Origin of the sequence: Variovorax nivicola (assembly GCF_051216475.1) — a bacterium.
In the GTDB taxonomy this organism is placed as follows: domain Bacteria; phylum Pseudomonadota; class Gammaproteobacteria; order Burkholderiales; family Burkholderiaceae_C; genus Variovorax.
Window position 1 is genome coordinate 111375 of sequence record NZ_JBPJZK010000005.1, and the last position, 452560, is coordinate 563934.

The 452560-nt window shown below is 65.8% G+C and carries 414 protein-coding genes, 4 tRNA genes, 1 other RNA gene and 5 pseudogenes (1 of these 424 running past the window's edge); 216 read left to right on the plus strand and 208 right to left on the minus strand.

Going from position 1 to position 452560, the window contains the following annotated elements; all coding sequences use genetic code 11:
• The 3 genes in view from ntrB to cynS are tightly spaced (at most 40 nt apart) and all read left to right on the plus strand, a layout consistent with a single transcriptional unit that may run on beyond the window.
• A protein-coding gene (gene ntrB / locus ACSFBF_RS20785; protein ID WP_435470253.1) for a nitrate ABC transporter permease crosses the window boundary here: on the plus strand, positions 1-70 show its 3' end. 800 nt of this gene lie to the left of the window's left edge; only the last 70 of its 870 coding nucleotides appear in the window; its start codon lies off the left edge, out of view; it ends in the stop codon at positions 68-70.
• 31 nt (positions 71-101) lie between these two features.
• A complete protein-coding gene (locus ACSFBF_RS20790; protein WP_435470255.1) occupies positions 102-944 on the plus strand; it encodes an ABC transporter ATP-binding protein in 843 nt (280 codons plus the stop codon).
• Between the two features lie 40 nt (positions 945-984).
• Positions 985-1428: a cyanase gene (cynS, locus tag ACSFBF_RS20795; RefSeq protein WP_047784436.1), complete on the plus strand. Its 444-nt coding sequence runs from the start codon at positions 985-987 to the stop codon at positions 1426-1428.
• A gap of 1 nt (position 1429) precedes the next feature.
• Here cynS and ACSFBF_RS20800 read toward each other — a convergent pair whose 3' ends face one another.
• Both ACSFBF_RS20800 and ACSFBF_RS20805 read right to left on the minus strand, forming a co-directional pair.
• Positions 1430-2188: an SDR family oxidoreductase gene (locus tag ACSFBF_RS20800; RefSeq protein WP_435470257.1), complete on the minus strand. Its 759-nt coding sequence runs from the start codon at positions 2186-2188 to the stop codon at positions 1430-1432.
• A gap of 162 nt (positions 2189-2350) precedes the next feature.
• Entirely contained in the window at positions 2351-2710 is a 360-nt protein-coding gene (locus ACSFBF_RS20805; protein WP_435470259.1) for an Atu4866 domain-containing protein, read from the minus strand.
• Positions 2711-2987: 277 nt separating this feature from the next.
• On the opposite strand from ACSFBF_RS20805, the gene ACSFBF_RS20810 reads away from it, so the two are divergent.
• From ACSFBF_RS20810 to ACSFBF_RS20830, 5 genes are all read left to right on the plus strand, one after another.
• Positions 2988-3770 carry a hypothetical protein gene (locus tag ACSFBF_RS20810; RefSeq protein WP_435470261.1) on the plus strand — a complete coding sequence of 261 codons (783 nt, stop codon included), beginning with the start codon at positions 2988-2990 and terminating at the stop codon, positions 3768-3770.
• Positions 3771-3891: 121 nt separating this feature from the next.
• Positions 3892-4428: a nucleoside 2-deoxyribosyltransferase gene (locus ACSFBF_RS20815; RefSeq protein ID WP_435470263.1), complete on the plus strand. Its 537-nt coding sequence runs from the start codon at positions 3892-3894 to the stop codon at positions 4426-4428.
• 415 nt (positions 4429-4843) lie between these two features.
• The gene (locus ACSFBF_RS20820; protein WP_435470265.1) at positions 4844-4996 is read left to right on the plus strand and encodes a carboxymuconolactone decarboxylase family protein; all 153 of its coding nucleotides are present in this window, start codon (positions 4844-4846) and stop codon (positions 4994-4996) included.
• Positions 4993-5814 (plus strand): Vgb family protein, encoded by an 822-nt coding sequence (locus ACSFBF_RS20825; protein WP_435470267.1) that lies wholly within the window; start codon positions 4993-4995, stop codon positions 5812-5814. The genes ACSFBF_RS20820 and ACSFBF_RS20825 overlap by 4 nt, the downstream gene beginning before the upstream one ends.
• A gap of 74 nt (positions 5815-5888) precedes the next feature.
• On the plus strand, positions 5889-6767 hold the full coding sequence (locus tag ACSFBF_RS20830) for an alpha/beta fold hydrolase (RefSeq protein ID WP_435470269.1): 879 nt from the start codon (positions 5889-5891) through the stop codon (positions 6765-6767).
• Between the two features lie 17 nt (positions 6768-6784).
• On the opposite strand, the gene ACSFBF_RS20835 is transcribed toward ACSFBF_RS20830, so the two are convergent.
• The 4 genes from ACSFBF_RS20835 to ACSFBF_RS20850 all read right to left on the minus strand — a co-directional run bounded on the left by ACSFBF_RS20835 (position 6785) and on the right by ACSFBF_RS20850 (position 10615).
• Positions 6785-7054 (minus strand): hypothetical protein, encoded by a 270-nt coding sequence (locus ACSFBF_RS20835; RefSeq protein ID WP_435470271.1) that lies wholly within the window; start codon positions 7052-7054, stop codon positions 6785-6787.
• Positions 7055-7135: 81 nt separating this feature from the next.
• The gene (locus tag ACSFBF_RS20840; RefSeq protein WP_435470273.1) at positions 7136-7483 is read right to left on the minus strand and encodes a DUF1161 domain-containing protein; all 348 of its coding nucleotides are present in this window, start codon (positions 7481-7483) and stop codon (positions 7136-7138) included.
• Positions 7484-7506: 23 nt separating this feature from the next.
• Positions 7507-9744, minus strand: coding sequence for an NADP-dependent isocitrate dehydrogenase (locus ACSFBF_RS20845; protein ID WP_435470275.1), 2238 nt, complete (start codon positions 9742-9744; stop codon positions 7507-7509).
• Between the two features lie 235 nt (positions 9745-9979).
• Positions 9980-10615 (minus strand): ABC transporter ATP-binding protein, encoded by a 636-nt coding sequence (locus ACSFBF_RS20850; protein ID WP_435470277.1) that lies wholly within the window; start codon positions 10613-10615, stop codon positions 9980-9982.
• A 65-nt stretch (positions 10616-10680) separates the two neighbouring features.
• Here ACSFBF_RS20850 and ACSFBF_RS20855 point away from each other — a divergent pair, with 65 nt between their 5' ends.
• A complete protein-coding gene (locus ACSFBF_RS20855) occupies positions 10681-11448 on the plus strand; it encodes a hypothetical protein (protein WP_435470279.1) in 768 nt (255 codons plus the stop codon).
• A 10-nt stretch (positions 11449-11458) separates the two neighbouring features.
• On the opposite strand, the gene ACSFBF_RS20860 is transcribed toward ACSFBF_RS20855, so the two are convergent.
• Together ACSFBF_RS20860 and ACSFBF_RS20865 are read right to left on the minus strand one after the other, a co-directional pair.
• On the minus strand, positions 11459-12769 hold the full coding sequence (locus ACSFBF_RS20860) for a CynX/NimT family MFS transporter (RefSeq protein ID WP_435470281.1): 1311 nt from the start codon (positions 12767-12769) through the stop codon (positions 11459-11461).
• Positions 12770-12771: 2 nt separating this feature from the next.
• A complete protein-coding gene (locus ACSFBF_RS20865) occupies positions 12772-13452 on the minus strand; it encodes a FadR/GntR family transcriptional regulator (protein ID WP_435470283.1) in 681 nt (226 codons plus the stop codon).
• A 302-nt stretch (positions 13453-13754) separates the two neighbouring features.
• On the opposite strand from ACSFBF_RS20865, the gene ACSFBF_RS20870 reads away from it, so the two are divergent.
• Entirely contained in the window at positions 13755-14648 is an 894-nt protein-coding gene (locus tag ACSFBF_RS20870; RefSeq protein ID WP_435470285.1) for a LysR family transcriptional regulator, read from the plus strand.
• 28 nt (positions 14649-14676) lie between these two features.
• On the opposite strand, the gene pbpC is transcribed toward ACSFBF_RS20870, so the two are convergent.
• Positions 14677-16941: a penicillin-binding protein 1C gene (gene pbpC, locus ACSFBF_RS20875; RefSeq protein WP_435470287.1), complete on the minus strand. Its 2265-nt coding sequence runs from the start codon at positions 16939-16941 to the stop codon at positions 14677-14679.
• A gap of 266 nt (positions 16942-17207) precedes the next feature.
• Here pbpC and ACSFBF_RS20880 point away from each other — a divergent pair, with 266 nt between their 5' ends.
• The gene (locus ACSFBF_RS20880; protein ID WP_435470289.1) at positions 17208-17414 is read left to right on the plus strand and encodes a thrombospondin type 3 repeat-containing protein; all 207 of its coding nucleotides are present in this window, start codon (positions 17208-17210) and stop codon (positions 17412-17414) included.
• Between the two features lie 73 nt (positions 17415-17487).
• Here the strand turns inward: ACSFBF_RS20880 and ACSFBF_RS20885 are convergent, their stop codons facing one another.
• The 13 genes from ACSFBF_RS20885 to ACSFBF_RS20945 form a co-directional block, all read right to left on the minus strand.
• Complete coding sequence (locus ACSFBF_RS20885) at positions 17488-18114, minus strand: LysE family translocator (protein ID WP_093050364.1); 627 nt, start codon at positions 18112-18114, stop codon at positions 17488-17490.
• A 46-nt stretch (positions 18115-18160) separates the two neighbouring features.
• A complete protein-coding gene (locus ACSFBF_RS20890) occupies positions 18161-18562 on the minus strand; it encodes a GFA family protein (protein ID WP_435470292.1) in 402 nt (133 codons plus the stop codon).
• Between the two features lie 70 nt (positions 18563-18632).
• Positions 18633-18914, minus strand: coding sequence for a DUF2277 domain-containing protein (locus tag ACSFBF_RS20895; RefSeq protein ID WP_435470294.1), 282 nt, complete (start codon positions 18912-18914; stop codon positions 18633-18635).
• 31 nt (positions 18915-18945) lie between these two features.
• The gene (locus ACSFBF_RS20900; RefSeq protein WP_435470296.1) at positions 18946-19530 is read right to left on the minus strand and encodes a GNAT family N-acetyltransferase; all 585 of its coding nucleotides are present in this window, start codon (positions 19528-19530) and stop codon (positions 18946-18948) included.
• A gap of 87 nt (positions 19531-19617) precedes the next feature.
• Entirely contained in the window at positions 19618-21204 is a 1587-nt protein-coding gene (locus ACSFBF_RS20905; RefSeq protein ID WP_435470298.1) for a GMC family oxidoreductase, read from the minus strand.
• A gap of 17 nt (positions 21205-21221) precedes the next feature.
• Positions 21222-22619: an amidase gene (locus ACSFBF_RS20910; RefSeq protein ID WP_435470300.1), complete on the minus strand. Its 1398-nt coding sequence runs from the start codon at positions 22617-22619 to the stop codon at positions 21222-21224.
• Positions 22616-23320, minus strand: a complete 705-nt coding sequence (locus ACSFBF_RS20915; RefSeq protein ID WP_435470302.1) for an ABC transporter ATP-binding protein — start codon at positions 23318-23320, stop codon at positions 22616-22618. The genes ACSFBF_RS20910 and ACSFBF_RS20915 overlap by 4 nt, the downstream gene beginning before the upstream one ends.
• Before the next feature lie 20 nt (positions 23321-23340).
• A complete protein-coding gene (locus ACSFBF_RS20920) occupies positions 23341-24060 on the minus strand; it encodes an ATP-binding cassette domain-containing protein (RefSeq protein WP_435470304.1) in 720 nt (239 codons plus the stop codon).
• Positions 24057-25157, minus strand: coding sequence for a branched-chain amino acid ABC transporter permease (locus ACSFBF_RS20925; protein WP_435470306.1), 1101 nt, complete (start codon positions 25155-25157; stop codon positions 24057-24059). Before ACSFBF_RS20925 ends, ACSFBF_RS20920 begins: the two co-directional genes overlap by 4 nt.
• Positions 25154-26020, minus strand: a complete 867-nt coding sequence (locus ACSFBF_RS20930; RefSeq protein WP_354337339.1) for a branched-chain amino acid ABC transporter permease — start codon at positions 26018-26020, stop codon at positions 25154-25156. The genes ACSFBF_RS20925 and ACSFBF_RS20930 overlap by 4 nt, the downstream gene beginning before the upstream one ends.
• Before the next feature lie 15 nt (positions 26021-26035).
• A complete protein-coding gene (locus tag ACSFBF_RS20935; protein WP_435470308.1) occupies positions 26036-27262 on the minus strand; it encodes an urea ABC transporter substrate-binding protein in 1227 nt (408 codons plus the stop codon).
• Positions 27263-27356: 94 nt separating this feature from the next.
• Positions 27357-28874, minus strand: coding sequence for an amidase (locus ACSFBF_RS20940; protein WP_435470310.1), 1518 nt, complete (start codon positions 28872-28874; stop codon positions 27357-27359).
• A gap of 200 nt (positions 28875-29074) precedes the next feature.
• On the minus strand, positions 29075-30184 hold the full coding sequence (locus ACSFBF_RS20945; RefSeq protein ID WP_435470312.1) for a substrate-binding domain-containing protein: 1110 nt from the start codon (positions 30182-30184) through the stop codon (positions 29075-29077).
• A gap of 169 nt (positions 30185-30353) precedes the next feature.
• Here ACSFBF_RS20945 and ACSFBF_RS20950 point away from each other — a divergent pair, with 169 nt between their 5' ends.
• On the plus strand, positions 30354-30788 hold the full coding sequence (locus ACSFBF_RS20950; RefSeq protein ID WP_093049237.1) for a MarR family winged helix-turn-helix transcriptional regulator: 435 nt from the start codon (positions 30354-30356) through the stop codon (positions 30786-30788).
• Between the two features lie 15 nt (positions 30789-30803).
• Here ACSFBF_RS20950 and ACSFBF_RS20955 read toward each other — a convergent pair whose 3' ends face one another.
• Genes ACSFBF_RS20955 through ACSFBF_RS20995 form a run of 9 tightly spaced genes read right to left on the minus strand, consistent with a single transcriptional unit; the run spans position 30804 to position 39052 of the window.
• Positions 30804-31157: a RidA family protein gene (locus tag ACSFBF_RS20955; RefSeq protein ID WP_435470314.1), complete on the minus strand. Its 354-nt coding sequence runs from the start codon at positions 31155-31157 to the stop codon at positions 30804-30806.
• Complete coding sequence (locus ACSFBF_RS20960; protein WP_435470316.1) at positions 31154-32311, minus strand: NAD(P)/FAD-dependent oxidoreductase; 1158 nt, start codon at positions 32309-32311, stop codon at positions 31154-31156. Before ACSFBF_RS20960 ends, ACSFBF_RS20955 begins: the two co-directional genes overlap by 4 nt.
• The gene (locus ACSFBF_RS20965; RefSeq protein ID WP_435470318.1) at positions 32308-33687 is read right to left on the minus strand and encodes an FAD-dependent oxidoreductase; all 1380 of its coding nucleotides are present in this window, start codon (positions 33685-33687) and stop codon (positions 32308-32310) included. The genes ACSFBF_RS20960 and ACSFBF_RS20965 overlap by 4 nt, the downstream gene beginning before the upstream one ends.
• The gene (locus ACSFBF_RS20970) at positions 33677-34042 is read right to left on the minus strand and encodes a (2Fe-2S)-binding protein (RefSeq protein ID WP_435470320.1); all 366 of its coding nucleotides are present in this window, start codon (positions 34040-34042) and stop codon (positions 33677-33679) included. The genes ACSFBF_RS20965 and ACSFBF_RS20970 overlap by 11 nt, the downstream gene beginning before the upstream one ends.
• A complete protein-coding gene (locus tag ACSFBF_RS20975) occupies positions 34032-35168 on the minus strand; it encodes an NAD(P)/FAD-dependent oxidoreductase (RefSeq protein ID WP_435470322.1) in 1137 nt (378 codons plus the stop codon). The genes ACSFBF_RS20970 and ACSFBF_RS20975 overlap by 11 nt, the downstream gene beginning before the upstream one ends.
• A 60-nt stretch (positions 35169-35228) precedes the next feature.
• Positions 35229-36023, minus strand: coding sequence for an ABC transporter permease (locus tag ACSFBF_RS20980; RefSeq protein ID WP_435470324.1), 795 nt, complete (start codon positions 36021-36023; stop codon positions 35229-35231).
• Positions 36024-36039: 16 nt separating this feature from the next.
• Complete coding sequence (locus ACSFBF_RS20985) at positions 36040-36918, minus strand: ABC transporter permease (RefSeq protein WP_435470325.1); 879 nt, start codon at positions 36916-36918, stop codon at positions 36040-36042.
• Entirely contained in the window at positions 36911-37981 is a 1071-nt protein-coding gene (locus ACSFBF_RS20990) for an ABC transporter ATP-binding protein (RefSeq protein ID WP_435470327.1), read from the minus strand. The genes ACSFBF_RS20985 and ACSFBF_RS20990 overlap by 8 nt, the downstream gene beginning before the upstream one ends.
• A 6-nt stretch (positions 37982-37987) precedes the next feature.
• Positions 37988-39052: an ABC transporter substrate-binding protein gene (locus ACSFBF_RS20995; protein WP_435470329.1), complete on the minus strand. Its 1065-nt coding sequence runs from the start codon at positions 39050-39052 to the stop codon at positions 37988-37990.
• Positions 39053-39237: 185 nt separating this feature from the next.
• On the opposite strand from ACSFBF_RS20995, the gene ACSFBF_RS21000 reads away from it, so the two are divergent.
• Positions 39238-40146, plus strand: a complete 909-nt coding sequence (locus tag ACSFBF_RS21000; protein WP_435470331.1) for a LysR substrate-binding domain-containing protein — start codon at positions 39238-39240, stop codon at positions 40144-40146.
• 16 nt (positions 40147-40162) lie between these two features.
• Here ACSFBF_RS21000 and ACSFBF_RS21005 read toward each other — a convergent pair whose 3' ends face one another.
• The 9 genes from ACSFBF_RS21005 to ACSFBF_RS21045 form a co-directional block, all read right to left on the minus strand.
• Positions 40163-41497 carry an amidase gene (locus ACSFBF_RS21005; RefSeq protein ID WP_435470333.1) on the minus strand — a complete coding sequence of 445 codons (1335 nt, stop codon included), beginning with the start codon at positions 41495-41497 and terminating at the stop codon, positions 40163-40165.
• On the minus strand, positions 41497-42228 hold the full coding sequence (locus ACSFBF_RS21010; RefSeq protein ID WP_435470335.1) for a DUF2848 domain-containing protein: 732 nt from the start codon (positions 42226-42228) through the stop codon (positions 41497-41499). Before ACSFBF_RS21010 ends, ACSFBF_RS21005 begins: the two co-directional genes overlap by 1 nt.
• Complete coding sequence (locus ACSFBF_RS21015) at positions 42228-43553, minus strand: MFS transporter (RefSeq protein WP_435470337.1); 1326 nt, start codon at positions 43551-43553, stop codon at positions 42228-42230. The genes ACSFBF_RS21010 and ACSFBF_RS21015 overlap by 1 nt, the downstream gene beginning before the upstream one ends.
• Positions 43554-43590: 37 nt before the next feature.
• Positions 43591-44283, minus strand: coding sequence for a hypothetical protein (locus ACSFBF_RS21020; protein WP_435470339.1), 693 nt, complete (start codon positions 44281-44283; stop codon positions 43591-43593).
• A gap of 144 nt (positions 44284-44427) precedes the next feature.
• Complete coding sequence (locus tag ACSFBF_RS21025; protein WP_435470341.1) at positions 44428-45345, minus strand: LysR family transcriptional regulator; 918 nt, start codon at positions 45343-45345, stop codon at positions 44428-44430.
• 47 nt (positions 45346-45392) lie between these two features.
• Positions 45393-45761 (minus strand): SnoaL-like domain-containing protein, encoded by a 369-nt coding sequence (locus tag ACSFBF_RS21030; protein ID WP_435470343.1) that lies wholly within the window; start codon positions 45759-45761, stop codon positions 45393-45395.
• A gap of 54 nt (positions 45762-45815) precedes the next feature.
• Positions 45816-45944, minus strand: coding sequence for a hypothetical protein (locus ACSFBF_RS21035; protein WP_435470345.1), 129 nt, complete (start codon positions 45942-45944; stop codon positions 45816-45818).
• On the minus strand, positions 45931-46626 hold the full coding sequence (locus tag ACSFBF_RS21040; protein ID WP_435470347.1) for a hypothetical protein: 696 nt from the start codon (positions 46624-46626) through the stop codon (positions 45931-45933). The genes ACSFBF_RS21035 and ACSFBF_RS21040 overlap by 14 nt, the downstream gene beginning before the upstream one ends.
• A 74-nt stretch (positions 46627-46700) precedes the next feature.
• Positions 46701-52673: an alpha-2-macroglobulin family protein gene (locus ACSFBF_RS21045; protein ID WP_435471239.1), complete on the minus strand. Its 5973-nt coding sequence runs from the start codon at positions 52671-52673 to the stop codon at positions 46701-46703.
• Positions 52674-52938: 265 nt separating this feature from the next.
• Between ACSFBF_RS21045 and opgC the strand changes: the two genes are divergently transcribed.
• Positions 52939-54081 carry an OpgC domain-containing protein gene (gene opgC / locus ACSFBF_RS21050; protein WP_435470349.1) on the plus strand — a complete coding sequence of 381 codons (1143 nt, stop codon included), beginning with the start codon at positions 52939-52941 and terminating at the stop codon, positions 54079-54081.
• A 10-nt stretch (positions 54082-54091) separates the two neighbouring features.
• Here the strand turns inward: opgC and ACSFBF_RS21055 are convergent, their stop codons facing one another.
• The 3 genes from ACSFBF_RS21055 to ACSFBF_RS21065 are packed head-to-tail and all read right to left on the minus strand — an operon-like array spanning position 54092 to position 56244.
• Positions 54092-54850: an SGNH/GDSL hydrolase family protein gene (locus tag ACSFBF_RS21055; RefSeq protein ID WP_435471241.1), complete on the minus strand. Its 759-nt coding sequence runs from the start codon at positions 54848-54850 to the stop codon at positions 54092-54094.
• A gap of 31 nt (positions 54851-54881) precedes the next feature.
• Positions 54882-55640 (minus strand): anti-sigma factor, encoded by a 759-nt coding sequence (locus ACSFBF_RS21060; protein ID WP_435470351.1) that lies wholly within the window; start codon positions 55638-55640, stop codon positions 54882-54884.
• 28 nt (positions 55641-55668) lie between these two features.
• Positions 55669-56244 (minus strand): RNA polymerase sigma factor, encoded by a 576-nt coding sequence (locus ACSFBF_RS21065; protein WP_435470353.1) that lies wholly within the window; start codon positions 56242-56244, stop codon positions 55669-55671.
• 166 nt (positions 56245-56410) lie between these two features.
• On the opposite strand from ACSFBF_RS21065, the gene ACSFBF_RS21070 reads away from it, so the two are divergent.
• Together ACSFBF_RS21070 and ACSFBF_RS21075 are read left to right on the plus strand one after the other, a co-directional pair.
• Entirely contained in the window at positions 56411-56950 is a 540-nt protein-coding gene (locus ACSFBF_RS21070) for a hypothetical protein (protein WP_435470355.1), read from the plus strand.
• A gap of 31 nt (positions 56951-56981) precedes the next feature.
• Complete coding sequence (locus ACSFBF_RS21075; protein WP_435470357.1) at positions 56982-58292, plus strand: hypothetical protein; 1311 nt, start codon at positions 56982-56984, stop codon at positions 58290-58292.
• A 9-nt stretch (positions 58293-58301) separates the two neighbouring features.
• Here ACSFBF_RS21075 and ACSFBF_RS21080 read toward each other — a convergent pair whose 3' ends face one another.
• Genes ACSFBF_RS21080 through ACSFBF_RS21095 form a run of 4 tightly spaced genes read right to left on the minus strand, consistent with a single transcriptional unit; the run spans position 58302 to position 62270 of the window.
• On the minus strand, positions 58302-59126 hold the full coding sequence (locus ACSFBF_RS21080; RefSeq protein ID WP_435470359.1) for an ABC transporter substrate-binding protein: 825 nt from the start codon (positions 59124-59126) through the stop codon (positions 58302-58304).
• 20 nt (positions 59127-59146) lie between these two features.
• On the minus strand, positions 59147-60517 hold the full coding sequence (locus ACSFBF_RS21085) for an MmgE/PrpD family protein (protein WP_435470361.1): 1371 nt from the start codon (positions 60515-60517) through the stop codon (positions 59147-59149).
• Positions 60518-60555: 38 nt separating this feature from the next.
• Positions 60556-61530, minus strand: coding sequence for a Bug family tripartite tricarboxylate transporter substrate binding protein (locus ACSFBF_RS21090; RefSeq protein WP_435470363.1), 975 nt, complete (start codon positions 61528-61530; stop codon positions 60556-60558).
• A 47-nt stretch (positions 61531-61577) separates the two neighbouring features.
• On the minus strand, positions 61578-62270 hold the full coding sequence (locus tag ACSFBF_RS21095) for a GntR family transcriptional regulator (RefSeq protein WP_435470365.1): 693 nt from the start codon (positions 62268-62270) through the stop codon (positions 61578-61580).
• 137 nt (positions 62271-62407) lie between these two features.
• Here ACSFBF_RS21095 and ACSFBF_RS21100 point away from each other — a divergent pair, with 137 nt between their 5' ends.
• The 5 genes from ACSFBF_RS21100 to ACSFBF_RS21120 are packed head-to-tail and all read left to right on the plus strand — an operon-like array spanning position 62408 to position 67182.
• Positions 62408-63598, plus strand: a complete 1191-nt coding sequence (locus ACSFBF_RS21100) for a CaiB/BaiF CoA transferase family protein (RefSeq protein WP_435470367.1) — start codon at positions 62408-62410, stop codon at positions 63596-63598.
• 10 nt (positions 63599-63608) lie between these two features.
• Positions 63609-64418 (plus strand): enoyl-CoA hydratase, encoded by an 810-nt coding sequence (locus ACSFBF_RS21105; RefSeq protein WP_435470369.1) that lies wholly within the window; start codon positions 63609-63611, stop codon positions 64416-64418.
• A gap of 23 nt (positions 64419-64441) precedes the next feature.
• Positions 64442-65428 carry a zinc-binding dehydrogenase gene (locus tag ACSFBF_RS21110; RefSeq protein WP_435470371.1) on the plus strand — a complete coding sequence of 329 codons (987 nt, stop codon included), beginning with the start codon at positions 64442-64444 and terminating at the stop codon, positions 65426-65428.
• Positions 65429-65479: 51 nt separating this feature from the next.
• Positions 65480-66454: a Bug family tripartite tricarboxylate transporter substrate binding protein gene (locus tag ACSFBF_RS21115; RefSeq protein WP_435470373.1), complete on the plus strand. Its 975-nt coding sequence runs from the start codon at positions 65480-65482 to the stop codon at positions 66452-66454.
• A 50-nt stretch (positions 66455-66504) separates the two neighbouring features.
• Complete coding sequence (locus ACSFBF_RS21120) at positions 66505-67182, plus strand: GntR family transcriptional regulator (protein ID WP_093075625.1); 678 nt, start codon at positions 66505-66507, stop codon at positions 67180-67182.
• 18 nt (positions 67183-67200) lie between these two features.
• Here ACSFBF_RS21120 and ACSFBF_RS21125 read toward each other — a convergent pair whose 3' ends face one another.
• Together ACSFBF_RS21125 and argH are read right to left on the minus strand one after the other, a co-directional pair.
• Positions 67201-68679: a rhomboid family intramembrane serine protease gene (locus tag ACSFBF_RS21125; RefSeq protein ID WP_435470375.1), complete on the minus strand. Its 1479-nt coding sequence runs from the start codon at positions 68677-68679 to the stop codon at positions 67201-67203.
• A gap of 25 nt (positions 68680-68704) precedes the next feature.
• Positions 68705-70102, minus strand: a complete 1398-nt coding sequence (argH, locus tag ACSFBF_RS21130) for an argininosuccinate lyase (RefSeq protein WP_435470377.1) — start codon at positions 70100-70102, stop codon at positions 68705-68707.
• A gap of 56 nt (positions 70103-70158) precedes the next feature.
• On the opposite strand from argH, the gene ACSFBF_RS21135 reads away from it, so the two are divergent.
• Genes ACSFBF_RS21135 through ACSFBF_RS21145 form a run of 3 tightly spaced genes read left to right on the plus strand, consistent with a single transcriptional unit; the run spans position 70159 to position 73264 of the window.
• The gene (locus ACSFBF_RS21135) at positions 70159-71241 is read left to right on the plus strand and encodes a sensor histidine kinase (protein ID WP_435471243.1); all 1083 of its coding nucleotides are present in this window, start codon (positions 70159-70161) and stop codon (positions 71239-71241) included.
• Positions 71238-71984 (plus strand): LytR/AlgR family response regulator transcription factor, encoded by a 747-nt coding sequence (locus ACSFBF_RS21140; protein WP_093049334.1) that lies wholly within the window; start codon positions 71238-71240, stop codon positions 71982-71984. The genes ACSFBF_RS21135 and ACSFBF_RS21140 overlap by 4 nt, the downstream gene beginning before the upstream one ends.
• Complete coding sequence (locus tag ACSFBF_RS21145; protein WP_435470379.1) at positions 71981-73264, plus strand: AI-2E family transporter; 1284 nt, start codon at positions 71981-71983, stop codon at positions 73262-73264. Before ACSFBF_RS21140 ends, ACSFBF_RS21145 begins: the two co-directional genes overlap by 4 nt.
• A 2-nt stretch (positions 73265-73266) precedes the next feature.
• On the opposite strand, the gene ACSFBF_RS21150 is transcribed toward ACSFBF_RS21145, so the two are convergent.
• Positions 73267-73848: a TetR/AcrR family transcriptional regulator gene (locus tag ACSFBF_RS21150; RefSeq protein WP_435470381.1), complete on the minus strand. Its 582-nt coding sequence runs from the start codon at positions 73846-73848 to the stop codon at positions 73267-73269.
• A gap of 119 nt (positions 73849-73967) precedes the next feature.
• Here ACSFBF_RS21150 and ACSFBF_RS21155 point away from each other — a divergent pair, with 119 nt between their 5' ends.
• The 3 genes from ACSFBF_RS21155 to ACSFBF_RS21165 all read left to right on the plus strand — a co-directional run bounded on the left by ACSFBF_RS21155 (position 73968) and on the right by ACSFBF_RS21165 (position 77023).
• On the plus strand, positions 73968-74411 hold the full coding sequence (locus tag ACSFBF_RS21155) for a tautomerase family protein (protein ID WP_435470383.1): 444 nt from the start codon (positions 73968-73970) through the stop codon (positions 74409-74411).
• An 81-nt stretch (positions 74412-74492) separates the two neighbouring features.
• Positions 74493-75674, plus strand: a complete 1182-nt coding sequence (locus ACSFBF_RS21160) for an acetyltransferase domain-containing protein (RefSeq protein ID WP_435470385.1) — start codon at positions 74493-74495, stop codon at positions 75672-75674.
• A gap of 56 nt (positions 75675-75730) precedes the next feature.
• Positions 75731-77023: an OprD family outer membrane porin gene (locus ACSFBF_RS21165; RefSeq protein WP_435470387.1), complete on the plus strand. Its 1293-nt coding sequence runs from the start codon at positions 75731-75733 to the stop codon at positions 77021-77023.
• A gap of 21 nt (positions 77024-77044) precedes the next feature.
• Here ACSFBF_RS21165 and ACSFBF_RS21170 read toward each other — a convergent pair whose 3' ends face one another.
• A complete protein-coding gene (locus tag ACSFBF_RS21170; RefSeq protein WP_435470389.1) occupies positions 77045-77506 on the minus strand; it encodes a winged helix-turn-helix transcriptional regulator in 462 nt (153 codons plus the stop codon).
• Positions 77507-77606: 100 nt separating this feature from the next.
• On the opposite strand from ACSFBF_RS21170, the gene ACSFBF_RS21175 reads away from it, so the two are divergent.
• Complete coding sequence (locus ACSFBF_RS21175) at positions 77607-77999, plus strand: tautomerase family protein (protein ID WP_435470391.1); 393 nt, start codon at positions 77607-77609, stop codon at positions 77997-77999.
• A gap of 22 nt (positions 78000-78021) precedes the next feature.
• Here the strand turns inward: ACSFBF_RS21175 and ACSFBF_RS21180 are convergent, their stop codons facing one another.
• The gene (locus ACSFBF_RS21180) at positions 78022-78546 is read right to left on the minus strand and encodes a GNAT family N-acetyltransferase (protein ID WP_435470393.1); all 525 of its coding nucleotides are present in this window, start codon (positions 78544-78546) and stop codon (positions 78022-78024) included.
• Positions 78547-78594: 48 nt separating this feature from the next.
• Between ACSFBF_RS21180 and ACSFBF_RS21185 the strand changes: the two genes are divergently transcribed.
• Entirely contained in the window at positions 78595-79521 is a 927-nt protein-coding gene (locus ACSFBF_RS21185; RefSeq protein ID WP_435470395.1) for a LysR family transcriptional regulator, read from the plus strand.
• A 21-nt stretch (positions 79522-79542) separates the two neighbouring features.
• Here ACSFBF_RS21185 and ACSFBF_RS21190 read toward each other — a convergent pair whose 3' ends face one another.
• The 6 genes from ACSFBF_RS21190 to ppc all read right to left on the minus strand — a co-directional run bounded on the left by ACSFBF_RS21190 (position 79543) and on the right by ppc (position 93372).
• Positions 79543-80793, minus strand: coding sequence for an MFS transporter (locus tag ACSFBF_RS21190; RefSeq protein WP_093049355.1), 1251 nt, complete (start codon positions 80791-80793; stop codon positions 79543-79545).
• A 188-nt stretch (positions 80794-80981) separates the two neighbouring features.
• Positions 80982-81515, minus strand: coding sequence for a hypothetical protein (locus ACSFBF_RS21195; protein ID WP_435470398.1), 534 nt, complete (start codon positions 81513-81515; stop codon positions 80982-80984).
• Complete coding sequence (locus tag ACSFBF_RS21200; RefSeq protein ID WP_435470400.1) at positions 81512-81913, minus strand: GFA family protein; 402 nt, start codon at positions 81911-81913, stop codon at positions 81512-81514. Before ACSFBF_RS21200 ends, ACSFBF_RS21195 begins: the two co-directional genes overlap by 4 nt.
• A gap of 68 nt (positions 81914-81981) precedes the next feature.
• A complete protein-coding gene (locus ACSFBF_RS21205) occupies positions 81982-90150 on the minus strand; it encodes a glycoside hydrolase family 94 protein (RefSeq protein WP_435470402.1) in 8169 nt (2722 codons plus the stop codon).
• Entirely contained in the window at positions 90147-90365 is a 219-nt protein-coding gene (locus ACSFBF_RS21210; protein WP_258350729.1) for a hypothetical protein, read from the minus strand. The genes ACSFBF_RS21205 and ACSFBF_RS21210 overlap by 4 nt, the downstream gene beginning before the upstream one ends.
• 163 nt (positions 90366-90528) lie before the next feature.
• The gene (ppc, locus tag ACSFBF_RS21215) at positions 90529-93372 is read right to left on the minus strand and encodes a phosphoenolpyruvate carboxylase (RefSeq protein ID WP_435470404.1); all 2844 of its coding nucleotides are present in this window, start codon (positions 93370-93372) and stop codon (positions 90529-90531) included.
• 112 nt (positions 93373-93484) lie between these two features.
• Between ppc and hemC the strand changes: the two genes are divergently transcribed.
• Genes hemC through ACSFBF_RS21235 form a run of 4 tightly spaced genes read left to right on the plus strand, consistent with a single transcriptional unit; the run spans position 93485 to position 97570 of the window.
• Positions 93485-94390, plus strand: coding sequence for a hydroxymethylbilane synthase (gene hemC / locus ACSFBF_RS21220; RefSeq protein ID WP_435470406.1), 906 nt, complete (start codon positions 93485-93487; stop codon positions 94388-94390).
• Between the two features lie 16 nt (positions 94391-94406).
• Complete coding sequence (locus ACSFBF_RS21225) at positions 94407-95180, plus strand: uroporphyrinogen-III synthase (RefSeq protein ID WP_435470407.1); 774 nt, start codon at positions 94407-94409, stop codon at positions 95178-95180.
• Entirely contained in the window at positions 95177-96280 is a 1104-nt protein-coding gene (locus tag ACSFBF_RS21230) for a uroporphyrinogen-III C-methyltransferase (protein WP_435470409.1), read from the plus strand. The genes ACSFBF_RS21225 and ACSFBF_RS21230 overlap by 4 nt, the downstream gene beginning before the upstream one ends.
• A gap of 6 nt (positions 96281-96286) precedes the next feature.
• Positions 96287-97570 carry a heme biosynthesis protein HemY gene (locus ACSFBF_RS21235; protein WP_435470411.1) on the plus strand — a complete coding sequence of 428 codons (1284 nt, stop codon included), beginning with the start codon at positions 96287-96289 and terminating at the stop codon, positions 97568-97570.
• A gap of 5 nt (positions 97571-97575) precedes the next feature.
• Here the strand turns inward: ACSFBF_RS21235 and ACSFBF_RS21240 are convergent, their stop codons facing one another.
• Complete coding sequence (locus ACSFBF_RS21240; RefSeq protein ID WP_435470413.1) at positions 97576-99141, minus strand: MFS transporter; 1566 nt, start codon at positions 99139-99141, stop codon at positions 97576-97578.
• Between the two features lie 122 nt (positions 99142-99263).
• On the opposite strand from ACSFBF_RS21240, the gene ACSFBF_RS21245 reads away from it, so the two are divergent.
• Positions 99264-100130, plus strand: coding sequence for a LysR family transcriptional regulator (locus tag ACSFBF_RS21245; protein WP_435470415.1), 867 nt, complete (start codon positions 99264-99266; stop codon positions 100128-100130).
• 47 nt (positions 100131-100177) lie between these two features.
• On the opposite strand, the gene ACSFBF_RS21250 is transcribed toward ACSFBF_RS21245, so the two are convergent.
• On the minus strand, positions 100178-103369 hold the full coding sequence (locus tag ACSFBF_RS21250; RefSeq protein WP_435470417.1) for an Rne/Rng family ribonuclease: 3192 nt from the start codon (positions 103367-103369) through the stop codon (positions 100178-100180).
• Positions 103370-103931: 562 nt separating this feature from the next.
• On the opposite strand from ACSFBF_RS21250, the gene ACSFBF_RS21255 reads away from it, so the two are divergent.
• Genes ACSFBF_RS21255 through ACSFBF_RS21270 form a run of 4 tightly spaced genes read left to right on the plus strand, consistent with a single transcriptional unit; the run spans position 103932 to position 107099 of the window.
• Positions 103932-105032 (plus strand): RluA family pseudouridine synthase, encoded by a 1101-nt coding sequence (locus ACSFBF_RS21255; RefSeq protein ID WP_435470419.1) that lies wholly within the window; start codon positions 103932-103934, stop codon positions 105030-105032.
• Positions 105025-105696 (plus strand): HAD family hydrolase, encoded by a 672-nt coding sequence (locus tag ACSFBF_RS21260; RefSeq protein WP_435470421.1) that lies wholly within the window; start codon positions 105025-105027, stop codon positions 105694-105696. Before ACSFBF_RS21255 ends, ACSFBF_RS21260 begins: the two co-directional genes overlap by 8 nt.
• Positions 105697-105709: 13 nt before the next feature.
• Positions 105710-106081, plus strand: coding sequence for a Rieske (2Fe-2S) protein (locus tag ACSFBF_RS21265; protein ID WP_435470423.1), 372 nt, complete (start codon positions 105710-105712; stop codon positions 106079-106081).
• 1 nt (position 106082) lies between these two features.
• The gene (locus tag ACSFBF_RS21270; RefSeq protein WP_435458824.1) at positions 106083-107099 is read left to right on the plus strand and encodes a S49 family peptidase; all 1017 of its coding nucleotides are present in this window, start codon (positions 106083-106085) and stop codon (positions 107097-107099) included.
• A gap of 5 nt (positions 107100-107104) precedes the next feature.
• Here the strand turns inward: ACSFBF_RS21270 and ACSFBF_RS21275 are convergent, their stop codons facing one another.
• From ACSFBF_RS21275 to ACSFBF_RS21285, 3 genes are read right to left on the minus strand one after another with little or no spacing between them, the layout of a single operon-like run.
• Positions 107105-108256 (minus strand): MFS transporter, encoded by a 1152-nt coding sequence (locus tag ACSFBF_RS21275; protein ID WP_435470425.1) that lies wholly within the window; start codon positions 108254-108256, stop codon positions 107105-107107.
• A gap of 2 nt (positions 108257-108258) precedes the next feature.
• A complete protein-coding gene (locus tag ACSFBF_RS21280; protein ID WP_435470427.1) occupies positions 108259-109026 on the minus strand; it encodes an SAM-dependent methyltransferase in 768 nt (255 codons plus the stop codon).
• A complete protein-coding gene (locus ACSFBF_RS21285; protein ID WP_435470429.1) occupies positions 109023-109604 on the minus strand; it encodes a Maf family protein in 582 nt (193 codons plus the stop codon). The genes ACSFBF_RS21280 and ACSFBF_RS21285 overlap by 4 nt, the downstream gene beginning before the upstream one ends.
• A gap of 82 nt (positions 109605-109686) precedes the next feature.
• Here ACSFBF_RS21285 and ACSFBF_RS21290 point away from each other — a divergent pair, with 82 nt between their 5' ends.
• From ACSFBF_RS21290 to ACSFBF_RS21405, 24 genes are all read left to right on the plus strand, one after another.
• On the plus strand, positions 109687-110244 hold the full coding sequence (locus ACSFBF_RS21290; protein WP_435470431.1) for a YceD family protein: 558 nt from the start codon (positions 109687-109689) through the stop codon (positions 110242-110244).
• Between the two features lie 155 nt (positions 110245-110399).
• Complete coding sequence (gene rpmF / locus ACSFBF_RS21295; RefSeq protein WP_007830466.1) at positions 110400-110582, plus strand: 50S ribosomal protein L32; 183 nt, start codon at positions 110400-110402, stop codon at positions 110580-110582.
• A gap of 61 nt (positions 110583-110643) precedes the next feature.
• Complete coding sequence (plsX, locus tag ACSFBF_RS21300) at positions 110644-111741, plus strand: phosphate acyltransferase PlsX (RefSeq protein ID WP_435470433.1); 1098 nt, start codon at positions 110644-110646, stop codon at positions 111739-111741.
• On the plus strand, positions 111741-112721 hold the full coding sequence (locus ACSFBF_RS21305) for a beta-ketoacyl-ACP synthase III (protein ID WP_093049413.1): 981 nt from the start codon (positions 111741-111743) through the stop codon (positions 112719-112721). Before plsX ends, ACSFBF_RS21305 begins: the two co-directional genes overlap by 1 nt.
• A gap of 55 nt (positions 112722-112776) precedes the next feature.
• Positions 112777-113730: an ACP S-malonyltransferase gene (gene fabD, locus ACSFBF_RS21310; RefSeq protein WP_435470436.1), complete on the plus strand. Its 954-nt coding sequence runs from the start codon at positions 112777-112779 to the stop codon at positions 113728-113730.
• 28 nt (positions 113731-113758) lie between these two features.
• Positions 113759-114502, plus strand: a complete 744-nt coding sequence (gene fabG / locus ACSFBF_RS21315) for a 3-oxoacyl-ACP reductase FabG (protein ID WP_435470438.1) — start codon at positions 113759-113761, stop codon at positions 114500-114502.
• Between the two features lie 99 nt (positions 114503-114601).
• Entirely contained in the window at positions 114602-114841 is a 240-nt protein-coding gene (gene acpP / locus ACSFBF_RS21320) for an acyl carrier protein (protein ID WP_007830471.1), read from the plus strand.
• Positions 114842-114943: 102 nt separating this feature from the next.
• Entirely contained in the window at positions 114944-116188 is a 1245-nt protein-coding gene (gene fabF / locus ACSFBF_RS21325; RefSeq protein ID WP_093049422.1) for a beta-ketoacyl-ACP synthase II, read from the plus strand.
• Positions 116189-116342: 154 nt separating this feature from the next.
• Complete coding sequence (locus ACSFBF_RS21330; protein ID WP_435470440.1) at positions 116343-116684, plus strand: hypothetical protein; 342 nt, start codon at positions 116343-116345, stop codon at positions 116682-116684.
• Positions 116685-116694: 10 nt separating this feature from the next.
• The gene (gene rpoE, locus ACSFBF_RS21335) at positions 116695-117363 is read left to right on the plus strand and encodes an RNA polymerase sigma factor RpoE (RefSeq protein WP_258350709.1); all 669 of its coding nucleotides are present in this window, start codon (positions 116695-116697) and stop codon (positions 117361-117363) included.
• 17 nt (positions 117364-117380) lie between these two features.
• Positions 117381-118055: a sigma-E factor negative regulatory protein gene (locus ACSFBF_RS21340; protein WP_435470442.1), complete on the plus strand. Its 675-nt coding sequence runs from the start codon at positions 117381-117383 to the stop codon at positions 118053-118055.
• Positions 118056-118080: 25 nt separating this feature from the next.
• Positions 118081-119157, plus strand: a complete 1077-nt coding sequence (locus tag ACSFBF_RS21345; RefSeq protein WP_435470444.1) for a MucB/RseB C-terminal domain-containing protein — start codon at positions 118081-118083, stop codon at positions 119155-119157.
• 94 nt (positions 119158-119251) lie between these two features.
• Entirely contained in the window at positions 119252-120733 is a 1482-nt protein-coding gene (locus ACSFBF_RS21350; RefSeq protein WP_435470446.1) for a DegQ family serine endoprotease, read from the plus strand.
• A 522-nt stretch (positions 120734-121255) separates the two neighbouring features.
• Entirely contained in the window at positions 121256-123067 is a 1812-nt protein-coding gene (gene lepA, locus ACSFBF_RS21355; protein ID WP_435470448.1) for a translation elongation factor 4, read from the plus strand.
• Positions 123068-123075: 8 nt separating this feature from the next.
• Entirely contained in the window at positions 123076-124047 is a 972-nt protein-coding gene (gene lepB / locus ACSFBF_RS21360) for a signal peptidase I (RefSeq protein WP_435470450.1), read from the plus strand.
• Positions 124048-124086: 39 nt separating this feature from the next.
• Positions 124087-124455 (plus strand): DUF4845 domain-containing protein, encoded by a 369-nt coding sequence (locus ACSFBF_RS21365; RefSeq protein WP_258350703.1) that lies wholly within the window; start codon positions 124087-124089, stop codon positions 124453-124455.
• Between the two features lie 17 nt (positions 124456-124472).
• Positions 124473-125159: a ribonuclease III gene (gene rnc, locus ACSFBF_RS21370; protein ID WP_435470452.1), complete on the plus strand. Its 687-nt coding sequence runs from the start codon at positions 124473-124475 to the stop codon at positions 125157-125159.
• Positions 125160-125166: 7 nt separating this feature from the next.
• The gene (gene era, locus ACSFBF_RS21375; RefSeq protein WP_435470454.1) at positions 125167-126132 is read left to right on the plus strand and encodes a GTPase Era; all 966 of its coding nucleotides are present in this window, start codon (positions 125167-125169) and stop codon (positions 126130-126132) included.
• Position 126133: 1 nt separating this feature from the next.
• Complete coding sequence (gene recO / locus ACSFBF_RS21380; protein WP_435470456.1) at positions 126134-126907, plus strand: DNA repair protein RecO; 774 nt, start codon at positions 126134-126136, stop codon at positions 126905-126907.
• Positions 126904-127671, plus strand: a complete 768-nt coding sequence (locus ACSFBF_RS21385; protein ID WP_435470458.1) for a pyridoxine 5'-phosphate synthase — start codon at positions 126904-126906, stop codon at positions 127669-127671. Before recO ends, ACSFBF_RS21385 begins: the two co-directional genes overlap by 4 nt.
• Before the next feature lie 13 nt (positions 127672-127684).
• On the plus strand, positions 127685-128077 hold the full coding sequence (gene acpS, locus ACSFBF_RS21390; RefSeq protein ID WP_093049461.1) for a holo-ACP synthase: 393 nt from the start codon (positions 127685-127687) through the stop codon (positions 128075-128077).
• On the plus strand, positions 128074-129153 hold the full coding sequence (gene nagZ / locus ACSFBF_RS21395; protein WP_435470460.1) for a beta-N-acetylhexosaminidase: 1080 nt from the start codon (positions 128074-128076) through the stop codon (positions 129151-129153). The genes acpS and nagZ overlap by 4 nt, the downstream gene beginning before the upstream one ends.
• A 125-nt stretch (positions 129154-129278) precedes the next feature.
• Entirely contained in the window at positions 129279-129953 is a 675-nt protein-coding gene (locus ACSFBF_RS21400; protein ID WP_435470462.1) for a class I SAM-dependent methyltransferase, read from the plus strand.
• Positions 129954-129966: 13 nt separating this feature from the next.
• Positions 129967-130782, plus strand: a complete 816-nt coding sequence (locus tag ACSFBF_RS21405; RefSeq protein WP_435470464.1) for a galactosyltransferase-related protein — start codon at positions 129967-129969, stop codon at positions 130780-130782.
• On the opposite strand, the gene ACSFBF_RS21410 is transcribed toward ACSFBF_RS21405, so the two are convergent.
• From ACSFBF_RS21410 to ACSFBF_RS21425, 4 genes are all read right to left on the minus strand, one after another.
• Positions 130783-131301, minus strand: a complete 519-nt coding sequence (locus tag ACSFBF_RS21410) for a YgjP-like metallopeptidase domain-containing protein (protein ID WP_435470465.1) — start codon at positions 131299-131301, stop codon at positions 130783-130785.
• The gene (locus ACSFBF_RS21415; protein ID WP_435470467.1) at positions 131298-132578 is read right to left on the minus strand and encodes an Hsp70 family protein; all 1281 of its coding nucleotides are present in this window, start codon (positions 132576-132578) and stop codon (positions 131298-131300) included. Before ACSFBF_RS21415 ends, ACSFBF_RS21410 begins: the two co-directional genes overlap by 4 nt.
• Entirely contained in the window at positions 132575-134122 is a 1548-nt protein-coding gene (lysS, locus tag ACSFBF_RS21420; RefSeq protein WP_435470469.1) for a lysine--tRNA ligase, read from the minus strand. The genes ACSFBF_RS21415 and lysS overlap by 4 nt, the downstream gene beginning before the upstream one ends.
• Positions 134123-134246: 124 nt before the next feature.
• Positions 134247-134891: an LON peptidase substrate-binding domain-containing protein gene (locus tag ACSFBF_RS21425; RefSeq protein WP_435470471.1), complete on the minus strand. Its 645-nt coding sequence runs from the start codon at positions 134889-134891 to the stop codon at positions 134247-134249.
• Positions 134892-134940: 49 nt separating this feature from the next.
• Between ACSFBF_RS21425 and ACSFBF_RS21430 the strand changes: the two genes are divergently transcribed.
• Entirely contained in the window at positions 134941-135501 is a 561-nt protein-coding gene (locus ACSFBF_RS21430; protein ID WP_258350692.1) for a YggT family protein, read from the plus strand.
• A gap of 64 nt (positions 135502-135565) precedes the next feature.
• Here ACSFBF_RS21430 and accD read toward each other — a convergent pair whose 3' ends face one another.
• From accD to ACSFBF_RS21525, 19 genes are all read right to left on the minus strand, one after another.
• Positions 135566-136438: an acetyl-CoA carboxylase, carboxyltransferase subunit beta gene (accD, locus tag ACSFBF_RS21435; protein WP_012746558.1), complete on the minus strand. Its 873-nt coding sequence runs from the start codon at positions 136436-136438 to the stop codon at positions 135566-135568.
• Between the two features lie 64 nt (positions 136439-136502).
• A complete protein-coding gene (trpA, locus tag ACSFBF_RS21440) occupies positions 136503-137348 on the minus strand; it encodes a tryptophan synthase subunit alpha (RefSeq protein WP_435470474.1) in 846 nt (281 codons plus the stop codon).
• Positions 137348-138634, minus strand: coding sequence for a tryptophan synthase subunit beta (gene trpB / locus ACSFBF_RS21445; RefSeq protein ID WP_435470476.1), 1287 nt, complete (start codon positions 138632-138634; stop codon positions 137348-137350). Before trpB ends, trpA begins: the two co-directional genes overlap by 1 nt.
• A 47-nt stretch (positions 138635-138681) precedes the next feature.
• Positions 138682-139383 carry a phosphoribosylanthranilate isomerase gene (locus ACSFBF_RS21450; protein ID WP_435470478.1) on the minus strand — a complete coding sequence of 234 codons (702 nt, stop codon included), beginning with the start codon at positions 139381-139383 and terminating at the stop codon, positions 138682-138684.
• A complete protein-coding gene (gene truA / locus ACSFBF_RS21455; protein WP_435470480.1) occupies positions 139380-140201 on the minus strand; it encodes a tRNA pseudouridine(38-40) synthase TruA in 822 nt (273 codons plus the stop codon). Before truA ends, ACSFBF_RS21450 begins: the two co-directional genes overlap by 4 nt.
• A gap of 30 nt (positions 140202-140231) precedes the next feature.
• Positions 140232-143060 carry a FimV/HubP family polar landmark protein gene (locus ACSFBF_RS21460; protein ID WP_435470482.1) on the minus strand — a complete coding sequence of 943 codons (2829 nt, stop codon included), beginning with the start codon at positions 143058-143060 and terminating at the stop codon, positions 140232-140234.
• Between the two features lie 169 nt (positions 143061-143229).
• Positions 143230-144372 (minus strand): aspartate-semialdehyde dehydrogenase, encoded by a 1143-nt coding sequence (gene asd / locus ACSFBF_RS21465; RefSeq protein ID WP_435470484.1) that lies wholly within the window; start codon positions 144370-144372, stop codon positions 143230-143232.
• A 90-nt stretch (positions 144373-144462) separates the two neighbouring features.
• Complete coding sequence (gene leuB, locus ACSFBF_RS21470) at positions 144463-145551, minus strand: 3-isopropylmalate dehydrogenase (RefSeq protein WP_435470486.1); 1089 nt, start codon at positions 145549-145551, stop codon at positions 144463-144465.
• Positions 145552-145591: 40 nt separating this feature from the next.
• Positions 145592-146242, minus strand: a complete 651-nt coding sequence (gene leuD, locus ACSFBF_RS21475) for a 3-isopropylmalate dehydratase small subunit (protein WP_435470488.1) — start codon at positions 146240-146242, stop codon at positions 145592-145594.
• A 14-nt stretch (positions 146243-146256) separates the two neighbouring features.
• A complete protein-coding gene (leuC, locus tag ACSFBF_RS21480) occupies positions 146257-147678 on the minus strand; it encodes a 3-isopropylmalate dehydratase large subunit (protein WP_435470490.1) in 1422 nt (473 codons plus the stop codon).
• 62 nt (positions 147679-147740) lie between these two features.
• Positions 147741-148685, minus strand: a complete 945-nt coding sequence (locus ACSFBF_RS21485; protein ID WP_435470492.1) for a LysR substrate-binding domain-containing protein — start codon at positions 148683-148685, stop codon at positions 147741-147743.
• A gap of 118 nt (positions 148686-148803) precedes the next feature.
• A complete protein-coding gene (locus ACSFBF_RS21490; protein WP_435470494.1) occupies positions 148804-149862 on the minus strand; it encodes a purine-nucleoside phosphorylase in 1059 nt (352 codons plus the stop codon).
• Between the two features lie 98 nt (positions 149863-149960).
• Positions 149961-151271, minus strand: a complete 1311-nt coding sequence (gene gltA, locus ACSFBF_RS21495; protein WP_093049522.1) for a citrate synthase — start codon at positions 151269-151271, stop codon at positions 149961-149963.
• A gap of 24 nt (positions 151272-151295) precedes the next feature.
• Positions 151296-151610, minus strand: a complete 315-nt coding sequence (locus ACSFBF_RS21500; RefSeq protein ID WP_258350681.1) for an FAD assembly factor SdhE — start codon at positions 151608-151610, stop codon at positions 151296-151298.
• 28 nt (positions 151611-151638) lie between these two features.
• Positions 151639-152340, minus strand: coding sequence for a succinate dehydrogenase iron-sulfur subunit (locus tag ACSFBF_RS21505; protein ID WP_093049529.1), 702 nt, complete (start codon positions 152338-152340; stop codon positions 151639-151641).
• A 59-nt stretch (positions 152341-152399) separates the two neighbouring features.
• A complete protein-coding gene (gene sdhA / locus ACSFBF_RS21510) occupies positions 152400-154208 on the minus strand; it encodes a succinate dehydrogenase flavoprotein subunit (RefSeq protein WP_435470496.1) in 1809 nt (602 codons plus the stop codon).
• A gap of 7 nt (positions 154209-154215) precedes the next feature.
• Positions 154216-154581, minus strand: coding sequence for a succinate dehydrogenase, hydrophobic membrane anchor protein (sdhD, locus tag ACSFBF_RS21515; RefSeq protein WP_258350678.1), 366 nt, complete (start codon positions 154579-154581; stop codon positions 154216-154218).
• A 13-nt stretch (positions 154582-154594) separates the two neighbouring features.
• Complete coding sequence (gene sdhC, locus ACSFBF_RS21520; protein WP_435470498.1) at positions 154595-155041, minus strand: succinate dehydrogenase, cytochrome b556 subunit; 447 nt, start codon at positions 155039-155041, stop codon at positions 154595-154597.
• Positions 155042-155275: 234 nt separating this feature from the next.
• Positions 155276-156034, minus strand: coding sequence for a GntR family transcriptional regulator (locus ACSFBF_RS21525; RefSeq protein ID WP_435470500.1), 759 nt, complete (start codon positions 156032-156034; stop codon positions 155276-155278).
• A 184-nt stretch (positions 156035-156218) separates the two neighbouring features.
• On the opposite strand from ACSFBF_RS21525, the gene ACSFBF_RS21530 reads away from it, so the two are divergent.
• The 5 genes from ACSFBF_RS21530 (at position 156219) to ACSFBF_RS21550 (ending at position 162257) form a co-directional block, all read left to right on the plus strand.
• Complete coding sequence (locus ACSFBF_RS21530) at positions 156219-157205, plus strand: malate dehydrogenase (RefSeq protein WP_042578072.1); 987 nt, start codon at positions 156219-156221, stop codon at positions 157203-157205.
• A gap of 15 nt (positions 157206-157220) precedes the next feature.
• Positions 157221-158006, plus strand: coding sequence for a trans-aconitate 2-methyltransferase (gene tam, locus ACSFBF_RS21535; RefSeq protein WP_435470502.1), 786 nt, complete (start codon positions 157221-157223; stop codon positions 158004-158006).
• Positions 158003-159001: an HpcH/HpaI aldolase/citrate lyase family protein gene (locus ACSFBF_RS21540; protein WP_435470504.1), complete on the plus strand. Its 999-nt coding sequence runs from the start codon at positions 158003-158005 to the stop codon at positions 158999-159001. The genes tam and ACSFBF_RS21540 overlap by 4 nt, the downstream gene beginning before the upstream one ends.
• A gap of 36 nt (positions 159002-159037) precedes the next feature.
• Complete coding sequence (locus ACSFBF_RS21545; protein WP_435470506.1) at positions 159038-159595, plus strand: hypothetical protein; 558 nt, start codon at positions 159038-159040, stop codon at positions 159593-159595.
• 76 nt (positions 159596-159671) lie between these two features.
• The gene (locus tag ACSFBF_RS21550) at positions 159672-162257 is read left to right on the plus strand and encodes a bifunctional aconitate hydratase 2/2-methylisocitrate dehydratase (protein WP_435470508.1); all 2586 of its coding nucleotides are present in this window, start codon (positions 159672-159674) and stop codon (positions 162255-162257) included.
• 79 nt (positions 162258-162336) lie between these two features.
• Here ACSFBF_RS21550 and ACSFBF_RS21555 read toward each other — a convergent pair whose 3' ends face one another.
• Positions 162337-163197, minus strand: a complete 861-nt coding sequence (locus ACSFBF_RS21555) for a hypothetical protein (protein WP_435470510.1) — start codon at positions 163195-163197, stop codon at positions 162337-162339.
• Between the two features lie 17 nt (positions 163198-163214).
• Positions 163215-164351, minus strand: coding sequence for a DUF2827 domain-containing protein (locus ACSFBF_RS21560; RefSeq protein ID WP_435470512.1), 1137 nt, complete (start codon positions 164349-164351; stop codon positions 163215-163217).
• Positions 164352-164851: 500 nt separating this feature from the next.
• Between ACSFBF_RS21560 and ACSFBF_RS21565 the strand changes: the two are divergent.
• The 6 genes and pseudogenes from ACSFBF_RS21565 to ACSFBF_RS21590 form a co-directional block, all read left to right on the plus strand.
• Positions 164852-170074: pseudogene (locus ACSFBF_RS21565) on the plus strand (ESPR-type extended signal peptide-containing protein); the annotation flags it as partial.
• 24 nt (positions 170075-170098) lie between these two features.
• Positions 170099-170980 (plus strand): annotated as a pseudogene (locus ACSFBF_RS21570) (YadA-like family protein); the annotation flags it as partial.
• Between the two features lie 90 nt (positions 170981-171070).
• Positions 171071-172222: a DUF2827 family protein gene (locus ACSFBF_RS21575; protein WP_435470514.1), complete on the plus strand. Its 1152-nt coding sequence runs from the start codon at positions 171071-171073 to the stop codon at positions 172220-172222.
• On the plus strand, positions 172219-173343 hold the full coding sequence (locus tag ACSFBF_RS21580) for a DUF2827 domain-containing protein (protein ID WP_435470516.1): 1125 nt from the start codon (positions 172219-172221) through the stop codon (positions 173341-173343). The genes ACSFBF_RS21575 and ACSFBF_RS21580 overlap by 4 nt, the downstream gene beginning before the upstream one ends.
• An 8-nt stretch (positions 173344-173351) precedes the next feature.
• Positions 173352-173942, plus strand: coding sequence for a hypothetical protein (locus ACSFBF_RS21585; protein ID WP_435470518.1), 591 nt, complete (start codon positions 173352-173354; stop codon positions 173940-173942).
• A gap of 110 nt (positions 173943-174052) precedes the next feature.
• Complete coding sequence (locus ACSFBF_RS21590; RefSeq protein WP_435470520.1) at positions 174053-176317, plus strand: acyl-CoA dehydrogenase; 2265 nt, start codon at positions 174053-174055, stop codon at positions 176315-176317.
• Here the strand turns inward: ACSFBF_RS21590 and ACSFBF_RS21595 are convergent.
• Positions 176217-177068: a helix-turn-helix domain-containing protein gene (locus ACSFBF_RS21595; protein ID WP_093075542.1), complete on the minus strand. Its 852-nt coding sequence runs from the start codon at positions 177066-177068 to the stop codon at positions 176217-176219. The two genes, ACSFBF_RS21590 and ACSFBF_RS21595, sit on opposite strands and share 101 nt — an antisense overlap.
• Before the next feature lie 137 nt (positions 177069-177205).
• Here ACSFBF_RS21595 and ACSFBF_RS21600 point away from each other — a divergent pair, with 137 nt between their 5' ends.
• Together ACSFBF_RS21600 and ACSFBF_RS21605 are read left to right on the plus strand one after the other, a co-directional pair.
• A complete protein-coding gene (locus ACSFBF_RS21600) occupies positions 177206-177619 on the plus strand; it encodes a hypothetical protein (protein ID WP_435470522.1) in 414 nt (137 codons plus the stop codon).
• A 159-nt stretch (positions 177620-177778) separates the two neighbouring features.
• Entirely contained in the window at positions 177779-180643 is a 2865-nt protein-coding gene (locus tag ACSFBF_RS21605; protein ID WP_435470524.1) for an aconitate hydratase, read from the plus strand.
• 20 nt (positions 180644-180663) lie between these two features.
• Here the strand turns inward: ACSFBF_RS21605 and ACSFBF_RS21610 are convergent, their stop codons facing one another.
• A complete protein-coding gene (locus ACSFBF_RS21610; protein WP_435470526.1) occupies positions 180664-182157 on the minus strand; it encodes a C13 family peptidase in 1494 nt (497 codons plus the stop codon).
• 57 nt (positions 182158-182214) lie between these two features.
• Here ACSFBF_RS21610 and ACSFBF_RS21615 point away from each other — a divergent pair, with 57 nt between their 5' ends.
• The 5 genes from ACSFBF_RS21615 (at position 182215) to ACSFBF_RS21635 (ending at position 186549) form a co-directional block, all read left to right on the plus strand.
• Positions 182215-182709 (plus strand): metallophosphoesterase family protein, encoded by a 495-nt coding sequence (locus tag ACSFBF_RS21615; RefSeq protein ID WP_435470528.1) that lies wholly within the window; start codon positions 182215-182217, stop codon positions 182707-182709.
• 143 nt (positions 182710-182852) lie between these two features.
• Positions 182853-183155: a FeoA family protein gene (locus ACSFBF_RS21620; RefSeq protein WP_093075538.1), complete on the plus strand. Its 303-nt coding sequence runs from the start codon at positions 182853-182855 to the stop codon at positions 183153-183155.
• Positions 183148-185043: a ferrous iron transporter B gene (gene feoB, locus ACSFBF_RS21625; RefSeq protein ID WP_435470531.1), complete on the plus strand. Its 1896-nt coding sequence runs from the start codon at positions 183148-183150 to the stop codon at positions 185041-185043. Before ACSFBF_RS21620 ends, feoB begins: the two co-directional genes overlap by 8 nt.
• 28 nt (positions 185044-185071) lie before the next feature.
• Positions 185072-185359 carry a DUF6587 family protein gene (locus ACSFBF_RS21630; protein ID WP_435470533.1) on the plus strand — a complete coding sequence of 96 codons (288 nt, stop codon included), beginning with the start codon at positions 185072-185074 and terminating at the stop codon, positions 185357-185359.
• Between the two features lie 5 nt (positions 185360-185364).
• Positions 185365-186549, plus strand: a complete 1185-nt coding sequence (locus ACSFBF_RS21635) for an FAD-dependent monooxygenase (RefSeq protein ID WP_435470535.1) — start codon at positions 185365-185367, stop codon at positions 186547-186549.
• Positions 186550-186571: 22 nt separating this feature from the next.
• On the opposite strand, the gene ACSFBF_RS21640 is transcribed toward ACSFBF_RS21635, so the two are convergent.
• From ACSFBF_RS21640 to ACSFBF_RS21680, 9 genes are all read right to left on the minus strand, one after another.
• Complete coding sequence (locus ACSFBF_RS21640) at positions 186572-187822, minus strand: SMI1/KNR4 family protein (RefSeq protein WP_435470537.1); 1251 nt, start codon at positions 187820-187822, stop codon at positions 186572-186574.
• A gap of 70 nt (positions 187823-187892) precedes the next feature.
• The gene (locus tag ACSFBF_RS21645) at positions 187893-189281 is read right to left on the minus strand and encodes a reverse transcriptase family protein (protein WP_435470539.1); all 1389 of its coding nucleotides are present in this window, start codon (positions 189279-189281) and stop codon (positions 187893-187895) included.
• 229 nt (positions 189282-189510) lie between these two features.
• Positions 189511-190359, minus strand: coding sequence for a tryptophan 2,3-dioxygenase (gene kynA, locus ACSFBF_RS21650; RefSeq protein WP_435470541.1), 849 nt, complete (start codon positions 190357-190359; stop codon positions 189511-189513).
• Between the two features lie 16 nt (positions 190360-190375).
• The gene (locus tag ACSFBF_RS21655) at positions 190376-190870 is read right to left on the minus strand and encodes a hypothetical protein (protein ID WP_435470543.1); all 495 of its coding nucleotides are present in this window, start codon (positions 190868-190870) and stop codon (positions 190376-190378) included.
• A 14-nt stretch (positions 190871-190884) separates the two neighbouring features.
• On the minus strand, positions 190885-192162 hold the full coding sequence (gene kynU / locus ACSFBF_RS21660) for a kynureninase (RefSeq protein WP_435470545.1): 1278 nt from the start codon (positions 192160-192162) through the stop codon (positions 190885-190887).
• A 10-nt stretch (positions 192163-192172) separates the two neighbouring features.
• Positions 192173-192826, minus strand: a complete 654-nt coding sequence (kynB, locus tag ACSFBF_RS21665) for an arylformamidase (protein ID WP_435470547.1) — start codon at positions 192824-192826, stop codon at positions 192173-192175.
• 74 nt (positions 192827-192900) lie between these two features.
• Positions 192901-193215 (minus strand): YkgJ family cysteine cluster protein, encoded by a 315-nt coding sequence (locus ACSFBF_RS21670; protein ID WP_093049612.1) that lies wholly within the window; start codon positions 193213-193215, stop codon positions 192901-192903.
• A 26-nt stretch (positions 193216-193241) separates the two neighbouring features.
• A complete protein-coding gene (gene argF, locus ACSFBF_RS21675; protein ID WP_435470549.1) occupies positions 193242-194174 on the minus strand; it encodes an ornithine carbamoyltransferase in 933 nt (310 codons plus the stop codon).
• Entirely contained in the window at positions 194171-195379 is a 1209-nt protein-coding gene (locus tag ACSFBF_RS21680; RefSeq protein WP_435470551.1) for an aspartate aminotransferase family protein, read from the minus strand. The genes argF and ACSFBF_RS21680 overlap by 4 nt, the downstream gene beginning before the upstream one ends.
• 161 nt (positions 195380-195540) lie before the next feature.
• Between ACSFBF_RS21680 and ACSFBF_RS21685 the strand changes: the two genes are divergently transcribed.
• Positions 195541-195870, plus strand: coding sequence for a DUF3579 domain-containing protein (locus ACSFBF_RS21685; RefSeq protein WP_435470553.1), 330 nt, complete (start codon positions 195541-195543; stop codon positions 195868-195870).
• A gap of 144 nt (positions 195871-196014) precedes the next feature.
• Here ACSFBF_RS21685 and rpsT read toward each other — a convergent pair whose 3' ends face one another.
• Complete coding sequence (gene rpsT, locus ACSFBF_RS21690) at positions 196015-196329, minus strand: 30S ribosomal protein S20 (protein WP_007831346.1); 315 nt, start codon at positions 196327-196329, stop codon at positions 196015-196017.
• Between the two features lie 131 nt (positions 196330-196460).
• On the opposite strand from rpsT, the gene murJ reads away from it, so the two are divergent.
• From murJ to ACSFBF_RS21725, 7 genes are all read left to right on the plus strand, one after another.
• Positions 196461-198014, plus strand: a complete 1554-nt coding sequence (murJ, locus tag ACSFBF_RS21695; protein WP_435470555.1) for a murein biosynthesis integral membrane protein MurJ — start codon at positions 196461-196463, stop codon at positions 198012-198014.
• 75 nt (positions 198015-198089) lie between these two features.
• Complete coding sequence (locus ACSFBF_RS21700; RefSeq protein ID WP_435470557.1) at positions 198090-198941, plus strand: SirB1 family protein; 852 nt, start codon at positions 198090-198092, stop codon at positions 198939-198941.
• A gap of 1 nt (position 198942) precedes the next feature.
• Positions 198943-199371, plus strand: coding sequence for a bleomycin resistance protein (locus tag ACSFBF_RS21705; RefSeq protein ID WP_435470559.1), 429 nt, complete (start codon positions 198943-198945; stop codon positions 199369-199371).
• 144 nt (positions 199372-199515) lie between these two features.
• Positions 199516-199947, plus strand: coding sequence for a YciI family protein (locus ACSFBF_RS21710; protein ID WP_435470561.1), 432 nt, complete (start codon positions 199516-199518; stop codon positions 199945-199947).
• 32 nt (positions 199948-199979) lie between these two features.
• Positions 199980-200405: a YciI family protein gene (locus ACSFBF_RS21715; protein ID WP_435470563.1), complete on the plus strand. Its 426-nt coding sequence runs from the start codon at positions 199980-199982 to the stop codon at positions 200403-200405.
• Entirely contained in the window at positions 200402-201694 is a 1293-nt protein-coding gene (locus tag ACSFBF_RS21720) for an RNA polymerase sigma factor (RefSeq protein ID WP_435470565.1), read from the plus strand. The genes ACSFBF_RS21715 and ACSFBF_RS21720 overlap by 4 nt, the downstream gene beginning before the upstream one ends.
• A gap of 47 nt (positions 201695-201741) precedes the next feature.
• A complete protein-coding gene (locus ACSFBF_RS21725; protein ID WP_435470567.1) occupies positions 201742-203349 on the plus strand; it encodes a M14 family zinc carboxypeptidase in 1608 nt (535 codons plus the stop codon).
• Between the two features lie 6 nt (positions 203350-203355).
• Here the strand turns inward: ACSFBF_RS21725 and ACSFBF_RS21730 are convergent, their stop codons facing one another.
• From ACSFBF_RS21730 to purM, 5 genes are all read right to left on the minus strand, one after another.
• Positions 203356-204357 (minus strand): GlxA family transcriptional regulator, encoded by a 1002-nt coding sequence (locus ACSFBF_RS21730; protein ID WP_435470569.1) that lies wholly within the window; start codon positions 204355-204357, stop codon positions 203356-203358.
• Entirely contained in the window at positions 204321-204950 is a 630-nt protein-coding gene (locus tag ACSFBF_RS21735; protein WP_435470571.1) for a DJ-1/PfpI family protein, read from the minus strand. The genes ACSFBF_RS21730 and ACSFBF_RS21735 overlap by 37 nt, the downstream gene beginning before the upstream one ends.
• 5 nt (positions 204951-204955) lie before the next feature.
• Positions 204956-205516: a cysteine hydrolase family protein gene (locus tag ACSFBF_RS21740; protein ID WP_435470573.1), complete on the minus strand. Its 561-nt coding sequence runs from the start codon at positions 205514-205516 to the stop codon at positions 204956-204958.
• A 120-nt stretch (positions 205517-205636) separates the two neighbouring features.
• Positions 205637-206719, minus strand: coding sequence for an AI-2E family transporter (locus ACSFBF_RS21745; protein WP_435470574.1), 1083 nt, complete (start codon positions 206717-206719; stop codon positions 205637-205639).
• Between the two features lie 50 nt (positions 206720-206769).
• Positions 206770-207810, minus strand: a complete 1041-nt coding sequence (gene purM, locus ACSFBF_RS21750; protein ID WP_435470576.1) for a phosphoribosylformylglycinamidine cyclo-ligase — start codon at positions 207808-207810, stop codon at positions 206770-206772.
• 150 nt (positions 207811-207960) lie between these two features.
• Here purM and hda point away from each other — a divergent pair, with 150 nt between their 5' ends.
• The 6 genes from hda to ACSFBF_RS21780 all read left to right on the plus strand — a co-directional run bounded on the left by hda (position 207961) and on the right by ACSFBF_RS21780 (position 213347).
• Positions 207961-208647: a DnaA regulatory inactivator Hda gene (hda, locus tag ACSFBF_RS21755; protein ID WP_435471245.1), complete on the plus strand. Its 687-nt coding sequence runs from the start codon at positions 207961-207963 to the stop codon at positions 208645-208647.
• 16 nt (positions 208648-208663) lie between these two features.
• Positions 208664-210304 carry a polynucleotide adenylyltransferase PcnB gene (gene pcnB, locus ACSFBF_RS21760; RefSeq protein WP_435470578.1) on the plus strand — a complete coding sequence of 547 codons (1641 nt, stop codon included), beginning with the start codon at positions 208664-208666 and terminating at the stop codon, positions 210302-210304.
• Positions 210301-210939, plus strand: a complete 639-nt coding sequence (gene folK, locus ACSFBF_RS21765) for a 2-amino-4-hydroxy-6-hydroxymethyldihydropteridine diphosphokinase (protein WP_435470580.1) — start codon at positions 210301-210303, stop codon at positions 210937-210939. Before pcnB ends, folK begins: the two co-directional genes overlap by 4 nt.
• A 5-nt stretch (positions 210940-210944) precedes the next feature.
• Entirely contained in the window at positions 210945-211553 is a 609-nt protein-coding gene (locus ACSFBF_RS21770) for a trimeric intracellular cation channel family protein (protein WP_435470582.1), read from the plus strand.
• Positions 211554-211678: 125 nt separating this feature from the next.
• On the plus strand, positions 211679-212323 hold the full coding sequence (locus ACSFBF_RS21775; protein WP_012746613.1) for a DUF47 domain-containing protein: 645 nt from the start codon (positions 211679-211681) through the stop codon (positions 212321-212323).
• 13 nt (positions 212324-212336) lie between these two features.
• A complete protein-coding gene (locus tag ACSFBF_RS21780) occupies positions 212337-213347 on the plus strand; it encodes an inorganic phosphate transporter (RefSeq protein ID WP_435470585.1) in 1011 nt (336 codons plus the stop codon).
• 3 nt (positions 213348-213350) lie between these two features.
• On the opposite strand, the gene ACSFBF_RS21785 is transcribed toward ACSFBF_RS21780, so the two are convergent.
• Positions 213351-213797, minus strand: a complete 447-nt coding sequence (locus tag ACSFBF_RS21785) for a TM2 domain-containing protein (protein WP_435470586.1) — start codon at positions 213795-213797, stop codon at positions 213351-213353.
• Entirely contained in the window at positions 213794-214318 is a 525-nt protein-coding gene (locus ACSFBF_RS21790; protein WP_435470588.1) for a GNAT family N-acetyltransferase, read from the minus strand. The genes ACSFBF_RS21785 and ACSFBF_RS21790 overlap by 4 nt, the downstream gene beginning before the upstream one ends.
• 179 nt (positions 214319-214497) lie before the next feature.
• Here ACSFBF_RS21790 and rpsP point away from each other — a divergent pair, with 179 nt between their 5' ends.
• The 8 genes from rpsP to ACSFBF_RS21830 all read left to right on the plus strand — a co-directional run bounded on the left by rpsP (position 214498) and on the right by ACSFBF_RS21830 (position 220679).
• Entirely contained in the window at positions 214498-214761 is a 264-nt protein-coding gene (gene rpsP, locus ACSFBF_RS21795; RefSeq protein ID WP_093049676.1) for a 30S ribosomal protein S16, read from the plus strand.
• A 15-nt stretch (positions 214762-214776) separates the two neighbouring features.
• Positions 214777-215331 carry a ribosome maturation factor RimM gene (gene rimM / locus ACSFBF_RS21800; RefSeq protein WP_093049679.1) on the plus strand — a complete coding sequence of 185 codons (555 nt, stop codon included), beginning with the start codon at positions 214777-214779 and terminating at the stop codon, positions 215329-215331.
• A gap of 16 nt (positions 215332-215347) precedes the next feature.
• Entirely contained in the window at positions 215348-216094 is a 747-nt protein-coding gene (trmD, locus tag ACSFBF_RS21805) for a tRNA (guanosine(37)-N1)-methyltransferase TrmD (protein WP_435470590.1), read from the plus strand.
• A 110-nt stretch (positions 216095-216204) separates the two neighbouring features.
• A complete protein-coding gene (gene rplS / locus ACSFBF_RS21810; protein WP_435470592.1) occupies positions 216205-216588 on the plus strand; it encodes a 50S ribosomal protein L19 in 384 nt (127 codons plus the stop codon).
• 130 nt (positions 216589-216718) lie between these two features.
• On the plus strand, positions 216719-217462 hold the full coding sequence (locus ACSFBF_RS21815; RefSeq protein WP_435470594.1) for a CoA pyrophosphatase: 744 nt from the start codon (positions 216719-216721) through the stop codon (positions 217460-217462).
• A 61-nt stretch (positions 217463-217523) separates the two neighbouring features.
• Positions 217524-218525: a CobD/CbiB family protein gene (locus tag ACSFBF_RS21820; protein ID WP_093075510.1), complete on the plus strand. Its 1002-nt coding sequence runs from the start codon at positions 217524-217526 to the stop codon at positions 218523-218525.
• A 19-nt stretch (positions 218526-218544) separates the two neighbouring features.
• Positions 218545-219636 (plus strand): histidinol-phosphate transaminase, encoded by a 1092-nt coding sequence (gene hisC, locus ACSFBF_RS21825; protein WP_435470596.1) that lies wholly within the window; start codon positions 218545-218547, stop codon positions 219634-219636.
• On the plus strand, positions 219633-220679 hold the full coding sequence (locus tag ACSFBF_RS21830; RefSeq protein ID WP_435470598.1) for a hypothetical protein: 1047 nt from the start codon (positions 219633-219635) through the stop codon (positions 220677-220679). The genes hisC and ACSFBF_RS21830 overlap by 4 nt, the downstream gene beginning before the upstream one ends.
• A gap of 13 nt (positions 220680-220692) precedes the next feature.
• Here ACSFBF_RS21830 and rsgA read toward each other — a convergent pair whose 3' ends face one another.
• From rsgA to ACSFBF_RS21845, 3 genes are read right to left on the minus strand one after another with little or no spacing between them, the layout of a single operon-like run.
• Positions 220693-221646, minus strand: a complete 954-nt coding sequence (gene rsgA / locus ACSFBF_RS21835; protein WP_435470600.1) for a ribosome small subunit-dependent GTPase A — start codon at positions 221644-221646, stop codon at positions 220693-220695.
• 12 nt (positions 221647-221658) lie between these two features.
• Complete coding sequence (locus ACSFBF_RS21840; RefSeq protein WP_258350627.1) at positions 221659-222009, minus strand: 4a-hydroxytetrahydrobiopterin dehydratase; 351 nt, start codon at positions 222007-222009, stop codon at positions 221659-221661.
• 31 nt (positions 222010-222040) lie between these two features.
• A complete protein-coding gene (locus tag ACSFBF_RS21845; RefSeq protein ID WP_435470603.1) occupies positions 222041-223300 on the minus strand; it encodes a M48 family metallopeptidase in 1260 nt (419 codons plus the stop codon).
• Positions 223301-223359: 59 nt separating this feature from the next.
• Between ACSFBF_RS21845 and orn the strand changes: the two genes are divergently transcribed.
• The 6 genes from orn to ACSFBF_RS21875 all read left to right on the plus strand — a co-directional run bounded on the left by orn (position 223360) and on the right by ACSFBF_RS21875 (position 230059).
• Entirely contained in the window at positions 223360-223956 is a 597-nt protein-coding gene (gene orn, locus ACSFBF_RS21850; protein WP_435470605.1) for an oligoribonuclease, read from the plus strand.
• A 254-nt stretch (positions 223957-224210) separates the two neighbouring features.
• The gene (locus tag ACSFBF_RS21855) at positions 224211-226103 is read left to right on the plus strand and encodes a DEAD/DEAH box helicase (RefSeq protein WP_435470607.1); all 1893 of its coding nucleotides are present in this window, start codon (positions 224211-224213) and stop codon (positions 226101-226103) included.
• A 213-nt stretch (positions 226104-226316) separates the two neighbouring features.
• Complete coding sequence (locus tag ACSFBF_RS21860; RefSeq protein ID WP_435470609.1) at positions 226317-227390, plus strand: NAD/NADP octopine/nopaline dehydrogenase family protein; 1074 nt, start codon at positions 226317-226319, stop codon at positions 227388-227390.
• Complete coding sequence (locus ACSFBF_RS21865) at positions 227380-228384, plus strand: 3-hydroxybutyryl-CoA dehydrogenase (RefSeq protein WP_435470611.1); 1005 nt, start codon at positions 227380-227382, stop codon at positions 228382-228384. Before ACSFBF_RS21860 ends, ACSFBF_RS21865 begins: the two co-directional genes overlap by 11 nt.
• The gene (locus tag ACSFBF_RS21870) at positions 228381-229178 is read left to right on the plus strand and encodes an alpha/beta fold hydrolase (RefSeq protein WP_435470613.1); all 798 of its coding nucleotides are present in this window, start codon (positions 228381-228383) and stop codon (positions 229176-229178) included. The genes ACSFBF_RS21865 and ACSFBF_RS21870 overlap by 4 nt, the downstream gene beginning before the upstream one ends.
• Positions 229175-230059 (plus strand): quinone oxidoreductase family protein, encoded by an 885-nt coding sequence (locus ACSFBF_RS21875; protein WP_435470615.1) that lies wholly within the window; start codon positions 229175-229177, stop codon positions 230057-230059. Before ACSFBF_RS21870 ends, ACSFBF_RS21875 begins: the two co-directional genes overlap by 4 nt.
• 22 nt (positions 230060-230081) lie before the next feature.
• Here the strand turns inward: ACSFBF_RS21875 and ACSFBF_RS21880 are convergent, their stop codons facing one another.
• Positions 230082-230561: a MarR family winged helix-turn-helix transcriptional regulator gene (locus ACSFBF_RS21880; RefSeq protein WP_435470617.1), complete on the minus strand. Its 480-nt coding sequence runs from the start codon at positions 230559-230561 to the stop codon at positions 230082-230084.
• A gap of 144 nt (positions 230562-230705) precedes the next feature.
• Between ACSFBF_RS21880 and ACSFBF_RS21885 the strand changes: the two genes are divergently transcribed.
• The 23 genes from ACSFBF_RS21885 to ACSFBF_RS21995 all read left to right on the plus strand — a co-directional run bounded on the left by ACSFBF_RS21885 (position 230706) and on the right by ACSFBF_RS21995 (position 256309).
• Entirely contained in the window at positions 230706-232898 is a 2193-nt protein-coding gene (locus ACSFBF_RS21885) for a thiamine pyrophosphate-dependent enzyme (RefSeq protein ID WP_435458760.1), read from the plus strand.
• A 4-nt stretch (positions 232899-232902) separates the two neighbouring features.
• Positions 232903-234411 carry an indolepyruvate oxidoreductase subunit beta family protein gene (locus tag ACSFBF_RS21890; protein WP_435470620.1) on the plus strand — a complete coding sequence of 503 codons (1509 nt, stop codon included), beginning with the start codon at positions 232903-232905 and terminating at the stop codon, positions 234409-234411.
• A gap of 15 nt (positions 234412-234426) precedes the next feature.
• Complete coding sequence (locus ACSFBF_RS21895) at positions 234427-235419, plus strand: PDR/VanB family oxidoreductase (RefSeq protein ID WP_435470622.1); 993 nt, start codon at positions 234427-234429, stop codon at positions 235417-235419.
• 20 nt (positions 235420-235439) lie between these two features.
• Positions 235440-236753, plus strand: a complete 1314-nt coding sequence (locus tag ACSFBF_RS21900) for an aromatic ring-hydroxylating dioxygenase subunit alpha (protein ID WP_435470624.1) — start codon at positions 235440-235442, stop codon at positions 236751-236753.
• Positions 236753-237244: an aromatic-ring-hydroxylating dioxygenase subunit beta gene (locus ACSFBF_RS21905; RefSeq protein ID WP_435470626.1), complete on the plus strand. Its 492-nt coding sequence runs from the start codon at positions 236753-236755 to the stop codon at positions 237242-237244. Before ACSFBF_RS21900 ends, ACSFBF_RS21905 begins: the two co-directional genes overlap by 1 nt.
• Before the next feature lie 7 nt (positions 237245-237251).
• Positions 237252-238889, plus strand: a complete 1638-nt coding sequence (locus ACSFBF_RS21910; protein ID WP_435470628.1) for an AMP-binding protein — start codon at positions 237252-237254, stop codon at positions 238887-238889.
• A complete protein-coding gene (locus tag ACSFBF_RS21915) occupies positions 238886-240061 on the plus strand; it encodes a thiolase family protein (RefSeq protein WP_435470630.1) in 1176 nt (391 codons plus the stop codon). Before ACSFBF_RS21910 ends, ACSFBF_RS21915 begins: the two co-directional genes overlap by 4 nt.
• Positions 240058-241311: an SDR family NAD(P)-dependent oxidoreductase gene (locus ACSFBF_RS21920; protein ID WP_007831255.1), complete on the plus strand. Its 1254-nt coding sequence runs from the start codon at positions 240058-240060 to the stop codon at positions 241309-241311. Before ACSFBF_RS21915 ends, ACSFBF_RS21920 begins: the two co-directional genes overlap by 4 nt.
• Before the next feature lie 16 nt (positions 241312-241327).
• The gene (locus ACSFBF_RS21925; RefSeq protein WP_435470632.1) at positions 241328-242140 is read left to right on the plus strand and encodes a cyclase family protein; all 813 of its coding nucleotides are present in this window, start codon (positions 241328-241330) and stop codon (positions 242138-242140) included.
• The gene (locus tag ACSFBF_RS21930) at positions 242137-242868 is read left to right on the plus strand and encodes an SDR family oxidoreductase (RefSeq protein ID WP_435470634.1); all 732 of its coding nucleotides are present in this window, start codon (positions 242137-242139) and stop codon (positions 242866-242868) included. The genes ACSFBF_RS21925 and ACSFBF_RS21930 overlap by 4 nt, the downstream gene beginning before the upstream one ends.
• Positions 242869-242916: 48 nt before the next feature.
• Positions 242917-244083 carry an ABC transporter substrate-binding protein gene (locus ACSFBF_RS21935; protein ID WP_435470636.1) on the plus strand — a complete coding sequence of 389 codons (1167 nt, stop codon included), beginning with the start codon at positions 242917-242919 and terminating at the stop codon, positions 244081-244083.
• 294 nt (positions 244084-244377) lie between these two features.
• A complete protein-coding gene (locus ACSFBF_RS21940; RefSeq protein ID WP_435470638.1) occupies positions 244378-245523 on the plus strand; it encodes an ABC transporter substrate-binding protein in 1146 nt (381 codons plus the stop codon).
• Between the two features lie 28 nt (positions 245524-245551).
• Positions 245552-246877, plus strand: coding sequence for an aromatic ring-hydroxylating dioxygenase subunit alpha (locus ACSFBF_RS21945; protein WP_435470640.1), 1326 nt, complete (start codon positions 245552-245554; stop codon positions 246875-246877).
• Positions 246874-247338, plus strand: coding sequence for an aromatic-ring-hydroxylating dioxygenase subunit beta (locus ACSFBF_RS21950; protein WP_435470642.1), 465 nt, complete (start codon positions 246874-246876; stop codon positions 247336-247338). Before ACSFBF_RS21945 ends, ACSFBF_RS21950 begins: the two co-directional genes overlap by 4 nt.
• A 44-nt stretch (positions 247339-247382) precedes the next feature.
• Positions 247383-248546, plus strand: coding sequence for an ABC transporter substrate-binding protein (locus ACSFBF_RS21955; RefSeq protein WP_258350608.1), 1164 nt, complete (start codon positions 247383-247385; stop codon positions 248544-248546).
• 34 nt (positions 248547-248580) lie between these two features.
• Entirely contained in the window at positions 248581-249636 is a 1056-nt protein-coding gene (locus tag ACSFBF_RS21960; protein WP_093049773.1) for a branched-chain amino acid ABC transporter permease, read from the plus strand.
• Entirely contained in the window at positions 249633-251420 is a 1788-nt protein-coding gene (locus ACSFBF_RS21965) for a branched-chain amino acid ABC transporter ATP-binding protein/permease (RefSeq protein WP_435470644.1), read from the plus strand. The genes ACSFBF_RS21960 and ACSFBF_RS21965 overlap by 4 nt, the downstream gene beginning before the upstream one ends.
• Positions 251417-252148 carry an ABC transporter ATP-binding protein gene (locus ACSFBF_RS21970; protein ID WP_007831224.1) on the plus strand — a complete coding sequence of 244 codons (732 nt, stop codon included), beginning with the start codon at positions 251417-251419 and terminating at the stop codon, positions 252146-252148. Before ACSFBF_RS21965 ends, ACSFBF_RS21970 begins: the two co-directional genes overlap by 4 nt.
• Complete coding sequence (locus ACSFBF_RS21975) at positions 252138-253727, plus strand: ATP-dependent acyl-CoA ligase (RefSeq protein ID WP_435470647.1); 1590 nt, start codon at positions 252138-252140, stop codon at positions 253725-253727. Before ACSFBF_RS21970 ends, ACSFBF_RS21975 begins: the two co-directional genes overlap by 11 nt.
• A gap of 8 nt (positions 253728-253735) precedes the next feature.
• Positions 253736-254485, plus strand: a complete 750-nt coding sequence (locus ACSFBF_RS21980; protein WP_435470649.1) for an SDR family NAD(P)-dependent oxidoreductase — start codon at positions 253736-253738, stop codon at positions 254483-254485.
• A 53-nt stretch (positions 254486-254538) separates the two neighbouring features.
• A complete protein-coding gene (locus ACSFBF_RS21985; protein WP_435470651.1) occupies positions 254539-255315 on the plus strand; it encodes an SDR family NAD(P)-dependent oxidoreductase in 777 nt (258 codons plus the stop codon).
• The gene (locus ACSFBF_RS21990; RefSeq protein WP_435470653.1) at positions 255312-255845 is read left to right on the plus strand and encodes a MarR family winged helix-turn-helix transcriptional regulator; all 534 of its coding nucleotides are present in this window, start codon (positions 255312-255314) and stop codon (positions 255843-255845) included. The genes ACSFBF_RS21985 and ACSFBF_RS21990 overlap by 4 nt, the downstream gene beginning before the upstream one ends.
• Before the next feature lie 2 nt (positions 255846-255847).
• Entirely contained in the window at positions 255848-256309 is a 462-nt protein-coding gene (locus tag ACSFBF_RS21995; RefSeq protein WP_435470655.1) for an acyl-CoA thioesterase, read from the plus strand.
• Positions 256310-256316: 7 nt separating this feature from the next.
• Here the strand turns inward: ACSFBF_RS21995 and ACSFBF_RS22000 are convergent, their stop codons facing one another.
• Positions 256317-256709: a hypothetical protein gene (locus ACSFBF_RS22000; RefSeq protein ID WP_435470657.1), complete on the minus strand. Its 393-nt coding sequence runs from the start codon at positions 256707-256709 to the stop codon at positions 256317-256319.
• Between the two features lie 154 nt (positions 256710-256863).
• Between ACSFBF_RS22000 and ACSFBF_RS22005 the strand changes: the two genes are divergently transcribed.
• The 5 genes from ACSFBF_RS22005 to ACSFBF_RS22025 all read left to right on the plus strand — a co-directional run bounded on the left by ACSFBF_RS22005 (position 256864) and on the right by ACSFBF_RS22025 (position 258469).
• Positions 256864-257067: a hypothetical protein gene (locus ACSFBF_RS22005; RefSeq protein ID WP_307615795.1), complete on the plus strand. Its 204-nt coding sequence runs from the start codon at positions 256864-256866 to the stop codon at positions 257065-257067.
• A gap of 367 nt (positions 257068-257434) precedes the next feature.
• A tRNA-Arg gene (locus tag ACSFBF_RS22010) sits at positions 257435-257511 on the plus strand.
• A 37-nt stretch (positions 257512-257548) separates the two neighbouring features.
• The gene (locus tag ACSFBF_RS22015) at positions 257549-257755 is read left to right on the plus strand and encodes a short-chain dehydrogenase (protein WP_435470659.1); all 207 of its coding nucleotides are present in this window, start codon (positions 257549-257551) and stop codon (positions 257753-257755) included.
• 25 nt (positions 257756-257780) lie between these two features.
• Positions 257781-257854, plus strand: a tRNA-His gene (locus tag ACSFBF_RS22020).
• A 51-nt stretch (positions 257855-257905) separates the two neighbouring features.
• Positions 257906-258469 carry an HNH endonuclease gene (locus tag ACSFBF_RS22025; RefSeq protein ID WP_093172026.1) on the plus strand — a complete coding sequence of 188 codons (564 nt, stop codon included), beginning with the start codon at positions 257906-257908 and terminating at the stop codon, positions 258467-258469.
• 88 nt (positions 258470-258557) lie between these two features.
• On the opposite strand, the gene ACSFBF_RS22030 is transcribed toward ACSFBF_RS22025, so the two are convergent.
• Positions 258558-258728: a hypothetical protein gene (locus ACSFBF_RS22030; protein WP_176928697.1), complete on the minus strand. Its 171-nt coding sequence runs from the start codon at positions 258726-258728 to the stop codon at positions 258558-258560.
• A 274-nt stretch (positions 258729-259002) separates the two neighbouring features.
• Here ACSFBF_RS22030 and ACSFBF_RS22035 point away from each other — a divergent pair, with 274 nt between their 5' ends.
• Positions 259003-259413 (plus strand): hypothetical protein, encoded by a 411-nt coding sequence (locus ACSFBF_RS22035; RefSeq protein WP_435470662.1) that lies wholly within the window; start codon positions 259003-259005, stop codon positions 259411-259413.
• A gap of 27 nt (positions 259414-259440) precedes the next feature.
• Here the strand turns inward: ACSFBF_RS22035 and ACSFBF_RS22040 are convergent, their stop codons facing one another.
• Both ACSFBF_RS22040 and ACSFBF_RS22045 read right to left on the minus strand, forming a co-directional pair.
• Positions 259441-260259 carry an SDR family NAD(P)-dependent oxidoreductase gene (locus ACSFBF_RS22040; protein WP_435470664.1) on the minus strand — a complete coding sequence of 273 codons (819 nt, stop codon included), beginning with the start codon at positions 260257-260259 and terminating at the stop codon, positions 259441-259443.
• Between the two features lie 13 nt (positions 260260-260272).
• The gene (locus ACSFBF_RS22045; protein ID WP_435470666.1) at positions 260273-260944 is read right to left on the minus strand and encodes an MSMEG_1061 family FMN-dependent PPOX-type flavoprotein; all 672 of its coding nucleotides are present in this window, start codon (positions 260942-260944) and stop codon (positions 260273-260275) included.
• Positions 260945-261037: 93 nt separating this feature from the next.
• On the opposite strand from ACSFBF_RS22045, the gene ACSFBF_RS22050 reads away from it, so the two are divergent.
• Positions 261038-261817 carry an AraC family transcriptional regulator gene (locus tag ACSFBF_RS22050; RefSeq protein ID WP_435470668.1) on the plus strand — a complete coding sequence of 260 codons (780 nt, stop codon included), beginning with the start codon at positions 261038-261040 and terminating at the stop codon, positions 261815-261817.
• A gap of 67 nt (positions 261818-261884) precedes the next feature.
• Here the strand turns inward: ACSFBF_RS22050 and ACSFBF_RS22055 are convergent.
• Positions 261885-261960, minus strand: a tRNA-Lys gene (locus ACSFBF_RS22055).
• Positions 261961-262102: 142 nt separating this feature from the next.
• Here ACSFBF_RS22055 and ACSFBF_RS22060 point away from each other — a divergent pair.
• A complete protein-coding gene (locus ACSFBF_RS22060; RefSeq protein ID WP_435458742.1) occupies positions 262103-262810 on the plus strand; it encodes an SDR family NAD(P)-dependent oxidoreductase in 708 nt (235 codons plus the stop codon).
• 52 nt (positions 262811-262862) lie between these two features.
• Here the strand turns inward: ACSFBF_RS22060 and ACSFBF_RS22065 are convergent.
• Positions 262863-262938: transfer RNA gene (locus tag ACSFBF_RS22065), tRNA-Ala, on the minus strand.
• Between the two features lie 90 nt (positions 262939-263028).
• Here ACSFBF_RS22065 and ACSFBF_RS22070 point away from each other — a divergent pair.
• Positions 263029-263895 carry an alpha/beta hydrolase gene (locus tag ACSFBF_RS22070; protein WP_435470671.1) on the plus strand — a complete coding sequence of 289 codons (867 nt, stop codon included), beginning with the start codon at positions 263029-263031 and terminating at the stop codon, positions 263893-263895.
• A gap of 18 nt (positions 263896-263913) precedes the next feature.
• On the opposite strand, the gene ACSFBF_RS22075 is transcribed toward ACSFBF_RS22070, so the two are convergent.
• Positions 263914-264891: a GMP reductase gene (locus tag ACSFBF_RS22075; RefSeq protein WP_435470672.1), complete on the minus strand. Its 978-nt coding sequence runs from the start codon at positions 264889-264891 to the stop codon at positions 263914-263916.
• Positions 264892-265097: 206 nt separating this feature from the next.
• On the opposite strand from ACSFBF_RS22075, the gene ACSFBF_RS22080 reads away from it, so the two are divergent.
• Positions 265098-267518, plus strand: coding sequence for a UvrD-helicase domain-containing protein (locus ACSFBF_RS22080; RefSeq protein WP_435470673.1), 2421 nt, complete (start codon positions 265098-265100; stop codon positions 267516-267518).
• Between the two features lie 29 nt (positions 267519-267547).
• On the opposite strand, the gene ACSFBF_RS22085 is transcribed toward ACSFBF_RS22080, so the two are convergent.
• From ACSFBF_RS22085 to ACSFBF_RS22095, 3 genes are read right to left on the minus strand one after another with little or no spacing between them, the layout of a single operon-like run.
• On the minus strand, positions 267548-268384 hold the full coding sequence (locus ACSFBF_RS22085; RefSeq protein ID WP_435470675.1) for a BPSS1780 family membrane protein: 837 nt from the start codon (positions 268382-268384) through the stop codon (positions 267548-267550).
• A gap of 9 nt (positions 268385-268393) precedes the next feature.
• Positions 268394-269452 carry a homoserine kinase gene (locus tag ACSFBF_RS22090; RefSeq protein ID WP_435470677.1) on the minus strand — a complete coding sequence of 353 codons (1059 nt, stop codon included), beginning with the start codon at positions 269450-269452 and terminating at the stop codon, positions 268394-268396.
• Positions 269453-269507: 55 nt separating this feature from the next.
• Positions 269508-269879 (minus strand): hypothetical protein, encoded by a 372-nt coding sequence (locus ACSFBF_RS22095; RefSeq protein ID WP_093049875.1) that lies wholly within the window; start codon positions 269877-269879, stop codon positions 269508-269510.
• A gap of 97 nt (positions 269880-269976) precedes the next feature.
• Between ACSFBF_RS22095 and polA the strand changes: the two genes are divergently transcribed.
• From polA to ACSFBF_RS22110, 3 genes are read left to right on the plus strand one after another with little or no spacing between them, the layout of a single operon-like run.
• On the plus strand, positions 269977-272793 hold the full coding sequence (gene polA, locus ACSFBF_RS22100; RefSeq protein WP_435470679.1) for a DNA polymerase I: 2817 nt from the start codon (positions 269977-269979) through the stop codon (positions 272791-272793).
• A 43-nt stretch (positions 272794-272836) separates the two neighbouring features.
• Complete coding sequence (locus ACSFBF_RS22105) at positions 272837-274129, plus strand: M20/M25/M40 family metallo-hydrolase (RefSeq protein WP_435470681.1); 1293 nt, start codon at positions 272837-272839, stop codon at positions 274127-274129.
• A 13-nt stretch (positions 274130-274142) separates the two neighbouring features.
• A complete protein-coding gene (locus ACSFBF_RS22110; protein WP_435470683.1) occupies positions 274143-275045 on the plus strand; it encodes a LysR family transcriptional regulator in 903 nt (300 codons plus the stop codon).
• Here the strand turns inward: ACSFBF_RS22110 and ACSFBF_RS22115 are convergent.
• A complete protein-coding gene (locus ACSFBF_RS22115) occupies positions 275042-275644 on the minus strand; it encodes an FMN-dependent NADH-azoreductase (RefSeq protein ID WP_435470685.1) in 603 nt (200 codons plus the stop codon). The genes ACSFBF_RS22110 and ACSFBF_RS22115 overlap by 4 nt on opposite strands.
• Positions 275645-275730: 86 nt before the next feature.
• Between ACSFBF_RS22115 and pdxR the strand changes: the two genes are divergently transcribed.
• The 3 genes from pdxR (at position 275731) to ACSFBF_RS22130 (ending at position 278050) form a co-directional block, all read left to right on the plus strand.
• Positions 275731-277152: a MocR-like pyridoxine biosynthesis transcription factor PdxR gene (gene pdxR / locus ACSFBF_RS22120; RefSeq protein ID WP_435470687.1), complete on the plus strand. Its 1422-nt coding sequence runs from the start codon at positions 275731-275733 to the stop codon at positions 277150-277152.
• Between the two features lie 107 nt (positions 277153-277259).
• Positions 277260-277724 carry a carboxymuconolactone decarboxylase family protein gene (locus ACSFBF_RS22125; protein ID WP_435470689.1) on the plus strand — a complete coding sequence of 155 codons (465 nt, stop codon included), beginning with the start codon at positions 277260-277262 and terminating at the stop codon, positions 277722-277724.
• A 5-nt stretch (positions 277725-277729) separates the two neighbouring features.
• Positions 277730-278050, plus strand: a complete 321-nt coding sequence (locus tag ACSFBF_RS22130) for a DMT family transporter (protein WP_093075413.1) — start codon at positions 277730-277732, stop codon at positions 278048-278050.
• Positions 278051-278068: 18 nt separating this feature from the next.
• On the opposite strand, the gene ACSFBF_RS22135 is transcribed toward ACSFBF_RS22130, so the two are convergent.
• A complete protein-coding gene (locus tag ACSFBF_RS22135) occupies positions 278069-279280 on the minus strand; it encodes a D-amino acid dehydrogenase (protein WP_435470691.1) in 1212 nt (403 codons plus the stop codon).
• Between the two features lie 187 nt (positions 279281-279467).
• Between ACSFBF_RS22135 and ACSFBF_RS22140 the strand changes: the two genes are divergently transcribed.
• From ACSFBF_RS22140 to ACSFBF_RS22165, 6 genes are all read left to right on the plus strand, one after another.
• On the plus strand, positions 279468-280358 hold the full coding sequence (locus ACSFBF_RS22140; RefSeq protein ID WP_435470693.1) for a transporter substrate-binding domain-containing protein: 891 nt from the start codon (positions 279468-279470) through the stop codon (positions 280356-280358).
• 31 nt (positions 280359-280389) lie between these two features.
• Positions 280390-281139: an aspartate/glutamate racemase family protein gene (locus ACSFBF_RS22145; RefSeq protein WP_435470695.1), complete on the plus strand. Its 750-nt coding sequence runs from the start codon at positions 280390-280392 to the stop codon at positions 281137-281139.
• A 103-nt stretch (positions 281140-281242) separates the two neighbouring features.
• Entirely contained in the window at positions 281243-282139 is an 897-nt protein-coding gene (locus tag ACSFBF_RS22150; protein WP_435470697.1) for a dienelactone hydrolase family protein, read from the plus strand.
• Positions 282140-282259: 120 nt separating this feature from the next.
• A complete protein-coding gene (locus ACSFBF_RS22155; RefSeq protein ID WP_435470699.1) occupies positions 282260-283147 on the plus strand; it encodes a ZIP family metal transporter in 888 nt (295 codons plus the stop codon).
• A 117-nt stretch (positions 283148-283264) separates the two neighbouring features.
• Entirely contained in the window at positions 283265-283477 is a 213-nt protein-coding gene (locus ACSFBF_RS22160; protein ID WP_093049911.1) for a hypothetical protein, read from the plus strand.
• Between the two features lie 40 nt (positions 283478-283517).
• Positions 283518-284057, plus strand: a complete 540-nt coding sequence (locus ACSFBF_RS22165; protein WP_435470701.1) for a DUF6886 family protein — start codon at positions 283518-283520, stop codon at positions 284055-284057.
• 17 nt (positions 284058-284074) lie between these two features.
• On the opposite strand, the gene ACSFBF_RS22170 is transcribed toward ACSFBF_RS22165, so the two are convergent.
• The 8 genes from ACSFBF_RS22170 to ACSFBF_RS22205 all read right to left on the minus strand — a co-directional run bounded on the left by ACSFBF_RS22170 (position 284075) and on the right by ACSFBF_RS22205 (position 294034).
• Positions 284075-285532, minus strand: a complete 1458-nt coding sequence (locus ACSFBF_RS22170; protein ID WP_435470703.1) for an N-acyl-D-amino-acid deacylase family protein — start codon at positions 285530-285532, stop codon at positions 284075-284077.
• Between the two features lie 323 nt (positions 285533-285855).
• On the minus strand, positions 285856-286845 hold the full coding sequence (locus ACSFBF_RS22175) for an ABC transporter ATP-binding protein (protein WP_435470705.1): 990 nt from the start codon (positions 286843-286845) through the stop codon (positions 285856-285858).
• Entirely contained in the window at positions 286842-287873 is a 1032-nt protein-coding gene (locus ACSFBF_RS22180; RefSeq protein WP_435470707.1) for an ABC transporter ATP-binding protein, read from the minus strand. The genes ACSFBF_RS22175 and ACSFBF_RS22180 overlap by 4 nt, the downstream gene beginning before the upstream one ends.
• Positions 287874-287883: 10 nt before the next feature.
• Entirely contained in the window at positions 287884-288786 is a 903-nt protein-coding gene (locus ACSFBF_RS22185; protein WP_093049923.1) for an ABC transporter permease, read from the minus strand.
• A 19-nt stretch (positions 288787-288805) separates the two neighbouring features.
• Positions 288806-289741, minus strand: a complete 936-nt coding sequence (locus tag ACSFBF_RS22190; protein ID WP_093049926.1) for an ABC transporter permease — start codon at positions 289739-289741, stop codon at positions 288806-288808.
• 27 nt (positions 289742-289768) lie between these two features.
• Positions 289769-291340 (minus strand): ABC transporter substrate-binding protein, encoded by a 1572-nt coding sequence (locus ACSFBF_RS22195; RefSeq protein WP_435470710.1) that lies wholly within the window; start codon positions 291338-291340, stop codon positions 289769-289771.
• 40 nt (positions 291341-291380) lie between these two features.
• Positions 291381-292832, minus strand: coding sequence for a M81 family metallopeptidase (locus ACSFBF_RS22200; RefSeq protein WP_435470712.1), 1452 nt, complete (start codon positions 292830-292832; stop codon positions 291381-291383).
• Between the two features lie 44 nt (positions 292833-292876).
• Positions 292877-294034: an NAD(P)/FAD-dependent oxidoreductase gene (locus ACSFBF_RS22205; RefSeq protein ID WP_435470713.1), complete on the minus strand. Its 1158-nt coding sequence runs from the start codon at positions 294032-294034 to the stop codon at positions 292877-292879.
• A 203-nt stretch (positions 294035-294237) separates the two neighbouring features.
• On the opposite strand from ACSFBF_RS22205, the gene ACSFBF_RS22210 reads away from it, so the two are divergent.
• The gene (locus ACSFBF_RS22210) at positions 294238-294978 is read left to right on the plus strand and encodes a helix-turn-helix domain-containing protein (RefSeq protein WP_435470715.1); all 741 of its coding nucleotides are present in this window, start codon (positions 294238-294240) and stop codon (positions 294976-294978) included.
• 3 nt (positions 294979-294981) lie between these two features.
• On the opposite strand, the gene ACSFBF_RS22215 is transcribed toward ACSFBF_RS22210, so the two are convergent.
• From ACSFBF_RS22215 to ACSFBF_RS22235, 5 genes are read right to left on the minus strand one after another with little or no spacing between them, the layout of a single operon-like run.
• Complete coding sequence (locus tag ACSFBF_RS22215; RefSeq protein WP_435470717.1) at positions 294982-296172, minus strand: DUF5624 domain-containing protein; 1191 nt, start codon at positions 296170-296172, stop codon at positions 294982-294984.
• Between the two features lie 14 nt (positions 296173-296186).
• Positions 296187-297263, minus strand: coding sequence for a hypothetical protein (locus tag ACSFBF_RS22220; protein WP_435470719.1), 1077 nt, complete (start codon positions 297261-297263; stop codon positions 296187-296189).
• 31 nt (positions 297264-297294) lie between these two features.
• Entirely contained in the window at positions 297295-298188 is an 894-nt protein-coding gene (locus ACSFBF_RS22225; protein ID WP_435470721.1) for an amidohydrolase family protein, read from the minus strand.
• Positions 298189-298231: 43 nt separating this feature from the next.
• On the minus strand, positions 298232-299233 hold the full coding sequence (locus tag ACSFBF_RS22230; protein ID WP_435470723.1) for a Bug family tripartite tricarboxylate transporter substrate binding protein: 1002 nt from the start codon (positions 299231-299233) through the stop codon (positions 298232-298234).
• Positions 299217-300062, minus strand: coding sequence for an HpcH/HpaI aldolase family protein (locus ACSFBF_RS22235; protein ID WP_435470725.1), 846 nt, complete (start codon positions 300060-300062; stop codon positions 299217-299219). The genes ACSFBF_RS22230 and ACSFBF_RS22235 overlap by 17 nt, the downstream gene beginning before the upstream one ends.
• Positions 300063-300173: 111 nt before the next feature.
• Between ACSFBF_RS22235 and ACSFBF_RS22240 the strand changes: the two genes are divergently transcribed.
• Positions 300174-301082, plus strand: coding sequence for a LysR substrate-binding domain-containing protein (locus ACSFBF_RS22240; RefSeq protein ID WP_093075366.1), 909 nt, complete (start codon positions 300174-300176; stop codon positions 301080-301082).
• Between the two features lie 22 nt (positions 301083-301104).
• Here the strand turns inward: ACSFBF_RS22240 and ACSFBF_RS22245 are convergent, their stop codons facing one another.
• Entirely contained in the window at positions 301105-302346 is a 1242-nt protein-coding gene (locus ACSFBF_RS22245; protein WP_435470728.1) for an MFS transporter, read from the minus strand.
• A gap of 237 nt (positions 302347-302583) precedes the next feature.
• On the opposite strand from ACSFBF_RS22245, the gene ACSFBF_RS22250 reads away from it, so the two are divergent.
• Positions 302584-303852, plus strand: a complete 1269-nt coding sequence (locus ACSFBF_RS22250) for a M20/M25/M40 family metallo-hydrolase (protein ID WP_435470730.1) — start codon at positions 302584-302586, stop codon at positions 303850-303852.
• Between the two features lie 27 nt (positions 303853-303879).
• Here ACSFBF_RS22250 and ACSFBF_RS22255 read toward each other — a convergent pair whose 3' ends face one another.
• The 8 genes from ACSFBF_RS22255 to ACSFBF_RS22290 all read right to left on the minus strand — a co-directional run bounded on the left by ACSFBF_RS22255 (position 303880) and on the right by ACSFBF_RS22290 (position 312374).
• Positions 303880-305862, minus strand: a complete 1983-nt coding sequence (locus ACSFBF_RS22255) for a DUF3300 domain-containing protein (protein WP_435470732.1) — start codon at positions 305860-305862, stop codon at positions 303880-303882.
• 183 nt (positions 305863-306045) lie between these two features.
• Positions 306046-306684 (minus strand): DUF3299 domain-containing protein, encoded by a 639-nt coding sequence (locus ACSFBF_RS22260; RefSeq protein ID WP_435470734.1) that lies wholly within the window; start codon positions 306682-306684, stop codon positions 306046-306048.
• 3 nt (positions 306685-306687) lie between these two features.
• Entirely contained in the window at positions 306688-307950 is a 1263-nt protein-coding gene (locus ACSFBF_RS22265; RefSeq protein WP_435470736.1) for an ABC transporter permease, read from the minus strand.
• A complete protein-coding gene (locus ACSFBF_RS22270) occupies positions 307947-308693 on the minus strand; it encodes an ABC transporter ATP-binding protein (protein ID WP_435470738.1) in 747 nt (248 codons plus the stop codon). Before ACSFBF_RS22270 ends, ACSFBF_RS22265 begins: the two co-directional genes overlap by 4 nt.
• A gap of 4 nt (positions 308694-308697) precedes the next feature.
• Complete coding sequence (locus ACSFBF_RS22275; protein WP_435470740.1) at positions 308698-309297, minus strand: DUF2796 domain-containing protein; 600 nt, start codon at positions 309295-309297, stop codon at positions 308698-308700.
• Complete coding sequence (locus ACSFBF_RS22280) at positions 309294-310202, minus strand: sulfurtransferase (protein ID WP_435470742.1); 909 nt, start codon at positions 310200-310202, stop codon at positions 309294-309296. Before ACSFBF_RS22280 ends, ACSFBF_RS22275 begins: the two co-directional genes overlap by 4 nt.
• A 39-nt stretch (positions 310203-310241) precedes the next feature.
• Positions 310242-311174, minus strand: a complete 933-nt coding sequence (locus tag ACSFBF_RS22285; protein WP_435470744.1) for a DMT family transporter — start codon at positions 311172-311174, stop codon at positions 310242-310244.
• Positions 311175-311231: 57 nt separating this feature from the next.
• The gene (locus tag ACSFBF_RS22290) at positions 311232-312374 is read right to left on the minus strand and encodes an aromatic ring-hydroxylating oxygenase subunit alpha (RefSeq protein WP_093049970.1); all 1143 of its coding nucleotides are present in this window, start codon (positions 312372-312374) and stop codon (positions 311232-311234) included.
• 227 nt (positions 312375-312601) lie between these two features.
• On the opposite strand from ACSFBF_RS22290, the gene xseB reads away from it, so the two are divergent.
• The 4 genes from xseB (at position 312602) to ACSFBF_RS22310 (ending at position 316853) form a co-directional block, all read left to right on the plus strand.
• Positions 312602-312868, plus strand: a complete 267-nt coding sequence (gene xseB, locus ACSFBF_RS22295) for an exodeoxyribonuclease VII small subunit (protein ID WP_007829283.1) — start codon at positions 312602-312604, stop codon at positions 312866-312868.
• On the plus strand, positions 312865-313785 hold the full coding sequence (locus ACSFBF_RS22300) for a polyprenyl synthetase family protein (protein WP_435470746.1): 921 nt from the start codon (positions 312865-312867) through the stop codon (positions 313783-313785). The genes xseB and ACSFBF_RS22300 overlap by 4 nt, the downstream gene beginning before the upstream one ends.
• A 20-nt stretch (positions 313786-313805) precedes the next feature.
• Positions 313806-315662: a 1-deoxy-D-xylulose-5-phosphate synthase gene (gene dxs / locus ACSFBF_RS22305; protein WP_435470748.1), complete on the plus strand. Its 1857-nt coding sequence runs from the start codon at positions 313806-313808 to the stop codon at positions 315660-315662.
• Between the two features lie 111 nt (positions 315663-315773).
• On the plus strand, positions 315774-316853 hold the full coding sequence (locus ACSFBF_RS22310; protein ID WP_093049979.1) for a TRAP transporter substrate-binding protein: 1080 nt from the start codon (positions 315774-315776) through the stop codon (positions 316851-316853).
• Between the two features lie 56 nt (positions 316854-316909).
• Here the strand turns inward: ACSFBF_RS22310 and ACSFBF_RS22315 are convergent, their stop codons facing one another.
• From ACSFBF_RS22315 to ACSFBF_RS22325, 3 genes are all read right to left on the minus strand, one after another.
• Positions 316910-317401 (minus strand): hypothetical protein, encoded by a 492-nt coding sequence (locus ACSFBF_RS22315; protein ID WP_435470750.1) that lies wholly within the window; start codon positions 317399-317401, stop codon positions 316910-316912.
• Positions 317398-318939 (minus strand): TRAP transporter large permease, encoded by a 1542-nt coding sequence (locus tag ACSFBF_RS22320; RefSeq protein WP_435470752.1) that lies wholly within the window; start codon positions 318937-318939, stop codon positions 317398-317400. The genes ACSFBF_RS22315 and ACSFBF_RS22320 overlap by 4 nt, the downstream gene beginning before the upstream one ends.
• A 68-nt stretch (positions 318940-319007) precedes the next feature.
• On the minus strand, positions 319008-319547 hold the full coding sequence (locus tag ACSFBF_RS22325) for a TRAP transporter small permease subunit (RefSeq protein ID WP_435470755.1): 540 nt from the start codon (positions 319545-319547) through the stop codon (positions 319008-319010).
• 175 nt (positions 319548-319722) lie between these two features.
• Here ACSFBF_RS22325 and ACSFBF_RS22330 point away from each other — a divergent pair, with 175 nt between their 5' ends.
• Positions 319723-321024, plus strand: a complete 1302-nt coding sequence (locus tag ACSFBF_RS22330) for an SUMF1/EgtB/PvdO family nonheme iron enzyme (protein ID WP_435470757.1) — start codon at positions 319723-319725, stop codon at positions 321022-321024.
• A 6-nt stretch (positions 321025-321030) separates the two neighbouring features.
• Here ACSFBF_RS22330 and ACSFBF_RS22335 read toward each other — a convergent pair whose 3' ends face one another.
• Positions 321031-322473 (minus strand): MFS transporter, encoded by a 1443-nt coding sequence (locus ACSFBF_RS22335; RefSeq protein ID WP_435470759.1) that lies wholly within the window; start codon positions 322471-322473, stop codon positions 321031-321033.
• A gap of 77 nt (positions 322474-322550) precedes the next feature.
• Positions 322551-323906 carry an omega-aminotransferase AptA gene (aptA, locus tag ACSFBF_RS22340; protein WP_435470761.1) on the minus strand — a complete coding sequence of 452 codons (1356 nt, stop codon included), beginning with the start codon at positions 323904-323906 and terminating at the stop codon, positions 322551-322553.
• A gap of 106 nt (positions 323907-324012) precedes the next feature.
• On the opposite strand from aptA, the gene ACSFBF_RS22345 reads away from it, so the two are divergent.
• Positions 324013-324984, plus strand: coding sequence for a LysR family transcriptional regulator (locus ACSFBF_RS22345; RefSeq protein ID WP_435470763.1), 972 nt, complete (start codon positions 324013-324015; stop codon positions 324982-324984).
• A gap of 6 nt (positions 324985-324990) precedes the next feature.
• Here the strand turns inward: ACSFBF_RS22345 and ACSFBF_RS22350 are convergent, their stop codons facing one another.
• Positions 324991-325755 (minus strand): FadR/GntR family transcriptional regulator, encoded by a 765-nt coding sequence (locus tag ACSFBF_RS22350; protein WP_435470765.1) that lies wholly within the window; start codon positions 325753-325755, stop codon positions 324991-324993.
• A gap of 206 nt (positions 325756-325961) precedes the next feature.
• Between ACSFBF_RS22350 and ACSFBF_RS22355 the strand changes: the two genes are divergently transcribed.
• The 9 genes from ACSFBF_RS22355 (at position 325962) to ACSFBF_RS22395 (ending at position 334863) form a co-directional block, all read left to right on the plus strand.
• Positions 325962-327167 (plus strand): ABC transporter substrate-binding protein, encoded by a 1206-nt coding sequence (locus ACSFBF_RS22355; protein ID WP_093050006.1) that lies wholly within the window; start codon positions 325962-325964, stop codon positions 327165-327167.
• Positions 327168-327191: 24 nt separating this feature from the next.
• Positions 327192-328052, plus strand: a complete 861-nt coding sequence (locus ACSFBF_RS22360) for a branched-chain amino acid ABC transporter permease (protein WP_435470767.1) — start codon at positions 327192-327194, stop codon at positions 328050-328052.
• An 11-nt stretch (positions 328053-328063) separates the two neighbouring features.
• Entirely contained in the window at positions 328064-329023 is a 960-nt protein-coding gene (locus ACSFBF_RS22365; RefSeq protein ID WP_435470769.1) for a branched-chain amino acid ABC transporter permease, read from the plus strand.
• Positions 329020-329787 (plus strand): ABC transporter ATP-binding protein, encoded by a 768-nt coding sequence (locus ACSFBF_RS22370; protein ID WP_435470771.1) that lies wholly within the window; start codon positions 329020-329022, stop codon positions 329785-329787. The genes ACSFBF_RS22365 and ACSFBF_RS22370 overlap by 4 nt, the downstream gene beginning before the upstream one ends.
• The gene (locus ACSFBF_RS22375; RefSeq protein ID WP_435470773.1) at positions 329784-330500 is read left to right on the plus strand and encodes an ABC transporter ATP-binding protein; all 717 of its coding nucleotides are present in this window, start codon (positions 329784-329786) and stop codon (positions 330498-330500) included. The genes ACSFBF_RS22370 and ACSFBF_RS22375 overlap by 4 nt, the downstream gene beginning before the upstream one ends.
• A 34-nt stretch (positions 330501-330534) precedes the next feature.
• Positions 330535-331788 carry a Zn-dependent hydrolase gene (locus ACSFBF_RS22380; protein ID WP_435470775.1) on the plus strand — a complete coding sequence of 418 codons (1254 nt, stop codon included), beginning with the start codon at positions 330535-330537 and terminating at the stop codon, positions 331786-331788.
• Positions 331785-332903 (plus strand): ABC transporter substrate-binding protein, encoded by a 1119-nt coding sequence (locus ACSFBF_RS22385; RefSeq protein ID WP_435470777.1) that lies wholly within the window; start codon positions 331785-331787, stop codon positions 332901-332903. The genes ACSFBF_RS22380 and ACSFBF_RS22385 overlap by 4 nt, the downstream gene beginning before the upstream one ends.
• Positions 332900-334393, plus strand: coding sequence for a M81 family metallopeptidase (locus tag ACSFBF_RS22390; RefSeq protein WP_435470779.1), 1494 nt, complete (start codon positions 332900-332902; stop codon positions 334391-334393). The genes ACSFBF_RS22385 and ACSFBF_RS22390 overlap by 4 nt, the downstream gene beginning before the upstream one ends.
• 92 nt (positions 334394-334485) lie before the next feature.
• Positions 334486-334863: a nuclear transport factor 2 family protein gene (locus tag ACSFBF_RS22395; RefSeq protein WP_435470781.1), complete on the plus strand. Its 378-nt coding sequence runs from the start codon at positions 334486-334488 to the stop codon at positions 334861-334863.
• A 28-nt stretch (positions 334864-334891) separates the two neighbouring features.
• Here the strand turns inward: ACSFBF_RS22395 and ACSFBF_RS22400 are convergent, their stop codons facing one another.
• A complete protein-coding gene (locus ACSFBF_RS22400; RefSeq protein WP_435470783.1) occupies positions 334892-336037 on the minus strand; it encodes a helix-turn-helix domain-containing protein in 1146 nt (381 codons plus the stop codon).
• Positions 336038-336215: 178 nt separating this feature from the next.
• Between ACSFBF_RS22400 and ACSFBF_RS22405 the strand changes: the two genes are divergently transcribed.
• The 7 genes from ACSFBF_RS22405 to ACSFBF_RS22435 all read left to right on the plus strand — a co-directional run bounded on the left by ACSFBF_RS22405 (position 336216) and on the right by ACSFBF_RS22435 (position 343846).
• Positions 336216-336713: a (2Fe-2S)-binding protein gene (locus ACSFBF_RS22405; protein ID WP_093050034.1), complete on the plus strand. Its 498-nt coding sequence runs from the start codon at positions 336216-336218 to the stop codon at positions 336711-336713.
• Positions 336714-336726: 13 nt separating this feature from the next.
• Positions 336727-339111, plus strand: a complete 2385-nt coding sequence (locus ACSFBF_RS22410; protein ID WP_435470785.1) for a xanthine dehydrogenase family protein molybdopterin-binding subunit — start codon at positions 336727-336729, stop codon at positions 339109-339111.
• Positions 339112-339131: 20 nt separating this feature from the next.
• The gene (locus ACSFBF_RS22415; RefSeq protein ID WP_435470787.1) at positions 339132-339923 is read left to right on the plus strand and encodes an FAD binding domain-containing protein; all 792 of its coding nucleotides are present in this window, start codon (positions 339132-339134) and stop codon (positions 339921-339923) included.
• Between the two features lie 67 nt (positions 339924-339990).
• Positions 339991-340881 carry an AAA family ATPase gene (locus ACSFBF_RS22420; RefSeq protein ID WP_435470789.1) on the plus strand — a complete coding sequence of 297 codons (891 nt, stop codon included), beginning with the start codon at positions 339991-339993 and terminating at the stop codon, positions 340879-340881.
• Positions 340878-342098: a vWA domain-containing protein gene (locus ACSFBF_RS22425; RefSeq protein ID WP_435470791.1), complete on the plus strand. Its 1221-nt coding sequence runs from the start codon at positions 340878-340880 to the stop codon at positions 342096-342098. The genes ACSFBF_RS22420 and ACSFBF_RS22425 overlap by 4 nt, the downstream gene beginning before the upstream one ends.
• Before the next feature lie 33 nt (positions 342099-342131).
• Positions 342132-342809 (plus strand): SRPBCC family protein, encoded by a 678-nt coding sequence (locus tag ACSFBF_RS22430; RefSeq protein WP_435470793.1) that lies wholly within the window; start codon positions 342132-342134, stop codon positions 342807-342809.
• A 14-nt stretch (positions 342810-342823) separates the two neighbouring features.
• On the plus strand, positions 342824-343846 hold the full coding sequence (locus ACSFBF_RS22435) for an XdhC family protein (protein WP_435470795.1): 1023 nt from the start codon (positions 342824-342826) through the stop codon (positions 343844-343846).
• A gap of 269 nt (positions 343847-344115) precedes the next feature.
• Here the strand turns inward: ACSFBF_RS22435 and mnhG are convergent, their stop codons facing one another.
• The 21 genes from mnhG to gyrA form a co-directional block, all read right to left on the minus strand.
• Positions 344116-344472: a monovalent cation/H(+) antiporter subunit G gene (mnhG, locus tag ACSFBF_RS22440; protein ID WP_435470797.1), complete on the minus strand. Its 357-nt coding sequence runs from the start codon at positions 344470-344472 to the stop codon at positions 344116-344118.
• Positions 344469-344747: a K+/H+ antiporter subunit F gene (locus ACSFBF_RS22445; protein WP_093050069.1), complete on the minus strand. Its 279-nt coding sequence runs from the start codon at positions 344745-344747 to the stop codon at positions 344469-344471. The genes mnhG and ACSFBF_RS22445 overlap by 4 nt, the downstream gene beginning before the upstream one ends.
• Positions 344744-345235 carry a Na+/H+ antiporter subunit E gene (locus ACSFBF_RS22450; RefSeq protein ID WP_435470800.1) on the minus strand — a complete coding sequence of 164 codons (492 nt, stop codon included), beginning with the start codon at positions 345233-345235 and terminating at the stop codon, positions 344744-344746. The genes ACSFBF_RS22445 and ACSFBF_RS22450 overlap by 4 nt, the downstream gene beginning before the upstream one ends.
• Positions 345232-346899: a monovalent cation/H+ antiporter subunit D gene (locus tag ACSFBF_RS22455; protein ID WP_435471247.1), complete on the minus strand. Its 1668-nt coding sequence runs from the start codon at positions 346897-346899 to the stop codon at positions 345232-345234. Before ACSFBF_RS22455 ends, ACSFBF_RS22450 begins: the two co-directional genes overlap by 4 nt.
• A gap of 41 nt (positions 346900-346940) precedes the next feature.
• On the minus strand, positions 346941-347291 hold the full coding sequence (locus tag ACSFBF_RS22460) for a Na+/H+ antiporter subunit C (RefSeq protein WP_435470802.1): 351 nt from the start codon (positions 347289-347291) through the stop codon (positions 346941-346943).
• Entirely contained in the window at positions 347291-350239 is a 2949-nt protein-coding gene (locus tag ACSFBF_RS22465; protein WP_435470804.1) for a monovalent cation/H+ antiporter subunit A, read from the minus strand. Before ACSFBF_RS22465 ends, ACSFBF_RS22460 begins: the two co-directional genes overlap by 1 nt.
• A 77-nt stretch (positions 350240-350316) precedes the next feature.
• Positions 350317-350694, minus strand: coding sequence for a fluoride efflux transporter CrcB (crcB, locus tag ACSFBF_RS22470; RefSeq protein WP_093075291.1), 378 nt, complete (start codon positions 350692-350694; stop codon positions 350317-350319).
• Positions 350695-350735: 41 nt separating this feature from the next.
• A complete protein-coding gene (locus tag ACSFBF_RS22475; protein ID WP_435470807.1) occupies positions 350736-352049 on the minus strand; it encodes a TRAP transporter large permease in 1314 nt (437 codons plus the stop codon).
• Between the two features lie 5 nt (positions 352050-352054).
• A complete protein-coding gene (locus ACSFBF_RS22480; protein ID WP_435470809.1) occupies positions 352055-352588 on the minus strand; it encodes a TRAP transporter small permease in 534 nt (177 codons plus the stop codon).
• Between the two features lie 3 nt (positions 352589-352591).
• Positions 352592-353560, minus strand: a complete 969-nt coding sequence (locus ACSFBF_RS22485) for a TRAP transporter substrate-binding protein (RefSeq protein ID WP_435470811.1) — start codon at positions 353558-353560, stop codon at positions 352592-352594.
• Positions 353561-353703: 143 nt separating this feature from the next.
• Positions 353704-354024 (minus strand): ComEA family DNA-binding protein, encoded by a 321-nt coding sequence (locus ACSFBF_RS22490; protein ID WP_435470813.1) that lies wholly within the window; start codon positions 354022-354024, stop codon positions 353704-353706.
• Positions 354025-354161: 137 nt separating this feature from the next.
• On the minus strand, positions 354162-355331 hold the full coding sequence (gene lapB / locus ACSFBF_RS22495; RefSeq protein ID WP_435470815.1) for a lipopolysaccharide assembly protein LapB: 1170 nt from the start codon (positions 355329-355331) through the stop codon (positions 354162-354164).
• Positions 355321-355656, minus strand: coding sequence for a LapA family protein (locus ACSFBF_RS22500; RefSeq protein WP_435470817.1), 336 nt, complete (start codon positions 355654-355656; stop codon positions 355321-355323). Before ACSFBF_RS22500 ends, lapB begins: the two co-directional genes overlap by 11 nt.
• Positions 355657-355713: 57 nt before the next feature.
• Positions 355714-356043 (minus strand): integration host factor subunit beta, encoded by a 330-nt coding sequence (locus ACSFBF_RS22505; RefSeq protein WP_435470819.1) that lies wholly within the window; start codon positions 356041-356043, stop codon positions 355714-355716.
• Positions 356044-356121: 78 nt separating this feature from the next.
• Positions 356122-357810, minus strand: a complete 1689-nt coding sequence (gene rpsA / locus ACSFBF_RS22510) for a 30S ribosomal protein S1 (protein ID WP_007829366.1) — start codon at positions 357808-357810, stop codon at positions 356122-356124.
• 206 nt (positions 357811-358016) lie between these two features.
• Entirely contained in the window at positions 358017-360029 is a 2013-nt protein-coding gene (locus ACSFBF_RS22515) for a bifunctional 3-phosphoshikimate 1-carboxyvinyltransferase/cytidylate kinase (protein WP_435470821.1), read from the minus strand.
• 1 nt (position 360030) lies between these two features.
• Positions 360031-360921 (minus strand): prephenate dehydrogenase, encoded by an 891-nt coding sequence (locus ACSFBF_RS22520; RefSeq protein WP_435470823.1) that lies wholly within the window; start codon positions 360919-360921, stop codon positions 360031-360033.
• 11 nt (positions 360922-360932) lie between these two features.
• Positions 360933-362057, minus strand: a complete 1125-nt coding sequence (gene pheA, locus ACSFBF_RS22525) for a prephenate dehydratase (protein ID WP_093050110.1) — start codon at positions 362055-362057, stop codon at positions 360933-360935.
• Positions 362058-362081: 24 nt separating this feature from the next.
• On the minus strand, positions 362082-363149 hold the full coding sequence (gene serC / locus ACSFBF_RS22530; RefSeq protein WP_435471249.1) for a 3-phosphoserine/phosphohydroxythreonine transaminase: 1068 nt from the start codon (positions 363147-363149) through the stop codon (positions 362082-362084).
• A 70-nt stretch (positions 363150-363219) separates the two neighbouring features.
• Entirely contained in the window at positions 363220-363810 is a 591-nt protein-coding gene (locus ACSFBF_RS22535; RefSeq protein WP_435470825.1) for a DUF2059 domain-containing protein, read from the minus strand.
• Positions 363807-366452, minus strand: a complete 2646-nt coding sequence (gyrA, locus tag ACSFBF_RS22540; RefSeq protein ID WP_435470827.1) for a DNA gyrase subunit A — start codon at positions 366450-366452, stop codon at positions 363807-363809. The genes ACSFBF_RS22535 and gyrA overlap by 4 nt, the downstream gene beginning before the upstream one ends.
• A gap of 224 nt (positions 366453-366676) precedes the next feature.
• On the opposite strand from gyrA, the gene ompA reads away from it, so the two are divergent.
• The 4 genes from ompA (at position 366677) to ssrA (ending at position 369250) form a co-directional block, all read left to right on the plus strand.
• Positions 366677-367327 carry an outer membrane protein OmpA gene (gene ompA / locus ACSFBF_RS22545; protein ID WP_435470829.1) on the plus strand — a complete coding sequence of 217 codons (651 nt, stop codon included), beginning with the start codon at positions 366677-366679 and terminating at the stop codon, positions 367325-367327.
• Between the two features lie 126 nt (positions 367328-367453).
• The gene (ubiG, locus tag ACSFBF_RS22550; RefSeq protein WP_435470831.1) at positions 367454-368188 is read left to right on the plus strand and encodes a bifunctional 2-polyprenyl-6-hydroxyphenol methylase/3-demethylubiquinol 3-O-methyltransferase UbiG; all 735 of its coding nucleotides are present in this window, start codon (positions 367454-367456) and stop codon (positions 368186-368188) included.
• Positions 368185-368853, plus strand: coding sequence for a phosphoglycolate phosphatase (gene gph / locus ACSFBF_RS22555; RefSeq protein ID WP_435470833.1), 669 nt, complete (start codon positions 368185-368187; stop codon positions 368851-368853). The genes ubiG and gph overlap by 4 nt, the downstream gene beginning before the upstream one ends.
• Before the next feature lie 12 nt (positions 368854-368865).
• Positions 368866-369250: a transfer-messenger RNA gene (ssrA, locus tag ACSFBF_RS22560) on the plus strand.
• A gap of 144 nt (positions 369251-369394) precedes the next feature.
• Here ssrA and ACSFBF_RS22565 read toward each other — a convergent pair.
• Complete coding sequence (locus ACSFBF_RS22565; RefSeq protein ID WP_435470835.1) at positions 369395-369598, minus strand: hypothetical protein; 204 nt, start codon at positions 369596-369598, stop codon at positions 369395-369397.
• A gap of 9 nt (positions 369599-369607) precedes the next feature.
• A complete protein-coding gene (locus ACSFBF_RS22570; protein WP_097199680.1) occupies positions 369608-369889 on the minus strand; it encodes a hypothetical protein in 282 nt (93 codons plus the stop codon).
• Between the two features lie 321 nt (positions 369890-370210).
• Here ACSFBF_RS22570 and ACSFBF_RS22575 point away from each other — a divergent pair, with 321 nt between their 5' ends.
• From ACSFBF_RS22575 to ACSFBF_RS22635, 13 genes are all read left to right on the plus strand, one after another.
• Positions 370211-371806, plus strand: coding sequence for a class I SAM-dependent methyltransferase (locus ACSFBF_RS22575; RefSeq protein ID WP_435470837.1), 1596 nt, complete (start codon positions 370211-370213; stop codon positions 371804-371806).
• Positions 371807-371859: 53 nt separating this feature from the next.
• Entirely contained in the window at positions 371860-373596 is a 1737-nt protein-coding gene (gene ggt, locus ACSFBF_RS22580) for a gamma-glutamyltransferase (protein WP_435470839.1), read from the plus strand.
• 61 nt (positions 373597-373657) lie between these two features.
• Positions 373658-374407 (plus strand): pseudouridine synthase, encoded by a 750-nt coding sequence (locus tag ACSFBF_RS22585; RefSeq protein ID WP_435470841.1) that lies wholly within the window; start codon positions 373658-373660, stop codon positions 374405-374407.
• Between the two features lie 89 nt (positions 374408-374496).
• Entirely contained in the window at positions 374497-375507 is a 1011-nt protein-coding gene (locus ACSFBF_RS22590; protein WP_435470843.1) for a YncE family protein, read from the plus strand.
• Positions 375491-376303, plus strand: coding sequence for a polysaccharide deacetylase family protein (locus ACSFBF_RS22595; RefSeq protein ID WP_435470845.1), 813 nt, complete (start codon positions 375491-375493; stop codon positions 376301-376303). The genes ACSFBF_RS22590 and ACSFBF_RS22595 overlap by 17 nt, the downstream gene beginning before the upstream one ends.
• Positions 376304-376316: 13 nt before the next feature.
• The gene (locus ACSFBF_RS22600) at positions 376317-377291 is read left to right on the plus strand and encodes a sterol desaturase family protein (RefSeq protein ID WP_435470847.1); all 975 of its coding nucleotides are present in this window, start codon (positions 376317-376319) and stop codon (positions 377289-377291) included.
• Between the two features lie 50 nt (positions 377292-377341).
• The gene (locus ACSFBF_RS22605; protein ID WP_435470849.1) at positions 377342-378232 is read left to right on the plus strand and encodes an EI24 domain-containing protein; all 891 of its coding nucleotides are present in this window, start codon (positions 377342-377344) and stop codon (positions 378230-378232) included.
• Positions 378229-379029: a competence/damage-inducible protein A gene (locus ACSFBF_RS22610; protein ID WP_435470851.1), complete on the plus strand. Its 801-nt coding sequence runs from the start codon at positions 378229-378231 to the stop codon at positions 379027-379029. The genes ACSFBF_RS22605 and ACSFBF_RS22610 overlap by 4 nt, the downstream gene beginning before the upstream one ends.
• Positions 379030-379175: 146 nt before the next feature.
• Positions 379176-380591 (plus strand): type I glutamate--ammonia ligase, encoded by a 1416-nt coding sequence (gene glnA / locus ACSFBF_RS22615; RefSeq protein WP_093050193.1) that lies wholly within the window; start codon positions 379176-379178, stop codon positions 380589-380591.
• Positions 380592-380744: 153 nt separating this feature from the next.
• Positions 380745-381254 carry a hypothetical protein gene (locus ACSFBF_RS22620; protein ID WP_435470853.1) on the plus strand — a complete coding sequence of 170 codons (510 nt, stop codon included), beginning with the start codon at positions 380745-380747 and terminating at the stop codon, positions 381252-381254.
• 2 nt (positions 381255-381256) lie between these two features.
• The gene (glnL, locus tag ACSFBF_RS22625) at positions 381257-382336 is read left to right on the plus strand and encodes a nitrogen regulation protein NR(II) (RefSeq protein ID WP_093050198.1); all 1080 of its coding nucleotides are present in this window, start codon (positions 381257-381259) and stop codon (positions 382334-382336) included.
• A gap of 27 nt (positions 382337-382363) precedes the next feature.
• Entirely contained in the window at positions 382364-383896 is a 1533-nt protein-coding gene (gene ntrC / locus ACSFBF_RS22630) for a nitrogen regulation protein NR(I) (protein WP_435470855.1), read from the plus strand.
• A gap of 226 nt (positions 383897-384122) precedes the next feature.
• Positions 384123-385136 carry a patatin-like phospholipase family protein gene (locus ACSFBF_RS22635; RefSeq protein WP_435470857.1) on the plus strand — a complete coding sequence of 338 codons (1014 nt, stop codon included), beginning with the start codon at positions 384123-384125 and terminating at the stop codon, positions 385134-385136.
• A 36-nt stretch (positions 385137-385172) separates the two neighbouring features.
• Here the strand turns inward: ACSFBF_RS22635 and ACSFBF_RS22640 are convergent, their stop codons facing one another.
• Entirely contained in the window at positions 385173-385682 is a 510-nt protein-coding gene (locus tag ACSFBF_RS22640; RefSeq protein ID WP_435470859.1) for a hypothetical protein, read from the minus strand.
• Between the two features lie 4 nt (positions 385683-385686).
• Positions 385687-386472 (minus strand): exodeoxyribonuclease III, encoded by a 786-nt coding sequence (gene xth, locus ACSFBF_RS22645; RefSeq protein WP_435470861.1) that lies wholly within the window; start codon positions 386470-386472, stop codon positions 385687-385689.
• A 763-nt stretch (positions 386473-387235) separates the two neighbouring features.
• On the opposite strand from xth, the gene ACSFBF_RS22650 reads away from it, so the two are divergent.
• Positions 387236-387751 (plus strand): hypothetical protein, encoded by a 516-nt coding sequence (locus tag ACSFBF_RS22650; protein ID WP_435470863.1) that lies wholly within the window; start codon positions 387236-387238, stop codon positions 387749-387751.
• Positions 387752-387777: 26 nt separating this feature from the next.
• On the opposite strand, the gene ACSFBF_RS22655 is transcribed toward ACSFBF_RS22650, so the two are convergent.
• The gene (locus ACSFBF_RS22655; RefSeq protein ID WP_435470865.1) at positions 387778-388116 is read right to left on the minus strand and encodes a helix-turn-helix domain-containing protein; all 339 of its coding nucleotides are present in this window, start codon (positions 388114-388116) and stop codon (positions 387778-387780) included.
• A gap of 338 nt (positions 388117-388454) precedes the next feature.
• Here ACSFBF_RS22655 and ACSFBF_RS22660 point away from each other — a divergent pair, with 338 nt between their 5' ends.
• The 3 genes from ACSFBF_RS22660 (at position 388455) to ACSFBF_RS22670 (ending at position 391781) form a co-directional block, all read left to right on the plus strand.
• A complete protein-coding gene (locus ACSFBF_RS22660) occupies positions 388455-389651 on the plus strand; it encodes a hypothetical protein (protein WP_435470867.1) in 1197 nt (398 codons plus the stop codon).
• Positions 389652-389811: 160 nt separating this feature from the next.
• Complete coding sequence (locus tag ACSFBF_RS22665) at positions 389812-390690, plus strand: hypothetical protein (protein WP_435470869.1); 879 nt, start codon at positions 389812-389814, stop codon at positions 390688-390690.
• A 113-nt stretch (positions 390691-390803) separates the two neighbouring features.
• A complete protein-coding gene (locus tag ACSFBF_RS22670) occupies positions 390804-391781 on the plus strand; it encodes a tyrosine-type recombinase/integrase (protein WP_435470871.1) in 978 nt (325 codons plus the stop codon).
• 160 nt (positions 391782-391941) lie between these two features.
• Here the strand turns inward: ACSFBF_RS22670 and ACSFBF_RS22675 are convergent, their stop codons facing one another.
• Entirely contained in the window at positions 391942-396075 is a 4134-nt protein-coding gene (locus tag ACSFBF_RS22675; RefSeq protein ID WP_435470873.1) for an NACHT domain-containing protein, read from the minus strand.
• A 360-nt stretch (positions 396076-396435) separates the two neighbouring features.
• Entirely contained in the window at positions 396436-402870 is a 6435-nt protein-coding gene (locus ACSFBF_RS22680; protein ID WP_435470875.1) for an NACHT domain-containing protein, read from the minus strand.
• Positions 402871-404351: 1481 nt separating this feature from the next.
• Between ACSFBF_RS22680 and ACSFBF_RS22685 the strand changes: the two genes are divergently transcribed.
• The 6 genes from ACSFBF_RS22685 (at position 404352) to ACSFBF_RS22710 (ending at position 409807) form a co-directional block, all read left to right on the plus strand.
• The gene (locus tag ACSFBF_RS22685; RefSeq protein WP_435470877.1) at positions 404352-405017 is read left to right on the plus strand and encodes a hypothetical protein; all 666 of its coding nucleotides are present in this window, start codon (positions 404352-404354) and stop codon (positions 405015-405017) included.
• Positions 405018-405118: 101 nt separating this feature from the next.
• On the plus strand, positions 405119-405802 hold the full coding sequence (locus tag ACSFBF_RS22690; RefSeq protein WP_435470879.1) for a hypothetical protein: 684 nt from the start codon (positions 405119-405121) through the stop codon (positions 405800-405802).
• Entirely contained in the window at positions 405799-406353 is a 555-nt protein-coding gene (locus ACSFBF_RS22695; RefSeq protein ID WP_435470881.1) for a DUF4123 domain-containing protein, read from the plus strand. Before ACSFBF_RS22690 ends, ACSFBF_RS22695 begins: the two co-directional genes overlap by 4 nt.
• Before the next feature lie 160 nt (positions 406354-406513).
• Positions 406514-406873: a hypothetical protein gene (locus tag ACSFBF_RS22700; RefSeq protein ID WP_435470883.1), complete on the plus strand. Its 360-nt coding sequence runs from the start codon at positions 406514-406516 to the stop codon at positions 406871-406873.
• Complete coding sequence (locus tag ACSFBF_RS22705; protein WP_435470885.1) at positions 406845-408218, plus strand: class I SAM-dependent methyltransferase; 1374 nt, start codon at positions 406845-406847, stop codon at positions 408216-408218. The genes ACSFBF_RS22700 and ACSFBF_RS22705 overlap by 29 nt, the downstream gene beginning before the upstream one ends.
• 398 nt (positions 408219-408616) lie before the next feature.
• Complete coding sequence (locus ACSFBF_RS22710) at positions 408617-409807, plus strand: alpha/beta hydrolase (protein WP_435470887.1); 1191 nt, start codon at positions 408617-408619, stop codon at positions 409805-409807.
• 214 nt (positions 409808-410021) lie between these two features.
• Here the strand turns inward: ACSFBF_RS22710 and ACSFBF_RS22715 are convergent, their stop codons facing one another.
• From ACSFBF_RS22715 to ACSFBF_RS22730, 4 genes are all read right to left on the minus strand, one after another.
• Positions 410022-410921 (minus strand): oxidoreductase, encoded by a 900-nt coding sequence (locus tag ACSFBF_RS22715; protein ID WP_435470889.1) that lies wholly within the window; start codon positions 410919-410921, stop codon positions 410022-410024.
• Between the two features lie 105 nt (positions 410922-411026).
• Complete coding sequence (locus ACSFBF_RS22720; protein ID WP_435470891.1) at positions 411027-411677, minus strand: DsbA family oxidoreductase; 651 nt, start codon at positions 411675-411677, stop codon at positions 411027-411029.
• Between the two features lie 105 nt (positions 411678-411782).
• Complete coding sequence (locus ACSFBF_RS22725) at positions 411783-412538, minus strand: SDR family NAD(P)-dependent oxidoreductase (protein WP_435470893.1); 756 nt, start codon at positions 412536-412538, stop codon at positions 411783-411785.
• A 111-nt stretch (positions 412539-412649) separates the two neighbouring features.
• On the minus strand, positions 412650-413465 hold the full coding sequence (locus ACSFBF_RS22730; RefSeq protein ID WP_435470895.1) for an SDR family oxidoreductase: 816 nt from the start codon (positions 413463-413465) through the stop codon (positions 412650-412652).
• A gap of 143 nt (positions 413466-413608) precedes the next feature.
• Here ACSFBF_RS22730 and ACSFBF_RS22735 point away from each other — a divergent pair, with 143 nt between their 5' ends.
• The 3 genes from ACSFBF_RS22735 to ACSFBF_RS22745 all read left to right on the plus strand — a co-directional run bounded on the left by ACSFBF_RS22735 (position 413609) and on the right by ACSFBF_RS22745 (position 416514).
• A complete protein-coding gene (locus ACSFBF_RS22735; RefSeq protein WP_435470897.1) occupies positions 413609-414574 on the plus strand; it encodes a LysR family transcriptional regulator in 966 nt (321 codons plus the stop codon).
• A 92-nt stretch (positions 414575-414666) separates the two neighbouring features.
• Entirely contained in the window at positions 414667-415488 is an 822-nt protein-coding gene (locus tag ACSFBF_RS22740; RefSeq protein ID WP_435470899.1) for a YihY family inner membrane protein, read from the plus strand.
• 108 nt (positions 415489-415596) lie between these two features.
• Positions 415597-416514, plus strand: a complete 918-nt coding sequence (locus ACSFBF_RS22745) for a LysR family transcriptional regulator (RefSeq protein WP_435470901.1) — start codon at positions 415597-415599, stop codon at positions 416512-416514.
• A gap of 22 nt (positions 416515-416536) precedes the next feature.
• Here the strand turns inward: ACSFBF_RS22745 and ACSFBF_RS22750 are convergent, their stop codons facing one another.
• The 5 genes and pseudogenes from ACSFBF_RS22750 to ACSFBF_RS22770 all read right to left on the minus strand — a co-directional run.
• Positions 416537-417397 (minus strand): 2-keto-4-pentenoate hydratase, encoded by an 861-nt coding sequence (locus tag ACSFBF_RS22750; protein WP_435470903.1) that lies wholly within the window; start codon positions 417395-417397, stop codon positions 416537-416539.
• A 1-nt stretch (position 417398) separates the two neighbouring features.
• Positions 417399-418610: an L-dopachrome tautomerase-related protein gene (locus ACSFBF_RS22755; protein ID WP_435470905.1), complete on the minus strand. Its 1212-nt coding sequence runs from the start codon at positions 418608-418610 to the stop codon at positions 417399-417401.
• A gap of 240 nt (positions 418611-418850) precedes the next feature.
• Entirely contained in the window at positions 418851-419333 is a 483-nt protein-coding gene (locus tag ACSFBF_RS22760; protein ID WP_435471251.1) for a gamma-butyrobetaine hydroxylase-like domain-containing protein, read from the minus strand.
• On the minus strand, positions 419224-419571 hold the full coding sequence (locus tag ACSFBF_RS22765) for a HEAT repeat domain-containing protein (RefSeq protein WP_435471253.1): 348 nt from the start codon (positions 419569-419571) through the stop codon (positions 419224-419226). Before ACSFBF_RS22765 ends, ACSFBF_RS22760 begins: the two co-directional genes overlap by 110 nt.
• Positions 419496-419939, minus strand: a pseudogene (locus ACSFBF_RS22770) (HEAT repeat domain-containing protein); the annotation flags it as partial. The gene ACSFBF_RS22765 and the pseudogene ACSFBF_RS22770, both read right to left, overlap by 76 nt.
• 72 nt (positions 419940-420011) lie before the next feature.
• On the opposite strand from ACSFBF_RS22770, the gene ACSFBF_RS22775 reads away from it, so the two are divergent.
• Positions 420012-420644, plus strand: a complete 633-nt coding sequence (locus ACSFBF_RS22775; RefSeq protein ID WP_435470907.1) for a hypothetical protein — start codon at positions 420012-420014, stop codon at positions 420642-420644.
• A 35-nt stretch (positions 420645-420679) separates the two neighbouring features.
• On the opposite strand, the gene ACSFBF_RS22780 is transcribed toward ACSFBF_RS22775, so the two are convergent.
• On the minus strand, positions 420680-420805 hold the full coding sequence (locus tag ACSFBF_RS22780; protein ID WP_435470909.1) for a hypothetical protein: 126 nt from the start codon (positions 420803-420805) through the stop codon (positions 420680-420682).
• On the minus strand, positions 420802-421800 hold the full coding sequence (locus ACSFBF_RS22785; RefSeq protein ID WP_435470910.1) for a LysR substrate-binding domain-containing protein: 999 nt from the start codon (positions 421798-421800) through the stop codon (positions 420802-420804). The genes ACSFBF_RS22780 and ACSFBF_RS22785 overlap by 4 nt, the downstream gene beginning before the upstream one ends.
• 123 nt (positions 421801-421923) lie before the next feature.
• Between ACSFBF_RS22785 and ACSFBF_RS22790 the strand changes: the two genes are divergently transcribed.
• Positions 421924-425532, plus strand: coding sequence for an ABC transporter ATP-binding protein/permease (locus tag ACSFBF_RS22790; RefSeq protein ID WP_435470912.1), 3609 nt, complete (start codon positions 421924-421926; stop codon positions 425530-425532).
• A 142-nt stretch (positions 425533-425674) separates the two neighbouring features.
• On the opposite strand, the gene ACSFBF_RS22795 is transcribed toward ACSFBF_RS22790, so the two are convergent.
• Entirely contained in the window at positions 425675-426652 is a 978-nt protein-coding gene (locus ACSFBF_RS22795) for a Bug family tripartite tricarboxylate transporter substrate binding protein (protein ID WP_435471255.1), read from the minus strand.
• A 144-nt stretch (positions 426653-426796) separates the two neighbouring features.
• On the opposite strand from ACSFBF_RS22795, the gene ACSFBF_RS22800 reads away from it, so the two are divergent.
• The 3 genes from ACSFBF_RS22800 to ACSFBF_RS22810 all read left to right on the plus strand — a co-directional run bounded on the left by ACSFBF_RS22800 (position 426797) and on the right by ACSFBF_RS22810 (position 432400).
• A complete protein-coding gene (locus ACSFBF_RS22800) occupies positions 426797-426928 on the plus strand; it encodes a hypothetical protein (RefSeq protein ID WP_435470914.1) in 132 nt (43 codons plus the stop codon).
• Between the two features lie 284 nt (positions 426929-427212).
• Positions 427213-431814, plus strand: a complete 4602-nt coding sequence (locus ACSFBF_RS22805; RefSeq protein WP_435470916.1) for an RHS repeat-associated core domain-containing protein — start codon at positions 427213-427215, stop codon at positions 431812-431814.
• Positions 431815-431818: 4 nt separating this feature from the next.
• Positions 431819-432400, plus strand: coding sequence for a hypothetical protein (locus ACSFBF_RS22810; protein ID WP_435470918.1), 582 nt, complete (start codon positions 431819-431821; stop codon positions 432398-432400).
• 29 nt (positions 432401-432429) lie between these two features.
• Here the strand turns inward: ACSFBF_RS22810 and ACSFBF_RS22815 are convergent, their stop codons facing one another.
• From ACSFBF_RS22815 to hppD, 5 genes are all read right to left on the minus strand, one after another.
• Entirely contained in the window at positions 432430-433407 is a 978-nt protein-coding gene (locus tag ACSFBF_RS22815; RefSeq protein WP_435470920.1) for an MBL fold metallo-hydrolase, read from the minus strand.
• A 14-nt stretch (positions 433408-433421) separates the two neighbouring features.
• Positions 433422-433850 carry a RidA family protein gene (locus tag ACSFBF_RS22820; protein WP_435470922.1) on the minus strand — a complete coding sequence of 143 codons (429 nt, stop codon included), beginning with the start codon at positions 433848-433850 and terminating at the stop codon, positions 433422-433424.
• A gap of 61 nt (positions 433851-433911) precedes the next feature.
• On the minus strand, positions 433912-435162 hold the full coding sequence (locus ACSFBF_RS22825) for an acyl-CoA dehydrogenase family protein (RefSeq protein ID WP_435470924.1): 1251 nt from the start codon (positions 435160-435162) through the stop codon (positions 433912-433914).
• Entirely contained in the window at positions 435159-435650 is a 492-nt protein-coding gene (locus tag ACSFBF_RS22830; protein WP_435470926.1) for a flavin reductase family protein, read from the minus strand. Before ACSFBF_RS22830 ends, ACSFBF_RS22825 begins: the two co-directional genes overlap by 4 nt.
• A gap of 133 nt (positions 435651-435783) precedes the next feature.
• Complete coding sequence (gene hppD, locus ACSFBF_RS22835; RefSeq protein ID WP_435470928.1) at positions 435784-436827, minus strand: 4-hydroxyphenylpyruvate dioxygenase; 1044 nt, start codon at positions 436825-436827, stop codon at positions 435784-435786.
• A gap of 103 nt (positions 436828-436930) precedes the next feature.
• Between hppD and ACSFBF_RS22840 the strand changes: the two genes are divergently transcribed.
• Both ACSFBF_RS22840 and ACSFBF_RS22845 read left to right on the plus strand, forming a co-directional pair.
• Complete coding sequence (locus ACSFBF_RS22840; protein ID WP_435470930.1) at positions 436931-437407, plus strand: Lrp/AsnC family transcriptional regulator; 477 nt, start codon at positions 436931-436933, stop codon at positions 437405-437407.
• A gap of 34 nt (positions 437408-437441) precedes the next feature.
• Positions 437442-438143 (plus strand): Crp/Fnr family transcriptional regulator, encoded by a 702-nt coding sequence (locus tag ACSFBF_RS22845; RefSeq protein ID WP_435470932.1) that lies wholly within the window; start codon positions 437442-437444, stop codon positions 438141-438143.
• A gap of 23 nt (positions 438144-438166) precedes the next feature.
• Here ACSFBF_RS22845 and ACSFBF_RS22850 read toward each other — a convergent pair whose 3' ends face one another.
• From ACSFBF_RS22850 to ACSFBF_RS22900, 11 genes and pseudogenes are all read right to left on the minus strand, one after another.
• Positions 438167-439540 (minus strand): amidase family protein, encoded by a 1374-nt coding sequence (locus ACSFBF_RS22850; protein ID WP_435470934.1) that lies wholly within the window; start codon positions 439538-439540, stop codon positions 438167-438169.
• Positions 439541-440308: an ABC transporter ATP-binding protein gene (locus ACSFBF_RS22855; RefSeq protein ID WP_435470936.1), complete on the minus strand. Its 768-nt coding sequence runs from the start codon at positions 440306-440308 to the stop codon at positions 439541-439543.
• Complete coding sequence (locus ACSFBF_RS22860; RefSeq protein WP_435470938.1) at positions 440305-442047, minus strand: branched-chain amino acid ABC transporter ATP-binding protein/permease; 1743 nt, start codon at positions 442045-442047, stop codon at positions 440305-440307. Before ACSFBF_RS22860 ends, ACSFBF_RS22855 begins: the two co-directional genes overlap by 4 nt.
• Before the next feature lie 9 nt (positions 442048-442056).
• Positions 442057-443082: a branched-chain amino acid ABC transporter permease gene (locus tag ACSFBF_RS22865; RefSeq protein ID WP_435470940.1), complete on the minus strand. Its 1026-nt coding sequence runs from the start codon at positions 443080-443082 to the stop codon at positions 442057-442059.
• A gap of 2 nt (positions 443083-443084) precedes the next feature.
• Positions 443085-444257 (minus strand): ABC transporter substrate-binding protein, encoded by a 1173-nt coding sequence (locus ACSFBF_RS22870; protein WP_435470942.1) that lies wholly within the window; start codon positions 444255-444257, stop codon positions 443085-443087.
• A 177-nt stretch (positions 444258-444434) separates the two neighbouring features.
• Positions 444435-445229 carry an ABC transporter ATP-binding protein gene (locus tag ACSFBF_RS22875; protein WP_435470944.1) on the minus strand — a complete coding sequence of 265 codons (795 nt, stop codon included), beginning with the start codon at positions 445227-445229 and terminating at the stop codon, positions 444435-444437.
• Between the two features lie 2 nt (positions 445230-445231).
• On the minus strand, positions 445232-446146 hold the full coding sequence (locus ACSFBF_RS22880; protein WP_435470946.1) for an ABC transporter permease: 915 nt from the start codon (positions 446144-446146) through the stop codon (positions 445232-445234).
• Positions 446147-446165: 19 nt separating this feature from the next.
• The gene (locus ACSFBF_RS22885; RefSeq protein WP_435471257.1) at positions 446166-447083 is read right to left on the minus strand and encodes an ABC transporter substrate-binding protein; all 918 of its coding nucleotides are present in this window, start codon (positions 447081-447083) and stop codon (positions 446166-446168) included.
• Positions 447084-447848: 765 nt separating this feature from the next.
• Complete coding sequence (locus tag ACSFBF_RS22890) at positions 447849-449588, minus strand: eCIS core domain-containing protein (RefSeq protein ID WP_435470948.1); 1740 nt, start codon at positions 449586-449588, stop codon at positions 447849-447851.
• Between the two features lie 1194 nt (positions 449589-450782).
• Positions 450783-451062, minus strand: a pseudogene (gene rpsD, locus ACSFBF_RS22895) (30S ribosomal protein S4); the annotation flags it as partial.
• 246 nt (positions 451063-451308) lie between these two features.
• Positions 451309-451929: pseudogene (locus ACSFBF_RS22900) on the minus strand (pentapeptide repeat-containing protein); the annotation flags it as partial.
• Positions 451930-452560 lie beyond the last annotated feature (631 nt).

A 452560-nucleotide genomic window follows, 5' to 3' on the forward strand; every position in this document is an offset into this window, starting at 1 on the left:
CGGCGTCGTGGGCATGCTGCTCGACCAGGCCTTCGCGGGCCTGCAGCGGAAGGTGACCTATGTGGAGTGAGCGCACCGATCTTCCGACCCAAGGCGAAGTCATGACCGAAACCGTTGCACTCACCGCCATCGCCGAGGCGCCGGGCGCCCGCGGCTTCCTGCGCATCGAAGGGCTTGCCAAGGCCTTCGTGCCAACACGGCCCGTGTTCGCGGACGTGTCGTTCACGCTAGACCGTGGCGAGTTCGTCTGCATCATCGGCCACTCGGGCTGCGGCAAGACCACCATCCTCAACGTGCTGGCGGGCCTCGACCAGGCCAGCGCGGGCCACGTCTTCATGGACGGGCGCGAGGTGGCGGGCCCCAGCCTGGAGCGGGGCGTGGTGTTCCAGAGCCATGCACTCATGCCGTGGCTCACCGTGCGCAAGAACATTGCCTTTGCCGTGGTCTCGCGCTGGCCTGAGTGGTCGACCGCGCAGGTCGATGCGCAGGTGGAGCGCTTCGTGGCCATGGTCGGCTTGCAGGCGGCCATCGACAAGAAGCCATCGCAACTCTCGGGCGGCATGAAGCAGCGCGTGGGCATTGCGCGTGCCTTTGCCATCCAGCCCAAGATGCTGCTGCTAGACGAGCCCTTCGGCGCGCTCGATGCGCTCACGCGCGGCACCATTCAAGACGAGCTGATGGCCATCGTGCGGCAGACGCAGCAGACCGTCTTCATGATCACGCACGACGTGGACGAGGCCATCCTGCTGGCCGACCGCATCCTGCTGATGACCAATGGCGCCGACCTGCCGCAAGGCGGCTATCGTGCGGGGAACATCGTCGAGACGGTGGTCAACCCACTGCCGCGCGAACGCACGCGCGCCTCGCTTCATCATCTCGACGGCTACTACGCGCTGCGTAACCACATCGTCGACTTTCTCGTCACGCGCGCGAAGGCGTCGTGACCCTTCCGCTTTTCTTCAATCCAATCAGGAGCAAACCCGCATGAACCGCAACGACGTCACCGAGAAGATCATCACCGTCAAGGTGAGCAAGGGCATCCAGTGGGCTGACGTGGCCAAGAAGGTCGGTCTCTCCAAAGAGTGGACCACCGCCGCCTGCCTCGGCCAGATGACGCTCGACGACAAGCAGGCCAAGGTCATCGGCAAGATCTTCGGCCTCACGGTCGAGGAGCAGAAGTGGCTGCAGGTGGTGCCCTACAAGGGCTCGCTGCCCACGCCCGTGCCGACCGATCCGCTCATCTACCGCTGGTACGAGGTGGTGAGCGTGTACGGCACCACCATCAAGGAACTGATCCATGAAGAATTCGGCGACGGCATCATGAGCGCCATCGACTTCAGCATGGACATTCAGCGCCAAGCCGACCCGAAGGGCGACCGTGTCAACGTGGTGCTGTCGGGCAAGTTCCTGCCGTACAAGACCTATTGAATTACTGAACGTACACGGAGGGATGCGGCTTCTGCCTGCTGGGCGGCCGCATCGTGCCGGCCGTGATGCCGTAGCCTTCGATGGCCCCGGCAATCGATCGGGCCACCGCATCCACCGGCACTGCAAGGCGCCGGTTCGTGCGCATGCGTTCGCGGGCATAGCTGGCCGCGATGCGTTCGGCCAGCGGATCGCTCGGGCCGTGCACGTCGGGGCTCACCACGGTCACGTGCAGGCGGCCGGCATGCTCCTGCCGCAGCCCTTCGGAGATCGCGTTCACCGCGAACTGCGTGCCGTGGTACACGGCCGAGCAGGGCGACACGCCCTGCATCGCCACAGGCGCCACGTTCACGATGTGGCCCCAGCCCTGCTCCTGCATCGTCGGCAGCACGGCCGCGATGCCGAGCAGCACGCCGCGCAGGTTCACGTCGATCATGAGTTCCCACTCCTCGATCTTGCGGTTCCACAGCGGCGACATAGGCATCACGCCCGCGGCGTTGACCAGCACGTCGATCTGCTCGTGCGTCTCGAGGGCGAATTCGGCAAAGGCTTCCACGTCGGGCCGGTGCGTCACGTCGAGCCGCTGGAAGCTCGCCGTGCCGCCCGTGGCCTCGATCTCGGCCACGAGTGCCGCGAGCCTGTCGGTGCGGCGCGCACCGAGCACCACCTTGGCGCCGCGCCGCGCAAGCAGCCGCGCGGTCGCTTCGCCGATGCCGCTGCTCGCGCCGGTGATGAGAACGACTTTTTCATTGATTGCGGTCATGGAGAACTCCTCGTGCTGGTCTGGTTGCCGTGGGGCTCACACAGAAAAGAGCGTGAGCCGGGCATGGAAAGAAGTTTCGCTTCCGAGGTGCCTGAGGTGGTATCCGAATCGAACGTGGTTTTTGCCTGATCCTGCAAAACGAGAGTCCGACCCGGTTGCCGCTCAGCGCGGCGTAGTGCTTTTGCTTTCGCGGTAGAGCACCATGCCCGCGTGGTACAGCACGCCGTCGCGGAACTCGCCGTCGGCCGTGAAGCCGGTGTCGTCGACGTAGTCGATGTGGTTGCCTGTGAGCGTGTAGCGGCCCTGGTAGGCGCTTTGGCGGGTGCCGCGGGCTTCGTCGTAGCGGCCGTTTGGTAGCAGTTCGTGGCGGATATGACCGTCTTGTGTCACCCACATGCCCACGTAGCGGTTCGGGTCTTCGAGCAGCCGGGGGCGTTGCGACTGGGCATGCGACGGCCCGGAGGCCATGGCGAGGGACAGCGAGAGCGCGGTGATTGCGCCGCTTCGGATAGATGTGGTCATGGTGTGCGCCTTTCGTTGGTGAGACGATTGTTGGAAAGGGCACGGGCAAGTGGTATCCGGTTCGTGTCGAGTTCTTGCCTATTTGTAGAGGAAGTACTGAACGCACTGAGACAAACTCACTTGCATCGGAGTCGGGCTTCATGTCTCAATCCCACATCGTCCCTCAGCATTTAGGCCTGCGATGCTGCCGGCAGGTTTCAGGACGCGACGCTCTAATGGGTCTTTCCGTCAACGGTCTTCTGATTTCAAGCGCTAGGCAATTTATCTCGAGTCTTCGATGAATCAAGTTCGCATTCCACTGCATTGCCGTCCAAGAAAAACTCATGATGGGGACGCAGCCTTCGCAATCGAAAAATCACTAGTCGCTTCCAATGACGAAAGGGCCTTGGCTCTCAACTTCATCTGTAAGCGTCAGTTGTTTGGTCACTGCTATAGGGAACTGCTTCCAGACTACTTCGATGCTATGAGCGTTGACAGCGGCGTTTTCATCGCGCCTTTTGTCCCTTCGGCTGCGGTACTACCGAGGATGAATTTCCCCGGCGATATTGACTTGTTGATCATTCCCTATGACGGTGACGAACTGGTTCTTTCAATGACGCTTGCTGTCGAACTGAAGGTGATTCGTGCAACATTCACAAAACAAGGCAAGTCTCCAAATGAGTTCGGCTTTTCTCAGGGGGCAGCTCTCTTGGCCCACGGTTTCCCGTACGCGGCGGTGGGCCACCTGATCGTCTCGGATATGAGCCCTGAAAGTCATTGGCGTCAGATGCTCAAGGTAATCGTCTTGGATCCCGACAGTGGAAGAGTCTCAACTCCGGAGGACATATTGGTCGACATGATGCCTTCGGATCTCCTCACGAGGAGCCATGGCCGGATGCTCGCCAACTGCAGTGAACAACGGCTGGGTACCTTTACCGCATATTTGTCTGGCAATGGCACATGGATGCCAGAAGGACGGCGAGCAAGCGCAAACGCAGCGGCAGACCCTGCTACCTTGGAAGGAGTAAGGCGCTACTACGAACTGAACTACAACCAGTTTCTGGACACACCTAGGCGATAGTGAATCCGAAGTGAACGTCTACAAAGCTACTAACTACAGAGTCAGAGGGTAGTGCTCTGAGGTGCTTTGCATTGGGTGCACCTATATTGAGTAGATCCTCAAAATCGAAGATGCTCTTTCAATGAACAAGCCCCCCGAAGCTCCGACGCGTCCCCGCATCTATCTCGCGGGACCCGATGTCTTCCGCCCGAATGCAAGAGACCATTTCGTGCGGCTCGCGGCGGCTTGTGACGCGTTGAATCTCGCGGCGCTGCTGCCGGCCGATGGCAACGAGGAGCAAACTCCCGACGCACCAGAAAAGCAGATTTACCAAGCCAACATGCAGCGCCTGCGCAGCGCAGACGGCGTCGTCGCCAACCTCCAGTGCTTCAGAGGCATGGAGCCCGATTCCGGCACGGTGTTCGAGGTTGGCGCGGCGATCGCGCTGGGGATTCCGGTGGTGGCCTACGGCGTGCCCGAGGGCAGCTATGCAGACCGCGCGCGTGTGGCTTTGCGGTGCGAGGTCGACGCAAACAAGGTGCTGCGCGAAAGCGGCACCGGCATCGCGGTCGAAGACTTCGGCCAGCCGCTGAACCTGATGCTGGCCTGCTCGATCCGCATCGAGCCGACGCCGGAAGCGGCGCTGAAGAAGATGGCTGAGCTGCTGACTGCCCGATGACGGTGTAGCGCTGTTCCGAGCAAGGCATCCGTAACGTCTGCCGCCTCGACCAACCAGAGAGCCGGTTTCGCGATTTCGCTGCCCGCTCTTGACTTAGAGCGCGCTCCAACTTTTAGCATCGTTTCCATGGCATCCCATCCAACCATTGCCGAGGTCACGCAGCGAACTGGTCCGGGTACGCACACGCTGCCCTGCTGCGAGCGGACGGGCCCGATAGCGCCGGTGACGAGGGCCCCTGGTGGTCAGCGTCGTTGTGCGGTCTCGGACATGGACTGGATCGGATTCCTGCCGCGCTTGCGTGGGAACTGCATGCCCATAGGGCAGATGCAGGCCTTCGCCGAGCTTCGCGGTGAGGGGAAGGCAACGATCGAGGCTTCCCTTCAGACCGCATCCACGCCAACTGAAAGGAAACCCCGTGCCAAACATTCATCTCCCATCGGACCGCTGCCGCAAAGGGCTCGCGAAGCTGCGCGGGATTGCCGTCACCGCCGCGCTCAACGTGGGCTTCACGCGTGAGGAAATCGTTGAGGTCATCATGCAGACGCAAGCCGAAGGAGTACCTGCATGAAGCGCCGCATGTTGCTCGGTGGTCCTGCCGTTCTATGTGCAACCGCCGCCTTGACGATCGCCCGCGCTCAGTTGGCAAGTCCGGCGGCTTGGAGGCTGGAGTCGCAGCCGATTCACGATGGCTTGAGTTCGCCGGTGGGCACAGGTTATGACCGCGCGGGCCAACTGTACGTGGCGAACTGGTCGGCTGGTACGGTGCTGCGCTTCTCGCCGTCGGGCGAGCGCAGTACCTTGGCCAGTGGGCTCAGCGGCCCCTCAGGCCTGGCAATCTCTCGGGCTGGAGACATCTTCGTCGCGTCGTACAACGAGGATCTGGTGTGGCGATTTACCCCTGAAGGCAAGAAGGCGGTCTTCGTGCGTGGGCTTGCGACTCCGGCCGGTCTGTCCTTCGACGCACGTGGACGCCTGCTGATCGCCAATCGGCGTACGAACCAGATCTTGGCTGCAAGCCCGGAGGGACGCATCGAGGTCGCCGCCGAGGGCTTGCAAACACCGGTGGGTGCGGTTGAACTGCCCAGCGGCGATCTGATGGTCAGCAACATCGCCGGGGGCATCTCGCTCGTGCGCTCGGATCGCCAGGCCCGCACGGTGAACGCCGACCTGCGTAGCCCCGGCCCCGGCATCGTGCGTGCGGCCGACGATGCGGTATATGTGGTGGACTACGGTGGTAGTACCGTTAGCCGAATCGACACCCAAGGGCGCCGCAGCATCGTGGCCGACGGGCTGTCCAGCCCGGTGGGACTGACGCAGGCGCCCGACGGGCACCTGATGGTTGCGACGTGGGGCGCCAATGCGGTGTTCAGGGTTCGCCGATCCTGACGAGCAGGAAAGCCCTGATGCCGGGCGCAATCGGCACGTCCTAGGATGGCACTCCCTTTTCACCGGAGCACCGCATGCCGACCACCGAGACGCACTTCGAACTGACCGCCAACGACGGCGTCACGGTGGAGGTCCATCGCTGGCAGGGCGCGACGCAGCGGGCCGTCATTCAGCTGGCGCACGGCATGGGCGAGCATTCGCTGCGCTATCGGCATCTGGCGGATGCGCTGGTGCAGGCCGGCTACGTGGTCTATGCGAACGAGCATCGCGGTCATGGCAAGGGTGCTTCGGCGCGCGGCGAGCTGGGCGAGTTCGGACCGCGCGCGTTCGCCGGGCTGGTGGACGACATGGCGCTGCTGAGCCACCACGTGCGCGGGGTGCATCCCGGCCTGCCGCTGATTCTTGTGGGCCACAGCATGGGCTCGTTCGCCACGCAGTACTACCTCGTCAAGCACAGCGCTCTGCTGGCGGGTGCGGTGCTCTCGGGCACTTCGGCGCTCGACCTGCTGGGTGCTGCGCTGCAGTCCGGCTTCAAGCTGGAAGACATGAACGCGGCGTTGCCCGAGGTTCGCACGCCTTTCGACTGGCTCAGCCGCGATCCGGCGCAGGTCGATGCCTACATTGCCGATCCGCTGTGCGGCTTCACGGTGTCGGCCGAGGGGCTGGGTTCGATGTTCGCGAATCTTGCCGACCTGACGCCCGCTGCGATGCAGAAGCACATTCGGCCCGAGCTGCCGCTTTATCTGTTCATTGGTGATGAGGACCCGGTCAGCAACAAGGCTGAGTGGTTCTATCCGCTGGTGCAGCGCTACCGCGAGGCGGGGCTGCGCGACGTGTCGTGCCACGTGTTCGGCGGCGCGCGTCATGAAACGCTGAACGAAGTCAATCGCGATGAAGTCGAGGCGGTGCTGCTCGCGTGGATCGCGCGGGTGGTGAATCGCGGCAGGGACTGAGCGCGGCGCTCTTCTGCCTACTCGCCGGATTCGCGCTTCGTTCGCTCGGCGCCGGCAGCCTGCTCGTCGAGCGACTGCCGGTACCTGATGCAGCCGCGCATGAACTGCGGCCACTCGGGAACCGCGATGGCCGGCGCAAGCTTTTCGGGCAACAGGTCCCAGAGGGCGGGGTGGTGCCAGCACAGGTCGTGTCCGCTCGAGTCCCGGTGCTCGCGGATGGCCGTGCGCAGCTTCTTCGTTTCCGCGATCAACTGCTCGCGCGAAAGGGTTTCAAGGTCTTCGTCCATGCGGCGGACATTACGAGCGGTCCGCGCGATGGCGCGTCGGACGATGCGCCAGGAAGTGGAAAGCCGTCGGCGGACGGGCGGCTACTTCCTGCAGTCGCCGCCGACGGACACGGTGCCGTCCTTGCACTCGGTGAGCATCGGTTCACCCGATGTGGGGGCAGGCGTGGCGGCCGGAGCCGAGCCCGGTCCGGTGCCTGCGTCCTTCAGATAAACGACTTTCCTCGTGCCGAGCTCGCAGCTGCCCACCACCTGGCCGTTCGCCGATGCGTTGGCATCGACGACGGTGACGGTGAACCGCGCCACGCCGGCTGCGGCGATCTTCGTTTCGATGCGGGTGCGCAGGGCTTCGCAGTCTTCGGCGCCATGCGCAGTGCCCGCCGCGCCGGCCAGGGCCAGCGCGGCGGGAAGCATTGCGAGCCAAGGCTTCATGGCTGCCACCCGCTCGATGCCCATCAGCCCTGGGCCGATGCCAGTGTCGCGTTGAGCGTGGCGCTCGGGCGCATCACGGCTTCGAACTTGGCGGGGTCCGCCAGGTAGTAGCCGCCGATGTCCACCGGCTTGCCCTGCACGGCCGAGAGTTCGTCGACGATCTTCTGCTCGTTGCTGGCGAGCGTGCCGGCCAGCTTCACGAACTGGGCCTGCAGCTCCTTGTCGTCCGTTTGCGCGGCGAGTTCCTGTGCCCAGTACATGGCCAGGTAGAACTGGCTGCCGCGGTTGTCGAGCTGGCCGGTCTTGGGCGACGGGTTCTTGTTGTTGTCGAGCAGCTTGCCGGTGGCGGTGTCGAGCGTCCTGGCCAGGATGGCGGCTTTCTTGTTGCCGGTCTTCAGGCCCAGGTCTTCCAGGCTCACGGCCAGCGCGAGGAATTCGCCCAGCGAGTCCCAGCGCAGGTGGTTTTCTTCCACCAGCTGCTGCACGTGCTTGGGGGCCGAGCCGCCCGCGCCGGTCTCGTACAGGCCGCCGCCGGCCATCAGCGGCACGATCGACAGCATCTTGGCCGAGGTGCCCAGTTCCATGATGGGGAACAGGTCGGTCAGGTAGTCGCGCAGGATGTTGCCGGTGGCGCTGATGGTGTCCAGGCCGCGCACGACGCGCTCCAGCGTGTAGCGCATGGCGCGCACCTGGCTCATGATCTGGATGTCCAGGCCCGAGGTGTTGTGCTCGTGCAGGTACATCTTGACCTTGGTGATCAGCTGCGCCTCGTGCGGGCGGTAGGCGTCCAGCCAGAACACCACCGGCATGCCCGAGTTGCGCGCACGGGTAACGGCCAGCTTGACCCAGTCGCGGATCGCGGCATCCTTGACCTGGCACATGCGCCAGATGTCGCCTTGCTCCACGTTCTCGCTCATCAGCACTTCGCCGCTGTCCAGGTCGGTGATGTTGGCGACGCCGTCCTCCGGGATCTCGAAGGTCTTGTCGTGCGAGCCGTACTCCTCGGCCTTCTGGGCCATGAGGCCCACGTTGGGCACCGTGCCCATGGTCTTGGGGTCGAAGGCGCCGTGCCACTTGCAGAAGTTGATGATCTCCTGGTAGATGCGGGCGAAGGTCGATTCGGGCATCACGGCCTTGACGTCCTTCAGGCGGCCGTCGGCGCCCCACATCTTGCCGCCGTTGCGGATCATCGCGGGCATGGAGGCGTCGACGATGACGTCGTTGGGCGAATGGAAGTTGGTGATGCCCTTGGCCGAGTCGACCATGGCCAGCTCGGGGCGGTTCTCGTGGCAGGCGTGCAGGTCGCGCTTGATCTCGTCCTGAGTGCTCTGGGGCAGCGCGGCGATCTTGGTGTAGAGGTCGACCATGCCGTTGTTGACGTTGATGCCCAGCTCGTCGAACAGCTTGCCGTGCTTCTCGAAGGCTTCCTTGTAGAAGATCTTCACGCAGTGGCCGAACACGATGGGGTGCGAGACCTTCATCATGGTCGCCTTGACGTGCAGCGAGAACATGACGCCGGTCTTGTGCGCGTCCTCGATTTCCTGTTCATAGAAGGCCAGCAGTGCCTTCTTGCTCATGAACATGGAATCGATGACCTCGCGGTCCAGCAGCGCGACCTTGGGCTTGAGCACGATGGTCTTGCCGCTGTTGGTGATCAGCTCCATCTTGACGTTGCGCGCGCGGTCCAGCGTCATGGACTTTTCGCCGTGATAGAAGTCGCCGCCGTGCATGTGCGAGACGTGCGAACGCGAGGCCTGGCTCCAGTCGGCCATGCTGTGCGGGTTCTTGCGTGCGTATTCCTTCACGGCCTTGGGTGCGCGGCGGTCGGAGTTGCCTTCGCGCAGCACGGGGTTCACCGCGCTGCCGGTGCACTTGTTGTAGCGCGCGCGGATGTCCTTGTCCTCGTCCGAGGTCGGGTTCTCGGGGTAGTCGGGGATCTTGTAGCCCTTGCCCTGCAGTTCCTTGATCGCCGACTTCAGCTGCGACACCGAGGCGCTGATGTTGGGCAGCTTGATGATGTTGGCCTCGGGCTTGAGCGTGAGCTTGCCCAGTTCGGCCAGGTTGTCCGGCACTTTCTGGTCGTCGCTCAGCAGCTCGGGGAACTCGCCCAGGATGCGGGCCGCCACCGAGATGTCACTGGTGGCGACGTTGATGCCGGCCGGGTTGGTGAAGGCGCGGATGATGGGCAGAAACGCGTAGGTCGCCAGCAGGGGCGCCTCGTCGGTGAGGGTGTAGACGATGGTGGGTTGCTTCGAGCTCATGCGCTTGCTTCCGTAGATCCTGGGTTGTCGGGTTGGCTGGAACTTCCGGCGGAGGTGTTTTCGCCGGAATCCCCGATTGTCGCCCGGCTGGAGCCAGGTTCGGCCGGATGGGGCCTGATGTCCCCCTTTGGCGGGCGTTTTAAGGCTTCAGCATTTCCCGCGCCAGGTCGACGAAGGCGCGCAGCTTGGGCGCCTGCCGACGATCAGTGCAAGGCGGCGGTGGCATCGGGAGGCCTCAGCCCAGCGGCAGCTCGATAGTGGCCGCGAGCGGCACGGTGTCGACGCGCGCCGCGCTGGCCACGATGACCGCCTGCCCCGACTGCGCCGCAAAGCCGGTGAGCGTGGCCCACAGGCAACGGGTCGACGGTGCATCGAGCCCGGCCGTCGGCTCGTCGAGCAGGATGAGCGGGCGGCCCGATGCAAGCCCGGCCGCCATCCACACCTTGCGCCTCGAACCGGTCGACAGCATGAACATCTTCTTGTCCAGATGCGGGGCTAGCGCGAAGCCATCGGCGATGGCCTGCCACTTCGCTTCGCTGAAGCCCGCGTCGCCCTCGACGAGCAAAGCCGTGCATTCGCGCGCGGTGAGCTGGTCGAAGCGGTCGGTCACCGGATCGACGAAGAACACGTGGCGGCGATACGCCTCTGGCGCGGCATCGAGGCTCACCCCCGCCACCGTCAGCCGCCCGCTGGCGGATAGCATGCCCGCGATCACCTGGAGCAGCGCCGACTTGCCGGTGCCCGTGTCGCCATAGAGCAGCGTGACCCCCGGGCCGATGGATGCGTTCCAGTTCGACACCAGCGCAGGCTGGTCGGGATAGGCAAAGCGCAGCGCGTCGATCCGGAGGAGGGGAGGAGAAGCAAGATTCATGGTCGGAGCCGACTTTAGCAAGCGACCCGCGCGCAATGCCCGGGCCGTGGCTACCATTCGGCTCCATGAAAAAGCTGTTGCCGCTGCTGCTCGCCCTGCCGTTCGCCGCCCCCGTGTTCGCCGCGCCGTCCGCGCAGGTGTTCGATGCCGTGAAGAAGCCCGAGTCGCTCGATGCGCAATGGCGCGCGAACCTCTGCGCCCTGCTGCCGAAGCCTTGCGACGTGCAGGAGCTCGGCCTGTACCGCCCGCGCGGCGCTTCGCCCAATGACTACGTGGTGCTCTCTGGCGAGCCGTTGGTCATGGCGCGCATCAAGCGAGGCGCCGACGCGAAGAGCTGGCAGCTCGATCGCCTCCATGACTTCTCGGACTACGCGCAGGCCCTGAAGAAGGACGCCGACCGGCCCGACACGCGCCTGTCGCTTGCGCCCGCGCTCTATCCGCTGGCCGAAGGCAAGTGGGCCGTGGCCGTGCTGCAGACCGTGTTCGAGGGGTATTCCGGCGGTGGAGCGTCGTTCGACACCGCTGATTTCGTCCCGCTCGAAGGCGGCAAGGCCGTGAACGAAGGCATTCCGTTCTCGTGCTTCAAGATGATCCGCGCCTGCTTCAGCGAGAAGGAATACAAGACCTCGAAGCACTGCCACGACGAAAGCAACGGCAGCCTGCGCATCGCCTACGGCGAGGCCGCGAAGCCGGGTGCGCCGTATGAGTGGCAATACACCTGGCTGCAGAGCGAGTGGCCGCAGAACGAGCCGAAGAGCTTCGCGAGCACCACGCGCATCCGCTTCACCGCGAAGACCACCGAGCGCGCGGATTTCTGCGGCGGGCCGCAGTAAGCAGGCCTGCTCAGTGCCGGGGCACGGTCGTCGTGCCCACATGCATCGTGCGGCCCGCGCCCAGCCCTGCGACGACGAGCGCGATGCCCAGCCCGATGAAGAGCCACGACGAGGCGCGAAAGCTCCCCGTCCAGCCGTGCAGCAGCCCGGCCACCAGCGGCCCGAAGGCCGCCACCATGTAACCCACGCCCTGTGCCATGCCTGACAGGTGCGCGGCCACGTGCGAGTCGGGCGAGCGCAGCACGATCATCGTGAGCGCCAGCGCGAAGGTGCCGCCCTGCGCGATGCCCAGCAGCACGGCCCAGGCCCATACCCCGATCGGCCCACCGAGCGGCGCGAACAGCATCGCCAGCATGGCCCCCACCGTGAGCATCGCCAGCACCACGGCCAGCCCGCGCTGGTTGCGCAGCTTCACCGCCAGCGCCGGCACCACGAGGCAAGTGACCACCTGTGTCATGACCGACAGCGACACCACGTAGCCGGCCGTTTCGCTGCCGAGCCCGCGCTCGCGCAATATCGGTGCGAGCCAGCCCATCACGATGTAGGCAAGGGCAGATTGCAGCCCCATGAAGAAGGTGACCTGCCAGGCCAGCCTGTCGCGCCACAGGCCGCGCACGGTAAAGCCCGATTCGCTCGCCACCGGCTTCAGCGGCAGCGCCTGCGGCGCCCAGATCAGCGTGACCAGCGCGGCCGGCAGCGCCCACATCGCGAGCGCCATGGTCCAGCCGCCGCCCAGCGCATGCTCGACGGGCACCGTGAGGCCGGCGGCGCTGGCCGCGCCGCCGCACACGGCCATGGTGTAAAGGCCCATCATCAGCGCCGCCTGCTTCGCGAAGTCGCGCTTCACCAGGCCCGAGAGCAGCACGTTCGACACCGCGATGCCGCTGCCCGCGATGGCCGAGGCCAGGAACAGCAGCGGAATGTTGCCGGTGCCGCGCAGCACCGTGCCGACCAGGATCAGCACCATGCACGCGAGCAGCGTGCGCTCGGTGCCGAAGCGTCGACCCAGGCCGGGCGCGAGCGGCGCGAACACGCCCAGGCAGACGATCGGCAGCGTGGTCAGCAGGCTCGCGGCGGTGGACGAGAGCCCGGTGGCCTTGATGATTTCCGGCAGCACCACCGAGAGGCTGGCGAACACCGGGCGCAGGTTGAAGGCGATCAGCACCACGCTGGCGCCGAGCAGGATGCGGCGGGTGAGGGTGGGCGCGGGAGTGGGGCGTGGCACGGGCAGGCTGTCGGCTTCGGCGTCGATCAGCAGGTCGTCGCTCTGGTGGCGCGCCGTGGCGGCGCCGTTGCTTCGCGCGAGAGTGGCTGAATTCATCATCACGCGCCCAGCGTCAGCGCGTTGATCATCGGCGCCATGAAGGTGCGTACCGCGGCAGCGGCCACGTCGGGGTCGCGGCTGGCAATGCCCTCGATGATGGCGCGGTGCGCGGCCTCGTCGGGCTCGGGCAGGCTGCTGCTGCCCAGCGAGCTCGCGATGGTTTCCTTGATGTAGCCCGTGATGAAGCGACAGGTTTCGGCCAGCGCGAGATTGCCCGACACGTCGACGATGGCGAGGTGAAAGGCGAGGTCGCGTTCGATGAAGCCCGCGCCGTTGTCGCTGGGGTCGAACGCGCCGCGCTTGTCGAGCAGGGTGTGCAGGCGGCGCAGGTCGCGCGCTGTGTGGCGCACGGCTGCGAGCCGCGCGGCCTCCACTTCGAGCGCACGGCGCACTTCGAACTGGTCGCGCAGGCTGGCCAGGCGCATCTTCTGCAGGCTGGACGACGGGTCGAAACCCGAGCGAACGTAAGTGCCCGAGCCCTGGCGCACTTCGAGCAGCCCGCGCGACACCAGCGTCTTGACCGCCTCGCGCACTGTGCCGCGGCTCACGCCCAGCAGTTGCGCGAGTTGCGGCTCGATGGGAATGCGGGAGCCGACGGCCCAGCGGCCGGCGGAGATTTCGGCGCGGATGCTGTTGGCGGCGGTGTCCGCCAGAGAGGTGCGGGGGGCTTGGGCAAGCATCAGGTAGGCCTGGTCATTCAATGATTGGACGAATTTTGCCGCGAAATAAAGCCCGGACTGTACATCCGGTGACTGGCCGGGTGGCGTCTTTTACGAATCGGCGCAAGCTTGTTCGAAGGAACCGCGCAAGTCGGATTCACAGATTTGCCTGAATAAAGTGAACTTGTTCCGGCATTGAGGAGACGTCTTCGCAAGAACTACCCGTCGTTCTCATCCTGTCTGAAAATGAAACTAAAGGTTGCTTGTGAATCTGTAGGTTGCCTTCCCGGGAGAGCAAGAAGGAACGGATCCGTCGAGGCGAAATGAAGGACTTTTCTTTGTCGGACGTACGGCTTTTCACGAAGGCCGCTCAGTTGGGGGGACTCACTCCGGCCGCCGAAGCGCTGAACGTGCCCAAGGCCTCCGCGTCGCGTCAGCTCCAGAGGCTGGAAGCCACGGTCGGGCACCTGCTGCTGCATCGCGGCGCCGCCCGGTTCGCGTTGACCGAGGAGGGGCGCGAATTCCTGGTGGCGGCCCAGCATGTGCTGACCATCCTCGACGACGTCATGCTCAACCTGTCGTCGGGCGGCGGCGCAGCAACGGGGCGGCTGCGCATCGCCGTGCCGCACTACTACGGCCGCGAGTTGCTGATGAGTCACCTGCCCGCCTTCATGGCCGCCAACCCGCGGCTCGAAGTGACGGTCGAAACCGGCAAGGACCGCGCGGACCTGTTCCGCAATGAGGCCGACGTGGCCATCCGGTGCGGGCGCGAGGACTGCGACGAACTGGTGGCCCGCCACTTGAAGCAGGAGCCGATGATGCTGTGCGCTGCGCCGGCCTACCTCGCGCGCTTTCCTGCGGTGGAGAGCCTGCCGGACCTCGCCTCGCATTGCTTTCTGACCACCGACGCCGAGGGGCGCAAGCGCGAAATCAGCCTCGCAGCCGTCGAGAAGACGCACCGGCTGCGCGTGGAAAGCGTGTTCCAGTCGGACGACCCGGAAATGATCCTGCAACTGGCGCTGTCGGCCCGGGGCATTGCACTGCTGCCGGTGTCGCTGGCCGGGCCGCACATCGAAGGTGGAATGCTGGCGCCGGTGCTGCCGTCGCTGGCGCTCAAGCCGCAGGACATCCACCTGGTCTACCTGCCCGCCCGCCGCAACGCTCCGAAGATCAAGGCCTTCGTCGACTACTTGCTGGACGTCTTCAGGTCGCTTTGAAGTTCCGAGTCCTGGGGCTTCGGGGTCTTCACCGGCGCGCGCTCTTCGTCACCACGCCCGCGCCGCGCACTTCGAGCCGGCGCTGGTCGACCACCTTGCCGCTGGCGTCCACCAGCTCGATCACATGGCGGCCCGGCCAGGGAAACCACTGCACGCTGTTGCCGCGCGCAAGGGGCTTGCCGTCGACGCGCCACTGAACGCCGCGGCCTTCCGAGTCGAAGCGCACGCGCTGGCGCAGGGGCGGAATGTCGGGGTCGAGCGCGATGATGGTGCCGTCGGTCGGCGCGGTGATGCGCGCCGAGACGGTGTCGGCTGCCATGCCGGTGTCGAGCGCGAACAGCGGCTGTTCGGTGCCCTGCAAGAACCATTCGCTGCGCGCCGCCTCGAGCGGGTTGCCGTCGGCGCCGGGGCCGAAGCTCACGCGCGCCTCGACGAGGCCTGACGGCGGCGCGGGCGCGCGGCTCGGCTCGCGCGCGTGCAGGAAGCGCATCACCTCGGCCCACACCGGCGCGGCGCCGCTGGTGCCGCTCACGTCCCACATCGATTCGCCGCTGGCGTTGCCGACCCACACGCCCACCGTGTAGCGCTGCGACCAGCCCACCGCCCAGTTGTCGCGCATGTCCTTGCTGGTGCCGGTCTTCACGGCCGTCCAGAAGCGGGTGGAGAGGATGCTGTCGAGGCCGAAGGTGCGCGTGCGCGCGTTCGGGTCGGAGAGGATGTCGCCGACGATGAAGGCGGCGCGCGGGTCGAGCAGCGGCGGGGCGGTTGCCTTCGTCTTGTCCGCAGGCGCAAGCGCTGGTTGTGGCCGCGCCGTCAGCGTCGTCGTGCCGTAGCGCCCGCCGTTGGCCAGCATGCGGTAGGCGTTGGTGAGCGACAGCAGCGACACCTCGGCGCTGCCGAGCGCGAGGCTGTAGCCGTAGTAGTCGCCGCTCTCGCGCAGCGGCAGGCCGGCGGCGCGCAGCTCGCGCGCGAAGGCCTCGGGCGACACCATCACCAGCGTGCGCACGGCCGGCACGTTGAGCGAGGCGGCCAGCGCGGTGCGCGCCGACACCGGGCCCTTGAACCGGCGGTCGTAGTTCTGCGGAATGTAGAGGCCGCTGGCGGTGCTGATCTGCGCCGACGAGTCTTCGATCAGCGAGGCCGCGGTGATGCGCCGCTCGGCAATCGCCTGCCCATAGAGCAGCGGCTTGAGCGTGGAGCCCGGCTGGCGCAATGCGGTGACGCCATCGACCTCGGCCGCCTGGCTCAATGGACCGGAGGAGCCGACCCAGGCGAGCACTTCGCCCGTTGCGTTGTCGAGCACGACGAGCGCGCCGTCTTCCACATGGCGCTCGCGCAGTTCGCGCAGGTGGCGTTGCAGGGAGTCGAGCGCAAAGCGCTGCAGCGGTGCGCGCAGCGTCGTTCGCACGCCGACTTCCTTGTCTTTCTCCTTCCCTCTCTGGGGGAGGGCCGGGGTGGGGGCTGCCCCCGCATTCGCGTCCCTCAACTCCCGCAGCACACGCCGCGCCGCATGCGGCGCAATTCCTTCGTTTGCCTCGAAGGCCTTGCGCTGCACCGCCGCGCTGGTGAACATGTCGAGCGCCTCGCAGTCGGTCTTCTGCTGCGGCTCCATCGCGCGCAGCACTTCGCAGGCGCGCTGCGCCACCACGGCGGGCTTGGCATTCGGCGCACGCACCAGCGCCGACGCGACGGCTGCTTCGCGCGCATCGAGCCCGCTCGGCGCCTTGCCGAACAGCGTGCGCGAGAGCGCGTCGATGCCCACGATCTCGCCGCGGAACGGCACGGTGTTGAGATATGCCTCGAGGATCTGGTCCTTGCGCCAATTGCGTTCCAGCTGCGCGGCAGCCACCGTCTGCCCGATCTTCTGCGTGAAGCTGCGCCCGCCCGAGTTGCGGCGCAGGTCTTCGTCGAGCAGGCCCGACAGCTGCATCGTGATGGTCGAGGCGCCGCGCGTGCGCGTGTTCCACAAGTTGCCCCAGGCAGCGGACGAGACCGCACGCCAGTCGATGCCGCTGTGCTCGTAGAAGCGCTTGTCCTCGCTCAGCACCATGGCCGTGCGCAGCGCGGGCGACACATCGGCCAGCGCGGTCCACTGGCCGCGCCGCACGGTGGGATCGGTGCGCACGCGCTGCAGCAGCTCGCCGTTGCGGTCGAGCACCGCGGTGTCGGACGAGCGGAAATCGCGCTTCACCTCTTCGAAGCTGACCAGGGCCCAGGCAGGGTGCGCGCAGGCCGCTGCCAGCAGGGCAGCGGCGAGGGTCTTGCGGGCGGGAATGAAGGGCGCGAGCTGCATCGAAAAGATTCGTGTCCGAAAGGCGGAAGGCCACGACATTCTCGGCGATGCACCACGGGAACCGCGCCTACTCCCGGACGGGCGGGCCGCCGCCTTGCCGGAGCTAGAACTCCGGCCCAGAGTTCACTGCAGGTTCCACATCCGGTAACGAACTTCACGCGAGGGCCTCAATCGAGAAACCCAACGCGTACCGGCGTGGCCTTCAATGCAGTACCGGCTCGCAGGAGGCGAACCCCGGTTTCACAAACACTCCAAGGAGAACTCACATGACGAAGACATTGGCGATCCTGCTGGCCGCATCGGCCATCCTGGCCGGCTGTGTGGTCGCACCCTACGGTGGTCCGCCGCCGCGTGGCCAGCACTACGGCGACCGTGATCGCGACGGCGTGCCGAACCGCTATGACAGGGACCGTGACAACGACGGCGTTCCCAACCGTTACGACCGCAATCCGAACAATCCGTACCGCAACTGATCTGATGATCGACATAAAAAAGGCCGCGAAGCATGGCGCTTCGCGGCCTTTTTCATGGGGCTGCGCGGGTCGGCTACACCGGCCGGCGAGCCATCAGAGCCCAGATGCCCGCAGCGCTCAGCAGCGAGCCACCCGCGAAGTTGAAGCGTCGCTGCGCGCGCGGTGACGACAGCAGCTTGCGCGCCGATCCTGCGAACACCGCATAGAGCGTGGCATTGGTCGCTGCCAGCACGACGAAAGTGACGGCCAGCACCCAGAGCTGGCGTGTCACGTCGGCCGCCGGGCTGATGAACTGCGGCAGGAAGGCCACGAAGAACACGATGCCCTTCGGGTTCAGCGCGGTCACCAGGTAGGTGTTGGCGAACAGCCGCAGCCGCGAGGCGGGCGCGGCCGGCGCGGCGACTTCGGTGGACGAGATGCCCGCGCGCAGCAGCTTGATGCCGAGGTACAGCAGGTACAGCCCGCCCACGCACTTGACCACCGTGAACCAGAAGGCCGATGTGGCCAGCAGAGCGCCCAGCCCCAGCAGCGACACCACTAGCGCCGTCGAGTCGCCGAGCGCCACGGCCGCCACCAGCGGCACGTTGGCGCGGCGGCCGTGGGACATGGAATAGCTGATCACCGTGAGGATGGTCGGCCCCGGAATGATCAGCATGACGGCGGAGGCCGCGACGAAGGCGAGCCAGAGTTCGATGGGCATGTGTATATCTTCAGATGGTGGTTTTTGCGGGAAACGATTCTCTTCGTCAGATTCCGATGGCCGTGCGCGCGACGTGCCAGGTGCCGCGGTGTCCGTCCACGTAGCTGATCGGCGAGTTGGCGAGGTCGTCGAGGTCCACGTCGTCCAGGCAGGTCACGTTCACGCCATAGGCGCTCGCGCCGGTCTCGGGCGAATGGCCCACGCCGAAGGAGCGCACGCTGCAATGCCTGCAGACGATGTAGTGGCTGTTGCGGGTGTCGAGCATCTGCTCGCTGAGTTCGGATTCGCCTTCGATCAGCCGGAAGGCATCGGTCGCGACGATGGCGGGCCAGAAGCGGGTCTTGGTGCAGATCGAGCAGTTGCAACGCAGGGTGCCCAGGCTCAGGTCGATGTTGGCCTCGAATCGCACGGCGCCGCAGTGGCAGCCGCCGGTATAAGTCTTTTTCATACGCTCGGAATTCGCATGGTGGTGCTGGAGAGCACCATATCAAAGGCGATGCTGCGGTGCTGGCGGCAGGTTATCCGGCAGGGCTGCTGCCGAAGCGCACGGCGGCGCGGGCCTTGGCGCGTTCAGCCTCGATGGCCCGATCGCGCGGCTCGGCCGTGGTGACCAGCGAGTCGATCAGCCGAGCCGCGGTGGCGGCCACTTCATCGATCGCGCGTTCGAAGGCTTCTTCGTTCGCCCTGGACGGCACGCTGAAGCCGCTGAGCTTGCGCACGAACTGCAGCGCGGCGGCGCGGATCTCCTGCTCGGTGGCGGGCGGCTCGAAGTTGTAGAGGGTCTTGATGCTGCGGCACATGGGCGCTCTCCATTTCGTTCATGCGCGACATTCATGCACGGAGTCGCGCTTCCAGTTGCTGCTTAACCGCCGGCCACTCGTCATCGATGATGCTGAAGCGCACCGAATTGCGCTTGCGGCCGTCCGGCATGATGCGTTCGTTGCGCACGATGCCTTCCTGCTTCGCGCCGAGCCGAAGGATGGCCGCGCGCGACTTGGCATTGATCTCGTCGGTGGTGAGCTGCACGCGCACGCATTGCAACTCTTCGAAAGCGTAGCGCAGCATCAGCAGCTTTGCCTCGGTGTTGACGAAGGTCTTCTGCCATGAGGCCGCGATCCAGGTACTGCCGATTTCCAGCTTGCGGTTGATGCGGTCGATCTTCCAGAAGCGCGTGGAGCCGATGACTTTGCCGGTCTCGCGCACCACGGTGGCAAAGGGCATCACGGTGCCGGCGTCACGGCCAGCGAGGGCGTTGCCGATGTAGGCATCGACTGTTTCGGCCGAGGGCACGACGGTGAACGGCAGGCTCCAGAGTTCGCCGTCGGAGGCTGCCTCGACGAGCGCCGCCGCATCGGAAGCGAGCAGCGGGCGCAGGAGAAGGCGGGGGCCGGTGAGTGAGGGTTGCGAAAGCGGCATTCGCAAGACGATAGCCGAATCGCGGGTGCGTCAGCGGATCGCGTCGCCCGACAGGACCAAGGCGGTGATTCGGCAATGAATGGCGGCTCAGGGGTCGATGAAGTGAGCCGCACGCTCCGCCACCATCACCGTCGGCGCATTCGTGTTGCCCGAAACCATCGAAGGGAACACCGAGGCATCGGCCACATACAGGCCTTCGATGCCATGAACCTTCAGCGTCGGGTCCACGACTGCCAGATCGTCGATGCCCATCTTGCAGGTGCTGGTCGGGTGATACAGGGTGGATGCGTGGCCGCGAACGAAATCGCGCAGCTGTGCATCGGTGACTGCGCCCGCACTGGCCGAAATCTCGTCGCCGAGGTGTTCGGCGATGGGCGCCTGGCGCAGGATCTCCCGGTTGAGGCGGATGCCTTCCACCAGAAGCTGCAGGTCGCTGCCCTGCGCGTCGCTGAAGTACCGGGGATCGATGGCCGGCGCCTCGAGCGGATCGGCTGAACGCAAGCGCAGCTCGCCGTGGCTCTGCGGTCGCTGCAAAACCGAAAAAAGCGTGATGCCCGGGCCTGCCGAAAGATGGCGGTTGTGGTCGCGGTTGGCGTTCGGGATGCAGTAGAGCTGCAGATCGGGGTCTCCGGTGCCGGGTCCGACGCGCGCGAAGCCGCCGCATGAAGACCAATTCGAGGCGAGCGGTCCGCTGCGGCCCTGCTCCCACAGCTTCATGTGAAGCGCCGCCTCCTCGTCCGTAGCCTGTGCGATACCGAACCGCTCATGCGTGGCACAGGTGATGGAGGCGTTGACGTGGTCCTGCAGGTTCTTGCCGACGCCGGGCAGGTCGATCAGCGGACGTATGCCAACGCGGGAAAGCTCGTCGGCCGCGCCGATGCCCGAGTTCAGCAGCAGGTGCGGCGAGCCCACGGCGCCTGCGCAGAGCACCACCTCGGAGGAGGCGGTGACGCGTCCGGGAGTCCCGTTGTGAAGAAACTCCAAGCCGGTCGCCCGCGTGCCTTCGAAGATCAGGCGCAGGAGCGTCACACCGGTGTGCAGGGACAGGTTGGGGCGCGCCAGTGCGGGTGCCAGGAATGCACTGCCGGTGCCGAAGCGCGCGCCGTCCTTCACCGTGGCCTGGAACAGCCCGACGCCTTCCTGGCCCGGGCCATTGAAATCTTCGTTCGCCGGCAAGCCGGCTGCCTGCGCGGCCTGCAGCCAGAAGCGCTCCACCGCGTCGACGTGCGTGATGTCGGAGACGAGCAGTTCCCCTTCGCAGCCGTGCAGGGGCGAAGCGCCGAGCCGAAGGTTCTGCTCGGACCGTTTGAAGAACGGCAGTACCTCTTTCCAGCTCCACCCGGCGCATCCGGCCGTTGCCCAGCGTTCGTAGTCGGAGGGCAGGCCGCGCATGTAGATCATCGCGTTCAGGGCGCCCGATCCTCCGACCATCCTGCCTCTGGGCCAGTACAGGCGCCGCCCCTTGCAACCCGGCTGCGGCTCGGTATGAAAGCTCCAGTCCACCTCGGTGTTCAACATCGACGACCACAGCGCCGGAATGCTGGAGGCCCGGGGCGCGGCCCGGCCCGCCTCGAGCAGCAGCACCTTGCGGGCCGGATCGGCCGAGAGCCGGTTCGCCAGCACGCAGCCCGCGGTGCCGGCACCCACGATGATCGTGTCGTACGCCGGTGCCATGTCCCGCGGCGGCGCGTTCAAAGCGCCGGATGCCGCTGGTGCCAGTCGGTCGCCTGCTGAAAGGCCCAGCCCGCGCGCACAAGCAGCTCTTCCTCGAAATGCCGGGCGACGAACTGGAAGGCAACCGGCGTGCCGGCCTCGGTGAAGCCGCCCGGCAGCGTGATCGTCGGGCTGCCGCTCATGTCGAAGGGGCAGGTGTAGCGCAGCATGGCGGACATCAGCCCGGCGTCCTCACCGAAGGTGGCCATGCGCGCGAGCGTAGGCGAGGCCACGCCGTGGGCCGGGACCAGCAGCAGGTCGATGCCCTCGAACATCGCCCGCACCCGGCCGCTGAAGGCATGGCGGTTCAGCACGATCTTCTGGTAGTCCACGCCGCTTTGTGCGCGGCCGAGGTCGAGCAGGCCGGAGAGGGCCGGGCCGTACATGTCCTTGCGTGCGGGGTAGGTCGACTCGTGCACCACGGCCGCCTCGATGCCGCAGAGCGGAAACCAGTCGGCGATGACCTGCGCCGGATCGGGGAAGGCAACTTCGCGCACCTCGGCGCCGAGTTCGCGCACGGCCGCGAGCGCGCCTTCCATCACCTTCAGGGTCTGCGCATCGACGCCCTCGCCATTCCAGCGCGCATCGATGCCCACGCGCAAGCCGCGCAGGCCCCGCTGCATGCCCGCCAGGTAGTTGGGCACGGCCGCGAGGCTCGCGGTCGGGTCTTTGGGGTCGGCGCCCGCGATGGCGCCGAGCATCGCGCCCGCATCGGCGGCGCTGCGCGTCATCGGGCCGATGTGGTCGAGTGTCGCGGCCAGCTCGAAGGCGCCGTGGCGGCTTACGCGGCCCCAGGTCGGCTTGAGGCCGGTGAGCCCGTTGGCGGCGCTGGGGAAGCGGATCGAGCCGCCCGTGTCGGTGCCCAGCGAGCCGTAGCAAAGCCCCGCCGCGGTCGCGACGCCCGAGCCGCTGGACGACGCGCCCGACCAGTGCGCCGCGTTCCACGGATTGACCGGCGGCGTGACCGTGGGGTGGTGGTCGGCATAGGCGCTCTCGGTGAGCTGCAGCTTGCCGAGGATCACGGCGCCGGCCTCGCGCAGCTTGCGCACGGCCGTGCCGTCCTCGGTGGGCACGAAGTCCCGGTAGAGCGTCATGCCGGCGGCGGTGGCCACGCCCTCGGTCCAGCACAAATCCTTCACCGCGACCGGCACGCCATGCAGCGGCCCGCGGATCTGGCCCTTCGCGATCTCGGCCTCGGCGCGGCGCGCTTCGGCCAGCGCCTGCTCGGCCATCACGATCGCATAGCTCTTCAGCGCGCCGTCGACCTTTTCGATGCGGTCGAGTTGCGCTTGCGTGACCTCGACCGGCGAGAGCTCCTTGCGCTGGATGCGCTGGCCGATGTCCACCAGCTCGAGGTAATGCAGTTCGTTGCTCATCCATGGACTCCTGTGTATTGACTCATGATTTCGAAATCGCCGAGATGCTCGCGCGGGATCTCCCCGCCGATCTGGCCGCGCTTGATGACGAGCACCCGCTGCGACACGGCGGCGATGAATTCGAGGTTCTGCTCCACCAGCACGATCGTGAGCTTCATGCGGTCGCGCAGCGCCGCCAGCGTCTCGGCGATCTCCTCGATGATCGAAGGCTGGATGCCTTCGGTGGGCTCGTCGAGCAGCAGCAGCGTGGGCTTGCCGGCCAGCGCGCGGGCCAGCGCCAGCAGCTGCTGCTCGCCGCCCGAGAGCGAACCGCCGGGCCGTTCCAGCAGCGGCTTGAGGCGCGGAAAGTCCTCCAGCAGCGCCTCGACGGTGTGCAGCGTGCGCTCGCCGGTCTTCACCAGGCCCATGCGCAGGTTGTCCATCGCGCTCAGCGTCGGAAAGATCTCGCGCCCCTGCGGCACGTAGGCCATGCCGAGGCGGGCTCGCGCATGCGGCGCGAGGCGCGTGACGTCGGCATCGCCGAAGCGCACGGTGCCCGACGTGGCGCGCAGCGCGCCGATCAGCGTGCGCAGCATGGTGGTCTTGCCCATGCCGTTGTGGCCGAGGATGCCGACCGATTCGCCTTGCGCGATCTGCAGCGAGATGTCGTGCAGCACGGGGATGGCCCCGTAGCCTGCGTGAAGACCCGATACGTCCAGCATGTTGTGGTGCGCCTTCGGGTTCAGTGCGGCTTCTTGCCGAGGTAGATCTGCTGGATCAGCGGGTCGCTCATGATGCGGTCCGGCGTGTCCTCCTTGATCACGGCGCCCTGGTGCAGCACGGTGACTTTCCTGGCGATCATGCGGATGAAGTTCATGTCGTGTTCCACCACCACCAGCGCATGCTGGCGGTTGATCTCCAGAATGAGTTCGGCCGTGCGCGCGACCTCGCCGTCGCTCATGCCGGCGGCCGGTTCGTCGAGCAGGATCAGTGGCGGATCGGCCGCGATCACCACGCCGATCTCGACCCACTGCCGCATACCGTGCGACAGCAACCCGGCCGTGACGTCACGGTAGGCATGCATGCCTACGCGCTCGAGCGTCTCGCGCGTGATGCGGTCGGCCTGCGTGGTGCCGTTCAGGCGCCGCGCCGAGAGCCATACGTTCTCCCACACGCTCAGCCCGTTGAACAGGCTGGGCACCTGGGTCTTGATGCCGATGCCCAGGCGGCCCGGGTCGTGCGGCTGCATCTTCGAGATGTCCTGGCCGCGGAACAGGATCTGGCCCGAGGTCGGCTTGACCTGGCCGGTCAGCAGCTTGAAGAAGGTGCTCTTGCCGGCGCCGTTCGGGCCGATCACGCAGCGCAGCTCGGCCTCGGCCAGCGTGAAGTTCACGTCGCGCGTGGCGTGCACGCCGCCGAAGCGCACGTTGAGGTTGCGGGTCTCGATCAGGGGCGTCGTCATGGGGCCGTCTCCGTTGCGGCCAGCGCGTGCGGCTGCGCTTCGATCGGGGCTTTGGGGGCCGCAGCGGGCAAGGCCGCCTTCGGGGCATGGGCCGGCGTCTTGCGCAGGCGCCGCCACGCCATGTCGATCAGGTCGCCGAGGGTCGGCACGATGCCGCGCGGCACCAGCAGCACGAAGACCACCAGGATGCCGCCGAGCACCAGGTTGGAATTGAAGGTCTGCTGCGTGCCGATCTGCGAGGTCAGCCACTGGATAGCGACGCAGCCGATGATCGGCCCGACCAGCGTGCCCAGGCCGCCGACGATGACCCAGATGATGATCTGCGCCGACTGCCCGAGGCCGAAGATGGTGGGGCTCGTGAACGCACCCCAGTTCGCGAACAGGCAGCCCGCCAGGCCTGCGATGGCGCCGCCCAGCGTGAAGCTGAAGAGCTTGTAGGCGCGCGCGTCGTAGCCCAGCAGCAGCACGCGCTGCTCGTTCTCCTTGGCCGCGACGATCACGCGGCCGATCTTCGAGCTGATCAGCACGCGCAGCCCCAGGTACACCAGCAGCAGGCAGCTGAAGGTGACGTAGAACAGGTCCTTCGGCGTGAGCACCTCGTCCTGCTGCCCGGGCCAGTTGAGCGTCGGTATCGCCGGGATGCCATTGAAGCCGCCCAGCGGCGCGCTGCCGATGCGCCACTCCGGCCCGGCGGTCGAGTTGATCAGGTTGAACAGGATCAGCGTGACGGTGAGCGTGATCACGCCCATGTACACGTCCGACAGCCGGCCGTAGAAGATCACGTAGCCCAGCAGCGCGGCGAACAACGCGGGGACCACGATCGCGAGCAGGAAGGGCACGGTGCTGTCGCCCATGTTCATCATCGCGATCGCATAGGTGTACGAGCCGAGGCCGAAGAAGGCCGCCTGCCCGAAGCACAGGATGCCGCCGAAGCCCCAGATGAAGGCCAGGCTCACGCCGAGGATCGACATGACGGCGTAGATCGTGACCTCGATCAGCGTGTAGTCGTCCATCACGCCGGGCAGGCCGAAGAGCAGCGCGACGCCCACGGCCAGGCTGATTGCCGCACTGGCCCAGGACTTGGCAAAACGGTTCACAGGGACCCCTTGAAGAAACGTCCGGTGATGCCTTGCGGCAGCAGCCGCAGCATCACGATCGCGGCCACGAGCAGCGCCACCTCGCCGAGCACCGGCGTGGTCACGAAGGTCGCGAGCTGGTTGATGGCGCCGAACAGCGTCGATGCGCCGATCAGGCCTGCCAGGATGGCCGGCCCGCCGCCGATCACGGTGATGAAGGCCTTGGCCACGAAGGCGGCGCCCATGGTCGGCACCACGCCGGTCAGCGGCGCGAGCAGCCCGCCGGCCAGGCCGGACAGCGCGGCGCCCACCGCGAAGGTGACCGAGTACACGCGGCTCGGGCTGATGCCCAGGGCGTTCGCCATGTCGGGCTTCTGCATGGTGCCGCGCGCGATCAGGCCGAGCTGCGTGCGCGTGAGAACGAAGCGGATAGCGAGCGACAGCGCCACGGCAACCGCGATGATCACCAGCGTGTAGCCGCTGACCGAGTAGGCGCCGACGGAGAAGCTGCCGAGCGGTGCCGAGACGCCGGCCGTGGTGTTGCCCGCCACCGAGGTGACGATGCCCACCAGCAGCAGCGACAGCCCCCAGGTGGCCAGCATGGTGTCGACCATGCGGCCGTAGAGGCGGCGGATGACCAGCCGCTCCAGCACCACGCCGACCAGGCCCACCGCGATCGGCGCGACGATGAACATCGCGATCCACAGGTTGATGCCGATCTTGAGCGCCGCGATGACGGCATAGGCACCGAGCATCATGAACTCGCCGTGCGCGAGGTTGATGACCTTCATCATCCCGAAGATGACGGCCAGCCCGGCCGAGACGATGACCAGGCTCGCCACCGCGTAGAGCACCTGGATGAGAACGACGAGTGCGAGATCCATGCCGGTGCCTTGCGTTCAGACCTTGATCACGTATTGCTGGTTGTCCTTCGGGTTCTTCACGAGGTTGCAGACCGCGCTGGTGTCCACCGGCTGCTGCTGCTGGAAGGTCTCGACGATGTTGAGCTGCTTGTTGCGCACTTCCGCGATGCTCACGTTCAGCACGCAGTGGTGGGTCGCCGGGTCGAGCGAGACCTTGCCGCTCGGGCCCTCGATGCTGATGCCGGTCTCCAGGGCCGCGATCATCTTCTCGCGGTCCAGCGAACCGGCCTTCTTCACGCCCTCGGCCCAGAGCTTGAAGCCCTGGTAGGTGCCCATCGCGAGCTCGGTGATGTTGGGATAGTCGGCGCCGAAGCGCTTGTAGAAGCGCTCCTTGAAGGCCTTGTTCTGCGGCGTGTCGAGGTTCTGGAAGTAGTTGTAGGAGATGAGGAAGCCGTCGGCCTCGGCCTGCGACAGCACGATGTGCTCGTTGCCGCCCGCGAAGGTGGTGGACGCGAGCGGGATCTTCTTCGTCAGGCCTGCGGCGGCCCACTGGCGGTAGAAGGAGATGTGCGCGCCGCCGACCAGCGCCGAGACGATCATGTCGGGCTTGGCCGCTTCGATCTTCGAGATGGTCGGGCCGAAATTGGTCACATCGAGCGGAAAGAAGTCGATGGAGGCGACCGAGCCGCCGTTCTCCTGCACGAACTTCTTGACCCATTGCGAGGTGATCTGGCCGTAGTTGTAGTCGGCCGCCACCACGTAGACCTTCTTGCCCCACTTCTTCATTGCGTAGGGAATGAGCTTGGCGACGGTCTGGCCGGGCGTGACGCCGGTGCAGAAGGTGTTGCGGTCGCACACGCCGCCTTCGTACTGCGTGTTGTAGAAGTACAGCGTCTTGTTGCGCGTGAGCACCGGCCGGATCACCTCGCGCGAGGCCGAGGTGATGCCGCCCATCACGACCGTCGACTTGTCCTTCAGCGCCGACTGCTGCGCGAACTGCGCATAGAGCTGCATGTTCGACTGCGGGTCGTAGGTGGCCAGCCTGATCTTCTTGCCCAGCAGGCCACCGGCGGCGTTCTGTTCCTCGACCGCGAGCGTCATGCAGTCGGCCATCGGCTTGCCGTAGATGTCCAGCCCGCCCGACATGTCGACGATGCTGCCGACAACGATCTCGTCGGCGGCCATGGCTGCCATCGGAAACAGCGGCACCGCAGTGCCCGCCAGGGCAGCGGCCGAAGACTGGATGAAGGAACGACGATCCATGGAACTAACTCCTCGTTGGTTGGCGGGCGCAGCCGCCGCTGTGTGTTTGAGAAAGGCAGGAACGGAAGAAAGCGGAAGAAAGCGGGCGAAAGCGTCAGATGGCTTTCCAGTCGCCGGCCTGCTCGAAGGCGTAGGCGGCGCGGTAGATGGTGGCCTCGTCGTAGCAGCGGCCGGTGAGCATCATCCCGACCGGCAGGCCGTCGATCAGCCCGCAGGGCACGCTCATCGAGGGATGGCCGGTGACGTCGAAGGGGCAGGTGTTGGGCAGCACTTCGAAGGCGCGCGTGACCACTTCCTCGATGCTCGCGCCGGGCGCGGGCAATGGCGTGGCCGTGATCGGCAGCGTGGGCATCAGCAGCAGATCGACATCGGACAGGGCGCTGTCGTAGGCCGCGGTCAGCTGGCGGGCCAGGTTCTGCGCCTTGGCGTAGTAGTGGCCGCGGTAGTGCTTGATGAAATACTCGCCCAGCACCATGGTGAGCTTGAGCGTTTCGGAGAGCTCGTCGGCGCGGTGCTTCCAGCCGGCGTGGAAGTCGACCATGCTGGTGACGTAGAGCCCCTTCCAGTTGAAGCCGTGGCCGTTGTCTTTCATCATCTGCTGGGTGGCGCCCTCGGCGGCGATCGGCAGCCAGATCGCCGGGCCGACCGAGTGCATGGGGACCGACACCTCGCTGACGATCGCGCCCAGCCGGGTGAACACCTCGGCCGCCTTGCGCACCTTGGCACCGACGGCGGGGTCCGACTGGGGCCAGCCGAAGCCTTCCTTGACGATGCCGATGCGCAGGCCGCGCACGCCGTCCTTCATGAGCTCGCTGTAGGGCTTGGCGGCTTGGCCCGCATGCTGGCGCGGATCGAGCCCGTCGGGGCCGGCCAGCACTTCGAGCATCAGTGCGTTGTCGGTCACGTTGGCCGTCATCGGGCCGGTGTGGTCGATGGTGAGTTCGATCGGCATCACGCCGGTGTAGGGCACCAGGCCGTGGGTGGCCTTCATGCCGTAGATGCCGCAATAGGACGCCGGCATGCGGATGGAGCCACCCTGGTCGCCGCCGATCGCCAGGTCGACCTCGCCCGCGGCCACCAGCGCTGCGCTGCCCGACGAGGAGCCGCCGGCCGAGTAGCCCATGCGGTGCGGGTTGTGGACCGGCCCCGAGGCACTGGTGTGCGAGCCGCCCGAGAAGCAGAAGTATTCGCAGACCGCCTTGCCCACCACCGTGGCGCCGGCATCGAGCAGCCGGGTGACGACGGTGGCGTCGACGTTGGGCACATAGCCTTCGAGCGTGGAGGCGCCGTTCATCATCGGCACGCCGGCGAGGCAGACGTTGTCCTTGAGCACCACGGTCTTGCCGGCGAGCTTGCCCTCGGCCTTGCCCTTGATCGTGGTCTTGACGTACCAGGCGCCGTACTTGTTTTCTTCGCCCAGGGGGCGGTAGCCGGGCGTGCGCGCATAGCTCACGACAGGCAGGTAGTCGGGCATCGCGTCGACCGCGTCGTAGGCGTCGAAGTTGGCCTGCAGCAGCGAGTTGTAGCTGCTGGCCTGCGCTTCGGACAGATGGATGCCCAGGCCCAGGGCAACGTCCTGCAGCTGGTCGAGGGTGGGGCGCTTGATGGCCATGAGCGGACTCCGCGTTCTTCGTTGAGTGGGCGCCGGCAGCCCCGAAGAGGCGGCCGGATCGGCGTTGCGTCGGCCTTGCCGCACCGTGCGAAACAGCGGGCGCCTACAGGCTCGTCACGGCCTTATTCTGTGTGCCGATATTTTCCAAGTCAATGATTTTGTTTTCCTTGGAAAATAAAACACAACAATTCCCCACTCACTCAAAGTCGCGTGATCACGCGAAACGCATTGCCTTCGGCCCGGGCCAGATAGATCGGCGTGCGGTTCACTCCGCCGCCCTGGTAGTCGGCTTCCCGCGCGCTTCGGTAGTGGATCGGCGTGCCGCCCAGGTGCTCCAGGCAGGCCATGGGCTGCCTGCTCCCGGCGAACAGTGCGCCCAGGAAATGCATGCCCTCGTAGGTCGACTGGCCGAAGGTGTTGAGGGTCGGCGCGCGCTCGCCGAAATGTGCGTAGTAGCGCTCCTTGAAGGCCAGGTTGGCCTCCGTGTCGAGCGTGGCGAAGTAGCCGCAGGCCATGTAGAGGTCTTCCGCGTTGTCGGCGCCGATGCCCAGGAGTTCGTTCTCCCCGATGGCGCAGGACAGCCGCAGCATGGCGCGCGACAGGCTCGTGCGGCCGAAGGCCCGGTTGAACTCGATGGCATCCTGTCCGATGAGCGAGAGCAGGACGGCGTCGACGCTGCCCTTGTGCAGCGCGTCCAGCACCTGCGAGAAATCCGTGGTTCCGAAGGGAACGTACATCTCGCCGACCAGCTCGCCGCCGGCTTGCGCGATGTAGCCGCGCGCCATCCGGTGCGAGACGTGCGGCCAGATGTAGTCGTTGCCAACCGCGAACCAGCGCCGCGGGTGCTTGTGCCGGCCCAGCCAGCCGATCGCCGGCTGCAGCTGGCGTGCGGCGGTCTCGCCGATCGCGAAGACGCCTGGCGTGGATTCCCCGCCTTCGTACAGCGGCGTGTAGACGATCGGGATCTGTCCCCCCACGGCGCGCAGGATGCGATGGCGCACGGCGCTGGTGTGCATGCCGATGATGGCGTCGATGTCGCCGGCCTGCACCAGTTCGGTCAGCGTGGCTTCTATGTCTGCCGAATCGCCCGCGGCATTGACGGTCAGCAGCCGGCATGAGCGGCCCCCGATGCCCGCGTCGCGGTTGAGCTCGGCCTGCGCCAGCTTGGCGCAGGCGAGGGAAGAGGGCGCCCATATGCCGGCCGTGCCGCCCAGCGGCACGCACAGCGCGATGTTGAGTTCCTGGCGCGCAAGCAGGGGCCGCGGCCGTTGCGCGCGGGCCGCAATCCTGTTCGATAAGAGGGCGGACATGGGACGGATGACCGGTGCGGAGGATGAAAACATCGAAAGCGCCCTGGCAATGCACCAGGACGGCGGCGGGGGTGAGCATGCTGCAAAAATCGCGCCAATACTTTCCAAGGCAAACGATTCTGCGTAGACTCGACCGCATCCGATTCCGACGCAGACCGCCCCGCCGCCCATGCCCGAGCAAGACATTTCCCAGTACCTGGCCTACCTGCTGGCCTCCGCCAACCGGCGCATGCGCATCGGCCTGGCCCAATCCATCGCCGCGGAAGAGGTGACGGAAGAGCACTGGCGCATCCTGCAGGTGCTCGCCGACGAGCAGGGGCGTTCCATGGGCGACCTGGCGGAAACCGTGCTGCTGAACCACCCGGCGCTGACCAAGAACATCGACAAGCTGGTGAGCCGCGGCTTGGTGCAGCGCGCAGCCGACGCCACCGACAGCCGCAGGGTGCTGGTCTACATCAGCGACCTGGGCCTGGAAACGGTCTCGCGCCTGAAGAAAAGCGTGGACGCGCACCACGATGTCATCGAAGAAGCGCTGGGGCCGCGCAAGACCAGCCAGCTCAAGAAGCTGCTCGAGAACTTCATCGACGAGTGCGAAGCGCCCTGACCCGACACCGACACCCTACAGCGCCGCCGTCACGATGATCTCGACGCGCAGATCGGGCGCTGCCAGCCTGGCTTCGCAGGTGGCGCGGGTGGGCATGGCATCGGCGGGAATCCACTCTGCCCAGGCGGCGTTCAGGCCGACGAAGTCGCGGTCGATGTCCTGCAGCCAGATCTGCACCGACAACAGGCGCGACTTGTTCGTGCCGACGCTCGCGAGGTAGCCGTCGATCTTGGCGAGGATGTCCGCGGCCTGCGCCTGGGCATCGCCGCTGCGGTCGTTCGCGGTAACGCCCGCGAGATACACCACCGAGTTATGCACGACGATGCGGGAAAGGCGTGCGTTGGAGTCGTAGCGCTGGATGTCGCTCATGATGGGTTTCCTTGCTGGAGTGGTTGAAAAGTTTCGGCCGTTCGACGCGCGAAGCGGTCGACGGCAAAGGCTTCGATCGGCAGCGTGCTGCGGCCTTCGGTCACGAACTCGGCAACGATTTGCCCGCCGATCGGCCCGAGCTCGAAGCCGTGCGCAGAAAAGCCGAAGGCATGCACGAGGTTCGGCGCCGCGCGGCTCGGGCCGATTACCGGAATGCCGTCGGGCATGAACGCCTCGACGCCGGCCCAGGCGCGGTTGACGCCCAGCGGCTTCAGATGCGGGAACAAGTCGGTCACCGTTCGTGCGCTGCGGGCGAGCTTCGGCATGTCGACGATGCCATGCCGCGCGTCGAGGTCCGCGGTGCAGCGCAGCCCGCCGCCGATCAGCACGGTGCCGTTCGCGAACTGCTTGAAGGACAGTGGCCGGCCCGTCGCGCCGAGCACCGGCGTGACGAAGGGCGGTGCGCGATGCGTGATCATGAGCATCAGCCCGCCCCCTTCGACCGGAACCACGTCGCCGGCCTGCGCTGCCAGCGTGCCGGCCCAGGCACCCGCGGCGTTGACCAGATGGGTTGCATCGAAGTTGCCGCGCGTGGTTGCCACATGCCAGCGGCCGGCGCGATGGTCGATGCGTTCGACGCGCGTCTCCTCGTGCACTTCTGCGCTGGCGCGTTGAGATGCCAGCCGGAACGCGGTGACGGCACGGTACGGCAAGGCATGGCCGTCGTCGCGCACCCAGATACCGCCGACGACGTGCGGCGCAATGGCGGGCACGAGCTCGCGCACCTGTCGGGCGTCGACGAGTTCTTCATGGTCAAAACCGAGCGAATGCAGATGCGCAACGGTGTCGCGCAGCGTCTGCAGTTCGTCGTCGGTCTCGGCAACCTTCAGCTGGCCGCTGGGCGCGAAACCCGCGTCATCGCCGACGAGCTCGGCCAGCCGGTGCCACATTGCCCGCGACGCCAGCGCGAGTGGAATTTCGGCGACGTGGCGCCCGAGCGTTCGCACGCCGCCCGCGTTCACGCCGGAAGCATGGCGGCCGCAGAACTCGGCCTCGAGCACGATGACCGCCAGCCCGCGCCGCGCAAGATGCAGCGCGCTCGACAGGCCGTGCAGGCCGCCGCCAACGACGATCACATCTGCCGATCGCTTCATTCCGCGCCCGCGAGCTCGCCGAGCGAGATCGGCTTGATCGGCGGTCGGATGCGGTAGTAGCCCACTTCGGCCGGCGTCACGCCGCGCGCGTCCGCGATCAGCTCGGTCACGGTCAGGCCGCACTGGCGCCCCTGGCACGGCCCCATGCCGCAGCGCCCGAAGGCCTTTGCCTGATTCGGCCCATCGCAGCCGAGCGCCACGAAATGGCGGATGTCGCCAGCGGCCACTTCTTCGCAGCGGCACACGATCACGTCGTCGGCCGGAATGCGGTTGGCCTTCTTGGGCCGGTACAGCGCATCGAGGAAGGGGCGGATGCGCAGGTGCTCGCGCAACGATGCGCGAAGCGGCGCGGCGAGCCTGTCGCGCTCGGCGGTCGTGATCCGGCCAAGCCCATGCATCGCACCGAGCGCCGCAAGCTCGCCCTGCTGCGCCGCCGCCAGCGCGCCGCCGATGCCGAGGCCGTCGCCGGCGACGTGGATGCCGGGCACGTCGAGGGCACCCCAGGTGTCGGCCTCGGGTCGCCAGCACAGTTGCGCATCGTCCCACTTGTGCGCGGCCCGCAGCGACCAGGTGAACTGCGTGTTCGGCACCACGCCGTGATGCAGCAGCAGGGTCGATGTTTCGATGCGATGCGCCTTGCCGCCGGCCGTGAAGCGCAGCGCCTCCACGCCGTCATCGCCTTCGGCCGCGAGGTTCTCGGCACCGGTATGGAAGGGCACACCGGCGTGCTTCAGCACGCGCATGAGCGACAGGCCCTTCTTCAGGTAGCGCCAGCCGGCCAGCGCGCCGCCGAGGTGCGAGAGCGCGCGGCGGTAGTCTTCCATCGACGTCGTGTCGACCAGCGCGCGAATGGGCACGCCGGCGCGTACGTACTGCCAGCCGAGCAGGTAGAGCAGCGGTCCGCAGCCCGCGAGCACGACGGGCTCGACCGGCACCACGTCGGCGCTCTTCAGCAGGATCTGCGCAGCGCCGGCGGTGAGCACGCCCGGCAGCGTCCAGCCCGGGATCGGGAACGGACGCTCCATCGCGCCCGAGCAAAGCACGACGCGTCCGGCCTGCAGCGTCGCCGTCGCGCCGTTGCGCAGGTAGTGAACAGCGCCTTCGGGCGTGACCTGCCAGACGGCGGCATTGGTGAGGTGACGGGCGCCGCTTGCGGCGAAGGCCTCGGCGAGCGAGCGGCCGGCGGCATAGTCCGGCCCGAGCAGGTCGACCCGGCGCGCCGGTGCATCGGTGATGGCGCGATAGATCTGCCCGCCCGCACCGCGCTGCTCGTCGAGCACCACGACGCTGGCGCCGAGCCGCGCGGCAGCGATGGCGGCCGACATGCCGGCCGGTCCGGCGCCAACGATGGCGATGTCGCAACGCTCATTCGACATGCGCGGCCTCTTCGGCAATCACGGCATCGGCGCCGTCGAAGGAACGCAGGCCGGCCTGCGTCTTCACCTGCATGCCCTCGGCCACTGCGACGAGGCAGCTCTGGCGGTTGGGCTGGCCGTCGATCTCGACCAGGCAATCGAAGCACGCACCCATCATGCAGTAGGGCGCGCGCGGTGCCCCGCTCACGGGCGTGGTGCGGAAGGTCGAGACACCGTTGGCAAGCAGAGCCGCTGCCACGCTGCAGCCGGCCGGCGCTTGCAAGGCGCGGCCGTCGAAAAACAGGGTGAGCATCGGCTCGCCGCGCGGCGAAGAGTCGACCGGAACCAGGGAGCGAAAGCGGACGTTAGTGGGCATGTTGGAAGGTCTCGTTACCGTTGAGGAAGCGGTCGCCGCTGAAGGACTCGATGCCGGCCGGCGCACCGTCTCCGGCGCTGCCGGCGATCCACGGCGCGATGGAAAACGCATGGTTGGCGGCCAGCGTCACGCCGCTGTGGCAGGTCACGACGAAGGCGCCGGGGCACTGCGTCGATGCCTGGTAGATGGGAAAGCCGTCGGGCGTCATCACCCGCAGCGCGCCCCAGGCGCGCACCAGCCGCAGGCTCTCCAGCACCGGAAAGCTGCGCACGCCGCGACGCGCGATGGTGCTGAGCACGTCGGCGGTCGTGCCGTCGTCGAGGCCGACGTCCTCGAGCGAATCGCCGAGCTGGATCGTGCCTTCGTCCGTCTGGCGCACGTAGGTGGTCGGATGGTCGAGAAAGCGGGCGACGCGCTCGCCGACCAGCACCTGGCCCCGGTTGGGCTGCACCGGCGCGTGCAGGCCGACCTGCGGTGCCAGCTCGCGGCTGCCGAGGCCGGCTGCGAGCACCACGCGCGGCGCGTGCCATGTGGCCGCGCCGGCCTCGATCTCGAAGCCGCCGGCCTGCGGCGTGATCCGCGTTACCCGGCTGCCCTGCGCGAAGTGCACGCCGTGATGGCGGCAGGCCGCGTGCAGCGCACGCAGCAGCTTCAGCGGATTGGCGTGGCCATCCATCCGCGTGTAGCTCGCGCCCGCGACCGCGGGCCCGACGCCGGGCAGCCGTGCCTTGAGCGATGCATGGTCCAGCATCTCGAAGGCGTAGTTGCCGTCGAGCGCGTCGCTGATGCTGCGCATGCGCGCTTCGCGTGCCTGCAGCTCGTCGTCGGAAAAGCAGAAATGAAAGCCGCCGGGCTGGCGCAGTTGCACGTCGATGCCGGTGTCGGCGTTCAGTGCCTCGGCGAGCTGTGGCCATTGCGCGGCCGATTTCATCGTCCAGCGCGCATACGGCGTCATGCCGAAGCCCTTGCCCTGGACCCATACGAGCCCGAAGTTGCCGCGCGACGCACGAAACGCATCGTCGCCCTCGTCGAGGACGGTCACGCGAATGCCGTTGCGCGCCGCGCCGTAGGCCAGCGCGGTGCCGACCAGGCCGCCGCCGACGACGATCAAATCACTTGTGTTCATGGGATGCAGAAAAAGAAATGCCCGGACGCGAGCAGATGGGCAGAGACGGGCAGGGCGCGTTCAGCCCTTGCCGATCAGCACGCGGTCGAGGCCGACGAGGCGGTCGAGCAGCACCATCAGCACCACCGTGCCGGCGATGAGCACGGTCGACACCGACGCCACCAGCGGATCGATGGTTTGCGCGATCTGGTTGTACATGGCGACCGGCAGCGTCGTGGTGCCCGGCGTGGCAACGAACACGGTCATGGTGAGCTCGTCGAAGCTCTGGATGAAGGCGAGCATCCAGCCGCCGACCACGCCCGGCAGGATCAGCGGCAGCACGATGCGGCGAAACGCGGTCATGCGGTTCGCGCCGAGCGAGAGCGCGGCCTTCTCGGCATCGCGGTCCAGGCCCGTGGCCGAGGCCAGCACCAGCCGCAGCGCGTAGGGCATCACCACCACCACGTGCGTCAGCGCGAGCCATGCGAACGACCCCGACACGCCCACCGTGGTGAAGAAGCGCAGGAACGCCACACCCAGCACCACGTGCGGAATCATCAGCGGCGACATGAAAAAGGCCGCCAGCACGCCGCGCCCCGGAAAGCGGTAGCGCACCAGCGCAAGCGCGGCCGGCACCGCCAGCACCACGGCGACAGTCGCGCTCGCGAGGCCGAGCCAGAGCGAGAGCCAGAACGCATTGACCAGTTCGGTGGCGCCACCGATGGCGCGGAACCAGCGCAGCGAGAAGCCGTCGGTCGGCAGCGAGATGTAGCCCTTGCCGGTGAACGACACCAGCACCACCACCACCAGCGGCGCCAGGATGAAGGCGATGAAGATCGCGTGGTAGACGAGGGAGAGCAGTCCGTTCTTGCGCATGTCGTGCCTCTTTTTCTCAGCCTTCGAAGACCTGCGCGTAGCGCCGCTCGAGCCAGCGGTTGAAGCCCGCGATGACGATGACGTTGGCGATGAGGAGCAGGATCGCGATCGACGCGCCCAGCGGCCAGTTCAGCGTGCTGAGGAACTCGTCGTACGCGGCCGTCGCCACCACCTTGAGCCGGCGCCCGCCAAGAATGGCCGGCGTGGCGAAGGCCGAGGCCGCCAGCGCGAACACGATGATCCCGCCCGACAGAATGCCCGGCAGGATCTGCGGAAGGATGACCCGGCGAAACACCGTGAAAGGCGCCGCGCCGAAGGAGAGCCCCGCGTTCTCGACCTGCGGATCGAGCTTCTGCAGCGAGGCCCACACCGAGATCACCATGAACGGCATCAGCACGTGCGTGAGCGCGATGACCACCCCGGTCATCGTGAACAGCAGGCGCACCGGTTCGTCTGTGAGGCCGAGCGCCTTCAAGCCCGCATTGATGAGCCCGTTGTTGCCCATGAGGATGGCCCAGCCCAGCGTGCGGACCACGACCGAGACCAGCAGCGGGCCAAGAATGACGATCAGGAAGATGCCCCGCCACGGCGCCTTCATGCGCGACAGGATGATGGTTTCCGGCACGCCGAACAGCACCGACAGCAGCGTGACCGCCAGCGCCAGGCCGGCCGTGCGCAGGAAGATCTCGTAGTAGTACGGGTCCGAGAAAACCTCGAGGTAGTTGCGCGCGGTGAAGTCCGGCAGCACGCCGCGCGTGCCGTCGAACGAGTGGAAAGACAACACCGCGGTGAGCGCGAGCGGAATCACCAGCAGCCCGAGAAACAGCAGCAGCGCAGGCGCGCTGAGGAACCAGGGCGCAGAACCCGCGCGCGGCCCGAAGGTGGCCTCAGCCATGCGCGGCCTCCGTGTCGAGCAGGCGCAGGTCGTCGTCCAGCCAGTGCAGTGCGACGGCTTCGCCTTCGGCCGGCGGCACCGCGCCGATGTTGGGATGGCTCACGCGCATCGGCCCGAGCGCGCTGTCGACCTCGACCAGCCAGTGGTTGCCCAGGAAGAGCCGCGTGCGGATGGTGGCCGGAATGCCGTTCGCGGCTGAGGCCGGCGCAAGCTTTACCTTCTCGGGCCGCACGTAGACGTTGACCTCGCGCGCGAGCGGCTTTTCCTGGTGCGGCACGTGCAGCAGCGAATCGCCGACACGCACTTCGCAGCAGCGCATGTTGCGGGCTTCAACGATGCCCTTCAGCACGTTCGTCTTGCCGAGGAAAGACGAGGCGAACGCGGATTCAGGCCGTTCGTACGCCTCGTACGGCGTGGCGAGCTGCACGATGCGCCCGCCGTGCATGACCGCGATGCGGTCGCTCATGGTCATGGCCTCGACCTGGTCGTGCGTGACGAGGATCGTGGTGATGCCAAGGTGCCGCTGGATGCCGCGCAGCTCGACGTGCATGTCCTCGCGCAGCTTCGCGTCGAGGTTCGACATCGGTTCGTCGAGCAGCAGCACCTCGGGGCGCACCGCCAGCGCACGGGCGATGGCAACGCGTTGCCGCTGGCCGCCCGAGAGTTCCTTCGGGTAGCGCTTGCCCAGGCCCGGCAGCCGCACGAGCTCGAGCGTCTCGTCGATGCGCTTGAGCTTCCCGGCGCCCCGCATGCCGCGCATCTCGAGGCCGAAGCCGATGTTGTCGGCCACGGTCATGTGCGGAAACAGCGCGTAGCTCTGGAACACCACGCCCATGCCGCGCTTCTCCGGCCGCATGGCCGTGATGTCGGCGCCGTTCAGGCGGATGCGCCCGCGCGTCGGCTCGACGAAGCCCGCCACCATCTGCAGGGTGGTGGTCTTGCCGCAGCCCGAGGGGCCGAGCAGCGAGATGAACTCGCCGCGCTCGACGTCCAGGCTCAGGCTCTCCACGGCGCGGAAGTCGCCGAAGGTCTTGCCGAGTTGATCGAGTTGAAGGAAGGTCATGCGTGCTCAGCGTTCGACGGTGCGGTTCCAGCGGTTGGTCCACTCGGCGCGCTTCTCGTTGACCAGCGTCCAGTCGGTGGGCAGCAGTTTGTCCATCTGCTCCTTGCCGTACGGCACCTTGGCCGCCACTGCCGGTGCCAGCTTGGTGGTGGCGTTGGCCGGGCCCCAGCCCTGCGTGTCGGCGAGGATGGCCTGTACTTCAGGCGTGAGCAGGTAGTTGACGAAGGCCTGCGAGAGCGCCGGGGCGGTGTTCTGCGCCACGGGGCAGGCGGCTATCAACAGGGCCGGCGCGCCTTCCTTCGGAATCACGAACTGCACCGGGAAGCCCGTGTCCTTCAGCGCCTGCACGCGGCCGCTGCCCCACACGGCCAGCATGATGTCGTTGTTCTGGAACAGCTCCGTCATCTTGCCCGGCGACGGTTCCCACGCCAGCACGTTCGGCCCGACTTCGCGCGCCATTGCCGTGAAGCCCGGGTCGATGTTCTTGTCGCCGCCCTTGCGCAGCTTGGCGAAGGTCAGCAGCGTCTGAAGCCCGTAGGTGTTGCTGATCGGCGGGATCGCGACCTTCTGCTTGAAGCGCTTGTCGGTGAGCACCTCCCACGAATCCGGCGGGGGCAGGTTCGCCTTCTTGAAGGCTTCGGTGTTGTAGGCGATGCCGGCGGCGACGATGCCGACGCCTACCGCGCTGTCGGTCATGCGTGCGACGGGGTACAGGTCTTTCAGCACCGGCTGGTTACCCAGCTTGTCGCAGAAGCCGAACTGCACGGCCTGGTACATCGGGCCGTCGTCGAGCAGCACGACGTTGAGTTCCTGCTTGCCCTTTTGCGCCTGCAGCTTGGCCAGCGTGTCGGTCGAGTTGCCCGACACGTAGACGATCTTGGCGTTGTGCTTGGCCTCGAACGCGGGGATCAGCTTCTCCTTGAAAGCCTTCTCGGTCGAACCACCGTAGGAGCCGACGTAGAGCGTGGTCGGCTGCTGGGCTGACGCGGTGGTTGCTGCGGTCAGGGCGCAGAGGGCCAGCACGGTGGACAGCGCCGCATTCACGGCCGCGGAAACGGGACGAAGCATCATGGGATTTCCTTTGTTGCGCACCAAAAAGTCCGGGTTTTCCCTATCGTGATGCGCTTCTCTTATGGCGCACCAGAATGGGTTTCGCAGTTCGTTTCACTCGAAGAACGCAGGTTAGCGACGCACTCGACCGCTGAACAATCGTTTTTTTTCGGAAGGCCATAACATTCACGTATGGAGTGCCCGACATGAAGATTCGTCAATTGGAGGCCTTTCGCGCCGTGATGCTGTGGCAAACGGTGACACGCGCGGCCGAGTCGCTGCACGTGTCGCAGCCCGCCGTCACGCGGCTGGTGGCCGACCTGGAGGAAAGCGTGGGCTTCCCTCTCTTCCTGCGCGTGCGGGGGCGCCTGCAACCCACCGCGGAGGCCGAGGCGCTGAATGAAGAAGTCGAGCGCTCGCTGCTCGGCATGGAGCGCATTGCGCGAACCGCCGAGGAGATCCGGTCGCTGCAACGCGGCGCGCTGCGCATTGCCGCTGCGCCGGCACTGGCGCTGTCTTTCCTGCCGCGCGCAATTGCGGGCTTCCTGGCCGAGCACAACGACATCCGGGTGTCGCTCGTCAACCATTCGTCGCGCACGGTGGTGGACTTGGTGGTGGGCGAGCGCTGCGACGTCGGATTCGTCATCCTGCCGGTAAGCCACTCGAGCACGCACGGCGAGCAACTGATCGCGACCCGGATGGTCTGCGTGATGCGCAGCGATCACCGGCTCGCGAAGAAAAAGGTGATTCGCCCTCCGGACCTGGCCGGCGAGCACTTCGTCTCGCATCCGCATGTGATCGAATCGCGGCTGCACGTCGACGCGCTCTTCGCGTCCTACGGCATCGAGCGCAAGCTGCAGGTCGAGACGCAGGTGTCGGCCGGCGTTTGCGCCATGGTGGCCGCCGGCCTCGGCGTGTCGCTGGTGGACCCGATCACCGCGCTGGAGCACGCCGGCCAGGGCCTGAGCTTCCTGCCCTTCGAGCCGGTGATGGTGACGGATTTTTCCGTGCTCACGCCGGTGCGGCGGAGCTCGTCATTGCTGGTGAGCGCCTTCGTCGATCACGTGCGGAAGTTCGCCGTGGCGCAACTCGACCCGAGATTCATCAGCGCCTGACTTTCGCTTCAGGCTTCTACAGCGCAGCCTCCACAGCCAGCGCCACGGCCGCGAGCCGCGCGTCGTCGCCGCGCACTGAGGCCAGCATCAACCCCACCGGCAGTTCACCCGGCGCATGGCACGGCAGGCTGAAGGCGCAGCCGTCGAGCAGGTTGATCGCGAAGGTGTTGCGCAGCAGCAGGCCGTTGGCCCTGAAGAAGGCCGCGTCTTCCGCCAGCGCCGCAATGGGCGGCGCGACGATCGGCACGGTCGGGCACACGAGGGCGTCGAAGCCTTCGATGGCGCGTTCGACGCGGCCGATCCAGTCACGCCGGCGGTCCTGCATGGCGATGTAGTCGGCGGCGCGCACTTCGGTGCCCAGCGCGATGCGGGCGGCCACGCGCGAGTCGAAGCCGCTGCGCTTTGCGGCGAAGCGCTCGCGATGCACCGCCGAGGCCTCGACCGGCGAGAAGCCGCCGGGCGCGTTGACGATTGCGATCTCGGCGAGCTCGGCCAGCGTGATGTCGACGATCTGCGCGCCAGCGGCCGAGAGGGCTTGCAGCGCGCGGTCGAAGGCGTGCGCCACGGCGGGCTCGATGTCGTCGAACATCAGCGTGCGCGGCACGGCAAGGCGCATGCCCTGCAGCGGGCGGCGGCGCACCGTGAGCGGTGCATCGGCAATGGCCGCATCGGCGATCAGGCAGTCTTCCACGCTGCGGGCCATGGCACAGACCGTGTCGAGCGAGCGCGCCAGTTCGAAGGCGCCCGTGCGCGGCACGCGCGACTGCGTGCTCTTGAAGCCCACGAGCCCGCACAGCGCGGCGGGAATGCGGATGGAGCCGCCCGTGTCCGAACCCAGGCCGGCGACGGCGAGGCCGAGTGCCACAGACACCGCGGCGCCTGACGACGAACCGCCCGGAATGCGCGCCGTGGTCGCATCGGCGGGGTTGCGTGGCGTGCCGTAGTGCGGATTGATGCCTACGCCGGAGAACGCGAACTCCGTCATGTTGGTCTTGCCGACGATGGCCGCACCTTGTGTGCGCAGCCGTGTCACCGCGACCGCATCACGTGCAGCCGGCGGTTCGCCCGCGCAGACGGCGGAACCGGCCATGGTGGTTTCGCCGGCCACGTCGTACAGATCCTTGACCGACACGGGCAGGCCGGCGAGCGGACCGAGTTCGATGCCGGCCTTTCGCGCGGCATCGGCATGGCGCGCTGCAGCACGAGCCGCATCGGCGTAGAGCCGCGTGAAGACGTGCTCGGCAGCGGGTTGCGTGGCCGCTTCGAGCACCTGCTCGATCAGCGCCTCGTGCGAAAGCTCGCCGCGCGCGATGCGTTCGCGCAGGGCTGCAATGGTGAAGCCGCTGGCCATCACGCCACCACCGGCAGTGCTTCCACCGCATAGCGATGCACGATGCGGCGCTGCAGCTTCGGGTCGTGCAGTTCGATTTCCATCTGCCCGGCGGGGCGGATGCCTTCGCCCTTCGCGTTGGGCAACGCGCCCAGCGTGCCGCAGGTCATGAACAGGCCTTCGGGCGCGCTGCCGGCGCCGGGCATGCCGTCGCGCAGCGCAGCCAGCGGCCGGATCGATGCGAGCGTGCCGCGCTGGTAGTCCGTCCAGCGGCCGTCCTCGAAGATGCGCGAGCGCAGTTCGAGCGTGTCCTGATGCGCCTGCACGTCGCGCCAGCGCCATGCGGTCTCGGCCACGGGCTTTGCGCACATCTGCTTCGACACGGCAACCGAGTAGCTCTCTACATGCCGGTCGGTGTGGTCCGAGGCCACGCTCAGCCACCACTCGCCCTGCGAGAAGAAGAACACGGGCTCGGCCTCGCCGGAGCTCTGGTCGCCCAGCGCCTCGATGGCCGGCGATTGCGTCAGCAGCTGGGCCGCCACGCGGTAGTACAGCGGCACGCTCGAAGGGCGCGGCACGCCGAGCTCCGCCAGTTCTTCGATGTGGTGCTCGATGGCAGCGATGTCGCGGCCGGTCCAGCCTGCCACCACCAGCGCGCGGGGCGCGATGCTGTGCAGGGCGGTGGAGCGCGTGCCGTCTTCGGAAATGCTCTCGCAGGCGAAGCGCAGGGAATGATGCATGTTCGTCGTCATCAGTTCTCCAGCGGGCGCTTGGCGGTTTCGCGGGCCACCACGAGGGCGATCAGCGTCAGGCCCAGCGCGCCCACCACGTACAGCGACACGGCCACCGTGCTGCCCCAGGACTTGAACAGGCTCGCGATGATCAGCGGCGCAAAGCCACCGCCCACGATGCCAGCCAGCGTGTAGGCCAGCGAGGCGCCCGCATAGCGAACACGGCCGGGGAACTGCTCGGTCACGAAGGCGGCCTGCGGGCCGTACATCATTGCGTGGATCAAAAGGCCCACCACCACCGCCGCGCAGATGGCGACCGGTTGCGCGCTGTCCATCAGCACGAAGAACACGAAGGCCCACACCATGCCCAGCAGCGCGCCGGCAATGTAGACCGGCCGGCGGCCGATGCGGTCAGACAGGCTGCCGAACCACGGCACGGCAATCGCGTTGCAGGCCGCGCCGATCATCGTGGCGGTGAGCGCCAGCGGCCGCGACAGGTGCAGCACCGTCGTCACGTAGGTCAGCGTGAACACCACCACCAGCGCATAGAGCACGTCGGAGCCGATGCGCGAGCCGCCGGCCACCAGCAGGCTGCGCCAGTGCTGCGTGAACACTTCCTTGATGGGGGTCTTGGCGGTGGCCTTCTTTTCTTCCATCTCGCGGAACACGGGAGTCTCGTCCACGCCGCGGCGCAGCCACAGGCCGAACAGCACCAGCGCGACGCTGGAGATCAGCGGCAGGCGCCAGCCCCAGGCCTGGAATTCTTCCGGGCTCAGCCAGGCCGACACGATGGCGATGAAGCCGGTGCCGATCAGCGTGCCGCACGACGGGCCGACCTGCGTGAACGAGGCGTTGCGGCCGCGCTCGTCGGGCTTGCCGTGCTCCATCGACAGCAGCACAGCGCCAGCCCATTCGCCGCCGAGCGCCACGCCCTGTACGAAGCGCAGCGCCACCAGCGCCACCGGTGCCCAGATGCCCCACGTTGCGTAGGTGGGCAGCAGGCCCATCAGGCCCGTGGACACACCCATGATGACCAGCGTGGCCACCAGCACGAAGCGCCGGCCCAGCCGGTCGCCGAGGTGGCCGAACACCACGCCACCCAGCGGCCGCGAGATGTAGCCCACCGCGTAGGTCGAGAACGCGAGGATGGTGCCGGTGAGCGGGTCGAACGACGGGAAGAACACCGCGTTGAAGACCAGCGCGGCCATGATGTTGTAGACGGTGAAGTCGTACCACTCCAGCGTGGTGCCGATGGAGCTGGCCATGGCCAGGCGGCCCATCTTGGCGGACCCCGGCGCGGGCGGCGTGGCTGCGGTAGCCGCAGCGGGGAGAACATGTTCGGTCATTGGAATACCTTTGTTCAGGGAAGAGATGGAAATCGGGTCAGCCCAGCTCGGCCGCGCTCAGCTTCCAGCCGAGTGCGAGCAGCCAGCCGGTGGCGGGGTCGGCATCGAAGGCTGCGGCGGCTGTGGCACGCGTGGTGCGCGCGGCGTCAGCGCTGCTGGTTTCGATCACCAGCATCGGCTGCAGCACGCGGCCTTCGGTGGATTCGCGCGGCAGCGGCGTGCTCAGCGCGGTGTCGGGTACGAGCAGGTACGACTGCACGAAGCCTGCCTGCTCTTTCTTCAGCTGAAGGCCGATGCGGGCGGCGCTCGCCACCTGTGCTTCTTCAGCATCGGCGGCTACAGGCAGGGGCAGCACGACCACGTGGCTGCCGCTGCCGAAGCCCGTGACGGCGCGCACGGCGCAAACGCGGCGAACCGGCTGGCGCATGCGGTCGAGGTTGGCGATGGACCACGGCGTCTGCTTCTCGAAAGCGGCGCGGTAGCCTGGCGAGTCGAACACCGCCAGCGATTCGGTGCGGTACAGCCCGAGGTACTTGCGGCCGCCTTCGAGCGAGAAGTAGCGCGCGCCCGAGAGAAAGCCGGGGATGCGCACGCGCTCTTCCACGTGCTCCTGGTCGTACCAGCGGTTGAAGTCGGCGTCGTCGGCCGGCTCGACATCGGACGCGACGAACAGCAGGCCGTTCGGGTTCGCTGCTGTTGCTGCAGAGGAAGAAGAGTCAGGTGTGTTCATGGCGGCGGAAGAGGAGGCGGGCCTTCGAAAAATGAAGGCGCGATCTTCCGTCGCGGGGTCGAACTGTCACAAACGAGTTTTTCTGGGCTACAGCCACAAGAATTACTGGCCCCTTTTCGGGGCTGAAATGCGCTGTTTTGAGGGTTAACCCTCTGCCGATGCGCTCCAGGTTGGTGCGATCGCCGACGTGGTGAACTGGTCGGAAGCCCGGCAAGCCAGCTCGGCCACGAGCCGGATGGCGTCGGAGTCTGCGGCTTCGAGATGGCTCACCACGATGCGCTGAGGCGAGATGAGCGCATCGCACTCGATGATCCGCACGTCGCCGATGGCCACGTATTCATAACAGGGCGGCAGCGGCACCAGCGCGTTGCCGAAGCCCGCCTTCACCAGCCGCGCCAGCGCCGAGATCGAGCTCACGCAGTGCACCTTGCCCAGCGGAATGCCTGCCGCGCGGAACAGGTTCTTCAGCGCCTCGTGCGGCTGCGAGCCGGGGCTCATCGTGAGCACGGGCTGGCGCAGCAGCTGCTCGACGGTCTGCGTGGGCTCGGCGCCCGGCGGCCCGACCCAGCCCATGGGCATCGGCAGGCAGGGCGTGCTCACGATGCCCGCGCCGGCGATGTGGTCGGTCTGCAGCGCGATGTCGAGCGCGCCCTCGCGCAGGCCGCGGTGCAGCGCCAGCGTGGTCTCGGAGGTCAGCTGCACCTCGATGCCCGGGTAGGTGGAGCGCAGGTTGGTGAGAAAGCCCAGCAGCCAGGTGTGGACGACGGTCTCGATGGCGCCGATGCGCACCAGGCCAAGGATGTCGCCGCGCGGACGGCCGAGCGAGACGATCTCGCGGCGCAACTCGAGCAGCCGCTCGCCGTAGTCCATCAGCCGCACACCCACCGGCGTGAGCCGCAGTTCGCGCGCGTCGCGCTCGAACAGGCGCGCGCCGATGTCTTCTTCGAGGGAGGCGACGCGGTTGGACACCGCCGCCTGCGTGATGTGGAGCCGGTCGCTCGCCGCGCGGAAGCTGCCGAGCCGCGCGGCCCAGAGAAAGGCTTCTACAAATCGTGTGTTCATGAGGGCACCTGCGGGCATTTTGCCGGTGTTCGTGCCCCCGGGGCGCCTCAGCCACCCATCGAATAGAAGAACTCTTCGCGCACGATGGCCCCGTCCTTCACGGTGTAGAGGCCCGCTTCTTCCATCTTGAAGCGCTGGCCTGTGGGCTTCATGGTCACGTCGAAATCGAAGCCGACGATGAAGCGGTCGTCATGCGGCCAGGGGCCGGTGATCTTGAACGAATGCACTTCGTGGTTGTCGCTCCACCACTTGCCCTTGGCCTCGATGGCCGCCAGGCCGACGGCCTCGCGTTGCTGGCCGGGCGGGGCGCCTGCCTCGACGCTCACCGCGTCATCGGCGTAGAGCGATTTCGCGTCCTGGAACTTTCCTTCTCTGCATAGCGCGACGAGCTTGTTCGCGATTTCCAGCGTGGTCATAGTTGTCTCCTGAGGAAGGGGTGGGTGGGAAGGCAGTTTAGGCCGATGGGTGCGTCAGCGGGCGTTCAACACTGCCTGTGTCGCGGTCAGCCGGGGTTCAGCGAACGCATGCGCGCGCACGAGGTGGTAGGCCTCTTCCTCGTGGTCCGACTTGCCGTAGGTGACGGCCTCAGCAAAAAACAATCGCCGTCTTGTGCGCAATGCTCAGCCGAGCAGATTCATACAGCAGCAGCCACGACACGTATTCCCGGTACAGGCCGCCGTCTTCCTCGATCAGCGCGTCGATGCGTTCCGCTTCCTCGTCCGAGAGCTTGCCGTTGTCGAGGTGGATGCCCAGAGCCGGGGCCACGAACACGAGTTCTTCGAGCAGGCGGTAGGACGAGCCGAGCATGCCGCCGGGGAGGCCGACTTCCCCTTCTTCATCTTCCTCCTCGTCTTCATCGTCCTCGTCATCCTCCTCGCAGCTATCCCCATCGAACAGCACGTCCTTGAAATCGATGGGAACGTAGAAGCCTTCCGCATCCGAGTGGCACAGCAAATGGCTTGCCGAGCCGTCGAGCAGAGCCTGGATCTTCGGGTCCGCCGTGGGGTCGATGTCGTCCGGCAGCGGCGTGGCCACCCAGTCGGGTGCAAGCAGGCGATGGGCGTAGGCGCGGCGCAGGTAGTGGATGAAGGAGTACGGAAAACCGTCGATCGACGCGCGCGAGTCGAGCTCCATCGGCTCGCGCGGCTCCGTGTGCTGGGGAAGCCCAGCGGCGGCCAGCACGCGGTTGACTTCGGCCAGTTCCTCCTCGAAGCCCTCGGCGCTTTCGGGATCGTCCTCGAGCAATTTGGCGAGCATGCCGACGCAGACAGCCAGACCCATGATCTTTTCCTCCAGGTTGTTGGTTCGCCGCGATGGTGACGACCGCCGGTGAAGAAGCGATGACCGCTAAATTGTTACTTCGCCGCCTCCACCTTCACCCGCGCATTCGGCGCCTCGCCGAACATCTCCGGCGCGTACATCGCCTCGACGCGGCTTGGCGGCAACGCGAAGTCGCCGACGTTGTTCAGGCGCACGGTGTATTCCATCTTCACCACGCCCTTGGGCAGGTACTCGTAGTAGCTGCGGAAGGCCTCGAAGCTGCGTTCCTCGAAGGCCGCCCAGCCGGCGCCCGACTTCTTCTCGCCCTGGGTGGCGATCTGCGAGTCGCGGCCGAGGCCGCCGCCGAGGATGGTGGCGCCACCGGGAATCGGGTCGCTGATGACGACCCAGGTCATGTCGGCGCTGGCGTTCACCTCCAGAGTCACGCGCAGCACGTCGCCGCGCGTGTACTTGCCGGCGGTGGCCTGCTCGACCGGCGTGATGGTCTTCTTGATGGCGTAGCCGGCCGCGAACGGCGCCTTCAGCTGCACGGCGGCAATCGACTGCAGCGTGAGCCACGGCTTGCCGGTGCCTTGCTGCGTTACCAGCAGCGTGTCGCGCACAGGGGCACCCGACGGCGATGCAGCCCACGGCAGGAACATCGTGTTGTTCTTCAGGTTGCCCGGCGATGCGGGCGCGCCGAAGAAGGTGGTCTGGTTCGGTGCGCCGGCCGGGTCGCTGGTCTTCACGCGTTCGACCTGGCTCCAGTTGACCTGAGCCTTCACTGCGCCGAGCGTGGCAGCCGTGACGCCGGCCACCGGTGTGCTTTCGAACACCTTGCTGAATTTCTCCAGCGCCAGTCCGCCCCACAGGTTGGCGGTGGTGGTGTGCCATGCGCCGTTCTGCTGGCGGCCGATGAAGCCGTTGGCGAGCTTGCCGATGTCGTCCTTCCAGCTCGGGTCGTCCATCACGCTGAGCAGCAGGCGGGCGGTGTTGACGTCGCCGTTCGTCATCAGCCACCACCAGTAGTCGTCCTGCTCGGTGCTGAAGATCAGCTTGGTGCCCTGGTATGAGAGGCGCGCCTTCAGCACGTTGTTGGCTTCGTCCAGGCGCTGCTGGCGCTGCGGCACGTCGTTCACGCGCTTGAGGATGTTGAGCCAGTCGATCACCGCGCTGGTGGGCCACTGGTTCGGCGCGATGGTGATGCTGCCGAGCATGCTGCCCTTGGCCTTGCCGTAGCGCGAGAGCGCTTCGAGCGCGGCGAGCTTGCGCACGTCGAGGTCCTTGCGCGGGCTCCAGAACTCGCGCGTGATGCGGCCTTCGACGAAGGCGATCAGGCCCGATTCCATCGGCGCGCGCACGTCGTCGGCGAGCGCGAAGGCGGGGTTGAGCTGGGCGGCCTCGTTGGTTGCCGCGAGCAGGTACGAGGTGAGGATGTCGCTGCCGCGATTGGCCTCGCCGTCGCGCGGCGGGAAGTAGTTGGCCAGGCCGTCGCTGTCGAGGTAGGTCGGCAGCTGGGCCAGCACGCCCTGCCACATCTTCGCGTCGCGCAGGCCGACCGACTTGCTGGTCTTCTGTTCGAGGCAGATGAAGGGGTAGTTCGCGAACCAGTCCCGCACGCCTGGCAGGCCTTCGGCCAGCTTGGGCTGCAGAGACAGCTTGAGGCCGCCGCGGCCGGGGAGGGCGTCGGCGGGCGGTGCCACGTCGAGCGTGAACGGCCCATCGACCTGCACCAGCGTGGCCTGCTGCACTGTGAGCGGCACCGAAGGCACGATGCGCTGGCGCACCTTGAGCGCGTCGCGCGCGCCGCCGATGGTGTCCTTGGCTTCGATTTCCCACAGGATGGCTTCGGCGCGCGTCTGCGCGAGCTGCGCGGGGGCGGTCACGGTCCATGCAACTTCGCGTGCCTCGCCGGCCGGGATTTCCACGGTCTGCGGCTCCAGCGTGAGCAGGGTGGCGCGCGGCGTGGCCTCGACCTTCATCGGCTTCTGCGTGGTGTTGCGCAGCGTGATCTGCGCGCGGAACTGGTCGTCCTCGCGCACCAGCGGCGGCAGGCCGCTGATGATCTGCAGGTCTTGCGTGGCCTGGATGCTGGCCTGGCCGGTGCCGAACAGGTTGGTGCCCGAATCGGCCACGGCCACGATCTTGAAGGTGGTGAGCGCGTCGTTCAGTGGCACCGTCACCACGGCCTGGCCGTTGGCATCGAGCACCACCTTCGGGTTCCACACCAGCAGGGTGTCGAGCAACTCGCGCGTCTGGCCCTTGCCGCCGCCGCCGCCCGCGGGCACGGCCTTGCGCCCGTAGTGGCGCCGGCCGACGATTTCCATCTGCGCGGTGGAGGTGCTCACGCCCCAGCTGCGCCGCTGCAGCATGGCGTTCAGCAGGTTCCAGCTGTCGTTGGGCATCAGCTCCAGCAGGGCCTGGTCGACCGCGGCCAGCGCTACTTCGGCGCCTGCGGCCGGCTTGCCGTCGGGCAGCTTGGCGCTGATGGTGACCTGCGCCTTGCTGCGGATCGGGTAGCTGGGCTTGTCGCTGGTGACGGTCACGTCGAGCTGGTGGGCGCGCGTGCCGACGCGAATCTCGGCCATGCCGAGGCGGTAGGCGGGCTTGCTCAGGTCGACCATGGCGGTCGGCGCCACGTATTCCTTGCCTTCGTACCAGAAGGCCGTCCACCACTCGCGCGGCGACTTGAAGCCCCAGGTGAAGAAGCTGTACCACGGCACTTCGCGCAGGCGGCCGCGCAGGGCGAGCACGCTCACGTAGGCGTTGGGGCCCCACTCGGGCTTGACCTGCAGGGTGACGGTCGGGTCCTTGCCGTCGAGCTGCACCACATGCGTCTCGATGATGCCTTCGCGTTCCACCGCGACCAGTGCGGTGGCAAAGCGGAATGGGCTGCGCACCTGGAACTTGGCGACTTCGCCGGGCTGGTAGCTCTTCTTCTCGGGCAGCACGTCGATGCGGTCGTTGTCTTCGCCGCCGAACCAGAGCTCGCCCTGCTTCGTCACATAGACCGAGCTCACGGCCTTGGCGTCGCGGCCTTCGCTGTCGGTGGCGCTGGCGATGAGTTCGACCTCGCCGGCTTCCTTCAGCTCCGATTCGCACAACAGCAGGCCGCGCGCGTCGCTCTTGCCGCTGCAGACGGTGCCGATGTCTTTTGTCTCGGTCTTGTTGTCGTAGGTGTAGAAGCCACCCACCATGCGCTTGCGGCTGGTGGTGGTGATGCGCGCCACGGCGCGCACGTTGAGCGTTACGCCGGCCTGGGGCTTGCCCGTGAGGTCGAGCGCGAGCGCCTGGAACTTCAGCTTCTGGGCGGTGGAAACCCAGCCTTCGGTCTTGATGCCGGCGATGACGGATGCAGGCCACAGCGTCTGCGTGCTGCGGATGGTCTGCACCTCGCCGTTCGGGTCGGCGTAGGTGGCTTCGAGCAGCAGCTCGCGCGCGGCCTTGACCTTGGGCACCTTGTCGATCGTGACCTTGCCGCCGCCGTCCTTGTTCAGCGTGAGCGGCAGCTTGTCCGCGATCACGCGGGTGTCGTTCACGCTGTTGAGGTCTTCCTCTCCGGCGTTCGTGTCCGCGGCCGGTGTGGCGGCCTCGGTGCCGTCGCCCTGCGTGGCGCGCGGCGGGTTGAAGCTGAAGGCGTCGTAGTCGGAGAAGCTCAGGGCCTTGCCGCGCACCATGGCCGACACGCGCACCGGCAGGTTGGCTGCGCCGCCACCGGCCACGTAGTTGATCTGCACGTCGGTGGGCACGCTCGTTGCGGCCACCAGCGGCTTCTTCTCGGTGGGCGAGATGCGGCCTTCGAGCACGGGCAGGCGGAATTCCTCGACGCGGAACATGCCGGTGCTGAAGCTGCGGGCGTAGTCTTCGTCGCCGTCGGACTCGCCTTCTCCGTTGGCGTCCTTGCCCTTGCCGGTGCGCAGCATCACCTCATACACGCCGAGCTTGGCCGCGGGCGGAATGGGGAATGTGTTCTCCGCGCTCAGGCCGCCGGTGGCCGTCTTGCGCCAGTTCAGCGGCTGGGTGAAGCGCTGGCCGCTGCCCGTGTGGGTGATGACGAGGGTGTCGGGCCGGTTCTCCGGCAGGCCGAAGCCCTTGTTGGTCTGCGTGCGGATCAGGCTCTTCATCGACACCGTTTCGCCGGCGCGCAGCAGCGTGCGGTCGAAGATGGTGTGGGCGATGCGGTCGGGTTCGGCCTGCATGTTGGTCGGCACGTTGAAGCGCCAGGGCTCGATGCCGCGCTGCCAATCGCTCCAGGTGAAGGCGAGGTCTTCCACGCCCTTGTCGTCCTTGGCGCGGGCGCTGACGAACCAGGCGCCTTGCTCGTATTCGTTCGGGCCGTTGCACGACGGCGGCTGCGGCGACACGCCATTGAGCATGACGATGCCGTTGGCGTCGGTGGTGCCGCTGGCCACGGCCTTGCCGTCGCAGCCGGACACGCGCACTTCGGCGCCGGCCACGACCTTGCCCTTGTCGAGCGTGGTCACCCAGGCCATCGAGTTCTCGCGGCCCAGCTTGAAGTGCACCGCGAGGTTGGTGGCCAGCGCGGTGGTGCGCACGTACATCGTGCGGCCGGCGTTGTAGCGCTCGTCGAGCAGCGCTTCGCCGAGTTTCTGCGAGGCGATTTCAAGCACGTGGAAGCCGGGAGTCAGCGGAATGCCGATGACTTCGAAGGGGCGCGGATCGCCCGCGTCCGACTTGGGCATGTCGAGCGCCTTCACGCCCGACTGGCCCGCCAGCAGCGACAGCATGCGCGTTTGCAGGCTGGTGCGGTCGTCCTTGTCGATGACCGGAGGCAGCGGGCCCTTCACGTCCTTGCGGGCCTGTTCGCGCGAGATGGTGAAGCTGTCGTAGCGGCGCACCTTGCGGAACCACGCGATGATTTCCGCGTCGGTCTTCGGGTTCATGTCGCTCACCTTGCCGGGCGTGAGGGCGTTCACCAACAGCTTTGGCTCCACGCGGCGCACGGTGACCGGCATCATGGCCGGGGTGTCGGGCTCGGCCAGTCGCTCGACCACGCCGAAGGGCGAGGCGGCGAACTTGGCGAGCGGCGGCATCATGCCGGTCGCCACCTTCAGCGGGAAGGTGCCGGGCGAGGCCAGCGGGCGGCCCGAGGCGTCCTCGAACTTCGAGGGCAGCTCGATGCTGTATTGCGCGCTCTCGGCCAGCGGCGGCTCGAAGCTCACGCCATTGACCACGTCATCGTCGCTCTGCGTGCCGCCCTCGTTCTCGAGCTTGGCCTTGATGGTCTTGTCGCCCTTGAGCTGGATCTGCGCGGCCAGCTTGCGCGTGACCGGTGCATTGAACGTCAGCTGCATCGGGCGCAGCGGCAGGCAGGCAGCCTGCGCGTTCTCGCGCTCGCAGGTGAACGACACAGCGAAGGGCTCGCGCACCTGGAAGTCGAGGCGGCGCTCCACGTTGTTGGGCACGCCCGAGGGCGTGGCCACGCCCTTGCCGTAGACGATCTGCACCTTGGCGCCGGGCGTCAGCGTGCGGTTGCACTGCATCGTGACGAAGCGCAGCGGGTCTTTCTCGGCGGCCTTGTCGCGGCCGAAGGCCTTGAGCAGGCCGGTGCGCTGCTCGCCGTCGAGCAGCTTGACGGGAATGCGCTCGCCCACGCCGTCGGCCGCGCACCAGATGTTCTGGCGCACGCTGTCGAGCGTGGCCGCGCCGTTGAGCTCGAGCACGAACATCTGCTGTTCGTCGATGCGGGCGTAGCTGCCCGGCATGTAGTTGCGCACGAAGGGGCCGCCGGTGTTGAACTGGTAGCGCTCGGGGCCGGTCAGCTCGCCGCTGGCGGGCTTGAAGGTGGGGATGCGGGTGACCGTGCAGCGCACGCCGGGCGGCAGGTCGTTCTCGAAGTCGTAGACCCAGGCCTTGGCGTCGGTCCAGCGGCCTGTGCCCTTGGCGGCTTGCGCGTCGGTGCAGCTCACCGTGAGCGGGGCTGGGGCCTTGGGGTCGCCGAAGTTGACGGCGGCCTGGTCGAACTTGGCGACGACCTGCCGTACGCGCGCGACCTCGCCCTGGGGCGTGAGGCTGGTGATCTGGAGGGCAAAGCCCGGGCCGGCCATGAGGGCGCCACCGGCCAGGAGCAATGTTGGAAGGAAACGGTTCACTTTTTTGTATCTCCACCTTGAGGCAGCGCGCAGCGTAGCCGATTTGCGCGACGCTTCGGCAGTGCCAACGGTCATAGGCCGTCGGCGCTGTTCGGGGCGCGCCCACGCCGACGGTGTCATTCGCACGCGCCCCAAAAACGTCTTTACACCGGCCTTCTTACAATCAGCCGCTGTCGTGCGTGCGCCGCGCAGACCGCCACCAAGACCTCGCCGCCGACCGATGAAACGCTACTGGGAAATAGACGCCTTGCGCGGGCTGATGCTCGTGCTGATGACCGTCACCCACCTTCCCACCCGGCTGACCGATCCGCTGGGCCAGCCCTTTGGTTTCGTTTCTGCCGCCGAGGGCTTCGTGCTGCTGTCGGCCTTCGTGGCCGGACTGGTGTACAGCCGCATCGGCTACCTGCGCGGGGTCGATTCGATGCGCCAGGCCTTCTGGCGGCGCGTGCTGAAGGTCTACCTGTGCCAGGCGGCGATTTTGCTGTTCCTGTTCACGGTGATCGCGGCGCTGGGGCTGCACATCGACCAGCCGGCCGTGAAGAACCTGGTGTCGTACTACCTGGCGGAGCCGCGCGAGGGCTTTCTGTTCGGGCTGCTGCTCATCTACGAGCCGGCGCTGCTCGACATCCTGCCGATGTACATCTTTTTCATGCTCCTGAGCCCCTGGGTGCTGGCCTTCGCCATGCGCCACGGCTGGACCTGGGTGATGGTGGCGAGCGCGACCGTGTGGGCGGCTGCGCAGTTCGGGCTCAGCGAATGGGTCTACGGGCTGGCTGAACGCTACCTGGGCGTGCCAGTGCCATTCCACGAGATGGGCGCGTTCAACACCTACGCCTGGCAGTTCCTGTGGTTCGCGGGGCTGTGCATCGGCGCCACCCGCAATGGGCCGGAAGCCCGGCCGCTGCGCTTTCCGGTGTGGCTGCTGGTGTTGGCGGCGGGCATCGCGCTGTACGGTGTCTACTGGCGCCACACCGGCATCAACGGGCAGGCGCCGTTCGGCGGCGATGTCGAGCTGAATCTGCTGTTCGACAAGTGGCAGCTCGGGCCGCTGCGGTTGGTGAACCTGGTGGCGCTGGGCATTTTGGCGGTGCGCTTCGGCCCTTGGCTGATGCGTCGGATTCCGCGGCTGCACTGGCTGGAGGCGATGGGCTCGGCCTCGCTGCCGGTGTTCTGCGCGCACCTGGTGGCGGTGCTGCTGGTGCTGGCCTTTTACGGCGACAGCCAGACGGCGCGGCCATGGTGGGGCGACGGCCTGCTTTTGCTGGCGGTGTTCTCGGGGATGTATTTCGTGGCGCGATTCACGCGTGGGGCGGACGTGCCGCCGCCGGCGGACGACGTGCCGTCGGAGCCCGCGCCGGCTTGAGCACCGAGGTTCAGGGCAGGCTGGCCGTCGGCGCTGCTGGCGGAACGGGCAGGTGCGGCGCGATCACCGAGTGCCACAGGCGATAGCCCTCGTCCGTCATGTGCAGCCGGTCGCCGCGGAACAGCTCCATGCGCGGGCGGCCGTCCGCGCCGAGCATCGGCGTGTAGATGTCGATGAACTCGCTGTTGGGTAGCAGGTTCAGGTAGGCCGAGATCACGTGGTTGGTCTCGCGGATCTGCGGCATCAGCTGCTCGCGCGAAGGGCTGGGCTTGACCGAGATGAAGCTGATGCGCGCATCCGGCAACTCGGCGCGCACCGTGTTGGCAAAGCGCGCGAAGCTGTCGAGCACCTGCAGCGGCGTGCGGCCCTCGGCCAGGTCGTTGTCGCCGGCATAGACCATTACTTGCCGGGGCTTGTAGCGCACCACGAGGTCGCGCGCGAAGAGGCTGCAGTCTTGCAGCGTCGAGCCGCCGAAGCCGCGATTGATCACGCCGCCGGGCACGCGTGCGAAATCTTGCTGCAGGCGGGTCCACATGCGCACCGTGGAGCTGCCGACGAACACCACGCCGCCGGGCGCTGGAAAGCGTTCCTGGTCGGCGCGCGCGAAGGCCGCGAGCTCGTTGTGCCAGCGGTCCTTGGCGGCCAGGTAGTCGCGGGCGGTCGCGGCCTCGGCGGCGGCCGTCTCGGATTCCTGGGGGAAGAAGGCGGACTGGGCATGCGCTGTGAGCGCTGCGGCAAGCAAGGCGACCGCGGCCAGCGCGGTTTTCATCGAAGGCATCGGGAGAAAGACAGCAAGCAGGTCAGATGGTTTTTTCAATGAGGGCGCCGTGGAAGAGCACCGGGCCCGTCGGGCCGCCCTCGCTGGGCACGCCGCCCTTCGGTTCGAGACTGATCGCCAGGGCCGGCACGCGCACGTCGGATTCTGACGCACTCAGCCGCAGCGCGGGCGCCTTGTCGAGCACGCCGAGCGAACGCGGCGCACCGCCCGGGGGCAGGGCCCAGAGCTGCAGCGACTTGTCGTTGCCTTCATTGAAGTTGCCCACGCGCTGCAGCACCAGCTGCTTTTTCTTCGGGTCGAAGGTGACGAGCATCGAGGCCGCGGCCTTGTCGTCGTTCAGCACGGCCACGTATTGCACCGCCGGGGCGTTCTGCAGCTGGTCGCGCAGGTTCAGGCCGACCACCACGGCCAGCACGGTGGCCAGCGCGCCGGCGGCGGTGGCGCCGCGCCACAGCGCGAGGCTGCGCAGCCAGCCGCCCTGCTGCGGCTTGCTGTCTGCCCTGGCATTGGCGGCATCGCGCTGGCGCTCGATGGCGAGCGCGGACTGCTCGGCGTCGATCATGTTGCGGATGCGGGTCCACACGGCCGGGTCGGGCGCGACCGAGGGTTGCAGTTCGGTCATGCCCGCGAGCCGGCCTTGCCAGACCAGCGCGGCGGCGCGCACCGGCGCCTGTTCGCGGGCCAGGGCTTCGAAGCGGCGGCGGGCGCCGCCGCGCAGCGTGCCGAGCGCGTGGCTCGCGGCCAGCAGTTCGAGCAGTTCGGGGTGAGCGATGAGGTTCATTGGGAGGCTGCCTTGTTCGTCGTCGCTCTTACGCAAAGCGCCCCATGCAGACGCGCAGCTTTTCCAGCCCGCGCCGGATCCACGTCTTGACCGTGCCGAGCGGCAGCTTCAATTGCGCGGCCAGCTCGCCGTGGCTCATGTCGCGCAGGTAGGCCAGGCTGACCACCTCGCGCTGGCGGCCCTCGAGCTGGCTCAGGCACTGGTGCAGCGCCCAGGCCTGCTCGCTCGCATCGGCGGTGTCGGCCGGGTTGGGCGCGTCCGATTCGAGCTGGTCGGCCATGAGCTCGTCGAATTCTTGCGTGAGCTGGGCGCGGTCGGCGGTGCGGCGGCGCAGCAGGTCGAGCGCCCGGCTGCGCACGATCAGCCCCAGCCATGCGAGCGGCGGGCTGAGCGAGGCGCGATAGTCGCCGGCGACTCGCCAGACAGTCAAAAAGGCCTCCTGGAGCACGTCTTCGGCCCATTCGCGCTGCCGCACGACGCGCATCGCCAAGCCCATCAGTCTGGGCGAGGTGCGGTCGTACAGCTGGCGCAGGGCGGCTTCGTCGCGATGGCCGATCCGGTCGATCAGCGCCATCAGTTCGGCGTCGGGGCTGGGAGCTGGCATCCGCGAATTGTGGGGCATCGATGCACATGCCAGATATACGGGGCGCCCGGGTGGCCGGATTCATGCCGCAGGCCCGATTTGAGGCCGAATGCAGTCTTTAGGAAACATTCGGCAACGTATACTGCCCGCAAAATTTAGAGGGACGCGCACACGCGCGAGCGGGGAAATGAAGCAAATTGCGATTGCGATCGTGCTCTGCGTGGGCGCGTGGTATTTCTTTATCGGTGGCCGCAAGCTCGACGAGCCGATGGTGCGCGACTACTACCAGAAGGAAGCGCGCGCCATTGCCGCCCGCGACGCTGACAAGCTGTGCAAGCAGCTCAGCCGCAAGGCCGTCGTCGACAGCAAGACGACCATGATGGGCCGCACGGAGGAGACCTCGCACAACCGTGAAGAAGCCTGCGAGGCCCAGCGCAAGACCTTCGAGATCCTGCGCCGTGTCGGCGACCAGATGGGCGGCATCCTCACCCTCGACTACGACTACCACATCGATTCCGTCGAAGTGGCTCCCGACCGCAAGAGCGCCATCGTCAAGGGCACCAACGTGCTGCTGATGGGCGAGTCGGTCCTCCAGGTCAAGACCAGCTTCACCCAGCGCCTGGAGCGCGAACTCGGCCAGATGCGCCTGGTGCACGCCGAGGAGGCTTCCGTGGTGCGCTTTGGCGGCCGCGGCGCCATGAGCCAGAGCGATTTCTTCCGCAAGTAAGCAGATTCAAAAAAAACAGGGGGTCGTTGCCATGATCGTCGTCAAGGATGCGGCTCCGCCGCCACCGCCGTTCTGGCATCGCCTGAACAGCTTCTTCGCCTTCCCGTTCCAGATGCGGCCGCTGGCCTACGGGCTGCTGCTGTCGTTCTGCAGCCTGTTCTTCGACGCGATCTTCTTCCTGCCCGACGCGCTGGCGCTCTTCGTCATCGAGGTCGGCATCATGCTGGCGGCCAGCCGCTACGGCTTCAAGATCATTGCGCTGGGCGCGCGCGGCATCCGCGATTCGGCCGACTTCGGCCGCGAGTCCAGCGACGACTGGACCTACCTGCCGTGGAAGCTGTTCGCCATCACGATGGTGCAGGCCTTCCTCATCGGCTGGCTCGCCTGGTACGCGCCGATCCTCGGCACGGTGGGGCTGTTCGTCATGTCGTTCACGTTCCCGGCGGCGGTGATCGTGCTGGTGCAGTCGGCCAGCTTCTTCCAGGCGATGAACCCCGGCCACGTGATGGATGCGATGCGCATCATCGGCTGGCCGTATGCGCTGCTGTGCTTCTTCCTGTTCCTGCTGAGCACAGGCGCGCAGGTGGCGCTGTCGATGCTGCTGCCGATGTTCGATGGGCGCATCGCGCTGCCGGTCGTCAACTTCGCCTTCATCTACTTCGGCTGGGTCATGGCGAGCCTGCTGGGCTACGTGATGTTCCAGCACCACGACGCATTCGGCTTCGACGCCGTGCCCGGCAGTGAGCTGGGCGACGGCGCCACGGTCGACCGCCGCACGCCCGAGCAGATTGCCGCGCAGCGCATGGACGCCGAGGTGGCGCAACTGATCACCGAGGGCGACCTCGCGGCCGCATTGGGCTCGGCCTACGAGGCGCAGCGCACCGCCGCGTCCGACGACCTCGCGGCGCAGCGCCGCTACCACCGCGTGCTGGCGCTGATGCCCGACAAGAAGGACACGATGCTCGACCAGGCGCGGCGCTTCATCCCGCTGCTGATGCGGCGCGACCTGGCCTCGGAAGCGCTCAAGGTCTTCAAGGTCTGCAAGGAAAAGGACAAGGCCTTCGCGCTCGACGATGCCGCCATGGTCATCGCGATGGCGCGTGCCGAATGGCGCAATGGCGATGCGCATGCCACGCTGGCGCTGCTGTCGGGCTTCGACAAGCGTTTTCGCGGCAACGAGGCGATTCCGCAGGCCTACGAACTGGCGGCGCGCGCACTGGTGCAGGGCCTGGGCCGGGCCGACATGGCGCAGCCCATCCTCACCACGATGGAGTCGCGCTACCCCGACAGCGAGCAGACGCAGGAAGTGCGCTGGCTGCTGCGGCCGACCCCGGCGGCCTAGCGCGCGGTACTACGAGGTGCGGCGGGGCACCACGGCGGCGCCCTCGATGCCGTGCCGTTTCAGTGCCTCGGCAACGAAGCCTGACGCCTTCATCTCCTCGACGAAATCGCTGAGCCAGGCCTGCGCGGCGACCCGGCCCTTTGGCACGCCCATGGCCTGCTCGATCACCATGAAGCGGCCTGGCAGCAGGCGCACGCCGCCCACTCGCGCGGCATCTGCTTCCAGCTGCTGCTTCACCCCGGCGGCCACGTCGAGGTTCTGGGCCAGGAACTGGTTCGTGACCTCGGGCGAGGTCGGTGCGCGCACCAGCGTGGCGGCCTTCAGCTCGCGCGTGAGGAACAGGTCGTAGGCGCTGCCGCGGCCCACCACGACGCGGGTTCCCGCGCGGTCGACATCGGCGTTGCGCTGCAGCGGCGAGCCGTTGCGAACCAGGTAGGCGCCTTCGATGATCACGTAGGGCGCGGTGTATTCCATGTCCGCCGCGCGCACCGGGTCGATGGCGACGAAGGCCATGTCGACCTGCCGCGCCTTGACGGCTTCGACCACGTTGCCGGCGGAATTGAACTGCACCAGCTCGACGGCCAAGCCGAGGCGGCGCGCAGCCTCGCGCGCAAGGTCCACCGAGACGCCGCTCGGCACGCCACCCGCGCCACGGCTGGCGAGGATCGGGTTGCCGAAGTTGATGGCGGCGCGCAGCTTGCCGGTGCCGCCGAGTTCCGTCGCGGCGGCTGCTTGTGAGCTGGCCGTGGTGCCGGCACAGCCCGCAAGCAGGAGCCCGCCCGCGGCGCAGAAGGCGCGGCGGTCGATGGCGCGGGAGAGGTCAGACGGTTTCATGCGTGTCTCCGTTCTCCGTATTAGGGCCGGGCCAGCGCCACAAGGCTGCGCACATCGGCGGCAGTGCCCAGCGACCAGCAGGCCGCAAGAAGCTCGCTTGTGCGCTGCGCACCCAGGATGCCGTCCGACAGCCCATGGAACTTGCGCTCCAGGTCCGCGTCGCTCATGGGGCGTTGCAGTGAGCCAATCGCGTGCTCGATGAATACGTGCTCGCGGCGGCCGTCGGTGAGCACTGCGGTCACGTCGGCGCTGGCCTCGTCGATGCTGTCATCGACCGTGGCCACCACCTTGCGGCGCAGGGCGACCACGTCGGGCCGCGTCACAATGTCGTCGGCGAATTCTTCCTCGGCCGCGCGGCCGAACAGCAAGCCGGCCGCGCACCCGTGGTACACGCTGAACTTGCCTTGCAGTCCGTCGGCCGGTTCCTTCTTGCCCGTGAGTTCGAGCACCAGCGAATGCACCTTGAGCTCGATGCGTTCGATTTGCTCCGGCGCAATGCCGCGCTCGCGCAGCTGCACGCAGGCGTCGATGCTCGGGTGGATCACGATGCCGCAGGCAAAGGGCTTGTAGCTGTTGAAGGAAATCTCGAAGCGCTCGCCAAGCTCGTCGGTGACCTCGTTCCACGCGTACTTGGTGGACACCACCTGCGCCCAGCCGCGCGGCGCCTCGATCGCCTTCGGGCTCGCGGTGTAGCCATGGCGCGCCATCAGCGCGGCCATCAGGCCGGCGCGCGCCGCACCGCCGGGATGAAAGGGCTTGGTCATGGTGCCGAACTGCTCGCGCAGGCCGACCGGCTGCGACGCGGCAATGCCGAGCGCCATCGCCGTGCGGTCCGCATCGAGGCCGAGCAGGCGCGCACAACCCGCCGCCGCGCCGAACATGCCGGTGGTGCCGGTGATGTGCCAGCCGCGGTCGTAGTGCTCCGGGTAGACGGTGTTGCCCAGCCGGCAGGCAACGTCGATGCCCAGCACCAGCGCGTCGAGCACCGCGCGGCCGCTCGCGCCCGTGTGCTCGGCCAGCGCCAGCACGGCGGAGGCCACCGGGCCGGCGGGGTGGATGATGGTCTTCAGGTGCGTGTCGTCGAAATCGAAGGTGTGCGAGCTGATGCCGTTGAGCAGCGCCGCGTTCGCGATGTCGACCTTCTCAGTGCGGCCGAGCACGGTGGCCTGCGGCGCGGGTTGCAGCACTTGCACGGCAGCCAGTGCGGCCTCGACGGCTTCGTGCCGCGCGGCGCCCACGGCGCAGCCCAGCCAGTTGAGGAAGGTGCGGTGCGCCTCGTGGTCGACCGCGTCGCTCCAGCCGCGCGAGGCATGGCCCGCGACGTACTCGGCAAGGATGCGGGTGATGGGAGGGGCGTTGTGGTCTGCGGCGACCTGTGTATTGCGGGCCATGTGTGTGAAAGCCTTTGGTGGATAGCGGGGAAAAGATTTCAGGTCGTGAGCTCGATCTTGCGATCGCGCGCGAGCTGGGTCCAACGCGCAACGTCGGCGCGGATGTAGTCGCCGAACTGCTGCGCGCTCATGGGCATCGGCTCGACGGCCTCGACCGCTAGCTTCTCGCTGAGGTCGGGCGCCTTGAGCACGGTGTTGAGCGTGTCGTTGAGCAGTTTCACGACGGCGGGCGGCATGTTGGCCGGGCCGACCACGCCGTACCACTGCATCGCGTCGAAGCCCTTGAGACCCAGTTCTTCGAGCGTAGGCACGTCCTTGATCTGCGGATGGCGCGCCTTGCCGGTCACTGCCAGCGGACGCACGCGGCCCGACTTGATATGCGGCATTGCCGCGGCCAGGCCGGGGAACATGGCCTGCGTCTGGCCGCCCATCAGGTCGTTGAAGGCGGGCGCCACGCCGCGATACGGCACGTGCGTCATCTGCAGGTCGGTCTGCTGCTTGAAGAGCTCCATCGTCAGGTGCGTCAGCGAGCCCGCACCGGCCGAGCCATAGCTGAGCTTGCCCGCGTTGGCCTTCGCGTACTCGACGAACTGCTTGAAGTCCTTGGCCGGCAGGTCGGCGTTGACCACAAGCACGTTGGGCGTGCCGCCGATCATGCCGATCGGCGTGAAGTCCTTGACCGGGTCGTAGGGCACCTGGCGCGTCGCGGGGCTGGTGCCGTGCGTGGCGACGTAGCCCTGCATCAGCGTGTAGCCGTCGGCGGGCGCGCGGGCCGTGTTCTGCGAGGCGATCACGCCGCCTCCGCCGCCCTGGTTGTCGACGATGAAGGTCTGGTTGAGCAGCTTGCCCCAGCGCTCGGTGACGGTGCGGCCCACCATGTCGCTGCCGCCGCCGGCCGCCACCGGCACGATGTAGCGGATGGGCTTGTTCGGAAAGTCCTGCGCACGCGCAAGACCGTGCATCCCGAGGAATGCGGAAGTAGGAATGGCCAGTGTGAAGGCGCGGCGTTGCATGAATGTCTCCTGGTAGTTGTTCGGGCAAGAGCGGCTGCGCCGCGAGTTCAGCGGCGACAGCTCTGCAGGCGGTCGTAGGCGTCGCTCACGTGGCGCGCCATGAGGTCTTCGCAGCGGGCGATGTCCCCCTTGCGCAGCGCGCGGGCAATGCGCGTGTGCTCGGCGATCGATGCGCGCATGCCCATGTCCTGCGAGAGGTTCTTCAGGCGCGACAGGTGCAGCTTCTGCACGACCGTCCGGTAGGTCTGGGCCAGCGCGTGGTTGCCCGCCGCCTCGACGATGGCCCAGTGGAAGGCGAGGTTCTCGCGGTAGTAGCGCTGCACGTCGTGGGCGGCAAAGGCCGCGTTCATGGCGGCGATGGAGGCGTCGAGCACATCGGCCAGCGCGATGCGCTCCGGCTCGGCCAGCCGTGCCGCGCGGCGCCCGGCAAAGCCGTCGAGCAGGCCGCGCATCTCGTAGAGGTCGTGCACCTCGTCGCTGGTCGGCTCGCGCACGAAGACGCCGGCGTGCTTGCGCGCGACCACGAGTCCGGTGCTCTCCAGTTCGCGCAAGGCCTCGCGCACCGGCACCCGCGAGACGCCGAGCCGGGCGGCGACATCGGGCTCGTTGATGCGCTGGCCGGTCTTCAGCTCGCCCCGCAGGATCATCGCCAGCATGTCGTCTCGCACCAGCTTCGCGAGCGGTGTGTCGCGCACGGTCGATAGGGAGTCGGAGGCCTGTTCGGCGAGCCAGGGCAGCATGCGGAGATCCTTTGTTTGCTGGAATATCGTATACGGTTGCCGCCTTTAATGTCCACTGTTTATATAAAAGTGTTGACACTTGTGGTTGTAGATGAAAACAATCTGGCCCGTTCAAGGTCCTTCTTCATCGAGCCCGCATGCCCCATCTGCCTGCCTCTTCCGCCCTGCAACGCTTTCGCGTCATCGACCTGACCCAGGTGCGCGCCGGGCCCACGGCCTGCAGGCAGCTCGCCGACTGGGGCGCCGACGTGATCCAGGTTCAGATGCCCGAGCACATGCGCGGCGACGACACGCTCGGTGGGCAGGACGGCTCCGACTACCAGTACACCCACCGAAACAAGCGCTCGATCACGCTCAACCTGAAGGAAGAAGAGGGCGTCGCCACCCTGAAGCGCCTGATCGCCAGTGCCGACGTGGTGGTCGAAAACTTCAGGCCCGACGTGAAGTTCCGCCTGGGCATCGACTACGAAACGCTCTCGGCCGACAACCCGGGCCTGGTCTACGCCAGCATCTCGGGCTTCGGCCAGAGCGGCCCGCTCGCCAAGCGACCGGGCTTCGACCAGATCGCGCAGGGCATGGGCGGCCTGATGTCGGTGACCGGCCTGCCGGGCGACGGCCCGGTGCGCGTCGGCATCCCGATTGCCGACCTTTGCGCGGGCATCTTCGCGGCGCAGGGCATCCTCGTCGCCTTACTGGAGCGCGAAGCCTCGGGCCGCGGCCAGTGGCTGCACACCTCGCTGCTGGAGGCGATGGTCTACATGATGGATTTCCAGACCTCGCGCTACCTGATCGACGGCGAAGTCGGCACGCAGGCGGGCAACTTCCACCCTACCAGCATCCCGACCGGCGTCTACAAGGCACGCGACGGCTACCTCAACATCGCCGTGTTCGGCTCCAAGATATGGGAGCGCTTCTGCCAGATCCTCGGCGCGCCCGAATGGATCGAAGACCAGCGCTATCACGACAAGGCTTCGCGCTCCGTCAACCGAGACGCGCTCAATGCCGAAATCAACCACCGGCTGGCCGCGCAGGACCGCAGCCACTGGATCGAGCAGTTCAACGCCGGCGGCGTGGCCTGCGGCCTCATCAGCGACATGCGCGAGGTGTTCGAGGAGCCGCAGGTTCGGCACCTCGGGATGGTCAAGGACGTGGTTTCGGCACGGCTTGGCCCGCAGCGGCTGGTCGGCCAACCGATGCAGCTCGAACGCACGCCCAGCACCATCGCCCGAGCCGCACCGCGGCGCGGTGAACACACGGAAGAAGTCCTCGGCGAACTGGGCCTCGGCCCGGACGACCTTGCCCGAATGAAAGCGACCGGAGTCTATTGAAGAGAAGAGCATGACCAACCCCACCTACGCATCCAGCACCGAACGCGTGCAGACCTGGCTCGACGCCAGCACGCTGCACATCCGCTTCAACAACCCCGCACGGCACAACGCGCTGTCGGTCGACATGTGGGAGGCCGTGCCGCAGCTGCTGCGCGTGGCGCAGGACGACGACCGTGTGCGCCTGGTCGTCTTCTCGGGCGCGGGCGAAAAGGCCTTCGTCTCGGGCGCCGACATCTCGCAGTTCGAGGACATGCGCGCCGCGCGCGAGGCAGTCTCCCGCTACGAGGCCATGGCCGAAGACGCGCTGATGAGCATCCACGACTTTCCCAAGCCCACGCTCGCCTGCATCCGCGGCTACTGCATCGGCGGCGGCGTGAACGTGGCGATCAGCTGCGACATCCGCATCGCGGCCCAAGACGCGGTGTTCTCCATTCCTGCAGCGCGCCTCGGCCTGGGCTACCGCTACTCCGCGATGAAGAACCTGATCGACCTGATCGGCCCCGGCGCGGCGAAAGACCTGTTCTTCACGGCCCGCCGCATCGACGCAGCCGAAGCCAAGTCGCTAGGCCTGGTAACGCGCGTGAGCGCGCCGGACGCGCTGGACAAGCTGCTCGCCGAATACACCGGCGCGATGGCGGAGAACGCACCGCTCACCATCGCGGCGGGCAAGGCGATCACGCGCGAGATCCTCAAGCCCTCGCCGGAGCTCGACCTGGCGCTGTGCAACTCGCTGATTCGCGGCTGCTTCGAAAGCGCCGACTACACCGAAGGCCGCACCGCCTTCATGCAGAAGCGCAAGCCCGTCTTCACTGGACGCTGAGAAGAAGCAAGGAGACAAACACCATGCAGTCGTACTGGATGCAGATGAGCGACGAGGGCACGGTCCTCGAAATACGCGACACGGCCGTGCCGCAGCCGGCAGCGAACCAACTGCTGGTGCGCATGCAGGCCGCGTCGCTCAACCGCGGTGAGTTCGTGTCGGGCCATGGCCTGCACGGTCAGGCCGGGAGCTGGAAGGCGATTGGCGGGGAAGGGGCCGGCGAGGTCGTTGCCTTCGGCGCGGAAGTCACGCGCTTTCGCGCGGGCGACCGGGTGATGGGCCGCTGCGCCGGAGCTTTTGCCGAATACGCGCTGATGGAGGACATCGAGGCGATGGCCATGCCGTCCAACCTGTCGTGGGAAGAGGGCGCCAGCGTCGCGCTGACCTTCCTGGTGTCGTACGACATGCTCGTGCTGCAGGGGCGTTTGCGCGCTGGCGACTGGGTGCTGATCAACGGCGTGTCTTCCGGCGTGGGCGTGGCTTCGCTTCAACTCGCCAAGGCGCTCGGCGCCAGGGTGATCGGCACCTCGGGCTCGGCCGACAAGCTGGCGCTGCTGCAGAGCCTGGGGCTCGATGTTGCGATCTGCACGCGAACGCCCGACTTCGCGGCCGCCGTGCTGGAGGTGACCCAGGACCACGGCGCCGACATCGTCATCAACACCGTCGGCGGCACGGTGTTCGCGGAAAACATCCGCGCGATGGCCTTCGAGGGCCGGCTCGCCACCGTGGGCTATGTCGACGGCGTGGTGAAGGCCGAGCTCGACCTGGCGGCCCTGCATGCGAAGCGGCTGGCGGTGTTCGGCGTGTCCAACAAGCTGCGCAGCAAGGCCCAGCGCGCGGCGGCGGTGCCTGCCTTCGTGGCCGACGTGCTGCCGCACATTGCCGCGGGGCGGATCAAGCCGCACATCGACCGCGTCTTTGACTTCGCGCGATTGCAGGAAGCGAAGGACCGGATGGAAGCCGGCGGCCATGTCGGAAAGATCGTGCTGCGAATGCCGCCTGCGGGCTGATCGATCGATTCCGAGGCGCGCGACGAAAAACACAATGAAGGAGACAAGCGCATGAACACAACGAAGAACCTCGTGCTCGCCCTCGGGCTGTGCGCCTTCGCGGGCGCCAGCTGGGCGCAGCCGGCGGACTACCCGAACAAGCCGGTGCGACTCGTGATCGGCTTCGCCCCGGGCGGCGCGGCCGACTACGTGGCCCGCGCGATGGGCGATGCCTTCGCCAGGGCGCTCGGGCAGCCGGTGGTGATCGACAACAAGCCCGGCAACGGCTCCAGCATTGCCGCGGAAATCGTGGCCAAGGCGCCGCCCGACGGCTACACGCTGCTGATCGCGAGCCCGAGCAGCATCTCGGTGAACCCGGCGCTCAACCCGAAGCTGTCGTACTCGGCACGCGATCTCATGCCCGTTACCAAGATCACGACCTCGCCGCTGGTGCTGGCCGTCAACCCCGCGACCGGCATCCGCTCGGTGGCCGACCTTGTCGCGGCAGCGAAGAAGGACCCGGGCAAGCTCAACTATTCGACCTCGGGCAATGGCTCGGCGCCGCACCTGGGCGCGGCGCTGTTCGGCCAGATCACCGGTGCGGAAATGACGCACATTCCCTACCGGGGCGGCAGCCTTGCAATCCAGTCGGTGATGGCGGGCGACACGCAGCTGACCTTCGGCACCTCGCCCTCGGTGCTGCCCATGGCCAGCGGCGGCAAACTGCTCGCGCTGGCCGTCAGCACTCGCGAGCGCTCGCCGCTGGTGCCCGGGCTGCCGGGCATGAAGGAGGCGGGCCTGCCCGACTACCACCTCGAGTTCTGGTACGGCATGTTCGTGCCCGCCGGCACGCCGCCGGCCGTGGTGAAGAAGATCTACGACGCGACCGTCACCGCGATGCAGCAGCCTTCGGTCAAGGCCTCGCTGGCGCGCGACGGCACCGAGGTGTCGGTCTCCGCGTCGCCCGAGGCGTTCAACAGCTTCCTGGTGGAGGACGGCAAGTTCTGGGTGAAGCTGGTGAAGAGCGCGAACGTCAAGGTCGACTAGAAGCCCGCCCGCTGGGCGGGGCGCCATCGGTCTGAAGTTAGGATTGCCGCATGCCTCCGCCATCTTCCAGCACCCGTGGTTCCGCCCTGTCGGATGCCATCGTCAATGAACTCAAGCAGCTGATCTACACCGGGGAGTTCAAGCCGGGAGAGCGGCTCAACGAGGCGGCGCTGGCGCTGCGCATGGGTACCAGCCGCGGGCCGATCCGCGAGGCCATCAAGGTGCTGGCGGGGCTGGGCATCGTCAATGCGGTAACCAACCGCGGCGTGTACGTGCGGCAGCTCTCGCTGCGCGAGATGCTGGAAATCTACGAGATGCGCGCACTGGTGTTCGGCTATGCGGCCGACCGCGCCTGCGAGCACCTGACCGAAGAGCACAAGAAGCAGTTCGAGTCGCTGCTGTCGGCGATGGATGCCGCCTGCGACGCGGAAGACGGCACGCTCTACTACGAACTGAACCTGCAGTTCCACGCGCTGATCCTCACGCTGTCGAACAACCGTCGCGCCCACCAGGCCTACGACGACTACGTGAAGGAACTGCACCTGGTGCGGCGCAAGTACTTCAACGCGCCGGGCAACATGCGTCGCTCGAACATCGAGCACCGCGCGATCTTCGAGGCCATCGTGGCGTCAAACCGCGCGCGTGCGCGCTCTGCCGCTGAGCGCCACGTGCTGGCCGGCCGGGCGCGGCTGCTGTCGAACTTCGAAGAGCCGATGCCGGGCGGCTGACGCCCGCTCAGCTGCTTGTCAGGCGCGCTGCAGGGCGCGCGTCACCATGTCGTTCGGCGCCAGCCGCAGCAGGTGCGGCAACAGGCCCAAAGCCTTCTCGCGTTCGCCGGCATGCAGCAGCCCGTTAGCGCACACGGAGAGCGTGTCGGCCAGCTGCGGATGGTCGGGCGCCGTTTTCAGCAGGATGCGGCACAGCATGTCGGCATCGCCGAATTCCTTGATGCGGGCGAAGCGGCGCGCGAGCCGGGCCATGTCGTCGGGCTTCAGGCGCAGCCCCGGCTTGGCCTGGTCGAGGTAGGTCTTGTAGCTGGTGTGCTGCAGCGCGATCGTCTCGGGGTCGGTGCCGGGCAGGCGGAAGATGCGGCGCGCGGCTTGATGGAAGTCGTCGCTCGCGGGCTGCAGCCGCGCGGTGTTGAACCAGGCGCGCAGCGTGTCGGCGTCGTTGGGGCGCAGGGCGGCGGCGGCGCGCCATTCGGCACAGGCGGGCTCGAATTTCATTGCGGCGGCCAGCCGGCGTGCGGCGGCCACGTGCGCATCGAAGTGGTCGTCGTCGTTCCTCATTTCCGACTTGACGGTTTCGGGCGTCTTCACGCGGCCCAGCAGCATGGCGCCGGTCATCAGCGCAGCGCCCGTCAGCAGGCCGCCGAGGTGGGCCATGTAGGCGATGCCCTGGCCGCCCAGCCAGTGCTGCATCAGCTCGTTGACGATCCAGGCCGGCAGCAGCAGCAGGGCCGGCGCGGTGACGTAGTTGAAATAGAAGAACAGCTGGTAGAAGAAGCGAATGCGCCGCAGCCGGTACATCACCGCGTACATGCCCATCAGCGCCGAGATGGCGCCCGAGGCGCCGAGCCCGTAGCCTTCCTTGCCGGCATAGGCCCAGCCGGCCAGCAGGGAGGAGCCGACGGCGCCCAGCAGATAGAACGTCAGGTAGGTGCCGCGCCCCAGCGCCAGTTCGACCGAGAAGCCGAACAGAAAAAGGAACAGCATGTTGCCCAGCAGGTGACCGGTGCTGCCGTGCAGGAAGGCGGCGGTGATCCAGGTCCAGGGCTTGAACTCGGCGTCCTTGTTGTAGTCCTGCGACCAGCGCTCGGTGAAGGGTGCGGGCAGCATCGCCTCGTACTGCTGGCGGTCGCGCTTCCATTCACCGTATTGCGGGTTCGTTGGCTTGATGACCTCATCGGCCCGCAGCTTCGCCAGGAACTTCTTGTCGTTCTGCAGGCCTTCCAGCAGCTGCGGATAGGTTTCCTCGTGCGGCAGCATGCGCCGTGCGAGCTTGCCGCGCTTGGGGTCTGTTTTTTCCAGCCATTCGACGAAGGGCGGCAGCTCCAGTTCGGGCAGCACGCTCTTCGTGTAGTAGTTGGCGGCACGCTCGCGCGTGTTCTCTTCACTGCGCTGCGGCCCCCAGAACACGAGCATGTTCAGGAGGATCAGCAGCACCGTCATCCACGGTGGGTTGCGCCAGCTCGGTTTGTTCTCGAGCGGTATGGCGTAGAACACGGTGCGGCCGCCGGTGTTGCCGCGATCAGCCGAGGCGCGCGCGGTGGCGGGCGACTTGCGCCTTCACCTGCGCGGGGGCGGTGCCGCCCAGGATGTTGCGTGCGTTCAGCGAGCCGCGCAGGCTCAGCACGTCGTACACGTCCTTCTCGATGCTCGGGTTGAACTGCTGCAGTACGGACAGCGGCAGCTCGGCCAGGTCGACCTTGTGCGAGGTGGCGGCCTTGACGGCATGCGCCACCGTTTCGTGCGCATCGCGGAAGGGCAGGCCCTTTTTCACGAGGTAGTCGGCCAGGTCGGTGGCGGTGGCGTAGCCGCGCAGCGCGGCGGCTTCCATGGCCTCGGGCTTCACGGTGATGCCGCCGATCATCTCGGCAAAGATGCGCAGGGTGTCCTTGAGCGTGTCGACGGTGTCGAACAGCGGCTCCTTGTCTTCCTGGTTGTCCTTGTTGTAGGCCAGCGGCTGGCCCTTCATGAGCGTGATGAGCGCCATCAGGTGGCCGACCACGCGGCCGGTCTTGCCGCGCGCCAGTTCGGGCACGTCGGGGTTCTTCTTCTGCGGCATGATCGACGAGCCCGTGGTGAACCGGTCGGCGATCTGGATGAAACCGAAGTTCTGGCTCATCCACAGGATGAGTTCTTCGCTCATGCGGCTGATGTGCACCATGCAAAGGCTGGCCGCGGCGGTGAATTCGATGGCGAAGTCGCGGTCGCTCACGGCGTCCAGGCTGTTCTGGCACACACCGTCCATGCTCAGCGTCTTTGCGACCAGTTCGCGGTCGAGCGGGTAGCTGGTGCCGGCCAGCGCGGCAGCGCCCAGCGGCAGGCGGTTGACGCGCCTGCGCACCTCGCCCATGCGTTCCGCATCGCGGCTGAACATCTCGACATACGCCAGCATGTGGTGGCCGAAGCTCACCGGCTGCGCCACCTGCAGGTGGGTGAAGCCCGGCAGGATCACGTCGACGTTCTTCTCGGCGATGTCCACCAGCGCCTTCTGCAACTCGACCAGCAGGTCGCCGATCAGGTCGATTTCGCCACGCAGCCACAGGCGCACGTCGGTGGCGACCTGGTCGTTGCGGCTGCGACCGGTGTGCAGGCGCTTGCCGGCGTCGCCGACCAGCTGGGTCAGGCGGGCCTCGATGTTCAGGTGCACGTCTTCGAGGTCGAGCTTCCACTCGAAGGCGCCGGATTCGATTTCGGCGCGAATCTGCGCCATCCCGCGTTCAATGGCGGCGTGGTCCTGCACGCCGATGATCCCCTGCGCGGCCAGCATGCCGGCATGGGCCAGCGAGCCCTGGATGTCGGCCTGCCACAGGCGCTTGTCGAAGAAGACGCTGGAGGTGTAGCGCTTCACCAGGTCGCTCATCGGTTCGGAGAAAAGGGCCGACCAGGCTTTGGATTTCTTGTCGAATTGGTTTTGGGTCATGGGAGCCGTCCAGGAGGCAATAATGGGTTGGTCACCCGATGGATCTGATGTCTGCGATGCGCAACCCGGCGATTTTATCGGCCAGCTCTACCCCCACGCCCCCGTCATCGTCGGAAAGGGCGCGAACGCCCTTGCGCGGCGACCCGTCGATCTTCGACGCCTGCCAGATCGGGGTGGTGCTGCGCACCGTGGTGTTCGTCGAGGCTGTGGTGGCCATCGCCACCCTGTTTGTGGCCTCCACGCCCGGCGAATGGCTGGTGCAGACGGCCACGGTCACGGGCGGGGCTCTGCCAGCCACCCTGATGTGGCTGGTGAGCGCCTGCGGGCTCAAGAAGCCGCTGCGGCGCCTGCCGAAGCAGGGGCAGTACGCGGCTGGGGCCGTGCTCGGCGCGGTGTCGGCGCTGTATGGCTGCGGCCTGCTGCGGCTGACGGGTGTTCTTGCCAGCGCGCCGTGGCTGGCCAGTGCTTTGACCGGCGCCTTGTTCGCGGGACTGGTAATGGCCGCGATGGTGCTGCGTGCCCGGGGCCAGACGCCGGCGGCGACCACCGCCCGGCTCGAAGAGCTGCAGTCGCGCATCCGCCCCCACTTTCTGTTCAACACGCTCAACAGCGCCATCGCGCTGGTGCGCGAGGAGCCGGCCAAGGCCGAGACCATGCTCGAAGACCTGGCCGAGCTGTTCCGCCAGGCGCTGGCCGACCCGGGCGAATCGTGCACGCTGGCCGACGAGATCGCGCTAGCCGAGCGCTACCTGGCCATCGAGCAGGTGCGCTTCGGCGACCGCCTGCGCATCCGTTGGGACCTGGACGCCGCCGCCAGCAACGCGCGCCTGCCGCCGCTGCTGCTGCAGCCGTTGGTCGAGAACGCCATCAAGCACGGTGTGGAGCCCAGCCCCGAGGGCGCCAAGCTGCGCATTCGCACCGAGCGGCGCGGCGGCATGGTGGTGATCGAGGTGGTCAACAGCCTGCCGCCGCTGCGCTGGGCCGACGAGCCGCTGCCGCGCGGCCACGGCATTGCGCTGGCCAACGTGCGCGACCGCCTGCGGCTGCTGCACGACATGCAGATGCAGTTCAGCGCCGGCATGGACCAGAAGAGCTACCGGGTGCGCATCGCCATTCCTGCGGACTCCGCCGAATCATGACCCTCAAGACACTCATCGTTGACGACGAAGCCCTGGCGCGATCGCGCCTTCGCACGCTGCTGCGCGACTGCACCTCGCCCGCCGCCGAGGTGGTGGCCGAGGCCTCGCAGGGCGCCGAGGCGCTGCAGCACCTGACCACGATGGCGCTCGACCTGGTGCTGCTCGACGTGCACATGCCCGGCGTCGACGGCATCGAGGTGGCGCGCGCGCTGCGCAGCCGCTCCGATGCGCCGGCCGTGGTGTTCGTGACCGCGCATGCGACCCACGCGGTGACGGCCTTCGACCTCGACGCGGTCGACTACCTCACCAAGCCCGTGCGCGCCGAGCGGCTGCAGCAGGCGCTGCAGAAGGCAGAGCGCTTCCTGAAGGAGCGCCGCGCGCTGCAGGCTGAGGCCGTGCCCGAGACGGTGCTGATCCAGGACCGCGGCCGGGCCGAGCGGGTGCCGCTGTCGGAAGTGCTCTACCTCAAGTCCGAATACAAGTACCTCACAGTGCGCACGGCCACGCGCAGCCACATCCTCGATGGCTCGCTCAATGAGTTCGAGGAGCGCTATCCGAACCGCTTCCTGCGCGTGCACCGCAATGCGCTGGTGGCGCGCTCGGCGATTCGCGCGCTGGAGAAATACGACGACGGCGAGGACGCCGAGGGCTGGGCCCTGCGGCTGGACGCCATTCCCGAACCCGTGGCCGTGTCGCGCCGCCAGCTTGCCGCGGTGCGAGAAGTGCTCAAGGAAGCGCGATGAGCGACGACAAGCCCGTGGCTGCCGAGGCGCCGCCGCCGCCCGAATCGAAGCCGGAACCGGCCACCGAGCCACCGCAGGCCGCAGCGGTCGAGCCCGCACCTGCGCCCGAAGCGCAAGAGCCCGAACCGGTCACCGAGCCTGAACCGGAGCCAGAGCCGCCCATGCCCGCACGCGACCGCCTGCTGCTGCACATGCCCGTCGACGTGCGCAGCGCCTCGCTGGTGGTGCTCGCCGTGCTGGCCAGTGTGTTCGCGCTGCAGTGGGGCCAGGCCGTTTTCATTCCGCTGATGCTGAGCCTGCTGCTGACCTACGCACTGTCGCCGCTGGTGGACCTGCTCCATCGCTGGAAGCTGCCGCGCTGGATCGGCGCGGCGCTGATCCTCGTGGGGCTGTTCGGCGGGCTGGGCTGGACCGGCTATTCGCTCTCGGGCAGCGCCTCGCAGCTGCTCGATTCGCTGCCGGTGGCCGCACAGAAGCTCGGCCAGGCCATGCGCCGCGACAAGGGCGCCAGCGCCACGCCGCTCGAAAGCGTGCAGCAGGCCGCCGCGCAGCTCGAAAAGGCCGCCGAAGAAAACTCAGCCCGCGTCGCAGCGCGCAAGGGCGTGGCGCGCGTGGTCATCGAACGGCCGGGCTTCAACGTGCGCGATTACCTGCTGAGCGGCACAGTCGGGCTGCTGAGCGCGATGGGGCAGCTCACGCTGGTGGCTTTCCTCACTTACTTCGCGCTGTGCTCGGGCGACACCTTCCGCCGCAAGCTCATCAAGATCACCGGGTCGAGCCTGCAGAAGAAGAAGGTCACGGTGCACGTGCTGGACGACATCACGCGCAACATCGAGCGCTACCTGCTGGTGCAGATATTGGTGAGCGGCGTGGTGGGCGTGGCGACCGGCCTGGCGTTCTGGGCGCTGGGCGTGGAGAACGCGGCGGTGTGGGGAATCATCGCGGCCGTGACCAACCTCATTCCGTACATCGGCTCGGTGATCGTGCTGACGGCCGCAGGGCTGGTGGCCTTCCTGCAGTTCAACAGCCTGCAGATGGGGATCGTGGTGGGCGGCGTGTCGCTGGCGATTCACACGATCATCGGCAACCTGCTGATGCCCTGGCTCACCAGCCGCACCAGCCGCATGAACCCGGTGGCGGTGTTCGTGGGCGTGATCTTCTGGGGCTGGCTCTGGGGCATCTGGGGCCTGCTGCTGGGCATTCCGATCACGATGGTGATCAAGTCGATCTGCGACCGGGTGGAAGACCTGCAGCCGATCGGGGAGCTGCTGGGGGAGTAGGCCTAGCCCAGCAGGGCCTTCAACTCGCCGGCAGCCGCGCTGAGGATTTCCTGCGAGAGCACTTCGTCGTTGACCGCACGCGACAGCGACACCGCACCCACCAATGAAGACAGCGCCGAGATAGCCTTCGCGCGCTTCTCCTTCGATGGCTGCGCCGCCGCCAGGTTGGCCAGCAGATCGAGGTACATGTTCACCTGTCGTGTGTAGGCCGCTCGCGCCTGCTCGTTGCTGCGGGCCACGTCGCCAGCCAGCGTGGTCACGGCGCAGCTCGTGGCCAGTGCGTCGCGGTGCGCGGTGCTGAGGTAGGCGTCGACCAGCGTGGCCGCCACCGTCTGGCGGCTCGCCTTGGAAGCGGCGATGGCCTCGACGGCGCGGCCGCCGTCGCTCAGCGCGCACTCGATGGCCTCGGCCACCAGCGCGTCGCGCGAGGCAAAGTGCCGGTAGAAGCCGCCGTGCGTGAGCCCGGCCTCCTTCATCAGATCGGCCACGCCGACGCCATCGACGCCCGCCTCCCGGAAGCGCGCGGCGGCGGTTTGCACGATGCGCGCGTGGCTTTGCTCCTTGTTGGCTTTGGAATGGCCCATGTCGGTGAAAAAGTGCTCGGTCCTTGTGCTTGACGATGAGGATTATGTTCATCATCATCCTCAGTCTGGATGATGTTCATCATTCAGAAGTGCCCAAACCCCCTCCGAGGAGCCTCCCCATGCCCATGATCGACGTCTACGCCGCCGCAGACATGTTCCCCGCCGATGCCGACCGCCAGCTTGGCGAGGCGCTCACGCTCGCCGTGCTGCGCGCCGAGGGCGTGGCCAACCCCGGCCCCTTCCACCTCGACAACACTGCCGCCTACATCCACCGCTTGCCGGCATCGGCCGTGCAGACGGCCACCAGCGCGCAGGCCCGCACGGTGCGCGTGCAGATCATCACGCCGCCGGGCTCGCTGAACCGTGAAGGGCAGAAGCAGATCACCAGGGAAGCGACCGAGATCGTCACCAAACTCTCGGGCGATCCGAGCCAGGCGGCGCGCACCTGGGTGATCCTCACCGAGGCGGCGGAAGGCGGCTGGGGCCTCTTCGGCACTGCCTTCGGCAAGGAAGAGTTCGCGGCGCTGGCTGCCAAGGCGAAGGCTGCAGCGGCCGCCGGGTAATCGACCCGCCGCCGTGGCGAACGGCGGCGAGGGTGTCATTTCGGTGGGCTACGATATTGGGATCTAATTCCCAATAACGTCGTGCCCGAAGTTTCATCCAACCTTTCGCCGTCCCGGGCCAGCAACCCGGCCCGGCTGCTTTCCATCGACGCGCTGCGCGGCCTCGTGATCCTGTTCATGCTGCTGGACCACGTGCGCGAAACCTTCTATCTGCACCGGCAGGTGCCCGATCCGATGATCGTCGCGGAGACGCAGCCAGAGCTGTTCTTCAGTCGCCTGCTTGCCCACTTGTGCGCGCCGGTGTTCGTCTTTCTCACGGGGCTGTCGGCCTTCCTCTACGGCTCGAAGCAGGCCGACGGCCGGGCTACCGCATCGTCGTTCCTCTGGAAGCGGGGCCTGTTCCTCGTCCTGCTGGAGGTCACGGTCATCAACTTCGCGTGGACCTTCCAGTTTCCGCCGGCCAAGGTGTTCCTGCAGGTGATCTGGGTGATCGGCCTGTCAATGCTGGCGCTGGCGGCACTCGTGTGGCTGCCGCGCAAGGTGCTGATTGCGCTGGGCCTCGTGCTGGTCGCGGGGCACAACCTGCTCGACGGCCTGCACTTTCCCGTGGGCCATGTGCTGCACGTGCCCTGGGCCATCCTGCACGACCGGGGCTGGATCGAGGTGTTCGACGCACTGAAGCTGCGCACGTCTTATCCGCTGCTTCCCTGGATCGGAGTGATCGCGCTGGGCTACGCCGCCGGGCCGTGGTTCCTGCCCGGCGCCGATGCGGCGCAGCGCCAGCGGCGGCTGCTGGCATGGGGCGCTGCGCTGCTGGCGGGCTTCGTGCTGTTGCGGGTACTCGATGTCTACGGCGACAGGCCATGGGCGGTCGGCGACAGCGCAGTAACCACCCTGATGAGCTTTCTGAACATCACCAAGTACCCGCCTTCCTTGCTGTTCATCGCGTTGACCCTGGGCGTCGGCCTGCTGCTGCTGCGCGCATTCGAACGCAGGCAAGGCGCGGCCTGGCTCGCGCCGCTGGCCGTGTTCGGCGCGGCGCCCATGTTCTTCTACGTGCTGCATCTGTACGTGCTCAAGTTCCTCTACCTGGGGGCGGAGGCTATCTGGGGGCCCAACAAGGGCAAGCTCTTCGGTTTCGATGCGGTCTGGATGGTGTGGCTTGCCGCCGCCGTGTTGGCCTTTGCGCTGTATCCCGCGGTGCGTGCCTTCGCCGCACTGAAGGCGCGGCGCCGTGATATCGCCTGGCTCAAGTACCTGTGAGTGCCGTCGTTCGCCCATACCCGGCCGCGAGGCGGTTCTGTAGCGCAGCCCTCGCCATGCTGGGCACCTCCGCCATGGCGGTCGAAGGCGGCGGCTTCATCGAAGACACACGCTGGAGCGTGCTTCAGCGCAGCGTGTACGAGAACCGCAGCTACCTGCGCGGCGACCGCAGCAATGGCGGACGCAATGCCACGCTGCCAAGAGCGCAGCGCAGTGATTACGCGCAGGAGTGGGGCTACGGCCTCATGGGCAGCGTGGAATCCGGATTCACGCCGGGCTGGATCGGCTTCGGCGCGGATGCGCATGCTTCGCTCGCGCGCAATCTCGACGGCGACGATTTCCGCGTCGGCAAGATCCGAATGCTGCCGGCGGACAGCGCGGGCTACGCGCAGGACGGCATTGCGCGCGGCGGGGTGGCGCTGAAGGCGCGCGTCTCCTCCACGGTCCTGAAGGTCGGCGAGCAGCGCGTCAAGACGCCGATCTTCAGTTCTTCCGACACCCGCCTGCTGCCCGAAACCATGCGCGGCTGGCTGCTGACCAGCAACGAGTTCGACAAACTCACGCTGCAGGCCGGCCGCTTCACCGGCTCGACCGATCGCAATGCACGCAGCACGGACAACCCGCTGGTCGTGAACTATCTCGATCCGAAGTCGCCGCGCGGCGACGCGTTCGACTTCGTCGGTGGAACCTGGAAGGGCACTCCTTCACTTGCGCTCACGGCCTACCTCGGGCGCCTGAAGGACACCTGGCGCACCGGTTACCTGGGCGCTTACTACACGGTGCCGCTCCAGGAGAAGCGCGCGCTGTCCTTCGACCTGCAGGTCTATCACAGCAAGGACACGGGCCGTGCGCTGGCGGGCGCCATCGACAACACAACCGCAAGCCTGATGACTGCCTACAGCCATGGCCCCCACCGCGTGGGCCTCGGCTGGCAGAAGGTCGCGGGCGACACGCCGTTCGACTATGTGACGCGCGGCGCCATCTGGCTCGGCAACGCGGCGCAGCTCTCGGATTTCAATGCGCCGCGCGAGCAGTCGTGGCAGCTTCGATACGAAGCCGATGCCGCCAGTTGGGGCGCACCCGGCCTGACTCTGGGAGCGGCCTACATCCGCGGCAGCGGCATCGATGGCAGCCGCGTGCCGGCGCGTGGAGGCTATGCCTGGCTGGGCTATGGCCAGGGCGGCAGGCACTGGGAGCGCGACATCTGGCTGCGCTACACGGTCCAGCAGGGCAGCGCCAAGGGACTGGCCTTTTTGCTGCGCTACGGCGAGCACCGCAACAACAAGGCACAGGCCGAACTCAACACGCGTCAGATCCGCGTGGCCATGGAATACCCGATAGGCAACTGAGGAGAGCGGGCGGGCGGTGCGTCAGCGTGCTGCCTTGGCCGGCAGCTTCTTCACGAAGGTCGCGTCCGGGTCGAGCTGCTTTCCATCGCGCGTGCGCAACTCGATCTTCGGCACCGGCTTGCCGCTGTCGCGCTCGAGCAGCACGGAATGCCGCTCGCCCTTGGCGTACAGGTGCGCCTCGCCCCAGTGCCGCAGGCCCACCACCACGGGGAACAGGCCCTTGCCCTTGGCCGTCAGCACGTACTCCTGGTAGAGCGATCCATCAGAGGCGGGCGCCAGGTCGAGCACGCCTTCCTGCACCAGGTGTTTCAGCCGGTCCGACAGGATGTTCTTCGCAACGCCCAGGCTCTGCTGGAACTCGCCGAAGCGCTTCATGCCGTCGAAGGCGTCGCGGATGACGAGCAGCGACCACTGGTCGCCGACGATCTCGAGCGCACGTGCCATCGGGCATGCGTCGGTTTTGAGGCTTCTTCTACGGGCCATGACTTTTCTTCCTGGGCTGGGTGCAAGTTTAGACCGCAATGGCCGGTCGGTTGCAGAGTAAAACTGCAATGACTAGGATCGGCCTCGAGGAATCCCCACCATGCCCTATCTCCAACTCGACGTGAACGGCCACCACCCCGTGGCCGACAAGAAGCGCCTCGCAGCAAAACTCAGCGAAACCTACGCGCAGATGATGAGCGTCGACATCCGCCGCATCAGCATCGCGATCCGCGAAGTGGGCGAGGGCGGCGTGTGGCGCATGGTGGACGGCGAGCCCGCCGAGGTGTCGGTGCTCATGTGCGACATCCGGCGCGGTCGGTCGGCCGAACTGCGGCTCGAAGTGGCCAAGGCGCTGTGTCGCGACTGCATCGAGATCCTGGGCTTGCGCGAAGACCGGCTCAACGTTGAGTTCACCCAGCATTCGGGCGACGAGATGTACCACCCGACACTCGGCGGCTACAGTCCCGAGTGGTCCGAGGGCGAAGATCGGTGAGCGGCCGCGATGCGGGGCGAGCTCAGCGCAGCTCGCGTTGCATCAGCACGGTGTCGACCCATTGGCCGAACTTGAAGCCGACGTTGCGCAGCACGCCGACCATCTCGAACCCGAGGCGCTCGTGCAGGCCTTGCGAGCCGGCGTTCGCACTGTTGCCGACCACCGCCACCATCTGCGTGAAGCCGCTGTCGGTGCAGCGCCGGATCACCTCGCGCAGCAGCGCCTTGCCGATGCCGTGGCCGTGCATGTCTTGCGCGACGTAGATTGAGTCTTCCACCGTGTGCCGGTAGGCGGAACGGGCGCGGTAGGCGGTGGCATAGGCATAGCCGACCACCTCGCCGTCCTTCAGCGCGACGAGGTAGGGAAGGCCGCGCCGGAGCACATCGGCGCGGCGCGCCTGCATCTGGTCGACGGTGGGTACTTCTTCTTCGAAGGAACAGAGGTCGTGCAGCACGTAGTGGCTGTAGATGGCCTGCACGGCGGCCATGTGGTGCGGCTCGGCGTCGAGGATTTCAACGGTGGCGGAAGTGGTGCATTGCGATGACATGGCCCGATCTTGACGATCCACCATCGATAAGTGAAGCTTCGTTGACCTATGCAAGGCATAAGAAATACTTTGGATAAATCACTGAACCTCGACCAGCTCAAGTCCTTCGGGCTGGTGATCGAAACGGGCAGCTTCTCGGCAGCGGCCGACCGGCTGGGCGTCTCGCAGCCGGCTGTGAGCCTGCAGATCCGCCAGCTGGAGCGCCGGCTGGCGGTGCGCCTCGTCGAGCGGGTCGGCAAGCGCGCGAAGGCCACGCCAGCGGGCATGGAGCTGCTGCGCCACGCGCAGCACATCGAGACCGCGGTGGAGAACGCCGTCGATGCATTGGTCGACCACGCCAGCGGCATCGCGGGCCGCGTGCGGCTTGGCACGGGCGCGACGGCCTGCCTGCATTTTCTGCCGGCCGTGCTGCGTGGCCTGCGCGAACAGTTTCCGGAGCTGGGCGTGGTGGTCAGCACCGGCAACACTGAGGATCAGGCGCGCAAGGTGGAAGAGAACAGCCTCGACCTCGCACTGGTCACGCTGCCGGCGGCCGGTCGTTCGTTGACGGTCATGCCGGTGCTGGACGACGAGTTCGTTGCCATCGGCCGGGCAGACCTCGCGCCGCTGAAGGCGAGGATTACACCGGGCGACTTGGGCGCATTGCCGCTGGTGCTGTTCGAGCCCGCCGCCAACACGCGCAAGCTGGTCGACCGCTGGTTTGCCGCCGGTGGCCTGCAGCCGCAGCCCGTGATGGAGCTGGGCAGTGTCGAAGCGATGAAGGAGATGGTGGCCGCGGGGCTGGGCTATGCCATCGTGCCCGGCATGTCGATGGTGGGCCGCGGCGCCCACCCCGAGCTGAAGACCAGCCGCCTGAATCCCCGAATGCACCGCACGCTGGCCGTGGTGATCCGGCGGGACAAGCCCGTCAACAAGGCCTTGCGCGTGGTGCTCGATGCGATCGTGGCGGCCGGAAAGAAGCCCGGCCGCCGCTGATCGATCTTCTTCAGTGCCGCGTCATTCCGGAACCGCAGCCAGCGACGCACCGCCGCGCGCCCGGCCCAGTGTGCCGACGATGAGCGCCGCGATCAGCACCAGCACGCCGCTGAGCACCATCGCACTGGAAATGCCGAAGCTGTCGACCGTCACGCCGCCGATCAGCGCGCCAGAGGCAATCGCCACCTGAAAGCCGCTCACCAGCAGGGCCTGGCCGGCTTCGGGTGCGTCGGGCACCGCTTCCATCATCCAGCCCGTGAGCGCCACCGGAATCAGGCCGAAGGCCACGCCCCAGATCACGACCACCACCGCGCCGGGCACGAAGCCGGAGCCGATCACCGTGGTCAGCAGCAGGGCAGTGGCGAGCATCAGCGCCGCCAGCAGGGTGGTGCCGCGCACACTGCGCGCCACCAGGCTGCCGCCGACGAAGGTGCCGACGAAGCCCACCGCGCCGTAGACCAGCAGCAGCGTCGAGACCGAGTTGGGCGCCAGGCCGAACACCTGTTGCAGCAGCGGCTTCAGGTAGGTGTAGGCCGCGAAGTGGCCGGCGATGAAGAACAGCACCGCGAGCAGGCCGACCTGCGCCATGCGGCGCGTGAGCGGCGTCAGCAGGTCGCGTGCGCCGATGGCGCGCACCGGCGGAATCGCGGGCAGCAGCCACAACTGCACCAGCAGCACAACGGCCGCCAGCGCACCGGTCACCGCGAACGAGGCGCGCCAGCCGAACAGCGTGCCGAGGAACGAGCCGGCGGGTACACCGAGCACCGTAGCGGCCGACACGCCGGCCAGCACCAGCGACATCGCGCGTGCCTGCGAAGCGTGCGGCACCAGTTGCGTGGCGGCAGCGGGCGCAAAAGTCCAGAAGCCACCGACGCACAGGCCGAGCAGCAGGCGCGCCACCAGCATCGTGCCGAAGTTGGGCGCGAAGGCGGCGAGCAGGTTGGAGGCAATCAGCAGCGTGGTGAGCGCGATCAGCACGGTGCGGCGGTCGAGCTTGCCCGACGCCACGATCAACGCCGGACCGGCGAATGCGGCCAGCACGCCGGGCATGGTGACCATCAGGCCGGCCGTGCCGTCGGACACGTTGAGGCCGCGCGCGATGTCGGTCAGCAGGCCGATGGGCATGAACTCGGTCGAGACCATCGCGAAGGTGCCGACGGCAATGGAGCTGACGGCGAGCCATGCGGAGCGGGACGCAGGCACTGGTGCGGAGACCGGCGCCGGTGCAGCGAGGTCGTCGATGCACGGGTTGCTGCTTGGGGAATTCATCATGGGAAGCGGTCCTTGGAAGCATCGGCGACGCGTGGGCCAATGCTGGTGAAGAGGCATTGGAGTGTGCGAGCCGTCGCCTCCGCGACAAAGACGCCGGGGAGCAGTAGTCAGTTTCCCTGGGGCGAACAATCGACCCTTTTGATGGCTGTAGCCATCCGCGTATCCGTATTTGCTGGCGTGGCCCGCAGCTACAGCACCCGGCCGTCGGCGATAAAGGAGTCGCCGATCAGTACACGAAAGACCGCACCCTGCGCAAATTTCGGTTGCGCCACCGCCGGCGAGAGGAATTCGATGTCCAGCGCCGCAGGCTTGCCGCGCTCCAGCGCATCCCCCGGCGGCACGACCCAGCGCGCCGAGAAGCCTTCCTTGTCGATCACCAGTGCGCAGCGGTATTCACCCGGCGCAATTGGCACGTCCTGCGAGGGCAGCGCGGGCTTGCGGAAGGTGAGCTCGACGCGCGCATGCGGCGTGAAGGTGCCGGCCGTGTCGAAGCTCGGCGGCGCGACGGCCGGCGCGCGCGGCGCACGGCGCGGGCGCTTGCTGATGAGCCATGCAATCACGTTGCCGATGATCGGCACCCACAGCACCATCAGCAGCGTTGCGATGTCGCGCGTGGTGGTGCCCGGTGTCGCGTAATGCCGGACGACGGCGCCACCGACGGCCACGCACAGCAGGACGATGACGATGACCTTGCGGCGGAACTGGATCTTCGTGGTGCTCATGCCTTGGGTGGCGCCGCTTCGGGAAACGATGGAATGTCGGATGTGTGATCGAGCCACGGCACTTCATGCGAGGTCCAGATGTGCGCAGTGGGTCGCTGGCCCGGGTCGTCGTCGAGCGACCCCACCCGCAGGATCACCTGCGGCTGCGCCACCCATTCGGCAACCAGGTGCGTGCCGCAGCGGGTGCAGAAGTGGCGCAGCTTGCCGGGCGTCGATTCGAAGGAGCCGATGGCGTCCTCGCCCGCAGTCCAGCGGAAGTCCGACCGGTCGGCGCGCGCGGTCGTGGTGAAGGCCGCGCTGTGCGCCTTGCGGCAGGTCGCGCAATGGCAGTGGACGATGGGGCCGGCGAGGCGGGTGGCCTCGTACCGGACGGTGCCGCACAGGCAGGAGCCTTTCATGGCTTTTCCTTTTTTCGGTCGCGATGGGTGAGTGGGGTTGCGAGTCTAGGCCCACCGCAAGGGCGGGCTTATCCCACCCGCAGCACCGCATCGGCCGGCAGCGCCTGCCAGTCGATCCATTCGCCCACCGCCACGTGGTGTGTCGGCACGGCGGCATCTTGCACATCGCCCCACTGCAGCGTGAGCTTGCGCGCGCCGAGCCGCAGCGCGATCTCGAAGCCCGGCCAGTGCGCGGGCACGCGCGGCGTCAGCGAGAGCTGGCGACCCTTCACGCTCAGGCCCAGCAGCGTCTCGACCGCCGCGCGGTGCAGCCACGCGGCCGAGCCGGTGTACCAGCTCCAGCCGCCGCGGCCCACGTAGGGCGCGGCACCGTAGACGTCGCCCGCCATCACGTAGGGCTCCAGTTCGTAGGCCGGGCCGCGCTCGGGGTGCTGAGCACGATGTGCAGGGCTCAGCCCCTCGAAACTCCGCCACGCCGCTTCGTGGTCGCCTTGCAGCGCCTGCGCCATCAGCGCCCACACCGCACCGTGCGAGTACTGCCCGCCGTTCTCGCGCACACCGGGCGGGTAGGCCTGGATGTAGCCCGGGTTGTTGCCCGAACGCGCGAACGGCGGCGTCAGCAGGCGCAGCAGTCCGGCCGATTCGTCGTGCAGCAGTTTCTTGACGGACTCCATGGCCGGCCCCGTGTGCGCCGCGTCCGAGGCGCCCGACAGCACCGACCACGCCTGTGCAATCAGGTCGATGCGGCACTCGTCGTTGGACGACGAGCCCAGCGGCGCGCCGTTGTCGAAAAAGGCGCGGCGGAACCAGGCGCCGTCCCAGCCGGCGTCGTGCAGCGCGGCGATCCAGCCGGTGCGCGCCGCCGTCCAGCGCGCGGCGCGTTCGTGCTCGCCGCGCGCCTGGGCCAGCGGCGCGAACTGCGCGACCACGCTGCACAGGAACCACGCGAGCCACACCGATTCGCCGCGGCCTTCGTTGCCTACGCGGTTCATGCCGTCGTTCCAGTCGCCGGTGCCCATCAGCGGCAGGCCGTGCACGCCGGTCTTCAGGCTGCGGTCGATGGCGCGCGCGCCGTGCTCGAACACGCTGGCCATCTGGCCGCTGCGCTGCGGGGCGTAGTACGCGTCTTCGGCGCCATCAGGAATGGCCGGGCCTTCGATGAAGCCGGCCATCTCGTCGAGCAGAGATGCATCGCCCGTTACCTCGACATAGTGCGCTGACGCATACGGCAGCCACAGCAGGTCGTCAGAGAAATGCGTGCGCACGCCGGCGCCGCCGGGCATGTGCCACCAGTGCTGCACGTCGCCTTCAGGAAACTGTCGTGCCGCGTTGACCAGGATCTGCTCGCGCAGCCGCGCCGGGTCGGTGAGTGCGAAGGCCATTGCGTCCTGCAGCTGGTCGCGAAAGCCGAAGGCACCGCCCGCCTGGTAGAAGCCCGCCTTCGACCACAGCCGGCAGGCCAGCGTCTGATAAATCAGCCAGCGGTTGACCAGCGCGTCGAACAGCGGATCGGGCGTGCGCACCTGCAGGCGGCCGAGCAGCTCGTCCCAGAAGCCGCGCACTTGCGTCAGCGCTTCGGGCACGTCGCGCTGGCGCCAGCGGCGCGCGAGCTCGAGTGCGGCGTCAGCGCTGTCCGCATGGCCCAGCACGAAGGTGAAGCTGGCGGTGTCGCCTGCCGCCACCACGAATTCGCCGCCGATGGCTGCGCAGGCGTCAAGCCCGCTGCCGGCGCGCCGTGCGAGCGTGTCGGGCACTTCGACCATGCCGCGATCACCGAAGAATTCATTGCGGTCGCAGGTCCATTGCGTGGCACCTTGCAGCCCCGCCAGCAGCAGAAAGGCCGTGCTGCCGCCGAAGCCCGCGCCCGATTCGCGCTGCTGGCCGAACACGGCCGGCTGGTCTTCCGGCTTCCAGCAATGCACGGTGCGCCGCGTGCCCCGCGCGTCGCCGAGCTGCCACTCGGCCATGGCCAGTGCGCGCAGGCGGCGCGTGCCGGTGCCGCCGTTTCGCACGCGCACGTGCACGAGCTTGACGGCCTCGTCGCGGTCCGCGAAGAAGGTGGTTTCCAGCGCGAGACCATTCGCTTTGTGCTCGAACACGGTGTAGCCCTGGCCGTGCCGCACACGGTGGCGTGCGCCGGCCGTGTTGCCACCAGCAGGTGTCAGCGGCAGCATCTCGCGCGAAGCAAGATCCTGCAGCAGGTAGTGCTCGAAGGCCGGGTCCTGCACCGGGTCGTTCGACCACGGTGTCACCTGATGCATGCGGCTGTTGCCGGCCCAGGTGAAGCCCGTGCCCCACTCGGAAACCTGGAAGCCGAAGCCCGCGTTGGCGATGACGTTGATCCACGGCCGCGGCGTGCGCCGGTCGAGGCCGACCTCGAAGCGGAACTCGCCGGTGCCGGCGTCGAAGTCGCCGGTCGGGGCGGTGGCCGATGGCGTCGGGGCGGGGTGCGGCAGCAGGGGCACGCCCGGCAACGCGGCGGCAGCGTCGACTGTCGATGCCGCTGTGTCGTTGCGGGCCTCGTGCAGCGCAGCCACCTGCACTTCGAGCGGACGCCCGTCGGCCGTGAAGACCGCGCGCGCCAGGCTGGAGAGCGCGGCCTTTTCCGAGGGCACCACGTCCTGGTCGCGCAGCAGGTAGAAGCCGGCCGTGTCGTTGCGCGGAAAGCTGTTCTGCGTCTGCTGCGCGACGCGTGCGCGCAGGCTTTCTATTTCGCGCTGCAGCGGCATCAGGTACGAGTTGGGCTCGCCGTTGAGCACCACCAGGTCGCAGGCCACGCCGCCGAAGCCCCACCAGGGCTGGGCGCGCAGCAGCGTGTTGATCAGCCCCATGCCGATCATCGAGTGGATGTGCACCAGCACGATGGGCTTGTCGCCCGAGATGCCGAAGCGCCAGATTTGCCGCAGGTCGATCAGCCCGCGGTCGCGCATGACGCGCGGCGTGGTGTAGGTGAGGATGGTCGTCAGGTCTTGCAGCGCCAGGTTCTGCGCGGGCGCAATGCTCAGGTCGCGCAGCCGCACCTGCGCCAGCGTGGCGGCCATGCGGGTGGCGCGCTCCACGTGCATCGGCTGCATGTAGCGGTCGATGCCAGGCATCAGCGCGTCGATGTTCTTGTCGGCCGCAGTGGCAAAGCTCAGGCGCGCGGTGGCGCCGGGCGCAATCGACAGCCGCACGCGCAGGCAGGCGATGGGGTCCAGCCCATTGACCTGCTTGCCGTTGGGCGTGAGCGGTTGCGCGTCGAGCGCGGGGTTGGCCAGCGTGCGGTTGCGCCCGATGAAGGCGCGCCGGTCGGTCATGCAGTCGACCGAGAGCACGTGGGCATCCGCCGAGGCCAGGAAGTGCGCGGCGGCCATCACCGCGTCGCCGTGCAGGCGCGGCTTGCGCAACATCAGCAGCGCGCGCCACGCGGGCTCCCAGCGCGACTCGACGAACAGGTTGGCGAAGGCCGGGTGCGCCTCGTCGGCCTTGGGGTTCGACAGCACCGGCTCGAAGTACGAGACCAGTTCGAGCGTGCGCGTTTCCTCGCCCGAGTTGTGCAGCGTGATGTTGCGCAGCTCGGTGTCGTCCTCGGGGCTGATGAGCACCGTGGTGCGCACCTGCAGGCCGGGGCCGGTCGCGTCGAACTGCACGTGGTCGGCCAGGAAGCGCGTGCGGTAGCGCCAGCCGTCACCCGGCGCGGGCAGGGCGGTGAGCGAGGTGAGCTCCTGAGTGCCCTCGTCGCGCACGAAGAAGAAGGTGCCGTAGCTGTCGCGCAGCGGGTCGTCGCGCCAGCGCGTCACGTTGAACGAATGCCAGCGGCTCACACCAGCGCCGTTGGCACGCAGGGCAAGGGTGTAGCGGCCGTTCGACAGCAGGTGCGTGGGCTGGAAGCCGGGCGCCATCGGGTCGACCAGGCGGGGCTGGAACAGCGGCGCCAGCTCGGCCTGGCTGGGTTCGGGCGGCGTGCGCGGATCGGCGCTGCCGATGATCTGCCGCGGCGTGCGCTCGTGCAGCAGCGACTCGTGCGCCTGCACCAGCGCGGCGCTGCCGAACCAGCGGCGCGGCGCATCGGCGCACAACACATTGCACAGCGCCACCAGCGACATGCCCTGGTGGTGTGCCATGAAGTTGCGCACCACGGTGAAGTCCTGGCCCTCAGGCTGGCGCGAGACGGTGAAGTCGATCGCGTCGTGAAAGCCGAACTCGCCGCGAGCGCCCAGCGATTCGAGCAGTTCCAGGTTGATCACCGCCGCCCCGGGCGCGAACGGCGCGGCCATGGCGCTCGCATAGGGCGCCACCACGCGGTCGGTGGGTGGCGTGCGCCGCAGCGCGAGGCGCGGCACGCCGAAGGGCGAGTACTGGTAGGCCAGCGAGTGGTCTTGTGCGAAGTAGGCCGATTCGGAAACGCCCCACGGCAGGTTCTGCGCCCGCCCGAAGGCCTGCTGCTCGGCGATGGCGGCGGCGTTGGCCACTTGCAGCAGGCCGTCGGTGGGCTCGGTCATCACGAGCGCGGGCATGACGTACTCGAACATCGAGCCCGACCACGACTTCAGGCTGGGCTCGAAGCCCACCAGCAGGAATGGCCGACCCAGCGCCATCCAGTGGCGGCGCGGCACGTCGCCCTTGGCAATTGCAAGGAAGCTCAGCAGCCGCGATTCGGAAGCCAGCAGGTCGTAGTAGCTCGCGTCGAGCACGTTCTCTTCGACCCGCAGGCCGATGTGGAACAGATGGCGCTTGGGGTCGTAGAGGCCGCTGAAGTCCATGCCGGCCTGCAGCGCGTCGCAGCGCACAGCCAGTGCTTCGAGCGCGGGCGCTTCATGCGGCTGGCAGCCTTCGGCGGCGAAGGCGCGGCAGGCCTGCGCCACGGCCACCAGGTGGCCCGCGAAGTTGCCGCTGTCCACGCTCGACACGTAGTCGGGCGGCAGCGGCTTCAGTGTCTGCGTGTCATACCAGTTGAACAGGTGGCCGTTGTGCTTGTGCATGCGGTCCACGCTGTCGAGCGTGGCGGCGATGCGGGCGAGCAGGGCGGCGGTATCGATCCACCCGAACTCGCGCGCGCAACAGGTGGCCAGCAGGTACATGCCGATGTTGGTCGGCGAGGTGCGGTGCGCGATGGTGGGCTGCGGCTCGAGCTGCAGGTTGTCGGGCGGCAGGTGGTTGTCGTCCGGGCCCACCACGTGCTCGAAGAAGCGCCAGGTGTCGTGCGCAAGCTTCTCGAGGTAGGTGCGCTGATCGGCGTTGAGCGGGTCTGGCGCCTTTGCCTCGGTGCGGCTGCCCCACCAGGCCGCGACCGGTGCCAGCGCCCACAGCACGAACAGCAGCGCGCCGATCACCGGGTACGCGCTCCAGTGCGCCGCCACGGCGAGCGCGAGGCATGCCACGCTGCTCGCGGCGGCATTGCGCAGGAAGGGCGCGAGGCGGCCGCTAGCTTGCGCCTGCGCCTGCGCGGCCGTGGTCCATTCGAGCAGATGCCGGCGGCTGACCACGAGGCGCCAGGTCGCGCGGAACCATGCGTCGAGCAGCAGCCGCGTCTGCGCCGCGAGTTGCACGAACTGCCAGGCCGCGCCGGCCATGGCGCGCAGCAGCTCGACCGCACCCACGTCGAAGAAGTGGCGCAGCTCGATGGCGCGGCGCGTGGGCACCAGCCCGGCCAGCGCGCCGAGCAGCGGCCCCAGCGTGAGCGCCGACGCCACGGCCGCCAGCGCCCAGCCCAGCGGCATGGCCTGCGTGAAGACCACCAGCACCAGCAGCGCGAAAGAAGCCGGCGCCACCAGCGAGCGGCGCAGGTTGTCGCTCATCTTCCAGAGGCCCAGCGCGTCGATGCCGAAGCGGCGCGCGCGCCACATCAGCGGCAGCAGCTGCCAGTCGCCGCGCACCCAGCGGTGCACGCGCGACGCCGCAACTCCGGCATGGTGCGGATGGTCCTCGACAAGTACTACGTCGCTCACCATGGCGCAGCGTGCGACCGTGCCTTCGAGCAGGTCGTGGCTAAGCACCGCGCCGTCGGGCAGGCGGCTATCGAGCGTGGCGTGCAGCGCGCGCACGTTCAGCAGGCCCTTGCCGGTGAAGGAGCCGCTGCCGAACACGTCCTGGTAGATGTCGGAGGCACCGCTGCCGTAGGGGTCGAGCCCGCACTGGCCGGCGAACACCCAGTGGAAGAAGGAGCGCTCGTGCCGCAGCGGAAACGGCGTGACGATGCGCGGCTGCAGGATGCCGAAGCCGGCGACCACGCGCTGCCCTTGCACGTCGATTTCGGGTGCGTTGAGCGGGTGCGCGGCAATCGACACCAGGTCGCGCAGGGCGCCGGGCGGGAGGCCTGTGTCGCTGTCGAGCGTCAGTACATACGGCGTGCGGCCGGCGGCGAGCCGCAGGCCCGGTGCGAGCGGCAGGAAGCCGCTGGCGTCGCCAGCCGCGAGCAGGCGCACCAGCATTTCGAGCTTGCCGCGCTTGCGTTCCCAGCCCATCCAGCGCTGCTCGGTGTCGCTCCAACTGCGCGGGCGATGCAGCAGCAGGAAGCGCGGCGCCTCACCGGGCGCCACGGGGTATTTGGTGTTGAGCGCGGCAATGCGTTGCAGGGCGTCGTCGAGCAGCGGCCCGTCTTCAGGTAGCGAGGCCAGCGGTGCATCGGCCCAGTCGGTGAGCAGCGCGAACTGCGCATGTGTTTCGCGGTTGGCGAGCCAGTGCAGTTCGAGCCGGTGTGCGAGCTGTGCGTTGTTCGCGACCGAACCCAGCAGCGTGGGCATGACGACGAGCGCGCGGTGCCGCTCGGGAATGCCGTTCGCAAAGTCCAGGCGCGGCAAGGCCTGCACGCGCACCGACTCGGCCATGATGCGTTGAGCAAGCGCGAGCAGCGCTTCCGACAACGGCCATGCCAGAAGCACGAGCGCCAGCACGGTGGTCCAGTCTTCGCGGTGCGGCAGGCTGTGCACCACGGCGAACAGCAGCAGCGCGGTGCCCAGCGCCACGGAGCCGACGTAGACCGGCAATCGCCAGCCGCGGTGGCCGCGTGCCTGCCGCGTGCCGGGCGCCCGCCCGGCACGGCCCGCGTGGCCGTTCGATTGCAGCGCGGCGATCAGCGCGGGCCTGCCCTGGCCGAAGAGGTAGTAGCCGGCGGTGCCGTCGGCGCGGTCGGTCTCCGCGCCCGCATCGTCGGCTGGCGCGCTCGCGGCCAGTTGCACCACGGCTTGCGCGACGGCGCGCTCGGGCTGTTCGCTGCTGCGCGCCACCTGTTCCATCGCATGCGTGATCTGCTGGCGCGTGAGCTCGCTCTCGTTGGCGAAGCTCGGCAGTTCGCGCAGCACGCGCAGCGAACGGCTCACGGGTTCGATCAGGTCGCTCCACTCGACCTGGCCGATCATGCGCAGCGTGATGATGATGTTGCCGACCGTGAGGTTGGCGGCGGCCTGCGCGTTCTGCGCTTCGCCGATCAGCGCCGGCCCGTTGGGGCAGTGCTGTTCGGTCCAGCGCACCAGCGCGGGCATGTCTTCGCCATGCTCGACGGGCAGGCGCTGCCACAGCTGCGTGAGGTAGTTGTCCTGCAGGCCGTGGCTTTGCAGCGCGCGGTAGAGCACGTCGAGGTCTTGCACCGAAAGATGCGGCGCGGCGTCCCATGCGGCATGCGCGATCTCGCGCGCCACCTTGTTCTCGGCAATGCTCTCGGCCACGCGGCGCAGGTTTTCGAGCAGCACCACGCGCAGGGTGGTGGGCAGCGCCCACAGCTCGCCGAGCGTGAGCTCGTCGATGTCCTGGTAGGCGTTGAGGAAGGCGGTGAACAGCGTCTTGTTGAGCACGCTGTCGGTGTGCGCCACGTAGGCCCAGGCAATGCCGTACACGCGCGGCAGGCCTGCCAGCGGCGGCGCGGCGAGCTTGGGCAGGCGCGCGTAGTAGCTGCGCGGCACGCCGTCGTGAATCTGCTGGAGCTGCGCCTCGACCAGGTGGAAGTTGTCGAGCAGCCACTCGGCCGCGGGCGACACGTAGCGCCCGCTGAGCGAGATCAGCGCGATGTAGTCGAACGCGTTGCGCAGCGACGCGAGGTTTTCGTCCACGCGCGGAAAGAAGGGCGCACCCTCGCGCGCGAGGCGGCGGTCTTCTTCCACCACCTGGGCGCGGGCGAGGCTGTGGCCATGCTGCTCGAAACGCTGGATGCCGAAGAGTTCGGCGCGGATCGGTGTGGCTACCGGATCATGCGGGCCAAGCAGCAGCGCCCGGGCGTACGGACTGAGTCCCTGGAGACGGTCGACGACGGCTGCGGCGCTCAAGCGATGGCGAAGAGACCAATACCCAGCACCACGGCCACGCAGGCGATCGTGACGATGCGGCCCGCAGCGAGCGCGCGCACCCGTTGCATGTGGCTTCGCAGCGAGAACCAGCGCCCGTGGGCGCGCGCGCAGTGGCGCATGTGGGAGGCAAGTGCCTTGGCGTCGTTGCCGACGAAATCGATGGGCGAATGGGTGAGGGACTGCGGGACTGGCATGGCAACGGGCTCCTTGTAACGACTTCGAGCTGCCGCGCGATTGCGAGAACTGTGAACGTGTCCGACCGTACGCTTTTAAATGACCTTACAGGTGCCTGATTGCAGACGCCGGACGTAGGAAAGGGCGCCGAAGCGCCCTTTGCAGTGGCCGGAATGAGGCGCGTCAGCCCGTGTTGCGCAGCCCCGCCGCCACCCCGTTGATCGAGATGTGAATGCCGCGCTGCAGCCGCTCGCCGCCGTCGCCTGCGCGGTAGCGCCGCATCAGTTCGACCTGCAGGTGGTGCAGCGGATCGATGTACGGGAAGCGGTGGCGCACCGAGCGCTGCATTTCGGCATTGCCTTCGAGCCGCTGCTTCGCGCCGGTGATGAGCGTGAGCGCGTCGGAGGTGCGGTGCCATTCGGCATCGATCATCGAGAACACCTTCTGGCGCAGCTTGCGGTCGGTGACCAGCTCGGCGTAGCGCGAGGCCAGCGCGAGGTCGCTCTTGGCGAGCACCATGTCCATGTTCGACAGCAGCGTGCGGAAGAAGGGCCACTGCTCGTACATGCGCTGCAGCAGCGCCTGTCGTTCCTTCTTGCCCGCGGCATTGCTGGCGGCGGCCAGGAACTGCTCCACGCCCGAACCGAAGCCGAACCAGCCCGGAATGGTCAGGCGGCACTGGCCCCAGCTGAAGCTCCACGGCACCGCGCGCAGGTCGTCGATCTTGTGGCTCGGGTTGCGTGAGGCGGGGCGCGAGCCGATGTTGAGTTCGGCGATCTCGCGGATCGGCGTGGAGCCGAAGAAGTAGTCGCCGAAGCCCGGGGTTTCGTAGACCAGCTTGCGGTATGCGGCCATGCTGGCTGTCGAAAGTTCGCCCGCAGCCGAGAGGAAGGTGGCGGGCGCCGACTTGCCCTGCGGCAGCAGCGTGGCTTCGAGCGTGGCAGCCACCAGCGTTTCGAGGTTGCGCCGGCCGATCTCGCGGTTGGCGTACTTCGAGCCGATCACTTCGCCCTGCTCGGTCAGGCGGATCTGGCCGCGCACCGTGCCGGGCGGCTGCGCGAGGATGGCCTGGTAGCTAGGGCCGCCGCCGCGCCCCACCGTGCCGCCGCGGCCGTGGAACATGCGCAGGCGAATCGGGTTGGCCTTCTTCTTGTTGAGCTCGTCGAACAGCGACACCAGCGCGATGCCCGCGCGGTACAGCTCCCAGTTGCTGGTGAAGATGCCGCCGTCCTTGTTGCTGTCGCTGTAGCCGAGCATCACGTCCTGCTCGGCGCCCGAGCGTTCGATGAGCGCCTGGATGTTCGGCAGCGCATAGAAGGCGCGCACGATGGGTGCGGCGTTGCGCAGGTCTTCGATGGTTTCGAACAGCGGCACCACGATCAGGTCGCAGGTCGCGTTGCTGTCCATTGCGCCGCGCAGCAGGCCCACTTCTTTTTGCAGCAGCAGTGCTTCGAGCAGGTCGCTCACCGTTTCGGTGTGGCTGATGATGTAGTGGCGGATGGCCGCGGCGCCGTAGCGCGCACGCGAGACGCGGGCGGCGGCGAAGATGGCCAGCTCGCTCTTTGCGAGCGGCGAATAGTCGGCGTCGGGCACGCGCAGCGGGCGGGCGTCGTCGAGCAGCCTGAGCAGCAGCGTCTGCTTGGCCTCTTCGGCGAGCGAGGCATACGAGGGCTCGATGCGCGCGGTGGCCAGCAGCTCGGCGATCACCGCTTCGTGCTTGTCGGAGCTCTGGCGCAGGTCGACCGTGGCCAGGTGGAAGCCGAACACTTCTACCGCGCGAATCAGCGGCAGCAGGCGCGGCGCGGCGAGCACGTTGCCGTGCTTTTCCTCGAGCGATTCGGCCACGGTGCGCAGGTCGGCCAGGAACTCTTCGGCCGTGGCGTACGGGTTCTGCGGTGCGACGGCATGGCGCGCAGCCTCGCCGCCGGTGAGCTCGCGCAGCGTGGCCGCCAGGCGCGCATACACGCCGGTGAGGGCGCGGCGGTAGGGCTCGTCCTTGCGATGCTCGTTGGTGTCGGGCGAGCGTTCGGCCAGCCCCTGCATCTCGACCGATACATCGACCAGCGTGGCCGACAGCGACAGTTCGCCGCCCAGGTAGTGCACTTCGGTGAGGTAGTGGCGCAGCGCCAGTTCGCACTGGCGGCTCAGGGCGTATTCGAGCGTCTGGGCGGTGACGTTGGGGTTGCCGTCGCGGTCACCGCCGATCCACTGGCCCATGCGCAGGAAAGGCGCGACCGATGGCGTGTGGCCGCCTTGGGCGAGGGCCTTTTCGAGGTCGGCGTACACGCGCGGAATCTCGCGCAGGAAGGTGGCTTCGTAATAGCTCAGCGAGTTCTCGATTTCGTCGGCCACGGTGAGCTTGGAGAAGCGCAGGATGCGCGTCTGCCAGATCTGCGTGACGCGGGTGCGCATCTGCGTTTCGTTCTCGGCAAATTCGAGCGGCGATAGCGCATCTTTGCCGCCCGCATAGGCGCTCTGGCGCAGCCTGATCTCGTCGCGCACGGTGAGCAGCTGCGCAATGGCGCGCTCGGCGTCGAGGATGCTCTTGCGCTGCACTTCGGTCGGGTGCGCGGTGAGCACCGGCGACACGTAGCTGTGGGCCAGCGAGGCGACGATGTCGTCGGGCTTTACGCCGGCCTTGCGGATGCGGGCGAGCGCGGTTTGCAGATCGCCTTCGACGCTTTCGCCCGCGCGTTCCGTTTCCGTGCGGCGGCGGATCTGGTGGCGGTCTTCCGCGAGATTGGCCAGGTGGCTGAAGTAGGTGAAGGCGCGAATCACGCGCACCGTCTCGACCGCGCTCAGGCCCTTGAGCAGGTTCTTCAGCGCGCGGTCGGCGGCGTGATCGGCATCGCGGCGGAAAGCCACGGACAAGGTGCGGATCTTTTCGACCAGCGCGTAGGTCTCGTCTCCTTCCTGCTCCCGGATCACATCGCCGAGGATCCGGCCCAACAGCCGGATGTCGTCGATCAGTGGCTGGTCTTCGGTCTGGCGGCGCTTGGGGGGAGCAGGGGTCTTGCTGGCTTTCATTCGATGTTTGTCCTGGACTTTTTGACTTCTTGAATGGATGCGCCGCCTGCGTTGTTGCGGCGCAACATGCTAGCATTCCGGCGGTTTGGAATACGTACTTTTGGAACAGGTCTTGAGCAATATCGTGATCGCCACGCGCGAAAGCCGCCTGGCACTGTGGCAAGCCGAACACGTGCGGGCGCTTTTGCAAGAAAAGGGCCATACGGTCAGCCTGCTCGGTCTGACGACCACCGGCGACCAGATCCTCGACCGCACGCTCAGCAAGGTGGGCGGCAAGGGGCTCTTCGTGAAAGAGCTCGAACTCGCGCTCGAAGAAGGGCGCGCCGACATCGCGGTCCATTCGCTCAAAGACGTGCCGATGGACCTGCCAGAAGGCTTTGCGCTGGCCTGCGTGCTGGAGCGCGAAGACCCGCGCGATGCGCTCGTCTCCCCCCGCTATGAATCGCTCGACGCACTGCCGCAGGGTGCGGTGGTCGGCACTTCGAGCCTGCGCCGCGTGGTGCTGCTGCGCGCGCTGCGGCCCGACCTGCGCATCGAACCGCTGCGCGGCAACCTCGACACCCGCCTGCGCAAGCTCGACGAAGGGCAATACGACGCCATCGTGCTGGCGGCGGCCGGGCTCAAGCGGCTGGGGCTGGAAAGCCGCATCCGCGTGGCCTTCGATCCCGACACCATGCTGCCGGCCGCGGGGCAGGGCGCATTGGGCATCGAGGTGCGCGCGGACCGCACCGAACTCATCGAACTGCTGCGCTCGCTGGCCCACCAGAGCGACTGGCTTTCCACCGCCGCCGAGCGTGCAGTGAGCCGCGCGATGGGCGGCAGCTGCTCCATGCCGCTGGCGGCCCATGCACGCTGGCAGGCCGACGGCGCGCTGCGCATCGATGCCGCGTGGGGCGACCCGGAAGGCAACGCGCCGCTGGTGAAGGTGCATGCGCTGGCGCAGGCCGGCGATTTCGCGCAAGCCGACGCGCTCGGCGAGCACGCCGCGGCGCTGCTGCGCGACGCCGGGGCCCACTGATACCGGTGGTCATCGTATGACCGCCCGCCCCGTCATCGTCACGCGGCCAGCGCGCGAAGCGGCGCAATGGGTGAGCGATCTGCGCGCCGCAGGGCTCGATGCGGTGGCGCTGCCGCTCATCGTGATCGAACCGGTGGCCGATGCCGAACCCCTGCGCATGGCGTGGCGGCAACTCGCGGACTACGCGGCGCTGATGTTCGTGAGCGCCACGGCCGTCGAACATTTCTTCCAGCACAAGAACGCTGCCGGTGCGCCGGCAGGGTGCCGCTTCTGGGCCACGGGCCCTGGCACCACGCGCGCCTTGCTTCGCGCCGGCGTGCCGCCGGAGTGCATCGACGCACCACCTCCCGAGGCCACGCGCTTCGACTCCGAAGCGCTGTGGGAGCGCGTGCAGGTCCAGGTGTCTGCCGGCGTGCGCGTGCTGATCGTGCGCGGTGGCGATGAAGCCGGACGCCCCGCAGGACGCGACTGGCTCGCCAATGAAATCGATGCCGCCGGCGGCCATCGCGACACCGTAGTGGCCTATCGCCGGCTGCCGCCATCGCTGGACGTCGTACAACATCAGCTCGCCATCGACGGCGCCGAAGGCCGCGCGATCTGGCTCTTCAGCAGCTCAGAAGCCATCGGCAATCTGCAGCGCGCAATGCCCGGTGTGCAATGGCATGCCGCGAGCGCGGTCGCCACGCATGCACGAATCGGCGAAGCCGCGCGGGCCGCGGGTTTCGGGGCGTTGCGTGTATGCACACCACTGCGGGATGCACTGATCGCGTCTATAGAATCCTTGGCATGAGCGCCGCGTCCCCGTCAGACGATTTTTCCTCTCCTTCCCCAACCGCTGCTGCCACGGCGCCGGTGCCCGCCACGCTGGCACCGCACCAGACGCCGGCCGCGCAGGCCGCAGGCGCGCTGCTCCTCTCTCGCATCGCACTCGGCCTCGTGGCCCTCGTGGCGCTGGCCGCATTGCTGATGACGATCGCGCTGTGGCAGAAGGTCGGCGGCATGAAGGAGCAGCTGGCACGCCAGAGTGCCGATGCCATCGCGCAATCGATGGAGGCGCGCACGCTGGCCCGCCAGGCAAGCGACACCGTGCGCGAAGCCTCGGCCCGCGTGGCCCTGGTCGAAACCCGCGTGGCCGAAGTCGCGCTGCAGCGCTCGCAACTCGAAGAACTCATTCAAAGCCTCTCGCGTTCGCGCGACGAGAACCTCGTGGTCGACATCGAGTCGGCCGTGCGCCTTGCCCTGCAGCAGGCACAGGTCACCGGCAGCGTCGAGCCGTTGCTGGCCGCGCTGAAGGCCGGCGACGTGCGCATCGCGCGTGCCGCGCAGCCACGGCTGACGCCACTGCAGAGGGCCATGCAGCGCGATGCCGACCGCCTGCGCAGCACCGCCAGCACCGACAGCGTCGAAGCACTGCAGAAGCTCGACGAACTGATGCGCGGCGTGGACGACCTGCCCACGCTCAACGCGGTTGCCGTGCGCGGCACCGGCACCAACGCCTGGCAGGCCGAGCCAATTCCCGCCGACGCGCCGTGGTGGCGCCGCGTGCTGCTCACGGTGCAAGGCGAGGCCCGCTCGCTGGTGCGTGTCGGCCGCATCCAGAGCCCGGAAGCGATCCTGCTGGCGCCCGAGCAGTCTTACTTCCTGCGCGAGAACCTGAAGCTCAAGCTGCTCAATGCGCGCCTGTCGCTGCTGTCGCGGCAAATGGAAGCCACACGCAGCGAGCTGTCGCAGGTAACCGCCTCGCTCAACCGCTACTTCGACCCCGCATCGCGCCGCACCCAGGCCGCTGCCACGCAGCTGCAGCAGCTGCAGGCGCTGGTGAAGACGGCCGAGCCGGTCCGCATCGACGACACGCTGGCCGCACTCGCCACCGCGGCGGCAGGACGCTGATCGGACATGCGCGCCGCAATCTGGCTCCTCGCACTGTTCGCTGTTGCAGCAGCAGTCGCCCTTTTCGCAGGCAACAACCAGGGCACGATCACCGTGTTCTGGCCGCCCTGGCGTGTCGACCTGTCGCTGAATCTCGTGCTCGTGATCCTGCTTGTGGCCTTCGTGCTGCTGCACGTGGCGCTGCGGGCGCTGGCAGCGTTGTTCTCGCTGCCGACGCAGGCGCGCCAGTGGCGGCTGCAGCAGAAGGAGCGCACGCTGCATGCGGCCCTGCTCGACGCGATGGTGCAGCTGATCTCGGGTCGCTTCTCGCGTGCACGCAAGGCCGCACAGGCTGCGCTCACGCAGGAGAAAACGCTGTCGGCGCTCGGCGCCAGCCTGCCGCAGGCGCAGCAGGTGCGCGTGCTGTCGCACCTGCTGGCGGCCGAGAGTGCGCAGGCCTTGCAAGACAGGCCAGCGCGCGACGCGCATCTGCAGCAGGCCCTCAACGAAAGCGCCGACCGCGCCGTGCTCGCCAGCCCGGAGACGCGCGAAGGCGTGCAACTGCGCGCGGCGCGTTGGGCGCTCGAAGACCGCGATGCAGCCGCGGCGCTCGCGCGGCTCGAAGAGCTACCGCAAGGCGCGCAGCGCCGCACGCTCGCACTGCGCCTGCGGCTCAAGGCGGCACGGCAGGATCGCCGCACGCTCGAAGCGCTCGAAACCGCGCGCCTGCTGGCCAAGCACCGCGCCTTCTCTGACGCCGCGGCGCAGAGCATCGTGCGCGGGCTGGCGACCGAACTGCTGACGGGCGCGCACGATTCGGCACAGCTGCTTCGCGCGTGGACCGAACTCGATGCCAACGAGCGCGACATGCCCGAAGTGGCGATTCACGCGGCCCAACGCATGGTCGCGCTGCGTGGCGATCTCGCGCTGGCGCGCGGCTGGCTGCTGCCGGCCTGGGAGCGCATGGTGGCCAACCCGCGCGCGCTGGGCGACGCGCTGCGCGTCAAGCTGGCGCGTGCGCTCGAAGCGGGGCTCGACTCGGTCGATGCCGATTGGCTGGCGCGCATCGAAAGCGCGCAGCGCAACAACCCGCGCGACCCGAACCTTCAGTACCTCGCGGGCATGGCCTGCATGAAGCGCCAGCTGTGGGGCAAGGCCCAGCAGCTGCTGACGCAGGCTGGCCTGGGGCTGCAGGACACCGATCTGTACCGCCGTGCCTGGCTCGCGTTGGCCCAGCTGGCCGAAGACCGCGACGATGCCGAGCAAGCCGCCGAGGCGTGGAAGCGCGCGGCGCAGATCGAGAACACCTGAGCGTTTCAGGGGCAGGACCCTTCGGCCTTCAGGCTCGATGACTGCCGCGCCATCGGCTTGCCGCTGCCGAAGATCAGCAGGCTGACGCCGGCCAGCACCCAGACGCCGACTCCCCCGTAGAGCATCACCAGCCCGAAGCTGCTCACCAGCGCCGCATGCACGACGGCGCCGGACGGGTCCGCCTGCGACAGCGCCGGAAAGCCTTCGGCAAGCGACGCGAAGTTGCCGGCCGCGACCTTCTCCGCCAGCGCGCGCAATTGCGTTGCGTCGAGCGATGCCGACAACGCGCCGCGCAGATGCGCATGAATGCCTTCGAGCAAGATGAACCCCATCAGCGCGATGTTGATAGCCAGCGTGATCAGTCGCGCGCTCATGTCCATGCCCGAGGCCATGCCCGCACGCGTGCTCGGCACCGAGCCGGTGGTGGTGTTGGTCACGGGCGTGTTGGTCAGGCCCAGCCCGATGCCGGCCAGCAGGCAGCCGGGCAGCATCGTCATCCAGCCTGCGTGGGCCATGCCGCTGCCGTAGCGCATGGCCATGAAGCCGAGCCCGATGACGAACAGGCCCGCGGGAATGACCACGCCCGGCCGGTAGCGCAGCGCCAGCCGCTCCGCCAGCGGCGGCAGCACGAGCGTGGGCAGCGTGTAGGCCAGCAGCGCCGAGCCGGCCATGACCGCGTCGTAGCCCAGCGCGCCCTGGAAGTAGATCGGCAGGTAGATCATGAACGGCCAGAAGCTGAAGTTCATGCCGATGGAGCCGATGATCGAGCCCGAGAAGTTGCGGATTCTGAAGACCGAGAAATCGAACATCGGATGCGGGTTGATCTTCTCCACCCACAGGAAGAGCACGAAGCTCGCGGCCGACGCCACGATGATGCCGATGGCCAGCGGGCTCGCAAAGCCGAGGCCCGGCCCCTGCGTGATGAAGTACGTTAGGCCCAGCACCGCAAGCGACAGCGTGACGATGCCCGGCAGGTCGAGCCTTTGCGCGTCGGGGTCGCTCGACTCTTCCACGCTGCCGAGCACCAGGGCAACGGCCACCGCCGCCAGCAGCACATGGATCAGGAACACCCATTGCCAGCTCGACAGCGCCACGATCGCTCCGCCGATGATCGGCCCGAACCCCAGGCCCATGCCGAAGACAACGCCCCAGATGGCGAAGGCCTTGCTGCGTTCTTTGCCTTCCTGAAACTGATGCGAGAGCACGGCGAGCTGGCAGATCAGCATTGCGCCGCCGCTCAAGCCCTGCAGGAAGCGGCTGACGATCAGCACCGGCGCGCTCTGCGCGAGCCCGCAGGCCAGCGAGGTGAGGCCGAAGAGCACCACGCCGACGACGAGGATGCGTTTGCGGCCGTAGCGGTCGGCCAGCGTGCCCGCGGCCATCAATACGGTGGTGCAGGCGATGGTGTAGGCGTTCATGATCCACTGCATGTCGCTGAAGTCGGCGTGCAATGCCTGTTCGAGCGTGGGAAGAATGACCGGCACGCTGGAGATTTCCAGGCCGAACATCAGGGCAATGAGGCAGATCGCGGCCAGCGCGACCCGGTTCTTGCCGGTGGGGGAGAGAGGCATCGGAAGTCTTTCGGGAGTCTTTGGCAAAGAGGTCCGGGCGATTCTGGGGAAGGCCTCCTCATGATGGAAATGATTTAATTTCCTAGAATCCATGACGATTCATCATTGATTGGTTGGCTGCCATGGATTTCGACCCCGCGCTGCTGCGAGCCTTCGTGGCCGTCAAGGAAACCGGCGGCTTCACGCGCGCCGCTCAGCGGCTGCACCTGACGCAGTCGGCCATCAGCCACCAGATCCGGCGGCTCGAAGAGCAGGTGGGCCGGCCGCTGCTGCATCGCACGACACGCCGCCTCACGGTGACGGAAGACGGCGAAGACTTCCTTCGCTATGCGCAGCAGATCCTCGACACGCTCGACGCGATGACGCGGCGCTTTCAACCCTCGCTGATCTCGGGCGTGGTGCGCTTCGGCGCACCGGACACCTTCATGGGTGACCGGCTGCCGCCGCTGCTCTCGCAGTTCGCGCGCTCGTTTCCTGCCACGCGCATGGAGGTCAGCGTGAGCATGCACCTCGACTTTCGCGCAATGATCAAAGCGGGCGAGCTTGATCTTGCGGTGGTGATGTCGCCGGCCGATTGCGAGGAGGGCACGCGGCTGCGGCGCACGCAGCTGGTGTGGGTGGCGGCGGAGACTTTCGAAGCGCCCGTTGGCGCATCGCTGCCGCTGGCGTACTTCCCGAAGCCTTGCGTCAATCGCGAACTGGCTGGTGCAGCGCTGGATGCGACGCCGGTCGACTGGCACGTGGTTTTCACCTCGGCGAGCCAGCATGGCATTCGCGCGGCCGTGCTGGCGGGGCTGGCCGTGACGGTGCTCACGCGCGAGGACGTGGAACCGGGCATGAAGATCGTCGACGGCCGCTATGGCCTGCCGCCTTTGCCGAACGTGGATTTTTCGCTGATCTGGAGCGAGGGCGGCAAGACGGAATGTGCCTGCCGGTTCGGTCAGCTGATTCTGGAGATGCCGGAACTGCCGGCGCACGACAAGGCATAAAAAAAACGGCGCCATTGGCGCCGTTTTTACTTGGGAGTGTGTGTCGCTCAGAGGCTGCGTTGCTGCTCTTGCTCGAACGGCAGCGACATCGAACCGAGGTCGCGGCGGGTTTCGACCAGCACCAGCGGACCTTCGTCGAGCACGACCACCGGCGGGCGTTCGCGCGGCACGTGCACCGGCTTTGGCTCGGCTTCGATGGCGGCGCGCGCTTGCGCGATGCGCTCGGCATCCGAGTTGACCCACTGCAGGCCCGAGCTCTCGGCGATCTGCGCGAGCTCGTTCAGCGGCAGTTCGAAAGGCTGGACCTTGGGCAGCGCGCGGCCGTTGGCAGCAACAGGCGCCTTGACGCTTTCGACGACGATCGGCGCGGCTGCTGCCACGACAGCCGGTGCCGGCGCGGGGCGCTCGGTGCGGACCTGCTGCGGTGCTGCCACGGGCTCTCGGACTTCCGGTGCCGCAGCGGCTTCGACTGCTTCGAAGCGTTCCGACGCCAGCGGCAGTTGCTGCTGCGGGGCTTGCTGCTGCGCGTCGCCCGTGGCTTCCGTTGCGGCGCCTTCGGCGGTGGCTTCGGCTTCATCGCGCGGGCCGCGTTCGCGGCGGTCACGGCCGTAGCGGTCACGCGAACGGCCGCGGCGCTCGTCGCCTTCGCGGCGCGGTGCCTGCTCGTTGTTGCCGTTGATGCTGGCTTCGCTGCCTTGATCGACATCGGCTGCTGCGGCTTCGGCGCCGCGTGCATCCGCTTCGGCTTGAGGCGCGTCGTTGCGGCGTTCGCGGCGGCCGTCGTTGCGGTCGCTGCGTTCGCCACGCGGTGCGCGCTGCTCGTCGCGGCCGTTGCGGGGCTGGCGTTGCTCGCCTTGCGCGGCGCCTTCGCCGGTTTCGGCGTTGCGTTCGCGGGCGCCGTTGTTGTCGGCGCCATTGCGCTCGCCACCACGTTCACCGCGCTCGCCACGTTCACGGCGTTCGCCGCGGGCGCGGGGCGCGCGTTCTGCTGCGTTGCCTTCGTCGCCTGCAACGGCGCCGGTCGCCAGTTGCTGGGCTTCGAGGTTGACGTTGCCGTCGAGTGCTTCGGCCGGCGCGTTGTTGCGACCTTCGCGGCCTTCGCCTTCGCGGCGCTCGCCACGACCGTTGCGGCGTTGTTCGCCGTCGCGCGGTGCGCGCGCTTCACGCGGCTCGCGGGGCTCACGCTGCTCGCGCGGTTCGCGTTGTTCACGCGGCTGGTTGGCGGCGTCGTTGCGCAGTTCGCTGCTGCGGCCTTCACGGCCTTCGCGACCTTCACGGCGTTCGCCGCCACGGCCGCCACGGCGTTCGCCGTCGCGACCGCCGGAGCGTCCGCCGTTCTCGCTGCGGCCTTCGCCGCCGCGGCCGCCACGGCGCTGTTCGCCGTCACGTGCGCCGCCGCGTGCTTCGCCGTCGCGGCCTGGGCGGCCGTCGCGACGGGGCTTCGGTGCTTCGACCGGGATCGCGGACGGCGCAGGCGCCGCAGCGGGGGCCGGCGTGCCGCCGAACAGGTTCTTGATCCAGGCGAAGAAGCCGGTCTGTGCCGGAACCGGCGCGCTCACCACGGGCGGTGCGACCGGTGCGGGTGCTGCGACAGGCGCGCGCACTGCTTCGGGCTTGGGCGGCACCACGGGCGCGGGCGCATCGGGCAGCACGCCCTTGATGACCGGCGTCTGCTTGTTGGTGGGCTCTTGCGAACGGCGCGTGACCGAGGTCGGGTCTTCGATCTCGTCGGCCATCTTGTAGCTGGCTTCGATGTGGTCGAGGCGCGGATCGTCGTGCTTCAGGCGCTCGAGCTTGTAGTTCGGCGTTTCGAGCGTCTTGTTGGGCACCATCAGCACGGTGACGCGCTGCTTGAGCTCGATCTTCGCGATTTCGGGGCGCTTTTCGTTCAACAGGAACGAGGCGACTTCCACAGGCACCTGCACATGCACGGCGGCCGTGTTGTCCTTCATGGACTCTTCCTGAATGATGCGCAGGATCTGCAGCGCGCTCGATTCGGTGTCGCGGATGTGGCCCGAGCCGCCGCAGCGGGGGCAGGGGATCGACGAACCTTCGGAGAGCGCCGGCTTCAGGCGCTGGCGGCTCATTTCCATCAGGCCGAACTTGCTGATCGAGCCGAACTGCACGCGGGCGCGGTCCTGGCGCAGCGCGTCGCGCAGGCGGCTTTCGACTTCGCGGCGGTTCTTCGACTCGTCCATGTCGATGAAGTCGATGACGATCAGGCCGCCCAGGTCGCGCAGGCGCATCTGGCGGGCCACTTCGTCAGCGGCTTCGAGGTTGGTACGGGTGGCGGTTTCTTCGATGTCGCCGCCCTTGATGGCGCGGGCCGAGTTCACGTCGACCGAGACCAGTGCTTCGGTGTGGTCGATCACGATGGCGCCGCCCGAAGGCAGCTGCACGGTGCGGGCATAGGCCGATTCGATCTGGTGCTCGATCTGGAAGCGGCTGAACAGGGCGGCGTCGTCGCGGTAGCGCTTCACGCGGGCGGCATGCTCGGGCATGACGTGCGCCATGAATTGCTGCGCCTGGTCGTAGATGTCGTCGGTGTCGATCAGGATGTCGCCGATGTCGTGATTGAAGTAATCACGGATGGCGCGGATGACGAGCGAGGATTCCTGGTAGATCAGGAAGGCGCCCTTGCCGCCCTTGGCCGCGCCGTCGATGGCGGTCCAGAGCTTGAGCAGGTAGTTCAGGTCCCACTGGAGTTCGGACGCGATGCGGCCGATGCCGGCGGTGCGCGCGATGATGCTCATGCCCTTCGGGTACTCGAGCTGGTCCATCGCCTCCTTGAGTTCGGCGCGGTCGTCGCCCTCGATGCGGCGCGAAACGCCACCGCCACGGGGGTTGTTCGGCATCAGCACGACATAGCGGCCGGCCAGCGAGATGAAGGTGGTGAGGGCCGCGCCCTTGTTGCCGCGTTCTTCTTTTTCGACCTGGACGGTGAGTTCCTGGCCTTCGCGGATCGCGTCCTGGATGCGGGCCTGGCTGGCAGACACGCCTTCGGCGAAATATTGCTTGGAGATTTCCTTGAACGGCAGGAAGCCGTGGCGGTCTTCGCCGTAGTCGACGAAACAGGCTTCGAGCGAAGGCTCGACGCGCGTCACGACGGCTTTGTAGATGTTGCCCTTGCGCTGTTCGCGCCCTTCGATTTCGATTTCGTAGTCGAGCAGTTTCTGCCCGTCGACGATGGCCAGGCGGCGTTCTTCGGCCTGCGTGGCATTGATCAGCATCCGCTTCATGATGCGTTGTCCTTATATGTATCGTTCTACCGGCCCTTGATGGGCCAACGATGCACGGACGACGCCCGCGAAACCAGGGAATTGCCGCTTGGGCCCCGGATGCTGTTCACTGCCGCGCCAGGCGCGAGCAGGCCTCTCGAGCGTTAGCTCAAGAAGACAGCCGGGGTGGGGGCGCGTGGATGGGCGCGAGCCAGATTCGGTGTTGGCCAGCTATCTTTTTGATAGCTGGTTGCGCAAGAGTGGCGCACGCTGCCAACGATTCAATGCCTGAGGCCGCTGGTCGAAACCAGGTTGACCAGCGCAGGCACATTTGAATCAGCAGCATCAACACAACAAGGGACTCGCTTCGATCCGCCGGCAGCTTGGAAGCTGCAGGCTGGGTATTCCGTATCGGTGTTTCGTGGGTGTCGGCTTGACTTGGGTGCCTGGTCTGCCACTTTGCGCAATTGCGCGGGGTTTGCAGCTCGGCGCCAAAGCGGCATCGACCTCACAGCGCCGTCCTGGGTATTTGATGGCAGTGGACTAAACTTCTGTCTAATCAAGCACTTACATGACCGCGCTGGTGAAAAACATTATAGGTGCGAAGCAAGGCCCCGCGGCTGCTCCAAATCCCGCAGGCCAAAAAGCCCCAGGCGAAGCCGGGGCGCCGCATTCGGCCATCACATTCCTCACGGTCGACGCCGAATCTGCCGGGCAGCGGCTCGACAACTTCCTTTTCCGCCATCTGAAAGGCGTTCCGAAGACGCACGTCTACCGGATCATCCGGTCGGGCGAGGTGCGCATCAACAAGGGCCGGGTGCAGGCCGAAACCCGCATCGAGGCGGGCGATGTGCTGCGCCTGCCACCTATCCGCATCTCGCCGCGCGCTGAAGAGGGCGGCACCCCGCCGGCGCCGGCGCGCGAATTTCCGGTACTGCTCGAAGACGAAGCCGTGCTGGCCATCGACAAGCCGGCCGGCGTGGCCGTCCATGGCGGCAGCGGCGTGAGCTTTGGCGTGATCGAGCAATTGCGTACGGCGCGCCCCGGGGCGAAATTTCTGGAACTGGTGCATCGGCTGGACCGCGAAACCTCCGGCATCCTGCTCGTCGCCAAGAAGCGCAGCGCGCTGGTTGCGCTGCAGGACCAGTTCCGCGAACGCGAAACCGGCAAGACCTACCTGGCGCTGGTCGAGGGTGCCTGGCCCGCCAACAAGAAGGTGCTCGACGCGCCGCTGGCCAAGTATTTGCTGCCCGACGGTTCCGGCGCTGGCGCCGGCGAGCGCCGCGTGCGCGTGGTCGCCAAGGATCATCCGGACGCCATGCGCGCCGTCACGCTGGTACGGGTACTGGCGCGGCTTTCGCTGCCTGGCGATGCCGCGCCGCTGTCACTGCTGGCAGTGACGATCAAGACCGGGCGCACGCATCAGATTCGCGTTCACCTCGCGTCGGCCGGCCATCCGATTGCCGGCGACGACAAGTACGGCGAGTCCGACCGCCAGCGCGCATTTCAGAAACTCGGCCTCAAGCGCATGTTTCTTCACGCGTGGCGGCTGCAATTCAACCATCCGGCCAGCGGCGACCGCGTGGCGCTGCAGGCCGACCTGCCGCCCGAACTGCACGCGCTGATGCCGCCCGCCGCCCTCGAGGCACTGGCCCAACACCCCACTCCCACGGCCCATGACTGATTCTTCCAGACCTCTTCGCTTCGACCTGATCGCCTTCGACTGGGACGGCACGCTCTATGACTCCACGCGCCTGATCGTGCGCTGCATCCAGGCTGCGGTGATCGACGTTGGCGGCGCCAAGCCGAGCGAGAACGACGCCGCCTGGGTCATCGGCCTCGGCCTGGCCGAAGCGCTGGCGCGCGCGGCGCCCGACGTGCCGAAAGAAAAATACCCAGAGCTCGGCGCCCGTTACCGCTACCACTATCTTCAGCACCAGGACGACCTCGTGCTGTTCGATGGCGTGCTGCAGATGCTCGATGCGCTGCGCGCACGCGGCCATAAGCTGGCCGTGGCCACCGGCAAGTCGCGCCGCGGCCTCAACGAAGCGCTCAAGTCGGTCGCGCTGCGCGATCGCTTCGACGCCTCGCGCACCGCCGACGAAACCTTCGGCAAGCCGCATCCGCGCATGCTGCTGGAACTGATGGAAGAACTCGACGTGCCGCCGGAACGTACCCTGATGATTGGCGACACCACGCACGACCTGCAACTCGCCCAGAACGCCGGCTGCGCCAACGTGGGCGTGAGCTACGGCGCACACGAATTCGCCAGCTTCGATGAATTCAAGCCGTTGCACATCGCGCATTCGGTGGCCGACCTCGAGGCGTGGCTCCTCGGCAACGCCTGAGAAAAATCCCGCCATGAGCGACGAAGAACGCATCCCGCTGTGCAACGCCGCGGACTTGGTCGAAGGTGGCCTGGCCGTGCCCTTCGACGTGATCTACGGCGGAGAAACGTGTCGCGCCTTTGCGGTGCGTTTCGAGGGGCAGCCGCATGCGTTTCTCAACCGGTGCAGCCACGTTGCGATGGAACTCGACTTCCAGCCCGACCGCTTCTTCGACGACACCGGCCAGTGGCTCCTGTGCGCGACGCACGGTGCGGTCTACAAGCCCGACACCGGCGAATGCGCGGGCGGGCCGTGCCGCGGCGGCCTCGTGAAGATCGCCTTGAGCGAGCATGACGGCGTAGTGCACTGGCATACTGGCTGGAACCTCCACCCCCTGACCTTCTGACATGACCGACCCGAACCGAACGGAACCCGCCGGGTTCGAACCATTTGAGCCGGCCCCTCCCACGAACATGGCCAAAGATCCCACACAGCGCCCCGGTTGGGAGCGCGCCACCCTCGAAAAGCTCGCCTTCGCTTCGTTGAACGAACAGAAGGCCACGCGCCGCTGGAAGACCTTCGTGCGTCTGTCCTGGCTTGCTTTCTTCATCTTCCTGGCGTGGTTCGCACTCTCGCGCAGCGCGCCGAGCACGGCCAAGACGACGGCGCACACCGCCGTCGTCGAGATCAAGGGCGAAATCGCCAATGGCGGGGATGCGAGCGCAGAGTTCGTGGTCGCCGCGATGAAGACGGCCTTCGAGGATGAAGGCGCCAAGGGCGTGGTCCTGCTGATCAACTCGCCCGGCGGCAGCCCGGTGCAGGCCGGCATCATCAACGACGAGATCAAGCGCCTGAAGGCCAAGTACAAGAAGCCGGTCTATGCCGTGGTCGAGGAGACCTGCGCCTCGGCTGCCTATTACATTGCCGCCGCGGCAGACAAGATCTACGTCGACAAGGCCAGCATCGTGGGCAGCATCGGCGTGCTGATGGACGGCTTCGGTTTCACCGGCGTGATGGAGAAGGTCGGCGTCGAGCGCCGTCTGCTGACGGCCGGCGAGAACAAGGGTTTCCTCGATCCGTTCAGCCCGATGAGCGATGCGCAGCGCGCGCACGCGCAGACGATGCTCAACCAGATCCACACACAGTTCATCAATGTGGTGAAGGCCGGTCGCGGCGACCGCCTGAAGCTTGACACCCCTGGCTTGTTCAGCGGCCTGTTCTGGAGCGGCGAGCAGGCCGTCGAATACGGCCTGGCAGACCAGCTGGGCAATGTCGACTACGTGGCCCGCGAAGTGATCAAGGCCGAAGAGGTGATCGACTACACGCGGCGCGACAACGTGGCCGAGAAGCTGGCCAAGAAGTTCGGCGCGGCGATGGCCGAAACCACGGTGCGCCTGATGCACACCGCGCCGGCACTGCGCTGATTTTCTTATTTGGCTTCGCTGCCGGCGGTGTAGCGCGCCGACGCTGCCAGCGCCGCGGCGAAGACCACGACCACATAGAGCGCGGCGGTCAGCGAGGTCGCACGCGCCAGCAGCCCGATCACTGCCGGGCCTGCCATGAACCCCAGATAGGCCAGGGCCGAGACCGACGCAATGCCGCGTGCGGGCTCGACGCCCGGCACTCTCGCCGAGGCCGAGAACAGGATCGGCACCACGTTCGCAAAGCCGACACCCACTCCCGCGAAGCCGACCAGCGCCAGCCAGGGCAGGTCGGTGATGAGCACCAGCGCCATGGACGCCGCGGCCAGCAGGCCGCTGCCGAGCAGCAGCGTGCTCGGCGAGAAGCGGGCGCGCAGCGCGTCGCCGCCGAAGCGCGCCGCTGCCATCGCGGCTGAGAAGCTTGCATAGGCCAGGGCGGCCTGTTGCTGAGGGCTGCCGATTTCCTGCTGCATATAGAGCACGCTCCAGTCGTAGATCGCGCCTTCGGCGATCAGGCCCAGCGCGGCCAGCACGCCCAGCACCGCGAGCGTGCCGCGGGGCAGCAGGAAGCCGTGGTCGGCCTCGGTGGCACCGCTGGTAGCGGGCCTGGGCAGCATGCGTGTCGAGGCCACGGCGACGAGCAGCACCATCGCGGCCGCGACCAGCAGCAGGTGCGCCTGCGCGCCAAGCCCTGCCGCCAGCGCGGCGCTGCCGCTCGCGGCACCGGCCATTCCGCCCAGGCTGAACATGCCGTGCATGCCGCTCATCAGGGGCGTGTCGCCGTGCAGTTCGAGTTGGGCCGCCTCGGTGTTGATCGACACGTCGAACACGCTGGTCACGAGGCCGAAAGCCGCCAGCAGAACCAGCAGCGCGGCATAGCCGGGCATCGCGATCAGGCCGGCCAGCAGCAGCGCGTAGATGCAGCCGCAAATGCCGGCCACGCGGCGCGGGCCGTGTCGGCCGATCCAGCGGCCCGCGCTGGTCAGACCGAACATCGCGCCGGCGCCGGCCGCGAGCATCGCCAGCCCGAGCTGCGCTTCGTCGATGCCGTAGTGCGCCTTGACCGTGGGCACATGCACGCCCCAGGTCGCGAAGATGAAGCCGGCGGCGAAGAATTGCGCGCGCGATGCCCAGCGCGTGGCTGCGGTAACGCCCACCATCCTCAGCGGCCGATCGCGAACACGGCGGGCAGGCGTTCGTCTGTGGTGGCTTGTGGCTTGGCGCGCCAGGATTTGACCGTCTCGCTGCGCACGTGGGCGGAGGCGAGCGTCAGGCCGCGCGCCACGGCGAGCCGGGTGTTGTGTTGCAGGGTCTGCACAAGAGCCTGCAGCAGCGCGGCGTTGCGGTAGGGCGTTTCGATGAACAGCTGCGTCTGGCCCGACTTGAGCGCGAGCGCTTCGAGCTCGCGGATGCGGGTCTGGCGTTCGCCGGCGTCCTGCGGCAGGTAGCCGACGAAGGCGAAGTTCTGGCCGTTGAGTCCGCTCGCGGCCAGTGCCAGCAGTAGCGAGACCGGGCCGGTCAGCGGCACCACGGTGACGCCCAGGTCGTGCGCGGCGCGCGCCACCGAGGAGCCCGGGTCGGCCACCGCCGGCATGCCTGCCTCGCTCAGCAGGCCGATGTCGTGGCCTTCGAGCGCGGCGGCCAGCAGGGGGCGGGCGTCGAACTGGCCTGCGTGATCGCCTTTCTTGTGCACTTCGCGCGGCAGTTCCTGGATGTTCTGCGCCTGCAGGGGGGCGGCCAGTGGCGCCACTTCGTCGATGCGCTTCAGGTAGGTGCGCGCGGACTTCGCGTTCTCGCAGATCCAGTGGGTGATGCCGGCGGCTGTCTGCAGTGTGCCCAGTGGCAGGGCGTCTTGTAGCGGGGCCTGCACGTCGCAGCCGAAGTCGAGCGGCGCGGGAACTAGGTAGAGCTTGCCTTTTTGTTGTGTCACAGCAGATCGACTCCTGCTGCGCGCAGCATCTGGCAGGTGCGGATCAGCGGCAGGCCGACCAGTGCGGTCGGGTCGTCGCTGTCGATGGCGCTCAGCAGCGCGATGCCGAGGCCTTCGCTCTTGGCGCTGCCGGCGCAGTCGTAGGGTTGCTCGGCCTGCAGATAATGTTCGATGGCGGCGTCGCTGAGGTCGCGGAACACCACGCGCACGGGCGCGATGTCGCGCTGGACGAAGCCTGTCGCCTTGCAGACGACGGCCACGGCCGTCTGGAAGATCAGCGTCTGGCCGCGCATGCGGCGCAATTGGGCGGTGGCGCGGGCATGGTCGCCGGGCTTGCCCAGCGCCTCGCCGGCAAGGTCGGCCACCTGGTCCGAGCCGATGACGACGGCCTCGGGGAAGCGGGCGGCGACGGCGTTGGCCTTTTCAAGCGCGAGGCGTACGGCCAGGTCGTGCGGCGTTTCGCCGGGCAGGGGCGTTTCGTCGACTTCCGGCGAATGCACATCGAAGGGCAGGCGCAGGCGGGTGAGCAGTTCGCGGCGGTAGCGCGAGGTCGAGGCGAGGATCACGGTGCGTTGCATGGTGACGATTGTGCGTGAGCCGCCCAAAACTCTCAGGTATGCCCCAAGCCGGTGAAATGGCCGGCACGCTAGACTGGCGCGGATGAAGAGAGAATTTGCCCCCGAACGGCTCAATGTGCCCGGCTTTACCGCCGCTGCCGCCACCCTGGAAGCCGCCGATCCGGTTCCGAACTATGTACGCTTGGTCGCCGAACTGGCCATCCCGGCGCCCGACGCGGTGGTCCGATGGGAGGCCCACGGGGAAGAGCGTCCCGGTGCGGATGGCAAGGCCACGCTCTGGCTGCACCTGGAGGCTGACGCCACCGTGCCATTGGTCTGCCAGCGTTGCCTGTCGCCGGTCGACACGCTGCTTTCCGTGGATCGCTGGTTCCGTTTCGTGGCCGACGAGGCCACTGCCGAGGCGGAAGACGAGGAATCCGAGGAAGACCTGCTCGTTATAAGCCGGGATTTCGACCTGCACGCCCTGATCGAGGACGAACTGCTGATGGAAATCCCCGTCATGCCCGTCCACGATGTCTGCCCCACGCCGGTGCAGCTTTCCTCCAGCGATGAGGACTTCAAGGCGGCCGAAGAGGCCAAGCCGAACCCCTTCGCAGTGCTCGGCGCGTTGCGTTCGCGCAAGCCCGAAGAGGGAAAGTAGCCCTTTCCCGCAGGCTGGGCTATAATCATGGGCTTCGCGCGCGCCGCCGTGAGCAGCAATACAGATACGGGCATTCCATACATGCCGCTAAAGTTTTTGTATTGCCACCGCTTGAGCCCGCATCCAATCACTCACCTAACAGTCCAGGAGCCATCATGGCCGTCCAGCAAAACAAGAAGTCGCCTTCCAAGCGCGGCATGCACCGTTCCCACAATGCGCTGGTCGTGCCCGGCATCGCCGTGGAACCGACCACCGGCGAAACGCACCTGCGCCACCACATCAGCCCCAACGGTTTCTACCGTGGCCGTCAGGTGCTCAAGAACAAGTCCGAAGCCTGATCTCGCATTCCAAGGCCAAGGCCCGAAGCTACTTCTGCTGTAGCGTCGGGCCTTTGTTTTGATGGCTACGCCTTCTTCCCCCGAAATCACTGCTGCGCCTTCTGCAATCACGCTCGCCGTGGATTGCATGGGAGGCGATCATGGGCCGCGCGTCACTCTCGCGGCCTGCCGCGCATTTCTTGAGCGGCACAGCGAAGCCTCGTTGTTGCTGGTCGGCGCGCCGGCCGCACTGGCGGGATTTGCCGCGCATCCGCGTGCCCGCATCGTCGCTGCGAGCGAAGTGGTGGGTATGGACGACCCGGTTGAAATCGCCCTGCGCAAGAAGAAAGACTCTTCGATGCGCGTCGCGATCCAGCAGGTCAAGGACGGCGCCGCCCAGGCGGCTATCTCTGCCGGCAACACCGGCGCCCTCATGGCGATCGCGCGCTACCTGCTCAAGACGCTTGACGGCATCGACCGCCCTGCGATCGCGCCGCAGCTTCCCAACGCCAAAGGCGGGGCAACGACCGTGCTCGATTTGGGTGCAAACGTCGATTGCGATGCCGAAGACCTGCTCCAGTTCGCCGTGCTCGGCTCAGCTCTGGTGTCGGCGCTGACCGGCAATGAGGCGCCTTCGGTCGGCCTGCTCAATATCGGTGAGGAAGCCATCAAGGGCAGCGAAACGATCAAAAAAGCGAGCCAACTGCTGCGTACGGCTGCCAACTCCAAGGATCTGAATTTCTACGGCAACGTAGAAGGCAACGATATCTTCAAAGGCACGACCGACATCGTCGTCTGTGACGGCTTCGTCGGAAATGTGGCTCTGAAGGCCAGCGAGGGCGTGGCTTCAATGATCGGCGAATTCATCCGCGTCGAATTCTCCAGGAGCATTTTTACCAAGATGGCGGCAATTGTTGCCTATCCGGTTCTAAAAGCGTTCAAAAGTCGCCTGGATCACCGTCGGTACAACGGCGCAGCCTTGCTGGGGCTACGCGGCCTGGTTTTCAAGAGCCATGGCTCGGCTGACGAAGTGGCTTTCGGCCATGCGCTGGATCGCGCTTATGATGCCGCTCGCAACAACCTGCTCGATCGCGTGCGGGCCCGCATCGCCCACGCCGCGCCTTTGCTAGCGCGACAGGAACCGGCGGCGCCGGTCGACGCGACGGCCCTTCACGTTTGATGACCCCTTCTTATTCACGCATTACCGGCACCGGCAGCTATCTGCCCCCACGCCGCGTGACCAATGACGATCTCGCCAAAGATCTGGCGACGCGAGGCATCGAAACCTCCGACCAGTGGATCGTCGAGCGCACCGGCATCCACGCGCGGCATTTCGCCGCGCCGGATGTCACGAGCAGTGACCTTGGTCTTGAAGCTGCCCGGCACGCCCTGGAGGCTGCCGGCCGTAAAGCCAGCGACATCGACCTGATCATCGTCGCGACCTCGACGCCCGATATGGTGTTTCCGTCGTCGGCCGCCATTCTTCAGAACAAGCTCGGCATTGCCGGCTGCCCGGCGTTCGACGTCCAGGCGGTTTGCAGCGGTTTCGTCTACGCGCTGACCGTCGCCGACGCGATGATCCGCACGGGCACCGCGCGTTGCGCGCTGGTGGTGGGCGCCGAAGTTTTCTCTCGCATCCTCGACTTCAACGACCGCACCACCTGTGTGCTGTTCGGTGACGGCGCGGGCGCAGTGGTGCTCGAAGCCAGCGAAGAGCCCGGCATCCTGGCCAGCGACCTGCATGCGGATGGCAAGCACGTCGGCATTCTTTGCGTGCCGGGCCACGTTTCGGGCGGCAATGTGCTGGGCACGCCGCTGCTGCACATGGACGGCCAGGCTGTCTTCAAGCTCGCGGTTCGCGTGCTCGAAGAAGCTGCGCGCGCCACGCTGGCCAAGGCCGGCAAGGTCGACACCGACATCGACTGGCTCATTCCACATCAGGCCAACATCCGCATCATGGAAGGCACGGCGAAGAAGCTGAAGCTTCCGCGCGAGAAGCTGATCGTCACGGTGAATGAGCACGGCAACACTTCCGCCGCCTCGATTCCGCTGGCGCTCGACGAGGCCGTGCGCTCCGGCAAGGTGAAGAAAGGCGAAACGCTCATGCTCGAAGGCGTGGGCGGCGGCTTCACCTGGGGCGCGGTGCTATTGAATCTGTAGTGCGTTGCGTCGCCCTGGAAGAGGGCGGCCGCAATGCGAGATGGCGCATACAACAATGAAATCCTTTGCTTTTGTCTTTCCGGGTCAGGGCTCGCAGGCGGTCGGCATGCTCGACGCCTGGGGCGATCACCCGGCTGTGGCCGAAACGCTGCGCGAAGCTTCCGAAGCGCTCGGCGAAGACGTCGGCGCGCTGATCAAGAACGGTCCCAAGGAAGAGCTGGCGCTCACCACCAACACTCAGCCCGTGATGCTGGTGGCCGGTGTTGCCGCATGGCGCGCCTGGTTGGCCGAGGGTGGCGCCACGCCTTCCGTCGTGGCTGGCCATTCGCTTGGCGAGTATTCGGCGCTGGTGGCTTCGAGCGTGCTGACGCTCGCGCAAGCCGCGCCGCTCGTGCGTTTCCGTGCGCAAGCGATGCAACAGGCGGTGCCCGTTGGTGTCGGCGCGATGGCTGCGGTGCTTGGCATGGAGTCGGGCAAGGTAGTCGCAGGCTGCGCGGAAGCCACTGCCAGCTTTGGCTCCGGCAGCGCGGAAATCGTCGAGGCGGTGAATTTCAACGACCCCATGCAGACTGTGATCGCCGGCAGCAAGGCCGCGGTCGACAAGGCCTGCGAACTGCTCAAGGCCAACGGTGCCAAGCGCGCTCTGCTGCTGCCGGTTTCGGCGCCTTTCCATTCGAGCCTCATGAAGCCTGCTGCGGAAGCGCTGCGCGAGAAGCTGGCTTCCATCACGCTGGCCGCGCCGCAGATTCCGGTGCTGAACAACATCGACGTCGCCATCGAGACCGATGCCGACCGCATCCGCGACGCCCTGGTGCGCCAGGCTGCGGGCCCGGTGCGCTGGGTCGAGAGCGTGCAGGCCTTGAAACTGCGCGGTGTAGCCGCCATCATCGAGTGCGGTCCCGGCAAGGTGCTGGCCGGCATGGTGAAGCGCATCGCCCCCGATCTGGAAGCCGCGTCGGTGTACGACCCGGCCACGCTCGCGGACACCCGACAATCGCTCGCCGGCTGACCGGCGCAAGGCTCCGACACTTTTTCTTATGAGCATTCCCAAATTCGAAGGGCAAATTGCCCTGGTCACCGGCGCAACGCGCGGCATCGGCGCGGCGATCGCGCTGGAGCTGGCCCAGCGCGGCCTCAAGGTCGTGGGCACCGGCACCACCGACGATGGCGCGGCCAAGATCACGTCGGCCCTGAGCGCCTATGACGGCCGCGGCCGTGCGCTCGACGTGAACGACGGCGCTGCCGTCGAGGCCCTGATCGACGAGATCGTGCAGGCCTACGGCGCCATCCACGTGCTGGTGAACAACGCCGGCATCACGCGCGACACGCTCGCCATGCGCATGAAGGACGGCGACTGGGACGCGGTGCTCGACACCAATCTCAAGGCCGTCTTCTCCCTCTCGCGCGCGGTGATCCGCCCGATGATGAAGCAGCGCTACGGCCGCATCATCAGCATCACCAGCGTGGTCGGCGCCTCCGGCAATGCCGGCCAGGCCAACTACGCCGCTGCCAAGGCAGGCGTCGCGGGCATGACCCGCGCACTGGCCCGCGAACTGGGCAGCCGCAACATCACTGTCAACTGCGTCGCACCCGGGTTCATCGAAACCGACATGACAGCCAGCCTCCCCGAAGCCCAGCAACAGGCGCTGCTCCAGCAGATCCCGCTGGGCCATCTGGGCAAGCCGGCCGACATCGCGCACGCGGTGGCTTACCTCGCATCGCCCCAGGCGTCCTACGTCACGGGGCAAGAGCTGCACGTCAACGGCGGCATGCACATGTAGCCGCAAGGCGCAAGTTTTTCCCGTACCGGACGCGCGGCAAATGCCACAATGCGCCCGGCTAAAATCCACCGATTACCTACAACCCTCAGAGGGAACCAAATGAGCGATATCGAAGCACGTGTCAAGAAAATCATCGCCGAGCAGCTCGGCGTGGAAGAGTCCCAAGTGACGAACGAAAAGGCTTTCGTGGCCGACCTCGGCGCTGACTCGCTCGACACGGTCGAACTCGTGATGGCACTCGAAGACGAATTCGGCATCGAAATTCCCGACGAAGATGCCGAGAAGATCACCACGGTGCAAAACGCCGTCGACTACGCCACCAAGAATCAAAAGGCCTGATTGGCCAGCTGACAAGATTGCAACTGCGGCCGGCGGCTTTTCCTTCAAAAACCGCACGCGCCGACAGGCAACTGTTCAGCGCTTCCAGAAAGGTTTGCCGGCATGACCAAACGCCGCGTCGTCGTGACCGGACTCGGTTGCATCGCTCCTGTCGGAAACACCGCAACCGAATCCTGGGCCAACCTGTTGGCCGGGAAGTCAGGTATTGCGAACATCACCGCGTTCGATGCAAGCGCCTTCGCCTGCAAGTTCGCCGGTGAGGTCAAGGGTTTCGACATCACCCAATACATCTCGGAGAAAGAAGCGCGCCACATGGACCGCTTCATTCATCTGGGTCTCGCCGCCGCCATCCAGGCGGTGCAGGACAGCGGACTGCCGACTGGCGAAGCGCTGTCCTATGAAAAAGCCGTGCGCATCGGATGCAACATCGGCTCGGGCATCGGCGGTCTGCCGATGATCGAAGAGACGCACGGCGAACTGATGAGCCGCGGCCCGCGCCGCGTGTCGCCGTTCTTCGTGCCGGCATCGATCATCAACATGATCTCGGGCCACGTCTCGATCAAGTACGGCTTCAAGGGCCCGAACATCGCGGTCGTGACCGCCTGCACCACCGGCCTGCATGCCATCGGCACGTCGGCACGCATGATCGAGTACGGCGATGCTGACGTGATGATCGCGGGCGGCGCGGAGTCGACCATTTCTCCGCTCGGCATCGGCGGCTTCACTGCGCCTCGCGCGCTGAGCACCCGCAACGACGATCCCGCCACGGCCTCGCGTCCGTGGGACAAGGACCGCGACGGCTTCGTGCTGGGCGAGGGTGCCGGAGTGCTGGTGCTCGAAGAGTACGAACACGCCAAGGCACGTGGCGCCAAGATCTACGCGGAAGTCGCGGGCTTTGGCCTGACGGGCGACGCGTACCACATGACCGCGCCCGACGTCGACGGTCCGCGCCGCTCGATGGCCATGGCGCTGGCCAATGCCGGCGTCAACGCCGACCAGGTGCAGTACCTCAACGCGCACGGCACCTCGACGCAGATCGGCGACGTCAACGAGACCAATGCGGTCAAGCTGGCATTCGGCGATCACGCGAAGAAGCTCGTCGTCAATTCGACCAAGTCCATGACCGGCCACCTGCTGGGCGGCGCGGGCGGCATCGAATCGGTGTTCACGGTGCTGGCGCTGCACGAGCAGAAGAGCCCGCCGACCATCAACATCTTCAATCAGGATCCGGAATGCGATCTCGACTACTGCGCCAACGAGGCGCGCGATCTGAAGATCGACGTCGCGGTCAAGAACAACTTCGGCTTCGGCGGCACCAACGGCACGCTGGTGTTCAAGCGCGCTTGAGCACTGCTCTTTCATGCACAGCGCACCGTCGGTGACCTATCCGGTGGGGCGCTCGCGTGGCGCAACCCGGATTCTTGTTGTCCTCTGGGCCCTGGGTGCTTGCTGCGCAGGCGCGTCTTGCTATCTCTTCGATAGCGCTGGATGGCGCCAGCTGTTGCTGGTTCTCAGTGTCGTGTTTGCGGGCGTCGCCGCGGGCTTCGGCTTGCGACGCGATGGCGCGGGCGTTCTGCATTTCGACGGCCTCTACTGGTCGTTGACGGGAGGCCATGCCTCCCGGGCCGTGCATGCTGCCAGGGCGTTCGTGGCGCTCGATTTCCAGTCGCTGATGCTGGTGCGGCTCAGCGAGCCGGGCCGCGCCCGCCGCTGGGTCTGGATCGAGCAGCGGGCCATGCCTGAGCGCTGGCGCGACGTGCGCCGTGCGGTATATTCGCGCCCCCCGTCCGCAGCACCTGCGGGCGACCCCTGGCGCGCGACGGCTCCCGCCGACGCGCCCTGATCCTCCGTCAATGACCACTTCTCCGCCAGTGCCGCCGGATTCCGGCCTGACCGATGCGCCTGCCGTGGTGCGTCCGGGCGAGGTCGATTTCCAGCTGGTCCAGCGCACCGTCGCGGGCGACCAGAAGGCGTTCGAGCTGCTGGTCATCAAGTACCAGCGCCGCATCGAGCGCCTGATCGGGCGGATGGTGCGCGATGTCGACCTGGTCGAGGACATTGCGCAGGAAACCTTCATTCGCGCGTACCGCGCGCTGCACCAGTTTCGCGGTGAGGCGCAGTTCTACACCTGGCTCTACCGGATCGCCGTCAACACCGCCAAGAAGGCGCTGGTGGACATGAAGCGCGATCCGACTGTCTCCGAGGCCGCTCTCAGGCCTTCTTCTGAGGACGACGATGAAACTTACCGTCCCGGAAACGAACCAACCACCGACGAAACCCCCGAATCGGTCATGGCGGCGAATGAAATCGCCAGTGCCGTCGAGGCGGCCATGGAAGCACTCCCTGCCGAGTTGCGCCAGGCGGTCACGCTGCGCGAAATCGAGGGCATGAGTTACGAAGAGATTGCCGAGGTCATGGATTGCCCTATCGGCACGGTGCGTTCGCGTATTTTCCGGGCGCGCGAGGCCATTTCGGCCAGGGTCAAACCGCTGCTGGACAACCAGTCCGGCAAGCGTTGGTAAGTAAGCAGGTGAATGAAATGAATCAGACGATGACGGTTCGGGAACAGGTGTCCGCACTTGCGGATGGTCATTTGCAGGGCGAGGCGTTCGCGCAGGCGATCGAAGTGGTCTGCGCCGAAGGCGAGTCGCGCGAGGCATGGCAGGCCTACCACGTGGTGGGCGATGTGCTGCGTTCGGGCTCTCATTCGCCGTGCAGCGACACCTCGGCATTCCTCGCGCGCTTCCAGCAGCGATTGGCGGCGGAGCCTGTAATGGTCGCCCCCATGCCGGCGCCAGTCGCCGCACCGGTGGCACTGCCCGTGCAGCGCAGGGCGGAAGCGGCCAACGAGCCCGTGTTCCGCTGGAAGCTTGTGGCCGGTGCTGCGTCGCTGATGGCCGTGGCTGCCATCAGCTGGACCCTGGTCGGCAATGGCACGGCGGTGCCGCAAGGTGGTGCGCAGCTGGCTTCGGTCCAGCAGCAACAGCAGCCGGCGGTCAATTCGGTGCTGGCGGCAGCTGCGGTCAACAGTCCGCAACCCGCGAGCAATGCGCTGACCCCGACCCGTGTGATCGTGGGCAACGGCAATCCGCAGGTCATGCTGCGCGATCCGCGGCTCGATCAGCTGCTCGAAGCGCACCAGCAAGCTGGCGGCGCTTCGCAAATGCCTTCAGGCTTCCTGCGCAATGCCACTTTCGAGGGTCCGACGCGCTGAGTGCGCGCACCCCTAGCTGCCCGTAATGACCGTTCCGATGCCGATCTCCGCACGCGCCTTCGTGCTTGTGTTTGCCGCTTTTTGCCTTGCGCAGACTGCCACCGCGCAGACCCGCTCGGGCGCTGCGAATACAAAGAGCGCGGCGACTGCGCAGACGGACGAACCACCGGCCATGAGCGTGACCGAGTGGCTGCAGCGCATGCATGCGGGCGCCCGGCAGCGCAATTACGTGGGCACTTTCGTGGTGTCGGCGCCAGGCGGCGACCTGTCGAGCGCACGCATCTGGCATGTGCGCGACGGCGAGCATCAGATCGAACGCATCGAAGCTCTCTCGGGGCCGCCGCGCTCGACTTTCCGGCGCAACCGCAATGTCATGACCTTCCTGCCGGAGGCGAAGGTGGTGAAGGTCGAGAAGCGCGAGAACCTCGATCTCTTCCCGAACCTGCCGGACAAACCCGATTCGTCGATCGGCGATTTCTACGATGTGCGTGCGATCGGCAAGGACCGCGTTGCCGGCTTCGACGCCGACGTGGTGCAGCTGGTGCCGCATGACGCGCTGCGTTTCGGCTATCGCATCTGGAGCGAACGCCGTTCGGGCCTGGTGGTGAAGCTGCAGACCATCGACAGCGACTCCCGCGTGGTGGAGCAATCGGCGTTCTCCGAACTGCAACTCGACGCGCCGGTGAAGGCGCAGGCGCTCTCGCAGATGATGTCCAACACCTCGGGCTACCGCATCGAGAAGCTGGAGCTCGAGCGCAGCAACGCGCAGGACGAAGGCTGGACGCTGCGCACGCCCGTGGCCGGATTTAAGCCCCGAAGCTTCTTCCGCCGCCCGACAGCGGGCGACGACAGCGGCAAGTCGAAGCAGGACGCGGCCACGGTCCAGTGGACCTTCTCCGATGGCCTGGCCTCGGTGTCGCTTTTCATCGAGCGCTACGACGCGGCGCGCGCGCCCCGCGACGGCGTGCTGACCATCGGCGCCACCAACGCCATCCGCCGGCGTCTGCCCGAGCCGGCCAGCGACTGGTGGCTGACCGCAGTCGGCGAGGTGCCGCAGCAAACGCTCAATGCATTCGCTCAAAGCCTCGCGCGCACGCGCTGACAGGTCGAATAAGCGCCAATTGCGCTGAACCAAGCACGCAGCGCAAACTCATAGCACTTGTTTTCAGCCGCTCTGTTCTTTTGAAAGAAAACCGATGATCTTCAAAGTCGAGGGACACAAGTTTCGTTCCGGTCTGCTGGCTTGCGTGCTCGCACTGACTGCAAGCGCCACATTCCTTCCGGTCGAGCCGGTCCATGCGCAAACGCGCACGCTGCCCGATTTCACCGACCTGGTTGATCAGGTCGGCCCCTCCGTCGTCAACATTCGCACCGTCGAGAAGGTCGCCCAACGAGGCGGCAACGGTGAGATGGACGAGGAGATGCAGGAGTTCTTCCGCCGTTTCTTCGGCCAGCCTCTGCCAGGCCAACCGCGCCAGGGCCCGCGTCCCAATCGACCGCAGCCGCCGCAAGAAGAGGAGCGTCCGCGCGGCGTCGGATCCGGCTTCATCCTGACGGCCGACGGCTACGTGATGACCAATGCGCACGTGGTCGAAGACGCCTCCGAAGTGCTGGTCACGCTGCCCGACAAGCGCGAGTTCAAGGCCAAGATCGTCGGCGCCGACAAGCGCACCGACGTCGCGGTCGTCAAGATCGAGGCCACCGGCCTGCCTGCGGTGAAGGTTGGCGACATCTCCAAGCTGCGCGTCGGCGAATGGGTAATGGCCATCGGCTCGCCCTTCGGTCTCGAGAACACCGTCACTGCCGGTATCGTGAGCGCCAAGCAGCGTGACACCGGCGAGTACCTGCCGTTCATCCAGACCGACGTGGCCATCAATCCCGGCAACTCGGGCGGCCCGCTGATCAACATGCGCGGCGAAGTGGTCGGCATCAACAGCCAGATCTACTCGCGCTCGGGCGGCTTCATGGGCATCTCGTTCTCGATCCCGATCGACGAGGCGATCCGCGTGAGCGATCAGCTGCGCACCTCGGGCCGTGTCTCGCGGGGCCGCATCGGCGTGCAGATCGACCAGGTCACGAAGGACGTGGCCGAGGCCATCGGCCTGGGCAAGGCGCAGGGTGCGCTGGTGCGCGGCGTCGAAGCCGGCTCGCCGGGCGAGAAGGCCGGTGTCGAGCCGGGCGACGTCATCACCAAGTTCGACGGCAAGCCCATCGAGAAGCCGAGCGACCTGCCGCGCCTGGTAGGCAACACCAAGCCGGGCACCAAGAGCACGCTCACCGTGTTCCGCCGTGGCGCTTCGCGCGACCTCAGCGTGACCATTGCCGAGGTCGAGCCCGACAAGCCTGGCAAGCGCGCGAGCGACCGTGACGAACCGGCAGCGAAGCCGCCGGCATCTGCCGCCGCCAAATCGCTCGGTCTGGCTGTGAGCGATCTCACCGACGCGCAGAAGAAAGAGCTCAAGCTGAAGGGCGGCGTGAAGGTCGATGCCGCCAATGACGCCGCAGCCCGTGCAGGCCTGCGCGAAGGCGACATCATCCTGTCGGTGGGCAATGTCGAGGTGTCGAATGCGCGCGAATTCGAGTCCGCCATCGGCAAGGCCGACAAGAGCAAGGCGCTCAGCGTGCTGTTCCGCCGTGGCGATTGGGCGCAGTACGCCCTGATTCGTCCCGCACGCTGATCTGGCGCTGGCGTCAAGTGGCCCCACCCGGTAGTCGGGTTTGGGGCCATTTTTTTGAGGTGTTTACGACGTTCAGGCGCTGGCCCCTAAAAAAATCTGAGGGCTCGGAAATGCCGATTTTTGTTTGTGCTCACTAACTTTTAAAGAGGCTAAGGACGGATTTCGGTAGAATAGGGCACTCTCGGCGGTCGGTCGGCGCATAAGGAGTGCCCTGACCTTCACCATGCGAGATGTCAGACAGCAGTCCACCGGTGCTCCACAGATCGCCCACAAGTTGTTCAGTCACTGCTCCACCGATCCTGTTGATAACCTGTTCATATCTTTGATGTTGTGGACCTGCAACGACCCCTTTGGACCCCGTTCCCGGATGTACGTGCTTCCCTTTTTGCCTACAATGAAGTTCCAACTACTGCAGTTGCCATTGCTTGTTGGTTCAGGGCGCGTCTCCAGAAGACGCGCCCTTTTTTCTTGCCTGTCGCACTCTGCGCACGAGCCAATTCAAGTACTTAAGCGTTCCCGTTGATGAATCACATCAGAAATTTTTCGATCATTGCGCACATCGACCATGGCAAGTCGACGCTCGCAGACCGTTTGATCCAGCGTTGCGGCGGCCTCGCAGACCGAGAGATGGAAGCGCAGGTGCTCGACTCGATGGACATCGAAAAAGAGCGTGGGATAACCATCAAGGCGCAGACCGCTGCGCTGCACTACAAGGCACTCGATGGACAGGTCTACAACCTCAATCTGATCGACACGCCGGGTCACGTCGACTTCTCGTATGAAGTGAGCCGCTCGCTGTCGGCATGCGAAGGCGCGCTGCTTGTCGTCGATGCATCGCAAGGTGTCGAAGCACAGACGGTGGCCAACTGCTACACGGCGCTCGACCTCGGAGTCGAAGTGGTGCCTGTGCTCAACAAGATCGATCTGCCCAACGCGGACCTCGACAACGCGCGCACCGAAATCGAAGACGTGATCGGCATCGACGCGACCAATGCGATCCCGTGCTCGGCAAAGACCGGTGTGGGCATCGACGACATTCTCGAAGCCATCGTTGCCAGGATGCCCGCGCCGCGCGGCAACCCCGACGGCCCGCTGCGCGCGATGATCGTCGACAGCTGGTTCGACGCCTACGTCGGCGTCGTCATGCTGGTGCGCGTGGTCGACGGCCGGCTCGCCAAGGGCGATCGCATCAAGATGATGGCGTCGGGTGCGATGTACAACGCCGACAGCGTCGGCGTCTTCACGCCCGCCAACGAACCCCGCAACTCGCTCGAAGCGGGCGAGGTGGGCTACATCATCGCGGGCATCAAGGAACTGCAGGCTGCAAAGGTCGGCGACACAGTCACGCTGATCAAGGCCGGCACCGGTGGCGCCGCGGCAACGGCGACCGAGGCGCTGCCCGGCTTCAAGGAAATCCAGCCGCAGGTGTTCGCGGGCTTGTACCCCACCGAGGCGAGCGAGTACGACTCGCTGCGCGACGCACTCGAAAAGCTCAAGCTCAACGATTCCTCGCTGCGCTACGAGCCTGAGGTGAGCCAGGCGCTTGGCTTCGGCTTCCGCTGCGGCTTCCTCGGCCTGCTGCACATGGAAATCGTGCAGGAGCGCCTGGAGCGCGAGTTCGACCAGGACCTGATCACGACCGCGCCGAGCGTGGTCTACCAGGTGGTCAAGAACGACGGCGAAGTGATCATGGTCGAGAACCCGTCCAAGATGCCCGACGTCGGCAGGATGGCGGAGATCCGCGAACCGATCGTCACCGTCCATCTCTACATGCCGCAGGAATACGTCGGCTCCGTCATGACGCTGGCGAACCAGAAGCGTGGCGTGCAGATGAACATGGCCTACCACGGCCGCCAGGTCATGCTGACCTACGAGATGCCGCTCGGCGAGATCGTTCTCGACTTCTTCGACAAGCTGAAATCGGTGAGCCGCGGCTACGCCTCGATGGACTACGAGTTCAAGGAGTACCGCGCGTCCGACGTGGTGAAGGTCGACATCCTGCTGAACGGCGACAAGGTCGACGCGCTGTCGATCATCGTGCACCGCAGCCAGTCGCAGTACCGTGGCCGGGCCGTGGTGTCGAAGATGCGTGAGATCATTTCGCGCCAGATGTACGACGTGGCGATCCAGGCGGCCATCGGCGTCACCATCATTGCGCGTGAGACAATCAAGGCGCTTCGCAAGAACGTGCTGGCCAAGTGCTATGGCGGCGACATCACCCGCAAGAAGAAGCTGCTCGAGAAGCAGAAGGCGGGCAAGAAAAGAATGAAGCAGATCGGCTCCGTCGAGGTCCCGCAAGAGGCCTTCCTCGCCATTCTGCAAGTCGAAGACTGATCAAAAAAATGGCATTCATCACCACCCTGGTCCTCGCGGCCTTCGCTGCCTATGTCGGCGCCTGGTATTTCAACGCGATCGAAGGCAACTTTGCCTTGCTGCTGTTCCTGGCGACGGTGGTCACCGGCCTCTACTGGCTGGCCGAGCGCTTCTATTTCCTGCCCCGGCGCGAACAGGCCGCCGCCAAGCTTGAAGCCTCGCTGGCCGAGCGCAATGCGCGCCTGGCCGAGCAGGGCATCAAGCAGGTCGACACGGCCGACGCAAAGGCGAGCGAACGTTTGCTGATGCAGCCCTGGTGGCTCGACTGGACCGCCGGCCTGTTCCCCGTGATCCTGGTGGTGTTCCTGCTGCGCTCGTTCCTCTACGAGCCCTTCAAGATTCCGTCGGGCTCGATGATGCCCACGCTGCTGACCGGCGACCTGATCCTGGTCAACAAGTTCACCTACGGCCTGCGCCTGCCCGTGATCAACACCAAGATCACCGACGGCACGCCACTGGCGCGTGGCGACGTGGTGGTGTTCCGCTACCCGCCCAAGCCGAGCATGGACTACATCAAGCGCGTCGTCGGCGTCCCGGGTGACGAGGTGGCCTACCTGAACAAGAAGCTCACCGTCAACGGCCAGCCGGTCTCCAAGGAGGCGGATGCCGACTACCTCGACGGCGAATCGATGCGTCTGCTCAAGCAGTACACCGAGAACCTCGGCAGCAAGCAACACAAGATCCTCAACGACGAAACCACACCGTCCTACATTCCCGGTGCCAGTGGTTTCAACTTCCCGGGCATCGAAAACTGCCGCTACTCGGTCGAGGGCGTAGTCTGCAAGGTGCCGGCCGGCAACTATTTCATGATGGGCGACAACCGCGATAATTCGGCGGACTCGCGTTTCTGGGGCTTCGTGCCGGACAAGAACATCGTGGGCAGGGCGTTCTTCGTCTGGATGAACTTCGGCGATCTGGGTCGCATCGGTCCGTTTCAATAAGCATTCATCTGAATAGTTCAGTTCGAGGGGTATGAGGGCATGAGAACACATCGGTTCGTTCGCAGCAGGGCTGCGCAACAACGCGGCATTTCGTTCATCGGCTTGGTGTTCGTCGCGGTCGTGCTCGGGTGCCTGGGCGTGGTCGTCGCGCAGGTCATTCCGACGCTGATCGAATGGCAGGCCATCGACAAGGCTGCCAACAAGGCCAAGGAAGGCGCAACCGTGCCTGAAGTGCGCGCCATCTTCGATCGCGCCCAGGCCATCGACGACTTCAAGTCGGTCAGCGGCAAGGATCTCGACATCAAGAAGGTCGGCGACAAGGTGGTCGTGTCGTATTCGTACGAGCGCGAGATTCCCTTGTTCGGCCCGGCTTACCTGACGCTCAAGTACAAGGGCGAATCCCGCTGAACACGGCGCCCAAAAAGGTGGAGGGCAGCCTCGCCGCGCTGCAGGCGCGCCTCCAGCACACCTTCTCCGATCCGCGGCTGCTCCAGCTCGCGCTCACGCACCGCAGCTTCTCGGCCGACCACAACGAGCGCCTCGAGTTTCTTGGCGACTCGGTGCTGAACCTGGCGGTCTCGCACCTGCTCTACATGCGCCTGTCGGCCCTGCCCGAAGGCGACCTGTCGCGCGTGCGGGCCAACCTGGTCAAGCAGGACACCCTGCACCGCCTGGCGGTGGGGCTGGCGCTGTCGCCGCTGCTGCGTCTCGGCGAAGGCGAGGCGCGCTCGGGTGGGCCCAACCGGCCGTCGATCCTGGCCGATGCGCTCGAAGCGTTGATCGGCGCCGTCTATCTCGATGCCGGCTTTGCGGCCGCCCAGTCGCTGGTGCACCGGCTCTACGAGGCGGTCGAAATCAATCCGCGCATGGAAGCTGCGGCCAAGGACCCGAAGACCGAATTGCAGGAATGGCTGCAGGGTCACAAAATGAAGCTGCCGGTGTATCGCGTGGCCGCCACACTGGGCGCAGCGCACAAGCAGACTTTTGATGTCGAGTGCGAGGTGTCCGAGTTGGGGCTTCGCGAACGCGGCATCGGCGGCTCGCGCCGCGCCGGCGAGCAGGCGGCCGCGGCCGCCATGTTGATCCGGCTCAAGGCACGCGGCGCCGCGTGAAATCACTATGAACGATGCTATCAATCCCGTAGCGGAACCCGAAGACGCAGAAGGCGCGGCGGGTGCTGTCGGACCTCAACACTGCGGCCTCATCGCCATCGTCGGCAAGCCCAATGTGGGCAAGTCGACGCTGCTCAATGCACTGGTCGGCCAGAAGATCAGCATCACCTCGCGCAAGGCGCAGACCACGCGCCACCGCATCACCGGCATGCGCACGCTGGGCGCCACGCAGTTCGTGTTCGTCGACACGCCGGGCTTCCAGACCCTGCACGCCAACGCGCTGAACAAGTCGCTCAACAAGACCGTGCAGGGCGCGGTCGGCGATGTGGACCTGATTCTTTTCGTGGTCGAGGCCGGCAGCTTCACGCCGGCCGACGAGCGCGTGCTCAAGCTGCTCGGCAAGGGCATCCCGACCGTGCTGCTGGCCAACAAGCTCGACAACGTGCACCGCCGCGGCGACATCGCGCCCTGGCTGAAGACCATGCAGGAGAAACACAGCTTCGCCGAGTTTGTGCCCATGTCGGCGAAAAACGCCAAGGACGTCGAGCGCCTGTTCGGCATCTGCGAGAAGTACCTGCCCGAGCAGCCCTGGTTCTACGACGAGGACGAGCTGACCGACCGTAGCGAGAAATTCCTTGCCGGCGAACTGGTGCGCGAGAAGCTGTTCCGCCTCACCGGCGACGAGCTGCCCTATACCTCAACCGTCATCATCGACAAGTTTGAGGAAGAGCCGCCTCAGAAAAAAGGCCAGAAGCGCCTGTTGCGTATCGCCGCCACCATCGTGGTCGAACGCGACGGCCACAAGGCCATGGTGATCGGTGACAAGGGCGAGCGCATCAAGCGCATCGGCATGGAAACCCGTGTCGAGCTCGAGAAGCTGGCCGACGCCAAGGTGTTTCTCGAACTGTGGGTGAAAGTGCGCTCGGGTTGGGCCGACGACGAAGCCCGCGTGCGCTCCTTCGGCTACGAATGAAGTGGCCGCTGCCCACCGCGTTTCGCACGAACCGGCCTATGTGCTCCACCGCTACGACTGGAGCGAGTCGAGCCTGATTCTCGAAGTCTTCACCCGCCACCACGGGCGCATCGCGCTTGTGGCCAAGGGGGCGAAGCGGCCGAGTTCCAACTTCCGGCCGGTGCTGCTGCCGCTGCAGCCCCTGCAGCTCAATTACGGCGGCGACGCCGAGATCCGCACGCTCAAGGGCGCCGAATGGATGGGCGGCCATGTGATGCCGACCGGCGAGGCGCTGCTGTCGGGCTACTACGTCAACGAACTGCTGCTGCGCCTGCTGGCGCGCGACGATGCCCATGAAGCGCTGTTCGACGCCTACGCCGGAGTCGTTCAGGTGCTGGCGGGCGACCACGTCGGCGCGCAGGCCGCGACCCAGGCTGCCGCGCTGCGTGCTTTTGAGTTGCTGCTGCTGCGCGAAGTCGGCCTGCTGCCGTCGCTCGACGCGCAGACCCTCACACTGGAGCCGCTTGCCGCCGAGCAGCGCTACAGCCTCGTACCGGAAGCCGGCCTGCGCCAGGCCGCCGACGACGAGGCCGCACTGACCGGCGCCGACTGGCAGGCTCTGCAGGCGGTTCTCGACGACCGCGCCCCTTTTACCGCCACGTTGCGTGAAATTGCCACCATGAACGCAGGCAGCAACAGCGCCCTGCGAAACCAGTTGCGCGCCTTGCTCAACTACCATTGCGGCGTGTCCACGCTGCGCACGCGGCAAATGATGAGAGATCTGCAAGCACTATGAGCACTTCAGGCACCACCGGCACCGCCACCTCGCTGTCCGTCAACCTCAACAAGGTCGCCCTGGTCCGCAACACGCGCCACCTGGGCATTCCGAGCGTGGTGAAAGCCGCGCAGGCCTGCCTGGCGGCCGGTGCGCAGGGCATCACCGTGCATCCGCGGCCCGATGCCCGCCACATTCGCGCACACGACGTGAGCGACCTCTCGGCGCTGCTCGCCAAGGACTGGCCTGCCATCGAGTTCAACATCGAAGGCAACCCCTTCCAGAACCTGATGGATTTCGTGCGCACGCTGAAGCCGCACCAGGCCACTTTCGTGCCCGACAGCGAAACTCAGTCGACCAGCGACCACGGCTGGACCTTCCCTGACGACGCCGAGCGCCTGCGCCCCCTGATCGCAGAAGCCAAGGCGCTGGGCGTGCGCGTCAGCCTCTTCATGGACCCGATTCCCGAAATGATGGCTGCGGTCAAGGCCGTGGGCGCCGACCGCGTCGAGCTCTACACCGAAGGCTATGCCGCATCGCGTGGAACGCCCGACGAGCAGGCCGTGCTCCAGCGCTATGCCGACACGGCGCGCGCGGCCCATGCTGCGGGCCTGGGCATCAACGCCGGCCACGACCTGAGCCGCGACAACCTGACGGCTTTTCTGCGGGCAGTGCCCGGCGTGCAAGAGGTTTCTATCGGCCATGCCTTCGTGGCCGACGCGCTGGAGCTCGGCTACACAGCCGCCACGCGCGACTACCTGCGCTGCATCAACGAGGCGCAATGAGCGCCGGCGCCGCATGATCTACGGCATTGGCACCGACATCTGCGACCTGCGTCGCATCGCCGCGACCTTCGAGCGCCAGGGCGAACGCTTTGCCCGCAAGGTGCTTAGCGACGCCGAATTTGCGGTCTGGAAAGCCCGCAGCGAACGTTGGCCCAAGCGCGGCCTCAGCTACCTCGCCACGCGCTTCTCGGCCAAGGAGGCCTTCAGCAAGGCCATCGGCCTGGGCATGCGCATGCCCATGAGCTGGCGCTTGTGCGAAATCGCGAACCTGCGCAGCGGCAAGCCCGTCATCGTGCTGCATGGTGGCCTGAAGGACTGGTTCGAAGCACAGGGCCTCACAGCCCACGTGACCGTGACTGACGAAACCGAATACGCCGCGAGCTTCGTGGTGGTGGAGAAGCTATGACTGCCGGGCCCGCCGCTCGCCCCCATGCGCCGCTGATCATCGATGTGGCGGCTACCGAGCTCAACGACGCCGACCGCCGCCGCCTCGCCAATCCGCTGGTCGGTGGCGTGATCCATTTCGCCCGCAACTGGCAGGACCGCGCGCAGATGACCGCGCTCAATGCCGAGATCAAGTCGATCCGCCCCGACTTGCTGATCTGCGTCGACCACGAGGGCGGCCGCGTGCAGCGCTTTCGCACCGACGGCTTCACCCACTTGCCGTCGATGCGCGCACTCGGTGAGCTGTGGATGCGCGACGCCATGCGCGCCACCCAGGCTGCGACGGCGGTCGGACAGGTGCTGGCGGGCGAGCTGCGCGCCTGTGGCGTCGATTTCAGCTTTGCGCCGGTGCTCGACCTGGACTACGGCGGCAGCAGCGTCATCGGCAGCCGCAGCTTTCATCGCGATCCGCGAGTGGTGGCGCTGCTGGCCAAGAGCGTGATGCACGGCATGCTGCAGATGGGCATGCGCAACTGCGGCAAGCATTTTCCGGGGCATGGCTTCGTGCAGGCCGATTCGCACGTCGAGATCCCGGTGGACAAGCGCAGCCTCAAGGCCATCCTGGACGACGATGCGCGGCCCTACGACTGGCTGTCGGGCACGCTCGGCGCGGTGATGCCGGCGCACGTGATCTATCCGAAGGTCGACAAGCGGCCGGCGGGTTTCTCGTCGAAATGGCTCAAGGCGATCCTGAGGCAACGCTTTGCCTTCGACGGTGCAGTGTTCAGCGACGACCTGAGCATGGAGGCGGGCCGCTACATCGATGGTCGGCTGCTCAGCTATACCGATGCGGCGCTGGCTGCGCTCGAAGCTGGCTGCGACATGGCGCTGCTGTGCAACCAGAGCATCGGGGAGGGGCGCCTGCTCGACGACTTCCTCGAAGGCTTCGAGGCTGCTGCGCTTGCGGGCCGATGGCAGCCGGACGCGAGCAGCGAAGCGCGCCGCCAGGCGCTGTTGCCGCAGGCCGCCGCACCCGATTGGCCGACGCTCGTCGCTTCACGCGGATACCGCGATGCGAGGCGGTTGACGGACGTTTGAAGGCTGCTCAGCCGATCCGGAATTGGCGCATTTGTGCACAAGCTGGCAAATACGCTAGATAAGTCGGCCGCGCCGTCCTATAGAGTCAAATGTTCTGAATCAGGCAGTTTCGGGGGGCATTTCTCATGGCGCATATCGGCGAATCCTGGCGAACTTTCGACAGCTTGACGCAGCACGTCATCAAGACGATCAATCCCAAGCGCATCCTGGACATTGGTGCCGGGGGCGGCAAATATGGAGCCTTGCTCAAGAACATCGTGCCCGAATGCGAGCTGACCGCGCTGGAGTGCGACGAAGTGGCATTCCCTCAACTGCGCGAGGTCGGCTATCACCAGATTCTTCCGATCACGGCCGACAAACTCTATGAGCGCAGCGGCGATCTCTACGACGTGGTGATCCTGGGCGATGTCATCGAGCACATGCTCCACTCGCAAGGCCGCGACCTGCTGGAATTTCTCAACTACCGCTCCCGCTATCTCATCGTTTCCACGCCGGAATGCATGCCGATGAGCCGTCCCATCTTCTTCGAAGGCCACAACTCGCTGTGGCGTCCCGATTCGTTCGGCTGGCACGACTACTGGGCGCACCAGCAATGCGGCGTGATGCACTTCTATTTACTCAGAGGGCACGACAACTGGGCCGGGCCCGGTTTGGCGGAGGTGGTGAGCGCGGTAAACGGCGCCGGAATTTTCAATGAACATTCCAGTGACCGGAAAGAGCCCGTCAACCTGACGATTCGCGACACGCGCTACAAGGAACCGACCGACGAGCACAATGTTGTGCTCTACCGCCCTTTCTGACGGACGTTGTTTCATGACGGCAACCGACAAGATCTCCCTTCGCGATATAGACATCATCGTTTCGTACAGGGAGGCGACCGAAGAGCGGCGCGAGAACCTCTATGCCGTGCTGGCGCATCTGGCCTTTACCTATACCGACTACCGGCTGTGGTTGATGGAGGCGGCGACGACGCCGCGCTTCGACTGGCAGCGGCTGCGCGATCCGAAGATCCGGCATGTCTTCATCCATCACGATGGGCCGTTTCCCAAGTCGATGCTCTACAACACAGGCGTCCGACTGGCCCGCAGCCCTGTGATCTGCTTCCACGACGCCGATTCCATTGCCCAGCCTTCAACGCTGCGTGGCTGTGTCGATGTGCTGCTGGACCGGGACAGCAGCGAGGTGCTATGCCCCTACTGGAGCGTCATCAACGTGACGGGTGAACTCAAGCGCGATTTCATGCAGTTGCCCGACTACGCCCGATTCGCATCGATCAACGTGGAGCAACTGCCTCCAGATGCCGGCGTGCTGTACTCGAATGCCAATGGGGGCATCGTGCTGTTCAAGCGCAGCGAGTACATCCGTGTCGGCGGGTACAACGCACGCCTGGAAGGATGGGGCGGCGAGGACGACGAACTGCTGCGCAGGGCAGGGCGGTTGGGTCTGCGCTGGCACTCGATGCACGTGCCCCTTTTTCACTTGCACCATGATTCGGGCTCGCGCAATGAATTGATCGAGAGCCTTCATGGCACCGAGAACCTGCGTGCGTCGCATGCCATCGAGACCATGTCCCAGGAAGAGGTTGAGGTGCTGGCGCGCGAGTTGTCCGCGTTCTTCGCGTCCGACTGATCAGGGCCGGGCGCTGGCGTCCCAGAGCCGATGGCCGTTCATGTCCAGATGCGTCAGATACAGCCGCAGGTCGAATTCGAGCTGCTGGTAGTCCGGCTCCATGTGCATGCACAACGCATAAAAAGCCTTGTCGTGCTCCCGCTCCTTCATGTGGGCAAGTTCGTGCACGACGATCATCCGCAACCAGGCCAGCGGCACGCCCTTGAACAGGCTTGCCACGCGGATCTCCCGCTTGGCCTTGAGCTTGCCGCCCTGCACGCGCGACACCGTGGTGTGCGTGCCCAGCGCGTTGCGGATCACGTGCAGCTTGTTGTCGAACATCACCTTTGAGAGCGGTTCTGCCTTGCGCATGAACTCGCTCTTGAGCTCGTTCACGTACTCATAAAGCGCGCGGTCGGTCTGCACGTTGTGCACCCCGTCAGGGTAGCGCTTGCCGAGCAGCGCGGCGAGCTTGTCCTCGGCGATCAGCTGGCGGACCTGGTCCAGCAGGGGCGCCGGATAGCCCGCCAGGTATTTCATGCGCGACGGCGCTCCGTGCGCGCCGCGCAGGCCAGCCCTGTGGCCACGCCACCGAACAGGTCGCCCTCGACCAGGTTCACGCCCGCGAAGCTCTTGCGCAGGGCGTGCTGGAACGGCCGCAGCGCAGAAGAGCCGCCGGTGAGGTAGATCGCATCGAGGTCGCCGCTGCGCAGGCCCGCGCGCTTGACGCAGGCGTGTGCGCACGCAATCACGTTTTCGAGCGGTCCGGCCAGCTGCTGTGCCATGTCGGCCGGCGTGAGCGAGGCCATCAGTCCGTGCTCTGCGCAGGAGAGGTCGATTGCCGTCGCTGCATCGGTCACCGAGGCATCGATCTTGGCCGCTTCCACCGCGCTCGCGATGCGGTGCCCGTGCCGTTCTTCGAGCACGGTCATCAGCCGGTCGTGCAGCCGCGTGTCGCTGTAGCTCGTGCGCAGATCCTTCGCCTGGCGCACTGCCTTGGCCGCGTAGAGCCAGTTGATCAGGTGCCAGGACGAGAGTTCGAAGAACACCTTGCTCGGCACCTCGCGCCCCTGCGGGCCGTGGTGGCGAAAGCCGAACTGCGGCATCACGCGCTCGAGGTTCAGGCGCTGGTCGAAGTCGGTACCGCCGATGTGCACGCCGCTGGTGGCCAGTACGTCGTCGCTGCGGTCCTCGCGCGCGGCACGCTCGGGGCCGACGCGCACAACGGTGAAGTCCGAAGTGCCGCCGCCGATGTCGACGATGAGCACGATCGACTCTTTGACGATGCGCTGCTCGTAGTCGAACGCGGCCGCGATCGGTTCGAGCTGGAAGGCAATCTCGCGGAACCCCGCCGCGCGCGCCGCGTGGCGCAGGCTTTCCTCGGCACGCTCGTCGCGCTTGGCATCGTCGTCCACGAAATGCACGGGCCGCCCGATCACCACGCGCTCGGGCATCCGGCCGAGCTCGCGGCTGGCGCGCACGGCCAACTCGCGCAGAAAGCGCGCGATGATGTCCTCGAAGCTCACGAGGCCGTCGTAGATGGCGGTCTTCTCCTGCATCAGCGCGCTGCCGAGCAGGCTCTTCAGCGAGCGCATCAGGCGGCCTTCGGTGCCCGAGAGGTACTGGCCGATCGCGTCCCGGCCGAAGTGGGTCGTGCGGTCTTCGGCATTGAAGAAGATCGCGGTGGGCAGGGTGGTGGCCGCGCCTTCGATGGGCAGCAGGCGGGCCTCGCCGTCGACCCGGCAGGCCACGGCGGAATTGGAGGTGCCGAAGTCGATGCCGATCGTCGGCAGCGACGACGGTGACAACACGCTCAAGACTCCCTGCGCAGCGCCGGGAACAGGATCACGTCGCGGATGCTCGGCGAATCGGTCAGCAGCATCATCAGCCGGTCGATGCCGATGCCACAGCCGCCGGTAGGCGGCATGCCGTATTCGAGCGCACGCACGAAGTCGTGGTCGTAGTACATGGCTTCGTCGTCGCCGCTGTCTTTGGCGGCCACCTGTGCGTTGAAGCGCGCGGCCTGGTCTTCGGCGTCGTTCAGCTCGCTGAAGCCGTTGCCGAACTCGCGGCCGGTGATGTACAGCTCGAAGCGCTCGGTGACCTCGGGGCGCTCGTCGTTGGCGCGCGCCAGCGGCGAGATCTCGGTCGGGTGCTCCATGATGAAGGTCGGCTGCCAGAGCTTCTCTTCCACGGTCTCCTCGAAGTACATCACCTGCAGGCTGGCGAGGCTGCGCTGCGAGAGCTTGTCTTTTTCTTCGCTGAGGCCGATCTTGCGCAGGGCGTTGATGAGCCAGGCGCTGTCGTCGACGCCCTGAGCCACGCCCTCGGCGTCGGTGTACTTCAGGATCGCTTCACGGATCGTCAGGCGCTCGAAGGGCTGGGTCAGATCGACTGGCTTGCCCTGGTAGGTGAGTTGCTGCGTGCCCACGGCCTTGTCGGCGATGGTGCGGATCAGCGTCTCGGTGAAGTCCATCAGGTCGCGATAGTTCCAGTAGGCCGCGTAGAACTCCATCATCGTGAACTCGGGGTTGTGCCGCACCGAGATGCCCTCGTTGCGGTAGCTCCGGTTGATTTCGAACACGCGCTCGAAGCCGCCGACGATCAGGCGCTTGAGATACAGCTCGGGCGCGATGCGCAGGAACATCTCCTGGTCGAGCGCGTTGTGGTGCGTCTTGAAGGGCTTGGCGTTCGCGCCGCCCGGAATCGGGTGCAGCATGGGCGTCTCGACTTCGAGGAAGTCGTTGGCCACCATGAACTCGCGCAGGGCGCTCACGGCCTTGCTGCGCGCGGTGAAGCGCACGCGCGCCGATTCGTCGGTGATCAGGTCGACGTAGCGCTGGCGGTACTTCTGTTCCTGGTCGGCCATGCCGTGGAACTTGTCGGGCAGCGGGCGCAGGCTCTTGGTGAGCAGGCGCAGCCTGGTTACCTTGACCGACAGCTCGCCGGTCTTGGTCTTCATCAGCGTGCCTTCGGCGGCAACGATGTCGCCCAGGTCCCAGCGCTTGAAGTCGGCGTAGATGTCTTCGCCGACCGCGTCGCGCGTCACGTAGAGCTGGATGCGGCTGGTGGCATCTTGCAGGGTGGCGAAGCTGGCCTTGCCCATCACGCGCTTGAGCATCATCCGGCCGGCCACGCTCACTGCAACGGCTTGCGCCTCGAGGGCTTCGGCCTCGGTGGCGTCATGCGCTTCGGCGAGTGCCGCTGCACGATGGCTCGGCTTGAAGTCGTTGGGGAACGCAACGCCTTTGCCCTCGGCCTGTGCCGTGCGCAGCAGCTTGAGCTTTTCGCGGCGTTCTGCGATGAGCTGGTTTTCGTCGACGGGGGGCGGAGGAGGCGAGGGGGTCTTTTGATCGGACATGGGAGGCGGGTGGCGCGCATCCGGGAGCGTGCGCGGGGCTGGCATTTTAGCCCATCGGGTTTGAATAAAACCTGTGCCCAGCGCCCGTCAATCCTGCGCAATGCGCTACAAAAAAAGTAGCGATCTATTCAGTGATGCCCGTGCGTGCGAGCAGATCGCTGACCAGCTCCAGCCGCATCAATGGGCTGTCGAGCTCCATCAGGCGCTGGCGCAGTTCGAGTTGCATTGGCACCAGCTCGCACCAGCGGTTGGCCACCCAGCCGCAATCGTTGAGCTGGTAGGGCGCGCCGATGGGTAGCCGCACCGCTTCGCCTTGCGCACGCCGGCGTTCTTTCAGCGTGTCGATCAAACGCTGCAGCGCGGTGGCGGTATGGCGCAGGTCGTCGGGAATTTCGAGCGCGACGTCGTCGTTCACGGCCTCAACCTCGGCGACCCACAGGCCATGCTTCTGCAGCTCATTGCTGCGAACCCGAAAGCGTTGTGTGCCCACGCATTCGATCTGCAGCAGGCCGCTCTGCGGCGATTCGAACTCGCGGATCATGGCCAGCGTGCCGATGGCGGCGAAGCTCTCCGCATCCGCACCGGCCTTGCGCACTTCGCTGCCGCTGGTGAGGCTCACCACACCGAAGGGTGCGTCGGCCTTGCGGCACTTGCCGATCATGTCGAGATAACGAACCTCGAAGATGCGCAGTGGAAGAAGACCTCCCGGAAACAGGACCGTACCGAGCGGGAACAATGGCAGTGAATGCAAAAAGGGTTGTGTCGTCATCGAAGAGCCTTGCGTGGCTATCATCGCATTCCCCTCACGGCCGCGTCCCATGCTCTATCAGATTCCCTCGTTCCTTCTCGACGTGATCGTCGGCCTCCTCGGCGGCGCCTGCCTGCTGCGGCTCTACATGCAATACCACCGCGTGCCGTTCGGCAATCCGCTCGGGCGCTTCGTGTTCGCCATTACCGACTGGATCGTGCTGCCGCTGCGGCGCATCGTGCCCGCGGTGAAGCGCTGGGACCTGGCGAGCCTGATCGCGGCCTGGCTGCTGGTGATGCTGAAGTTCCTGCTGCTCTGGCTGCTGGTCGGCAACCTTGGGCGCATCGCGACCTTGCCGCTGGTGTCGCTGGTCGGGCTGATGCAGTTGGCGGTATCCGGCCTGACCGCACTGCTGGTGGTCTATGCGGTGCTGTCGTGGATTCCAAACGCTTCGCCGATGCTGCTCGACCTGATCTCGCGCCTGGCCGAACCGCTGGTGCGGCCGTTTCGCCGCTTCATCCCGCTGATTGGCGGGGTCGATCTGTCGCCGCTCGCAGCCATCGTGGTGCTGCAGGTGATCGCGATCGTGCTGGGCAACCTGCTGGTGTTTGCTTACCAACTGACTTTCTGAAGCGGCAAGAAAAAAGGGCCCGGATGCATCGCACCCGGGCCCTTTTGCTTTTGCCCCGTTTCGCTCAGCTGACTGCGTCGGCCGGCTGGCGCAGCAGCATGGCCAGCGTGCTGGCGATGGTCTTGCGCAGTTCGCGGCGGTCGCTGATGAAGTCGATGGCGCCCTTGGTCTGCAGGAACTCGGCACGCTGGAAGCCTTCGGGCAGCGTCACGCGCACGGTCGATTCGATCACGCGCGGGCCGGCAAAGCCGATCAGCGCCTTGGGCTCGGCGATCACCACGTCGCCCACGAAGGCGAAGCCTGCCGACACGCCACCCATGGTCGGATCGGTCAGCACGCTGATGTAGGGCAGGCCCTTCTTCGCCAGGCGCGTGAGCGCGGCATTGGTCTTGGCCATCTGCATCAGCGAGAGCAGGCCTTCCTGCATGCGCGCGCCGCCGGTGGCGGTGAAGCAGATGAAGGGCACCTTCTGCTCAATGGCGGTCTCGACGCCGCGCACGAAGCGCTCGCCGACCACGCTGCCCATGGAGCCGCCCATGAATTCGAACTCGAAGCAGGCCACGACCACGCTGATGCTGTGCACCGAGCCACCCATGACGACCAGCGCATCGGTTTCGCCGGTGTTTTCCAGGGCTTCCTTCAGGCGCTCGGGGTACTTACGGCTGTCCTTGAACTTCAGCGCGTCGACCGGCAGCACTTCCTGGCCGACTTCATAGCGGCCCTCGGCGTCGAGGAATGCGTCGAGCCGCGCGCGGGCGCCGATGCGGTGATGGTGGCTGCAGCTCGGGCAGACGTTCTGGTTGTGTTCGAGATCGGTCTTGTAGAGGACGGTCTCGCAGGCGGGGCACTTGATCCACAGGCCTTCGGGCACCTGGCGGCGCTCGGATGGGTCGGTTTGTGCGATCTTGGCGGGTAGCAGTTTTTCAAGCCAGCTCATAGGACTCCGAATTAACTCCCCTCTCCCGCAATGCGGAAGAGGGGCTGGGTGAGGGCAGCAGCGATTATCGGCCAGCCGCGTTCTTGGGGGTAGCCGCCGGCAGGGCGTCGAGCGCCTCGCGGATGCCCGCCAGGAATTCGCGCACCACCGGCACGACCTTGTCGCGCGGCTGGTCTTCGATGAGTTGAATGATCTTTGTGCCGATCACGACCGCATCGGCGGCCGAACCGACCGCCTGCGCGGTGCGCGCGTCGCGGATGCCGAAGCCCACGCCGACCGGGATGCTCACGTGCTGGCGGATGCGCGGGACCATCTGGCCGACCGCCTCGGTGTCGAGGTGGCCGGCGCCCGTCACGCCCTTGAGCGACACGTAGTAGACGTAGCCGCTGGCAATGCGCGCGACCTGCGCCATGCGTTCGTCGGTGCTGGTGGGGGCCAGCAGGAAGATCAGGTCGATGCCGGCGGCTTTCAGCTCGGCGGCGAAGTCTTCGCATTCCTCGGGCGGGTAGTCGACCACCAGGAGGCCATCGACGCCGGCGGCGACCGCATCGCGGATGAAAGCCTTTTTGCCGTGCACGAGGTCGTAGCGCTCGACCGGGTTCGCATAGCCCATCAGCACCACGGGCGTGGTCGTGTCCTTCTGGCGAAAGGCGGCCACGATGGCGAGCACCTGCTTCATGCCGATGCCCAATGCCAGCGCGGCTTCGCCGGCCTTCTGGATCACGGGTCCGTCGGCCATCGGATCGGAGAAGGGCACGCCCAGCTCGATCACGTCGGCGCCGGCCTCGACCATGCCGTGCATCAACTCGGGCGTGATGTCGGCGAAGGGGAAGCCGGCGGTCACGTACGGAATCAGCGCGCGTCGGCCGTCTTTCTTCAGCGCGTCGAAGGTGGCTGCAATGCGGCTCATCACTTGCCTCCTTTCACGCTCAGACCGCGCATCGAGGGCCGGTCGTAGAAGTCGACGCCCGACAGGTCGGCGACGGTGCCGATGTCCTTGTCGCCGCGGCCCGAGAGGTTCACCAGGATCGACTGGTCGGGGCGCATGGTCTTGGCGAGCTTCATTGCATGGGCCAAGGCATGGCTGGATTCGAGCGCGGGGATGATGCCCTCCGTTCGGCACAGGTAGTGGAAGGCTTCGAGCGCCTCGGTGTCGGTGATGCCCACGTATTCGGCGCGGCCAATGTCGGCCAGGTACGCGTGCTCGGGGCCCACGCCGGGGTAGTCGAGGCCCGCGCTGATGCTGTGGGTCTCGGTGATCTGGCCGTCCTCGTTCTGCAGCAGGTAGGTGCGATTGCCGTGCAGCACGCCGGGGCTGCCGCGCAGGATGGAGGCCGAGTGCTTGCCGCTGTCGAGCCCTTCGCCAGCCGCTTCCACTCCGATCAGGCGCGTGCCCGCGAACGGGATGTAGGGGTGGAAGATGCCCATGGCGTTGCTGCCGCCGCCCACGCAGGCGACCACCACGTCGGGCTGCTTGCCTTCGGCCTCGCCGGTGATGCCATCGGCCGCGAGCATGACGGGCATCTGCTCGATGCACTCGGTGCCGATCACGCTCTGGAAGTCGCGCACCATGGTCGGGTAAGGGTGCGGACCGGCGACGGTGCCGATGATGTAGAAGGTGTTTTCCACGTTGGTGACCCAGTCGCGCATCGCCTCGTTGAGCGCGTCCTTCAGTGTCTTGCTGCCCGATTCAACGGGCACCACGGTCGCGCCAAGCAGGTTCATGCGGTAGACGTTGGGGCTCTGGCGCTTCACGTCCTGGCTGCCCATGTAGACCACGCATTCGAGGCCGTAGCGCGCGCAGATGGTGGCGGTGGCCACGCCGTGCTGGCCGGCGCCGGTTTCGGCAATGACGCGGGGCTTGCCCATGCGGCGCGCGAGCATCGCCTGGCCGATCACGTTGTTGATCTTGTGCGCGCCGGTGTGATTCAGGTCTTCGCGCTTCAGGTAGATCTGTGCGCCGCCCATTTCACGGCTGGTGCGCGCGGCGTGGTAGATCGGCGAAGGGCGGCCGACGAAGTGCTTCAGCTCGTAGTGAAATTCGGCAAGAAACGCCGGATCGTCCTTGAACCTAGCGTACGCGTCGCGCAGTTCGTTGATCGCGTGGGTGAGCGTTTCGCTCGCGAAGGTGCCGCCGTAGTTGCCGAAGTGGCCGGTGGCGTCGGGTTGCTGGTAGTCCTGGAATTGGCTTTGCATGGTTCTCGATCGGTGAGCCGCAGCCCGACAACGATCGGCTGCGGCGGCTAACTGGAGAAGGACGCGTCGGCAGCCCTGACGGCTGCGACGAATTGCCGGATCTTTCCGGCGTCCTTGAGGCCCTTGTTCCCGGGGCCGTCGATTTCGACGCCCGAGCTCACATCAACGGACAGCGTCTTGCAGCGCGTCCGCAGGATGCGAATGCCATCGCTCACGTTTGCAGGTGTGAGCCCACCACTCAAGACGAGGTGAGCGTCGACGGCGGGTGGAAGAAGTGACCAATCGAATGCCTTGCCGCCACCGCCATAACCTTCGACATGGGCGTCGAGCAGGATGGCCTGGGCGTGGGAGTAATCGGACGCGTATTTTACGAGGTCGAAGCCGGCCCCGGCAGCCCCCAGCGGGATTCGGGCGGCGCGCATGTAGCGAAAGCGGCCCGGGCCGCTGGCTTCTTCGCACTGTTCGGGCGTTTCCTCGCCGTGGAATTGGGCGATGGCGCCCTTCATATGTGTGAGTGCTGCTATGACTTTCGGAGCATCCTCGTTCACGAACAGCAGCACCGGCGTGATGAACGGGGGCAGGCGCGAGGCCAGTTCGGCGGCGCGCTCGGGCGTCACGGCGCGGGGGCTCTTCGCGTAGAGCACGAAGCCGATGGCATCGGCACCGGCTTCGATTGCCGCATCCACGTCGGCCTCACGTGTCAGGCCACAGATCTTGATGCGTGTGCGGGGAACGGAAAGCGCGGTCATGGCGGGCCATCATACGGAGCCCCGCCGGCCTGCAGCGTGGCTTCCGCCGGCAGACCCCACTTGGCGTCGTACAACGGGCCCAGGAAGTACAGGCCGTCCGCGGAGAAGGTGGGTGCCGCCACCTTGCGGCTGCGCGCCTCGAGCACTTCAGAAATCCACGCGGGCCGCTCGTCGCCGCGGCCGATGCGCACCAGGCAACCCATCAGGTTGCGGATCATGTGGTGCAGGAACGCGTCGGCCTCGAATTCGAAATGCCAGCGGCAGCGCTCGCCGTCGCCCACGCGCGTGATCTCGATGCGCCGCAGGTCCTTGACCGGCGAACGAGCCTGGCAGGCCGAGGCGCGGAACGAGCTGAAATCGTGCTGTCCGATCAGCAGCGCCGCAGCAGCGCGCATCGCATCGCCGTCTAGCGCATGCATCGACCAGCCGACCCGGCCCGAATCGAGGCTGGGCCGCACCGGCGATTGAGAAAGCACGTAGAGATAGCGGCGCGCCAGGGCGCTGGCGCGGCAATGGAATTCGTCGGGCACCGGATGCGCCCACTGCACCGCGATGTCGTCGGGCAGGAAGCGGTTGGTGCCGCGCATCCAGGAGAAGGGTTCGCGCTCGACGGTGGTGTCGAAGTGCACCACCTGCATCAGGGCGTGCACGCCAGCGTCGGTGCGACCGGCGCACAGCGTGCCTATCGTGCCGGATGGCTGCGCGGCGAACTTCGTGAGGGCCGCTTCGAGCTTGTCCTGCACCGTGCGGCCCGAGCGCTGGCTTTGCCAGCCCTCGTACGCTTGGCCGTTGTACCGGATACCGAGCGCCAGCCTCACGAATTCAGGAAGAACGACAGGAGCAACCGCTCAGCGCAGTTCTGCGAGCAGTTGACGGGCTTGCGACTTGAGGTCGCCAGCGCTTTCGGCTTCGACTTCCTCGACCAGCGAGCGGGCGCCTTCGACGTCGCCGATGGCTTGCAGTTCGCGAGCGAGCGACAGCTTGACGGCGTGCGGGCTGTCGTCGCCTTCATCGTCGGGCGCGGTAGCCGCAGGCCTTGCGGTTTCGGCCGAGCGGGCAGCCGGCAGGCCTGCCAGTGCGCTCATGTCGAACTCGATGAAGCCCGAATCGGCCGGCAGCGCATTGCGCAGCGCGGCGGGGCGGGTGTTGTGTTCCGCATCGCTCAGCGAGCTGGGCAGCGTGTCGGCCGTCAGCGCGCCGGGGGCTGTGTCGAAATCATTTTCGAGATCGACAGGCGTTGCGGCGTGGCCGTTCGACAGGGGCGGCGCAGGGCGCGCGGTCGTCGGAGCGGGTGCGTAGACCGACTTCGGCAGGCTGGCGCCGACCGGTGCGTGCTGGACCGGCGCAGGGGCGGGTGCCGGCGGCGTGGTCAGGTCGAGGTCGAAGTCCAGCGGTGCCACCGAGGGCACGAAGGCGGGCGGTGCAGCGGCCACCGGCGGTGCGGCGGGAGGCGGAACTGCTGCCGGCTTGGCAGCCGAGGCGAGGGCGCCCGCAAAGGCGGCCGTCTCGGCAGCGCTGGCGCCGCCACCACTGCCACTGCGGGGTGCGCCCGATTCGTACAGCGGGTTGCCCGGATCGAGATCCTTGCCCATGTCGACCACGCGGGTCCAGTCGGAGCCGAGACCGCCGGTCAGCTTGTGCACTTCGGTGGCCAGGCCTTCGTAGGCGCGCACGTCGCGGCGCTTGGCGTGGATTTCGAGCAGCTTCAGGTGGATGGCGGTGCGGTCCGGGTTCAGGCGCAGCGCTTCACGCAGGATTTCCTCGGCCTGCAGGTCGCGGCCGTAGGCCAGGTACACGTCGGCTTCGGCCACGGGGTCGACATCGCCCGCGTCGAGCTGGCTCGGCGAGTACGACAGCGACGAGACGGTGGAGTCGCCGCGATGCTTGGTGTCGACCGATTCGCCGCCGCTGGCGCCGAAGAACGAATCCTTCGGGATGCGGCTTTCGAGGAACACGCTTTCGCTCATTTCCTCGCGCCGGCGGCCCAGCACGCGGTACAGCAGGAAGCCGATCAGCAGCGCGATCAGCGCCGCGCCGGCCAGCATCAGCGGGTTGTCCAGCAGCTCTTCGAGGAAGGTGGGCTCCGGCGGGGGCGGAGGTGCCGGTTTCTTCACGGCAGGTTTCGGTGCGGCAGCGGCCACTGCGGCGCTCGCCGCCGCCGTTGCGGGAGCGGCGCCGGCGTCAGCTGCAGCCGGCGCAGCGGCTGCGGCCTCGGCCGTCGGAGCCGGTGCAGCAGCAGGGGCTGCAGCCGTTGCCTCGGGCGTAGGCGCGGGGCTCGGTGCTGCTGCGGCGGGAGCGGCTGGCGCGGCTGCCGCAACGGGGGCGGGAGCCGGAACTGGTGCAGCAACAGGTGCCGGTGCAGGGCTTGCGACCGGGGGAGCGGTCGTGGCACTGGTGTTGGGGGCCGGAACCGGGATGCCCGGCGTCGACGGTGCTGCTGGTGCAGCGGCGGCAGGTGCCGACGAACCGGTGCCCGTTGCAGTCTTGAGCTTGTTCAGCTCGTTGATGTTCTTCGACAGTTCCGCGACGCGGTTGTTGCTGTCCTGCGCCTGGCGGGTTTGGGCGACCTTCTCGTCGGCGGCGCGGGTGGCCGCGTTGCCTTGCGAGATCGTGAGCTTGTCGGGTGCACTGGCCGCCGCGTTGCGGTCTTCGACATTGGCTTGCAGCTTGCCCGATGCCTTGCGGCTGGCGGCGGCCACATTTGAGGTTGGCGCGTTGTCGGCCAGGCGCTGGCGATAGGCGCCGAAGTCGCGGCTTTGCGCCGTGACCGTGCGGCGGGCTTCGGCCGGCGGAATGGCGGAGGCTTCTGCAGAGCCAGGCAGATCGAGCACGGCGCCGGCGCGCATGCGGTTGACGTTGCCGCCAACGAATGCGTCGGGGTTGGCGAGCAGCAGCGCCACCAGCATCTGGTCCAGCGACACATCGGCCGGCTTGTAGGCGCCGGCGATCTTGCTGGCGGTGTCGCCGCGCTGCACGGTGACCTGTTCGCCGCCACCACTGCGAACCGCCGGAGCGGCTGCAGTGACGGGGGCGGGGGCTGCCGCAGCGGGCGCAGGCGCCGGTGCGGCTGCCGCAGGTGCAGAGGGTGCTGCCGAAGGCGCGGCCGCTACCACGGGCGGGCGCTCGCGGCGCGCACGGGCTGCCGGGGCAGCGCGTTCGGTCGGCGTGGCGATCTGGGGAGAAATGGGCGTGGCCGGTGCCGCCGCCTGGCGCGTGGCTGGCGGATCGAGCAGCACGGTGTAGTCGCGCACGATGCGGCCTGACGAACCGTTGGCCTCAAGCAACAGGTCGATGAACGGGTCGTTCAGCGGGCGGTTGCCGCTCAGGCGCACCACGTACTGGCCGCCAGCACGGCGCTGCAGCGTCGCCTTGACGTCGCTCAGGGCCGAGTTGTACGGAACGCCCGCGTTCTTGAAGGCTTCAGCCGTGGCGATGTTGATCTTCAGACCGTCCGCCTCGTTGGCGGCGATTTCGGTCACGTCGATCTCGGCGCGCAAGGGTTCGCCCAGCGCCGATTGCACCTTCAGCTGACCCAGCGCGAATGCGCTGGCGTCGGTGCTGGCGATGCCCAGTGCCACGGCTGCCGCCGCACCAAGGATGGAAAGGCGCCAGCCGTTCGATGGCAGAGGCGGGCGAGCGGCCGATGGGCTGGCCGCAGGCAACAGATGTCTTGTCATGCTGATAGGGGGCGGCTCAGGCCCAGAATTTGTAAGAGGACGTTAGCACCATCACCGGGCACTGACAAGGCAATGCGCTTGTTCTACCCAGTGCGCGCATACTTACGCACACATTTGATGTTGCCAGATGGCAACATTTCGTGTTTCAAAAGGCGCTGAGCAGCCCGCATCAGGCTTCGAGCAGGATGCGCAGCATGCGGCGCAGCGGTTCCGCGGCGCCCCACAGCAGCTGGTCGCCGATGGTGAAGGCGCCGACGTATTCCGGGCCCATCGCAAGCTTGCGGATGCGGCCGACCGGGATGTCCATGGTGCCCGTCACGGCCACCGGCGTCAGGTCCTTCAGGGTAGCTTCGCGCGTGTTCGGCACGACCTTCGCCCAGGGGTTGTCGGCGGCGATCATCGCTTCGATGTCGGCGACCGGCACGTCCTTCTTGAGCTTGAAGGTCAGGGCCTGGCTGTGGCAGCGCATCGCGCCGATGCGCACGCAGAAGCCATCGACCGGCGTGACGGCGGTGCCGAAGCCCGCGCCTTGGCCGAGGATCTTGTTGGTCTCGGCGCCGCCCTTCCACTCTTCCTTGGACATGCCGTCGCCCAAGTCCTTGTCGATCCAGGGGATCAGCGAGCCGCCCAGCGGCGCGCCGAAATTGGCCGTTTCGGTGGCGCTGAGGGTCTGCTGCTTGTGCAGCACCTTGCGATCGATTTCGAGGATGGCCGACTTCGGGTCGTCCAGCAGGGCGCGCACTTCGGCGTTGAGGGTGCCGAACTGGGTCAGCAACTCGCGCATGTGCTGCGCGCCGCCGCCCGAGGCTGCCTGGTAGGTCATGCTGGTCATCCACTCGACCAGGCCGGCCTTGTAGAGGGCGCCCACGCCCATGAGCATGCAGCTCACGGTGCAGTTGCCGCCGATCCAGTTCTTGCCGCCCTTGGCGAGCGCGTTCTCGATGACCGGCAGGTTGACCGGGTCGAGCACGATGATCGCGTCGTCCTGCATGCGCAGGGTGGAGGCGGCATCGATCCAGTGGCCGTTCCAGCCGGCGGCGCGCAGCTTGGGAAACACCTCGCTGGTGTAGTCGCCGCCCTGGCAGGTGATGACGATGTCGCACTTCTTCAGTGCCTCGATGTCGTTCGCATCCTTCAGCGTGGTTTCGTTCTTGGCCATTGCCGGGGCCTTGCCGCCGGCGTTGGAGGTCGAGAAGAAGACCGGCTCGATGAGACCGAAGTCGCCTTCGGCCTGCATGCGGTCCATCAGGACCGAGCCGACCATGCCACGCCAGCCCACGAGGCCGACCAGAGGTTGAGATGCGTTCGCCATTTCAGTTTGCCCTTATGAAAAAAGAAAAAGTTGTCTTTTCTTGCCCCCGACTCGTCGAGCCGGGGAGGGGCGTGACGAAGCGGGCTGCGGTTAGCCGGTAATCGTCTTTTTGGTGATTGCTGCAACGACCGCGTCGCCCATCTCGCGGGTGCCGACGCGCTTCGTACCTTCTGACCAGATGTCGCCCGTGCGCAGCCCGGAGGCGAGCACATCCTTGACCGCCGACTCGATACGGTCGGCAGCTTCGGCTTGGTTGAGTGAGAAGCGGAGCATCATGGCAGCGGACAGGATTGTAGCCAAAGGATTGGCAACCCCTTTGCCGGCAATGTCGGGAGCGCTGCCGTGGCTGGGCTCGTACAGGCCCTGGTTGCTCGAATTGAGCGACGCCGAAGGCAGCATGCCGATGGAGCCGGTGAGCATCGCGGCCTCGTCCGAGAGGATGTCGCCGAACATGTTGCCGGTGACCACCACGTCGAACTTCTTGGGCGCCTTCACGAGCTGCATGGCCGCGTTGTCGACGTACATGTGGTCGAGTTCGACGTCCGGATAGTCCTTGTGCACCTCGGTCACGACGTCCTTCCAGAACTGGAAAGTCTCCAGCACGTTGGCCTTGTCGACGCTGGTCACGCGCTTGCTGCGCTTGCGGGCCGCCTCGAAGGCCACGCGGGCGATGCGCTCGATCTCGGGGCGCGAATAGCGCATCGTGTCGAAGGCTTCCTCGGCGCCCGGGAAGTGCCCGTCCACCGCAGTGCGGCGACCGCGCGGCTGGCCGAAGTAGATGTCGCCGGTCAGCTCGCGAATGATCAGGATGTCCAGGCCGGCGATCAGCTCGGGCTTCAGGCTCGACGCGCCCACCAGCTGCTCGTAGCAGATTGCAGGGCGGAAGTTGGCGAACAGGCCCAGGTTCTTGCGCAGCCCCAGGATGGCCTGCTCGGGCCGCAGCGGGCGGTCGAGCTTGTCGTATTTCCAGTCGCCGACGGCGCCGAACAGCACCGCGTCGGCTTCCTTCGCCAGCTTGAGCGTCGATTCGGGCAGCGGGTGGCCGTGCGCCTCGTAGGCCGCGCCGCCGACCAGTGCCGACTCCATCTCGAACTTCAGGTCGAGCACGTCGAGCACCTTGACGGCTTCCGCCACGATTTCGGTGCCGATGCCGTCACCCGGGAGAACTGCGATTTTCATAAATTGGTCTGAGGTTTTTTGAAAACGGAAATGCGCGCGATCAGGAAATCATCGTGTGCGCGAGCCACGGCTTCTGCGCCAGGCGCTCGGCCTCGAAGGCCTTGATCTTGTCCTGGTGGCGCAGCGTGAGGCCGATGTCGTCCAGCCCGTTGATCAGGCAGTACTTGCGGAAGGCCTGCACGTCGAACGCGAACTCCTGCCCATCGGGCTTCACGACCACCTGGCGCTCCAGGTCGATGGTCAGCTGGTAGCCTGGGAACGCGAAGGTCTCGTCGAACAACTGGACCACTTGCGCTTCGGGCAGCACGATCGGCAGCAGGCCGTTCTTGAAGCTGTTGTTGAAGAAGATGTCGGCGTAGCTCGGCGCAATGATTGCGCGAAAACCGTACTGGTCGAGCGCCCACGGCGCATGTTCGCGCGACGAGCCGCAGCCGAAGTTCCTGCGCGCCAGCAGCACCGAGGCGCCGGCGTAGCGCGGCTGGTTGAGCACGAAGTCGGGGTTCGGCTTGCGGCTGGCCGGGTCCTGGCCCGGAAAGCCGGCGTCGAGGTAGCGCCACTCGTCGAACAGGTTCACGCCAAAGCCGGTCTTCTTGATCGACTTCAGGAACTGCTTCGGGATGATCGCGTCGGTGTCGACGTTCTCGCGGTCCATCGGGGCCACGAGGCCCTTGTGCACGGTGAATTTCTGCATGTGTTGTCTCCAGATCAGGCGAAGGTGCGCACGTCGACGAAGTGGCCGTGCACCGCGGCGGCGGCGGCCATGGCCGGGCTCACGAGGTGGGTGCGGCCGCCGGCGCCCTGGCGGCCTTCGAAGTTGCGGTTGCTGGTGGATGCGCAGCGCTCGCCCGGCTCGAGCCGGTCGGCGTTCATTGCCAAGCACATCGAGCAACCCGGCTCGCGCCATTCGAAGCCTGCGGCCTTGAAGATCAGGTCGAGCCCTTCGCGCTCGGCCTGTTCCTTCACCACGCCCGAGCCGGGCACGACCATCGCGAGCTTCACGTTCTTCGCGACCTTCTGGCCCAGCTTCTTCACCACGGCGGCGGCTTCGCGCATGTCTTCGATGCGGCTGTTGGTGCAAGAGCCGATGAACACCTTGTCGATGAAGATGTCGTTCATGGCCTTGTTCGGTTCCAGACCCATGTAGACCAGCGCGCGCTCGATGGCGCCGCGCTTGTTCGCATCTTTTTCCTTGTCGGGATCGGGCACGCGGCCGTTGATCTCGACCACCATCTCGGGCGAGGTGCCCCAGGTCACCTGCGGCTGGATCTGCGTGGCGTCGAGCTCGACCACGGCGTCGAAGGTCGCGCCCGGGTCGGACTGCAGCGTGCGCCAGTAGGCCACCGCCTGTTCCCACTCCACGCCCGTGGGCGCGAGCGGACGACCCTTCACATAGCCGATGGTCTTCTCGTCGACCGCCACCAGCCCGGCGCGCGCGCCGGCCTCGATGGCCATGTTGCAGACCGTCATGCGGCCTTCCATGCTCAGGTCGCGAATGGCCGAGCCCGCGAACTCGATGGTGTAGCCCGTGCCGCCGGCCGTGCCGATCTTGCCGATGATGGCCAGCACGATGTCCTTGGCGGTGCAGCCGAGCGGCAGCTTGCCCTCGACCTTCACGAGCATGTTCTTCGCCTTCTTGCCGAGCAGCGTCTGCGTGGCCATCACGTGCTCGACCTCGCTGGTGCCGATGCCGTGCGCGAGCGCGCCGAACGCGCCGTGCGTGGAGGTGTGCGAGTCGCCGCAGACGACAGTCATGCCCGGCAGCGTCGCGCCCGACTCGGGGCCGATCACGTGCACGATGCCCTGGCGCTTGCTCAGGAACGGGAAGAATGCGGCCGCGCCGAATTCGGCGATGTTGTGGTCGAGCGTGGTGACCTGTTCCTTGCTGGTCGGGTCGGCAATGCCTTCGTAGCCGCGCTCCCAGCCCGTGGTGGGCGTGTTGTGGTCGGCGGTGGCCACCACCGAGCTGATGCGCCACAGCTTGCGGCCGGCTTCGCGCAGGCCTTCGAAGGCTTGCGGGCTGGTGACTTCATGCACCAGATGGCGGTCGATGTAGAGGATCGCGGTGCCGTCTTCCTCGGTGTGGACGACGTGTTCGTCCCAGATCTTGTCGTAGAGCGTGCGTGCCATGTCGGTCTCTTGTCTTTCGTGGGGAAATGGATTGTCTGTCGTTGCGGCTGTGAATTCGGGGTTCAGGCCGCGATCTGTTCTGCGGCGTCCGCAGCCGCGTGCAGGTGATTCACCAGCGAGCGCGCCGCCACGGGCAGGGTGGAGAAATCGCGCGCCACCAGCCGGATCTCTCGCGCCGCCCAGGCGTCGTTGAGCGCCACGCTCACGAGGCCGCGGCCGATGCCGTTCTGCATGAGCTCGAAGGCGCGCTGCGGCATCACGCCGATGCCCAGGCCGTTCTCGATCATCCGGCACATGGCGTCCAGGCCCGTCACGTGGATGCGCAGCTTGATGCTGCGGCTGGCATTGAGCGCGGCCTCGTGCATCGCGACGTAGATCGAGCTGTTGGTGTGCAGGCCGACGTGGTCGAAGTCGAGCGAGTCGACGAAGTCGATGGCGCCCTGCGCCGCCAGCGCATGCCCCGTGGGCACGATCAGCGCGAGGCGGTCGTGCCGGTAAGAAAGGCTTTGTAACTCGCCCGCACCGCCGGCCACGTGGCACACGCCGAGGTCGGCCGCGCCTTCCTGCACCGCGCGAATCACTTCGCTGCTCAGGTGCTCCTCGAGGTCGATCTTGATGGCCTCGTGGGCGCGTGTGAACACGCCCAGGTCTTCGGGCAGAAATTGCACGATGGCCGAGATGTTGGCGTGCACCCGCACGTGGCCGCGCACGCCGTCGGCATATTCGCTGAGCTCGCCCTGCATCTTCTCCAGGCTGTAGAGCACCGAGCGGGCGTGGTGCAGCAGGCTTTCGCCGGCGGGCGTGAGGTCGACGCCGCGCGCGTGGCGGTAGAGCAGGGTGGTGCCAAGCGTGGCTTCGAGGTCGGACAGCCGCTTGCTGATGGCCGAGGCCGCGATGAATTCGCGCTCAGCAGCGCGGCCGATGCTGCCCAGTTCGCACACGGCCACGAACAGCTGCAGCGACGTGAGGTCGATGCGGCGGGCGAAGTTGCGTTCTGACGTGCTCATGGGGCTATGGGCATCGCGTCTTGCGATGAGTTTGCTATTTTCTCCTTGTTTTTTGGGTATTGCCATCGCGGTATGCGATGGCCTTGCTGCCGTCCCGCGACGAGCAGGTGTTGCCGGGTCAGTCTGCGGGAACCCCTGCACTCCAGGCCGACCAGTTGCCCGTGATCGCGTCGACCAGAGGACGGCCGGCGATCAGGAGATTGCCGGTAGCGATCGGGAACCCGCCCGACTCGGCGTTCAACGAGGCGTAAGCGGTCTGCCCTTGATAGGGACGATCGAAATTGGAGGCCGTGCGAAGAACCGCCACTCGCTGCAGGTCGAGCAACCCGGCGCTGGCGCCTCGCTTCAGTGCCTCGTAGGTGGCGTTGTCTTCCTGTTGCGTGGTGCAGTACTTGCCCTGTCCGTCGGTCACGAGCGAAACCCATCGCGTGGCTGTTTTGCCCAGGAGCTTGCCGTGCCAGTAGGTGTCGCCGGCCGCGGTGTCGCATTGCAGGACCGATGGGCGGGCCTTGGCAGTTGGCTGCGAATACCTGGCGCGGTAGGCGCGTGCCTTGTCGTTGTCGGCCAGTGCGGCATTGGCGGACAGCTTCAGCGCCTTCTGCAGCAGCTTCTCGTTGAGGCGGAAGACCTCGGTCCGGTATTCGAACTTGGGCTTCGAGTCCGGGTCCTTGGCGCCAATGCCGAAATAACCTGAGCGCCAGGTCGATGGCATTTCACGCGCATCGATCTCGTGCGCGATGCCGAAGTCGACCAGGAACCGGGCCCAGGTGGCAGAGCCGATGGTCGAGACATTCGGGTCGACGCCCGCGATGCCGGCCACCAGGAAGTAGGTCTTTGAGAGGTCGAACTTCCCGCTGAATACCAGGGCCGTGATGGAGGCCGCCGCGTTGGTATGGCCCATGCCGGTCGTGACCTGGCACACCGAATCGGCGTTGCACCTGACCAGCGGATCGTCGGCGGACAGGCCCGGCACTTTGATCTCCCGGGTCAGCTTCAGCGGCTCGAACCACACCTGTGCCTCGGGCTTGAACATGCTGATGATGAGAACTTTCACCGCAATCTGCGGCGGCGGCTTCGTGCCGGGTGCATCGGTAGCGCAGCCGAACAGCAGCGTGGCCGCGAAGGCAATGAATGCCGCCCGTGCGCCAAACCAGGTCATGCGTTGAAAAACTGACATTCGCCTTCTCCTTCATGGACCCAAAGAGATCGCAATTTACAGGCCAAAAAAAAGCTGCCCGAAGGCAGCTTTTTTGATCATCGAGATTCGACGGAAGCTCAGCGAGCCGTGATCGGCTTCACGTCGCGCTTCGGCGAACCTTCGAACAGCTGGCGCGGGCGGCCGATCTTGTACTCGGGGTCGCCGATCATTTCGTTCAGCTGGGCGATCCAGCCGACCGTGCGGGCCAGCGCGAAGATCGCGGTGAACAGCGGCACCGGGATGCCGATGGCGCGCTGCACGATGCCCGAGTAGAAGTCGACGTTCGGGTACAGCTTGCGCGACACGAAGTACTCGTCTTCCAGGGCGATCTTTTCCAGTTCCTTGGCGAGCTTGAACAGCGGGTCTTGTTCCAGGCCCAGCTCGGTCAGCACTTCGTTGCAGGTTTCCTGCATCAGCTTGGCGCGCGGGTCGTAGTTCTTGTACACGCGGTGGCCGAAGCCCATCAGCTTGACGTTCGAGTTCTTGTCCTTGACCTTCTTGATGAACTCGCCGATCTTCTCCACGCCACCTTCCTTCTGGATGTCGTAGAGCATGTTGAGCGCCGCTTCGTTGGCGCCGCCGTGGGCAGGGCCCCAGAGGCAGGCCACGCCGGCCGCGATGGCCGCGAAGGGGTTCGTGCCCGACGAGCCGCACAGGCGAACCGTCGAGGTCGAGGCGTTCTGCTCGTGGTCTGCGTGCAGGATGAAGATGCGGTCGAGCGCGCGCTCGAGCACCGGGTTCACCTTGTACTCTTCGCACGGCGTGGCGAACATCATGTGCAGGAAGTTGCCGGCGTAGCTCAGGTCGTTCTTCGGGTACATGTACGGCTGGCCGATCGTGTACTTGTAGGCCATGGCCACGAGCGTGGGCATCTTCGCGATCAGGCGGATCGCGGCGATCTCGCGGTGCTCGGGATTGTTGATGTCCGTGCTGTCGTGATAGAAGGCCGACAGGGCGCCCACGAGGCCGGTCATGATGGCCATCGGATGCGCGTCGCGGCGAAAGCCCCGCAGGAAGAACTGCATCTGCTCGTTCACCATCGTGTGGTTGGTCACGAGCTTGGTGAAGTTGGCCTTCTTGGCCGTGTCCGGCAGTTCACCGTACAGCAGCAGGTGGCAGGTCTCCATGAAGTCGCAGTTGGTCGCGAGCTGCTCGATGGGGTAGCCGCGATACAGCAGCTCGCCCTTGTCGCCATCGATGTACGTGATGGCCGACTGGCAGGCGGCGGTCGACATGAATCCCGGGTCGTACGTGAACATGCCGGTCTGTGCGTACAGCTTGCGGATGTCGATCACGTCGGGGCCCACGGTGCCCTTGTAGATCGGCAGTTCGACGCTGTCGCCGCCGTTGCTGAACGACAGCGTGGCCTTGGTATCGGATGCTTTCATTTCGGTTTACTTTCAGAGGTGGATTCAGGACGAAGGAGAGATTGCGGGACGCTGCGCGCCGTCGGTACGCATCAGCTGCAGCAATGCGACCACCTCGGCCCCGGCCCATTCGGGCTCGGGCTCCTTCCTGCGCAGAAGGAGGTCAAGGAGGTCGTTGTCCGACAGGTCCATCAGTGTCTCCATCGCTCCCGCTTGACCCACGGTCATGCGGAATTCGTGCCGCTCGAAGAAGCGGGCGATGAACAGGTCGTTCTCGAGCAGTCCGCGCCGGCAGCGCCATTTGAGCTTGCTCAGCGCACGTTCACTGAGCAGGTCGGCGGAGTCGGCGGCGGGTTGCATGGTGGCTTCTCGAACAAATGGATCAGGGTCAGATGGCGCGGCGCACCATCAATTCCTTGATCTTGCCGATGGCCTTGGTCGGGTTCAGGCTCTTCGGGCACACGTCCACGCAATTCATGATCGTGTGGCAGCGGAACAGGCGGTACGGGTCTTCCAGGTTGTCCAGGCGCTCGGCAGTGGCTTCGTCGCGGCTGTCGGCGATGAAGCGGTAGGCCTGCAGCAGGCCGGCGGGGCCCACGAACTTGTCGGGGTTCCACCAGAAGCTCGGGCAGCTCGTGGAGCAGCTCGCGCACAGGATGCACTCGTACAGGCCGTTGAGCTCTTCGCGCTCTTCGGGCGACTGCAGCCGTTCCTTCTCGGGCGGCACGGTGTCGTTCTGCAGGTACGGCTTGATCGAGTTGTACTGCTTGAAGAACTGCGTCATGTCCACGATCAGGTCGCGGATGACGGGCAGGCCCGGCAGCGGCTTGAGCACGACGGTGCCCTTGAGCGTGTTCATGTTGGTCAGGCAGGCCAGACCGTTCTTGCCGTTGATGTTCATCGCGTCGGAGCCGCAGACGCCTTCGCGGCACGAGCGGCGGAACGACAGCGTCGGGTCTTGCGCCTTGAGCTTCATGAGGGCGTCGAGCAGCATGCGCTCGTGGCCGTCGAGTTCGATCTCGACCGTCTGCATGTAGGGCTTGGCGTCCTTGTCCGGGTCGTAGCGGTAAATCTGGAATGTGCGCTTCATCGTAGTGACCTTGTGAATGCTTTGTATGAGCTGACTGTGAGCCGCGTTCTCTTACTTGGTTAGAACGTGCGGACCTTGGGTGGAACCGAGGCCACGGTGAGCGGCTGCAGCTTGACCGGCTTGTACGAGAGGCGGTTGTCCTGGCTGTACCAGAGCGTGTGCTTCATCCAGTTGACGTCGTCGCGGCCGAGCGGTGCGACAGGGTCGTCCGCCGGGCGTTCGTAGTCTTCGACCGTGTGGGCGCCGCGGCATTCGCGGCGGGCGGCGGCCGAGACCATCGTGGCCTGTGCCACTTCGATCAGGTTGTCGACTTCCAGCGCTTCGATGCGGGCGGTGTTGAACACCTTCGACTTGTCCTTCAGGCCGATGGCCTTGACGCGCTCGCGCACGGCGGCGATCTTGGTCACGCCTTCGTCCATCGAGGCCTGCTTGCGGAACACGGCGGCGTGCTGCTGCATGACGGCGCGGATCTCGCCAGCCACGTCTTGCGCGTATTCGCCGGTGGTGGTCGACTCGAGGCGGTTCAGGCGCTCCAGCGTGCGGTCGGCCGCGTCGTTGGGCAGGGGCTTGTGTTCCTTGAGCTTGTCGTTGAACTCGACGATGTGGTTGCCGGCCGCGCGGCCGAACACCAGCAGGTCGAGCAGCGAGTTCGTGCCCAGGCGGTTGGCGCCGTGCACGCTCACGCAGGAGCATTCGCCCACGGCGTAGAGGCCGTTCACCACCGCGCTGTTCTCTTCACCCTTCTGGATGACGACCTGGCCGTTGATGTTGGTGGGAATGCCGCCCATCTGGTAGTGGATGGTGGGCACGACCGGAATCGGTTCCTTCGTGATGTCGACGTTGGCGAAGTTGACGCCGATTTCGTACACCGAGGGCAGGCGCTTGTGGATGGTTTCGGCGCCCAGGTGGTCGAGCTTGAGCAGCACGTAATCCTTGTTGGGACCGCAGCCTCGGCCTTCCTTGATTTCCTGGTCCATCGAGCGCGACACGAAGTCGCGCGGCGCCAAGTCCTTCAGGGTGGGCGCATAGCGCTCCATGAAGCGTTCGCCGTTGCTGTTCAGCAGGATCGCGCCTTCGCCGCGGCAGCCTTCGGTCAGCAGCACGCCCGCGCCGGCCACGCCGGTCGGGTGGAACTGCCAGAACTCCATGTCCTGCAGCGGGATGCCCGAGCGGGCGGCCATGCCGAGGCCGTCGCCGGTGTTGATAAAGGCATTGGTCGAGGCCTGGAAGATGCGGCCCGCGCCGCCAGTGGCCAGCAGCACGGTCTTGGCCTGCAGGATGTGCAGGTCGCCGGTTTCCATTTCGAGCGCGGTCACGCCGACCACGTCGCCTTCGTCGTCACGGATGAGGTCGAGCGCCATCCATTCGACGAAGAATTGGGTGCGAGCTTCGACGTTCTTCTGATAGAGCGTGTGCAGCATCGCGTGGCCGGTACGGTCGGCCGCGGCGCAGGCGCGCTGCACGGGCTTCTCGCCGTAGTTGGCCGTGTGGCCGCCGAACGGACGCTGGTAGATCGTGCCGTCGGGGTTGCGGTCGAAGGGCATGCCGAAGTGTTCGAGCTCGTACACGACCTTCGGGGCTTCGCGGCACATGAACTCGATCGCGTCCTGGTCGCCGAGCCAGTCGGAACCCTTGATCGTGTCGTAGAAGTGGTAGTGCCAGTTGTCTTCGCTCATGTTGCCGAGCGATGCACCCACGCCGCCTTGCGCGGCGACGGTGTGCGAACGGGTCGGGAACACCTTGGAGAGCACGGCCACGTTGAGGCCGGCACGGGCGAGTTGCAGCGAGGCGCGCATGCCGGAGCCGCCGGCACCGACGATCACGACGTCGAACTTGCGCTTGGTGATTTTTTCTTTTGTGTAGGTCATGGTGGGGTCAGATCTTCCAAAGCACTTGAATGGCCCAACCCGCACAACCGACAAGCCAGACGATGGTGAAAATTTGCAGCACGAGACGGATGCCGACGGGCTGGACGTAGTCCATCCAGACGTCGCGCATGCCGACCCACACGTGGTAGAGCAGGGCGATGATCACGGAGAACGTCAGCACCTTCATCCACTGCGCGGCAAAGATGCCGGCCCAGAGGTCGTAGCCGATGGGGCCGCGGGTGAAGATCAGTTGCGCGAGCAGCACGATCGTGAAGAGCGCCATCAGGCCGCCCGTGATGCGCTGGCTGAGCCAGTCGCGCAGACCGTAGTGCGCGCCGACGACGATGCGCTTGGAGCCGTAGTTCACAGACATGGTTGGCTCCCTCTCAGTACAGGCCGAACAGCTTGGCGCCGAGCACCACGGTGAGCAGGATGCTCAGTGCCAGCGTGACGATGGCCGAGCTGTGGCCGAATTCCTTGGTCACTGCGGCGTGGCTCACGTCCATCCACAGATGGCGCAGGCCGGCGATGAAGTGGTGCAGGTAGGCCCAGATGAGCGCGAGAGCGACCAGCTTGAAGAACCACCCCGGAACGAAACCAAGGCCGCTGTTGAAGGCGGCCTTGAACTTGGCGAACGAATAGTCGGAAGACAGCGAGGTGTCGAACATCCAGATGATGAACGGCAGCAGCAGGAACATCAGCACGCCGCTGACGCGATGCAGGATCGACACGATGCCGGCCGGCGGCAGCCGGTAGGTCGTGAGGTCGGTGAAGGCATTGATGTTGCGGAATTCGCGACGCGGAGGCCGGGGGGGAGTTGCAAGCTCTGTCATTGGGGGAAGTGCTTTCGTGGCTTTTGTGACTTGTTGGCTTGTTCTGAGAGCGAACGCTTTTGTTTCTTCTGCGGAAATGCAAACAACGCAAAATTCTATTGCAATGCACCATCGGGCAGCGGACATGCACGAGTCGGCGCACCGTTGCAGTCGGATGCTATTGACTTCGTAGCGCAATGCGCAGCTTGTATGCGCACGTTGGCGCGGCGGTGTTCTGCCTTCGTCTGCATCGGATCAGCCCAGCTGGTTCCTGTAGTGGTGCGTGTCGGTGCGATAGAGCCCGCGGCGCAGCTCCATCGGCATGTCATGGTAGGTGTGCGCCACGCGTTCCACGCTCAACAGGGGCATCTGCAGCGTCACGTCGAGCAGCGCGGCCTGTTCGGCATCGGGCAGCACGGCGCGGATTTTTTCTTCGGCGCGCACCATGCGCACGCCGAACTCGGTTTCGAACAGCGCGTACATCGGGCCGGGCCACGCGCGCAGCCGCTCGGCGGTGAGCCCCTTGAAGGGCGCGCCGGGCAGCCAGAGGTCTTCGAGGATGGTGGGCACGCCGCCGTAGGCGAGCACGCGCCGCACCTGCAGCACCGCGTCGCCCGTGCGCAGGCCGAGCGCACGCGCCACATCGGCCGATGCGCGCTGGCGCTTGCAGTCGACGATGGTGCGCACCGCCGGGCCCTCGGTGTTCAGGTCGCCCGTATCGGGCACGAGCTTGAGGAAGCGGTACTGCACATGCTGCTCGGCATGCGTGGCGACGAAAGTGCCCTTGCCCTGGCGGCGCACCACGAGGTTTTCGGCAGAGAGTTCGTCGATGGCCTTGCGCACCGTGCCCTGGCTCACGCGATAGCGCACGGCCAGGTCCATCTCGCTCGGAATGGGTTCGCCAGGCTTCCACTCGCCCGCCTGCAGGCTCTGCAGGATCAGGGTCTTGATCTGCTGGTAGAGCGGACTGAAGGACGGCGTCGCGGGCTCGTCGAATGTGGTGGGCGTGTTCATGGCAGCGGTGGGGTGCGCCTTGGCGGACCCCCGGAGGATATCTTATATAAGACATAAGACGAGGCTCATTGAATCGGCTTAAAATGCGGCCGGTCTCGCGCTGCGGGAAGTATTCCCAGCCCGCAGAACCCCTGGCGCCCCACGAGAGCGCCGACACCGTTTCATTACCTTCTGGAGTCTTCCCATGAGCAAAAAGCCCGTCCGCGTTGCCGTCACCGGTGCCGCCGGTCAAATCGGTTACGCCCTGTTGTTCCGTATCGCCTCTGGTGAAATGCTCGGCAAAGACCAGCCGGTCATCTTGCAACTGCTCGAAATCCCCGACGAGAAGGCCCAGAAGGCGCTCAAGGGCGTGATGATGGAGCTCGACGACTGCGCCTTCCCGCTGCTGGCCGGCATGGAAGCCCACGGCGACCCGATGACCGCCTTCAAGGACGCCGACTACGCACTGCTTGTCGGTTCGCGTCCCCGCGGCCCCGGCATGGAGCGTGCCGAACTGCTGGCCGTCAACGGCGCCATCTTCACCGCGCAAGGCAAGGCCCTCAACGCCGTCGCCAGCCGCAACGTCAAGGTGCTGGTGGTCGGCAACCCGGCCAACACCAACGCCTACATTGCCATGAAGAGCGCTCCCGACCTGCCGCGCAAGAACTTCACCGCCATGCTGCGCCTGGACCACAACCGCGCTGCCAGCCAGATCGCTGCCAAGACTGGCAAGGCCGTGGCCGACATCGAAAAGCTCACCGTCTGGGGCAACCACTCGCCCACGATGTACGCCGACTACCGCTTCGCCACCATCAACGGCGAAAGCGTCGCCAAGATGATCAACGACCAGGAATGGAACGCCAACACCTTCCTGCCGACCGTCGGCAAGCGCGGCGCGGCCATCATCGAAGCACGCGGCCTGTCGTCGGCTGCCTCGGCTGCCAACGCCGCCATCGACCACATGCGCGACTGGGCCCTGGGCACCAACGGCAAGTGGGTCACCATGGGCATCCCGTCGGACGGCCAGTACGGCATTCCGAAGGACGTGATGTTCGGCTTCCCGGTCACCTGCGAAAACGGTGAATACAAGCTGGTCGAAGGCCTCGAGATCGATGCATTCAGCCAGGAACGCATCAACAAGACCCTGGAAGAACTGGAAGGCGAACGCGCCGGCGTCGCTCACCTGCTCTAAGCACGGCCAGCCAGCATGCTCGACTGGAACCCCGCGCTCTACCGTCGCTACGAGGACGAGCGCACCCGACCCGCACAGGAGCTCCTGGCGCGGGTGCCACTGTCCGAGGCCGCCCGCGTGGTCGACCTCGGGTGCGGACCGGGCAACTCCACCGAGCTGCTGGTCAACCGGTTCCCGAAGGCGCGAGTCCTCGGAACCGACAACTCCGAAGCCATGCTGGTCAGTGCGCGCGAGCGCCTGCCGCAGGCGCGCTTCGAGTTGAGCGACATTGCGACCTGGGCGCCGCAATCCAAAGAAGAAGCGCCCGACCTCATTTATGCCAACGCGTCCCTGCAGTGGGTGCCCGATCACGAAAAGCTGATCCCGCGCCTGTTCGACGCGCTGGCCCCGGGTGGCGTGCTCGCCATCCAGATGCCCGACAACCGCCAGGAGCCCACGCACCGCCTGATGCGTGCGGTGGGCGCCGAAGCACCGTGGGCCGAACGCATCGGCGATGCCGACAAGCTGCGCACCCTGCTGCTCGACCTCGGTGGCTACTACGACCTGCTGGCGCCGCGCGCGGTGCACGTCGATGTCTGGCACACGATCTACCAGCACCGCATGGCCGATGCCGCCGCCATCGTCGAATGGGTGCGCGGCACGGGGCTGAAGCCTTTCGTTGACCGGCTGCCGCCGGACCTGCAGGCGAGCTACCTCGCCGAGTACGAACGTCGCGTGAACGAGGCCTATCCGGCGCGCACCGACGGCAAGCGGCTGCTCGCCTTCCCGCGCATGTTCATCGTGGCGCAGAAAAAGGCATGACGAAGACGGCGCACCCTGCTGAAGTACTGCTTGGCGCACAAGCCGGCGCCGTGACGCTGCCTGTGTGCGACCACTACAGCGGCGTCGAGGCGCGCATGAAGAAGAGCCTCGCGCTCCAGGCCGAGATGGCCGAGGAGTTCGGTGCCTGCGTGTTCGACGTCACCCTCGATTGCGAAGACGGCGCCCCGGTGGGCGGCGAAGCCGAGCACGCCGCGCTCGTCACCGAACTGGCGCTGGCCGCCAAGCCTGGCATGCGCGTCGGCGTGCGCGTGCACCCCGTCGACCATCCCGCCTTTGCCGGCGACGTGATCACCATCGCCGGCCGTGCCGCCCAGCGCCTGAGCCATTTGATGGTGCCGAAGGTCGAATCGGTGGCCGATGTGTTGCAGGCCGTTGCGGCGCTCGAGGCGGCGGATGCCGATGCATTGCCGCTGCACGTGCTGATCGAGTCGCCGCTCGCCGTGCACAACGCCTTCGAGATTGCAGCCCATCCGCGCGTGCAGTCGCTGAGCTTCGGCCTGATGGATTTCGTCTCGGCGCATGCCGGCGCCATTCCAGCCGACGGCATGGGCGCGGCAGGGCAGTTCAGCCACCCGCTGGTGGTGCGTGCCAAGCTGGCCATCGCATCGGCCGCGCATGCCTACGGCAAGGTGCCTTCGCACTGCGTGGTCACCGAGTTCAGCAACACCGATGCCATGCGCACGGCCGCTCGCAAGGCGGCCGCCGAATTCGGTTACACGCGCATGTGGAGCATCCATCCGAACCAGATCCGCCCCATCCTCGAGGCCTTTGCGCCCGACGAGGCGCAGATTCAAGTTGCCACACAAATCATTGCAAAAGCGGCGCTTGCTGATTGGGCTCCGACACAAATTGATGGCACATTGCACGACCGCGCGAGCTACCGCCACTTTTGGCAGGTTCTGACGCGCGCCCATGCAACAGGGCGCGCGTTGCCCCCCGAGGCGAAAGCCTGGTTTGCGCTCGCGGCCTCCTGAAACTTCCCCTGAATCCAGCCTCAAGGAAACCCACACATGAAGAAAATTGCCCTGATCGCCGCCGTTGCACTGGCCCTGCCGTTTGCAGCCATCGCGCAGGACGCCAAGCCCGCGGCCAAGCCTGCCGCCAAGGCCGAAGCCAAGAAGACGCCTCCCAAGCGCCAGGTCACCCGCAAGGCGGCCAAGGCTGTCGAGGAAGTCACGCCGATCAACACCGACACCGACGTGGTGCTCAACGACGCCGACCTGGCCGTCGCCCAGCGCGTGTCGATCGGCCGCGCCCAGTGCGAACTCGGCGCCGACGTGACCGTCACGCCCGACGAAAAGAAGCCCGGCTTCTTCACCGTGACCACCAAGGGCCTGAAGTACCGCATGCACCCGGTCGAAAGCCGCACCGGTGCCATCCGTCTCGAAGACCCGCGTGCCGGCGCCATGTGGCTCCAGCTCGGCAACAAGTCGATGCTGATGAACCAGAAGGCCGGCCTGCGCATTGCCGATGAATGCCAGACCGACGCCCAGGTCGCATTTGCCGCAGAAATGAAGAAGAACCCGCCGAAGGCCCTGTTCGAAGGCGCCGACGGCGAAAAGAAGTAAGTAACGAAACGGCGTGCGGCGCGGCTCTTGCTTGCCGCATTGCACGCCAGCCAGCTCAGTTTCCGGAGAAAAGAAGATGTTGCAAGCCTACGTTGACCATGTTGCCGAACGCGCCGCGCTCGGTATTCCGCCGCTGCCCTTGAGCGCGAAGCAGACCTCTGAAGCAATCGAGCTCCTCAAGAGCGCGAACGCCAAAGACGGCGCCTTCCTGCTCGACCTGCTCACCTATCGCGTGCCCGCCGGTGTCGACGACGCCGCCAAGGTCAAGGCGAGCTACCTCGCGGCCGTGGCCCACGGCACCGAGAAGAGCGAGTTCATTTCGCGCGCCCGCGCGACCGAACTGCTCGGCACCATGCTCGGCGGCTACAACATCAGCCCCATGATCGATCTGCTCGACGACGCTGAAGTCGGCGCCGTGGCGGCCGAAGGCCTGAAGAAAACCCTGCTGATGTTCGACCAGTTCCACGACGTCAAGGAAAAGGCCGACAAGGGCAACGCCAACGCCAAGGGCGTGCTGCAAAGCTGGGCCGACGCCGAGTGGTTCACCAGCCGCCCCGAAGTGCCCGAAAGCATCACCGTCAGCATCTTCAAGGTGGCTGGCGAAATCAACACCGACGACCTGTCGCCCGCACCCGACGCGACGACCCGTCCCGACATTCCGATGCACGCGCTGGCGATGCACAAGAACGCGCGCCCGGGCATCGTGCCCGAGGAAGACGGCAAGCGCGGCCCGGTGAAGTTCATCGAAGACCTGCGCGCGCGCGGCCATCTCGTGGCCTATGCCGGCGACGTGGTCGGCACGGGTTCTTCGCGCAAGAGCGCGACCAACTCGGTGCTCTGGTTCACCGGCGAAGACATTCCCTTCGTGCCGAACAAGCGTTTCGGCGGCGTCTGCCTCGGCGGCAAGATCGCTCCCATCTTCTACAACACCATGGAAGACTCGGGCGCGCTGCCCATCGAGCTCGACGTGGCGCAGATGAACATGGGCGACGTGGTCGAGCTGCGTCCCTACGAAGGCAAGGCGCTGAAGGACGGCAAGGTCATCGCCGAGTTCCAGGTCAAGAGCGACGTGCTGTTCGACGAAGTGCGCGCCGGCGGCCGCATTCCGCTGATCATTGGCCGCGGCCTGACGGCCAAGGCGCGCGAGGCGCTGGGCCTGCCGGTCTCGACGCTGTTCCGCCTGCCGCAAAGCCCGGTCGACACCAAGAAGGGCTTCTCGCTCGCACAGAAGATGGTCGGCCGCGCCTGCGGCCTGCCCGAAGGCCAGGGCGTTCGCCCGGGCACGTACTGCGAACCGAAGATGACCTCGGTCGGCTCGCAGGACACCACCGGCCCGATGACGCGCGACGAGCTGAAGGACCTGGCTTGCCTGGGCTTCTCGGCCGACCTCGTGATGCAGTCGTTCTGCCACACGGCGGCGTACCCGAAGAAGGTCGACGTCAAGATGCACCACGAGCTGCCCGAGTTCATGGCCAACCGCGGCGGCGTGTCGCTGCGCCCCGGCGACGGCGTGATCCATTCCTGGCTCAATCGCCTGCTGACGCCCGACACCGTGGGCACGGGCGGCGACAGCCACACCCGCTTCCCCATCGGCATCAGCTTCCCGGCGGGCTCGGGCCTCGTGGCCTTCGCTGCTGCCACCGGCGTGATGCCGCTGGACATGCCCGAATCGGTGCTCGTGCGCTTCAAGGGCAAGATGCAACCCGGCGTGACGCTGCGTGACCTGGTCAACGCGATTCCGCTGTACGCCATCAAGTCCGGCCTGCTGACGGTCGAGAAGAAGGGCAAGAAGAACATCTTCTCGGGCCGCATCCTCGAAATCGAAGGCCTGCCCGACCTGAAGGTGGAGCAAGCCTTCGAATTGAGCGACGCCTCGGCCGAACGCTCGGCCGCCGGCTGCACGGTGCACCTGAACAAGGAACCGATCATCGAGTACATCAACAGCAACATCACGCTGATGAAGTGGATGATTGCCGAAGGCTATGCAGATGCCCGCACGCTGGCACGTCGCATCGCCGCGCAGGAAGCTTGGCTTGCGGACCCGCAACTGCTCAAGGGCGATGCCGACGCTGACTACGCCGCCGTGATCGAGATCGACCTGGCCGAAATCCACGAACCCATCGTGGCCTGCCCGAACGACCCCGATGACGTGAAGACGCTCAGCGACGTCTCCGGCGCCGTGATCGACGAAGTGTTCATCGGCTCGTGCATGACCAACATCGGCCACTTCCGCGCCGCGTCGAAGCTGCTCGAAGGCAAGCGCGACATTCCGGTCAAGCTGTGGATCGCGCCGCCCACCAAGATGGACGCGCAGCAACTCACCGAAGAAGGCCACTACGGCGTGTTCGGCAATGCCGGTGCCCGCACCGAAATGCCGGGCTGCTCGCTGTGCATGGGCAACCAGGCACAAGTGCGCGAAGGCGCGACGGTGATGTCGACCAGCACGCGAAACTTCCCCAACCGCCTGGGCAAGAACACCAACGTGTACCTCGGCTCGGCCGAACTGGCCGCCATCTGCTCGCGCCTGGGTCGCATCCCGACCCGCGAGGAGTACATGGCCGCCACGGGCGTGCTCGATGCGTCCAGCGCGCAGATCTACCAGTACCTGAACTTCGACAAGATCGAGGACTACAAGGGCGTGGCGGACACGGTCGCGGCCTGATCTCCTTCGTTCGGGTTGCCCCAACGACAAAGCCCCGCTTCGGCGGGGCTTTTTTATTGGCGGGGCGCGTTCGTTCAGTTCAGAGCGACGGCGCGTTGGGCTTCAGATACTCCTGGCCCGTGAGCACCATCTTTGCTCCGACCGGGCCGCCCACCGCATGGGGCAGGGAGGTCAGCAGCGAGTTGGCGAAGTCGCCGCGGTACAGCTTGGCGCCCTGGTGCGTCAGGTTGGAGTTGGCGTCGATGTAGATCGACTCGCCCAGCCCCGACCACAGGCGGCAGAAGCCGTAGTCCTCCGAGAGATAGCGGCGCGTCTGCGGGTCGACCATGACATCGAAGAAGCGGTAGTGCAGGCCGAGGTCGGCCTCGCCGATGCTGTCGGGCACATAGGCGAGATCGGGGTAGCTCGCCATGAGCCGCTCGAACACGGTGCGCTTGATCACCATGAAGCCGGTCGGCGCCTCTGTCATCTCCATGAAGCCGTCGGGCTGGATCTTGAGCTCGACCTGCGAAGTGGCCTCCGAAGCCTTGGCGTTGACCGTGTAGCGCGTGAAGGTGGCCTCGAACTGCTGCTGCGTCGTGCCCGCGGCCACGCCGCCGTCAGGCCAGTTCTCCCGCTTCAGTGGATAGACGCCGGCCGCGATGTCGTAGCCCGACAGCAGCAGCCGGAAGGCCGCCTGCGCCGAGAAGCCGATGTCGGCGTCAATCCAGAACAGGTGGGTCCATTGCGGATTGGCGAGGAACTGGGCCACGCAGTTGTTCCGCGCGCGCGTCACCAGGCTCTCGCCCTGGTGCATCAGCACCTGCATCCGCATGCCGGCGCGCTCGGCCTGGACGGTGAAGTTCAGCATCGAGGCGACGTAGTTCTGGAAGAACTTGCCGTCGTGACTCGGCGTCACGACCACGGGAAAGAACTGCCGGAGTTCGGACGGGTCAAGCATGTCGGGGCTCCGTGTGCCTATCGGGCGGGGCGCTGCATCAGGCCGAGCAGCAGGTTGTTGTAGACCTCGGTGGCCGCGGCGTTGCCGGGGAGGTGGCGGTCGATCAGGCTGCGCTGGCGCTCGCGGTAGGCGGCTGCCTGCGCATCATGCGTGTCGATGGCTTCGAGCACGCGGGCGCTGCCACCGGCCACGTCGTTGCCCTGGTAGTAGTAGCCGAGATCCGCGCACAGGTGCGCGTTGTGCACCAGCGGATAGCCCTGCCAGCAGGTTTCCAGGTAGAAATAGTTGAGCGGGTTCTCCCACTGGTGCGAGACCACGATGTCGGTGTTCTGCGCGAGGAACACAGGCGTTTCGTGCCGGCCCAGGAAGACCGCCTTGTGCTCGCGGACCAGGTCGAGCTGGTTCATCAGCGTGATGAACTCCATGTTTTCCTTGGCCAGCCGTTCGGCATTGGTGACTTGCAGCAGTGCGATGGCTTCAGGCCGGGCGCGATAGGCCAGCTCGGCGATCAGTACCGGGTAGAGGCAGAACTTCACCACGTTGATGTTTGGCTCCATCACGCTGAGCCGGCGCGGCCCGGCGTGCGGCTGGTAGACGCCGGCATCGGGCAGGGCGCGCGTGCGCTCGTCCAGGAACACCGGGCTCCAGACGAAGGGCACGGCGCGCGCCTCGGCCCGGCGCAGCACCTCGAAGTACGGCTGGCTGATGTTCGCCACCTGCGGAACCATCCAGATGTCGTCGTAACGCCGGTTCACGAACAGGTTCTGCCCCCAGAGCGGCTTGTTGAACAGCATCGACTCCATGGCGTGCACGTATTCGAAGCCGCAGCAATAAGACACCAGCCGCGCGCCGCGCTGCTTCAGGTAGTCGGTCTGCGCCGCGTCGATCTGGCCGCCGAGCTCGATCAGCACATCCACGTTGTCCTTGGCTGTCTCGAAGGTCACGGTAGGCCAGCGTGCCTGGTCCCAGGGCAGGGCGGCGGTGATGGGAATGGCCGTGGTGTTGACCAGCACCACCGAGGCGACGCCGGGACAGTGTTTCAGGGCTTCCGCCAGAAACACGGCGTTCTGCTTGATGCCGTTATTCCAGAGGGTTTCGGCCTCGTGATGGAGGCCGATGGTGATTCCAATTCGGAGCCTGGAGGCGTGGGGCATTGAATTGTTTCTTAGATGTTAATTCCGGCGCGAGCTATTGGTGTGACAAAAATCACAGGCATTTGATTTGCTGTCTTGTGATTAATTTCACGTTTTTCAATTCTCGGGTGATTTGGTGGTCTTGCAAAAGGAAAAAGTGAATGACTCCGGGGTACGAGTCAGAAGTCCTTGAAAAGACGCTTCGATGAGCGAAGTTCACTGCAAATGGGCTGAGTCGAAGCCTGTCCAAATCTTAATCGACTCCGTTTTCCGTGGATTGCCAGTGACTCCGAGCTGCATAAGACAAGAGACTTTATGAAATTTTTGTGAACTAAATCATCAGAGGCGATTTTCGAGTTTGCTGCAGCGCACCTGAAATGTAAACAACTCCGTACATTCCAGCATTCTTGTAATCAAGCGCAGCCGAAACGTGCGCTTTCAGCGATGGAACCTGACGCAGGGCGCATCGCATTTCTGTCGATACGAATCTGTCCATCCATCACCGCGAGCCTGAATAGAAAATGAATAAGTCCTACAGAAGCATCTGGAACGAAGCCCTGGGAGCATGGGTAGCGGCGTCCGAAATCACATCGGCAAGAGGCAAGAGAAGCGGCAGCACGAAGCGGTCGACCTTCCGTCTCCTGGCCGTGGCGGCCATCTATGGGGCGATGCAGGGCGGGTCTGGGGTGGCATACGCCAACCTCATCTACACGGACAGCACGTGCGTGACGGGATCGAGTCAAGTTGTCGGCCGCGTGAACCCCGGAAGCACTACCAACGGCAACGGATCGATTGGCGCACCGAGCGGCTCACCGACGCAGGACGGTTCGGGCACTTACTCTGTGGTGGCGGGATGTAACGCGACCGGTACGGGCGCGACCGCGGTGACCGTGTACGGGGCATTCGCGCAAGGCCGGGCGACCGGTGCTTCCGCTTTCGGCTTTCTCAGCAACGCAAGCGGCAAGTGGAGCAGCGCCTACGGGCTCGAGTCGAGCGCAGGCGGCATTTCCAGCATCGCAATGGGCTTCGGCAGCAACGCTGCCGCGCTCAATTCCGTCGCCATCGGCGGCGCGGGCGGGGACGGCACCACCGCGCTGACCGTTGCCAACTCGACCACCGCCTCGGGCACCGGATCGGTGGCCATCGGCAGCAATGCGACCAAGGGCGCGCAGGCGACCGCGACGGATTCCATCGCCATCGGCGGCCAGGCCTTCGTCAGCTCCGGGGCGACCTCGGGCGTGGCCATCGGTCGCGGCGCTAACGTTGCGGGTTCCAGCGCGGTAGCGATGGGCGACGGCGCGAACGCGCGAGGTGGCAATACCATCGCCATCGGCACAAATGCCAATGCGACGGCGACCGGCGCCTCGAATCTTGCGATCGGCTGGGGTGCTGTGGCGACGGGTACGGCCGCGTCGCTGGGTGATTCCACCGCCCTTGGTACGAGTGCCAAGGCTACCGGCCAGGACTCGACCGCGGTCGGCGGCCAGACCACCGCCAGCGGCAGGAACACGCTGGCGATCGGCAACAACGGCACGACAGCATCCGCGGATGGCGCGACCGCCTTCGGCGTGAGCGCGACCGCCTCCGGCCAGAACTCGCTCGCGGCAGGCAATGGCTCCGTGGCCTCGAATACGGGCTCGATCGCGATCGGCAGCAATACGAGTGGGGTGGCCCAGTCGGCGGCCACCGACGGCATCGCGATCGGTGGGCAATCCAACGTCGCTGCGGCGGCAACCTCCGGCGTTGCCGTTGGACGTGGTTCAGTCGTCAACGGCGCATCCGGTGTTGCCGTCGGCGACAGCGCCAATGCAGCGTATGCAAACAGCGTCGCGATCGGCGCGGGCAGCGTGACCGGCGCTGCGGCGCCTGCAGGCAAGGGGTACCTCACCAACAGCAACGGACCTGCGTCCGAGGTTTCGGTGGGTTCGTCTTCCGCCCTGCGTCGAATCACGAACGTGGCCGATGGTGCAGCGCCGCAGGACGCCGTGACGGTGGCTCAACTGAGCACCGGCATGAGCACTACTACGAGCAGCATCGGCAGCTTGTCGACAGGCCTGAGCACGACCAATAGTCGGGTCTCTAGCCTGTCCACGGGCCTGAGCACGACGAACAGCGCTGTTGCGAGCCTGTCGACCTCTACCTCCACGGGCTTGAGCACTGCAACGAGCAGCATCGGTAGCCTTTCGACTGGCCTGAGCACGACCAACAGCAACGTCTCCAGCCTGTCCACCGGCCTGAGCACCACGAACAGCGCCGTTGCGAGCCTGTCGACCTCGACCTCCACGGGCCTGAGCACGGCGACGAGCAGTATCGGTAGCCTGTCTACGGGTCTCAGCACGACCAACAGCAGGGTTACCAGCCTGTCGACTGGCCTGAGCACAACCAACAGCAACGTCTCCAGCCTGTCCACAGGGCTGAGCACCACGAACAGCGCTGTCGCCAGCCTGTCGACTTCGACCTCGACGGGCCTGAGCACCGCGACCAGCAGCATCGGCAGCTTGTCCACGGGCTTGAGCACGACAAACAGCAATGTGACCAGCCTGTCGACTTCGACCTCGACGGGTCTGAGCACGGCGACCAGCAGCATTGGTAGCCTGTCGACTGGTCTGAGCACGACGAACAGCGCCGTTGCGAGTCTGTCCACTTCGACGTCGACGGGGCTGAGTACTGCGACGAGCAGCATCGGCAGTCTGTCTACGGGCCTGAGCACGACCAACAGCGCCGTTGCGAGCCTGTCGACCTCGACCTCGACAGGCCTGAGCACAGCGACCAGCAGCATTGGCAGCCTGTCGACTGGTCTCAGCACGACCAACAGCAATGTGTCCAGCCTGTCGACTTCGACGTCGACTGGCCTGAGCACCGCGACGAGCAGCATCGGCAGCCTGTCGACCGGCCTGAGCACGACCAACAGCAACGTCTCCAGCCTGTCCACTGGCCTGAGCACCGCAACAAGCGGCATCGGTAGCCTGTCGACCGGCCTGAGCACGACCAACAGCAACCTCGGCACCCTGAGCTCGTCGGTCAGCTCGATCTACAACACGGGCACGAAGTACTTCCACGCCAACAGCACTGGCGCGGACAGCCAGGCCAACGGGGCCGACAGCGTGGCCATCGGCCAGAACGCGATCTCCAACGGCGACAACAGCGTGGCGGTCGGCAAGAACGCGCAGACCACCAAGCCCGACAGCGTGGCGCTGGGTGCGAACTCGGTTGCCAGCGTGGGTGCGTTGGCCAACTACGACGCGTTCGGTCTGACGAGCAAACAAAGCTCGTCAGGTGAAGTGAACGTGGGCAACCGTCAGATCACGGGCGTGGCGCCGGGCAGCGCGGACCAGGACGCCGTCAACGTCCTGCAAGTCAAGACCATCACTGCTTCGTTGTCGAGCAGCATCGGTACCGCGACGAGCAGCATTGCCAGCCTTTCGACGGGGCTGAGCACGGCGACGAGCAGCATCGGTAGTCTGTCGACGGGCCTTAGCACCACGAACAGCAACGTGACCAGCCTGTCGACTTCGACGTCGACCGGTCTGAGCACGGCGACCAGCAGCATCGGTAGCCTGTCGACTGGCTTGAGCACCACGAACAGCAGCGTTGCCAGCCTGTCGACCTCGACCTCGACGGGGCTGAGCACTGCCACGAGCAGCATCGGTAGCCTGTCCACGGGCTTGAGCACGACCAACAGCAATGTGACCAGTCTGTCGACCTCGACATCGACCGGTCTGAGCACCGCGACGAGCAGCATCGGCAGCTTGTCGACTGGCTTGAGCACGACCAACAGCAACGTGACCAGCCTGTCGACCTCGACGTCGACGGGTCTGAGCACGGCGACCAGCAGCATCGGCAGTCTGTCCACGGGCTTGAGCACGACAAACAGCAACGTGACCAGTCTGTCGACCTCGACGTCGACGGGTCTGAGCACGGCGACCAGCAGCATCGGCAGTCTGTCCACGGGCTTGAGCACGACAAACAGCAACGTGACCAGTCTGTCGACCTCGACGTCGACCGGTCTGAGTACTGCGACCAGCAGCATCGGTAGCCTGTCAACTGGCTTGAGCACGACCAACAGCAATGTGACCAGCCTGTCGACCTCGACGTCGACGGGTCTGAGCACGGCGACGAGCAGCATCGACAGCTTGTCCACGGGCTTGAGCACGACCAACAGCAACGTGACCAGTCTGTCGACCTCGACGTCGACGGGTCTGAGCACGGCGACGAGCAGCATCGACAGCTTGTCCACGGGCTTGAGCACGACCAACAGCAACGTGACCAGTCTGTCGACCTCGACGTCGACGGGTCTGAGCACCGCCACAAGCAGCATCGGCAGCCTGTCCACCGGCCTCAGCACCGCCAACAGCAGCATCGGCAGCCTGTCCACAGGCGTCGCGAACTCGGTCCAGTACGACGATGCAACTCACACCAAGGTCACGCTGGGCGGCGCTGGTGCGACATCGCCGGTCATCCTGACCAACGTTGCCGCGGGTGTGAACCCCACCGATGCGGTGAACTTCGGCCAGCTGACTTCGCTGTCGACCTCGGTTTCCAGCGGTATTGCCAGCCTGTCGACTTCCACTTCGACTGGCTTGAGCACTGCGACGAGCAGCATCGGCAGTCTGTCCACCGGCCTGAGCACGACGAACAGCAACGTTGCGAGCTTGTCGACCTCGACCTCCACAGGCCTGAGCACTGCCACAAGCAGCATCGGCAGCCTGTCTACGTCGACATCGACGGGCCTGAGCACGGCGACCAGCAGTATCGGCAGCCTGTCCACGGGCCTGAGCACGACGAACAGCAATGTGACCAGTCTGTCGACCTCGACGTCGACAGGTCTGAGCACCGCCACAAGCAGTATCGGCAGTTTGTCCACGTCGACTTCGACGGGCATCAGCAGCCTGTCGACCAGCCTGAGCACGACCAACAGCAACGTCTCCAGCCTGTCGACTTCGACCTCCACGGGCCTGAGCACTGCCACGAGCAGCATCGACAGCCTGTCCACGTCGACTTCAACGGGCTTGAGCACGGCGACCAGCAGCATCAGCAGCTTGTCGACCGGCCTGAGCACGACGAACAGCAATGTGACCAGTCTCTCGACCTCGGTCTCCACGGGCCTGAGCACTGCCACGAGCAGCATCGACAGCCTGTCGACTTCGACCTCGACGGGCCTGAGCACGGCGACCAGCAGCATCAGCAGCCTGTCGACCGGCCTGAGCACGACGAACAGCAATGTGGCGAGTCTGTCGACGAGCCTGAGCGGTTCGACAAGCGCCATTGCCAGCCTGTCGACTTCGACGTCGACTGGCCTGAGCACGACAAACAGCAGCGTTGCGAGCCTGTCGACCTCGACCTCCACGGGGCTGAGCACTGCCACGAGCAGCATCGACAGTTTGTCCACGTCGACTTCGACGGGCCTGAGCACTGCGACAAGCAGCATCGGAAGCCTGTCGACCGGCTTGAGCACGACGAACAGCAGTGTCGCAAGCCTTTCCACGTCGACCTCGTCGGGCCTGAGCACCGCGACCAGCAACATCGCCAGTCTCTCGACCGGTGTCGGCAGCCTGTCGACCAGCCTGAGCACGACCAACGTCAACGTCAACAGCCTGAGCACGTCGGTCAACCAGATCTACAACACCGGCACCAAGTACTTCCACGCCAACTCGACGGCGGCAGACGCAGATGCCAGCGGCCAGGAAGCCGTGGCGATCGGCCCGCAGTCGGTGGCCAGCGGCGCCAACTCCTTCGCGGCCGGCAACGGTGCGAAGGCCACGGCCGACGGTGCGGTGGCGGTGGGCTTCGGTGCGCAGGCCACGGGTGCGAACGCGATCGCCATCGGCACGGGTGCACTGGCCACGGGCTCGCAGGCCATCGGCGCGAACTCCCGCGCGGGCGGTGGCGGTGTGGCGCTGGGCGACAACGCGGATGCCGGCGGCACACAGCTGAGCAAGGCGCAGAACATCTCGCAGGGCACGGCCATCGGCTTCGGCGCAATCGTGACGCAAAGCGGCGGCGTGGCACTGGGCTCGGGCTCGGTAGCTTCCACTGCGGCGGGCGTGGCCGGCTACGTGCCGGGCGGTGCCACGGCGCAGCAGCAGGCCGCCATTCAGGCGACCACCAGCACGCAGGCTGCGGTGTCGGTGGGCGATGCAGCCAACGGCCAGTACCGCCAGATCACGGGCGTGGCAGCGGGCTCGGCCGACAGCGACGCGACCAACGTGGCGCAACTCAAGGCATCGGCAGCCGCTGCGAAGGCCGGCAGCGTGCAGTACGCGACCAACCCGGACGGCTCGGTCAACACCAACCAGATCACGCTGGCGCCGGGCGGCACGCGCATCAGCAACGTGGCACCGGGCATCCTGCCGGGCGATGCGGTCAACGTGCAGCAGCTGAACCAGGTGCAGAGCCAGGTCGGCGACGTGGCCCGCATTGCCTACTCGGGCACGGCCATGGCCTTCGCGATGTCGGGCACCTACCTGCCGACGCTGTACCCCGGCGAGAAGACGGTGGGCGTGGGCTTCGGCAGCTACAAGGGCTACAGCGCGGTGGCGCTGACCTTCAAGGCGCTGTCCGACGACGGCAAGATGTCCTGGGGCGCGGGCCTGACGACCACGGGCAAGGAGTGGGGCGTCAACGCCGGCATCGGCTGGAAGTGGAAGTAAAGCAATAAGCCACTGAATCGGCCCGCACGACCGGGCGGCTCCCGCGCTGATGGTGCGGGAGCCGTTTTTTTTGGTACACACTCGGCCTCCATGCGCATAGGTATTTCAGTCCTCACCCACGCGGGGCAGAACATCTGGGAGAACGGGATGGGGCAGAACGTCCTGTTTCTTGCCCGGCTGCTGCAACGCATCGGGTTCGTCGAATCCGTCACCCTGATCGATGCCGGCGACCAGCCGAACATGCCGCCCCAGGTCGACCTGGCCGCGATGGGCCTGTCCTTCGGGCGGGCGCGCGAGCTGACCGATGCACTGGACGTGGTCATCGAGATGGCCGGCGCGCTCGACGTGCAATGGCTTTCCTACTTTCGCGCGTGCGGCGGCCGAGTGGTGTTCCATTGCGTGGGCCAGCCTTTCGCGGCGCTGGCCGAGCCGATCGTGTTCACCGACAAGGGCCACTTCAGCAAGCCCGACCGCTGCGACGAGGTGTGGCTGCTGCCCAAGGACGCGGTGTTCACGCCCATGATGCGCACCATGCACCGCTGCCCGGTGTTCGAGGTGCCGTACCTCTGGTCGCCGCAGTTCGTGGCCCAGCGCGTCGCGGAGGTCGAGACCGCGGGCCATCGTTTCGGCTACACGCCGCGCACGGTGGAGCAGCCGGGCTTTCGGGTGGCGATCTTCGAGCCCAACATCTCGGTGGTGAAGTCCAGCAGCGTGCCGATGCTGATCTGCGACGGGGCCTACCGCGCCGACCCGGCAGCCGTGACCTCGATGCAGGTGCTCAACACCCTGCACATCAAGGACCACCCGACCATGCTGTACCTGGCGAACTCGCTCGACATCGTGCGCCAGCACAAGGCGGTCTTCCACGGCCGGCACGACTTCGCGGGCTTCATGGTGCAGTTCGCCGACGCGGTGGTGTCGCACCAGTGGCAGAACGACCAGAACTACAGCTACCTCGACGCGCTCTTCGGCAACTACCCGCTGGTGCACAACTCGCCCTGGCTGCGCGATGCGGGCTACTACTACCCCGACTTCGACATCGCTGCCGGTGCAGCGCAACTGCTGCAGGCCGTACGTAATCACGACCGGCAGCTGGACGACTACCGCGCCCGCTCGCAACGCGTCTTCGACGCGGTCGATCCGCTCAACCCCGCGAATGTCGACGGCTATGCGCAGCGCCTGCTGCACCTGGTGGGCGGCAATGCCGCATTCCGTGCCGACGGCGTGAGGGCCGCCGCATGATGCCGGCGAAGCTGAAAGTCGGCGTTTCCATCTTCATCCGCAAGGGCGAGCAGAGCCTGTGGGAAAACGGCGTCTACCAGAACTGCCTGTTCCTCGTGATGCTGCTGCTGCGCTCGCCGCGCGTGGAAAGCGCCGTGCTGGTGGCCGGGGGCGGCGACGGCGGCCCGGCGGACGCCACCAACTTCCTCGCCGATTCGCCGGTGCCCATCATCGACATGGCCACGGCCGGGCAGGAGCTCGACCTCATGATCGAGATGAGCGCCCAGTTGGCCATGCCGTGGTCGGTGGCGTTCCGCGAGCGCGGCGGAAAGATCGTCTCGATGCGCGTGGGCAACGACTACGTGATCGACATCGAGCGCATGATCTTCAACAAGCCGCACGGCCTGCTGATCTCGGGCGCGCCCTACGACGAGGTCTGGACGATTCCCGAGTACGAGGTGTCGTGCAAGCCTTACTTCGAGAGCACCTTCCGCGCGCCCGTGCGGCTCATGCCGCACCTCTGGAGCCCGATGGTGCTGGAGCGCGCCATGACCCGCGCGCCGCAGAGCCCGCCCTTTGCCTACGAGCCCGGGCGCAAGCAGTGGCGCGTGGCCATCTTCGAGCCCAACATCTGCATGGTGAAGACCAGCTTCATCCCGATGCTCAGCTGCGAGGCGGCGCATCGCGCGCAGCCGCGGCTGATCGAGAAGATGTGGGTCTACAACAGCTTTCACCTGAAGGACAAGCCGCTGTTCATCGGCTTCGCGCAGAGCCTGGACATCGTGCAGCACGGGCTGGCCACCTTCGAGGGGCGCTTTCCGATGTACCACGTGATGCCGGGCAAGATCGACGCCGTGTTCGCTCACCACTGGGAGAACGCGCAGAACTACCTCTACTATGAGGCGCTGTACGGCGGCTACCCGCTCGTCCACAACTCGCACCTTATCGGCGACTGCGGCTACCGCTACCACGGCTTCGACTGCGAGGAGGGCGGCCGAGCCTTGCAGCGCGCCTTTGCCGAGCACGACGCCGACCTGCCGGCCTACCGCGAGCGCGCGCGCCGCTTCATCGCCACGCTCGACCCCGAGGGCGAGGACAACGTGCGTGCCTACACCGCCGCCATCGAAAACCTTTACGCATGAGGACCGGGATGAAGCCGACCCAACGATTTCCCCGCCTGCTGCTCGCTGCCCTTGCATTGGCTGCCGCCGGCACCGCGCTTGCCCAGGGCGTGCTGGTGCCCCAGGCCCCGCCCGCGACGCCGCAGGACACGCTCACGCGCGCTGCCACCAGCGTGGGCATCAAGCGCTGCCTGCCGGCCATCACGCGGCTTTCCACGCTCGCCGTGCAGGGTGCTCGCAGCCACGACGTGCTGCTCGACTGGGACCGCAAGCGCCCCGACGCAGGGCCGATGTTCTCGCTGATCGGCATGGAGTTTCCGAACGCCGGCGTGGCCGCGTCGATCACCGCCATTCCTGACGACAGCGGCGCCTGCACCGTGTCGGCCGAACGCATCTCGGTGGCGCCCTTCACCTGCGCGAGCGTCGGCCAGCAGGAGCTGGCGAACTACAAGATGACGCGGCTGCTGCCCAACTACGCGGTCTACACCGACGAGAAGGAGCCGACCTCGTCGGTCTCGCTGATCGATTCGCCGCCGGGCTGCCTGGTCATCCGGCGCTATGTCGAATATGGCTGGCGGGAACCGGCTGCTGCCACGGCCCAGCCTCCGAAGAAGCGATAGGCGCGTCCGTCTCCGACAGGCCGGGGAGCCCTTGACCGGCCCTCGGGGCCAGTCACAAGCCTCAAGAATGGTGCCAATCCGCGCGCATTCGTCGCGGAAGGAGACGCACCATGCCTCTGGCGACACTGATCGGCCGATGGGCCATGCAGCCATTCTCGAAGGCGCTGCCGCCGCTGGGCGACACCGAGCGCGCCGCGCTCGAGGCGGGCACCGTCGGCTTCGAGGGCCAGCTCTTCGCAGGCCGCCCGGACTTCGATGCACTGACGGCCATGGGCCCGAACCAGCTCACCGAGCGCGAGCAGAGCTTTCTCCACAACGAAGTGCGCGAGCTGTGCCACATGCTCGACGACCACGCCATCGACCAGGCGCACGACCTGCCGCCCGAGGTGTGGCGCTACCTGCGCGAGAAGCGCTTCTTCGGAATGATCATTCCCGAGGAGTTCGGCGGCCTCGGCTTCGGTCACTACGCGCACGCCACGGTGGTGGCGCGCATCGCCACAGTCAACGTGGCCACGGCCGTCACGGTGATGGTGCCCAACTCGCTGGGGCCGGCCGAACTGCTGCTGCGCTACGGCACCGATGCGCAGAAAGGGCATTACCTGCCGCGCCTTGCCGACGGCCGCGAGCTGCCGTGCTTCGGCCTGACATCGCCGTATGCGGGCTCCGACGCGGCATCGATCCCTGACCGTGGCGTGGTGGTCGAGCGCGAATTCAACGGCCGCATGACGCGCGGCTTTCTTGTCGATTTCGACAAGCGCTACATCACGCTCGCGCCGGTCGCCACCGTGGTCGGGCTGGCCTTCCACGCCGTCGACGAAAGCAGGCCCGAGGGCGAGCGCGAACTAGGCATCACCTGCGCGCTGATTCCCGTGCCGCACGAGGGCATGGACATCGGCCGCCGCCACCGCCCGATGGACAGTGCCTTCATGAACGGGCCGATCCACGGCCGGCAGGTGTTCGTACCGATGGACTGGATCATCGGCGGCGAGCAGCAGGTCGGCCAGGGCTGGCGCATGCTGATGGAATGCCTGGCCGCGGGCCGCGCGATCTCGCTGCCGGCGCTGGGCTCGGCCATGCAGCAGACCGCGCTCTACGTGAGCAATGGCTATGGCCAGATTCGCGAGCAGTTCGGCATGCCGGTCGGCAAGTTCCACGCGGTTGCAGGACTGGTGGCGCAGATGTCGGCCGAGCTGTATGCGACCGACGCCGCGCGGCGCTTCACCGCGGCCGCGCTCGACAAGGGCGAGCGGCCCAGCGTGGCGAGCGCCATCCTCAAGGTGCAGCTGACCGAGGCCGGGCGGCGCGCGGTCAACCACGGCATGGACATCCTCGGCGGCAAGGGCATCATCTCCGGCCCGTCGAACCTGCTCGGCGTGTCCTACCGGCAGGCGCCGATCGCGATCACGGTGGAGGGCGCGAACATCCTCACGCGCGCGCTCATCGTGTTCGGGCAGGGCGCGGTGCGATGCCATCCGCATGTGCTCGACGAAATGGCGGCTGTGCAGGCGAAGGACGAGACCGCGCTCGGCAAGGCGCTGATGGCGCACGGCAGGCATGTGGCGGTGAACCTGTGGCACAGCCTCTTCGGCGCGCCGGTGCTCGGCGCGCCGCCCGATGACCTGATGCGCGAAGCGCGGCTCGTCGCGCGCATGAGCGCCAAGTACGCGCTCACGGCCGATCTCGCGATGGGCATGCTCGGCGGCAAGCTCAAGCGCATGGAGCTGCTGTCGGCGCGCCTGGGCGACGTGCTTGCGCACCTGTACCTGGCCAGTTCGTGCATCTGGCGCTACCGCGTCGATGCGGCGCCCGAGCTGCTGCCCTTCGCGCGGGCTGCGATCCGCCTGCAGATCGACGAGGCCGGCAAGATCCTGCGCGATCTCTACGCCAACCTGCCGACTGCGGGCCGGCGCGTGATCGGTGCGCTGGTGCTGCTCCGCACTGCGCACCTGGCGCCGCTGCGCGACGTGCAACTGCTCGAACTGGCCGACCTGCTGCGCAAGGACCCGCGCATCATCGAACGCCTGGCGCCCGACCTGAGTGAGCCTGCCGCGGGCGGCCTGCGCGACCTGATGTACGCGATGGAACTGGGCGCGCAGCTAGGCGACGCCACGGCCGCGCTCAACAAGGCGCTGCGCCGCACGAACTCGCTCGAAGAAGCGGCCCGCTCGGCGCCCGACCCCGAACTGGCGCTCGCCTACCTGAAGGCGGCCGACAAGGTCATCCAGGTGGACGACTTCGAAGGCCCGCCGCGCGATGCAAACGGCAGGGCCGACCTCAGCCCGCCTGTTGCTGCTGCGCAGCCAGTGCCATCAGCGCTGCAGCCGTCTGCTCGTCCGCCGGAAAGAACGACTCCACCGCGAGTTCCTGCAATGTGACGTCGACCGGCGTGCCGAAGATCGTGATGGTGCTGATGAAGCTCAGCACGCCGCTGGGCATGACCACCTGGAAGGGCACGGCCACTGCAGACAGCGCGGTGTCGATGACGGGCGCGTCATGGCTCACGGCGGGCGGGGGATAGGCCGCGAGTTCGTCGTGCAGCGCTTGCAGCACCGCGTCGCCGGTGGCGGCGATCTGCTGTTGCAGCCGTTCGAGCAGATGAGTGCGCCACTGCGCGAGATTGGCAATGCGCGGTGCCACGCCGTCGGGGTGCAGGCTCAGGCGCAGCACGTTGATGGGCGGCTTCAGCAGCTCGGGCGAGGCACCTTCCATCAGCAGCGGCACCAGCGCGTTGTGCGCCACCAGGTTCCAGTGGCGGTCCACGGCCAGCGCGGGAAAGGGCTCGTGGCCCTTCAGCACCAGGTCGACGGCGCGGCGCGCGGCGGCCATTGCCGGGTCGTCGAGCGAGCGCTGCCGGTACATCGGCGCGAAGCCGGCGGCCACCAGCAGCGCATTGCGCTCGCGCAGCGGCACCTCGAGCCGCTCGGCCAGGCGCAGCACCATTTCGCGGCTGGGCGCGGCGCGGCCGGTTTCCACGTAGCTCAGGTGGCGGGTCGAGACCTCGGCCTCCTGCGCCAGATCGAGCTGGCTCAGGCGGCGGTGGGTGCGCCAATGCCGCAGGTGGGCGCCGAACGGGTCGCGCGCGCCGGGCTGGCTGGCCTTGGTCGGGTGGGAGTGGGTGGTGTTCATGTGCCGATTCTGGCGTGGCGGCGGCGCGGCGCCATGACCTCCCAGGTCATCGACGCCATGCCCGCCGGCCGGAATCATTGGCTCCAACGCGGCAGGACTGGCTTGCGGCGTAACCACCCAGACCCAAGGAGATTCACATGTCCGTCTTCGCATCCCCCCGCTTTCTGCCCACCGTGATGTGGGCCGACGCTGCCTCCTGCGCCGCGACCGGCGCGCTGCAGGTGGCGTTCACCGGTGCACTGGCCGGGTTGACTGGACTGCCGGCGCCTCTGCTCATGGGCACGGGCGTGTTCCTGCTGGTCTATGCCGCCGCCGCGGCCTTCATGGCCAGCCGCAGCACGCCGCCGCGCACGCTGATCGGCCTTGTCGTTGCCGGCAACTTCGGCTGGGCCGTGGCCTGCATCGCGCTGCTGGTGAGCGGCATGTTTGCGGTCACTGCGCTGGGCATGGCCTGGGTGCTGGCGCAAGCGGTGTGCGTGGTGGTGCTGGCCGAGCTGCAGTGGACCGGGCTGCGCCGCACCCGTGGCGGCGCGCGCATGGCCCTTGCCTGAAGGTAGTTGCGAGGAATGCCGGCGACGCCCCTTTACCCGGCATTTTTCGCAATGAGGAACAGGGTGGCAGAAGGCGAGATCGGAGAAGACCGACTACAACGGCTGACATTGTTCCCTGATATCTTTGAGAGGCTTCCACGAACAAACAGGAGTCTCTCCATGGCCAAAGCCCCGGCGCATGCGTTTGCGTCCACCCTCAAGACCTTCAAGACCCCATCCGGCAAGTCCGGCAAATACTGGTCCCTGAAGGAACTGGCCAAGCAATTCCCCACCATCGACCGCCTGCCCGTATCCATCCGCATCGTGCTCGAATCGGTGCTGCGCAATTGCGATGGGCAGAAGGTTTCGGCCAAGCATGTCGAAGAACTGGCCCACTGGGCTCCGAACGCCGAGCGCGTAGACGAAATTCCCTTTGTCGTCACCCGCGTGGTGCTGCAGGACTTCACCGGCGTGCCGCTGCTGGCAGACCTTGCCGCCATGCGCAGCGTGGCCGCCAAGCTGGGCAAATCGCCCAAGACCATCGAGCCACTGGTGCCCGTCGACCTCGTGGTCGACCACTCGGTGATGGTCGACTACTACGGCACGTCCAAGGCGCTCGACCTGAACATGAAGCTGGAATTCCAGCGCAACAACGAGCGCTACCAGTTCATGAAGTGGGGCATGCAGGCCTTCGACACCTTCCGCGTTGTGCCGCCGGGCTTCGGCATCGTGCACCAGGTCAACCTCGAATACTTTGCGCGCGGCGTCTACAAGAGCCCGGGCGACAAGGGCGACAAACCAACGTACTACCCCGATTCGCTGGTCGGCACCGACAGCCATACCACCATGATCAATGGCATCGGCGTGGTCGGCTGGGGTGTTGGCGGCATCGAGGCCGAGGCGGCCATGCTGGGCCAGCCGGTCTACATGCTCACGCCCGACGTGGTGGGCTTCGAGCTCACCGGCAAGCTGCGCGAAGGCGTCACGGCGACCGACCTTGTGCTGTACGTCACCGCGATCCTGCGGGCTGAAAAGGTGGTCGGCAAGTTCGTCGAATTCTTCGGCCCCGGCGCCGCATCCATTGCCGTGCCCGACCGCGCGACCATCGGCAACATGGCGCCCGAATACGGCGCGACCATGGGCTTCTTCCCGGTCGACGACATGACCGTGGCGTATTTCGAAGGCACCGGCCGCACCAAGGAAGAAGTCGAGCGTTTCGCCGCCTATTACAAGGCGCAGGGCCTCTACGGCATGCCCAACCCGGGCGACATCGACTACACGAAGATCGTCAAGCTCGACCTCGGTACCGTCTCGCCCAGCCTGGCCGGCCCGAAGCGCCCGCAGGACCGCATCGACCTCGGCCACCTCTCCACCAAGTTCTCGGAGCTCTACAGCAAGCCCAACGACGCCAACGGCTTCAACCAGCCGGCCGACAAGCTCAAGCTGCGCTATCCGTTGGTTGCGGCCGGCAAGGGCGGTGACGAAGAAGCCGCCCCGCCGGCAGCAGGCGCGCCGCTCGACGTGGTCGAGATGGTTGCAAACCGCTCGACCAACGCCGCCGCGCACGTGAGCGCCACCGCGCCTTCGGCGCCCAAGGGCGCAGTCACCATCGGCAACGGCGACGTGCTGATCGCGGCCATCACCTCGTGCACCAACACCTCGAACCCGAGCGTGATGCTGGCCGCCGGCCTGCTGGCCAAGAAGGCCGTCGAAGCCGGCCTCACGGTCAAGCCGCACATCAAGACCTCGCTGGCGCCCGGCTCGCGCATCGTGACCGAATATCTCGAGAAGGCCGGCCTGTTGCCGTACCTTGAAAAGCTCGGCTTCTACCTTGCGGGCTATGGCTGCACCACCTGCATCGGCAACGCCGGCGACCTCACGCCCGAGATCAACGAGGCGATCACCAAGAACGACCTGATCGGCGCGGCCGTGCTGTCGGGCAACCGCAACTTCGAGGCGCGCATCCACCCGAACCTGAAGGCCAACTTCCTGGCCTCGCCGCCGCTGGTGGTTGCCTTTGCCATCGCCGGCAACGTGATGACCGACCTGATGACCGAGCCCGTGGGCAAGGGCAAGAAGGGCAAGGACGTGTACCTCGGCGACATCTGGCCCACGCCGAAGGAAATCGACGACAACCTGCGCTATGCGATGAACGCCAAGTCGTTCCGCGCGAACTACGACAAGGTCAAGACCGACCCGGGCAAGTTCTGGAGCAGCATCAAGGGCACCAACGGCCAAGTCTACGACTGGCCCAAGTCGACCTACATCGCCGAGCCGCCGTTCTTCGAGGGCTTCAAGATGAAGCCGCATGCGTCCGACGCAGGCTTCAAGGGCGCGCGCGTGATGGCGCTGTTCGGCGACTCGATCACCACCGACCACATCTCGCCGGCCGGCTCCATCAAGGAAAGCTCGCCCGCGGGCATCTGGCTCAAGGCGCACGGCGTGCCCAAGGCCGACTTCAACAGCTACGGCTCGCGCCGCGGCAACCACGACGTGATGATGCGCGGCACCTTTGCCAACGTGCGTATCAAGAACCTGATGATTCCGCCGGATGCCAACGGCACGCAGGAAGAGGGCGGCGTCACGCTGTTCCAGCCGGGCAACCAGAAGATGTTCATCTACGACGCCGCCATGAAGTACATGGAGCAGGGCGTGCCCACGGTGGTGTTCGGCGGCGAAGAGTACGGCACCGGCTCCTCGCGCGACTGGGCGGCCAAGGGCACGCAGCTGCTGGGCATCAAGGCCGTGGTGGCGCGCAGCTTCGAGCGCATCCACCGCGCCAACCTGGTCGGCATGGGCGTGCTGCCGCTGCAGTTCCGCGGCGCCGATTCATGGCAGACGCTGGGCCTCACGGGCGACGAACAGATCGACGTGGTGATCGGCAGCGAGCTGAAGCCGCAGATGGACGTGAAGCTGGTGGTGCACCGCCCCGACGGCACGCACCAGGAAGTGACGGTGCGTCTGCGCATCGACACGCCTATCGAGGTCGACTACTACAAGCACGGCGGCATCCTGCCCTTTGTGCTGCGACAGCTCCTCGAATAACCCCCAGGGCGTCGGCGCCGCTACTTCGAGGCGGCGTCGAGGCGCTGCGCAAGCTGGTCGAGCAGAGGGCGGATCTTTTCGCCAACGCTGATCTGCGGGTTCGAGAAGCCGTCTTCCTTGCCGGCCTCGATCTCGCGCTGCTTGATCAGCGGCACGGCCGCCGCGAAGGCGGTTTCGAAGGAGCGGGTCTTGCGCAGTTCCTCGTTGAACATCGCGCGGCCGAAGAAGGTCAGCTCCGACAGCCGGCCGCATCCGTACGAGGTGTGCGTGGCGTCGGCGGCGGTCATCACCAGCGTGTTTTCGTTGGCCAGCGGTTCGATCCAGCCCCCTGAATAGCAGGCCGACACCGCCACCACCCGGTGGCGAATGCCGGCTTCGTCGAGCGCTTCGCGCAGTTCTTCCGGCGTGAGCCAGGGCACGGCCAGCGGCCAGTGCGCGGCGGCCAACTGGTGGTCGCGCGCGCCATGCGAGGTGAGGTAGACGATCAGCACGTCGTTCTCGCGGTCCATGCGCGCGGCCAGCGCGGCGATGGCGCGCTCCAGGTTGAGCGGGGTGGCCCAGGGCAGCGTCTCGGCGGTCGTCGCGTGGTTCATCAGGTGGATCACGCGGCCCTTGGCATCGAAGCGCTCCTCCAGCAGTTGGGTGACCATGTTGCTTTCGCGCAGGAATACGTCTTCAGACGCGTAGGGTGCAAACACCAGCCCGTAGACATTGGCCTGCCCGGGCTTGCCGGCGGGCAGCGCCGCGACCGTGCGCTCCCACAGCGCCTGCTGTTCCTCGAAGAGTTCCTGCGTCAGCTGCATGCGCGGACGCTCGGGCTCGGTGGATGCGCTGCTGGCATCGGGCTGCCACATGCGGTCTTGCGTGTTGAGCGATTGCCAGAAAGTCAGCGTCAGCAAGGCCACGAACGCGGGCGTGAAGATCGCAAGCCGCCAGCGCGCGCCGGCTTCGCGCGCGGTGAACCGAACCAGCGCCAGCACCATCCACACGCATCCCAGGCCGAAGACGACCCAATAGCCGGGCGAGGTGGCGATCGCCGACGGCAACCAGCCGCGCGTATAGCCCAGGGCCAGCACCGAGAGCGCCAGGTTGGCCGGGAACATCGTCCAGGTGGCGAGCACGAACCAGCGCGCCAGTCCATCGCTGCGGGCCCGCCCGGACAGCGCGAACCAGCCCATCCACGCGAGCACACCCAGTACCCAGAGCGTGTTGAGGCCGACGGTTTCGTAGAGCCGGGCGGGGCCGGCGATTTCGAGGCGCGCCAATACGGCCCATACGAGTTCGGGCAGCAGCACGAGCAGCAGCAACTGCCAGGGCGTGGGCCTTGCATCGACGCGCGGCTCCAGCAGGAGCGAGGCGCGCAGGCCGCCGACCAGCCAGCGCAACAGGCTCGCGCGCGGCGTGGTTTCTGTCGTGGGCGGTGGCGAAGCGGGGGATGCCTCGGTGTTCTCGGGAGGCTGTTGCGGTGCGATGATGTCTTCGGGCATGCCGTCGATCATGCCTTTGCGGGCCATGCTTTTTTGCCAGCCTCGCCGCCGCTCCGGGTTTGCCTGAACAACTTTCTTCTTCCCATGCTTCGCATCGGTCTCATCTCCGACACGCACGGGCTCCTGCGGCCCGAGGCCATCGCCTTCCTGAAGGGCAGCGACTTCATCGTGCATGGCGGCGACATCGGCACCGCCGGCATCCTCGAAGCGCTTGCGGCCATCGCGCCGTTGACGGTCGTGCGAGGCAATAACGACCGCGAGCCGTGGGCCGATGCCATCGCGGAAACCGAACTCGTGAAGTTCGGCGGCGTGCACCTCTATGCCATTCACGACCTTGCGCAGCTCGACATCGACCCACTCGCGGCCGGCGTGCGCGTGGTCGTCTCGGGCCATTCGCACAAGCCGAAAGTCGAAGAGCGCGACGGCGTGCTCTACGTCAATCCGGGCAGTGCGGGCCCGCGACGGTTCAAGCTGCCGATTTCCGTCGCCGAACTCGTTATCGACGGTGCGTCAGTGACTGCGCGCGTCGTCTCGATCGATCCGCAGGGTGGTCTTCTCTCTACCGGGGGCAACACCTGAGGCCCGGCCTTGAGCCGGTTTCTTGGTGTTTCTGGGCCGATAGAGCCTGATTTTGAGGGGTTGGTCAGGTATTTGTGAGTGAGAATTGCTAGCATCTAGGTTTTGCTTACCGGCGCGCCCGATATCCCGGGCGTCCTCTCACCGTGCGAACCAACGATTTCGGCGCAGCGCCGACCACCGCCGTCGCCCTGCGCCTCGACCAGCTTCCGAACAACCAGTGGGCCACCGTGCTCGACGTGGCACGCCCCGACAACGCCGACGACCGGGAACTCGTCCTGCGCCTGACCGAAATCGGCTTCGTGCCGGGCGAGGCCGTGCGCATCGTCGCCAGCGGCATTCCGGGCCGCGAGCCGCTGGCGGTGCGCCTCGGCCACACCACCTTCGCACTGCGCCGCCACGAGGCCGCGCTGATCCACGTCACGCCGGGAGCCACAAACCATGGTTGAAGCCGTCATCCAGGGCCCCGGCCGCCTCGCGGCCACCGCGCAGCCGGGCCGCATCGCCCTGCTGGGCAACCCCAACTGCGGCAAGACCGCGCTGTTCAACCTGCTCACCGGCAGCCGCCAGAAGGTGGCCAACTACGCCGGCGTGACCGTCGAGCGCAAAGAAGGCACGTTGCGTACGCCGTCGGGCCGCCGCGTGTTCGTGCTCGATCTGCCGGGCGCCTACAGCCTGAATGCGCTGAGCGCCGACGAGGCCGTCACCCGCGACATCGTCACCGGCCATAGCAAGGAAGCCCTGCCCGACCTGCTGGTGTGCGTCACCGACGCCACCAACCTGCGCCTGAACCTGCGGCTGGTGATCGAAGCCAAGCGGCTCGGCCTGCCGATGGTGGTGGCGCTCAACATGACCGACATGGCGAAGAAGCAGGGCATCGTGGTCGACACGGCCGTGCTCTCGCGCGAGTTGGGCGTGCCGGTCATCGAGACCGTCGGCGTGCACACCGGCGGCGCGCAAGGCCTGCTCGCAGCGCTCGACACGCCCGTGGCCGCCGCCACGCCGCAGCCTTGGCAGGCGCCGGGCCTCGACGACGTGCTGGCCACGCAGCGCGAAGTGCGCCGCATCCTCGGCCTTACGGTGAAGGAGCCGGTCGGCAGCCTTGCCACCAGCGACCGCATCGACCGCGTGGTGCTGCACCCCGTGTGGGGCATGCTGGTGCTGGCCGTCACCATGTTCCTGATGTTCCAGGCCGTGTTCAGCTGGGCCAACGTGCCGATGGACGCCATCAAGGCCGGCACCGAAGGGCTGGGCAACCTGCTCAAGACGGCCATGCCGGAAGGCATGCTGCAGAGCCTGTTGGTCGATGGGGTTATCGCCGGCGTGGGCGGCGTGATCGTCTTCCTGCCGCAGATCCTGATTCTTTTTCTCTTCATCCTCGCGCTGGAAGACTCGGGCTACCTGCCGCGCGCGGCCTTCCTGCTTGACCGCGTGATGGGCACCGTGGGCCTGTCGGGCCGCTCGTTCATTCCGCTGCTGTCGAGCTTTGCCTGCGCCATTCCGGGCGTGATGGCCACGCGCACCATCAGCAACTGGCGCGACCGCATCACGACCATCATGATCGCGCCGCTCATGACCTGCTCGGCGCGGCTGCCGGTGTATGCGCTGCTCATCGCGGCTTTCATTCCGGCGCGCACCGTGGGCGGCGTGTTCAACCTGCAGGGCGTGGTGCTGTTTGCGCTGTATGTGTTCGGCATCGTCTCGGCCATGGCCGTGGCCTGGGTGATGAAGCGCTTCCGCGACAACACGCAGCATTCGCCGCTGCTGATGGAACTGCCGGCCTACCGCTGGCCGAACCCGCGCAACCTGGCGCTGGGCCTGTACGAGCGCGCATGGATCTTCATCCAGCGCGTGGGCACGATCATCCTGACGCTGACGATCCTGCTGTGGTTCCTGTCGACCTTCCCGTCGCCGCCCGAAGGCGCGACCGGCCCGGCCATTCAGTACAGCCTGGCCGGCACGATCGGCCGCGGGCTTGAGCACATCTTCGCGCCCATCGGCTTCAACTGGCAGATTTCGATCGCGCTGGTGCCCGGCATGGCGGCGCGCGAAGTGGCCGTGGGTGCGCTCGGTACGGTGTACGCGCTGTCGGCCACGGGCGACGACGTGGCAGGCCAACTGGAGCCGCTCATCGCCGGCAGCTGGTCGCTGGCCACCGCGCTGTCGCTGCTGGTCTGGTACGTGTTTGCGCCGCAGTGCATCTCGACGCTGGCCGCGGTGAAGCGCGAAACCGGTTCATGGAAGTACGTCTGGATCATGGCTGGCTACCTCTTCGCGCTGGCCTACGCCGCTTGTTTCATCACCTATCGCGTTGCGGTGGCACTCGGAGCGGGGTAAAACCCGCCATGAAAGGTTTGGAGAAGAAATGGCACAGCAACTGATCGTCGGATTGATCGTCGCGGCCGCCGCGTTCTATGCAGTCTGGCGCTGGATGCCCGCAGGCTGGCGCCGCGGTGCTGCACAGAAGCTCGCGGTCGGCACGCACCGCGCGGGTTGGGTCGACGAAGAACGCGCCAAGGAACTGGCCGCATCGCTCGCCAAGACCTCGGGCTGCGGCTCGTGCGACAGCTGCGGCAGCTGCGCTCCCAAGACACCTCTGAAGCAACCGGAAGCCGACCAGGCCACCACCAGCCCGTCCATGCACGGCCGCTGAGATCGATGCCCGCGCACATCCTCGTCGCCGGGGGCGGCATCGGGGGGCTGGCCACTGCGCTGGCGCTTTCCAAAGGCCGGCATCGGGTCGATGTTTTCGAGCAGGCGGCCGTCTTCGGCGAAATCGGCGCCGGCGTGCAGCTCGGGCCCAATGCCACGCGGCGTCTTCAGCAACTCGACCTGGGCCCCGCGCTCGCAGCCATTGCGGCGCGGCCCGATGCGCTGGTGGTGCACAGCGCCGAAAGCGGCTCCGAACTCGCCCGCATGCCGCTCGCCGATGCCATGCAGCAGCGCTACGGCGCTCCCTATTTCTGCGTTCATCGCGCCGACCTGCACGGCCTGCTGCTCGATGCCGTGCGCGCGCGCGGCACCGGCGCGCTCGTGACCGGCGCCCACATCAGGCAGGTGGAAACCAGCGACGACCTCGTCTGCCTGTCGAGCACCGACGCACGTGCCTGGGAGGGCGAAGCCATCGTCGGGGCCGATGGCCTCTGGAGCCTGGTGCGGCAGCGGCTCGACTGCGCGTCTGCCGCGCAGCCGCCGCGAGTTACCGGCCACACGGCCTGGCGCGCGTTGATCGAGCAATCGAGCCTGCCCGCCGCATTGCGCCGCAAGCAGGTCGATGTGTGGCTCGGCCCGCGCCTGCATGCGGTGGCGTATCCGGTGCGGGGCGGCGACTGGCTCAACGTGGTGGTGATCGCTGAGTCAGCCCCGGCCGGCGACGCGCGCGACTGGGACCAGTCCAGCAGCATCGCCGCCCTGAAGCAGGCCATGGGCCGCAGCTGCGCCGGCCTACAGTCGTTGCTCGACGCGATGCCCGGCTGGCGTGCATGGTCGCTCGGCGATCGCGACCCCTTGACCGGCCCGGCCGAGATGGCGCATGAGCGGGTCGCGCTGGTGGGCGATGCGGCGCATCCGATGGTGCCGTACCTCGCGCAGGGTGCTGGCATGGCCATCGAGGACGCGGTGGCGCTGGCCGATGCGCTCGGCGACAGCAGCGCGGCTGGCGTGCCCGCCGCCTTCGCGCGCTACGCCGAGGCACGCTGGTCGCGCAATGCGCAGGTGCAGGCGCGCGCGCGCCGCAACGGCGAGATCTTCCATGCCACGGGGGCCGTGCGCCTGGGCCGCGACATGGCGATGCGCCTGCTGGGCGCGAGGCTGCTCGACCAGCCCTGGCTGTACGGCGGCTGAGCGAACGACGCGCCAGCGCCCTTCAGAGCCGGAACGTCTGCAGGTGCTCGATGCGTTCCGCGAGCCCTTCCTGCCCGAGGTAGTGGCCGTGCTTGCCGTCCTGCATCTTCGCGAGCGTGGTCTCCAGTTCGAGCAGCATCGCGTCGCGCTCGGCAACGAACGCGGGCGCCACATCGATGCCGGCCTGCGCGCAGGCATCCGCGATCAGGTGCGCGCTCGCGGGCGCGCCGCACGCCGCGCACTTGACGATGGCCGTCACATTGGGCTCCGCGCCGTTGGCCAGCAGGGCGCTCGTGAGTTCGGGTGCGATTTGCCCGTCGATGTTGCGCAGGGCGTCGGCCGCCACCGGTGCGCCGGCGCGCACCAGCGCCGCAGCGGCGGCGAAGGCGCCGTGTCCCACCGCAACGTCGGTCGCGAGCGCGCTGCCCTGATGCGGCCCGTCGAAGCCCACGCCAGCAGCGGCGAGTTCGGCGACCAGTTCGGCATCGTCGGCCGCGATGGCATGGCGCAGGGCCACGCGCGCGATCGCCGAATGGTGGCGCAGCGTGCCTTCGGCCAGCGGCGTGCGCCAGTCGACCACGGCGCGGCAATAGAAGGTCACCAGCTTGTCCATCAGGTCGAGGTCTAGCCCGTGGTCCTGGTGCCGGTCGTCGAGGTAGCCGAGCAGCGTCTGCCCCGAGAAGTAATCGCTCGTGGGCGCCAGCGGGTCTTCGTCGAGCTGCAGCGCCGCGAATGCGCCGCGCAGGTCGGGCGCGATGGTGTTCACGCTGTCTTCATGCAGCGCGTGCGTCCAGGCCGGTGGCAGGCCCTTCTTCCACGCGACGATCTGCCCGTGCCCGGCACCGGGTTCGACCACCGCGTAGACGCGGTCGGTGTACTCGAAGCCGCCGAAGGGCAGGTGCGTGAGCTTGCCGCTCGATGGCTTGCCGCCGTCCTCGGCGGCTTCCTTGGCCAGTTCCAGTTCGTGCTCGATCCAGCCCTGCAGGTCGTGGTAGCCGTCGCTGCCGTTCCAGAACAGCTCGTTCCAGCTGATGGCTTCGAGGTTGCCGTTCATTTCGAGCGACAGGTCGTAGTCGAGCCGTCCGCCCGCCGTCTGCTGCCACAGCGCGACCAGCGCTTCGGGGACGGGGCCCGCGCACAGGGCCTGCACGGCATCGATCTGTTGCGGCGGCATTGGCGGCTGCGCGTCGAAGATCACGCGGTCGGCGAAAAGCACGACGCCATGTTCGCGCAGGGTGGAGAGCTCGTCGGGTGTGAACCGGATGTCGTGCATGGCGGGGGCCTCCGTTGTTTTCAAAACTGTAGCGCTTTGCGCCGACGGAACAATCAGGTCCACCCCAGCTTCATGAGGGCGTTTGCGTGGCGCCCGTCCAGTCGATGCGGTCGAAAAGCCTCATCAACCGGGCCTTGCGCGTCGGGCTGAACTGTCCGATCCATGCGATGTGGCCCAGCAGATGGCCGCGAAAGTCGGCCACCTTCGCGCGGTTCTGGCTGGCGGGGCCGTCCAGCGCGCAGCGATGCAGCACGGCCTTGAGCCGGTCGAAATCCTCGCGCGGCGCGTTGGCCTTGTCGTTGACGACCACGCCGGTCACGCGCTGCTGGCGGTGTTGCGGCATGCAGCGCACTTTGCATGGATGCAGCTCGAAACCTTCGTCGGCCGCGATGCCATCGACCCAGGCGCGCAAGGCGGCGAACTGTGCGCGCAGCGAAGCCGGCCCGGAGAACACCAGGTCGTCGGCATAGCGCGTGTAGGTTGCGCCGAAGACCCACGCCAGGCCTTCGAGCCGCAGGTCGAGCCTGAAGGCGCAGAGATTGGCCAGCGCGGGCGAGCAGGGCGAGCCCTGCGGCAGATGCGGCGAGGCGAGGCGCTTGGCGCCCATCCAGTCGAGCCCGCCGTCGTCGCGCAGGCGCTCGATCACTGCGGCCTCGGTGCGGTGCGTGCACAGCGCGGTGAGGGCGCGCGCCACGCCTTCGGGGTAGCCCAGCGTGCGCCACGTGGCATGCACGCGCGAGGCGCGGACGCCGGGGAAGAAGTCGCGCAGGTCGAAGCCGATCACGACCTCCTTGCCGGCGTGCGCGGCCGCGTGGCTCGCGACCGAGCGGCCCGGCACGAAGCCGTGCGCCGCTTCGTGCACGGGCACGTGCTGCAACAGATCGTCGAGGATGCGGCGCTGCGCGCGCTTCAGGTCGGCCTTGGGAATCTCGAGCAGGCGCAGGCCGCCGAGGCGCTTGGGCTGCAGTTGGTAGCGGTAGTGCGATGCGGGCTGCCGGGCGCCGGGGTCGGTGGGTGCGCGGAAGGCCTGCGCCGGCGATGTGAGCCAGGCCAGCCGGTCTGTGTCGAGCTCCAGCCACTGCGCGAGGTCGGCGAGCGTCGCGATGTTCGGCAGCGCGAAATGGTCCAGCCCCATCGGGCGCGGGAACATCTCCGCAGGCCGGAGGATGATGCGGCGCACGCGCGGCTGCTCGTCCTGCTCGAAGGCCGCTTCGAATTCGGGCATTTCATGGATCGCCCTCGCCAGCGCGGGCAGGTCGGTGCGCCGCCATGTGGCTTGCGAGCGGTTGCTGAGCGCTTCAGTCAGCGCCTTCAGCCAGGGTGCGTCGATGCCCAGCGTTGCCGTAGCCCGAGCGCGCAACGCACCGGGCGCAGTGCCGCCGGGCTGCCTCGCATCGGCAAGCAAGGCGCGCGCTAGGCTTTGGGCGATCCATTCGCTGTAGCTCAGTTCACGCGTCATGAATGATGGTGCGAGGGCGTTGAGGTAGGTGGCAACCGGCCCTTCAACCAGCCGGTGATGCGCTAGCACGGCTGCGCGATAGCGCAGTGCGGCTCACGCGCCGGAATGTGTAGCCATCCATCCGCCACGGGGTTCCCCCGCAGCACAAGACCAGGCGACGAATCGCAAAGCCTTGTCGAGTCTTGAAGTGCCGGTGCCGCGGCGGATTGTAGGAGCCCGCTTCGGGCCGCTACAGGTCGGTGCGCAGCTTCCAGATTTCGGGGAACAGCACCACGTCGAGCATCTTGCGCAGGTAGCTCACGCCGCCCGTGCCGCCGGTGCCGCGCTTGAAGCCGATCACGCGTTCGACCGTCGTCACATGGCGAAAGCGCCAGAGGCGGAAGGCATCTTCGAGGTCGGTGAGCTTTTCGCCGAGCTGGTACAGGTCCCAGTGATCGTGCGGGTTGCGGTAGACCGTGAGCCAGGCCGCTTCGACGCCGTCGCTCGATTCGTAGGGTTGCGTCCAGTCGCGTTCGAGCCGGTCGGCGGGCACCGGCAGGCCGTGGCGTGCCAGCAGGCGCAGCGATTCGTCGTAGAGCGAGGGCGCCCGATAGGCCACCTCGACCTGCGCCAGCAGATCGGCACGGTGCGCGTGCGGCTTGAGCATGGCGGCGTTCTTGTTGCCGAGCGCGAATTCGATGCAGCGGTACTGTGCGCTCTGGAAGCCGCTGGAGTTGGCGAGGTAGGGGCGCATCGCCGTGTATTCGGGCGGCGTCATGGTCGAGAGCACGGTCCACGCGCTCACCAGCTGTTCCATGATGCGGCTCACGCGCGCGAGCATCTTGAAGGCGTCGGCCAGCTTCTCCCCGGCGATGCAGTCGGTGGCGGCACGCAGCTCGTGCAGCATCAGCTTCATCCAGAGTTCGCTGGTCTGGTGCTGCACGATGAACAGCATTTCGTCATGCGCGGGCGAAAGCGGGTGCTGCGCGTTGAGGATCTCGTCGAGGTGCAGGTAGTCGCCGTAGCTCATGGACTTGCTGAAGTCCAGTTGTGCTTTTTCCTCGTGGACGATGTTCTCGGGGGACTTGTCGGTGCTCATGATGTTTGCTGGCGGGTCATCGCCAGACCACGGCGGTGTAGGAGGGGCGGCCCATGCCGGATTCTTTCTTGGGATAGACAAAGCGCACGACGTCGTTTTTGCGCTTGAACTGCTGGTAGGTTTCGCCGCCGGGGATGCGGCCCTTCTCGGCCGGCACGTAGCCGGTGTCGCGTGCTTCCTTCACGAGGCGGTCGAAGGCGGCCTTGTCGGTGAGCGAGAGCTCGACGCTGTCCTCGTCGCCGCGGCGCTCCACGTAGATCGACTTCATCAGGTGCACGGTGTGGTCGTCGGCGAATTTCTCGTACTCGATCATGCTGACCTCCTCGGTCACCGTCCTGTCAGCATACGAGAAGCCCTGGCGCTTGAGTTCCTGGCGGAAGGCATCGGGCGACAAGGCCACGAAGGCCTTGAGCTGCGGCAGGGTGAAGCCCGGCTGCTGCGCCAGCGCGGGCGCGGCCAGCAGCAGGAGCGGCGCGAGGCCGGCGAAAAGCCGGCGTGTCATCTTTTTCATGAGCGTGCGCTGCATCAGGTCACCGCGTTCTTGCGGTTGAACTCTTCGCGCTTCCACTCGCCCGTCTCCAGCACCTGCGCCAAGTGCTCGACCGAGTTCCACACGTCCTCGAAGCTCAGGTACAGCGGCGTGAAGCCGAAGCGCAGGATGTCGGGCATCTGCGAGTCGCCGGCGCGGTAGTCGCCGATCACGCCGCGCGCGATCAAAGCCTGCACGATGGCGTAGGCGCCTTCTTCGCGGCTCAGGCAGACCTGTGAGCCGCGCAGAGCGTGGTCGCGCGGAGTGACGAGCGAGAGGCCTTGTTCGGCGCAGCGTTCCTCGACCAGTGCGATGAACAGGTCGGTGAGCGCGAGCGACTTGGTGCGCAGTGCGGGCATTGCGCCGTTCGTGCCGTTGAAGGCTTCGGCCGCGAGCACGGTGTCGAGCCCGCATTCGAGCCCCGCCAGCGCGATGATCGGCTGCGTGCCGCAGAGGTAGCGGCCGACACCCGGGGCAGGGCGGTAGTGCGGTGTGAACTCGAAGGGCGCCGCGTGGCCCCACCAGCCGGACAGAGGCTGCTCGAACTGGCCTGCGTGCTTCGTGTTCACCCACGCGAACGCCGGCGCGCCGGGGCCGCCGTTCAGGTACTTGTAGCCGCAGCCGATGGCGTAGTCGGCCTCGCTGTCGTTCAGCGCAACCGGCACGGCGCCCGCGCTGTGCGCGAGGTCCCACACGGTCAGCGCACCCACGGCGTGTGCGGCGGCGGTGATGGCCTTCATGTCGTGCATGGCGCCGGTGCGGTAGTTGACGTGCGTCAGCATCAGCACGGCAACCTCGTCGGTCAACACAGCGGGCAGTTCGCTCGCGTCGATCAGCTTGAGCGTGAAGCCGCGCTCGCGGCACAGCGATTCGGCGATGTACAGGTCGGTCGGGAAATTGCTGCGCTCGCTGATCACCAGCTTGCGGCCGCTGTCCTTCTGCTGCGACAGCGCCGCGAACAGCACCTTGTAGAGATTGACGGAGGTGCTGTCGGTGCACACCACTTCGCCGGGCGCGGCGCCGATCAGGCGGGCCACCTTGTCGCCCAGGCGTTGCGGCAGGTCGAACCAGCTCGCGGTGTTCCACGAACGGATCAGGCCTTCGCCCCATTCCTTCGTCACCACCTCGGCGATGCGCGCCGGGGCGGCCTTGGGCATCACGCCGAGCGAGTTGCCGTCGAGGTACAGCACGCCCTCGGGAATGGTGAATTGGTCGCGCAAGGCGCGCAGCGGGTCTTGCGCGTCGAGCGCGCGGCAGTCTGCAAGTGTCGTCATGGTGGAGGCTTCAGCGGGGGAGTTCGCGCAGCACGGCGCGAACGGGGGAGGCATCGGCGCTGACCAGCTTCAGCGGCAGCGCGATGAGTTCGTAGTCGCCCTCGGGCACGTCGTCGAGCACGAGGTTCTCGAGCACGCGCAGGTCGAGGCGGCGAATGCGTTGGTGGCTTTCCAGCGTCTTGCTGTCGGCCGGGTCGATGCTGGCGGTGTCGATGCCGATGAGCTTCACGCCCATGGCTGCCAAGCGCTCGACGGTGGCGGGGGCATAGGCCGCGAGCTGCGGGTCCCAGCGGCCGACCGGCATGGTGGTGTAGGTGCGCACCAGCACGCGCGGAGGCAGGGTGCTGTCGACGGCGCGGGCGATGTGATCCCACTCGATCAGCGGGCCCTTGTCGATCGCATGGATCACGCGGCAGGGGCCGAGAAAGGGCGTGAGGTCGACGTTGCCGATGGTCTGGCCTTCGGGGTCGTAGTGCAACGGCGCGTCGGCGTGCGCGCCGACGTGGGGCGAGAGCTTGATCTCGCTGACATTCACCGGGCAGTCCGGCGAAATGGTCGCTGCCCAGCGCTGCTGGTAGGGCGTGTCGCCGGGAAAGACCGGCGCGCCTTCATGCACGGGCGGCGAGATGTCCCAGATGCGGGGGCGGGGTTGCTGTGAACGCATGGCGCGAAGTTAGCGCCGGGCGAGGGGTCGTGGTGTCGGTTATTTCCAACACCATGCGTGACGAGTTGAACGGATCAGTGCAACGACGACAGCGCGGGCAGCCCGTGCCGGGCCCGCGCCCGCTCGCAGGCATCGCTGCCGGCCTGCAACTCGTGGCACGGATTGGGGCGCCATTCGTAGATGCCGCAGCCCACGGACTGGCCGATCTTGCCGGTGAGCGCGGCGCAGCGCATGGGCGTGTGGTCGGTGCCGCGCATGCGGCAGATGGCGTCGTTCACTTCGACGGCGAGGCCGGAGGGCACCTTGCCGCCGTTGTCGTCGAGCTCATGCACGCTGAAGTCGACGCGATAGCTGGCGCAGCAGGCGCCGCATTGCTGGCAATCGGACATGCGGCTGCGCCTTGTGCTTCAGGGAGTCAGAGCTTGCCCAGGAGCAGGAACTCCATCAGCGCCTTTTGCGCGTGGAGGCGGTTCTCTGCCTCGTCCCACACCACCGACTGCGGCCCGTCGATGACTTCGGCCTGCACTTCTTCGCCGCGGTGGGCGGGCAGGCAGTGCATGAACAGGGCGCCGGGCTGGGCGATGCGCATCATTTCCTCGTCGACGCACCAGTCGGCAAACGCCTTGCGGCGCGCCTCGTTCTCGGCCTCGTAGCCCATGCTGGTCCAGACGTCGGTGGTGACGAGGTCGGCGCCGCGGCAGGCTTCCATCGGGTCCTTGAAGACCTTGTAGCTGTCGCCCGAGCGGATGCCGGCAATCGACTGGTCCACTTCGTAGCCGCTGGGCGTGCTCACGTGCACGGTGAAGCCCAGGATCTCGGCCGCCTGCAGCCAGGTGTTGGCCATGTTGTTGCCGTCGCCCACCCACGCCACCGTCTTGCCCTGGATGGAGCCGCGATGCTCGATGTAGGTGAAGATGTCCGCGAGGATCTGGCAGGGGTGGAACTCGTTGGTCAGCCCGTTGATGACGGGCACGCGCGAGTGCGCCGCAAAGGTGTCGATCTTGGTCTGCTCGTAGGTGCGGATCATCACGATGTCGACCATGCGGCTGATGACCTTGGCGCTGTCCTCGATGGGCTCGGCGCGGCCCAGTTGGCTGTCGCCGGTGGTCAGGTGGACCACGCTGCCGCCGAGTTGGTACATGCCAGCCTCGAAGCTCACGCGGGTGCGCGTGCTGGCCTTCTCGAAGATCATGGCCAGCGTGCGGTCGACCAGCGGCTGGTGCTTTTCGTAGGTCTTGAACTTCTTCTTGATGATCGCCATGCGATCGAAGAGGTAGGTGTACTCGTCGGCCGTGAAGTCGGCGAACTGCAGGTAGTGCCGGATGGTGTTCGCGGTGGCGGTCGTCATTGGGGGGCAGGCTCCGACAGGAAGGCTTTGACGATGGGCGCCAGGATGGCGACGATCTCGTCGGCTTCGGCGATGCTCAGGATGAGCGGCGGCACGAGGCGGATCACCTTGTCGGCCGTCACGCTCAGCAGCAGGCCGGCGTCGCAGGCGCGGTTCAGGATCACGCCGCAGGGCCGGTCAAGCTCGATGCCCAGCATCAAGCCCTGGCCGCGGATTTCCTTCACGCCGGGCAGGCTGCCGATTTCGCGTTCCAGCGCGGCCTTCAGGTGGGCGCCCACGGTGGCGGCGTTCTCGAGCAGCTTGTGCTCTTCCATGATGCGGATGGTTTCAATACCGGCGCGCATGGCGAGCGGGTTGCCGCCGAAGGTGGTGCCGTGGTTGCCCGGTCCGAAGATGTTGGCGGCCTTGGGGCCGGCCACCACGGCGCCGATCGGCACGCCCGAGCCCAGGCCCTTGGCCAGCGGCATCACGTCGGGCTTGATGCCTGCCCACTGGTGGGCGAACCACTTGCCGGTGCGGCCCATGCCGCACTGCACCTCGTCGATCATCATGAGCCAGTCGCGCTCGTCGCACAGGGCGCGCACCTGCTTGAGGTATTCGACGCGCATCGGGTGGATGCCGCCTTCGCCCTGGATGGTTTCGAAGAACACGGCGACCACGTTCGGGTTGCCTTCGGTGGCCTTCTTCAGCGCCTCGATGTCGTTCAGCGGCACGCGGATGAAGCCCTCGACCAGCGGGCCGAAGCCGGCCTGCACCTTGGGGTTGCCGGTGGCCGAGAGGGTGGCGATGCTGCGGCCGTGGAAGGCGGCTTCGTAGACGACGATTTCGGGGCGTTCGATGCCCTTGTCGTGGCCGAACTTGCGCGCCAGCTTCAGGGCGGCTTCGTTGGCTTCGAGGCCGGTGCAGCAGAAAAATGCGTTGGTGAGGCCCGAAATTTCGGTCAGCTTGGTGGCGAGCTGTTCCTGGCCGGTCACGTGGTAGTAGTTGGAGCTGTGGATCAGCTTGGTCAGCTGGTCTTGCAGGGCGGGCACCAGCTCGGGGTGGTTGTGGCCCAGCGTGTTCACGGCGATGCCGCCGAGGCCGTCGATGTAGGCCTTGCCCGTGGTGTCCCAGACTCGGCAACCCTGACCGTGCGACAGTGCGATCGGCAGGCGACCGTAAGTGTTCATGACGTGGGGCGAGGTGGGCTGGGCGGTAGCGCTCATTCGGGTTCTCCAGATAGGGAAGGCGGATTCTAGGCGTGCCGTTTGACGGCTTCGTTGAGGATTCCGCATTACAGCAATGCCCCATGTTCAGGATGCAAAAAGTGCCGCGGATAGAATCGCTTGCTGCACCGCAGCACCCGCTCCGGTCGCCTCATTCAACGATGATTTCCCCCACTGCCAAAGAAATCTTCATCCAGGGCATCACCAAGGATGGCCGGACATTCCGCCCCAGCGATTGGGCCGAGCGTCTGGCCGGCGTGATGTGCTCTTTTCGCCCCGGCGGCGCCTATCCGGGCAGCCACCTGAGCTACTCGCCCTGGTGCGTGCCGACGACCATCAACGGCGTGAAGTGCGTGGTCGTGAACCGCGCGCTACGCGACGCCGAGCCGATGGCCTGGGACTTCTGCGTGAACTTCGCCAGGGATAACGATCTGCAGGTGGCCGAAGCCTGCCTGGTGCCCGACGCGCCCATCCCTCCCAAAAAGGCCTGACGGGCCTTTTTCTTTTTCCGCTGTCCGGTTCACGAAGCGAACGGGCATGAAAAAACCGCCCGAAGGCGGTTTTTCACTTTGCTGCAGCGCACCCCGATCAAACGGCGGACTGGAGAATTCCGGTCCGGGCTTGCCTGACAGGTGTCAGGCGGCGGCCTTTTCAGGCGCGAGGGCGAGGGCCTTGACCTTGGCCGACAGGCGGCTCTTGTCGCGGGCTGCCTTGTTCTTGTGGAAGATGCCCTTGTCGGCGACGGTGTCGACGATGCTCTGGGCCTTCGCGAACAGTTCGCTTGCCTTGGTCTTGTCGCCAGCCAGAACAGCCTTTTCGACGTTCTTGACAGCGGTACGGTATTTGGAGCGCAGCGAGGTGTTCGCAGCGTTGAGCTTGGTGTCCTGGCGGACGCGCTTACGGCCGGAGGCGAGGCGCGGGTTCTTCTTCTTGGGCTTGGCGGATGCCATATTTAATGTTCCTTAGGTGTCTGAGGATGATGCAGCAAAGCCCTCCATTATAGGCCGGGTTGGCCCTTTCGCCCAATTCGCGCCTGAATCGGCCCGTTTCGGTGCTACGGCGGGCCCTACACTCGGCCCCCGTGTCCCTGCTCAAATCCGCCTCCACCGTCTCCCTGCTGACCCTCGCTTCGCGGATCACGGGCCTTGTGCGCGACGTGCTGTTTGCCTCGGTTTTCGGCGTCAGCGCCCTGACCGACGCCTTCAACGTCGCATTCCGCATCCCCAACCTGTTCCGGCGGGTTTTTGGCGAAGGCGCCTTCAGCCAGGCCTTTGTGCCGGTGCTGGCCGCGCGCAAGGCCGAAGACGGGGAAGAGGGCGCCCGGCAGTTGATCGACCATGTCGCCACGCTGCTCACCTGGACGCTGCTGGTCGTATGCGTGGCCGGCGTGGCCGGCGCGCCGCTGCTGGTCTGGGCCATGGCGAGCGGACTGCCCGGCTTCGATTCGGCCGTGATCATGACGCGCTGGATGTTCCCGTACATCGGCTTCATGTCGCTGGTGGCGCTGGCGGGCGGCATTCTCAACACCTGGCGCAAGTTCGCGGTGCCGGCGGCGTCGCCGGTGCTGCTCAACATTGCGCTGATCCTGGCGATCGTGGTCGGGGCGCCGCTGTTCCGCCGCTGGGGCATCGAGCCGATCTACGCGCAGTGCGTGGGCGTGCTGGTGGGTGGCGTGCTGCAGCTGGCCCTGCAGATTCCGGCGCTGCGCAAGCTCGGGCTGATGCCGCGCGTCGGCGCGAGCTTCCGGGCGCTGCGGACCGCATGGACCGACCCTGCCACGCGCAAGGTGCTCAAGCTGATGCTGCCCGCGCTTCTGGGTGTGAGCGTGGCGCAGATCTCGCTGCTCATCAACACACAGATCGCCTCGCATCTGGCGGTGGGCAGCGTGACCTGGATCACCAATGCCGACCGGCTGATGGAATTCCCCACCGCCATGCTCGGCGTCGCGCTCGGCGTGGTGCTGATGCCGCAACTGGCCGGCGCCCGCGCCGCCAAGGACGACGCGCGCTATTCGTCGCTGCTCGACTGGGGCCTGCGGCTCGTGGTGCTGCTTTCGGCGCCTTGCGCTATCGCGCTGCTGCTCTTCGCCAAGCCGTTGGTGGCGGTGCTCTTCCACAACGGCGCGTACACCGGCGAGGACGTAGGCCGCACGACCCTGGCGCTGATGGGCTACGGCGTCGGGCTGGTCGGCATCGTGGCCGTGAAGGTGCTCGCGCCCGGCTACTACGCCAAGCACGACACGCGCACGCCGATGCTCATTGCTGTGGGCGTGCTGGTGCTGACGCAGGTGCTCAACATCTTCCTGGTGCCGGTGCTGCAGCACGCGGCGCTGACCCTGACCATCGCCATCGGCGCGCTGGTCAATTCGACCTGGCTGCTTGTCGGCCTGATGCGCCGCGGCAGCTACAAGCCCGAACCGGGCTGGGGCAAGTTCGCGCTGCAGGTGCTGGCGGGCACGGTGGTCTTGGCTGGCCTGCTGTTCTGGGGCTCGGGCCATTTCGACTGGGTCGGCCTGCGCGAGCAGCGCCTGCTGCGCATCGGCCTGCTCGCCGCGCTGATCGCGGGCGCGGCGCTGCTCTATTTCGCCGTGCTGGCGGCGGTCGGCGTGCGCTTGCGCAGCTTCCTGCGTCGCTGAAGCCCGCGCGCAGGGCGTTGGCAATACGCACGTGTTCCGCCTTGACGCTCCCTGAATGCTCCTCTACAAAGACACATGACGTTCAGCTTTCAGGTTCCTACCGCACTGGAGTATTTCGAATCGCTGGTTCGCAGCGACGATCAATTTCCGCTGCTCGAAGCTGCCGCCAGCCTGGCGCAGGACGAATACCCCGATCTCGACGTACAGCAGGTGCTGGGCGATGTCGACCAGCTCCTGGCCCGCCTGAAGCGCCGCCTGCCGGCCGACGCCGCACCGCTGGCCCGCCTGCGCGCCCTGAACCAGTTCTTCTTCAATGACCTGAGCTTCGGCGGCAACGTCAACGACTACTACGACCCCGACAACAGCTACCTGAACGCCGTGCTGCGCACCCGCCGCGGCATCCCGATCTCGCTGGCCGTGCTGTGGATGGAACTGGCGCAGGGCCTGGGCCTGCAGGCGCGGGGCATCGGGTTTCCGGGGCATTTCATGCTCAAGGTGACGCTGCCCAAGGGGCAGGTGGTGATCGATCCGTTCACCGGAAAGTCGCTGTCGCGCGAGGAACTGGGCGAGCGGCTCGAGCCCTACAAGCGCAGCAACGGCCTGGTCGGCGACTTCGATGTGCCGCTGGGCCTGTACCTGCAGCCCGCCAGCTCGCGCGAAATCATCGCCCGCATGCTGCGCAACCTGAAGGAAGTGCACCACGCGCAGGAAGACTGGCAGCGCGTCATTGCCGTGCAAGACCGCCTGATCGCCCTGCTGCCCAGCGCCTGGGGCGAGTACCGCGACCGCGGCATCGCGCATGCCGAACAGGGCAACACGGCGCAAGCCGTGCGCGACCTGGAAACCTACCTGGCGAAGGCCGAGGACGCCCTCGACATCGACGCGATCGCCGAGCGCGTCGCCATGTTGCGCCGAATGGCCAGCTGAAATGAACACCAAGGCCGGTGTGAGCCCGGCGCCCGACCTGGGCACCCTGCATGAATTCCACGGCGTGCAGCCGGTGCTGCCGGTGTCGGATGTGTCGCGCGCCGCGCGCTGGTTTCGCGACGTGCTGGGCTTCGAGCTCGATTTCATCGCGGGCGAGCCGCCCAGCTACGCCCGGGTGAAGAAGGGCGACCGCAGCTACGGCGACCCGGTCTACCTGCGGCTGTGGCAGTGCAATTCGCGCGAGGCCAAACCCTGGCGCGGCGAAATCGTGATCCACGTGGGCAAGGGCATCGACGGCCTGCACGCCGCCTACGTGAAGCGCGGCGTGACGGTCATCGAGCCGCCGACTTCCCAGCCCTGGGGACTGCGCGAATTCGCGATCCGGGAGCCGGATGGCCATGTGCTGCGCTTCTGCGGCTACCTGCCTTGAAGCCTTAATTTCAGAAACACAAAATTACAAATAGATCGATGCGATCGTGTCGATCCGTCTTCCGCTCGTCCGACGTGTGAACAGGAGCAGGCAAATTTCATTCGTCAGCCGCTCCCAGTCTCATCAACCTTCAGGAGAAACGACATGCGATTCATGATTCTGGTCAAGGCCAACGCCGATTCCGAAGCCGGCGTGATGCCCAGCACCGAAATACTCACCGCCATGGGCAAGTTCAACGAGGAGCTGGTCAAGGCCGGCGTGCTGCTGGCGGGCGAAGGCCTGCACCCCAGCTCCAAGGGCGTGCGCGTGCGCTGCGAAGGTCCGACCAGGCGCACCGTCATCGACGGCCCCTTCGCCGAAACCAAGGAGCTGCTGGCTGGCTTCTGGTTGTTCCAGGTCAAATCGAAGGAAGAAGCCATCGAGTGGATCAAGCGCAGCCCCTTCCAGGAAGGCGAGATCGAGATCCGCCAGGTGTTTGAGGCCACCGACTTCGGCGACGCGATGACGCCCGAGCTGCTCGCCCAGGAAGACCGCCTGCGCGCCGAGACCGAGGCCCGCGCCAAGGCCGGCAGCTGAAACAGCCGCAACCGAACCGAAGGAGACCCACCATGCGATTCATGCTGCTGATGATTCCCCACGGCTACGAAACCGCCGCGCCCGGCACCATCCCCGAAGACGTCGATGCGGTGTCGGCCATGATGGCCTACAACGAATCGATGCAGAAAGCCGGCGTGCTGATCAGCTGCGACGGCCTGCATCCGCCCTCGATGGGCGCGCGCGTGAGCTTCAAGGACAAGAAGCCCAAGATCGTCGACGGCCCCTTCGCCGAGGCCAAGGAAGTGCTCGGCGGCTTCTGGATCATTGACGTGCCCTCGCGCGCAGCCGCCATCGAATGGGCTGCCCGCTGCCCCGGCTCCGACAACGAGGTTGTCGAGGTGCGCCAGATCCAGGAGATCGACGACTACCCGCCCGACGTGCAAGCGCTGACCAGCGAGTTCGCGTCGATGCAGACGGTCAAGAAGACCGAGCCGTGATTCGAGAGGAGGGCTGCGCGGACGTCGCCGCCATTCACCGCACCATCGAGGCGGTGTGGCGCATCGAGTCCGCGAAGATCATCGCCACGGTCGCGCGCATGGTGCGCGACGTGGGCCTGGCCGAAGAGCTGGCCCAGGACGCGCTGGTCTCGGCCCTCGAGCAATGGAGCGAATCCGGCGTGCCCGACAACCCCGCGGCCTGGCTCACGGCAGTGGCCAAGCGTCGCGCGCTCGACCGCCTGCGCCACCTGCAGCTGGCCGAGCACAAGGCTGGCGAAATCGGCCGCGAGATCGACGCGCAGCACGAAATGGCACAAGACGATTTCGCCGAGGCGGTCGATTCCGCGCTTGACGACGACATCGGCGACGACCTGCTGCGGCTGGTGTTCACTGCCTGCCACCCGGTGCTGTCGACCGAGGCGCGCGTGGCGCTCACGCTGCGGGTGATGGGCGGCCTCACCACCGACGAGATCGCGCGTGCCTTTCTCGTGCCTGAAGCCACCGTGGCGCAGCGCATCGTGCGTGCCAAGCGCACGCTGGCCGAGGCGCGCGTGCCCTTCGAGGTACCGCGTCGGCACGAGCTCGAAGCCCGGCTCGCCTCGGTGCTCGAAGTGATCTACCTGATCTTCAACGAAGGCTATTCGGCCACCGCCGGCGACGACTGGATGCGCCCCACGCTGTGCGATGAGGCCCTGCGCCTGGGCCGCATCGTGGCCGAGCTGGTGCCGAAGGAGGCGGAGGTGCACGGCCTCGTGGCGCTGATGGAAATCCAGGCCTCGCGCACGGCCGCGCGCATGGGGCCTTCGGGCGAGCCGGTGCTACTGCTTGAACAGAACCGTGCGCGCTGGGACCAGATGCTGATCCGCCGCGGCCTCGCGGCGCTCGCGCGTGCCGAAGCACTTGGCGGCGCGCTCGGCCCCTATGCGTTGCAGGCCGCCATCGCCGCCTGCCATGGCCGCGCGCGCACTGCCGGGGAAACCGACTGGGGCCGCATCGCCGCGCTCTACGACGCGCTGGCCGAACTCACGCCGTCGCCCATCGTCGAGCTCAACCGGGCGGTCGCGTTGTCGATGGCCTTCGGGCCGGCGACGGGGCTGGAGGTGGTCGATGCGCTGATGGACGAGCCCTCGCTCAAGGGCTACCACCTGCTGCCGACCGTGCGCGGCGACCTGCTCTTCAAGCTCGGCCGCCGCGACGAGGCGCGCAAGGAATTCGACCGCGCCGCGGCGCTCACGCGCAACACGCGCGAGCGGGCGCTGCTGCTCGCACGCTCACGGGCTTGCATCTGAACTGCACCTGAAGCTGCCGCGGGCCGCGCCCGGGGAAAATGCGCGCCATGCTGCGCACCCCCTCCCTCCACCTCCTGTGCGTTTCCGGCCTTGCCCTGCTGCCGGCCGTTTCGGCCCAGGCCCAGTTCGATCCCGCCAAGGTATGGGTCGAGCCGCCGGCCATTGCCGCGCGCTTTCCCGATCCGCTGGTGGGCTACGCCACGCCGGGCTTTCGTGCCGGCCGCACCGACTTTCCCTCGCACGCCGAGGTGTTGGCCTTCTTGAACGATCTCGCACGCCAGTCGCCGAACGTGCGCGTCGAGCGACTGGGCCTGTCGCAGCAGGGGCGCGAAATGCCGCTGGTGGTGCTGGCCGACCAGGGGCGAATCGATCCCGCGCGCCCCACCGTGATGGTGATCGGCCAGCAGCACGGCAACGAGCCGGCTGGTGGCGAAGCGGTGCTGGCGCTCGCGCAGCAGTTCGCCAGCGAGCCGGGCGCGGCGCTGCTGAAGAAGGTGAACCTCGTGCTGGTGCCGCGCGCCAATCCGGATGGCGCCGAGCGCTTCACCCGCGTTACGGCCAACGGCATCGACGTGAACCGCGACCACCTGCTGCTGCGCACGCCCGAGGCGCGCATGCTCGCGGCCGCCACCTTGCGGTACCAGCCGCAGGTGGTGCTCGACCTGCACGAGTTCACCGTCGGCGGCCGCTGGATCGACAAGTTCGGCGCGGTCATGAAGTACGACGGCCTGCTGCAGCCCGCCACCGTGGGCAACCTCGACCCGGCCATTGCCGCGAGCGCGCAGCGCGACTATGTCGAGGCCATCCAGTCCGCATTCGCGCAGGCCGGACTGCAGGGCTTCACGTACCACACCACCTCCGGCGGCAAGAGCGAGGACCGCACCGTGTCGATGGGCGGCGTGCAGCCCGACACCGGACGCAACGTGAGCGCGCTGCGTCAGGCCGTGAGCCTGCTGCTCGAAGTGCGCGGCGTGGGGCTCGGGCGTGCGCACTTCGCGCGTCGCGTGCACACGCAGGTGCTGGCCGCCACCACCGTCATCGAGACGGCCGCGAAGCAGGGGCCGGCGCTGATGCAGCTCACCGCACAGGCCGGCCAACGCGCCAAGGCCGAGGCCTGCCATGGTGATCTCGTGGTCGAGGCCTGGCAGACGCCGACGCGGCAGCGCCTCGAATTCCTCGACGCGAAGACCGGCGAAGACAAGGCCGTCGACGTCGAATGGCGCGCCGCCGAGCCGCTCAAGATTGCCAACGCGCGCCCGCGCCCGTGCGGCTATCTGCTCGCGGCCAGCGAGACCATGGCCGTGCAGCGCCTGCAGATGCTGGGCGTGCGCGTGGAGCGCATCGACAGCGCAGCGCCGTGGCAGGTGGAGCGCTACGAGATCCTGTCGCAGACCGACGGCCAGCGGCAGGATGCGCGCGGCGCCATCGAGGATGGAGAGGCGATCCGCGCCTTTCGCGTGCGGCCGCGGGCCGGTCGCGCGGTGGTGCAGCCGGGGAGCTTCTACGTGTCGCTGGCGCAGCCGCTGTCGCCGCTGGTCAGCGCGGCGCTGGAGCCCGATTCGCAGAACAGCTATGCGGCCAACCGGCTGCTGGAGATCGGCGACGACAGGCTGCTGCGCGTGCCCGGGCCCGCGCCCGCCGGCGTGTGGCACTGATCGTCGTCAGGCCTTGAGGGCCGAGTTCGCGTCCGAAGGCGAGCCCGGCAACCCGAACTGGTGCCACGCGCGGCGCAACTGCGTGTCCGAGCCGAAGCCCGATTGCTCCGCCGCCCGTGTCACGCTCGCGCCCGAGGCCAGCGCGAGCTGGGCCGCCGCGAGCCGTAGCCGGCGCAGATAGGCCAGCGGCGCCACGCCCGCATGTTCGACAAACAGCCGCGTGAGGTGCCGCGCCGAGGTGTGCGCCACCTCGGCCATGCGCGGCACGCTCCAGTCGGCCTGCGGCTGCTCGCTCACCGCGTCCTGCACGCGATGCAGCGCGGCATGCAGGTGGTTGCGGTAGGCGAGAAAGGGCGACAGCTCCGGGTCGTGCGGGCCGCGGCGCAGCGCCACCACCATGGTCTGCGCGACCTGCGCCGCGAGCGCTTCGCCGCACAGCTCGGCGATGCGGTGCAGGACCAGGTCGATGCCGGTCGTCACGCCCGCGCTGCTGTACAGCGGCGGATCGATCACGAACACGCGGTTGCTGACCACGTCGCAGCGCGGCTCCACGGCACGCAGCTCGTCGAGGTGCTGGTGGTGCGTGGTGGCGCGCCGGCCCGCCAGCGCACCGGCATGCGCGGCCAGCACTGCGCCGGCGCAGATCGTCAGCAGCTCCAGCCGGTCGCGTTCGAAGCGCAGGCCGCGCAGCCAATGCAGCAGGTCTTGCGCCTCGCGGTTGTCGATGGCAATGGTGTCGCCGGGCAGGCCGACCAGCACGACCCAGCCGGGGCTGTCCCACTGCGTCGGCAAGGGCGAGAGCCCGGACAGCGCGACGCCGACCGAGCCCATCGTCGTCGGCCGGGGGCTCGCGAACTCGATGGCAAAGCGCTCGGGCTGGCCCATTGCGCGCAACCGCTGGTTGGCGATGCGCAGCGCCTCGGCCGGGCCGGCCCAGTCGAGCACGATGCTGCCGGGCAGGAGGACGAAGACTACGCGGATGGGTTGTGGCTGGGGTTGCGGGTCCATGCGTAGTCCATCTGGCGCGCGGTGCGCTCGGCCAGTTCGCGTCCGGCCAGCCGCTCGACGAGATGCAGGCTCATGTCGATGCCGGCGCTGATGCCCGCGGAGCTGACGATGCGGCCGTTGTCGACCCAGCGCACGCCGTCGCGCACGTCGAGCGAGGGAAAGCGCTCGCGCAGGTCGGCGATGTCTTCCCAGTGGGTGGTGACGGTGTCGTTCGTGATCACGCCGCTTTCGGCCAGCAGGAAGGCGCCGGTGCAGACTGAGGCGACGACCTGCGCGCTTGCGGCGCTGCGGGCGATCCAGCGCAGCGTGTCGGGGCTGGCCATCGGCGCGCCGACCACGCCGCCGGGAACGATCAGCACATCGGCCTTCGGGCTGTCGGCCAACGTGTGATTGGCCAGCAGTTGCAGGCCGGCGCGCGCCTGCACGGGCTGGCCGCGCTCCGCATGAGCGACCGATGCGACATCGAATGGCGCCGCCGTGCCCGGCTGCATGCGCTGGCTGACCCGGCTCGCGGTGGTGAACACCTCGAAGGGGCCGGCGAAGTCCAGCGCTTCGACGCCGTCGAAGGCGAGGATGAGCACGCGCAAGCTCATGCCGCTCACGCCACGGCCCGTTCGAGCGCCTGCGCCACGGTGCAGACGGTGGCGAAGCGGCCCTGCAGCACGGTGGCGGTGCGGGCCTTGATGTCGGCGGCCGAAAGCGGCTGGCCGTCGGGCTGCACCATGTCGAAGGTGAGCGTGGCGTCGGTCACGTAGTCGACCTCCCAGCCCAGGTCCGAGGCGTGGCGGGTGGTGGTTTCGCAGCACTGTTCGGTGCGGATGCCGCTCACGATCAGCCGGCCGATGCCGTTCTGCGTGAGCCAGATGTCCAGCCCGCTGTTGACCAGCGCGCTGTGGCGGTGCTTGGTGAAGGTGGCCGCGGCGTCGAAGGAGGCCAGCCCGCCGATGGGGCGCACGTGGCCGGATTCGACCGCAAACGGGTTGCTCGCGTCGGACGGCTCGTCGGTGTGAAAGACCCGCACGATCGGCACGCCGGCGGCGGCGCAGCCTTCGATCAGCGCGTTCTGCGCGGCGAAGTAGGGCGTGGCCTGGCTTTCGGACCAGTACGCACGCTGGCGGAATGATTCCTGGGCGTCGATCACAATCAGACAGGTTTTCATGGCGGGGCTCGCAGAGGCAAAGTGGATGATGCCGCCTATTCTTCTGCCTTGCCAGCCCACGGTCCGTTCGCAGCCGGACCAAAACCGATCAGATCAGGACATTGCTGCCCGACGGTCGCCTCAGACCAGCGACGCCGCCTGCAGCTCTTTCTTCAGGTACGCGTAGTACAGCGGCGCCGCCACCAGCCCGGCCGGCCCGAACACCGCCTCGGCCACGAACATCACGGCCAGCAGCTCCCACACGCTCATCTGCGTGCGGGCGCCGACCACCTTGGCGTTGATGACGTACTCGGCCTTGTGGATCACGATCAAAAAGATCAGGCACGCCGCCGCCGTGACCGGCGATACCGACAGGCCCACCAGCGTGATCACCGAGTTGCAGACCAGATTGCCCACGATCGGCACCAGCCCCGCCAGGAAAGTGAGAGTGATGAGCGCAGGCGTGTACGGCAGGTGCGCACCCCACGTTGGCATGATGAACAGCAGGAAGATTGCCGTGAGCAGCGTGTTGAAGGCCGCGATCCAGAACTGGGCCGCGACGATCTGGCCGAAGGCCTCGCCGAAGGTCCGCACGCGCTGGTGCAGCTGGTCGGCCAGCGGCAGGCGGCGCAGCGGCGCGTGCGCCACGGCGGCCAGGCCGCCCACGATCAGTCCCACGTATGAAAAGAGAATGCCGTGCAGCCAGGCGCGCCCGGCCACGGCCAGCGATCCGGCCTGCGCGCGCAGGTAATTGGCGATCACCCGCTGCACTTCGGCCGCGCCCTCGGGCAGGTACACCGCGATTTCGACCGGCAGCTTGGAGCGCAGCTCGAGCACCGTGCGCGCCGTGTAGTCGAGCAGCTCACGGTACTGGTCAGGCGCATCGACGATGTATTCGCGGGCCTGCGACAGCAGCAGCGTGATCAGCGCGATCGGCCCCACCAGCACGAGGATGACGGCCAGCACGCCGGCCCAGCCATCGGCGCGCTGGCCGCCGAGTGCCGGAATGCGCCGCATGCCCGCGCTCAGCACGCGCGCGAACCATCGCGTGGCCAGGAAGCCGATGCAAACGCACAGCAGCCCCGGCAGCAGGTGCTCCCACATCACCAGCAGCAAGGCGGCCAGCATCAGCAGGTAGCTTGCGATCATCACGCCGCGCGAGGCGGGCGGGTGGACGGGGGCCGTTGTCACGGCGGGGCTGATGGGTTGTGGCTTCTTGGCCATCCGGGGCGTCGCGTGCTCTGTTCAGGACATTGTGGATGGGCAGCCGGCGCTCAGCCGACGACTACCGCGGCGCCTTCGCCGCGCTCGGCGATCACGCCGATCTCGTGCACCGACTCGCCAGCGGCGCGCAGTGTGGCGGCGCAGGCGGCGGCTTCGGCCGCGTCGATCACCACGACCATGCCGATGCCGTTGTTGAAGGTGCGGTTCATCTCGATGTCGTCGATGCCGGCCACCTTCTGCAGCCAGGCGAACAGCTCGGTCTGCGGCCAGCTGCCCTTCTTGAGGTGGGCAGCGGTGCCTTCGGGCAGTACGCGCGGGATGTTCTCGAGCAGGCCGCCGCCGGTAATGTGGGCCAGTGCCTTGATCGGGTGCTTGCCCAGCGCTTCGAGCACGGGCTTCACATAGAGGTGGGTGGGCTCCATCACGGCTTCGCGGAAGGGCTTGCCGTCCAGCGTGGCGGGCAAGTCAGCTCCGGCGCGTTCGATCACCTTGCGCACCAGGCTGAAGCCGTTGGAATGCACGCCGGCCGAGGCCAGGCCCAGCACCACGTCGCCGGGCTTGACGTTCTGGCCTGTGAGGATCTTCGATTTTTCGACCGCGCCGACCGCAAAGCCCGCCAGGTCGTACTCGCCGGCCGGGTACATGCCGGGCATTTCGGCGGTTTCGCCGCCGATCAGCGCGCAACCCGAGAGTTCGCAGCCGTGGGCGATGCCGCCGACCACGGCCGCGGCCGTGTCCACGTCCAGCTTGCCGCAGGCGAAGTAGTCGAGGAAGAACAGGGGCTCGGCGCCCTGCACCAGCACGTCGTTGACGCTCATGGCCACCAGGTCGATGCCGACCGTGTCGTGCATGTTCCATTCGAAGGCCAGCTTGAGCTTGGTGCCCACGCCGTCGGTGCCGCTCACCAGCACCGGCTCTTTGTAGCGCTTGGGCACCTCGAACAGGGCGCCGAAGCCGCCGATGCCGGCCAGCACTCCTTCGCGCATGGTCTTCTTGGCCAGGGGCTTGATGCGGTCGACCAGCGCGTCGCCGGCATCGATGTCGACACCGGCATCCTTGTAGCTGAGAGGAGTGGGCGTAGGGGAGGTCATGGGTGGTCGAGTTCGGGAAGGGCGCGAAAGAACGCGAAAGGACGTGAAGAGTAGGAGCGGAAGGCGGCGCCGGTAACCATGGTGGCCGGGCCGATAGAATTCCTCACGATTTTAAGGGCCCTCGCGGCCCCCTCCATGAACCTTCCCGGGATGAAACAGCTCGCGCTCGATATCGGCATTGCGACGGGCCCCAGCTTCGACGCCTTTTTTGCCGGCCCCAACGAGGCGGCGCTGCGGCACCTGCAAGTGTGGGTGGGCGGCGCCGGCGGCCCCGCGCTGCACTCGCCGGTGCCCACCTATCTGTGGGGCGAAGGCGGCAGCGGCAAGAGCCACTTGCTCGAATCGGTGCGTGTCGCGCTGCGCGAGCAGGGCGCCAGCGTGGGCTGGCTGCACGCCGGCCTGCTGGAGCCGCCCGAGTTCGACGAGCGCTGGGGCGCCGTCCTGCTCGACGACGTGCACCTCTACACCGCCGTGCAGCAGCACGCGGCCTTCAACTGGTTCGTCAACGCCCAGACCCTGCAGCGCGGCGTGGTCGCAGCCGGCGCCTTGCCGCCGGCCGACCTGCCGCTGCGCGAAGACCTGCGCACCCGCCTCGGCTGGGGCCACGTGTTCCACTTGCAGGTGCTGAGCGAAAGCGAACGTCGCGCGGTGCTGCGCCAGGCCGCCGATGCGCGCGGCGTGATGCTGTCCGACGACGTGCTCGACTACATGCTGCACCGCTTCAGCCGCGACCTCGGCAGCCTGATGGAGCTGCTCACACAGCTCGACGGCTATGCCCTGCAGACGCAACGCGCGATCACCATTCCGCTGATCCGCTCCATGCTAGAGAACGAATAAGAGCTTCCAACCAACAATGATCAAGAAATTCATCGACAAGCTGCTCGGCAAGACCGCCGGCGGCACGCAGGGCAAGAGCCGCTTCGGCAAGCGCCAGGAGGTGCCGGCAGAGGTTCACAAGATCGATCCGGCCCTGGTCGACGAACGCGCGAAGAACGTGGTCACCACGCTGCAGCAGGCCGGCTACGAGGCCTACGTGGTGGGCGGCGCGGTGCGCGACCTGCTGCTGGGGCTGCGCCCCAAGGACTTCGACGTGGCCACCAATGCCACGCCCGAGCAGGTCAAGTCGCTGTTTCGCCGCGCCTTCATCATCGGGCGGCGCTTTCGCATCGTGCACGTTGTGTACGGCCGCGGTCGCGAGCACGAGGTGATCGAAGTCTCGACCTTCCGCGCCTACATGGACAACACCGCGGCCGAGCAGGTGGCGGGCAACGAGCGCACCAGCAAGGGCGAGCTCGCGAGCATGAAGCACGCGGTGGACGCCAGCGGCCGCGTGCTGCGGGACAACGTCTGGGGCCCGCAGGAAGAAGATGCGGCGCGCCGCGACTTCACCGTGAACGCCATGTACTACGACCCGGCCAACCAGGTCGTGGTGGACTATCACAACGGCATCAAGGACGCCCAGAAGCTCACGCTGCGCATGATCGGCGACCCGGCCACGCGCTACCGCGAAGACCCGGTGCGCATCATTCGCGCCATCCGCTTCTCGGCCAAGCTCGCGGCCCTGGGCTTCAAGATGGAAGCCAAGACGGCGGCCCCGCTGGTTGAATCGAGCAAGCTGCTGGCCGACGTGCCGCAGAGCCGCCTGTTCGACGAAATGCTCAAGCTGCTGCAGACCGGTCACGCGATTGCGACCGTCGAGCAGCTCAACAAGCTCGGCCTGGCCCGCGGCATCTACCCGCTGCTCGACGTGGTGGTGGAGCGCGCCGACCAGCCTTTCGTGAAGGCGGCCCTGCAAGATACCGATCGCCGCGTGGGTGAAGGCAAGCCCGTGGCGCCCAGCTTCCTGCTGGCCTGCGTGCTGTGGGCCGACGTGCGCGACGGCTGGGCCCAGCGCCAGGAAGGCCGCCACGGCCAGCGCCCGCAGCCGCCGTTTCCGGCGCTGCAGGACGCCATCGACGACGTGTTCAACGCCCGCATCGGCGATGTTTCGGGCCGAGGCAAGCTGGCCGCCGACATGCGCGAGATCTGGATGATGCAGCCGCGCTTCGACAAGCGCACCGGCTCCACGCCCTACAGCCTGGTCGAGCAGGCGCGCTTCCGCGCCGCCTTCGACTTCATGCGCCTGCGCGCAGACGTGGGCGAGGTGAGCGAGGCGATTGCCGAGTGGTGGCAGGAATTCAGCACCGCCGACGACGTGCGCCGCCAGGACCTGCTGGAGCAGGTGCGCGAGGAGCAGAAGGGCCGCCAGCGCGTGCGGGTGCGCGAAACCCCGGCGCCGAAGCCGCGCGGCGGTGAACCGGCTGCGCGCAAGAGCCAGGCCCCCGATTCGGAGCAGGACGACGAAGTCGAAGAGGTTGAAGTAGAAGCAGAAGCCGGCGCCGTGCCGCCCGATGGCGAGGCGGTGCCGCGCAAGCGCCGGCGTCGCCGCAAGCCCCGCACCGGAGGTGGTGGCGGTGCTGGTGGTGGGGGCGGCGGGAGCGCCGAGGGCGCATGAGCACGCCCAACCGGCCGAAGGACGGCAAGCCTGGCCCCAAGGCCAAGGCAGCACCGCCGCGCGCGGGCGGTGGTGCCAAGCCACCGTCTGCAGGCGCAAAGAGCGGCCCGCCCGCGCGCCGCGCGCCCACCCGCGCCCCTTTGCGCAGTCCACGCGGCCCGCGGGAGGACTACCCCACGGCACAGGCCTTCATCGCCATAGGCGCCAACCTGGGTGACGCCGAGGCAGCCGTGAAGGCCGCCATGGCGGACATCGGCGCACTTCAGCGAACCGTGGTGACAGCCCGTTCGTCGCTCTATCGCAGTGAGCCGGTGGATGCCGAAGGCCCCGATTTCATCAACGCCGTGGTGGCGGTACGCACCGGCCTGGATGCCGAGCAGTTGCTCGTGGCGTTGCAGCGCCTGGAGGCGCTGGCCGGCCGCGAAAGGCCGTTTCCCAATGCGCCGCGCACGCTCGATCTCGACCTGCTGATGCACGGCAACTCGGTGATCGACACGCCGACGCTGACTTTGCCGCATCCCCGCATGCGCGAGCGCGCCTTCGTGCTGAAGCCGCTCGCCGAAATCGCACCCGACAAGGTGCCGCGCGCTGCGCTGGCACGCGTTACGGGCCAGGTGGTCAAGCGCATCGTCTGAAGGCCGTGCTGCTCTACGTCCTCGATCTCGCCGGTGTGGCGGTCTTCGCGGTCAGTGGGGCGTTGGGGGCCGGTCATGCGGGCCTCGACTGGCTGGGCGTGGTGGTGATCGCTTCGGTCACCGCGGTGGGCGGCGGTACGCTGCGCGACCTGCTGCTCGACCGCCATCCGGTGTTCTGGATCCGCGACACCCGCTATGTCTACGTGATCCTCGCGGCGGCGGCGCTCACGATCGTCTGGGTGCACATGTTGCCGGTGCCTGAGCACGCGCTGGCCGTTGCCGACGCGCTGGGGCTCGGCCTGTTTGCGATTACCGGTGCGCAGGTGGCCGAGGAGCGGCGCCTGCCGGCCGTCATCGTGCTGCTGGTCGGCACCATGACCGGCGCAGCCGGCGGGCTGCTGCGCGATGTGTTCACTGCCCGCGTTCCGTTGCTGCTGAGCAGCGGTATCTACGGCTCGGCCGCCATCGCGGGCATTGCAGCCTACCTGCTGCTGCAGGCCGCCGGAACGCCGCGGCGCTGGGCCTTTCACGCCGGCGTGCTGCTGATCGTGGCGCTTCGCCTGGGCGGGATCTACGGCGGCTGGCACTTGCCGGTGATGCGTTTGCCGGCCTGAAAGTCGGGTCTTCCGACGGCCCCGAAAAGCTGGCCAGGCAAGGCAGGGCCCGCGCGCCCGTTAAACTTCGCCGGTTTTTCATCAAGGCGTCATGAAACTGTGATTGGCGCTCCCCTGGAGTTTTCATGTTCGGCAAGCTGCTGCCCCGCGAGGGCAATTTCTTCGAGATGTTCAACCAGCACGCCGAGCGCATCGTGGAGGCGGCGAGGGCCTTCGAGCAGCTCGTTGCCAACTACAGCGACGTGCACCTGCGCGAGCAGTACAACCGCGACGTCGACAACGCCGAGCGCGCCGCCGACCGCGTGACGCACGACGTCAACCGGCTGATCCACAAGACTTTCATCACACCCATCGACCGCGAGCAGATCCACAAGCTCATCAACACGATGGACGACGTGGCCGACCTGATCCAGGACTCGGCCGAGACGATGGCGCTGTACGACGTGCGCCACATGACCGACGAGATCGTGCGCCTCACGGCATTGAGCGTGAAGTGCTGCGACCGCCTGAAGGATGCCGTCAAGTTCCTGGGCAAGATCGCCGACCCGGCCGTGGCCGAGGCCACGCTGAAGACCTGCGAGGAAATCGATCGCCTCGAATCGGACGCCGACCGCGTGATGCGCAGCGCCATGAGCAAGCTGTTCCGCGAGGAGCCCGACGTGCGCGAGGTGATCAAGCTGAAGGCGATCTACGAACTGCTCGAGACGATCACCGACAAGTGCGAGGACGTGGCCAACGTGATCGAGGGCATCGTCCTCGAGAATTCCTGAGCGGGCAGCGCTGATGGCAACGGTTCAGGTCGCCCTCTGGGTGGTGATAGTGCTGGTCGCGCTGGCGATCCTGTTCGATTTCATGAACGGGTTCCACGACGCCGCCAATTCGATTGCGACGGTGGTGTCCACCGGGGTTCTCAAGCCGGGGCAGGCCGTGGTGTTCGCGGCCTTCTTCAACCTGATCGCGATCTTCATCTTTCATTTGAGCGTGGCGGCCACCGTGGGCAAGGGCATCGCCCAGCCCGGGGTGGTCGACGTGCACGTGGTGTTCGGTGCGCTCGTGGGCGCCATCAGCTGGAACCTCGTGACCTGGTACTACGGCATCCCGAGCAGCTCGTCGCACGCGCTGATCGGCGGCATCGTGGGCGCGGTGATCTCCAAGACCGGTACCAGTGGCCTCGTGGCATCGGGCATCTGGAAGACGGTGGCCTTCATCTTCGTGTCGCCGCTGCTGGGTTTTTTGCTGGGCTCGATGATGATGATCGCTGTGGCCTGGGGCTTCCGGCGCGCCACGCCTTCGCGGGTGGACCGCTGGTTCCGCAGGCTGCAGCTGGTTTCGGCCGGCGCCTACAGCCTGGGCCATGGCGGCAACGATGCGCAGAAGACGATCGGCATCATCTGGATGCTGCTGATCGCCACCGGTTATGCCAATGCCGGCGACGCGAGCCCGCCGACCTGGACCATCGTGAGCTGCTACGCCGCGATTGCGCTGGGCACGATGTTCGGCGGTTGGCGCATCGTGAAGACGATGGGCCAGAAGATCACCAAGCTCAAGCCCGTGGGCGGCTTCTGCGCCGAGACGGGCGGGGCGCTGACGCTGTTCCTGGCGACGGCGCTGGGCATTCCGGTGTCGACCACGCACACCATCACGGGCGCCATCGTCGGTGTCGGCTCGACGCAGCGCGCGAGTGCGGTGCGCTGGGGCGTGGCGGGGAACATCGTGTGGGCGTGGATCTTCACGATTCCCGCCTCGGCCTTCGTGGCCGCGATCGCCTACTGGATCAGCATCCAGCTGTTCTGACGGCTATTGCGAAATCTTCCGGCCTTCTTCGACCTGGTGCTCGAAGTAGCGCTGGAAGCTGAACACGATGCTGGCCATCAGGATCGTGCTGCCGAAGAAGAGGGAGAGCACCACCGCGCCGATGGTGAACCAGTTCGTGCGGCCGGGTTCCGCGTCGGCCGGCGCGCTGGCGTTGAAGCGGGCATTCCACTTCTCGGGCGTCATGAGGCCATAGATGATGGCCGTCAGCGCGCAGCCCGCGATGGTGAAGCCCAGCAGTGGAATCAGCGCCCAGCTAACGCCATCGTCCACGCCGTACATGCGCACGCGCTCGATGCCATAGATGCCCAGCGCCGTGGGAATGGGCAGCAGCCAGCCGAGCAAGTCGCCCATGCCGCGCAGGTAGAAGCGGTGCAGGCCGAGCGGGCCGCCGAGGAAGGAGAGCCAGGCGGCAACAGTCTTGTTTTTCATTCGGGTTTGGTGGTGCTGCCTTCGCCGAGCACTTTTTCCATCAATACGACATCGCGCCATTCGCCGAACTTCCAGCCACAGTCTTTCAGCACGCCCACGTGCGTGAAGCCCTGGCTACGATGCACGCCGACGGAGCCGGCGTTGGCCGAATCGCCGATCACCGCGATCAGCTTGCGCACGCCAGCCGCTTCGGCGGCCTGCGACAGCGCTGCCAGCAGCTTGGCGCCCAGACCCTTGCCGCGTGCTGACTCCGACATGTAGATCGAGTCTTCGGCCGAAAAACGGTAGGCCGGGCGCGGCTTGAACCAGTTGCAGTAGGCAAAACCCAACACTTCGCCATTTTCTTCGGCGACCAGATACGGCAGGTTCTTGCCCAGAACGTCGGCACGGCGGGCGGCCATGTCGGCGGGGGAGGGAGGCTCCGTTTCGAAGGTGCCAGTGCCGTGCAGCACGTGGTGGGCGTAGATGGCGGAGATGGCCTCGACGTCTTCGTCGCGGCTGGGGCGGATGGTGAGGGGCATGCGGTGGAAACGGCTGGCGCAAGGCCGGAATTCGGAGAAAACGCGGGTCGGGCTATAATCGCGGGCTTTTCAGCGTGTCGCTGGCCGGGTGGCCATGTCGCGTGTCTCGACGCTGGAAGAACATTGTGAGCGGGCCTCTTCTTCATCCATAAGGCCTGCTGACCACCCAAGGATAAATCATGGTCGTCATTCGACTCTCCCGCGGCGGCTCCAAAGGCCGTCCGTTCTTCAACATCGTCGTGTCGGACAAGCGCGTTCGCCGCGATGGCCGTTTCATCGAGCGCCTGGGTTTCTACAACCCGACCGCCAAGGAAAACGAAGAAAGCATCCGTATCGCCCAGGACCGCCTGGCGTACTGGAAGAGCGTCGGCGCACAAGCTTCGCCCACCGTTCTGCGCCTGATCCGTCAAGCTGCCTCGGCAGCTCCCAAGGCGGCGGCCTAAGCCGTCCGCACGGCGATGCTGCCCGCACTCGAAACCGCCGAATTGCCGGCGGATGCGATTGAAGTAGGGCGCATCGCCGATGCATGGGGCATCAAGGGCTGGTTCAAGGTCCTGCCCCACAGTGCCCAGCCCGAGGCGCTTTTTTCTTCCAAGCGCTGGTTCCTGCAGGCTCCCGGAGCCTCGGCAAGCACCGCTTTCCGGCTCGCGATCCGCGAAGCCAAAGAACATTCCGACTGCATCGTCGCCACGTCCGAGGACGTGCCCGACCGCAACGCGGCCGAGGCGCTGCGCGGCGCGCGCGTGTTCGTGCCGCGCTCGAGCTTTCCTACGGCCGGCGACGACGAGTACTACTGGGTCGACCTGATCGGCCTGTCGGTGGTCAACCGCGAAGGCGTGGTGCTCGGCACGGTGCGCGAGCTGCTCGCAACCGGTCCGCAGACCACGCTGGTGCTCACTGCGGAAGAAGACGGCAAGGCCATCGAGCGCATGGTGCCCTTCGTCTCGGTCTTCGTCGACAAGGTCGACCTGCCCGGCCGTCTCATCACGGTCGACTGGCAACCCGATTTCTGATCCGGACCTTGCGCGCATGCGCTTCGACGTCCTCACGCTTTTTCCTGAACTGTTCGCTCCTTTCATGGCCAGCGGCGTGACGCGCCGTGCCTACGAGTCGAAGCAGGTCGAAGTCGTTTTCTGGAATCCGCGCGATTTCGCGCAGGGCAATTACAAGCGTGTGGACGATCGCCCCTTCGGCGGCGGTCCAGGCATGGTGATGATGGCGGAGCCGCTGGCGGCGTGCCTCGACGCGGCGCTGGCTGCACGCGGCGCACAGGCGCCCGTCGTGTTGTTTTCTCCGATCGGGGAGGCGCTGCGCCATGAGGCGGTCGAGAAGTGGTCGGCCAGCGAGGGCGCGGTGCTGATCTGTGGCCGCTACGAAGGCATCGATCAGCGCTTCATCGACGCGCGTGTCACCCACCAGATCAGCCTCGGCGATTTCGTGCTCTCCGGCGGCGAGATTGCGGCCATGGCGCTGCTCGATGCTGTGGCCCGGCTGCAGCCGGGTGTGCTCGGCGACGAGGCCAGCCACGTGCAGGACAGCTTCAACCCCGCGCTCGACGGTCTGCTCGACTGTCCGCACTACACGCGGCCCGAGCAATGGAGCGGGCAGGGCGTGCCGGCACCGTTGCTCTCGGGTCACCATGCGCAGATCGAGCGTTGGCGGCGTGACCAGCGGCTGGCTATCACGGCCGCACGGCGCCCCGACCTGATCGACGCCGCCCGCGCGGCGGGCCGTCTTGGCAAGGCCGATGAGGCCGCGCTGAAAAAAAAGCTATAATTCCCGGTTCCCCGATCCTCTGCCCGGCCGCGCCCGGTTTTTTCCCGGTCATCCCGTGAAAGCCAAAGGCGCCTTTTGTGTAGCCCGACACGATCGACTATCAGGAAATCATGAACCTCATCCAAACCCTCGAGCAGGAAGAAATTTCCCGTCTCGGCAAGACCATCCCCGATTTCATGCCCGGTGACACGGTCATCGTCAGCGTGAACGTCGTCGAAGGCACCCGCAAGCGCGTGCAGGCCTACGAAGGCGTCGTGATCGCCAAGCGCAACCGTGGCCTCAACAGCGGCTTCACCGTGCGCAAGATCTCCAGCGGCGAAGGCGTGGAGCGTACGTTCCAGACCTACAGCCCGCTGATTGCCGGTATCGAAGTCAAGCGCCGTGGCGATGTGCGCCGCGCCAAGCTGTACTACCTGCGCGATCGCAGCGGCCGTTCGGCACGTATCAAGGAAAAGCTGCCGAGCAAGTCGACGGCTGCAGTGGCTGCCAAGTAAGCAGTTCGCCTGTCGTGCAAGAAAAGCCGCCGCTCTGGCGGCTTTTTGCATTGTTGTCCCCGCTCAGCGACAACCTTCCTTTTTTCCGCTCTACTTCTTTCTTCCCTCCGCCTCCGGTACGTTTCATCTCTTGACCAACTCATCCATTCCTCTGCAGGCCGCATCCGTCGAACCCGTCAACGCCGTGGCGCCGCCCACGCTGCTGCAGTTCGACCCGCGCAAAGTGCCGTTTGTGGCCGGGGGAGTCGAGGGATTGCCGGCGGTGTCGGCCGCGCAGCTGACGGCGCAGGCGTTGCGGACGCGCTTCGCGACACCGCCCGTTTGGACGCCCGAGCTGCGGCGTGATCCGCGAATGACCGACCGCGTCCCCGCGCAGGCTGCGGTGCTGGTGCCGATCGTGCAACGGCCGCAGGGCGCGACCGTGCTGCTGACCGAGCGGACCTCGAATCTGTCGACGCATTCGGGGCAGGTTGCGTTTCCCGGTGGCCGCGTCGACCCGGAGGACGCCAACATCGCGGCCGCCGCTTTGCGCGAAGCCTGGGAGGAGGTCGGCCTTTCGGCTCAATACATCGAGGTGCTTGGCAACCTGCCGACCTACACGACAGTGACCTCTTTCATCGTGACGCCGGTGGTTGCGCTGGTGCAACCCGACTTCGAGCTCACCATCAATCCCCATGAGGTCGCGCAAGCCTTCGAGGTGCCGCTCGCATGGCTGATGGACCCGGCCAATCACCGCCACCACACCGTGCCCGCGCCCGATGGCACCCGGCGCCAGTGGTACTCGATGCCCTACCAGGACGGGCCCGACGAGCGCTTCGTCTGGGGCGCGACCGCGGGCATGCTGCGCAATCTCTATCGTTTCCTCGCGGCCTGACTGAATCGCGACTCGAATGAAGATGGTCTGAACCTTCAGGCGCTCTCGCTATCATCGAAGGATGAGCTTTTTTGCCATCCTGTGCGCGCTGCTGATCGAGCAGGTGCGGCCCCTGGGCCCGCACAACCCCGTGTATGGCGCGGTGCTGGCGTGGACACGCTGGACCAGCCGCAACTTCGACGCGGGCAAGCCGCATCACGGATGGATCGCCTGGGGGCTTGCGGTGTTCGTGCCCACGCTCGGTGCGCTGGGTGTGCACTGGCTGCTGGTGCTCACGCTCGGCCTGCCGTTCGCGGTGCTCTGGAGCATTGCGGTGCTCTACGTCACGCTGGGTTTCCGGCAATTCAGCCACCACTTCACCGACATCCGCGACGCGCTCGACGAAGGCGACGAGCCGCTTGCGCGCTCGCTGCTCGCGCATTGGCAGGGCGTGGATGCGGCCAACCTGCCGCGCAGCGAGATCGTGCGCCACGTGATCGAGCATTCGGTGATTGCCGCGCACCGCCATGTATTCGGCGTGCTTGCGTGGTTCTCGATCATTGCGGCCATCGGTCTGGGGCCGGCGGGCGCCGTGTTCTATCGCATGAGCGAATTCGTCTCGCGCTACTGGGCGCACAAGAACGGCGCTGCGGTACAGCCGTCGAGCGTTTCTGTGCAACAGGCCGCAGATCGCGCCTGGCACATGATCGACTGGCTGCCCGCGCGCATCACGGCGCTGGGTTTCGCGGTGGTCGGCAGCTTCGAGGAAGCGATCGATTGCTGGCGTAATGATGCACAGCGCTTTCCCAACGAGAACGACGGCGTGATCCTTGCGGCCACGTCGGGAGCGGTCAACGTGCGCCTGGGCGGTGGTTCGCTGCGCCCGATTCCGGTCACCGACCCGCTGCCGCGCGCCCAGGCCGGCGAATCGCTGGCCGACGGCCGCCGCACCGACACCGGTAGTACGCCGGGGCGCGAGCCCGAGCCCGGCCACCTGCGCAGTGTCGTGGGCCTGGTCTGGCGCTCGGTCGTGATGTGGATGGTGCTGCTGGCCTTGCTCACCCTGGCTCGCCTGCTCGGCTGAGCGAAGGGACGCGCAAGCCATGACACATCCAGTGCCGGCCTTCTGGAGCCCGCGCATCGGCGCGCTCGAACCCTACGTGCCAGGCGAGCAGCCGCGCATCGAAAACCTCGTCAAGCTCAACACCAACGAGAACCCGTATCCGCCATCGCCGGTCGCCATCGAGGTCATCCGGCGCGCGGCCGAGAACGGCCTGGAGCGCTATCCCGACCCCACCTCGCTCGCGCTGCGTGAAGCGGTAGCGCAGCGGCACGGCCTGCGGGTCGACGAAGTGTTTGCGGGCAACGGCTCGGACGAAGTGCTCGCGCACGCCTTCTTCGCGTTCTTCCAGCAGGCTGAGCCGTTGCTGATGCCCGACGTGAGCTACAGCTTCTACAAGGTCTATGCGCAGCTGTACGGCATCGCCTGCGAGCAGCAGCCGGTGGACGACGGCCTGCGCATCGACGTCGACGCCCTTGCAGCGCGTGCCCGCCAAGGTTGCGCCGGCATCGTCATCGCGAACCCGAACGCGCCGACCGGCATTGGCCTGCCGCTGTCGCGCATCGAGCAACTGCTCGAAGCCTGCCCCGATCGCGTGGTGCTGGTCGACGAGGCATACGTCGATTTCGGCGGCGAGAGTGCGCTGCCGCTGATCGGCAAGCACCCGAACCTGCTCGTGGTTCAGACACTCTCCAAGTCGCGTTCGCTGGCTGGCCTGCGGGTCGGCTTTGCCTGCAGCCAGGCGCACCTCATCGACGCGCTGGTGCGCGTCAAGGACAGCTTCAACTCGTACCCGCTCGACCGGCTGGCCTCGGTCGGTGCCGTTGCCGCGCTCGAAGACGAGGACTGGTTTCGCAGCACCCGAGACAAGATCGTCGACACCCGCGAGGGCCTTGGTCTGCAGCTCGAAGACCTGGGCTTCGAGGTGCTGCCGTCGCAGGCCAATTTCGTCTTCGCACGCCATCCGCAGCGCGATGCCGCCGAATTGGCAGCCCTGCTGCGGGAGCGTGCAGTGCTGGTGCGGCATTTCAAACAGCCGCGCATCGCGCAGTACCTGCGCATCAGCATCGGCACGCGCGAGCAATGCAGCACGCTGGTTCAGCGGCTGCAGGACATCCTCACACCAACCCCTTGAAGGACACCCTGGCGATGCCGACGACCCACGACACCGATCCGCGTACAGCGGCCTGTACAGGCTTCTGGCAAGCAGTGAGTGCTCAGATCGAGAGCCTGCGCGCCTTGCCCGCCCGCGAACTGATGGAAGGGTTGAACGAACTGCTCGAGCCCTTCTTTCCGCGGCTGGCGGCCGAAGTGGCCGGCGAGCCGCCCGAGTTCAAGCTCGTGCTGACGGCGCATGGTTCGGTGGACGACTTCGAGGATCTGATGGCACTGGTGCAAAGCAGCCCCAAGCTGCCGCAGGTCGAGGTGGAGGCCTTTCGTCAGCGTTCGAGCGACGGCTTCGGCATGCGCATGAATGACTTCGAACTGGCGAGTTCCGAAGTCCTCGTGAAGCACGAGCTTTATCGGGGCCGGGTGGCGCTGGAGATCGGCTTCGCCAAGCCCATTCCGATGGACATGCAGGACCACGCGCGCCACATGAGCCTCATCATGCTCGACCACATCCTGGGCGAGTACGACTTCGCGGTGAAGGTCGGGGCGGTCGACTACGCCGAGGCCGACGCGCAGGCGGATTTCGATGGCGTGCCCCTCGATGATTTCGTGCCCGTGTTCGACGCCTGCTGGCGCGACGAACTGGGCCACACCGGTGTATTTCCCCAGGGCGAACACGCCTGGTCGGGCATGAACGCGGTGCGCACGGCCGAGGACGACCGTGAGATCGAGGTGATCGTCATGCGCAACGACGCGGCCACGGCCCTGGTGGGGCGCGCCGACCTGTGTCATCGCCTGTCGGCAGCAGTGCCGGTCGAATCGGGCGAGGAGCTGGAAGAGGCGCGCGTCTACGAAGACCGGCTGACGGCGCGGCTGCAGACGCACGAAGCGGGTTGCTGCACGCACGTGGTGCTGGAGGAGGGCATTCGCACCGTCCACTTCCAGGTGGCTGACCCAGAGGCGGCGATCTCGCATGCGCAATCGCTGCAGGACGACATTGACCTCCCGGTGACGCTCGATCTCGTGTTCGACCCGACCTGGAAGTCCTACCGCATCTGGCTCGGCTGAAGCTGCCTTCCGGTCAGTACCGCTTCTGGCTCAACTCGGCGAACAGTTCGCCATAGATCTTGTAGCGGCTCGCGCTGATGGCGCCCGGTTCGCTGCTCGCTGTTTCCACATTCGCAATCACGCCGCAGCCCGGCTCGTGCAGATGCGTGCAGTTGTAGAACTTGCAGTCGTTCGCATGCTCGGCGATGTCCGGCATGAGCCCGGCGAGCTGCATCGGCGCGATGTGGTTCAGGCCGAATTCCTGGAAGCCTGGCGAGTCGATCAGTCCGGTGGTGCGGGCTTCATCGATCCAGTACCAGGTGGTGCTCGTGGTGGTGTGTTTGCCCGAATTCAGCGCCTGCGAAATCTCCTGGGTCAGCACTGTCGCGCCCGGCACCAGCAGATTGGTCAATGTGCTCTTGCCTGATCCGGACGGGCCGAGCACCAGGGTGGACTTGCCGGCGAGAAGCTTCATCAGCGAGGCGTAGTCCGCCTCGGCTGAGGCTTTCAGCGACAGCGGCAGCACGCCGTGGTGCATGCGCCGGTAGGGCGCCAGCTTGGTCCACGCGCGCTCGAAGGGTTCGACCAGGTCGCTCTTGTTGAGCGCGATGATCGGCGTGATGCGCTCGGCCTCCGCCGCGATCAGCGCGCGCGCCAGTTGATGCTCGGAAAACTCCGGCTCGGCCGCGATCAGGATCAGCACGTGGTCGAGGTTGGCAGCGAACGACTTGGTGCGAATCTCGTCCTGCCGGTAGAACAGGTTGCGCCGCGGCAGCACCTGCTCGATGGTGCCTTCGTCCTCGCTGGCCTGCCAGTGCACGCGGTCGCCGACCACGGCCTGGCTTTTCTTGCCGCGCGGGTGGCAGATCAGCCGCTCGCCCGTGGGCGTTTCGACGAGGCAGTGACGCCCGTGGCTGGCAACGACAAGGCCGTCGTGGAGTGCCTTCGCAGCAGCGGCTGCGGGCGCGGCGCGGCCGGGCTTAGCCAAGGGCGCGTTCCGTCATGCGGCGGGGGCTGCGACCAGCGCGTCGGCCTGGCGGGCGCAGTCGAAGTCGGTGACCGACAGGCCGCCCACGTCGTGCGTGTTGAAGCGCACCACGCAGCGGTTGTAGTGCACCGCCAGGTCGGGGTGATGGTCTTGTGTGTGAGCCACGAAAGCCAGCGCGTTCACGAAGGCGATGGTCTCGAAGTAGTTGGCGAAGCTGAAGGTTTTTTCGATGGCGACGTTGGCACCGTCGCCGGTGAGCATCCAGCCGTCGAGGCGCGCTAGGCCGGCCACGATTTCGGTGGCGCTCAGCGCCTTGCGTGGAGGGAGGTTCTTCCAGTCCTTGGGCTTGAACATGCTGCTCATGATGGGCTTCTTCGAAATGAGGGGAGTCGGGTCAGGCGGCCGTCATGCGCGCAAGGCGCTCTGAAGCCGGCGGGTGCGAATAGTAGAACTTGACGAACACTGGGTCGGGCGTGAGCGTCGACGCGTTGTCCTGGTAGAGCTTGAGCAGGGCGGCCGACAGGTCGGCGCCGCTGGTTTGCGCCACTGCGTAGGCGTCGGCCTCGAACTCGTGCTTGCGTGACAGCCGTGCGGGCAGCGGGGCAACGAAGAAGCCGAACACCGGCACGGCAATCATGAACAACAGCAGCGCCAGCGCGCTGTTGGGCGCCGTCATGTTGGGCTGCACGCCCAGGCCCGTGTAGAACCAGACCTGCGTCGACACCCAGCCCAGCAGCGCGAAGCCAGCCAGGCTCAAGGCGAACATCGCGACCAGCCGCTTCACGATATGGCGGTGCTTGAAGTGGCCCAGCTCATGCGCGAGCACGGCTTCCACCTCGCCGGCATTGAGCTGGCGCAGCAGCGTGTCGTAGAACACCACGCGCTTGCTGGCGCCGAAGCCGGTGAAGTAGGCATTGGCATGGGCGCTGCGCGTACTGCCGTCCATCACGAACAGGCCCTTGGCCGCGAAGCCGCAGCGCTTCATCAGTGCTGTCACGCGCTCCTTGAGCGTCGGGTCGTCGAGCGGCTTGAACTTGTTGAACAGGGGGGCGATGAAGGTCGGGTAGATCAGCATCAGCAGCAGGTTGAAGCCCATCCATGCGCCCCAGGCCCACAGCCACCACAACTGCCCGGCCGCACCCATGAGCCAGAGGATCAGCGCCGCGATCGGCAGACCGATCACCGCGCCCAGCAGCGTTGACTTGAGCGTGTCGGCCAGCCAGAGCTTCCAGGTCATCTTGTTGAAGCCGAAGCGCTCTTCGAGCCTGAAGGTCTGCCAGAGCGTGAAGGGCAGTTCGAGGAGGCCGCCGATGGCTGCGAAGGCTGCCAGCAGTGCCAGTTGCTGCACCATGCCACCGCCGATCCACACCAGCAGAAGCTTGTTCAGCACGTCGAGGCCGCCGAGCAAGGTCCAGCCCAGAAGCAGCGCTGCGCCCCAGGCCATCTCGACCAGGCCGAAGCGCGCCTTGGCGATGGTGTAGTCGGCCGCTTTCTGGTGGGCGGCGAGGGTGATGGTCTGCGCGAAAGCTGCCGGCACGGCGCCGCGGTGCTGCGCCACATGGCGCACCTGCCGCGTGGCCAGCCAGAACTTCACGAGCAGGCCTGCAACCAATGCGGCCGCAAAGGCGATGGTGAAGATGAGCGAATAGGACATGGAGCGGCGAGTTTAGTCCCCGCTATCTGGGGCCGCAGCCCTTCGACGACAATCCTGCGATGCCCGAATCCCTTGACCCGACGCCCCCCGCAGCCGTGCCCACCCTGAAGAAAAGCGACCAGAACCTGGTCTGGCTGGACTGCGAAATGAGCGGCCTCGACCCCGAAAAAGAGCGCCTGCTCGAAATTGCCGTGGTCGTCACCGGCCCCGACCTCACGCCCCTCATCGACGGCCCCGTGCTTGTCATTCACCAGAGCGATGCCGTGCTCGACGCCATGGACGCCTGGAACAAGGGCACCCATGGCCGCAGCGGCCTGATCGACAAGGTCAAGGCATCCACCCTCGACGAAGTCGCCGCCGAGCAGCAACTGCTGGAATTCATCGCCAAATACATCCCGCGCAGCGGCTCGCCCATGTGCGGCAACACCATCGGGCAGGACCGGCGCTTCCTGGTCAAGTACATGCCCAAGCTGGAGGCGTACTTCCACTACCGCAACCTTGACGTCAGCACCCTCAAGGAGCTGGCCAAGCGCTGGAAACCCACGGCCTACAGCAGCTTCAAGAAGCAGCAGGCGCATACCGCGCTGGCCGACGTGCACGAGTCCATCGAGGAACTGGCGCACTACCGCGAGACCTTTCTGCGCCTGACAGACTGAGCAAAGCAGGGGATTAGGTAAAAACCCGAATCCGTGCCATAATCGCAGGCTTCGCTGATCGGGAAGGTATTTCAAGCCCGGCCAGCGTCTCTTGCATCTCCCTATCTTGCACACCGCGCCCGATCACATTCGCTGATCAAAAAGGGCCGCAACCTCAGGCGTCAGCCCGAAGTTGAATGTCGTTGGATGGTTGATGTTTTTAACCACCAACGGGGCGCCGCCTACGGCAGCGCTCGCGTTTGAGATTGATATTCATGACCGACGCTTTTGAAGCGCAGGGCGAGTTCGCGCCTGTGCAATCCGCTACCCACAACGAATTCACCGCCGCCACGGACACCATGTCCGAGGCGCCCATCCTCGACGCGCTGGATGCAGCCGCCCCCGAAGCGGCCGTGGCCGAAGAGCCCGCCAAGCCCAATGGCTTCATCAAGCTGGGCCTCGCGCCCGAGCTGATCGCCGCCGTGGCTGACCTGGGCTTCACCCAGCCCACCACCGTGCAGGAAAAGGTCGTGCCGATCGCCATGGGCGAAGAGGGCGCTGCCCGCTTCGTCGACCTGATGGTGTCGAGCCAGACCGGCTCCGGCAAGACCGCCGCCTTCCTGCTGCCCGTGCTGCACACGCTGCTCAAGCGCCAGGCCGAGGCAGAAGCTGAAGCCAAGGCCGAATTCCAGCGCCTGGCCGCCGAAGCCGCTGCCCGCGGCGAAGCCCCGCCCAAGAAGGCGAAGCGCAAGGACCCGACCAACGCCCGCCATTTCAAGGCCGCCACGCCCGGCGCCCTGATCCTGTGCCCGACGCGCGAACTCGCGCAGCAAGTCGCGCACGACGCCATCGAACTGGTTCGCCACTGCCGCGGCCTGCGCATCGCCAACGTGGTGGGCGGCATGCCTTACCAACTGCAGATCGCCAAGCTGCAGAACGCCGACCTGGTGGTTGCCACGCCCGGCCGTCTGCTCGACCTGCAACGCTCGCAGCAACTCAAGCTCGACCAGGTCAAGTTCCTGGTGGTCGACGAAGCTGACCGCATGCTCGACCTCGGCTTCTCCGACGACCTGGCCGAAGTCAACCAGCTCACCATCGAGCGCCAGCAAACGATGATGTTCAGCGCCACCTTCGCGCCGCGCATCCAGCAGCTGGCCCAGCGCGTGATGCGCGAACCGCAGCGCATCACCATCGACAGCCCGCAAGAGAAGCACGCCAACATCAAGCAGTCGCTGTACTGGGCTGACAACAGCCAGCACAAGCGCAAGCTGCTCGACCACTGGCTGCGCGACACCAGCATCAACCAGGCGATCGTGTTCGCGAGCACGCAAGTCGAGTGCGACGGCCTCGCCAACGACCTGCAGCAAGAAGGCTTCAGCGCCGTTGCGCTGCACGGCGCCCTGAGCCAGGGCCTGCGCAACCGCCGCCTGATGGCGCTGCGCCAGGGCCAGGTGCAGATCCTGGTGGCCACCGACGTTGCCGCCCGCGGCATCGACGTGCCGACCATCACCCACGTCTTCAACTTCGGCCTGCCGATGAAGGCCGAGGACTACACCCACCGCATCGGCCGCACCGGCCGTGCCGGCCGCGACGGCCTGGCCGTTACGTTCGCCGAGTTCCGCGATCGCCGCAAGATCATGGACATCGAGCACTACAGCCGCCAGCAGTTCAAGGCCGAAGTGGTGCCGGGCATGGAGCCGCAACAGCGCATGCCGCAATCGCGGCCGCCGCAAGGCGAATTCCGCGGCGGCCGCGGTGACAACCAATCGCGCGACCGCAAGTTCGGCGGCGGCGGCGATGGCTACCGCGGCGGTAACGGTGGTGGCAACGGCGGCGGCTATGCCGGCGCCAGCGGCTTCAACGACCGCAACTCGCGTGGTCCGGCCGCACCGGGCCCGCGTGGCTTCCAAGGTGGCCAGAACGCCGGTTTCGGCGGCGGCCGTGACGAAGGCGGCAATGGCGGCGGTGCCGGCTACGGCCGCAAGCCGGGTTGGGGCGACAGCGCTCCGCGCGGCGGCCACGGTCACGGCGGTGGCCGCGGCGACGGCGGCTTCGCACCGCGCGAGGGCTTCGCGCCCCGCGGCAATGGCGCAGCCGGTCATGGCGGCCCGGGCAAGGTGTTCGTGCCCCGCGACGCGCAAAAGCGTGCGTTCAAGCCCAGCCGCTGATCCTGCTTCCCAGGCGGCCTGACAGCCGCCTCGCCCCCAGAAAGCCCGCGCTTCTCACGAACGCGGGCTTTTTCATTTCGGGTTTCCGAGCAGTCAGGTGACGTCGAATTTGGTTGACATCTGAATCGATGAAAAGTAATGTAATAAGGCATTATTTCCCCGGATCCGTCCTGCGGCCGCCGGTTCATCGACACCTGCTTTTCGACTTTCGACATGAAAATTGCGATTCTTGGGGGTGGCCATGGCGCCTATGCGGCCGCCGCGGACCTGTCTGAAACCGGCCATGAAGTGCGCCTGTGGCGCCGCGACGCCGCCGCGCTCGAGCCGCTGGTGCGTGCCGGCTCGATCACGCTGAAGGACGCCGACGGCGCACGCGAGGTGCCCATTGCGCTGGCCACCGCCGACATCGGCGCGGCCCTGAAGGGCGCCGAGCTGATCGTCATTCCCACACCCGCCATCGCCCAGCACGACATCGCACTCGCGATGGCTCCGCACCTGGCCGACGGGCAGGTCGTGTTCCTGCCACCAGGAACCTTCGGTAGCTACGTGATGGCCAAGACGGTGAAAGAGGCCGGCAGCCGCGCCGACGTCGCCTGGGCCGAGACCGGCACTCTGCCTTACCTGGCCCGCAAGCACGGCGAGCGCGAGGTCAACGTCACCATCCGCGCCGTCCGCCTGCCGACTGGCGTCTATCCGGCCCGCAAGGAGGCGCAAGCCATCGAGGTGATCCGCAAGGCCTATCCGTCCGTGCACGGCTGCGGCGACGCGCTCTCCGGCGCGCTGATGAACGCCGGCCCGGTTATTCATCCGCCGCTGATGGTGATGAACGCCGCGCCGCTGCAGCACTTCGAGCGCTGGGACATCCACAACGAAGGCACGCAGCGTGCCGTGCGCGACGTGACCGACCGGCTCGACCAGGAGCGCATTGCCGTGCGCGAAGCCTTTGGGCAGGGCGCGCCCCACTATCCGCTGGCCGACCACTACAACAACGACCAGTGGATGTACGGCGACGCGCACAAGCAACTCGTCAAATCGGGCGACTGGCGCGAGAACATCGACCTGCACACGCACCGCTACATCACGGAAGACACCGAGCTTGGCCTGGCCTTCCTGGCCTCGGCCGCGCGCCATGCGGGTGTGGATGCACCCATCGCCCACGGCCTGCTGGCCATCGTCGGCGGCTTTCTCGGGCACGACTTGCGGCGTGGGCCGCGCACCTTCGAAAGCCTGGGCCTCGCTGGCTTGAGCGCGGCGCAGCTCAAGCAGAGGCTTCACGATGGCGAATGACGCCGCGCTCCCCCGGTTCGCGGCGGTCGGCGCGGGCCGCATGGGGCGCGGCATCGCCATCGCATTCGCCTATGCCGGCCACCGCATCTCGCTGATCGACCTGCGCCAGCGCAACGATGAAGCCTGGCAGCGCCTGCGCGACGAGGCAAAGGCCGAGATCGAAGCAAGCCTCTCGGGCCTCGCGCAACTCGGCGTGATCGATGCATCGCAGATCGAGCGCATCGCCGCGCGAGTGGACTTCGTCAACGCCGCGGCCGCACCGCGCGCGCTGGCCGCCGCCGAACTCGTGTTCGAGGGCGTTCCCGAAACCATGGAAGCCAAGCGCGAGGCCTTCGAGCAGCTCAACCGCCATTGCCGCGACGACGCCATCCTCACTTCGACCACCAGCAGCATCCTCGTGACGCAGCTCGCGTCCCTGGTGCGGCTGCCCGGGCGCTTCCTCAACATGCACTGGCTCAACCCAGCCTACGTGATCCCCGTGGTCGAGCTGAGCTGCCACCCTGGCACCGATGCCGCCGTGCTCGCGCGCACCAAGGCGCTGATGGAGGAGATCGGCAAGCTGCCCGTGGTCTGCGGCGCCTCGCCGGGCTACATCGTGCCGCGCCTGCAGGCGCTGGTGATGAATGAAGCCGCACGAATGATCGAGGAGGGCGCCGCCACAGCCGAAGAAATCGACAAGGCCACGCGTTACGGCTTGGGCCTGCGCTTTGCCGCGCTGGGCGTGGTCGAGTTCATCGACTTCGGCGGCTGCGACATCCTGCACCACGCGAGCCGCGAGATGTCGGCCTCGCTCGACGCCGGTCGCTACACCGCGCCTGCCATCGTCGGCCGCATGGTCGAGCAGGGCCGGCTGGGCCTCAAGAGTGGCAGCGGCTTCTACGACTACGAAGGCCGCGACATCGCGGCCTACCGGCTCGACGTGCTCTCGCGCACGCTCGGCGAACTGCGGCATGCGGGCCTGTGGCGCGCGCCCGCCGACGAGACCCTGCCATGAGCATCCGCCGTGCCTTTGCCGACCTGTCGGTGGGGCAGGTGCACTACGCCGCGTGCGGCGACCACCAGGCGCCGGCCGTGCTGTTGCTGCATCAGTCGCCGCGCAGCTGGGCCGAGTACCGCGCGGTGCTGCCGTTGATCGGCGCGCGTCGTCGGGCGATCGCGATGGACACAGCCGGCTTCGGCGATTCGGCCGACGGTGGCGTGCCGGCGAGCATTGGGCAATGGGCACGCGTGGCCTGCGAACTGCTGGATGCGCTGGGCATTGCGCAGGCCGACGTGGTGGGGCATCACACCGGCGGCGTCATTGCGGTCGAACTCGCGGCGGCGTTTCCGGGGCGCGTTCGCAGCCTGGTGCTGTCCTCCACGCCGTACACCGACGAGCCCTTTCGCAAGGCGCGAGCACAACGTCCGCCGATCGACGAAGTCGCACCGAGCGAAGACGGCTCTCACCTCGCTGCGCTGTGGCAAAAGCGCCAGAGTTTCTATCCGCTAGGACGTCCCGATCTGCTCGAAGCCTTCGTGCTCGATGCATTGAAGGTCGAGCGTGTCGAAGAGGGCCATCGCGCCGTCGCGTCGTACCGCATGGAAGAGCGCATCGGGCGCGTCACGCAGCCCACGCTGATCGTTCGTGCCACGGCCGATCCGTTCGCCGCGCCGCATGCCGAGGAGCTGCAGCACTACCTGCCGCAAGCGCACGTCGTCGACATCGAAGGCGGTATGGTGCCGCTGCCCGATCAGATGCCCGAAGCCTTCGCACGCACGGTGCTCGACTTCCTGGAGACGCTGCCGTGAAGGCCGTGCGCATCCACGGATTCGATGCGGTTCCTGTGCTGGAGGAGATTGCCGACCCTGTCGCGCGGCCGGGCCGCACCCTGGTGCGCATGGAAGCTGCGACGGTCGGGCACATCGACCGCACAGTGTGGCGCGGCAGTTTCCTTCGCCATCCGCCGCTGCCCTACACGCCTGGCGTGGAGGCGGCGGGTGTAGTGATGGCAAGCGAGCGATACGCCATCGGCCAGCGCGTGTGGCTGCGCGGCAGCGGGCTCGGCACGCTGTTCGACGGCACATGGTGCGAGCAGATCGATGCGCCCGACGAAGCGCTGGGCCTGTTGCCGGATGCGGTGCCGATGGCACTGGGGGCTGCATTCTTCTCGCCAACGACCTCGGCATGGGTGGCGCTGCACGAAGTCGCGAAGCTGCAGGCCGGTGAGCAGGTGCTGGTGACCGGCGCGAGCGGTGCTGTCGGCTCGCTCGTGATGCAACTGGCGCGCGACGCAGGTTGCACGGTCACGGCGGTGGACCCGGAAGCTACGCCACCTTCCGCTGCCAGCGCCGATCTGCTGATCGACACAGTCGGCGGAGATGTGCTCGCCAAGGTCTTGCCTTCGGTGCGGCCAGGCGGCCGTGCCGTGCTGATCGGCTACACCGCCGGCCCGACGCTGCAGCTCGACATCGCACACTTCCTGCAACGCGATGTTGCGCTGTTGCCTCTCAACATGTTTCGACGTGAAGCCGCCGGCCGTGCCGCAGCGCCCGAGCTGCTGGCGAGGCTGGCCGATGGCCGCCTGCACCTCGACGTGCAGCCGTTCGCGCTTGCCGATGCGGCCCGCGCGCTTGAATGGATCGCACAGCGCGGCCACCGCGGCCGCGCCGTCCTCGTGCTCCGCCTCTGAGCGGAGAGGAGAGCAAGCAAGCTCAGTCTTCTTGCGGCTCCTCGACCGGCACATGCACGTGCAGGTCGATCATCTGCCGCAGCGTCTGCTTGAGCTCTTCGGCGCGTCGCAGCCCGAAGGGTTCGAGCACGCGCCGCTCGTGGTCGCGCGCCAGTTCCATCAGGTGCTCGACCGCCTTCAGCCCCTTGCGCGTGATGCGCACCAGCGTGATGCGGCGATCACTTTCGTGGGGCAGGCGTTCGACCTGTCCGCGCGATTCCATGCGGTCCAGCAGCCGCGTCACCGTGGGTTGCTTGGTCACCGTCACCTGTGCGAGCTGGCCGATGCTGATCGGTTCGCTGCCTGCGAGCGATGCCATCACGCGCCACTCCGATACGGAAAAACCCTGCTGACGCGCGACCTCGTGAAACTCAGAGGAGATCAGCTGGCTGGCCTGCGCCAGCAGCGCCGGCAGGTAGTCATCGACGAAGCGATGCGATTCGATGGGTTGTTCTTCAGCCATGAAGGCACCTCACAGTCGCCGCGGGCACGCTGTTTGCATGTCTAGGGTAATTCATGATTGTGGATACATTCATTTGTCAACATTATATGAACCGCGATGCAGCTCCCGAAGCGCATCGTCCCACGATAGACAACAAGGACCCAGATGGCCGAGCGTTCATTCGTTGAAGAAGTCAAGAAGCTGCGGCTTTCTGGTGGGGAAGTCTTTCGTGGGGAGGGCATTCTGGCGGTCACCAAGGCCTTGCTCGAATCGGGAGTTTCCTATGTGGCGGGCTACCAGGGTGCACCCATCTCGCACCTGATGGACGTGCTGGCCGACGCACAAGACATCCTCGCCGAGCAGGGCATCCGCTTCGAGAACAGCGCGAGCGAGGCCACTGCTGCCGCCACGCTGGCCGCTTCCGTCAACTACCCGCTGCGCGGCGCCGTCACCTTCAAGGCGACCGTGGGCACCAACGTCGCGTCCGACGCGCTGGCCAACCTGGCATCCGGCGGCGTCACTGGCGGCGCGCTCATCATCGTCGGCGAAGACTATGGCGAGGGCTCGTCGATCATGCAGGAGCGCAGCCATGCCTTCGCCATGAAGTCGCAGATCTGGCTGCTCGACCCTCGCCCCAATTTGCCCAGCATCGTCGATGCAGTGAAGCAGGGCTTCGATCTCTCCGAGGCCAGCAACACGCCGGTGATGCTGCAGCTGCGCATCCGCGCTTGCCACGTGCACGGCCACTTCATTGCAGGCGACAACCGCCGCCCGAAGTTCACGCTGAAAGACGCGCTCGAAAATCCGCAGCGCGACGTCAGCCGCATCGTGCTGCCGCCCGCGAGCTTCGTGCACGAGCAGGAGAAGGTGAAAGACCGCTGGCCCGCCGCCGTGCGCTTCATCGAGGAGCGCAAGCTCAACGAGTTCTTCTCCGAAGACGCCGACGACATCGGCATCATCGTGCAGGGCGGCAGCTACAACACGCTGCTGCGCGCCCTTGAGCGCCTGGGCCTGGCCGACGTCTACGGCAATACGCAGGTGCCGCTCTATGTGATGAACGTGGCCTATCCCGTCATCGAGAGCGAGGTGATCCGCTTCTGCGAAGGCAAGCGCGCGGTGATGGTCGTGGAAGAAGGGCAGCCCAACTTCGTCGAGCAGAACCTCGCGACCATCCTGCGACAGGCCGGCTCGACCACCGCGCTGCACGGCAAGGACATGCTGCCGGTGGCTGGCGAGTACACCGCCTCCGAACTGCTCAAGGGCGCACGCAGCTTCTGCGAGCGCTATGAACGCCTGGCGCCGCTGCCGGTACCCGCGCCGGTGCGCAAGGTGATCCCGTTGAAGGAAGTGGCCGCCATCGGTGTCGATGCTGCACCCGAACCCGCGCAGCCGTCGACGTCGCTGGGCGAAGTGGTCCACGCCCGCCCGCCGGGCTTCTGCACCGGCTGCCCCGAGCGCCCCATCTTCAGCGCCATGAAGCTGGTCGAGCGCGAACTCGGAGCGCACCACGTGAGCGCCGACATCGGCTGCCACCTGTTCTCCATCCTGCCGCCCTTCAACATCGGCAACACCACCATGGGCTACGGCCTGGGCGGCGCAGGTGCCGCGGCGCTCAATGCACCCGCCGGCAAGCGCGCGATCTCGATGATGGGCGACGGCGGCTTCTGGCACAACGGCCTCACCAGTGGTGTAGCGAACGCGGTCTTCAACAAGAGCGACAACCTCACCATCGTCGTCGACAACAACTACACCTCGGCCACGGGCGGGCAGGACATCCTGTCGTCGCACGCCGTCAACAAGACGCGCAGCACCGGCCACGAAATCGAGCGCGCCGTGCGCGGCGTGGGCGTCGAGTGGGTCAAGACGCTGCGCCGCACCTATGACGTGGCAGGCATGCGCGACGCGCTGAAAGACGCGCTCACCACGACGAAGAAGGGCCCGAAGGTCCTGATCGCCCAGTCGGAGTGCATGCTCAACAAGCAGCGCCGCGAGAAGCCGCTGGTGCGCAAGGCCATCGCCGATGGCAAGCGCATGGTGCGCGAGAAGTTCGGCGTCGATTCCGACACCTGCACCGGCGACCACTCCTGCATTCGCCTGTCGGGCTGCCCGTCGCTGTCGATCAAGCCCAACCCCGATCCGCTGCGCACCGACCCGGTCGCAACCGTGCTCGACAGCTGCGTGGGCTGCGGCGTGTGCGGCGAGGTCTCGCATGCAGCTGTGCTGTGCCCGTCGTTCTACAAGGCCCAGATCGTGAGCAACCCCAGTCGCTGGGATGTGTTGCGCGAACGCGTGCGCGCAGCCGTCATCGGCTGGCTGCAGCGCGGCGAGGCGCGCCGCCGTGAAGCCTATGCCTTCTGAAGCAATGACGAGCAACGCACAACCTATCAAGATTGCCATCCTCGCCATGGGCGGGGAGGGCGGCGGCGTGCTGGCCGACTGGATCGTCGACATGGGCGAGGCCAACGGCTACGTCGCCCAGACCACCTCGGTGCCGGGCGTGGCCCAGCGCACCGGCGCGACCATCTACTACGTCGAGCTGTATCCCTCGGCGCAGGCCGAAGCCGATGGCGGCCTGCCAGTGCTCGCGTTGATGCCGCTGCCGGGCGACGTCGACGTGGTGCTGGCGTCGGAGCTCATGGAGGCCGGGCGCGCCGTGCAGCGCGGCCTCGTCACGCGCGACCGCACCACGCTGATCGCATCCACGCACCGCGTGTTCTCCATCGCGGAGAAAAGCGCCTTGGGCGACGGCCGCGTCGACAGCGACCAGCTCCTCGCACACACCGCCAAGGCAGCCAAGCGCTTCATCCGCTTCGACATGGCGCAGGCAGCCGAAGCCTCGGGCAGCGTGATCAGCGCGGTGCTGTTCGGCACGCTGGCAGGTTCGGGCGTGCTGCCGTTCAGCCGCGCGCAGTTCGAGGCAACCATCGAGCGCGGCGGCGTGGGCGTGAAGCCCAGTCTCAAGGCTTTCGGCGCGGCGTTCGCTCGCGCGCAAGGCGGTGACGACGGTGAGCCTGCGAAAGAAGTGCCTATCGCTGCACCAGCACCCCAACCGCGCCACCCGGCCGTGCGGGCATTGGTCGAGCGGGTGCAACATGACTTCCCGGTGCAAGCGCAGGACTTCCTGCTCGAAGGTGTGCGCCGCCTCATCGACTACCAGGACCCGGCTTACGCCAGCCTGTACCTCAACCGCATGGCCGCCATCGCCGCGCTGCCAGGCAGCGACGACCATCGCCTGCTGCGCGAAACCGCGCGCCACCTCGCGCTCTGGATGTCCTACGAAGACACCGCCCGCGTCGCGGCCCTGAAGACCCGCGCCACCCGTTTCGAGCGCGTGCGCGGCGAGGCCCGCGTACAACCGGGCCAGGTGCTTGCCATCAACGAATACATGCACCCGCGCATGCAGGAAATCTGCGAGACGCTGCCCGGCGGCATCGGCCGCTGGCTCATGAACTCGACGATGCCCAAGAAGCTCGTCGAGCGCTTCACCCAACACGGCCGCGTGATCCAGACCAGCTCGCTGCGCGGCTACCTCATGCTGCGCATCGTGGCGGCATGCAAGCGCTGGCGCCTGTCGACGATGCGCTATGCCGAGGAAAACCGCCGCATCGAGGAATGGCTGCAGCGCATTGCCGCCACCGCGCAACGCAACCCCGAACTGGCCGTTGAACTTGCGCAGTGCCAACGCCTCGTCAAGGGCTACAGCGACACGCACGAGCGGGGCATCCGCAACTACGACACCGTGATGCGCGCGGTCGAACGCGCAGGCGCCGCACTGGCCCCGGCCACGCTGCGCGAACTGCGCGACGCGGCCCTGGCCGACGAACACGGCCACAAGCTGCAGGCCGCACTGGCGCAGCACGCACTGGCCTGAAGAGACGAGACGAAGATGACCGCACCCTCAGCCACCCTCTCACTGCGCGTCGTCGAGGCGCGGGCGTTGAATCCGCTGATCCGCATGCTGCGCCTGCGTGCCGAAGATGGCCGCGCGCTGCCTGGCTTCGCGGCCGGCGCGCACATCCGCGTGCAGGTGTCGCTGCCAGACGGCAAGACCGACTGGCGCCACTACTCGCTCGTCAACTTCGACACGGCGCGCAACGCCACCAATGCACCGGCGGAATACGTGATCGCCGTGCGCAAGGAAGCCGAAGGCCGGGGCGGCTCGCGCTTCATGCACGAGCAGCTGAAGGAGGGCGACACCCTCGCCATCGAGGCACCGAAGAACGACTTTCCGCTGCACACCGGACCCGGCGGCACCGTGCTGGTGGCCGGCGGCATCGGCGTGACACCGCTCGCCACCATGGCCGCCCGCCGCCGCGCCGAAGGTGCAGCCGTGCGCATGCACTACGCCGGCCGCAGCCGTGACCTGATGGCCTTCCTGCCCGAGCTACAGGCACTGCTCGGTGACGACCTGCGCGTGCATGCCGACGCCGAGGCCGGCGCGCCGCTCGACATCGACGCGCTGCTCGACAGCGTTCCCACCGGCGACCGCCTTTACGTCTGCGGCCCCAAGGTTATGCTCGACGCCGTGCTCGAGCGCACCCAGGCGCGCGGCTGGGACCACGACCGCGTGCACTTCGAACTCTTCACCGAGCCCGTCGCGGAAGAGGGCGACCAGCCCTTCGAGGTGGAGCTCGCCCAGTCGGGCCAGCGTTTCACCGTGCCGGCCGACCAGAGCATCCTCGACTGCCTCATCGAGAACGGCTGTGACCCGATGTTCGACTGCAAGCGCGGCGAATGCGGCGTATGCGCAGTGCCCGTGCTCGAAGGCGAGATCGATCACCGCGACTACGTGCTCACCGCCCGCGAGAAGGCGGAAGGCAACGTCATGCAGATCTGCATCTCGCGCGTCAAGGGCGCGCGCCTGGTGCTGGACATCTGAAGCCAGGAGCCACTAGAACCATGACCTCGTACCGAGACAACCCCGATGCCATTCGCGCGCTGGTGCAGGATGATCGCGTGCACCGCGACCTGTACACCAGCCAGGAACTGTTCGAGCTGGAGCAGGAGCACTTCTTTGCCAACACCTGGAACTACGTCGGCCATGAAAGCCAACTGCCGAAACCCGGCGACTGGATCAGCAACGAGATCGCGGGCCGCCCGCTGATCATCGTGCGCCACTCCGATGGCAGCGTGCGCGCGATGATGAATCGCTGCGCCCACAAAGGCTCGCGGCTCGTGAACGGGCCCTGCGGCAACACCGGCAAGTTCTTCCGCTGCCCATACCACGCCTGGACATTCAAGACAGACGGCGCACCGCTCGCGATTCCGCTGAAGACGGGCTACGAGCACACGCAACTGCACGAGTGCGAGTCGGGCAAGGGCCTCACCACCGTGAAGCACGTGCGCAGCCACCGCGGTTTCATCTTCGTGAAGATCAACGACGCGGGCCCCGGCTTCGACGAATACTTCGGCGACTCGCTGAGCTCCATCGACAACATGGCCGACCGCTCGCCCGAAGGCGAGCTCGAAATCGCGGGCGGCTGCCTGCGCTTCATGCACCAGTGCAACTGGAAGATGTTCGTCGAGAACCTCAACGACACCATGCATCCCATGGTGGCGCACGAGTCCTCGGCCGGCACCGCCAAGCGCATGTGGGCCGACAAGCCCGAAGACGAGCCCAAGCCCATGGCGGTAGAGCAGTTCGCCCCCTTCATGTCCGACTACAAGTTCTTCGAGGACATGGGCATCCGCACCTACGACAACGGCCACAGCTTCACGGGTGTGCACTTCAGCATCCACAGCAAGTACAAGGCGATCCCTGCGTACGACGACGCCATGAAGGCGCGCTACGGCGAGGAGAAGACGGCGCAGATCCTCGGCATGGCGCGGCACAACACCGTGTACTACCCGAACCTCACGATCAAGGGCGCGATCCAGGCGATCCGCGTGGTCAAGCCGATCTCGGCCGACAAGACGCTGATCGAGAGCTGGACCTTCCGCCTCAAGGGCGCGCCGCCCGAACTGCTGCAGCGCACCACCATGTACAACCGGCTCATCAATTCGCCGTTCTCGGTGGTCGGGCATGACGACCTGCAGGCCTATCGCGGCATGCAGGCCGGCCTGCACGCGAGCGGCAACGAGTGGGTCAGCCTGCACCGCGACTACGACCCTTCGGAGCTGAAGGGCGGCGAGATCACCACGGGCGGCACCAACGAACTGCCCATGCGCAACCAGTACCGCAGCTGGGTCCAGCGCATGACGGAGACGATGTGATGGCCGGCACCACAGAAGTCACCCGCCAGGACCTGATCGACTTCGTCGTGAACGAAGCGCACCTGCTCGACACGCGCCGCTACGAAGAATGGAACGCGCTCTTTACCGATGACGCCTTCTACTGGGTGCCGCTCGTGCCTGACCAGGAAGACGGCCTCAACCACACCTCGCACCTCTACGAAGACAAGCTGCTGCGCGACCTGCGCATCGAGCGCCTCAAGAGTCCGCGCGCTTTCTCTCAGCAGCCGCCGAGCCGCTGCCACCACCTGTTGCAAGTGCCGGTGGTCGAGCAGTTCGATGCCGAGGCCAATCGCTACGTGGTGCGCACCGGGTTCCACTACACCGAATCGCAGGGCGACGAGCTGCAGTTCTACGTCGGCACCTTCTTCCACCACCTCACGGTGCAGGACGGCGCGCTGCGCATGACGCTCAAGCGCGTCAACTTGCTCAACTGCGACGCGGCCCTGCCGGCCGTGCAGCTCTTCATCTAGGGACGCGATGCAAGACTCCACCGCTCTCGCCACCGTCCACGACGTTTTTGCGGCTACCGCGGCGCGCACGCCGCAAGCCGAATTCCTGTTCACCGAATCGGTGACTGCGGCCGCCTATGGCATCGAAGCAGGCGCCATCCGCTGGGGCCAGGCAGCGGAGCAGATCGAACGCCTGCGCGCGGCCTACGCGCAAGCCGGCTACGGGCACGGTCATCGCGTCGGCCTGCTGCTGGAGAACCGGCCTGCCTTCATCTTCCACTGGCTCGCGCTAAATGCGCTGGGCGTAAGCGTGGTGCCGATCAACGCCGAGATGCGCTCGGCCGAGCTGGTCTACCTGATTGGCCACAGCGAGATCGGCCTGGCTGTGACGCTGCCGGCGCGCGCGGCTGACCTGCGTGCCGCGGCAGCGCAGGCAGGCGTGGCGTTCGAGACGATGGGGCCTGAAGACGCGGTGCCGCCAGCGAAGACCGCCGCACCGCGCGCCCATGAACCCGTGGGCGCCGACACCGAATGCGGCTTGCTCTACACCTCGGGCACCACGGGCCGGCCAAAGGGCTGCATCCTGAGCAATGCCTACTTCCTGCGTGCGGGTGAGTGGTACGCGGCGCTCGACGGCGTGTGCAGCATCCGTCCCGATGCTGAGCGCGTCATCACGCCGCTGCCGCTCAACCACATGAACGCGATGGCCTTCTCCACCATGGTGGTGCTGGTCGCGGGCGGCTGCCTGGTGCAGCTCGATCGCTTCCATCCGAAGACGTGGCTGGCGAGTGCAAAGGAGAGCGGCGCGACCATCGTTCACTACCTGGGCGTGATGCCGGCCATGCTGCTGTCCGCGCCCGCATCGGCGGCCGACTGCGACCACGTTATTCGCTGGGGCTTCGGCGCCGGCGTGGACCGCAAGAACCATTCGCCCTTCGAGGAGCGCTTCGGCTTCCCGCTGGTTGAGGCCTGGGCCATGACCGAGACCGGCGCAGCCGCCTGCATCATGGCCAACCGCGAGCCGCGCCTTGTGGGCACCAGCTGCTTCGGACGGCAGGAAAACTTCGTAGAGATTCGCCTCATGGGCGAAGATGGAAGCGACGTCGGCGTCGATGCACCGGGCGAGCTGCTGGTGCGTTCGGCCGGCGATGACCCGAAGCGCTATTTCTTCTCCGGCTACCTGAAGGACGAGGAGGCCACGCGCGAAGCCTGGGCCGACGGCTGGTTCCACACCGGCGACCTGGTGCGCCGCGATGCAGAGGGCAACTTCTTCTTCGTCGATCGCAAGAAGAACGTGATCCGCCGCAGCGGCGAGAACATTTCCGCCGTCGAGGTCGAGAGCGTGCTCAACCAGCACCCGGCGGTAAAGACTTCGGCCGTGGCCGCCACGCCCGATGCGGTGCGCGGCGACGAAGTGCTGGCCTGCATCGTGATGCGCGAGGGCGTCGATGTCTCGCAGCGCGCGCAGGTCGCCGCCAGCATCGTCGAACACGCATTGGCCCAGCTGGCGTACTACAAGGCGCCCGGCTACGTGGCCTTCGTCGATGCGCTGCCGCTCACGCCTTCGCAGAAGATCCAGCGCGGTCAACTGCGCGAAATGGCGCAGTCGCTGCCCGGCCAGGGCCATTGCGTCGACACACGCGCCATGAAGAAGAGGCAGGCATGACGATTAAACGACGGCTCTCTTACGAAGGCGTCGCGGTCGCGGTGCCTGTCACCGTGCCCTACGTGCGTTATTCCACGCGCACGGCGCACTGGTTCATCGGCCAAGCCATCGAGGCGCTGGTCGAGGCCAGTGGGGTGGCCAAGGAGCAGATCGATGGCCTGTGCCTCAGCAGTTTCTCGCTCGCGCCCGACACGGCCGTTGGCGTCACACAGCACCTGGGCCTGTCGCCGCGCTGGCTCGACCATGTGCCCACCGGCGGTGCCTCGGGCGTGATGTGTCTGCGCCGCGCCGCGCGGGCCGTGCAGGCGGGCGATGCCGACATCGTGGCCTGCGTGGGGGCCGACACCAACCACGTGGATTCCTTCCGCCAGACGCTCGGCAGCTTCAGCAACTTCGCGCGCGATGCAAGCTACCCCTACGGCTCGGGCGGCCCGAACTCGATCTTCGCGTTCATCACCGCCAACTACATGCGCACCTACGGAGCGAAGCGCGAAGACTTCGGCCGCATCTGCGTGGACCAGCGCACCAACGCGCTGGGCAACCCGAACGCGATGTTCAAGAAGGGCCTGACGCTCGATGAGTACATGGCCGCGCGCCCCATCTCCGACCCCATTCACCTGTTCGACTGCGTGATGCCATGCGCGGGCGCCGATGCCTTCCTCGTGATGAGCGAGGAGCGTGCACGCGACCTGGGCCTGGCGCATGTGGTGATCCGCGGCGCCATCGAACGCCACAACGCCTACGCCGAAGACCCCGTGATGGTGCAGGGCGGATGGCGTAAGGACCGCGACGATCTGTACGCGCAGGCCGGCATCCAGCCCGCCGAACTCGACTTCGTGCAGACCTACGACGACTACCCCGTCATCGTGATGATGCAATTCGAAGACCTGGGCTTCTGCGAGAAGGGCGAAGGCCCGGCCTTTGTGCAGGCCAACACCATGACCTTCGACGGCAGCTTTCCGAACAATACGAGTGGCGGGCAGCTCTCGGCCGGACAGGCGGGTGCGGCGGGTGGCTTCCTCGGCATGGTCGAGGCGATCCGCCAACTGACCGATCAGGCCGGCCCACGCACCGTGCCCGACGCACAACTGGGCCTGGTCGCCGGCTTCGGCATGGTGACCTACGACCGCTGCCTGTGCACAGGCGCCGTCATCCTCGGGAGACCCGCATGACGATGCCCCTGATGCGCCCCCCGCGCAAGAACCCGGTGCTGCGCACCCGGCAGATGAACCTGCCGCCCGGCGCGCGTGGCCGCGTGGCGCTCGGCCTCACGGCTGCTGCCGCTGAAGGCCGTTTCGAACTGCAGACCTGTGAAGACTGCGGCACGGTGCAGTACCCGCCGCGCGAGGTCTGCCACAAGTGCCTCTCGGCGGCCCTGCGCTGGCGCCAGCAGAGCGGCGAGGGCGAACTGCTCGGCAGCACCACGCTGCATCACAGCAACGACCTGTTCTTCCGCGAGCGGCTGCCATGGCGGCTGGGCCTGGTGCACCTCGATGCCGGGCCAACGCTCATGGTCCACCTGCATGGCGAGGTTGGCGATGCTCCGCAGCGCGTGCGTGTCGGCGCCCGGCTCGACCGTGCGGGGCAGGCCGTTCTCATTGGTTTTCCGAATGAAGGGAGTGCCCACATGGCCGACGACAAGATGCTTCGCGAAATGACCAGCGACCCGAAGTTCCGCAAGGCGCTGGTGACCGACGGCAAGACCGAGACCGGCCAGGCCATCGTGCGCGCACTGGTGAAAGCTGGCGCCGACATCGTCTGGGTCGGCCATGCCGAGCCCTGGAAGAAGATGGGCGATGGGCTCGACGACATCTCGGCGCTACCGCAGGTCACGCTCGTGCCGCTGGACTTGACCAACGGCCGCCAGGTGACCGAGCTTGCGGGCTCCATCGGCGGCAAGGTCGACATCGTGATCAACAACGCCGAGGTGCACCGCACCTTCGGCATCGGCGCGCGGCGCGGCACCGACGTGGCCAAGGCCGAGATGGACATCAACTACTTCGGCCTGCTGCGACTGGCGCAAGAGTTCGGCCCCGCGCTCAAGGGCCGCTCGGCCGATGGCGCGACGGGCGCGACCGCATGGGTCAACCTGCTGTCGATCTACGCGCTGAGCAACTTCCCGCCGCACGGCACCTTCAGCGCATCGAAGGCGGCCGCGCATTCGCTCGCGCAGTGCCTGCGTGCCGAGATGCGGCCGGCCGGCATCCGCGTGATCAACGTGTTCCCGGGGCCCATCGACGACGAATGGAACCAGCACACGCCACCGCCCAAGCTCGCACCCACCGCGCTAGCCAATGCCATCGTGAAGGCGCTGCGCGACGGCGTGGAAGACGTCTACCCCGGCGACGTGGCGCAGGAGTGGCTGGAGCGCTGGCGCGACAACCCCAAGGTGCTCGAGCGCGAGTTGGCCGCAGGCGGCTGAGAACAGGAGCCACACGATGACGACAACCACCGAACTGATGTCCGCCGCCGAAATCCTCAGCGGCCTCGTGACCGCAATGGCCAGTGGCCGCATCCGCGTGATCGACCTCACGCAGACGCTCACGCCCGAGTTCCCGCAGATCGCGCTGCCGCCAGAGATGGGCCAGTGCTGGCCCTTCCGTATCGAGGAAGTGTCGAAGTACGACGAGCGCGGCCCGGGCTGGTACTGGAACAATTTTTCCTGCGGCGAGCACACCGGCACGCACTTCGACGCGCCGATCCACTGGATCTCCGGCCGCGACCTGCCGAACAACTCGGTCGACACCATTCCCGTGCAGCACTTCGTAGCGCCGGCCTGCGTGATCGATTGCTCTCCGCAGGTGAAGGACGACCCCGACTACCTGCTGACCCTCGAGGACATCGAGGCCTACGAGGCAGCGCATGGCCGCATCCCCAAGGGCGCGTGGGTGCTGATGCGCACCGACTGGTCGAAGCGCACCGACCCGGAGGCCTACCAGAACTTCGATGAAACGGGCCAGCACACGCCGGGCCCGAGCACCGCGGCCGTTCGCTTCCTGGTCGAGCAACGCGACGTGCTGGGCTTCGGCTCCGAAGCCATCGGCACCGACGCGGGGCAGGGCTATCACCTGCGGCCGCCGTACCCGTGCCACTACTACATGCACGGCGCGGGCCGCTACGGGCTGCAGTGCCTGAGCAATCTCGACCTGCTGCCACCGGCCGGCGCGGTGCTGATCTGCCCGCCGCTGAAGATCGAGAAGGGCAGCGGCAGCCCGCTGCGTGTGCTCGCGTTGGTAGGAGCTTCGGCATGAACACGGCGCCCAAGATCGCGGCCGTCACCGGCGGCAGCGCCGGCATCGGCAAGGCGATCTGCGAAGACCTGCTCGCGCAGGGCTACGAGGTGGTGTCGCTCGCGCGCCGCAAGGCCGAGATCGATCACCCGAAGCTGCACAGCATCGAGGTCGACCTGAGCGACCGCGCAGCTACCGGCGAGGCAGTGCGCGAGCTGGTCGAACGCTTTGCGCCGACCACCATCGTCCACAACGCAGGCGTCATCCGCGCCGCGCTGCTGCCCGAAGTGAAGCTCGACGACCTCGACGCGCTGGTCGACCTGCACCTGGGCTGTGCGATACAGCTCGTGCAAGGTGCGTTGCCCGCGATGCGTGCACAGCGCTTCGGCCGCGTGGTGCTGCTGTCGTCACGCGCCGCGCTGGGCCTGGCCACGCGCACCAGCTACTCGGCCACCAAGGCCGGCATGCTGGGCATGGCGCGCACCTGGGCGCTGGAGTTGGCGGCCGACGGCATCACGGTGAACGTGGTGGCCCCGGGGCCGATCCGTACCGACATGTTCTACGACGTGGTCGAGGCCGGCAGCGAGAAGGAACGCGCGCTCGCAGCCTCGGTGCCGGTCAAGCGCCTTGGCGAATCGGCCGATGTGGCACGCGCCGTGCGTTTCTTCGCCGATGCCGACAACAGCTTCGTCACGGGCCAGGTGCTGTATGTGTGCGGCGGCACCAGCGTCGGAAGTCTCGCCCTCTGAGTTTTTGCTTTCCTCACGTTCATCCAAAACCACCTCTGGAGTCTCGCCATGAAAGTCCTGAACCGAATTCGCACACTCGCGGCCATTGCCGCGGGCCTCGGCGCGCTGAGCGCCGCGAGCGCGTGGGCCGCCGATCTCAAGGTCGGCTTCATCACCTCGATGTCGGGGCCGGTGTCGTCGCTCGGCATTCCGTACGACAAGGGCATGAAGGCTGCAGTGGCCTACAAGTCGGAGGTCGCAGGCCGTAAGGTCCAGGTGATCCAGCTCGACGATGCGTCCGACCCGTCCACGGCGGCGCGCAACGCGCGCAAGCTGATCGAGGAAGACAAGGTCGACGTCATCATCGGCACGGCCGGTGCACCGGGCTCGCTGGCCATTGCCGGCGTGGCGCGTGAAACCAAGACCCCGCTGATCTCCATCGCCAATGCCGACCTGGCCGGCGAGGAGGGCGCATGGATGGTGACGCTGCCGCAGCCTGCGCCATTGATGATGGGCGCGATGGTCGAGAAGATGAAGCAGGCCGGCGTGAAGACGGTGGCCTACATCGGCTACTCCGACGCCTGGGGCGACCTGGTGTACGACGCGCTCATGAAGTCGGCGCCCGGGGCGGGCATCAAGGTGGTGTCGAACGAGCGCTATGCGCGCAGCGATTCGTCGGTGGCCGGCCAGGTGCTGAAGATCGTGGCGCTGCGCCCCGACGCGGTGATCACCGGCGCCTCAGGCACGCCAGGTGCGTTGCCGTACCTGGCACTGACCGAGCGCGGCTACAAGGGAAAGATCTACGGCATGCATTCGCTGATCAACCCCGACTTCATCCGCGTCGGCGGCCCGTCGGTCGAAGGCCTGTTGGCGCCCACGGGCCCGGTGGTGGTGGCTGAACAGTTGCCCGACAACAACCCGATGAAGAAGATCGCGATGGACTTCCGCGCCGCCTATCAGAAGGCCAACGGCGCGGCGCCCACCGACACCTTCTCGGCCTACAGCTTCGATGCGTGGCTGATCTACCTCGACGCTGCGCAGCGCGCGTTGGCCAGCAAGGCTGAACCGGGTACGCCGCAATTCCGGCTGGCTCTGCGTGATGCCATCGTCAGTACCAAGGAGCTGGTTGGTACGCACTCGGTCTACAACTTCAAGCCTACCGATCGCTATGGTTCTGACGACCGCTCGCGTGTTGTCGTGAAGCTCGAGAAGGGGCAATGGAAGCTGGTGCCCTGAGATGACATCCGGCTCTTCAGGGTGCGCTCACGCCGACGGGGTACCTTGCTCCGCGAATGTCCCCCGGCCTGCGGCCTCCTCCTTTATTTCGCTGCGCAAGGCACCCCATCGGCGTGATCGTTCAGCGCAGTGGTTGATCGGCCCGCATAAGCGCAGCGTCCATGTGCGAATGGCACCGGGTGCTCCCCGCAGCGAAATAAAGGAGGAGCCGAAGGCGGGGGACATTCGCGGAGGGGAGTACCCGGTGTCATTCGCACGCACCCCGAACGCCAAGTCCCAGTTTTGGAAACCGAAATGAAGAACAAATTCACCCACATCCTCAGCGCCACGGTACTTGCCCTGGCGGCTTCACAGACCCTGGCGGCCGACCTGAAGATCGGCTTCATCAGCTCGCTCTCGGGTCCAGTGGCCGCACTCGGCATTCCGTACGAAAAGGGTATCCGCGCCGCCATTGCCGAGCACCCGGAGATTGCTGGACGCAAGGTCCAGCTGATCGTGCTCGACGACGCGTCAGACCCCACCACCGCCGGCCGCAACGCACGCAAGCTGGTGACCGAGGACAAGGTCGACGTGCTCATCGGAACGTCGGGTGTTCCCGGCGCCATGGCCATCGCCGCAGTGGCCAAGGAACTGAACACGCCGCTGATCTCGCCCACGCCGGTCACCATCGCCGGCCCCGAGGGCGCGTGGACGGTGACGGTATCGCAACCGTTCCCGCTCATGGTCGCTGGGGTGGTCGAGCGCATGAAGAAGTCGGGCGTGAAGACGGTGGCCTTCATCGGTTTTTCCGACGCGCTGGGCGATCTGGCCTACGACTCGCTGGTGAAGAGCGCCGACGCCGCCGGCATCAAGGTGGTGGCGAACGAACGCTATGCGCGCAGCGATTCTTCTGTGGCCGGGCAGGTGCTGAAGATCGTCGCGTCGCGGCCTGATGCTGTGTTCGCGGGCAACTCGGGCACGCCCGGTGCGCTGCCTTACATCGCGCTGGCTGAGCGTGGCTACAAGGGCAAGATCTACGGCACGCACGGCCTCATCAACGCCGACTTCGTGCGCGTGGGTGGCGCTTCCATCGAAGGCCTGCAGGTGCCCAGCGGCCCGGTGCTGGTGGCCGACCAACTGCCCGACAGCAACCCGATCAAGAAGGTGTCGATGGGCTTTCGCAACGCCTACCAGAAGGTCAACGGTGTGGTGCCGACCGATGCGTTCTCGTCGTACACCTACGACGCCTACCTGCTGCTGGCCGATGCGGCATCGCGCACCAAGGGCGAGCCGGGCACGCCACAGTACCGCACGGCGCTGCGCGACGCCATCGTGGCTACCCGCGAGCTGGTGGGAACGCACGGCATCTACACCTTCAAGCCCGACGACCGCTATGGCTCCGACCAGCGCGGCGTGGTCATCGTGCAGATGACCAAGGGCCAGTGGAAGCTGGTTCCGTAGTCTTCGCCGAACTACCGAGCACACCGCCATGACCATCTATCGCAATCGCCCCGATCTTGTCGCGGCGCTGGTGCAGGACGACCGGGTGCACCGCGACCTGTACCTCAACGAAGAGCTTTTCGCGCTGGAACAGGAGAACCTGTTCGCCAACACATGGGTCTTTCTTGGCCATGCGAGCCAGGTGCCCGAGGCCGGCGACTTCGTCACGCAGGACATCGCGGGGCGGCCGCTGCTGATGGTGCGCCAGCCCGATGGCGATGTGCACGTGCTCTACAACCGCTGCGCCCACAAGGGCACGCAACTGGTGACGGACGAGAGCGGCAACACCGGTCGTTTCTTCCGCTGCCCGTATCACGCGTGGACCTACAAGCTCGACGGCGCGCCGCTCGGGCTGCCGCTGAAGAACGGCTACGAGGGCACTCAACTCAAGGCCTGCGAGTCGGGGCAGGGGCTCTCTGTGGTGAAGAACGTGAAGGTGTATCGCGACTTCGTGTTCGTGCGACTTTCCGACAGCGGGCCTTCGTTCGAGGATTACTTCGGCGAGGTGCTGGGCGCCATCGACAACATGGTCGACCGCTCGCCCGAGGGCAAGCTGACCGTGGGCGGCGGCGTGCTGCGCAACATCGTCCACTGCAACTGGAAGATGTATCTGGAGAACATCAACGACACGGTGCACCCGATGTCGACGCACGAGTCGGCCACCAAGGCGGCCGAGGCGCTGTGGGAAGGCCATGCGCCCACAGACCCCAAGCCGATGGCGATGGAGCAGATATTGCCTTTCGGCTCGGGCTACGAATTCTTCGACAAGATGGGCGGGCGAGTGTTCGCCAACGGGCACAGCGTGCTGGGGGTGAACTTCAGCATCCACTCCAACTACGCGCAGTTGCCCGAGTACGAGGCCGCGATGAGTGCGGCGCACGGCGAGGCGCGTGCCACCGAAATATTGCAGCGCTCGCCGCAGAACTCGGTCTTCTACCCGAGCCTGTCGGTCAAGGGCTCGCCGCAGGCCATTCGCGTGATCCGCCCTCTGGCGGCCAATCGCACGCTGATCGAGGCCTGGAGCTTCCGCGCGGCGGGTGCTCCCGCGCTGCTGTTCGAGCGCGCCATGAGCTACAACCGCCTCGTGTTCTCGCCGATGTCGGTGGTCGCGCACGACGACGTGCACCTGTTCGAGAGCATCCAGCAGGGTCTGCGCGCCGGCGGCAACGAGTGGGTGAGCCTGCACCGCAACTACGACCCGGCCGAGACGCAGCAAGCCACGGTCACCACCAACGGCACCAACGAACTGCTGATGCGCAACCAGTTCCGCGCCTGGGCGAAGTCCATGGCGGCGGGCATGGAGGCTGCGGCATGACGGACCCGCGCGATTTCGTCGCCCACGAGGCGGCGCTGCTCGACGAGCGGCGCTTCGACGACTGGCTGGCCCTGTTCGCCGAAGACGGCCACTACTGGGTGCCGCTGCTCGGTGCGGCGCAGGCCGATCCGCTCTCGCACAACTCGCTGGCCTATGAAGACAGGCTGCTGCTGCAGTTGCGCGTCGACCGCCTCAAGAACCCGCGTGCGCATTCGCAGCATCCCGCCAGCCACAGCCAGCATGTGCTGCAGCCCTCGCGCATCGAGCGCGAGGAGGGCGACGAAGCATGGCTGCGCACGCCGTTCCTCTACGTCGAGGCGCGTGGCGAAGACCAGATCCTGCTGAGCGGCACCGCCCGCCATCACCTTGTTCGCACTCCCACCGGCTGGTCGATCCGCGAGAAGCGCATCGACCTGCTCAACGCCCCGCGCGCGTTGCCGGCCATCCAGTTGTTCATCTGAGTTACCCACCTGTCCATTCCAACAATCCTCACCGGAGCTACGACATGAAGAGCCTGATGCAGATCCTGACGCGCGGCACCCTCGCCGCGGCGCTGACCGCCTGTGGCATAGCGAGCGCCTTCGCGGCCGACCTCAAGGTCGGCCTCAGCGTGTCGCTGTCGGGGCCGAACTCCTCGCTGGGCGTGCCCTATGCCAAGGGCATGCAGGCCGCGCTGGCCTACAAGGGCGAGGTGAACGGCCGCAAGATCCAGCTCGTCGTGCTCGACGACGGCTCCGACCCCACCACGGCAGGGCGCAACGCGCGCAAGCTGATCGAGGAAGAAAAAGTCGACGTGCTCATGGGCACATCGGGCGTGCCGGCTGCCATCGCGATGGCGCAGGTGGGCAAGGAGGCGAAGACGCCGATGATCGGCCTCACGCCCATCCTGCTCGACCCCAACGAGAACCCGTGGGTGATGACCGTGGCGCAGCCGACGCAACTGATGATCGATGCGGTCGTCGAGCGCATGAAGCGCAACAACGTGAAGACCGTTGGCTACATCGGCTTCTCCGACGCGTGGGGCGACTTGGTCTACGACGCGTTGATGAAGGCCGCGCCCGGTGCCGGCATCAAAGTGGTGAGCAACGAGCGCTATGCGCGTGCCGATGCCTCAGTGACGGGCCAGGTGCTGAAGATCGTGGCGCTGCGGCCCGACGCGGTGATGACCGGCGGTGCCGGCACGCCGGGCGCGCTGCCGTTCCTTGCGCTGCAGGAGCGCGGCTTCAAGGGCGGCGTGTACGGCCAGCACGGCCTTATCAACCCCGACTTCGTGCGCGTGGTCGGCGCGGCCGGCCAGAACGCGCTGATGCCCACAGGCCCGGTGATCGTCGCCGAGCAGCTGCCGGACAACTACCCGACCAAGAAGATCGCGACCGACTTCCGTGCCGTGTTCCAGAAGGTCAACAACGCACCGACCAGCGATGCCTTCTCGGCCTATTCGTTCGACGGCTGGCTGGTGTTCGTCGATGCCGCCTCGCGCGCCATGAAGAAGGCGGAGCCGGGCACGCCGGAGTTCCGCGTGGCGCTGCGCGATGCCATCTTCAGCACGAAGGAAGTGGTGGGCACGCATGGCGTCTATACCTTCAAGCCCGGCAGTCTCTACGGCGTGGACGAACGCGCCCGCGTGATCGTCAAGCTCGACAACGGCCAATGGAAGCTCGCACCTTGAACCTCTCGCCTTTGCTTTTCCGGAGGGCTGCGCGATGACATGGGACGTGGCGCTGATTCTCCTCACCGACGGCCTGGCCAACGGGGCCGTCTATCTGCTGGCCGGGCTCGGGCTGGTGTTGATCTTTTCCGTCACGCGGGTGGTGTTCGTGCCGTTCGGCGACATCGCGGCCTTTGCGGCCCTGTCGCTCGCGGCCTTCGAAACCGACCGCGTGCCGCCGACCATCGGCATGGTCGCGGTGCTGGCCGCGCTGGCCCTGGCCACCGAGATCGGCAGCCTGCTGCGTCGCGGCGAAGCCGCGCGCATTCCGAAGGCGGTGCTGATGTGGGGCGTGCTGCCCGCCATTCCGTGCGTGCTCGCATGGCTGGCGGCGCGGCCGGGCGTGCCGGTGGCGGTGCACATCGCGGTGGCGGTGCTGCTGGTGGTGCCGATCGCGCCGCTGCTGGCGCGGGTGGTGTTCCAGCCGATCGCGGATGCATCGGTGCTGGTGCTGCTGATCGTGTCGCTGGCGCTGCACTTTTTGCTGTCGGGGCTGGGCCTGCTGTTCTTCGGGCCCGAGGGTTCGCGCACCACGCCGCTGACCAGTGCGGTGTTCACGCTGGGTGACGGCTTCACCGTCAGCGGGCAGGTGGTGCTGATGGTGGGAGCGGCCATCGTACTGAGCGGGCTGTTCTTCCTGGTGTTCGAGCGCACGGTGGCGGGCAAGGCGCTGCGCGCCACGGCTGTGAACCGGGTGGGCGCGCGGCTGGTCGGCATCCGGCCGGTGCGCACAGCGCTGCTGGCGTACGGCTGCGCCTCGCTGCTGGCGGGGCTGATCGGCGTGCTGATCGCGCCGGTGACGACGATGTATTACGACTCGGGCTTCATCATCGGCCTGAAGGCTTTCGTGGCCGCGATCATCGGCGGACTCGTGAGCTACCCGATGACGGCCATTGGTGCGCTCGCGGTCGGTGTGGTGGAGAGCTTTGCCTCGTTCTGGAGCGGTGCGCTGAAGGACGTGATCGTGTTCAGCCTGCTGATCCCGGTGCTCATGCTGCGGTCTTTCATGGCCACACACGCCGAAGAGGAAGAAGACGAGGTGGACCAATGAACGCCAACCGAAAACGCGTGGGCTGGATCGGCCTCGTGGTCGTCGTGCTGGCACTGGTGCCGGTGCTGGCGGGCAGCTTCACCGTCTCGCTGCTCAACGATATCGGCATCGGCGCGCTGGTGGCGCTGGGCCTCGTTCTGCTGACGGGCGTGGGTGGCGCCACCTCGTTCGGGCAGGCGGCCTTCGTGGGCATCGCGGCTTATGCCACCGCATGGCTGACGACGGCGCAGGGCATGTCGCCCTGGATCGGGCTGCTGTTCGCGCTGCTGCTCACCGGGCTGTCGGCGCTGGCCATCGGCATGCTCACGCTGCGGCTCGGCGGGCACTTCCTGCCGCTGAGCACCATCGCTTGGGGGTTGTCGATCGCGATGCTGTTCGGCAACGTCGATGCGCTCGGGCGGCACACGGGGCTGTCGAACATTCCGGCGCTGCAGGTCGCGGGCTGGTCGCTGGCCGATCCGCGCGCGATGTACTACCTGATCTGGGTGGTGGTCGGGCTGGCCTGCCTGTTCAGCCACAACCTGCTGCAGTCGCGGCCAGGGCGCGCGATTCGCGGGCTGCGCGGCGGTGCGACGCTGCTGGCGAGCGTGGGGGCGGATGCGTACCGCGTGCGGCTCTCGCTGTTCGTGACAGCCGCGCTGTTCGCGGGGCTGGCGGGCTGGCTCTATGCGCACATGAATCGCTTCGTGAGCCCGTCGCCCTTCGACGTGCGCGCCAGCATCGAGTACCTGCTGATGGCTGTGGCCGGCGGTCTTGGCCAACTGGGGGGCGCGCTGGTGGGCGCCGCGCTGGTGCTGGTGCTGAAGAACGGCCTGCAGGACGTGCTGCCGATGCTCACGCAGCGCGCCGGCCAGCTGGAGGCCGTGGCCTTCGCCGCGCTGTTCATCCTGCTGCTGCACTTTGCGCGTGGCGGCGTGATGGGGCTGTTGCGCCGCTGGACGCGCCGTCGCGGTGCTGCGCAAGGGCCGTCGCGCCATGAAGCGCCGCCGGTCGAGCCCCTGACGCATCGCACGCTGCCCCAGCGCGGCTCGCAGGTGCTGTCTGTGAACGGCGCGGTCAAGCGCTTCGGCGGGCTTATCGCGGTCAACGACGTGAGCTTCGATGTGAAGGCCGGCGAGATCGTCGGGCTGATCGGGCCGAACGGCGCGGGCAAGTCGACCATGTTCAACCTGCTGACCTGCACGCTGCCGATGAGCGCGGGCCAGGTGCGCTTTCTGGACCACGACATCGCCGGCATGCCGCAGCGCGAGGTGGCGCGGCTGGGGCTGGCGCGCACCTTCCAGCACGTGAAGCTGCGCCCGCACATGAGCCTGCTGGACAACGTGGCGCTTGGCGCGCATTCGCGCACGCGCTCGGGCATCCTGAAGGCGGGGCTGCGGCTCGATCGCATGGAAGAAAGCCAGATCCTGCAGGAGGCGCAACGCCAGCTCGACCGCATCGGCCTGGGCGACCGCGCGCACGAACTTGCGGGCAGCTTGCCGCTGGGCACGCAGCGCATCCTGGAAATTGCGCGCGCTCTGGCCGCCGACCCTGTGCTGCTGGTGCTCGACGAGCCGGCCGCCGGCCTGCGCCGCAAGGAAAAAATGGCACTCGGCGATTTGCTGCGCAAGCTGCGCGAGGAGGGGGTGACCATCCTCATCGTCGAACACGACATGGACTTCGTGATGAAACTGGTGGACCGACTGGTGGTGATGAACTTCGGCTCCAAGCTCGTGGAGGGCGTGCCGTCGGCGGTGCGCGCGGACGAGCGTGTGCAAGCGGCTTACCTGGGGAGCGTTGTATGACCGCGATGCTGGAGATTGGCGACTTGCACGTGTCGTACGGACAAGTCGAGGCGGTGCGCGGGGTATCGCTGGACTTGCAGCCTGGGCAGATCATTTCGGTGATCGGGCCGAACGGCGCTGGTAAGACGACATTGCTGGCGGCTGCCATGGGCCTGCTGCCCTGCAAGGGCACGCTGCGTTTCGAAGGCGAAGACCTGCAGGGGCTGGACGTGGAAGCGCGCGTGGAACGTGGGCTGTGCCTCGTGCCCGAGAAGCGCGAGCTGTTCGGTGAGCTCACCGTGCTCGACAACCTGCAACTCGGCGCGTACGCCAAGCGGCTGCGTGGCGATGCGATGAAGAAGCGGCTGCAGTCGGTGTACGACCGCTTTCCGCGGCTGGCCGAACGGCGCTCGCAGCGCGCAGATACGCTGTCGGGCGGCGAGCGGCAGATGCTGGCCGTGGGACGCGCGCTGATGTCGGCGCCGCGTCTGCTGATGCTCGACGAGCCCAGCCTGGGTCTGGCGCCGCTGATCGTGCGCGACATCCTGACCATCGTGCGCAAGCTGCGGGAAGACGGCGTGTCGATTCTGCTGGTGGAGCAGAACGCACGCGCTGCGCTCGAAAGCTCGGACGAGGGCTATGTGCTGGAGACGGGCGAGATCGCGCTGTCGGGCGCTTCGGCCGAGCTGGCGAGCGATCCGCGGGTGCAGGCGACTTATCTGGGCGGAGGCACGCACGATGACGAGTGATCCGCGCGCCGTGCCGCCTGCCCAGCGCACGCTGCCGGCGATGCTGCAGCGACAGGCCGAGCTGTTCGGCTCGCGTGCGCTGCTGCGGATCGCTGGGAGCGAGTGGACCCATGGCGATGCGGCGTGGGCTGCCGCTGTGCGTGCAGGCGCGTTGGCGGCGGCCGGTGTGGCGCGTGGCGATCGCATTGCGGTGATGTGCGGAAACCGCATCGAGTTTCTAGAGAGCTTTCTCGGTGCGGGCTGGTTGGGGGCATCGATGGTGCCGGTCAACACGGCATCGATGGGGCCGCAGATCGAATACTTCCTGGCGAACAGCGAAGCGAAGCTGCTGGTGATCGAGGCGGGCTTTCTGGAGCGACTGGTCACGGCGGATTTGGCGCGCACAGCGTTGCGAGAGGTCTGGGTGGTTGGTGAAGCGGCATCCAACGCGTGGCGAGCGCCTGAAGGTGTGCGCGTTGTGGCGTATCCCGAGAGCGGGGAGTCCATCGAACCGGCGACGGTGCAGCCCGGCGACCCGCTCGCGATCCTCTACACCTCCGGCACGACAGGGCCGGCCAAGGGCGTGATCTGCCCGCACGCGCAGTACTTCTGGTGGGGCGTGAACAGCGCGGAAGTGCTCGGCGTCGGCGCCGACGATGTGCTGTGCACCACGCTGCCGCTCTTTCACATCAACGCGCTCAACACCTTCGCGCAGGCCGCGCTGACGGGCGCTCAGGTGGTGTTCGAGTCGCGCTTCTCGGCATCGGGCTTCTGGCCGACGATGCGCTCGAGCGGGGCGACGGTGGTGTATCTGCTGGGCGCGATGGTGCCGATCCTGCTCGCGCAGCCGGAAGGGCCCGGTGAACGCGATCACCGCGTGCGCATCGGGCTGGGGCCCGGCGTGCCGTCCGCAGCTGGCATCGCGTTCAAGGCGCGCACAGGCGTGTCGCTACTCGAAGGCTACGGCTCGACCGAAACCAACTTCGCCATCGCCACCGCGCCGAATTCGCCGCGCGGCGGTGTCATGGGCTGGCTGCGCCCGGGCTTCCAGGCATGCGTGGCCGATGAAGACGATGTGGCTCTGCCAGCCGGCGAGGCTGGCGAACTGCTGCTGCGTGCGGACGAGCCGTATGCCTTCGCGAGCGGCTACTTCAACATGCCGGAGAAGACGGTCGAGGCTTGGCGCAATCTCTGGTTTCACACTGGCGACCGCGTGGTGCGCGATGCCGACGGCGCATTCCGATTTGTCGACCGCATCAAGGATGCGATCCGTCGGCGCGGCGAGAACATCTCCTCGTTCGAGGTCGAGCAGGTGTTGCTGAGCCACCCGGGCGTGGCCTCGTGCGCGGTGTATCCGGTGCGCTCCGAACTGGCTGAGGACGAGGTGATGGCGGCGTTGGTGGCGCGCGAGGGCGTGTCGATCGATCCCGCCGAGCTCGCGCGCTTTTGCGAAGGGCGCCTGCCGTACTTCGCCGTGCCGCGCTACATCGATGTGCTGGCCGACCTGCCGCGCACGGAGAACGGCAAGGTGCAGAAGTTCAAGCTGCGCGAGCGCGGCGTGGGGCCGCAGACCTGGGACGGCCGGCCCGCGAGGGCCTGAGGCACGACATGACGAGCGCAGCGCTGCTCCCGCTTTCAGGACGCGTGGCGTTCGTGACGGGCGCGGGGCAAGGGTTGGGAGCGGCCATTGCGCGTGGGCTGGCGGAGGCCGGGGCGCGCGTGGCCCTGGCCGATATCGAGCTTGCGAATGCCGAGGCCGCCGCGGCAGAGGTCGGCGGGCTCGCCTTGCAACTCGATGTGCGTGACGAGGCGGCGTTCTCCGCTTGCTTCGACAAGGCCGTTGCACATTTCGGCGCCGTCGACGTCATGGTCAACAACGCGGCGCGCACGCCGACCACATCGCTCTGGGACATCACGCCTGAAGAGTGGGATGACGTGCTCGCCGTCAACCTGCGCGGCAGCTTCTTCGGCTGCCGCATTGCCGGGCGGCACATGCGCGAGCGCGGCGCGGGTCGCATCGTCAACCTGACGTCAATGGCCGGGCAGCAGGCCAGCACCGCGACTGGCGCGCACTACGCAGCGAGCAAGGCCGGGTTGCTGGCACTGACGCGGTCTTTCGCGCAAGAACTCGCGCCGCACGGCGTGACGGTGAATGCGCTGGCCCCTGCGGCGATCCGCAGCCCTGCGCTCGACGCCATGGAGCCTGCGAAGCAGTGGGCGCTGCGGGCGGGCATTCCCCTCGGCCGCTTCGGCTTGCCCGAAGAGGTGGCCGCAGCCGTGGTCTATCTCGCTTCCCCAGCAGCCGCCTTCATGACGGGTGCCACGCTGGACCTCAACGGCGGCCGTTTCATGCGCTGACAACCCTGGCCGGCGCACTCCGTTAAAATGATTCAGAACTAAAACATTCAGGTATGCAATCAAATTCACTCACTGGCCGCCACGCGCTCGTCACGGGCGCGGCACGCGGCATCGGCGCCGAGATCGCCCGTACCCTGGCCGCCGAGGGCGCTGTCCTGACGCTCCTGGGCCGTGACCGTGAGGCGCTGCAGCGCGTGGCCGATTCGCTCGCGGGCAGCGGGCATGGCGTCGTGGCTGCCGACGTGGCCAGCCCCGAGGCGGTGCAGGCGGCGTTCGCCGAGGCCCGCGCCGCGCGGGGCCCGGTCGTTGTTCTCGTCAACAACGCTGGCGCGGCAGAGAGCGCGCCCTTCCTCAAAACCTCGTTCGAGCTCTGGCAACGGATGCTGTCGGTCAACCTCACCGGCAGCTTCCTCTGCGCGCAGGCGGCATTGCCCGACATGCTCGACACCGGCTGGGGTCGCATCGTCAACATCGCTAGCACGGCGGGGCAAAAGGGCTATGCCTACGTGGCGGCCTACACCGCGGCCAAGCATGGCGTGATCGGGCTCACGCGCTCGCTGGCGCTCGAGGTGGCGCGCAAGGGCATCACGGTGAATGCCGTGTGCCCGGGCTACACCGACACCGACATCCTGCGCAACAGCGTCGCCAACGTGGTCGGCAAGACCGGGCGCAGCGAGGCCGATGCACTGGCGGAGTTTTCCAGCGTCAATCCGCAGAAGCGGATCGTGCAGCCGTCCGAGGTGGCCGATGCCGTGCGCTGGCTGTGCGGGCCTGGTGCGGCGTCGGTCACCGGGCAGTCCATCTCGGTTTCAGGGGGAGAAGTGACATGACACGCAACAACGATGCCTCGCACGCCGCGCTGAGCGATGCGGAAGAACTGGGTCACGAAGCCCGCGCGGGCCACGAGGACCACGCGATGCTCAAGCTGTGGCTGCGCATGCTGGCCAGCACCACGCAGATCGAGGCCGAGATCCGGCGCCGGCTGCGCGAGCGCTTCGGCATCTCGCTGGCGCGCTTCGACTACATGGCGCAGCTCTACCGCTACGAGGACGGCCTGAAGATGCGCGTGCTCTCGCGCTACCTGATGGTGACCGGCGGCAACGTCACGGGCCTGACCGACGAACTCGAACGCGAAGGCATGGTGGCGCGCGCGCCCAGCCCCGACGATCGCCGTGCGTGGATCGTGAGCCTCACGCCCACGGGGCGCCGCACCTTCGAGACGATGGCGAGCGAGCACGAGCAGTGGATCCTCGAGATGTTCTCGGGGCTCGACATGAAGACGGTCAAGCAGCTGCACACGCAGCTTGGCCTGCTGCGCGTGCATGTGATGCGCGGCGAGCCGTCGGGCGAGGAGGGCTGAGGATGAGCGACGACACGCACGTCGATCTGGCGGCTGCGAGCAACGAGTTCCGCAGGCCACGGCTGATCCGGTTTTCGGATTGCGACCCGGCGGGCATCGTTTTCTATCCGCAGTACTTCGTGATGCTCAACGGGCTGATCGAGGACTGGGTTAATGAAGGCTTGGAACTCAGCTACCACGGCCTGGTGGCGCAGCGCCGCATCGGCCTGCCGACCGTGAAGCTCGATGTCGACTTCCGCGCCGTGAGTCGCATGGGCGACCAGGTGCTCCTCGGGCTCACGGTGCAGCGGTTGGGCTCGCGTTCGATGACGTTGGCGGTGCGCTGCTTCAGTGCCGCGACGGGCGAAGTGCGCATGCAGATGACGCAGGTGATCGTGACGACTTCGCTGGAGACGCATCGCGCCATTGCTATTCCGGACGACATGCGCGCGGCCATCCTGCGCAACGCGCCGGAGCTGGGCTGAGCTTTATTCAGGTCGCAGGCTCGTTGCTGGCAGCGTCCTGTGCGCGCTTCTTCAGCCAGCCACTGAGCTCTTTCTTCCCCTTGGCATTGGCCGTGCGCCATGCCTCGCGCGCGGCGGCAATGAAGCGCTCTTCTGCCGCATCGGGCACCTCGGAAGGGCGATCTTCCTTGTCGAGCCAGCCCAGCTCCACGTTGCAGTGCCGCTCGATCTGCCGTGCCAGGTTGTCGCCGATGGGCCGGGAACTCTTGATCTGGCTCCACATGCTGGGGGAGATTTCGATCTTCTTCGCAAACGCCTGGTCCAGCCCCTTGGCGGGCAGGCCCGCGGCAACGGCCTCTTCGAGAAAGCGGCGGTGCAGCGCGAGAGCATTGCGGCGGCGCGCGACGGTGATATTGGGCACTGTTCAAAAACAACAACAAGACAAAAAAAGATTGTCCCGGTTGTTGACGCACTCGTAAACACTATTTACAGTTGCCCTCAATCGCGGCCCAAAGCCGTACCCTTTTTCCAACCCTTTACAGCCGACAGCGGCAATTTTTGACTCAGGAACCATCGTGAACACCGCATTGAACCTCACCAGCATTCGACCCGCCTCGGGCCGATCGCTCGTGCGCGTCTGGGCGTGTGGTGGTTTCGACGGCATGCCGTCGTTCCGACTGAATCAGCACCAGAGCCACGTGTATTCCACGAAAGCCGCAGCCAGCCTGCGCGTTGGAAAAATCGAGGATCAGGTGCTACCGGGTGGAGGTTGCGCATAAGCGCACACCTTCCAAGCTCTCTCATACAGAGGCCCGGACACCGCAAGGTTCCGGGCCTTTTTGTTTTTGGTTTCTTGTTTGCCATTTCGGGTGTGCCTTCACCACACCGCCAGAGCCCACCGCGTAGACGGTCTGGCGGGATGTGCAGGAATTGATCTCTCCTGTGCAGCGACGTCGTACGGGGCAGCGCCCAGCGCGCTGCCCGTCGCGTGAGGACACAACCGAAATGGAAAGCGGGTCACCGTTTTTTTTTGAACAACACCGAACCCGAGCGGGACCGGGCCATTGCAGATGGCCCTCCTGCGGAAACCGGCCGCAAAGATTGGGCGGCGCCGGAACTCGTAACCGGACACTTTTTGTTTTTCGACCCGCGTTAGCTCAATGGATCAGAGCACTTGCCTACGAAGCAAGGGGTTGCACGTTCGAGTCGTGCACGTGGGGCCATTTCATTGTTCAGCTGTCACACAACCAAGGAGCCATCATGCGCAAGCGCAACACCCCGATCCGGATGATCACCGTGCGCCCGGCACAACCGCGCAAGCGCATGGTGCTGGCCCTGGCCCAACGCTTCGGCATCGTGACCGATGCACGCCGCGCGAACGAATGCGCGCCGGCGTCGCCGGGTCGCGAGGCGCCGCTCGAAGGCCTCGATCTCGACCAGCGCGTGCGCGCGGTCGGCGAGTGGTGAGTCGGCTGCTCGTCTTTTTCTTATGGTGCACGTAGCTCAACGGCAGAGCCGCGGGTTGTGGTCCCGCTGACGACGGTTCGATTCCGTTCGTGCACCCCATGGCTTCATTTCATTCAACCTCACAACCATCGCCGCGAAAGGAGGCGAGTCATGCACCCTCACGTCCTGCAACTCGATATTCAGGGCACGCCGCAAGCCTGGATTTCGCTGGAGCAGGCGGTGTTGCACTACGCGACCGGCTCGGTCGCATGGGAAGACGGCGACCTGCCGCTGGCCACGCTGCGCGGCGGCTTCAACGTGGCGCGCGGTGTGCAGTCGCGCGTCGAAGTGGCGCCGATCATCGCGCTGCGCGGTGCGTCGAAGATCAACCTCTTCGACGTGATTCCGAGTGTCACCAAGAGCAAGCTGCTACGCCGCGACCGCCACACCTGCGCCTACTGCGCGGGCGTGTTCCACGAGCGCGACCTGCAATGCGAACACGTGCTGCCCGAGTCGCGCGGAGGCCCTTGGACTTGGACCAACCTCGTGAGTGCATGCGCGGTCTGCAACAACCGCAAGGCTGCGCGCACGCCGGAGGAAGCGGGCATGCCGCTGGTCTACCTGCCTTATGTGCCGAGCCGCTATGAGAACTTTCTGCTTGAAGGCCGCAATATCCGTGCGGACGTGCACGAGTGGCTGGCCAAGCGGCTGCCCAAGGGCTCGCGGCTTCAGTGAGAGCTGGGCTGTGACCTTGACCCATGCCCATGAAAAAAGCCCGCTGTCTTCCGGACGGCGGGCTTTTTTTCGCGTGGAGGATCGGTGGTCAGCGCCCGAAGAAGCGGTAGGCGATCAGGCCTGCGGCCGCCAAGCCACCCACGACCGCGAGGATCACCTTGGTGGCACGACCCGAGCCGCGCTTCGAGCGCGGCCAGTGGTCTGGCCCGATCAGGTCGATGGGGACGGTGGGTTTGCCTATGTCGGACGCCTTTTCCATGGGAGGAAATATAGCTCACGCCCGAAGCGGGGTCCGAGGCAGGTCACATTCTGTGGCCTCCGAACATCGTCATTGGCCCTGGCTGCGGCCGGACAAAAAAATACCCGCATGAGCGGGCCGAACGAGCTTTTTGGCTTCGAAGTTGATATCCCTGTGTCTCTTGTTGTTGTGATGCGTGACAGCAGGTACAAGATGCCATGCCCAATGGGTGTCTTTTGCAGGTCGGGTCCGAAGCAGGTTGTATGTGACAGACAAAACCGTGAAATATTGCCGTATGAACAAAGAAATCATTCTCGAAAGTTTGACGCGCGCTCTGGAGAGTTGGGTCCGCAATGCTTCTGCAACGCAGCTCTGGCACGTGCATCAATCGGGCGGTCTAGCAGCCTCCATCGAGGCGGACGAGGAGGTCGTGCAGGTGCGCATCGTCCTCGGCGGCGCGCGCGACGCTTTGTCGGACATCGGCAAGACCGATGGACGACTGCCCGTCACCGAGGCCTTTCTCGGCAGTTCGGCATGGGGTGCGCCGCCGGCACAGGGAAGCCTGGAGCGCGAGCAATGGTTCCTGTCGAGCGAACTGGCGCAGGCACATGCGCGCCAGTACCTGATGGCCGAGGTGGGTGAGCGGCGCGATCTGCTCGAGCGCTGTGTCGACGACTGGATCGCGCGGCAGGGAGCCGCTTCCTGATAGTCCGGCTCACCGCCGGTCCGCAGATCAGCCTTGTGCTCCCTCGGACACGGCAGCCCAGGCTTCCCAGGTCGACATGCGTTGCGAATAGGCCTGTTTCGCGGCGGGCAAGCAAGCCTTTCCAAGAAAGAGTCGCAGCGGCGGCTCCTCTGCATCGACGGCGGCAAGGATCGCCGTAGCCGTGGCAGCCGGATTGCCCAGCGTTCGGGTAGCGCTGAGGGCCTTGATCTTCTGGCGCAGCCCCTCGTAGACGTGCATCGGTTCAGCGTTGATGGCCGAGCTTCCTCGCCAGTCCGTGTCGTAGCCGCCGGGCTCGACGAGCGTCACCTTGATGCCGAAGGCCCCGACTTCCGATGCGAGCGTCTCCACAAGCCCCTCGACGGCCCATTTGGTTGCGTTGTAGACGCCGGCAGTGGGGAAGGTGATGACCCCCGCCACGCTCGAGGTCACCAGGATGTGCCCTCCGCCTTGCGCCCTCAGGTGGGGAAGCGCCGCCTGAATGACCCAGAGCGTTCCGAAGAGGTTGGTCTCGAACTGCGCGCGCGCCTGCGGCTCGCTGCTTTCTTCGATGGTGCCGAACAACGCATAGCCGGCGTTGCTGACAACGACGTCGAGTCGGCCGAAGCGAGCAACCGCCGCGTCCATCGCTGCGAACACTGCGTCGCGATCCGTGACGTCGAGGGACATTGGCAGCACGGCGTCGCCGTACTTCGCCGCCAACGGCTGTAGCGCCTCCATGGAGCGGGCCGTTGCCACGACCTTGTCGCCGCGTTCCAGCGCCGCCTGCGCCCATGCGCGTCCGAGTCCTCGAGACGTGCCTGTGATGAACCAAACTTTGGATGTCATGTGTTGCTCCGTGTTAGTACAAATCGTGTTTGACCGCGTCCTGGTACTTCGCATCCAGGACTGACGCAGAGACGTCGTTCAGCTCCGCAAGTGCGACCAGCACCGTTCCGACAGATGGCAGGGAATTTCGATCCAGGAGAGCGGTCGGATCCCACAACCGCGCGCGATTGACGGCCTTGCCGCAGTGGAACAAGGCTTCCTCGACCGTGATCACGACGGCTGCTTTGGGATGTTTGCCTCGCTCGGCAAGCCTGCCAAGCAGATCCGGCGTAATGGAAATGTGCCCGCGGCCATTGATGCGCATGAACACATCCAGTCCGGGAAACAGGAAGAGCATTGCAACCCTGTTGTCGTCCTGCAGATTCTTCAGTGATTCGATACGGTTGTTGCCTGGCCAATCTGCGAACGCGAGCGTCTGGGCATCGAGCATGTGCACGAAGCCAGGTGGACCGCCGCGCGGAGAAGCGTCAAGGCCCGAGCCCTTGCGTCCCGTCGAGAGGCAGAAGAACGTCGCGGCTTCCAGGTAGGGGCGGTGGTACTCGGTCAGTCTGCTGGACACCGCCTTCTGGATCATCGGGGATGGCGCGGCGTACAACTCGTCGAGTACGACGACGTCGCGCTCTTTTCCTCGGTCCTCGCTGTCGACTGCCGGGGCGCTGTCGGGAAGGGTGTCTTGGGCTTGCATGGCGGTCATCTGCTCTGAAGTGTTGGATCGATGCTAGGTTTTTGAGCCTGGCGTTGCTATGCTGTTCAGGCCATTCAATAGCTCATTTGCGCCATGTCCTCGACAACCCAGCAGCTTGACCTTGCGGACCTGAAAGATGACGCCGCAGGGCCTCTGGTGATCGTTGTTTCCCAATGCGTCGAAGGGAGTTCGCTGGTGGAGCCTCACAGCCACGGACGAGGGCAGCTCCTCGGGGTTTGGCGAGGCCTGCTGACGCTTGGCACGGAGTTCGGCAAATGGCTTGTGCCGAACGTGCACGCGGTGTGGATACCGCCCGGACAACTGCACTGGGCGAGTGCGCACGGACAGGTCGACACGTGGAGCATCTATGTTCAGAGCGGCGCGGGTGAGGGGCTGCCTGAACGACCGGCGACGCTTCGTATCTCGGCCCTGTTGCGCGAGACAGTGCGACGGCTTGAAAGTCTCAACAGTGAGCCTGCTGGAGCGATGCGAGGTTTGCTCGAACTCGTCGTGGTCAACGAGATCAGGTCCTTGCCGATCGAAGAGCTCAGCCTGCCGATGCCGACAAGCCCATCGCTGCTGAAGATCGCGCAAGAGCTCCTGGCGCAGCCCGCTGACGATCGTTCGTTGGACGCCTGGGCCGGGTTGGCGAATATTTCGCCTCGCACACTGAACCGTCGCTTTCCCGTGGAGACCGGATACAGCCTTGGAACATGGCGGCAGCGTGCACGCTTGCTGCGTGGGTTGGAGCTCCTGGCCGAGGGGCACTCCGTCACGACCGTTGCCCTCGAACTCGGCTACAGCAACATCAGTGCGTTCATTGCCTTGTTCAAGCGCACGTTTGGTGCCACTCCCACTCAATACATGAGGTAGCAGCCGCAATGAAAAACGCCCGCTACCTTTTGAGTAGCGGGCGTTCCAGCGATGACGCGATGTTGGTTGGTGGGCCCTGAGTGACTCGAACACTCGACCTACGGATTAAGAGTCCGCTGCTCTACCAACTGAGCTAAGAGCCCTTGCGTTGAAAACATTTGGTGTTTTCTGGCAAGACCACGAGTATATCCCAGAATTTCTGCCCGTCCAAAAAATTTGTAGGTCGCGGCGTTAGGATTCGCCTCTACCGACGGGGGCGCGGCCCTCTCAACCAGGAGAATTTCGATGAGCGACGCCAACACCACGCCCCATGTCTTGATCACCGGCGCCGCAGGCGCACTGGGCCGTGCTGTGGCTCAGCACTTCATCGACCAGGGCGCGCGCCTTGCGCTGGTCGACCACCATGCAGGTCGTCTTGCGGAGGTCTTCCCGGGCCTCGACAACTCGCAGCATCTCCTGTTGGCGGGCGACGTGACTTCCACGTCAGAGATGGCTGCCCTCGCGGAGCAGGCGCTCAAGTCCTTCGGCCGCATCGACACGCTGGTCCACATCGCAGGCGGCTTTGAAATGGGCGAGGCAACACATGCACTCACGCGCGCGAGCTGGGACCGGATGATGAATCTCAACGCATGGTCGTTCGTGGCGGTGACGCAGGCTGTGCTGCCCTCGATGATCGAGCGTCGTGCAGGCAGCGTCATCGCCGTAACGGCAAAGGTCGCGGCGCGCGGCGTGCCGGCCATGGCCGCGTACATCGCTTCGAAGAGTGCGCTGCAGCGCCTGGTGGAAGCCATGGCAGCCGAGGCGGCGCCGCATGGCGTCAACATCAACAGCGTGGCTCCGAGCGTACTCGACACGCCGGCCAATCGGCAGGCGATGCCTGACGCGAATCCGGCTGACTGGGTGTCGACCTCGGTTGCCGCGCAGACCATCGGCTTCCTTGCATCGCCGGGCGCCGCAGCGCTGCACGGCCAGCATCTGACGCTCGATACCTGAGCCGGAAAAAAGAAAAGGCCCTGGCGTATGCCAAGGCCTTTTCTGTATTGGTTGGTGGAGAGGATGAGGATCGAACTCACGACCTCCGCATTGCGAACGCGGCGCTCTCCCAGCTGAGCTACCCCCCCAACGCAGGGCGAATTTTAACCGGAACTCCTGTTTTGGCGCACCCTGCCGTGCCAAGATGCGCGCCTCGCGAAACACGGAGCAAAGATCGCATGGCCTCGTTCGACCCCGCCTGGCTGGAAGGCATGTACAACAACCTCGCACGGGTCAAAGATCACCCTGCGTACTTCGAGCGATGGGCGCGCGAATCGGCCGCGGCGCGCGAGGCCTTGCCGGCGCGGATCGATCTTCCCTACGGCCAGGGCGTGAACGAAACGCTCGACATCTTCCCCGCACCGGTGCCCGACGCGCCAGTGCTGGTCTTCATCCACGGCGGCTACTGGCGCGCGATGGACAAGAAAGACCATTCCTTCATTGCGCCAGCGTTCAATGACCGCGGCATCTGCGTGGTCCAGCCCAACTACGCGCTGTGCCCCGGCACACCGGCGCAGCCCGTCACGGTGCCGGGCATCCTGCTGCAGATGGTGCGTGCGCTCGAATGGACTTGGCGCCACGTTGCGGCCCATGGCGGCGACCCTTCGCGGATCACCGTCGCGGGCCATTCGGCTGGCGGGCACATGGCGGCTGCGCTGCTGGCTTGCGATTGGAAAGCGGTCGCGCCCGATCTGCCCGCACAGCTCGTGCGCAACGCGCTGTCGATCTCGGGCCTCTACGACCTTCGTCCGCTGCAGCGCACGCCGTTTCTCGAGAATGTGCTGAAGCTGACCGATGCAGACGCCCTGCGTGCCAGCCCGGCACTGTGGCCGGCGCCCAAACGCGGCCAGCTCTACGCCGCTGCTGGGGGCGGGGAGAGCGAAGAGTTCATCCGCCACAACGCGATGATCCGCGAGGCGTGGGGACGCAACACCGTGCCGGTGTGCGAGGTGCTCCCGGGGCTCAACCACTTCGATGTGGTCGACGCGCTTGCCGACCCGGCCCACACCCTGCACCGGCACGCGGTGCAGCTGCTGGAAGCCTGACCGGCGCCCGGGTGGGGCCTACATCAGCAGGTGCTCGCCCGCGTTGTCGCCACCCAGCGTGACGTAGTTGACCTTGCGGATGTCCATCAGCGCGCGGCCGCCCGCGTAGCTGATTGAGCTCTGCACGTCCTGCTCCATCTCGATCAGCGTTTCGGCCAGCTTGCCCTTGATGGGCTCGAGGATGCGCTTGCCCTCGACGTGCTTGTACTCGCCCTTGTTGAAGTCGCTGGCGGAGCCGTAGTACTCCTTGAACAGCGCGCCGTCGACCTCGACCGTCTTGCCCGGCGATTCCTCGTGCCCCGCGAACAGCGAGCCGATCATGACCATCGACGCGCCGAAGCGCACGCTCTTGGCAATGTCGCCGTGGTCGCGAATGCCGCCGTCGGCAATGATCGGCTTGGTCGCCACACGCGCGCACCACTTGAGCGCCGATAGCTGCCAGCCGCCTGTGCCGAAGCCGGTCTTGAGCTTGGTGATGCAGACCTTGCCCGGGCCGATGCCGACCTTGGTCGCGTCCGCGCCCCAGTTCTCGAGGTCGATCACCGCTTCGGGCGTGCCGACGTTGCCGGCAATCACGAAGGTCTTGGGCAGCTTTTCCTTCAGGTAGCCGATCATGTTCTTCACGCTGTCGGCGTGGCCGTGCGCGATGTCGATCGTGACGTACTCGGGCACGAGGCCCTGCGCCACGAGTTGGTCGACGGTGTCGTAGTCGGCCTTCTTCACGCCCAGCGAGATGGATGCGAACACGCCCTTGCCCTGCATCTCCTTGACGAACTTGACGTTGTCGAGGTCGAAGCGGTGCATCACGTAGAAATACCCGTTCTGCGCCAGCCACAGGCAGATCGACTCGTCGACCACCGTCTTCATGTTGGCGGGCACCACCGGCAGGCGGAAGCTGCGCTCACCCAGCGTGACACTGGTGTCGCACTCGGAGCGGCTCTCCACGCGGCACTTGCGCGGGAGCAGAAGGATGTTGTCGTAATCGAAAATTTGCATGACCAGGCTCCTGAAAGGAATCGTTGAAAGAAACGAATGAGCGCTTGGTCCGGCCGGCTTTTGCGGTGCGTTCTGCAAGGAAAACGCCCACAAAAAACCGGGCGCAAGAAACTTGGGCCCGGTGATTGATTTTACGCGGTCTCGCAAAGGCAGGTCTTCCGGTTCTTCATATAACCCGCATACGCCGTGGTTTCTACAATCGCATGATGTTGTTTAACGATCCTGCGGCTGACGCCCACCCCCCAGCGCTGCCGCTGCTCCAGAACCTGAACGCGGAGCAACTCGCCGCGGTCACTCTGCCAGAGGGCAACGCGCTGATCCTGGCCGGCGCCGGTTCCGGCAAGACGCGCGTGCTCACCACCCGCATCGCCTGGCTGCTGCAGACGGGCCAGGTCTCCGCCGGCGGCATCCTCGCCGTGACCTTCACCAACAAGGCCGCGAAGGAAATGATGACGCGGCTGACGGCGATGCTGCCCGTCAACGTGCGCGGCATGTGGATCGGCACCTTCCACGGCCTGTGCAACCGCCTGCTGCGCGCGCACTGGAAGCTGGCCAACCTGCCGTCGACCTTCCAGATCCTCGACACGCAAGACCAGCTCTCGGCCATCAAGCGCCTGATGAAGCAGTTCAATGTCGACGACGAGCGCTTCCCGGCCAAGCAGACGCAGTGGTTCATCGCCGGCGCCAAGGAAGACGGCCTGCGCCCCGGCGACGTCGAAGTGCGCAGCGACGACGACCGCAAGAAGGTCGAGCTCTATCGCCTCTACGAAGAGCAGTGCCAGCGCGAAGGCGTGGTCGACTTCGGCGAGCTCATGCTGCGCAGCTACGAACTGCTGCGCGACAACGACCCGGTGCGCGAGCACTACCAGAGGCGCTTCCGCCACATCCTGATCGACGAGTTCCAGGACACCAACCGCCTGCAGTACGCGTGGATCAAGATGCTCACGGGCAATACCGTCGCGGGCCAGTTCACACCGAGCGAGAGCAGCAGCGTGATCGCCGTGGGCGATGACGACCAGAGCATCTACGCCTTTCGCGGCGCGCGCGTGGGCAACATGACTGACTTCGTGCGCGAGTTCGACGTGCGCCACCAGATCAAGCTGGAGCAGAACTACCGCAGCTACAGCAACATCCTCGACTCGGCCAACGAACTCATCAGCCACAACAAGAAGCGCCTGGGCAAGAACCTGCGCACCGACCAGGGGCCAGGTGAGCCCGTGCGCGTGTACGAGTCGCCCACCGACCTTGCCGAAGCCCAGTGGATGGTCGAGGAAATGCGCCAGCTCGCACGCGACGGCTACGAGCGCAAGGAGATGGCCGTGCTCTACCGCAGCAACGCGCAGAGCCGGGTGATCGAAACGGCGCTCTTCAATGCCTCTGTGCCGTACCGTGTGTATGGCGGCCTGCGCTTCTTCGAGCGTGCCGAAATCAAGCACGCGCTGGCCTACCTGCGCCTGCTTGAGAACAAGGACGACGACACCAGCTTCCTGCGCGTCGTCAACTTCCCGCCGCGCGGCATCGGCGCGCGCACGCTCGAAACCCTGCAGGACGCGGCGCGCGCGGCCGGGCGTTCGCTGCACGATGCGGTGAGCGTCGTCGGCGGCAAGGCGGGCGCGAACCTCACGGGCTTCGTCGCCAAGATCGACGTGCTGCGCGAGCAGACCCAGGGCGTGAGCCTGCGCGAGATCATCGAGCTGGTGCTCGACCACAGCGGCCTCGTCGAGCACTACAAGGCCGACCGTGAAGGCGCCGACCGCATCGAGAACTTGGACGAACTCGTGAACGCGGCCGAGAGCTTCGTCACGCAAGAAGGCTTCGGCCGCGACGCCGTGGCGCTGCCGGTCGACGAATTGCGCCAGTCGCCCGCGAGCCAGGGCATCGACCCGAGCCGCCCGGTGCTCGATGAGCCACTTGCCCCTGACGCCGAAACCGGCGAAACGCTGAGCCCGCTGGCCGCGTTCCTCACGCACGCCGCGCTCGAATCGGGCGACAACCAGGCGCAGGCCGGGCAGGACGCGGTGCAATTGATGACCGTGCACGCTGCCAAGGGCCTGGAGTTCGACTGCGTGTTCATCACCGGCATGGAAGAGGGCCTGTTCCCGCACGAGAACTCGATGAGCGATTTCGAGAGCCTCGAGGAAGAACGCCGCCTGATGTACGTGGCGATCACGCGCGCCCGCAAGCGCCTGTACCTGAGCCATTCGCAGACGCGCATGCTGCACGGCCAGACCCGCTACAACGTCAAGAGCCGTTTCTTCGACGAGTTGCCCGAAGGCGCGCTGAAGTGGCTCACGCCCAAGAACCAGGGCTTCACGCCGTCGGCCTTCGGCTATGGCGGGGGCTACGCGAGCACGCGCGGCGGTGGTGGCGGCTACAGCAGTGGCTATGGCGGCGGCAACAGCAGCAGCCGCGACAAGGACACCTTCGCCAGCCCGCCCGTGCCGCCGCAGAAGACCGCGCCTTCACACGGCCTGCGGTCGGGCATGCAGGTGTTTCACAACAAGTTCGGTGAAGGCACGGTGACCGCGCTCGAAGGAACCGGTGACGACGCGCGCGCGCAAGTCAAGTTCGCGCGGCATGGCGTGAAGTGGCTGGCGCTGTCGGTGGCCAAGCTCACGCCGATCTGAGTTCAGGGCGCCGCTTGCAGCGGCGGCGCTCAGTCCGGATTGAAGGTGTCGCGGAAGGTGAACCAGTTCGACGCCTGCGCCATGGCGGCGAGCGTCAGCACCGTGCCGACCATCAGGATGTTGCCGATGGCCATTGCGCCGGTGTCCGAGCCCAGCGAGCCCACGCCGATCACGATGGTGCCGACCAGCGCCGCCGCCAGCAGGCCAAGCACCAGCACGCCGCACCACGCGAGCCAGTACAGCGCATAGGCGCCGAAATTCCGGAACATCGCCACCAGGCTGAAGAAAATACTCTTCACCGGCTCCACCCGGTGCCAGTGAACCAGCGCGGGGGCATGCCACATCGCCGCGACCAGCGGCAGCGCGAGGCACATCTGAAGCAGATTCGCCATCTGGAAGCGGCTGCTTTCCAGCACTTCCTTCGTCGGGGTTTCGCCCAGCAGGTAGCTGCGCATGAACTGGCCGCCATCGACCAGCGCCGTCAGGAACACGGTCAGGAAGCAATACACCGCCGAGATCACACCAAGTACCGCCAGCGCGCGCCATTCCGTTCGCATGGCCCGCGCCACTGACAGGAACATGAGCGCGCCAGTCGGTTTTTTCACGCCGACCGCGTCTCCGGGAAGATCGGTGTTGGCCGCCGAGGCGTCGGCCACCGACGCCGCGACCATGAAGCCCAGCGTGGAGAACGGCAGCAGCACGAACGGAATGAATCTACCGATCAGCGGCAGCTGCGAAATGCTCGTGATCAGCGCCATGAACATCAGGAACAGCGAGACAAAAGCCAGCGGCTGCCGCCAGAAGTTCTTGAGTCCGAGGCGGACCCATTCGACGCCGGTTCGCGCCGGCACGAGGTTGAGTTTCATGTGTAGAGGTCAGGCAGCCAGCAGCGGCTCGAGGGCCTGTGCCATGGCATGCGGGTGGGTGGCGCGGTCGCGCAACACGCGTTCGAAGTGCGTGGGGTCATGGGGCTTGAGCATGCTCGCCTCGCGCGGCAGATGGAAGTCCCAGAGCCGGGAAATCCAGAAGCGCAGCGCCGCGGCGCGCAGCATCGCGGGCAGCAGGGCGCGCTCGGCGGCGTTCAGCTTTCGCACGGTTTCGTAGGCCGACAGCAGCGCGTCGGCGCGTTCGGCATCGTGCCGGCCGGTCGGCAGGTCGATGGCCCAGTCGTTCAGGCACACGGCCAAGTCGAACAGCCAAGTGTCGGTGCCGGCGAAGTAGAAGTCGAACACACCGGTCAGGCGCGGCGTGGCGCCGGCATCGCCGCCGGTCGCGAACATCACGTTGTCGCGAAACATGTCGGCATGCACCGGGCCGCGCGGCAGGGCCGCATAGGCCGACGACTCGGCAACGTGGTTCTGGTAGGCCAGTTCGGCGCGCAGCAGGGCGGCCTGCGATTCCTCGATGTATGGGAGCACCACTGGCACCGTCTCGTTCCACCAGTGAAGGCCGCGCAGGTTCGGCTGGATGCGGGGGTAGTCGCGCCCCGCGAGGTGCATGCGCGCCAGCATCGCGCCCAGTTCGGCGCAATGTGCCGCACTGGGAGCCAGTTCGCTGTGGCCGGAGAGCTTTTGCACCACCGCCGCGGGCTTGCCGGCGACGATTTGAAGCAGGTCGCACGCGGCCTCGGCGGGCACGGGCGGCTGGTTCTTCCTGGGCTTCTCGGCGGCAGCGGGCTCGGCTGCCGCCACGGGCGCGGGCACAGGCAGGCCGGCAGCCGCCAGGTGCTTCATCAGACAAAGGTAGTAAGGGAGCTGCTCGGCACTCAGGCGCTCGAACAGCGTCAACACGAACTCGCCAGACTCGGTGGTCGCGAAGTAGTTGGTGTTCTCGATGCCGCCCTCGATGCCGCGCAGTTCGCGCAGCGGGCCCAGGCCCAGACGTTGGACGAGCGCGTCTGCCTCGCCGAAACTGACTTCGGTGAAAACTGCCATTGCGGTACTCAGCGCCGCGTTGCCGCTGCAAAAACTAGGACGAAAGAACGCACGGTCAGAACTTCATCACGTTCCAGACGCGGGGGCCGTTGGCGCCCGTTTCAGACGAACCCTGGCGTCCCGTGTACGCGTCGGCCGGCAGCACTTCGTAGCCCGGCACGTTGGCCTTGGGCGTGACGTTGATGCTCTGCGTGCGGCCGCCGTAGCGGACTTCGTCGACCGAGGCACCGCTGTCCTCGGTATGGATGTTCTCGACCTTCTGGTTGCGTCGGCCTTCAGCTTTGTCCTGCTCCTGATTTGGTAGCGATGCGGCCGGGGCCGCCGCGGGGGCGGCTGCGGGCTGCTGCGCCTGTACGGCGGCAAAGGGGGCTGCGAAAGCCAGCGCCAGCAGGATGCGGCGGGCGACCAGGAGTGTGGAGCTAGGCATGCCTTGATTGTAGGCTCGCCCCCGGTTCCGGGGCGTCGGTTGACACCTCGTGCCGTCGTGGCTTCGGACGCCGTCGCGGGCACGGCAAAATGGCCCGATGACCGACAAGAAAACGCTGCTGCTCGTCGATGGCTCGAGCTACCTCTACCGCGCCTTCCACGCAATGCCCGATCTGCGGGCCGTGCCCGGCGATCCCAAGAGCCCGGCGACCGGCGCCATCCGGGGAATGATCAACATGATGACCGCGCTGCGCCGCGAGGTGCGCGCCGACTACGCGGCCTGCATCTTCGACGCGCCCGGCAAGACCTTCCGCGACGACTGGTACCCCGAGTACAAGGCCAACCGCTCGCCCATGCCCGACGACCTGCGTAGCCAGATCGACCCCATCCACGAAGTGGTGAAGCTGCTCGGCTGGCCCGTGCTCAGCGTGCCCGACGTGGAAGCCGACGACGTCATCGGCACGCTCGCCAAGGTCGCCGCCGCGCAGGGCGTCGAGGTGATCGTGTCCAGCGGCGACAAGGACCTGAGCCAGCTGGTCGACGAGCACATCACCATCATCGACACGATGAACGGCAAGAAGCGCGACGTGGCGGGTGTGACGTCCGAGTTCGGCGTGCCGCCGAACCTGATGATCGACTACCAGACGCTAGTGGGCGACACGGTCGACAACGTGCCCGGCGTACCGAAGGTCGGCCCCAAGACCGCAGCCAAATGGCTGCTCGAATACGGCTCGCTCGATGCATTGATCGAACGCGCTGCCGAAGTGAAGGGCGCCGCGGGTGAGAACCTGCGCCAGGCCATCGACAAGCTGCCGCTGAGCAAGCGCCTCGTCACCATTCGCACCGATTGCGACCTCGACGGCCACGTCACCGGCCTGCCGTCGCTCGAAGGCCTGCCCGTCGGCGCGCCGCAGACGGCCGAGCTGAAACCCTTCTACGAGAAGTTCGGCTTCAAGAGCCTGGTCAAGTCGCTCGAAGCACAGGAAGTGCCGCCCGAGCTGATCGAAGAGAACATCAAGAAGAAGACTGCCTCCAAGGCCGATAGCGACCAGGGCGGCCTGTTCGACGAACCCTCCGAGCTCGAAGCGCAGGAAGCCGCCGCCCCTGCGAGCAATCTCAAGTACGACACGATCACGACCTGGGCGCAGTTCGACGCCTGGCTCGCGAAGCTCGAAGCGGCCGACCTCGCGGCCATCGACACGGAGACCACCTCGCTCGACGAGATGGTCGCGCAGATCGTCGGCGTGAGCTTCAGCGTCACGCCCGGCGAAGCGGCCTACATCCCGCTCACGCACAACTACCCCGACGCGCCCGAGCAGCTGCCCATCGACGCGGTGCTGGCGAAGCTCAAGCCCTGGCTGGAGAACGGCGCAAAGAAGAAGCTCGGCCAGCACATCAAGTACGACCGCCACGTGTTCGCCAACCATGGCATCGAGGTGCAGGGCTACGCGCACGACACCATGCTGCAGAGCTACGTGCTTGAAGTGCACAAGCCGCACGGTCTTTCGAGCCTGGCCGAGCGCCACCTGGGCCGCAGCGGCATTTCGTACGAAGACCTGTGCGGCAAGGGCGCGCACCAGATCTCGTTCAGCCAGGTCGACATCGCCAAGGCGGCGGAGTATTCGTGCGAGGACAGCGACCAGACGCTCGACGTGCACAACACCCTGTGGCCGCGCCTGGAAGCCGATGAAAAACTGCGCTTCATCTACCAGCTCGAAATGGATTCGAGCGAGGCGCTCTACCGCGTCGAGCGCAACGGCGTGCTGATCGACGCCCCCACGCTGGCCACGCAGAGCCACGAGCTCGGCAAGCGCATCATGGAGCTGGAGCAGGAGGCCTACGACATCGCCGGCCAGCCCTTCAACCTCGGTTCGCCCAAGCAGATTGGCGAGATCTTCTTCACCAAGCTGGGCTTGCCCGTGGTCAAGAAAACACCGAGCGGCGCGCCCAGCACCGACGAGGAGGTGCTCGAGAAACTGGCTGAAGACTATCCGCTGCCGGCCAAGATCCTCGAACACCGCGGCCTGTCGAAGCTCAAGGGCACCTACACCGACAAGCTCGGCCAGCTCGCCAACCCGCGCACCGGCCGTGTGCACACGCACTATGCGCAGGCCGTGGCCGTCACGGGCCGCCTCAGCAGCAACGACCCCAACCTGCAGAACATTCCGATCCGAACGCCCGAAGGCCGCCGCGTACGCGAGGCCTTCGTGGCGCCGGCGGGCAGCGTGATCGCCAGCGCCGACTACTCGCAGATCGAACTGCGCATCATGGCCCACATCAGCGGCGACGAGTCGCTGCTGCGCGCCTTCACCGACGGCATCGACGTGCACCGCGCCACGGCCGCCGAGGTGTTCGGCTCCACGCCCGACCAGGTGTCGAGCGAGCAGCGCCGCTATGCCAAGGTCATCAACTTCGGCCTCATCTACGGCATGAGCAGCTTCGGCCTTGCGCGCAACCTCGGCATCGAGACCAAGGCCGCGGCCTCCTACATCGAGCGCTACTTTGCGCGCTACCCGGGCGTGAAGGCCTACATGGACGAGACCAAGGCGCAGGCCAAGGAGCAGGGCTACGTGGAGACCGTGTTCGGCCGGCGCCTCTACCTACCCGAGATCAATTCGCCCAACGGCCCGCGCCGCGGCGGCGCCGAGCGCGCGGCCATCAACGCGCCGATGCAGGGCACGGCCGCCGACCTGATCAAGCTCAGCATGGTCAAGGTACAGAACGTGCTTGACGAGGAGAAACGCGGCACTCGGATGATCATGCAGGTGCACGACGAACTGGTGTTTGAAGTGCCCGAGGCCGAGATCGAATGGGTGCGCACTGAAATCCCTCGTCTCATGGCCGGCGTGGCCGCGCTGAAGGTGCCGCTGCTGGCCGAGATCGGCGTTGGTCCCAACTGGGACAAGGCGCATTGATGAACAAGAAGACGAGACAACCAACCGAGAAGAACGCACGCACATGATTCAACTTCCGCACCGCAAACTCCTGCTCGCCGCCGTCTGCGCCGCCTGCCTTGGCACCGCCTTCGCCGCACCCGATGCGCAAGTCGCTTCGCTCGCCGCCAAGGAAAAGCCCGCGCTGCTCGACACGCTGAAGGAGCTGGTCTCCATCGAGTCGGGCAGCCGCGACCTCGACGGCCTCGAAAAAATCTCCGACCTCATCGCCGCGAAGTTCAAGGCGCTGGGCGGCCAGGTAGAGCTGATCGATCCGAGCGCCGAGGCCTACCGCATGGAGGACACACCCGAGAAAATCGGCCGCGTGGTGCGCGCCACCTTCAAGGGCACGGGCAAGAAAAAGATCTTGCTGATCGCGCACATGGACACGGTCTACACCGTGGGCATGCTCAACAAGCAGCCGTTCCGCATCGAAGGCGACAAGGCCTACGGCCTGGGCATTGCCGACGACAAGCAGGGTGTGGCCGTCATCACGCACATCGTGTCGATGCTGCAGGCGATGAAGTTCAAGGAATACGGCACGCTCACCGTGCTGATCAACGGCGACGAGGAAATCAGCTCGCCCGGCGCACGCGCGCTCATCACGCGCATGGGCAGCGAGCACGACGCGGTGCTGTCCTTCGAAGGCGCCTACGTGAAAGAAGACAAGCTCTCGCTCGCCACGGCGGGCATTGCCTCGGTCACGCTGCATGTCACGGGCAAGGCCTCGCATGCAGGCTCGGCGCCCGAGCTGGGTGTGAACGCGCTGTACGAGCTGTCGCACCAGATCCTGCAGATGCGCGATCTGTCCGACCCGGCCACGGGCCTGAAGATGAACTGGACCATCTCGAAGTCGGGCACCAACCGCAACGTGATTCCGGCCAGCGCCACCGCGGGTGCCGACGTGCGCGTGCTGAAGGTCAGCGACTACGACCGCATCGAGCAGCAGGTGAACGAGCGCGTGAAGAAGCAGCTGATTCCCGAGGCCAAGGTCGAGATGAACTTCGAGCGCCGCCGCCCGCCGCTGGAGGCCACCGACGCTTCGCGCGCCATGGCCCGCCACGCGCAGCAGATCTACAAGGACGAGCTCGGCCTGCCGCTGGGCGCCGATGACAAGGCCGCTGGCGGCGGGACCGACGCGGCCTTTGCGGCGCTGAAGACCAAGGCGCCCGTCATCGAGCGCTTCGGCCTGCAGGGTTTCGGCGCGCACTCGGCAGATGCCGAGTACGTGCTGGTCAACTCCATCGAACCGCGCCTGTACCTCGGCACCCGCATGGTCATGGACATCGCGCGAGGCAAGACCGCTTCGGGCAACTGATCCGCCGTTCGCGATGCGCCTGCGCCACATCGAAGTCTTCAACGCGATCATGCTCACTGGCAGCGTGAGCGCGGCGGCGCGGCTCATCAACATCACGCAGCCGGCGGTGAGCCGCACGCTGCAGCATGCCGAGCTGCAACTAGGCTTTCCGCTGTTCCAGCGCGCCAAGGGCCGGCTTACGCCGACCACCGAGGCGCTCACGCTGTATCCGCACATCGAGCGGCTGTTCGCGCAGCTCGACGAGGTGCAGCGGCTTGCCTCCAACCTGCGCACCGCGGGCGACACGGGCGAGCTGCGCATCCTCAGCGTGCTGGCGTTGAGCTACGACATCCTGCCGCGCGCGCTCAAGGCTTTTCGCGAGAAGCATCCGGGCTATGCAATCACCGTCGAGTCGCTGCACTCGCCGCAGATCATGTCGGCGCTGCTGCTGCAGGAGGCCGACGTGGGCTTTGCCTTCAGCCCTGCGGTGCATCCCTCGCTCACGCAAGAGACGCTGGCCGACAGCCGCATGGTGTGCATCGCGCCCAAGGGCATGCTGCCGCGCGCGCTGGTGCGCAGCGGTTCGGTGGCGCTGCATGACCTCGTCAACCGGCCGGTGATCGGCCTCGACAGCCGCGACCCCGTCGGCACCAGCCTGAGCCAGGCCTGCCGACAGGCGGGCGTGGGCTTCCAGCAGGCGGTGGTCACGGTGCAGACCTACCACGCAGCACTGGCCATGGCGCACCACGGCATCGGCGTGGCGCTGGTCGACGGCTGCACGGCGCGCTCGGCGGACCGCGCGAAGGTCGAGGTGTTGACGCTGGAGCCGCACATTCCGGTGCCGATTCGTGCGCTGCGTTTTGCAGCGCGGCCCGATTCGGTGGCGGTGCGCGGCATCACGCGCTGCATGCAGCAGGCGATTCAAGAGGCGCTTTAAGAGAAATACGCCTGCAGCGCCTGGTCGGTCCTGGCCCTGGCCTCGGTAACGACATCCGGGCCGAGGCCCGTTCCCTGGACCGAGAAGAAATTCAGGTCCTTCAGCCCGATGGTGCCAAGGATGGCCGTCAGGTACGGCGTCAGGAAATCCGGCTGCCGTGCATGTTCCCCGGAAAATCTCCCGCCCGAGGCCACGGCAATGAAGACCGGGCGATCTCGCAGTGTGCCCACCTTGCCCGCAGCGCCCACATTGAACGTGCGGCGCGCCCGAACGACGTGATCGATCCAGGCCTTCAACGCAGAGGGCACGCCCAGGTTGTGCATGGGCGTCCCGATGACCACGACGTCCGAATTCTCCAGCTCCCGGATCAATTCCTCGGACGTGGAAATCGAACCTTCCTGATTTATTTCCGCCGTGGACGAATGCTGGGCAAGCGCGTAATTCGCGTCGATATGCCCTATGGCGCAGCCGCCAATTTCTCGATTGACCAATACTGCGTCGGGTGATTTCTTCAGCAGAAGATCGACGATTTTTCGGGAAAGCCTGAAGCTCTCGGAGGCTTGCCCGCGGGAGCTGCAATTGACGTGCAAGATTTTCATGATTGATATGGCCGCAAGAGAGGCGTCAATCCTAGAATTTGCATGGCCTACACTCCAGAGCCATGAATGGAGCTTGTGATTGATCCATGATCGACGAGAAGACCAGCCCCGTATCGCCCCTGGACCCCGCAGCGGCCGAGCCTTTCTACCGGCAGATCTACGAGCGCTTTCGCAATACCATCTCCAGCGGATTGCTGAAGCCCGGCGACCGGATACCCGCCGCACGCGCGCTGGCCAAGGAGTTGGGCCTGGCAAGAGGAACGATCGAAGCCGCTTATTCCTTGCTGGTCGCCGAGGGATACATCCAGGCACGCGGTCAGGCCGGGACCATCGTTGCGCCGGGCCTCAAGCCGCAAACGCCTGTGGCAATTCCTGAGCCTCCGCTCGACAAGAGAATTTCTTCGATCGGTTTCCGGCCAGATTCGATTCTTCCGTTTCAAATGGGGCTGCCCGCCCTCGACGAATTCCCTCGAAAGATATGGGCCCGCCTCGGTGCGCGATGCGTGCGTGCCATGCAGCCGTCCGACATGGCGCATCCCTCCATCTACGGGTTGCCCAAGCTGCGTGCGGAAATCGCCGCGTATCTGCAGGTGTCGCGTGGCATCGATTGCGCTGCATCGCAGGTGTTCGTGACCTCGGGATACCGCCACACCATCGAGCTGATCGGTCTCGCCTTGCTGAAGGCGGGAGACCGTGTCTGGCTCGAAGACCCGGGCTATCCACCCACGCGGGAACTGCTTGCGCACATGCAAATCGCGGCTGTCCCGGTGCGCGTGGACCAAGAGGGCATGGTCGTTTCCGAGGGCATCAGGTCGGCGCCACGTGCGCGTGCAGCGGTGGTCACGCCGGCGCACCAGAGCCCGCTGGGCGTATCCCTGTCCTTGCCCCGGCGTCAGGCGCTGCTCGACTGGGCCGGACGGCACAACGCATGGATCGTCGAAGACGACTACGACGGCGAATACCGCTATGTCAGCCGCCCTTTGCCTGCGCTGAAGAGCCTGGACCGCGACGGACGCGTGCTCTATTCAGGCACCTTCAGCAAGGTGCTTTTTCCGAGCATCCGGCTGGCCTATCTCGTCGTGCCGGAGTCGCAGGTCGAGTGCTTCGAGCAGATCATCCAGACCTTCGCAGGGGGCAGCCCCGAGCTGACGCAAGCCATCGTCACCGCCTTCATTACGGAGGGGCACTTCGCGCGGCATATCCAGCGGATGCGCAGGCTCTATGCCGAGCGTCGCGAGGCGACCAGCGCCGGCCTGCAGAGTGTGCTCGGGCAGCACGTGCGAATCGACGCGCAACCCGGCGGCATGCACCTGATCCTGCGGCTGCAAGGCCGGCAATCGGATCGCGAGCTCGTGGCGCGCATGCGGGAAGACGGCCTGTTCGCGGAGGCATTGTCAGACTGGACGAAGGAGGGCGAGGGCGCCTCGGCTCTGCTCGTCAACTTCACGAACATCGACTCGCGGCGCACCGCCGAGAAGCTCGGAAAGCGCATCCTGAGCCTGATGTGATCCGAAGAATCATGGCCCAGCACCGAATGCCATTCATGGCTCTTCTGGGCTAGACCAAGATTCGGCACCATGGAGTCCTTTCCAACCAGCACACACAAGGACTCTTCATGAGCAATCGCATCGACTACGCAAAGATCTCGCCCGAGGTCTACAAGACCTTCGGAGGGGTGTACATGGCCGTCCAGAAAAGCGGCCTGCCCAAGCAACTGGTCGATCTCGTCTACCTGCGGGTTTCGCAGATCAACGGCTGCGCCTACTGCATCGACATGCATTCGCGCGACCTGCTCAAGTCTGGCCTGTCGGTCGACAAGCTCGTGCTGGTCCCGGTGTGGCACGACGCGGGCGAAGTCTTCAGCCGCCGCGAACAGGTCGCGCTCGCCTGGGCGGAAACCGTGACGCGCGTCGCCGAAACCGGCGTTCCCGATGCGGACTACGAAGCCGCCGCCGCCGAGTTCAGCGACAAGGAACTGGCCGACCTCACCTACGCGATCGGCCTGATGAACGCCTTCAACCGCTTCGGCATCACGTTCCGCTCGATGCCCGCTGCTACTGCCGCCGCTGCCAAGGCCTGAACGCCATGGCATGGGCATTACTCGGTGTTGCAGGCGTGCTTGAAATCGTCTTCGCCTTTGCGATGAAGTCGTCCGAAGGTTTCACGCGGCTGGTGCCCGCGCTGTTCACGGTCGCTGCCGGCCTGTCGAGCGTGGTGCTTCTTTCGCTCTCGCTGCGAACATTGCCGATGGGAACGGGCTACGCAGTGTGGACCGGCATCGGCGCCGCAGGCACCGCGATCGTAGGCATGGTGGTGCTGGGCGATTCGGCCGCGCCGATGCGGCTGCTGTGCATTGCGCTCATCCTGGCCGGCGTGATCGGGCTCAAGCTGGTCACCACCAGTTGAGAGGGAAGCGGCCTGCGCTCAGGCCTGCAAGGCCTGCCCGATCTTCAGCGCCGAGCCGAAGGCCAGCGTGAAACCCAACGCGCCGTGGCCCGTGTTGAACAGCATGTTCGACGGCGCTCTCTCCAGTCGGCCGATGATCGGCAGTCCTGTCGGCGTGGCCGGCCGCATGCCTGTCCACGGGTGCAGTTCCTCGAGCCGGCTCGCATGCGGGAAGAGGGCACGCGTCGCCGCTGCCAGTGTCTCGATGCGCGTGGCCGGAATGCTTGCGTCGTGCCCCACCAGTTCGGCCATGCCCGCTACACGCAGGCGCGAGCCGATGCGCGCGAACACCACCTTGCGTGCGCTGTCGGTCACGTTAACGTGCGGCGCGGCACCGGGCGACGGATCGACCTCCACGGTAATGCTGTAGCCCTTGAGCGGATACACCGGCAGGTAGGCGCCCAGCGCACGGCCCAGCCTGTGCGAGGCCGAACCAAGCGCCATCACGAAGGCATCGGCCTCCACGTCGCCTTCGCTGGTGCGCACGGCGGCGATGCGGTTCTCGCTGCGCGCAAAGCCATGTACGTCAGCGCCGAGCATGAAGCGCACGCCGCGCGCGCTCAATGTCCGCATGAGCTCGGTGCACACCTTGAGGCAATCGGCCGCGCACTCGCTCGGCGTGTACACGGCGCCCGCCATCTGGCCACGGTAGCTGGCGAGCGCGGGCTCGATGGCGATGCATTCGTCGGGCGTCACCAGGCGTTGCTCGCTGCCCATGGTGCGCTGCAGTTCGAGCTGCGCGCGCGCACCTTCGAGCGATGCCGAGCTGGCGTACAGCACCAGCTTGCCGGTGGCCGAGAAATCGCAATCGGGTGCGATGTCGGCGCGCATCGTCTCGAACCCGGTGCGGCTCGATGCGGCCAGCCCCAGCAGCTGCGCCGTTGTGTTGCGTGAGGTCTGCGCGTTGCAGGCCGCGAGAAAGGCCATGCCCCAGCGCCACTGCAGCGGGTCGAGTTGCGGCCGCAGCTTGAGCGGCGATGTGGGCGACAGCAGCAGCTTGGGCAACTGCTTCCAGATCGACGGGTCGGCCAGCGGCTGCACGTACGAGTAGCTGAGCTGCGCGCCATTGCCGCCGCTCGCGCCCGCGCCGGGGGTGGCCCGATCGATCACGGTGACTTTGTGGCCCTGGCGTTCGAGCTGCCAGGCGGTGGCCAGGCCCACGATGCCGGCACCGAGCACACACACATGCATGGAGGCAACTTTCCGGAGATTGAGAACTTAAGCCGTGACTGTAGGCGCGCACGGCTCCGGCCGGAAATGCCAAAAGAACCCCCGCCCATAACCTTTGGGCATGGGCCGGCTTTCAATTGGAATTGTTGTTTTGTTTCGCTGCTTCTTAAACTGGCCGCATGTTCAGTTCAACCGAATGAAGGCTCGCATGAAACTCTCCGTCCTCATGGCTTCCATGGTCGCCGCGGTGCTCTTCAGCGCCACGGGCGCGCAGGCTGCCGACACGCTGGCCAAGATCGCCGAGTCCGGCAAGATCACGCTCTCTTATCGCGAGTCGTCGGTGCCCTTCAGCTATCTCGACGGCCCCAACAAGCCGATCGGGTTCTCGGTCGAACTCTCCAACGCCGTGGTCGAGGCGGTGAAGAAAAAACTGAACAAGCCCAACCTGCAGGTCGCGCTCATGCCCGTCACCTCGCAGAACCGTATTCCACTGATCACCAACGGCACCGTCGACCTGGAGTGCGGCTCCACCACCAACAACACCGCGCGCGGCAAGGACGTGGCCTTTGCCATCAACCACTTCTATACCGGCACGCGCCTGCTGGTGAAGAAGTCTTCGAAGATCAAGAACTACGCCGACCTCGCGAAGAAGACCGTGGCCAGCACCACCGGCACCACCAACGCACTGGTAATGCGCAAGTACAACACCGAGAAGAACCTCGGCATGGACATCGTGCTCGGCAAGGACCACGCCGATTCGTTCCTGCTGGTCGAGAGCGATCGCGCCGTGGCCTTCGCCATGGACGACATCCTGCTATTCGGCCTGATCGCCAACGCCAAGACGCCGGCCGACTTCGAAGTGGTGGGCGATTCGCTGCAGGTCGAGCCCTATGCCTGCATGCTGCCCAAGGACGACCCGGCCTTCAAGAAGCTGGTCGACGACACCTTCGCCGGCCTGATGAAGAGCGGCGAGTTCGAGAAGCTCTACAACAAGTGGTTCATGCAGCCGATCCCGCCGAAGAACGTGCCGTTGAATCTGCCGATGAGCCCGCAGCTGAAAGAGAACCTGAAAGCTCTCAGCGACAAGCCCGCGACCTGATCCAGGCGCGACGAAAAGAGAAGAAAAGGACATGGCAGTGACGCAGGTGGTCGGCATTCTTGGTGGCATGGGCCCCGCGGCGGGCGCCGACTTCGTGCGGCTCTTCGTGCAGGCCTGCGCGCAGCAGATGCGTGCGCGCGGCGAGCCGGTGCGCGACCAGTCCTTTCCCGAGCACTGGCTTGCGCAGGTGCCGGTGCCCGACCGCACCGATGCGCTGGCTTCGGCCGAGCAGGGCGCGCACCAGCCGCTGGAGCCAATGCTGCAGGCGCTGGGCCGCCTGGCCGCGCTCGGCAGCCGGGCCGTGGCCATCGCCTGCAATACCGCGCATGCCTGGCACGCCGACCTGCAGGAGCGCTTTCCGCAGGTCGAGCTGCTGCACATGGCGCGCGAAACCGCGCAACAGCTGGCCGGGCAGGGCGCGAGCAACGTCGCGTTGATGGCCACCGAGGGCACCTACCGCGTGCGCCTCTACGAACAGGCGCTGGCCGAAGCTGGCCTGGGCTGCCATGTGCCGACGCCAGCGGAGCGCCACACCATCACGCGGGGCATCTTCGACGGCGTGAAGGCCGGCAACATGCAGCTCGCCGAGCAATGCTTTTCCGAAGTGGCGCTGCGGCTGGCCGAGCGCCATGGCCCCGTCACCATCATCATGGGCTGCACCGAAGTGCCGTTGGGCCTGCAGGGCTCGGCGGCTGTGGCCGGCCTCGACCTTGTCGACCCCGCGCAGGTGCTGGCTGCGGCCCTGGCCCGCCGGGCCTACCAGGCCTACCAACCCCACTGAAACTAGGGGGCATAGAGGCAGGAGTCGATTTCGCCTACATTGCGGCGTGCGTTTTTTGATAGCGCAACGCCCCTTGTCCGACGATTCAACTGGAGCCCTTCCCATGCCCCTCGACGACAGCCGTTCCGACTTCGATTCGCTTCGCCCCGGCGAGAGCACCGAGCAGGGTGCCACGCGCCGCACTGCACTCAAGGCCGCCATCGGCGTGGGCTATGCAGCCGCCGTGCTGCCAGTGGCCGCGCAGACAGCCATCAGCACCTCGGCCGAAGGCCTGAAGGCCGGCCCCATCAAATACACCGTCAACGGCTTCGAAGTGCCCGCCTACGCGGCGGCACCCGCCGGCAAGACAGGCCTGCCAGTGATCCTGGTGATCCAGGAAATCTTCGGCGTGCACGAGTACATCGCCGACACCTGCCGCCGCTTTGCCAAGCTCGGCTACCTCGCCATCGCGCCCGAGCTCTATGCGCGCCAGGGCGACCCGCGCGGCTACACCGACATTCCGAAGCTGCAAGCCGACATCGTCAGCAAGGTGCCCGACGCACAGGTGCTGGCCGACCTCGACGGCGCGCTGGCCTATGCCAAGGCCAACGGCGGCGACACCAGCAAGGCCGGCATCACCGGCTTCTGCTGGGGCGGGCGCATCGTGTGGCTGTATGCCGCCACCGGTAAGGTCAAAGCGGGCGTTGCCTGGTACGGCCGGCTGGTCGGGCAGGCCAGTGAACTGACGCCAAAGCACCCCATCGACATCGCCGCCAGCCTGCAGGCGCCGGTGCTCGGCCTGTACGGCGGAAAAGACCAGGGGATCCCCCTTGACACGGTTGATAAGATGAAAGCAGCTCTGGCCACTGGAACCCCGGCGGCCAAGGCGTCGAGCTTCGTCGTGTACCCCGAAGCAGGCCACGCATTCCATGCCGACTACCGCCCCAGCTACGTCAAGAGCGCGGCGGACGACGGCTGGCAACGCGCCACGGCCTGGTTCAAAGCCAATGGCGTCGCCTGAACGCGGCGCCCTGTAGCCACCCCGCCGAAGGCCGTCGAATGACGGCCTTTTCTCTTTTTATGAACGGACAACGGCCTTGTTGAAGCAGTTTCAACGGCCGTCCCTCTTGCGCAAGCAGCTATGAATTTGATAGTCATCATCGCGGCGACCCTGGTTGCCGGTATCGGAAGCGTCTGGCTCGCGGCCCTCCTGCTGAAGGTGGGGGTGCGCAGCGGTTCGGGCGGCGTGAACCCGCAGCATCTGCTGAGCCTGGCGGCCGGCGCGCTGCTCGCCACCGCGTTCATGCACCTGTTGCCCGAAGCCTTCGAGAGCCGCATCGAACCCGCGATGCTGTTCGCGGTGCTGCTGTTCGGGCTGGTGTTCTTCTTCCTGCTCGACAAGGCCGAGCTGTGGCACCACGGGCACGAACATCACCATGGCGAAGAGAAGGGCGGACACGAGGGGCACGACCATGACCACGGGCACTCGCATGGTCATGCGCATGACCACGGTCCCCGCACCGGCGGCTGGGCCGTGCTCACCGGCGACAGCGTGCACTGCTTCGGCGACGGCATCCTGATCGCCTCGGCCTTCACCGCCGACCTGCGCCTGGGCCTGGTTGCCGCCATCGCGGTGCTGGCGCACGAAATTCCGCACCACATCGGCGACCTTGTCGTGCTGCGCCAGAGCTCCGCCAACCAGCGCGCGGCGCTGGTGAAGGTGTCGCTCGCCGGCACCATGACCGCGCTGGGCGGCATCGCGGGCTGGTGGCTGGTCGACCAACTGCACAGCTGGCTGCCGTACTTCCTGGTGCTGGCCGGCAGCAGTTTTGTCTACGTGGCGCTGGCCGACCTGATTCCGCAGCTGCAGAAGCGCCTGCCGGCACGCGAGACCGCGGCGCAGATCCTGTGGCTGGCCGCGGGCATCGTGCTGGTCACGCTCGTGAGCCGGCTGGCGCACGGCGAGCATGGGCACGACCACGGCGACAACCCGGGCCACGGGGAGCACGGCCACGTGCACAAGGACTGACGGCCAGTCAGCCCGGGCGGGAAACTTTCCGACACCGACGCCGCGCGCCGGATGAACCGGAACGGCCGAAACAGGCGCACCATAGGGGTCTGTCAGAAATCAGCCGAGGAACCGATCATGAACACCATCGACGCCACCGCGCGATCCGCCTCGCCCGCCGAAGACGATGAGGACGACACGCCCGCCGATGACTTCGAGGAGCAGGACAGCGACGTGTCCGACGACCTGTCGGAGGAAACGGGCATCGATCTCACCGATGCGAGCGAACTCGATGCCGACAACGTGCCGGCCGACGAAGAATTCGACCGCGTGATGAACGCTCCAGACTGAGCCTGCTCAAGCCATGTTCAGGGCGGTTACGCTCCAAGGCATGCGCCTGTTTCACTTCAGCGACGATGCTGGCATAGATCGTTTCGAGCCTCGTCCGGTCCGGACACCGGCTGACCGCCGCCCAGGCATGGCGTGGCTCAACGGGCCGCTGGTCTGGGCGATTGCCGAGGACCACCAGCAACTCTATCTTTTCCCTAGGGAGTGCCCGCGCATAGTCATGTGGGCGCACGACGGCACCACTGAAAACGACCGGCGGGCATGGTTGGCCGATGTACCAGCCGGGGTCACGGCCATCGCGTACATCGAGAAGCACTGGCAGGAGCGCTTCGAGCGCGCGGCGCTGATGCGCTACGAGTTGCCGTGCGAGCACTTCGCCGACATCGGCGATGCGGGCATGTGGGTGTCGAGAACCGCGGTCGTGCCGCTCGACACGACCCGTGTGCTCGACTTGCGGGCTGAACTCGCCGCGTGCCACACCGAGCTGAGGGCGGTCGATTCGCTTCTTCCTCTCAAGCCCGTGTGGCAATCATCGATGCACGCCAGCGGTATTCGTCTGCGAAACGCAGTTGACTGGGCGTAGGCGTTTCTCGCTCTGACTCAAGCTGCTTTGCGCCGAGTGATCACCTGCCCGTTGCGCACCCCGCAGTGCGCTCCATCGCGCCAGGTCACGGCGCCATTCACGATCACCGCATCGATGCCCTCGGCCGGCTGCATCGGCGTTTCGTAGTTCGCGGTGTCGCGCACCGTCGCAGCGTTGAAGATCACCACGTCGGCGTGGTGGCCCGGTTTCAGCGTGCCGCGCTCGTGCAGGCCGAAGTTGCGCGCCGTGAGCCCCGTCATCTTCCACACCGCCGTCTCCAGCGGGAACAGGCCGATGTCGCGGCTGTAGTGGCCCAGCACGCGCGGGAAGGTGCCCCACAGGCGCGGATGCGGCTTCTCGCCCAGCGGAATGCCATCCGAGCCGATCATGGTCTCGTCGAACGCGAGGATGCGCTGCACGTCGTCCTCGTCCATCATGAAGTAGATCGCGCTGCCGGGCTGCAGCCGCTTGGCCGCTTCTTCGCCTGACACGCCCCATTCGGCCGCAATGTCCTTCAGGTCGTGGCCCGCGCACTCGGGGTGCGGCACGCTCGACGCGATGAGCACGCGGCCTTCCATCATTCCGCGATCGGTACGGATCATGGTGGAGCCAGCCGTGTAGGGGTAGCAGTCGAGCCCGATGCACTGGTGCTGCATCGCTTCCTTGATGAAGGGCAGCGTGACTTTCGTCTTGCCGAAGTTCTGCGTGTTCTGCACCTTGTGGTGCGACACCACCACCGGAATGTCGAGCGCGCGGCCGATGTGGAAGGTTTCTTCCAGCGACTCCATCACGCGGTCGCTCTCGTCGCGCATGTGGGTCACGTACAGCGCTTTGCGCGAGGTGAGCGGGCGGCCGACTTCGATGATCTCCTCGGTCGTCGCCTTCACGGCCGGCGGATAGAAAGTGCCGGTCGACAGGCCGATGGCGCCGGCCTGCATCGCTTCTTCGACCAGCGCCTGCATGGCTGCAATCTCATTGTCGTTCGCGGGCCGGTCAAGGTCGGACATGACCACCGCGCGCAATGTCGAATGCCCGACCATCGCCGCCACGTTCACCGATGAAGGCGTGGCACGCAGCGCATCGAGGTACGCCGCGAAGGTGGTGAAGCGGCCTTCCGCCGGTGAGTCGAGCAGGCTCAGCGGCATCGGCAGGTCCATGTCGGCGCGCAGCGGCGCAGCGCTGATGCCGCAGTTGCCCGCCACCACCGTGGTCACGCCCTGCGACACCTTGAACGGCATCTGCGCCTGCGACAGCACAGCCTGGTCGTCGTGCGTGTGCGAGTCGATGAAGCCTGGCGCGACGATGCGGCCGGTGGCGTCGAGCGTCTGCTCGGCCGTGTGGCCCGCGAGCTTGCCGATGGCGGCGATGCGGCCGTTCACGATGCCGACGTCGGCATCGAAGCGCGGCGCCTTGGTGCCGTCGATGACGGTGCCGCCTCGGATCAGCAGGTCGTAGTGGGGGACTGATTCGCTCATGTCGATCCTTTCATTTGTTCTTTCGTGGGAGTGTTTTTTTCAGGGCAGGTGCACAGGCCGCCGGGTACTCCCCTCCGCGAATGTCCCCCGGCCTTCGGCCTCCTCCTTTATTTCGCTGCGGGGAGCACCCGACGCCCTGTGCACAGTGGGCGCCGCGCTTGTGCCGGTCGTTTGACCGCTGCGCTGAACGATCACGTCGATGGGGTGCCTTGCGCAGCGAAATAAAGGGGGAGGCCGCAGGCCGGAGGACATTCGCGGAGCAAGGTACCCCGTCGGCGTGATCTCGCCCCGAACACCCAACGCGATGAACAAGAAAAGTCATCTCAGCGAAAGTGGCAGGCAACCCAATGCCCGCCGTTGGAAGACGAGGGTCGTTCGCTTAGCTCGGGCACCTTCTCCTTGCACACAGCCTGCGCCATTGGGCAGCGGGTGTGAAAGCGGCAGCCCGAGGGCGGATTGGCTGGGCTCGGCGGATCGCCTTGCAGCAGCATGCGACGCGCGGGCGTACGCGGGTTGGGCACGGGCACGGCCGACAGAAGAATCTCGGTGTACGGATGCAGCGGCGAGGAAAACAGCGTGTCGCGGTCCGCGATCTCCACGATGTGCCCGAGGTACATCACCGCCACGCGATGGCTGATGTGCCTCACCACCGCAAGGTCGTGCGCCACGAAGAGATACGCGATGCCGAACTCGGCCTGCAGGTCCATCAGCAGGTTGACCACTTGCGCCTGCACCGACACGTCGAGTGCCGACACCGGCTCGTCGCACACGATCAGCTTCGGGTTCAGTGCCAGTGCGCGTGCAATGCCCAGCCGCTGCCGCTGCCCGCCCGAGAACTCGTGCGGGAATTTCTTCGCCGCTTCGGGCCGCAGCCCCACGCGCGAGAACAGCCATTGCACGCGCTCGCGCCGCTCGGCCGCCGCGCCCATGCCGAAGTTACGCAGCGGCTCGGCCACGATGTCTCCGGCTGTGAGGCGAGGGTTCAGCGAGGCATACGGGTCCTGAAAAATAATCTGCAGCTGCCGTCGGCGCATGCGCATGTCCTCGGCGGACAGCGACAGCAGCTCTTCGCCCTCGAGTTCCACCGAGCCCGAGGTCGGCTCGACCAGCCGCATGACCGACTTGGCCGTGGTCGTCTTGCCGCAGCCCGATTCGCCGACCAGCGACAGCGTTTCGCCGCGCGCAACCGAGAACGACACGCCATCGACCGCCTGGATCGAAGGCCTGGCCGGCCGCAGCCAGCGCTTGGGCGAGATGTAGTGCTTGCGCAGGTTGCGTACCTGCAGCAGTGGCGTTGCAGCGGTCGTCGTCATGCGGCCATCTCCTCGGCGCCCGCCCAGTGTTCTTCGACGGCGAAGCAGGCCACCACGTGATCGCCGCCTTGCTGCACCAGCCGCGGCGTCTCGGCGCGGCAGCGTTCGCGCGCATGGCTGCAGCGTGCCGCAAAGGCGCAGCCGCGCCCCAGTTCGTGCGCGGCCGGCACCAGCCCCGGAATCTCGGTGAGCCGCGTGCTCGCGGTGTTCATCGCGGGCATCGAGGCCATCAGCGCGCGCGTGTAGGGGTGCAGCGGGCGGTCGAACAGGTCGATCACGTCGGCCTCTTCCACCTTCCTGCCGGCATACATGACCACGACGCGGTCGCAGCTTTCGGCCACCACGCCGAGGTCGTGCGTGATCATCACCACGCCCATGCCCAGCTCCTTCTGCAGGCGCTTGATGAGGTCGAGGATCTGCGCCTGGATTGTTACGTCCAGGGCAGTCGTCGGCTCGTCGGCGATCAGCACTTCGGGGTTGCAGGCCAGGGCCAGCGCGATCATCACGCGCTGGCGCATGCCGCCCGAGAGCTGGTGCGGGTACTCGTTCACGCGCCGCTCGGGCTCGGGGATCTGCACCACGCGCAGCATCTCGACCGCGCGCTTCATCGCGTCGGCGCGGCTGGCCTTCTGGTGCAGCTGCACCGTCTCCGCGATCTGCCGGCCCACGGTGAGCACCGGGTTCAGCGATGTCATCGGCTCCTGGAAGATCATCGAGATGCGGTTGCCGCGAATCTGCCGCATCTCGCGTTCGCTGAGCTGCATCAGGTCGGTGCCGCGCAGCCGCACCGAGCCCATGTGGCGCCCGGGTGGCGTGGGCACCAGCCGCAGGATCGACAGTGCCGTCACGCTCTTGCCGCAGCCCGATTCGCCGACCACGCCGAGCGTGCGGCCCGCGCGCACCGTGTATGAAACCCCGTCGACCGAGCGCACCACGCCCGCCAGCGTGTGGAAGTGCGTGCGCAGGTTGTCGACTTCGAGCAGCGGCTCGCCGGGGGCGAGTGCGGTGTGGGACATGGTGATGGTCATTTCATGTCTCTCACAGTTGCCGCGCCAGGCGCGGGTCCAGCGCATCGCGCAGGCCGTCGCCGAGCAGGTTGATCGCCAGCACCGTCGCCGCCAGCAGCAGCCCCGGGTACAGGATGATGTGGAACGCCACCGTCACGAAGTTGCGGCCCTCGGCCATCATGTTGCCCCAGCTCGGCGTTTGCGAAGGCACGCCAACGCCAAGGAACGAGAGCGCGGCCTCGGTCAGCACGGCGGCCGCCGCAACGAAGGTGGCCTGCACCACCAGCGGCGCCACGATGTTCGGCAGCACGTGGCGCACCAGGATCACCGGCAGCCGCGTGCCCACCGCATGCGCGGCCTCCACGAACAGCTGCTCGCGCAGCGTGAGCGCGAGCGATCGCACCAGTCGCACCACGCGTGGAATCTCGGGCACCGTGATGGCGACGATCACCGTCGCGAGGCTGGCGCGCGTCACCGCCATGAGCGCGATGGCCAGCAGGATGCCGGGAATGGCCATGAGCCCGTCCATCACCCGCATGATCGGACCGTCCGCCCAGCGCACGAAGCCCGACACCAGCCCCAGCGCAATGCCGAAGAAGGTGGCCAGCACCGCGACTGCGGCGCCCACGATCATCGACACGCGCCCGCCCCACACGGCGCGGCTGAACACGTCGCGGCCCAGTGCGTCGGTGCCGAACCAATGCTCACCGGAAGGCGGCTGCATGCGTGCGAGCGGGTCGATGTCCTGCGGATCGTGCGTGGCGATCCACGGCGCGGCAATGGAGAGGATGGCCACCGCAATCAGCAGCAGCGCGCCGATGATCAGCGTCGGGTGCTTGCGCACCCAGCGCCAGCGCGGCGGCACGAAGGGGGCTTCGTCGTCGGCCGCGGCGTCGGGTGTCTGGATGGTGTTCAAGGGAAGGACCGTGGACATTGCGTGGGGTTCTTCTTCATCAGTACTGGATGCGCGGATCGAACAGGCGGTAGCTCAGGTCGATCAGCAGGTTGATCAGCACGTACACCCCCGCCGAGAGCAGCAGCACGCTCTGGATCACCGGATAGTCGTGCCGCTGTACCGAATCGATCACGAGCCGGCCCACACCCGGAATGGCGAACACCGTTTCGGTGACCACCACGCCGCCGATCAGCAGCGCGATGCCCGCGCCGACGGTGGTGGCGATAGGAATGGCTGCGTTGCGCAGCGCATGCCCCAGCACCGGCAGCACGCCCAGGCCTTTGGCGCGCGCGGTGCGGATGTAGTCCTCATGCAGCACTTCGAGCACGGTGGCGCGCGTCATGCGGGTCACCAGCGCGATGTACACCAGCGCCAGGTTCACGCAGGGCAGCACCAGCGAGCGCAGCCACTCGCCCGGGCCCTCGGCAAAGTGCACGTAGCCCTGCACCGGAAACCACGGCAGCTGGACCGCGAAGCTGTAGACCAGCAGGTAGCCCACCAGGAACACCGGCACCGAGAAGGCCAGCACCGCGAACAGCATCACCAGCCGGTCGATCCAGCTGCCAGCGCGATGCGCCGCGAGCGTGCCCAGCGGCACCGACACCACGAGCGTGATGAGCATGGTCAGCGCGGCGATCGACACCGTCGGCTCCAGCCGCTGCCCCAGCAGCTGCGCCACCGGCATCTGCGTGAAGATCGAGGTGCCGAGGTCGCCGGTGAACAGCTTGCCGACCCACAGCGCGAACTGCTGCCACAGCGGCAGGTTCAGGCCGAGCGCGGCACGCAGCTTCTCGATGTCCTCGGTGGTGGCGAGGTCGCCCGCGATGAGCGCGGCCGGGTCGCCCGGCGACAGGTGGATCAGCAGGAACACCACCACGGCCACCACTGCCATGACCGGGAGCGTCGAGAGAAAGCGTCGAACGATGTAGCCCATGGCGATGCCTTGTGCTGGCGCTTCGTCTTACTTGTCGAGCACCCAGACCGTCGGCAGGCCGGCCCAGAGTTTGTCCAACCCCTTGAGGCTGGCGCGCGCGGCGAACGCGGCCGAGTACTGGCCCGCGTTGATGTACGGCACGGCCTCGTAGGCGCGGCGCTGGAAGGCGTCGAGCAGTTCCTTGCGCTTGGCTGGCACGGTTTCCTTCAGCCATGCGGTGCGCAGCTCGTCGAGCGGCTTGTCGCAAGGCCAGCCCGGCAGCGTGTTGCCGCAGGCCGCGCCCAGGTAGGCGTTGGCGATGGGCGAGTTGGCGTCGAACTCGCCGGCCACGGTGACGTACATGTTCCAGCCGCCCGCGTCGGCCGCATCGCGCTTGGCACGGCGCGCGCCGATGGAGGCCCAGTCCATGCTTTGCGCGTCGACGTTCAAGCCGATGCTCTTCATGGTCTGCGCGGCCATCAGCGCCTCGGCGTTGAGGTAGGGCACGTCGCTGGGCACCATCAGCACCACCTTCTCGCCCTTGTAGCCGGAGGCCGCGAGCAGTTGCTTGGCCTTGGCAACGTCGGCCTTGCGGTAGGGGTCGGCGCCGGCGGCCGTGTCGTTGGGGCTGCCGCAGATGAAGAAGGTGGCGCAGTAGGCCATGCGCATGTCCAGCGGGAAGCCCATGGCCGCCACGAAGCGTTCCTGGCTCACGGCCTGCAGCAGTGCTTGGCGCACCTTCGGGTTGTCGAAGGGCGGGTGCAGCTGGTTCATCACCAGGAAGCCCTGGTACGTGCCGAAGGCGCCGATCTTCACGCCGGTGTCGGTGCGCAGCGGCGCGATGTAGTCGGGCGGCAGCTGTTCGATGAGGTCGACCTCGCCGCGCTTCAAGGCGGCCACCGCGCTGTTGGCGTCGGGCAGGTAGAGCCATTCGACGCGATCGAAGCTGCTCTTCTTGCTGCCCGACAGGCCGCTCGGCGGTTCGCTGCGTGCCACGTAGTTGGGGTTGCGCACGAACACCGTCTTGTTGCCCGGCACCCATTCGTCGCGCTTGAAGATGAAGGGGCCGGAGCCCAGCACTTCGGTCAGCGGCGCGGTGGCCGGCATCTTGGCCAGCCGCTCGGGCAGGATCACCGGCGGAAAGCCCGAGGGTTTGGCCAGCGCATCGAGCACCATGCCGAAGGGCTCGTTCAGCGTGAGCGTGAAGCTGCGCGCATCGCTTGCCTTCCACTCGGCACCGCTCGCCACCATTGCACGGCCCAGGCTGTCGCGTGCGGCCCAGCGCTGCAGTGAGGCGATGGCGTCGGCCGAGGTGACGGCGCTGCCGTCGGAGAACTTGAGGCCGGGGCGCAGTGTGAAGCTCCACTGCTTGCCGTCTTTCGAGGTCGTGTACTTGTCGACCATCTGCGGCTGGGGCTTGCCGCTCGCATCCTGCGCGAACAGCGTGTCGTAGACCATGTAGCCGAAGTTGCGCGAGATGTACGCCGTGGTGAAGGTCGGGTCGAGGATCTTCAGGTCGGCATGCGCCACCACCTTCAGCGTCTTGGGAGGCGGCGTCTGGGCGAACGCCGGGAGGGAAAGCACCAGGGCAGCGAGGGCAGCAAGCGTTCGTCGTTTCATCGTCGGTTCTCCGGTCGGGGGCGAAGGAAAGGAAAAAAGGTCAGGCGGCGACGCCGATCGGCCACTTGGGCAGGCGGGCCTTGCGGTACGGCAGCGTGTTCAGGTCGAGCGTCACGGCGCCCGGTGCGCCCGCGTAGATGACGTGTTTCGCCACCTTGGAGTACGACGCATAGAAGTGCTGCGACGACTTCACGACGATGATCTTCTTTGCGGCGAGGTCGCAGCCCAGCTGCGTGAACAGGTCGGTGCCCATCGCCTGGTTGCGCAGCGTGATCAGCACGATCTCGATGCCGTTCGCCTCGATCAGCGCGCTGTCGCCCATCAGCGTGGGCGTGCCTGCCAGGCCCGTCATCACCAGGTCGTGCTTCAGTGCCTTCACCGTGCATTCGAGGTCCAGCGGATCGCCCGAGAGCGGACTGATCTTGCCGCCGATGCGCATCTGCAGCCTCGCGCCCACGCCCGCGTCGAATGCGATGCGCACTGCGATCGGGTCCCAAAGCGGACCTAGCGCCGCGTTGGTGATGCCGCGCTCGACCATGCGGCGCAGGATGAAGGTGGAGTCGCTTGCTGCGCCGCCGCCGGGGTTGTCCGCGCCATCGGACAGCACCACCGGGCCGCCGTCGAAGGCCAGCGCTTCGTCGAGCGATGCATCGATGCTCGGGTAGTTGACCGTGAGACCGTCGCGCATGGCGATGACCTCGTCGGCGAGCTGGCGCGCCAGCGCGTCGGCCTGGGCCTGGTTGCCGTCTGTGTAGACCAGTACCTTGGTGCCCATCTCGGGCACGTCGCCCCACGAGAAGCCGTGCGTGAGCGAGACCGAAAGCACGCCGTTCTTGCCTTCGAGCGACTGCATGCGCTCGACGAAGCCGCGCGCCGGCTGGCGCGAGGTATGGACCGTGACGATCATGTCGCAGTCGACCACCGCGGCCACCGGCTTGACCTTGCCTTCGACCATGGCGGCGCAGATGTCCACCAGCTCCAGCCCGCGCTCGAGCACGTCGGTGTGCGGGTACTCCTTGAACGAGATCATCAGGTCGGAGTTCTGCACCATCGCGGGCGTGAGGTGGTTGTGCGGATCGAGCTCCGCGCCGATCACCACGCCGGGCCCGACGATCTGCCGCACGCGCGCCAGCAGGTCGCCTTCGCAGTCGTCGTAGCCGTCGGCCACCATCGCGCCGTGCAGGCCGAGCAGCACCATGTCGACCGGCAGCACTGCACGCAGGTCGTTCAACAGTTCGTCGCGCAGCGTTTCGTAGGCGTGGCGCGTGGTGGTGCCGCTGGGCTGTGCGCCGGCCACCATGCCTTCGAAGAGCGTCCAGTCCTTGTCGGCGCCGCGCATGCGCGCGGCCCACAGCGGGCCCGAGAACAGCGTCATCGCTTCGGGGTGCTTGCCGGCAGCGAAGTAGCCACGGTCCTTGAAGGAGGCCAGGCCGGTCGGCATCGGGCCGAAGGTGTTGGTTTCGGTGGCGAGGGAGGCACTGAAAACGCGCATGGTGATGTCTCGTGAGTTGGATGTGTTTGTTATTGGGGGCGTAGTCAGGCGGTGGCAGTGCGCAGCCGCTGCGGGCCCAGCATCCCGGCCGTGAGCCCGAAGGAGGCGATGCGCTCCGGCAGCGGCAGCCCGCGTGCCAGTGCGGCGCAGGCCTCGCCCATGGCGGCCGATGTCTGGATGCCGTAGCCGCCTTGCGCCGCCACCCAGAAGAAGCCGGGCACGCCGGGCTCGAAGCCGCCGACCAGGTCGCCGTCGGCCACGAAGGAGCGCAGGCCGGCCCAGGTGCGGGTGGGCCGACGGATGGCGAGCGTGGTCGCTTCCTCGATGCGGTGCATGGCGATGGCGATGTCCATCTCTTCGGGCTGTATGTCCTGCGGCTCGACAGGGTCGGCATTGGCCGGCGAGCCGAGCAACATGCCGGCGTCGGGCTTGATGTACCAGCCTTCGTCGGCGCCGAACACCATGGGCCAGTGCGCGACGCTCTGGCCTTCGGGCGGCGCGAAGATGAAGGCCGAACGCCGGCGCGGCTCGATGCCCAGTGGCGGCACGCCGGCCATGCGCGCGACGGTGTCGACCCATGCGCCCGCCGCGTTGAGCACCACGGGCGCCTCGTACACGGCACCGCCGGCCTCCACACGCCAGCGTTCGCCCACGCGTTCGATGGCCGTCACGCCGGCATCGCACACCAGCTTGCCGCCGGCGCGCCGCATGCCGCGCAGGTAGCCCTGGTGAATGGCGTGCACGTCCATGTCGGACGCGTCGGGTTCGTACACCGCGCCCATCACCTGTTCGGGGCGCAGCGCCGGCACCATCTCGCGGGCCTGCTCGCCGCTCAGGCGCGAGGCGCCGGTGTCCATGGCGCGCAGCACCTCCCAGTGGGCTTCGAGCTCGGCCATGTGATCGGCGCCAGCGACCATCATCGCGCCGCGCGGCGTGAGCAGCGGGTGTTCGGAGAAGCCTTCTGGCGGATGTTCGAGGAAGGCGCGGCTCGCCATGGTGAGGGCGCGCACCTGCGGCGTGCCGTAGCTTTCCATGAAGAGGGCGGCGGAGCGGCCGGTGGAGTGGTAGCCCGGCTGCGACTCGCGTTCGAGAAGGATCACGCTGGCATGCGGCGCGAGCCAATGGGCCACCGAAGCCCCGGCGATGCCGCCGCCGATCACGAGGAAATCTGCCACGACGGGCGTTGGGGTGCTGGAAGTCATCGGCAAAAAGTGTAGGTACAAATTTGCGGATACGCAAATTGATTCGGTGGCACCAAGGGGAAACCATGGTGCACCGCTTCGGTGAAATTTGCGTCAACGCAATTTGCGTATACGCAACTTCCGCGCCCGCGTCACGCGGGTTGGCATGGATGGCGCACCGCCCGGCTGGCAGAATCCACTTGCATCACAAGAGAAAGCCAAGCGTGAATCCACACACAGGGACCAGGACGGCGACGAAGCCGAAGGACGAGCCGCCCACGCTGGACCGCACCACTTTCGGTCATCGCCTGCGCAGCGCGCGCAAGCGTTTCGGCTGGACGCTGGCACAGCTGGCCGAGCGCTCGGGCGTGTCGATCACCACCATCTCGCGCGCCGAGCGCGGGCAGCTCGCGCTGGGTTATGAAAACTTCACCGCGCTGGGCCGCGCGCTCGAGATGGACATGAACGCGATGTTCGCGGGCGCCGGCGTCAAGCCCGCGCAGCTCGACGGACCGGTTGTCACGCGCGCAGGCAAGGGCGTGGTGTACCGGGGGCTGTCCATTGCCTACGAGTTCCTCGGCACCACAGCGGCCGGCAAGCAGATGAGCCCCATCGTCGGCACGGTGCACGCGCGGCGCATCCACGGGCCGGAAGACTTCGTGCGCCATGCGGGCGAAGAGTTCGCCTATGTGCTGTCGGGCGAGATCGAGGTGCACTTCGACAACGGCGAAGTGCTGCACATGGCGCGTGGCGATTCGCTGTACTTCGACAGCCGCCTTGGCCATGCGTATATCAGCGTGAGCCGGCAGCTCGCGCGCATCGTGGGCATGACCATCGGCGAGAGCCGGCACATGCAATCCGCGCGCGAGGGCGAGGCGCGCAAGACGCCCACGCCAGCGCCAGCCAAGCCTGCGGCACGCAAGACCGCGAAGGCCAGGGCACCGAGGAGCGGGAAGGGCGCCTAGCCCTCAGGAGAAATACGCGGGGTAGTCCGTGCCGTCGAGGCCCGGCACGACCGCCTTCAGCGGGTCGTTGCCATTGCCCTGCAGCTGGTCCGCTGCGTAGTCGGTGACGCACCCCGCCAGCAGCTGCCGCGGGTCTTCGAGGATCACGCGCATGCGGGTGTTGAGCGCATGCCAGTCCTCCGGTCCGCCGATGGCGGGCATCTCACTGACCTCGGTCGTGTCGGGCTGCAGCACCGGCCGGCCGCCGCGCCCGGGGGCGAAGCGCGGGTAGCCCTCGTACATCATCGGCCCCAGGTCGCTCATGGCCCGCGTAGCCCACCAGAGCTTGCGCATCGGCGCCTCGTGCGCAGAAACGGCCGCCAGGTCGACGGGGTAGGTGAAGGTGGGCGCCGGCGCATGCGGCGCGATGTACACGCGCTCCAGCGGCAGCGCATGGTGCGACGACGCGAGGATCATCGAGCACACGGCGTTGGTGCTCCAGGTAACGCCCGCGGTGGGGCGGCCCTGCCTGCCCACAATCAGCACCATCGCGTTCGCCCAGTCGATGCGGTGCCGCTCGAACCACGCGATGACGCGGTGCCCGGTGTCCAGGCCGACGAGGAAGAAGGTGGCGATCATCACCTTGTTCATCGGCACGCTCGCGCCGATGGCATCGCCCGTTGCCTCGAGGTAGTGCGTGCGCAGGTCGGCGGCAGTGAGGGTCTCGGGCCGGGCGAGGGCGCGCTCGATGTAGCGCTCGGTGAGCTCGCAGGCGTAGTGCACCATGTTCGCGATGGCCGTCTCGCGGCCGCGGTAGGCGGGCACCGCGATGTCGTCGCGCCAGAGCGCCACGCTGTTGGCTTCGCGCGCGGCCACGGTGGCTGCGAGCAGGCGTTGGGTTTCGCTGCGCCACAGCGTGCCTTCGGGGTCGAGCTCGCGCAGCCGCACCAGCGAGGCCAGCGCGGGGCCGAGGTGCGACACCGCCGCCAGCTCCTTGAAGCCGCGCGTCGTGAGCCGGTAGCCCTCGACCTCCGGCGGCCTGCCCCTGCCAGGAAACAGGATGAAGTCGGCTGCCGTGGCGACGATCAGCGCCGCGTCGGGCGCCGCCTCGGCGGTGGCGTGCGTCATCTTCGCGCCGATGCTGTCGGCGCTCGCGGTGTAGGTCTCGAAGAGGCGCAGGAACTCGGGGCTCTGGAAGTTGGGGTTTGCCGTCATGGTGTGGCTCCTGTCTATGCGCCGAGCCGGTACACCTTGCTCGGCGTGCGAAAGCGGATGTCGGCGCCCAGGCTGTTGGTCACGACCAGGTAGGCGTGGCCGTTGTCTTCGAAGACGCAGGCGTCGGTGGCACCGGAGGTCGGAAACTCCCGCTGCGGCACCAGCTTGTCGTCGGCGAAACGGTAGCTGACCGAGGTCAGCGAGGTAATGGGCGCCTCGCGGCTGCCGAGCAGGAAGTTGATCTGCACCAGCTCGCCGCCTTGCGCATCCTCGCGCCAGACGAACTCGCGCCCGCCGGGGCCGCTCAGCGTCTGGTGCGCGACGAAGCCGGTGCCGTTCCAGCGCAGCAGCACGGTGTCGTCGTGCAGGCAGGCGAAAGCCAGCCAGGCCTCGCCATGCGCCTCGAAGAACTGGAAGGCGCGGCCGGTCTTGCCGTCGAGCAGCTGGAAGTCTTCGAAGCGCGCGCCGTTCCACAGCATGACGCGCGAGCGCGCCACGTGGTCGGCGTAAGCCAGGAAGCGCTGACCGCCGATCTCGAAGAAGGCGAAGTTGTAGCCCCAGGTCGAGTCGATGACCTGGAACTCGGCAAAGCGCTCGCCGTTCCATTCGTAGATGGCCGACTTCGATGGATTCCGGGCCTCGGTGCCTTCCATTGCCACGCCTTGGGCGAGCGCGAGAAAGTGCCGTTCGCCGATGGTGAAGTGCGTCCATTGCTTGGCCGCGAAGGTGGGCACGCGCTGGAACTCGGTGAATGCACCGTCCTTCAGTTCGAAGATGACCGAGTCGACGTTGAGTTCGTACGGGCCGGCACCCGACTTGAGGCTGGCAGTGGCCAGGAAGGCGCGGTCGCCGATCTCGAAGAACTCTGCGTCCTCGCCGCCCGGCACGGGCAGCCGCGTGTGCGGCACAAAGGCTTCGTCCTGCCAGCGATAGACCAGCGCGTCGATGTCGCTGTTGCCCACGGTGATCATCGCGGGTTGCCCCGGCACGTCGACCGCGAGCTGCGGCACCACGAGGTAGCGCGTGCCGCCGTGAATGAAGGTCTCCGCCGCGCGGGCGCCGGAGGTGTCGAGGTCCTGGATGTTTTTCATCGCGGTCGTTCTTTCGTGCGGCATTCGCACCTTACTGCGGAATCGGTGCAAAGCCGAACAGCCGGGCCGGGTTGTCCACGAGGATGCGCTGCCGCGACTGCGCGTCGGGCGCCCACGGCGCGAGCAGGTTCAGCAGCTCGCCGGTGTCGCGCGCGCCGTCGGGAATGTGCGGCCAGTCGCTGCCCCAGATGGTGCGCTCGGGCAGGGCGTCGACGATGGCATGCGCCAGCGGGCGCAGCTTTTCGAAGTTGCCGTCCTTGGCCACGCGGTAGGGGCCGGAGAGCTTCATCCAGCCGCGTCCGTCGGCCAGCACCCGCAGCAGGCGGTCGAAGTCCTGCCGCGTGAGGCCATCGCTCTCGAGCATGTAGCCCATGTGGTCGATGACGAAGTCGGCATCGATGTCGCTCAGGTATGGAATGAGGTCGCGCACCACCCAACCCGGTGTGTAGAACTGCAGGTGCCAGCCCAGCGCCTTCGTCATGCGCACGCTGCGCTGGATGTACTGCACCAGCTCGGCGGTCGGCAGGCCCGAGCGCAGGAACAGGTCGAGCCGCAGGGCGCGCACGCGGCGGCGGTGCATGTCGTGCAGCGTGTCTTCGGTGACGCTGTCGTCCACCATGGCCACGCCGCGCGCGCGCTCGCCGGCGATGTCCAGGGCGTCGAGCATGCAGCGGTTGTCGGTGCCGTAGAAGCTGGGCTGCACGATCACGTAGCGCGCCAGGCCCAGCGACTCGCACATGGCGTCGAGCTTGGTGAGCGGGCCGTCGGGCAGCGTGTAGTGCGGATGGTCCACGTGCGGGTAGCGGTCTTCGCTTTCGAACACGTGCACGTGCGAATCGCAGGCACCTGCGGGCACGGCGAAGGTGGGGCGCGCCAGCGTGTCGGGCGCGCGCATGGGCGTGGAAGTGAGGATCTGGGAACTCATGATGTCGAAGGAAAAAAGATGAAGGGAAAAAATCGATGAGAGCTCATTCGAGCGAGATACCGCCAGCGGCAATCAGCCGGCGGTTGCGCTCGAGTTCGGCGGCGATGGTGCGGCGCATCGCCTCGGCGTCGGGCGTGACCGGCGCGAAGCCCTGCGCCTCGAGCGCCTTGAGCGTCTCGGGCCGGGCCAGCACCTCGCGCAGTGCCGCGGTGGCCCGCTGCCGCGCAGCCGCCGGCACACCGGCCGGCAGCACGATGCCGACCCACGAGCGGTAGGTGTAGTTGCGCAGTGCATCGATGCCGGTCTCCGCGAAGCTCGGCACCGCGGGCAGCGCAGCCCAGCGGGTCGATGCCGTGGCGGCCAGTGCCCGCGCGCGGCCGTTTGCCACGAAGGGCACGATGGGCGAAGTGACGTAGGCCATCATGTCGACCTCGCCTGCGATCAGCGCATTCATCGCCTGCGCCTCGCCCTTGTAGGGCACGTGCCGCGCCGTGATGCCGAGCGTGTGCAGCAGTTCCTCGGTCTGCAGGTGCAGGCTGGTGCCGACGCCGAAGGAGGCGTACGTCAGCGCACCAGGGTGCGCCTTCGCATAGGCCACGAGCCCCGGCATGTCGGTCACGGGCAGGTCGGCGCGCACTGCCAGCACGCCGTCGTTGAAGGCGACGATGCCGAGCGGATCGAAGTCCTTCAGCGGGTCATAGCCCGCCGCCTTGTCGACCACCGGATTCACCGATGCGATGGAAGGCGAGACCGCGATCAGCGTGCGGCCGTCGCGTGCGGCTCGCAGCGCCGCCTGCACGCCGATCTTGCCGGCCGCGCCGCCCTTGTTCTCGACCACCACCGGCTCGCCCAGCACGGAAGACAGGCCCTGCGCCACGATGCGCGCGACGCGGTCGATGGGCCCACCCGGCGGCGTCGGCACGACGAGGGTCGTCGCTCCTTGTGCAACCTGGGCGAGCGACGGGCTCGGCAAGGCCAGCGTTACGAGCAGCAGCGCGAGCACGGCGCCGGTGCGGCGCAGGGCTTCTTCAGCGCACGACCGCATCGCCGTTCTCCACGCCGACCGAACTCAGCGCCTTCGCGACGCGCTCGTGCGCGGCGGCCAGCAGCATGTCGGTGTCGATGCCGGTCATGAGGAAAGGCGCCGCGCCGCGGTGCACCAGCTCGGCCGAGTAGGCCGCATCGGCGATGCCGCCGATGGCGAGCGGCTTGCCCACGCGCAGGCAGGCGGCCAGCGCCGTCTCGTGCGCGGCGCGCACCAGCGGGTGCTTGAAGTCGCCGGCCACGCCCAGCTCGGCGCTCAGGTCGTTGGTGCCGATGCCCACGATGTCGATGCCCGGCACCGCGGCGATGCGCTCGATGTTCTCGATGCCCAGCGGGCTTTCGATCAGCACCTTCAGTGCGGTGGCCCGGTTCATGGCGACGTTGAAATCCGCCGCGGCCATCTTGCGGTAACCCACGTGCGGCAGCGTGCCGATGGCCGAGCGGTGGCCCAGCGGCGGAAAGCGGCAGGCGGCCACGAGGTCTTCGGCCTGCGCAACGGTTTCGATACGCGGCGCGATGATGCCGCCCGCGCCGCCGTCGAGCAGCCGGCCGATCACGCCGTACTCGCGCTCGGGCACGCGCACGAAGGGCATGAGGCCGATGTCGAGTGCGGCGGCGCAGATCTGCACAGTCGCGTCGATGGCGATGCTGCTGTGCTCCAGGTCCACCCAGATTGCGTGGTGGCCGCTGGCCTTGGCGATGCGTGCGATGTCGGGCGTGCGCGAGGCGCGGATGCCCAGTGCCGCCACTGGCAGGCGCTGGCGCAGTCGGCTCACGACGAGGTTGGTCGATGCGGCGTCGGCGGACGCCGTTGCGCTGTCTTGCACCATGCGGGTTCTTCCTTTGCCTCTGTGGTTGTAAAGGTGTGAAGGGATGCTAGAGAATGGGTGTCATATCCGGAAATACCGGATTCGGATTGCATTCGATACGCTGGAGATATCGTGGAACTTCGACACCTGCGCTACTTCGTCGCCGTGGCGGAAGAACTCAACTTCACCCGCGCCGCGGAACGCCTCTACATGGCACAGCCGCCGCTGAGCACGCAGATTCGCGGGCTCGAAGAAGAGCTGGGCGTGCAGCTCTTCGAGCGCGACAAGCGCCGCGTGTACCTCACACAGGCCGGGCGGCACTTTCTCGACCGGGCACGCACCATCCTTGCCTCGGTGCAGAGCGCGAAAGACGAAGTGCAGAGCGCGGCGGCGGGCGAGGTCGGCAAGCTCAACGTGGGCTTCACCGCGTCGTCGATGCTCACGACGGCGCTGCCCTCGGGCATTCGCCAGTACCGCGCGAGCTTTCCGGCGGTCGAGCTGCAGTTGCGGGAAATGGCGTCGATGCATCAGCTCGACGCCATCAATGCCCGCGAGCTCGACCTTGGCGTGCTGCGCAAGCCCAACGTGAGCATTCCGGTGGGCGTGACCATCGAGGAGTGGTACTCGGCACCGCTGGTCGCGGCGATGCCGCAGCAGCACGTGCTCACGCGCGGCAAGGGCATCCACATCCGCGAACTGAAGGACGTGCCGCTGATCGTCTATCCGCGCGACGCGGGCATCGGCCTGTACTGGAAGGTGCAGGAGCTGTGCGCCAAGGCGGGCTTCCGCCCGGCGGTGATGCACGAGACGCGGGAGGCCTCGACCATGGTCGGGCTGGTGGCGGCGGGCTTCGGCGTGGCCATCGTGCCGGCCGACACGCAGTGCATCCAGCTCGAAGGGGTGCTGTACAGCCGCATCCTCGACAAGGACGCGGTGTCGAGCCTGTATCTGGGCTACCGCGATGCAGACGCCAATCCGCACCTCGACAGCCTGTTGCGGCTGTTGCGCGGCACGCAGGTCGCGTCGAGCCGCAAGCGCTGACGACGATCGTTCGTTCGCTCGGTCAGCCGCCCGGCTTGCGCAGCGCGATCCAGCCCAGGGCCGCCGCTGCCACGAAGGCCGGGATCGCGGCGAGCACGAACAGCTGCCCCCACGGCAACTTCGCACCCACCAGCAGGCCGCCGACCAGCGGCCCCACGATGGAGCCGATGCGGCCGACGGACATCGACAGCCCCACGCCGGTCGCGCGCACGCTCGCCGGGTAGTAGTGCACGCACAGTGCGGGGATGTTCATCTGCCCGCCGATCACCAGCAGGCCGATGGCGAACACCAGGCAGAAGGCGGCGATCTCGCTGCCGACAATGTGGAAGCCGAAGAAGGGCACGAGCGCCGCGCCCAGCGCCAGGCACAGCGCCACCGGTCCGAAGGGGCTGCGCCGCGCCACCACGAAGGACATGGCGAAGGCCCCGGCCACGCCGCCCACGTTGAGCATCACGCCGGCGAGCGCCGAGCGCTGCGGGCTCATGCCGTTCATGGCGAGCACGCTGGGCGTCCAGCTCAGCAGGAAGTAGCTGACCAGCAGGATCATGAAGGCGGCGGTGGCGATGAGCACCGTGCCCGGGCCGCGCCCGTCTGCGACGAGTTCGGCCAGCGGGCGCCTGGCATGGGCGGGGCTTGCGTCCGCTGCCGTGGTGGTGCTCGTGCGTCCCGACTCGGACATCGCGAACACCAGCGGCAGCAGCGCCAGCGCAAGCGTGCCGCCGCCGATGAAGATGCCGCGCCAGCCCACCGACTGCATCAGCGCTGCCGTGATGGCGCCGCCGGCCACGGCCCCGATGGGAAAGCCCAGGAACATGCGCGAGACCGTCGCGCTGCGTTGGTCCGGATGCGCATGCTCGGCAGCCAGCGCCGAGATGGTGGGAATCGCGCCGCCGAGGCCGATGCCCGAGAGAAAGCGCCACAGCATCAGTTGCTCCGGGCTGGCCGACGTCGCGCTCAGCAGGATGAAGCCGCCGGCCACCAGGATCGAAGCGAGCAGCAGCCGGCGCCGGCCGAAGCGGTCGGCCGCCGCACCCACGCTGAGGGCGCCCACCACCGCGCCCGCGAAGCTCACGGCGAACACCTTGCCGAAGGCGCCGGGCGGCATGCCCCATTCCTTGGAGATGAGCGGTGCGACGAAGGACAGCATCAGCGTGTCGTAGCCGTCGATCAATGCGATGAGGAAGCAGACGACGATCGAGAAGCGGCTGGCGTAGGGGAGGGCGCGTGGCGGGTGGCCGGCCCCGGCGAGTGGAAGCGATGACATGTTGTTTTGTCTCCTAGATGGATGCAGCTGCTCTTTGGCGCTGATGCGGCCGATGCTAGGAGCCGCCATGCATATCCACAAATACATTTTCCGGAATGCATTGCGGTAGCTTTTGCGTATGGAGCCCTGCGGCGAGCCAGTCGGGCAAACCCTGTCGTTGTCGTGTCGCCGATTTGCTCGCCCGGCACGAGCGCGTGGCTATGCTGTGTGCCGTCATTTACTACCGAGAAAAACACCATGAGCTTGCGTTTGTCCTCCTTCCCGCTTCGTTCCATGGCCCTGGCGTGCAGCCTGGCACTCGGTGCTGTCGCCGGCGCACACGCCGCGCCCGATGCGAAGCTGCTCGCCGCCGCCGAGAAGGCGCAGCCCGCGGTGATCGACAACCTCAAGGAAATGGTGCTGATCGAATCGGGCAGCCTCAACGTCGACGGCCTGCTCAAGATGGCCGATGTGGTGGAAGGGCGCCTGAAGGCCGCCGGCTTCAAGACAGAGCGCCGCAAGGCCACGGCCGGCGCGGGCGCCGACCTCGTGATCGGCACGATCAAGGGCACGGGCAAGCGCAAGATCATGCTGCAGGGCCACATGGACACGGTGTACGCACCGGGCATCCTGAGCAGCCAGCCCTACAAGGTCGACGGCAACCGCATCTACGGCCCCGGCATCGCCGACGACAAGGGCGGCCTGGCCGTGATGATGGCGTCGCTGAAGATCCTGGCCGATGCCGGCTGGCGCGACTACGACACGCTCACCGTGCTGATGAACCCCGACGAGGAAGTGGGCTCGGTCGGCTCCGGCGAGCTGATCGCCACGATGGCCGACCAGCACGACACGGTGCTGTCGTTCGAGCCGACGGCGGCGAAGTCGGTGGCCAAGGGCGAGTCCCTGCTGCTGGGCGCGGCCGGCATCGCGCAGGCCACGATGGAAGTGAAGGGCCGCGCGGCACACGCAGGCGCCGCGCCCGAGCTGGGCCGCAATGCGCTGTACGAGCTGTCGTACCAGATGCTGCAGACCAAGGACCTCGCCAAGGATATTCCCGGTGTGACGCTCAACTGGACCGTGGCGCGCGCCACCGGCCCGATCAACCAGATCACCGAGAAGGCGCAGGCGCTGGGCGACATCCGCATCACGCAGCCGGGTGCAGAGAAGAAGCTCAACGAGGCGCTGCAGGCGAAGATCGCGGCCGGCAAGCTGATTCCCGACACCGAGACCACGGTGAAGGTGGAAGTGGGCCGCCCGGCCTTCATCGCGGGCGACAAGGGCCGCGCACTGGCCGAGAAGGCGCAGGCCATCTACAAGGAAATCGACCGCGACCTCGCGCTGACGCCGATGACCGGCGGCGGCACCGACGCGGGCTATGCGGGCCGTTCGGGCAAGGCCACGGTGGTCGAGAGCTTCGGCCTCGCGGGCTTCGGCTACCACGCGCGCGACGAATACATCGAAGTCGACTCGATCGTGCCGCGCCTCTACCTCGTCACGCGGCTGCTGACCGAGATCGGCAAGAACTGATAGACGGCGCCCGGCGGCGCAGGCGCGTTACTGCTGTTGCTGTCCGGGCTCGCCGGGCCGGCCGGGTGGGCGCCGCGCCGCGACCGCTGCTGCGGCGGCCGCGCGTTGTTGCTGCTGGGCCTGCTGTTGGTGCTGTTGCTGCTGGCGCTGGATCTGCTGTTGTTGCTGCTGCGCCTGTTGCTGGGCGCGGGCTTGCTGTTGCTGCATCTGCTGCTGACGTTGCTGCTGCTGTTGTTGCATCGCCTGTTGCTGTTGAGCGCGCGCGGCTTGCTGCTGTGCCTGTTGTTGCGCTTGCTGCTGGCGGCGTAGCTGCTCCTGCTGGGCTTGCTGCTGTTGCCGGGCCTGGTTCTGGGCCTGCTGCTGTTGCGCTTGTTGGCGCTGGACCTGCTGTTGCTGTTGTTGGGCCTGCTGTTGTGCGCGGGCCTGTTGCTGCGCCTGCTGCATCTGCTGGCGGCGCGACTGCTCTTGCTGGGCCTGTTGCTGGCGCTGTTGTTGCTGGCGTTGCTGTTCCTGCACCGCCTGCTGCTGTTGGCGCTGCTGTTGCTGCGCCTGCTGTTGCGCCAGCTGTGCCTGCTGCACTGGCTGGGCTTGCTGGCGGCGCGCAGGGTCCTGTTGTTGCTGTTGCTGTTGCTGCTGCTGGAGCCGGGCCTGGCGTGCCTGCTGCTGTTGCTCGCGCGCCTGCTGTTGTTGCTGTTGTGCTTGCAACTGCTGGGTCTGCTGCTGCGAACGTTGCTGGGCTTGTTGCTGCGCCTGCTGTTGCTGCATCAGGGCTTGCTGTTGGCGGACCTGTTGCTGCTGTTGTTGTTGCGCAAGTGCCGCCTGTTGCTGCTCTTGGCGTTGCTGTTGTTGCTGCGCGAACAGTGCCTGTTGCTGCTGTTGCGCAGGGCCCGGGCCCGCCGCGAAGTTGGGCGGTGCCCCTGGCGGCAGCACGCCGCGCGGTCCGCCATTGTTGTTGTAGACATTGCGCACGTTGTTGTTGACCACCGTGGTTGAGCGGGAGATGTAGGTGCTGTTGTTGTAGACCACGGCCGGTCGCGCGAAGGCCGGCTGCACGGCGGGGCCACGGTCGCGATCACGCCCGCGCGGCGCGCCCCAGTTCATGTTCCATGAGTGCCAGCCCCAGTCGTGCCGTTCCAGCGCGGCGCCCACGATCACGCCGGCTCCGAACGCGAGCGCACCGGCAGCCGCAACCTGGCCGCCGCTGTAGCCCCGCGTCACCACCTCGACCGGCGGTGCGTAGGCATAGCCGGGATAGATCGGCTGCGGCTCGCCGTAGATGACCTGCGGGTCGTAAGCCGGCACGTACACCACGTCGGGTTGCACCGGCTCGATGGTGATGAACTGCGGCGGCGGCTCGATCATCGCGGGGCCTGCGTACATGGGTTGCATGTCCGGCGAGGGCGCGTAGTTCTGCGGCGGCGCGGCACTGGCCACGCGCAGCCTGTCGTTGTTCTTGAGGCGGCCCGCCTTCGCTGCACGCTGGCGCATGACCTGGATCGCGTTCATCACGTCGGCCGGGTCGTTGTAGTAGGCCTGCCCGAGTGCCTCTGTCCACGGAATGTTGCCGGCCATCTGGTCGACGACGGGGCGGAATGCGGTGAGCGACTTCACGCTCGGGTCCCAGGGCTGCTGGTTGGCCGCGTCGGACAGCGGGCCGGCCTTGAGGTTGCGGTTCTGCGCGAGCCATTCGTGCGCGGCGGTGATCTGCTCGGGGTAGGTGGCGCCGGCCAGGATCTGGGCCACCAGCTTGTCGGGGTAGAGCGCGATGGGCGCGACCATCTGATAGAGCTGCTCGGCGGAGGGTGGCGTGTAGGCAGCTTGCACCGGGGCTGCGGCAGGGGCCGGCGTCTGCGGCACCGAGGGCGCGGGCATGGTGGTCGCCGGGTCAGTGGTGGCAGTGGGTACGGCAGCAGGCGTGCTGGGGGTCTTGTCGCATCCTGCAAGGACGAGAGCGCCGATGCACAGCGAGATCGTCAGCAGCCGCGGGGCGAGGGGGAGATTTGTTGTCATCTGGAGTTCCATGAGAACGCCGGCGTCGTGCCCGGAACTCTTTCAACGGTGCGCGGCAACAGGCGATGACAAAGCCTGCGCCGTGGATGCAACGGTCTGTGTCGGTGGTGCGCCGTCAAACCTGTCGGCGCAGAACCACACGGCCGGGAGGTCGTTACCTCCCGCGCTGCTGCTGCGTTGCTGCTACTTGGCGCCGCCCGTGTACTTGGTGACGCTGGTGGCGCTCACGTGGTAGCCGCTCACACCCATCATCGAATCATTGCGCAGGGTCTGCAGCTTGCCGGTGACCCACACGGTGTCCATGGCGCGGAACTTGGCACCCTTCTGCGGCACCACGTGCAGGATCTGGTTGGCGGGCGGCGGCGGCGTGTGGATGCAGGCGCCGAAGTAGGGCACCAGCAGGAACTCGGTGACCTCGCCCTTGGCCTCTTCGAGCGGCACGATGAAGCCCGGAATCTTGACTTCGGTGCCGTTCATCGCGGGGTTGGTCGGCGCGTTGTTCGACACCTCCTGCATCTTCATGAGCAGCTCGTTGGCGCGCGGGTCGCCATCGTCGAGCGCGCTAAGGTCCATGCCCTTGAACTCCTTGGCCGGGTCCCAGTCCTTGGGCACCAGTTCTTCCCAGGTGATCTGGCGCGGCTGGCCCGGTGTGGCCTTGGCTGCGGCGGGTGCCGCAGCCTTGCCACCCAATGGGTTGGTGGCGGTGGTGTCCTTGGGCGCGGGCTCGGCGGCCCAGGCGGCGGCAGTGAGGCCGGCACCGGCGATCAGCATTGAAAGCCGGATGAAAGCTTTGCTCTTGGACGTCGTGTGTGCAATGGGCATGGTTCAAATCCTCGGTGAGAGGCCGTCGGCAAGGGAGAGTCGGTAGGCGCGGATGCCAGGCAAGAGGCTTGCCAGCCATCCAGCGACCAGCAGGCTTGCCATGAGCAACCATTCGTTCAGTGTAGGTTCTGAAAGGCTCAATGTCAGCCCGAACTGTGCCTGCAGCCATGGCGAGAGCAGGGCGATGCCGAGCACCGCCATCACCACGCCGAAGGCCACGCCCAGCACGGTGACCATCGCGCCTTCGAGCGCGAGCAGCGCCAGCACGTGGCGCAGGCCCGCGCCCACGGCGCGCAACACGGCGAGTTCGCGGCGTCGTTCGTTGAGGCCGGCCATCACCACAGACACCAGCCCCGCAAGGCTCACCAGCGCGACCAGCGCAGACATCAGCAGCAATGCGTTCTCGCCGATGCCGATCACGCTCCACAGTTCGTCGAGTGCCACGCCGGGCAGGATGGCCATCAGCGGCTCGCCGGTGTAGGTCGATATCCACCGCTGCACGCCGAACACGGCGGCGCGGTTCTTCAGGCCCACCAGCGCGGCCGTCACGTTCTTGGGCGTGAGGTCGAACTTGCGCACCTGCTCGGCCGGAATGTGCACGCCCGGCATCGGCGCGCCGCCCACCCATTCGAGGTGGATGGCTTCCATGGCCGCGAGGCCGATGTGCACCGTGCGGTCGACCGGCGTGCCGGTGCGCGCGAGCACGCCGACCACGGTGAAGGGCTTGTCCGCATGCTCGGCCACGTTGAGCTCGCCGCTGCCGTGCGCGAGCGTGATCTTCTGGCCCACGTGGTAGCCGAGCTTGTCGGCCACTTCGGCGCCGACCACCGCATCGAACAGCTCACTGAAGGGCTTGCCCTCGCGCAGCTTCAGCGTCTGCTTGTCGCCGTAGCGAAAGTGCGTGAAGTAGTCGGTAGAGGTAGCCAGCACCGCGAAGCCGCGATGCGAATCGCCGAGCGACAGCGGCACCACCCAGTCGACGCCCGGGTGCTCGGACAGCGCCTGCACGCTCTTCCATGAGATGTTGTTGGTGGCCGCGCCGATGCGGAACACCGAATACAGCAGCAGCTGCGTGGAGCCGGTGCGCGCGCCCACGATCAGGTCGGTGCCCGAGACGGAGGATGCGAAGTTCTCGCGCAGGTCGGTGCGGATGCGTTCCACACCCAGAAGAAGAAAGGTCGACAGCGCGATCGAGAACACCGTCAGCGCGAGCGTGAAGCGCCGGTTCCAGGCGCTGCGCCAGGCAATCGAGAAAAGTGCTTTCATGCATCCACCGCCATTGCGCTGGTGGCGGCGCGGTTGATCTCGGGCAGCAGCACGTGCCGCACAAAGCGCTGCGCGATGCGCTGGTCATGGCTCACGAACACGAGCGCGCTGTGGTTCTCGGCGCAGGCCGTCAGCAGCACGTCGAGAAAGGCTTCGCGGCGGTCTTCGTCGAGTGCCGAAGTGGGCTCGTCGGCAATCACCACTTCGGGTTGGCCGATGAGTGCGCGCGCCGCGGCCACGCGCTGCTGCTGGCCGACGGACAACTGCAGTGCCTGGCGCTTCCACAGGTTGCGGTCCAGGCCCATCTGGTGAAGCAGGTGCTCGGCCTCGTCGCGCGAACTGCCGTTGCGCGACGCATTCGCCTCGCGCCGCTGCGAGAAGCGGCAGGGCAGCAGCACGTTGTCGATCACGCTCAGGTACGGCAGCAGGTTGAACTGCTGAAAGATGTAGCCCACGTGCGCCACGCGGCTGCGGTCGCGCGAGGCGCCCGAGAGCTTGGACCAGTCGTGACCCAGCAGCGTGACGCGGCCTTCGTCGGCCACCAGCACGCCGGCCAGCAGAGACAACAGCGTGCTCTTGCCGCAGCCGCTCGGGCCGTGCAGGAACACCGATTCGCCTGCGGTGATACGAAAGGCTTCGATGTCGATGCACGGCGTTTTCACGCCGGGCCATGCGAAGCGCAGTGCTTCGGCGGCGAGCACGACGCGCAAGGGCGACGACTCTGCCTCGGGATGGGTGCTCACAGTGTTACTTGCCCCAGCTCAGTCGGGCGGGCTGGGCGGCTTGCGCACCGGCCGGACGCTTGAGCTGGCGCTTGAACTGGCCTTGTGCCGTGGCAATCTGCGAGTCGATCTGGCGCAGGCCCTTGAACACGCTGAACAGGTTCAGGTCGATGAACTTCGCGGCTGCCGCGTTGGTGCAATTGAAGGAGAAAGTGGCGTCGAGGTCGGCATGGCCAACGGGCTCGCTCGGGTCGGGGTTGCCCAGGCCCAGCGCGCCGGAGCGCAGGTCGACCGGGCCCAGCTTGCAGTTGGCAGCCGGGTCGACGATGAAGAGCTTGTCGGCCGCGCGCAGTTGGGCGACTGCTTCTTCGACGAGCTTCTTCTCGGCGTCGGTCTTGGGTGCGCGTTCGAAGCCGACGATGTTGTCGAGCGGCGACTCCATGTCGATCACCACTGTGGGGCCATCGATGGCCACGTCGAGCTTGAGCTGGCCGTGCACGTGGGCGTGCTGCTGCTGGGCCTGTGCGGTGAGGAACGGTGCGGCCGCGAGGAGGGCGGCGGCGATGGCGAGGCCGGTGTTGCGGCCAAGGCTTCGGGAACGTCGATTCGTCGTCGTCAATGTCATGGTTCAGCGCCTTGCCGGGTCGGCAGCCCCGGCGTGTTGCTCCATTCGCTCCAGCTGCCGGCATAGAGCGCGGTCGTCCCGAATCCCGCGATCTGCATGGCGAGCAGATTGGGCACGGCGCTTACGCCGCTGCCGCACTGGTGGACGACTGTCGCCGCGTCGCGTCCCGCGAGCAGCGCTTCGAACTCGGCACGCAATTGCGATGCCGGCTTGAATTTGCCGTCGGGGCCGAGGTTCTCGGCGAAAGGCCGGTTGAGGGCCCCGGGGATGTGACCGGCAATCGGGTCCAGAGGTTCCACCTCGCCACGGTAACGTGCACCGGCGCGTGCGTCGATCAGGTTCTGGTCAGGCTGGCCGAGCCGGCGCACCACGGTGTCGGTGGTGACGAGCTTCGCAATGGGCTCGCTCATGACGAAGTTCGACTGGAAGCGCGCGGGCTCTTCGCGGCTGGTGACTTCGCCGCCTGCTGCCTGCCAGGCCTGCAGGCCGCCGTCGAGCACGGCCACGGCGTCGTGGCCCATCCACTTGAGCATCCACCACAGGCGGCCGCAGTAGTTGGCGCCGTTGCGGTCGTACACCACGGCCTGCATGTCGTTGGCAAAGCCGATGCCCGAGAGCCATGCAGCGAACTTCTCGCGGCTGGGCAGCGGGTGGCGTCCGCCCGAGGCGGGCAGGCCGTCTTCCTGCGCCACGACCACCTCGCCGTGCGCGCCGGGGGCGCCGTGCTTCGCGCTGAGGTCGGTGTCGAGGTTGGCGTACAGCGCTCCCGGAATGTGCGCGGCCGCGTATTGCTGCGCGCCGCTCTCGGGCTTCATGAGGTCGAAGGTGCAGTCGAACACCATGAGAGGCGTGTCCGTCGATTGCAGCTTGCGGAGTTGCTCGACGCTGATGAGGGTGGTGTACATGGTGTGTGTCCTTCTCTGGTCAGGTCAATGCAGAAAGAGTCAATGTTCCTCGGCCGGCGCCTTGGGCACCGCCCGTTGTCGCAACACGGTTGCAGCAATGCCGCTGGCGATGATAAGGGCCATGCCCGCCCAGCCAGTGGCATCGATGCGGTCGTTGAACAGCACCACGCTGTAGAACGCCGCGAACACGATGCCCGAATATTGCAGGTTGGCCACCACCAGTGTGCCGGCCTGGGTCTTGGCGGTGGCGTAGGCGCGGGTCATGCAGAGTTGTCCGAGGGCGGCCAGCAATCCGATGGGCAGCAGCCACAGCGCATGCTGCCAGGTCCAGGCGCCACCGTCCGAAAACCCGGTGGCCGCCGTGGCGAAGGCTCCGGCCACGGCCGAGCCGACCGCGAAATAGAACACCGTGCGCAGCTCGGGTTCACCGATGCGCGACAGCGCCATCACCTGCATGTAGGCAAACGCGGCCGTGAGGCCCGACAGCAGGCCCAGCATGCCCGCGAAACCCTCGCTGCCGTTGACGCTGGGCTTGAGCATCAGCACCACGCCCACGAAGCCGGCGAGAACGGTCAGCACCAGCGTGCCCTGCAGCGGCGGGCGCTCCACGCGGCCGTCGCGCCCGGGCACCGGCACCCAGGCCAGCAGCGAGCCGCCGACCAGGAAGGCCGCGACCCACACGCTGCTCATGTAGTTGAGGGTGACGGCCGTGGCCAGCGGCAGGTGGGCGATGGCATAGAACCAGGCGCCCAGCGACAGCACGCCGATGGTGCTGCGCCAGGCGTGCATGCCGGGGTAGCGCGTGGCGAGCGAGACGCCGCGATTGCGGGCCAGCAGCCAGAGGAAGACGATGCCGATGAGGCCGCGGCCCAAGACCATCTCACCGCTGTTGAACCACTCCGAGGCGACTTTCACGACCACGCTCATCGTGGCGAACAAAAAGGCCCCCAGCACCATCCACAGCGCTTGCATCGTTTCGACTCTAAGGTAAGGAAAAGAGTGCCCCGGCGAATGCGGGGCGGGCCAGTCTCAGGCTGGTTTCTGCATCGCGGCCTTGTACCACTCGTGGAACTGCTGCATGCCGTCTTCCATCGGGCTCTGGTAGGGGCCGGTCTCGTTGTCGCCGCGCAGCATCAGCGCGCGGCGGCCGGCGTCCATGCGCTCGGCGATTTCGTCGTCTTCCACGCAGGTTTCCATGTAGGCAGCCTGCTGGGCCTCGACGAACTCGCGCTCGAAGGCGACGATTTCCTCGGGGTAGAAGAACTCGACCATGTTGAGCGTCTTCGTCGGGCTCACGGGGTGCAGCGTCGACACCGTGAGCACGTGCGGATACCACTCGACCATCACGTGCGGGTAGTAAGTGAGCCAGATGGCGCCGTACTTCGGCGGCTTGCCGTCGCGGTACTTGAGCAGCTGCTCCTGCCACTTCTGGTAGACCGGACTGCCGGCGCGGCCCAGGCGGTTGGCCACGCCTACCGTTTGCACCGAATAGTGGGGCTTGAACTCCCAGCGCAGGTCGTCGCAGGTGACGAAGCTGCCCAGGCCCGGGTGGAACGGGCCGACGTGGTAGTCCTCGAGGTAGACCTCGATGAAGGTCTTCCAGTTGTAGTTGCACTCGTGCAGCTCGACGCGGTCGAGCGCGTAGCCGCTGAAGTCCAGGTCGGCCTGCGGGCCGAGGCCGGCCATGTCGGCCGCCACGTCGGGGCCCGAGCCGTCTGCGTTCTTCTCGAACAGAAGGCCGTTCCACTCGGTGAGCGGGTAGTTGTGCAGGTTCAGGCAGGGGTCCTGCTCGAAATGCGGGGCACCGATCAGCGTGCCGGTGGTGCGCGAATCGCTCGCGGCATAGGTCCAGCGGTGCAGCGGGCACACGATGTTGCCGCCGGCCTGGTTGTCGAGCTGGCCCCGGCCCTGCAGGATCAGGGCCTGGCGGTGGCGGCAGACGTTGGAAATCAGCTCTACGCCCTTGGGCGTATGGACCAGCGCACGGCCCTGATGCTCCTGCGGCAGGGTGTGGAAGTCGCCCATTTCGGGCACGGCCAGGCGATGGCCGACATAGCGGGGCCCTCGCGCGAAAAGGTTTTGCATTTCGCGGGCGTAGAGCGCCTCGTCGAAATACGCGGAAACTGGAAGTTGGCTCGCGGCCTGCTGCAGTTGAAGACTTAAATCAGACATGGAGGACCTGACCAAGCTCCCCACAGGGAGAAAAAAAGAAAAGAACGGAAGGCGCCGCCAGGAAGGGTCGGCGGCCCGGAGAGGGTGTTGACGTCGTCAACGAGAGAAGTTCGCATTGTACCCGGGGGGCATTTTTGTGCCCCCGGCTTTTCACCCAGGCCGGCGGCGGTCGCCAGTTGTTTCGATCCCAGTCCTAAAATGCCCGATTTCACCCACGTTTCGCTTGCATGCCCAAGGTGCCCCCCCCTTCCTCGTCCAGCCCGGCGGCAACGCCCGATACGGGCCCGCTGCCTGCCAGTTACGAAGCCGGGCTCCAGGAACTGGAGCAACTGGTGGCGGAACTCGAATCGGGCCAGTTGCCCCTCGACCAGCTGCTAGTCAGCTACCAGCGCGGCGCGGCGCTGCTCGCCTTCTGCCGCGACAAGCTGCAGGCGGTCGAAGACCAGATCAAGGTGCTCGATTCGGGCAGCCTGAAGGTCTGGACGCCTGAATGAGCGCCGCCGCGCTGAATTCCAGCCATTGGGACGCCCGCACGCTTGCCGGCTGGAGCGACCCCCACCTGGCGAATGTCGAAGCGGCGCTGTCGCGTTGGGTCGGCGTCGACGCCCCCGTGCTGCTGGGCGACGCCATGCGCTATGCCGTGCTCGACGGCGGCAAGCGACTGCGGCCCCTGCTGGTGCTGGCCGCCAGCGAGGCCGTTGGCGGCAACCGGGCCGCCGCCCTGCGTGCGGCCTGCGCCACCGAACTGATTCACGCCTATTCGCTGGTGCACGACGACCTGCCGTGCATGGACAACGACGTGCTGCGCCGCGGCAAGCCCACCGTGCACGTGAAATTCGGCGAGGCCGATGCCCTGCTGGCCGGCGACGCGCTGCAGGCCCTGGCCTTCGAGCTGCTCACGCCTGATGGCGACGAGATTCCCGTCTCCACCCAAGCCCTGCTGTGCCGCCTGCTCGCGCGCGCCGCGGGCAGCCAGGGCATGGCCGGCGGCCAGGCCATCGACCTGGCCAGCGTCGGCATTGCGCTCAACGAGGCGCAGCTGCGCGAAATGCACCGCCTGAAGACCGGCGCGCTGCTGCAGGGCAGCGTCGAGATGGGCGCCGCCTGCGGTTCGGTCACTCCCACGGCACTCGCCGCGCTGCGCGACTACGGCGCCGCCATCGGCCTCGCGTTCCAGGTGGTCGACGACATCCTCGACGTCACGGCCGATTCGCAGACCCTGGGCAAGACCGCCGGCAAGGACGCCGCGGCCGACAAGCCCACCTATGTGTCGCTGCTCGGCCTCGACGGCGCGCGCGCCCAGGCCCGCCAGCTGCTGGCCGATGCGCTCGCCGCCCTGGAGCGCAGCGGCCTGGCCGACACCGCCGCACTGCGCGCGCTGGCCCACATGGTGGTCGACCGCGACCGCTGAGAGAAAAGAACAACCCCCACATGGCTCCGCTGCTTCCCACACTTCACGACCCCTCGCCGATCCGTAAATACGACCGGGCGCAATTGCGCCAGCTGTCCGACGAGGTACGCGCCTGCGTGCTCGACAACGTTTCGCGCACCGGCGGCCACCTGAGTTCCAACCTCGGCACGGTCGAACTCACGGTCGCGCTGCACCACGTGTTCAACACGCCGCACGACCGCCTGGTGTGGGACGTGGGCCACCAGACCTACCCGCACAAGATCCTCACGGGCCGGCGCGAGCGCATGCCCACGCTGCGGCAGATCGGCGGGATCTCGGGCTTTCCGCAGCGCAGCGAGAGTGAGTACGACACCTTCGGCACCGCGCACTCGTCGACCAGCATCTCGGCCGCGCTCGGCATGGCCATGGCAGCCAAGCAGAAGGGCGAAGACCGCCACACCGTGGCCATCATCGGCGACGGCGCGCTCACGGCCGGCATGGCCTTCGAGGCGCTGAACAACGCGGGCGTGTGCGACTGCAAGCTGCTCGTGATCCTGAACGACAACGACATGTCGATCAGCCCGCCGGTGGGCGCGCTCAACCGCTACCTCGCGCAGCTGATGAGCGGCAACTTCTACGCCGCAGCCAAGAATGTCGGCAAGAGCATGCTGCGCAACGCGCCGCCGCTGTTCGAGCTGGCCAAGCGCCTGGAGCAACATGCCAAGGGCATGGTCGTGCCGGCCACGCTGTTCGAGCAGTTCGGCTTCAACTACGTGGGCCCGATCGACGGCCACGACATCGACTCGCTGGTGCCCACGCTCGAGAACCTCAAGCACCTCGAAGGCCCGCAGTTCCTGCACGTGGTCACGAAGAAGGGGCAGGGCTACAAGATGGCCGAGGCCGATCCGGTGGCCTATCACGGACCCGGCAAGTTCGATCCGCAGGTGGGGCTGGTCAAGCCCGCCGCGGTTGCAAAGCAGACCTTCACGCAGGTGTTCGGCCAGTGGCTGTGCGACACCGCTGCGCACGACGGCCGCCTCGTGGGCATCACGCCTGCGATGCGCGAAGGCTCGGGCCTCGTTGAATTCGAGAAGCGCTTTCCTGATCGCTACTACGACGTCGGCATCGCCGAGCAGCACGCCGTGACCTTCGCGGCCGGCCTGGCATGCGAGGGGCTGAAGCCGGTGGTCGCGATCTACTCGACCTTCCTGCAGCGCGCGTACGACCAGTTGATCCACGACGTGGCGATCCAGAACCTGCCGGTGGTGTTCGCGCTCGACCGTGCGGGCCTCGTGGGCGCTGACGGTGCCACGCACGCGGGTGCGTACGACATTCCGTTCCTGCGCTGCATTCCGAACATGAGCGTGGCCTGCCCGGCCGACGAGCGCGAGTGCCGCCAGCTGCTGTCGAGCGCCTACGAGCAGAACCACCCGGTGGCCGTGCGCTATCCGCGCGGCTCGGGCGCAGGCGTCACGCCGCACCTCACGCTCGAATCCTTGCCCTTCGGCAAGGGCGAGATCCGCCGCGAAGGCAAGCGCATTGCCATCCTCGCGTTCGGCACGCTGCTGTACCCCGCGCTCAATGCTGCCGAGTCGCTCGATGCCACGGTGGTCAACATGCGCTGGGCCAAGCCGCTCGACGTCGAGCTGCTGCTGAAGGTTGCGGGCACGCACGATGCCATCGTCACGCTGGAAGAGGGCGCCATCATGGGTGGCGCGGGCAGTGCGGTGCTCGAAGCACTGCAGGCTGCCAACGTGCAGAAGCCGGTGCTGCAGCTTGGCCTGCCAGACCGCTTCATCGAACACGGCGATCCGGCCAAGCTGCTGGCGTCGATCGGACTGGACGCGATCGGCATCGAGGCATCGATCCGCGAGCGCTTCGTTTCGAGCGCAGGGTAAACCCCTGCCGGCGGCTGTAAGCGCGTTTTTACAATCGTCCGGACTTAGACAAAAGTCCCCAACGCGGTCACAAGCCGCGTTTTGTTTTTCCAAGAACTCGGAGAGCTATCAATGGATCGTCGTTCCCTCATCAAAAACGCCGGCATCGCGGGCGTTCTGGCTGCCGGCATCGCACCCGCGGTTCACGCCCAAGCCACCGTTCGCTGGCGCCTGGCGTCGAGTTTTCCCAAGTCGCTGGACACCATCTTCGGCACCGCAGAGGTGTTCTCGAAGAGCGTCAGCGACATGACGGGCGGCAAGTTCCAGATTTCCGTTCATGCCGGCGGCGAGCTGATGCCCGCATTCGGCGTGGTCGACGGCGTGCAGAACGCCTCGGTTGAAATGGCCCACACGGCCCCGTACTACTTCTACGGCAAGGACCCGACCTTCTGCCTGGGCTGCGCAGTGCCCTTCGGCATGAACACCCGCCAGCAGAACGCCTGGATGTACGAAGGCAACGGCCTGAAGCTGATGCGCGCGTTCTACGCCAAGTACAACATCATCAACCTGCCGGGCGGCAACACGGGCGCGCAGATGGGCGGCTGGTTCCGCAAGGAAATCAAGTCGGTCGCCGACCTGAAGGGCCTGAAGTTCCGCACCAACCCGTTCGCGGGCAAGGTGCTCGAACCCTTCGGCGTGATCCCGCAATCGATCCCCGGTGCCGACCTGTACCCGGCGCTCGAAAAGGGCACGCTGGACGGCCTCGAATGGGTCGGCCCGTATGACGACCAGAAGCTCGGCTTCAACAAGATCGCCCCGTTCTACTACTACCCCGGCTGGTGGGAAGGCGGCCCTGAGCTCGACTTCTACATCAACACCAAGGCATGGGAAGGCCTGTCGGCCGAGTACAAGGCCATCGTCGAGGCGGCCGCTGCGCACGCCAACATCACGATGACGGCCAAGTACGACTCCAAGAACCCGATCGCGCTGAAGCAGCTCGTGGGCTCGGGCACCAAGCTGCGCCCGTTCTCGCAGGACGTGATGAACGCCGCCTTCAAGTCGGCCCAGCAGATCTACTCGGACCTGAACAACACCAACCCCGAGTGGAAGAAGATCTACGGCGACTGGTCGAAATTCCTGGCCGACCAGAATGCCTGGTTCCGCTACACGGAAGGCACGTTCGACCGCTTCATGCAGCAGCAGAAGCTGTAAGCAAGCACCTCGCGCACCGCATGCAAAAAAGCCCCGCTGGTTCCAGCGGGGCTTTTTTATTTCGTTGACTCGGTCTCGGGTTCGGATGCGTCCGGCTTCGGTGGAATGGAGCGCTTCGCCACCTGTTCGCCGAAGGCCACGAGCACGCTCGCATCGGCCGAGTGGAACCATGTCATGCCGCCGTAGCGCCGCCGCACCAGCAGCCGTGGCGCGATCACGCGCTCGAGCATGCGGATGTGCACCAGCTTGAGCTGGGCCACTTCCTGCGCGCTCACGCGCTTGTTCCAGAGCCAGGTCTGGATCAGCACGTCGCCTTCGAGCCGCGTGCGGCTGTAGACGATCCAGTAGCCGACCCACACCACGCACAGCGCCGCAATGCCGAACACCACGAGGGCGCTCGTGGACCACGCGGTGCTGCGCAGCGAAGGCAGGCTCCAGATCGCGAAGGCGAAGAGATCGACCACCAGCACCACCGCCAGCGTGCGCAGCAGCGCAGGGAAGGCGGGGCTTTCGAGCGGAGGGCTGCTGCCGCCGTCGTCGTCGCTCACGGCTTGGTGGCTTCGCCGGAAGCCGGCGGCGGCGCCGGTGTTTCTTCCGGCGTCTTCTTCTCGTTGCCGAACGGGTCTTCCATGTTCACGCCGTTGCTGTCGGGTGCGGGCGGCGGCTCTGCGTCGGCGGGCATGTCGAGGTTGACCTTGTCGATGTCAACGACCTTTTCCTTCTCGAGGAACACGGTGACTGTCTGCGGGAAGAAGATCACGATGGCCACCAGCAGCAGCTGCATCAGCACCCACGGCACGGCGCCGAGGTAGATGTCGCGCGACTCCACCTTCTTGGGTAGCGCCCCGTTCTTGAAGAGGGTGTCGGCGATGCCCCGTAAATAGAACAGCGCGAAGCCGAAGGGCGGGTGCATGAACGAGGTCTGCATGTTCACGCACAGCAGCACGCCGAACCACACCATGTCGATGCCCAGCTTGTGGGCCACGGGGCCCAGCAGCGGCAGGATGATGAACGCGATCTCGAAGAAGTCGAGGAAGAACGCGAGGAAGAACACGAAGATGTTCACCGCGATCAGGAAGCCCACCTGGCCGCCCGGCAGGCCCGAGAGCATGTGCTCGATCCATTTGGCGCCGTCGACGCCCTGGAACACCAGCGAGAACACGCGCGAGCCAATGAGGATGAACACCACCATCGCCGTGAGGCGCATGGTGCCTTCCATCGCGTCTTTCATCAGCTGCCAGTTCAGGCGGCGGTGGATCAGCGCAAGGACGAGCGAGCCCACCGCGCCCATTGCGCCGGCTTCGGTCGGCGTGGCGATGGCCTTGTCCATGAAGGGCAGGCCGCCCATCGAGCCGAGCACCGCAAAAATCAGGATGGCCGAGGGGATGATGCCGCGCAGGCACTTGCCCCACAGCGCCCATCCGTTCAGCGTGCGTGCGCTGGCCGGCAGGCCCGGCACGAAGTGCGGGCGCAGCCGCCCGACCATGAAGGTGTAGATCGCGAAGATGATGACCTGCAGGATCGACGGACCCCAGGCGCCCTTGTACATCTGGCCCACGTCGGTGCCGAGCTGGTCGGCCATGACGATCAGCACCAGCGAAGGCGGCACCAGCTGCGTGATGGTGCCCGACGCGGCGAGCACGCCGGTCGAGTAGCGCATGTCGTAGCCGTATCGCATCATGATCGGCAGCGAGATCATCGCCATTGCAATCACCTGGCCGGCCACCGTGCCGGTGATGGCGCCGAGGATGAAGCCCACGATGATCACCGAGTAGCCGAGGCCGCCGCGGATGGGGCCGAAGAGCTGGCCCATCGAGTCGAGCATGTCCTCCGCTAATCCACATTTCTCCAGTACGGCTCCCATCAATGTGAAGAACGGGATCGCGAGCAGCGTCTCGTTCGACAGAATGCCGAACACGTTCAGCGGCAGGTTGGCCATGAAGCCGGCCGGGAACCAGCCCATCTCGATGGCGAAGAAGCCGCAGATCAGGCCGAGGGCGGACAGCGAGAACGCGACCGGGAACCCGATCAGCATGATCACCACGAGCCCCGCGAACATGATCGGGGCGAAATTTTCCATGTGCATTTCTACTTATCCTGCGGTGCGGGAGAGGGCTAGACCAGAAGGGGCGCGAGGGATGCGAAAAGCGCCTTTCACTGCACCGGCTTCTCGTAGTGCGTGTCCATCTCGATCAGGCCGCGCAGGTAGGCAATGCGCTTGATGATTTCGGCAACGCCCTGCAGGAACATCGCGGCAAAGCCCACGGGCATCAGCAGCGCGGCGGGCCAGCGGATCAGGCCGCCGATGTTGCCGGACATCTCGCCCGTGACCCACATGTTCCAGAACATGGGCCAGGTGACGTAGGTGAAGAGGGCCATCACCGGCAGCAGGAAGAAGATCAGGCCGAACAGGTCGACGTACACCGGCCCGTAGCCCTTGAGCTTGCCGTAGATGATGTCCACGCGCACATGCTCGTTGAAGCGAAGCACCACCGGTGCACCGAGCATCACGGTGGCGGCGAACAGGTACCACTGGATCTCGAGGAACGCGTTGTTGCTGAAGTCGAAGCCGTAGCGGACGAGGGCGTTGGCCGCCGAGATGAGCGAGGCCGCCAGGACGGCGTAGCCGGCGATCTTGCCGAGTTTTTCGCTGATCCAGTCCATGCCGGTCGCGAATTTGAGGAATGCAGACAAGGGGGTGTCTCCCGCGAAGCCCAAGGTGAAACGCCGGCCCCTGGTGGGAGCTGCGCAAAGCCCGAGATGTTACCCCGTTGAACCTTTGTATTTACTTGGCACAAGGGGCGGGGTTTACCCGGAATCCGGGTCTTGTCCGGGGCGTGGGAGGCGGCCCTGGTCGCCATAATCGTTCATGTCTTCGCGCCTTCCGCCTTCGACGCCTTCGGGCGCCATGGGCCTGCCCCATTCGATCGATTCGCCCGACATGTGCCGCGCGGGCCGCGAGCTGTTGTCCCTGGCGCTGATCGACGCGCGCAACCACACGCTGCACCTGCTGTCGCTCTACGAGGAAGCCCTGGGCGCCGAGGCGCTTGCCGTGCCGCCCGTGCCCGAGGAAGAGGGCGTGGTGCCGCCAGTCTGGCTGGCCGGCCACATCGGCTGGTTCGCCGAATGGTGGATCGGGCGCAATACCCAGCGGGCCTTCGGCGTCGACTGCCCGGTGCGGCCCACGCGCCTGGCGCCCATCGACCCCGGCGCCGACGACTGGTGGAACCCGTCGCAGAGCACGCCGGGCCGCCGCTGGTCGCCCGACCTGCCGGACCTTGCCCAGACCAAGGCCTACCTGCTCGAGACGCTGGAGAGCACGCTCGAGCTGCTCGAGAACGCGGCCGAGACCGATGCCGGCCTGTACTTTTACCGCCTCGCGCTGTTCCACGAAGACCTGCGCGGGGAGCAGTTCGTGGTGATGGCGCAGACGCTGGGGCTGCCCCTGGGCGTCGAGCAGGCGCCCATCGCCGTCACGCGCGAGCCGCTGCTGCTGCCGGCCACGCGCTGGGAGCTGGGCATGCCCGAGGGCGGCTTCGCCTTCGCGCAGGAGCGCGCGGCGCACCGGGTCGACGTGCCCGAGTTCGAGATCGACGCGCAGCCCGTTACCTGGAACCAGTACATCGAATTCGTCGACGACGGCGGCTACGACCGCGAGGAGCTGTGGCACGGCGAAGGCTGGCGCTGGCTCGGGGCGCAGATCGAGGGCCGGCGCGGGCCGCGCCACGTCGAGCAGATCGGCGCGGCCCGCAACGGCACGGGCGGTTCGGTGCTGCAGCAGCGCTTTGGCGCGACCGTGCGTGCGGCCGGCCACCACAGCGCCGTGCATCTGAGCTGGTGGGAGGCCGATGCCTGGGCACGCTGGGCCGGACGGCGCATCGCGACCGAGGTCGAATGGGAGATCGCCGCGCACACAGCCGCGCGGCGTGGCTTCCGCTGGGCCGATGTGCACGAGTGGACGGCGGGCACGCTGCAGCCGTGGCCCGGGTATCGGGCCGACCCGTGGAGCGCGGGGGGAGAGTTCGACCCTGCGGCCGCTTTCGGCAGGGCGCGCGTGCTGCGCGGGGCTTCGTTCGCGACGCGTGCGCGTCTGCGTTCTCCGCGCCGCCGTGGCTTTGCGCTGCCTGAGCGCGACGACGGCTTCTTCGGCTTCAGAACCTGCGCGCTGTAGAGACGGTCAGCGTTCGCCGCCGGCTTCCGACGACAGCGGCGGCGCCACTTCCTCCAGCGGCTTGCGCTCAGCGTCGGCTGCATAGCGCAAGGCCAGCAGCCCCGCGATGATGACCAGCGCCGCGCCGATGCCATAGCCCACCATCACCGCGCCCCGGCTGCCGGTCTCGATCAGCAGGCCGAACAGCAGCGGCGCAGCGAAGCCGCCCGCGCCCATGCCGACCGCATAGAAGATCGCGATGGCCATGGCCCGCATCTCCAGCGGAAACACCTCGCTCACCGTGAGGTACGCCGAGCTCGCCGCCGCCGACGCCAGGAAGAACACCGCCGACCAGCACAGCGCCTGGCTGCGCGCATCGAGCCAGCCCATCATGAAGGCCCAGCCCGTGAGCGCGAGGCCGACGCCCGCGAGTACGTACGTCAGCGCAATCATCCGGCGCCGGCCCACGCTGTCGAACAGCGGGCCCAGCAGCAACGGCCCGAGCACGTTGCCCAGCGCGAACGGAAAGATATAGAGCGCCACGTCGCCTTCGGGCACGCCGTAGAAGCGCGTGAGCACCAGCGCGTAGGTGAAGAAGATCGCGTTGTAAAAGAAGGCCTGCGAGATCATCAGCGCCAGCGCGACCACGCTGCGCTGCGGGTAGCGCTTGAGCAGCACGCGCGCCACTTCGCGCATCGACGGGCTGTTGGCGCGCGCGGCCGTGTAGTTCACGCCGGGGCCTTGCGGCGCGGGCAGCGGACCGTGCTGTGCCTCGATCTCCGCTTCGATCCGGTCGACGATGCGTTTCGCCTCGTCGGCGCGTCCGTGTGCAATGAGCCAGCGCGGGCTCTCCGGCACGTCGCGCCGCACCAGCAAGATAGCCACCGCCAGCACCGCACCCAGCGCGAAGCCCGCGCGCCAGCCCCACACCGGGCCGATCACTCGCGCATCGAGCAGCACCAGGCTGAGCCCAGCGCCCAGCGCCGCGCCGATCCAGAAGCTGCCGTTGATTGCGAGGTTGACGCGCCCGCGCACGCGCGCCGGAATCAGTTCGTCGATGGCCGAGTTGATGGCCGCGTACTCGCCGCCGATGCCCAGCCCCGTGACGAAGCGGCACAGCGCGAAGAAAGCAAAGTCAGGAGAAAACGCCGTGGCCAGCGTGCCGACCGTGTAGACCACCAGCGTGACGAGAAAGAGCTTCTTGCGCCCGAGCCGGTCGGTGAGCCGGCCGAAGAGCAGGGCGCCGAGCACAGCGCCCGCCACGTACACCGAGCCCGACAGCCCGATCTCGCCGGCTGTGAGCCCCAGCGTGTCGGGCCGCTCCAGCACCGCGCCGATGGAGCCCACCAGCGTGACCTCGAGCCCGTCGAGCACCCAGGCCACGCCCAGCGCGATCACCACGCGCCAGTGCCAGCGCGACCACGGCAGGCGGTCCAGGCGGGCGGGGATGTCGCTGCTCAGTACCGTCATCCCGCCGATTATTGGAAGGCGGCCGGCGCGCCGCCTGTAGGACCCGGCCTCCGATCAGGCCGGGAGCTGAAGCTGGCTCAGGCCGTTTCGGCCAGCGCGTCCGCCAGTGCGTTGACCATGCGGTCGATCTCGGCCTTCTCAGCGATGAAGGGCGGAGCGAGCTGGATGGTGTCGCCGCCGTAGCGAACGTAGAAGCCCTTCTTCCAGCAGTTCATCGCGATCTCGTACGGCCGGCGTGCGGGCTCGCCCGGCAGCGCGGCGATCGTGAGGCCGGCCGCGAGGCCGTAGTTGCGGATGTCGGTGATGTGCTTGCTGCCCTTGAGGCTGTGCACGGCGTTCTCGAAATGCGGCGCCAGCGCCTGCACGCGGCCGATCATGTCTTCCTTCTGCAGCACGTCGAGCGCAGCGATGCCGGCGGCGCAGGCCACGGGGTGCGCGCCGTAGGTGTAGCCGTGCGGGAACTCGAGCATGTAGTCGGGGCCGCCCGCGGCCATGAAGGTGTCGTAGATCTCCTTGCTGGCGACCACGGCGCCCATCGGCTGCGCGCCGTTGGTGACCTGCTTGGCGATGTTCATGATGTCAGGCGTCACGCCGAAGGCTTCCGCGCCGGTGAGCGCGCCGCAGCGGCCGAAACCGGTGATCACTTCGTCGAAGATCAGCAGGATGTTGTTGGCGGTGCAGATGTCGCGCAGGCGCTTGAGGTAGCCCTTGGGCGGAATCACCACGCCGGCCGAGCCCGCGAAGGGTTCGACGATCACGGCCGCGATGTTCGATGCGTCGTGCAGCGCGATCAGGTCGAGCAGGCGGTCGGCCAGCTCGGCGCCGTTCTCGGCCATGCCGCGCGTGAAGGCGTTTGATGCGAGCTGCGTGTGCGGCAGGTGGTCGGCTTCGACGCCCTGGCCGAAGAGCTTGCGGTTGGCCGCGATGCCGCCAACGGAGATGCCGCCGTAGTTGACGCCGTGGTAGCCCTTCTCGCGGCCGATCAGGCGCGTCTTGCTCGCCTGGCCCTTGGTGCGCCAGTAGGCGCGCGCCATCTTCAGCGAGGTGTCGGCGGCTTCGGAGCCCGAGCCGGTGAAGAACACGTAGTCGAGGCCCGCGGGCGTCATTTCCTTGATCTTGTTGGCCAGCTCGAAGGAGAGCGGGTGGCCGAACTGGAAGGCGGGCGAGTAGTCGAGCTTGGCGATCTGGCGGCTTACCGCCTCGGTGATTTCGGGGCGGCCATGGCCGAGGCCCGAGCACCACAGGCCCGAGAGGCCGTCGAAGATCTTGCGGCCGTCGGCATCGGTGAAATAGGCACCCTTGGCCTCCACGATGATCCGCGGATCGGCCTTGAAGTTGCGGTTGCCGGTGTAGGGCATCCAGTGCGCGTCGAGCCAGGCGGCGTCGGTGCGCGCGGTGGGCGTCGGTTCGATGGCGGGCGTTGCAAGGGTCATGGCGCTTCCCGCACAGGGCGGGCTCCGGGGGTGATGGGATGTGCCGATTGTTGGCAGAGCCTTCAGTGTGGAGAATGGCGCAATATCAATGTTCACTTGACACTTTATGCAAGTAAAGGCGAAAGCTCAAAGCGGTGCCCAAAACAGTGCCCAAACCGGTGCTCGTAATCGCGCCGTATTGGGGCAGCTCAGCGACATGGACCTGCGCCTGCTCAAGGTGTTCAAGAGCGTGGTCGACTGCGGCGGCATGGCGGCCGCCGAGCTGGAGCTGAACATCGGCACCTCCACCGTGAGCCGCCACGTGAAAGACCTGGAGACGCGGCTCGGCCTCGTGCTGTGCCGGCGCGGGCGGGCGGGTTTTGCGCTCACCGCCGAGGGGCAGCGCGTGTACGACGAGACGCTGCGCTTGCTGGCCTCCGTCGACGCCTTCCGCGGCAGCATCGACGACATCCACAACCGCATGGGCGGGCAGCTGGACGTGGCGCTGTTCGACAAGACCGCGACCAATCCGAAGGCGCACATCGGCGAGGCCATCGCGCGTTTCACCGAAATCGCGCCCGAGGTGACCCTGGCGCTGCACGTGGGCTCGATCAACGCCATAGAGCAGGGCGTGCTGGAGGGCAATTTCCAGATCGGCATCATCCCGGCGCATCGCAGCTCCAAGAGCCTTGTGTACGCCGACCTGTTCGACGAGACCATGCTGTTGTATTGCGGCGCGAGGCACCCGCTGTTCGGCGCCGATCACGCCAGGCTCACCTGGGCCAAACTGCGCGAGCATCATTTCGCGGGGCTTGGCTACCACTCGCCGAACATGGAGCTGAGCCACCGCGCGAAGCTGTCGCGCAAGGCCACCGGCTTCGACCAGGAGGCGATTGCAACGCTGATTCTTTCGGGGCGCTTCCTGGGCTTTTTGCCCGACCACTATGCGCAGGTGTTCGAGCAGCGCAGGCTCATGAAGGCGGTGCTGCCGGCGCGCTTCAACTATGCGTGCCGCTTCGTCAGCCTGCTGCGGCGCTCACCGAAGCCGTCACGGGCGGTGCTGGCGTTTCAGGAGTGTCTGGAGAAGGCGCACCGGTAAAGCAGGTCAGCGCTGCCCGCTCGGCAGCAGCAGATGCTTGGCGCCGATGTGCGCTTCCATCTCATGCATGTGCTGCTCGGCATCGACCATGTGCTCGGACATCAGCCGGCGCACCTCATCGGCGTCTTCCTTGCGGTAGGCCGCCAGCAGCTGCGTGTGGTAGTCGACGTTGGCCTCGCCGAAGTGATGATGGTCCAGTGCCTTCTTGTAGACCACGAGGTCGCGCAGCAGGTCGTTGAGAAAACGGCACATGAAGGAGAGCACCGGATTGGGGCAGCTCTCCGCCAGCATCGTGTGGAACGCGAGTTCGGCCTCGCGCTGCATGCGCAGTTCGTCCTCGTTGGTCGGCTCGATGGTGCACAGGCGAATGTTTTCTTCGAGCTGCTCGAACTGCTCGGGCGCCAGCTTGCCGACCACGCTCACGGCCAGCTCGGGCTCCAGCGCCTTGCGCAACTGATAGATGTGGTGCCCGTCGAGGTGGTGAAAGTGCAGGAAGTTGCGCAGCGGCTCCGACGCATGCTCGACCGACACCTGCTGCAGGTAGGCCCCGCCGCCGGGCCCGGTGCGGATGGCGATCAGGCCGCGCACCTCCAGCGCCTTCAATGCCTCGCGCACCGTGCTCTTCGAATAGCCGAAAAGCTCGATCAGTTCTTTCTCGTTCGGTAGCCGGTCGCCAGGCTGCTTGCGCTCCGCCACGATCCAGCGCTTGACGTCTTCGACGATGACGTCCGAGAGCTTTTGCCGCTTCGGGCGGTTCTGCCCCACTCTCATTCACACGCTCCATGCACATCGGGAGATGCGCGGGATGCGCAACAGCGGGCGATCTTAAACGGCGTCACGCGAAGAGGCAGTCTGGTATTGGGCACAAGGTTTGCTAGCGGGTTTTCACCAGCATATTAATCCGATTTATCCGCTTAAATTCGCCAGCGCTCGCAGGCACCACCTTTTCCTTACTTCCCACCACGACCGGAGAACTCATGCAACGCAGACACCTTCTTCAGCTGGCCGCCCTGTCGGCTGCCCCCGCTTCGCTCCTGGGCGGCCGCGCCGCCTTTGCCCAATCGGCGGACGCAATCCGCTTTGGCTGCCCTGTGCCGATGTCGGGCGCGTTCGCGGCCAACGGCAAGTTCGCCGATCTGGGCATGAAGCTGGCCATCGAGCAGTACGGCAGCGTGCTGAAGCGTCCGCTGGCCTACACGGTGCTCGACACCGAAGGCAAGCCGGCCACCGCCGTGCGCAAGGTGCAGGAAGCCTCGCAGCAGCAGGGCGCGAAGTTCTTCGCGGGCGGCATCCTGTCGTCGGAAGCGCTGGCCATGGGCAAGGAGGCCGAGAAGGCCGGCGGCCTGTTCATCACCACCGCTGGCGCCGATGAAATCACCGGCAAAGACTGCAACCCCGCCACCTTCCGCTGGTCGGTGCCCACCTTCGGCGCCATCGAGCAAACGGTGCGCCCACTGATTGCCTCGATGCCCAAGGCCAAGCGCTGGTACACGATCACGCCGCAGTACGTGTTCGGCGACGGCCTGCTGAGCGCGGCCAAGAACATCTTCCAGGAGAAGGGCATCGAGCACGTGGGCAACAGCTACCACTCGCTCAACGAGAAGGAGTTCAGCGGCTACCTCACCAACGCCATGGCGGCCAAGCCCGACGTTCTGCTGCTGCTGAACTTCGGCGCGCAGTCGTCGGCTGCGCTGCGCCAGGCGGTGAGCTTCGGCATGCACAAGAACATGACGATCCTCATGGCCTGGGCCTCGGGGCTGGAGCAGTTCGACGAGCTCGGCGCCGACCTGTGCGACGGCGTGTACTTCGGCGCGCAGTACTGGCACACGGCCGACACCACGCTCAACAAGGACCTGGTGAAGCGCACGGCCGACAAGCTCAAGATCGTGCCCAACTACAGCCTCGCCGGTTCGTACGTCTGCACCAAGATCCTGATCGACGGCATCGTGAAGGCCGGCACCGTGGACCAGAAGGCGGTGATCGCCGCGCTCGAAGGCATGAAGTTCGACGGCCTCACTGGCACGGAAGAAATCCGCAAGGCCGACCACCAGGTCATCAAGGACTACTACCTGCTCAAGGGCAAGGCGAAGTCGAAGATGAAGGACGCCGCCGACTACGTCGATGTAGTGAGTTCGGGCAAGTCGTTCCTGCCCGTCGACAAGACCGGCTGCAAGCTGGCCTGAGCACGCAAGGACACCGACGCGCCCATGTCCGTCTATCTGCTCCAGACCATCAACGGAATCGGCATTGGCATGCTGTATTTCCTGCTGGCCGTTGGCTTGTCCATCGTGTTCGGCCTGTTGCGCTTCGTGAACTTCGCGCACGGGGCTTTCTATCTGCTGGGTGCTTACCTGTGCTACCAGGCCATGCAGTGGGGCCTGAACTTCTGGCTCGCGCTGCTCGTTGTGCCGCTCGCTGTGGGCGCGCTGGGCTGGCTGGCCGAGAAGCTGCTGCTGCGCCGCGTGTACGCCAAGGCGCACGAATTCCATATTCTCGTGACGGTGGGCCTCGCGCTCGCGGTGCAGGAGATCGTGATCGTGTTCTGGGGCCCGCTGGGCAACAGCGTGGCCACACCCGACCTGCTGCAGGGCGTGGTCATGTGGGGCGCCTTCGTCTATCCCAAGTACCGGCTGTTCGTGATCGGCTTCACCGCCGTGCTCGCGGTGCTGCTGTGGTGGGTGCTCGAAGGCACGCGCCTGGGTAGCGCGGTGCGCGCGGGCAGCGAATCGACCGAGATGGTGTCGCTGCTCGGCATCAACGTGTTCCGCGTGTTCAGCCTGGTGTTCGCGCTCGGCGCGGCCACTGCTGCGCTGGCTGGCGTGCTCGCCGCGCCCATTCGCGGGGCCGAGCCCTTCATGGGTGTCGAGGCGCTGAGCGTGGCCTTCGTGGTGGTGGTGATCGGCGGGCTCGGTAGCTTCGGCGGTGCGCTCGTGGGCGGGCTGCTGATCGGCATCGTGCAAAGCCTCATGAGCACCATCTGGCCGCCGGGGGCGAGCCTGATGGTCTACATCGCAATGGCGGCAGTGCTGCTGCTGCGCCCGCATGGCCTGCTCGGCCGAAAAGCATGAACGGACAAGCCATGCCGAGAAAAATCACATTCCTTCTGGCGCTGATCGCTGCGCTGGGCCTGCCGCTGGTGCTGAGCTCGGGCTCGCTCGCGAGCGAGGTGCTCATCTACGCGCTGGCCGCGCTGGGCTGCAACCTGCTGCTGGGCTACACGGGGCTGCTGTCTTTCGGGCAGGGCATCTTCTTCGGGCTGGGCAGCTACACCATCGCCATCTTGCTCACGCGCCTGCACCTGCCCATGCCGCTTGCATTGCTCGCGGCCATGGCCATGGGTGCGATTGGCGCGGCGGTGGTCGGCTGGGTTGCCATCCGCCAGCGCGGCACCTATTTCGTGATGCTCACGCTGGCCTTCGCGCAGATGTTCTATTTCATCGCCTACACCGCGACCGACCTCACGGGCGGCGACAACGGCCTGCTCGACGTACCGCGCCCCGGCTTCATGGACACGCCATGGAAGTACTACGCCTTCGTCGCGGTGATCTTCCTGATCGCTTTCGGCCTGCTGCTGCGCGTGACCGACTCGATCTTCGGGCGCACGCTGCTCGCCATCCGCGACAACGAGGACCGGGCCGCCGCCGTGGGCTACGACCTCAAGCGCTTCAAGCTGCTGGCCTTCGTGATCTCGGGCGCCATTACCGGCCTGGCGGGCGGGCTGCACGCCATGATGACTGGCATCGCGCCGCTGTCGAACGCCGAGTACCACACGAGCGAGATGATCCTGGTCATTACCGTGATCGGCGGCACCGGCAACCTGTTCGCCTCGGTGCTGGGCTCGGCCTTCTATGTGCTGCTGGCCGACTGGCTTTCGACGCTGTGGCCGCGCTGGCTGCTGCTGCTGGGCCTCTTGCTGATCGGCGTGAGCATCGGCATGCAGCGCGGGCTCTGGGGGCTGGGCGAGGGCATCTGGAAACGCATCTTCCGGCGGACGCCACCGGCTCCAAATGCGCCCGCCGCGCAAGGAGAGAAGGCATGAGCGACGTTCTCATCGAAGCCATTGGCGTCACCAAGCACTACGGCAAGTTTGCCGCGCTCGGTGGGGTCGACCTGAAGATCAAGCGCAACACCGTGCACTCGGTGATCGGCCCCAATGGCGCGGGCAAGACCACGCTGTTCCACATGCTCACGGGTACCGGCACGACCACGGGCGGACGCATTCTGTTCGACGGCCACGACGTCACGCGCGAGCCCGACCACCGGCGCGTGCAGCGCGGCATGGCGCGTTCGTTCCAGGTCACCGCGCTGTTCCTGAGCCTTTCGGTGCGCGAGAACCTGCGCGTGGCGGCGCAGGGCGTTTCGCCGCGCCAGGCTATGAACTGCTGGCGCGCGCCGGTCGGCGAACTGGCCTGCACGCAGACGGTGGACGAGGTGCTGCAGCGCGTCGGGCTCGAGCGGCTGGCCAACACGCCGGCCAGCGAGCTTTCGCATGGCCAGCAGCGCCGCCTCGAAGTGGGCATGGCGCTGGCCGCCAGGCCGAAGGCCATCTTCCTCGACGAGCCGACCTCGGGCATGGGCATCGACGATCTCGACGACATGAAGCATCTGATTCGCAGCCTGCGCGACCGGCACACCGTGGTGCTGATCGAGCACAACATGAACATCGTGATGGACATTTCCGACACCGTGACCGTGATGCAGCTGGGCCGCGTGCTTGCCGAGGGGCTGCCGGGCGACATCCGTGCCGATGCGCGCGTGCGCACTGCCTACCTGGGCAACATGATCACCGGAGGCAAGGCATGAGCGGCGGAAAGAACATCCTCGAAGTCGAAAAGCTCCACGCCCACTACGGCAAGAGCCATGTGCTGCAGGGCGTGACGATGACCGTGGGCGAGGCCGAACTGGTCACGCTGCTGGGGCGCAACGGCGCGGGCAAGTCGACCACGCTCAAGAGCATTGCCGGCGCGGTCACGCCCACGAGCGGGCGCGTGCGCTTCCAGGGCGCCGACATTGCGGGCATGCCGCCGCACCGCATTGCCACGCGCGGCGTGTGCCTGGTGCCCGAGCACCGCGGCGTCTTCAAGCTGCTGACGGTGGAAGAAAACCTGCTGCTCGGCCTGCGGCGCGAATCGCCCTGGCAGCTTGCCGACATCTACCGCATCTTTCCGCGCTTGAAGGAGCGGCGGCGCAACGGCGGCGGGCAGCTCTCGGGCGGCGAGCAGCAGATGTTGGCCATTGGCCGCGCGCTCATGAACCACCCGCGCCTGCTGATCCTCGACGAGCCGGTCGAGGGTCTGGCGCCGGTGATCGTCGAGGAGATCGTCGCGCAGCTCAAGACCATCAAGGCGGCCGGCGTGGCCATCCTGCTGGTCGAGCAGAACCTCGAAGTCTGCGTGCAGCTGGCCGACCGCCACTACATCGTGGAGCAGGGCGTGATCGTGCACGAGGCCGGCAACGAAGCCTTCATGGCCGACCATGAAGTGAAAGACCGCTATCTGGGCGTGGGCCTTGCTTGAGGCTTCCCGCAACACTCATCCTTATCGCAAAGCCATGAACTCACACACTGAACTCCGCATCGACGGCCAGCGGCTCTGGAACTCGCTGATGGAGCTGGCGCAACTCGGCGCCACCGAGAAAGGCGGCGTCTGCCGCATCGCGCTGACCGACCTCGACCGCCAGGGCCGCGACCTGTTCGTGCGCTGGGTGCGCGAGGCGGGCTGCGAAGTCCGCGTGGACGCCATCGGCAACATCTTCGCGCGCCGCGCCGGCCGCAACAACGCGCTGCCGCCCATCACCACCGGCAGCCACATCGACACGCAACCCACGGGCGGCAAGTTCGACGGCAACTATGGCGTGCTCGCGGGGCTGGAGGTGATCCGCAGCCTGAACGACGCGAAGATCGAAACCGAGGCGCCGCTCGAAGTGGCGGTATGGACCAACGAGGAAGGCTCGCGCTTCGTGCCCGTGATGATGGGCTCCGGCGTGTTCGCCGGTGCGTTCACGCTCGAACATGCACTGGTGCAGTGCGACAACGACGGTGTCAGCGTGTCCGACGCGCTTGCTTCCATCGGCTACGCGGGCAGCACGCCCGCGTCGGCGGTGACATCGCCGGTGGGCGCGTACTTCGAAGCGCACATCGAGCAGGGCCCGGTGCTCGAAGCCAACGAGCGAGTGATCGGCGTGGTCGAGGGGGCGCTGGGCCAGCGCTGGTACGACGTGGTGGTGCAGGGCATGGAAGCCCATGCCGGCCCCACGCCGATGGAGCTGCGCAAGGACGCGCTGCTGGCTGCCTCCGAACTCGTGATCGAGGTCAACCGCATTGCGCTTGCCCACGCGCCACATGGGCGCGGCACGGTCGGCTGGATCGACAATTACCCGAACTCGCGCAACGTGATCCCGGGCCGCGTGAAGCTCAGCGTTGACCTGCGCGCAGCCGACGACGTGGTGCTGCTGGCCATGGATGCCGAGCTTAAAGAAGCGGTGCAGCGCATCGCCACGAAGGGCAAGGTCGAGATGTCAGTGGAGCAGGTCGTGTACTTCCAGCCGCAGCCATTCACGCCGAAGCTGGTGTCCGCCGTGCGCGAAGCCGCGCAGGCGCAGGGCATGACCTGGATGAACGTGATCAGCGGCGCGGGCCACGACGCGGTGTACCTCGCACGCGTGTGCCCCACGGCCATGATCTTCGTGCCCTGCCTCGACGGCATCAGCCACAACGAGATAGAGGATGCGCAGCCCGATCACCTCGAAGCCGGCTGCAACGTGCTGCTGCAAGCCATGCTGCAAAGCGCGGGAGTCGTGTCGTGAAGGCGTGGAGCCGCGCCCTGATGGCGCTGACCCTGGCGTGGGTGACCGTGTCGGCAAGCGCTTCCGAACCCATCCTGGTGGGCCAGTCCGCGGTGCTGACGGGGCCGCTGGCGCCCAATAGCCTCGCGTTCATGGAAGGCCAGACGCTGCTGTTCGATCAGCTGAACAAGGCCGGCGGCATCGGCGGGCGGCCCGTCAAGATGATCACGTACGACGATGTCTATGCGGCCGACAAGGCTGCGGCCAATGCCGAGAAGCTGCTCGGCACCGACCGCGTGGTCTGCCTCTTCGGAACCATGGGCACGGGCATCGGCGCGGCCATGGCGCCCGTGGCGGCGAAGTACGACAGCTTCATCTTCGGCGGGCTGACCGGTGCCGCGGTGCTGCGCGGGCCAAAGGTGCCGATCTACCACGTGCGCGAGTCGTACGCCGACGAAGTGCGGCGCGTGATGACCCACCTGGCGACGGTGGGCCTGACGCGCATTGCCATCGTCTCCAGCGACGACGCTTACGGCAAAGGCATCGAGAAGGACGCAATAGACGCGCTCCAGAAGAACGGGCTGTCCCAGGTACTGGCGCTGCGCTTCGATCCGCAGGAAAAGGAACCGACGCGCGCCGCGCAGCAGATCATTGCCAGCGGTGCGCAGGCCGTGTACGTCATTGCGGCGGGCATGCCGGCAATCAACATCATCAAGGCGCTGGTTGCCGCACCGATTCATCCGCAGATCTACACGAACTCGGTGGCCAGCTCTTTCCTGCTCTACAAGGAGCTTGGCGAGAAGAGCCGCGGCATCGTGCTGTCGCAGGTGATGCCGCCGTTCTGGAAGACCCGCTTCCCGATCGTCGACGAGTACCAGCGCGCGCGAAAGAGTGCGGGCAGCGAGGGCGAGGGCTCCTACCTGGGCCTGGAGGGCTACATCACGGCCAAGGCGTTTGCCGAAGCGCTGCAGCGCGTGAAGGGGCCGATCACCACCGAATCGCTCAGGCGAACCATCGAGACCTCGCCGCCCATGAACCTGGGTGGCTACATGCTGACGTTCAAGGCCGACAACCGCAACGGTTCGAGTTTCGGCGACATCACGATGCTGGCAACCGGTGGGAAATTTGCCCAATGAAAGTCTTGATAGCGCGTCTCAACCACGAGACCAACACCTTCTCGCCCGTGCCCACGCCGCTCGCGGCCTTCGGCCCTGATGGCCCGACCTTCGGCGAGCAGGCCTACAAGGACAACAAGGGCATGCGCACGGCGATGTCGGCCTTCATCGACCTGGCCGAAGCGGCCGGCGCTGAACTCGTCACGCCGGTGTCGGCTTCGGCCAACCCGAGCGGGCCGGTCGATGCGCAGGCCTACACGCTGCTGACGCAGTGCATCGTCGATGCGGCCCCGGGCTGCGACGCCATCCTGCTCGACCTGCACGGCGCGATGGTGGCGCAGAACAGCGCCGACGGCGAAGGCGACCTGCTGGTGCGCCTGCGTGCAGCGGCGCCGGGCGTGCCCATCGGCGTGGCGCTCGACCTGCATGCCAACGTCACGCCCGAGATGGTCGGCAACGCCGACGTGATCGTCGGCTTCAAGACCTACCCGCACATCGACATGTACGAAACCGGCGAGCACGCCGGCCGGCTGATGTTCGATCTGCTGGCCGGGCGCAGCAAGCCGGCGATGCGCTGGCACCGGCTGCCGCTGATGGCGCACACGCTGCGCAGCGCGTCGTTCACCGGCGCGATGCAGCGCGCCATCGAGGCGGCGCGCGAGGCCGAGAAATCGGAGTCGCTCGCGGTGTCGATCCTCGCTGGCTTCTCGCTGTCGGACATCGAGTCGCCGTGCATGAGCGTGATCGTCGTCGATGCGCAGTCGCCCGAGCGCGCGCAGGCCACGGCCGACCGCATCGCCGCGCAGATGTGGTCGGAGCGCGAAGCCTTCATCTACCGCAGCGAACCGCTGGCGCAATCGATTGCGCGCGCCAGGCTGATTGCCGAGGGCGCGACGCGCCCGGTGCTGCTGCTCGACCATGGCGACAACTGCATGTCGGGCGGTAGCTGCGACACCATGGACGTGCTGCAGGAGGCGCTGGCGCAGGGGCTGCATGGCATCGGCGTGGGGCCGCTGTGCGATCCCGAAGCCGTGGCACACCTGGTCGAAGCGGGCGAGGGCGCACAGGTGACGGTGGCACTCGGCAACAAGGTCTCGCTCGAAGGCATCGGCCTCTCGAAGACGCCGGTGCGCCTGACGGGTACCGTGCGCACCATCAGCAACGGCGAGTACGTGATCACCGGCCCCACCTACACCGGCCAGCGCAGCAGCATGGGGCGCACGGTGCTGTTCGACATCGGCACGGCGCGCATCGTCGTGACCGAGCGCACGCAGGAGCCGTGGGACATTGGCGTCTTCGAATGCGCGGGGCTCGATCCGCGCACCGAGCGCTTTTTGCTGCTCAAGTCGCGCATGTATTGCCGGCCGGTGTTCGAGCCGCTGTCGGCCGCGCTGGTGGAGTGCGACAGCCCGGGCGTCACCAGTTCGGACTACAGCCTGTTCCCGTTCAGCAAGGTGCGCCGGCCAGTGTTTCCGCTGGATGCGAACGCCTCGATGGACGCTGCGGCATGACCTGACAGGTCATCGACGCGAATCGCGTGCGACGCGACCATTCCTTCACCCCGCGATGTTGCGGGTCGAAACCCTCGAAAGGAATCGTCATCATGAACACCGCCGCACACGACGCCACCGCGATTGCCCAACGCTACATCGCCGTCTGGAACGAAACCGATGCCGCGCGCCGTGCCGCTTTGATCGAAGCCGGGTGGACCGCCAACGCCCACTACGTGGACCCGATGGCGCAGGCCAGCGGGCACGAGCAGATCAGCGCGCTGGTCGGCGTGGTGCACCAGCGTTATCCGGGTTTTCGTTTCAACTTGCTGGGCAAGGCCGATGCGCACGGCGACCACCTGCGTTTTTCGTGGACGCTGGGGCCGAGTGGAGCGGAAGACCTGATTCAGGGCACCGACTTCGTGCGGCTCGATGCCGGCAAGCTCAGTTCGGTGACGGGCTTTCTGGACAAGGTGCCGGTCGGCGCTTGAGTCTGAACGAAAGCTGAACGGCGGGCGCTCAATCCGGCGCGCCGGCAGGCCGTCCACGCCACAGCTTGCGGTAGACGGTCGCCCGGCTGATGCCCAGGGCCCGCGCCGCTTCCGCCACATTGCCGCGCGCATCGGCCACTGCCTTGCGGATCAGCGCTGTTTCCACATCGCGCAGCCGCGGGCGAGTGTCGGAAACGGGCCCGCTCGCCGTGGCGCCGGTGCCGCTGCGCTGGGGCCGCACCTGTACCCGAAGGCCCGACCAGAGCGGCACTTCGAGCACAGCATCGCTGCGCCGGGCCGCGTCGAACATCATGTGCAGCGGCAGCGCGAACAGGTCGTTGAAGTGCAATGCGTGCTCGCTGCGCGGCAGCGGCTGGTGCAGCATCTGCCGGGCTGCTGCATTGGCGCCAGTCACGTTGCCGCCGGCGTCGATGCACAGCAGCCCTTCGCTGGCCTCGCCGCCCGGGCTGCCCGGCCAGGCCAGGTGAAGCAGCAGCTCGCAGGGCTCGCGCATCACCAGCATGTTCTCGATGCTGCGCGCCGACAGGGTGGCCAGGTGGCGCAGCTCGGGCCGCTCGACCACCTGCACGCCGGTCAGGTCGAGCATGCCGATACAGTCGCCCCGAGGGCCGAAGAGCGGGGCGCCGGCGCAGCTGTAGACGCTGGTGTCGTCGAAGAAATGCTCGCCGCGATGCAGCCACACCGATTCCTGCTCGGCCAGCGCGGTGCCGATGGCGCTGGTGCCGATGGCGCGCTCCGACAGATCGACGCCGACGCGCCCGATGTCGCGCGCATAACGGCTGGCGGCATCGGCGCCGTCGGGCAGGTTGCCCACGTCGATGACGATGCCGTCAGCATCGGTCAGCACGGCGAAATAACGGGTGTCGGCAATGGCGCGCGAGAGCCGCTCTATCACCGGGCGGGCCACCGAGACCAGCGCCCGGTTTCGCTCGGCGACATCGAGGCTGGCCGAACGGCTCACCGGGTCGAAGCTGACTCGCTGCTGCGGCCGGCGGCCGGCCTCGATGCAGCGCTGCCATGAGCGGGTGATCCACGAATCGACGCAGGCCGCGCCGCGTGCCCGGGCGGCCGACTCGCCCTCGATCACTTCGCGGCGGGCTTGGGCAATGGCCAGGGAACGCTCAGGCGATGGCGAAACGATAGAGACGGGCATCGTGGTTTTTCGCGCGTGTGGGGCGGCTTTTCCTGGCTCGCCGGACGGCAAGCTGTTTCATTTTGAGAATTTCGCGCGCTCTGTGCAAGTGTCAAGGGTTTTGCCTAGGATAGTGCGAAAGGTCGGCATCCAAGATGCTTTTGCTGAAACAGCCATCACCTTTAACGGAGACAGCCAAATGCAGGTCGCTTTCAAGGTCAACGGCCGCCAGGTCACGGTCGACGCTCCTCCCAACACCTTCCTCGTCTACGCAATCCGGGAGCACCTCCATCTCACCGGTACCCACGTCGGCTGCGACACAGCCCAGTGCGGTGCATGCACCGTTCATGTGAACGGCCGGGCCGTCAAATCGTGCAATGTGCTGGTGGCCCAGGCGGCCGGCGCGGACATCACCACCATCGAGGGCATTGCCGAGGCCGACGGCACCATGCACCCCATGCAGGCGGCCTTCAAGGAATGCCACGGCCTGCAGTGCGGTTTCTGCACCCCCGGCATGGTCATGAGCGCCATCGACCTGTGCACCCACCACCCCAAGTCGAGCGAGTCGGAAATCCGCGAACTGCTCGACGGCAACCTGTGCCGCTGCACGGGCTACCAGAACATCGTGAAGGCAGTGAAGATGGGCGGCGAGGCAATGGCTTCGGGCACTCCCGTCAAGACAACCGTAACGGCATGAAGGGAGCGACATCATGGGTGCTTCCGACTTCTCCAACCTGCCGCACATCGGCGAGGCTCTACGGCGCAAGGAAGACTACCGCTTCCTGACCGGCGCCGGCAACTACACCGACGACATCACGCTGGCCAACCAGAGCCATGCGGTCTTCGTGCGCTCGCCGCACGCCCACGCCGCCATCAAGTCGATCGACATTGCCGAGGCACTGAAGATGCCCGGCGTGGTCGGCATCTTCAGCGGCAAGGACATCGAAGGAAAAATGGGCGGGCTGCCCTGCGGCTGGCTCATCAACAACCCCGACGGCACCCCCATGAAGGAGCCGATGCACCCGATCCTCGCGATCAAGAAGGTGCGCTACGTGGGCGACCATGTCGCGATGGTCGTGGCCGAGACGGTCGAGCAGGCCAAGAACGCCGCCGAGGCCGTGGTGGTCGACTACGACGTGCTGCCCGCGCTCGTGAGCGTGGCCGATGCGGCAAAGAAGGCCGGCGGCGTCGCCCTGCACGACGAGGCGCCCGACAACCAGTGCTACAAGTGGGCGCTGGGCGACAAGGCGGCGGTCGATGCGGTGTTCGCCAATGCCGCGCACGTCACCAAGCTCGACCTGGTCAACAACCGGCTGATTCCCAACCCCATCGAGCCGCGCGTGGCCATCGGCAGCTACAGCCGGGGCACCGACGACTACACGCTCTACGTGTCCAACCAGAACCCGCACGTCGAGCGCCTGCTGATGACGGCCTTCGTGCTGGGCCTGCCAGAGCACAAGGTGCGGGTGATAGCGCCCGACGTGGGCGGTGGCTTCGGCTCCAAGATCTTTTTGTATGCAGAAGACGTGTGCCTGACCTGGGCGGCCAAGCAGCTCAACCGCAACATCAAGTGGACGGCCGAGCGCTCGGAGTGCTTCCTGTCTGACGCGCATGGCCGTGACCACGTGAGCCACGCCGAGATGGCGATGGACAAAGACGGCAAGTTCCTCGCGCTGCGCGTGCATACAGACGCCAACCTCGGCGCATATCTGTCGACCTTCTCGACCGCGGTGCCGACCATCCTCTACGCCACGCTGCTGGCGGGCCAATACACCACGCCGCAGATCTACGTCGAGGTCGATGCCTGGTTCACCAACACCGCGCCGGTCGATGCTTATCGAGGGGCGGGGCGGCCCGAGGCCACCTACCTGCTCGAGCGTCTTGTGTCGCGCTGCGCCTGGGAAATGAAGCTGGGGCAGGACGAGATCCGCAAGCGCAACTTCATCAGCACCTTCCCGTACCAGACGCCGGTGGCGCTGCAGTACGACACGGGTGACTTCCACGCCTGCATGGACAAGGCCCGCGTGCTGGCCGAGGTCGATGGCTTCGCGGCGCGCAAGTCGGCCACCGAGGCCAAGGGCAAGCTGCGCGGCATCGGCTACTCGAGCTACATCGAGGCCTGCGGCATCGCGCCGTCGAACATCGCCGGAGCGCTCGGCGCGCGGGCGGGCCTGTTCGAATGCGGCGAGATCCGCGTGCACCCGACCGGCAGCGTGACGGTGTTCACCGGCTCGCACAGCCACGGGCAGGGCCATGAAACCACCTTCGCGCAGGTGGTGGCGGCACGGCTGGGCATTCCGGTGGAGAACGTCGACGTGGTGCACGGAGACACCGGCCGCGTGCCCTTCGGCATGGGTACCTACGGTTCACGCTCCATCTCGGTGGGCGGCGCGGCCATCATGAAGGCGCTCGACAAGATCGAGACCAAGGCCAAGAAGATCGCCGCGCACCTGATGGAAGCGAGCGATGCCGACATTGAGTTCGCCAACGGCGAATTCACGGTCAAGGGCACCGACAAGAAGATCCCCTTCGGCCAGGTGGCGCTCACGGCCTACGTGCCGCACAACTACCCGCTCGACAAGCTGGAGCCGGGCCTGAACGAAACCGCCTTCTACGACCCGACCAACTTCACCTTCCCGGGCGGCACCTACATCTGCGAGGTCGAAGTCGACAAGCAGACAGGCGAGGTCAAGGTCGACCGCTTCACCGCGGTGGACGACTTCGGCACCATCATCAATCCGATGATCGTCGAGGGCCAGGTGCACGGCGGGCTGGTGCAGGGCATCGGCCAGGCGCTGCTCGAGAACTGCGTCTACGACAACGAAACGGGCCAGTTGCTCACCGGCAGCTTCATGGACTACGCCATGCCACGAGCAGGCGACTTTCCGCAGTTCAAGCTCGACACCGTGTGCACCCCGTGCACCCACAACCCGCTAGGCACCAAGGGCTGCGGCGAGGCGGGGGCCATCGGCTCGCCGCCGGCCGTGATCAATGCGGTGCTCGACGCGCTGGCGCCATTGGGCGTCAAGGATTTCGATATGCCTGCCTCGCCCAGCCGCGTCTGGGAAGCGATGCAGGCCGCCGCCAAGCACTAAAACAAAGAAGGAATCACACCATGTATGCCTTCACACTCGAACGGCCCGCTACCGTGGCCGATGCGGCCAAACTCGTTGCCGCCGGCGCCAAGCCGCTGGCGGGCGGCCAGACCCTGCTGGCTTCGATGAAGCTGCGGCTCTCGGCCCCCGAACAGCTGGTGGACCTGAGCGGCATCAAGGAACTCACCGGCATCACGAAGAACGGCAATGCCATCACCATCGGCGCCATGTCGCGCCACCTCGACGTGGCGAACAACGCCGACGTGAAGGCCTCCTACCCGGCGCTGGCCGATCTGGCCTCGCGCATCGGCGACCGGCAGGTGCGCGCGATGGGCACCATCGGCGGCTCGGTGGCCAACAACGATCCGGCGGCGTGCTACCCCAGCGCGGTGCTCGGTTCGGGCGCGACCGTGGTCACGTCGAAGCGCGAGATCGCAGCGGACGACTTCTTCCTGGGCCTGTTCACCACGGCGCTGGAAGAAGACGAGCTGATCACCGCGATCCGCTTTCCCATTCCGAAGCGCGCCGTCTACGAAAAACTGCGCCAGAAGGCGTCGAACTTCCCGCTGGTCGGCGTGTTCCTTGCGCAATACGACAGCGGCGTGCGCGTGGCGATCACCGGCGCGGGCAACGGCGTGTTCCGCCATGCCGGGCTGGAAGACGCGCTGAACAAGAGCTTTACCGCAGCCGCCGCTGCTGCGGTGAAGATCGACGCGAGCGATCTCAACAGCGACCTGCATGCGTCGGCCGCGTACCGCGCGAACCTGATCAGCGTGCTGACCCAGCGTGCAGTGACCAAGGCCCTGGGCTGAAGAGGCCGAGGTCGCCGATCGCCCACCGGAAGGCGCGACACCCTCGCGTCTTCCGCTACGCTTCGCCATGATCTTTCCGACCATCGATTCCCTCTCCGAGGCTTTGGTGCAGGCCGGCTACTTCGCCGACCGGCGACTGGCCACGGCCGTGTTTCTCGCGCTCAAGCTGCAGCGCCCGCTGCTGCTCGAAGGCGAGCCCGGTGTCGGCAAGACCGAGCTGGCGAAAGCACTGTCGACCGCACTGAACCGCGAGCTGCTGCGCCTGCAGTGCTACGACGGCCTGGAGCAGCGCGAAGCGCTCTACGAATGGAACTACGCGGCGCAGCTGCTGCACATGCGCGCGGCCGAGGCCACGGGCGCGGCGCGCGACGTGGAAGCCGAGGTCTACCAGCCGCACTACCTGATCCGCCGACCGCTGCTGCAGGCGCTGCAGACACCGCTGCCGGGCGCCGTGCTGCTGATCGACGAGGTAGACCGCGCCGACGAGCCCTTCGAGGCCTTCCTGCTCGAATACCTGGGCGAGTACCAGGTGAGCATTCCCGAGCTGGGCACGGTGCGCGCCGTGGTGCCGCCCGTGACCATCCTCACGAGCAATCGCACGCGCGAGCTCAACGACGCGGTCAAGCGCCGCTGTCTCTATCACTGGCTCGACTATCCCGAGCGCGAGCGCGAACTGGCCATCGTGCGCGCGCAGGTGCCGCAGGCCGGCGAGAAGCTGTCGGCGCAGGTGTCAGCCTTCGTCGCGCGGCTGCGCGAGGCGCCGTTCATCAATGCCTTCCAGCGCGCGCCCGGCATCGCCGAGAGCGTCGAATGGGCGAGGGCGCTGATTGCGCTCGACACCGTCGAGCTCGACCCCGAGGTGGTGGTCGACACCGCCGGCATCCTGTTCAAGCAGCGCGACGACGTGGCCGCGCTGACGCGGGAGCTGGCGTCGGACCTGCTCAAGCCCGAGGCATGACGACCGGCGGCATCCAGCAACTCGGCGACGTCCGTAGCGGCAAGCTCGCCGGCAACATCACCGCCTTCGGCCGTGCGCTACGTCGCGCCGGCGTGCGCACCGATGCCATGCGCATCGCGCTGGCCGCTGAAGCGGCCACGCTGGTGGGCGTGGAAGACAGGCTCGACCTGAGCGCCGCGATGGAAGCCGTGATGGTGAGCCGCGAGCAGGACCGCATGGTGTTCCGCGAACTCTTCGATGCCTGGTTCCGCGACCCGGAGCTGGCCAACAAGCTGCTCGCGCAGATGCTGCCGAGCGCTGAAGGCAAGGCCGAGCCCTCGAAGCGTCGGCCACGCGTGCGCGAGGCGCTCACTGCTCCGCGCAACCCCGCCAAGCCGGCCGAGCTGGCGAAGCCTGACCGAGAGGTCGAATTCGACGCCGCGATGACGTCGAGTGACCGCCAGCGCCTGCAGCATGCGGACTTCAATGCGCTCGGCGCTTCCGAATACCGCCTGGTCGAACGGCTGGCACGCGACATCAGGCTGCCGATTCCCGAGCTCCCGTCGCGCCGCCTGCGCGTGGCCGGCGACGCGGGCCAGCAGCATGCGCGCATGCACTGGCCGGGCGTGCTGCATGAGGCGGCGCGCACTGGTGGCGAGATCTTGCGGCTGCCCAAGCTGGCCCGGCGCCCGCAGCCCTTGCCGCTGCTGGTGCTTGTCGACGTGTCGGGCTCGATGGAGCGCTATGCGCGCTTGCTGCTGGCTTTCCTGCACGCGGCCACTCGCCGTGCGGGCCGGCGCGACGTGTTCGCCTTCGGCACCCGCCTGACAGACCTGACCCCCGCCTTCCGGCTCGCCGACACCGACGCCATGCTCGGCGCTGCCAGCCTGGCCATCGACGACTTCGCGGGCGGCACCCGGCTCGGCAGCTCGCTGACCGAGCTGCGCCGCGCCCACGCACGCCGCCTGACCGGTCGCCGAACGCTGGTGCTGGTGATCAGCGACGGCCTCGACACCGGCGAGCCGTCGCTGCTGGAGCAGGAGCTGCTCTGGCTCAAGCGCCATTCGCGCCGCCTGCTGTGGCTCAACCCCTTGCTGCGCTTCGAGGGCTACGCCCCTCTGGCGCGTGGGGCCAGCGTGTTGCACCGGCAAGCAGACGCGATGCTGGCGGTTCACAATCTCAGCGCACTCGAACAGCTCGCCGCGAGCCTGGCCGCCCTGATGCGGTCCGGCCGCTAGCGTTGCCAGGAAGGAAGACAAAGGAAACCCACCATGGAAATGCTCGGAAACCGCCGCCTCGGCATCACCCAACAACAGGCCTGGGAAGCGCTCAACGACCCCGAGACGCTGAAGAAATGCATTCCCGGCTGCGACAAGTTCGAGCTCACGGGCGACAACCAGTACAGCGTCGCGCTCGCGTTGAAGATCGGGCCGGTGTCGGCCAAGTTCAACGGCAAGGTGCAGCTGTCGGACATCGTGGCGCCCGATGGCTACAAGCTGAGCTTCGAAGGGCAGGGCGGCGTGGCCGGCTTTGCCAAGGGCTCGTCGAGTGTCACGCTCAAGCCGGTGGCGGCCGAAGCTCCCGCCGAAGCGGCACCGGCCGAGCCTGCCGTCGCGCATGAAGCCGAGGCCGCATCGCCGCCTCCCGTCTCCGGCTGCGAACTCGACTACACCGTGCAGGCCCAGGTCGGCGGCAAGATCGCCCAGCTCGGCCAGCGCCTGATCGACGGCGCCGCCAAGTCCACCGCCGACGATTTCTTCAAGCGCTTCGAGGCCGAAATGCAGAGCCGCTACGGCCCACCGCCTGCGCCGGTGGTGGAAGTCACCGCCGAAGCGCCTGCAGAGAAGGCCGGCATGATGTCCGGCCTCATGAAGAAGATCGGCCTCGGCAAGAAGGACGACAACAGCGACAACAAGGACGCGCCTGCAACGGGCGACGCCAACAACTAGCAGCACGCCGCGCCATGGAAAACCTCGACGTCATGGTGCTGCGCACGCTGCGTGACTGGCGGCGTGCCGGCAAGCGCGCGCTGCTGACGACCGTCGTGCGCACCTGGGGCTCGTCGCCCCGGCCCGTGGGTTCGATCATGGCCCTGGCCGAAGATGGCGCGGTGGTCGGCTCGGTATCGGGCGGCTGCATCGAGGACGACCTGATCGCGCGCTACAGCCACGCCCACGGCAAGGCGGAAGAAGTGCCGCTGGGCGCGCCGCCCGCGCTCGTGAAGTACGGCATCACCGCCGACGAGGCACACCGCTTCGGCCTGCCCTGCGGCGGCACGCTGGAGCTGCTGCTCGAATACGCGCCCGATGCCAGCTCGCTCGACCTGCTGGTCGCGCAACTGGAACAAGGCAAGCTCATGCAGCGCACGGTGACGCTCGCCACCGGCGGCGTGCGGCTCGCCGAAGCGAAAGCCCCCGACGAGCTCAGTGTGAACGACGTCGAGCTCACCAACACCTTCGGCCCCGAGTACCGCATGCTGCTGATCGGCGCCGGCCAGCTGGCCGAGTACCTCGCCACGATGGCCAAGTTCAGCGGCTTCGCAGTGACGCTGTGCGACCCGCGCGCCGAGTACCGCACCGCGTGGTCGCTGCCCGGCGTGCACATCACGACCGAGATGCCCGACGACGCAGTGCTGGCCTTCAAGCCCGACCGCCGCAGTTGCGTGGTTGCGCTCACACACGACCCCAAGCTGGACGACCTCGCGCTGCTCGAGGCGCTGCAGAGCGAAGCTTTCTACGTCGGCGCCATCGGCTCGCGCCGCAATGCCGACGCACGGCGCGACCGCATGATCGAGCACTTCGACCAGACCGAAGAATCTCTCGCGCGGCTGCGCGGGCCCATCGGCATCTACATCGGCAGCAAGACGCCGCCGGAGATCGCGGTGAGCGTGATGGCAGAAATCCTGGCGGTGAAGAACGCGGTGACGCTGCCGCGCGAGGTCGAGGTGGCGCGGGCCAAGGAAATGCAGCAGTTGCTGCCTAGCTGATTTGCTTTTTTCGGGGTGCGTGCGAATGACACCGGGTATTCCCCTCCGCGAATGTCCCCCGCCTTCGGCTCCTCCTTTATTTCGCTGCGGGGAGTACCCGGTGCCATTCGCACATTGAGCGCGGCTGTCGTGCCGGCCGATCAACCACTGCGTCCAACGATCACGTCGATGGTGTGCTCTGCGCAGCGAAATAAAGGAGGAGGCCGCAGGCCGGGGGACATTCGCGGAGCAGAGCACGCCGTCGGCGTGAGCGCGCCCTGAACAGCACCTCAGTTCGACTTGGCCTCGGGCGGCACGTCGCCACCCTTTTGCCGCTCGCGGAACAGCGCCGCACGCATCAGAAAAATGGTGGTGATCGGCGCCGTGAGCGCAATGAACAGCACGATCAGCACCGCATGCAGGAACAGGCTGAAGCCCTGCACCGAAAAATAGACGATGGTGGCGACCGTCATGCACCACACGCCCACCGTCGCGCCCAGCGTGGGCGCATGGATGCGGCGGAAGAAGGTGGGCAGTCGAACCAGGCCGAATGAACCGATCGCCGCGAACGCCGCGCCCAGCACCGCGAACACGGCGGTGACGATCTCGGCCCACAGCGGCAGCGGGCCCACGATGAAGTCCGTCATTCGATCACCTCCCCGCGCAGCAGGAACTTGGCCATGGCCGTAGAGCCGACGAAGCCGAACAGCGCGATCAGCAGCGCCGCCTCGAAGTAGACGTTGCTCGCATAGATGATGCCGAGCACCAGCATCATCAGCATGCCGTTGATGTAGAGGCAGTCGAGGGCCATCACGCGGTCTTGCGCGCTCGGGCCGATCAGCAACCGCGAGAGCGCGCACAGCATGGCCACGGCCAGCAAAAAGAGCGCGAACTTCAGGGCCCAGAAGAGGATGGGTGTCATGACTCGAAGATCTCCATCAGGGGGCGTTCGTAGCGCTCTTTGATCATGGCGACGAAGGCGGCCTCGTCGTCGAGGTCGAACACGTGGATCAGCAGCGTGCTGCGGTCGAACGACACTTCGCCCCAGGCGGTGCCGGGCGTGAGGCACATCACCATGGCCAGCACCGCCAGCCCGTTGGGGTCGCGCATGTCGAGCGGAATCTGCACGAACTTCGAGCCGATGCGCGAAGTGCGCCGCGTGAGCAGCAGCCGAGCCACGTCGTATGCCGACTTCAGCATGTCGAAGGTCACGACGAAGGACAGCCGCAGCGCAACACCGGGCCGGCGCATGCGCACCGCCGCCGGGCGCAGGCCCTCTGTGAGCAGCGGCACCGCGATGGCGAGGATCAGGGCCGCCAGCAGCGTGGCGGCGTCGAGCGACTGGTTGAGCAGCAGCCAGACGATGAACAGCGCGAACGACAGCGACGGAGAAGGAATCAGGCGCTTCATGGGGCCGTGCCTTCCTTTTGTTCTTCCTTCTTCACCGGGTTCGGTATCTGCCGGGCGCCCAGCACCGCGTTGCGATAGGGCGTGGGGGTCTTCAGTCCGTCCGCGGTGGCCCTGGCGTGCTGCATGACAGGCCCGGCCCACACAGTCAGTGCCACGCTGGCCGCGAGCAGCCCGGCCACCGGCAGCACTTCGAGCGCGGGCAGCGAGGGCATGGTGGGGTGGAGCTGCGTCCAGAAGTGGCGGATGCCGGTGCGGCTCAATGCAATCAGCGAGAGAAAGCCCGAGGCGATCAGCAGCGCAAGAAAGATCCAGCCGGCGGTGCCGAGCGCCTTGGCGCCGAGCACGCCCGAGAGCATCGCGAACTTGCCGATGAAGCCCGACAGCGGCGGCAGGCCCGCGAGCAGCAGCGTGCAGCCCATGAAGCTCAGGCCCAGGAAGGCCACGCCGGCGGGAATCGCGCGGCCGTAGAGCGCCTGTGCCTCGTCGTCGAGGTTCACGTCGTCGAGCGCGCGCAGGTCTTCTGCGAGGAAGGGCGCGTTGCCCGCCGCCTCGTGCGGCGCCACGCTCATGCCGGCGTTGCGCCAGCGCTCGATCATGTCGGTCAGCAGGAAGAAGGCGCTGACCGCGAGCGTGGAGCTCAGCAGGTAGTACAGCGCGCCGGCCCACACGGCCGGCTGGCCGAGCCCGACCGCCGCGAGCAGGGTGCCCGCAGATACCAGCACGCTGAAGCCCGCGAGGTTCGACAGCCGCTGCGTGCCGACGATGCCGAGCGCGCCGACGAAGAGCGTGGCAAGGCCCACGCCGACCAGCGCCGCCTGCCCGAAGGCGGCCGAGTCGCCGGTGTCGGGCGCGAACAGCACGGTCCACAGCCGCAGGATCGTGTAGACGCCGAGCTTGGTCAGCAGCGCGAACACCGCGCCTACGGGCGACACCGATGCGCTGTAGGCCGGCACCAGCCAGAAGTTGAGCGGCCACGCGCCGGCCTTCGCGAAGAAGGCGGTCGCGAGGATGGCCGCCGCCGCATGCACAAGGCCCCGGTCGCCCGGCGCGAGTTCGGCAATGCGTACGCCGAGATCGGCCATGTTGAGCGTGCCCGTCACGCCGTAAAGGATGGCGGCGCCGATCAGAAACAGCGATGAAGCCGCGAGGTTGATCGCGATGTAGTGCAGCCCCGCCTGCACCCGCAGCCGCCCCGAGCCGTGCAGCAGCAGGCCGTACGAGGCCGCGAGCATCACCTCGAAAAAGACGAAGAGGTTGAACAGGTCACCCGTGAGAAAGGCGCCGTTCAGGCCCATGAGCTGCAGTTGCAGCAGCGGATGGAAATGCACGCCTGCGCGGTCCCAGCGCGAGGTGGAATAGATCGACGCGGCAAAGGCGATCACGCCCGTGAGCGCGACCATCATGGTCGAGAGCCGGTCGGCCACCAGCACGATGCCGAAGGGCGCGCGCCAGTTGCCCGGCAGGTAGACGCCGATGGAGCCGGGACCGCCGCCGGTGTCTGCCGCGTTCACCCAGCGCAGCAGCGCGAGCGCGGCAAGCAGGCCGACGAGGCCCGAGACCACGCTCAGGGCCGACTTGGTGCGCCGCCGGTTCTCGCCCAGCAGCAGCATGAGCGCGGCCGTGAGCATGGGCACGAGGATCGGCACCGCCACCAGGTGCGGCATGCTGAACTCGAGCAGTTCGTCGAGCAGATGGAAGATTTCCTTCACTCTGCCTCCTGCCGCTCTTCACCGTCCACGTGGTCGGTGCCGGTGAGGCCGCGCGAGGTGAGCATCACCACGAGGAACAGCGCCGTCATCGCGAAGCCGATCACGATGGCCGTCAGCACCAGCGCCTGTGGCATCGGGTCGGCCGTGTTGGCGAGCGTGGCGGTCAAGCCCTTGATGAGCACCGGCTCGCTGTCGACCTTGAGCCGGCCCATGCTGAAGATGAACAGGTTGACCGCGTACGAGATCAGCGTCAGGCCCATGATGACCTGGAAGGTGCGCGGGCGCAGCAGCATGTACACGCCCGAACCGGTGAGCACGCCGATGGCGAGTGCGAGCACGATTTCCATCAGCTGGCTCCCCCGGCTGCGACGGCCGCTGCGGCAGCTTCGGCTTCTTTTTCAGCCTGCTCGTCGGCCCAGCGGTGGCTTCGAATCGACTGGTGGGCCAGCGCGGTGAGGATGAGCATGGTGGCGCCGAGCACCAGCGCGAACACGCCGATGTCGAAGAAGAGGGCGCTGGGCACGTGCACTTCGCCCAGCAGCGGCAGATGCAGGTGCGCGGTGTGCGTGGTCAGGAAGGGATAGCCGAAGAACACAGCGCCGCCGCCGGTGGCCAGCGCCAGCAGCAGGCCGATGGCGATCCAGCGGCGCGGGTAGATGCGCAGGTGCTCTTCCACCCATTCGGTGCCCGAGACGATGAACTGCAGCACCAGCGCGACCGACATCACCAGCCCCGCGACGAAGCCGCCGCCCGGCGCGTTGTGGCCGCGCATGAAGAAGTAGACCGACACCAGCGCTGCCAGCGGTAGCACCAGCCGCACCAGCACGGCCGGCACCATCAGGTAGCCAACGGCGGTGTCCTTGGCGCGGCGCGGGTTCAGCAAATCGCTGCTGCCGTCGTCGACCTGCAGGCGCTGCTGGACCGGCAGCGCCATCGATTCGATCGCGGGGCGAAAGCGCCGCAGCAGCGCGTACACAGTGAGCGCGACCACGCCAAGCACGGTGATCTCGCCGAAGGTGTCGAAGCCGCGGAAGTCGACCAGCATCACGTTGACCACGTTGGTGCCGCCGCCCTCGGTGAGCGCGTGTTCGAGGAAGAAGGGCGAAATGCTCTGCGGGAAATTGCGCGTCATCATCGCCCAGGCCAGCGCGGCCATGCCGCTGCCGGCGATGGTTGCCACCAGCAGGTCGCGCCCGCGCCGGCCCCAGGGACGCAGCCGCGCGCGCGCGGGTTGAATGACGTCTTTGCTGCGCATCGGCAGCCAGCGCAGGCCCAGCAGGATGAGCACCGTGGTCACGGCCTCGACCACCAGTTGCGTCAACGCGAGGTCGGGCGCCGAGAACCAGATGTAGGTCACGCAAGAGACCAGCCCCGCGCCCGAGGCCAGCATCAGCGCCGCCAGCCGGTGGAACTTGGCCTGCCATGCGGCGGCCAGTGCGCAGGTGCCGCCGATGATCCAGGTCATGGCGAACATCGGCGAGAAAGGCAGCAGCTCGCGCGTGCCGGGTGCGGCGGGCGTGGCCCACAGGGAAGCTGCGGCGCCCGCCACGGCCACGACTACCAGCAGCAGCAACTGCCACTGCAGCCGGCGCGTGCCGAACAGGCGGCGGCTGCGCCGGCCCGCTTCGCTCAGCAGCGCGAGCAGGTGCTCGAAGATGACCTGGCCGTCGAAGCGGTGCAGCAGCGGCGTGTGCTCGAGGCCGCCGCCTGCGCGCCGGCGGCGCTGCAGCAGGTACAGCGCGCCGCCGCCCACCAGCGCCACGAAGCTCATCAAGAGCGGCAGGTTGAAGCCGTGCCACACGGCAAGGCTGTACTCGGGCAGCGTGCCGCCGACGACCGGCGAGGCGGCTGCCGCCAGCATCGGGCCGACGGACCACGCCGGCACCACGCCCACCACCAGGCACACCAGCACCAGCAGCTCGACCGGCACGCGCATCCAGTGCGGCGGCTCGTGTGGGTGCTTGGGCACCTCGTCGCCGCAGGGCGGGCCGAAGAACACGTCGAACACGAAGCGTGCCGAATACGCCACGCTGAAGATGCCCGCGATGGTGGCGATGACCGGCAGGCTGAAATCGACCCACGGCGTCGACTGGATGAACACCGTCTCGGCGAAGAACATTTCCTTCGAGAGAAAGCCGTTGAGCAGCGGCACGCCGGCCATCGAGGCGCTGGCGATGATGGCCAGCGTGCCCGTGATGGGCATGAGCCGCATCAGCCCGCTGAGCTTGCGGATGTCACGCGTGCCGGTCTCGTGGTCGATGATGCCGGCCGCCATGAAGAGCGACGCCTTGAAGGTCGCGTGGTTCATCACATGGAACACCGCCGCCACCGCCGCGAGCGGGCTGTTCAGGCCCAGCAGCAGTGTGATGAGCCCGAGGTGCGAAATGGTCGAGTAGGCCAGCAGCGCCTTCAGGTCGCGCTGGAACATGGCGATGAAGCCGCCGAGCAGCAGCGTGACGGCGCCCGCGCCGCCCACCATCCAGAACCACTGCTCGGTGCCCGAGAGCACGGGCCACAGCCGTGCCATCAGGAACACGCCGAGCTTCACCATCGTGGCCGAGTGCAGGTAGGCCGACACCGGCGTGGGCGCGGCCATGGCGCGCGGCAGCCAGAAGTGGAACGGGAACTGCGCGCTCTTGGTGAAGGCGCCGAGCAGCACCAGCACCAGCGCGACCGGGTAGAGCGCGTGCGCGCGGATGAGGTCGCCCGAGGCCAGAACCACGTCGAGTTCGTAGCTGCCGACGATACGGCCCAGCACCAGCACGCCGGCCAGCAGGCACAGCCCGCCCGCGCCCGTGACGGTGAGCGCCATGCGCGCGCCCCGACGCGCGTCGCGGCGGTGGTGCCAGTAGCCGATGAGAAGGAAGGAGAAGAGGCTGGTGAGCTCCCAGAACAGCACCATCTGAATGAGGTTGCCCGAGAGCACCACGCCCATCATTGCGCCCATGAACGCGAGGAAGAACGAGAAGAAGCGCGGCACCGGGTCGGAGGCCGACATGTAGTAGCGCGCATAGAGCACCACCAGCGCGCCGATGCCCAGCACCAGCATGCAGAACAGCCATGCAAAGCCGTCCATGCGGAACACGAGGTTCAGGCCGAGGGCCGGCAGCCATTCGATTTCTTGCCGCAGCACATTGCCATGCGCGATCTGCGGGAAGAACCATGCAACCTGGATGGCGCAGCCCAGCGCGACCAGCCCCGCAAGGGTCGACTCCCTGTTGCGCGCGTTGGAAGGCATCAACGCGGCCAGCACGCTGGCAATGAAAGGGAGTGCGACGAGAAAGACCAGGGGCATTGGGGTCGATTCTATCGGCCGACCCTATGGAAGGCCTTATCTATAACCGCAAGACATAAGGCAGTTTTTCGCTCGATTCAGGAGGAGAAAGCCTGCACCGTGCGCAACCCGAGCCAGGTCATGCAAAGCGAACCGCCCAGGTGCAACGCGATCGTGCCCATCGCGAGCCCGAGCCGGCCGCCCATGAGCATGCCGACCACTTCCGCCGAAAAGCTCGAGAAGGTGGTCAGCGTGCCGAGGAAGCCGGTGATGACCATGAGCCGCCACGCGGGGTTGATGTCCGGCAGGCCGCTGAACACACCGATGGCCACGCCGATCAGGTAGCCGCCGATGAGGTTCACCGCCAGCGTGCCCCAGGGCAAGATGCCGCCGGGGTTGAGCCACAGGGCAAAGCCCCAGCGCATGAGGGCGCCGACGCAGGCGGCGAGACAGATGACGAGGACGTTCAGCAGCATGCCGGCGATTATCCGCAAGCTGCCGGACAGCCCTTCTCTTTCTACTTCTCCTTGCCCATCACCACATCGGGCAGGATCGTCACGATGCTCGGGAACAGCGTGATCAGCACGATGCACAGCACCAGGCAGAAGAAGAACGGAATCGCCGCCTTGGCGATCACGTTGCTGTCTTTCCCGGTCATGTTCTGCAGCACGAAGAGGTTGAAGCCCACTGGCGGCGTGACCTCGGCGATCTCGACCAGCAGCACGATGAAGATGCCGAACCAGATCAGGTCGAAGCCGGCCTTCTGGATCATCGGCAGCACCACTGCGCTGGTCAGCACGATCATCGAGATGCCGTCCAGCGCCGTGCCGAGCACCAGGTACACGACGACCAGCGCGCCGATCAGCGCATAGGGAGACAGGTGCATGCTGTCGACCCATTCCGCCAGCTCGCGCGGAATGCCGGTGAAGGCCATGGTCTTGGTGAGGAAGGCGGCGCCGGCCAGGATGAACATGATCATGCAGCTGGTGCGCGTGGCACCCATGATGCCGTCCTTGAAGTTCTTCCAGGTCAGGCTGCGGCCCCAGGCCGCGATGGCCAGTGAGCCCAGCACACCGAAGGCCGCGCACTCGGTGGCCGTGGCCCAGCCGGCCACCAGCACCCAGACGATGAAGACGATCAGCAGCGCACACGGAATCAGGTTGCCCGAGAGCCGGATCTTCTCCATGAAGGTGGTCGGCGGATCGGCCGGCGGCACCTGGTCGGGGTTGCGCAGGCTCCACCAGCCGATGTAGCCCGAGAACAGCAGCATCAGCAGAAGGCCCGGAAGAAAGCCGGCCAGGAAGATGCGGATGATCGAGGCGTCGGCGGCCACGGCGTACACCACCATCGTGATCGACGGCGGAATCAGGATGCCCAGCGTGCCGGCGGTGGCGAGCGAGCCGATGGCCAGCTTCTCGTTGTAGCCGCGGCGCTTGAGCTCGGGCAGCGCCACCTTGGCGATGGTCGCGCAGGTGGCGGCCGACGAGCCAGAGACCGAGCCGAACACGCCGCAGCCGAGGATGGTGGTGTGCATCAGCCGGCCGGGCACGCGGTTGAGCCAGGGGCGCAGGCCCTCGAACATCTCCTCGCTGAGCTTGGTCCTGAAGAGAATCTCGCCCATCCAGATGAAGAGCGGCAGCGCCGCGAGCTCCCAACTGGCGTTGCTTTCCCAGAAGGCGGAGAACAGGTTCTTGCCCGGCAGCGTGTTGGTGAAGAAGGCCTGGCCGACCCAGCCGACGATGGCCAGCGTCATCGCGATCCAGACGCCGCCCGCGAGCAGGAGCAGCATGATGGCGAGCAGCAGCGCGCCCATGAGCAGGGTTTCAAGCATGGGCGTCAGACGTCGGAGGAGAAATCACCGGCGGCATGCCGCTCTTCGATGGCGCGCTGGTAGCTCGGTTTCTCGCCGCGCACCACGCCGACCAGCTCGTCGACCATGGCGATCAGCAGCAGCCAGCAGCCGATGACGAAGGTCGATTGCGGAATCCAGATCGGAATGACGACGAGGCCCGTCGCCATTTCGGCGAACTCGTAGCTCTCGTAGGTGAAGCTGGTGGCCCAGTAGGTCAGGTAGGCTACCGACACCGAGGCGATCAGCAAGCAGCTCACGTCGAGCATGCGCCGCACCTTCGGCGGCACGGCTTCGAGCAGCAGCGTCACGCGCACGAAGTCGCCATGGCGGAAGGCATGCGCCATCGCGAAGAACGCGGCGGCGGCGCACAGCCAGGCCACCACGTCGTTGAGCCCGCTCACGTGCCAGTTCATCTGCCGGCCCACGCCGGCCAGGATCATCAGCACGAAGATCAGGAACACGCAGAACGCGCCGAGCGCGCCTGCACCGTCGTACAGGCGGTCGAGAAAGCGGCGCACGGCTTACTTCTTTTTATAAGCGTCGACGATGGCTGCACCGTCGGCACCGGTGGCCTTGAGCCAGTCGGTCTGCATGATGCCGCCGACCTGGCGCATGTCGGCGTCGAGCTTGGGCGAGGGCTTGTGCACCTTCATGCCGCGCTCGGCGAGCAGGCGCTTGTATTCGTCGTTCTTCTCCTGCGCGACCTTCCAGCCGCGCACTTCGGCGTCGGCCGCGGCCTTGGTGACAGCGGCCTTGGTGGTGGCGTCGAGCGCGTCGAAGGCCTTGGCGTTGACGAGGATCGCGTTCTTCGGAATCCAGGCCTGCGTGTCGTAGAAGTTCTTGATGTGCTCGTAGGTCTTGGTGTCGTAGCCGGTGGAGCCCGAGCTCATGTAGCTCTCGATCACGCCTGTGGCCATGGCCGCGCTGAGTTCGGCCTGCTGGATCTGCACCGGCTGCGCGCCGATGAGTTCGGCGATCTTGGCGGTGGCCGGGCTGTAGGCGCGCCACTTGATGCCGCGCAGGTCGGCCACCGAGCCGATTTCCTTCTTTGTGTAGATGCCCTGCGGCGCCCATGGCACCACGAACAGCACCTTGATGCCCTGGGCCGCGAGCAGCTTTTCCATGGCGGGCTTCGATGCGTCGTAGAGCTTTCGCGCCTCGGGGTAGGTGGTGGCGAGAAAGGGCACGCCGTCGAGCGCGTAGATCGGGTTCTCGTTCGCGTAGTTGGCCAGCAGGATCTCGCCGGCCTGCGCCTGGCCACTCTGCACGGCGCGCTTGATTTCGGGCGCCTTGAACAGCGAGGCGTTGGCATGCACCGTGATCTTCACCTTGCCGCCCGTGGCAGCGTCGACGTCCTTCGCGAACTGCGTGATGTTTTCCGTGTGGTAGTTGGTGGCGGGGTAGGCCGTGGGGAGGTCCCACTTGGTCTGCGCGAAGGCTGCGGCGCCGAGGGTGAGGCCCGCGAGGGCAATGCCGAACTTGTGATTCATGTACGCGCTCCGGAATGGATTGAAAGCAAAACGAAAGGAAGCTTACGTGCAAATTCCGGACCACTTCCTGAGGCATTTCCCTGCCATGGCGCGCATGAAAAAGCCGCCCGGAGGCGGCTTTGCATATTTCTACCGGAGCGGAATCAGGGCTTGGCGGCCTTGGGGGCCTTCGCTTCCTTCGAGGCCGCGGGTGCCGCGTCACTGAAACTCTTGCCATTGACCGTCAGGCCTTCGGCCGACAGCTTGGCCGCCTTCTTCTCCTTCACGCCCTTCACGCGCTGCATGAGGTCGGGCCAGTCCTTGAACTCGCCTTCCTTGCGCGCTTCGAGAATGCGCTTGGACATCGACGGGCCAACGCCCTTGATGCCGTCGAGGTCGGCCTCGGTGCCTTTGTTGACGTCGACGGCGGCGAACGAAACGGCTGCGAACAGCAAGGCCGTGGTGGCCAGGATCTTCTTGAACATGATGAAAAACTCCCTCTTTTTTGTTGATGAGTGACAGCCGACAGAAACGTCGGCCCAGGCTCAACGAGGAGGGAAAGAAGGGCGTTGACGCGTGGAAGCCGTGCCGGCTTCGACGTGACCATTGTTCAGAAATGTGATCAGAGTTCTTCGACGCGGCGCGGCGGATAGCTGTCCCAGGCCTGGCAGCCGGGGCAGTGCCAGAAGTACTGGTGCGCCTCGAAACCGCAGGCTGCGCAGCGGTAGCGCATGAGCGGCCGGGTGGCCTGGTCGAGCGCGCGTTGCACTTGCGGATGGAACTGCTGGTGCTCGAAGTGTTCGCCCGCGAGCCAGCGCGAGGCCGCGACCAGCGAGGGCTGCTGCGCAAGATGCGCGATGTAGCCGTCGCGCGGCGTGGGGTTGGGTTCTTCGGCGGTGGCGGTCGGTGTGCCGCCGAGTGCCATCAGAGCTTCGAGCACGTCGATCGACGGCGACTCCACGTAGCGGCGTTGCAGCAGCGTGAGCGCTTCGCCTTCGCGGTGCGCGGCCACGGCAGCCTGCTGCAGCGCGGCGGCGTAGAGCGGCAGCGCCAGCGGTGCTGTCTCGCTCAGGGCCACGAGTGTGTCGAATGCCGCGGCCGCTTCGCCGTTGCGCAACTGCAGGTTGGCTGTGTCGATGGCGGGGCGCGGTGCCTGCGGCGCCAGCTCGACAGCCTGCGCGAGCAGCTTTGCGGCGCCGGGCAGGTCGCCTGCCGCAACGCGCTCGGTCGCCTGCTCGCAGAGGTGATGCGCGCGGCGCGTGCTGTAGCTGGCCTGGTCCGACTCATCGAGCTTCTGCGCCACGTCGGCGGCCTGTGCCCATTCGCGCGAGCGCTCGTAGATGGCCAGCAGTGAGAGCCGTGCCTCGTTCTCGTAGCGCGTGCCTTCGAGCTTCTGCAGCGCGGCTTCGGCGCGATCGAGCAGGCCGGCGCGCAGGAAGTCTTGTGCCAGTGCGTGCTGCGCGCGTTCGCGGTCGCTGCGGCTCAGGTCGCCGCGACCCAGCAGGTGCTCGTGCACGCGCACCGCGCGTTGGTACTCGCCGCGGCGGCGAAACAGGTTGCCGAGCGCGAAGTGCAATTCCTGCGTGTCGGGGTCGTTCTGAACGGCCTCGATGAAGGCATCGATGGCCTGGTCCTGCTGCTCGTTGAGCAGGAAGTTGAGGCCGCGAAAGTAGGCCTTGGGGGCCTGGCGGTTCTCGAGCTTGAGTTGCCGGATGTCGAAGCGCGATGCGAGCCACCCGAGCACGAAGGCGACGGGCAAGCTGATCAGCAGCCAGCTGGGATCAAAGTCCATGTTGACGTACGGCGGGGAGGTCGGTGGCGGAGATGGAGGGCGCGGCTACCGGTGCAGCTGCGGTGGTCGACGGCGTGGATGCCTGCGCTTCGGCAGCGGCAGGCAGCTGGGCCGCGGCGGTGCGGTGCTTCCACCAGCCCGGCAGCATGCCCAGTGCACCGACCACGAGCCCGCCAGCAAAGGCCGCGAGCACAACGAGCACCAGCGGCGCGCGCCAGTAGGTGCCGAAGAAGAAATAGACGGTCGCGTCGTGCTGGTTGTTCAGCGCGAAAGCGAAGAGCGTAAAAAAAATGGCTGCCTTGAGCAGCCACAGGAGGTATTTCATGCACGTTCCCGTTGGCGGGACGATTCTACGTTTGCAACCATCGGGATCAGCTGCCGGTCAGGCCTTGCGGCCCTTGGCTTCCTTGCTGCCGGCGTCGAGCTCCGCAGTGCGTGCATCGACGGCTTCGCGCAGCGCCTTGCCGGGCTTGAAGTGCGGCACCCGCTTCTCGGGAATCTGCACGCTCTCGCCCGAACGCGGGTTGCGGCCGATGCGCGGCGGACGACGGTTGACCGAGAAGCTGCCGAAGCCACGGATCTCGATGCGGTGTCCGCGCACCAGCGCGTCGCTCATGGCGTCGAGGATGGTCTTGACGGCGTATTCGGCATCGCGGTGCGTGAGCTGTGCAAAGCGCGCTGCGAGTTCTTCGACGAGGTCTGAGCGGGTCATAGGCCGAACATAAACGAAAAACGTGGACGAAAAAAAAGACAGAGCGGCCCCAGGGCCTGCTCTGTCTTCCGACTCAGCTTACTTGCTGTCGTTGTTGTCGAGCTTGGCGCGCAGCAGTGCGCCCAGGCTGGTCGTGCCCGCGTTTTCGCGTGCCGACTGCTGGCTCAGGCTGGCCATGGCGCCTTGTTCGTCGACCATGTCCTTCTGCTTGATCGACAGCTGGATGTTGCGGGTCTTGCGATCCACATTCACGACGATGGCGGTGACTTCGTCGCCTTCCTTCAGCACGTTGCGGGCATCTTCGACGCGGTCGCGCGAGATTTCCGAAGCACGCAGGTAGCCGATGATGTCTTCGCCGAGGTCGATTTCAGCGCCGCGGGCGTCCACGGTCTTGACCTTGCCGGTCACGATCTGGCCCTTGTCGTTCACGGTGGTGAACGTGGTGAACGGGTCGCTGTCGAGCTGCTTGATGCCCAGGCTGATGCGCTCGCGGTCGACGTCGACTGCCAGCACGATCGCTTCGACTTCCTGGCCCTTCTTGTAGTTGCGAACGGCGGTTTCGCCGGCTTCGTTCCACGAAAGGTCCGAGAGGTGAACCAGGCCGTCGATGCCGGCAGCCAGACCCACGAACACGCCGAAGTCGGTGATCGACTTGATCGGGCCCTTGACGCGGTCGCCGCGCTTGGTGTTTTGCGCGAACTCTTGCCACGGGTTGGCCTTGCACTGCTTCATGCCCAGGCTGATGCGGCGCTTGTCTTCGTCGATTTCCAGGACCATGACTTCGACTTCGTCGCCCAGCGAGACGATCTTGTTCGGAGCGATGTTCTTGTTGGTCCAGTCCATTTCGGAGACGTGCACCAGGCCTTCGATGCCGGGTTCGAGTTCGACGAACGCGCCGTAGTCGGCAATGTTCGTGACCTTGCCGAACAGGCGGGTCGATTGCGGGTAGCGGCGCGAAACGCCCATCCACGGGTCATCACCCATTTGCTTGAGACCCAGCGAGACACGGTTCTTTTCGGTGTCGAACTTGAGGATCTTGGCGGTGATTTCCTGGCCGGCCTGAACGACTTCGCTCGGGTGGCGGACACGGCGCCATGCCATGTCGGTGATGTGCAGCAGGCCGTCGATGCCGCCGAGGTCCACGAACGCACCGTATTCGGTGATGTTCTTGACCACGCCGCGCACGACTGCGCCTTCCTTCAGCGTTTCCATCAGCTTGGCGCGTTCTTCGCCCATGCTGGCTTCGACCACGGCACGGCGCGACAGCACGACGTTGTTGCGCTTGCGGTCGAGCTTGATGACCTTGAATTCGAGGGTCTTGTTCTCGTACGGGGTCAGGTCCTTGATCGGACGCGTGTCGATCAGCGAGCCCGGCAGGAACGCGCGGATGCCGTTGACCAGGACCGTGAGGCCGCCCTTGACCTTGCCGCTGGTGGTGCCGGTGACGAAGTCGCCCGATTCCAGCGCCTTCTCGAGGGCGAGCCACGAAGCCAGACGCTTGGCGGTGTCGCGCGAGAGGATGGTGTCGCCGTAGCCGTTTTCAACGCTGCCGATGGCAACGGAAACGAAGTCGCCGGCCTGAACTTCGAGTTCGCCCTTGTCGTTCTTGAACTCTTCGATCGGCACATACGCTTCGGACTTCAGACCGGCGTTGACGACGACGTGGTTGTGTTCGACACGCACGACTTCGGCCGTGATGACCTCGCCGGTGCGCATTTCGGAACGCTTCAGGGACTCTTCGAATAGGTCGGCAAAAGATTCAGACATTTATGGTTCCTTCCGTCAGGCAGGGTTGGCAGGCGCTCTTGCGAAATTGCGTGCGGCTGCTGTGGGTCTGTAGACGGCGGTTTTGTGGGCGTGAGCCCGGGTTGGTTGAACAACCAGCAGGCCGGTGCGCTGTCGCGCGGGAGGAGCCTGTTGGAGCGGTATGCGCCTTGTGAATATTTCGGGATATTCCGTCTGGCGCCAGCTTTTCAAGCGGACTTGAAAGGCTGTACTTGCTGCCACCAGTCCAACACCGTATCGATCGATTGTTCGATGGACAGCTGGGAGTTGTCGAGGTGGCGAGCGTCTTGCGCCGGCTTCAGAGGGGCAACGCTGCGGGATGAGTCCCGGGCGTCACGTGCTTCCAAGTCGGAGCGAAGACTGTCGAGTGTAGTCGAAATACCCTTTGAAATCAACTGCTTATGCCGCCGTTCGGCACGCTGGGCGGCGCTGGCCGTGAGGAAGACCTTGAGCGTCGCGTCGGGGAAGATCACGGTGCCCATGTCGCGCCCATCGGCCACCAGGCCGGGCAGTTGGCGGAAGCGCTGCTGCAGGGCCAGCAGCGCCTCGCGCACGGCCGGCAGCGTGGAGACGCGGGAGGCGTCCATGCCGGCTGCTTCGGTGCGGATGTCGTCGCTGACGTCTTCGCCAGCCAGCAGCACCTTGCCCTCGATGAACTGCAGGGGCAGGGCGGCCGCGAGGGTGGCGATCTGCGCCTCGTGCTGGGTGTCGGTGCTCAGGCCGGCGCGCCGCATGGCCAGGCCGGTCACGCGGTAGAGCGAGCCTGAATCGAGGTAGTGGTAGCCCAGCAGGCGCGCCACTTCGGCCGCGAGCGTGCCCTTGCCGGATGCGGTCGGGCCGTCGATGCAGATCACCGGCACCTCGGCGGCCTCGGCCACCGAGAACAGGGTCTCGAAGTAGTCGGGGAAAGTCTTGGCGACGCAGTGCGGGTCGAGGATGCGCACCGGCACCCCGGCCGGATTGAACGCCGCGAGCGAGAAGCACATGGCCACGCGGTGATCGTCGTAGGTGTGGATGCTCGCCGGGCGCCAGCCGGCCTGCGCCAGCGGGTGCACGCGGATGAAGTCGGGGCCGGCCTCGACGGCGGCGCCAAGCTTTTTCAGCTCGTTGGCCATGGCGTCGATGCGGTCGGTTTCCTTCACGCGCCAGCTAGCGATGTTGCGCAGCGTGCTCGGGCCGTCGGCGTAGAGCGCCATCACGGCCAGCGTCATCGCAGCGTCGGGAATATGGTTGGCGTCGAGGTCGATGGCCTTGAGCGGCCAGGCGCCGCGGCGCACTTCGAGCCAGTTCGGGCCGCTGTCGACCAGCGCGCCCATCTGGCGGGCGGCGTCGATGAAGCGGATGTCGCCCTGGATCGAATCGGCGCCCACGCCCTCGATCCGGATGCCGTTCTTGCCGGATACGCCCGTCGCAATTGCGCCCAATGCTATGAAATAGCTAGCAGACGAGGCGTCGGCCTCGACGTGGATATCGCCGGGCGAGCTGTAGCTGCTGCCAGCTGGAATGGTGAAGCGCTCCCAGCCGTCGCGCCGCACCTGGATGCCGAAGCGCGTGAGCAGATTCAGCGTGATCTCGATGTAGGGCTTGGAAATCAGCTCTCCGACCACCTCGATCACGATGTCGTCGGCCGCCGCGAGCGGCAGCGCCAGCAGCAGGGCAGTGAGGAACTGGCTCGACACATCGCCGCGGACGCGGATCGGGGCGTCGAGCGCCAAGTCGCCGTGTGGTACCGGGTGGATGCGCAGCGGCGGATAGCCGGGGTTGCCGAGGTAGTCGATGCGGCAGCCGAGCTGGGTCAGCGCATCGACGAGGTCGCCGATGGGGCGCTCGTGCATGCGCGGGACGCCGCTCAGTTCGAACTCGCCGCCCAGCAGCGACAGCGCCGCGGTGAGCGGGCGCATCGCGGTGCCGGCATTGCCGAGGAACAGCGGCAGCAGCGTTTCGTTGGGCTTCAGCTGTCCGCCGAGCCCGGTGATGCGCAGCGTGTTTCCGTCCGGGTCGATGCCGCAGCCGAGTGCGCGCAGGGCGTCGAGCATCACGCGCGTGTCGTCGGAATCGAGCAGGTCGTGGATGGTGGTGGTGCCACTCGCGAGCGCGGCGAGCAGCAGCACGCGGTTGGAGATGCTCTTGGAGCCCGGCAGCCGGACCGTACCGGCCGCGCCCGCGAGAGGCGGGAGATCGAGGAAGGTCGTCGAGAACATCTCAGTTGTCCTGCTGCTGCGACGAGGTGTCCGTGGCCGGTTTCCAGGCCGCGCGGGCCTTGCTGGCGGCGGCAATGGATTGCTCCAGCGCCTGCAGGTCGCCCGCGGCCATCAGCGCCTCGAGGTCGTCCAGCGCCTTGCGGAAGGCCTGCGACTGTTGCAGCACCTGTTCGCGATTGGCCAGCAGCACGTCGCGCCACATGACCGGGTCGCTCGCGGCGATGCGCGAGAAATCGCGAAAGCCCGGTCCCCCGAGGCTCAGGAAGCGGTCGCCCTGCGGCTGGCTGGCGATGGCGTTGGTGTACGCGAAGGCCAGCAGGTGCGGCAGGTGGCTCACGGCGGCGAAGGCGGCGTCATGCTCTTCGTGTGTCATGGTGACGACGTGCGCGCCGATGCCGCTCCACACCTGCGAGGCCCGCTGCACGTTCGAGCGCAGCGTGGTCTTCACTGGCGTCAGCACGACCTGCCGGCCGGTGAAGAGCGAAGCCTCGGCGTGCTCGATGCCCGAGAGCTCCTTGCCGGCAATCGGATGCGCCGGAACGAAGTTCGCGAACTGGCGCTGCAGGCCGTTGCGCGCGGCTTCGATCACGTCGCCCTTGGTCGAGCCTACGTCCATCACCAGCGTCTCGTTCGAGATGCCGTGGCGGATGGCCTTGAATGTGGCTTCCGATGCGGCCACCGGCACCGCCAGCAGCACGATGTCGGCGCCCGACACCGCCAGCAGCGCAGATGGCGCCACCACGTCGATCACGCCGAGCTGGCGTGCCCGCTCGGTGGTGGAAGGCGACTTGCTGTAGCCCACCACGCGTTTCACCAGCTTCGCGCGCTTGAGTGCGAGCGCGAAAGAGCCGCCCATCAGGCCGCAGCCGATCAGTCCCAGTTGTTCGAACATGCTGCTGCCGCTCAGGCCTTGACGGGGTACGCGCCCAGCACCTTGTAGAACGCGCAGAGCCCGCGCAGTTCGGCCAGCGCTGCGGCCACGTTGGGCTGTGAGGGGTGGCCGTCGAGGTCGATGTAGAAGTAGTACTCCCACTGGCCGGTGCGTGCGGGGCGCGACTCGAAGCGGGTCATCGACACGTTGTTGGCCTTCAGCGGCACCAGCAGGTCGTGCACCGCACCGGGCCGGTTCGGCACCGAGACGATCAGGCTCGTGCAGTCGCGGCCCGAGGCCGGCGGCATGGCCAGCGTCTGCGGCAGGCAGATCACCGAGAAGCGGGTGCGGTTGTACGAGTCGTCCTGAATGGCGTGCGCCACGATGTGCAGGCCGAAGCGGGTGGCGGCGCGCTCGCCGGCCAATGCGGCCCAGGCCGGGTTGGTGGCTGCGAGCCGTGCGCCTTCGGCGTTGCTCGATACGGCGCGTCGCTCGGCGTTGGGCAGGTGCTTGGACAGCCAGGTCTGACACTGCGCCAGCGCCTGCGGATGGGCCAGCACAGCCTCGACGCCTTCGAGCGAGTTGCTGCTGCGCAGGAGATGGTGACGCACCAGCAGGCTGACTTCGCCGACAACATGGGTGGGCGAATGCAGGAACAGGTCGAGCGAGCGCGTGACCACGCCTTCGGTCGAGTTCTCGACGCCGACCACGCCGTACTGGGCGCTGCCCGCGGCGGTGGCGTGGAACACCTCGTCGAAGCTGGCGCAATAGATCAGGTCGGCGGCGCCGCCGAAGTATTCGATGGCCGCCTGTTCGCAGAAAGTGCCTTCGGGACCGAGCACGGCCACGCGTTGCGGCGATTCGAGCGCCAGGCAGGCCGACATGATCTCGCGCCAGATGGCGGCTACATGGAGGTCCTTGAGCGGACCGCCATTGCTCTTCTGCATCTTGTCGATGACCTGCGCCACGCGGTCGGGGCGGAAGAACGGGGTGCCCTCGCGCTTCTTGACCTCGCCGACCAACTCGGCCACATGGGCCCGCTCGTTGAGCAGGCTGAGCAGTCGCTGGTCGAGCGAGTCGATCTGCACGCGCAGATCGGCCAGGCTTTCGGAGTTGTCGGAGGGAGAAGAGGGCGGTGTGGGTGCGGAGGCGGTCATCGGTGCGAGCAGCTGGGCATGCGCCTAGGCATGCGATCGCTCGAATTCTCGCATGTAGGCCACAAGTGCCTGCACCCCTGCCAGCGGCATGGCGTTGTAAATGCTCGCGCGCATGCCGCCGACCGACTTGTGGCCCTTGAGTTGCAACAGCCCGGCTTCGCGTGCGCCGGCCAGGAAGGCCTCGTTGCGGCCTTCGTCGGCCAGGAAGAACGGCACGTTCATGCGCGAGCGGCAGCCCGGGTCGATCCGGTTTGCGTAGAAGTCGGAGCTGTCGATAAAGTCGTACAGCAGCTTTGCCTTCGCGATGTTGCGCTGCTCCATGGCGGCCACACCGGTGTGCGCGCCTTCGGTCTGCTGCAGCAGCCACTGGAACGTGAGCCCCGCCATGTAGATGCCCCAGGTCGGCGGGGTGTTGTACATGGAGTGGTTGTCGGCCACGGTCTTGTAGTTGAACGCGCTCGGGCAGATCTCGAGTGCGTGGCCCAGCAGGTCGTCGCGCACGACGACGATGGTCAGGCCGGCCGGGCCCAGGTTCTTCTGGGCGCCGCCGAAGGCGAGGCCCACGCGGCTCCAGTCGACGCTGCGCGAGGCGACGTGCGACGAGAAATCGATGACCAGCGGCGCGTTGCTGCCGAGCGCGGCCAGGTCGGGCAGTTGCTGGAACTCGATGCCGTTGATGGTTTCGTTTGAGCACACGTGCACGTACGAGGCATCCTTGGAGAGTTGCCAGGTCGCAGGGTCGGGCAGCTTCGTGTGCTGGTCGTCGGCATTGCTCGCGACAACGCGCGCAGTGCAGTAGCGCTGCGCTTCCTTGTGCGACTTGATGCTCCAGCTGCCGGTGATGACGAAGTCGGCGGTTTTGCCGCGCGACAGGTTCAACGGCACGATGGCGTTCTCGCCAAGTCCGCCGCCCTGCATGAACAGGACCTGGAAGTGCGAGGGAATGGCCAGCAGCGTGCGGATGTCGGCTTCGGCCTGGGTGCAGATCGCACCGAATTCCTTGCCGCGATGGCTCATTTCCATCACGCTCATGCCGCTGCCCTGCCAGTCGAGCATTTCGGCGGCGGCGCGTTGCAGCACAGCCTCCGGCATGGCAGCCGGACCGGCCGAGAAGTTGTAGGGGCGCTTGCCGGCCGGCGTCTGCTGCTGGGTCACGTTGCTTTTACTTCTTGGCTGGGGCCTTGGCAGGTGCCTTGGCGGGAGCGGAGCCTTGGGCTGCGCCATCGGTCGGTGCGCCGAGTGCCTTGGCGACTGCGGTGTCGAGTGCGCGCATCTTGGGTTCGACCGTGGCGCGCGTGTCGGCCACGAGCTTTTCCGTCAGTGCGGTCTGCATCTTCGGGTTCAGGTCCTGGTACTTCTTGCTCAGGGGCGAGTTGATCCAGGCCAGCAGTTGCTTGAGCTCGTCTTCGTTGAAGTTCTGCTCCATCAGCGGGGTGAGGGCACCCGGGGCCAGTTGAACGGCCTTGTCGCGAACGATGGGGTAGGTCTCGTCGAAGTACTTCTTCAGCTCGGCGTCGGCAGCCTTGGCGGCAGCTTCGCGCTTGGCTTCAGGCACTTGCGTCTGCAGGTATTGCGAACCCGCCTGTGCGATCGGAGCGCTCGATTGCTCGACCAGGCCGCGTGCCAGCGATTCGATGCCGGGGCGCTGGATGTCGATGAACTGCTTGATGAGCGTGGCCTTGTCCTGGGCCATGGCGGCCATCGAACTGCTTGCCAGGGCGACCGTCAGAAGTGCGAGTTTGATTTTTTTCACTGAGGATTCTCCGTTGAAGATGAGGAAGTATCGTCCGCGTCCGGCTCGCTTTCGCCGTTCGCGTCGTTTTCGACGATACGTTGTAGCCCGCTGAGTTTGGCGCCTTCGTCGAGTCCGATCAGCGTAACGCCTTGCGTCGCGCGACCAAGTTCACGAATTTCGGCAACCCGGGTGCGCACCAGCACGCCCTTGTCGGTGATGAGCATGATCTCATCATCCGCATGCACGAGAGTGGCGGCAACGACCTTGCCGTTGCGCTCACTCTGTTGAATGGCGATCATGCCTTTGGTTCCCCGGCCGTGGCGGGTGTATTCCGTAATGCTTGTTCGCTTTCCGTAACCATTTTCCGTGGCGGTGAGCACGCTTTGCTGCTCGTCTTCGGCCACCAGCATGGCGATCACGCCTTGTCCGGGGTCGAGCGACATGCCGCGCACGCCGCGGGCATTGCGGCCCAATGGGCGGACGTCTTCCTCGTCGAAGCGCACGGCCTTGCCGCCATCGCTGAAGAGCATCACGTCGTGCTTGCCGTCGGTCAGCGCTGCGCCGATCAGGTAGTCGCCTTCATCGAGGTTCACGGCAATGATGCCGCCCTTGCGCGGGTTGTTGAACTCGTCGAGCGCCGTCTTCTTGACCGTACCCATCGAAGTCGACATGAACACGTACTGGTCGGCCGGGAAGTTGCGCTTTTCACCCGTCAGCGCGAGCGCGACGTTGATCTTCTCGCCTTCCTGCAGCGGGAACATGTTGACGATGGGGCGTCCGCGCGAGCCGCGCGAGCCCGCCGGCACTTCCCACACCTTGAGCCAGTACAGCCGGCCGCGGTTGGAGAAGCACAGGATGTAGTCGTGCGTGTTGGCGATGAAGAGCTGGTCGATCCAGTCATCGTCCTTGGTGGCGGTGGCCTGCTTGCCGCGGCCGCCGCGTTTTTGCGCGCGGTATTCGCCCAGCGGCTGGCTCTTGATGTAGCCACTGTGCGAGAGCGTGACCACCATGTCGGTCGGCGTGATCAGGTCTTCGGTCGATAGGTCGTAGGCGCTGTGCTCGACCAGGCTGCGGCGCGCGCCGACCTTCGACTGGCCGAACTCCTGCTTGATGGTGCCGAGCTCGTCGCCAATGATGGTCGATACGCGCTCGGGCTTGGCCAGGATGTCGAGCAGGTCGTCGATCTCGGCCATCACGTCCTTGTACTCGGCGACGATCTTGTCCTGCTCGAGGCCGGTCAGGCGCTGCAGGCGCATCTGCAGGATTTCTTGGGCTTGCGTTTCCGACAGGCGATAGAGGCCATCGCCGCCCATGCCGAACTCGCGCTCGAGGCCTTCGGGGCGGTAGTCGTCGGCGTTGATCACGCCGCCGTCGGCACGCGAACGCGTGAGCATTTCGCGCACCAGCTTGCTGTCCCAGCTGCGGGTCATCAGCTCAGCCTTGGCGACGGGCGGCGTTGGTGATTCGCGGATGATGCGAATGAACTCGTCGATGTTGGCCAGTGCAACCGCGAGGCCCTCGAGCACATGGCCGCGTTCGCGGGCTTTGCGCAGCGTGAAGACGGTGCGGCGCGTGACCACTTCGCGGCGGTGCTGCAGGAAGACCTGGATCAGGTCCTTCAGGTTGCACAGCTTGGGCTGGCCGTCGACCAGCGCCACCATGTTGATGCCGAAGGTGTCCTGCAGCTGCGTCTGCTTGTAGAGGTTGTTGAGCACCACCTCGGGCACTTCGCCGCGCTTGAGCTCGATCACCAGGCGCATGCCCGACTTGTCGGACTCGTCCTGGATGTGGCTGATGCCTTCGATCTTCTTCTCGTGCACCAGCTCGGCCATGCGCTCCTGCAGCGTCTTCTTGTTGACTTGGTAGGGGAGCTCGTCGACGATGATCGCCTGGCGCTGGCCACGGTCGATGTCCTCGAAGTGGCACTTGGCGCGCATCACGACCTTGCCTCGACCGGTGCGATAGCCGTCCTTCACGCCGTTGATGCCGTAGATGATGCCGGCGGTGGGGAAGTCGGGCGCGGGCACGATTTCCATCAGCTCGTCGATGCTGGCTTCGGGGTTTCGCAGCAGGTGCAGGCAGGCGTCGACAACTTCATTCAGGTTGTGCGGCGGAATATTGGTGGCCATGCCGACCGCAATACCGCCTGAGCCATTGACCAGCAAATTCGGCAGTTGGCTTGGCAGCACTTTCGGCTCTTTTTCGGAGCCGTCGTAATTGTCCTGAAAGTCGACAGTTTCCTTGTCGATATCGGCCAGCATTTCGTGCGCAATTTTGGCCAGCCGGATTTCCGTATACCGCATTGCGGCCGCGTTGTCTCCATCGACCGACCCGAAGTTGCCCTGGCCGTCGACCAGCATGTGGCGCATCGAGAAGTCCTGGGCCAGGCGAACGATGGTGTCGTAGACCGACTGGTCGCCGTGCGGGTGGTACTTACCGATGACGTCGCCGACGATACGGGCCGACTTCTTGTATGGCCGGTTCCAGTCGTTGTTGAGCTCGTGCATCGCGTACAGCACGCGGCGGTGCACGGGCTTGAGGCCGTCGCGGGCATCGGGAAGCGCTCGGCCCACGATCACGCTCATGGCGTAGTCGAGATAGCTGCTGCGCATTTCCTCTTCGAGACTGATGGGCAGGGTTTCTTTTGCGAAGGAGGTCATGAGCGAGGGGCTGGCGGCAGGAAGGCGAAATTTTACGCTGTGAGGGGTGTCGCACCGCCGCAACACAAGGTGCCTATTCCGCCTCCGTCCTACGCTTCGGGGCCGTCCAGCGGCCTGTTTGCCAAAGACCCTATGGCACAATCGCCTCAACGTTTTGGGTGGTGGTCACTTAAAGCGTCCTTGATTCGCAGCGCGGCTGCGGCTTTTTCCCCAAGAGGAGAACCATGAAGAAACTGAATAAAGTGGCGATGATGTTTGCAGTCGCTGCGCTCGCCACTGCCGCCGGCGCGCAGACCCGTGTCACCGCTGCGGACGGCGGTCCTACGATCGACAACTGGCAAAACGGCACCGGCGAACTGGTCTGGAAGAACGGCACGAATGAACTGTGCTGGCGCGATGCCAACTGGACGCCTGCTACGGCTGCCGCTGGTTGCGACGGTGCTCTGGTTCCTGCTGCTCCGGCTGCTGTTGCTCCGACCCCCGCTGCTCCGGTTGCCCCGGGTGCACCGCAAGTCGCCGCCAACAAGGTGACCTTCGCTGCCGACGCATTCTTCGACTTCGACAAGTCGGTTCTGAAGCCTGAAGGTCGCGCCAAGCTGACCGATCTGGTCGAGAAGATCCGTGGCGTCAACCTCGAAGTCATCATCGCTGTGGGCCACACCGACTCGATCGGTACGGACGCCTACAACCAGCGTCTGTCGGTGCGTCGCGCCGAAGCCGTCAAGGCCTTCCTGGTCTCGAAGGGCATCGAACGCAACCGCGTCTACACCGAAGGCAAGGGCGAGAAGCAGCCAGTGGCTGACAACCGCACCAAGGAAGGCCGCGCCAAGAACCGTCGCGTGGAAATCGAAGTGGTCGGCACCCGCGCCAACTAATCAATCGATTCCATCGATCATGAAAACCCCGCCTCGGCGGGGTTTTTTTATGGCCGTCGAATTCGCGATTGATTCGGCAAAGCCCGTGCGGTGTTTATCGGACATTGCTCGTTTCATAATCGCTGCATGACAGAAAACGTGAATGCGGATCCGGCCGAACTGGCCAAGTTTTCAGAGCTTGCGCATCGCTGGTGGGATTTGGAAAGCGAATTTCGCCCGCTGCATGAAATCAATCCATTGCGCTTGGAATGGATTGACGGTATTGCACCTATTTCGCAGCGCCGCGTGCTCGATATCGGCTGCGGCGGCGGCATCCTGGCCGATTCGATGGCCCGAAAGGGTGCTGACGTGCTGGGTATCGACCTCGCGGGCAAGGCGCTCAAGGTCGCGCAGTTGCATGCGCTCGAGGCCGGCACCCGCGGTGTGAAGTACCGCGAGATCAGCGCAGAGGCGCTGGCTGCCGAGCAGCCGGGCAGTTTCGACGTCGTCACCTGCATGGAGATGCTCGAGCATGTGCCGCAGCCGGCCTCGGTGATTCAGGCCTGCGCCACGTTGGTTAAGCCGGGCGGTTGGGTGTTCTTCTCGACGATCAACCGCAGCCTGAAGTCCTTCATGCTGGCGATCTTGGGAGCCGAGTATGTCCTCGGCATGCTGCCGCGTGGGACTCATGAATATGCGAAGCTGATCCGGCCCAGCGAACTGGCCAGCTACTGCCGCGCGGCGAGTCTGGACCTGCGGCACACCCGCGGCATGGAGCACAACCCTTTGACCCGGCGCTACTGGCTCAGCGGCGATACCAGCGTCAACTACATGTTCGCCACGCAGAAGCCGGCCGAACTGAAATCGGAATCGCAAGGATGATGGGCGTCGAGACGAAAGCCGTGCTGTTCGACCTCGACGGCACGTTGATCGACAGCGCGCCCGATCTGGGCGCCGCAGCCGACAAGATGCGCACCGATCGCGGCCTCGATTCGTACCCGCTGGAGCGTTACCGTCCCATGGCCGGGGCGGGTGCTCGCGGCATGCTGGGTGTGGCGTTCGGCATCACGCCGGAGTCGCCGGAGTTCGACGAACTGCGCGAAGAGTTCTTCGTGACCTACGAGCGCCGCATGCTGCTCAACACGCAGGTGTTCGATGGCATCCAGGCGCTCATCGAGGCGCTGCGCGCGCGAGGCTTGCTGTGGGGCGTCGTCACCAACAAGTCGATGCGCTTCACCGATCCGCTGACGCGCGCCATTCCGCTTTTCGAGAGTGCGGGCGCGGTGGTGAGCGGCGACACCACGCCGTTTGCCAAGCCGCATCCCGAGCCCTTGCACGAGGCTGCGCGTCGGCTTGGCGTGGCTTCGGAGGCGTGCATCTACGTTGGCGACGACGAGCGCGACATCATCGCGGGCCGCGCTGCGGGCATGCGCACGGTCGCAGCCACCTACGGCTACATGGGTACGCAGGCCGATTCGGCGCTCTGGCAGGCCGATGCTTCAATCTCTTCGCCCCTTGAGCTCTTGAAGTTACTCAATAGCGCCTAAAATGAGTCGCTTGGGGCTGCACTGGTTTCGACGTGGGTTCGGAGTCGCAGCGGGGCATGTCGAGCTGAATGCGCTCGTAAAACAGATTCAAACAAACTAACTGCAAACGACGAACGTTTCGCACTCGCTGCTTAATTGCCAGTGAGCCTTGCAACAGTTGGCCGATGGGCTGGGCAAGGGGGTCTGGAGCAATCCTGACCTCCCGGCTGCAAGGATAATTACATGGGCTGGCTCCGATCCGGGTACCTTGGGTCGGGGCGAGAAAATAGGGTGCTGGCGTCCGGTTTAGCGTGTGACTGCGCGACTCCGGAAGCGAGACTTAAATCAGATCACTAAACATGTAGAACTGCGCGATGAAGGCTTGCGGACGGGGGTTCAAATCCCCCCAGCTCCACCAAATTTCTCAAGGCGAGCCCACTGAACAACAGGCTCGCCGGACTCGTACCACCGCTGTCCGTTCCTTCTCTTTCGACGATTGCTGTTTGCAGCCTGCGCAAGCCAGCATGCAACCGCCGATCTCTGCGCGATCAGCCGCCGAAGCTCAGTAGCACTGGAACAAAACACCTTGCTCGGCAGGCGCCTTGCCAAGCCAACGCGGCGTCTTGCTTTGCGCGTCGCAATAGTTCGAGGCCTGGACGTAGGTCACGGCACGCAGTACGCCTTCGCGAACTTGCGTCACCTCGTTGGGTGGGGTCGAGCAGCCGGTGAGGACCAGGGCAAGCGGAAGCAGTGTGCGCCAATTCATCGGGTCATTCTAAGTAAGACCACCGGGATCGTTCGAACTACGCCCGCGATCAGGATAGAGATACTTGAAGTACTTACCGGACTGGCCGAACAATTGCCGCGCCAGTTGCACCGGATCTTCGCCCTTGTGCTTTTCGTAGAGCACCGGGCCCCAGATGATGAAGCCGTCGATGCTGAGGCTCCTCGGGGAAGGCTCGATGGCCTTCCATGCATGCGCGAACTTCGAGATCCAGGCCAGCGCTTCCTTGAGCGCATGATTGGGCGGGGTGGTTGTTTCCTCGGTCAGAGACATGGCGGGCATCCTTTGTTAAAAGACTGTATAAATATACAGTAGACTATGCCCATGAAAACATCGTTTTTTTCACCCATCCGAATTTCTCCTTGACGGGTAAACCGTCCCCCGCTGGTCAACCTGTGCGGGGGCCTTGATGCATGCCAAGCAGATAGGCTTTCAAGCCCAGCCTCACAGCTGGGCTTTTTTTATGCGCCGCGCGCGAGGCCCTGTGCAAGCCCGCTTTTTTTCGCCGGAACGCGGGGCTATAGTCGGCCAGCACTGTCACATTGCAGTCACTGCAGTTTCTAGCTGCCTGCCCAGATCCCGATAAGGACGCCCGTGCCGGATTCCCTGACTTCCGAGTTGACCAGCTATTACGACACGGTGCCCTATGACTCGCATCCGTTTCCACAGTCAGCGATGGAGCATCTGGAAGCACTGGCATTTCTCTTCGGGCTCGATGCTCCGCCTCCCGCAAAAGCCCGTGTGCTGGAGCTCGGTTGCGCGGCTGGCGGCAACCTGATTCCCTTTGCGGCACGCCACCCCGAAGCGCGTGCGATCGGCATCGATCTGTCGCCGGTGCAGGTAGCGCAGGGCACTGCGGCCATCGGGCGCGCCGGGCTGTTGAACATCGAACTCAAGGCCTTCAACCTTGCGGACATCGACGCTTCGTTCGGCCAGTTCGACTACATCGTCTGCCACGGCGTCTATAGCTGGGTGCCGGGCCCGGTGCAGGACGCGATCCTGCGCATCTGCTCCGAAAACCTCGCGCCGACCGGCGTGGCCTACGTGAGCTACAACGTGTACCCCGGCTGGAAGGCGCGCGAGATCGTACGCGACGCGATGATTCTGCGCGGCGGTCCGCGCGACACGCCCGAAGAAAAGCTGTCCTATGCACGCGGCATGCTCGACTTTCTCGAGCAGTCGGCCCGCGCCGACAGCGTGCTCAAGAAGACGCTCGAAGAGGCGATGCCGATCGTGCGCAATGCCAACAGTTCGTACCTGCTGCACGAGTTCCTCGAGCCCTGCAACGCGCCGTGCTATTTCAAGGAGTTCGTGGCGCGAGCGGATGCGCGCGGCCTCGCCTACCTGTGCGATGCGGAGCCATCGACGATGTTCGTGCAGAACTACGGCGAGAAGGTGCGCGATCCGCTGCTGCGCGAATGCGGCGGCAGCCAGGTCATGATGGAGCAGTACCTCGACTTCCTGGTCAACCGCACCTTCCGCCAGACCCTTCTGGTGAAGCAGACGCAAGCCGCACGCATCCGCTACAAGCTGGACCCCGCGCGCATCCGTTCGCTCGAATTCGCCGGCATCTTCAGGGCCGACGACGGTGGGGCGCTCACGCTCGATGTTCGCGATCAGCCGTGCAGCGCCATGCGGGGCCTGAAGGCCACGTTGCGGTTGCCCGTGCACAAGGCGGTGGCGCAACTGCTCGACACGCGTTACCCGGCATCGATCTCTGCGTCGGTCCTCATCGAGGCCGCCTCCGGGCTCACGGGGCAGCCGCAGGCCGCCATCGAACCTGCCGTGATGGCGATGCTCGAGGAGCTGCTGATCCTCGGCGCCTTGCGCATCCGGCGTACGCCGGTGTCCGCGGCCGACGTGGTCTCCGGTTTGCCGCAAGCGCTGCCCGCGGTGCGAGGCGCTTCGGGTCTTGCGTCGGGCGTCGGTGCCACCGCCAACACCTGCAACCAGTGGCACGAGCCCGTGGTGCTGACGCCGCTCGAACAATGCCTGCTGCCGCTGCTCGACGGCACGCACTCGCACGACGCGCTGGCCGAGCACCTCGAAGCAGATGTGCGCAGCGATCGACTGCGCTTCGTGAAGGACGACAAGCCGCTGACCGACCCGTCGGCAGTCAGGGAATTCGCCCGCCAGCAGGTCGCCGTGGCACTCGACGCGTTGCGCCGCAAGGCGCTGCTCACAGGCTGACCCGTACGTACATCACCGTTTTTCTTCAACACACTCAAAGAGGAGATACCTGCATGCAACAAATTCACTGGACCCCGAAGCTGCGCGCCGCCGTCGCGGCGGTGCTCGCGCTGGCGGCTGCCGGCGCATCGAATGCCGCATCGGTGGCGCCCGTCGCGGCTGAGCACGGCATGGTCGTGAGCGCGCAGCACCTGGCAAGCAAGGTCGGCGTCGACGTGCTCAAGCGCGGCGGCAATGCCGTCGACGCGGCTGTGGCCGTGGGCTACGCGCTGGCGGTGGTGTACCCCGCTGCGGGCAACCTCGGCGGCGGCGGCTTCATGACCGTGCAGCTGGCCGACGGCCGCAAGACTTTCCTCGACTTCCGCGAGAAGGCACCGCTGGCCGCCACGGCCAACATGTACCTCGACAAGGACGGCAACGTCATCAAGGGCCTGAGCACCAACGGCCACCTCGCCGTGGGCGTGCCCGGCTCCGTGTCGGGCATGGAATACGCGCGCGAGAAGTACGGCACCATGAAGCGCGCCGACCTCATCGCGCCGTCGATCCAGCTGGCCGATAAGGGCTTCGCGCTGGAGCAGGGCGACATCGACATGCTGTGGACCTCCACCGCTGATTTCCAGAAAGACCCGGTCTCCGGCGCGATCTTCCTGAACAAGGGGCAGCCCTTCCAGGTCGGCCAGAAGCTGGTGCAGAAAGACCTGGCGAAGACGCTGAAGGAAATCAGTGCGAAGGGGCCCGACGGCTTCTACAAGGGCTGGGTCGGCAGCGCCATCGTGGCGTCGAGCCAGGCCGGCAAGGGCATCATCACCCAGGCCGACCTCGACCAGTACAAGACGCGCGAACTTGCGCCCGTCGAGTGCGACTACCGTGGCTATCGCGTGGTGTCGGCGCCGCCTCCCAGCTCGGGCGGCGTGATCATCTGCGAAATGCTCAACATCCTCGAGGGCTACCCGCTCAAGGACCTGGGCTTCCGCTCGGCCCAGTCGGTGCACTACCAGATCGAAGCCATGCGCCACGCCTACGTGGACCGCAACAGCTACCTGGGCGACCCCGACTTCGTGAAGAACCCGCTCGACCGTCTGCTCGACAAGGGCTATGCCGAGAAGATCCGCGCCGTCATCGACCCGAAGAAGGCCGGCGTCTCCAAGGACATCAAGCCCGGCGTGGCACCGCATGAAGGCAGCAACACCACCCACTACTCGATCACCGACCAGTGGGGCAATGCTGTTTCCGTGACCTACACGCTGAACGACTGGTTCGGCGCCAAGGTCACGGCCGCCAAGACCGGTGTGCTGCTGAACAACGAGATGGACGACTTCACCTCGAAGATCGGCGTGCCCAACATGTACGGCCTGGTGCAGGGTGAGGCCAATGCCATCGCCCCGGGCAAGCGCCCGCTGAGCTCGATGAGCCCGACCATCGTGTCGAAGGACGGCAAGCCGGTGTTCGTGGTCGGCACGCCCGGCGGCAGCCGCATCATCACGGCCGTGCTGCATACCATCCTGAACGTGGTCGACTACGGCATGAACGTGCAGGAAGCCGTCGACGCGCCGCGTTTCCACCAGCAATGGCTGCCTGACGTCACCAACGTCGAGACCTTCGCGCTGAGCCCCGACACGCGCAAGATCCTGACCGACATGGGCCACAACCTGGGTGTGCCGCAGCCGGCCAACCACCTCGCAGCCATCATCGTCGGCGCGCCGTCGCTGGGTGGCAAGCCGGTCGGCAACAACCGCTTCTACGGTGCCAACGACCCGCGCCGCAACACCGGCCTGGCGGCAGGCTACTGATCCTGCGGCAAACTAGAAGGCGGTCGTGCCCTTGTCGGCACGGCCGCTTTTTTCATTTTTCATGCATCTGCAAGACATCCTCTATACCCAGGGCTTCGGCACGCGGCGCGTGTGCGCGGGCCTCGTCCAGCAAGGCCACGTGATCATCGAAGGCCAGGCAGTGACCGACCCCTTCGCCGATCTAGACCCCGAGGGCCTTCACTACACGGTCCAGGGCACCGCGTGGGCGTACCACGAGAAGGCCTACCTGATGCTGCACAAGCCGGCCGGCACCGAGTGCTCGCAGAAGCCTTCGACCTATCCGAGCATCTACACGCTGCTGCCGTCGCCGTTGCGCCTGCGGCCCAACAAGGGGGCCGTGCAGGGCGTGCAGGCCATCGGCCGGCTCGATCAGGACACCACCGGCCTGCTGCTGCTGACCGACGACGGCCAGTTCATCCACAAGATGGGATCGCCCAAGCACCACGTGCCCAAGGTCTACGAGGTGACGGCCAAGCACCCGGTGGACGAGGCGCAGATCGCGAAGCTGCTGGCCGGCGTGGTGCTCGACGACGATCCGAAGCCCGTGCGCGCCGCCGCCTGCGAGTCCGACAGCCCGCTGCACCTGCGGCTCACCCTCACCGAGGGCAAGTACCACCAGGTCAAGCGCATGCTGGCCGCGGTGGGCAACCGGGTCGAGGGGCTGCATCGCTCGCGCATCGGCGACCTGGTATTGCCCGACGACCTTGCGCCAGGGCAGTGGCGCTGGCTGACCGCCGAGCAGGTTGCCGCCCTGCGCGCGCCGGCCAAACCTGCGAAACCGTCGCAATAGAGGGAAAAAGCGGGAGAAGAGCGCATTCCCGGTCAGCCAGCCTTAAGAGCCGGCCGTTAAGATTCCCAGCTCTCTTTCGGAACCTTCCCTTGCGACTCCCTGCTCGACCGAACGGCCGCATCGCGGCTTTCCTGTTTTCCTGTCTGACGGCCCTGGCGGCATTCCCCGCTGCCGCCGCCGCGCCGGCCGAACCTCCCCCGATCTTCGTGCTCAACTCGCTGGACGCCAGCGTGAGCGTGATCAATCCCGTCGATTGGACGGAAAAACAGCGTATCGCCACCGGCAAGGAGCCGCACCACATCTACATGACGCCCGACGAAAAGTCGGTCATCGTGGCCAATTCGGCGGGCGATTCGTTGACTTTCCTGAACCCCCGCACGGCAGAAGTGCAGCGCGTGGTCTACGGCATCATCGATCCGTACCAGCTGCAGTTCTCGCGCGACATGAAGTGGTTCGTCACGGCCGGCAACCGCCTGAACCACGTCGACATCTACCGATGGGACGGCAAGGACCTGAAGCTGGCCAAGCGCATTGCCAGCGGCAAGACGCCCAGCCACATCTGGATCGACAACACCAGCACCATCGCCTACGTGACGATGCAGGACAGCGACGAGATGATCGCCGTCGACCTGCCCACGCAAACCGTCAAGTGGCGCACCGCCACCGGCACCATGCCGGCCGACATCTTCGGCGTGCACAACGACAAGACCCTGCTGGTGGGCCTGACCGGCAGCGACGGCGTCCAGGTGTTCGACGTGGCCGGCGCCGAGCCCAAGCTGGTCGGCAAGATCCCCACCGGCAAGGGCGCCCACGCCTTCCGCTCGGCCGGCGACGGCAAGAGCGTGTTCGTGAGTAACCGGGTGGCCAACACCATCAGCCGCATCGACCTGGCGACGCTGAAGGTCATCGCGAACTATCCGGTGCCGGGCGGCCCCGACTGCATGGACTTGTCGGCCGATGGCAAGACGCTGTACGTGACCTCGCGCTGGGCCAAGAAGCTCAGCGTGGTCGACCTGGCCAGCAACAAGGTCGTGCGGCAGGTGAATGTCGGTCGTTCGCCGCATGGCGTCTGGACGCTCGATCATGCCAAGCGCATCTAGCCGCATCGGCGCGGCCCTCGCGCTGTCGCTGGCCGGAGTCATGGCTCCCGTCGCCTGGGGGGCGACACCGGGCGCCACCTGTGAAAAGCCCGTCTACCTGACCTTCGACACCGGCCACATGGGCATCGCCCCGCTGGTGGCCGACGTGCTCAAGCGGCAGGACGTGCGCGTCACCTTCTTCGCCGCCGCCGAGCGCACCCAGACCGACGGCGACAGCCTCGACGACCACTGGGCGCCCTGGTGGAAGGCGAGGGCGGCCGAAGGCAACGAGTTCGGCTCGCATACCTACGACCACGCGTACTGGCGTGCCGACGTCAAGGGCACGCCGCCGAGCTTCCGCATCAAGCCCTCGGCCGGCCCGCAGAACGGCAAGGAATCGACCTGGAGCGCGGCCGAGTACTGCGCCAACATCCGCAAGTCGTCCGACCGGCTGGCCGCCATCACCGGCAAGAAGCCGCTGCCGCTGTATCGTGCGCCGGGCGGCAAAACTTCACCTGCGCTGCTGGCCGCCGCCGAAGGCTGTGGCTACAAGTACGTCGGCTGGGCACCCGCCGGCTTTCTCGGCGACGAACTGCCGAGCGAGAAGTTCAGCAACGCCAGGCTGCTGACGCAGGCGCTCGACACCATCCGCCCCGGCGACATCCTGCTCGCGCACCTGGGCATCTGGTCGCGCAAGGACCCGTGGGCGCCGGCCAACCTCGAGCCGCTGATCATCGGGCTCAAAGCCAAGGGCTTCTGCTTCCAGACGCTGCGCCAGCACCCGGACTTCCGCGCCTGGATCGCGTCCCACCCCTGAACGAGTTTCCGCCGTGATCGATTGGCTGACAGACGCTTTTTCCGCCGTGCAGGGCTGGTTTTTCGAGGCCGCCGTGCAGCCGCTGGTCTACGCCATCGGCCTGGGCGGCTGGACCGAAGACGCCTTCGACGCCACCGGCTGGCTGCTGGTCGGCGTCATCCAGATCCTGGTGCTGTTGGCGATCATCGGGCCGCTGCAGCGCTGGCGCTCGGTGGAGCCGGTGGTCGACCGCCACGCGATCCGCATCGATGTGCTCTACACGCTGATCCACCGCCTCGGCCTGTTCCGGCTGGCGATCTTCTTCACGCTGCAGCCCTTCTTCGACGACGCGATGGGCAGCCTGCGCACGGCGGGGTGGGGCACCTTCCATCTCGATGAGGTGTGGCCCGGCGTGACCGACGTGCCGGTGGTCGCCTTCGCCATCTATCTTGTGGTGCTCGACTTCGTCGGCTACTGGATTCACCGCGGCCAGCACCAGTTCAACTGGTGGTGGGGCCTGCACTCGCTGCATCACTCGCAGCGACAGATGACCATGTGGAGCGACGACCGCAACCACCTGCTCGACGACATCGTCCACGACACGCTGATCGTCATCGTGGCGCAGCTGATTGGCGTCGCGCCGGGGCAGTTCATCGCCTTCGTCGCCTTCACGCAGCTCAGCGAAAGCCTGCAGCACGCCAACCTGCGGCTGAGCTTCGGCGCCATCGGCGAGCGGCTGTGGATCAGCCCGCGTTTCCACCGGCTGCACCACAGCATCGGGCTGGGGCACGAATCGAACGGCAGGAGCACGCTCGGCGGCCACAACTTCGGCGTGCTGCTGCCGTGGTGGGACATGCTGTTTCGCACCGCCAACTTCGAGAACCGCTACGACCCGACCGGCATCCGCGACCAGGTCGAAGCTGATGCCGATGGCCGCGTGCGCGAATACGGGCGCGGTTTCTGGGCCCAGCAGTGGCTCGGCCTGAAGCGAATGGTCGGTCGCGGTTGAGGGGCTCCGGCCCCTGAACGGCTCGTCCGAGGCGTTATCCTCGCTGCTCAATGCGCCTGCTCCTCGACTCCTTCTGGCGCGCGGTCGCCTATTGCATGCTGCCGCGCGTGATCGTGCTGTCGCTGCTCCCTTTGGGGTTGATGGTGGTGCTGGCCGCGGGGCTCGGTTATTTCTACTGGGACTCCGCCGTGACCTGGACACGCGGCGCGCTCGACGCCTGGCCGCTGCTGTCGAGCTTCTGGGCCTGGATCGGCCGTCTTTTCTCGGGTGACGTCACTTCTGCGCTGGCATCCCTGGTCGTGGTGTTCGCCGCCACGCCGCTGATCGTGGTGGTTTGCCTGCTGATCGTGGCCGGCTTCATGGCGCCTGCGCTGACCAAGCTCGTGGGCGAGCGGCGCTTTCCCTCGCTCGAACAGAAAAAGGGCGCTTCGTTCCTCGGCAGCGTTGCGCGTTCGCTCGGCGTCACCATCCTGGCGCTGATCGCCCTCGTGGTGTCGATGCCGCTGTGGCTCATTCCGCCGCTGGTGCTGATCCTGCCGCCGCTGATCTGGGGCTGGCTCACCTACCGCGTGATGAGCTTCGATGCGCTGGCCGAGCACGCCAGCCCCGAGGAGCGCGCCGCGCTGCTGCGCGCGCACCGGTTGCCGCTGCTGTGCATCGGCGTGCTGTGCGGCTATCTGGGCGCAGCGCCCAGCATCGTCTGGGCATCGGGCCTGCTGTTCGCCGCCGCCTTCTTCGTGCTGGTGCCGATCGCCATCTGGATTTACACACTGGTCTTCGCCTTCTCGGCGCTCTGGTTCGCTCACTACTGCCTCGACGCGCTCGCGCAGCTGCGTGCCCAGCGCGCGGTGGCCGAGGCATCGGCCGCCAACGGCACAACACCGGCCCTCGAGGCCGAGCAAGCCAGCAAGGCCGCTCTTTCCCAATGGGGTTCACCATGACACGCGCATTCGGTCTCATCGTCGTCGGCGACGAGATCCTTTCCGGCAAGCGGGCCGACAAGCACATGGCCAAGGTCATCGAGCTGCTCGCCGCGCGCGGCCTGCAGCTCAGCTGGGCCGAGTACGTGGGCGACGAGCCCGCGCGCATCACGGCCGCGCTGGCGCGCGCCTTCGCCTCGGGCGACATCGTCTTCTCGACCGGCGGCATCGGCGCCACGCCCGACGACCACACCCGCCAGTGCGCTGCCAAGGCGCTGGGCGTGCCGCTGGCGCTGCACCCCGAGGCCGAGCTGCTGATCCGCGAGCGCATGCAGGACACCGCGCGCGAGCAGGGCGTGCCCTACGAGCCAGACCGGTCCGACAACGTGCACCGGCTCAACATGGGCGTGTTTCCGCAGGGCGCTACGCTCATCTACAACCCGTACAACAAGATCCCGGGTTTCAGCTTCGGTGACGTGCACTTCGTGCCGGGCTTTCCGGTCATGGCCTGGCCGATGATCGAGTCTGTGCTCGACGGCCGTTACGTCGAACTGTTTACCTGCAACGCCGTCGCCGAGAAGTCCGTGATCGTTTTCGGTGCCATGGAAGCCACGCTGACGCCGCTCATGCAGGCCATCGAGGCCACCCACGCCGGCATCAAGGTGTTCAGCCTGCCCAGCGTCGATCACCCCGAATACGGCCGCCACATCGAGCTGGGCGTCAAGGGCGACCCCGGCCGGCTCGATGCCGCCTATGTCCAGCTGATCGAAGGGTTGCACACCTTTGATGCCAAGCTTGGTCCAGAATTGGTGCGTTAACGTTGAACGCACCAATTTGGTGAAATTCCGCTTTCATTTGGGGTTTGCGGCGGCCACTAAAGCCTCATCGAGTGAGGTGACAATGGCACAGAAACTGCATCCCTCGTCCCTGTATTCCTAACCACCATCCAACTCAGGAGAAACTGATGGCAAAGACCGTCGCCGATGTACTCAAGCTCGTCAAGGAAAACGAGGTCAAGTTCGTCGACTTCCGCTTCACCGACACCCGTGGCAAAGAGCAGCACGTGACCGTGCCGGTCTCGGCATTCGATGAAGACAAATTCACCTCGGGCCACGCATTCGACGGCTCGTCCATCGCCGGCTGGAAGGGGATCGAAGCTTCGGACATGCAGCTCATGCCCGACCCGAACACCGCCAACATCGACCCCTTCTTCGAAGAAACGACGCTGATCCTGACCTGCGACGTGATCGACCCCGCCGACGGCAAGGCCTACGAGCGCGATCCGCGTTCGCTCGCCAAGCGCGCCGAGGCGTACATGAAGGCCTCTGGCCTGGGCGACACCGCCTTCTTCGGTCCGGAACCCGAATTCTTCGTGTTCGACGGCGTCCGCTGGAAGAACGACATGTCGGGCTGCTTCGTGAAGATCGACTCCGAAGAAGCCTCGTGGAACACCGACAAGGAATACGAGCACGGCAACACCGGCCATCGTCCGGCAGTCAAGGGCGGCTATTTCCCGGTTCCCCCGGTCGACAGCTTCCAGGACATGCGCTCGGAAATGTGCCTGGTGCTCGAATCGCTCGGCATCCCGGTCGAAGTGCATCACCATGAAGTGGCCAATGCTGGCCAGATGGAACTCGGCACCAAGTTCAGCACGCTGGTCCAGCGCGCCGACTGGGTCCAGCTGCAGAAGTACGTGATCCACAACGTGGCCCACGCCTACGGCAAGACCGCCACCTTCATGCCCAAGCCCATCGTCGGCGACAACGGTTCCGGCATGCACGTGCACCAGTCGGTCTGGAAGGACGGCAAGAACCTGTTCGCCGGCGACGGCTATGCAGGCCTCTCGGACTTCGCCCTGCACTACATCGGCGGCATCATCAAGCACGCCCGTGCCCTGAATGCCATCACGAACCCCGGCACCAACAGCTACAAGCGCCTGGTGCCCGGCTTCGAAGCCCCGGTGAAGCTGGCCTACTCGGCCAAGAACCGCTCGGCCTCGATCCGCATCCCGTTCGTGGCCAACCCGAAGGGCCGCCGCGTCGAAGCGCGCTTCCCCGATCCGCTGATGAACCCGTACCTCGGCTTCGCCGCGCTGCTGATGGCCGGTCTTGACGGCGTGGAAAACAAGATCCATCCGGGCGAAGCCGCCAGCAAGGACCTGTACCACCTGCCGCCGGAAGAAGACGCGCTGATCCCGACCGTCTGCCACAGCCTCGACCAGGCCCTGGAATACCTGGACAAGGACCGTGCGTTCCTGACCAAGGGCGGCGTGTTCACCGATGCCTACATCGACGCGTACATCGATCTGAAGATGCAGGAAGTCACGCGCTTCCGCATGGCGACCCATCCGGTCGAGTTCGACATGTACTACTCGCTGTAATCGCGAGAAGTACAGCCTCACCAATCCATTGGCGGGGATGTAATGAAAAAGGACGGCCACGGCCGTCCTTTTTCAATGGAGTGGAACATCTTGTCACTGGTGGCATCGAATTGCACGAAAATGCACCTTTGTCGCCGCCCTCCACCGATACACATGAAGACTGCTTCTCTCATTTTCCTGGCCGGTTCATTGATCGCGCTTCCGGCGCTCGCGCAGGAGCGCGTCTGGCGTTGCGGCAACGAGTACACCAACAACGCCACCATCGCGCAGCAAAAGGGCTGCAAGGTCATGGAAGGCGGCAACGTCACGGTCGTGCAAGGCACCAAGTCTTCGGGCGGTGGCTCCGCGTCGTCCGGCGGCTCCTCCGCGGCGCGTGCACCGGCGGGCAGCCCGCGCGTCGAAGGCGTCGACCAGCGTGCCCGTGACGGCGAGGCCCGCTCTGTGCTCGAGTCCGAGCTCAAGAAGGCCGAGGCGCGCCAGGCCGAGCTGCAGAAGGAATACAACAACGGCGAGCCCGAGAAGCAGGGCAGCGAAGGCCGCAACTACCAGAAGTACCTGGACCGCGTCGCCGAAATGAAGGCCGAGCTGGCGCGCAACGAGAGCGACATCGCCGGCATCCGCCGTGAAATCGCCCGTCTGCCGAACAAGCAGCAGCCGCAGTAGTCATGGTGTTCGGGAAGAAGGCGACCGGCGCCAATCCGCGCTTCCAGTCCTTCGACCTGCTGTCCACGCTGATCGCGGTGGTCAACAGCAACGGCTCCGTGCTGTTTGCCAACGCAGGCCTCGAAGACGCACTGGGCACCTCGCGCCGCACCCTCGAAGGTTCGCAGTTCGGCGCATGCTTTCATGAGCCGCAGGTGCTGCGCACGGCCATCGACGGCGCGAGCAGCAACGACTTTGCAACGCTGCGCTACGAAGCCTTCCTGCGCCGCGTCAACCACGAGCTGATGCCCGTGCAGGTCACGCTCGCGCAGGGCGACAAGAAGGGCGAACTCATCATCGAGATGTCGCCGCTCGAGCAGCAGGTGCGGCAAGACCGCGAAGAGCGCCTCATCGACCAGGCGCAGGCCAACAAGGAACTCATCCGCAATCTCGCGCACGAGATCAAGAACCCGCTCGGCGGCATCCGCGGCGCGGCGCAGTTGCTGCAGATGGAGGTCGAATCGCGCGACCTCATCGAATACACCCAGGTCATCATCCACGAGGCCGACCGGCTGCAGACGCTGGTCGACCGGCTATTGGCGCCGCACCGCCGCCCGCACGTGGTGGGCGACGTCAACATCCACGAGGTGTGCGAGCGCGTGCGCTCGGTCATCCTCGCGGAGTTTCCGCGCGACCTGCACATCGAGCGCGATTTCGACGTGTCCATCCCCGAGTTCCGCGGCGACCGCGAGCAGCTCATCCAGGCCACGCTCAACATCACGCACAACGCGGCGCAGGCCCTGACCGAGCGCCGCGCGGCCGGCGACGCGCAGATCACTTTCAAGACGCGCATAGCCCGCCAGGTGATCTTCAACAAGCAGTGGTATCGACTGGCACTGGAATTGCATGTAATCGACAATGGACCGGGTGTGCCGGACACGATCAAGGACCGTATCTTCTATCCGCTGGTGTCGGGCAGGGAAGGCGGGACAGGGCTGGGATTGACGCTCGCGCAAACTTTTGTGCAACAGCATCACGGCGTGATCGAGTGCGACAGCGTCCCGGGCCGAACCGATTTCAAGATATTGATACCGCTGCCCTAGCGCAGCCACCGGCAACAGAGGAGATGCATGAAGCCGATCTGGATAGTTGATGACGACCAATCGATTCGCTTCGTGCTCGAGAAGGCTCTATTGCGCGAAGACCTGCCCACGCGCAGTTTCACCAACACGCGCGAGGTGCTCGCCGCACTCGAACAGGCCGCCGACGACGATCAGCAAGGTCCCCAGGTTCTGGTGAGCGACATCCGCATGCCCGGCGGTTCCGGGCTCGACCTGCTCGACAAGATCAAGGCCAAGCACCCCGGCCTGCCCGTCATCATCATGACGGCCTTCTCCGACCTCGACAGCGCCGTCTCGGCCTTCCAGGGCGGTGCCTTCGAATACCTGCCCAAGCCCTTCGACCTGCCGCGCGCGGTCGAGCTCATCCGCCGCGCCGTCGATGAAAGCCAGCGCGAGGAAGTCGCCGAAGAACGCATGGTCGCCGCGCCCGAAATGCTCGGCCAGGCGCCTGCAATGCAGGATGTGTTCCGTGCCATCGGCCGGCTTTCGCAGAGCAACGTCACGGTGCTCATTACCGGCGAATCGGGCTCGGGCAAGGAACTGGTGGCGCGCGCGCTGCACAAGCACTCGCCGCGCGCCAACGGCCCCTTCGTTGCCATCAACACCGCCGCCATCCCCAAGGACCTGCTGGAGAGCGAACTCTTCGGCCACGAGCGCGGTGCCTTTACCGGCGCGCAGACCATGCGCCGCGGCCGCTTCGAGCAGGCCGAGGGCGGCACGCTCTTCCTTGATGAAATCGGCGACATGCCCTTCGACCTGCAGACGCGCCTGCTGCGCGTGCTGAGCGATGGGCATTTCTACCGCGTGGGCGGCCACAACTCGGTCAAGGCCAACGTGCGCGTCATCGCGGCGACCCACCAGGACCTGGAGCAGCGCGTCAAGCTCGGCGGCTTCCGCGAAGACTTGTTCCACCGCCTCAACGTGATCCGTCTGCGCCTGCCGGCACTGCGCGAACGCGGTGAGGACGTGCCCGCGCTCACGCGCCACTTCCTGCAGGTGAGCGCGCGTCAGCTGGGCGTCGAGCCCAAGCGCATTTCCGATGCGGCGCTGGCCAAGCTCGCGGCCTTCGGCTTCCCGGGCAACGTGCGCCAGCTCGAGAACATCTGCCACTGGCTGACCGTGATGGCGCCGGCCCAGTTGATCGAAGCGAAAGACCTGCCGCCCGAGGTGATGGCCGTCGGTGCAGGCGCTGAGGCCCACCACGTGCCTGAAGCCGTGGCCGCCGCGCCGATCGCAGTGGCCCAGCCCGTGGCGTCGCTGCCAGTTGCAGGCAGCGAATCGGCGCCGGCGCACGCTGTCTCCGAGCCCGCCGAAGCCCACGCGGGTGTGAGCAGCTGGGAGAGCGGTCTGGAGCACGAAGCTCAGGCGCTGCTGGCAGCCGGCCGCACCGATGTGTGGGACGTGCTTTCGCGCCGCTTCGAGTCGAGGCTGATCCTCACGGCCCTGGCCAACACGCGTGGCCGCCGCATCGAGGCCGCGCAGAAACTGGGGATCGGGCGCAACACCATCACCCGGAAGATCCAGGAACTCGGCATCGAATAAAAGGCCCCCTTGGGGCCTTTTTTATTACCGGCTGGACCTATCCTGGCCGGCTGTGCAGGTGCAGAAAAGTTGCACCTCCCTCGTTCAAGTGATGCGCTGCTTCACCAATTGACTCACATTCCGGCCTGAGACCAAGGGGCATCCGCCGACGCGTTTCACGCCGGATGAAGCCACAGCACAGGCCCGCGCGCTGTGGGCACTATCCACTCGAGCAAGGAGCGTAGCCATGTCTTTCAAGATTCTCTGCTGCGACGGCGGCGGCATCCGCGGCGTCATCACGGCGCTGCTGATCCAGGACCTGGACAAGAGCTTCGGCATCGTCCAGAACACGGACGGTTTCGCCGGTACTTCCACCGGTGGCCTGATCTCGCTGGGCCTGGTGAACAACGTGAGCATCGACGACATCGTCAACACCTACCAGAACGATGGCTCCAAGATCTTCGAGCCCAACGGCTGGTTGCTGGACGCGCAAGCCAAGCAGCAGGACCGGGCGCCGGCGCAGTCGGCGGAAGACCTGCTGGGCAGCGGCCCGGGCATCTTCAAGTGCCAGTACGTCAACACTGGCTTGCAGACCGTCGCCCAGAATCTCGTGGGTACGGGCGCGCTGTCGTCGGCGAGCCGCTTCGTGACCGTCAACTCCGCGCGGCTGTGGGATGCGAGCGTGAACAGCTGGGAGCCGTGCACCATCTCCAACGGCCCGAGCAACGCCTACCGCGGCATCAGCATGGTGGACGCCGCGCTGGCCACCTCGGCCGCGCCGACGTACTTCCCGCCGTACCAGATGGGCGACTTCGGCTACTTCGCCGACGGCGGCACCTTCGCCAACAACCCCTCGATGACAGCGATCGTGGAAGCGATCTACCAGGGCTACGCCAGCGCCCCGTCGGACATCGTGATGTTGTCGCTGGGCACCGGCGTCAATCCGGTGGGCGTGCCGCCCAGCGCCGTGTCGAATCCGCTGGACTGGGGCGTCACGCATTGGCTGTGGCCGTTCAGCGACGGCGTGGTGCCGTCCACGGCGCTGCTCAACCTCACCATGGATGCCACCGCGCAGTTGGCGGCGACCCAGGCCGGCCAGATGCTCGGCAACAACTACATGCGCGGCAACGTGCCGCTGGCCCAGCCGTTCGGCCTGGACGACTACAAGAACGTGGACGAGCTGGTGAGCGCGACGCAGGACTACATCAAGACCCCGGAGTGGGCGGCGGTGCGCAGCTGGGTGCAGCAGAACTGGACGTGAGCGAGGCGGTCGGCGCCGGGTAGCGATTCGGCGTGACTATCGACTCCGCTGGCCCAGGGTCAGCGAATCGATCTGGAACTTTCCGCTCTTGTCCCAGAGCCACGTGTCCACGTACGTATGGGCGCCCAGCTTGCCGGGGTTCGGCAAAGGCGAGGTGGCCTTGATCAGCTCCGCAATCATCGGCGGCACTTCGGGCGCGTGGCTCGGCGTGCGGCTGAAATCGACCCTGATCACCTTGCCCGTGGCGTCGATATCGGTCTCGACCACCACCACCGCATACACCAGCGGCGGGATCTTGCCCTTGTAGATGCGGTTCGCGTACTTGTTGTAGATGTGGCGCGCGCCGATCTTGCGGTAGGTCCGCACGGCCGGCGTCTGCGCGGTGATCAGCCGCACCGTCGGCACGTCGCGTCCGGACGCGGTCTCGTCCGCAGGTGAGGTCGCGGCGCTCTTGCCGCCTTCTTCCGCCTTGTCGCCGGGCTTCAGCAGCGAGCAGGCCGTGAGCGTCAGCGCGACGGCCACAATTGCCAGGTTGCGTATGGTCATGGGCTCAGGCACCCTGGTCGAGATCGAGCACCACCGGCGCATGGTCGCTCGGCTTTTCCCATTTGCGCGGCACGCGGTCGACGATGCAGCCCTTCACGCGCGGCACCAGCGGCTCGCTCACCAGGATGTGGTCGATGCGCAGCCCGCGGTTCTTCTGGTAGCCCAGCATGCGGTAGTCCCACCACGAGTAGCTCTTCTCGGGCTGCTCGAACATGCGAAAGCTGTCCGTCAGGCCCAGGTCGAGCAGCGCCTTGAAGTGGTTGCGCTCTTCCGTCGTGTGGTGGATCGTTTCCTTCAGGCCAATGGGGTCGAAGCTGTCGCGGTCTTCCGGCGTGATGTTGAAGTCGCCCAGCAGCACCAGGTTCGGGTTGGCCGCCAACTCCTGGCGCAGCGCGTCGCGCAGCGCGTCGAGCCACTTCATCTTGTATGCGAACTTCTCGCTGCCCGGTTCCTGGCCGTTCACGAAGTAGCCGTTGACCACGCGCAGCGGACCCGAAGGCGTCTCGACCGTGGCCGCGATCACGCGCGACTGGTCGTCGCTGAAGCCGGTGATGTTCTTCACCACGTCGCGCACCGGTGCAAGGCTGAGAATCGCCACGCCGTTGTAGGTCTTCTGACCGAACACCGCAGCCTCGTAGCCGGCCGACTTCAGTACCTCGAGCGGGAACTTGTCGTCGGTCATCTTGAGCTCCTGCAGGCACAGCACGTCGACCGGGTTGGCAATGAGCCAGTCGAGCACGTGCTGCAGGCGCGCAGTGAGGGAATTGACGTTCCAGGTGGCAATTTTCATAAAATATGTTAACCTGTTGATTTTAAAAGGCTTTTCATTCTGTTTGTGACGCTTTCCTTGGCTTGTACCCAGTGGCATACCCAATTGATGCTTCGCTACCTTTAGGCCTTGATCCCACGCAAGCCAGCTTAACAAAAGCACTTGAGCGCCTTTGGGTTCCCGGGTAAACGGGCGAATCAGCAGTTGGGAGTTAGTTTTTGCGGATGGCACACAGGCGCCGCGCAGCCAGCAGTTGGGCCTCGCCCGTGAGCATGTCAGGCTGTCGGCTACAGTTGGAGATCAGGTCAGGGCCAGCCTCAGATCTAAAGACACACTCTCCGCCGGCAACCCAGCATCCATGCGGGTTTGCGGGTTTGCGGGTTTGCGGGCAGTGCGTGTGTTTTATCCCCTTTTTTACCCCCTTTTCTTGTTGCGCTCAGTTGGGCTACTTTGGCCCGCTTTGTACGAGCACGGCCCGCGTAGCCGGCCTGGGGGCTGTAGGCTTGGGCGTTGCCCAAGGCCAGCCGGCCTAGCCCAAGTTGGGCTGGCGCCTCCCGCGCAAACAAGGAGTTGACCCCCCTTCAGCACGTTTGAGCGCGAGGCATTGTCAGATCCCTCCGTAGATCACGTCCACCAGGCCAAAACGCCCAAATATTGGTCATTTCCGGCCAAATGGTTACATTTCGTCACTTTTATGGTATAATTCATCCACGGGCTAGGCCTGCCGGCGCGAGCTAGGCCAAACCCAGCCCGTATGCAGGCGCACCGCCGCCTGTAGCCCTCGATGGCCGCCAAGCCAGCGCATTTGCCGCTGGCCCTAGCGGCCGTTTTTGTTTTATCCCCCCGCGCTTTTTTCCGACCGCTGCACCTTGCCCCCTTGAGCCCGGTGCGGCTGCCGCATGGGCGCATCTTCCCTATGGAGATACAAATGAAGGACTTTCTGAGCAACTTTCTCAAGCCTGGCAGTTCACCGCGCTTTGCACTGGGCCGCGTTGTCGCAACACCGGGTGCCTTGGCGCTCATGCACGGCACCAACAGCAACCCGTTCGAGCTGTTGGCCACGCATGTCACCGGTGACTGGGGTGAAATCGACCCTGAGGATGTACAGACGAACGAAGACGCTGTTGTGCTCGGCCTTCGTGTGCTCTCGGTCTATCGATTGCCGCTGCAGCGTGTTCCCGAAGATGCGAGCAACGCAGCACGGCCAACTCCGCAGCTCGACGTGAACGACAACCGCATCTGGTTGATCACTGAGGCAGATCGGAGCGTCACAACCTTGCTGCTGCCAGAGGAGTACTGATGAGCATCCAGCTACGAAATCGAAGGTCAACGACGCTTAGTCGTTCGACGCCGAACTGCAGTAGGGCGGTTGGCGGAGCGCGGTGCTCGTGTCAAGGTCGTATCGAAGCCACGTTGTTCGGCCAACTGCGGATGCAACAACTCATGTGGTGGGATTTTCAGAGCTTGAGCGATCAACGCAATGTTGTCGATGGAAATGTTGCGAATGCCTTGCTCCAGGCTTCCGATGAATGTTCTGTCGAGCCCGCATTCAAGTGCCAGCTTCTCTTGGGAGAGGTTCGCAGCGATGCGCGCCATCCGAACATTTTTCGCAAAAATCAAACGAAGGCGTGGAGGAATGGAGGACTTGGCAGGGGAGGCAGGCATCCAACCGATGGTTGGAAAAAGATGTGTTTAAAACCACGGTGTTTGAATATCATTAGAGGTTTGCCGCGCACAGATGCACGGATCGCTGCTCGTCTCGAGTGCCGGACTTCTTGCGCAACTAAAAGATATTCAAATACATCATTAATGAAATCGAAGCTGCAACCGGTACAGAGCGCTTGCGAGCGCGCGACCTGAAACCTAGGAGTAACTTGACCATGTTTAGACATTCACACGGACTTATCCGCCGATGGCTTTCGGTATGCGTGCTCGCGACCCTATTGCTGCTCGCGGGGTGTGCTCCGGAGGCACCTGCCTGCAACGATCCCAAGGTGACAAGCATGATCCTTGAGATGGTGGGTAAGGCTCACGACGCCCACCTCAAGCAGTACCCTTCAAAAAGCAAGGACCTAGCCTCATTCACGCTCGAAACGCCAACCGTGACGGCCTATGACGACAAACTGAAGCTGCGTAGCTGCAAGACCACGTTCGTCATGCAAATCCAGCCCGAGAAGGTGTCGCAGATGAACGAGTTCATCTCCAACCCGAGCCCCAGCTTGTTCGGTGCTCTTGCGATGATTTCGGGGCGGCGAGATGCGCTGTACCCCGACATCGTCCGCAATGAAGTGCTCTACCTCCAACAGCGCAACGCGGTCCCGCTGACTCAGGAGCCCATACGCAAATCCTTGACCTACCAGGTTCAGAAGGAGGAGGGTAGCAACGAGTATGTGGCCAGCACCAACGTGGATGTCGACGGCTCGATCCAGTACTTGCGCGTGGCTGCCTTCACGGAGCAACGGGCCAAGAGCAATGCTGAATTAAAAGCTCAGGCGGCCAAAGAGCAGCAGCAAAAGCAGGCAGAGATCGACCGACTGGCAGTCACTGGCAACTGGCGAAGGGCGGTCACCATCGATGGCTTCAAGTGGGAAAAGGACCCCGAGTTTTGCCGTCGACAAGATGCTTTCTGCTTTGTTGGGCAGGCCGATGACCTCATGGGCAGCGTGCTGTACATGATCAAGGCCGTGCCGAACACGACCGACGAATCCCGTGAGAAGACCCGCAGCAACCTGACTGCTGGTGCGCGTGTGTGCCTGATCGGGCTGAAGAAAACCTCGGATGCCGATGTGTTCGCGTACTCGATGTGGTCCACGTTGCGTGATGACAAGGGCCAGTTGGAAGACTGCCGCCCGGGAGCGGCCGAAGCCGAAGCTGCAGCCAAGCAAAAGGGGGCGGCGGCTCAGCCTGTTCCATCCACCCCAACAGCCTCCACCCTTCCGGGACCCGTTGCAGCGCCCGCGGGGACGGGGCCGGAAAGCGTGATGTCGCTGATCACCAAGTACGAGGCCTGTGGCGACGAAGCGGTGTGCTTGCAAACCGGCAAGGGCAACACGGTCTGGATGCAGGCCGGGCAGATGCGCCGCATGGACTACGCATTGCTCGACCGGGCCATCAGCAGCAAGACACCGGTGTGCCTGCGCGAGCTTGTGCGCACCGAAGGCAAGAACTTCACGGCCGAGAGCCTGGACAGCCAGTGCTGAAGGTGATGTCCATGACGTAGCGACAGCACGTCACTGACCACAGCCCTTCGCGAAGGCGCCGTGCTGGCCAACAGGGCCGGTCCGGCGCCTTTGCTGTTTCTTCTCCTCCTCTTTTCTTTCCCCGCCGTGCGTGCTTACGTGCGGCGCACAGGTACCCCCTATGAATATTCTTCACACGCCCGCCGATAGCGGGCCGAGCACGGCTGTTCGCATGATCGGCATCGGCGCCTCGGGCCGACTCTTTGTTCAGCAGTTTCACACCCAGATCGATGCACCACCGCACACGCCGCTGGCGGACCTTCTGACGCAGGCGCCGCACTATATCGAAATCGACAAGGGCGAAGTCGACACCCTGGTCGAGCGGGTCGATCTCAAGGACACGTGCATCCTGTGCCTGGCCTACGGCTTCGACGCCGCTCCCGCGGAGATCGAAGCGGCCATGCTTTTGATCTGGCGCATGTGGGGCCAGGATGCTCATGTCATCGGTGTTGTGCTCAGAGCCCACAACCATCCACCGCCAGAGAGCGAGTCGATGCTCGGCATCCTCTGCGAGTCGATCGATGCGCGCGTCGATATTGCGAGCCCAAGCGAACCCGCCGAATTGGCACCTTTGCAATGGTTCTATGTGGCACTACAGCGCTCGGTGCTGGAGGGCCTGTCGGTTCTGGAGGCCGCCTGGGACCACTCGGATGTCGTTGAAACCTTGGACTTCGGCCAGGTGCAGTTGGAACTCTTCACGCAGCCGCTGGACGAGCCCGCGCAGCTGGATGCGGCGATGGTGGAGGTTCTGGAGGCGTTCAGGCACCGCGGGGTCTGGCTGGAGCAGGCGCTGGGCGCGGTCCTGGTGCTGTGGGTGCCTTCGGAGTACCAACTCACTGTGCGGGTGGTGCGCGGGTTGGGGCGCAGCCTGGGCGAAGCGCTGGGGGCAGGCGCGATGCACTTGACCATCCGGCTGCGCAGCCGGCCGGTCGTGGGGGATCGGACGGCGTATCTGACGGTGGTGGTGAGTACGCCGCGCGCACACACGCGCCGGCAGTAGGCCACGCCGCCTAACGGCCACGGGCAACCCGTGGCATCTCCAGACAACGCCCGCCAATGCGGGCGTTGCTCTTTCTCAAGAACCCCAAACATCAACTCAAAGCGAGCAGCACCATGAAGAAGGTTCGCATCGATTCGTCAAAGAGCACGTCCGTCGCGCGCAAGTCTGCGAAGGCCAATGCCAAGTTCAACCACTATGTCGTCAGTTCGGTGGCCGAGAGCACGCGGCGGGCCTATGCCGGGGACCTCAGGCATTTCCGGAGTTGGGGTGGGAGGATCCCTGCCACGCCGGCCATGGTGGCGCGGTACCTGGCCGCCTTTGCTGGCAAAGTCAAAGCGAGCACGTTAAACCGAAGGTTGGCTGCGATTGCCAGCGCGCACACGGTGCTGGGCAAGCCATCGCCCACGCGGTCGGAACTGGTGCAGACCACCATGCGGGGTATCCGACGGGTGCATGGTTCGGCGCAGAGGCAAGCCAAGCCCATCAGCGTTGAGATGCTGCGCGTACTCGCCAAGCCACAGAGGCACCTGGACCCGGTGCGAGACTTGCGAGACCGGACATTGCTCGTGGTGGGGTTTGCGGGCGGTTTCAGGAGATCGGAACTGGCACGGCTGAAGCTCGAGAACCTCGTGTTCGACGCCCAAGGCGTGACGGTGATGTTGGTGCGTTCGAAGACCGATCAGCAGGGCAAGGGCCGGGTGGTGGCACTACCCTACGGGCCGGGGCGGATGTGCCCGGTCAAGCTATTGCGGGCCTGGATTCAGCGGCTGCGTGGGCTGGGGCGCGAGGAGGAAATGGAAGCGATGCCGCTCTTTCGGAGGGTCGATCGATATGGACGCCCAGGAAACGGGTTGGGCGGGGCGGCAGTTGGTGGTGTGGTGCGGCGACGCATGCGCGACTGCGGGCTCGATCCGAATGGGTTCTCGGCGCACAGTCTGCGCTCGGGTTTGGTGACCGCCGCGGCAAGGGCTGGTGTACCGACGTGGGCTATTCAGCGGCAGACCGGACATCGCTCCGAGAGCACCGTGCATCGCTACATCAGAGAGCTTTCGCCGTTCGAGCGGAACGCGTTCGGGTCAATTACGGATTGAAATCCGCGTCTCGGTGGTTCGATTCCGACCCGGCACCAAATCACTGCGCTTGTCGAAGACGCAACCTAAAGTCCCAGGTAAATCAATAACTTTGGGCTTTTTTCTTGTCCGCCTTCATCCGCCTTGGTTCATCCTTGTTCGTACGGTGACAGGCGACAAATCATTGCAGATCTCTCGAAAGATCGACAACAAGGCCGACGATGTGAGCGCGTCGCTCGGCTGGGATGAGAGCGTCGAGCAAACTGGCCATGTGCTCCGCCGACTTTGGTTTCACACCATCGGGTGCGCGCGTCGAGCGGTACCCGAACCACAGCACGAGGTAGACGCCCATGCCTTCAGCGGCCGGATTCGAGGTGTACCGCGCCGCCAACTGATCGCGCCATGCAGTCCAGACTTCCGGGTGATCGTCCTTTTTCACTTCGATCGGCACGATAACCCGTCGTCCGTCCGCAATGGTTGTCGCCTGGAGGTCGGCGCGCCTGTCACCCGCTGCATAGCTCTCCTTCTCGACCTGTACGTTCAGAAGCAGGACGCGGTCTCGCAAGAGACCTTGGATGAGGTCGCGACAGTCGTTCTCGATCTTGGGTTGGGTCGCTTTGGGCCCCTTGCCAGTGCCACTTCTTCCAACCGTTCTCATTGCTACGGGTCGATAGAAGTTTTCGATCCAATTCGACTCCTCGAACTGAATCCTTTGCGCTAGTTGCCTCATGTGATCCCTCACGAGCTCCGCCATGTCGCGCGCATTTGCTGGAGCTTTGTTGAGCAAAACCTGGGCGACCAACGCTGGAGAGGCAGCAAGAAATGACGCCTTGTTAGCTATGCGTTCGTGGTCATAGAGGAGGCTGTCGATGTAGACCGCCCAATTGCTCAACGCTGGGAGATCTCGCAAGCGCCGGAGTTCGGATCCGGCAACTTCGCTTGTAGCACTGGCGATAGCACGTATCAAGGTCTGGGCGGCCTCGCGTCGACTATCCGACGACGAGATCGTGTCAGCCTCCGTCGGCCGCTCCGAAGACAACCCCGACGCAAGCAGTGCGACGAGGCGCCCAATGAGCTCGGGTGAGTCCGCCAACAACGCGGTCTCGTCGCGCCGCCAGCTCATGAGAGCATCTCCAAGAGTGTTCGTGAGATCGGGGTTATGTTCGCAGAGGTTCAGCAGTACGTGGCAATGGGCGGCAACATCAAAGCGCATTGCGGCCACGTGAAGAACAATTGCAAGTTCATCGCTGATGCCTGGTTCGGCCAGCTTGTCTTCTACCAAGCTGTGCCACTGACGCTGCTCGAGATGCAACATCGATGCGGGAAGAATGACGCTCTCGAGGAAGCGCAATTGTCCGGCGCTCGGGCGAGACGGCAGGATTCGCCATAGCTCGGGAACCACCAGCTGTACCAGTTCTGCTGAAGCTCCTTGGTCACGAAGCGTATATAGCTGCCGGAGCTGCGGGCCGACGCCCCTGGACAAGTCGGTGCGCGCGAAACGCAACAGAATGGGCGCCAGCACCTGAGGATGCTCATTCGCCAGCGCGGCATACCAAGACGGGGATTCGCTTTCGACGCCGGTGAGACAGAACGCGATCATGGTGTCGACCAGCGCCGCGGGCCAGGAACGCCACGCATCCGGTTGCTCCTCATGAACGAGCTTGGCTGCCAGCAGGCAGACCGAGTTCAGGTAGAGGATCTTGCCTTCTGCCAACGTTAAGGCCACATCGTCAACGCTTGGCAGGTCTGTTCTCGCAAGCGCAGCCTTGATCCCTTCGATAGCTTGGCTCGCTTGCTCTGGGCCCACAACAAGAAAATCTTGAACTCGCTCCAGTGGGGTTTCGCCCCGAACGTCCGTGTATCGTTTCGCATAGGCGTTGACCACTTGGTCGAGCAGGCGCGGATTTGCCAATCCAGTAGAGATGGCAGCAAGGTGTGGCGCCAATTGCTGCTGCCGCGCGGACCGTTCCGCTGCCGCCTTAGAGCGCTGTTTCTGTTTGCGCGCGTAGTTGGCGCTTTGGTAAGCATCCAGAGGCCAGGCGAACACGTCGGTCTTCCACTGCTCGGCGAGCGGCCACTGAGCAAGGTGCAGACGGACCCAGTCCTCAATCTCCTCGACAGTAATGGCGGAATCCTGCATCTCGCCGAGGGCGGCTCGCCCGGCTTCCTGTAGGCAATGCTTCGCGACCTCTGGATCGTCGGTGGCATCAGCGATCTCGAGTAGCCACTGGAACCAGTTCTCGGCTCGTCTGGAGCGAAACATGCGCTCTTCCACCACCCAGAAGTAGCGCCGCCCGTCCCGTGCCTCGGGAACGACCTGCGAGAGACCGTACGCGAACGCTTGGCGCCGCTGCGCTGGATGATTCGATAGCCATTCGGCGATGGCCTTCGCCTCGTCGCTGCTTGCCTCGAACGAGCCGTATTCGTCGACTCCAACGCCGAGCCAGGCGTACAAGCGCTCTGCGCTTAGACCAGGTGTGTCAGCTCGCAAGGCCGCGGCCACTACTTTCAGGGCAAGTTCTCGCGTCTCATCGCGTGCTCGGTCCGGACCTTCTTCATCACTGTTGTGCTTTTCCGAAGCGAGGCGCGCGGCGAGCACATCCGCGGCGGCTGGAAGATCCGCCTTTGGCATCACCGCTAGGAAATCAAGAGCCCAGAACATGTGGAACCGGGTGATGTTGAATTCTTGCCGTCTGGGTCTCTGATACCGCAGGGCCTCTGCCGTTGACATGTGAGCTGGGTACAGCGCGGTCAATAGTGCGCCAGCCAATTGGTCATCCTCATCGGCGACCGCCCCCGCTCGAATGTCTTCCAACAGACGCTTTGCCGCATTGATGTCATAGCCGCCTTTTGTGAGCCACGCATCGAGTGCTGAGCGTCGTAGATCCGACCAATAGCTCGAGTCCCGAGTGACGTGCTCGAGTTCTTTGGGCAACTGCAACTCGCGCTCGCCCTGCGCGATGGCGTCGGTCACGCAATCCAGCAGCGCCTGATGCGCCGGCTCGCGAGCTGTCGAGGTGAGCAGTCCGCGAAACGTCTGTTCCATGTCGCGAGTGCCAAGTGCCCCAAACGGATGGGCATCCCAGTTCTCGTTCCGAAACCAGCGGAAGCGCTCCGCTTCACGATAGAGGGCGTCCAGAATACCTCGCTTTTCGGGCACGGAGAAATGGCGCACATCACCATACATCACGAGTCCAAGTGCGTCCCGATCGATTAAGTAAGGCCGCTCGCGTATACAGTGCACTGCGAGCCACGCATACAAGCCGCGCAGCGGCTCCACGATGCGGCCGCTACGGCCGCACATCATCGCAAGCACTCGTTGAACGGGAAGACCACGATCAATGCTCTGGGCCAGCGCCTTCGCTGCCAAGAATTCCGCGACCGTTCGATGTCGCGGTATGCGACGATCCCCGTCCGCAATAAACAGTTTGGAGCTTAGACATTCCGATGCCGTCCTCGTGCTGCGCGCAAACTCCGTCGGCAGCGCGGTGAACGGGATGACGCCTTTCTCGTCGTCAGCCGGGTCCATCGTGAAACCGTGCGCATCGGACAGAAGCATGAGCGCGTAGAGTTGACCGGCTGCCGACAAGATGTCGTGGGCAAGCACAGGCGAAGATGCCGTGCTGCGGCGTCGGATATCGTTGTGCTCGACGGCCATCTTTTCGCAAGCGAGTTCATACGTCGCTTGTCTGCTGCTGGGCCAATCGCTTCCACTGACCGCATCCACGAGCATTCCGAGCAAGAGAGGATTACCGAGCAGCGACGTCATTCCATGCTGCTGGGCTCGCTCCAAGAAGACTCGCGGATCGGCGACTCGCTGCGGCGACCAATGCTCAAGCAGCGACTTGACGTCTTCAGAGGTCAACGGGTCAAGCCAGAGTGTCGTCACCTTGCCCGCAGGGGCGACCTCGGCCAGTTCTGCCACTCCATTGATGTACCAATCGGCCTCGCGGCATGACAGCCGAAAACGAGGGCGACCGAGTTGATTCAGTTTCTGACGCAGTTCGTCAAGGGAACTCAGAAAGGCGGACGAATCGCCGCGTCGCTCGTCGAGCGCATCGATGAACAAAATCTCGTTGGTCCAGCCGTCCGGAGCTCCGAGCGCCAGGAGGCTCCGCGCGGTTACATATCGCGCATCGGAACCGATGGCTTTGGCCTCCTGTTCGAATGCGGTCGACTTTCCGGCACCAGGTTCACCGAGGAGCACGTAGGCATCAAGATTGCGCCAGGCTGAAAGCTTCCGAGCGCTGGGACTACCATCGTCATTCTTGAAGGTGGCTGAGCGTTCAACAAAATACTCTGGGTCCGGCGGCATACTTGGTTCAAGAAGTCTGATGCTGGACTTTAGCGGGTAGGGGTGCATCTGGTTGCACGATGGACCGCCAGATTCGGCTAATGGCTAAGCCGATGGCCTGTTCGCGCTGTGAAGCTGCCTTATGTCGACGGCCGGTTCAGGCTGCATGCAGGCACTCAAACTCGCGCTCGAACGACTGGCGGCCTCCGGGGACAGTCAGTCATTCGCGACTAGCGACCATAGGTCTCGGGTCTCGGACTGCTCTGAAATCTCCAAGGCGTCGACGCCGAGGTATCGGCGCACTCGAGCTTTAAATGTCCCGGCTTATTGAAGGTCGAGGCCGGCCGGGTTCAACGAAAATGGATGGTCAACTCGACTACTTCAAAAGTCATGCTTCGACGCCTTTCTTGCCTGCCAAATTCTCAGCTTTCCATCATCGATTCTTAGTCCAACAAGCACGGATTTAACCCCATTCGAAGGGTCGTACTCACGCGACGATCGATGCTTCCAAAGCTTTATCGCGAAGACAAGTCGCTTGTTGAAGCTGGACAACGTCGCAGCGAGCCACCCTGGCGAGGCCGATAGAACCTCACCATCGTCGTGATGGCGAGATCTGCGGTGATCGGGGTCGGGTTTCCAACTGCCCCAGACCTGGCTTCTCAGCGCGAGACTCCCATCGACGGAGTGCCAATCTCCGCTGCCCGGGTCATTTGCCAACATCAGATTCTTCGTAAGGTCGATTCCGAGACGCGGTCTACCGGCCGGTCCCTCGGCGGCGATCTCATCACCTACGTCGATGCCAAGACTGCGGGTCTCGGGCGACCATACCAATGGAGCGAAGGTGCTCTTTCGGCGGTGCCGGTGGTCGTAGTACCCCTCGTCCCAGAACTCCGGCAACCAAAAGTCATGGCTAGGTTGCTTTGCGAATGCCATGCACCGGCCTATTGCGCCCTTCCGTTCCGTCAACGCGGACGTGATGCTTACGTTCACGCCATCAGGCGACGACCAGCGCCCGTATAGAGGAACAAGCGCGTCGGAAGCGGTGTCCACGAGGCCTAGCTTCCGCAGCACTGTTTGCTGATCCTGCAGTGTTTCCTGTTGGCCGCTCCTCTTACCTAGCAAATATTCCTTCGCCTGCTTAGGAACAGGATCTTTCCGATCCGACAGCCACGAGCCGTCATCAAACGTGAGGTCGTAGCGGCCGCGCCATTCCAACCAAGGTGAACCGCCGGATTCATAACTCCGAACAACCACTGGCCACGCATTCGAAAGACTGGTTGCAGCGCTAAGCAACGCGTGTCTTTGGACATGCTCTCGGTAGGACTCATATTGATCGTCTCGATCCCACTCGTACCGCTGACGGCCAGGGAAGTCATCCAATGAGGCAGCGTCCGGCCATCGATGCGCGATCTCGACTGCAATCGCATCTTCCACCGTTGCCTGATCGAGGTTGAAAAGCCAAGCAAGGGTGCTGATCTCGTGCTTCGCAAACTCGTAGTCGAAGCGGAAAGTTGACGTCGATTTCGCGGCACCCGGATAGACATCGCTGATAAGAACGCCGCATGGCGGCTGGTCGATCTGATCGAGCAATGCATCCAGATCTGTATCGCGGACTTCTTGGTTACCGATATTCCTTAAACACCTGGCAATGTGGACTTTGTCTATGACGTGAAGGTCGCTTCGTTGGGCGAGCGCCAGCAGCTGGCGTCGAAGGCCACCCATGGTCCCTCCATGATGCAAGGCGGCCCGCGCCAGTCCCATCAGCAACCACTGACGGGAATTCAGAAACGAAAGACTCCGATCCGACGATGCCAGGGCCGCGACTTCTCTTTGGTCGAAGCGGTCAAGCAATAGGCTGAGCTCTTCGTTGAGACCCAACTCGACCAGTGTGCTCAATCCCCTTGCGACCGTCCAGCGAACATAGGTGTCGTCGTTGCCGAGGAGGTGCCAAATGACGTCGGCGAGGAACGCCACTTCGTTGCCCTCAATAGCTTGCTGTGGGCGGAACGGTCCCTCTCCGATCTCGTCCGCGATACGGGAGGCCGGCCCGGATAGCAGCAACTCCAGTGCATTGAGGCCGGCTTGGCCCGACGTTACGTCACACATAGCGGCGGCCAACTGCAGCCACTCGTCGCCGTCGAGCTCCACCTCCTCCGCTGACACCTTGCGAAGGATGCGCTGTAGCACAAAACGCTTGTCATTGCACAGGTCCGAAAGCCGCTGGATTCCGCGTACGATGTTGGAGAACTGACCTTCGAAGAGTTCGACGATCTTGGACTCGAACAATCGTTCAACCAGCGCTTTTGCATTGGAACTGAGGTGTTTGGATGATCCGCTCCAGGCGGCTAGACACTCGGCAAGTATGTCCAGTGACTGAGTGAGGCTTAGCTCGATAGCGTCACAGATTGCAAACAGATACGCCAACCGCTTGGGATATGGGCACGAGGCGCCCAAGCCGACGATGAAGCGCTGGCGCGCGTCATAGGAAAGCCGGTTGTCCGTTTTGATGATCGTCAGGGATTTGTCGATCGAATGCGCCGATGACGGATCGCAGTTCGAGACTAGCGCCGCGACGAGACCGTCGATCTCTTCTTTGCTCGGTTTCGGGGTCTGATTGGCTAGAAAGTCCGGCGTCGAGCGATCGCGACTGCTGAACTCATCCTGCTTGCGTTGCGCCTCTATCCTGAGTTGCTCAATCGCCTCCCGCTCTTCATTGGTGATTGCGGCGGGGAACTGATTGCCCGTTTCCAGGAGGCCTTCCCAAAGGGAGGTCCAGGCGCCGAAAGGGTACTGCGCGCGCAGTTTTTTGATGATAGCCAGAAAGATCGGCCTCTGATCAGCGGGATTGGACAATCTCAGCAGGTCGGCGACACCATCGCCAAAACGCCAGTCCCACCAACCATGGTCTTCACAGATCGCAAGAACAAAAGCGGCGCGACGCGGATCCAAATTTCCATTCTTGGCCAGAAAACAGGCAAGCTGCGGCAATCCGTAAGACATCTCCGCGATGTCCTGGTCGTGCCAACGCACGATCTTGGCGATCGCCGGGAAGCCTATGGCATTGGCCGCGGCGCGCGCGAACAACGTCCATCCAAACTTGCTTGGCTCATTCCGAACAATGGTCTGGCAAAGGTTCATCAATCGATGCGACAGTGCGGGCTTCAGGAATCCGCCTTGTTGGACGCTCGCAAAACGAAGCAGCGAGTAAATCTGCTCGTAGCTCTCTCCGCCCATTTGGTCCAACTGAGCCAAACCTTGTCGGTAATATTCACGGGCCTCATCAACGCTCATGAGCACAAGGGAAGCGGCGAGATCGGCGTATGAACTACCGCGTTGCTCGACATTGTCGTCTTGGCCGATCTGTTCCACGACGTGCTGCGCAAACTGGCCTGCGAGCTCATGGAGGGCTGATCGTTGGGCAAGCTGACCCAATACGGAAATCTTCTGCTGGACGGAGAATCGCCCAGAGGAAGTCAGGCTGATGATCGTCTTCGCTTGATCGCCCGATATTTTGGGTGCATGGTCCAGCAGGATGTGGATGCAACCGAGGCCAACGGTGCGAACAAGCAAATCAGTTGCGGTCTCTGCCCTCCAGTGCACATCCTCGCGCAGGTATTTGCGCCACGCATCTAGGAAGCCGGTGACACTCGCATCTGAGAGGCTTCCACGAGAGAGGGCAGCATCCTCGATTGACCGAGTCAGCTGACGCGCAAGCTCGATGCCTTTACTTATGTCCTCACACTCACGGTCGCTGAATCTCGCGCTTTGCTGCTTTCCGCCCCCCTTCTTGCCGGGGCCGCCGGGCGCGGGCCTGCGCAGCTTCTTCAGAAACGCCACCAGCTCTTTCTCGGTCGTTACTTCCTTTGCCAGCTTGGTGATCTTTACCTCATGCGGAAGCAGGTCATGGTACGCGACCGGCCTTCCAGTCGACCACGCGCGAATACAGGTACGGAGGATTGGAGGCCAAGCTTTCGACTGACCGTAGCGCTCGCCGTAGTCGTGGGCCGATGGGCGGGTAAGCGGCACATGGCGGATGATTGCCGCGGTTGCGGCACGCGAGCTTTGGAAGAGTGCTGTCAATGCCGCCTGTACAACGTGGACACTGCTCCCTTGTTTGGACTCTGTTGAGAAGCCCTCATCTTCGTCATCGTCATCGTCATCGTCATCGGACGCTAGAGTTCCAACCGCCTTCGCGATCAACTTCGCTTGCTGTCTATTGAGATACCGGGGTCGCGAGAGAAGGCGCAGCTTGAGCGCCCGCGATTTGCATTTGTCACTTGCGGCAAACGACACGAGAGCCGCGACCGTCGTTGTCCCATTCGCCTTGTCAAACAGTTCCAGCAGCTGCAGAAGCTGGCCGCTTGCGGATAGCGAGAAACGCTCATTCCAGGAAGCGAGGTTACGATCCACAACGTCGAATTTGCCTTCAGCGGAATGTTGAAACAGCACAGCTGCGAAGTCTTTGATTTCTGGTCCAGCGCGATCGCGATGTGTCTCGTCGTGCGCCTGCGCACTTTGCCAATTGATCCACCGCACCGTGCTTTCGCACTGGATCGTCGCTTCCTCGAAGTCACCTGCAAAGTGATGGGCGACTGATAACCGTGCACTTCTGGCGCCACGCCATCCCGAGCGATCCGCGAGAAGGCGGCGATAGGAGTCAGTGTCACCGAGTACGACCGCGAGAGCGGGTGAGCTCCGAATGAACTCGTCGCCTCTGAGATTGGCCGTCGCGGCTTGCGCTAGCCGCATGCTCAGGCCAAGCACACGGTCGAGGTCGTCTTCTGCTACTGCCAATCGAAAGGCAGCGCGAAGCCGTGCGAGCGTCAACCTTCGGCGGCCAAAGTCCGACTGCACCGCTGCCGGGAAGCTGGTTGAATCGGCGAGCGCGAACGCTCGGTCGCTGTCTTTGATGACGACCAAGAAATGCGGCAGCGCTTCGGCGGCGTAGGCCGATGTCCCCTGCGCGGCCAGAAGGCGGTCGGCAATGGCCTTTTGAGCTTCCGCGCCCTCGGAGTATGTTTCTCGGATATATGTTTCCGTGGGCTCGTCCCTGAAGATCGCACCGTGCGAGGCAATCTCGAGCATCGGAGCCAGATCCGATGCCGCGGTACCGACTTGAGCCGCGGACCAGCCAAGCGCGTTCGCTAGTTCATCGAGCGGAATCGGTGGAGGAAGTAGCGACAGCGCGACAAAAAACTCGGTTACTTCTGAATTCGACCACCCTGCAACATGAAGATCCGAGACGATCTTCGTGCAGCGCTGGGCGATTATTTCGGGGACCAGAATAAGCGCGGCCGACTGGCTACCTCGAACATTCGCGTCCCAAGTCTGAACGAGGTAGTCGAGAACACGCGCGTTCCGTCCGGATCGTGCCAAGGCGGTCGCAATCTCCACGTCGGAAGCGTCGGGATTGCGATCCTTCAGAAATTCTCGAGCCTCGGGATCGATGAAAGGCCCCAGCTCGACCCGAGTCACCGTGTTACGACCAATGACCTTATCCTTACGGTGCGTGCGTGCCGTAAGCAGCAATTTCACGCCGTCGATCGGATCTTCGTCGATGGTCGAAAGAAGAAGCTTCGGGAATGCATCTTCGTGGCGATAGTCAGCTTCCAACTGGGCGTTATCGGCCGCATCGACGATGATAAACAGACCGAGTTTTTCAGACTGTGTCCGTATTGCTTCCGCCGCTTGAGCAAGTCGTTTGCGCACCGCCCTGATGACTTTGCGACTATCGTCACCGGCTGGCAGCAGTGGATCACACAGTGTTCGCGCGGCCAATTCGTTGACAATTTGCACAAGCCCAATTCTGGGGAGGTGCCTAGAGTGATTGTCCGAGCGGTACGAACCACCGCCGAAACAGTCGAAAACGACCACTTCAAATTCGCTTCCCATCCTTGCGGCAAGACTTTGGACAAACACCGTCTTGCCCACTCCGCCCTCCGCGTCGACGAAGACAGGCCGACCCGAAGTCCTGACCAGATCATGGACCATCGAAAGTTCAGATCGCTCAACGACAGCGCCTACATCGATGAAGCGGGTGTCAGCTGGAAATAGGTCCTCTGGGGCGCAATCGAGCGCATCCAGGATATCTTCACGACGGATCAGGTTCTTGCCTTGGCCGCTTAAACCAGCCTTCTTCAGGACGAGGTCCTGGAGCCCGAGAAGGCGGATCCTTGCCTCTGCATCGGCGCCAGCAGACCAGTCGGTGAGTGTTCGCCTGAGCGCGTTGTCTTGACCCGACAGGCTCTTCTCTCCGGCTCGAAAAACTATCTTAGAGAAAAGACGGCTTGCGTCGGACAAACCCCCAGTAGCACAACATTCTTTGAGGTACTGAACCTGATCGGCGACATCGCGGCTTGAAGGCGTGGTCCCTTCGATGAGGACCTCTATTGCCTCCAAAAGACTGCCCTTGAATTCTGCGTTCGTGACGAAAATGAACCAGACCTTCGCGTCGACTTCGGCGACCGAAGACTCCTTCTCATAGCCGGCAATCGTGCTGGAGAACTTTTCGATTGTCTTTTTCAGATAAGAGGCCGTAACCGCCTCTTCGCGATGCTTGTACTTGAACTGGACAGTCTCGAGTCGCTCGCAGGTCTGAAAATTGTCTCCGCTGCCGTAGTAAAGAACAAGGTCAGCGACATCTTCGGCCCACGCTCCAGGGCTCATGGCCTCCGTTGAAGAAATTCCCTCTACGGCGATCGCAAATAGATTGTCATTCGGAAAGACCAACTGCAACGCTCGTCGCGCAGCCCATCTCTCGTGGAAGGTGTGCCCGGCTCGTGACGCCCGGACTGTATCGATATCTTCGTTAGCCATGTTCACACTGCCTTCCTTCAACGCGGCAGTCACACTTTGAAAGTCAACTGAGCCGGAGGGCCTGTATCGTAAGCGCTCCGTCGATCATTACGCTTAACGCACAGCGTTTGCCGGGAACTGGCGAAACGACTAGAGCCGTTGGTCGTGTGCTTCATTAGCCACCGTTCCCCTGCCGATCTCATTCAATTCAATTCGATGGCTTCCTAAGCGTCGGGGTCAGCCATGAAGCGGTCGGTTAGCTGAGCGGCGCTGAAGGTCGGCTTCCGCTGCATACCTGCAGCTCGCAGGGTCGAGGTGCCGACCTGGGCGCAGCATGTTCCTGCCGTTTGCGGTGCGCTCTCAGCCGCCTATAAGGGGGTGTTCGCGTGACTTTGGTTGTCGCAAGTTATTAGCCGCTCATCACTAGTGACGGTCAGGGTGCTGTCAGCCCGCCAAAGATGGCATTCGCAAACGCCTGCTTCCCGGTGAGTTGAGGGCAGCAGCAAGCCCAACCGACGGTAATACGGTGTTCTGGTGACTGTCGTTATCGCGAGTTGATCAAGCACTCTTCAACAACGCAGTGCTGACCCTAGCTTTTCACTAAAGCTGGCCTTCGTAAACGCCTGCTTTTCGTGAGGTGGGGTCGGCGTTTGGTCAAACGACGGTAATCGGGGCGTTCTCGTGCCCCCTCGTTATAGCGAGCCGGTCAAGCACTTATCAACAACGCGGTGCTGACCCACCGCAGAGCGCTGCGCGAATACTCCGCTAAGTCTGCTTGTACAACCCCTAGGTTGCGGGATGCACACTAACTCCGAAGGTGTGGATTTCCACGCTCGTGTAACCCACTTTTCCATCGAGTCCTGCCCCCTTTGTGCACCGATTGCAAGGCACCGCAGGCGTCCTGCCCTGAGGTATTGGCGGATCAAGCGCTCGCGGAAATTTGGGTCACGCCCGAGCAGAAATCAACAGCCATGTATCCTGACGCCGTATACGCATCCCGACCGGCTGCGATAACCGGCCATTCTGGCGGAGCGGCCGCGATTCTCTGCGCATGAATTTCTGTGAGCAGATCATCCGCGTGTCTTCTGGAGGGCTTCGTCCTTCACATCTTGCGACGTCTGTCCAGAGTACAGGACCCCGAACATTGAGGATATCGAGAAGCGTAAGCATGATGAAGTAAGGCACATTCTTCACGCCCAACTACCATCCCATTCGTTGCTGGTCGTAGACGCACCGTGTTGTTCGTAGAGTTGTTGCTCCCAGCGGGCAGCGAACCCAGGGTTCTGTCCAACCACTATGACTCCACGCGCGGTGTCTAGTACATCCTCGTGCTGGAGAAGTAAGCCTCGTGGAGGACTCCCTGCACTGGACTTCACTCCGGAGCACGCCCGATCGCATCGTGACGATTCGTCGGCGATTTAGCCGAGCGTATGGGTTCGTACTGTCCTAGCATCGCCTGAATATGGGATGCAATCTGAGTAACCAAAGATTACATTGAGCCCATGAAGCTGTTCTTGCGACTCCGGTTCGTACTTGCGCTCTGCGCCTTCGTGATGACGACCGCCTGTGGACGTGCGACGCTACCAGTGTTGCCTTACCCGGCGGTCCAGAGTTCGAGCCTGATGAACCAGTATCTGCTCGCCCTGCGTGCTGCCGAAAATCGGCAGATCGCCTATCCCGATGAACCTTTGTGGCTGCGCGATGAAGGCGGCAGGAATGTCGATACGGCGCTGAATGCGGACAACGCAGCGATGGTGTTCTATGGGCTTTCTCACGGGGTTGGCAACGAGAAGATCACTAACGAGATCCTGACTACGCTAGCGCCGATGCTTCAGCGGTATGAGGCGGCCTATGAGAAAAGCCAGGGCAAGTGGTACCAGGAGGAGTACGTTGAGACGATCGGCGTGCAGCTTGCCATGCTGTCTGCGTTCCAGCCCAAGCTCCCGACCGTCCTGTCAAGCTCGGAGAAGATGATTCCCACGAGTCTTTCCAAACCTGTTCCTCCCGGAGTTTCGGACAACGCGCGGCAACTCGTGGCGTTCTACAAGACGTCCCAAGCAGAGGCCAGGACCAGTCTCATTGCGAAATCCAGCGAGCTTGCAAGTTCAGAGCGTCTGAAGGCCCCAGCAAGAGAGCGGTTGCGGGTGCTTCTAGACAGGTATCGCTAGGGCTCGCGCTGCACACGACACTGCAGAGGTTGCACACGGCATTTCAGACCCGCTACTTCTTGCCGAGCCGGTTCGTGATGCATGAGAGGAGGCGCGACAACATGCTGCAGTCCATGTACTTGAGGTCCGTGCCTCCGGGTGCGGACAGTGTGAAGGGTGGCATCGAGGTACGAAAGCTCGTCGAACTGGAGTTTTCCGTCATGGGATGTCGCTGGGGCCTGTGCTGCGACACCAGGCGGCCCATTGGGCGTGTCGATTCGGGGCATTCGCATGCATGGGGCTGGTATCGCATTGTCCGCCTGTCCCTCGGTCGCGATGAAAATCTCGAGCGACTGCTGCAACTCGTGGACACGCGGGCATTGCGCACACTCCTGTCGAAGAACGGGTTCTTCGTGCATTCCCTGAGTGACCTTCAGGTGAGGGTGGCTGTGGCCAGGCACATTGTCCGGGGCGCCTACGGCCTGTACGAGTTCGTTTGCGAGCCTCTTGGCATGTCGTCCGGCCCGTTCGAGCGACCGGCGACGGCCCGTGTGCCGGCATCTGTCCCGGCTCCTGCTCCTGCGCCTGTCCCGCTGACATCCACCCCGGCCAAAGCCCGCTCCGGCTCGTTGTCCCGCAGGCCTGAGCCCGTCGAGGTGATCCCCGAGCTCGCAGTCGATCAGATGAACCGCATCGATCAAGCGGCCCAGGCGGCCGTGCTCGTGAACGCGGCTCGGCACGGCGTGGCATTTTGCGAGGAATGCGCGCCCCGAGAAAAGAAGCGCGAAGCGCTCCTTACCCAATGAGCAGCCAACCGGCCGATGCGCTGATCGCCCAGTTGTGGCCTCATGGCGATAGCCTGGCGGAAGACCAGGTGCACGCCATCGTCGACAGCGCCCGCGATCCGCGCATATTGCCGATGCTGCGTTCTGCGGGACTGGAATACACCTGCCTTTTCGCCGGACCGCTGTCATTGGAACTGCAGGCCGCAGCCCCTTACCTAGTCCGCCTTTCGCCTTGGCCGGCGTTCACCCGGTACTTGTTTGAGCTCGGCTGGGGGCAAAGCTGGAGCGTGCTGACGGTGGTGCCTACCCACGTGACCCTGACGCAGCTGAGCCGCCATCTGCGCACCTTGCTGCGCGTGCGCGACGAGGCCGGACAGATCCTCATGTTTCGCTTCTACGACCCCCGCGTGCTGCGCGCGTACCTGCCCACCTGCACGCCCGGGGAGGCGGCGCAAGTCTTCGGGCCGATGACAAAACTGGCTTGCGAGAGCGACGGAGCGCAATCGCTGCTGTATTTCCGGCCCAGCCCGCGCGGGGTGGACGGCGGCTCCAGGCGACTGGCCGACAAATGACCGAGAGAAGAATCGGACACCCTGCGTCGCCCGGTGCTCGATGGCGCTGCCAACGGCGTCGCCCTGTTTCATGGCGTCCGTCGCTCATGCCGGGATCCGCAGGAGTCTGACGGCGCATTCTCAGCGGCACCAAAGGCGACCCATTGACCTGAAGCAAACCATGATCCTGATCCGAAACTCACAGATGGCCGTGCTGCGCGAGGCGGCCCGCCAAGGCTTCAAGACCCGCGCGGCCCTGGCATTGCGGTCTGCCTTCGCCGCTCAGACCCAGGGGCTGGCCGATGCCGAACTCGAGGCCGTGATCGCCTGCGGTATCGAGAAGGCCAGTTCTCACGGCATCGACCAGCAGCCGGACGTCGTCCGGTTCGTCGAGTACATGCTCTGCTACGGCCGCGACTTCGACGATGACGATGAGCTGTCGTTCGTGCGCGAGATCCTCGCCGATCACCGCCTGAGCGGGACTCGGAAGATGGACGCGATCGATCGCTGCGATGCAGCGCTCGCCGAGCACGGAATCTAAGCAGTCCCGAATCTCGGGTAAGGAGAAAGCCATCACGTTCAAGGGACGCGTCGACCGGATCGCCGGGGTTCACCACGGCATGCCCGTCAGCGTGATCATCGCCTGCGATGACGGCACCGAGGTGCACGCCACGCGGCGCAGCTTCCGTGACGCAAACGACTGGTTCAACCTGCGCATTGACTCGCAGGTCGAATTCAAGATCAAGCGCGCCGACGGCAGTGTCCTCGACAGCGCGCGTCTCGCCGCAGCGCCGAACGATGTCGCGTGCGAGGCGCGCCTCTGGTTCTCCGTGATGGACAAGCTCCGCGCGCATCCGACCCAGCTGAGGGCGCTGTCACTGGAGGCCGTTGCGTCGGGACCGGATATCGCGACGCCGGAACTGCTTCGTTGCCAAGCCTCCGTGTCCAGCAGCAGCAGCAGCAGCAGCAGCAGCAGCAGCAGCAGCAGTAGCAGTAGCAGTAGCAGCATGGTCGAGGGCGCGGATGAACCGGGCCCGTGCGACGCATTTGCACCCCATTTCGAGGATCCGAGCACGTTCCAGTCGAAGTTCGCGTCGCCGGAGTCGGTCAATCTGGGCAACGCCAGCAATCCGGGTGTGACGGTCTACATCTCCGCAAGGAGCTTGTTCCTCGCAAGGATCAATCGTCTCCAGACGGCCATGAGCGTGACGCTCGTGCCCAAGATCGCTTTGTCTCCCGTGCCCTGGTATCGCGACACCTATCTCTATGAGCTTCGGCTCACGAGGACGGTCCTGCAAGCCTTGTCTGGGTGCCGCGTGCTGGATGTCGGGGCTGGTCTTGCGTTCTTCGGGACCGAGGCCGCGAGTTTCGGCATCACGGTGGACAAGGTCGACATCAACGCGGAGGAGATCGAGAAGATCGGCGGGATGTACAAGGAAAGCTTGACCGGGCGGTACTGCGAGCAGATCGAGTTCTTCTACTGTCTGGCCCACCACAGCGAGAACCCGCGGTACAGGCTGGACGCCGAGCAGCTCTGGCTCCTGGACATCATCCATGCCAATCGTCACGCAACGGCCAAGCACTACCCGGCAACGCTCGGCAAGAGCTTGCAGGCCGATGCATCCAAGCTGCCGCTCGAAGACAACAGCTACGACGCCGTGGTCTGCCTCTGGGTGCTCGCGCACGTGCCGGAGGAGATCCAGTTGAAGATCATCGTGGAGATGATTCGCGTGACCAAGGCTGGGGGGCAGATTCGAATCAAGTATGGCGCCGACGCGCTGAACATAGTGGTTTTCTTCAGAACGAAACTGCCCGAATGCCAGAGCGCCGTAGTCATCGATGAGAGTTCGTCGGGTGACACGCTTGTACTCACGAAGAAGAGCTGAATCGTCAGTTGCAGCGTAGTAGTTCGACCGAGACCGTCGTTGGTGATGGCGTGGCGATTGCGCAGGATGTGACCTGAAGTGTGCCGCCCAGATGGGTGTGCACCAACAGGAGATGGTGCACACCATGAAGGACAAAAAACTATCGAGCAAGGGACTCGGTGTTGACTGTGGCGGAGCCATTGATGATGGCCAGCTAACTTAGTGGACAGCATGGTCTCCGGCTTGGCTTCAGTTCTCAAGGTGGGGTTGCTGGCCGCTTACCGCGCGTTTGCAAAGCACCAGCCTTTCTTAGATAGAGGACAGGCCGACCAATAGTAGGTATAACTCACTCCAGGGCACGATAGACCGATGGCATGGCGCCCGTTGAGGAGCGGCATTGCGCCGATGGAGGGATGAAAATGAAAAACGGTCGTTGCGAAGCCGCTCTCGCGATGCTTTGCGCATTGTTCTCGGGGTGCGCGCTGCAAAGCCCGCCACCAGTGCTCGCACCCCCGCCAGCCGTTGTGGCCGCATCGCCACCTCCGCGGCATGCGCCCGCCCCTGTTGCCGCACCTCCATCCCCTACAGTCACGACCCCGAAGGCGGCAGGCAAGAATGTCAAGCTCTGGTACGGAACGAACCGCAAAGAGACGGAGCCTTTTGTTCGCTTCGATCCTTATGGCTCCGATCGGGACCGAAAGTTGAACTTTGGCGTGTGCGAAGTCCTGATACCGGCCAGTCACGAGCGCGGCTCACTCGGAAGCTATTCACGGTTCCAGCCCGACAAGGACGCGCCTTTGATCTTCACCCACGCGCAGCGACTGAGCGAAGAGGCTTACTGGGGCGACTTAACCTCCACGCTGAAGCAAATCGACAACAAGCAGAAGGTCGTCCTGGTCTTCATCCATGGCTACAACAACAGCTTCGCGGATGCAGCCTTGCGCACGGCGCAGCTATGGGCGGACCTCAACTTGCAAGGGGTACCCGCCTTCTTCAGTTGGCCCTCCAGGAGCAAGACGCTGGCCTACACTGCGGACGAAGCCACCATCGAGTACAGCGAGAAATATCTCGCGCAGTTTTTGGTGCGCCTGCGGGAGGAAGTTGGCGATAGTCAGCCGATCCATGTCATTGCCCACAGTATGGGTAACCGCGCCTTGTTGCGCGTGGCCGCACGGCTGCAGGACAAGCTTCGATTTGGCCAAGTGATCCTTGCCGCGCCCGATGTGGACGCCGATCTGTTCCAAGACATGGCTAGTGCATATCCGTACATTTCCGAACGGACGACGCTATACGTATCCAAGAAGGACAAGCCGGTGCATTTCTCCCGGAAAGTTCATGATATGGACCGTGTCGGGGCACCGCCGGGATTCGCCAAAATCGACCGCATCGACACCGTCGAAGTCGTGGCAAAGACGGGTCTTCTGGAACTGGGGCATAGTTATTTCGCTGAATTTTCTCCATTGCTCGATGAGATCGGCGACCTTATCTCTAGGAACCTTTCGTCGGACAAAGCTTATTTCGGCAACCGCGTGGACCACCGCGCCGATTGCATAGTCACGGATTCCGGGAACACTAAGGAAAGTTGCTGGCGGATCATTGTCAACAACTGAGAGCCGTCCTTCGGCTTTTCGTGGGAAATCGCGATTGCGTTGGCCAGTGCCCGTTGCACCGTTGTGAGTCGATCAGGTTTCGATGCACGGCTGGTTCTCGAAGACGATGTCCGCGATGGGGCCGAGGCTGTGTGAAAACTCGATGCGGTAGGCGCGGGATCGTGCTGGCATCATCGAACAACCTGTCGACGGAGCGGCGATCAGGGACGTGCGCTCACAGGAGCGGCTTCACTTTCGTCATCTCGATAGAAAGGTCCCAGAGCCGTTTGGCGACATCGGGGTCCTTCGCACGCTCATCGATGTGAGCATGGGTCGCCGGTCCCGCGGTCTCCCCCCTCCGCGAAGGCCCGTAGTACTCCCCGCCCTGTGCGCGCTCGTCCGTGGCGGCCAGTAGCGTCGGCCACGCACCGCTGGCAGCACTGTTGACCAGGGGGCGCAGCAATGGGAGAAAGATCTTCACCCAATTGGGTAGATAACGGCTCAGCTCCGTATCCGCCAGGCCCGGGTGGGCGGCAACGCAGATCGCCTTGGTGCCCTGGGTGGCCAGTCGGGCGTTCAGGTCCAGGGAAAAGACTAGGTTGGCGAGCTTGCTCGATGCGTACTGCTTGGAGGCGTCGTAGTGCTTACGGGCGTTGATGTCCTCGAAGTTGATCAAGCCCTTCTTGTGCGCGACGGAGGACAAAACCACGATTCGCGTGCCGTCGGTCATCAACTTGGGCAGCAATCGGCCCGTGAGGGCGAAGTGCCCGAAGTGATTCACCCCCATCTGGCTTTCGAAGCCCTGACGGGTTCGCTGCAGAGGCGGAACCATCAGCCCCGCGTTGTTGATCAGCACGTCGATCTTCGGTTCGCGCAACAGGATCTCGGCCGCCGCGGCAACGGAGTCCAGGTCCGCCAAGTCCAACGGCACGAACTTCAGGTCGGCCCTGGGTGCGTGCTTCCGGATGGCGTCCATTGCGGCCCGCGCAAGGGGCTCGGAGCGGCACATCAAGATAACCCTCCCACCCTTCATGGCCAAGGCGCGCGCTGTCTGAAAGCCGAGGCCGGTGTTGGCGCCCGTGATGGCGAAAGTCTTTCCAGACTGATTGCCCAGGTTCTTTTCGGTAAAGCCCATTGCGATATCTCTTTCTGTTGATTGGGGGGCTAGGCGGCCGACGTGGCGGTCGCTTGAACGACGCCGGCGCGGGGTATGGGGGGTTGTGAATCGCAGTGGGGCACGTCAGGCGGCCCTCTCAGACGCAAGCTGCCTCAACGTGCTCTCGTACTGTTGGGGCGATTGCGAGCCGCTGATCGCATGGCTGCCGTTGATCATGATGAAAGGGACACCAGTCACGCCACGGCTCCGCCAGAGCTGCTCGTCCGCACGGACGTCTTCGTCATATCGCCCGCTCGAAAGGACCTCGCGAGCCGCCTGGGGATCGAGGCCAGCCTCCACGGCGGCATCGATCAGAACGCCGTGATCCGAGGGATTGAGTCCCTTTGAGAAATAGGCGGCGAAGAGCATGCGCTTCAGTTCCAACTGACGGCCCTGGAGCCCCGCCCAGTGCAGCAGTCGATGCGCGTCGTGGGTGTTGTAGATGCCCGAGGCATCGCTGTAGTTCATCGTGAAGCCGAGCGCCGCCACGCGCTGGGTTCCTTGAGCGCAGCCGTTGCGGACATCTGCAGCCGAAACACCGAACTTGCGGTTCAGGTTGACCGCAAGACTCTCGCCTTCGGGCGGCATGTCCGGATTCAGCTGATACGGGTAAAAGCGGAACTGAGGCTCGACCACATCGCTGGTCCGCACGAGGGCGATCTCGAGCGCAAGCAGGCCCATCAGGCAGTAAGGACACGAGACATCGGAGACGAAATCAACGGTCATCTTGGTCATGGGAGACTCTTCGTTCATGGTGCTCGTCCAGTGGAACGAGTTTGCTTGTAGAAGGCCCATCTCGCTTCGCGACGCGGGCCTCCAGGGCGCAATCCTGAGGGGGTTTCAGATCAGGGCGCCGCCGCTGGCTTCGATGCGCTGGCCATTGATCCAGCGATTGCCGTCAGAGAGGAAACTCGCCACCAATCCCCCGATATCGTCCGGCTGGCCGAGCCGAGCGAGCGGGGTGATGCTCTTGAAGTAGGCCTGGAAGTCCGGCGAATTGCGAAGCGCGCCGCCGTTGAAGTCGGTTTCGATCGCACCCGGTGCGATGGTGTTGACGGTGATGCCGCGCGCGCCCAGTTCGGTCGCCTGGAAACGAGTCAGGACCTCGAGCGCACCCTTGGCGGCGGCATAGGTCGAGAAGCCCGCCGCCGAGTTACGGGTCAAGCCGGTGGAGATGTTCACGATACGGCCGCCGTCGGCGAGCACGGGCAGCAGCGCTTGAGTGAGGAAGAACGGCCCTTTGAAGTGCACGTTCACCATCTGGTCGAACGCGTCCTCGGTCACGTCCGGGATCAAGCTGTATCCACCATAGCCGGCGTTGTGAACGAGGTGGTCGAACGTATCGCGGCCGAAGGTCGAGCCGAGCGCCGACTTGAACGCTTCGACGAACGCGGGGAAGCTTGCGACGTCCTCGACATTGAGCGAAAGGGCGACGGCCTTGCCGCCCGCGGCGGTGATCTCGGCGACGACCGCGTAGGCCGCATCCTTGCTGCCGTTGTAGGTCACGACGACATCGCCACCGTGGCGGGCGATGTTGAGGGCCATGCTGCGGCCGAGGCCGCGGCTCGATCCGGTGATGAGTGCAATCTTGGTCATGGTTCTATCCTTTCGGTTCTTGCGGATTGAGAGGGTGAGCTTGGGCGTCCGCGGCGCTGGCGGCTCGAATTCGGTCGGTTGATTGGGAGGCGGAAGCCGCGTCCCGGTGGATCAGAGGCTGAACGTCTTCTGCATGCGCGCAAGGAAGACGCTGTCGTCGTCGTTGCGACGCATGTCGATCAGCTTGATCGAGTCTTTGCCCGTGGCGTAGCGCAGGCGGGCCGTGCCGTCGATCGCGGCATCGAAGATGGTCCGTGCCACGTCGGCTGCTTCGGCCGGCTCCTGGCTGAGGGCCGCGAAGCCGTTCGTGGTGTTGGTGACGATCGGCCCGTACTCGGCGATCGACGCTTCATGGCTGAAGACCAGGGAGCGCCCGCTGAAATCGGACTTGGTCATGCCCGGTTCGACGATCTTGACGCGGATGCCGATCGCGGCGAGCTCGTAGAAGAGCGCCTCGGACAGGCCTTCGACCGCGAACTTGCTGCCGTGATAGAGAGAACCCAGGGGGAAGGCAAGGCGGCCGCCCACCGAGCTGATGTTGACGATCGTGCCGTGTTTGCGTTGCCGCATGTGCGGCAGCACGGCCTTGGTCACAGCGTACAGGCCGACGACATTGGTGTCGAACTGCTTGCGGATCGTGTCGAGCGACGTGGCTTCCAGCGGCCCGTAGGCGCCAAACCCGGCGTTGTTGACGAGCACGTCGATCCCGCCGAAGTCGCGAATGCCGTGCGTGACGGCATCAGCGATGCTGGCCGCGTCGGTGACGTTGAGACGCAAGACCCGCACATTGGCGAGCTTGCCCAGTTCGGTTTCGCTCTCCGGGGCTCGCATCGTTGCGAGCACGTTCCAGCCTTTGGCCTGGAACAGCTTGGCGGCCTCACGGCCGATTCCGGTCGATGCACCGGTGATCAGAACGGTCTGCGTCATTTCCAACTCCTTGCGCCACCACGCTGTGCGGTGGAATGGATTGGAATTTAGGCGTCTTGATTGAAGAAATCATCGTGAGTACGCGACCAGGGTTTTGAACTCCAAGTTCACAAACCGTTTAGAGAATCAGCTATGGTCATCGCATGAAGCGCGACCTGTTCGACGGATTGACCCATTTCCTGGCCGTGGCGCGGCACGGGGGCTTCACCCCTGCCGCCGAGGCGCTGGACATGACGCCGACCGCGATGAGCAAGGCGATCCGGGTGCTGGAGACGCGTTATCAGACCAAATTGTTCCAGCGCACGACGCGCCGCGTCCGGCTGACAGAGGCAGGGGCGGAGCTCTATCAGCGCCTGGATCGCGCGGCCAACGAGGTCAGCGACGCGCTGCAGGCCCTCAGCGTTGCCCAACTCGTGCCGACCGGCACATTGCGGCTTACCGTGCCGCACATGGCCATGGAGCGCCTGCTCGAGCCCATCCTGGAGCGGTTTCAGGAGCTGTACCCCATGGTCAAGCTCGACATCTCGCTCAACGACGCGCTCGTGGACCTCGTCGCTGAAGGCTTCGACGCCGGCGTCAGGCTCGGCGAGTCGATTGACCGGGACATGGTCGCCATCCGCCTGACGCCGGAGAACCGTTGGGCTATCGCCGCGAGCCCTGCCTATCTGGCGAAGGCCGGACGGCCGAAGCGGCTTGAAGACCTGCCGCGGCACAAGGCGGTCCTGTACCGCTTTCCGACGAACCGGTCGCTCTACGTCTGGGAGTTCGAACGTAACGGCAAGACCATCAAGGTCCGGATGCCCGAGCAGTTGATCGTCGACGACCGGCTGGCGGCCGTACGGCTCGCGAAGCGCGGCCTTGGCCTCGCCTTCGTGGGGGAGCTGGAGGTGGCGGAGGAAGTCGAGCGTGGCGAGCTTGAACTGATGTTCGAGGAGTTCATCCCGCGCGACGCCGGGTTGTTTCTTTATTTTCCAGCTGCGATGCAGAGTCAGCCGAAGCTGCGGGCCTTCATCGATCTTGCGAAGAGCCTGGCGACGATCACGAAGGCAAGGCGGTCACGCGCCGGCCGTTTCAGACCGCAGATTCAACCGGTTGATGTCACAGACTGACCGAATCGATCCTGTGTACTAATCACAATCACCTGCAGCGGCAGCGGTTCTTGCGTCCGCGAAACCGTTCGACTCCTCCCCCTTAGCGATACATGTTTGCCCTGACCCGCTTGACCATCGACCGTGCCAGAAAAGAGCGTTTGCCCCAAGTCGCCGGAAGCCTGGCGTTCACGACCTTGCTGTCCATCGTGCCTTTGCTGGCGGCGAGCTTCGCGCTCTTCATGCGATTCCCGGTCTTCACGCGGTTCAAGGATGCCCTTCAGGAGTTTCTGTTGAGCAGGCTGCTTCCCGTGGACATCGCACGCACAGTGCTGAAGTACCTGAACCAGTTCGCCACGAACGCCAGCGGCCTGACTTGGGTCGGTTCGCTCTTCTTGCTGGGCACGGCCATCGCGATGTTGCTTACCGTGGAGAACGCGCTGAATCAGATGTGGAAGATCCGGAAGAACCGGCCGTTCTTCAAGAGGGTTGGCCTGTATCTGCTGATGTTGGCCGCCGGCCCACCCGTCCTGGGCCTGAGCCTGTGGGCCACGTCGTATTTGCTGGGCATCTCGATGGGCCTGATCGGCGCGCTGCCGCCCTCGCTCGCATTCGTGCTCGACCTCGGGCCGCTCATGCTCGGCGTAGTTGTACTGACGAGCATGTTCTACCTCGTTCCGAACACCAAGGTACGGCTGCGCGATGCCTTCGCAGGCGGCTTGATCGCCAGCGTGGCCTTCGAGCTCGGCAAGCGCGGCTTCACCACCTACCTCGTCAAGGTGCCAACGTACAAGGCGCTGTATGGAGCATTCGCGGTGCTCCCCATGTTCTTGCTATGGGTGTATTTCTCGTGGTTGGTCACGCTGGTTGCGGCCATGATGACGGCCAACCTGGCTATCACCCGGCGACCGGCAGGCAAGCCCGCTCGAGCCTAGCGCTCAGGCCCCGGCTGGTGCGCCTGTCGCCACCGATGCCCCCTTGGGCGGGATACCATCTGACGCTGCTGTAGCGCATTGCGCAGTCTTGCCAGATTGGATGGATCGATGAAAATTCAGAACATCGAAGATCTGCGCCTCCTGGTCGAGGCCGCGAGCACTGGCTCCCTCACGGCTGCCGCCCAAGTGCTGAAGGTGACGCCCGCAACTGCCAGCAGCATGCTCAAGCGACTCGAAGGCCAGTTGGGGGCCAGACTCTTCGAGCGATCCACGCGCTCCATCCGGCTGACGAGCCAAGGCCAGAACCTGTTGGGCTACGCCAGTCGCGCGTTGGCGCTGATCGACGAAGGTGAGGCGCAGGTGCTGGCGGAAGGCTCCACGCTGTCGGGGATGGTGCGCGTCGCGGCACCGTCGGATCTGGCCCGTAGCGTGTTGCTGCCCTGGTTCGACGAGTTTCTTGCTACCAATCCAGCTTTGCGTCTGGGATTGTCGGTCAGTGACAGGGTGCACGATGTACTGCGCGACCCTGTCGATGTCGCCTTGCGCTATGGCGCGACTACCGACCCGAACGCCGTCGTGCGAGGCCTCGCGATGACTCGCCGCGTGCTGTGCGCGTCCCCACGTTATCTCGAACGTTTTGGCACACCTCAAACACCCGAAGATCTGCATCGCCACAACTGCTTGATCTTTGAACTGCGCAGCGCACGCTATGTCGACTGGCGTTTCGAGCGAGATGGCGAATGGGTCAGCGTGCAAGTAGCAGGCAATCGCGAGGTCGATGACGCATCCATTGCCCACCAGTGGGCGCTGGCAGGCGAGGGCGTCCTCTACAAGTCGGAATTGGACTTGCTTCACGCTTTGGCATCGGGGCAACTGGTGCGCCTGCTGCCGCAGTGGCGCGGCGAACGCTATCCGTTGAACGCGGTGTTCCCCAGCAACCGCTTCATTCCGCAGCGTGTGAGAAGCCTTGTCGATTTCATGGCCGCTCGTCTGGCCGAGGTGCCGATACTGCAATCGTCTGCGTAAACGGGTGTGCTATTTGGGCGTGCTATTTGAAGTTCACATTGACAGAAACCTTGCCTGGCAATCCTTCATAAGCCGCGGTAATGCTGGACCCCGACCGGGGTGGCAGCAGGGGTGAAAAAGAACCGAGACTGACGAGGTCGCCCGGCTTCAGTTTCAATCCCTCGGTTGCGAGTGCTCCCGCAAGCCAGACGACCGCCTGCAGCGGATGGCCGAGCAGATCGCTGCCACGGCCCTCCGCGAGTGCCACGCCTTTGTCATCGGTCACTCTGATTTTCATGTCGCGCAGCGCGTCCAGCATTGCATGGCGATCGGCGCGCATCGCCGGTATCCCGATCGGCTGACCTGCCACGCCGAGTCGGGCGGCGACGTTGATTGCGGCGAGTCCCGCGCCATCCAGTCGTTGCGGTGCCTGCACCATGAGATCGGGCAATTCGATGAATGGGATCACTTGATCGATCGCATCGAGAACTTCCTGCGGAGTCCGTGCGACGTTGATGGCATCGCTGCGCACGCGCACCAGCATGTCGGCTTCGAACAGCGGCCGCGCGCCGAACACGGCATCCACAACCGCTCCATTGGCCAGCACCATGCCCTCATAGAGTCGGCCCCATACCGGCTTGTCGGTGTTGAAGCGCTTTTGCACCGCCGCGTTGGTCAATCCGGCCTTGTAGCCGATCACCGGGCCGAGCCGCGAAACGAGAAGCGCATGGAGCTTCGCGCGGGTGCACGCGGCGTCGGCATCGCTGAGTCCCTCGGGCGCGGCGACCGGGGTTCGGGCGGTGTACTTTTCGACGAAGTCAGCAACGGCCGCATCATCAAGGCAAGCAGCGTGGGCTCCGACGCACCCACAGGCCGCCAGGCAGGCGAGAAGGTATCGCAGCATCTCAGAAACCCGGCTGGCCGGCGGCGAGTGGCTTGAAGCGGTAGACCCGATAGGGCGCCTTGTTCTTCGCAATGCCATCGGCTTGCAAGGTGCTCGTCAACGTCAGTTGTGCGGCGCCGGTGTACATATGGCCGTCGCTGTTGTAGGTCACGCCATCGGGCCAAACCATGTCGGGATCGGCGACAAGGCGACGGTACTTCCGGGTGTCCGGCGGGATGATGCCAATGGCGCGTTCGCCGACCTCGGTGAGGTACAGGTTGTTGTCGCGGTCGATCGACAGGCCGCCGTTGAAAGGCTTGTCGGCATAGGTCTGGACCTTGGCGCCCAGCTGGGTTGCATCGAGCTTGCGATTGAGCAAATCACTCATGCGAATGCGGTACATCTTGTAGCTGGAAAGCGGTGCGAAATAGAGCCATTCGCTGCGGCGATCCAGTGCGATGCCGTCCACGCCGACATAAAGCGCGAAGGTTCCAGCGGCCGATGTGCCTTGGTCCCACCGGATGGGGTCCTTGACGGGCTGGACGCTAGCATGCCCTTGCAAGAGGCGGCGGCTCTTGCCGGTCGCAAGATCGACGACCACCAGCGCAGCCTTGTCGCCGATACCTTTGGAGTCTTCGCCGATCGCTTCGTCTGCCACGACGATCACGTTGTGTTTTGCATCCACGACGAAGTCGTTGTGCTGTGACTCGGTCGCCGTCGCCTCATTGGTGATTCGTATGACGCGCTCCAGCATGTTGCGGCGGGTGTTCCACCCTACCAACTTGGGAACCAGGCCAGCGGGCCGTCCTGATGCTTTGTCGACCGATTTGGCCGAATCCAGCATCCAGAGGATTCCCTTGCTGTCTGTGTGCAGGCCAAGCACCCAGTCGAGGCAGTGGTCGAACCCCTTTTTCCAACTGCCGTCGGCGTTCTTGCAGCTCTGCCATTCGGCACTTGGATAGGGTGTTGTGGACTTGCGGTCCTTGTTCAGGATCGCAACCTGTACTGCTGGGGAATAGAAGGGGTGGTAGCCGATCACAATCTGGCCGTTACCCAACTGGGTAATGCCGCCGACGCCGGCCGCATCAAGTTCTGCATAGAGCTCTGGCTTCGCCACTGGGGCGTCGCTCGCGTTGGCTTCGGCAAACGCAGAAGACGGCGCTATGGCGATGGCAAGGATGCAGACACAGCCAGCCAGAACCGCGCGCAAGGGGCGGCGTGAAATCGTGTTCATTCCACTGTCTCCGGTTATTTCTTGAAGAACCCGGAGTCCGTTGTCTTGCGGACTCTCTGCGAGCCAGTGTCATGGCTGAGCAGGCGCATGAGAAGCGGCGAAATGGCGAAACACTTTCAACGAATTTCCGAAAATCCGGCGAGGGATCCGGAACACGCCGTCTACCGCATGGTGCTGGACGCCGACGAAGCCCCCGGGTTCTCGCCGCCAGCGCAGAACCAGGAGCATGGGGTGCGGTGGTCAAGCGCGGCGCGATCGGCGTGAGCGTGGCGCACGCCTGCATCTATAGGGGGAGCCCTCGGCTCGCGATGATGCCGTCCGCTCCAGCAGTTCTTTCAGAAAGGCCCAGGGAAAAATTACCCTGTCGTGCCCGTCGCTGAACACGAATTGAACACCGTAGGCGCCGACTGGCAGGATGTCCGTCACGCGCAGTCCGGTGGCGGGTTGCACGTCTTCAACGTCGGCGCGTGGGATCGCACGCAGCGCCTTGCAGTCGGCGCAGGGGCAGTTCGACCGCAGTAGTTGGTAGCCGGCGACATGCTGCGCACCATCCGCCCAGCAGAACTCCAGCGCGGCGCGTGCGCGGTGATCGACGATGGACTCAGGCGCCATGCTAGGTTGCCGCACGGGCGCCAATCTGGGCGATGGCCAACCGCACGGACTTGCGCACTTCGGGATCGGGGGCATGGGCGGCTTGTTCGAGGCCGGGGAGGGCAGCGGCATCGCCGACTTCGCCCAATGCCAATGCGGCCTCCTTGCGCAGGTTGCTGATGCTGTGGCCCAGCGCTGCAAGCAAGGGCGCGACGCTCTCGGTGCTGCGCAGGCGGCCGAGGCTGCGCGCAGGCGAACCTGCCAGTAGGGGGCGTCGAGCGCCGCCAGCAGTGCCGCGGCCGCCGCAGGCTGCTGCAGCTTGCCAAGCGCGGTGGCCGCTTCTTCGCGCACTTGCCAGCTCGCATCGCACAGTGCGGTTTCCAATGCGCCGCGGGCGTCGGTGTCGCCGGCCGCGAATGCCAGCGCGCCTATGGCCGCACGGCGGATTTCGTCCACAGGATCGCAGACGGCCAGCGAGGCCAGGGCCGGCAGTGCGGCCACGTGCTTCAGATAGCCAAGCACCCCGACGCTTCGCGGCGCAGGGCCACGGCACCGATGGCATCGTCGGCGGAACTTGCTTCCTGCAGTACCGCCAGCGCGGGTTCGGCGCTGGCCGGCACGCGCAACTCGCGTACTTGTTTTACGGTATTGCCCGCCCGAAACCAAAAACGCAAACTTTGACACGTTTGTCTTGCCCCTTTCGATCGGCAGTACGCAACACAGCCAGTCAACGAACACCTTCGCGTGTGCAACGGCTTTTCGGAAGCTGCTCAAAGGCTCACCATGGTTTGAAAAAGGAGGAGCGCAACGATGTCTTTCTTTCGCAAGTTCGGCAATGTTTTCGATGCATTCGACGAATGGGAACGAATCTCCAGCCGTCCGCAGACATGCGCAACGATGCTTCTTTTTCAATACAAGGATCCCCGCCGTGGCAGCGGCCCCTTTTTCGTCTGGTCCAGCGAGGAGGGTGAAGCAGCCCACATCGCGCCGAGCCTGCAAGCCCGACGCGTTGCTCCAGGTATCTACGGCACGTTCTTGCAGGTACGCAACGCGTTCGCCGACAGTCAGGCGCAGTCGCGGCGCCATCTACCGGGGTATCGGCAAAAGGGACACTCGGAGGAACTCATGATTGAGGATTTCCCCATGTGCCTTGGCATCGTTGGCCACGGCGATGTGGCTCGTGCGCTCTTGTCCATCTCATGGAGCCCTTGCATCGGCGGTATCGATAAAAAAGCAAGCGATAACTTGGGCGACGCCACGGTGAAAGGCTGTTACATGAAGCTCAATCATCTTGCTGCGAGGTATCCCCAACTTCTTTTCGAAGTGAGCTTCAAGAGTGGGTTCGGCCATTACAAAAACCTCCCCGAAGATGCAGCCAGGTACATGAACACGAATCGGATTGCCAAAAATATCTCGTTCGAATATTTCCCCGACATGGGCTGAAAACGGAATGGGCGATAAAAGCCTGGGAGTCGACTTCAGGCGTCCTTTGTGCCAGTGCCACGCTTGCTGGCCAGCGTGCCCTCGGGCGTCGCTTCGCCGATGAACGCCTTGTGGTTCAGGCTGAGGTCCCAGCTGCCGACCTCAGGTCGGCACAAGTTCACGCCTTGGGACCTTGGGAATCAGCCAGGCGGTCGGAGTCATGCAGCAACCCCGATTTGAGGGCCCGGCCCGGCTCCCATGTTGGAGCCCGGCGGCCCTCTTCGGTCAGGAATTCCACCAGCGTCGGCAGCGACGCGTCCATCGGCCGGTTGGCGTGGATCCGCATCACATAGCCCCATGAGCCGGGCATGCACAGGCTTGGCGTCAGTGCCACCAGTCGGCCGCGGGCCAGTTCCTCGTCGATCAACGGCGCCCGGCCCAGCGCGATGCCCACACCCGCCGCGGCGGCTGCCACCACGGTGCTCAAGCCGCTGAGCACCAGCGGATCCTGGCCGGCGCTTTCCGGCAGGCCCAGCCGCGAGCGCCATGTACGCCAGTCCGTCTCCGGGCTGTCGATGTGCTTTTCCTGTAGCCAGCGGTGGCGCGCGAAGACGCGCGGATCGTCGCGCTCGCCCGGCGCGACCAGTGCCGGACTGCAGACCGGCACCACGGTCTCGCTCATCAACGGGATGTCACCGGGTGCTGCCAGGTGCGGCCCCAGATCGCGCACATGCAGAAACGCCAGGTCGATGCTCTGCGCTTTCCAGGCGGGGTCCTGGCTGGCGTGCAGGAACACCTGGATATCGATGTCGGGATGCAGTTCGATGAAGCGCCCGATCCGTGGCGCCAGCCACAGAGCGGCCAGCGAGGGATTGGCCGACACGTTCAGGTTGTGGCGCCGCTTGCCGCGAGCGCTGGCGCGTGCATTGCTGCAGGCGGCCTCGAGCAGGGTCAAAGCCTGTTGTACCGACACCAGCAGCGCGGCGCCGGCCTCGGTGGGCTGCGCGCGGCGCACCGTGCCGCCGCGGCGCAGCAGGCTCACCCCCAGATCGGCCTCCAGCGCACGCAACTGGTGGCTGACGGCGCTCTTGGTGACATTGAGTTCCGATGCGGCGCGGCTCAGGCTGCCCAGGCGGGCGACGGCTTCGAAGGCGCGCAAGGTGGCCAAGGGCGGCATAGGGGTCGGGATGGAGGGCAGATCGTTAAAGGGTGCAATTTATCTCAACCTGCGATTGAGTAACTATCGCTTTCGCCCGGATTGCGGATGCGTGACCATCGCGGCTTCGCAGGAAGCATCGACATGTACTTTGACATCAGGCTATGGCAATTGACCGCGGGACTGCGCTTGCGCATGGCGGGCAGCATCTTCCAGGGGTTGCTGGCGCTGGCGGCCGGCATCGCCCGCTACGTATTCCTCGGCCAGTTGCTGGCGCGTGTGTTCGAGAGCTCCCCCGTCAACGACTGGGTCGTGCCGGCCGCCTGCGTCGGCGCCATGGTGCTGCTGCGCGCCCTGTTCGACCATCTGCGCACGGTGCAGGCCAACCGTTGCTCGGCCGATGTGCAGCAGGCGCTGCGCGCGCGGCTGTACGACCGCATCGTGGCGCTGGGCCCGGCCTGGTTCGCCAACCAGCGCACCGGCGGCCTGATGCTGACGGTGGTGGACGGCGTGGAGCAGTTGCAGACCTTCTTCGGCCAGTACCTGCCGCAGGTCGTCATCGCGGCCGTGGCACCGTTCGCGATCTTCGCGGTCGTCGCCTTCTGGGATGTACCGACGGCGCTGGTGTTTCTGGCCGCGGCGCTGTTCGCGCTGTTCGGCCCGATGGCCGTGCACATGCTGGACCGCCGCGCCAGCCTGGCGCGCAGCCGGTCCATGGATGAATTCGGGGAGGAATTCCTCGATGCGGTGCAGGGCCTGCCGACCTTGAAGTCCTACGGCCAGGGCAAGGCCTGGGGGCAGCGCCTGGCCGCCCGCGCCCGCAAGCTGTCCGACAGCACCTTCTGGGTGCTGGCGGTCAGCCTGCTCACGCGCGGCATCAGCGACCTGGGCGTGGCGCTGGGCGCCGCGCTGGCGCTGACGGTGGGTGCCTGGCGCGTGGCGGCCGGCGACATGAGCGTGGAAGCCCTGCTGATCGTGCTGATGGCCGGCACCGAGATATTCCGCCCGCTGCGCGATCTGCGTTCCGTTCTGCACCGGGGCATGCTGGGTCAATCCGCCGCGGCCGGCATCCACGCCCTGATGGATGCCCGGCCGGCGACCGCCGCACCCGTGCCCCAGGCGACAGCCGCGCAGGCACGCCTGGACCCCACCATCGAATTCGACGGCGTGGCGTTTTCGTACTCGCCGCAGCGTCCCGCCCACCGGGGCCTGTCGTTCCGCGTCGCCGCCGGCGAACGCGTCGGCATCGTGGGCCCCAGCGGCGCAGGCAAGTCCACCATCGTGCGCCTGCTGCTGCGCGAGTGCGTGCCGCAGGCCGGTGCCATCCGCGTGGGCGGCCACGACATCAACGGCCTCGAGACGCAGACGCTGCTGAGCCAGATGGCGCTGGTCAGCCAGGACATCACCCTGTTCCACGGCACCATCGACGACAACCTGCGGCTGGGGCGGCCCGATGCAACCCACGAACAGGTGCGCGCCGCGGCCCGCGTCGCCAACATCGATGACTTCATCATGGCGCTGCCGCAGGGCTACGCCACCCACATCGGCGAACGCGGCCTGCAGCTTTCGGGGGGCCAGCGCCAGCGCGTGGCGATCGCGCGCGCCCTGTTGCGCGACGCGCCCATCCTGATCCTGGATGAAGCGCTGTCCTCGGTGGACACCGAGAACGAGGCGCTGATCCAAGAGGCGCTGGACCGCCTGATGGCCGGGCGCACCACGCTCGTCTTGGCGCATCGCCTGGCCAGCATCATCGGTGCCGACCGCTGTCTGGTGTTGGACCAGGGGCGCGTCATCGAGCAGGGCCGGCACGCCGAACTGATGCGCCAGCAAGGTCTCTATCACCGCCTGATGCACGAACAGGCCCTGGACCTGAGCACCACCTCCGCCAGCGCCCCGGCGCCTGCTGCGACGCCGGCCGCCTTGCCGTGCGCCTCCGGCGATGGCGATGGCGATCCAAACCCGGCACCGCGCTTGCTGGACGCCGACGCCGACGCCGACAAGGTCGGCTGGAAGGCCACGCTGGCCACCCTGTTGTCGGTGGTTCGGCCCTGGCGCGGCACCCTGGTCGCCACGATCCTGCTGGGCGTGGCGCGCGTGGCGGCTTTCATCGGCGTCGGCGTGCTCAGCGCGCTGGTGGTGGCCGCGATCCGCAACGACCGCGACACCTCGGCGCTGATCATCGGCCTGCTGGTCGTCGCGCCGCTGGCCGCGCTGTTCCATTGGCTCGAGTCCTGGCTGGCGCATGCCATGGCCTACCAGTTGCTGGCGGACATGCGCATCAAGCTCTACGACAAGCTGGAGCGGCTGGCTCCCGCTTATCTGCTGCAGCGGCGCTCCGGCGATCTGGTCGCGCTGGCCACGCACGACGTGGAGATGGTGGAGTACTTCTACGCCCACACCATCGCCCCGGCCATCGTCTCGGTCCTGGTGCCGCTGTCGGTGCTGGGTTTCCTGGCGGTGTACAGCTGGCCTGTCGCCTTGGCGCTGCTGCCGTTTCTGGCCTACGCCCTGGTGTCGCCCATCCATGGCAGGCGCAAGATCGACGCATTGGGCGATCGCGCCCGCCACGCCCTGGGCGAGATGAGTGCCCATACCGCCGAAACCATCCAGGGGCTGGTCGACTTGACCGCCTTTCAGGCCACCGGCCGCCGCCGTGAGCAATTCCTCGAGGTTGCAGATCAGAGCCGCTCCCGGCGCCTGGACATCCTGCACGACCTGTCGCGCCAGACTGCCTGGTTCGAGGTCGCCATGGGGTTGGGTGGCCTGGCTGTTGCCGTGGTCGGCGCATGGCAGGTGGCCACCGGCGCCTTGTCCGCCGGCATGCTGCCGCTGCTGGTGCTGGTCGCAATGGCCACTTTCCTGCCGGTGTCCGAGATCTCGCAGGTCAGTCGCCAACTGGCCGATACCATCGCTGCCACCCGCCGTTTGCACGTGGTCAACAACGAACCCGAGCCGGTCGTCGACGGCCCGCTGCCCCCGCCGGTGTCGACCCACGGCCTGTCGCTGGCTTTCGAGCAGGTCAGCTTCGCCTATCCCGGCAAGACGCAGGACGCCCTGCGCGACCTGAGCTTCACCGTCCCGGCCGGGGCCACGGTGGCCGTGGTCGGCGCCTCCGGCGCGGGCAAGAGCACTGTGGCCAGTTTGCTGCTGCGGTTCTGGAACCCCCGCCAGGGCACCGTCAGAATCGATGGCGTGGACCTGCGCCAGCTTCGGCTGGATGGCCTTCGCGAACGCGTCGCGCTGGTGTCGCAGGACACCTATCTGTTCAACGACACGCTCGAAGGAAACATCCGCCTGGCCCGTCCCGACGCCAGCAGCGAAGAACTGGCCCTGGCGCTGGAGCATGCCGCCCTGACGGCCGTCGTGCAGACCCTGCCCGACGGCTTGGCCACCCGCGTCGGCGAACGCGGCATGCAGTTGTCCGGCGGCCAGCGTCAGCGCATCTCGATCGCCCGCGCCTTCCTGAAGAACGCACCGGTACTGATTCTGGATGAGGCCACCTCGCATCTGGACACGCTCTCGGAAATGCAGGTGCGCGGCGCGCTGGACGTTCTGATGCGGCACCGGACCACGCTCGTGATCGCCCACCGCCTGTCCACCATCCGCGACGCCGATCTGATCCTGGTGCTGGAAGACGGTACGCTGGCCGAAGCCGGCACGCACAGCCAGCTGTTGCGCAAACAAGGCATCTACTCGAAGCTGGCCAGCCACCAGGGCACGGACCTGACGCAACCGCAGCGGGTACAGGCGTGAAGGAAGATCGAGCCGCAGGCCATGAGTGGCAACGCGGCTGCCTTGGTTCATCGAAGAGGTCTACAACGCCAAGCGGAATGCGCCGATTGGTGCCTTGATCACTTCAGCGAGCGTTGATGCCCCTGAACCTCGGCAGGCAGGACTAAAGCTTGATCCCCGCCGCCTTGACAGTCGGTCCCAACACGCTCACCTGATCCTTGACGAAGTCGTTGAACATCGCAACGCTTTCAGGCTTGGCCACGATGCCCAGCTCAGTCAGTTTCCGCTGGATTTCCGGCATCACGAGAACCTCGTTGCATGCCGCGTTCAACCGCATCACCACGTCCGCAGGCAACCTAGCAGGACCCGACAAGCCGAAAAAGTTCTCGAGCACCAGCTTCGGTTGCTTGAGTTCCACGATGGTCGGAACGTCCGGCATCAGCGGCGAGCGCTGCGTGCTGGTCACGGCCAACGGCACCAGCTGACCGCTCTTGAAGAAGGAAACATAGGACGTGATCACGTCGATGCCCACCGGGATGGTGTTGGCGATCAGGTCGGTCGTCATGGGGGCACCGCCGCGGTACGGCACGTGCACCATGTCGATCCCCGTCGTCTTCTTGAGCAGTTCGCCGTAAATATGTCCGATCGAGCCGGGCCCTCCGGAACCGAAATCCATACGGCCTTCTTTGCGTGCGACCGCTTCGAATTCGGCGTACGTCTTGATGCCCGACGGCTTGCTGGCCATGATGACGAGCGGTGCGGCGCCAAGGTATGCGACGTGGCTGAAACCAGTCACCGGGTCGTACGGCTGCTTCTCTAGCGTGAACGGACCGAGTGCGACAGGCGTGGTGTTCGACAGCATCAGCGTGTAGCCGTCGGGCGCGGCCGAAGCGACCTGCGCCCCACCGATGGTGCCGCCCGCGCCGGGCTTGTTGTCGACCACCACGGGCTGACCCAGCTTCTTTGTCAGATGCTCGGCCATCAGGCGCGCGAGCACGTCGCTCGAGCCGCCTGGAGGAAACGTCACGATGATCTTGATGGCCTTGTCGGGCCATTGGGCGAATGCCGGAAGAGCCGCTGCGGCGGCGCCGGCGGCGAAGAGCTGCAGCGCGGTGCGTCGCGTGGAGCGAAAGTGGGTCATGACATCCTCGACGGCAGTACGGATGACCCCGCGTAGCAGGAAGCGGGCCCAGCGAGACTCCTGGATCGACCGCATCGCCAATCGGGAGCGGCTTGCCATCGGTGCAGTCGACATGGCGCGCCTCGCGCAAACCATCGATCTCTGATGACACGCCTCAAGCAACTGGCCCTTTCCCCGGCCTCGCAGCGCGCGTTCCTTGTCGTGGGCACGATGACACCGATCGGCTGGCCGGCGCGACGCAAGGTCGGTACCCGCGATCAACCCGATGAGGCTTGAACTCCGATGTCCGCGCACTTTCCGTGGGGCACCCGACAAGCCCATGTCAATTCACACCGCTCGACCTGCCCACCTTGAGGGGGCAGTCCCAAGTGGGGGGGCGGATTGGACCAGCTTGATCTGCGCATGCGCAGTGCCAGCGGCGCAACTCGACCAAAAAAATAGAGACAAAACCACCCAATTTCTCCTTGATCCGCCATTAGTTTCCTCATTGCTGGCCGTGCTGCTTCCTGAGCGGGCTGTGCGAATCAACAACAAGCCCGAAGCGGCCCGAGGAGAAGAGCATGAGCGCTTGGCGCCGGGGGATGCGTGCGTTTGGAGTGGGGGCGATCTTGTGGGTGCAGGCCGCATCTGGCCAGGCGCAGTTCATCGATGCGAACTGCAGGCAGTTCATTGCCACCGGCAACATGAACTGCGAGCTGTCACCCGCGAGTTTTTCGGGATGGGCCTATTCCACCGGCTACGCCACCGGTGCCACCGAAGACGAGGCGATCCAGAACACGCTGAGTGCTTATTTCGGCAGCAGTTCGAGCGTCTGCAATGTGGCGTACTTTACGGACGCGCAAACCGTGTCGGTCTACGACGGCTTTGTCAATTCGAATCAAGCCATCGGCACCAAGCGAAAGCTCTCGTTCCAATGGGGCACCTTGTCCAACGGCGTGTGTTCCGGTGTGCAGGTCGGCGCCATCTTCACCATCACCGGAATACGCACGGCGGATTGCAAGACTGGCTGGTCCAAATACTGGGACTCTCCGCACGCCAGCAATTTCTGCGGTATCTATTCGGCTCCGTTGCCTGCCGAGCCGTCCTCCGCTCTTTCCTGCCGCGCGCCGCAAGCAAACGTCGGCATGACAGGTCTTGCCGACGGCGAAGCCTTCGGCAACCCCCTCGTGCCTGCCACGGCCGAGAAGCTCCAGAGCGAGGCGGATTTCGTCGATGGCGGCCCGGCACCCCTGAGTTTCGTGCGCACCTATCGCAGCAACTGGGCCAACAGCAGCGCCATCAGCCACGACGCTACGAGCCTGGGCACGGCGTGGAGCCACAACCATGCCACCCGACTGAACGCCGTCACCGGCACCATCAGCCTGGTCACCCTTACAACGGGAGAAGGCTATGTGCGCTTCTTCAAGCGTGCCAGCGACGGCGTGAGCTGGCAGGCCACAAATAGCGTGGATACGCTCGTAGCCACGGCCAGCGGAGGCTGGACCTACCGGCGCGCCGATGACGACGCCACGTTCAACTTCAATGCGGCCGGCCTGCTGCAAACGCTGGTCGCACGCAACGGCTGGACGACCACCTACCTCTACAACAGTGCCGGTCAACTGGCCTCCGTCAGCAACGGCCTCGGACGCACCCTGACCTTCGCGTACGACGCGGCGGGCCAGCTGCAGTCGCTCACCACGCCGGACGGGCGCACCGTCAGCTACAGCTACGACGCGTCGGGCCGTCTCGTCACGGTCACCGCCCCCGACGCGACGGCGCGCACCTACCTGTACGAGAACACCTCGTTCTCGCAAGCACTCACGGGCATCACCGACGAGGTTGGCGTGCGTTTCGCCACCTTCGCCTACAACTCGCTGGGCCAGGCAACCAGCAGCGAGCATGCGGGCTCGGTGGCGCTGTACCAGGTCAGCTATCCATCATCCACGACAGCCAAGGTGACTGACCCGCTGGGGACCATGCGCAGCTACACCTTCAGCACAGTGGCCAACCGGCTGAACATCGTCAGCGCCTCCAGTCCCGCTGCGACGGATGTGCGCGATGCGGTCTCCCGCACCGTGGATAGCAACGGCCTGGTGACCGCCGAGTCGGACTTCAAGTACGTCCCGACGCGCAGCGTGACCTGGGACACGGCCCGGCGCCTGCCGTTGACCGTCATACGTGCGCCAGGAGCGACAGAAGCACAGAGCGTGGCCATTCAGTGGCACGCGACGTTGGCCTTGCCCGTTCTGGTCACCGAGTCCGGACGTACCACGGCATGGACCTACGACGCGAACGGCAACGCGTTGTCGCAGACGATCACCGACACCAGCTCGACGAGTTCCTCCGCGCGCACCTGGCAGTGGACCTACAACGCCCAGGGGCTGGTAGCAACCGAGACCGCACCCAATGGCGCGGCCATCAGCTACACCTACGATGCGCTCGGCAACCTCATCCGGACAGCCAACGCACTCGGCCAGACGAGCAGCTACGCCTACGACAGCGCCAATCGCCTGGTGAGCACGAGCGCCCCCAACGGGCTGGTGACCGCCTACACCTACGACGCCCGAGATCGCCTGTCGACGTACACGGTGGGCGGCCAGCAGACCACCACGCTGAGCTACAACGTCACGGGCACGCTTGCCACCCTGAGCCTGCCGACCGGCCTGGCGTTCAGCTACGCCTATGACGCAGCGCATCGCCTGACGGGCTGGAGCAACAATCGCGGCGAATCCGGTAGCTTCACCCTCGACAGCATGGGCAATCGCACTGCCGAGCAGATTCGGGACGGTGCCGGCAACGTCGCCTGGACGAGCGTTCGCGCGATTAACGCGCTCAACCGCCTCTCGGCCAGAACGGACGGGCCGAACCAGGCAAGCGCCTTTGGCTACAACAACAACGGCGATCTGGTCACCGAGACCAACGGCTTGAGCCAGAGCACGCAATACAGCCTGGACGTGCTGCGCCGCGTCACGTCCATTGCCAACGCCGCCAGCGCGAGCGCCAAGCTGGCCTACAACGCACAGGATGCGGTGACGGCGGTCAGCGACTTCAAGGGAGTAGCCACGACCTACGCACGCGACGCGCTGGGCAATGCCACCAGCGAGACCAGCGCCGATGTCGGCACCGCCAGCACCCAGTACGACAACCTCGGCCTGCCCAGCCAGATCACCGATGCCCTGGGCCAGGCGACCACCATCACACGCGATGCATTGGGCCGGCCCACGGGACTGGTCTTCGCCGACGGCAAGACCACCACCCTGCGCTACGACCTCACGGCCAACAGCAAGGGGTATCTGTCGGAGATCGTCGACCGCAGCGGCACCACCGAATACACGCGCGACACCTTCGGTCGGATCACTCTCAAGAAGCAGACGCTGATCAATGGCAGCGTGCAGCAGGTCAGCTACGCCTACAACCCCAACGGCACGCTGGCGAGCATCGGCTACCCCAACGGCGCGGTCCTCTCCCACCTCTACGATGCGACCGGGCGCCTCACGGGCCTGAACCTGAACGGCAACGCGTTGGTCAGTGGCATTGCCTGGAACCCGCTGGGGCAGCCCACCGCGTGGACCTGGGCCTTTTCGAGTCCGGCGACCAGCGCCAGGCGCAGCTACGACACAGCGGGGCGCATGACCGCCACCGACTTCAGCAGCTACGTCTACGACGCGGCAGGGCGCATCATCAGCCTGACCCAGAGTCTCTACCAGCCCGGCGACAGCGATGCCACGCAGAGCACCATCGCCAGCACCAGCGTCACCTGGAGCGGTGGATACAACAGCGTGGGCCGCCTCGTCAGCTTCAACGCCACGGGCAACACAGCCAGCTTCGGCTACGACGCCAACGGCAACCGCACGAGCAGCATCAGGGTCGCCAGCGGCCAGAGCACGAGCCGCACCTACACCGTGGGCTCAGGCGTCAACCGGCTCACGGGATTCACGCAGTCGATCAACAGCGCAACCAGCACGAGCGTCACCTACGCCTACAACGCCAACGGCGACCTCGTGAGCGACGGACTGCGCACCTATGGCTATGACGCTGAGGGGCGCTTGAGCAACGCGACGACCGGGGCCACCGATGTAAGCCCGACCACGCGCTATGCGCACAACGCGCTGGGCCAGCGGGTGTTCAAGACGGAACCGCTGTATCCGGCCACGCAGGGGGACGAAAACGACTCGGGCTTCATGGCGAGCCTGATCGCATTCTTCAGGCAACTGTGGAGCCCGACGACCGCAACGGCCGAGCAGCTGGGCTATGCCTATGTCTACGACGAGCAGGGCACGCTGATCGCCGAGGTGGGCAGCGGCGGTACGAACAGCGCGGGTGAGGCTCAGTACATCTATCTGCCCACGGCTGGCGGGCCGATGCCGATTGCGGCTGTGATCAACGGCACCACCTATGCGGTGCACAGCGACCACCTGAACACCCCCAGGAAGCTCACCGATGCGAGCGGACAAGCGGCTTGGCAGTGGAGCTACAGCGCGTTCGGGGAAGACAAGCCGACGTTGGCGAAGTACCGCTTTGCCAATCTCGATGTCACGCCGAGCCCGGGCACGACCAGCATCTCCGAAGTGAAGTTCAACCTGAGGTATCCGGGCCAGTATGCGGATGAGGAGTCGGGGCTGTTCTACAACGGCTTCAGGACCTACATGCCGACCATTGGGCGGTACACGCAGGGCGATCCGATTGGACTTGACGGGGGATGGAATCGGTTTTCTTACGCGAACAACAATGCGCTTTTCTATACTGACGCACTGGGTCTTCAGGGTGAAGACTATCAGCTTGAACCTGTTCCCGATACCCCGGCACTCAGAGCAGCTGCGGCCCTTCTCCAGCAATTGGCCGATAAGGCGGCAACCAATGTGGATGCAACTTGTGGCTTGAAATGCAATCTTCCTTGGATTCGCGGCACGTTGGTGCACAGCGAGTTCAAACGTCTTGTGGACACCACGTGTCCGGCATCACAGTACGCGACTGAGATCAGCTACAAGGATGGCGGGCTCGTTTCTTATGGCACCGAGGGTTCGTCCAGGGCCGATGTCGTCTACGGCCCGCTGAACGCTCCGACTGCTGTCTATGACTTGAAGACTGGCTGGGCCTACATGAGCATTGGACAGGCCAAGGCATATGGGGCCAATCTGCCCGCTGGAACTCCCTTCACAACCATTCGACCGGCAGGTCGTTGAACCAATGAACAAACGTTTGATAGCGCGGTTGATGCAGGCGCGTGTGCCTGGGCTGCGAAATTCGGGGGTGTATTTCTTCCGGGGCGACTTCGAGCACATCCTCACCGGAGCGGTTCTCGAGTATGTGCCGAGGGGTCTCTATGTCTGGAACTTCCGGTTCCCGTTGTTTGATTTCTTTTGTCCCCACCTCACGTTCAGCGATCGCTTGCAGGTGCACCCGTTCATCGGAAAAGAAGAGATGTCCGAAGAAGCCATCGTCGATTTCGTCCTGTCCTCCCCTGAGGTGCGAAGCGCCTTCGGCGCGGCCTCGCCGATGGGCCTGCCGGAATTCGTCCAGTACCTGGAGTCGGACGGCATGAGAAACCCGCATGGGCGACTCATCTTCGCAGCGGCGTTGGTGCTGCTGGGCCAGGAGGCGCGTGCGACTGAGTTGCTGGACGAACTTCCGCCGGTCCTGCACCCGACTGACATTCCACGTTGCAATCGGCTGCGGACCAGCCTTCGGCAGGGGCCTGAGGCGGCGCGTGCGCTGCTGGAGCAGGTGCGGCAAGAAAATTTGCGCGCGTTCGGTGTGGGCGTCGATTGAATGACGGGGCGAGCCATCCGGGCAGTCGTTCAGCCTTCGAGTGCACTCCACATCTCGATATCGCGTTCTGCCGTCCAGATGCGCGGATTCACATGGCCCGTGGCTTCGTCGTAGGCGCGGGTCACATCGAAGGGCATGCAGTGGTCGAAGATCACCCAGTGGCCATAGGTAGGGCGCAACGCGGCGACGGCTTCCTTGTAGATGACGTTGAGCGACTTGCCCAACGCCACACCGTTGTTCACCAGCGTGTAGACGTCGGAGATGAAGGCGCGCGTGGAGGCGATGGCCTTGCGCACGTCGGCCGCGTTCTCCAGTGCGGCGCCACGGCCGGGAACCAACTTCTCGAAGCCGAAGCCAGCGAGACGGTCCAATGTGGTGGGCCAGTCACGAAAGTAGCAGTCGCCCGCATAGGCCGTACTCTGGTATTCGACAAGGTCGCCGGCAAAGCAGATCTTCTGGTCTTCGAGATAGGCGATGGTGTCGCCTTTGGTGTGTCCGCGGCCGACTTGCGCGATCTTCACCTCGAGCGTCTTTCCGAGCCACACGCTCATGGTGCCGTCGAAGGTCATGGTGGGCCAAGTCAGGCCAGGTGGGACCGATTCGACATTGCGGAACAGGCGCGGAAAGCGGCCGATCTCGCTGGCCTTGTCCTGCTCGCCGCGCTCGACGATCAGGTCGTAGGTGTCACGGCTGGCAATGATCTGTTCGGCACCTTCCTTGAAGTACGCAGACGCGCCCAGTACGCGCACCGCGTGGTAATGACTCAGCAGCACATACTTGATGGGCAGGGGGGTCAGTTCGCGGATGCGGCGGATCACATCCTGCGCCATCGCGGGTGTGGCCTGTGTGTCGACCACCATCACGGCCTCGTCGCCGATGAAGACACCCGTGTTCGGGTCACCCTCGGCGGTGTAGGCGTAGGCGTTTTCCGAGAGTCGGGTGAACGAGACCTTCTTTTCCTCGAGGTCGGCTTGGCTGGCGAAGACTTTGATACTGGGGGTGCTCATGTCGGTTCCCGCGCTCAGCTGCCAGACTTCTTGTTTGCCGTGCTGGCAACAAGCTTGATTTCAACGATCAGTTCCTTGCGAGCCAGCGCAGCGATTCCGAGAATCGTCCAAGCCGGAAAGTCGGAGCGGATGAACTGCTCCTTGACGGCGCGGAAGTCACCAAGCGTCTGTTCGAGGCCCACGTGATACGAAACCAGTTCCACGACATCCGTGAAGTCCAGTCCGAGGCTTTCGAGGATGGCGCCCGCGCGCTCGAACGCGACCTGGATCTGTTCTTTCGGATCGGAAGGGATCGTGCCATCGGCACGCAGGCCGATCTGACCAGCGATGAAGACCAGTCCGTTTGCAGTGACGGCAGGAGAGTACTGGAACAGGTCGAAGATCTTGTTGCTGCCGAATGTGGGGTGGCCTTCGGCGAGGCGGTGGCGTTCGATGTTGCTCATGATGATTTAAGGCTAAGTTGTGGTTGAGGGGTGAAAGAGGAGTGCGTCTATCTGCTCGGCGTCAGATTCGCGCCCCAGGAGGCAGAGGCAGATTCAGCAATGCGCGTCCGAGCAATTCCGCAGACGGATTGATCTGCATGAGGAAATGGGACGCCATGGCGTGCATGTCCCGGAAGCATCGTTCGATGGCGCCGTTGGGCAGCAGGCTGCCGCCGAGGCTGCGCGCCAGCTTGTCCCCGGCGTCGAGTGCGACATCGCAGATGGTCGCGCCGTCGGTGCGGTACTGGGCGCGTTGTTCGATGGTGAAGGGCTCGTTGCGGGCTGCCTGTTCGTACATCTCATCGACGTTGCTCAGTAAGCGGTCGAAGGCCATCTCGATGCGGCTGGCCGCCTTTCCGAGTTCTGCCAGGGAAAAGCGGTCTTCGGTCTGCGTTTGCTGCAGCCCTGCCGGAATTCGTGACTTGATTGCTTCACGGTACAGATCGAGCATGCAGGTCGCGGCGCCAACAACGGCCGCCGCGACGGACATGACCAGCAAGCTGGTGTGCGGGATCTGATACATCGGATCCTTATTTCGCTCCTTGCCCGGTGCCTTGCCGGCGGAAACCTGCACCCAGTCGATCGCGCGATGCGTCGGCACAAAGGTCCGCTCGAGGTAGACGTCCTTGCTGCCCGTTCCGCGCATGCCCATCGTGTTCCAGCTGTCGTGATCGATGGTGAAGTGCTCTTTCGGCACCAGCATGAGCAGCAACTCGCGCCGGTCATTGGTCTTCACTTCGACGAGCGTTGCCGCCCAATCGGCCATGTCGATGCCGGACGCATAGGTCCACTTTCCCGTCAGTTCGAAACCGCCCTCGACGCTGCGAGCCTGGACACCACGACCGACGTTTCCGGTCAGCGCCAGGACAACCGCGTCCTTGCCGCCTGCGAAGACCTCGTCCTGCGCCGCCGGAGGGAACATGCCGGCCAACCATGGGTGCAAGCCCGCGAGGCTGAGAATCCAACCTGTCGCCGTGTCTGCGCGGGTGACCTCTCGAGCGACCTTCCACAGCACCGAGGGACGCATGCCATAGCCGCCGTTCTCAGCCGATTGACAGATCTTGAAGAACCCGCGCGCTCTCAATTCAGCCGCAATCTCGCTCGAGACGCATTTGTTCTGGTCGTGAACTCTCCCCATCTCCTTCAGGCGCGGCGCGAGATCCACCGCCGACTGGACAAGGCTTTGCGCAGATGGCGGCGCAGAACGCTCGGTGGAGAAATTCGCCAAGGCAGGTGTGGCTTGCATGCTGGCCTTCAATGCCTGGTCGCTCACAGCGCCAGCTCCACGTTGGAATATCTGCCGGCCGCATACACGAGTGCTGGAGCTGGCGGTTCCATGGAGTTCATGCCTCCAACGGCGCCGTAGACAACCGTGTGGTCTCCCACGCGCTGCCATTCGGAAACTTCGCAGATGAATGAGGCGTTGGCACCATGGAGAATGGGGACCCCGCGCTCGAAGGCCCACGTTCCAGGTGCGCCCTTGTCGGGCTTGCCGCCGTAGTACTGGGAAACGGCGTCTTGTCCGGAAGAGAGAACGTTGACAGAGAACTCGCCACACTCGCGCAGTATGGGGAGCAGCGAGCTCTCGTTGCGGATGCAGCAGAGCAAAAGCAGAGGGTCTAGGCTGACGGCGGTGACTGCGCTTGCAGTCATCGCGACGAATCCGGCCGGCGCGGTCTCGTGGGAAACCGCAATGACCGTAACGCCGGTCACGAAGCGGCTCATGAGTGAGCGGAACTTGCGTGTGGAGATGTCTGACATGGTGAGCCCCAAGTGAAAGATGGCGAACTCAACTCTATGTTTCGACCCCGGAATTCGTCTGTATAGCGAGATACGGAAGGGCTCGAAAGTGCAATGAAGACGTCAAGGAACCCTACGCAACCTGATTTGGAACTCATTCGTTCGCTTGCAACGAGCCTCGCTTGACCTGATCGGTCTCCTGGCTCTCGAACAGCGCCTTGAAATTCCCCTCGCCAAAACCGTCCTCGCCCCGGCGCTCGATGATTTCGAAGAAAACGGGACCAATCTGTCTGCGGGTGAAGCGCTGCAGCAGGATGCGATCGCTTCCCTTGCCATCCACCAGAATGCCGCGCTTGCGAATCGACGCCAGGTCCTGGCCATGGCCCGGCACGCGTTTGTCGAGCATGTCGTAATACACCGCAGGCGGTGCATCCATGAATTCAACGCCATGCCGCTCCAGGAAATCGATGGTCTTCTCGAGATTGGACGACAACAGGGCAATGTGCTGAATGCCCTCGCCGTTGTAGTCGCGGATGAATTCGTCGTTCTGATTCAAGACGCCGGGCTGATCGTGAGCCGCTGCTGCGATGGGGATGGAAACCTTGCCGCAAGGGCTCACCATCGAGCGCGCACGCATGCCGGTCATCTTGCCTTTGACATCGAGATATTGCTTTTGCGTGAAGTCGAATGTGTTCTTGTAGAAGTCGGCCCACAGGTCGAGGTTGGCCGGGCGCACGATGTTCGAGGTGTGGTCGATCGCGATGATCGACGCGTCTTGCTGCTCCATTGGCATCGCGTAGGGCGCGGAATATTCCTCGGCCAGCGATCCACTCACGAAGTAGACCAAGCTGCCACCGATCCCGATGATCGCTGGCGCTTCGATCGCAAATGCGCCCTCTGCGTCGGGAATGGCCTCGCTCGCGCCACCGCTGAGCGCTTGGCTCAGCGCCAATTGCGCATCGTCCACCTTGATACCGATGGCACGGACCGATGTCCCATGAACGTCGCGGAAAGGATTGGGCGCGGGGTTCACGATGAAGCTCGCTCCGTTCTGCTGCATCAGCACCGCCGATGTTCTGGGCGATTGGCCAACGGCCTTGAAGCCAAATTTTGCGAACAACGGAACGAGCTCGTCCAAGCTCGTGCACACGAACTCGACGAAGGAAAAACCATCGGTGGTGACTTGATTTCGGTTCATGCTTGGACTCACAATATCGTTAGCGAAGGCTAAATTTTCCGGTCGATATCAATGAAGTGGTCTTTGCTAATTAAAGCGACGTGCGACTGAAGGAGCAAAATTCTTGGAAACGGCAGAGCGAAACTTTCTTGACTCGATCGACCTGAAATTGGTCCAGTTGCTGCTCGTCGACGGGCGGGCATCTTTCAAATCGTTGGCCGCCGAGGTGGGCCTGACCGGTCCTGCTTGCGCAGAGCGTGTTCGAAAGCTAAAGGAGCGCGGCGTCATCACGGGCTACCGCGCGGAGGTCGACTGGGCCAAGCTGGGCTTCCCGATCGATGCGGTCATCCGAATTGGCGCCGCGGCGGAACAGGGGCAGAGCTTGCTGAAGGCGTTTCGGGACACTCCCAACGTCATCGAAGTGCTCAGGGTCACGGGCTCCGACAGTTATGTCCTGCGCGTTCTGGTCCGGTCGAGCCAGCAGCTGGAACAGGTCATCGACAGGATCGGAACCTACGGCACCGTCACGACTTCACTGGTGCTCTCGGCCCCCATGCGCCAGGCGGAACGCAGCGCCTCCGCCATGCTTGCAACCCACTGAGCTCCCGGATCCGCAATTCACGTACGCAACCGCCATGGAAGAGCCCATTGAATCCGGACGTTCCGCCGAGGCGAAGGCGGAGCTGACCACCACCTGGCACATGGACGAATGCCATGCGAATGTGTTTTTGGCAGCGGAGCACTTGGGACGGCGCAGGCTGGTGACCAAGGGCTCGACCCTCTACCGTCAACGGGACATCAGCTCGGTCTTCCATTTCGTGGTCAAGGGGCGGATTCAGGTGTCCGTTTTTCAACAGGATGGCACCGTGTTCATCCTCGAGGTGATGGGGCCCTGGTCCATCTGCGGCGAAGGGGCTGCGATCGATTCCCATCCGAGGATCGCAAGTGCGGTTGCTCTGGAAGACTGCGAGCTCATCGAGTTCGACTTTCACAAGATCAAGCAGGAATTCGCTTCGCATCCCGACCTTGCAGTGGCATTGCTCCACGTGGTGGCTACCAAGCAGCGCGTGCTGGGCATGAAGATTCAATTCATGGCGATGCCCAAGCCCGAATTGCGTATCGGCGAACTCCTGGCAAGACTTTCCGAACTTTATGGAAAGCCGGACGAGGAGGGCATCTTCATCAGCATCCTGCTCACTCACGACCAAATCGCGGCCATGACCGGCACAAGCAGGGTCACGGTGACCCGCGCGCTCACTCGCCTCAAGCAGGAGGGCGTCATCACGAACCGCGGACGCCGTTTCTGGGTGTTGGACAAGGCGCGCCTCTGCATCTAGTGCGCTGTCCCGCGCCGCGCAGATCAGTCTCCGACGAGCCTCACGGGAAAGAACGGCTCAAGCCATTCGCCGATGCTGAACAACACATCTTCCCGGCCTTTCGCTGCAACGAACTGCACGCCGATCGGCATGGCCGAACTTCCGGGCCATACCGGGTAGCTGAGCGCGGGCACATGTGAAACATTGAAGGCCGGGGTGTATGGATTCCATGACATCCAATCGTCGCTGGGCCAGTCGGCGGGGGTGTTCCGGCCTGCGGCGAAAGCGCTGATCGGCATCGTCGGCAACATCAGCACGTCGATGTCATCGAACAGCGCATGCAGCGCGTTCGCACGCACATCGCGTTGCTGCATCAGTTGCATGAGATCGGAGAACCTGCAATCCTCAAGGTCGCTGACAAAGCGAATGAGTCCTGGGTCCAGGCGCCAGCGCTCGTGCTCAGGAACGGCTTTCACTGCCGCTGAGCAGCCCACGCGGTAGAGAAGCTTGCCCACTTCGGACGCGCCGCGCACGTCATAGTCGACCTCCTGTACCTGGAATCCACCGGCTGTCAGCTGGGCAAGTACAAGCTCCATGCCTGCCTTCACGTCGGCATGGCTGTCGTCCCATCGGTTCGACTTGAGAAGCCCGATGCGCAGTACTTTGGCATCGCCCGGCTCGCGCATCTCAGCAAGACCCACGGATGTCCAGTCGAGGCCGCTGGGCCCGGCGATGGTCGAGAGCGCGTCTCGCAGTTCGCTCATGCTGGCGGCCAACGGCCCGCTGTGGACGACGTTGAGAAATGCGCTGGGCAGTGGCGTTGCGGGAATGCGCCCGAACGTCGGCTTGAGTCCGATGACACCTGCGAACGCCGCAGGAATCCGCACCGATCCGCCCGCATCGCTCCCGATGGAGACACGCGTGACGCCAGCGGCGACAGCTGCAGCACAGCCACCGCTGCTCCCGCCAGGCGTGAGATCGAGATTCCAGGGGTTTCTTGTGATGCCGAAGCCGGGGCTGTCGGTCACACCCTTCCAGTTGAACTCTGGCGCGCGCGTCTTGCCAAGGACCACGGCACCCGACCGTAGAAGGCGATCCGCGAATACAGCACTCATGGCCATGGGATCGGACGTCGTGGTGAGAGATCCACGACGCGAAGGCCATCCCTTGACCGCCACGAATTCCTTGACGGTGATCGGTACACCATCGAGCGGCCCGAGCGCAGCGCCGGCTCGCCAGCGTTGTTCAGACGCGGCCGCGGCCGCAAGGCTGCGTTTGCGGTCGATCAATGCAAACGCATTCAGCGATTCATCGACACGCGCTGCGTGCTCGAGGGCAGACTCGGCGACTGCAACGGGGGAGAGTTGTCTCGAACGGTATTTCCGACGCAGTGCGTCATAAGACAGGCGGTGCAACATTCAGATCGCCTTCTCGGTGTTCGAAGCGGTCTGGCCGACACCCGCTGATTTCTTCGAGGATCCCAAGTAGATCTCCTTCAGATGTGGATCGTTCAGCAGGTCGTTACCGCTGCCTTGCTTGATGATTTTTCCGAGCTCGATGAGGTACGCGCGATCAGCAGCGCGCAACGCCAGGTGGGCGTTCTGCTCGACGAGCACCACGGTCAGGCCTTCTTGTTTCTTCAGCTCGACGATCACGTTCATGATCTGCTGCACCACCAGGGGCGCCAGGCCGATGGACGGCTCGTCGAGCAGGAGAATGCGCGGCCTTGCGATCAGCGCGCGGCCGATCGCAACCATCTGCTGCTGGCCGCCCGACAGCGTTCCGGCGAGCTGGTTCTTTCGCTCCTCTAGTACCGGGAAGAGGCGATAGATACGCTGAACCTCTTCGCGAAACGAAACCTTCTTCCTGTTGCCGTAGGTGCCGATCTGCAGGTTATCTTCAACGCGCATCGATCCGAAGAGCGAGCGCTTCTCGGGCACCAGATACATGCCCATGTGCACGCGCTCCTCGACCGGGACCCGGCCCAGCGACACGCCGTCCAGCGCCACGCGGCCGGATTCCGCCGCCAGCGCACCCATCACGGCCTTGAGCAGCGTTGTCTTGCCCGCGCCGTTCGCGCCGATCAGGGACACGAGTTCGCCCTGCTGTACATCGAAGCTGATGCCGTTGACAGCTTTCACCTGGCCGTAGGCCACGCACAGTCGTTCGACAGACAGCGCACTCATGAGGCCACTCCAAGGTAGGCATTGATCACGGCGGGATCCTGCTGCACGCATTCAGGGGTGCCCGATGCCAGCAGGGCGCCGTAGTTCAGAACGAAGATGTGATCGGCGCAACCCATCACCAGCTCCATGTCGTGCTCGACGATCAGCACGGTCATGCCGTTGTCGTCGCGCAGCGATTGCAGGAGCTTCGAGAGATGCGCCTTCTCGGGCGCACGCAGACCCGCCGCCGGCTCGTCGAGGAGCAGGATGTCCGGCTTGGCCATGAGGGCGCGCGCAACTTCCACGAGGCGCTGGCTGCCCAGCGGCAAGGATCCGACAGGTGTCGTCTCGGCACCGACGAGACCGACGCGACGAATGACGACCAAGGCTTCGCCGATCAGTCGGGTTTCCTCTGCTCGATCTCGCCCCAACGCCGCAGTCAGGATGCCCGATCGGCCGCCGTTGTAGCCGCCGATGAGCACGTTCTGCAACACGTCGAGCTCCTGAACCAGCTGCACATGCTGAAACGTTCTTGCAATGCCGCTGCCGACAACCTGATCGATCCCGAGTCTTAGCGGGGCACCGTCGAGCGTCACATCTCCGTGGGTTGCGGGGAACATCCCGGTCATCAAGTTGAAGAGCGTTGATTTGCCTGCGCCATTCGGACCGATGAGTCCTGTGATCTGTGCGGGAGGGATCGCAATGGACACATCCGACAGGGCGGTGAGTCCGCCGAACTTCTTGGTCAGGCCCTGCACGGTGAGCGCACTGCGCCTGGATCGATGCGATGCAAACGGGGCATTGCCCGAACTCGGAACCTTCACGTCGCTGCGAAGCTTGATCCAGGTGAGCAGGCCATCGGGCCAGCGCAGCAGCGTGACGATCAGCACCGCCCCGAAGACCATGGTCTCCAGCTGGCCCGGAATGCCCAGTTGCGTCGCGATCAGGTACTGCGCCGTCAACTCCAGGAGCGTGAAGAAGATGACGCCGAGGATCGGACCCAGGGGATGCGCCACGCCGCCCAGCACGACCATGATCAGCAGATTGAACGAGGTCCCGATCGAGAACGAAGAAGGGCTCAGGAACTGCATGTAGTACGCATACATCGAACCGGCCAGGCCCGCGAGTGCGGCAGACAGCACGAAGATCTGCGTCTTGATGGACGCGACATCGACGCCGAAGGCCGCGGCCATCGTGCTGTTGCTCTTGAGTGCGCGAGCAACCCGGCCTATGCGCCCGCGATAGATGCGCAGGAAGCAGAACAACACCAACGCGACGACGACCCAGATCAGAAGGGCCATGGCGCGCGTCTCCAGGTGCAGGCCACCGACCCGCATCGCAGGCACGTTGTCCAGGCCGGAGGCGCCGCCCGTGATGTCGATGGCTGCAACGAAACACACTGAGATGGCCATGCCGTACGCGAGCGTCGCCAAGGGAAGGTAGTGCCCCTTCAAATGAAGCGTGAGCTTCCCGAGGCCATAGCCGATCAGGGCGCACACTGCGACTGCGGCCGGAATGGCCGCGAGCGGCGGCAGCCCCGCTTTCGTCGTCAGCAGTGCTGCACCGTACGCACCCAGGCCGAGGAAGGCCGCGTGTCCGAGCGAAAGTTGCCCTGTCGCAAGGAGGAACGCAAGCCCGAGGCACACGATGGAATTGATCCCCGCAACGGCGATAAGGCCGACGTAGTACGTCGAAGTCGTGGCCAGCAGCACGAGGATGATCGCCGTCAATGCAGCGATAAAAGATTGCTCTCTCTTCATTGTTTGCCTTCAGTGCGAGTCCAGGTCGTCGCTGTATCTGTTTCGCCAGAGAAGAATGGGAATCACGAGAGAGAAAACCAAGGCATCTCGAAAGGAGCTGCTGAAAAAAGAGGAAAAGGACTCGAAGATCCCGACGGAGAAGACGCCGGACAGTGCAATCGGATAGTTGATGAGCCCGCCCATGGCGGCGCCCACGAAACCCTTGAGCCCGACGACGAATCCCATTTCGTAGTTCGCGGTCACCAGCGGTGCCAGAAGCATCCCGCTCAGGCCGGAGAACGCGGCAGCAATGAAGTAGCTCAGCCGCCCTACAACCCCCACAGGAATACCGCAGTACTGCGCACCCTCCCGGTTGATCGAAGCCGCACGCAGCGCCTTGCCGATCAGGGTTTGCCGGAAGAAAACGAACAGGGCCAATGTGAGAACGATCGCGGCGGCCAGGATGATGATCGACTGCATCGCCATATCGACGCCACCCAGGCTGACCCTCTCACTGCTGATCGGGCTGATGGTCTGGGGATCAGCGCCCCAAAGAAGCAGTGCGAGCGGATGCAGGATCAAGGAAACGCCGACAGTGCAGATGAGCAGGACAACTGGTGGGTTGCCTGGATTGGGCTCGACGGTGAACCGATAGACGATGGGCCCCATCGAGGCCACCAACGCGAGCGCAGCCAGCATCTGCAGTGCCATCGACGATGTCTTTTGCGCGAGCACGGCGAGCGCAATGAGCACCGCCGCGGCCGCAGCGTACCGGGCCAGCGTGCGCAACCAACTGCGCTTTGCGACCACCGCACCGCGAATGTCGAGAAGCAGCGAGACAAATCCCGCCCCCGCGACAACATAGAGCACCGGCGCCAACGTGCCCTGGGCAAAACTCGCGAAACTCAGTGCGCCAAAAGTGACGTACTCACCTTGGGCAACGTTGACGACGCGCGTTGTCGTGTAGACCAGGATGAGGGACAGGCCAACGAGCGCGTAGACCGCCCCATTGGTCACGCCGTCGAGGCTCAGGAACAGTGCGGAGTACCAATCCATGCTCAGTCGCCCAGCAGTTCGAAACGGCCGTTCTTGACCGTCACCAGAAACAGGGTGCGAACGTCGAGACCCACATGATCGGTGGGGGTGTAGTTGAAAACGCCCACCGTGCCCACGTATTCGCGGGTGCGCTCCATCTCGGCGCGCAGATCCTTGCGGGCCGTGCCGAGGTCACCAGTCTTGCCCGAGGCCACATAGCGCTTCAGGGCGGAGATTGATAAGCCAACTGCGTCGTAGCCCTGCGTGGCGAAGATCTCGGCCTTGCCATCCCCATACTTCGCGTCGTATTCCTTGACGAAGCTGGTGATCACGGGAACGAGCGGGTTGGTCTTCTCCAGATCCTTGTAGACCGTGATTGGCGTGGCCCCGACGATCGCGCCTTCTACTGCGGTCTTACCGATGGACAGAAAGCTCGTCGTTGGTGCGCCGGCGCTGTGATAGATCGGCCCGGTGTAGCCCACTCGCTTGAGGGCTTCGTGTGCCAGTGCGGCCGAGGGCGGGACGGTGTGAAAGTAAACCGCGTCCGGCTTGCTGCGAGCCACCCGCAACGCCTGGGGCGCGAAGTTCGTGTCCGCGCGGCCAAAGCGTTCCGAGGCCAGGATCTTGATGCCCTTTTTCTCCGTCAATTGTTTGAACTCGACCCAGCCACCCTCGCCGTAGGAGTCGTCCAGGCCCATGAATGCGACTGTCTTGACGCCGTGCTTCACCATGTGGTCGAGCGTGTGGTTGATCATCAGACGGTCCGTGATCGGCGTCTTGAACATGAAGGTTTTTTCGGCTGAAGGTTCGACAACCGTGGCAGACGCCGACATGGACATGGCCGTCACGCCGCCTTCCTCGACAACCTTGGCGATGGCGAGGGAAGACGGTGTCGTGGTGCAGCAGATCACCATATGGACCTGGTCGTCCTGGATCAGCTTTCGAACTGCATTCACCGACTTTGTCGGATCGGAAGCGTCATCGTATTTGACGAACTTCACTTTGAAAGGCAGTGATTTGTCGGCGGCAATCTTCTCTTCGGCGAGATTGATCGCAGCGGTGGCGGGCGCAGCAATCACTGACGCAGCCCCTGTCACCGAAGTCACGATACCGATCTTGAACTCGGGCAACTCGGCAGCAAAACCGGCGGCCGCGAACAACGAGAGCCCTAGCACCAATCCAAACTTAATCCGCATGGGGATACTCCATCAAAATCGAACAAAGAAGCTGCGCGCACCGGGGAGCCGAAGCGCGTGAATAAATTATTCGCAAGGTGGTGCTTTGGCTTCGTATCTCTGGATACCAATGCATCGCTCGGCACGAAATTTGCACCAGCGTTTTCGCGAGGTGCCTGGCGCACCAGTGTGTGAGGTTCAGCCCAGCAACAGGGCGTCATCGGCAATCGCCTCTCCGCGGTGGCGTTCGAACATCCGCAGGAGATCGGGCACACCCAACCCCTCTCTCTCCTTGCCGCTCACGTCCAGGACAACACGGCCCTCATGCAGCATGATGGTGCGCGATCCGTGGTCGAGGGCCTGGCGCATGCTGTGCGTCACCATCATCGTCGTGAGGTTTCGTTCCTGAACGATCCTGTCGGTGAGGTCGAGGACGAACGCCGCGGTCTTCGGATCAAGCGCCGCAGTGTGTTCGTCCAGAAGCAGGATGCGTGACGGATGAAGCGATGCCATGAGAAGACTGACCGCTTGACGCTGCCCGCCCGAGAGCGTTCCCATGCGGTCGCCAAGCCGGTTCTCGAGCCCGAGATTCAAGGTCCTGAGCTGTTCGCGAAACACCTCGCGCAAGCGCCGATTGAGTGCAAAGCGCAGCGTTCTCACTTCGCCGCGTTGCCACGCCAACGCAAGATTCTCTTCAATCGTCAAAGCCTCGCACGTACCAGCCATCGGATCTTGGAAGACCCGGGCGACGAGCTTGCTGCGCTGCCATGCGTTCAGGTTGGTTACCTCTGCGTCGTCAATGCGGATGCTTCCTTCATCCACGAAAAGGTCACCACTGAGCGCGTTGAGAAACGTGGACTTCCCGGCGCCGTTCGAGCCGATCACGGTCACGAACTGCCCGCTCTCGATGGTGAGGCTGAGCCCGCGAAGGGCTCGGATCTCCATCGGCGTTCCCGCGTGGAACGTGACTCGCAGGTCTTGTGCTTTCAGCATGGTCAGACCTCCCGCCGGGTTGCGGTGCGAGCGGGAAGCCAGCTCAGCAACCTTCTCTTGTAGACGGGCATCAGGAGTGCTATCGTCACGAGCACCGCGGTGACGAGATTCAGGTCCTGGGCCTTGAGGCCGACGAAGTCGCTGTTGAGTGCCACAGCGATGAACAGTCGATAGAGGACCGCACCCAGCACGCAGCCCAGTGTCGCGACAACGATGCCCTTCCCGGGCATAAGCGTCTCTCCGATGATGACTGCCGCCAGACCGATCACGATGGTTCCTATGCCCATGGAGATATCCGCGCCGCCCTGCGACTGGGCGAACAGCGCACCCGCCAGCGCAACGATTCCGTTCGAAATGGCGAGGCCTGTCAGTGCGAGCCGGTCCGTCGAGATCCCCTGCGCACGCGCCATGCGGGCATTGCCCCCGGTTGCTCGCATGGCGAGACCGAGCGCCGAAGAAAAGTAGAGGTCGAGGATCACTTTCGTCGCGAGAACGATGACCAGTAGGATCAGTGGCTTCATCCAGAAGTCCTGCAGGCCGCCGGGATCGAGCAGGGTGAACACCGTTGGCTCGCTGATCAAGGCCACGTTGGGCTTGCCCATCACGCGCAGGTTGACCGAGTACAGGGCAATCATCACCAGGATGCCGGCGAGCAACTGCATGATCTTCAGCTTGACGTGAAGCCAGCCGGTCAGAAGGCCGGCGCCCGCACCGGCAAGGAACGCAACGCAGGTTGCAACGCAAGGGTTCCAGCCCGCGACGATCAAGGATGCGGCAACCGCCGCACCGAGCGGAAAGCTCCCGTCAACCGTGAGGTCGGGGAAGTTAATGACTCGAAAGGAGATGTAGACGCCGAGGGCGACCAGGCCAAAGATCAGGCCGATCTCGAGCGCGCCAAGGAAAGCGATGAGGGACATGGAGGCGTGCTCGATGAACTCAGTCGTAGACCTTCCTGGCTGATTTCAGAAGTTCATCCGAGAGCACGACGCCCTGTTTTTGGGCCGCGCTTTTGCTCACATTCAGCTCGAAGGTGGGACTGGTCTCGGGAGCGATGGCTCCGGGCGATTCGCCTTTGAGAATCCGGACAACCTGCTTGCCGGTTTGCCGTCCGAGGTCGTAGTAGTTCAGCCCGAGTGCTGCGACAGCACCTCGCTTCACCACATCGGTGTCCGCCGCAATCAATGGGATCCTCGCCTGATTCGCGACCTTGACGTATCCCTCGAACGCGGATGTGACGTTGTTGTCCGTGGGGGCGTAGAACACATCCACTTTTCCAACGAGGCTCTGCACGGCGCTGGAAACGTCGACCGTGCGTGCGGCAGCGGCACCGATCACCGAGAGGCCGGTCCCTTTCGTCGCCGCCTTGAGCGCCTCGACCATCACGACCGAATTCGCCTCACCCGGGCTGTACACGACGCCTATGCGTTTGACACCGGGCACGATCTTCTTGATGAGGTCGATGTGCTTGTCCAGTGGAGACATGTCGGACACGCCGGTCACATTCCCGCCCGATGCCTTCCACGACTTCACGAGCTTTGCATCCACCGGATCGGTCACGGCGCTGAACACCACCGGAATGTCCCGGGTCGCGGCAACAACCGCCTGCGCGGACGGCGTGGACACCGCCACGATGACGTTAGGCCTGTCGCCGATGAACTTGCGGGCGATTTGCACCGCCGTTGCGTTGTTGCCTTGGGCGCTCTGGTACTCGAGATGAAGATTCTTCCCCTCCACGTAGCCGGCGGCCGCCAGCTCGTCTGTCACCCCCTTGCGCGAGGCATCCAGAGCAGGGTGGTCGACGATGGCGGTCACGGCAACGCGGTATTGCTGCGCGTGAGCGGCACCGGCAAACATGCCGGCGAAGACGAGGCTGCCGAGCACGGCGCGGATGCGGGAATTTCTCATGGGGATGTCTCCTTCGTGATTCGAACTGGCGGGTGACCCGCAAAGGCAAGTGCCTGTGCGCAGGTCTTTCCTGCCATGAAATTCTCGAAGGGCAACGCAGGGTGACTACTTTGGTTTTGAAAGCCGCCGGGTACTCCCGGCACTTTTATCGTTCACCCGCACGGTGCGAGCTTTGCGCCCGCTGCGAATTACGGGATAACCCTGGCCGACGGCGCATCGCGGCCGTTACCGCGATGCAAGGACGACTGTAGGGAGCAGCTCGCACGCTGGTCTGCCGATCGCCGTCATTACTTCCTCGGCAACTGAGTGTCGGAATGCTGCCACGTTGTCGTGACTAGCCATCTGCGCGCTTTGGTCCTGAGTCTGAGATCGCCGTCAACATGAGTTGCCAGGACGCTTACTTTGCATGTTCGCCGCGTACGATGCACTCCCCTGTCTCTAGATCGAAATGCGACGAAACTTGGGAAGCAGCTCAGTGGGTCGGGTGCTCGACATCGATCTGAATCTACCGCGCATCGTCATACAGCTGCGCATGCCGGTCGCGGCGGTTGGCCTCGAGTGAGGCGACGACGTACAGTGTCACTAGCGCGCCAAGCGCATCAAGTCCGAGCCCACTCCCCTAACAGGCCGGGACTGCGCACATAAGGACGAGCAGAGGAAGCTCATGGGTCAAGCGACCCATTCGATCTGCTTTAGGGTCAAGTCCTTGAATCATCAGTTGGTTCCTGGCGGACAAACAGGCACATACGTACCGAAGATGCCCCGTTCGACGTCAGGACCAAGGCTCTGAGCCGCTGCATTGGCATCGGCAGGATTGGCATAGGCGAAGAACCACCACCATTGGACACCATGATCGCCGGGGCGCAGCCACGGATAGGTGAGCCGTTCGTTGGGCACCAACCGTTGGTTGGCGGGAATGGCTTCCGCCGGATGAGCGATTGGGGCTCGTGCGCCGCCGACGATTCCCAGCACTACTCCGAATTGGCGCTGGGCGCAGACCGCAGCATGCGGGACCGTGCCCTCGATGACAAGCTCTTGCGTGCGAAGAACGTCTCGCATCGCCAGAAATTCTTCGTCCTGCAACGTCCGGGCAGCAGGTAGAACTGCAAGATTGGAAGCAGGCTGAGGCTCATGCGCCTCGACGACCTTGAGCGCCGTCACGTCACCGCCCAACAGTCGTTCGGCAGCGAGATGGGAATTCAGTGGAAAAATGGTCTGTGGGGCGACCATTGCAAGATCGATGGTGACGGCGCCGAACACACTGGAAAATGGGATGCCCCGGGTCGACAACGCCGGCCGGTTCGATACACCCGTTGAAATGAAGCGCTTCTTCCAACCGCGCGTATGGCTCAGAAGTTGCTGGGACATTTGGAGGGCGGTTCCTGCAAGCACTGCATGGCGCGCTTTCCGGGGGCCCGAGTAGATTTCGCCCCCCTGGGCACCAATGCCTGGATGCGGTGCCTGAAGGTCTTGGTCAAGGTTGAGATTGTGGGCGTCCGACTGGTTGAGGCCGCGAGCGACAAAGCGCCTAACGTAGGTGTCCGTATTCGGAGCGTAGATATAGTGTTTTCCTGGTTTGGCGATGCGCTCAAAAACGGGCGACAGCACTCCGGCGGGTTGAGGAGCAATAGGCTGAAACCGGAAACTTCCGAAAGTGACTGTGCCGAGCACGACGAGCGTGTTCTGGACGTCGCGTACCGTGGAGTGGCGCGCCAAGATCCGGATGGAATCATCGCGCATCAGATTGACGGACGAAGGATCTTCGCTGAATTGAATTTGTCCGGCGCATCGCTTGAGCAGCAGGCTAGCGAGGTCGTGCCAGTCCTTGCCGTGCTGCAGGTGCGCCTTTTCATATGCGTGAAGAATGGGATGCGCGTTCCCGCCCACGCCTAGTGCCAGTGCATTCTGCATCACTTGGTGGTCCACGGCGGCTAGCGCGCGCTTCTCCCGCGCGTACGTGTCGAAAATGCTGGCTATCTTCGCGACGAGAAACGCCCAGTCGGCAGGCACGGGTGCCGCAGGGATGAACTCGAACTTGTGCCGGAAGGCGGCCTGCAGAAACAAGCCCTTCGACAACGGTGCCGGTCCGGGTGCCGATGGCACCGCGGAAAAGTCAGGAGCGGCACCATCGCAAAGCGTTGCTACGACCGCGTCCGCAAAACGATCAGCTTCGGCCTCCAGTTCGGGATCTTCGAGCAGGACAGCTCGCTCGAGTGGCGCGGCAAGGATTCGGTGCTGGAGCGTGTGCGCCAGTTCGTGAGCCAGAAGCCGCAGGCCCTCGCGTGTCGCGACGGAAGGCGCGTCGTGCGCAAGTAGAACATCGCGTCCGGCGGCCAGGCCCCACATGCCTAAGCGAGACGGCAATGCAGAACGCCGGATGGTGGTGCCCGAAAAATCGACCCCGAACTGATGCTGGATTTCCCTTGACCGGTCGTGCGCGAGATGAACTTCCAAAATGTTTCTAGACGGTTTTGTCACTTTGACCTGTCTCCATCAGTTGTGCCAACGTTGAGTTAGTGAGGCCAAGGTTGCGCAGACTGCTTGACCTCCGGTGATTGAAGTGGCTTTTTTTCTCAAGAGATTCGCGCTACCTAATAGCGCGCAACAAGCGTTGTTCGCTGCAAACGCTCTCCCCGACTCTAGTTGCAAAGTGATTAAATTAGGACGACACAAACTCCCCAGTTCATGTGAGGTGCCATTGGCCCGAGACACGCTCCTGGAGATGAAGAATTACCCGCTCCGGGTTGACAGTGTTTTCGCCATTGATGACCGCATCCTTCAACGCATCGCCACAGGCCTTGACGATGTCGGAAGGAGATCGCCCCTTCGCATGGCGAGCCAATTCCTCGTAATTTATGGATGGCGAGCTATCCCTTGGTCAAGATGGGATGGCTGCTCGCTTACTGATGTTTCGCGGCAAGCGCGATAGGTCGAATTCCAAACACGCAACGCCGGCGGCCCTGATACGGCGCCACTGGTCGCCGTCTATCGGGTTGGTAACTGTGACTTCGATGGCCATCCCGTAAGGGGCACTGCCGTCTCGTCCGCACGATTCCACCAAGACGTCTGGGCGCATGTGCTCCAGCGGAGATTCGACTCGAGCGCTCTCGAATCGCCTCCAGTGGTGTCGGATTTCGAGAGAGTCCTCGCGAATCTCAGCGATGGCATAGGTCGGCTCGCAGGCTACGCTGATACTGGGGACATGCAGTTCGACCATTGAGGCGATCAGGTGCTTCGCCGTCCAATGCAGCCGTGTCTCGTAGGTTGGACTCCGCCCGATGTGCGGCACAGCCTCATCGGCACCGCATCGAGCGCTTCGATGGCCGCGGCCATGCCGTAGCCTGCCATTTCCTGCCCGGTCTCACCGTCTACCGGATCGAACGGTGGGCCGGACCACTCGCCTCCCTCGACGAGAACTTGCCGTCGTCCGCTCGGCCGCTGCAATCCACCAATCGGGTCGATGAGAACCGCTGGCAGGGGCGCTACGCTCGTTGCTATCAAATTCTCGTCCGCCTCCCTTGGCGTGAGCTCGAATTTGGAGTGACCAACACTATCGCTTTCGAGACCGAGAAGAAATCGCTTTCTGTGGTCCTTCGGTAGCCGCCTCGGTTTCCTTAAGCTCCCGCTTGATAGCGTTCCCTTTGGTCGACACCGCGTCCCCGGCCCTGACCAGGTACGAGGCAGTGACGACCACCTGTCCGTTTACAGTTACAGCCTTATGTGCCAAAAGCTGGCGCGCCTCAGTTCGCGTAGAACTGAATCCCATGCGGTAGACAACGTTATCTAGTCTGGCTTCCAAGAGATTCAGCAGATTCGTTTCAGTATTGCCCGCGCGATGCTCCGCCGCGGTCAAGTAGGCGCGGAACTGACGCTCTAGGACACCGTATTGGCGCTTAAGCCGCTGTTTTTCTCGCAACTGCAAGTCACTGGGTGCGAGATCTCTAGCGATTCCGGGCTCGTCGCGAACTCGTCGTCCCAGAGCTTGCTCCTCGGCATTCGAAACCTCTTCGCGCAGCAACTCCGCCTTTGGTTTGGGTTCGCGCTTCTTTTCCTTTGGGTTGAATGGAGTCAGAGGATAAGTACCAACGGTCGCTTGACTCACCACGTTTGAAGGACCAGTCGAGATCAATGTGCCTCGAGTTCGATTTGAGATGATCACGTCTTCGAGGACTGTCAATCGCATTTCTGTATGTCGCAGATCGGCGTCTGAAAAGTCTGCTTGGGAAAAGTCGCTTCGGTTAAGGATGGTTGACCGCATGACCGATTGTTTGAAGCTAGCGCCGCGATAGGAGCCCGACATCATCATTGCTGCTGAAAGATCAGCACCCTGAAAATTGGCATGCTCGGCAACAACTTGAAGGAGGTCGGCCACAGCCATCGAACTGTCGCGAAAATCCGTGAGACGAAGAATGGAACCTTGTAGGCAGATATTCCTCATGTTGCAATCGCGCAAGGCACCATAGCTCAGATCGCAAAAGCTAAGGTCAACCTCACATAGATCCAAACCCACTAGTTGAAGGCCGCGGAGATCGTCAAGGCCGGCAACCCTGCTTGCATCTCTTGGCATCTGTTTCAGCCCCTCCGACCAATTGGGCGCTTTTTGCCTTAGCGCGGCAATCAATGCCTTGATCAACTTTTTGGTGCCAGCCGTCGTCCAGCGCGCTCTAAGTGCTGCGATCTTTTCAGTTGGAACTAGCGGCGCGGATTGAGTTTCCATGTTCGAACCAAAAGTGTAGGACTTCCATCGACGATTCGGCCTGCCTCCACAACACCAGCCCGGATCACTTGCAGACATGTGATCTCAGCAGGGATCGCGTGCTCCAGTTCAGCCGCTGTCGGGCAGTCACCATATTTTCCAGGAAGAAGGGGGACTCGCCCTTGCAGTTCCTTTTCAACGTCCCACGAAGAAGTTGCTCCAACTTCGTACACCCAGCCGCCTACATCGGCCCAATGTACAGCCCCTTGTCCGTATGGCGAGATGAGCGGCTTTGCTGTAGTCCCTCGGAAGGCGCTTTGGTCATTCCCCTTGACATGCTCGAGGAGACGGCGGTCCGTGCCCTTTGGAGGAATTCCGCCAGAAAAGACTTTATCAGGGGAGAAGAGAGAAGTTCCATGAAAGCCTCCAGCATTTGAAGTGCATGGAATTTCTCGCCCGCTCGGAAGAATGGCTCGCATGTCTCCGGCTGGCAACGCGCCCCGATCCGCCATTTCATGCTCCTCGTTTCTGACCTCTATCCAAATTCTACGTGTACTAGTCTACGCTTCGGGAAGGCAGAAATATGGTTTCTTGGCAGTTACTTGCTTTGAGCAATCTCTGCTCAGGACTCGCGTCGGCGCCGTCTTCGGTTGCAGGCCCAGATGTTGTGGTGCAGCCTGCATGGCAAAGACTTCTCGGGCACCTCCGCGGAAACTAATGGTCGCGGAGG

Bases quoted from the DNA above. Each gene is read 5' to 3' on its own strand.
- ACSFBF_RS21365 (WP_258350703.1), top strand. From the start codon at position 124,087: ATGAGAACACATCGGTTCGTTCGCAGCAGGGCTGCGCAACAACGCGGC.
- sdhA (WP_435470496.1), bottom strand. From the start codon at position 154,208: ATGACCTACACAAAAGAAAAAATCACCAAGCGCAAGTTCGACGTCGTG.
- ACSFBF_RS21670 (WP_093049612.1), bottom strand. From the start codon at position 193,215: ATGTCCGATTGCCAGCAATGCGGCGCCTGCTGCGCCAGCTATCGCGTC.
- ACSFBF_RS21990 (WP_435470653.1), top strand. From the start codon at position 255,312: ATGACACGCAACAACGATGCCTCGCACGCCGCGCTGAGCGATGCGGAA.
- ACSFBF_RS22245 (WP_435470728.1), bottom strand. From the start codon at position 302,346: ATGTCATCGCTTCCACTCGCCGGGGCCGGCCACCCGCCACGCGCCCTC.
- ACSFBF_RS21285 (WP_435470429.1), bottom strand. From the start codon at position 109,604: ATGCAACGCACCGTGATCCTCGCCTCGACCTCGCGCTACCGCCGCGAA.
- ACSFBF_RS22215 (WP_435470717.1), bottom strand. From the start codon at position 296,172: ATGACGGCAAACCCCAACTTCCAGAGCCCCGAGTTCCTGCGCCTCTTC.
- ACSFBF_RS22400 (WP_435470783.1), bottom strand. From the start codon at position 336,037: ATGCCCGTCTCTATCGTTTCGCCATCGCCTGAGCGTTCCCTGGCCATT.
- ACSFBF_RS22520 (WP_435470823.1), bottom strand. From the start codon at position 360,921: ATGTTCGAACAACTGGGACTGATCGGCTGCGGCCTGATGGGCGGCTCT.
- ACSFBF_RS20940 (WP_435470310.1), bottom strand. From the start codon at position 28,874: ATGGCCATCAAGCGCCCCACCCTCGACCAGCTGCAGGACGTTGCCCTG.
- ACSFBF_RS21505 (WP_093049529.1), bottom strand. From the start codon at position 152,340: ATGAAGCGCACATTCCAGATTTACCGCTACGACCCGGACAAGGACGCC.
- ACSFBF_RS21340 (WP_435470442.1), top strand. From the start codon at position 117,381: ATGAATCAGACGATGACGGTTCGGGAACAGGTGTCCGCACTTGCGGAT.
- ACSFBF_RS22595 (WP_435470845.1), top strand. From the start codon at position 375,491: ATGCCAAGCGCATCTAGCCGCATCGGCGCGGCCCTCGCGCTGTCGCTG.
- ACSFBF_RS22465 (WP_435470804.1), bottom strand. From the start codon at position 350,239: ATGCCCCTGGTCTTTCTCGTCGCACTCCCTTTCATTGCCAGCGTGCTG.
- kynU (WP_435470545.1), bottom strand. From the start codon at position 192,162: ATGACGACACTTGCAGACTGCCGCGCGCTCGACGCGCAAGACCCGCTG.
- ACSFBF_RS21025 (WP_435470341.1), bottom strand. From the start codon at position 45,345: ATGAACACACGATTTGTAGAAGCCTTTCTCTGGGCCGCGCGGCTCGGC.
- ACSFBF_RS21350 (WP_435470446.1), top strand. From the start codon at position 119,252: ATGATCTTCAAAGTCGAGGGACACAAGTTTCGTTCCGGTCTGCTGGCT.
- sdhD (WP_258350678.1), bottom strand. From the start codon at position 154,581: ATGTCTGTGAACTACGGCTCCAAGCGCATCGTCGTCGGCGCGCACTAC.
- ACSFBF_RS22860 (WP_435470938.1), bottom strand. From the start codon at position 442,047: ATGAAGAGAGAGCAATCTTTTATCGCTGCATTGACGGCGATCATCCTC.
- ACSFBF_RS21110 (WP_435470371.1), top strand. From the start codon at position 64,442: ATGCAGTCGTACTGGATGCAGATGAGCGACGAGGGCACGGTCCTCGAA.
- ACSFBF_RS21840 (WP_258350627.1), bottom strand. From the start codon at position 222,009: ATGAGCAGCATGTTCAAGCCCAAGGACTGGAAGAACCTCCCTCCACGC.
- ACSFBF_RS21955 (WP_258350608.1), top strand. From the start codon at position 247,383: ATGAAGAGCCTGATGCAGATCCTGACGCGCGGCACCCTCGCCGCGGCG.
- ACSFBF_RS20945 (WP_435470312.1), bottom strand. From the start codon at position 30,184: ATGTCCGCCCTCTTATCGAACAGGATTGCGGCCCGCGCGCAACGGCCG.
- ACSFBF_RS21290 (WP_435470431.1), top strand. From the start codon at position 109,687: ATGAAGAGAGAATTTGCCCCCGAACGGCTCAATGTGCCCGGCTTTACC.
- ACSFBF_RS20905 (WP_435470298.1), bottom strand. From the start codon at position 21,204: ATGGCACCGGCGTACGACACGATCATCGTGGGTGCCGGCACCGCGGGC.
- ACSFBF_RS21270 (WP_435458824.1), top strand. From the start codon at position 106,083: ATGACCGACCCGAACCGAACGGAACCCGCCGGGTTCGAACCATTTGAG.
- ACSFBF_RS22745 (WP_435470901.1), top strand. From the start codon at position 415,597: ATGAAAATTCAGAACATCGAAGATCTGCGCCTCCTGGTCGAGGCCGCG.
- argF (WP_435470549.1), bottom strand. From the start codon at position 194,174: ATGACGACCGCCACCGCGAACACCATCCGGCACTACCTGCAGTTCGCC.
- ACSFBF_RS22785 (WP_435470910.1), bottom strand. From the start codon at position 421,800: ATGCCGCCCTTGGCCACCTTGCGCGCCTTCGAAGCCGTCGCCCGCCTG.
- ACSFBF_RS20790 (WP_435470255.1), top strand. From the start codon at position 102: ATGACCGAAACCGTTGCACTCACCGCCATCGCCGAGGCGCCGGGCGCC.
- ACSFBF_RS21245 (WP_435470415.1), top strand. From the start codon at position 99,264: ATGGATTTCGACCCCGCGCTGCTGCGAGCCTTCGTGGCCGTCAAGGAA.
- ACSFBF_RS21065 (WP_435470353.1), bottom strand. From the start codon at position 56,244: ATGCCAGCTCCCAGCCCCGACGCCGAACTGATGGCGCTGATCGACCGG.
- fabD (WP_435470436.1), top strand. From the start codon at position 112,777: ATGAAATCCTTTGCTTTTGTCTTTCCGGGTCAGGGCTCGCAGGCGGTC.
- ACSFBF_RS21605 (WP_435470524.1), top strand. From the start codon at position 177,779: ATGGCCAAAGCCCCGGCGCATGCGTTTGCGTCCACCCTCAAGACCTTC.
- ACSFBF_RS21040 (WP_435470347.1), bottom strand. From the start codon at position 46,626: ATGGGTCTGGCTGTCTGCGTCGGCATGCTCGCCAAATTGCTCGAGGAC.
- lapB (WP_435470815.1), bottom strand. From the start codon at position 355,331: ATGGACTTTGATCCCAGCTGGCTGCTGATCAGCTTGCCCGTCGCCTTC.
- ACSFBF_RS20915 (WP_435470302.1), bottom strand. From the start codon at position 23,320: ATGCTGGACGTATCGGGTCTTCACGCAGGCTACGGGGCCATCCCCGTG.
- ACSFBF_RS20855 (WP_435470279.1), top strand. From the start codon at position 10,681: ATGAAAAAGCTGTTGCCGCTGCTGCTCGCCCTGCCGTTCGCCGCCCCC.
- ACSFBF_RS22830 (WP_435470926.1), bottom strand. From the start codon at position 435,650: ATGTCAGACATCTCCACACGCAAGTTCCGCTCACTCATGAGCCGCTTC.
- ACSFBF_RS21485 (WP_435470492.1), bottom strand. From the start codon at position 148,685: ATGAGCACGTCAGAACGCAACTTCGCCCGCCGCATCGACCTCACGTCG.
- ACSFBF_RS21985 (WP_435470651.1), top strand. From the start codon at position 254,539: ATGCAATCAAATTCACTCACTGGCCGCCACGCGCTCGTCACGGGCGCG.
- ACSFBF_RS21105 (WP_435470369.1), top strand. From the start codon at position 63,609: ATGACCAACCCCACCTACGCATCCAGCACCGAACGCGTGCAGACCTGG.
- kynA (WP_435470541.1), bottom strand. From the start codon at position 190,359: ATGAGCACCGACAAGTCCCCCGAGAACATCGTCCACGAGGAAAAAGCA.
- ACSFBF_RS22310 (WP_093049979.1), top strand. From the start codon at position 315,774: ATGGATCGTCGTTCCCTCATCAAAAACGCCGGCATCGCGGGCGTTCTG.
- ACSFBF_RS22190 (WP_093049926.1), bottom strand. From the start codon at position 289,741: ATGGGCTACATCGTTCGACGCTTTCTCTCGACGCTCCCGGTCATGGCA.
- ACSFBF_RS21200 (WP_435470400.1), bottom strand. From the start codon at position 81,913: ATGAAAGGCTCCTGCCTGTGCGGCACCGTCCGGTACGAGGCCACCCGC.
- ACSFBF_RS20935 (WP_435470308.1), bottom strand. From the start codon at position 27,262: ATGGATCGTCGTTCCTTCATCCAGTCTTCGGCCGCTGCCCTGGCGGGC.
- ACSFBF_RS22810 (WP_435470918.1), top strand. From the start codon at position 431,819: ATGAACAAACGTTTGATAGCGCGGTTGATGCAGGCGCGTGTGCCTGGG.
- ACSFBF_RS21120 (WP_093075625.1), top strand. From the start codon at position 66,505: ATGCCTCCGCCATCTTCCAGCACCCGTGGTTCCGCCCTGTCGGATGCC.
- ACSFBF_RS22730 (WP_435470895.1), bottom strand. From the start codon at position 413,465: ATGACGCAGACCGTTCTGATCACCGGTGCATCGACCGGAATCGGCCGT.
- ACSFBF_RS20870 (WP_435470285.1), top strand. From the start codon at position 13,755: ATGAAGGACTTTTCTTTGTCGGACGTACGGCTTTTCACGAAGGCCGCT.
- ACSFBF_RS22230 (WP_435470723.1), bottom strand. From the start codon at position 299,233: ATGCGGTCGTGCGCTGAAGAAGCCCTGCGCCGCACCGGCGCCGTGCTC.
- ACSFBF_RS22290 (WP_093049970.1), bottom strand. From the start codon at position 312,374: ATGTCTGATTTAAGTCTTCAACTGCAGCAGGCCGCGAGCCAACTTCCA.
- ACSFBF_RS21710 (WP_435470561.1), top strand. From the start codon at position 199,516: ATGCGATTCATGATTCTGGTCAAGGCCAACGCCGATTCCGAAGCCGGC.
- ACSFBF_RS21085 (WP_435470361.1), bottom strand. From the start codon at position 60,517: ATGGCCCGCAATACACAGGTCGCCGCAGACCACAACGCCCCTCCCATC.
- ACSFBF_RS22805 (WP_435470916.1), top strand. From the start codon at position 427,213: ATGAGCGCTTGGCGCCGGGGGATGCGTGCGTTTGGAGTGGGGGCGATC.
- ACSFBF_RS22155 (WP_435470699.1), top strand. From the start codon at position 282,260: ATGAATTTGATAGTCATCATCGCGGCGACCCTGGTTGCCGGTATCGGA.
- ACSFBF_RS22755 (WP_435470905.1), bottom strand. From the start codon at position 418,610: ATGAACACGATTTCACGCCGCCCCTTGCGCGCGGTTCTGGCTGGCTGT.
- ACSFBF_RS21015 (WP_435470337.1), bottom strand. From the start codon at position 43,553: ATGACCGAACATGTTCTCCCCGCTGCGGCTACCGCAGCCACGCCGCCC.
- asd (WP_435470484.1), bottom strand. From the start codon at position 144,372: ATGGCGAACGCATCTCAACCTCTGGTCGGCCTCGTGGGCTGGCGTGGC.
- ACSFBF_RS22425 (WP_435470791.1), top strand. From the start codon at position 340,878: ATGACGACCGGCGGCATCCAGCAACTCGGCGACGTCCGTAGCGGCAAG.
- ACSFBF_RS22455 (WP_435471247.1), bottom strand. From the start codon at position 346,899: ATGCCGCACCTGGTGGCGGTGCCGATCCTCGTGCCCATGCTCACGGCC.
- ACSFBF_RS22105 (WP_435470681.1), top strand. From the start codon at position 272,837: ATGATTCAACTTCCGCACCGCAAACTCCTGCTCGCCGCCGTCTGCGCC.
- ACSFBF_RS21540 (WP_435470504.1), top strand. From the start codon at position 158,003: ATGACGAAGACGGCGCACCCTGCTGAAGTACTGCTTGGCGCACAAGCC.
- ACSFBF_RS21075 (WP_435470357.1), top strand. From the start codon at position 56,982: ATGATCGTCGTCAAGGATGCGGCTCCGCCGCCACCGCCGTTCTGGCAT.
- ACSFBF_RS22490 (WP_435470813.1), bottom strand. From the start codon at position 354,024: ATGTTCAAGAAGATCCTGGCCACCACGGCCTTGCTGTTCGCAGCCGTT.
- ACSFBF_RS21700 (WP_435470557.1), top strand. From the start codon at position 198,090: ATGACGTTCAGCTTTCAGGTTCCTACCGCACTGGAGTATTTCGAATCG.
- ACSFBF_RS22405 (WP_093050034.1), top strand. From the start codon at position 336,216: ATGCAGGTCGCTTTCAAGGTCAACGGCCGCCAGGTCACGGTCGACGCT.
- ACSFBF_RS21580 (WP_435470516.1), top strand. From the start codon at position 172,219: ATGATGCCGGCGAAGCTGAAAGTCGGCGTTTCCATCTTCATCCGCAAG.
- ACSFBF_RS22235 (WP_435470725.1), bottom strand. From the start codon at position 300,062: ATGGTGCAAGACAGCGCAACGGCGTCCGCCGACGCCGCATCGACCAAC.
- ACSFBF_RS20890 (WP_435470292.1), bottom strand. From the start codon at position 18,562: ATGAAAAAGACTTATACCGGCGGCTGCCACTGCGGCGCCGTGCGATTC.
- ACSFBF_RS21930 (WP_435470634.1), top strand. From the start codon at position 242,137: ATGAACACGGCGCCCAAGATCGCGGCCGTCACCGGCGGCAGCGCCGGC.
- ACSFBF_RS22735 (WP_435470897.1), top strand. From the start codon at position 413,609: ATGAAGCGCGACCTGTTCGACGGATTGACCCATTTCCTGGCCGTGGCG.
- ACSFBF_RS20805 (WP_435470259.1), bottom strand. From the start codon at position 2,710: ATGACCACATCTATCCGAAGCGGCGCAATCACCGCGCTCTCGCTGTCC.
- ACSFBF_RS20955 (WP_435470314.1), bottom strand. From the start codon at position 31,157: ATGAGCGACATCCAGCGCTACGACTCCAACGCACGCCTTTCCCGCATC.
- ACSFBF_RS22820 (WP_435470922.1), bottom strand. From the start codon at position 433,850: ATGAGCAACATCGAACGCCACCGCCTCGCCGAAGGCCACCCCACATTC.
- ACSFBF_RS22885 (WP_435471257.1), bottom strand. From the start codon at position 447,083: ATGTTTGCCGGTGCCGCTCACGCGCAGCAATACCGCGTTGCCGTGACC.
- ACSFBF_RS21145 (WP_435470379.1), top strand. From the start codon at position 71,981: ATGAGCGACGACAAGCCCGTGGCTGCCGAGGCGCCGCCGCCGCCCGAA.
- ACSFBF_RS22045 (WP_435470666.1), bottom strand. From the start codon at position 260,944: ATGCAAGCCCAAGACACCCTTCCCGACAGCGCCCCGGCAGTCGACAGC.
- ACSFBF_RS22070 (WP_435470671.1), top strand. From the start codon at position 263,029: ATGGCCTCGTTCGACCCCGCCTGGCTGGAAGGCATGTACAACAACCTC.
- ACSFBF_RS21920 (WP_007831255.1), top strand. From the start codon at position 240,058: ATGACGATGCCCCTGATGCGCCCCCCGCGCAAGAACCCGGTGCTGCGC.
- ppc (WP_435470404.1), bottom strand. From the start codon at position 93,372: ATGAAAGCCAGCAAGACCCCTGCTCCCCCCAAGCGCCGCCAGACCGAA.
- rpmF (WP_007830466.1), top strand. From the start codon at position 110,400: ATGGCCGTCCAGCAAAACAAGAAGTCGCCTTCCAAGCGCGGCATGCAC.
- mnhG (WP_435470797.1), bottom strand. From the start codon at position 344,472: ATGACGGACTTCATCGTGGGCCCGCTGCCGCTGTGGGCCGAGATCGTC.
- ACSFBF_RS20970 (WP_435470320.1), bottom strand. From the start codon at position 34,042: ATGCCCACTAACGTCCGCTTTCGCTCCCTGGTTCCGGTCGACTCTTCG.
- ACSFBF_RS20840 (WP_435470273.1), bottom strand. From the start codon at position 7,483: ATGAAGCCTTGGCTCGCAATGCTTCCCGCCGCGCTGGCCCTGGCCGGC.
- ACSFBF_RS22320 (WP_435470752.1), bottom strand. From the start codon at position 318,939: ATGCACATGGAAAATTTCGCCCCGATCATGTTCGCGGGGCTCGTGGTG.
- ACSFBF_RS21900 (WP_435470624.1), top strand. From the start codon at position 235,440: ATGACCTCGTACCGAGACAACCCCGATGCCATTCGCGCGCTGGTGCAG.
- ACSFBF_RS22335 (WP_435470759.1), bottom strand. From the start codon at position 322,473: ATGACGGTACTGAGCAGCGACATCCCCGCCCGCCTGGACCGCCTGCCG.
- ACSFBF_RS20810 (WP_435470261.1), top strand. From the start codon at position 2,988: ATGAATCAAGTTCGCATTCCACTGCATTGCCGTCCAAGAAAAACTCAT.
- ACSFBF_RS21590 (WP_435470520.1), top strand. From the start codon at position 174,053: ATGCCTCTGGCGACACTGATCGGCCGATGGGCCATGCAGCCATTCTCG.
- ACSFBF_RS21980 (WP_435470649.1), top strand. From the start codon at position 253,736: ATGACGAGCGCAGCGCTGCTCCCGCTTTCAGGACGCGTGGCGTTCGTG.
- ACSFBF_RS21095 (WP_435470365.1), bottom strand. From the start codon at position 62,270: ATGCTGCCCTGGCTCGCCGAACAGGCCTCCGACTCCCTATCGACCGTG.
- ACSFBF_RS22390 (WP_435470779.1), top strand. From the start codon at position 332,900: ATGAAAGTCTTGATAGCGCGTCTCAACCACGAGACCAACACCTTCTCG.
- ACSFBF_RS22460 (WP_435470802.1), bottom strand. From the start codon at position 347,291: ATGGAAATCGTGCTCGCACTCGCCATCGGCGTGCTCACCGGTTCGGGC.
- ACSFBF_RS22165 (WP_435470701.1), top strand. From the start codon at position 283,518: ATGCGCCTGTTTCACTTCAGCGACGATGCTGGCATAGATCGTTTCGAG.
- lysS (WP_435470469.1), bottom strand. From the start codon at position 134,122: ATGTCCGATCAAAAGACCCCCTCGCCTCCTCCGCCCCCCGTCGACGAA.
- ACSFBF_RS21635 (WP_435470535.1), top strand. From the start codon at position 185,365: ATGCCCGCGCACATCCTCGTCGCCGGGGGCGGCATCGGGGGGCTGGCC.
- ACSFBF_RS21995 (WP_435470655.1), top strand. From the start codon at position 255,848: ATGAGCGACGACACGCACGTCGATCTGGCGGCTGCGAGCAACGAGTTC.
- ACSFBF_RS21135 (WP_435471243.1), top strand. From the start codon at position 70,159: ATGCGCAACCCGGCGATTTTATCGGCCAGCTCTACCCCCACGCCCCCG.
- acpP (WP_007830471.1), top strand. From the start codon at position 114,602: ATGAGCGATATCGAAGCACGTGTCAAGAAAATCATCGCCGAGCAGCTC.
- ACSFBF_RS22850 (WP_435470934.1), bottom strand. From the start codon at position 439,540: ATGTTGCACCGCCTGTCTTATGACGCACTGCGTCGGAAATACCGTTCG.
- ACSFBF_RS22125 (WP_435470689.1), top strand. From the start codon at position 277,260: ATGAGCAATCGCATCGACTACGCAAAGATCTCGCCCGAGGTCTACAAG.
- ACSFBF_RS20845 (WP_435470275.1), bottom strand. From the start codon at position 9,744: ATGAGCTCGAAGCAACCCACCATCGTCTACACCCTCACCGACGAGGCG.
- ACSFBF_RS22485 (WP_435470811.1), bottom strand. From the start codon at position 353,560: ATGAATCACAAGTTCGGCATTGCCCTCGCGGGCCTCACCCTCGGCGCC.
- ACSFBF_RS22660 (WP_435470867.1), top strand. From the start codon at position 388,455: ATGATCCTTGAGATGGTGGGTAAGGCTCACGACGCCCACCTCAAGCAG.
- ACSFBF_RS22415 (WP_435470787.1), top strand. From the start codon at position 339,132: ATGTATGCCTTCACACTCGAACGGCCCGCTACCGTGGCCGATGCGGCC.
- glnL (WP_093050198.1), top strand. From the start codon at position 381,257: ATGGTGTTCGGGAAGAAGGCGACCGGCGCCAATCCGCGCTTCCAGTCC.
- ACSFBF_RS22135 (WP_435470691.1), bottom strand. From the start codon at position 279,280: ATGCATGTGTGTGTGCTCGGTGCCGGCATCGTGGGCCTGGCCACCGCC.
- ACSFBF_RS21450 (WP_435470478.1), bottom strand. From the start codon at position 139,383: ATGACCGCGCTTTCCGTTCCCCGCACACGCATCAAGATCTGTGGCCTG.
- ACSFBF_RS22050 (WP_435470668.1), top strand. From the start codon at position 261,038: ATGTCCTCGACAACCCAGCAGCTTGACCTTGCGGACCTGAAAGATGAC.
- ACSFBF_RS21005 (WP_435470333.1), bottom strand. From the start codon at position 41,497: ATGGCCAGCGGCTTCACCATTGCAGCCCTGCGCGAACGCATCGCGCGC.
- ACSFBF_RS22800 (WP_435470914.1), top strand. From the start codon at position 426,797: ATGACACGCCTCAAGCAACTGGCCCTTTCCCCGGCCTCGCAGCGCGCG.
- ACSFBF_RS21460 (WP_435470482.1), bottom strand. From the start codon at position 143,060: ATGACAAGACATCTGTTGCCTGCGGCCAGCCCATCGGCCGCTCGCCCG.
- ACSFBF_RS22795 (WP_435471255.1), bottom strand. From the start codon at position 426,652: ATGACCCACTTTCGCTCCACGCGACGCACCGCGCTGCAGCTCTTCGCC.
- ACSFBF_RS21150 (WP_435470381.1), bottom strand. From the start codon at position 73,848: ATGGGCCATTCCAAAGCCAACAAGGAGCAAAGCCACGCGCGCATCGTG.
- ACSFBF_RS21155 (WP_435470383.1), top strand. From the start codon at position 73,968: ATGCCCATGATCGACGTCTACGCCGCCGCAGACATGTTCCCCGCCGAT.
- ACSFBF_RS21410 (WP_435470465.1), bottom strand. From the start codon at position 131,301: ATGAAATACCTGGCGGGCTATCCGGCGCCCCTGCTGGACCAGGTCCGC.
- ACSFBF_RS21960 (WP_093049773.1), top strand. From the start codon at position 248,581: ATGACATGGGACGTGGCGCTGATTCTCCTCACCGACGGCCTGGCCAAC.
- ACSFBF_RS21645 (WP_435470539.1), bottom strand. From the start codon at position 189,281: ATGACGCGTGAACTGAGCTACAGCGAATGGATCGCCCAAAGCCTAGCG.
- ACSFBF_RS21725 (WP_435470567.1), top strand. From the start codon at position 201,742: ATGCTGCGCACCCCCTCCCTCCACCTCCTGTGCGTTTCCGGCCTTGCC.
- ACSFBF_RS21555 (WP_435470510.1), bottom strand. From the start codon at position 163,197: ATGCTTGACCCGTCCGAACTCCGGCAGTTCTTTCCCGTGGTCGTGACG.
- ACSFBF_RS21530 (WP_042578072.1), top strand. From the start codon at position 156,219: ATGAGCAAAAAGCCCGTCCGCGTTGCCGTCACCGGTGCCGCCGGTCAA.
- ACSFBF_RS22350 (WP_435470765.1), bottom strand. From the start codon at position 325,755: ATGAGAGTGGGGCAGAACCGCCCGAAGCGGCAAAAGCTCTCGGACGTC.
- ACSFBF_RS22140 (WP_435470693.1), top strand. From the start codon at position 279,468: ATGAAACTCTCCGTCCTCATGGCTTCCATGGTCGCCGCGGTGCTCTTC.
- ACSFBF_RS21630 (WP_435470533.1), top strand. From the start codon at position 185,072: ATGGCACAGCAACTGATCGTCGGATTGATCGTCGCGGCCGCCGCGTTC.
- ACSFBF_RS22060 (WP_435458742.1), top strand. From the start codon at position 262,103: ATGAGCGACGCCAACACCACGCCCCATGTCTTGATCACCGGCGCCGCA.
- ACSFBF_RS22265 (WP_435470736.1), bottom strand. From the start codon at position 307,950: ATGAAAGCACTTTTCTCGATTGCCTGGCGCAGCGCCTGGAACCGGCGC.
- ACSFBF_RS20985 (WP_435470325.1), bottom strand. From the start codon at position 36,918: ATGGCTGAGGCCACCTTCGGGCCGCGCGCGGGTTCTGCGCCCTGGTTC.
- trpA (WP_435470474.1), bottom strand. From the start codon at position 137,348: ATGAGCCGCATTGCAGCCACCTTCGACGCGCTGAAGAAAGACGGCCGA.
- ACSFBF_RS21945 (WP_435470640.1), top strand. From the start codon at position 245,552: ATGACCATCTATCGCAATCGCCCCGATCTTGTCGCGGCGCTGGTGCAG.
- ACSFBF_RS21060 (WP_435470351.1), bottom strand. From the start codon at position 55,640: ATGAACCTCATCGCTCACCCCGAACTGCTCGAACTGCTGGCCGCGAGC.
- pcnB (WP_435470578.1), top strand. From the start codon at position 208,664: ATGATCAAGAAATTCATCGACAAGCTGCTCGGCAAGACCGCCGGCGGC.
- ACSFBF_RS22345 (WP_435470763.1), top strand. From the start codon at position 324,013: ATGCAAGTAAAGGCGAAAGCTCAAAGCGGTGCCCAAAACAGTGCCCAA.
- ACSFBF_RS21190 (WP_093049355.1), bottom strand. From the start codon at position 80,793: ATGATGAATTCCCCAAGCAGCAACCCGTGCATCGACGACCTCGCTGCA.
- gltA (WP_093049522.1), bottom strand. From the start codon at position 151,271: ATGAAAGCATCCGATACCAAGGCCACGCTGTCGTTCAGCAACGGCGGC.
- ACSFBF_RS22275 (WP_435470740.1), bottom strand. From the start codon at position 309,297: ATGACATTGACGACGACGAATCGACGTTCCCGAAGCCTTGGCCGCAAC.
- ACSFBF_RS21680 (WP_435470551.1), bottom strand. From the start codon at position 195,379: ATGAGCGCTACCGCCCAGCCCACCTCGCCCCACGTCATGAACACTTAC.
- ACSFBF_RS22285 (WP_435470744.1), bottom strand. From the start codon at position 311,174: ATGCAAGCGCTGTGGATGGTGCTGGGGGCCTTTTTGTTCGCCACGATG.
- fabG (WP_435470438.1), top strand. From the start codon at position 113,759: ATGAGCATTCCCAAATTCGAAGGGCAAATTGCCCTGGTCACCGGCGCA.
- ACSFBF_RS21185 (WP_435470395.1), top strand. From the start codon at position 78,595: ATGCAAGGCATAAGAAATACTTTGGATAAATCACTGAACCTCGACCAG.
- ACSFBF_RS21195 (WP_435470398.1), bottom strand. From the start codon at position 81,515: ATGAGCACCACGAAGATCCAGTTCCGCCGCAAGGTCATCGTCATCGTC.
- ACSFBF_RS21745 (WP_435470574.1), bottom strand. From the start codon at position 206,719: ATGGCCAAGAAGCCACAACCCATCAGCCCCGCCGTGACAACGGCCCCC.
- ACSFBF_RS22075 (WP_435470672.1), bottom strand. From the start codon at position 264,891: ATGCAAATTTTCGATTACGACAACATCCTTCTGCTCCCGCGCAAGTGC.
- hda (WP_435471245.1), top strand. From the start codon at position 207,961: ATGAAACAGCTCGCGCTCGATATCGGCATTGCGACGGGCCCCAGCTTC.
- ACSFBF_RS20860 (WP_435470281.1), bottom strand. From the start codon at position 12,769: ATGAATTCAGCCACTCTCGCGCGAAGCAACGGCGCCGCCACGGCGCGC.
- ACSFBF_RS22035 (WP_435470662.1), top strand. From the start codon at position 259,003: ATGAACAAAGAAATCATTCTCGAAAGTTTGACGCGCGCTCTGGAGAGT.
- ACSFBF_RS21080 (WP_435470359.1), bottom strand. From the start codon at position 59,126: ATGAAACCGTCTGACCTCTCCCGCGCCATCGACCGCCGCGCCTTCTGC.
- folK (WP_435470580.1), top strand. From the start codon at position 210,301: ATGAGCACGCCCAACCGGCCGAAGGACGGCAAGCCTGGCCCCAAGGCC.
- ACSFBF_RS22200 (WP_435470712.1), bottom strand. From the start codon at position 292,832: ATGCGCGTTTTCAGTGCCTCCCTCGCCACCGAAACCAACACCTTCGGC.
- ACSFBF_RS22110 (WP_435470683.1), top strand. From the start codon at position 274,143: ATGCGCCTGCGCCACATCGAAGTCTTCAACGCGATCATGCTCACTGGC.
- ACSFBF_RS21180 (WP_435470393.1), bottom strand. From the start codon at position 78,546: ATGTCATCGCAATGCACCACTTCCGCCACCGTTGAAATCCTCGACGCC.
- ACSFBF_RS21880 (WP_435470617.1), bottom strand. From the start codon at position 230,561: ATGGCTGAAGAACAACCCATCGAATCGCATCGCTTCGTCGATGACTAC.
- cynS (WP_047784436.1), top strand. From the start codon at position 985: ATGAACCGCAACGACGTCACCGAGAAGATCATCACCGTCAAGGTGAGC.
- ACSFBF_RS22720 (WP_435470891.1), bottom strand. From the start codon at position 411,677: ATGACCAAGATGACCGTTGATTTCGTCTCCGATGTCTCGTGTCCTTAC.
- ACSFBF_RS22445 (WP_093050069.1), bottom strand. From the start codon at position 344,747: ATGACACCCATCCTCTTCTGGGCCCTGAAGTTCGCGCTCTTTTTGCTG.
- ACSFBF_RS21895 (WP_435470622.1), top strand. From the start codon at position 234,427: ATGACCGCACCCTCAGCCACCCTCTCACTGCGCGTCGTCGAGGCGCGG.
- ACSFBF_RS22360 (WP_435470767.1), top strand. From the start codon at position 327,192: ATGTCCGTCTATCTGCTCCAGACCATCAACGGAATCGGCATTGGCATG.
- acpS (WP_093049461.1), top strand. From the start codon at position 127,685: ATGATCTACGGCATTGGCACCGACATCTGCGACCTGCGTCGCATCGCC.
- ACSFBF_RS20960 (WP_435470316.1), bottom strand. From the start codon at position 32,311: ATGAAGCGATCGGCAGATGTGATCGTCGTTGGCGGCGGCCTGCACGGC.
- ACSFBF_RS21240 (WP_435470413.1), bottom strand. From the start codon at position 99,141: ATGCCTCTCTCCCCCACCGGCAAGAACCGGGTCGCGCTGGCCGCGATC.
- ACSFBF_RS22260 (WP_435470734.1), bottom strand. From the start codon at position 306,684: ATGCCCATTGCACACACGACGTCCAAGAGCAAAGCTTTCATCCGGCTT.
- trpB (WP_435470476.1), bottom strand. From the start codon at position 138,634: ATGCAAAGCCAATTCCAGGACTACCAGCAACCCGACGCCACCGGCCAC.
- ACSFBF_RS22620 (WP_435470853.1), top strand. From the start codon at position 380,745: ATGAAGACTGCTTCTCTCATTTTCCTGGCCGGTTCATTGATCGCGCTT.
- ACSFBF_RS20880 (WP_435470289.1), top strand. From the start codon at position 17,208: ATGACGAAGACATTGGCGATCCTGCTGGCCGCATCGGCCATCCTGGCC.
- ubiG (WP_435470831.1), top strand. From the start codon at position 367,454: ATGACAGAAAACGTGAATGCGGATCCGGCCGAACTGGCCAAGTTTTCA.
- ACSFBF_RS21865 (WP_435470611.1), top strand. From the start codon at position 227,380: ATGGCGAATGACGCCGCGCTCCCCCGGTTCGCGGCGGTCGGCGCGGGC.
- tam (WP_435470502.1), top strand. From the start codon at position 157,221: ATGCTCGACTGGAACCCCGCGCTCTACCGTCGCTACGAGGACGAGCGC.
- ACSFBF_RS21610 (WP_435470526.1), bottom strand. From the start codon at position 182,157: ATGGCCCGCAAAGGCATGATCGACGGCATGCCCGAAGACATCATCGCA.
- fabF (WP_093049422.1), top strand. From the start codon at position 114,944: ATGACCAAACGCCGCGTCGTCGTGACCGGACTCGGTTGCATCGCTCCT.
- ACSFBF_RS22670 (WP_435470871.1), top strand. From the start codon at position 390,804: ATGAAGAAGGTTCGCATCGATTCGTCAAAGAGCACGTCCGTCGCGCGC.
- ACSFBF_RS21275 (WP_435470425.1), bottom strand. From the start codon at position 108,256: ATGGTGGGCGTTACCGCAGCCACGCGCTGGGCATCGCGCGCGCAATTC.
- ACSFBF_RS20920 (WP_435470304.1), bottom strand. From the start codon at position 24,060: ATGACGACGCCCCTGATCGAGACCCGCAACCTCAACGTGCGCTTCGGC.
- ACSFBF_RS21855 (WP_435470607.1), top strand. From the start codon at position 224,211: ATGACCGACGCTTTTGAAGCGCAGGGCGAGTTCGCGCCTGTGCAATCC.
- ACSFBF_RS20930 (WP_354337339.1), bottom strand. From the start codon at position 26,020: ATGGATCTCGCACTCGTCGTTCTCATCCAGGTGCTCTACGCGGTGGCG.
- ACSFBF_RS22845 (WP_435470932.1), top strand. From the start codon at position 437,442: ATGGAAGAGCCCATTGAATCCGGACGTTCCGCCGAGGCGAAGGCGGAG.
- ACSFBF_RS21845 (WP_435470603.1), bottom strand. From the start codon at position 223,300: ATGTCCTATTCGCTCATCTTCACCATCGCCTTTGCGGCCGCATTGGTT.
- ACSFBF_RS20825 (WP_435470267.1), top strand. From the start codon at position 4,993: ATGAAGCGCCGCATGTTGCTCGGTGGTCCTGCCGTTCTATGTGCAACC.
- aptA (WP_435470761.1), bottom strand. From the start codon at position 323,906: ATGACCCTTGCAACGCCCGCCATCGAACCGACGCCCACCGCGCGCACC.
- ACSFBF_RS21070 (WP_435470355.1), top strand. From the start codon at position 56,411: ATGAAGCAAATTGCGATTGCGATCGTGCTCTGCGTGGGCGCGTGGTAT.
- ACSFBF_RS22775 (WP_435470907.1), top strand. From the start codon at position 420,012: ATGTCTTTCTTTCGCAAGTTCGGCAATGTTTTCGATGCATTCGACGAA.
- ACSFBF_RS22680 (WP_435470875.1), bottom strand. From the start codon at position 402,870: ATGGCTAACGAAGATATCGATACAGTCCGGGCGTCACGAGCCGGGCAC.
- ACSFBF_RS21975 (WP_435470647.1), top strand. From the start codon at position 252,138: ATGACGAGTGATCCGCGCGCCGTGCCGCCTGCCCAGCGCACGCTGCCG.
- ACSFBF_RS20830 (WP_435470269.1), top strand. From the start codon at position 5,889: ATGCCGACCACCGAGACGCACTTCGAACTGACCGCCAACGACGGCGTC.
- ACSFBF_RS22815 (WP_435470920.1), bottom strand. From the start codon at position 433,407: ATGAGCACCCCCAGTATCAAAGTCTTCGCCAGCCAAGCCGACCTCGAG.
- ACSFBF_RS22180 (WP_435470707.1), bottom strand. From the start codon at position 287,873: ATGACCATCACCATGTCCCACACCGCACTCGCCCCCGGCGAGCCGCTG.
- ACSFBF_RS22640 (WP_435470859.1), bottom strand. From the start codon at position 385,682: ATGACCATACGCAACCTGGCAATTGTGGCCGTCGCGCTGACGCTCACG.
- ACSFBF_RS21860 (WP_435470609.1), top strand. From the start codon at position 226,317: ATGAAAATTGCGATTCTTGGGGGTGGCCATGGCGCCTATGCGGCCGCC.
- ACSFBF_RS20980 (WP_435470324.1), bottom strand. From the start codon at position 36,023: ATGCGCAAGAACGGACTGCTCTCCCTCGTCTACCACGCGATCTTCATC.
- ACSFBF_RS22130 (WP_093075413.1), top strand. From the start codon at position 277,730: ATGGCATGGGCATTACTCGGTGTTGCAGGCGTGCTTGAAATCGTCTTC.
- ACSFBF_RS21735 (WP_435470571.1), bottom strand. From the start codon at position 204,950: ATGAGCTTGCGCGTGCTCATCCTCGCCTTCGACGGCGTCGAAGCGCTG.
- ACSFBF_RS22370 (WP_435470771.1), top strand. From the start codon at position 329,020: ATGAGCGACGTTCTCATCGAAGCCATTGGCGTCACCAAGCACTACGGC.
- ACSFBF_RS21820 (WP_093075510.1), top strand. From the start codon at position 217,524: ATGAGCTTTTTTGCCATCCTGTGCGCGCTGCTGATCGAGCAGGTGCGG.
- ACSFBF_RS22565 (WP_435470835.1), bottom strand. From the start codon at position 369,598: ATGAATTGGCGCACACTGCTTCCGCTTGCCCTGGTCCTCACCGGCTGC.
- ACSFBF_RS21490 (WP_435470494.1), bottom strand. From the start codon at position 149,862: ATGTCAGTTTTTCAACGCATGACCTGGTTTGGCGCACGGGCGGCATTC.
- ACSFBF_RS21595 (WP_093075542.1), bottom strand. From the start codon at position 177,068: ATGAACACCACCCACTCCCACCCGACCAAGGCCAGCCAGCCCGGCGCG.
- ACSFBF_RS21045 (WP_435471239.1), bottom strand. From the start codon at position 52,673: ATGGCCGGCCCGGGCTTTGCCCTCCAGATCACCAGCCTCACGCCCCAG.
- ACSFBF_RS20950 (WP_093049237.1), top strand. From the start codon at position 30,354: ATGCCCGAGCAAGACATTTCCCAGTACCTGGCCTACCTGCTGGCCTCC.
- ACSFBF_RS22515 (WP_435470821.1), bottom strand. From the start codon at position 360,029: ATGTTCTCGACGACCTTCCTCGATCTCCCGCCTCTCGCGGGCGCGGCC.
- ACSFBF_RS20885 (WP_093050364.1), bottom strand. From the start codon at position 18,114: ATGCCCATCGAACTCTGGCTCGCCTTCGTCGCGGCCTCCGCCGTCATG.
- ACSFBF_RS22025 (WP_093172026.1), top strand. From the start codon at position 257,906: ATGCACCCTCACGTCCTGCAACTCGATATTCAGGGCACGCCGCAAGCC.
- glnA (WP_093050193.1), top strand. From the start codon at position 379,176: ATGGCAAAGACCGTCGCCGATGTACTCAAGCTCGTCAAGGAAAACGAG.
- pheA (WP_093050110.1), bottom strand. From the start codon at position 362,057: ATGACCGCCTCCGCACCCACACCGCCCTCTTCTCCCTCCGACAACTCC.
- ACSFBF_RS22015 (WP_435470659.1), top strand. From the start codon at position 257,549: ATGCGCAAGCGCAACACCCCGATCCGGATGATCACCGTGCGCCCGGCA.
- rpsA (WP_007829366.1), bottom strand. From the start codon at position 357,810: ATGTCTGAATCTTTTGCCGACCTATTCGAAGAGTCCCTGAAGCGTTCC.
- sdhC (WP_435470498.1), bottom strand. From the start codon at position 155,041: ATGACAGAGCTTGCAACTCCCCCCCGGCCTCCGCGTCGCGAATTCCGC.
- ACSFBF_RS22255 (WP_435470732.1), bottom strand. From the start codon at position 305,862: ATGACAACAAATCTCCCCCTCGCCCCGCGGCTGCTGACGATCTCGCTG.
- opgC (WP_435470349.1), top strand. From the start codon at position 52,939: ATGAAACGCTACTGGGAAATAGACGCCTTGCGCGGGCTGATGCTCGTG.
- ACSFBF_RS21055 (WP_435471241.1), bottom strand. From the start codon at position 54,850: ATGAAAACCGCGCTGGCCGCGGTCGCCTTGCTTGCCGCAGCGCTCACA.
- trmD (WP_435470590.1), top strand. From the start codon at position 215,348: ATGCGCTTCGACGTCCTCACGCTTTTTCCTGAACTGTTCGCTCCTTTC.
- ACSFBF_RS22665 (WP_435470869.1), top strand. From the start codon at position 389,812: ATGAATATTCTTCACACGCCCGCCGATAGCGGGCCGAGCACGGCTGTT.
- ACSFBF_RS20910 (WP_435470300.1), bottom strand. From the start codon at position 22,619: ATGAGCAACGAACTGCATTACCTCGAGCTGGTGGACATCGGCCAGCGC.
- serC (WP_435471249.1), bottom strand. From the start codon at position 363,149: ATGCCGGAGGCTGTGCTGCAACGCGCCGCCGCCGAAATGCTCGACTGG.
- ACSFBF_RS21685 (WP_435470553.1), top strand. From the start codon at position 195,541: ATGATTTCCCCCACTGCCAAAGAAATCTTCATCCAGGGCATCACCAAG.
- ACSFBF_RS22685 (WP_435470877.1), top strand. From the start codon at position 404,352: ATGAAGCTGTTCTTGCGACTCCGGTTCGTACTTGCGCTCTGCGCCTTC.
- ACSFBF_RS21560 (WP_435470512.1), bottom strand. From the start codon at position 164,351: ATGCCCCACGCCTCCAGGCTCCGAATTGGAATCACCATCGGCCTCCAT.
- ACSFBF_RS21970 (WP_007831224.1), top strand. From the start codon at position 251,417: ATGACCGCGATGCTGGAGATTGGCGACTTGCACGTGTCGTACGGACAA.
- leuB (WP_435470486.1), bottom strand. From the start codon at position 145,551: ATGAAAATCGCAGTTCTCCCGGGTGACGGCATCGGCACCGAAATCGTG.
- ACSFBF_RS21890 (WP_435470620.1), top strand. From the start codon at position 232,903: ATGACGAGCAACGCACAACCTATCAAGATTGCCATCCTCGCCATGGGC.
- ACSFBF_RS21730 (WP_435470569.1), bottom strand. From the start codon at position 204,357: ATGGACCCGCAACCCCAGCCACAACCCATCCGCGTAGTCTTCGTCCTC.
- ACSFBF_RS22635 (WP_435470857.1), top strand. From the start codon at position 384,123: ATGTCTTTCAAGATTCTCTGCTGCGACGGCGGCGGCATCCGCGGCGTC.
- ACSFBF_RS20850 (WP_435470277.1), bottom strand. From the start codon at position 10,615: ATGAATCTTGCTTCTCCTCCCCTCCTCCGGATCGACGCGCTGCGCTTT.
- ACSFBF_RS21925 (WP_435470632.1), top strand. From the start codon at position 241,328: ATGACGACAACCACCGAACTGATGTCCGCCGCCGAAATCCTCAGCGGC.
- ACSFBF_RS21165 (WP_435470387.1), top strand. From the start codon at position 75,731: ATGCTGGGCACCTCCGCCATGGCGGTCGAAGGCGGCGGCTTCATCGAA.
- ACSFBF_RS22505 (WP_435470819.1), bottom strand. From the start codon at position 356,043: ATGACCCGCTCAGACCTCGTCGAAGAACTCGCAGCGCGCTTTGCACAG.
- ACSFBF_RS22430 (WP_435470793.1), top strand. From the start codon at position 342,132: ATGGAAATGCTCGGAAACCGCCGCCTCGGCATCACCCAACAACAGGCC.
- ACSFBF_RS20865 (WP_435470283.1), bottom strand. From the start codon at position 13,452: ATGCTTGCCCAAGCCCCCCGCACCTCTCTGGCGGACACCGCCGCCAAC.
- ACSFBF_RS21655 (WP_435470543.1), bottom strand. From the start codon at position 190,870: ATGAAAAAGATGACACGCCGGCTTTTCGCCGGCCTCGCGCCGCTCCTG.
- leuD (WP_435470488.1), bottom strand. From the start codon at position 146,242: ATGCAGAAATTCACCGTGCACAAGGGCCTCGTGGCCCCGATGGACCGC.
- ACSFBF_RS21940 (WP_435470638.1), top strand. From the start codon at position 244,378: ATGAAGAACAAATTCACCCACATCCTCAGCGCCACGGTACTTGCCCTG.
- rplS (WP_435470592.1), top strand. From the start codon at position 216,205: ATGAACCTCATCCAAACCCTCGAGCAGGAAGAAATTTCCCGTCTCGGC.
- ACSFBF_RS21405 (WP_435470464.1), top strand. From the start codon at position 129,967: ATGACGGCAACCGACAAGATCTCCCTTCGCGATATAGACATCATCGTT.
- ACSFBF_RS22700 (WP_435470883.1), top strand. From the start codon at position 406,514: ATGATCCTGATCCGAAACTCACAGATGGCCGTGCTGCGCGAGGCGGCC.
- ACSFBF_RS22115 (WP_435470685.1), bottom strand. From the start codon at position 275,644: ATGAAAATCTTGCACGTCAATTGCAGCTCCCGCGGGCAAGCCTCCGAG.
- ACSFBF_RS21400 (WP_435470462.1), top strand. From the start codon at position 129,279: ATGGCGCATATCGGCGAATCCTGGCGAACTTTCGACAGCTTGACGCAG.
- lepB (WP_435470450.1), top strand. From the start codon at position 123,076: ATGGCATTCATCACCACCCTGGTCCTCGCGGCCTTCGCTGCCTATGTC.
- ACSFBF_RS21100 (WP_435470367.1), top strand. From the start codon at position 62,408: ATGCCCCATCTGCCTGCCTCTTCCGCCCTGCAACGCTTTCGCGTCATC.
- ACSFBF_RS22355 (WP_093050006.1), top strand. From the start codon at position 325,962: ATGCAACGCAGACACCTTCTTCAGCTGGCCGCCCTGTCGGCTGCCCCC.
- ACSFBF_RS21575 (WP_435470514.1), top strand. From the start codon at position 171,071: ATGCGCATAGGTATTTCAGTCCTCACCCACGCGGGGCAGAACATCTGG.
- ACSFBF_RS22500 (WP_435470817.1), bottom strand. From the start codon at position 355,656: ATGAAATACCTCCTGTGGCTGCTCAAGGCAGCCATTTTTTTTACGCTC.
- ACSFBF_RS21885 (WP_435458760.1), top strand. From the start codon at position 230,706: ATGGCCGAGCGTTCATTCGTTGAAGAAGTCAAGAAGCTGCGGCTTTCT.
- orn (WP_435470605.1), top strand. From the start codon at position 223,360: ATGCCCGAATCCCTTGACCCGACGCCCCCCGCAGCCGTGCCCACCCTG.
- ACSFBF_RS22330 (WP_435470757.1), top strand. From the start codon at position 319,723: ATGTCTTCGCGCCTTCCGCCTTCGACGCCTTCGGGCGCCATGGGCCTG.
- ACSFBF_RS22750 (WP_435470903.1), bottom strand. From the start codon at position 417,397: ATGCTGCGATACCTTCTCGCCTGCCTGGCGGCCTGTGGGTGCGTCGGA.
- ACSFBF_RS20815 (WP_435470263.1), top strand. From the start codon at position 3,892: ATGAACAAGCCCCCCGAAGCTCCGACGCGTCCCCGCATCTATCTCGCG.
- ACSFBF_RS21705 (WP_435470559.1), top strand. From the start codon at position 198,943: ATGAACACCAAGGCCGGTGTGAGCCCGGCGCCCGACCTGGGCACCCTG.
- ACSFBF_RS21780 (WP_435470585.1), top strand. From the start codon at position 212,337: ATGGCAACGGTTCAGGTCGCCCTCTGGGTGGTGATAGTGCTGGTCGCG.
- ACSFBF_RS22740 (WP_435470899.1), top strand. From the start codon at position 414,667: ATGTTTGCCCTGACCCGCTTGACCATCGACCGTGCCAGAAAAGAGCGT.
- ACSFBF_RS21230 (WP_435470409.1), top strand. From the start codon at position 95,177: ATGAGCGCCGCGTCCCCGTCAGACGATTTTTCCTCTCCTTCCCCAACC.
- ACSFBF_RS22705 (WP_435470885.1), top strand. From the start codon at position 406,845: ATGCAGCGCTCGCCGAGCACGGAATCTAAGCAGTCCCGAATCTCGGGT.
- ACSFBF_RS21175 (WP_435470391.1), top strand. From the start codon at position 77,607: ATGCCCTATCTCCAACTCGACGTGAACGGCCACCACCCCGTGGCCGAC.
- kynB (WP_435470547.1), bottom strand. From the start codon at position 192,826: ATGCGTTCACAGCAACCCCGCCCCCGCATCTGGGACATCTCGCCGCCC.
- ACSFBF_RS22080 (WP_435470673.1), top strand. From the start codon at position 265,098: ATGTTGTTTAACGATCCTGCGGCTGACGCCCACCCCCCAGCGCTGCCG.
- ACSFBF_RS20995 (WP_435470329.1), bottom strand. From the start codon at position 39,052: ATGATGCTTCGTCCCGTTTCCGCGGCCGTGAATGCGGCGCTGTCCACC.
- ACSFBF_RS22875 (WP_435470944.1), bottom strand. From the start codon at position 445,229: ATGCTGAAAGCACAAGACCTGCGAGTCACGTTCCACGCGGGAACGCCG.
- era (WP_435470454.1), top strand. From the start codon at position 125,167: ATGAACGATGCTATCAATCCCGTAGCGGAACCCGAAGACGCAGAAGGC.
- ACSFBF_RS21600 (WP_435470522.1), top strand. From the start codon at position 177,206: ATGTCCGTCTTCGCATCCCCCCGCTTTCTGCCCACCGTGATGTGGGCC.
- ACSFBF_RS21775 (WP_012746613.1), top strand. From the start codon at position 211,679: ATGTTCGGCAAGCTGCTGCCCCGCGAGGGCAATTTCTTCGAGATGTTC.
- ACSFBF_RS22570 (WP_097199680.1), bottom strand. From the start codon at position 369,889: ATGTCTCTGACCGAGGAAACAACCACCCCGCCCAATCATGCGCTCAAG.
- ACSFBF_RS22195 (WP_435470710.1), bottom strand. From the start codon at position 291,340: ATGAAACGACGAACGCTTGCTGCCCTCGCTGCCCTGGTGCTTTCCCTC.
- ACSFBF_RS22690 (WP_435470879.1), top strand. From the start codon at position 405,119: ATGCTGCAGTCCATGTACTTGAGGTCCGTGCCTCCGGGTGCGGACAGT.
- gyrA (WP_435470827.1), bottom strand. From the start codon at position 366,452: ATGACCTCCTTCGCAAAAGAAACCCTGCCCATCAGTCTCGAAGAGGAA.
- ACSFBF_RS21265 (WP_435470423.1), top strand. From the start codon at position 105,710: ATGAGCGACGAAGAACGCATCCCGCTGTGCAACGCCGCGGACTTGGTC.
- ACSFBF_RS20835 (WP_435470271.1), bottom strand. From the start codon at position 7,054: ATGGACGAAGACCTTGAAACCCTTTCGCGCGAGCAGTTGATCGCGGAA.
- ntrC (WP_435470855.1), top strand. From the start codon at position 382,364: ATGAAGCCGATCTGGATAGTTGATGACGACCAATCGATTCGCTTCGTG.
- ACSFBF_RS21425 (WP_435470471.1), bottom strand. From the start codon at position 134,891: ATGACGACACAACCCTTTTTGCATTCACTGCCATTGTTCCCGCTCGGT.
- ACSFBF_RS22855 (WP_435470936.1), bottom strand. From the start codon at position 440,308: ATGAGTGCGCTGTCTGTCGAACGACTGTGCGTGGCCTACGGCCAGGTG.
- ACSFBF_RS22865 (WP_435470940.1), bottom strand. From the start codon at position 443,082: ATGGATTGGTACTCCGCACTGTTCCTGAGCCTCGACGGCGTGACCAAT.
- ACSFBF_RS21615 (WP_435470528.1), top strand. From the start codon at position 182,215: ATGCTTCGCATCGGTCTCATCTCCGACACGCACGGGCTCCTGCGGCCC.
- ACSFBF_RS22175 (WP_435470705.1), bottom strand. From the start codon at position 286,845: ATGACGACGACCGCTGCAACGCCACTGCTGCAGGTACGCAACCTGCGC.
- ACSFBF_RS20800 (WP_435470257.1), bottom strand. From the start codon at position 2,188: ATGACCGCAATCAATGAAAAAGTCGTTCTCATCACCGGCGCGAGCAGC.
- purM (WP_435470576.1), bottom strand. From the start codon at position 207,810: ATGACCTCCCCTACGCCCACTCCTCTCAGCTACAAGGATGCCGGTGTC.
- ACSFBF_RS21785 (WP_435470586.1), bottom strand. From the start codon at position 213,797: ATGAAAAACAAGACTGTTGCCGCCTGGCTCTCCTTCCTCGGCGGCCCG.
- ACSFBF_RS22675 (WP_435470873.1), bottom strand. From the start codon at position 396,075: ATGCCGCCGGACCCAGAGTATTTTGTTGAACGCTCAGCCACCTTCAAG.
- ACSFBF_RS22790 (WP_435470912.1), top strand. From the start codon at position 421,924: ATGTACTTTGACATCAGGCTATGGCAATTGACCGCGGGACTGCGCTTG.
- ACSFBF_RS21740 (WP_435470573.1), bottom strand. From the start codon at position 205,516: ATGAAAACCTGTCTGATTGTGATCGACGCCCAGGAATCATTCCGCCAG.
- ACSFBF_RS21950 (WP_435470642.1), top strand. From the start codon at position 246,874: ATGACGGACCCGCGCGATTTCGTCGCCCACGAGGCGGCGCTGCTCGAC.
- ACSFBF_RS22040 (WP_435470664.1), bottom strand. From the start codon at position 260,259: ATGACATCCAAAGTTTGGTTCATCACAGGCACGTCTCGAGGACTCGGA.
- ACSFBF_RS21090 (WP_435470363.1), bottom strand. From the start codon at position 61,530: ATGCAACGCCGCGCCTTCACACTGGCCATTCCTACTTCCGCATTCCTC.
- ACSFBF_RS21585 (WP_435470518.1), top strand. From the start codon at position 173,352: ATGAAGCCGACCCAACGATTTCCCCGCCTGCTGCTCGCTGCCCTTGCA.
- ACSFBF_RS22380 (WP_435470775.1), top strand. From the start codon at position 330,535: ATGAACTCACACACTGAACTCCGCATCGACGGCCAGCGGCTCTGGAAC.
- ACSFBF_RS21870 (WP_435470613.1), top strand. From the start codon at position 228,381: ATGAGCATCCGCCGTGCCTTTGCCGACCTGTCGGTGGGGCAGGTGCAC.
- ACSFBF_RS22225 (WP_435470721.1), bottom strand. From the start codon at position 298,188: ATGAGTTCCCAGATCCTCACTTCCACGCCCATGCGCGCGCCCGACACG.
- ACSFBF_RS21345 (WP_435470444.1), top strand. From the start codon at position 118,081: ATGACCGTTCCGATGCCGATCTCCGCACGCGCCTTCGTGCTTGTGTTT.
- ACSFBF_RS22185 (WP_093049923.1), bottom strand. From the start codon at position 288,786: ATGTCCACGGTCCTTCCCTTGAACACCATCCAGACACCCGACGCCGCG.
- ACSFBF_RS22715 (WP_435470889.1), bottom strand. From the start codon at position 410,921: ATGGGCTTTACCGAAAAGAACCTGGGCAATCAGTCTGGAAAGACTTTC.
- ACSFBF_RS20975 (WP_435470322.1), bottom strand. From the start codon at position 35,168: ATGAACACAAGTGATTTGATCGTCGTCGGCGGCGGCCTGGTCGGCACC.
- ACSFBF_RS22150 (WP_435470697.1), top strand. From the start codon at position 281,243: ATGCCCCTCGACGACAGCCGTTCCGACTTCGATTCGCTTCGCCCCGGC.
- ACSFBF_RS21640 (WP_435470537.1), bottom strand. From the start codon at position 187,822: ATGCACGACATCCGGTTCACACCCGACGAGCTCTCCACCCTGCGCGAA.
- ACSFBF_RS21965 (WP_435470644.1), top strand. From the start codon at position 249,633: ATGAACGCCAACCGAAAACGCGTGGGCTGGATCGGCCTCGTGGTCGTC.
- ACSFBF_RS22280 (WP_435470742.1), bottom strand. From the start codon at position 310,202: ATGTACACCACCCTCATCAGCGTCGAGCAACTCCGCAAGCTGCAATCG.
- ACSFBF_RS22145 (WP_435470695.1), top strand. From the start codon at position 280,390: ATGGCAGTGACGCAGGTGGTCGGCATTCTTGGTGGCATGGGCCCCGCG.
- ACSFBF_RS21915 (WP_435470630.1), top strand. From the start codon at position 238,886: ATGACGATTAAACGACGGCTCTCTTACGAAGGCGTCGCGGTCGCGGTG.
- ACSFBF_RS22220 (WP_435470719.1), bottom strand. From the start codon at position 297,263: ATGAAAAACATCCAGGACCTCGACACCTCCGGCGCCCGCGCGGCGGAG.
- ACSFBF_RS21260 (WP_435470421.1), top strand. From the start codon at position 105,025: ATGACTGATTCTTCCAGACCTCTTCGCTTCGACCTGATCGCCTTCGAC.
- ACSFBF_RS21225 (WP_435470407.1), top strand. From the start codon at position 94,407: ATGACCGCCCGCCCCGTCATCGTCACGCGGCCAGCGCGCGAAGCGGCG.
- ACSFBF_RS21715 (WP_435470563.1), top strand. From the start codon at position 199,980: ATGCGATTCATGCTGCTGATGATTCCCCACGGCTACGAAACCGCCGCG.
- ACSFBF_RS22420 (WP_435470789.1), top strand. From the start codon at position 339,991: ATGATCTTTCCGACCATCGATTCCCTCTCCGAGGCTTTGGTGCAGGCC.
- ACSFBF_RS21385 (WP_435470458.1), top strand. From the start codon at position 126,904: ATGAGCACTTCAGGCACCACCGGCACCGCCACCTCGCTGTCCGTCAAC.
- rpsP (WP_093049676.1), top strand. From the start codon at position 214,498: ATGGTCGTCATTCGACTCTCCCGCGGCGGCTCCAAAGGCCGTCCGTTC.
- dxs (WP_435470748.1), top strand. From the start codon at position 313,806: ATGGCTCCGCTGCTTCCCACACTTCACGACCCCTCGCCGATCCGTAAA.
- ACSFBF_RS22725 (WP_435470893.1), bottom strand. From the start codon at position 412,538: ATGACCAAGATTGCACTCATCACCGGATCGAGCCGCGGCCTCGGCCGC.
- ACSFBF_RS22250 (WP_435470730.1), top strand. From the start codon at position 302,584: ATGAGCTTGCGTTTGTCCTCCTTCCCGCTTCGTTCCATGGCCCTGGCG.
- gph (WP_435470833.1), top strand. From the start codon at position 368,185: ATGATGGGCGTCGAGACGAAAGCCGTGCTGTTCGACCTCGACGGCACG.
- ACSFBF_RS21020 (WP_435470339.1), bottom strand. From the start codon at position 44,283: ATGAACACACCTGACTCTTCTTCCTCTGCAGCAACAGCAGCGAACCCG.
- ACSFBF_RS22760 (WP_435471251.1), bottom strand. From the start codon at position 419,333: ATGCCGCTGCCCTCCCCGGCCTCGAACAAGCCGCCCATGCCCCCGATC.
- ACSFBF_RS21430 (WP_258350692.1), top strand. From the start codon at position 134,941: ATGCTCTATCAGATTCCCTCGTTCCTTCTCGACGTGATCGTCGGCCTC.
- crcB (WP_093075291.1), bottom strand. From the start codon at position 350,694: ATGCTGCTGAACGTCCTCGTCATCTGTCTCGCCGCCTGCGTCGGCGCC.
- ACSFBF_RS21305 (WP_093049413.1), top strand. From the start codon at position 111,741: ATGACCCCTTCTTATTCACGCATTACCGGCACCGGCAGCTATCTGCCC.
- ACSFBF_RS21525 (WP_435470500.1), bottom strand. From the start codon at position 156,034: ATGAACACGCCCACCACATTCGACGAGCCCGCGACGCCGTCCTTCAGT.
- ACSFBF_RS20990 (WP_435470327.1), bottom strand. From the start codon at position 37,981: ATGACCTTCCTTCAACTCGATCAACTCGGCAAGACCTTCGGCGACTTC.
- ACSFBF_RS21550 (WP_435470508.1), top strand. From the start codon at position 159,672: ATGTTGCAAGCCTACGTTGACCATGTTGCCGAACGCGCCGCGCTCGGT.
- ACSFBF_RS21030 (WP_435470343.1), bottom strand. From the start codon at position 45,761: ATGACCACGCTGGAAATCGCGAACAAGCTCGTCGCGCTATGCAGAGAA.
- ACSFBF_RS21250 (WP_435470417.1), bottom strand. From the start codon at position 103,369: ATGAAGCGGATGCTGATCAATGCCACGCAGGCCGAAGAACGCCGCCTG.
- hisC (WP_435470596.1), top strand. From the start codon at position 218,545: ATGACACATCCAGTGCCGGCCTTCTGGAGCCCGCGCATCGGCGCGCTC.
- ACSFBF_RS22365 (WP_435470769.1), top strand. From the start codon at position 328,064: ATGCCGAGAAAAATCACATTCCTTCTGGCGCTGATCGCTGCGCTGGGC.
- argH (WP_435470377.1), bottom strand. From the start codon at position 70,102: ATGACCCAAAACCAATTCGACAAGAAATCCAAAGCCTGGTCGGCCCTT.
- ACSFBF_RS21790 (WP_435470588.1), bottom strand. From the start codon at position 214,318: ATGCCCCTCACCATCCGCCCCAGCCGCGACGAAGACGTCGAGGCCATC.
- ACSFBF_RS21170 (WP_435470389.1), bottom strand. From the start codon at position 77,506: ATGGCCCGTAGAAGAAGCCTCAAAACCGACGCATGCCCGATGGCACGT.
- hppD (WP_435470928.1), bottom strand. From the start codon at position 436,827: ATGAACCGAAATCAAGTCACCACCGATGGTTTTTCCTTCGTCGAGTTC.
- xth (WP_435470861.1), bottom strand. From the start codon at position 386,472: ATGAAAATTGCCACCTGGAACGTCAATTCCCTCACTGCGCGCCTGCAG.
- ACSFBF_RS22090 (WP_435470677.1), bottom strand. From the start codon at position 269,452: ATGGCAGTTTTCACCGAAGTCAGTTTCGGCGAGGCAGACGCGCTCGTC.
- leuC (WP_435470490.1), bottom strand. From the start codon at position 147,678: ATGGCACGCACGCTCTACGACAAGATCTGGGACGAACACGTCGTCCAC.
- ACSFBF_RS22095 (WP_093049875.1), bottom strand. From the start codon at position 269,879: ATGCCTAGCTCCACACTCCTGGTCGCCCGCCGCATCCTGCTGGCGCTG.
- lepA (WP_435470448.1), top strand. From the start codon at position 121,256: ATGAATCACATCAGAAATTTTTCGATCATTGCGCACATCGACCATGGC.
- ACSFBF_RS21545 (WP_435470506.1), top strand. From the start codon at position 159,038: ATGAAGAAAATTGCCCTGATCGCCGCCGTTGCACTGGCCCTGCCGTTT.
- ACSFBF_RS22695 (WP_435470881.1), top strand. From the start codon at position 405,799: ATGAGCAGCCAACCGGCCGATGCGCTGATCGCCCAGTTGTGGCCTCAT.
- ACSFBF_RS22475 (WP_435470807.1), bottom strand. From the start codon at position 352,049: ATGCTTGAAACCCTGCTCATGGGCGCGCTGCTGCTCGCCATCATGCTG.
- ggt (WP_435470839.1), top strand. From the start codon at position 371,860: ATGCAACAAATTCACTGGACCCCGAAGCTGCGCGCCGCCGTCGCGGCG.
- xseB (WP_007829283.1), top strand. From the start codon at position 312,602: ATGCCCAAGGTGCCCCCCCCTTCCTCGTCCAGCCCGGCGGCAACGCCC.
- accD (WP_012746558.1), bottom strand. From the start codon at position 136,438: ATGAGCTGGCTTGAAAAACTGCTACCCGCCAAGATCGCACAAACCGAC.
- pdxR (WP_435470687.1), top strand. From the start codon at position 275,731: ATGATCGACGAGAAGACCAGCCCCGTATCGCCCCTGGACCCCGCAGCG.
- ACSFBF_RS22205 (WP_435470713.1), bottom strand. From the start codon at position 294,034: ATGACTTCCAGCACCCCAACGCCCGTCGTGGCAGATTTCCTCGTGATC.
- ompA (WP_435470829.1), top strand. From the start codon at position 366,677: ATGAAGAAACTGAATAAAGTGGCGATGATGTTTGCAGTCGCTGCGCTC.
- ACSFBF_RS21140 (WP_093049334.1), top strand. From the start codon at position 71,238: ATGACCCTCAAGACACTCATCGTTGACGACGAAGCCCTGGCGCGATCG.
- ACSFBF_RS22160 (WP_093049911.1), top strand. From the start codon at position 283,265: ATGAACACCATCGACGCCACCGCGCGATCCGCCTCGCCCGCCGAAGAC.
- ACSFBF_RS22710 (WP_435470887.1), top strand. From the start codon at position 408,617: ATGAAAAACGGTCGTTGCGAAGCCGCTCTCGCGATGCTTTGCGCATTG.
- ACSFBF_RS22085 (WP_435470675.1), bottom strand. From the start codon at position 268,384: ATGAAACTCAACCTCGTGCCGGCGCGAACCGGCGTCGAATGGGTCCGC.
- ACSFBF_RS22610 (WP_435470851.1), top strand. From the start codon at position 378,229: ATGACACGCGCATTCGGTCTCATCGTCGTCGGCGACGAGATCCTTTCC.
- ACSFBF_RS22655 (WP_435470865.1), bottom strand. From the start codon at position 388,116: ATGCCTGCCTCCCCTGCCAAGTCCTCCATTCCTCCACGCCTTCGTTTG.
- ACSFBF_RS21115 (WP_435470373.1), top strand. From the start codon at position 65,480: ATGAACACAACGAAGAACCTCGTGCTCGCCCTCGGGCTGTGCGCCTTC.
- ACSFBF_RS22300 (WP_435470746.1), top strand. From the start codon at position 312,865: ATGAGCGCCGCCGCGCTGAATTCCAGCCATTGGGACGCCCGCACGCTT.
- ACSFBF_RS22605 (WP_435470849.1), top strand. From the start codon at position 377,342: ATGCGCCTGCTCCTCGACTCCTTCTGGCGCGCGGTCGCCTATTGCATG.
- rimM (WP_093049679.1), top strand. From the start codon at position 214,777: ATGCTGCCCGCACTCGAAACCGCCGAATTGCCGGCGGATGCGATTGAA.
- ACSFBF_RS22375 (WP_435470773.1), top strand. From the start codon at position 329,784: ATGAGCGGCGGAAAGAACATCCTCGAAGTCGAAAAGCTCCACGCCCAC.
- ACSFBF_RS21905 (WP_435470626.1), top strand. From the start codon at position 236,753: ATGGCCGGCACCACAGAAGTCACCCGCCAGGACCTGATCGACTTCGTC.
- ACSFBF_RS22395 (WP_435470781.1), top strand. From the start codon at position 334,486: ATGAACACCGCCGCACACGACGCCACCGCGATTGCCCAACGCTACATC.
- ACSFBF_RS20900 (WP_435470296.1), bottom strand. From the start codon at position 19,530: ATGCCGCTTTCGCAACCCTCACTCACCGGCCCCCGCCTTCTCCTGCGC.
- rpsT (WP_007831346.1), bottom strand. From the start codon at position 196,329: ATGGCATCCGCCAAGCCCAAGAAGAAGAACCCGCGCCTCGCCTCCGGC.
- ACSFBF_RS21000 (WP_435470331.1), top strand. From the start codon at position 39,238: ATGAAGATTCGTCAATTGGAGGCCTTTCGCGCCGTGATGCTGTGGCAA.
- nagZ (WP_435470460.1), top strand. From the start codon at position 128,074: ATGACTGCCGGGCCCGCCGCTCGCCCCCATGCGCCGCTGATCATCGAT.
- ACSFBF_RS21500 (WP_258350681.1), bottom strand. From the start codon at position 151,610: ATGCAACCCGCCGCCGACTCCGCCGACCTGCTCAGTGAACGTGCGCTG.
- ACSFBF_RS21210 (WP_258350729.1), bottom strand. From the start codon at position 90,365: ATGCCAGTCCCGCAGTCCCTCACCCATTCGCCCATCGATTTCGTCGGC.
- ACSFBF_RS20965 (WP_435470318.1), bottom strand. From the start codon at position 33,687: ATGTCGAATGAGCGTTGCGACATCGCCATCGTTGGCGCCGGACCGGCC.
- plsX (WP_435470433.1), top strand. From the start codon at position 110,644: ATGGCTACGCCTTCTTCCCCCGAAATCACTGCTGCGCCTTCTGCAATC.
- ACSFBF_RS22410 (WP_435470785.1), top strand. From the start codon at position 336,727: ATGGGTGCTTCCGACTTCTCCAACCTGCCGCACATCGGCGAGGCTCTA.
- ACSFBF_RS21935 (WP_435470636.1), top strand. From the start codon at position 242,917: ATGAAAGTCCTGAACCGAATTCGCACACTCGCGGCCATTGCCGCGGGC.
- feoB (WP_435470531.1), top strand. From the start codon at position 183,148: ATGGTTGAAGCCGTCATCCAGGGCCCCGGCCGCCTCGCGGCCACCGCG.
- ACSFBF_RS22450 (WP_435470800.1), bottom strand. From the start codon at position 345,235: ATGAAGCGCCTGATTCCTTCTCCGTCGCTGTCGTTCGCGCTGTTCATC.
- polA (WP_435470679.1), top strand. From the start codon at position 269,977: ATGACCGACAAGAAAACGCTGCTGCTCGTCGATGGCTCGAGCTACCTC.
- ACSFBF_RS22030 (WP_176928697.1), bottom strand. From the start codon at position 258,728: ATGGAAAAGGCGTCCGACATAGGCAAACCCACCGTCCCCATCGACCTG.
- ACSFBF_RS22650 (WP_435470863.1), top strand. From the start codon at position 387,236: ATGGCCGCCAAGCCAGCGCATTTGCCGCTGGCCCTAGCGGCCGTTTTT.
- ACSFBF_RS22435 (WP_435470795.1), top strand. From the start codon at position 342,824: ATGGAAAACCTCGACGTCATGGTGCTGCGCACGCTGCGTGACTGGCGG.
- ACSFBF_RS22880 (WP_435470946.1), bottom strand. From the start codon at position 446,146: ATGTCCCTCATCGCTTTCCTTGGCGCGCTCGAGATCGGCCTGATCTTT.
- ACSFBF_RS22870 (WP_435470942.1), bottom strand. From the start codon at position 444,257: ATGCGGATTAAGTTTGGATTGGTGCTAGGGCTCTCGTTGTTCGCGGCC.
- ACSFBF_RS21010 (WP_435470335.1), bottom strand. From the start codon at position 42,228: ATGACGACGAACATGCATCATTCCCTGCGCTTCGCCTGCGAGAGCATT.
- ACSFBF_RS22585 (WP_435470841.1), top strand. From the start codon at position 373,658: ATGCATCTGCAAGACATCCTCTATACCCAGGGCTTCGGCACGCGGCGC.
- ACSFBF_RS22170 (WP_435470703.1), bottom strand. From the start codon at position 285,532: ATGAGCGAATCAGTCCCCCACTACGACCTGCTGATCCGAGGCGGCACC.
- rpoE (WP_258350709.1), top strand. From the start codon at position 116,695: ATGACCACTTCTCCGCCAGTGCCGCCGGATTCCGGCCTGACCGATGCG.
- ACSFBF_RS20895 (WP_435470294.1), bottom strand. From the start codon at position 18,914: ATGTGCCGCAGCATCAAGACCCTCTACAACTTCGAGCCGCCCGCCACC.
- pbpC (WP_435470287.1), bottom strand. From the start codon at position 16,941: ATGCAGCTCGCGCCCTTCATTCCCGCCCGCAAGACCCTCGCCGCTGCC.
- ACSFBF_RS21235 (WP_435470411.1), top strand. From the start codon at position 96,287: ATGCGCGCCGCAATCTGGCTCCTCGCACTGTTCGCTGTTGCAGCAGCA.
- ACSFBF_RS21910 (WP_435470628.1), top strand. From the start codon at position 237,252: ATGCAAGACTCCACCGCTCTCGCCACCGTCCACGACGTTTTTGCGGCT.